The following is a 455,205-nucleotide window of genomic DNA, read 5'->3' on the forward strand; positions in this document are numbered from 1 at the left end:
CGAGATCTTTTCGACCAGCGCCTTGGGCGTGCCCTTGGGCGCGAAGAAGCCGGACCAAGGCGGCGCGGCATAGCCAGCGAAGCCCTGTTCGGCCACGGTGGGGTAGTCGGGTGCGCTGGCAAAGCGGTTGGCCGTGGTCAGCGCAATGATCTTCAGCTTGCCGCTCTTGGCATAGGCTTGCACGGCGGGCAGGCCCGTAATGCCGACCTGGATCTGGCCGCCCAGCAGGTCGGTCACCATCGGAGCGCTGCCGCGGTACGGGATGTGCGAAATCTCGAACTTGCCCTGGTTCTTGATCAGCTCCATCCCCAGATGGGAAGCCGTGCCATTGCCGTCCGACCCATACGAGTAATGCGCATCGGGCTTCTTGAGCAGCGCGATGAGTTCCTGCAAGTTGTTGGCCGGCACGTCATTGTTGACGATGATGGCGTTGGGGTAGAGGGTGGCTTGCGTGACGGCCTCGAAATCCTTGATCGGGTCATAGCGCATGTTCTTGTACAAAGACGTGTTGATGCCGTGCGAGCCGGTCACGCCGAGCACCAGCGTATAGCCATCGGGTGCGGCGCGCGCCACGTATTCCGAGCCGACGTTGCCGCCCGCGCCGGGTTTGTTCTCGATCACCACGGCTTGCCCCCACTTCTTGGACAAGCCTTCGGCGACCAGTCGCGCAGTGATGTCCGTGGCGCCGCCTGCCGGGAAGGGCACCACGATGGTGACCGGACGCGTCGGAAAGTTGCCGGCGTCCTGCGCAAAGGCGGGAGCGGCGACCAGCCCGGCTGCCCCGGCAAGCACGGCCAGCATGCCGAGGACCTTGCGGCGCGGCATGCGCGCGTGCGTTGCGTAAGTAATCGAGTGCGTCATGATTCAAGCCCCTTGTTATGTGATGTGTGCACTGCGTGAAAGAGTGGCGCCACCGCTATTGCGCGGTGTATCCGCCGTCGGCACGGATGTCCGTGCCCGTGATGAACGAGGCAGCCTCGCTGATTAAGAAAACTGCGGTCTGCGCGACCTCTTCGGCGGTGCCGAGTCGCCCGGCCGGATATTTGGCGGCCAGCGCGGCATTGGCCGCCTCCGCGCTGCCGTAGCGATCTATCAGCCGCCCGGTCACGACTGCGCCGGGTGACAGGCTCAAGGCGCGGATGCCGTCGGCCGCATGGTCCACGGCGATGGCGCGCGCCAGCGCGATCAGGCCAGCCTTGCTTGCGCCATAGGCGCCACGGCCGGGCGCGGCGACGCTGCCCAGTTGCGAAGCAATGTTCAGCACGACGCCGCTGCCCGCGCGGGCCATATGCAGAATGGCCCACTTGCTCATCAGCCAGGCGCCCGTCAGATTCACGTCCAGCGCTTGCCGCCATTGTTCCGGCGTCAGGTCAGCGACTTTCGCGCCGGGCGTCACGGTTGCTGCGTTGTTCACCAATACGTCGATCGCGCCCCATTGCGTGGCGACCTGTTCCACGGCTGACCGAGAGGCGCTCGCGTCCGCGACGTCGCAGGGCAGCGCCAAGACGCGGGAGGGGGCGGCCGATAGCGTCCGGCAGCATTGGGCCAGCATGTCCTGGTCACGATCGAGCAGGGCCACGCGGGCGCCGGCGTCCAGGCAATGCTCGGCGATGGCCAGTCCCAGCCCGCCTGCGGCGCCGGTCACTATCACGACCTTTCCTTCAAGTACGGGTGCGCGAGCCGTTGTCATAGCGTCATGCTCCCCAGCGAGGCGCCGCCGCATACGTAGAGCGTCTGTCCCGTGATGGCGCCTGCGTCATCGCTCAGGAAGAACGCGATAGATGCAGCGACTTCGCGTGCTTCTATCAGGCGGCCCAGCGGCAGTTGGACGCTGGGCGCGGCACCGCGTTTCGGATCGCTCAACATGGGGGTGTCGACCGCGCCGGGCGCGATCACGTTGACCGTGACGCCACGGCCGATGAGCTCTGCGGCCAGGCTGCGAGCCAGTCCGATCTGCGCGGACTTGGTGGCGGCGTAGGCCAGGCGGTTGGCGCGTCCCAGCACGGCGCGGCTGGACACCAGCACGATGCGGCCACGGCCGTCGGGAAGCTGCGGCGCCAAGGCGCGGACCAGCGCGATCGGCGCGGCGCCGTGCACGCTCCAGAGCAAGGCTGCGTCTTCCGGCCGCGTGTCTAGCGCGCCGCCCGTGCGCACCAGGCCGGCGCAGTGCACGAACGCGGTCGGATTGCAGCCGTCCAGGCGGGCGCACAAGGCCTGCAACGCCACCGGGTCGGACAGGTCGCAAACCAGATGGAGGTACTGCGCGTTGTCCGTGATGGCGGCAGGTGCGATGTCCACGCCGGTCACCTGCCAGCCGGCCGCCAGCAGCCGCTCGGCCAGCGCCAGGCCGATACCGGATGCCGCGCCTGTCAGGACGCAATGCGTCGACGCGTTACGTTCGATCATGGCGATGTTCGGTCAGGCGTCCAGCGTCGTCAGGCGCTTTTCCATGGCGCGCATCTGCTCGTAGCCCATCAATTGCATGATGTCTTCGATGCCTACCAGCAAGTCGGGGCGATCCACCGGTTCGCCCGTGGCGATCACGCCCTGCATGACTTGCAGCGCCTGGCGCATGCCGTGGATGGCGGCGGCGGGCAACATGCGCGGCAGGCTGATGCGCTTGACGCCGATTTCCTTCAGGCGCGGCAGCGGAATCAGCGGCGTGGTGGGGCGGTTGCGGATGCCGAAGCCCATGTTGATGCTGATAGGAATGCCTGCGGCGTCCACCAGCCGCTTGATATCGTCTTCGGTGCGCACGGCGTCGGGGAACAACATGTCCGCGCCTGCGCGGGCGTAGGCGCGGGCACGCTTGACCGCGCCTTCGATGCCTTCGATCGCGAGCGAGTCCGTGCGGGCGATGATGACGAAGTCGTCATCGCGCCGCGCCAGGCAGGCGGCTTCGATCTTCTTGACCATCTCGGCTTCGCTGATGACGTCCTTGCCGGGCATGTGGCCGCAACGCTTGGGGCTGACCTGATCTTCAAGATTGATCCCCGCGACGCCCGCTTCCTCGAACATCTGCACCGTGTGATAGACGTTGACCGGATTGCCGTAGCCGGTGTCGGCGTCAGCGGTCAGCGGGATGGACACCGAGCGTGCCAGGTGGCGGCAGTGGGTGACGTTTTCGGACAGGCCCATCACGCCGATGTCGGCGATGCCCAGCAGCGCATTCGACACGGCCGCGCCGCTGGTGCAGGCGGTCTTGAAACCCGCGGCCTCGACCAGGCGGATGCTGTATCCATCGTAGACACCGGGGGATACGAGGAAGGGCTCGTTCTTCAGCAATTGCCGGAACTGGTTGCGCGGGTTGTTCATGTCGTACTGCTCCAAAGAGTGTTATGCGGCCGAGACGGGATGCCCGGCAATGCCGGACGCTCCTTCTGCCAAGTGTTCAAACAGGTGTTGGGCTGCGCGCTCGATGTGAGAACGCATGAGCGACTCCGCCAGCTCGGCGTCGCGAGCTCGGATGGCGCGCAGGATCTGCCAGTGTTCGGCGTAGGCGTCGTCCTTGCGTTCAAGCACGGTGCCGGAATGCCGGCGATAGACGCGCAGCAGGTGGTAGAGGTCGCCGCACAGGGCGTTGATGATGCGGGTGTTGCCGCTGGCCAGCACGATCCGCTCGTGGAAGTCGAAGACGCGCGGCTCCGCCGCGCCGCCATTGGCGGCCTCCAGGCGGCGCTGGCGATCTTGCTCCAGCTCGGCCAGCAGTTGCGCGATTTCCTCGTCGCTCATGCGGCGCGTGGCCAGGTTGCAGGCCACGCCTTCTAGGGCCATCCGCATCTGGAACAGTTCCAGCGCGGATTCCGCCGACAGCGTTACGACGCGCGCCTTGATGTAGGGCTCTCGCGTGACCAGTTGAATGCCTTGCAGGCGGCGCACGGCTTCGCGAACCGGCCCGCGGCTGACGCCGAATTCCTGCGCCAGCGCGACTTCATTGATGACGCTGCCCGGCGCAAGCCGACCTTGGTAGATCGCGTCCAGCACCCGGTCGAACACCACGTCGGCCAACGGGCCGGAGGCGTCTTCCTTGGCGCCAAGGGGGGGCATTGAGAGGTTCATAGTGTTAACAGCCTATCAAAGGGCTCGCAAAAGTGTCAACTCTTTTGCGGCCGGGTTATTTGCGTTGGGAGGCGGCGGCAAGCCGAATTTCTCTGGCGTGGTGTGAGTCTTAGCGCCATTTATTGGGGTTTTCCCTGCGTATTTCGGTGAGTGCCTTGAATCTACACTTTGGGAAGGGCGCTGTTCGACTGGCTTTTAATCAAAAACACATCGCCTGTTAAAACGCCATAGTGTTGACACTATTGTTTTTGAAGCCGTAAGATGGCTCCAATTGAGATTCTCCCAATTACCGCTGCCATGATCCAGTCTTTCTCCTGTCGCGGCAGGGCGTTGCGCTACGCGGACCTGTCCGCCGCCGCCCTGGCCGAAGGCCGCGACATCCAGACGTATCCCTATGTCATCCGCGTGCTGCTGGAGAACCTCCTGCGGCATCGAGCCTGGGGCGCGGCCGTATCCGAAACGGAAATCAGCCGGCTATGGGATTGGGGGCAGCATCTTGGGGCCGACCTGCCGCTGCATGTGGCCCGCGTGATCCTGCCGGATTCCAGCGGGTTGCCGGTGCTCCAGGACCTGGCGGCGCTGCGCGATGCGGTCGCTCTGGCTGGCGGCGACGCCGCGCAGGTCGACACGCGGATTCCCGTGGATCTGATCGTGGATCATTCGCTGCAAGTCGATTATTGGGGCGACTCGGGGGCGGTGCAGCGCAATCTGCGGCGCGAATTCGAACGCAACGACGAACGCTACCGGTTCTTGAAATGGGCGCAGCAGGCCTATAAGGGGCTACGCGTCATCACGCCCGGCATCGGGATCATCCATCAGGTCAACCTGGAATACCTGGCGCCGGTCGTTGCAACCCAGACGCGGGTTGAAGGCGAGTGGGCCTACCCGGACTTCGTGATCGGCGGGGATTCCCATACGCCCATGGTCAACGCACTGGGCGTGCTGGGCTGGGGCGTGGGCGGCATCGACGCCGAAGCGGCCTTGCTCGGCCATGCCTATACCTTTCCCATTCCCGAGGTTGTGGGGGTGCGGCTGCACGGCGCCATTGAAGCGCCGGCCCTCACCACCGACGCCGCGCTGCTGGTCACGCAGCAACTGCGCGCGGCGGGCGTGGTGGGCAGCATGGTCGAATTCTTCGGGCCGGCGGTGGCGGCGCTCAGTGTGCCCGAGCGCGCCACCATCGCGAACATGGCTCCTGAATATGGCGCCACGTGCGGATTTTTCCCCATCGACGCGCGCACGCTGGACTACGCGCGTCTGACCGGGCGCGACGAATCGCAGGTGGCGCTGATCGAAGCCTACGCGCGCCTGAACCAGCTGTGGCGCGATGCCGAACACACCGCGCCCGTCTACAGCCGGGTGATCGATATTGACCTGTCGGCGGCGCGTCCCAGCGTGGCGGGTCCGCGCCGCCCGCAGGACCGGATGGACGTGGCGGATGTCGCGGCGGACTTTCGCCGCCGCCTGGGCGCACCGCAGTCCGAGGGCGGATTCGATGTGCAGACGGCTGCTGCGTCCGCAGCGAACCGCGACGTCGTCGGCCATGGCTCGGTGGCGTTGGCGGCCATTACGTCTTGCACCAACACGTCCAACCCCAGCGTGATGCTGGCGGCCGGCCTGATCGCGCAAAAAGCGCTGGCGCGCGGCCTGACTCCGCCCGCCTGGGTCAAGCGGTCGCTGGCGCCCGGTTCGCGCGCCGTCACGCGCTATCTGGAGTCGGCGGGGCTGCTGACGGCGCTGCAAGCCCAAGGCTTTTACGTGATCGGCTACGGCTGCACGACTTGCGGCGGCAAATCGGGTCCGCTGGATTCCGGCGTGGCGGAAGCGATTGTCGAAGGCGGCCTGGTGGCCACGGCAGTGCTGTCGGGCAACCGGAATTTTGAAGGGCGCATCCACAAGCTGCTGCGGGCCAATTACATCGGGTCGCCCGCGATGGTGGTGTTGTACGCGCTGGCGGGCCGCATCGACATTGATTTCGAGCGCGAGCCGCTCGGGCCGGGCGCGGACGGCGCGCCGGTCTATCTGCGCGATGTCTGGCCCAGCCAGGACGAGATCGCGGCCTTGCTGCCGCTGGCGTCGGACCCGGCCTTGTTTGCCGAAGTCTATGACCCCGCCAGCCTCGACAGTGCGATCTGGCGAGACCTGGATGCGCCGGCCGGTTTGCGCTTTCCCTGGGACCCGGATTCGCAATACCTGGTCGAACCGCCCTTTTTCAAGACTGACGCCGGCCGCGACGCGCTGGCTGATCTTGCGGCAGGCCTAGCGCGCGGACGCGTGTTGGCGGCGTTCGGCGATTCGCTGACCACCGACCATATTTCGCCCAGCGGCGAGATTCCTGCCGACACTCCGGCGGGAAAGTACCTCATCGGCAAAGGCGTCGCGCCGCGCGATTTCAACACCTATGTGGCCCGCCGCTGCAATCACCACGTCATGACGCGCGCCACGTTCGCCAACATCCGCATCAAGAACGCGCTGACGCCCGGCATGGAAGGCGGTGTGACCCGCCACTACCCAAGCGGCAGCCTCATGTCGATTGTCGATGCCGCGACCGCCTACCGCGAAGCGGGCGAGGCCTGCATCATCCTGGGCGGCAAGGACTACGGCATGGGCAGCAGCCGCGATTGGGCGGCAAAGGGCTCCGCGCTGCTGGGCGTGCGCGCGGTGATCGCGGAATCGTTCGAGCGCATCCATCGCGCCAATCTGGTGGGCATGGGCGTGCTGCCGCTGGCATTCGCGCCGGGCCAGGGATGGCGCCAGCTGGGGCTGACCGGCGCGGAGACGCTGCGCCTGGAGAACGTGGCGGACGGGGTGTTGAAAGGGGAACCCATCGACGTGACCGCCGACGACGGCGAGCGCCAGGTGCGCTTTCAGGCCTATGCCCAGGTGCTTACGGACGCCGAACGCAAGCTCATGGCGGAAGGCGGCATCCCCGCCGGCGTCCTGAACGCTTTCTTGACCGACACGGCGGCGGCCGATGCGGCCCATTGCTGACTACGCGCATCACTCAGGAAATACGACATCATGCTGGATCTCTTACTGACCAATGCAAGGCTGCTGCTGCCCCAACAGGGCCTGACCGAGGGCGTGCTGGGCGTCATTGATGGACGCATCGCCATCATCGCCGAGCGAGGCACGCCGCTCGAAGCCCGCGAAACGATCGATTGCCAGGGGCTATGGGTGTTGCCTGGCCTGATCGACCCGCACGTGCACTTCGGCTTTGGCTCGCCAGAGACCGACTTCGAAACCGAGTCGCGCTTCGCCGCGTTGGGCGGCACCACCACGGTGTTGTCGTTCCATCGGTCTGCCGACATCCGCGAATCATTTGAAAAGACGCGTGACCGCGCGCTGTCGCAAAGCTGCGTCGACTTCGGCTTTCACTTCGGCATCACCAGCAATCTGCACGTGGAAACGCTGGAGGAAATCTCGCGCCGGTTCGGGGTGTCTTCCTACAAGCTATACATGATGTACAAAGGCGCGGCGGGCCTGTCCAAGGGCTTCACCGACATCGACGACGGCCTGCTGTATTCGGCCTTGCGCGCCACCGCCGCCATTCCGGGCGCGATCATGGGCGTGCACTGCGAGAACGTCGAAGTCATCCCCGTGCTGAGAGATCCTTTGCGCGCCGCTGGCCGCGACGATCTGAAGGCCTGGAACGAGCAGAGCCCCGACTTTCTTGAAGCCGAGAACGTGCACCGCGTCTGCTACTTCGCGGCCAAGACGGGCGCTGCGGTCAACATCGTGCACCTGAGCAGTCGCGAAGCGCTGGACGAGGCGCGGCGCCATCGTCGCACGCCTGGCGCACCGCCCATCTACGTCGAGACCTGCCCGCACTATCTCTTCCTGAACGACGAGTCGCCCGCTGGCACCTATGCCAAGGTCAACCCGCCGGTGCGCGGGCAAAGCGATGTCGAGGCCATGTGGGAAGGCGTGATGGATGGCTCCATCACCACGATCGGCACCGACCACGTGCCCCGCAAGCGCGCCACCAAGGACACCGACATCTGGGCCGCCAGCAACGGGTTCCCGGGTACGGGCCTGATGCTGCCGATCCTGCTGCACGAAGGCTATCACCGGCGCGGCGTGCCGCTGGAGACGCTGATGAAGGTCAGCGCCGAGAGTTCGGCACGCATCTATCGCATGCCGGGCAAGGGCAGCATCGAGATCGGCAAGGACGCGGACCTGGTGATCGTGGACCCTGACCTGGAACGCACCGTCGATCCGGCCACCCTGGAATCGAACTCCGATTATTCGCCTTACGAGGGCATGTCCCTGAAAGGCTGGCCCGTGCGCACGCTGGTGCGCGGACGCACCGTGGCGCAGGACGGCCGCATCACGGAAGCCGCCCGCGCCAAGCCTGGCGGCCGCTATCTCAAGCGTCTTTGAACTGAATTCTTCTTTAATCTGGCGGACACCACTATGAGCAACACCAAGCGAATCTGGGACGACTTCCTTACCGAACGCGACAAGCAAGTGCTGGCCCAGGCCGGTTACGGCAAACGCGGCGGCTTCGGCAAGCGCCCCGCGCTTTTCATCATCGACGTGCAATACAACTTTTGCGGCGATACGCCCCAGGACATCCTGGAAGGCTTGAAGCAGTACCGCACCCACTGCGGCCGCGAGGCCTGGGATGCCGTCGCCCATATCGTGCCGCTGCTGGAACTGGCGCGCGACAAGAACATTCCGGTCTTCTATACCGAGAGCGCTCGCCGCGCAGACCTGCTGGACAGCGGCGTGCAGGTGGGCAAGAACCACCGTGGCGGCGAGAAGACCGTGCTGGCGAACACCCATGCGACGCAGACCGTGGAACCGCTGGCCCCGCGCCCGCAAGACATCCGCATCACCAAGCAGAAACCGTCGTGCTTCTTCGGCACGATCTTCATGAGCCACCTGAACTTCCTCGACGTGGATACCTTGATTCTGGTGGGCTGCACGTCGTCCGGTTGCTTGCGGGCGACGACGGTGGACGCCTATTCGTACAATTTCAAAGTCATCATTCCCGAGGAAGCGGCGTTCGACCGCTTCCAGGCCAGCCACGCGATGAGCCTGTTCGACCTGAACTGCAAGTATGCGGACGTGATCCCGTCGCGCGAAGTGCAGGACTACCTGCGCGGCCTGCCCGCGCCCGTTGAAGCGCCCGTCGAAGCGGCCGGCGACTGAGTCCAAGCAGGATGCCGACGCCATGACCATCGCCACCGGACCGCTTCCCGTCTACCTGTTGACCGGCTTTCTGGGCAGCGGCAAGACCACGCTGCTCTCGCGGCTGGTGCGCAGCCCGCGCTTTGCCGATACGGCGGTGGTCATCAATGAGTTCGGCGAGATCGGCCTGGATCACATGCTGGTGGGCAAGGCGGACGACACCGACGTCGTGCTGCTGGATTCCGGCTGCCTGTGCTGCGCGGCTACCAGTTCGTTGCAGGACACGCTGGAGTCGCTGTACTACCGACGCCAGCGCGGAGAAATCCCCGCGTTTACGCGGGTGGTCGTAGAGACATCGGGCCTGGCGGATCCCTGTCCTGTAATCAACACGCTGTCGGCCGATCCCCTGATCGCTCGCCACTACCGCTTCGGCGGCGTGGTGGCGACGGCGGACGCGCTGCACGGGATGGTCACGCTGGACGCTTATCGCGAAGCCAGCACCCAGGTAGCGATAGCCGACCGCATCGCGCTAACCAAGGCCGACCTCGCCGAGGATGGTGCGATCCAGGAATTGAAAGCCGCGCTGAGGCGCTACAACGCCAGCGCGCCCATACGCATGGTGTCGCCCGACACCGTGGACGAAGACGCGCCGGCGCTGTTTGATGGCTTGCATCCGCAGCATCTGGACGAGGCGGCGCTGGCGTCGGCCTCGGCCGGCTCTTCCAGTCCGCTGGCGCATGTGCTTCGCTACGGCATCGTGTCCTTTGCATTCCGGCAGCACGCGCCGATAAGCTGGGACGCCTACGCGAGCTGGACGCGGCATATGCAGCGTCATGTCGGTGAACGCCTGCTGCGAGCCAAGGGCCTGCTGCGCTGGGACGATGGCAGCCTGCGCGCCGTGCATGGCGTGCGGCACGTCTTCGCTACACCCGAGCCTGTCGCCGCGACGCAAGACGCGGCGCGGGCGGAGGGCGCCATGATCTTGATCGTGCAGGACCTTTCGGCAGAAGACGTCGAGCAGGCGATGCGGCCGTTGGGGCTGTAAGTAAGGGGGAGGCCAAAGCAAAAGGAACCGCTGTCGACAACCGGGCCGCACGGTATATTTCTGATATGAAAAAACTGGATATTCCCGCGCTGGAAATCTTCGTTGCGGCCGTCGAAGAAAAGAGCCTGTCCAAGGCGGCCGAACGCGAAAACCTGGTGACGTCGGCCGCCAGCAAACGGGTGGCCGAACTGGAGCGGCACCTGGGCCGGACGCTGCTGCACCGCCACGGCCGGGGCGTTGAACCTACGTCCGCCGGCGCGTTGCTCTACCAGCGCGCCAAAGCCATCCTGCGCAGCGTTCAACTGACCGAACAAGCGATCAACGGCTATTCCCTGAACGGCCGGGCGAAGATCCGGCTCGCTTCCAATCCTTCGACCATCCTGCAATTCCTGCCCGGCGTCATGGGTAGATTCCTGGCCGGTCGCAGCGATGTCAGCGTGGACTTGCTGGAATGCCACAGTTACGACATCCCGCGCATGGTGGGCGAGTCTTCGGTAGATATCGGCATCTACCACGCTGATCATCCCGTGCCTGGCGTCGCTTCGTTTCCCTTCCGGCGAGATCGCGTGGGGCTGGTCGTGCCTATCGGTCATCCGCTGGCGGACCGGACGGAATTGTTCCTGGAAGACGCGCTGGACTATGACCTGTTGGGGTACTTCCCACGGCACTCGCTGGACCAGTTCCTGGCGTATGCGGGGCAGACGCTATCTCGGCCGCCCACCGTCAAGCTTCAGGTTTCCAATTTCGAGACGCGTTGCCGGATGATCCGCGAAGGTCTGGGTATCGGCGTGGTGCCGGAAGGCATCGCGCGCCATTATCTGGCCTCGATGGGGCTGGTGCTGCTGCGGCTGCGGGATGAATGGGCCGAACGCCAGTTCTATGTCTGCGTGCGGGACACGGCGCAACTGGCGCGCCCGGTCGATGAATTGCTGAAGGCCTTGACGGGGCCCGACACTCAGGCGCCCGACACGCCGGCGCGCTGATCGCGCCAGCGTGCCAAGGCGGCTATTCCGCCAGCCGCGCTTCGGCCGCCTGAGCCAACACGGGGCGCAGGTAGGCAAGGAACCGGTCGGGGTCTTCGCTCATGGGAAAGTGGCCCATGCCTTGCATGATCTGCCAGTGCGAACCGGCAATCCGCCCGGCCAGGAACTCGGTGTCTTGCGGCGTGCACGAATAATCGTATTCGCCGGTCAGCAACCACAAGGGGCACTGGCGCGTATCTATCTGAGCCACACGGTCGCGGATATCGCCATCGGCCGTATAGAAATGCAGATCGCCCTTGAACACGCCAGGGCCGCTCTGCATGTAATGCCACAGCGTTTCCCAGCGGTGCTTGTCAGGGCTGCCCGGTCCCACCAGGCCGGACACGATGCCGGCGCAGACTTCGCCGCCATGCACGTCGGGTCGGTTCAGCCATTCCAGATCGTAATAGGGATCCACGTGCGCGCCCGATTGCAGTCCGATGGCGCCGCCGAAGCGGTGCGCGTGTTCCAGGGCAAGATGCAGCACGATGCGCCCGCCGATGGAACATCCCATCACCAACGGGCGGTCCAGCGCCAGCGCGTCGGCCACGGCGATGATCACTTGCGCGTAGTCCTCCGATGTCAGCCGGTAGGTCTCCTGCTGCCAGCCTTCGGGCGGTGATGATTTACCGTGCCACGGCAGGTCGAACGCGATCACCCGGAAGGACTCCAGGATTCTCGGGTCGTTCATCACGGCGCGGTACTGGCGGGTATCGGCGCCTGCGGTGTGCAGGCACAGCAGCGGGATGCCGCTGCCGGCTTCCTCGACATAGACGCGATGGCTGCGGCCGCCCAGCGTCAAATGCAGGTAGCGCCCGATGATGGGTTCGAAGACAGCGGTGTGCGGCATCACGAGGACGCTCCTTCGGCGCGCGGGCAGGCCAGCACGTCCTTGAAATACAGCAGGTTGGACATCAGCGGGTACAGGTCGCCTTCGGCGCGCAGCCGCCGGAATTTCACCAGCGCCATCAGATCGTGAAAGCCGGGCGGGGGCAGTGGCAGCCAGAACTGCGCCCAGTCTTCTGCCGATGCGCGTAATGCAAACTGCCAGCGCGGCATCACGAAGGGGCCTTTGCGTACTGGCTGTATCCGGCCCGCCGCCACCGTGATCAGGTAGGTGTCGGCGCCGCGCTCCAGCAGGAACACCGTGTTCAAGTGGCGGCCCCGCCATACCAGGCGTTCTTGGCGGTTCACGGCGTCGGCCAGCCGGTTCAGGATGAAGTCGTCGTCTTGCATCGGGTTTTCCTTTACACAAGGGGCGGCCTGTCCAGCCGATAGATGCCCGCCTCGCCATCGGCGGACGGATACTGCCGGGCGACGGCCGGATCGTGGCCGGGGACGATATGCGCGTCGGATGGCGCCAGCGCACGAATTCGCCGATAGCCCTCCAGCATGTCGCCCAGGTGAAAGATCGCGGGAAACGGGTTGTCGTCGGTGTAGTTGCGGGAGTAGTGCAAGGCATCCGAGGCCAGCACGATCCAGCCGCGAGCAGTGTGTACGCGCACCACCTGCAAGCCCTGCGTGTGGCCGCCGATGTGGTGCAGTTCCAGCCCGGGCGCAAGCTCGGCGTCGCCGTCGTGAAAGCGGACGCGCCCCGCGTAAACCTGCCGCAGCACCGACTGCACGTCGTCGACCGAAAAGAAATGCCGCATGGCCTCAAAGCACATATACCGGCCGGTGGCGTACTGCATCTCGGTGTCTTGCAGATGCACTTGCGCCCGAGGATAAGCCTCGACGTTGCCGGCGTGGTCATAGTGCAGGTGCGTCAGGATCACGTGGTCGATGTCTGTCGGCGCCAGGCCCAACCGGGCCAGCGCGGCCTCGGGATGCAGCGTGAAGGCCCGGTCGCGGGCGCGTGCCGAGCACGCGCTGAAGCCGGTGTCGACCAGCACGTTGCCGGCCGGGCCACGCAACAGCCAGCAGTAAAAGTCCAGCGGCATAGGGCCGTCGTGCACGTCCGCGCGTGACAGGAAGTTGTCGACGGCGCGCCGCGTCACGCTGGCGTAGCGGATGGCATACGCCTCGTAGACCGGCAGCGCGTCGGGGTCGGCGGGCGTCATTGCTTGACCAGCTTGCATTGGCTTTCGGCCAAGGGCATGAACGCCTGGTCGCCCGGCACCGTCTTGACGATCTTGTAGTAGTCCCACGCAGCCTTGGATTCCTTGGGCGCCTTCACTTGGACCACATAGGTGTCGTGGATCAGCTTGCCGTCTTCGCGCAGGCGGGCGTTGCGGGCAAAGGCGTCATGAATCGGCATGCTGCGCAGCGTCTTCATCACGGTGTCCGCGTTGTCGGTGCCAGACTTCTCCACGGCCCGCAGGTAGTTCAACACGGCGGAATACTGGCCAGCCTGCAAGGCGGTGGGCATCTTGTTGGCGGCTTTGAAAAAGCGCTGCGCGAAGGCGCGCGTCTCGTCGTCCATGTCCCAGTAGAAGGTCTCGGCGAAGGTCATGCCCTGGGCGGCTTCCAGGCCCACGCCGTGCACGTCCGTGATGCTCATCAGCATGGCCACCAGTTTCTGACGATCGGCCAGGCCGAATTCGCGGGCCTGCTTGATCTCGTTCTGCAAGTCGGCGCCCGCGCTGGCAAAGCCTACCGCATCGGCCTTGCTGGCTTGCGCCGAAAGCAGGAAGGATGCGAAGTCCGTACCGGGGAAGGGATAGCGGACGGAGCCCGCCACCGTGCCGCCGCCTTCTTTCACGAAGCGCATGCCATCGCTTTCCAGCGAATGGCCGAACGCATAGTCGGCCGTGACGAAATACCATTTCTTCGCGCCGGCTTCGACCAGGGGCAAGGTGCCCACTTTTGCCAGCGCATACGTGTCATAGACCCACTGGACGTTGTTGGGTGAGCAGTCCTCGCCGGTAATGCGGGTGGCGCCCGCGCCGGTCACCATCGTCATGCGGCTTTTCTCGCGGGCGATGTTCATCACGGCCAGGGCGACGGCGCTGTTGCCCAGTTCGGTCACGACATCGACCTTCTCGCGGTCCATCCATTCCCGGGCCCGGCCGGCGGCCACGTCGGTCTTGTTCAGATGGTCGGCCGACAACATCTCGATCGGCTTGCCCAGCACCTTGCCGCCGAAGTCTTCGATGGCCAGCTTGGTGGCCAGCACCGAACCGGGGCCGACGTTGCCGGAATAGGCGCCCGACATATCGGTCAGCACGCCGATGCGCACGACGTCGTCAGAAATGCCAGTCTGCGTCTGCGCTTGCGCCAGCCCGGCGCTCGCGGCCAGGACCAGCACCGTGGTGATCTTCTTATTCATGGTCTTCTCCTTTGGATGGTGCGGCTACATCTGGCTGACGTACTTGACCTGCATGAACTCCTGCAAGCCTTCGACGCCGCCCTCCTTGCCCAGCCCGCTGTCCTTGAAACCGCCGAAAGGAGTTTCGGGCAGGGACGCCTGGCAGTGGTTGATGCACACGACGCCGCTTTCGATGCGTTCAGACGTCAGCCGCGCCGTCGCGGCGTCGCGCGTGAACACATACGAGGCCAGGCCGAACGGCAGGCGGTTGGCCAGCGCCAGCGCTTCATCCGTGTCCCGGAATGGCTGCACCAGCGCCAAGGGGCCGAACGGTTCGGTGTTGGCGGCCAGGCAGTCGGGCCCGACGTCGCGCAGCACTGTCGGCGCCCAGAACCAGCCAGGCAAGTCCAGGCGAACGCCGCCTGCGGCAAGCTGCGCACCGTGCTTGAGCGCGTCGGCCACCATGGCTTCCATGGCGGCCAGGCGTCTTGGATTCGCCAGGGGCCCCATTTGCACACCGCTCTCCAGGCCGTTGCCCACGCGCCAGCCCCGCGCCCGCTCGGCAAGGCGTTGCACGAACCGCTCATAGACGCCTTGCTGGACGAACATGCGGGTGGGGGATGTGCAGATCTGGCCGGAGTTGCGCAGCTTGGCGGCCAGCAGGGCGTCGGCGGCGGCCTCCGGGTCGGCGTCGTCAAATACCAGCACCGGCGCGTGCCCGCCCAATTCCAGCGTGGCGCGTTTCAAACCGCTTGCGGCCATCACCGCCAATTCGCGGCCGATGGACGTGGATCCGGTGAAGGTCAGCATGCGGATCACGGGCGAAGCGATCAGGCGTTGGGAGATTTCGCCGGGGTCGCCGAACAGCATGTTCAACACGCCAGCGGGCAGGCCGGCGTCGGTCAGCGCGCGGCCGATCTCCAGCGCGATGGCGGGGGTTTCCTCGGATGGCTTGATCACGATGGAGCAGCCGGCCGCCAAGGCGCCCGCGATCTTGCGCGACGGCGTGATGGCCGGCGCGTTCCAGCCCGAGAACGCAGCGACCGGGCCTACCGGCTCCGGAACCGCCATCTGGCGGATGCCGCCGACGCGTCCAGGGATCAGGCGGCCGTAGGTGCGGCGCGCTTCTTCGGCCGCCCATTCAAACATTTCAGCGGCGGTCGCCACTTCCTTTTCGGATTCGACCAACGGCTTGCCAAGTTCGCGCGTGATCAGCCAGGCCAGCAGCGGCGTGCGTTCGCGCATCAGACTGGCCGCGCGGCGCAGGATGGCCGCCCGCTCCAGCGCCGGCGTGTCGCGCCAATGCGGAAAGCTGCGGTGTGCAGCGTCTAGCGCTTCGTCGATGTCGTCCGGCGTGGCGACCGGTACGCGGGCCAGCACCTCCAAGGTGGCGGGGTCGATGACGTCCAGGCCCTGGCGGGTGCCAGCGGGAACGGGGCGGCCGCCGATCAGCAGGTTCAGTTCGGGGTAATGCATTTAGTCCGCCTTTGCGATGTGGCTGGTCTGCATGACTTGCGCCCAGCGGTCGGTTTGCGTGCTGATGTGCCGCGCGAAGTCTTCCGGGCTGCCGGTCATGGGGTATTGGCCCAGTTTCAGCAGCGCTTCTCGCGCGGCCTCGGTACCCATCACCTTGTTGATCGCGGCGTTCAGGCGTTGCGTGACGGCGGGCGGCACGCCGGCAGGCGCCAGCACACCGTTCCACGGCTCGGCGGTGAATCCGGGTATCCCGGCCGATTCCGCAACCGTCGGCACGCCGGGCGCCACGGATGATGGTTGTGCGGCGGCTATGCCCAGCGCGCGCATCTTGCCCGCCTGGATCTGCGGCATGGCGGCAATCGCGCTCAGGAACGCCATGTCCACGCGTCCGGCCACCAGGTCGGCGATGGCCGCCGAGTCGCCCTTGTAGGGGATGTGCGTGATATCCACCTTCGAAGCGCTCTTGAACCACTCGCCGGCCAGGTGATTGACGGCGCCGCTGCCAGCGGACGCGAAGGTCAATGCGCCGGGCTTGTCCCGCGCGCCGGCGATCAGTGCCTGCACGGTTTTGAACGGAGAATCGGCCGGCACGACCAGCAGGTACGGATAGCTGGCAACCAGCCCGACGGGCTGGAAGTCTTTCAGCACCTGGTAATCGACCTTTTGCTTGTAGACGGGTTCGATGGATAGCGTGCCGCTGCTGCCGAGCATCAGCGTGTAGCCGTCGGGGGCGGTGCGCTTGACCGCTTGCACTGCCACAACGCCATTGGCGCCGGGGCGGTTTTCGACCACGATGGTCTGGCCGAGTTCGGTTTCCAGTCCTCGGGCCAGATAGCGGCCGACGGCGTCGGTCGGGCCGCCAGCGGTGAATCCGATCACCAAGGTGATTGGCTTGACGGGGTAGTCCGCCGCCGCGGCATTCAAGCAGAACGTGGCGGCGAGCACGGGCAGCGCCCACCTGGATAGCAGGGATGTCATGGGTATCTCGAATGGGGAAAGGCGTGGCGCATCAGGCGCCACTGGCAGGGCGACAGGATTCAGGCGTAACCGCGCTCGATCAGCTTGACCATCACGGGGTAATACTCCTTGACGTAGCCTGCGGCGCGCGTGCGCTCCAGCAGGTCGTGCGTCAATCTGGCGGCGCGCGCATCCACGTCGCCCTGGTTGGCCAGTTCAAGCGCAAGCAGGATGTCCTTGATCGCGTACTCGGTGGGAAAGGTCTTTTCCGGGAACGATTCGGCGGCCAGCGCCTTCTGGCCCGGGTTGCGCAGCACGAAGCTGTCGGCCGATCCCTTGCTAAGTGCATCCAGCAGCAGCGTGCCATCGACGCCCGCGCTGCGGCCGATGGTGATGGCTTCCGCCAGCGCGTGCACGGTCATGAATACGACCATGTTGTTCATGATTTTCACGACCTGGCCGTTGCCGACGCCGCCGCAAAGCAGCACGTCGGTGCCCATGCACGACAGGTAGGGCAAGACCGCTTCGTAGTCTTCGCGGGTGGCGCCTACCGTGATCATCAGCGTGCCCAGCCGGGCAGCTTCGCGCATGCGTGCGACCGGCGCGTCGATCAGCAGGATGCCGTGGCCGCGCAGCACTTCCGCCAGGCGGCGGGTGCGGCCGACATCGCTGGTGCTCATGTCGACCACGATACGAACGCGTCCGGCAGCTTCCACCAGGCCGCCCGGCCCGGTGCAGACCTGCTCGACCTGGACGATGCTGGGCAACGACAGGAAGACGATCTCGGCGGTCTGCGCCACTTCGACAATCGATGCGCAGGCGTGGCCGCCCAATGCGGCGATGCGGGCCACAGGGTCAGGACTGATATCGGTCACGTACACCGGGTGCCCGGACTTGCGGACGAGATTGGCGCACATGGGTTCCCCCATCACGCCCAGGCCGATGAAGCCCAGCGGGGTCTTTGTCTCACTCATTACTTCCTCCTTGGTATGGCGATCGTTTTTCTAGCTATTGCCATGCAGCTTACGGAAGGCCCCCGCCCAGCGGTATGAAAAATTGGCAAAGCAACTATCTCCAAATCCGTCCCCCCAGGAACATGAACGCTCGTTTTCCTTTTTATCAACCCAGGCCGGGGGCGTGCCGCCTAGAGTGGACGGCAGATATCGGCGACGCATTGCCGCGCCGCAATAACAAGAGGAGAGACAAGCATGTTGCTGGACACGATCGCCGCGTATGGCGCGCGGGACACGCTGGCCAGGTTGCCGGACGAGGTCATCCATCACGCCAAGCGCGCGTTTCTGGATTGGCTGTCCGCGCTATATCCCGGCACGCGCACCGCGCCTTGCCTGCAACTGCTGGGCGCGCATGGCGCCGAGTTGGGATCGGGCGCGTCCAGTCTGCCCGGCTGCGCCACCACCGCCTTCGCGGCCACGGCGGCGTGGATCAACGGCAGCGTGTCGCATGCCGTGGAATTCGATGACATCTTCCGCGATGCGATCTATCACCCCGGCTGCCCGACCATCGCCGCCGCGCTGGCGCTGGCCGAGGAGGGCGACGCCAGCGGCCAGGCGTTGTTGAACGCCATCGTGGTGGGCTACGAGATATCGACCCGCATCGGGGCCGCCGTGCAACCCTCCCATTACCGCTACTTCCATACCACCGGCACCGTGGGCTGCTTCGGCAGCGCGGCCGCAGCAGCGGCCTTGTGCGCTCCAGGCGACGCGCAGGTGATGCTGCACGCGCTGGCCACGGCTGGCACCTTGGCCAGCGGCTTGCAGCAAGCGTTCCGGTCCGACGCGATGAGCAAGGCGCTGCACGCCGGCCATGCCGCCGAGGTAGGGGTGCGTGCCGGGCAAGGCGCGGCGCACGGCATCACCGGCGTGTCCGACATCCTGGAAGGCAAGGTCGGCTTCGGCGCGGCCTTGGCGCAAGATCCCGACTGGTCCGTGGCCGTCGACGGCCTGGGCCAGCGCTACAACATCCTGTCGATCACACAGAAGAACCACGGCTGCTGCGGCCACACCTTCGCCGCCATCGACGCCGCGCTGGCGTTGCGCCAGCAAGGGCTGCGCGCGGACGAGGTGGCGGCGATGCGCGTGGACGCCTATCAGACGGCCCTGGACGTCACGGGAAATTTTTCACCCGACACCGCCTTCGAAGCCAAGTTCAGCCTGCCTTACGTGGTGGCGCACGCGCTCGTCCATGGTTCGGTGCGGCAGGACGCCTTCAGTCCGGACCGCTTGCATGACCCGCGAGTACGCCAGCTGATGCAACGGCTGGAGTTGCGGGCAGATCCTGTGTTCACGGCGGGCTTTCCCACCATGCGCGCCGCCCGCCTGTCGGTCACGACCAGTGACGGGCAGGTGCTTGAACATCATTCCCCGTACCGCAAGGGCGACCCGGAGTCGCCGCTGTCGGATGCGGACCTTGCCGACAAGTTCGATGAGCTGGCCGGTCCGGTGCTGGGCCGCGAACGCGCCCGCGCACTGCGCGAGGACGTCTGGCGCCTGGACACCATGCCGGTGCGCGCGCTGCGCCTGGCCGCCGACATGCCCCGTCTGTGATCCCCCCAATGCCTTTTGAACCCATGACATCTGCCGCACCTATGTCCGCTTCTTCTTCCTCCTCTTCCTTCGCCGAGGCGTTGCTGTCCCCCCGCGCAGTCGCCCTGGTGGGCGCCTCTGGAGATGCGCGCAAGAACACCGCGCGCCCGTTGCGCTTCATGCGCAAGCATGGCTATAGCGGGGCGCTTTACCCCATCAACCCGGCGCGCGCCGAGATCCTTGGTGAACGCGCCTATCCGTCGCTGTTGGACCTGCCCGGACCGGTCGACCACGTTTTCGTGATGATTCCCGGTAGTGAAGTGGAGGCGGTGTTGCCCGCCTGCGCCGAAGCCGGCGCGAAGGTCGTGACGGTCTATTCCGATGGATTCGGTGAAACCGGTCCTGAAGGCCAGGCGCGCCAGGCCGCATTGGTGGCGCAGGCGCGCGGGCTGGGCCTGCGCCTGTTGGGGCCCAACAGCATCGGCCTGGCCGACCTGCATACCGGCGGCATCCTGTCCGTGAACGCCGCGTTCGAGGCGGACACGCTGATATCCGGCGACATCAGCATGGTGTCGCAGAGCGGCTCGATGATGGGGTCGTTGTTGTCGCGCGCGGCGGCGCGCGGCTTCGGTTTTGCGAAGTCGGTGTCGGTGGGCAACGAAAGCGATATTTCCGTGGGCGAAGTGGTGGATGCACTGGTCGACGACCCGCACACCAAAGTCATCCTGCTGTTCTTGGAAACGTTGCGCGATGCGCCGACGCTGGCGCGGGCGCTGTCGCGTGCGCGCGTCCAGGGCAAGCCGGTGGTGGCCTACAAGCTGGGCCGCTCCGAGCAAGGCGACGCGCTGGCGCAGTCGCATACGGGCGCCATGGCCGGCAACGACGCGGCGGTCGATGCCTTCCTGACGGCGCATGGCGTCATGCGGGTGCGGCATCTGGAGACCTTGTTCGAGATTGCGCCGCTGGCTTCGCGTTATTGCCGCCCGCTGCGTGTCGGCGCCGCCGAGCCGGATGGCGCCGTTGCCCGGGTGGCCGTGATCACCACTACCGGTGGCGGCGCGGCCACCGTGGTAGACAACCTGGGGCTGCACGGCCTGGCCGCCGTGGCTCCGCCTACAGATTTCGTCCGGATGATCGCGCAATCGGGGCTGGTGATCCGCGAGACCCCCGTCATCGACCTGACGCTGGCGGCCAGCAGCGCGCAATACAAACTCCTGCTTGAACATCTGCTGCGCGCCGATTGGTGCGATGCCGTCTTGAGCGTTGTGGGTTCGTCGGCGCAGTTCCATCCCGACCTCGCGGTCAAGCCGCTGCTGGAGGCCGACAAGCCGCAGGGCAAGCCGCTTGCGGTCTTCCTAGCACCCGAGAGCCCGGAATCGCTGGCCTTGCTGCGTGCGGGCGGAATCGCCGCCTTTCGCACGCCGGAGGCCTGCGCCGACGCGCTGTCCGTTTTCTTTGCCGGCGCGGGTCAGCCACCGGAAACGGGTGCATCCGTGGCGTGGCCTGCCGGCCTGCCGCAACACGGCATGCTCAGTGAATATGAGTCCGGGACGTTGTTTCGCAGCCTGGGCGTACCGGTGGCGGCCGGTCAGTTGCTGGCGCCTGACGCACTGCATCACACCGTGCCGTATCCGCTGGTCGCCAAGGTCTGCTCGCCGGATCTGGCCCACAAGACCGAGCTGGGCGCGGTCCGTGTCGGCGTCGCGGACGAGCAAGCGCTGAAGATCGCATCCTTGCAGATGCTGGAGGCTGTGCGCCGCCACGCCCCGACCGCGCGCATCGACGGCATTCTGGTCCAGCCCATGGAAAGCCGATTGATTGAATTGATCCTGGGCTATCGCCACGATCCGCTGGTCGGCGCCACCGTGCTGCTGGGCGCAGGCGGTATCACCGCCGAGCTGTCGCCGGACTTCGCACTGAGGCTGGCGCCGGTGTCCGTGGAGCAAGCTCACGAAATGATTCTGGAAGTGCGGCAGACCCGGTTGATCCGGGGCTTTCGCGGCTTGCCCGAAGGCGATTGCGATGGCCTGGCCCGCGCCATCGCCGCGTTTTCCACGCTGGCCTGCCTGGAGAGCGTGCGGGTCGAGGAAGCCGAGATCAACCCATTGTTCGTCCGCGCCGATGGCGTGGTCGCCGTCGATGGCCTGGTTCGCCTGGCCTGACCCCACCCTGATTTTTACTTTTGCAACGGGAACACCTTAGATGGACTTCACACTGACTCCGGAACAACAGGATTTTCAAACCGCCGTGCGCCGTTTCGCCGAGCGCGAACTGCGCGACGGCGCCGTCGAGCGCGCTCATTCCGATGACTACCCCTGGGACATCGCCCGCAAGATGGCGGGGCAGGGCTTGCTGGGCATCACCGTGGCAGAACAGGACGGGGGCGTCGGCGGTTCGCTGATGGACGCCGTCATCGCCATCGAGACCGTGGCATCTGTCTGCCCCCGCAGCGCTGACGTGGTGCAGGCGGGCAACTTCGGCGCCATCCGCGTGCTGGCCGAATACGGCAGCGCGCTGCAAAAGCAAAAGTACCTGACCGCGTTGCTGGCAGGCGAGGGCCTGATTTCGGTTGGCATGACCGAGCCCGATGCCGGCTCGGCCGTGACCGAACTGAAAACCAGCGCCACGCGTTCCGATGGCGGCTGGCGCATCAACGGCACCAAGATCTTCACCACCCATGGTCCGCACGCCAGTGTCATCCTGACCTATGTGCGCTTCGGGCCGGGAACGGGAGGGATCGGGTCCGTGCTGATCGACACCAAGGCCGACGGCGTGAAACTGGGCAAGCGCTCTGCGTTCATGTCGGGCGAGGAATGGGTCGAGATCTTCTTCGACAACGTGTTCGTGGCGGACGACATGGTGGTGCTTGGCGAAGGAGGCTTCAAGAAGCAGATTGCCGGCTTCAATGTCGAACGCATCGGCAACACGGCGCGCTCGCTTGCGCTGGGCCGCTATGCCTACGAGGAAGCGCGCAATTGGGCGATGCAGCGCAAGCAGTTTGGCCGCCTGTTGTGTGAGTTTCAGGGCTTGCAGTGGAAATTCGCGGATATGCGGATCAAGCTGGATGCCGCGCAATTGCTGCTGTACCGGGCAGCCATCGGCGCGGACACTGGATTCCCGTCGGCCACCGATACGGCGATTGCCAAGGCCTATTGCAATCAGGTGGGCTTCGATGTGGCCAATGACGCCTTGCAGGTGCTGGGCGGCCTGGGCTACAGCCGGGAATCGCTAGTGGAGTATTGCGTGCGACGTTGCCGCGGATGGATGATCGCCGGCGGTTCCATCGAAATCCTGAAGAACCGCATTGCCGAAGGCATCTTCGAACGCAGCTTTTCGCAGCGACCCCCGCGCTAGGCATCTTGTTACGGGGGGCGGGAAGCCCCCGTGCCCGCGCACTCCGATCAAACGGGCCGGTGATACACCGCCTCGACGTTGTAGCCATCGGGGTCCAGGATGAAGGCGCCGTAATAGTGCGGGTGATATTGCGGGCGCAGTCCCGGCGCACCGTTATCACGGCCCCCCGCTGCCAGCGCCGCCTGATGAAAGGCGTCGACCTCGGCGCGGCTGCGGGCGCGAAATGCCACGTGCACGCGCGGGGTGCTGGGCGTGCCCTGGTGAATCCAGAATTCACCGCCGGGGTCGCCGGCCTCGTCCAGCTGACCGACCCCGAACCCCATGCCGCTGGGCAGCGCCTTGCGCGGCACGTAGCCGACCGCCGCAAGCGCACTCAGATAGAAGGCCCGGCTGCGTTCGAAGTCGCTTACGTGAATCTCGATATGGTCCAACATGCCCGCTCCTTCTGAAGTCGGCCCCGGTGGGGCGGAAGTTTCAGCATAGGCCCGCGGGCAGGGCAGGGCCGCTTCGATTTGCAACGCGATTTGGCACTCGCCGACTGGATAGTCCGCATCCTTCCTCCAAGGGTTTCTCCCTATTTGCATACGTATGCAAGGCTTCGACAGTGTCCTCGCTTTGTTGAACCCTTAACGCTTGCAGGACCCAGAAACCATGATCCGTTATCTGAAGCGCGGCCGAACCGCCGCCGTCAAGACCGACGACGACGCCAAGGTGCGCGCCACCGTCGAAGACATCATCCGTGACATTGAAAGCCGTGGCGACGAGGCGGTGCGCGATTACAGCCGCAAGTTCGACAATTGGGATCCGGCTGACTTCCGTCTGTCGCGCGCCCAGATCGAGGCAGCTCGCAAGCAGTTGTCGGCGCGCGAGATCGAAGACATCGCATTCGCCCAGAGCCAGGTGCGCAACTTTGCGCAGATCCAGCGCGATTCAATGCGCGACGTGGAAGTGGAAACCTATCCCGGCGTGGTGCTGGGCCACAAGCACGTGCCGATGAACGCCGTGGGCTGCTACATCCCGGGCGGCAAATATCCCCTGCTGGCCTCCGCTCACATGAGCGTGCTGACCGCCAAGGTGGCCGGCGTCAAACGCATTGTGTCCACGGCTCCGCCCTACCAGGGCAAGCCGCATCCGGCCATCGTGACCGCGATGGACATGGCGGGCGCGGACGAAATTCTGGTGCTGGGCGGCGTGCAGGCCGTCGTCGCGATGGCGGTGGGCACGCCCAGCGTCGCGCCTGTCGACATGCTGGTGGGGCCGGGCAATATGTTCGTGGCCGAGGCCAAGCGGCAGTTGTACGGCCGCGTGGGAATCGACCTGTTCGCCGGACCCACCGAGACCCTGGTGATTGCCGATGACAGCGTGGACGGCGAACTGTGCGCTGTCGATCTGCTGGGCCAGGCCGAGCACGGCCCGACGTCGCCTGCGGTGCTGCTGACCAATAGCGAACAATTGGCGCGCGACACGATGTCCGAGGTGGAACGTCAACTGGCGATCCTGCCCACGGCCGGTATCGCGGCCCAGGCCTGGGCAGATTGCGGCGAAGTCATCGTTTGCGACAGCTACGAGGAAATGCTTCAGGTGGCCGACGACCTGGCCTTCGAGCATGTGCAGGTCATGACGCGCGATCCGGACTATTTCCTGAACAAGATGACCAACTACGGCGCGCTGTTCCTGGGCCCGCGCACCAACGTCAGTTTTGGCGACAAGGTGATCGGCACCAACCACACGCTGCCGACCAATCGCAACGCCCGCTATACGGGCGGACTGTGGGTGGGCAAGTTCCTCAAGACCTGCACCTATCAGCGCGTGCTGACCGACCAGGCCAGCGCGGCCATGGGCGAATATTGTTCCCGCCTGTGCCATATGGAAAATTTCGCCGGCCACGGCGAACAGGCCAACATTCGCGTGCGCCGCTATGGCAACCGCCCGGACCTGCCCTGGTATCAGCCCGTCGAGGCGCAAGCATGATTGCGCTGCCCCAAGGACCGGACTTCCGGCTGGATGGACGGCGCGCCCTGGTGACAGGCGGCAGCGGCGGCATCGGGCTGGCGGCGGCCGCCGCGCTGGGCCGTGCTGGCGCGCACGTCACGGTGGCAGCGCGGCGCGAAGCCGAGCTGGCCCAGGTGTGCGAGGCCTTGCAGGCCGAGGGTATCGCTTGCGCGCCGCTGGTGCTGGACGTAACCGACTCCGCCGCGGTGGATCGGGCGGCCACGCGCGGCGAGCCGTTTGACGTGCTGGTCAACAACGCCGGGATGAACCGTCCCAAGCCGCTCGTCGAGCAATCGGATGAAGATATCGATGCCGTGCTGGACCTGAACGTGAAGGCAGCTTTCTACACCAGCCGGGCCATCGCGCGCCGGCTGTTGAAGGAAGGCCTGACGGGATCGATTGTCAATGTGTCGTCGCAGATGGGGCACGTGGGCAGCCCCCGGCGCACGCTGTACTGCGCCAGCAAGCACGCGCTGGAAGGGATGACGCGGGCCTTGGCATGGGAACTGGGCGCGGCGGGAATCCGGGTGAATACCGTGTGCCCGACCTTCATCGAAACGCCCATGACCGCCGGCATGCTGGAGCAGCCCGGGTTTCGCGATTGGGTGTGTGCTCGCAATGCGCTGGGCCGTGTCGGCCGCCTGGAAGAGGTCATGGGCGCCATCGTGTTCCTGGCCAGCGATGCATCCAGCCTGATGACCGGCAGCGCGTTGATGCTGGACGCGGGATGGACGGCGGCATGAGAACCGCGCCCCGCGCTCAGGACGTGGCCGATCTGGCGCAAGTGTCGCAGTCGGCCGTGAGCCGCACCTTCACCCCGGGCGCCAGCGTGTCCGAGGAGACGCGGCGCAAAGTGCTGGCGGCCGCGCAGAAGTTGGGCTATCGACCCAACGCGCTGGCCCGCAGTCTGATCACACGCCGCAGCCGCATCGTGGCGCTGGTGATGAGCTATCTGGAGAACCAGTTCTATCCGCTGGTGATCGAGCGGCTGTCGCAGAAGCTCCAGAAAGAGGGCTACCACGTGCTGATGTTCATCGCCGAGGTGGACGAGGCGGCCGATGGGGTGTTGGCGGAAATTCTGCAATATCAGGTGGACGGCATCGTCATGGCATCCGCCATGCTGTCGTCCAACGTGGCGCGCAGTTGCGCCGAAGTCGGGGTGCCCGTGGTGCAGTTCAACCGGGTCTCCATCCTGGGCGGGCTGGCGCGCCATGCCAGCAGCTCGGTCACGTCCGACAACTACGCGGGCGGCCAGTTGGTGGCGCGCCTGCTGGTGGAGCGCGGGTACCGGCGCTTTGGCTTTCTGGCCGGGCTGGAAGATTCGTCCACCAGCATCGAACGTGAACGCGGCTACCGCGACGCGTTGCGCGAACTCGGCCACGACGTCGCATGCCGCGAGGTCGGGCACTACAACTTCGATCTGGCGCAGGCGGCCGTGCGGCGCATGTTTGCCGGCGATCCGCCGGACGCGCTGTTCGCCGGCAACGACCACATGGCCATCGCGGCGCTGGACGTGATGCGCCAGGAACTCGGCCTGCGTGTGCCGCAGGACGTGGCCGTGGTGGGCTTTGACGATGTGCCGCAGGCCGCCTGGGGCGCGTATCAGCTGACCACGGTGCGCCAGCAGGTTGAACCCATGGTGGACGCCACGGTGAGCCTGCTGCGCGAACAGATGCAGGCAGAGCTTCGGCCACGCGACATCGTCGTGCCCTGCGGGCTGATTGAACGCGCCACGGTCCGCGCCGGGCCTCGTTGATTTTTCTTGTTAACGGCAATACCAAAAGAAGCGCGCACAGACCGCGCTCATCGACCCCTGGAGACATACGCATGCGCAGCATTTTCATTCGTACCCTGAGCGCCATCGCGGCGATCGGACTGACCGCAGGCATGGCCCACGCGCAAGGCAGCGCGCCCGCCTGGCCGACCAAGAACATCCGGTACATCGTGCCCTTCTCGCCGGGCGGCGTGTCCGACGGCGTAGCGCGGTTGATGGCAGAGCAACTGAGCGCCCGGCTGGGACAGTCGGTCATTGTGGAAAACAAGCCGGGTGTGTCCGGCATCGTGGGCACGCAGTTGGTGGCCCGCGCCGAGCCGGACGGCTACACCATAGTGGGCGGCACCATCACTACGCATGCCGTCAACCCGTTCTTCATCAAGTCGCTGGGCTACGACCCGGTCAAGGACTTCACGCCCGTGGGGTTGGTCGGCATGGTCAGCAACGCGCTGGTGGTGCGCGCCGACAGCCCCTTCAATACGGTGCAGCAGGTGATCGACGCGGCGCGCGCCGACCCGGACGGGCTGACTTACGGCACCGCCGGCGCAGGCACGTCGCAGCACCTGTCGGGCCAACTCTTCCAGTCGATCACGGGCACACGCCTGCGCCAGATCATCTACAAGGGCGGCTCGCAATCCATGGTGGACCTGATCGGCGGGCAGATCGACATGGTGTTTGAAACCGTAGCCGCCGCGCGTCCTATGATCGACTCCAAGCGCGTCAAGGTGCTGGGCGTGACGTCTGCCGCGCCGTTGGCGGATCTGCCCGGCGTGAAGCCGTTGGCCGAACTGGGCGTGCCCGGATTCGAGATGCAGTCGTGGCAGGGCATCTTTGCACCAGCCGGCACGCCCGCGCCGATAGTGGATCGCCTTGGCCGCGAGATCGCAGCCATCGTGAAAAGCCCGGACGTGCGCGCCAAGCTGCTGATGCTGGGCGTCGCGCCGGACGGCCGGGGCTCTGCGGAGTTCTCGACGTTTCAACGCAGTGAAATCGATAAATGGGGCAAGGTGATCAAGGCCGCCGGCATCCAGGCCGATTGATATTGCCCCTACCCAGGAGACTTGCATGACAGATTCCCGTTTTCCGCTGGACGGCCGCCTGCCCGATCTGCTGCGCAGCGGCAAACCCTTGCGCGGCGTCTTCAACGGCTTGCCCAGCCCGGCCATCGTCGAGATGTGCGCGTACGCCGGCTTTGACTTCATCATTCTCGACAACGAGCATGGCAGCGCCGATCTGGGCATGACCGAGCACATGCTGCGCGCGGCTCGCGCCACGGGCATCGTGCCGGTGGTGCGCTGCTTCGAGCACGACCTGCCGCGCATCCTGGACATGGGCGCCAGCGCGGTGCAGGTGCCCATGGTCGAAAACGCCGAGCAGGCGCGACGGCTGGCCAGCATGGTCCACTACCCGCCACTGGGCCGGCGCGGCAGCGCCTTCAGCACGCGGGCGGCGGGCTATGGCGCGTTCGGCGGCGCGGGGCATACGCAGCGCAGCAACGACGGCGTCGCCTTGATCGCCATGATCGAAACCCCCGAAGCCATTGCGGCGGCGGGGCAGATCGCGGCGGTGGAAGGCGTGGACGCCGTGTTCATCGGCCCCAACGACCTGGCGCACGCGATGGGCCACGGCAGCGATTGGAACGCCGAGCCCGTGCAGCGCGCCATCGAGCAGGGGCTGCGCGCCATCGCCGGGGCCGGAAAGTGCTCCGGCATCATCGCGTTGACGCCGCAGGACGAAGAACGGTACGGCGCAATGGGCGCGCGCTATTTCGCCAACGTGTCCACCAGCATCATCACGCGCGCGCTAGCGCAGGCGGCGTCGGCGGGGCGGGATATGTCGTTGCGCTACTGAGAGGGGGGCAGATCCATCGTTTTGACGTCCGGCTTTCTAGCCGTGCGCTGTTTGGATCCTGCTCATATCCCGCTCTCGTCGGATTTCGCGGTTCGATCGGCATGCCAACGCTGTTGCCCGCTACGCCACTTCCGGAAGAACGCCCACATATCTTCCGCGCGGGCGGATGACCTGCGCCGTGCCGAGCTGCTCCAGGCAATGCGCCAGCAGACCGATGCTGCGCGCAGTGGCGAACAGGCCGAAGGCCGCTTCGTCCGGCAGTTTGCAATGCGCGGCCAGTGCGGCAAGCGCCACGTCGATGTTCGGATGCTGACCCGTCAATTGCGTGGCCTTGTCGATGAAACGCGCGATGACTTCGGGCGGCTCGAATAGCGCCAGCAGCGCCGCCGCGCGCGGATCTCCGTCGGGATACAGGTGGTGCCCGAAGCCTGCCAATGGCTGACCGGTGGATAGGTAATGCGCGATCACCTGGTCTTCGCCCTGGCGTTCCACTTCATTGAACAGGGCCTTGACGCGGCCGGAGGCGTCGCCATGCAGGGGGCCGGACAACGTCGTGAGGCCGGACAACAGGCACGCCGGCAGCGACGCGCCGGTAGATGCGGCGATGCGCGTGGCGAACGCCGAGCTGGTCAGCTCGTGGTCGACCAGCAGAACCATTGCGGTGCGCAGTTGCTCGGCGGCTTGCGGCGAGAGCTTCCATGCCTGCGCGAACCGCATATGCAGCGGGCGCTTGCCGTGCTGTGCGCCGAAGGCGTTGGCCAACTGGCCCACCAGGCTCTGGCATTCGCCATGCAGGACTCGCGTCATGCGGCCGTGAGTGGAGTGGCCCGTCGCGGCCAGCGTGGCCAGCGACGTGAAGGCAGCCACGCGGCCCGGCGAGGCGACGCGCGCAGCCGATGAAAAATCTGCCTGCTGATCTGAATCCCACAACAACTGCGCGGCCTCTTCGAGGCTGGCAGAGCCGGCCAGCGCCACCGCGTCGTGGCCTCGGTAATACAGGCGCTGCCGGTGGAAGGTGGAGATGGCCGTAGGGATGCTGGGCTCGGCGCCGAACAGCGTGTTGGTGGCCAGCGTTTCGTGCTTGCGGCCGGCTTGCTTGCGCTTGGCCAACGCGGCAACGTCTTCCGCCCGGTAGAGGCTGCGGCGCGTATCGGCCGGATCGGGCATGACTTCCAGCTTGCCGCGACTGACGTAGGCGTAGATGGTTTGCGGCCGGACGCCCAGTTGGCTGCACGCGTCCGACATTGAAATCCACGATCCCATGGTGTTCCGTAGCAAAGTTTATATGTTGATTTTATAGATCAATATTGCTTTGCTAATCAATCATTAAATACCATGGAATCAATGTCTAACGCGGCCCTCAGCGGGTCCTCAATCAGAGCCGAACCGATATGAAGCCTCAGGTCCTGCAACTCAATCCCATCCTGATCCCGGCGGTGAACGACGAGCTCGCCTCGCTGTACCAGGTGCACAAGTTTTTCGAGATCGCGGACCAGCAGGCGTGGCTGCGCGAGCACGGCGCGCAGATCGCCGCCGTCATCACGGGCGGCCATACCGGTATCTCGCGGGCAATGCTGGAGCAGCTGCCCGGTGTGAAAGTCGTGGCGGTGAACGGCGTGGGCACCGACGCGGTGGACCTGGCCTATTGCCGGGCGCGCGCGCTGCCCGTCACGGCGACGTTGGGCGCGTTGACCGAAGACGTTGCCGACTTGGCGATCGGCCTGTTGATCGCCGCCTGCCGCAATCTGTGCGCGGGCGATCGCTTTGTGCGTGAAGGTCTGTGGGAGCAATTTCCCTCTCCCAGCGCCATCCCGCTCGCGCGCCGCTTCAGCGGCATGCGTGTAGGCATCGTCGGCATGGGGCGCGTTGGCCGCGCCGTCGCCACGCGGGCGGCGGCCTTCGGCTGCCAGATTCGCTATACCGACTTGCGCGCGATGGATGACGTGTCCAATGAATTCGTACCGGACCTGATCGAGTTGGCGCGGGTGTCGGATGCGCTGGTGTTGAGCGCCGCGGCCGACAAGGCCGAGGGCATCGTCAATGCGGCAGTGCTGGATGCTTTAGGGCCGCGCGGCTTTCTGGTGAACGTGGCGCGCGGCCGGCTGGTCAACGAGGCAGACCTGACCGAAGCGCTGGTCGCAGGTCGCATCGCGGGCGCGGGGCTGGACGTCTTCGTCGACGAACCGCGCGTGCCGCAAGCGCTTCGCCAATCGGATCGCGCCACGCTACAGGCGCATCGCGCCAGCGCTACCTGGGAGACGCGCGCGACGATGGGCCAGATGGTGCTGGACAGCATCGCGCAGGCTCTGGCGGGCGAGCGCCCGGCGATGAGCCTGACGACCTGAGTCGCGGCCCGCATCTTGAAGACCATCATGACGGATCTCGTCTTTCCCGCCCTTGCCCCGACCACGCTGCCTATTGCTGGACGCACCGATCGCTTTCCCGTGGCGCGGGTGTTCTGCATCGGCCGCAACTATCGCTGGCTGCCTGACGAAGCCCGGCCTGCGCGGATGCCGGCCTGGTTCATGAAGCCCGCCAGCGCGGTGTACGCGGCCAGCGGCGTGCTGCCGTATCCCGCCGACACAACGGACTATTGCCACGAGATTGAACTGGTCGTGGCGATAGGCCAGGGCGGAAAGAACATTGCCCCCGATGAGGTCGACGCGCGCCACGTGTGGGGTTACGCGGCCGGATTGGATATGACGCGGCGCGACCTTCAGCAGCTGGCCAAGCGGGAGGGAGGTCCGTGGGAGCCCGCCAAAGCGTTCGACCATTCAGCGCCTTGCACGCCGATCGTGCCCGTCGCCTCTTGTGGCCACCCCCGCGCAGGCGCGCTATGGCTGGCCGTCAACGGAGAGGAGCGCCAGCGCGCGGACCTGTCGGGCCTGCTGTGGCCGGTGCCGGAACTGGTGGCGATGCTGTCGCGATCGGTGGCGCTTCTGCCCGGCGACCTGATCTTTACCGGCACGCCGGCGGGCGTGGGCCCGTTGGCGTGCGGCGACGTGGTGAACGCTGGCGTGGCGGGCATCGGAACATTCAACATGACCGTCGCGGCGGGCCCGAACGCCTGATCGCGTAGACCTTTTCTTCAATCGTTGTGCGCATTTGAACCGCACCAGGAGCCTTCCCTTGAACGCAAGCATTAAGCAGAAAATCGCCTTGGTCACCGGCGCTGGCAGCGGCGTGGGCCGCGTGACCGCCTTGGCCTTGTTGAACGATGGCTGGACGGTCGTGCTGGCCGGCCGTCGTGCCGACCCGCTACAGACGTTGCAGGCCGAGGCCCAGGCGCTAGGCCGGACGGCCCTGGCGGTGCCCACTGACGTCACCAGCCCGGAAAGCGTCGACGCCTTGTTTCACACCATCGAAAGCCGCTTCGGCCGGCTCGACCTGCTGTTCAACAATGCCGGCGTGAACGCGCCTGCCGTGCCCATCGACGAACTGCCGCTGGAGAAATGGTTCAACGCCATCAATACCAACGTGACCGGCGTGTTCCTGTGCGCCCGCGCGGCCTTTGGATTGATGCGCCGCCAGTCACCGCAGGGTGGCCGCATCATCAACAACGGATCTATCTCTGCGCATACGCCGCGCCCCTACACGGCCCCCTACACCGCCAGCAAGCACGCGGTGACGGGGCTGACCAAGGCGCTGTCGCTGGATGGCCGCGCGTTCAACATCGTGGCCGGGCAGATCGACATCGGCAACGCGCTGACCGAGTTGTCCGAACGCATGACGCGCGGCGTGTTGCAAGCTAACGGCAGCGTCGCGCCGGAGCCGATGATGGACGCCGCGCACGTGGCCAATGCGGTGCGCCACATGGCCTCGCTGCCCCTGGACGCCAACGTTCTCACCATGACCGTCATGGCCAGCGCCATGCCCTTCACCGGGCGCGGCTGAGGCCCCACCGCGCCCTCGGGTGCAGTACGCCGGGGGCGCCTCACAGAGTTGACTGAAGTTGACCACCCGAGGAGACAAGCATGACCTTCACTACCCTGGCCAAGACCCTGGCCTTTTCGGCAGCCCTTGCCGCCGCGCCTGGCCTGGCCACGGCGCAGAACTATCCCTCCCGTCCCATCAGCATCATCGTGCCCGCGCCGCCCGGCGGCGGCATCGACATGATCGCGCGCGTCGTGGGCGAAAAGCTCTCGGCGTCGCTTGGCCAGCCCGTCATCGTCGATAACCGGCCGGGCGCGTCCAACAACCTGGGCACCGCGCTGCTGGCCAACGCCAAGCCGGACGGCTACACCATCGGCATCGTGGGCGGCAGCCACAACATCAACAAGTACCTGTTCAAACACCTGGGCTGGGACCCGCAAAAGAGTTTCGAGCCCATCGTCTACACCCACGAGATTCCCCTGGTGTTCTCGGTGTATCCGAAGATCCCGGTCAAGACCCTGCCGGAACTCGTTGACTGGATGAAGGCGCATCCCGACGATGCCAAGGTCGCCACGTCGGGCCGAGGCAGCGCGCAGGAAATGGCCGCCGAGATGTTCCGCATGGTCAGTGGCGCGCCGATGCTGATGATTCCGTACAAGGGCTCGTCGGCCGCGCACCCCGACCTGCTGGCCGGGCGCACGGTGTTGTACATCGACACGCTGAGCGCCATGCAGGAACAGGTCAAGGCGGGCAACGTGCGTGCTGTCGCGATCTCGACCGCCAAGCGCGCCAAGGCGCTGCCCGACGTCCCGACCGCGCAGGAGCAAGGCCTGCAAGGCTACGACGCCAACACCAACGGCGGTTTCCTCGCGCCGGCCGGCACGCCCAAGGAGATCATTGCGAAGCTCAATACCGAGATCAACGCCGCGCTGAAGCAGCCGGCCGTGCGCGCCAAGCTGGAGGCAGCGGGCATCGAGGTCCAGGGCGGCACGCCAGAACAGTATGCGGCGCTGATCCAGTCCGACCTGGACAAATGGGGCAAGGTGGTGAAGCAGGCGGGCATTCAGGCGGAGTGATGGTCCGACGATGAAGCGAGACGACGGGCCATGGATACGCCCGTCGTCTCCGGGATGCCGGGGGGCGCATCCGTTGTGCGCGTGCATTGCGCGAGGGTTTGGAATGCTCGGAAGGATGTAATCGCTGCCTGATGGGCACGCCGCGCACAGGCAAATGAAACATAATGTTTGCCGATGTTGTTTATGCTTACGAAGTTAAGCATTTATTAGATACACTTTGTCGCTGCGCGTAGCGCGTCTCACGCCATGAGTCGGGCCGGAATTGCTGTCTGCCATTCCGACATCGCCCATCAATCCTCACTGGCAACCGCATTCCCCCTCGCAATCCCACCCACCGAGAAGGTATCCATGCGCTCTCCTTTTGCCGCATACAAGCTGAAACGTAAGCCCAGCTATCTGGCCCTGTTGGCTGCAAGCTGTCTGCCGCTGGCCGGCACACCCACCATGGCGGCCAGCCTGCTGCTTGGCAATGGCGGCAACGGGGGCGTTTCAGCCATGGACCCATCTAGTTCGGCGGGCGGCGGCGGCGGTATCGGCGGGGGCGGTGCCGGTGGGGGTTCGGCGATCAGCGGCGGCGCAGGCGGCGGCCTTGTGCAAGGCGGCTACGGAGTCATCGGCATTAACTCCGCAGGGGCAAGCAACAGCGGCACCGATGGCGGCGCTGGCGGCGCGTCGGGGATGTTGGGCGGGCAGGCCGGCGTGGGAGGGGGAGGCGGTGCTGGCGGCACCCCCGGCGCGACAGGTGTGGGCGGCAGTGGTGGCGCGGCCATGGGCGGCGGCGGCGGCTTCGTTGTCGGCAACTTGGGGAGCTCGGGCGGCGACGGCAGCCCCATCGTCCGCATCGATGGCACATCTTTCTCGGGCATGTCCGGGCAGGGCGCACAAGCGGCCTCCAACGGCAACATCACGTCGTCGGCTGTCTACGACTATGTCGGCGTCGGCGGGGGCGGGGGCGGGGCGGGCTCCTCGGCATCGGGCGGCAACGGCGCCGACGGCACCCTGTTCGTCAGCGGCACGAGCCTGACGGTCAACCGTTCGCTGCTGCTGGGCGGTGCGGGCGGAGGCCGCGGCCCCGGCGGCATCGGCGGCAGGGGCGGGGACGGCACGTTGACGCTGTCTAGCGCCACACTGTCCGTGGCCGACACGCTGCTGGTCGGCGGTGCGGGTGGCGGCGGGGCGTTGCTGTCGCTGCCAGGCGGCCAAGGTGGCGACGGCACGCTGAACATCCGCGGTTATTCCACCCTCTCCATCGGCAGCGGGGCGCGTCTGATCGTGGGCGGCGGCACGGGTGGCGGCACCGGGGTGTTCAACCTGGGCCTGGGCACGGCGGACTTCGCGGGTGGTGGTGCGTTCACCATCAATGAGAATGGCACGCTCAATATCGGCAATGAAACGCCCGGCGCGACCACGGCCGGCTCGATTGCCAACCTGGGCGTATTGGTCAACGACGGCCGGATCAATTTCAATCAGAACAGCTCCGTCGACCCGTACTACGTGCTCCCGGGCATCAGTGGAACCGGCTCCGTGACGGTCAATAGCCAAAGCACGACGGTGCTGCTGGGCAACAGCAGTTATACGGGCGGGACAACCGTGTCCGGAGGCACCCTGCAAGTTGGCGCGAATGGCACCTCGGGTTCGATCGCGGGCGATGTCGTCAACAATGCGTGGCTCAGTTTCCGCCGCAGCGACACCCTCGATTACGCGGGCGCGATCAGCGGCAGCGGCAACGTGAGCTGGGAAGGCTCGGGCACGCTGCGGCTCACGGGCGCCAGCAACTACGCAGGAAATACTTACGCGACCCGCGGCGTCATGGAAGTTACGGGGGCAGGCGCGCGCTTGGGCAGCGCGACTTCGTGGATAAGCATCGGGTCATCGGCCGATGCGACCTTCAAGCTGAACGGCGGTGCGCACCTGGTGTCCTCGGACATCGAGATCGGCTCGATGTATCGCGGCACCGCCATCGTCTCCGGGCAGGATACGTCATGGACGTCCGGCTACTTCTATATCGGTGTAGGCGGGTCCGGCGAACTGCGTTTGCTCGATGGCGCGCAACTGGACGCGACGCGCAGCTTCGTGGGCACCTACTCCGATGGCGTGGCGCTTGCCTCGGGCGCGAACACCGTGTGGAACAGCACCACCGGGATCCTGCTGGGCAATACTGCCGGCATGAGGGGCACCCTGAACATCCAGCAAGGGGCGACGGTAAACACTTCGCGCGTCGAGATTGGCGGTATGGGCGGCGACCTCTTTCTTTATGGCAGCGACCCCAACGCGCGAAGCGTGCTGACGACAGGGCCGATCATTCTTCATGCCGGCACGGCGATGAGCACCGTCAATATCGATGGCGGCATTCTGCGGGCCGCGTTCGCCGAAGCCGACATGTTCCAGGGGTTTGCTCCGAGCCAGGTCACTCTGGGCTCCAACGGCATGTACTTCGATTCCAACAGCTTTCAAACCGGCATTGGAACCGTGCTGGGCGGCGTCGGTGGCTTGAACAAAACGGGCGCGGGCACTTTGACCCTGAGTGGCGCCAACACCTATGCGGGCGGCACCGGCATCCAGGGCGGCACGCTGTCGGTCTCGTCGGACGCCAACCTGGGTGCGGCCAACGGGGCGCTGACGTTCAGCGGCGGCACGCTGGCCACGACTGCAAGCTTCGATACGAATCGCAATGCCGTCGTGACGCAGGCTTCCGCCATCAACGTGGCGGCGGGCACGCAATTTGGCGTGAATGGCATGATCATCGGCACGGGCGCGCTCAGGAAACTGGGCACCGGCACGCTGGTGTTGAATGGCGTGAATACGCCGAACTGGAACGTCGATGCCGGCAAGCTCGTCAGCGACGTGTTTCACTTTACCGCCAACGCCGCGATCGGCGCGGCGGGCACGCTGAGTTTTACGCAAACGGTCGATGGCGATTACGCCGGCCAGATTTCCGGCAACGGCACGTTCGAGAAAACCGGAACCGGCGCGCTCAGCCTGAATGCCGACAGTAGCAGTTTCACCGGCACTACCCGCGTGCCGACCGGCACGCTGATCGTGACCAATCGCTTGGGCGGCAACGTGGATCTGGCAAGTGGCCGCTTGCACGTGACCGGCACCTTGGGCGGCAACGCCATCATCGGCAATGGCGCCATGCTGTCCGGCACCGGCACCATCGCCCAGAACGCTACGCTGACGGGCGCGACGCTGCAAGGCGCGCAGGGCCGCAAGCTGCAGATAGGCGGCGACCTGATGCTGGACAACGCCAGCCGGGTCAATGTGGCGCTGGGCACGGGGGCGTCCAACGCCTTGTTCGATGTGGGTGGCGATCTTGCCCTGGCCGGCACGCTGAACGTCAGCGACCAGGGCGGCTTTGGCGCGGGCGTGTATCGCCTGTTCGATTATGGCGGCGCGCTGACCTCCAATACGCTGGCCGTCGGCACCACGCCCGCGGGCGTCGCCGCCAATGACCTGCGTCTGCAATCCGCCGTCAGCGGTCAGATCAACCTGGTGTCCACCGCTGGCGCGACGCTCAGTTTCTGGGACGGCGGCAACGCCGCAGGGCGTGATAACGGCATCATCGATGGCGGTTCGGGCACGTGGCGCAGCGACGGCCTGAACTGGACCACGGCGGACGGCTTGATCAATGGCCGCTTCCAGCCCAACCCAACCTACGCCGTGTTCCAGGGGCCGGCGGGCACCGTGTCGGTCGATACGTCGGCGGGCAGCGTGGGCGTGACGGGCATGCAGATCGCCACCAACGGCTACCGTATCGAGGGCGGTTCGATCGCGCTGTCGGGCGGCGCGGAAAGCGTGGTGCGCGTGGGCGCCGGCAATCCGGCCGACGCCGCCATCACCGGCACCATCGCATCCATCCTGACCGGCGCGAGCAAGCTGGTGAAGTCCGACGCCGGCACGCTGGTGCTGGCGGGCATCAACAATTACGTGGGCGGCACCGAAGTGCGCGGAGGCACCTTGTCGGTGTCGTCCGACGCCAACCTGGGCGCGGCGGCGGGCGGCGTGACGCTGAACGGCGGCGCGCTTGCGACCACGTCCAGCTTCGACTCCACGCGCGCCGTCACGCTGACGCAGACGGCCGACATCAACGTCGCGGCGGGCACCACGCTGGGCTTGCAAGGCGCAGTCGGCGGCGTGGGTAATCTGCAAAAGCTGGGCGCGGGCACGTTGACGCTGACCGGCGCCAACAGCTATGGCAACACGCAAGTGCTGGCCGGCACGCTGGTGGGCAATGCGGGTTCGATCAGCGGAGACCTGTTGAACAACGCCTCCGTGGTGTTCAACCAGGCCACCGATGCAACTTACGCGGGCTTTGTGTCGGGCACGGGCGCGCTGGTCAAGCAAGGTGCGGGCGTGCTGACGCTGACCGGTGTCAACGGGCAGGACTGGCGCATCGACGCGGGCACGCTCGCCGCCAGCGCGACCCGCTACACCGCCAACACCACCATCGGTGCGGGCGCGCAACTGCGCCTGGACCAGACCAGCAGCACGTCGTTTGACGGCGTGCTGGCGGGCGCGGGGCAATTCACCAAGAGCGGTCCGGGCATGCTGCAACTGCTGGCCGACAACAGCGGCTTTACCGGCCAGACGCAGGTGCAAGCCGGCACCTTGTGGGTGTCGGACAAGCTGGGCGGCACGACCTCGGTAACGGGTGGCCGCCTGCATAACGAAGGCATCGTAGGTGGCAACGTTGCGGTCAGCGGCGCGGGCATCGTGTCGGGCGCGGGTCGCATCGACGGCAACGCGACGTTCACGGGCGGCGCGCTGGAAGGCGTGCAAGGGCAGACGCTGACCATCGGCGGCGAACTGTCGCTGTCGAGCGCCAGCCGCATCGATGCGGAACTGGGCCACGCGCCCAGCAACGCGCTGTTCAATGTGGGCGGCAACCTGACGCTGGCCGGCACGCTGAACGTGACGGATCAAGGCGGCTTTGGCGCGGGTATCTATCGTTTGTTCGACTACGGCGGCGCGCTGGTCAATAACGGTTTGACCGTGGGCACGACGCCCGCAGGCGTCGATGCGGGTTCGTTAACCGTGCAGACGGCAGTTGGCGGACAGGTGAACCTGGCGTCAACCAGCGGCGCCACCTTGAGCTTCTGGGATGGCGGCAACAGCGCTCGCCACGACAACGGCGCCATCGACGGCGGCGCGGGAACGTGGCGCGCCGACGGCCGCAACTGGGCCAACACCGACGGTACGCTCAACGGCGTGTTCCAACCCAATCCGACCTTTGCGGTATTCCAGGGGCAAGCCGGCACGGTCACGGTGGACGCATCGGCAGGCGCGATCGGCATCACCGGCATGCAGATCGCCACCGATGGCTACCGCATCCAGGGCGACGACATCGCGCTGCAAGGCGCGGGCGGTGTGAGCATCATCCGCGTGGGCGCGGGGTCCGCGGCCAGCGCAGGCGTGACGGGCACCATCGCCGCCAAGCTGACCGGCGCCAGCAAGCTGGCCAAGGCGGACTACGGCACGTTGATCCTGACCGGAAACAACACCTACAGCGGCGGCACGGACGTGCGCCTGGGGACCTTGTCGGTGTCGCAGGACGCCAACCTGGGCGCGTCGGCGGGCGCGTTGAGCCTGAGCGGCGGCGTGCTGGCTACCACCGCCAGCTTCACCGCGAATCGCAACGTGACGCTGGCGCAGGCCAGCGGCATCGACGTGGCGTCGGGTACGACGCTGGGCCTGTCCGGCCCCATCGACGGCAACGGCGATCTGACCAAGACCGGCGCGGGCACGCTGTCGGTAGCGGGCGATGGCAGCGCCTACACCGGCACCACGCGAGTGCAGGCCGGTGTGCTGAACCTGGCGTCCAGCGGCAAGCTGGGCGGGGTGCTGACACTTGCCAGCGGCACGCTGCTGCAAGGCGCGGGCCAGGTCGGCGCGACCACGCTGCAAAGCGGCGCCGTGCTGGCGCCGGGCAACGCCAGCGGCACGCTGAAAGTGGCGGGCGACCTGACGTTCCTGCCGGGGTCGATCTATGAGGTGGCCGCCGATCCGGCATCGTCCGCCAGCGCGCGCGTGGCGGTCAGCGGCGCGGCAAACCTGGGCGGCTCCGTTGTACACGTCGGGCCGGAAGGCGGCTTCGAAAGCACGCGTCAATACACGATCCTGACGGCGGGCGCGGTCAACGGCCGGTTCAATGCCGTCTCGTCCAACTACGCCTACCTGGACCCGGCGCTGCGCTACGGCGCGCAGGAAGTCACGCTGCAACTGGCACGCAAGCAGGTGTCGGTGGACCCGTCCACGCCCACCCGCCCGATCGCTTTCGCGGACGCGGCGCGCACCAGCAACCAACGCGCCGTCGCCAACGCGCTGGACAGCCTGCCCTCGGGCAATGCGCTGCATGAATACATCCTGACCTTGCCGGCCGGCGCGCCGCCTGCCGCCTTCAACAGCCTGTCCGGCGAAGCGCACGCCAGCGTCGCGTCCAGCCTGATGAGTGCCAGCAGCACCCCCCGCACGCTGCCCTTGTCGCATCTGCGCGCGAACCTGAACTCGGGCATGCGTCCCGGCGCGCCGACGGCGCAGGCGGGCGGCATGCTGTCCGCATCCGCCTTGCCGTCTTCCAACGCGCAACCCGCGTGGGCCGAACTGGTGGGCAACTGGCAAACGCAGAACGCCACCGACAACAGCGCGCAGGTACGTCAGCACACGGGAGGCGTCTTCGCGGGCGCGGATCATGCGGTAGGCAACGGCTGGCGCATCGGCGCAGCGGTCGGCTACACCGACAGCAAGATCACCGTGGACGACCGGGCTTCGAAGGCGGACGTGTCCGGCTACAGCGCGGCCATCTATGGCGGCAAGTCGTTCGAGGCGGGCGCGGGCAAGCTGAACCTGTTGGTCGGCACGTCCTACACCTGGCACGACGTCAGCAGCGAGCGCTACGCCAACGTTGCCGGCGCATCGCAGAAGCTGACCGCCGACTACGGCGCCAGCACCACGCAGCTGTTCACCGAACTGGGCTACGCCATGCCCCTGTCGGACCGCAGCACGCTGGAGCCTTTTGTCGGGCTGGCCTGGAGCGACCTGCGCACGCGCGCGTTCTCGGAATCGGGCGGCTCGGCGGCGCTACGCGGCCAAAGCAACAGCGATCAGCAGACCTCCAGCACGCTGGGTGTGCGGGCACGCACCGACTTCACGCTGGCCGGGGCCGAAGCTCGCTTGCAAGCCACGCTGGGCTGGCGCCATGCGTATGGCGATGTGCTGCCGCAATCGACCATGGCCTTCGATGGCGGTCAGGCGTTCACGGTCTCGGGCGCGCCCATTGCCCGCAACGCGGCACTGGCGGAGCTGGGCGCGGAAGTCGCGGTGTCGCGCAACGCATCGCTGGCGCTGAACTACAGCGGCCAGTACGGCGGCGGCAATCGTGAACACGCCGGGTCTTTGAATGTGCGCTGGCGCTATTGATGGATGAGGTTGGGGGAATCCGGCGTATCGGCTTGGCACAAGCCGCAACGCCGGGTTCATCCCGGCTGCCGGGCAAGCCATTGCGAGAACACAGGGGCCGGCATCGGTGCGCCGAATAGAAATCCCTGCGCTTGCCGGCAAGCGTTTTCGATCAGGAAGCCGAGTTGATCATCGGTTTCTATGCCTTCGGCTATCACCTCCATCCCGAAGCTCTGACCCAGGTAGACGATGGCTCGAACCACCGCGGCATCTTCCCGGTCGGTGAGGACGTCACGCATGAACGACTTGTCGATTTTCAGGCGGCTGACGGGGTAGCGCTTGAGCAGGCTCAACGAGGCATAGCCCGTTCCGTAATCGTCGAACGCCAGACCCACTCCCGCATCCCGCAGGCCGTGCAACAACGCCAGCGTGGCGCTGTCGTTGCGCACCACGATGTTCTCGACGATTTCCAATTCCAGCGCGGCGGCGGGCGTGCCGGTCGAGGCCAGCACATCCTGCACCGTCGTAAGCAGGGTTCCAGCGTGAAACTGCGCCTCGAAAAGATTGACGCTGATCCGAAAGCCCGGAATTGCCGCGCGCCACGGCGCAGCGTCCTGGCATGCGCGCTGCAAGATCCATTCGCCCACTTTCGCGGCCGAGGGTTTGCCGCCCAGCACGTCGATGAACGACGCGGGCGTCAGCATCCCCCGCACGGGATGGTTCCATCGGATCAGCGCTTCCGCGCCTAACACCCGCCGATTGGCGGTGTAGACCTGCGGTTGATAATGCATTTCGAATTGGCCCGCTTCGAACGCGGATTTAAGCTCGCGCTCGAAGGTGCGCCGCGCCACGGCGACCTCTCGAATGGCGGGTGTGAATAACTCGTAGCGCCCTTTGCCCGCAGCTTTGGCCTTGTATAGCGCCAGGTCCGCCGCGCCCAGCAGGTCTTCGGGCACGCTGCCGTGTTGAGGCCCAAGCGCCACGCCCACGCTTACGCCGACCTCGATCAGATGGCCCAGATAGTCGTAGGGCGCGGAAAGCGAGGCGATCAATGCCTCGGCTGCGGCAATGGCCGCGCGGTTTTCAGCGCCTGGCAGCAGCACAACGAATTCATCGCCACCCAGCCGGCCGAGCATGATGGTCTGGTCGAACAGCGCGTCCAGCCGCGCCGCCAACTGCTTGAGTACCGCGTCGCCGGCGGAGTGGCCGAACGTGTCGTTGATTTCCTTGAAGCCATCCAGATCGAGCAGCAGGACGGTCAGCTGCTTTTCTTTCTTGAGCGCTTTGGTCAGGCACTCGCGCCACGCGCCCCGGTTGGGCAGGTCGGTCAACGGATCGCGCGTTGCCAGGCGATAGAGCCGGTCTTCGCTTTGGCGTCGTTCGGTGATGTCCCGGATGATCGCGCCGATGCCCGTCGTGCGGCCTTCCTGCCAGGTGGAAAATGAAATCTCGGCGGGAAACTCGCTGCCGTCCTTGCGCTTGGCGGTGGTCGTGACCGTCTGGTTGGCGAACTCCATCTTTTGCCCGGTGCGCAGCCGCAGCAATTCTTCTGCATGCACCGCCTTCCAACTGAACGGCACGATGACCGAACTGGGCAGCTGCGCGATTTCCTCGGGCGTATAGCCGAACAGTTTTTCGGCGGCCGAATTCCAGAAGGTGATGGCGCCATTGGCATCGGAACACACGATGGCGTCGGGCGACGTTGCCGCGATGTTTTCGAAGCGGGCCTGGCTGATGCTCTTTGCGTAGTCAAGACGGTGCAGCTCCATCCTGTCCATGACCAGCGCCGCCAGATCGGAGAGCAGATGGCGTTCGGCAGGCCCGAAGTCATCGCGCGGCTTGACGTCGATCAGGCATATCGTGCCCAGCTTTTCTCCGCCCGGCGCGACCAACGGGTGGCCCGCATAGAATCGGACGAAGGGCGCGCCCAGCACGACGGGGTTGTGGCGGAATCGTTCGTCCTTCAAGGCATCCGGGATCACGAAGATGCCTTCTCGATGCTGCAACGCGTGCGCGCAGAACGAAATTTCGCGCGGCGTTTCGCAGACGTCCAAACCTACCCGAGCCTTGAAGAACTGCCGGTCCGCGGTGACTAGTGATACCAGTGCGATGGGCACGTCAAAGAGGCGCGCGGCAAGCGCCGCCAGACGGTCGAAGTCGGCGCTGGGAGGGGTGTCCACCAGATGATAGGTTTCCAGCGCCTTCAATCTGGCCGCTTCGGCTACGTGTTCGCCTTCAGGTTCTGGCCGCTCCGGCATTCCCGTCTCCTTGCTCCGTGACCCGCCAGGCACTACATGCGTCGCCTGTCGCGTTGCGTGGCGGCCTTTGTGCAAGGGCCGTCTCGCTTATGGATTCAGCTGTCAGCAAACCGCATGCCTGAGTCTCAACGCGGAGTCTGCGTGCGCGTCGAATCGCTGCGCTTTTAAGGCGTTCGACGGCATTTTTGCTTTATGGTGTGGCGGCTTGCCTTTGAACGTCGGCAGCGCCAGCCAGTGAGGAATTCCATCCATGAGTACCGCAACAGATATCGCCATTGTGGGTCCGGGCGCCATCGGCACCACGGTTGCTGCCGCACTGCACGCGGCCGGACGGTCTGCGCTGTTGTGCGGCCGCACGCCGCGCGAGCAGTTGACGCTGCAAGATGGCGATCGGCGCGTTGTCGTGCCGGGGCCGGTGCAGACGGATCCGAAGCGCATCGATCGCACAGTCGGCCTGGTCTTTCTTGCCGTCAAGGCGACGCAGACCGACACCGCATCGGAGTGGCTCGCGGCGCTGTGCCGCCCGGAGACGGTCGTGTGCGTGTTGCAGAACGGCGTCGAGCAGATAGAAGCGGTGGCGGCGCATGCGCCGCGTGCGCGGATCATTCCCGCCGTCGTGTGGTTCCCGGCGCAGGCGCAGGCCGACGGCTCGGTACGCTTGCGAGGCGACGCGCGCCTGAGCCTGCCGGACACGCCGGCCTCGCGCGTGGTGGCAGAGGCGCTTGCAGGATCGCAGTGCGCCGTAGAAATCACGGCGGACTTCCTCTCTGTCGCATGGCGCAAGCTGTTGCAGAACGCAGTGGCTGGCCTGATGGCGCTCACGCATCGCCGGGCCGGCATGTTTGCGCGGCCCGACATCGCCGAGTTGTCGCTGGCGTATCTGCAAGAATGCCTGGCCGTCGCGCGCGCGGAAGGGGCGCGGCTGGGCGACGAGACGCCGCAGGAAATCCTGGCCAAGTTTCAGGCGTCTCCCGCTGACTTGAGTTCGTCGATCCTGACGGACCGCGAAGCCGGCCGGCCGCTTGAATGGAATATCCGGAATGGCGTCGTGTCGCGCCGCGCCCGCGCACACGGCATACCGACGCCGATCAGCGACATCGTCGTGACCTTGCTGGCTGCGGCAAGCGACGGGCCGGGGTGATTCAAGGGCTTCGTCAAGAGGAACCGAGGCGGTAGCGGGGTCCGCATCAGTCTCGTTACCGCGTCCGGCGCGCGATAGTCGCAACGATCCAAAATCCCGGCAAAGCCGTCGCGGACCTGCACACAGGCAGGCCCGCGACCGCAAGCATCGCTAACGCACCGCGCCCGACACGTACTTCGCCAACGCCTGCACCTGCTCATCGCTTAATGCCTCGAACGCGGGCATGACGCCGATGCCGTTGCGCACGGCCTGCGCCACGCGGTTCTCGTCGGGTTTCAGTTCATCCAGGTTGGGGCCGATGGTGCCGGTCGAACCCGCGTCGGCGAGGGTGTGGCAGATGACGCAGGCGGGCGTCGTGCCTTTCAGGAACAGCGCGCGGCCGGCCTCGGCGTCGGCAGAGTCGGCCGCGCAGGCAAGGGCGCTTGCCAGCGACAGCACCGCCGCCACGGAGAGGTTGAGGCTGCACCGCACCATGCGGCGCGGCCCGGCGAACCACGACGTACAGGTTTGCATCGATACCGCCATGGTCAGGACACGTCGACGGTCAATGCGTGATCGCGCCAGCTGCTGTTGACGTAGCCGGGCGCGTTGTCGGCGCGCGCTTCTACCTGCACATTGCCTTCGCTATCTTCGACGCGGCTGACCAGCACGTGCTGGCCCGCCGTCAATTCCACCGGCAAGGCGAACTGACGCCACGCGTATTTGCCCAGGTCCGGCCCGATCAGCGCTGCCTGCTTCCAGGTCTTGCCGCCGTCGATGGACACGTCCACCCGCTTGACCGCGTGCATGCCGCCAAAGGCCACGCCGCGCACCACGGCGCGTCCGGCCTTGACGGGCTGATCCTGCGCGCCGGGCCCGGTGATCCAGGACTTGGGGTCCATGGCCCAGACCGAGGGTTGATCGGGGCTGGGCTTGGCGCCCATCGGCGTCAGGCGATAGCCGGTCTGCTGGATTTTTGCGGGGCTTTGTTCGGCGGTGAAGGCAAGCTGCTTGAGGTACTTGACGTTGTTGACGCCGGTGTAGCCGGGCACGATCAGGCGCAAGGGCCCGCCATGCGCCAGCGACAAGGGTTCGCCATTCATCTCCCAGGCCAGCAGCGCGTCCTGCATGGCTTCGCGCGGCACCGAGCGTTCCACCATCAAGGACTTGGGGTCCATGCCTTCGGGCAAGATCTCGCCGCCCGTGCCGGTCATGTAGGCGGGCGCGCCTTCCACGCCGCCCAGGAATTCCACCAGCGTGCGCACCGGCACGCCGGTCCACATCACGCAGCCTGCCGCGCCGACTTCCCATGGCGTGCCGCTGGGCTTGTGCGGAAAGAAGCCGCGCCCGTTGCCCGAGCATTGCAGCACCGTGGCCAGCGTTTCCACGCCCAGGGTCTTGAGCTCGCCCACGGTGAGCGTGCGCGGCTGCTTGACGCCCTGGATCTGCACTTTCCACGCATCGCGGTCATCCAGGATGGACGGGTCGGGCGGCGGCAGGTTGTTGCGCACGTACAGCTGGCGCGACGGCGTGATGACACCATCGCCAAAGGCGCCGCGACGGGTTTCGATGGTGTTGGCGCTATGCACGATGACGCTGTCGGCGTCCTTCCAGGCCGCGTAGGGCGGCAGCGGCTTAGCCGCCGTGGCGGCCGGCTTGGCGGCCTCGGCAGCGAGCGCCAGACCGGGCGCTCCCAGGCCAGCCGCAGCCAGTGCGCCGGCGCTACCCGCCAACAGGCGACGTCGCGCGGGGTTGTGAGGGGTTGTCTCCATGGCATGCCTCTCCGTTTATCGCGCCTTGCATAGCAGGCGCGATGTTATTGAGTTATCGGCCCGGCGCTCGCGGCCTTTTGCATCATCGGGCAATGCCTTTCTTTATGTCAATGGGTTCTAAAGATCTATAGGTTTATGGTCTGTTCTGATATAAGGCTTTTGGATATCGGTCGCGGACGTTGCGGCATTGGGTTCGCGCGGGGTGCCGCTGCGCGTTCATGTTCATGGACGAAGCCGGCTAGCCATCCGACGCCGGCCGCTGCAAGCGGTCCAGGATCTCTTCACGGTGCTGGTCCAGTTCGGGCACGTCCAGGGACGGCGCTGGCAGGGGCTTGGAGAACTTGACCGGAAATCCTGCCACGCGTCCTGTGGCCGAGAGTGATGTCACGGCGCGGTGCTGTACGTGGGGATCATCGAAGACCTCGTCGTGGCGCAGCACGGGCGCCCAGGGGATGTCGCGGCCGTGCAGTACCGCTTCCCAATCGGCCAGGCTGCGGCTGGCGAACAAGGCGCGCAGGCGGTCGTTCAGCGCACGTTTGTCTTGCAGCCGGCCGGCGCGCGTCTGGTAGCGCTGCTGCGCCAGTTCGGGGCAGAGGGGCGCCAGCGCGTCGCACAGGTTGCGCCAGAAAGCTTCTTCCAGGATGCCCAGCGCCAGATGCCGGCCGTCGGCGGTTTCGAAGACATCGTTGTCGGGCATGACGTGCGACAGCTGCTCGATGTCCGCGCCGGCCGGCCCGTTCATCGCGTCCAGGCCGGGCGCCATCCAGGCGGTGAGGGTGTCGTGAATGGACACGTCCAGGTGTTGGCCGACGCCCGTCTCGCGCGCATCGTGCACCGCCGCCAGGATGGCCAGCGCCGCGTGCATGGCGGCGCAATAGTCCGACAGGCGCAGCCGGGGGCGGCCCATCACGTCGCGCACCTGCGACGGCACGGCCCAGTATCCCGACAGCGCCAGGTAGTTCACATCGTGGCCGGGGCGCTGCGCATAAGGCCCGGTCTGGCCGAATCCCGAAATGGAACACATCACCAGGCGCGGATTGGCGCGCGCAAGCCGGGCGTAGTCCAGCCCCAGCCTGGCCAGCACGCCGGGGCGAAAGCCTTCCACCAGCACGTCGCTGCGCTCGACCAGGCGCAGGAGGATGTCCTGATGGTCTTCGCGCTTGAAGTCCAGGCTGATGGATTGCTTGCCCCGGTTGTACTTGGCGAAGGTCTGCGCACCCAGCTGGCGCGCGGTGTCGCCTTGCGGCTTTTCCACCTTGATGACGCTGGCGCCCAACTGCCCGAGCAGCATCGCGGTGTAGGGGCCCGGATGCAGCTGGCCCAGGTCCAGCACCGTCAGGCCCGCCAGATAGCCGGCGTCGGCGCTCATGCGAGGATGCCCTTGGCGATGGTGTTGCGCTGGATCTCGCTGGTGCCCGTGACGATGCGGTACAGGCGCAGGCGGCGGAAGATGAATTCGACGGGATGGTTCTTGGTGACGCCGACATTGCCGTGGATCTGCATGGCCTTGTCGGCGATTTCAAAGCAGCGCTCGGACACGAACAGCTTGCACATGGAGGCTTCCTCGCGCACGTCCTCGCCCGCATCCGCGCGCGCGGCGGTGGCAAGCACCATGTGTTCGCAGGCGTAGAGGGCCGTCGCCATGTCGGCCAGCATGTGCTGGATGGCCTGGAAGCGGCTGATGGGGCCGCCGAACTGCTGGCGGTGCTTGGCGTAGTCCACGGCCAGCGTGAAGGCCTGCCGCGCCAGCCCGATCATCGTCGGGCAATGCAGCAGGCGGTTCACGCTGACGCGGTTCATGGCGATCTTGAAGCCCTGTCCCGGCTCGCCGATCAGGTTCTTCCTGGGCACGCGCACCTTGTCGAGCACAATGTCCGCATCGACGTACTGGCCCGTCATCGGCACGCAGTCGTGCACGAGGCTCACGCCGGGGCTGTCCAGGTCGATGAAGATTGCCGAGATGCCTTCCACGCCGCGCGTCGGGTCCGTGACGCACATGGTGATGGCGAAGTCCGCGAACATCGACGCCGTGATGTAGTGCTTGACGCCCGTCACGATGTAGTCGTCGCCGTCCACTTCCGCGCGGGTTTCCAGCCGGGTCGCGTCGGAGCCGGATTGCGGTTCGGTCATGGCGAAGCAGGCGCCGCGTTCGGCCTGGATCACCGGCATGATGTAGCGCTCCAGCTGGTACGGCGTGGCGTAGCGCACCAGGTTGCCGATGCGCGATGGCCCGCCCCAATCGCCCAGCACGTGCGGAAACAGGATGGCGCCCGACGCGGCGACATCGTCTTTCAACACGCACAGGTCGCGGTACGACAGGCCCTGTCCGCCCAGCTCGCGCGGCAACTGCGGGCCGTACAGGCCCAGCTCGCGCGAACGCTTCCATACCGATTGCACCAGGCTGCGCTCGAATTTGTCTTCATAGCCCAGCCCGCGCGATCGTTCCATCGGGATGAGTTCTTCCTGCAGGTATTGCCGCAGCCGTTCGCGCAGCACTGTCAGGGACGTGGGGGTGTCTTGGGACATGATGTCTCCTTGTAGTTGCCCCCAGCTTGACAGCGCCGGGCCCCACTCGTGATTATCTTTTCCTCGATGTTGATAACCGAGCGGAATCGTGAGACTCGAAGACCTGGACTATTTTCTTGCCGTCGGACGCCTCGGCCACGTGGGCCGCGCCGCCGACGGCATCGGCGTCAGCCAGCCGGCGCTCACCAAGGGCATACGCCGCCTGGAGGACGAACTGAAGCTGCAACTCTTCGTGCGCACGCCCAAAGGCATGGAGCTGACGGTGCCGGGGCGGGCGTTCTATGAACGGTCGATGCAGGCGCGGCGCGAACTGGACGACGCAATGAAGGAAGCCGGCGAGCTGCATCTGGGCACCATCGGGCTGGTGCGCGCGGGCGTCACGCCGCTGTTGGCCGAGTCGTTCTTCAACCCGGCCTGCGTCGAATTGCTGTCGCAGCGGCCGGCCGCCAAGGTCCAGGTGATGGTCAGCCTGAACGATGCGTTGATTCCCGCGCTGCGCCAGGGCGATCTGGATTTCGCGATCAGCTCGCTGTTCGAATCGACCGAGGTGGACGAGTTCGACCGCGAGCCCTTGTTCGCCGACAAGCTGTTCGTGGCCGCGCGCCCCGGCCACCCCTTGCTGAACGGCACGAAGATCCGCGTGGCCGACCTGGCCGCCTGCAAGTGGATGCTGCCCGGTTCGCAGGCCGCCTCGCGCCGCTGGCTGGAGGCGAAGTTCGCCCAGCACGGCGCGCCCGCGCCCGCCGTGACGATCGAATCGAACGCGTCGGTATCGGGCTTGTTGAGCATCCTGCACAGCACCGACCTGCTGACGCTGATCAGCGAAATCACCTTGTCCACCCACGCTGGCCAGGGCCTGGCCGTGGTGCCGCTGGACGACCTGACCTGGCATCGGCAGATCGGCCTGCTGACCCGGCGCGGCAGCTACCTGTCGCCGCTGACGCTGCGGCTGCTGGAGATCCTGCGCGACCATGCGCGCAGGCGGGCGGGCTAGTCGGCGGTCAGGTTCAGCCGTTTGATCAGCGGGCCATAGTGGGCCGATTCGTCGTCGATGCGCTGGCGCATCTGCGCCGGGCTGCCGGCGATAGGCGTGAACGACTGCGATTGCAGCGCCTCCAGCAACTGAGGGTCCTGCATCGCGCGATGTATCGCGGCGGTCAAACGATCCACCACCTCGGGCGGCGTGTCTTTGGGCACGGCAATGCCGGCCCAACTGCCGCTGTCAAAGCCCGCGTAGCCCAGTTCTGACACGGTCGGCACGTCGGGCAGCGAGGCCGCGCGCTGTGCGCTGGTGACGGCCAGGGCGCGGATCTTGCCCGAGGTGATGAAGGGCATCGCAGGCGCGACCGCCACGATGCCCACGTCGATCTGTCCGCCCGCCAGATCGTTCAGCGCATTGCTGCCGCCCCGGTACGGCACGTGCACGGCGTCCAGGCCGAAGTGCTGCTGGATCGCTTCAAAGGTCAGGTGCATGGAAGAGCCCACGCCCGGGCTGCCGTAGCTGAGTTTTCCCGGATGGGCCTTGGCGTAGGCAAGCAGTTCGCCAAGGGTCTTGACGGGCAGGGCGCTGCTGACCAGCACGACGTGGGGCGCGATGCTCAGGCCTGACACGGGTTTCAGGTCGGCGATGGGATCGAACGTCAGCTTGGGCGACAGGTGCTTGGCGATGGCGAAGTTGCCGCCGTATTCCAGCAGCGTGTAGCCATCGGCCGGCGCGTTGGCGACTTTTGCGCCGCCCAGGTTGCCGCCGCCGCCGCCCACGTTCTCGACGATGATGGTCTGCCCCAGCTCCTTGCCCAGCGGCACGGCGACCAGCCGCGCGATGTAGTCGAACTGCCCGCCCGCCGAGAACGGCACGATCAGGCGGATGGGCTTGTCGGGATAGGGGGGCGCGGCCCCGGCTGGCGCCAGCGCGGCCAGGGTCAGCGCGGCCGCCGCCAGCCGCTGTATCGCTGCGCGCCACGGGCGAGCATGTTGCTTGTTCACGGTTGTCTCCTGTTTTTGCGCCGGGGTGCAGCGCTTGCCGTCCCCTTTCCCAAAGAGGTAACCCGGTGCCCGCCGCAACATGATGCCGCATTGGCCGATCTTCATAACGCGCGGGAATCGGCGCGCCCGATAACGCAGCGGCATGAGGAATCGCCGCTGCGTTATCCGGCAAGGCCGGGCCGCCGCGCAGCATAGCGGCAAGCCAATTCCGACACGGACACATCATGAACCAAGGCCGCTATACCACCCGCAACGTACGCTACTGGCGCGACCGTCCCGCCATCATCTTTGGCGATCGCTCGATCAGTTTCGGGCAGTTGGAAATGCGCTCGAACCGCCTGGCCAACGCGCTGCTGGGGTTGGGGCTGAACAAGGGCGACCGCGTCGCCATCCAGGCGTGGAACTGTCCCGAGATCATCGAACTGGAGTGCGCGCTGTACAAGGCCGGGCTCGTCAAGGTGGCTTTGAACGCGCGCTTGTCGAATCAGGAAATGCTGGACTCGGTAAACAACGCCCAGGCGTCTGTTTTCATCGTTGACCCCTCGCATCTGGAAGGCGCCGAGGCTCAACGCGGCGACATGGAAACGGTGCGCCATCATGTCGTGACGGGCGCGGCCGACATCGAAGGCTGGCGCGCCTACGAAGGCCTGATCGAGTCCGCCGCTGACCGCAATCCCGATGTGGCCATGCAGGCGGATGACCTGGCGGTGCTGCACTTCACGTCCGGCTCGACCGGCAAGCTGAAAGCGGCGATGCAAACGGTGGGCAACCGGCTGGCTTCGCTGCGCAAGGTCGTCATGGGCCGCATGCGCGCCAATCCGGGCGAAGTGCTGGCGCTGGCCGGGCCGATCACGCATGCCAGCGGCATGTTCATGCAGCCCTTCCTGTTCCAGGGCGGCACGATCCTGCTGCATGACCGCTACGACCCCGAAACCTTCCTGGCCTCGGCCGCCCGGCACCGCGCCGCGTTCAGCTTCATGGTGCCCACGATGGTCAACATGCTGATCGCCCATCCCGATCTGCATCGGCACGACCTGTCGGCGCTGCGGCAGATCTCCTACGGCGGCGCGCCCATGGCGCCCGCCCGCATCCGCGAAGCCTGGGAAGCGCTGGGACCCAAGCTCAGTCAGGGCTATGGCGCGGGCGAAACGACAGGCGGGTTGGTGCTGTTGAGCGCGCTGGATCATGCGCAGGCGATGGCGCACCACCCGGAGCGCCTGCTGTCCTGCGGCCGGCCATTTGGTGAAAGCGAGGTGCGGCTGCTGGACGAGAACGGCCAGGAAGTCGCGGCGGGCGAGGTGGGCGAAATCACGGTCAGCGGTCCGGACGTCTTTGCCGGCTACTGGCGCGAACCCGAGTTGTCCGCGCAGGCGTTGCGCGATGGCTGGCTGCACACCGGCGATCTGGCGCGCATGGACGACGAGGGCTTTCTGTATGTCGTGGACCGCAAGAAGGACATGATCATTTCTGGCGGATTCAATATCTACCCGACCGAAGTGGAGCAGGCGCTCTACCAGCATCCGGGCGTGTATGAAGCCTGCGTGTTCGGCATCCCGGACAGGCTGTGGGGGGAATCGGTCAAGGCGATGATCGTGCTCAAGCCGGGCGAGTCCACCCAAGAGGCGGACCTGATCGAGCACTGCCGCAAGCATCTGGCTGACTTCAAGAAGCCGCGCAGCGTCGAGATCGTCGCCGAGCTACCCAAGAACGCAAACGGCAAGCTGGCGCGCAAGCAACTGCGGGACGCGCATTGGGTGGACGAGGAACGCAAGGTGGGCTGATTGGCAAAGGGCCACGGCATCGCGCGTCGTGCGATGCCGTGGCCCTTTGGATGGACCGATCGATACGGGCGCGCGGCCTACACCGCCGACACGTTGCCCGTCGATCCGCCCGCAGCCGCGCCGGGCGGCACGGTGACGATCGAGGTCAGCGAGGGCTGCGCGGGTTTCAGCGCCGCCAGGTCGGGCCGGGGGCGTTGCAGTTCAGCGTTGCCCGCAAATGCCTGTTCCATGCCTTGCGCCGCAGCCAGCACGTCGCGGTCGCCGCGGAAGCGGCCGATGATCTGCATGCCGAAGGGCATGCCGTGCTGATCGAGGCCGCAAGGCAAGGTCAGCGCGGGGTGCGTGGTCAGCGTGACCACATACGTAAGCGCGAGCCAGCGGTAGTAGTTTTCCTGACGCTTGCCGTTGATGGATTCGGCATACAGCTGCGTCCACGGGAAGGGCGAGACCGGCGTGGTGGGCGACAGGATCAGGTCGTAATCGTCGAAGGCGCGCTGGAAACGCTTGATCAGGCGGGTCTGTTCGGCCTGCGCCCAGGCGCAATCCTTCAGGCTCATGGCCGCGCCCATCTCGAAATTGGCGCGGCTGTTCGGGCCCAGGCTGCCGGGGTCTTTCTCGTAGGCGTCGCGCATGCCCGCCACGAAGGCCTCGGCTCGCAGCACGTCGAAGCAGCGGTGGGCCTCGCCGAAGTCCAGCTCGATGGGATCGCAGGCGGCGAACAGGTGGCGCATGGCGGCGATCTTGGCGCGGAAGGTGGCGCGGATGCCGTCGTCCACATCGCACTGCCCGAAGTCTTCGGTGTAGGCGATGCGCAGGCGGCCCAGGTCGGCCGTGCCGGGCGTCAGGAATTGCAGCGGGTCCAGCGGATAGCTGAGAGGGTCGCCCGCGTCGGGGCCGGCGCTGGCCGCCATCTGCAAGCACGCGTCGGCAACGGTGCGGCCCATCGGACCCACCACCGAGATCGGCGTCCAGCCCAGCAGCTTGCGCACGCTGGGCACCACGCCGGGTGACGGGCGAAAGCCCACCACGCCGCATTTGGATGCGGGGATGCGAAGCGAGCCGCCGGTGTCTGACCCCGTGCACACCGGGAACATATCGCTGGCCAGCGCGGCGGCGGAGCCGCCCGAGGAACCTCCGGCATTCAGGTTGGGATTGAACGGGTTGCCGGTCGCGCCCCACACGGTGTTGCGCGAATTCGCGCCCGCGCCCATTTCGGGCACGTTGGTCTTGGCGGTGACGATGGCGCCGGCGCGGCGCAGGCGCGCCACCAGCGTGACGTCTTCGGTCGGCACGTGGTCGCGATAGATCTGCGAGCCGTAGGTGGTGAGCAGGCCGGCCGTGGGCTCCAGGTCTTTGACGCCCAGCGGCAGGCCGTGCAACAGACCCAGCGCGTCGCCCGCCATCACCGCCTGTTCGGCGGCGCGCGCTTCGGCGCGGGCGCGTTCGAAGGCGGTGGCGGTGACGGCGTTGATGTAGGGGTTGACCGCCTCGATACGCGCGATGCACGCCTCCAGCAGTTCCACCGGCGAGAGCTGGCGCGCGCCGATCAGGCGCCGCAGTTCGACGGCCGACAGCGAGACGAGGGAATCGTCCAGGGTCATGAGAGCTTCCTTCAATCGATCTTGATGTTGGCGCGCTGCGCGACGTCGCGCATCTGCGGCAGTTCCTTCTGGATCAGCGCTTCGCCGTCAGCCGCGCTGGAGAAGGCCGCCTCGAAGCCTTGCGCTTCCAGGCTCTTCTTCACGTCGGGCGAGGCCACGGTGGCGCGCAGGGCCGATTCCAGCTTGGTCTTCACGTCGGCGGGCAGGCCGCGCGGGGCGGCGAACATCAACCACGTGTCCATGGCCACGGACGGGAAGCCCTGCTCGGCAAACGTCGGCACGTCGGGCAGGAAGCTGGAACGGGTCGGGGCCGACACCGCCAGCACGCGGACCTTGCCCTGCTTGCTTTGCGGCAGCGCGGCGGCCACGGTGTCGACCGAGAACGGGATCTGGCCGCCGATCAGGTCGGTCATGGCCGGGGCGCTGCCCTTGTAGGGCACGTGGATCATCTTGATGCCGGCGGCGGACAGGAACGCCTCGCCGACGAAATGCGCGGTGGTGCCTGCGCCGAACGAGCCATAGGCGGGCGGCTCTTTGTCGTGCGCCTTGGCGTAGGCAACCAGCTCTTTCAGATTCTTGACGGGCACTTGCGGGTTGGCCAGCAGCGCCAGGCCGGTGCGGCCGACGATGCCCAGCGGCTCGAAGCTCTTGACCGGATCGTAGGGCAGCTTGGCCTGGATCGCGGGGTTGACCGTGAAGGTGGTGCCGGAGCTGACCAGCAGCGTGTAGCCGTCGGGCGCGGCCTTGGCGACGTAACCCGCGCCGATGGCGGTGCCCGCGCCGGCGCGGTTTTCCACCACGACGGTCTGGCCCAGTTCGTGGCCAAGCTTTTGCGCGATGACGCGGCCCAGCACGTCGGTCGCGCCACCGGGCGGGAACGGGACGACCAGGGTGATGGGGCGGGTCGGGTAGCTGGTTTGGGCGACGGCGGGGGCAGCAAGGGCGCCAGCCAGGGTGACACCCAGGGCAATCAAGGCAGTCTTCATGGTCATGCTCGACGAGAGTGGTGGAGGGATGGCGCATCTGTGTGCGCCGCAGGAGCGGCCGCGAGTCGTTGCCCGCGGCTCAGGAATTGGTCGTACTCTTGTGCCGGCACGAACAGCCCGCCGGTCGTCCAGGCCAGATGCGTGGCGCGCGGCAGATGCGCCGACAGGCCGCGCTGGCGCAGCCATTGCTGGCCCTGAAGGCTGCCCAGCAAATGGCGCGGCCCGGAAAACCCTGCTGCCGCCGACGGCTCGATGCGCAGACCTTCGCTGCCGTGCAGCCGGGCAAGATCGCTATAAAGCGTGTCGTCCGCCACCGTGTACACGCCCGCCAGCAGGCCGCCGACGGCGTCATACGCCAGGTCGGAGGCGCGCGGCACGGCCAGGCCATCGGCTTCGGTCTGGTTCGTCAGGTCGATGTCGTAGACCGAGGGCGGCACCGGCACGCCGGGTAGTTGCCCGTAGCCGGCCATCATGCGCAACAGGAAGCAGGGCGACTGCACCGGCTCGGCGAAAAAGCAATGCACGTGCTTGCCGTAGATCAGCGACAGGCCGAAGGCGATGCCGCCCGGCGCGCCGCCCACGCCGCAAGGCAGGTAGACGAAGAGGGGATGCTCGGCATCGACCACGATGCCGGCCTGATCGATCTGCGCGCGCAGCGCGAGCGCGGCCGCCGCATAGCCCAGGAACAGCGAGGCCGAACGTTCGTCGTCGACGAAATAGCCCTTGGGATCGGCGTCGACCTGACGGCGTCCTGCCGCCACGGCCTTTTCATAGTCGCCGGGATGTTCCACCACCTCGACGCCGCGCGCGCGCAGCCGGGCTTTTTTCCATTCCTTGGCGTCGGCGGACATGTGTACGGCGGCGCGAAAACCCAGCGCCGACGCGATCACGCCGATGGACAGGCCCAGGTTGCCGGTCGACCCCACGGCCACCTGGTATTGCGAGAAGCAGGCGCGCGCCTGCGGCGTGGCCAGCTTCAAATAGTCGTCGCCGGGCGCGATCAGGCCTTGGGCCAACGCCAGCTTCTCGGTGAATTCCAGCACTTCATGGATGCCGCCGCGCGCCTTGATCGAGCCCGCCACGGGCAGCGCGTGATCCGCCTTCACCCATAGCCGGCCCGCGCTTGCCGGCAGGCCCAGCGTCTGCTGCATGGCGGGCGCGTCCAGCAGCGGCGATTCGATGACGCCGGCTGTCGCTTGCAGTTCCGGGAACAACTGCGCCAGCAAGGGCGCAAAGCGCGTGAAGCGGTCGTGCGCGGCTTTTACGTCGGCCAGGGTGAACGGGGCGGCGGCGGGCGCGGCATCCGATTCCGGACGAATCCACAAGACGGGCCGCGCCGCACGCAGCGCTTGCAAAGAGAAGGACGAAACAGAAGCGAGAAGCGGGGTCATGACTGCGAATGCCAAGGGAAAACGTCATCGAACGGTCACATCCTAGGCTTGGCCTTATCGTTGCCGCAATATGAATTGTTAGAATCGTTCGTTGCGTTTAGCGCAAACCGAGGGGAAACCCGATGAACCCGCAAATCCTGCAAGAAGTGGCCTTGCGCTACTTCCTGGAAGTGGCGCGCTGCGGCTCCGTCAGCCTGGCGGCCGAACGGCTGGAAGTCGCGCCGTCGGCCGTCAGCCGCCAGATCGCCCGGCTCGAACGCGAGCTGGGCACCCTGTTGTTCGAACGACGCTCGCGCGGCATGGCGCTCAACGCCGCTGGCGAATTGCTGGCCGCCCACGCCAAGCGCGCGCAGCAGGACGTGGACCGCGTCACCGGCGACATCATGAGCCTGCGCGGTCTGCGGCAGGGGCTGGTGCGGGTCGTGTGCACCGAAGGCTTCGTGCATGATTTGGTGCCGGCCGCCATCGCGCAATTTCGCAAGCAATATGCCGGCATCCGCTTCACGCTGGACGTCTGTTCGCAGCGCGAGGTGCCGGTGCGCGTGCGCGACGGCGCGGCCGATATCGGCATCACGCTCAGTTTGACCTCGCATCGGGACGTGCGGGTGGAACTGCGCATGCCCGCGCCGGTGCGCGCGGTGGTCGCCGCGGATCATCCGTTGGCTAGCCTGCAAGAAGTGTCGCTGGCGCAATTGATGGCCTATCCGCTGGCGCTGCCCGATGCCGATTCCACGTTGCGGCAGTTGATCGACATCAGTTGCAGCCGCCAGCAACTGCTGTGCGAGCCGGTGTTCTCCAGCCGCAGCGTGGATGCGCTGGTGGCGTTTGCGGGGGCGGGCGGCGGCGTGGCGTTCTGCGGCGAACTGGCGATCCGCTATCGGCTGCGCGGCAAGCTGGTGGTGGCCGTGCCGCTGCGCGACCGCGAAATGAACGAACGCCACTTCGAGCTGCAGACGCTGGCGGGACGTGTGCTGCCCGAGGCCGCCAAGGCGTTCATCGCCAGCCTGCGCATGCAGCTGCAAGCCGAGGGCGGCGTCATCGACTGAGCTTGCCGATGGCTGTCACGACGAACGGGGCCGCCGCCCTGCAACACTACGGCGTCACCGGCCGTGGCGGGTCGAAGGCGCGCAGGGGCGGCAATTCGCCGTCATAGCGTTCGATCTCTACCGCCGTCAGTTGCCCGCTGCATCCCTGCGCCAACGACGACGTGCCGACGTCGCGCGTCAGGATGTTGGGATTGCCATGGCCGCACAGCGTCACGTTGCCGCTGGCATCGAACACGGGGTCGTACCACGCGCCGGTGGGCAGCTGCACCACGCCGGGCATCACGGCGGTGCTGAGGGTGGCGCTTGCCAGACACGCGCCGCGTGCATTGAAGAGTCGCACGATGTCGCCATCGCCGATGCCGCGCGCGGCAGCGTCCTGCGGGTGCAGCGTGCATACCTCGCGGCCTTGCCGTTTCTGCGACACGCTGTGCGCGCCAAAATCGAACTGGCTGTGCAGACGCGTGGCTGGCTGGTTGGCGACGAGAAACAAGGGATGTTCCGGCGTGGGCCCGTCTTGGGGCGGCAGCCATGCGGGGTGCCCGGGGCAGTCCGCATAACCGAAGCCCGCGATCACCGGCGAGCTGATCTGGACCTTGCCGGTGGGTGTGGGCAGGGGCTTGCCGGCCGGGTTGTCGCGAAACGCGCGCAGGATGCCGCCGTCGTCATCCTGCTGCGGCAGCGTCAGTTCGCCGCGTTCCCAGAAGGCGTCGAAGCTGGGCGCCTCCAAGCCCTTGTCCTGCAAACCCTGGCGGGTCTTCTCGTACAGATGGCGCAGCCATTCGCCGCTGCTGCGGCCTTCGGTGAATGCGGCGTGCGTGCCCAGCCGTTCGGACAGGTCCGCAAAGATGTCGTAGTCGTCGCGCGCCTGGCCGTTGGGCGCAGCGATGCGATGCATGGCGACCAGCAGCGGGTCGGTCGGCGCGCCGCCGATGTCCTCGCGTTCCAACGTCATCGTGCACGGCAGCACGATGTCCGCATGGCGGGCCGTGGCGGTCCAGCCGATTTCGTGGACGATGAAGGTGTCCAGCGTGGCGAACGCGCGAGTCAGCCGCTTCAGATCCTGATGGTGATGAAAGGGATTGCCGCCCGCCCAATACGCCAGCCGGATGTGCGGATACGGCATGCGCTTGCCGTTGTAGTCAAAGGGCTGGCCGGGATGCAGCAGCATGTCGGCGATGCGCGCGACGGGGATGTAGTCCTTGACCCCGTTCACGCCCTGCGGCAGCGAGGCGACCGGCACTGCGTTGCTGCGCTTGCCGTAGTGCGCCAGCGTGCCCAGCGCATACGCGTAGCCGCCGCCGGGCAGGCCCAGCTGACCCAGCGCGGCCGCCAGCACGGCGGCCATCCACACGGGCTGCTCGCCGTGCTCGGCGCGCTGTAGCGAATGGGACACCGTCACCAGCACGCGCTTGCCGGGCAGCCTGTGGGCCATATCCAGGATGTGCGCGGGCGTCAGGCCGCAAAGGGGGGCGGCCCAGTGCGCGTCCTTCGCCTGCCCGTCCTGGCGGCCCAGCAGATAGTCTTCAAACGTGTCCCAACCCGTGCAGAACTCGGCCAGGAAGGCCTTGTCGTGCAGATCGTTGACGACCAACTCATGCACCAGCGCCAGCATCAGCGCAACGTCGGTGCCCGGCACGGCCTGCACCCACTCGGCATTGGCATCGTCCGGGAAATCGCTGGCCAAGGGGCTGATGTTGATGAAGCGGCAGCCGCGCGCCGCCGCCTGCCGCATCGATTCGCGTTCGATGTGGCGGCTGATGCCGCCGCTGGCCACCCGCGAATTCTTCAAGGCCATGCCCCCAAAGGCTAGCACCACATCCGTGTGCGCAACGATCTGTTCCCAGGTGACGTTGCGGCGCGCGACGTCGTCCATGCTGCCCAGGATGTGCGGCAGGATCACCGCCGATGCGCCAGCGCTGTAGCTATTGACCGAGCGCACGTAGCCGCCCAGCGCCGTATTCAGAAAGCGATGCACCTGGCTTTGCGCATGATGAAAACGGCCGGCGCTGGACCAGCCGTAGGATCCGCCGAACACCGCCTGCGCGCCATGCTGGTTCTTGACGCGCTGCAGTTCCGCGGCGACCAGGTCCAGCGCTTGTTCCCAACTGACCTGCACGTAGTCGTCGCGTCCCCGGCTGGCGTCCGGCCCCGGCCCGCGCTCCAGCCAGCCGCGCCGCACCATGGGGGCGGTGACGCGGACCGGATGGTCCAGCGCGTTGGTGAAGTTCTCGATCAGCGGGTTAGGGTCCGGGTCGCCGGGATGCGGCTGCACCGTCAACGCGCCGTCTTTCCAGGCGGCGGAAAAGACGCCCCAGTGCGCGCTGTGCGGCTTGGGGTCGGTGTCCGGACGGACCGGGTTCAGGACGGGATCATTCATGAGGGTTTACGCATCGGGACCGGTGGCGATGGGCGCGCCGGCTTGCGCGCTCCATTCGCTCCACGAGCCGGGGTACAGGGCCGCGCCCTTCAAGCCCGCGACTTCCATGGCCAGCAGATTGTGGCATGCGGTCACGCCGGATCCGCACTGGTTGACCACGTCGGCCGGCGCGCGGCCATTCATCTGTTGCGTGAACGCCTGGCGCAATTGCTCGGGCGCAAGAAAGCGGCTGCCGGGGCCCAGGTTGTCGCGGAAGAAGCGGTTGCGCGCGCCGGGGATGTGGCCGCCGACCGCGTCCAGCGTTTCGTTTTCGCCGCGATAGCGGTCGGGCGCGCGCGCATCCAGCACGACGCGCTCGCCGGTTGTGAGCGCCTGGCGCAGTTGCGCGTAGTCCAGCGTGGGCTGAAGGCTGTCCCGCACCGGCAGCGCGGCGGCGGGGCGGCGCGCGGCGGGCTCGCTGGTCAGCGGATACCCTTGCGCTTGCCAGGCGGCCTGGCCGCCGTCCAGCACCGCCACGGCTTCGTGGCCGATCCAGCGCAGCAGCCACCAAAGCCGCGCCGCAAACATGCCGCCTGCATTGTCGTAAGCGACAACCTGCGTGCGCGGGCCGACGCCCAGCGCGGCCATCGCGCGGGCGAATGCCGCGCGCTCCGGCAGGGGGTGACGGCCGTTCAAGCCGGTCTTGGCGCCGCTCAGGGTTTCGTCCAGATGCACGTAGGCCGCGCCGGGAAGATGGCCGGACTCATGCTGCTGGCGTCCCGCCTGCGGGTTGGCGAGGTCAAAGCCGCAGTCCAGGACGACGACGCCATCCTGCGCCGGTTGCGTCAGCAGGCGATGCAGGTCGCTTGCGCCGATCAAGGTGGTGTACATGTCAGGCTTTCCAGAAGGGTTGCTATTGCCCGATCTGCTTGAGCAAGTCGGGGGTGGCGGCTTTGCGGTAATTGGCGATGTCCTGGACGATGTATTGCTTGAACTGGTCCAGCGGCAAGTCGCGTTCCATCGCGGCGTCCTTGCGGATCGCGTTGCGCACGGCCGGGTCCTTCAAGGCGCGCGACAGGTTCTCGGACAGCACCTTGACCACGGCGGGCGGCGTGCCGGCAGGCGCGGCCAGGCCGTACCACTGCGTCATCGTCATATCGATGCCCAGCTCTTTGAACGTGGGCACGTCTGGCAGGATCGGGCTGCGCTGGCTGCCGGTCAGCGCCAGCACGCGCAGTTGGCCTTGCTGCACCTGCGGCACCAGCGGCGAGGCGGTGGCGAAGAACAGGTCGATCTGCCCGCCGATCATGTCGGTGATGGCCGGGCCCGAGCCCTTGTACGGCACGTGCAGCAGCTTCAGGTGCCCCAGCTCCTTGATGGTTTCCATGCCGATATGGGCAGCGCCGCCCGTGCCGGTCGAGGCAAAGGTCAGCTCTTTTTCCTTGGCGGTCTGGATGACTTCCTGCGCCGTCTTGAAGCGCGATTGCGTGGCCACGAACAAGCCGTGCGGCGCTTCCAGGATCAGGCCGATCGGCGCGAAGTCCTCGGGTACCTTGTACGGCAGGCTCTGCGGCTTCAACGCGGGCGACACCGCCAGGTTGCCGCTCATGGCCAGCAGGATGGTGTAGCCGTCGGGCGGCGCCTTGGCGACTAGCCCGGCCGCGATGTTGCCGCCCGCGCCCGGCCGGTTCTCGACGATGACGGTCTGGCCGATCTCTTTGCCCAGCGCGGTGGCGATCATGCGTCCGTAAAGGTCGCCGCCGCCGCCCGGTGGAAAGCCCACCACCAGCGTGATGGGACGTTCGGGAAAGGCCGCCTGCGCGGCGCCACCGATGGCCATGCCGACCAGGCCCAGCCCTGCCACCACGGCGCGCGCGCCGAATCGCCGGACGAACCGGCCTGCGGAAAAATTACCCATTGTTTTGTCTCCTGTTTTGTTTTTGTCAGGGAACGACTCAGGCGCCAAGCCAACCGGCCTGCTGCCGCGACACCACCCTGTCCACCGATGCGGCGCACTGCCCCAGATAACCCGCCGGGTCGGTCAGACGCTGGATCTCTTCTTCGCCCAGCAGCGCGGCCAGGTCTTTATGCTGGCGCAGGGCCTGGGCGAAATCGAGCTTGTTGGTAATGCCATGCATGGACGCTTCGTAGATCCATTCGTGGGCGGTCTGCTTGCCCACGCGTTCGGACAGTTCCAGCATGACGTGTTCGGACAGCAGGTAGCCGCGCATGCGGTCCAGGTTCAGCGCCATGGCGTCGGCGTCCACGCGCAGGCCCGCCAGCAGGTTCTTGGCCTGGAACAGCATGGCGCCCGCGATCAGGCAGCATTCGGGCAGCGCCTTCCATTCGATCTTCCAGGCGATGCCGTCGCGCTCGCCTTCCTGCACCATGCCTTCCAGCATCAGCGCCGCGTTGGCGCGCAGGGGGCGGCACAGGCCCGCCAGGTTTTCGGCGGACGTCGGATTGCGTTTGTGCGGCATGGTGGACGAGCCCAGCTTGCCCGCCGAGAATGCCTCTTCCACTTCGCCGAATTCGTTGCGCTGCATGTTGAACAGCTCATTGCCGATCTTGGACAGCGTGGCGCCCAGCATGGCCAGCAGCAGCGCGTATTCGGTGTAGCGGTCGCGCGCCGGCGCCCAGCTTACGGCGGGCGCATCCAGCCCCAGCTTGGCCAGCGTGCGGCGTTCGACCTCTTCGGCCTGCTCGCCCAGCGACGCCTGGCTGCCCACGGCCCCGGCCACCATCCCGACCATCACGCGTGCTTCGCATTCCTTCAAGCGCGCGTGATGACGCGACAGTTCATCGAGCCACACCGCACATTTGTGGCCGAACGTGATCGGCAGCGCCTGCACGCCATGCGTGCGCCCGGCCATCGGGGTGTCGCGGTGCGTTTGCGCCAGCCGCGCCAGCTCTTGCCCGACGGCGGTGACGTCGCGCAGGATCACGGCATGCACTTCCTTGAGCTGCAAGGCCACGCCGGTATCGACCACGTCCTGCGTGGTCGCGCCGTAGTGCACCCATTCGCCATGCTCGGCGCCGCAACGCGCCTGCAACTGCTTGAGGGCCGGCACCAGCGAATGCTTGATGCGGCGTATCTCTGCCGACATCTGGCCGATGTCGATGTTGGCGACCTGGGCCTGCGCGCGGATTTCTTTGGCGGCGTCGGCGGGAATGATGCCTAGCTCGGCCTGGGCCTCGGCCAGCGCGGCCTCGAAGTCCAGCCACTTCTGGATGCGGTTCTCTTCCGAGAAGATGCCGCGCAGTTCATCGGTGCTCCACAGGTGCTGGAGCGATTGCATATCGAAAACGGAGACGGCCATGACGCGAAGATCCTGGTGATTAGGAAAGCTTAGGGGCCGGGCGCGGCAACAGGCGTCCCGGATTGAACGTGCACCGAGGATCCAGCGCCTGCTTGATGCGCTGCATGACCTCGACGGAAACGGCGGGTTTGAATTGCAGGAATGCCTGCTGCTTGAGCCGGCCGATGCCGTGCTCGGCGGAAATGGAACCGCCCAGCCTGGCGGCGACCTCGTGCACGACGTCGTGCACCGCGTCTTGCCGGGCCAGGAATGCGGCGTCGTCCATGGCGGACGGCTTGCTCTGGTTGTAGTGCAGGTTGCCGTCGCCCACGTGGCCGAAGCACACGATGCGGATGCCGGGCATCAGCGCTTGCAGCCGCGTGCCGGCCAGCTCGATGAATTCGGGGATGCGCGACACGGCCACCGAAATGTCGTGCTTGATGGACGGGCCGTGCAGCCGCTGCGCTTCAGGCACGTGTTCGCGCAGCGCCCAGAGTTCGTGCGCCTGGCGGTGCGAGGCCGCGATGACCGCATCGCTGACGCCGCCGTCCTCCATCGCCGCTTCCAGCACGCCGTGAACGGCGGGCTCGGGGTCCATCAGCGCCGAGGTCTCGGACACATCGAACAGCACCATCCAGGGCGAGGGCTGGGCCAGTGGATCGCGCATGCCGTCCAGCGGATGCGACAGCACCTGGGCCAGCGTCTCGCGGCCGATCAGTTCGAAGGCGGTGACGCGTTCGCCCACGGCGTCGGTCAGGCGCGCCAGCAGATCCACGGCCGCCTGCGGCGTCGGCACCGCGACCCAGGCGGTCAGCACCTTGCGAGGCGGCGCATACAGCTTGAAGGACGCGGCAGTCACCACGCCCAGCGTGCCTTCGGCGCCGATGAACCATTGCTTGAGGTCGTAGCCGGTGTTGTCCTTGCGCAGCGTGCCCAGCTGTTCGAGGACGCTGCCGTCGGCCAGCACCACCTCCAGGCCCAGCGTCAGGTCGCGCGTGTTGCCATAGCGCAGCACCTGTTCGCCGCCCGCGTTGGTGGAGATCACGCCGCCCACCGTGGCGCTGCCTTCGGAAGCGAGGGACAGCGCGAACAAGCGCCCGACGCCTGCCGCCGCCTCTTGCGCGGCAAGCACCGTGCAGCCGGCTTCCAGCGTCATGCTGTTGTCCAGCGCGTCGACGCGGCGCACTGCCGTCATGCGATCCAGGCTGAGTACCAGTTCGCGGCCCGACGCATCGGGCGTCGATCCGCCCACCAGGCCGGTGTTGCCGCCTTGCGGCACCACGGCCACACTTTCGGCGGCGCACAACGCCACCACGCGCGACACTTCCTGCGTGCTGGCCGGGCGCACGACGGCGCGCGCCGCACCCGGGAAATTGCGCCGCCAATCGGCGGTATAGCGCGCCATGTCCGCCGCCGTGGTCAGTACGTGCGCGGGGCCGACGATGGCGGCCAGCGCCGAGGCGAAGGGATCGGTCTGATTGGGCATAATGCTACGGTTCGCAAGGCCGGGCTCGACGCTACGGCTCCTGCGGGTCTCCTGGTTGAAACGCAGTCGGCGGTCCCTGGTCCGGTAGCCGTCTTTCGTTTCATTGGTTAAAATAGGTTTTATTGAACAAAACTATAGGAAGCATCGGAAACCGTGTCAAGCGAGAATTCCCCTAAGCCGCCCGCCGGCGTGCTCGAACGCGGCATCTGTGTGCTGGAGTGCTTCAGCGAAGACAATCTGCGTCTGTCGCTGCGCGACCTGGCCGAACGCACCGGCCTGGACAAAGCCACCTTGCTGCGCCTGCTGGGCGTGTTCATCAAGGCGCGCATGATCCATCGCTACGACGACAGCAGCACCTATGCGCTGGGGCCGGCGCTGCTGCACATGGGCATGCTTTATCGCGACACGTTCGACCTGGGCTCGCGCTTGCAGCCGGTGCTGCGCAGCATCATGGAACAGACGGGCGAGACGGTGGCCCTGTACGTGCGCAGCGGCGAAGACCGCATTTGCCTCTACCGCGAAAACACCTCGCGCGAGGTGCGCCACCACGTCGAGGTCGGCAAGCGCATCAGCCTGAAAGACGGCGGTTCGTCGGCGCACGTGCTGCGCGCCTACACGGGCGGGTCCACGCCGCTGGCGCGCAGCATCCACGAAAACGGCTACGCCATGACCCGGTCAGAACGGGTCGCTGAAATGGCGTCGGTGGCGGTGCCGGTGTTCGACGCGGACGACACCTTCATCGGCGCGTTGGTCGTGCTGGGACTGGCCTCGCGCCACGACGACGCGGCGCAGCTCAAGGCGGTGGAGATCGCGCGCCATGAGCTTGCGCAGCAAGGGTTTCGCACCACGGGGCCGGTTGCCGGCAAGGCAAAGGCCGAGTCGTGATGTGTGCGTTGGGTGCACGACGCTGGATGTACTGTGCGTGATGCACGCAGCGGATGCGCGACGTTTGAGGTATGGCGCGTGATGCCCAACGCTTGATTCACGACGCGGGATGAACCACGCGTGCTTCACGAAGTGTGATGTCACCCCACGCGGGCAGGCGCGTCAGCCCTGCGCGCCGAACAGATCCGGCGTCGGCGCGCAGGCCTGGCCATCCTGGCTGGCGTCCGTAAAGCGTTCGCACCAGGCCACGATGGCCGCCGCCGCGTCATCGTTCATGGCCGGCGCGAAGGCGCGCATGCGGGCTTGCAGCGCCTGCCAGGTGTAGGGATCTTCCGGGTCGCCGCGACGCAACTTCCTCAGCACGCTCCACTGCCGTCCGTCCTTAAGCGTTAGCGTCACGCGGCACGGACGCAGGCGCGGAAACTCCGCCTGGAACGCATCGCTGGTGCGCACGGTGATGCGGCGCGCCAGCGCCAGCAGCTCGGGCGCTTGCAGGTCGGGGGATTCCATTTGCTCGATGCCCAGCTTGCCGTCGCGCAGCAGGCACGACACCACGTAGCGCAACGAGAAGCACGTTTCAGCGGGCTTGGCGGGCCAGTCCACGCCCGCGATCTTCAAGGCGTGCGTGAAGATCTCCACGTCCACCGATTCAATGTCCTCGGGCGCGGGGGCATGCGTGTCCAGCAGTTCCTGCGTGGCGTCCAGCGGCGTGAACAATTGCGCGCAGCACGGCCAGGCCTTGATGGTGGCGGTGTTCAGGCGTTCGGGGGCGTCCAGGTCCCCGTCCAGCGCATCCAGCGGGCCGTCGCCGCCGAGCAGCCGATACAGCCCGCGCGTCCCGGTCGCAAAACGCCTTGCGCCCGGCAGCCCGGCGCGCGCGGCATAGGCCGCCGCCATGCCATTGCGCACGGCAAAGGCCGGGTGCAGGGATTTGGCTTCGTGCGCGTCGTCATCGACCATCTGCCACAGCCCGGCCGCCTGCGTGGCGCCCAGGCCCAAGGCGTGGTGCAGCGCCTGCGCATCCAGCCCAAGCGCGGTGGCCGATGACGCCGCCGCGCCCACGGCGCCCGCCGTGGCCGTCGCATGAAAGCCCGCGGCGTGGCGCGTGCCCAGCGCCTCGCCCAAGCGCAATGACACCTCGTAGCCCGCGATGATGGCGTCCGCCACCTGCCGCTGCGTCATCGCGCCGCTGGCAGCCAGCGCCAGCGTGGGCGTGACCGACACGACGCCGGGGTGCAGCATGGCCGCGCGGTGCGCGTCGTCGATCTCGCGCACGTGGGCAATGGCCGCGTTGGCGAAGGCCGCGCCGTTGGCGTTCATGCCCGGCCCGCCGAACACCGGCACGGTGTCCCAGCCCGGAAAGCAGTCCTGCGCGGTGATGCGGTAGCGCTGGGCGGCGGGCGTGGCGGCGGCCGACCACCCGGCGGTGAACCAGTCCAGCAGGGCTTGGGCCAGGCGTTCACGCGTGCGGGATGAAATGGGCGCTTGGCGCAGATGGCCTAGATGGGCGACCAGCGTTTCCTCGGGATTCGGTGTCATGTCTTTGGTTTCATTGAGTGGAATATATTTTGTTCAATGAAACAATAAACGATTGCGCGGGCCTTGCAAACCCGCCCTGCAATCAAACACCCACGACGATCCCGCGCGGCTTCAGGCCGATCCCGCGCCGGCCTCGCGCATCAACGCATCCACCAGCAGGGTCAGCGCCGGACTTTTCGGCGCACCTTTCCTGAACACCAGTTCATACGGTTCGCTGCGCGACTTGAGCGCAAGCGCCAGCGTGCCCACCAGCCCGTTGCGGCAGAAGTAGTTGGCCACGTCTTCGGACACCAGCGCGACCAGGTCGGTATTGCGGCTTAACAGCGTCAGCGTCGCCAGCGCCGACGTGGTCTCGATCAGATGCAGCGGAAAATTCAGTTCGGCTTCGTGAAACTCGCGTTCAAGCAGGCGCCGCATCGGCATGTGGGCGCGATACACCACCCAGCGGCTGTCCTGCAATTCACGCAACTGCACAGAGTCCGCGCCCATGGCGGTGTGGCGCACGTTGGCGATCACAGCTAGCGACTCGGGTTTGACGATCAGCGATTCGTACAGCTCCTGGTTGCGGCCCACGGACGAGCGGCAGATGGCGGCGTCGAGCCGGCCGCGCTCGATCAGGCCCAGCAGCGTCTCGCTGGTGTCTTCCACCATTTCCACCGACATGCGCGGTTGCTGGCGCAGCACGTGCGTGACGGCGTCGGTCAGCAGCGGCACCGCACCCATGATGGTGCCGATGGCCAGGCGTCCGCCCGCGCCGCTGGCAATGGCGTCCAGTTCCACGCGCAGCTTGTTGATGTCGGCCTGGATCAGGCGCGCAAAGCGCAGCGCGCACAGACCGGCTTCGGTGGGAATCAAGCCGCGATTGGTGCGCGCAAACAGTTCCACCTGCAAGGTCTGCTCCAGCTCGCGCAGCGCCTTGCTGGCGCCCGGCTGGGTCAGGCCGATCTTGTCCGCCGCTCCCAGCAGCGAGCCGCATTCCTCGATCGTGATGAGCAGGCGCAGCTGCTTGGCATGCAGCCGCGACATGACGGAGTTCAGGCTGGGAGGAATGGTTGCCATGAATAAAAGTTATAGCCGTATAGAAAGTCGTCAGTGTACCGAAAGGCCTGCCGTGCCTAGACTCGTCCCTTCCTATCTGGCCGCGTTTTTTCAAGGAATAGAGGCAGCATGGCATTGATCAACTACGTCACCGAAATTCGCTTCGGCGCTGGGGTCCTGGCGGACCTGCGCGAAGTCTGCGAGCGCCTGGGTATTACCAAACCTTTGATCGTGACCGATCGCGGCGTGGAAGCGGCCGGCATCGTCGACCGGGTGAAGTCGGCGTTGGGCCACGCGGACCTGGCCGTGTTCAACGACACGCCGCCCAATCCGTCCGAAGCGGCGGTGCGCGCGGGCGTGGCCAGTTTGAAGCAGGCCGGCTGCAACGGCGTCATTGCCGTGGGCGGCGGCTCGTCCATCGATCTGGCCAAGGCCGTGGCGGTGTCCGCGCGCCATGACGGGCCGCTGCGCCAGTTCGCCCTGATCGAAGGCGGCGTGCAGAACATCACCGCCGCGACGCTGCCCATCGTGGCCGTTCCCACCACGGCGGGCACCGGCAGCGAAGTGGGCCGGGGCGCGATCATCATCCTGGACGACGGGCGCAAGGTGGGCATTTTGTCGCCCCACGTGATTCCCAAGGTCGCCATCTGCGATCCGACGTTGACGCTGGGCCTGCCGGCCGGCCTGACCGCCGCCACCGGCATGGACGCCATCGCCCATTGCATCGAGACGTTCCTGGCGCCCGCCTTCAATCCGCCCGCCGACGGCATCGCGCTGGACGGCCTGTGGCGCGCGTGGCGCCACATCGAGGTGGCCGTCAACGAGCCGGGCAATATCGAAGCGCGCGCCAACATGATGAGCGCGTCGCTGCAAGGCGCGCTGGCGTTCCAGAAGGGCCTGGGCTGCGTGCACAGCCTGAGCCATTCGCTGGGCGGCATCAATCCCAAGCTGCATCACGGCACGCTCAACGCCATCCTGCTGCCGGCCGTGGTCCGCTTCAATCGCGGCGCCGAGACGGTCGCGCATGAAGACAAGATCGCGCGCCTGGCGCAAGCCATGGGCCTGCCCGCCACCTTGTCGGTCGAAGAGGCGCTGGCCAACAAGAGCCGCGCATTGATCCTGCCTGCCGGGCTGGGCGAACTGGGCGTGACCGAGGATCTCTACGAGCGCATCGTCAAGGGCGCGCTGGCCGATCACAGCCACCGCACCAACCCGCGCGAGGCCAGCGCCGACGACTACGTCGAGATGCTGCGCGCGTCGGCCTGAAGGAAGAATCGCCGCGAATAGCGATACGACGCACGACACAACGCGCGACACGTCGCACGACACAACGAGCCAGACACCCCACGCGTGCCCGCTCGCCGGGCCGCACCTTGCATTGCCAGCAACACCCCATCCCGCATCCGCATGGGATGGCGCTTTTCAAACCAACAATCCATACAGGTGGAGACATGAGCACACTATCCGTCGATAGTCCCAACGCCGGCCTGACGGCCACTGACAAGGAAACCCTGGTTCCCGATGCCGAACGCCGCCGCGCGCTGATGGGCAGCGCGGTAGGCAGCACCATCGAGTGGTACGACTACTTTCTTTACGGAACCATGTCGTCCATCATCTTCGCCAAGCAGTTCTTCCCCAGCGACAACGCGCTGGTCAGCCAGATGATGGCGCTGGCCACGTTCGCGCTGGCCTTTCTGGTGCGCCCGCTGGGCGGCGTGATCTTCTCGCACATCGGCGACCGCATCGGCCGCAAGAAGACGCTGGCGATGACCTTGTCGATGATGGGCCTGTCGACCGTGCTGATGGGCATGCTGCCCAACTACGCGCAGGTCGGGCTGGCCGCGCCCATCATGCTGACGCTGCTACGGCTGATGCAGGGCCTGGCGCTGGGCGGCGAATGGGGCGGCGGCGTGCTGCTTGCCGTGGAATACTCGCCTCGCAAGAAACGCGGCTTCTATGGCGCCGTGCCGCAGACCGGCGCGGTGCTGGGCCTGGCGCTGGGCAACATCATCACGTCGTTGCTAAGTGCCAGCATGAGCGAAGAGGCGTTCCAGTCCTGGGGCTGGCGCATTCCGTTCGTGGGTTCCATCGTGCTGGTAATGGTGGGCATGTGGATCCGCAACGCCGTGGGCGAAACGCCTTCGTTCAAGAAGATCCAGGCAACGCGCAGCAGCGCCCGCATTCCGCTCAAGGAAACCTTGCAGCACCACTGGCGCGTCGTGCTGATCGCCATCGGCGCAAAGGTCGTCGAGACGTCCACGTTCTTTCTCTACGCCACCTTCACCATCTCGTACATGATGGATCACGGCTTTGCCCGTTCGACCATCCTGAACATCGTGCTGGTCTGCGCGCTGATCGCGTTCCCGTTCATGCTGTTCTTCGGCCATCTGTCCGACCGCATCGGACGCAAGAAAGTGTTCATCGGCGGCAGCGTGGCGTTTCTGTTGTGGATCTTTCCGTACTTCTGGCTGCTGGATCAGAAGTCCGTCTGGGCGGCGGGACTGGGCATCGTGGTGGGCTTCGGCATCATCTGGGCAAGCTATGGCTCGATGATCGGCACGCTGCTGGCCGAAGCCTTCCCGCCTGCCATCCGCTACACCGGCATGTCGCTGGGCTATCAGATCGGCGCGGCGCTGGTGGGCGGCCCCATGCCGCTGATCGCCACGGCGCTCATCGCCTACTACGGCGGCAGCTACGTGCCGGTGGTGCTGTTCCTGGCCGCCTGCGCCGTCGTTTCCATCATCGCGGTGGCCGTGGCGCGCGACCGCAGTGGTCAGCCGCTGGACGACTGATTCCTCTACATCCAACCAGGAGTTTCCTTATGCAGATCACCGGTGAAATGCTCATAGGCCATGACGCGGTGCGCGGCACGGCCGGCTCGCAGCTTGCCTTCGACCCCACGCTTAACGCCGACATCGCGCAACCGAGCTTCGGCCTGGGCACGCGCGCCGACGTGGAACGCGCCGCGACGCTGGCCGCCGCCGCGTTCGACCCTTATCGCAATCTTCCGCTTGCCCGCCGCGCGGAATTCCTGGAAGCCATCGCCGACGAAATCCTGGCGCTGGGCGACGCGCTGATCCAGCGCGCGCATCAGGAAAGCGGCTTGCCCGTGGCGCGCCTGACGGGCGAGCGCGGCCGCACCATCGGCCAGTTGCGTCTGTTTGCGCAAGGGGTGCGCGACGGCCATTTCCTGGGCGCCATCGTCGATACCGCGCAGCCGGCGCGCCAACCGCTGCCGCGCGTCGATCTGCGCCAGGCAAAGGTGCCGCTGGGCCCGGTGGCCGTCTTCGGCGCCAGCAACTTCCCGCTGGCCTTTTCGGTGGCGGGCGGCGACACGGCCTCGGCGCTGGCGGCCGGCGCGCCCGTGATCGTCAAGGCGCATAGCGCGCACCTGGGCACGTCCGAGCTCGTGGGCCGCGCCGTGCAGCGCGCCGCGCAACGCACCGACATGCCCGAGGGCGTGTTTTCGATGTTGATCGGCGCGGGCCGGGACATCGGCGAGGCGCTGGTGGCGCATCCGGCGATCAAGGCGGTGGGGTTCACGGGCTCGCGGCAGGGCGGTCTGGCGCTGGTGCGCATCGCCAATCAGCGCCCCGAACCCATCCCCGTGTATGCCGAAATGAGCAGCATCAATCCCGTCTTCCTGTTGCCGTCGGCGCTGGCGGCGCGGGGCGAGACGATCGCGCAGGGCTTCGTGGAATCCCTGGCGCTGGGCGCGGGACAGTTCTGCACGAATCCCGGTCTGGTCATCGCCATTGACGGCCCGGACCTGGACCGCTTCATCACGGCCGCCAGCGATGCGCTGGCCGCAAAAGCGCCGCAGGTCATGCTGACGTCCGGCATCTGCGCCGCCTATCGCCAAAGCCGCGAGCAGGTCCAGGCGGCCCCCGGCGTGCAGGCCGTGGCGAACGGCAGCGAGGCGCAGCAGCCCAACACGGCGCAGGCCGCCCTGTACGTGACGAGCGCCAGCGATCTGCTGGCCAACGCCGCGTTGCAGTCCGAGATGTTTGGCCCCGCCTCCGTCATCGTGCGGGCGCAAAGCTGGCAGGAAGTGCTGGACGTGGCCGAGCATCTGGAAGGCCAGCTCACGGCCACGCTGCAACTGGATGCGCCGGACCACGCCGCCGCGCGCGCGCTTGTCACGATTCTGGAACGCAAGTGCGGCCGGATCCTGGCCAATGGTTTTCCGACGGGCGTGGAAGTCAGCCACGCCATGGTGCATGGCGGCCCGTATCCGGCGACCTCCAACGCGATGCACACGTCAGTGGGCGCCACGGCCATCGACCGCTTCCTGCGCCCCGTGTGCTATCAGGACCTGCCCGACGCGCTGCGGCCGGCGGCGGTGCAAGCGGCCAACCCGCTGGGCATCTGGCGTCTTGTGGATGGAGCGCCGGTCGCGCCTGAACGCGCGGGCGGCTGATCCGATAGGCCCGAGAGACGCCGGCGCGGCGATCCGCGTCCGGCGTCTTTTTGCGCATGGCATCTTTTTCGCCGCCGCACGGTAATACGGATATGAGCCCGCGCGCGTCGCCCGGGCGTCCGTGAACCCCTGCGTCAATGACATCCCCTGCGCTTTCGCCCCGTTCCTTTTCGCGTTCGCTCTTGGCGGGCCCCGCGCAGCGCAAATGGTGGTTTGCGCTGCATAGCTGGATAGGGTTGAAGTTGAGCCTCTTCATGGCCTTCATCTGCCTGACCGGCACGCTGGCCGTGATCGCCACCGAACTGGACTGGCTGGCGCAGCCCGCCATGCGCGTCACGCCCATGGCGCAGCGCGCAAGCTGGGGCGACATGGCGCGCGCCGCGCAGGCCGCACATCCCGGGTGGGCGCTGCTGTCGATCACCGCCGCCCACGGCTCGCGCTTTGCTGCTCAAGGCCTGATGCGCACGCCGCAGGGCGAACGGCGGTTTGTCTGGATCGACCCGTACCGCGCCGTCGTGACCGGCGATACGTCCTGGTTCAGCATCCAGCGATGGCTGCGCAATACGCATCGGCATCTGTTTCTGCCCACGCGTTATGGCGTGCCGCTGGTGTCGGCGCTGTCGATCCCGCTGCTCTTGCTGATCACGACGGGGCTGGTCGTCTACAAGCGCTGGTGGCGTGGCTTTCTGGCCTGGCCGCGTCTGGGCAAGCGCCGGCTGGCATGGGGCGATACCCATCGGCTGCTGGCGGTCTGGAGCCTGTGGTTCACCACGCTGATCGCCTTGACCGGCTTGTGGTATCTGATCGAATCGCTGGGCGGCCATGCGCCGCCGCTGCCGGCCATCGCACCGCGCCATGCGCCGGCCGTGCAGACGCCCGCCGACCGCGCGCCCGACCTCGGCCAGACGCTGGATGCGGCGCTCGCGCGTGTGCGCCAGCAATGGCCCGAGCTGGATATCCGCGTGCTGCGGTTCGACGCGGATGGGCGGGCCGGGCAGGTGGAAGGGCAGACCGATGCGTGGTTGGTCCGTGACCGCGCCAACGCCATCCGCCTGCCGCTGGACGCGTCCGCCGCCGCCCGCCGCGACGCGGCCGACCTGGGCCTGCATCAGCGCATCTCGGAGTTGGCCGACCCGCTGCATTTCGGCTCGTTCGGCCCCTGGCCGGTACGCGCGATCTGGTTCGTCTTTGGCGCGGCGCTGACCACGCTATGCCTGACGGGCGCCTATCTCTATGGCCTGCGTATCGCGGGCGGCAGCGTGGCCGCGCGCGCAAAGGCCGGGCATGCCGCGACGCCCGCGCCGCCATGGCGCGAAGCCTGGGCCGGCATGCGTCCGTGGCGGTGGGGGTGGCTGGCGCTGCTGCTGTTGTCGCAGGCCCTGTTCGTTGCCGAAGCCTGCGGCTGGATCCATTTGTTCGGCTGAGGCGAACCCGGGCATTTGCACAGAGAGCCTGGAGCCGGGGCGGGATTCCGTTATTATTAACGGTACTCATTATCACTATCAAGTACGCGCCGCCTCACGCTCCCATGTCCGAATCCACCCTGCCTCGTCGGCTGGCCCTCAGCGGCCTGTATGCCGACCATCATCAATGGCTCACTCGCTGGTTGCGCAAGCGGCTGGGCAACGCCTGGGATGCGGCGGACCTGGCGCACGACACCTTCCTGCGGATTTATTCCAGCAATCGCGCGCTGGAAATGCCCGAGCCGCGCGCCTTCCTGACGCATGTCGCCAAGGGTCTGGTAGTGGACTTCTGGCGCCACCGCAGCGTCGAACAGGCGTATGCGGAATCCGTGGCGGCCTTGCCCGCCGACGCCGCGCCCTCGCCGGAAAGCCGCGCGCTGATCCTGGAAGCCCTGCACGCCATCGACCGCATGCTGGATGCGATGCCGGCGCGGGTGCGCGGCGTGTTCCTCATGGCGCAGCTGGACGGGCTGACCTACGCGCAGATCGCCACCGCCACCGGCCTGTCGGTACGCACCGTCAACCGCCACATGCAGCAGGCGTACCTGGCCTGCCTGACCGCCATCGACGTATGACGGCGTCCCCGGTCCCTGACGCGCTGCTGGCCGAGGCGGCCGGCTGGATGGCCCGGCTGCACGAGGCCCCCGAAGACCCGGACAGCTTGCAGGCCCTGTCGCGCTGGATTGCGCGCAGCCCCGCGCACGCGCAGGCCTGGGCGCGCGCCGAACGCGTGCTGGGCGCATTCGGCCAGGTGCCGCCACCCATGCGCGCGCAGGCGTTGCGAGGACTGGCCAAGCCGGACCGCCGTCGTCTGGCCGCGCGCCTGCTAGGCCTGGGCGTGGCGGCGCCCGTCGTCTACCTGGGCTGGCGCGCCATGCAGGCCGATCTGCAAAGCGGCACGGGCCAGATCCGTCAGGCAACGCTCGATGACGGCACGCGCATGACCCTGGACACCGGCACGCAGGTGGACATCCGCTACTCGGCCGCGCAGCGTGTGCTGTCGCTGCGCGCCGGCCGGATCTTCGTGGTGACCGCGCCGGATTCCGCCTTGCCCGCGCGTCCCTTCCTGATCAGCACGCCGGTCGGCACCGTGCAGGCCATCGGCACGCGGTTCACCGTCAGCCTGGAAGACGACGGCGCGCTGGTGGATGTCTACGAAGGCGCGGTGCTGCTTCGTCCCGCAGGCAAGAACGCCGGCCGGCCAGACGGCGATGGCCATCTCGTGCGCGCGGGCCGGCAAGCGCGTTTCAACGCCGCCACGGCCTACGCCGACATCGACTTGGCGGAACCCGCGCCCGCCTGGACGATGGGCGTGCTGACGGCGGACAACATGCGCCTTGCCGACTGGACGCGCGCGCTGGCCCGCTACCGTCCGGGCATTCTGCATTGCGACAGCGCGGTTGCGGACCTGCGTGTGTATGGGTCGTTCTCGTTGCGGGATACGGACGCCAGCCTGGCCTTGCTGGCCCGCACGCTGCCGGTGAGCGTGGCGACGCGCACCCGCTACTGGGTTCGGATCCAGCCGCGCGGCGCGTAGCGGGATGCGGCGGTTGCCGTGTGTAGCGCAGAGGGAGGCGGTTCTCGTGAGTAGCGGGAAAGGACGCGGCTCCCCCGCATAGCGGGGCAGGTAGCCGGTTTCCCCGATGGCATCTTTTTCCGCTTCGTTCGGTGTACCGGATAGAGGCCCTGAAACCCACCAGGAATCGGGCCCGGCCTTACCCCATCCGTTCCCCGAAACTCTCCCTCGCGGTGCTTGCTTCATGTCCCAATTCCGTTTCTCTCCGGCCCACGCGGCCGTGCTGCTTTGTTTTTCGGTATTGCTGCCCGTCGGCGCCTCGGCGCAGGCCCCAACGCCCGCCGAGCAATCCGTATCGCGCGACTATCGGATCGGCGCGGGTCCGCTCGGTCTGGCGTTGTCGCAGTTCGCCACGCAGGCCAATGTGCAGCTGTCCTTTCCAGGCACGCAGGTCCAGGGCATGCAGTCGTCGGGGTTGAACGGCAACTACACGGTGGCGGCGGGGTTTGCCGCGCTGCTGTCCGGCTCGGGGCTGCGCGCCGTGCCGGCCGGCGTCAATGCCTACACCTTGGCTGCCGCGCCGTCGGGCGCCGTCACGCAGTTGGAGCCCGTGGTCGTCACGGGCGGCTACAGCGGCGGCCCGATGCCGGCGTTCGCGGGCGGGCAGGTGGCCAGCGGCGCCAGCGTGGGCATGCTGGGCGAGAAAAGCATCATGGACACGCCGTTCTCCGTTACGGCCTACACCAGCGCCCTGATGCAGCAACAGCAGGCGCAAAGCGTGGCCGACGTGGTCTCCAACGACGCGTCGGTGCAGAACACCAACCCGCGCACCAGCCGCTTCGATCAGTTCTCCATCCGGGGCTTTCCGGTGCTGAACAGCGACATCGCGTTCAACGGCCTGTACAGCGTCCTGCCCACCTACGCGCTGGCCGTTGAAAGCCTGGAGCGCGTGGAAATCCTGAAGGGGCCGAACGCCTTGCTCAATGGCATGGCGCCGTCGGGCGGCGTGGGCGGCGCGATCAACGTGGTGCCCAAGCGCGCCGAGGACACGCCCACGCGGCAGGTCACGGCCAGCTATGGCACGCACGACGTCGGCGGCGGCCATGTGGACCTGGGCCAGCGCTTCGGCGAGCGGGGCGAATTGGGCATCCGCGTCAACGGCGCGTACAAGGGCGGCGATACGGGCGTGGGTTCGCAACACATGACGCGCGGGCTGATGACGCTGGGAATGGATTATCGGGGCGAGCGCACGCGCTGGTCCGCCGACATCGGCCATCAGGACCGCAAGGTCGACGCGCCGCAGGAACGCGTGGGCGTGGCGGCCGGCGTGCCGGTGCCGGACGCCGGGCGGGTCGATCGCGGCTACGCGCCCGACTGGACCTACGCCAATTCGCGCGACACCTACATTGCCTTGCGCGCCGAGCACGACATCACCGATCGCACCATGGTCTACGGCGCATTCGGCGCGCGCCAGGGCGACTACAAATTCCTGCGCATGAACGTCACGGCGCGCGACGCCGCCGGCAACTTCGCGGCCAGCCCCAGCTATTTCCTGCGCGATGAAAACGTGAATACCGGCGAGATCGGCGCGCGCACGCGCTTTTCAACCGGCGCGGTCTCGCACGCGGTATCGTTGAGCGCCACGCAATTCGAAAAGACCTTTGGCAACCTGAGCTACGACTTCGCCACCGTCCGCTCCAACCTCTATACGCCGCTGGCCACGTCCGCGCCGTCGGTCGCGGGCCTGGATACCGACATCCCCAAGTCGGGCGAGTCCCGGCTGACCAGCTTCGCGCTGGCGGACACCTTGTCGATCTGGGACGAGCGCCTGCAACTGACGGTAGGCGCGCGTTCGCAGCGCGTGGTCACCGAGCAGTACGACGAAGACGGCACGCGCACCAGCCGCTATGACAAGCGCAAGGTCACGCCGGCCATCGCGCTGTTGGGCAAGCCTTCGCAACACGTCTCGGTGTATGCGAACTACATCGAAGGCCTGAGCGAAGGGCCCACCGCGCCCATCACCGCGACCAACGCCAACGAGGTGTTCGCGCCGATCAAGTCCGAACAGGTCGAAGCCGGCGTGAAGGTGGAATACGGCGATATCGGCGCCACTTTCAGCGCGTTCCAGATCCGCCGCCCCAGCGGGCTGACGGACCCGGTCACCGGCGTGTACGCCGTCAACGGCATGCAGCGCAATCGCGGCCTGGAACTGAATGTGTTCGGCGAACCCGTCCACGACGTGCGCCTGCTGGCCGGCGTGATGTATCTGGATGGCCGCCTGAGCAAGACGGGCAATGCGCTGACCGAAGGCAACGTCGCGCCCGGCACGCCGCGCTACAGCATGAACCTGGGCGTGGAATGGGATACGCCGTTCGCCACCGGCCTGACCCTGTCGGCGCGCGCGCTGCGCACCACGTCGCAGTACCTGGATGCTCGCAACACGCAGGAAATTCCCGCGTGGACGCGCGTGGACGTGGGAGCGCGCTACGCCTGGCGCGCCGGCAACACGCCCGTCACGCTGCGCGCCACGGTAGAGAACGTCTTCAACAAAGCGTACTGGGCGTCGGCGTCGTCCAACGGCCTGACCATCGGCGCGCCGCGCACGGTGCTGCTGTCTGCAACGGTGGACTTCTGAGGCTCGGCTAGGCCCGGGGCATCCCGGCCGCCGCCGCGCGCGGTGCATGCAGCGGCTTGTGCACCGTCTGCGCGATCAGCACGCCGATCAGGCTCATGCTGCCGCCGATGACGTGATAGGCGTGCATCTCTTCGCCCAGCATCGCCACGGCCAGTACGGCGGTCAGGACGGGCAGCAGGTTGATGAAGATGCTGCAACGGTTCGGGCCCAGATGCTTGACGCCCTGGATCCAGCAGAACGACAGCAGGATCGACGAGCCGATGCCGGCGTAGGCGATCAGCGGCAAGGTGCGCGCGTCCAGCGACGCCGCGCCTGCCGGCAGCACCCAGAAGAACGGCAGCATGAAAACCAGCGCGGCCACGGCCTGCATGTAGACCGCCTGCCATGCCGGGATCGACAGGCGCCAGCGCCGCAGCAATACTCCATACAGCGCGTAGGACAGCGAGGCCAGCAGCATCAGCAGATCGCCCGCGTGGACGCCGTTGTGCAGGATGGCGGCGATGTCGCCTTGGCCGACCAGGTACAGCAGGCCCACGAAAGACAGCACGCCGCCCACGGCCATGCCGACCGTCAGCGCTTCGCCCAGCACGATCACGCTCAGGATTGCCGTCAGCAGGGGCACCAGCGCGGTGACGATCGCCATGTTGGTCGCGGTGGTGCTTTCGGCGGCGCGGTACGACAGGCTCTGGAACAGCGCCATCGCCAGCAAGCCGCTGATCGCCATCTTGCCCAGGTGCGGGCGCACCGACGCCCAGTTGCGCAGCAGCGGCCGCAGCACGAACGGCGTCATCAGCGCCAGCGCCAGGATCAGGCGGTAGAACGTAATGGCGGTGGGCGAGATCGCGGACGCGGCCAGCTTGGACACGATGACGTTGCCCGCCCACAGCACGATGGCCATGAACGGAAAGAGCAGGGAAGTGATGGACATGAAGGTCTCCGAAACGAGCCTTGCATGGTGCCGGCCGGGCGCGCGTCCGTCTGGCGCTACTATGTCGCCAGTTATCGCAAAACTGCCAAGATGGAAGATTCCCCTTTCTATTCCGCCTTCGTCGCCTCGGGCGCGCCTGCCGCCGCGCTGGCGGTGGATTACCCGGACGGCCACGTCATCGCGCCCCATCGCCATGACCGCGCGCAACTGCTCTACGCCATCCAGGGGGTGATGACCATCGAGGCCGAAGGCGGCAGATGGGTGGTCCCGCCCACGCGGGGCGTCTGGCTGGAAGCCGATGTGGCGCATTCCGTGCGTATGAGCGGCGCGGTGCGCATGCGTACCGTGTTCGTCGACAGTCGCGCCACCGCGCAATTGCCCACGCGCAGCTGCGTGCTGGACATTTCTCCCTTGTTGCGCGAGCTGATCGTGGCGGCGGTCGATCTGGACGTCGGCGCGCCGGCGCGTTCCGGTTCGCGCGATTGGCACCTGCTGCGCCTGCTGTTGCAGGAATTGCGCAGCCTGCCCGTGCTGCCCCTGTACCTGCCCATGCCGGCCGACGCACGGCTGCGCAGGTTCTGCGATGCGCTGATGCGCGAACCCGATGCGGCGTTGACGTTGGATGAGTGGGCGGCGCAGCTGCACCTGTCCACGCGCACCTTGCACCGGCAGTTCCTGCAACAGACCGGCATGCGGTTGGGGCAATGGCGGCGGCAGGCGCGGCTATTGCTCGCGTTGGAACATCTGGCGGGTGGGGCGCGCGTGGTGGATGTGGCGTTGGAACACGGCTACACCAGCCAGAGCGCGTTCGCGGCCATGTTCAAGAAGCACTTCGGCGTGTCGCCAGCGGCGTTCTATCGGCAGCAGGGGACGGGCGAGGGATAGGGTGCGGGTGGACACGGCCCGGCCCTGGCTTCGCGCGGATCGGGCTCACGGCAGGCGTTGCATCACGGCTCGACCACCCGGGCAGCCGGGGCCACAATCGCCGCGGTTACTGTTGTCGGTGCTGACTGCGCGGCAGCTGTCGCTGCCGTTCCTCCTCTCGCCGCCGTTCCAGCCGTTGTCATTGCAGCCGTCGTTGTCACTGCCTTGGCCGTTTCCGCCGCCACCGCTTTTGCCACTGCCGTCTCCGCCGCCACGGTCGCCACGGTCGCCTTGCGCTGCAAGGCCCGCAGCCGCGTGACCTGCTCGTCCAGCTGAGTACGCAGGCGTTCGATCTCCTGCGCCTGCGCTTCTGCCTCCAAGCCGACACTGGCCTCGGCGACCTGCACCCGGGCCGTCGCCGCGCGCAGTTCGGCGATCATGCCTGTCAGGCGCTCGACTTCCGATACGGGTAGCGCGCCGCTCACGCGCCGCGTATTGCGGCGTTCCAGCAGCTCGGCAAAGCGGGCGCGCAGCGCCACAGCCGCCGCCGCGCGCAGCGGTTTTTTGAGGAAACTTGGCCAACCCAGCGCCGCGCCGGCAGTCAGTGCGGTGGTCTTGGCCCATGCGGCGCCCGCCAGACCAAAGGAAGGGGATCGGGAAAACCTGGGCGCTGCCCGGCGCAGGGCCTCGCGGTCTTCCTCCATTTTGGCCAGCAGCGCGTCTTTGTCAGCCTGGGTGGTGGTCTTGGGCATAGTGGCTCCGTGCGGCGGCGGTATCGAGCCGGACCTGGTGGCTCAGTTCGGCAAACGGCGAACCCTTGGGCGCGTTATGGCGCGCAATCGCCAGCGAAATCAGGGTCACGATCAACCACGCGCCCGCCACCAGCCAGGCGGCCAGCCGGCGATGCTCGGTGTCCCAGAAGCTGACGATGGCGGCAACCGAGACAAACCCCAGTGTGCCCAGCGCGCAGAACACCAGGGCGACACCGCTGATCAGCGTGGAGATCAGGGCTCCCCGATAGAGCGAGAGTTCGATGCCGACCAGTTCCACGTAATCGCCGGTACGCTCGGCGGCGAATTTCGCAATCAGCCGCAAGCTGCGCAATCGTTCGGAAATCATGGCGTCTCCTCGGGAGCCGTGAAAGCCGCCGAGCAGCAATTGGCATGCCCGCGTCCGCACCTGCCTGGGCATTTTTTTCGCGGATCAATCGCTGTAGCATGGAGCGACGCAACAGGAGGACGCATGGAAAAGCCAAAGTGGGATTTTCAGATCGAGCGGCCCGTTGAAGAAAACGGGCTGTGGCGCATCGGCTACACGTTGACCCTGGATGGGGTGGCGCAGCCTGGCGGGCCCATCGCCATCGAGACCACGTACCGGTCCGCGCATACCGCCATCGACGAGGCCACGCGTCTGGCCCGCATTCATGCGGCGGACCTGAATGGCGAAGCGCCCACCTTCGAAAAGCCGACCGAGGCCGAGGTCCCGTTCGGCGAACATCAGCGCTTCTGACGCCGCTTTGCCTGGCGACGCGTCGCTTACAGGCCCAGGCCAAGCAGCATCAGGAACGCGCCGAACAGCACGAAGTGCGTCATGCCTTCAATGGCGTTGGTCTGGCCATCGTTCAGGTTGATGGCCGCCACCAACAGCGTCACCAGCATCATCAGGGTCTGTAGCGGCGTCATCGCCATGTCGATGCGCTGGCCCGAGATCAGCGCCATTACTTCCATGGCGGGCACGGTCAGGATCACCGTGGACAAGGACGCGCCCAATGCGATGTTGACCACCGATTGCATGCGGTTGGCCAGCGCCGCGCGCAGCGCCGTCAGCATTTCTGGCGCAGCGGAAATGCCCGCGACGATCAGCGCCACCAGGCCGATCGGCACGTCGACGCCGTCCAGGCTGCGCTCCAGCGAATGCGACATCAGCTCGGCCAGGGCCCCCACGGCGACGATGCCGGCCGCCATGATCGCCGCCGCCGGGCGCCAGGGCGCAGGGCCATCGGCGGGCGGGTTGCGGCGCGATTTCTTTTCCGGATAGCTGTAGCTGAAAAAGTAGCTGTGCGGGCCGGTCTGCATGCGCAGGAAGACGCCGTACAGCAACAGCATCGCCACGATGGTGAAGGCGCTGTAGGCGCGCCAACTGGGCAGCGGCACGAATTCGGGGATGATCATGGACACTGTCACGGCCGTCAGGATCATGACGCTGTAGGTGCGCGCGGAGTCGTCGTTGTAGGACTGCTCGCCGTGCTTGAACCCGCCGATCAGCGCGGCCACGCCCAGGATGCCGTTGATGTCCAGCATGACCGCCGAATAGATGCTGTCGCGCACCAGCGTGGGCGAGCCGCCCTTGGACGACACGATGGCCAGCACGATGACTTCGACCAGCACGGCCGACAACGTCAGGATCATGCTGCCGTAGGGATCGCCCAGCCTTTGCGCGATGCGCTCGGCATGGCGCGCGACGCTCAATGATGCGAAAAGAATGGCCGTGATCAGCACGGCGGTTTCCGTCACGCTGGCCAGCCGCGACGCCCCATTGAGCTGATTGTCGAGGGCGTATCCGGCAACGGCGACAGCGCACGCCAAGAGTAGAAATTTCTCTGACTGGAGAAAGGATTTCATCTGTGGAAGGACGGGCGAAAGATAGAGCGAGCCTAGCACGCAAGCCGCCCGTCGTCCCGTCGGATGGCCGGGCATGCGCTTTGCTCACCCGTGCCTGCCTAGCCGATAGCCAGCCTCTTCGCCATACCCCATCTTGGGTATTCCAGGCGGGGACCGGCGTGTCGCGGGAGGGCTACATTGCAAGGAACAGGGTTCTTAACCGCATGTGGAGTTTTTCATGAAAAAGTCCAACATTGCCTGCGCTGCCTTGCTGCTATCGACGGTTTGCCTGGGCGCCGCCGCCCAGACCGTCACGCCCATGAAAGGGCAGACCCCGGAAATCACCCAACAGGACATCGCCGCCTGCCAGGCCCAGGCCGGCACGGGCACAACCAGCAGCGCGCCATCGGGCGGGCGCGCCAAGGGCGCGGCGACGGGCGCGGTCGCTGGCGCGGCGGTGGCCGGCGCGCGTGGCCGTCAGCACGAAGAGGCCTATGACCGCGTGGACGATGACGTCAAGCAGGAGTACCGACAAAACCAGGCGAAGGACGCGGCGGTAGCCGGCATGGTTGTCGGCGGATCGCGCCAGCGGCAGGACCGCCGCGAGCAGGCGAAGGACAGCAACGCGGCCTCGTCCGCCTATGCCAGCTGCATGCAGCAGCGCGGCTATCAGGTCACGCCCTGACTAGGCGCGCCTGCCAGCAGGTGCGCGCAGGCGCGGGGCAGTTCATCGAAATGGTGCAGCAACACGTCGGGCGACAGCTGGGCGGCCGGGGTCTCGGTGTAGCCGAAGTCCACCAATATCAATCGCGTCCCCGCCGCGCGCGCCGCGCCGGCGTCGGTGTCGGCGTCGCCCACCATGATTGTTCTTCCCAGGTTGCCGTCCACCGCTTGCACCGCTTCGATCAGGTGCGCGGGATCCGGCTTGGCCGCCGTCACGGCATCGATGCCGACGACGCCATGAAACAGGCCCGCCATGTCCAGCTTGGCCAGCAGGTCGCGCGATAGCCCGGTGGGCTTGTTGGTGCAGACCACCAGCGTCGCGCCTGCGCTTCTCAACGTGGTCAGCGCGGCGATCGCGCCGGGAAAGGGCTGGCTCTCATCGGCGATGTGATCGCGGTAGTGCGTGATGAAGCGCCCAAACAGCGCGGCGGTGCGCGCTTCGGGATCGGTCGCGCCGGCGGCTTCAAGCCCGCGCTGCAACAGCCAGCGCGCGCCGCGGCTGATGTAGGGACGGCCTGCTTCGTAAACCAGCGGCCGGTAGCCCTCGCCCCGCAGGACCGCGTTGACCGCGCCCATCAGATCGGGCGCGGAATCGACCAGGGTGCCATCCAGATCGAAGGCAATGGTGGCTCCGTTCAGCACATCGAGATCGGCCATGGGGTGGGGGTCCTTTCAAGGCAGGGAGGGCGGCCGAAGCACTATACACATCGCGCTCATCTGTCTGCGCCAGAAACGGGGACGCTATCTGGGCTTTATCATTTGCCTCTGGCGGCGTGGCCTTGGCCATCGCGCGCCGCGTTATCGCCTGCTACGTAGAGGAGTTTTATTAGTGGTTAGATTCGCAACGACAGCATCCCAATCCTATCCGCCCCGCATGGATCCTGCCCGTCTTTGGCGGCACAGGCGCGCGAGGCCCTGGCTGGCGGTAGTGCTGCTGGCGGTGATGCTCAGTTGCGTGTTGTTCGCCTGGCCCGGCCAGGCGCGCGCCGCGAACCCTCTGCAACCGCAAGCGCAGCCGGCCGCAAGCTCGGCATCGGCATTGACTCCGGCCGCCTTGGCGGATCTGTTGGAAAATCCCGAGGCGCGCAAGGCGCTGGTGGATGAATTGCGGGCGCAGGCAGGCGGCAACAAGGCCGCCGCCACTCCGGCCCCCGCCACGGCGGCGGCCAAGACGCCGTCGGAGCCCGGCTTGCAGGAACGCATGGCCGATGGCGTGCAGCGCTTTCTGACCGGCGTGGCCGCCGACATGGGGCAGGGCGTGGACGACATGCGCGCGCTGGCCTCGGGACATAGCTTGCGCATGGACACCGCGACGGCAGGCAACGCCTTGCTGCCCCTGCTGCTGGCCGCCGTCACGACCATCATTGCCTTCGTCGTGCTGCGCATGCTTGCCATGCTCATCTACACGCGCATCGACCGTTGGGTGGCCGAGCATGCTAGCGAGCCGGCGATCCTCGATCCACACGTCCGCCCGGCGCAGGCCGATGCGCCGGATGGCGTGATGCCGGCTCCGCCCGCATCCGCCGCCGCCACGCCCACGCGGCGCGCCGCCGTTTCCATGCGCGTGCTGTCGCGTCGCTTGGGGGCCATCGTGGGCGCCGTCGCCATCGACGCCGCCGTCGTGCTGCTGGCTGCCATGGCGGGCGCGGCCGTAGCCTTGTGGGGCACCCCGGGGCGCGGCGAGCTGGACACCTTGGCCGCCGTTTTCCTGCGCGCCTTCGTCGCCGTTGAAATCGTTAAAGTGCTGATCCGCACGGTGTTCGCGGTGCGGCACCCGCACCTGCGCCTCGTGCCCATGTCCGACGAACTGGCCAGGTACTGGAATGCCTGGCTGGTGCGCGTGGTGGGGGCGGCCGGTTACGGCACGCTGCTGATCGACCCCGTGATCTCCGCCGCGCTGTCGCCCGCGCTGGGCCGGCTGGCCAGCATGGTCATCATGCTGGCGGTGTATGTGTACGCGGTGCGCGTCATCTGGCAGAACCGCCATTCGGTGCGCGACCGCCTCAACCGCCATGCCGCCAACGCCGCGACCTTCATGGGTTCGCGGCTGCACTTCCTGTCGCGCATCTGGCACGTGCTGGGCATCGCTTACTTCACGGTGCTGCTGATCGTCAGCCAGATCGATCCGACCAATGCGCTGCCCTTCATGGCGCGCGCCACCGCGCAAACCTTGCTGGTCATCGGCGTGGGCAGCCTGCTCATCCTGCTGCTGAACACGGTGCTGGCCAAGCCCATCCGGCTCTCGGATGACCTGCGGCGGCGTCTGCCCATGCTGGAGGCACGCGTGAACGCCTATGTGCCGGCGATGTTGAAGGGGGTGGGGTGGATCATCCGCATCGTCATCGTGCTGCTGGTGCTGGACGCCTGGCACGCCTTCGACCTGTCCCGCTGGCTGGCCTCGGACGCGGGCGGCGCGGCCATCAAGTTGGTGGTGAACGTGGTCATCGTGCTGCTGATCGCGGCGTTGGCCTGGACCGTGATCGCCAGCATCATCGAACACCGCCTGAGCCAGAGCGAGGGGCGCGGCATGCCCAGCGCGCGTGAACGCACGCTGCTGTCGCTGTTCCGTAATGCCGCGCTGATCGTCATCGTGACCATGACCTTGATGGTGCTGCTGTCGCAGATCGGCATCGACGTCGGCCCGCTGATCGCCGGCGCTGGCGTGGTCGGCCTGGCCATCGGCTTTGGCGCGCAAAAGCTGGTGCAGGACATCATCACGGGCGTTTTCATCCAGCTGGAAAACGGCATGAACGAGAACGACGTCGTGCAAGTGGCCGGCGTGTTCGGCACCGTGGAAAAGATGACGATCCGTTCGGTGGGCATCCGCACGCTGGATGGCGGTTATCACCTGGTCCCGTTCTCGTCGGTGGATGTGGTCGCCAATCACATGCGTGACTTCTCTTATCACTTAGGTGAATACACGATTGCGCACCGTGAAAGCGTGGACGACGCCATCGAGCATCTGCGCGCGGCCTTCGCCGAGCTGATGACCGATTCGGTGCTCGGACCCGAGATCCTGGAAGAGATGACGGTCGCCGGCGTTACCGCCGTCAACGACAAGGGCGTGACCATCCGCATCCTGATCAAGACGACGCCGGGCATGCAATGGGCCGTGCAGCGCGGCTACAACCGCTTGTTGAAGAAGCACTTCGACGCCGCGGGCATCGAGCTGCCGTACCCGCACACCGTGGTGTATTTCGGTCAGGACAAGCGCGGCTACGCGCCTGCCGCCAATGTGACGCTGCAAGCCGAGCGCGCCGACGAAGGCGAAGACGCGCGCGCGGCTGGACACACGCGTCGCCGGTTCAAGCCGGAAACGCCCAGCAACGATTCCGCCGAGGTGCTGGGCAACGAGCTTGAAGCCCGCGAGGAAGCGGAACCGGGATCGCCGCGCGTGTAGCAGACGCTGCACGCCGGGCGAGTGACGGGGAACTCCCGTCGCCCGCCCGGCCGTGTCGCGCAATGGCGGACACGCCGGATCAAGCGCCTTTCACACGCACGATCCGCGCGCTGCGCTAACCGGGCTGATCCGAAAACCTGGCCTCATCGTCACTGTCGCGCGCCGCGCGCAGTTTTTTCCAAAGCGTGGTGCGCGAAATTCCCAGCCGCTTGGCGGCCAGTCCCATGTGGCCGCCGCACTCGGCAATGGCTTGCTGGATGGCGCGCTGTTCGGCGTCCAGCCGCGTGGCCGCCAGGTCGGGCTTGTCGGCAAGCTTGCTTTCGGGAAAGAGATCGGCGGCATGAATCTGCGCGCCGTCCGACATTACCAGCGCGCGCGCGATCCGGTTGCGCAGTTCCCGCACGTTGCCCGGCCACGCATGTTCGTGCATGGCCCGCACCGCGTCGGGCGACAGCGTCGCGCCCGTGGCGGACTGCGCGGCAAGCAGGGCGCGCGCCAGTTCCGGCAAGGCGCCAGGGCGTAACCGCAGGGGCGGCGCGGAGATCTTCGCAACCGCCAGCCGATAGAAAAGATCCGCGCGAAACGTGCCCTCTGCCATCGCCGCTTGCAGGTCGCTGCTGGTGCTGGCCAGGATCCGGCAATGCGTCTGGTGAGCGGCGCTGTCGCCCAGCGGACGATACTGGCCATCTTCAAGCACGCCCAACAGCGCGGCCTGCGCGCGTGGACTCAGCTCGCTGACTTCATCCAGATAAAGGGTGCCGCCTTCTGCTTGCGCAAACAGCCCCGTGCGCGCCGTGCTGGCGCCGCTGAACGCGCCTTTCACGTGGCCGAACAGCAGGCTCTCGACCAACTCCGTGGCCAGCGTCGCGCAATTGACGGCTACGAAGGGGCCGGCCGAGTAGGACGAGCGCGCGTGCATATAGCGCGCCGCGCGGTCCTTGCCCGATCCCGTTTCGCCTTCAAGCAGCACCGGCAAGGCGCTGGCGGCCAGGCGTTCAAGCTCCTGCGCCAAGGGATAGGTTTCCTCGTGCAGCGCGTATGGATTTTCCTGCACCTCGTCCAGGTGGCTGGCGGGCTGCGCCGCGATGACCGCGCGGATGCGCGCGACCAATGCGTCGGTGTCGTAAGGCTTGGTCAGGTAGTCGTTGGCGCCCGCCGACACCAGACGCACCGCCTGGGCGATATCGCCATAGGCCGTGGCAAACACCACGTTGGTGCTGGCCAGATGCGGAATCAGGCGGCGGTATAGGTCCTCGCCCGAGCCGTCCGGAAGACGGATATCGGCCAGCAGGAAAGCCGGCCGCATGCGCGTCCTGCGAAACAGCTCGACCGCCTGCGCGCAGCTTTGCACCCATTGGGCGGAGATGCCTTCCAGCCGTAGACGCTGCAACAGCGCGCCGCCCAGCAGCGCGTCGTCTTCGATCAGTAATACCTGTATGTCGTTCAAGACGCTTCTTCCCGTGGACCGCCGGGCAGACGCACGGAGATGCGCGTGCCCTTTGCCGTGCGCGTCACGCGCAGGCGGCCCTGCATGGTTTTTATCAGATCCGCCACGATGCCCAGGCCCATGCCGTCACCGTCGGTGGGGCCGCCCGTCAGCGCGCGCCGGGCGGCAGGGGGCAGGCCGGTGCCGCTGTCGGCCACATGCAGCGTCAACGCGTCGTGGCGCGCGCGGGCGAACACCAGCACCAGTTCGCCGGGGGCAGACGCCTGGATCGCATTGAGCACCAGGTTCAGCAGCACCTGGCGCACCGCGCCGGCCGGCAGCGCCAGGCGCTGTTCGTGCATGCCTTCGCAATGCAGCTCCACGCGCACGCCGCCGCGGCTGGCCTGGGCCCCGACCATCAGGCGGATGTCGGCGATATCGGCCTCGTGCAGTTGCGCGATGCCCGGGCGGAACGTGCGCAGGCTGGCGTCCACCACGGCTTGCAGCGCCTCGACACCGCGTTCGATGAAGCCCAGCGACTCGGCGCGCACATCGGCGCGCTCGCCGAATTGGCGCAGCGTTTGTACGGCGGTGCGCAGGCCGCCCAGCGGATTGCGCACCTCGTGCGCCAGCGCTGCCGACATGCGGCCCAGCACCGCTTCGCGTTCGATGCGGGCATTGCGTTCGGTCAGCGCTTCGCGCTGCACGACGCTTTCCGCCATCCAGTTATACGCGGACAGTAATTCCCGAAGCTCGGGGTCGGTCGTGTCCACCCGCATCGTGCGCAAGCGATCTTCCGGGCCGGCGCGCAGCGCTTCGGTGAGCGAAATGATCGGCCGTTGCAGGCGTCGCGCCATGCCATAGCAGAGCACAGCGCCGATCAGGCTGATCGCCAGGCCGACCAGCCCCAGCTCCAGCGCCAGCTCTTCGCGTTGCCGTAGAAAATCACTGACGTCCAGGTTGGCGACCAAGGTGCCCAGCGCCGGTCGCTGATCGTCCAGCAGGCGCCACGTCCATACCCCTTCCGAACGCGGGCTGACGAGCGTGCCAGACGCCTCTGCGAACGAGGCCAGCGGTACGGGCTCCACTTCGGGGTATCGCGCAACGTGCGCCAGCAGGCGATGGTCTTCGGTGACCACGGCAAGGGTTCGATCGACCACGCCCAGATGCGTGTCCAGCGCTCGGTTCAATACCTCTACCATCTGCTCGCTGTCGCCGGCCCGCACCGATGGCAGGATCGCGGCCGACAGGCCATCCAGGTACACCTGCCCCAGATTGGCGACCTGCCTGTCGAACTGCCGCGACACGCCGTGCAGCGCCAGCGAAATCAGCGCGGCGGAAATCACCAGGAACAGCAGCGAGACCGCAAGCGGAATTCGCGCGGTGAGGGGCAGGCGGGGCATGGCGGGGCTTTCGGAACCACAAAAACGCGATTATGCCTTGGACGAATGCCGCGCCGGATTTGCAAGCGTTGGAAAGCGCGCGCTGTTCAGGAAAAATGCGTGCCAGCCCTTGCTGAGGCGCGTTATCGCGCCGCGTTGTTCACTTTTGTGAACATCGGATGTGAACGCTTGTTCATCCCTGTTCAGCGTGGCGAACAAGCCTGTTTCGGGCTGCTGGTTTTCCCGCATGAATCCACATTGAGCGTGAAAGCGGATTGGAAGGCGTCGTCCTTAAAGTGCCCCTCCTTCGGCTCGCGACACGAGCGCGCCGGAGCATGTCGACAACAAACAGGGGAGCAAGCCGTGGGCAGCACCATATTTTCCAGAAAGCGCGATCTGTGGGGCGGTGCGTTCATCGCCCTATGCGGCGCGCTGACCTTATTTGAAGCATCGTCCTACAACATCGGAGAGCTGGCGCGGATGGGTCCGGGCTATTTCCCGATGATGATCGGCTGCTTCCTGATTGCCTTGGGCATCCTGGTTCCACTCAGCCCGGACCCTGACGAAGTGCAGGAAGAAATGCTTGAAGAGCAACTGCCCCAGCCCACCCGCCGCGAGCGCGTGCGTGGCATGGCGTGCATCGCCGCGGGCATCGCGCTGTTCATCATTCTGGGCAGCTACGTCGGTTTCTTGCCCGCCACGTTCGCACTGGTGTTCGTCTCGGCGCTGGGCGACACGTCCAACTCCGTCAAGTCCGCCGCCATCCTCGCGCTGGCGATGACCGTGTTCGGCGCGGTGGTGTTCTCGTGGGCGCTGCAATTGCAGTTCCCGATGCTGCGCTGGGGGTAAGAAATGGAACTTTTCGACAACGTATTGCACGGCTTCTCGGTGGCGTTGCAGTGGGAAAACCTGCTGTGGTCGCTGTTCGGCGTGTTCATGGGCAACATGATCGGCGTGCTGCCGGGCATGGGCGTGCTGGCCGCCATTTCTATCCTGCTGCCGCTGACCTATGCGATGACCCCCGTGGCCGCATTGATGATGCTGGCCGGCATCTACTACGGCGCACAGTATGGCGGCGGCATCACCTGCATCCTGCTGAACCTGCCCGGCACGCCATCGCACGCGGTGACCTGCCTGGACGGCAATCCGCTGGCTCGCCAGGGCAAGTCCGGCTCGGCGCTGTTCATGCTGGTCATGGCCTCGTTCGTGGGCGCCAGCGTGGGCATCATCATCATGATCCTGTTCTCGCCCTTGCTGGTTGAAGTGGCGTTCCAGTTCGGCCCGGCCGAGTATTTCTCGATGATGATGCTGGGTCTGTTCGCTGGCGCGACGCTGGCCAAGGGATCGGCCATCAAGGGCATTGCGATGGTGTTCCTGGGCCTGCTGCTGGGCGTGGTGGGCACGGACGTCAACACGGGCACCATCCGCTACGGCTTCGGCGTCATCGAACTGAGCGATGGCATTCCGCTGGTGGCGCTGGCCATGGGCCTGTTCGGCCTGGCGGACTTCTTCGCCAACGTCAATCGCATCGGCAAGGCCACGACCGTGGGCGCAGGCCCCAAGATGTCGGTGCGGCCCGAGCCGGGCGACATCAAGAAGTCGGCCATGCCGATCGCACGCGGCAGCGCCATCGGCGCGGTGCTGGGCATCCTGCCTGGCACGGGCGCGACCATTGCGTCGTTCATGTCCTACGCTGTGGAAAAGCGCGTGTCCAAGACGCCCAAGCGTTTCGGCAACGGCGCGATCGAAGGGGTGGCGGGTCCGGAAGCGGCCAACAACTCGGCCGCGCAAACCAGCTTCATCCCCACGATGAGCCTGGGCATTCCCGGCGACTCGGTGATGGCGCTGATGCTGGGCGCGCTGATCATCCACGGCATTCAGCCGGGGCCGCAGATGGTGACCGAGCACGCGGATCTGTTCTGGGGCTTGATCGCCAGCTTCTGGATCGGCAACATCATGCTGGTCGTCATGAACCTGCCGCTGATCGGCATGTGGGCGCGACTGCTGAAAGTGCCCTACAAGTACCTGTTCCCGTCCGCGCTGTTCTTTGTGTGCGTCGGCGTCTACAGCACGAACAACAATCTGTTCGACGTGGGCATGGTGCTGGTGCTGGGCCTGGTGGGCTATCTGTTCCTGAAGCTGCGGTTCTCGCCGGCTCCGCTGTTGCTGGGCTTTGTGCTGGGGCCCATGGTTGAAGAGAACTTCCGCCGTGCGCTGCTGCTGTCGCGCGGCAGCATGGGCGTGTTCATCGAGCGTCCGATCAGCGCCGGCTTCGTCTACGCCATTCTTGCGCTCGTCGTCTGGCTGGTGTTCTCGACGGTGCGTAACCGCAAGCGGGTGCGCGCGCTGGAAGAAGTGCGGGCCTGAGCGCTGACCGCAACGCGGTTCAGCATTGAACGGGGGGCTGCGGGCGGGCCCCCCTTGTCTATTGACGGGGAGGGTGTCATGCAGCAATTGGCGCGCCATGAAGGCGGTGACAGGTCCGGCGAAACGCTGGCCGTGGTACGTGAACTTCCCTTTGTGGAGTTCATCGAATTGCTGGAATTCAGCCACCTGCGTTTCGACCTGCCCGACAAGGGTGCGACGTCGTCGCTGGTCGGCTCGCAGGAATGGCGGCGGCAGATCGATGACGACAGCGCGCAGCCCGGTTCGGTCTATGTCTGCACCACGCTGGATGCGCTGCACCACGCGGTGCTGGCGCCCGAGCATGCCGAATTGAAGATCGACATGCCTTGCCAAAGCCGGGTGCGCCTGCGTACCCTTTTCCGACAGCGCGCGAGCGCGTCCGCCCAGCCTTGCGTGCGAGTAGACTTGCAAGCGCTGATACGGCGCGTGCTGGTTCCGGCCAGCGCCCCGGCGCATCTTTTCGATCTGGTCAAGCACGTCGTCATGACGCGCCTGTGGGTGGAGGTGGCGCGGGTGTCGTCTCCTCGTCTCTAACCCCGGGGCCTTTACCCCCTATGTACAGGAACTGATACGTGACAGAGTCCGGTCTGGAAATCATTGCCGCCATTGTTTTCGCCGTTGCCTTGCTGCACACTTTTTCCGCGCCGATGTTTTTGCGTCTGGCGCATCGAAGCAAACGTCATGGCGGCCTGCTGCATCTGCTGGGCGAAGTCGAAGTGGTGTTCGGCTTCTGGGCGGCGATCCTGCTTGTCCTGATGGCCTTGGCCGCCTCGGGAAGCTCTGCCCTGGCCTATGCCGAATCTCGCAACTACACCGAACCCGCCTTTGTTTTCGTGGTGATGGTCATCGCGGCATCGCTGCCCGTGCTGACGGTGGTCATGCGGCTGGTCGAACGCGTCGCGCGGCTCTTGCCCGTGCGTGACCAGACGGCCAAGGCGTGGCTGTGCCTGGCGCTGGTGCCGCTGGCCGGATCGCTCGTGACCGAGCCGGCCGCAATGACCATCGCCGCGATGATGCTGGCGCCGCAGGTGTTTCACCGCGACATGCCGGAACGGCTGAAGTATCTGGCGCTGGGCGTTCTGTTCGTCAATATTTCGATTGGCGGAACGCTGACGTCCTATGCCGCGCCGCCCGTCCTGATGGTGGCGTCCACCTGGGGATGGGACAGCGCCTTCATGTTCAGCACGTTCGGCTGGAAGGCGGCGCTGGCCGTGCTGGTCAACGCCACGCTGGTCACCTTGCTGCTGCGCCCGCATCTGCATTCGGGCGATGTCATGTCAATGAAGAAGTCCGCCAAGCCGATGTCGGCCGTGGTCATCGCGGTGCATCTGGCGTTCCTGGCGGCAGTCGTCCTCAGCGCGCACCATCCGATCATCTTCCTGGGACTGTTCCTCTTCTTCATCGGCTATACGCAGGCCTACAAGGCGCATCAAAGCCCGCTCATCATCAAAGAGGCCTTGCTGGTGGGGTTTTTCCTTGCGGGCCTGGTGGTGCTGGGCGGCATGCAGCAGTGGTGGTTGCAGCCCATCGTCAGCAGCCTGGAGCCGAACGTGCTGTTCGTTGGCGCGCTGGCGCTGACCGCGATCACCGACAACGCCGCGCTGACCTATCTGGGCTCGCTCATCGACGGCATTTCCAGCCAGGCGCAGTACATGCTGGTGGCCGGCGCGGTGGCGGGCGGCGGGCTGACCGTCATCGCCAATGCGCCCAATCCGGCCGGCGTGGCCTTGCTGCGCGGCAGCTTCTCGAACGGCGCGGTCAGCATGACGGGGCTGTTGGCGGGCGCTGCCATCCCGACGCTGATCGCCGCGTCGTTCCTGTTCTTTCTTTGACGCCTGAATGCGGGTCGCCGGACGCGGCTATTGGCCGCGCCGCAGCGTGACCCGCAGCCCGCGCCCGAAGTCCTGCGTGGCCTCGCGCATCGTGAACTGGATGCGCAGGCCATGGTTGTGCGCGATACGGCGTGCAATGGACACGCCCAGCCCGCTGCCGGCCTCTTCGTGGCCCGCCGCGCGCAGGAAGCGGTCGCCCAGCCGGGGCAGGATATCGGGGGCTATGCCCGCGCCTTCGTCGTCGACGGCAATCTCGGCCGCGCCAAAGATCAGCCGCACGCGGCCATGGCGCGGACCGTAGCGGATCGCGTTGTCCAGGAGGTTCTTGAGCAGGATGGCCAAGGCCTGTTCATCGCCCGCCATCGGTAGCGGCTGCTCGTCTGCGCCGGGCCATTCGACCGCGATGTCGACATCGCGCCGGTCGGCGATCCACAGGCAGTCTCCCACCGCCTGTTCCGCCACCGCGCGCCAATCGACAGCGCCGCCAAAATCGGCATGATGCGCGCTGTCCAGCCGCGCCATCGTCAGCAATTGCGACACCAATCTATCCAGCCTTTCCATGCCGCGCGTGACGCTGGCCTGCGCCTGCTTGCGCTCGGCCGGGTCCTGCGTGCGCTGCACCACGTCCCACTGCGCGCGCACGGCCGCCAGCGGTGTGCGCAGCTCGTGCGCGGCGTCGGCCGTCAAGCGGCGTTCCTGTTCGATCAGCGTGCCCACTCGCGCCAGCAAGCCGTTCATGGCTTCGACCAGCACCCGCATTTCGCCGGGCACCTCGGCGGTCGGCAAGGGCGTGGCGTCATCGGGCCGGCGCCGCTCCAGTTGCACCGATAGATCGCGCACGGGCCGTATGGCTTTGCGCACGGCAAAGATAAGCAAGGCGATCAGGACGGGCAGCCCGGCCAGCCACGGCAGGATCTGGCTGGCGACGTAGGCGATGGCCAGGTCCTCGCGCTCGCCGATGCGCTGGCCCACGGCCACGCGCGTGTTGCTGTCGGGGTCGCTCAGGTAGACCAGACGCCATGGAACGCCATTGACGATGCTGTCGAAAAAGCCCTCGCGCCCAGCTTCGCGCGGGAATTGCTGCGCTTCGGCATCGAGCACCAGCGCCTCGCCCGCGCCGCGCCAGATGGCGACAGAAAGATCGCCGGGGCCGGCATCGCCGCTGTCGGAAGAAGGCGCGGTGGCCGGCAGCGGCACCGTGGTGACGGACGGCGGAATCAATGCGGCGACGGCGATGGTCTGCTGCGCCAGCCGCAGCATGTCGGTGTCGTAGAGCTCATTGATTTCGTGCGTGGCGCGCCAGTAGGTGCCGGCGATGGTGATGAGCCACGCAAAGGGCGCGGCCAACAGCACGGCGATGATCAGCCTGCGTTGCAAGGTCATGTTTCGGCATCCACCTGGCCCAGCGCATACCCCGAGCCGCGCACCGTGCGTACGATCTTGGGATGGATCTTCTTGCGCAGATGATGCACGAAGACTTCCAGCGCGTTGCTTTCCAGTTCCGCGTCCCAGTCGTAGAGTTTGTCGCGGATGAAGTCGCGGGTCAGGACGCGATGGGGATGCGTGAGGAACAGCTCAAGCAGCAGGGCTTCGCGCGTGGTCAGGTCCACTTTCTGGCCCTTCCAATGCACTTCGTGCAGGGCAGGGTGGTAATCCAGATCGCCATGGCGCCACACCGGTTCGGGCTTGCCCGCCACGCGCCGTGTGACCGCCCGCAGGCGCGCGGCCAATTCGTCCAGCGCAATGGGTTTGATCAGGTAGTCGTCGGCCCCGGCGTCCAGCCCCGCGATGCGGCTGTCGACGGCTTCGCGCGCGGTCAGGATGACGACGGGTACGCTGCGGCCTGCATTACGCCAGCGGGCCAACAGCGTGACGCCATCCTCAAGGGGCAGGCCCAGGTCCAGCACGACGGCGTCGTAATGGACGACGCCCATCGCATGGTCGCCCTCGCGGCTGCTGGTGAACCAGTCCACGGCATAGCCCAAAAGCCGTAGACCGGATTTCAATCCGTCGCCGATCAGCGGATCGTCTTCAATGATGAGGATTCTCATTTCTTGCCCAGGGGCCCCGTTCGAACGAGATTACCACCGCCCGCTGGTTAATTTGTCATTAAGGTTCGGACCCTAAGCTGCGCTCCATCGTTTTTGGAAACCCTGTCTGCCCGACTGGAAGCCAGCATGCCGCATACCAAGCTCTTAGCCCTGCCGCCCGGACTCTCCGTGGCCTCGCCGTCCTCGACCTCGGTCGCCAGCCTGCACGTGCACGCGCCGGACGATCCGATGCGAGCGCGGATCGAATCGTATATACGGCAGCGCTATCAGCAACGCTTCGGGGCGTCGGTGCATGAATGGCTGCCCACACTGGTCAGCGTGCAGAGGGATGGCGAGATCATGGCGGCGGCCGGCTATCGCGGCGCCGCCGATCCGCTCTTTCTGGAACGCTATCTGGCCGCGCCCATCGAAAAGTACTTGCTGGACGAGGGCGCGCCGGTCGCACGCGGCCGGATCGTCGAAGCCGGCCAGTTCGCCGCCATCCGTCCGGGCGCGGGCCGGCTGCTGGTGCCGCTGCTGGCGCGGCATCTGCACCAGCAGGGTTTCGAATGGGCCGTCAGCACCTTGACCCGCGAACTGCATCAACGCTTCATGCGCATGGGCCTGGCGCATCAACCGCTCTGCGTGGCCACGGCAGACCATCTCAGCGAGCAGGAACGCGCGGACTGGGGCACGTATTACGCGCACGGTCCGCAGGTATTCGCCGGACGACTGCATGCCATCCTGGCGCGTTTTCCGGAGCATGCCGCATGAATACCCAGGACTTTTTCTCGCGGCTGGAAGACCCCTCGCGGGCCACGCAGCCCGCCCTGCGGACCGCCATGCAATCGCTGGATTATGCGGGGCTGGCGGCGCGCGTTGCATCGCGCGTCCAACTGCTGGCGTCTCACCGAGCGCGCGTTGTCGCCTCGTTGATGGATAACGGCGCGGACTGGATCGTCAACGATCTTGCCTGCCTGAAGGCGGGCTTCGTGCATGTGCCCTTGCCGCTGTTCTTCTCGCCCGGACAGTGGCGCGACACATTGAACGCCGCGGGCGTCAACGTCGTCATCGGGCCGGCATCGATACAGCCCTTGTTGCAGGCCTTCGGCTTTGACGTGGTGCAGACGCTGCCCGACCTGTCCACAATGTTCCGGCGTGACGACACGCGGGTGTCCTTGCCCGCCCGCACCGCCAAGATCACGTTCACGTCGGGCTCGACCGGAAATCCCAAGGGGGTTTGCCTGGATGCGAGCGCCATGCTGGCGGTGGCGGCCAGCCTGGCCGAAGCCACTCGGCCGCTGGGCATACACCGCCATCTCACGGCGCTGCCCCTGCCTGTGTTGCTGGAAAACATTGCGGGCGTGTATTCGCCCTTGATCGAAGGCGCGACCGTTTGTGTGCGGCCCTTGAGCGAAGTCGGACTGCAAGGCTCGTCGCGCTTCGATCCCGCTGTGTTTCACCTTGCGCTGATCGGCTCGGACGCGCAAAGCGTCATCGTGCTGCCGCAGATGCTGCGCGCCTACTCGGCATGGTTGCACGCGACGGGCAACAAAGCCTCCGGCGCGTTGCGCTTGATGGCGGTCGGCGGCGCGGCCGTGGGCAAGGAGCTTTTGGAAAGCGCCCGCGCGGTGGGGCTGCCCGCGTATGAGGGGTATGGACTGTCGGAAGCCTGCTCGGTGCAGACCTTGAACCTGCCCGGCGCGGATTGCGCGGGCTCCTGCGGAAAGCCGCTGCCGCACGCGCGGCTGCGCGTGGCCGCCGATGGCGAGATCGAAGTCGCGGGCGCGCATGCGCTGGGCTACCTGGGCGAACTGACCGCGCCGCGCGAATGGCTGCCGACCGGCGACCTGGGACATCTGGACGATGCAGGCTTTCTGCACGTCCAGGGGCGCAAGAAAAACGTGCTGATCACGGGCTACGGCCGCAACGTATCGCCCGAGTGGATCGAGCTTGGCCTGACGGGCCAGCCGGCCATCGCGCAGGCGGTCGTGCTGGGCGAAGGACAGGCCCGATTGGGCGCGGTGATCTGGCCGCTGGGCGCTGCCAGCGACCAGGCCATCCAGAGCAGTATCGACCGCCTGAACGCCACGCTGCCGGACTACGCGCGGGTAGGGCCCTGGATGCGCGCCCGCGCGGAATTCAGCGCGGCCAGCGGCTTGAGCACGCCGAACGGACGCGCGCGCCGCGCCGCCGTGGCGGACCTGCATGCCGATCTATTTTCGCGGAATTCCGCACAACCAACGGTTTGAACGACCATGACATTCTTCGAAAGATTGCTGCACGACACCCGCGCAGGCCGGGAATCTCTGGTGGCCACGCCCATCATCCAGGACTGCCTGCGCGGCGAGGTTTCGCGTGACGCCTACACGGCGTTCTTGCGCGAGGCTTATCACCACGTCACCCACACCGTGCCGCTGATGCGGCTGCTGCGCACGCGCATGCCCAGCCGGCTGGCATGGATGCAGGAGGCCATTGATGAGTACATCGATGAGGAAACGGGGCATGACGAGTGGATACTCAATGACCTGCGCGCGCTGGGCGACGATGCGGACGCCGTGCGCGCGGCGGGGCCGGGGCCGCAGACCGAGGTCATGGTGGCCTATGCCTACGACACGATTGCACGCAAGAACCCGCTGGGATTTTTCGGCATGGTGCACGTGCTGGAAGGCACCAGCGTTGCGCTGGCGCTGAATGCCGCCGACCAGATCCAGCGGGTGCTGGCCTTGCCGCCGTCCGCATTCAGCTACCTGCGTTCGCATGGCACCTTGGATCAGGAACACACCGCGCATTTCGCCGACCTGATGAACCAGCTGAACGACCCCGCCGATCAGGCCGCCGTGATACACGCGGCCAATATGTTCTATCGGCTGTATGGCGCGATCTTCCAGGCTTTGCCACGCGGCAGGGCGCAAGGGGCCGGCGCATGAGCCCGCGCAATGCATCCGTGGTGCTGACCGGCGCGGCAGGCGGGTTGGGCAGTGCGATTGCGCGGCGGCTGGTGGACGAAGGCGCGCGGCTGTTGCTGGTGGGCCGCACGGCGGGACCGTTGCTGGCGCTGGCGCAATCCCTGAACGCGGGCGCCGCCGATCGCATGCGCGTGGATGCGCTGGTCGTGGACGTCACCACCGACGGCGGCCGCGCGGCGATTGTCGATGCCGCCGCCGCGCGGGACGTGAACGTGCTGATCAACAATGCGGCCGTCGCTGCATTTGGGCCGGCTCAACAATTGCAGGCGGACGAGGCATGCCGCGTGATGGACACCAACGTGGTCGCGCCCATGATGTTGATCGCCGGCATGTTGCCGATGCTGCGCTCGCGGCCGCACGCGCAGGTGCTCAACATCGGTTCGACGCTGGGCAGCTTGGGCGTGCCGGGGTTTTCGGCATACGGGGCAAGCAAGGCCGCGCTTCGGCTTTACACCGAGGCGCTGCGCCGTGAGTTGGCGGACACCAGCGTCCGGGTGCAGTACTACGCGCCCCGCGCAATCGACACGCCGTTCAATTCGCCGGAGGTCATGGCGTTCAACCAGGAGACCGGTTCGGCCAGCGATACGCCCGAGGCGATTGCCGCCAACGTCGTACGCATGCTGCAACGAGAATCCCGCCAAGGTTTTGCGGGCGGCGTCGAGGCCATTGCCGCGCGGCTCAATGGCTTGTGTCCGGAATGGCTGGACGGCGCGTTCGCCAAACATCGCCGCGCGCTGATGAATTCAAAATTTCTTTCAGGATCTTCGTCATGAAACTTACCCCTTCTTTGCGCGCTGGCTGGACCCATCTGCTTGCGGGCGTGACCCTGTCTTTCGTCGCGCTGGCGGCTTGCCCGCTTGCCAGCGCCGCACCCGCCGAGCTGGACCAGGGCATCCATGCGCTGCAAACGGACTGGGCCACGATCCAGTACCAGACGCCCGCCGATCAGCGCGCAGGCCGCTTCGAAACGTTGTCGCAGCAGGCGCATGCGCTGACCGCGCGCTATGCCGGCAGCGCCGAGCCGCATATCTGGGAGGGCATCATCCTCAGTTCCTGGGCCAACGCCAAGGGCGGGATGGGCGCGTTGAGCCTGGCCAAGCAGGCCCGCGCGGAATACGAGTCCGCCATCCAGATCGACCGCAAGGCGCTGGGCGGTTCGGCATTGAGCAGCCTGGGCGTGCTGTATTACAAGGTGCCCGGCTGGCCCGTGGGGTTCGGCGACAACAAGAAGGCCGAGGGGCTGCTGCAAGAAGCATTGGCGATCAATCCGAACGGCATCGACACCAACTACTTCTATGCGGATTACCTGGTCTATCGCAATCGCAAACCCGAGGCCGTGCCCTACCTGGAAAAGGCGCTGAATGCAGCGCCGCGTCCGGGGCGGGAATCGGCGGACGCAGGCCGCCGCGCCGAGGCGAAGGCGTTGCTGGATTCGATACGGTAAGGATGGGGCGGCGGCGCGTCAGCGTGCGTTAGCTGCTGGCCGACAGGCGCGGCGCGTCAGCGACTGCGATGCGCCCGCCGTTTCATCGCGGCACGCCCGCGTCGAACACGATGTCGGCGGCGGGCACCGCCACGATCGGTACGCCGAAGCTGGTGATGCCCGACAGCGTGGCGTTGTGATGGATACGGATCTGGGCGCCCGACGCGTGCGGTTTGTCGCACGTGGTGTGCGCGTCGGCGGCCAGCGTCACCGGGTAGCCCTGGGCAGCCGCGCGCCGCACGGTGGTGTCCACGCAGAATTCCGTCGCGTAGCCGCATACCGCCAGCGCCGTCACGCCGGCCTCGGACAGCGTCTGCCCCAGATCGGTGCGCAGGAATGAATCCGGGGTGGTCTTGCGCACGCGCAGATCGGTGGACGCGGGGCGCAGCCGCAGATCCAGCTCCCATCCCGGCTGGCCGTGCGCCAGATCCCCGCCCGGGGACTCGTGCTGCACGTAGATGACTGGTGCGCCCGACCGGCGCGCGCGCTCGGCAAGTTCGTTGATGCGGTCCAGCACGGCGTCGGCATCGGCCGGCGCCGGCTGCGTTTCGAACAGGGCGCGCTGCACGTCGATGATGATCAGGGCGGTGGTCATGGGTCGGTCGGGGAAGGGGAGAAGCTGGGAGTCTACCGCCGCTAGTCGCGCGCTTGGCGAGCGCCATCAATAATGATTACAATTCCCATTCTTAAAAATCTGGGTAGCGCTCGCCACCGCCATGTCGTCCTTGGAATCTCTGGAGCACCGCGAGCTTGGCTTGCTCTATCGTGACCACCACGGGTGGTTGCGTGGATGGCTGCTACGGCGGCTGAAGGTGCCGGCCGAGGCCGCGGATCTGGCGCAAGACACCTTCCTGCGCCTGCTGGCTTCGCCGGCGTCGATGGCGCAGTTGCAAGGTGTGCGGCAACCGCGCAGCTTCCTGGCGACGGTGGCGCAGCGTACGCTGGTCGACCACGTCCGCCGGCAGGTGCTGGAACGCGCCTGGCTCGAAACCTTGGCGCAGCAGCCCGAGGCCCATGCCATTTCCCCCGAGACGCAAGCCATCCTGCTGGAAACCATCCGCGAGATCGACGCCATGCTGCACGGCCTGGGGCCCAAGGTGCGGCGCGCCTTCCTGATGTCCCAGCTGGAAGGCGCGCGCTATGCCGACATCGCCTTGCAGTTGGGTGTCACCGTCAGCTCAGTAAAGAAATACATGGCGCGCGCCACCGAGCATTGCCTCGTGTACGCCCTGCAAAGGCAGTAGGCAGCCCCATGGCGGACAAGACGATAGCCACAGCCGCGCAATGGTACGCGCGCTTGTGCGCGGACGACGTCAGCGCGGCCGATGTGGCGGCGCACGGGCGTTGGCTGGCGGCAGATCCCGAACACGCGCGCATCTGGCGCCAGGTGGAACGGCTGCGCGGCACGCTGGGCGCTGCGCCCGCGCGGCTGGCCGCCGACACCTTGAGCCGGGCCGATCACCACTTCGCACGCCGGCGTGCCGTGCTGCGCAACAGCCTGGGCGCGGTCGCACTGTTGGGCGCGGGCGGCGTGTTGACGTGGCGCGTCTTGCCGGTCGAGCAGATGCTGGCGGGCTATCTGGCTGACTACCGCATGGGCACGGGCGAACGGCGCGAACTGTTGCTGGCGGACGGCACGCTGCTCTGGCTGGACAGCGCCAGCGCGGTGGACGTGACCATGGACGCGCGCGGCCGCCGCATCACGGTGCATGCTGGCGAAGTCCTGATCGATACCGAAGGCGCCGCGCCGGGCCTGCCGCCGCTTCAGGTCGCCACCCGGCACGGCGTCGTGCGGCCACTGGGCACGCGCTTCACCGTCAACCGCCAGGACGATATGACGCGTGTTGCGGTGCTGCGCCATGCCGTCGAACTTTGGCCCGAGGGCGGCGGCCCGGCGCTGCGGCTCAACGCGGGCGAACAGGGCGTGTTGCAGGCGGCCGCCGCGCGCCATGATGGCGCCATCACCGGCGAGCCCGACGCCTGGACGCGCGGCCTGCTGGTGGTGGACGGCCTGACGCTTGCCGACTTCGTGGCCCGTCTGGACCGCTATCGCCCAGGGCGCCTGCGCTGCGACGAGGCGGTGGCGCAGTTGCGCGTGTCGGGCGCGTATCCCATCGACGATACCGACCGCGCGCTGGCCGCCGTGGAACGCGCTTTGCCCGTGCGCGTGTCCCGCTACACGCGCTATTACACGCGGATCGTTCCCCGAAGCTGATTTTTTTCGCCAGGCATTGTCCTTTTTTCCGTGCTCGTTCGACTTGGCAGGGATTACGTCGGAATGATTCACGGAAACCTCGATCCCATGCCTTTCTCTTTGCCTGCCCATCGCCATCCCGCCACCTTGGCGCCCGTTGCGTGCGCCGTCTTCGCCGCATTGACGGCGCTGGCCTTCGCTCCGCCCGCGTGGGCGCAAACACCCGACACGGCCGCCACGGTGCGCCGCTATGACGTGCCGGCCGGGCCGCTGGGGCTGGCGCTCAGTCGCTATGCCGCGCAGGCGGGGGTGGTCCTGTCCTTCGACGCGGCGCTGACGCAAGACAAGCAGAGCGCGGGGCTGCAAGGGGAATACGGCATCGCCTCGGGTTTGGCGGCGATGCTGGCGGGCACGGGGCTGGAGGCTGTCAGCCAGGGGGGCAATAACTACGGCCTGCGGCGCGCCGCGACGCAGACGCTTGCGCCCGTCGAGGTGCTGGGCTCGCGCGAGCCCGCGCCCAGCGAAGGCACGGACTCGTATACGGTGGGCCTGTCCACCACCGCCACTAAGCTGCCGATGACCTTGCGCGAGACACCGCAATCGGTGTCGGTGATGACGCGCCAGCGCCTGTCGGACCAGGGCCTGAATACGCTGGAAGACGCCATCGCCAACGCGCCCGGCCTGACCTTCAAGAAGAAGGGATCGGCCGATGACAACGAAAAGGGCCTGTACGCGCGCGGCATGGAAATCACCAACATGCAGGTGGACGGTGTGCCCACGCACAAGGACTTCAATGCGCTGGGCCTGGACACCGCGCTGTACGACCGCATCGAAGTCGTGCGCGGTTCCACCGGCCTGTTGAACGGCGCGGGCAACCCGGCCGCCTCGATCAACCTGGTGCGCAAGCGCCCCACGCCCGAGTTTCAGGCCAGCGTGGGCGCGGCGGTGGGGTCGTGGGACTACCGCCGTACGGAATTTGACCTGGGCAGCCCGCTCGATGAGGCCGGCAAGCTGCGCGGCCGGGTGGTCGGCGCATGGCAGGAGGGCGGCTCGTTCATCGACCGCGTCAAGCAGGATTCGCAACTGCTGTACGGCGTGATCGAAGCCGACCTGGGCGAGCGCACCTTGCTGACCGTGGGTGGCGAGTACCAGCGCAAGCATTGCACGGCGTGCTCGTATTTCGGTTTTCCGGCGGTGTATGCCGATGGCTCGAAGACGGATTTCCGCCAGAGCTTCAATTCGGCCACCGACTGGAGCCGCCAGACGCGCACGCGCTACAACGTGTTCGCCACGCTGGACCATGAGTTCGCGCCCTTGTGGAAAGGGTCGTTGACCGTGTCGCGCACGGGCGATGACAACGACCGCACCTATGGCTGGTTCAGCAGCAACGGCTGGGCGGATCCGACCACGGGGCGGGGCGCGTCGGTGTGGGTGGCTAAATGGCCGATCCCCAAGACGCAGAACGCGGTGGACGCCAGCCTCAGTGGGGCCTTCAATGCGTTCGGCCGCCAGCACGACGTGGTGATCGGGGCCAGCGCCTCGCGCACCCGGGGCGACTACGACATGTACCCGCTGTGGACCGCGCCGGGCTATGACGCAAAGATTCCCGACATCCGTGGCTGGAACGGCGACATGCCGGAACCCGACTGGCAGACCACGGGCAAGCGCGACTACACCGAGAAGCAGTCATCGATCTATGGCGCGCTGCGGCTGCGTCCGACCGATGCGCTGTCGCTGGTGCTGGGCTCGCGCGTGACGTGGTGGGACCAGCAGGCGTCCTACCAATACAACGATGGCTCGTCGTACCCGGACAATATGCGCGAGCAGGGCGTCTACACGCCCTACGCCGGGCTGGTCTATGACCTGACGCCGACGCTGTCGGCTTATGCCAGCTACACCAGCATCTTCCAGCCGCAGCAGGCGCAGAATGTGTCGGGCGGCGTGCTGGAACCCATCAAGGGCAACACCTACGAGATCGGCCTGAAGTCCACCTGGCTCGATGGCCGCCTGAACGGGTCGGTGGCCTTGTTCCGCACGCGCCAGGACAACTACGCCATGATCGACGGCGACAAGCTGGCGCCCAATGGCGACAACGCCTATGTGGCCGCCGACGGCGCGGTCTTACGCGGCGTCGAGGCCGAACTCAGCGGCGAACTGACGCCCGGCTGGCAGATGCAGTTGTCGTATGCCTATGTCGACCGCCGCCTGCCCCAAGGCTTCATCACGCAGGTGGGCCTGCCGCGCCACATCGCCAAGCTGTACACCACCTATCGTCTGCCGGGCGATCTGAGCGCGCTGACGGTCGGCGGCGGCCTGCGTTGGGAAAGCGCCAGCAACTATTCCAGCCGTGGCCCTGGCGGCCAGCAGGCCGAAGCATCGCAAAGCGGCTATGCGCTGGTGGACCTGATGGCCCGCTATCAATTCACCCGCCAATGGTCGGCCACCTTGAATCTGAACAACGTGTTCGACAAGAAGTACTACGCCAGCACGAACGTCTACAGCAACTACTACGGCGCGCCGTTCAGCGCCATGCTGGGCGTCAACTATCGGTATTGACGCCGGGTGCGTCGCCAGCGCGCGCCGACGGGGTAAAGTTGACGCCTTTCCCCGATACCCGCAACGGCATGACGACGCTATCCCCGGTCAGGACCGCATCATGGTGAAGACGTTCGAGCTGGACACGCTCAGGATGCGGATGGCTGACGCCGCCTATGCCCGGCTGGATCTGCACCAGCGCATCCAGCGCGCGCTGCGCGCGTTGATCCTGGACGGCGCATTGGCCTCCGGGGTGAAGCTGCCCGCCACGCGCGGGCTGGCGCAGTCTTTGGGCGTGGCGCGCGACACCGTCGAGTACGCCTATGCACAGTTGCATCGAGATGGCTATATCGCGCGGCGCGCAGGCTCGGGCACCTATGTGTCCGACACGATGGGCGCGGCGTTGCGGGGGGCCTCTCGCGGGAACATCAAGCCGCGACGCGCTCGCGGTGCAGACCAGTCGGGCGTGCCGGCGCGGGCCGGTGATGGCCTCAGTCTGCGCGGCGCGCAGATCGACGGCAGCGGCGGCGTGGCCGATCAGCAGGCCGTCAAGGCCTTCGCCACGGGCCTGCCCGAAACGCGCACCTTTCCCGTCGATGTCTGGCAACGCTTGCAGCGCCAGGTGCTGAAAGAACATCGCGCGCACCTGCTGCTGCACGGCGATCCGCAGGGCGCGGAGCCATTGCGCCAGGCCATTGCCGATTACCTGAACCTGGAACGCGGCGCGCGCGTGTCGGCGGACCAGATCCTGGTGTTGAGCAGCACGCGGCAGGCGCTATACCTGTGCGCGCAGCTGCTGGTGGATGCGGGCCAGCCCATCCTGATGGAGAACCCGGGCTACTTCGGCGCGCGCAAAGCCTTCGAGGCCGCACAGGCCCGCATCGTGCCGATCGATGTGGACGCGCAAGGCATCCGCGTGGACCTGCTGCGGCGGGACCGCAGCGGCGCCCGCTGCGTGTACGTGACGCCATCGCACCAGTATCCGACGGGCGCGACGCTGTCGCTGGAACGCCGCCTGATGCTGACGCGCTGGGCCCAAGAGAACCGCCGCTGGATCATCGAAGACGACTACGACAGCGAATTCCATTACGACGGCCTGCCCACCGCCTGCGTGCAGGGCGTGGATCAGTTTCAACGCACCTTGTACGTGGGCACGTTCAGCAAGACGCTGTACCCCGGCCTGCGCGTGGGCTACATGGCGCTGCCGGCCGGGCTGGTCGGCGCATTCGCCCGCGCGCGCAGCATCATGGACGGGCACACGCCGCAGATCCAGCAACTGACGCTGGCGCGCTTCATGGAAGACGGCCACTACAACGCGCACGTGCGCGCGATGCGCAAGCTGTACGCGGCGCGCCGGGCCTGCATGCTGGAGGCGATTGGCCGGCATCTGGCGGGCATCGTCACCGCCATCAAGCCACCGGGCGGCTTGCAGGTGCCGTGCTTGCTGCAAGCGGGCTGGACGGAGGCACAGACCTGCCGGCTGGCGGCGCAGGCGGGGCTGGTGCTGCCGGGCATCAGCCGCCTGTATGCGGGCGCCGAACGTCTGGAAGGGTGGTTGCTGGGTTACGCATCGCTGACCGAGCACGAGATCGAGACCGCCGTGCTGCGCCTGCGCAACGCCTTGGCCTCGGGTCGGTAAGCGGCGGCAGGCTACGGCTTGGCCGGGCTGCCGATCAGCGTGCGATGGCCGCCGTGGATCAGCAGATGCGCGGTCAAGCCGGCCACCAGCCCCCAGAACGCGCCGCCCACGCCCAGCAAGGTCACGTTCGCGGCGGTGGCCAGGAAGGTGACCAGCGCGGTCTCGCGAGTGCGGGCGTCGGCCATGGCGTTGGCCAGGCTGCCGCCGATGGCGCCCAGCAGCGCAAGCCCCGCCAGCGTGGTGATGAAGGCCTTGGGCAGCACCATGAACAAGGTGGCCAGCGTGACGCCGAAGGTGCCGACCAGGATGTAGAACAGTCCGCAGGCCAGGCCCGCGATGTAGCGCTTGCGGGGGTCGGGATGCGCGTCGGGGCCGGTGCAGATCGCCGCCGTGATCGCCGCCACGTTGAAGGCGTGCGAGCCGAACGGCGCCATCAGCAGCGAGCCCAGGCCCGTCGTGACCAGGATGGGATCTGCGCGCGTCTTGAAGCCATCATGGCGCAGCACCAGCATGCCGGGCATGTACTGGCCCGTCAGCGTGATGATGAACAAGGGCAGCGCCACGCCCAGCAGCGCATTCAGAGAGAACCGGGGAACTTCGAAGATCGGCTCGGCCAGGCTCAGATGCACGCTTGAGAAATCGATACGGCCCTGCACAACCAGCATCGCCAGCCCGATGACGAGGATGCCGACCACGGCAAAGCGCGAGGTGAATCGCTTGAGCAGCGCATACGAGATCAGCAGCACGATGACCAGCAGCGGGTCGACGCTGGCGCCGCCGAAGGCATTGATCCCGAACTGAAGCAGGATGCCGGCCAGCAGACCCGCCGCGATGCCGCCAGGAATCAGACGGACCAGCTTTTCGAATGCGCCCGTCATGCCCAGCACCACGAAGCCCAGCGCCGAAATCATATAGGCCCCGATGACTTCGCCATACGGCGTGAACGGCATGACCGTGGCCAGGAACGCGACGCCGGGCGTGGACCACGCCGTGATGATCGGTTCCTTGTAGCGCCAACTCAGCCACGCGCCCGTGACACCCACGCCCACGGACACCGACCACACCCATGAGGCGGTCTGCGCCGGTGTCAGCCCGGCCAGCTCGGCCGCCTGGAACACCAGCACGAAGGTGCCGCCGTAGTTGACCAGCACGGAGATAAGCGCCGCGACGGTCGGCGAGAAAAAGTCGGCGGCGCGCAGGCTGGCCGGCGATGGGCTCATGAAATCACTCCACAGGTTGCAAGCCCCTGGCCCGCATCGTGTCGATGCCGGGGGGCGGAAAGCGCAAGTGTAGGAGTGCAGTGGCCTGTTTATTCAGGCCACTTTTCTGGATACCGCCAGACCACTTAATTGCAGCGCTGGGTGGGCAGGTCGTAGCCGATGGTGATGGCGGTGGCCGGCACGTCCTTGAAGGCGGCTTCGGCAACCTTGTCGAAGCGGGTCTCGCAATTGAACTTGGTGTTCATCACGTAGTCCTCGCCCGCCGCCTCTTTCATCTGGGTTTCCCATTGATCGGCGGCGTCCAGCGCCTTGCCATCGACCAGCACCATTTCCAACAGCACTTCCACCGCGCCCGACGAACGGGGCGCCGACCACAGCGCATAGGCGGACGGGTCCGCCGCGTTGCCGCATTGCGACAGGCAGTCGGCCGTGTAGCGCAGGCCCCGGCCGAACGCGCCCGGGGTGATCGGCTGGCCGACCTTGGGCGCGTCCTCGCCGATGAAGCTTTGCAGGTCGGGCTGGCAGCCCTTGGCCAGATCCATGCGCAGCGCGGTGACCTTGCCGTTGCCGATCGTGGCGGTGATCTGGCAGTTCTGCACGCGGAATATGTGGTCGTTGCCGAAGGACTCGCGCGGCACGCCCGCGATGGATTCGAAGTAGCGCTGATTGGTGCCCAGCATGTCGCCGTTGAACACTTCCTTTACCGTCGCGGCCTGGGTCGCGCTTGCGCCGGCCAGCAGGATACCCAGGGTCAAGGCCTTGATTTTCATACGAATGACGCTCCGTGGTGGGGGATGGCGTGCCTGTCGCGGTTTCGCAAAAGGCGGGTTTGCACGCGCATGCTGCCACAAAGCGGGGCGGTTCGTGTGAGGCGCAGGGTGCGCATCCCCCGACCCTCACTTCTTATTGTTATTGCCCGCCAGCGCCGCCGTGATGCCCAGCGCGATCAGCATCGCGCCGCCCACGTAGCGTTCGAAGTGCAGATAGCCCCGGCTGCGGCGCAGCCAACGGCCGGCTGCGCTGGCCGCCAGCGCGTAGCAGGCGTCGCTGATCAGGCCCAGCAGGACGAACACCAGTCCCAGAAAGACGACTTGCGAGGCGACATGGCCCCGGCTGACATCCACGAACTGCGGCAGGAAGGCCAGGAAGAACAGCGCCGTCTTGGGATTGAGCAGGTTGATGATGAAGCCATCTCGAAACAGATGGCCATAACGCCGCGCCTTGGGCGGCGCATCCAGCGCGGCCGCGACAGGGCGCGTGCAGATTTTCTTCACGCCCAGCCAGATCAGATACGCGGCGCCCGCGTACTTCACGATGCTGAACGCCAGCGCCGATGACGCCAACAGGGCCGACAGGCCCAGCGCTGCCGCCAACACGTGCACCAGCGTTGCCGTGTGGATGCCCAGGTCGGACACCAGCCCGGCCTTGCGGCCTTGTTCGATCGACTGCGTGATGATGTAGAGCACGGCGGGGCCGGGTATGGCCAGCAGGATCAGGGCAGCGCTGACGAACAGCATCAGGTCGGCAGTGCTGGGAATCACGAATACCATGGCCGGATCTCCGAAAGGGGCGGCGAGCAGGGGGGACGGGGGTGGATAACTGTACCTCGCCGCCACGCATCTCGGCGAGCTACCCCAGCGCCGTATCCAGCAGCGTCATCAGCACAAAGCCTAGCATCAGGCCGCTGGTGGCCCAGGCTTCATGGCCCTTGCGATGGGATTCCGGAATGATTTCATGGCTGATGACGAACAGCATCGCGCCCGCCGCGAAGCCCAGTCCCCAGGGCAGCAACTGCGCGGATCCGCCCACCAGCGCCGCGCCCAGCACCGCGCCGATGGGTTCCACCAGGCCGGAGGCCGCGCCCAGCGCAGCCGCGAAGCCGCGCGAGTAGCCCGCCGCCCGCAGCGCGATGGCGATGACCAGCCCTTCGGGCACATCCTGGATCGAAATGCCCAGGGCCAGCGCGCTGGCGCGCAGCGCGTCGTTGCCCGCGTAGCCCACACCGATGGCCAGGCCTTCCGGAAAATTGTGCAGGGTGATGGCGAACGCGAACAGCCAGGCGCGCCGCAACGCGCGCGCGTCCTTGCCTTCCTTGCCCTTGATGAAATGCTCGTGCGGAATGCGCTGGTCCATCAGCATCAGCGCGCCCGCGCCCAGCAGGATCGCCGCGCCTACCGTCAAGCCGGCTGCCCAGCGTCCCAAGCCCAGCTCGCTCGCCGCGCCCAGCGCGGGTATCACCAGTGAAAAGGCGCTGGCGGCCAGCATGATGCCCGCGCCAAAGCCCAGCATCGTGTCCTGCGTGCGGTCGGACAGCGTGCGGCAGAACAGGATCGGCAAGGTGCCGAGCGCCGTGGCCCCTGCCGCCGCAAGGCCGCCCAGCAAGGCGTCGCCGACGACCGGGTGATGCGTGTGCAGCAAATGCCAGCCTTGATAGAACGCGGCAATGCCGGCCAGCGCCAGGAACGTCCACATGCCGCGTTTGAGCGGAGACATGCGGACGGCGGGGCCGGCCTCGTCGCGCGGGCGTATGTCCGGATGCATCGGTTGCCTCAGCTTGGAATGACGGGCCGGGGTCGGACCGCGCGAGCGGGTTGCGGGCACTGCGCCATGCTGTTCTCCCTTAGCGCACGCCGAAGGGATCAGCGGCGTGGCAGGCCGTTCAGCAATCGGCGTGCCCGCAGCAGGTGATCCGCGATGGGTGTTGGAGCAGCCAGGTTGCCGCGCGTCTGGATGGTTGCTGCGCACGCGGCTCCGGGACTAAGCTGGCGACTGGCTATCGACAGCGGCGCAGGCGGTTTCGGTCAGCATCGGCCCCGAACCCGCGCGCCACAAGGAGAGCAGCATGCGGCATGCGGTAGATCTGTCCGGGCGCGTGGCGATTGTCACGGGCGCCAATTCAGGAATCGGGCGCGGCATCGCGCTGGAGCTGGCGGCGGCGGGGGCGAAGGTGGTGGTCAATCACCGGCCAAATGAAGATTCCGAACGCCGCGCAGCCGAGGTGGTGCAGCAGATCGTCGACGCGGGCGGCCAGGCGGTGGCGGCGGCGGCCGACATCAGCCGCGAAGACGACGTCGATCATTTGTTCCGCGTGGCGGCGGACCATTTCCAGGGGCTGGACATCCTGGTCAACAACGCCGGCATCGAGCAACCGGCCGCCATCCAGGACATGACGCTGGCGCAATGGCAGAAGGTGATCGACACCAACCTGACCGGCCAATTCCTGTGCGCCCGCGCGGCCTCCCGGGTGTTCCTGAACCGGCAAGCGCCGCCACCCGCCGGCGAGGCCGCCGGAAAAATCGTCTTCATCAGTTCGGTTCATGAGGTCATCCCCTGGGCCTTTCAATCGAACTATGCGGCGTCCAAAGGCGGCGTGTCCTTGTTGATGCAGTCGCTGGCGCAAGAGCTTGCGCCGATGAAGATCCGCGTCAATTCCGTGGCGCCGGGCGCCATTCGAACGCCCATCAATGCGCCTGCGTGGAACACGCCGGAAAGCCTCGCGTCGTTGCTCAAGCTGATTCCGTATGGCCGCATCGGCGAACCCGAGGACGTGGCGCGCGCGGTGGCGTGGCTGGCCAGCGACGATTCCGATTACGTCACCGGCTCGACCCTGTTCGTCGATGGCGGCATGACCTTGTATCCCGGCTTTCGCGGGGCGGGTTGAGCCATGTCCAAACCCATCGAGGACTATGGCTTGATCGGCAACATGCTGTCGGCCGCGCTGGTCGCGCGCGACGGCTCGATCGACTGGCTCTGCCTGCCGCACTTTGATTCCCCCGCCTGCTTTGCGGCCTTGCTTGGCAATGAAAGCCATGGCCACTGGCTGCTGGCGCCCGAGGGCACGGGCCACACCAGCACGCGCCGCTATCTGCCGGACACGGCGGTATTGGAAACGCGGCACGAGACCCCCACCGGCGCGGTGCTGGTCTATGACTTCATGCCCCTTAGCGACGACGAGGAGCGCGTGGACGTCGTGCGCATCGTGCAGGGCGAGTCGGGGCAGGTGGACATGCGGATGGACCTGATCCTGCGCTTCAACTACGGGCAGGCGGTGCCGTGGGTGCGGCGGCGCGACTATGGCCTGAGCGCCATCGCGGGGCCGGACGCCGTCGAATTGCACACGGCGGTGCCCTTGCAGGGGCGTGACATGAAAAGCGTGGCGGCCTTCCAGGTGCGCAAGGGCGACACGGTGCCGTTCACGCTGTCGTATCACCGGTCGCACAAGACGCCGCATTTCGTGCCGGATCGCTTGGAAAGCATGGACCGCACAGTGGCGTGGTGGCACGAATGGGCCAAGCGCTGCCATTGGGACAACGGGCCGGGGCGGCGGCGCGATGCGGTCGTCAGGTCGCTCATCACGCTCAAGCTGCTGACGTTCCAGCCGACGGGCGGCATCGTCGCCGCGCCCACCACCTCGCTGCCCGAGCAACTGGGCGGCACCCGCAATTGGGACTATCGCCATTGCTGGCTGCGCGACTCCGCGCTGACCCTGTATGCGCTCTTGAACGCCGGCTATCGGGAAGAGGCCGAAGCGTGGCGCCAATGGCTGTTGCGCGCGGCGGCGGGGCACCCCAATCAGCTTCAGATCATGTATGGCATTGCCGGTGAACGCTGGCTGCCCGAACACGATATTCCCTGGCTGCCCGGCTACGAGGGCAGCGCGCCCGTGCGCCTGGGCAATGCGGCGGCCGGGCAGATGCAGCTGGACGTCTATGGCGAACTGATCGAAACGCTGCACGCCGCGCGGGTCGCCGAACTGGCGCCGCTGGCCGAGGCATGGCGCATGCAGAAAGTGCTGCTTACGCCGCTTGAAGAACTGTGGCGCGAGCCCGACCACGGCATCTGGGAAATGCGCGGGCCGCCGCGCGCGTTCACGCATTCGCGGCTGATGTGCTGGGTGGCGCTGGACCGCACGTTGAAATCCTGCGAACGCTTCGGCCTGGATGGGCCGGTGGAGCGATGGCGCGCGCTGGCCGCCGAGATCCGCGAGGACATCTGTAAGAACGGCTTCGACGCGCAGCGCAACACCTTCGTCCAGTACTACGGCGGCACCGCGCTGGATGCGAGCCTGCTGCTGATTCCGCAGGTTGGCTTCCTGCCGGCCGACGACCCGCGCGTGACCGGCACCATACAGGCCGTCGAACGCGAACTGCTGCGTGACGGGCTGCTGCTGCGTTATTCCACGCAGCACAGCGACGACGGCCTGCCCGGCGACGAAGGCGCGTTCCTGGCGTGCAGCTATTGGCTGGCCGATGCGTACATCATGCAAGGCCGGCTGGACGACGCGCATCGCCTGTTCGACCATCTGCTGTCGCTGCGCAATGACCTGGGCCTGCTGGCCGAGGAATACGATGTGGCGCGCAAGCGGCTGGTGGGCAATTTCCCGCAGGGGTTCTCGCACATCGGCCTGGTCAACACGGCCTACAACCTGAGCGCGGCGGGTGGGCCGGCGCATCAGCGTTCGTCCAGGGATGCGCCGCAGGATTGACGCGGCGGCGCGTTCGCGGTCAGCGGCCGATAGGGCGGGCCGGGTTGCCCGCCACCGTGGCCGAAGCGGGCACGTCTCGCGTGACGACGCTGCCCGCGCCGATGATCGCGTGATCGCCCACCGTGATGCCGGGCAGCAGGATCGCCCCGGCGCCGATCCACACGTTGCGGCCGATGCGTATCGGGCGACCGAACTCCAGCCCGGCCGCGCGCGAGGCCGCATCGCGCGGATGGTCCGCCGCCATGATCTGCACGGCCGGTCCGATCTGTGTGCCGTCGCCGATGTCGATGCGGGCCACGTCCAGGATGACGCAATTGAAATTCATGAAGACGTCGACACCCAGGTGGATGTTGCAGCCGTAATCGCAATGAAACGGCGGCCGCACCACCGCGCCGCGTCCCACTTCGCCCAGGCGTTCGACGAGCAGCGCGTGGCGCTCGGCGGCAGGCGCGGCCAGCGCGGCGTTGTATCGCACCAGCCAGGCTTTGGTGGCGGCCTGCTCGGCCTGGATGTCGGGGTCGGTCGGGTCGTAGAGCGCTCCTTCCAGCATTTTTTTGATTTCGGGTCCTGGACGCAGGCGTGGCATGGCGGCTCCTTGTGTGCAAGAGGCCAGATCAGCAAGCGGCGTGCCCAAGCCATCGGGCCGCGCACCGTCGGATAGGTCGTTTCGTCCCGATACAATTCCTTCAAACATGAACGACCCGCATGCCCTAGGATTCCGCCTCATAGGCCGGCCATCCGTCTTCTGCGTACGCTTGAAAGCGCCGGAAGACGAGCAACGCCGCTGGCCATTTTCCCGCCCTTTGTCTGCCCGCCGTGCATCACGGCGCTGGTGACCCGGCCTGGGCGGTCAAACATATAAACGCCGCGTGATGCGGCATGAGCACCATGACGAAGATTCTTGTTGTCGACGATCAGCCGATGCTGATCGAGATGTTGAGTGAACTGCTCGGCGCGGAAGGTTATGACGTGACGACGCACACCGACGGTCTGACGGCGTTGCAGCAGATGCTGAATCTGCGCCCGGATGTCGTGATCACCGACTTCTCCATGCCCGGCATGCACGGCGGCGCATTGCTGACTGCCATGCGCGAAAACGCTTATCTGAGCGACACGCCCGTGCTGGTCCTGAGCGGCCGCTCCGAATACGAAGTCGGCGAATCGTGCGTGGGCTATGCGGCCTACCTGCGCAAGCCGGCCGAGCCTGCCGAGGTGCTGGAGACCGTGCGCCGCCTGGCTCCTGCGGCGGCCGCGTCCGCGCCCGCCGCGCCGGTCCGCCCCGCGCGGCATCGCGCCGATACGGACGGGCTGGACGCGCCCCTGCGCAAGACCACGTCCAGCGCCGCGCACGCACCAGCGGTGTACTTCGCGTAGGCAATCAGGCGGTGGCCACGCGCCACCGCCGTCCGATGCCTGCGCGGCGGCCGGTCATCAGAAGCGGTAGCGCACGTCCAGCGTGCCCGTGTTCTGACGGTTGCCATCCCCGAATTGTCCGCCGTAGCTCACGCCGACCGTGGTGCGCTTGCTGACTTCCATTCCTACGGCCAGCTCGATCACCGCTGCGTCCTGCGCGACGGGCGCGCCGTTTGCCGTGAACGCATCGCCGCCTTGCGCGAAGGCCAGCACGCTGGCGGGGCTGAGGTCGCCGAAGGCATGGCGCCAGCCCAGCGTGCCGCGCGCATAGCCGCGTGCGCCGCTGCTTTCGAAGGTGGTCAGGGCGTGCAGGCCCACGGTGGTGGTCGTGATGTCGTTGCGGTTGCTCTGGCCGCGCAACGCCGCATCGCCGCCCGATTCCGAAAAGCCGCGCGTGCGCAGATCGCTGTAGTTCGCGGCGACGAAGGGCTCCAGCGTCAGCCGTTCGTACACAGGCATCGCATATCCGACTTCCGTGAAGAATTGCCCGGTGCTGGCGCTGTAGTCGGCCTTGAGCGTCTGGTTCAGTCCGGCCGCCGCGGTGCTGCGGCGCGTGTCCACGTCGTGCCAGCTGTAGGCCGCGCCCAGGCTGACGTTGATCTTGCCCGCGCCGGCGTCGAACGCCTTGCCGCCATAGACGGCGATGCTGTAGCTGTCGGTGTCCGCGCGCGAGGCGCGGTCGCGGGTGCGGCTGTCGCTGTTGGCGTAGCCGATGGCGCCGCCCAGGCGCCAGCCTCCGCCCACGGCCGCATCGCCGCCCACGGTCACGCCCGAATCGGACTGCGTGGTTTCGGCGGCGTTGCTGTTGCCGCCCAGCGTGGTCCATTTACCGAATACCTGCGCCCACAGCGGTTGCGCGGCCGACTGCGGCAGCGTCGCGGCGTCGCCCAAGCCCAACTGTGCGGTGGGCGCGCCGGGAATCTGGCCGGCATCGAGATTGGCGCGCAGCCGTGCCATCGGCATCTGCGTGAACGAGCCCGTCACGTTTTGCAGCCCCGATATCGCGCTGGCGTGGGCTTCGCCGGACAGCGCGTTGAACGCCGCTGGCGGCGCACCGTTGGGCAGGTTGAGGATGTGCTGGTACAGCGCGCTGTTGGCGGGAAGGCTTTGCAGCGCCCGCGCGACGCCGCGCTGATTGCCGGTCAGCGCGGCATCGGCGAATTCGATGGGGCGCGTGCCGCCGCCGTTGTCACCGCCGCCGTTGTTACCACCGCCTTCGGCGGGCACTTCCTTCAGCTTCACCACCAGATCGACCCGGTTGGCGTCGTAGGTGAGGGAAGGCGTCAGGAAGGCAAGGTTGCTGGTGACGGTGTCAAAGCGGCCTTGCACGCCGTTGTTGGCGGAAACAATCGTGTAGGCGGTGGACGGCGCATAGCTGCCGTTTTCTCCGACCTGCACGACCGAGCCGTTCAGTGTCGCCGTGCCCGCTACGCGCACGCTGCTGTTTTGTCCGTCGGCGGTCGTGGCCACGCGCAAGGTCGAGCCGGGCGCGAAGCTCAGGTCGCCGGACAGGGTCATGCTGCCCAGCGGCGTCGCGGCATTGCCCGGCGATAGCGTCGCGCCGGCGCCGACGTCGACGTTGTTCAAGGTACCGGTGCCGGTCAGCGTCGTGCCTGCCGAGGCCAGGACGCGACCGCCCAGCTTGCCGTCCACCTGCAATGCGCCGGCGGACAATTGCAGCGTGCCGGTGTAGCTGCTGCTGTCGCCGGTCATCGCCAGCGCACCCGCGCCCAGCTTGGTGGTCGCGCCCGCGCCAGAGATCGCGCCGGCGTAGAGCTGGTCGTCGGAACGGTTGAAGATCAGCCTGCCTTGGTTGACGATATCGCCCGCCACCCAACCGGTGTTGCCGCCGTCGCCGATTTGCAGCGTGCCGGCATCGACATAGGCGCCATCGATGGTGTTTTGCCCGGTCAGCACCAGCGTGCCCGTGCCCGCTTGACGCAGTTGTCCCGCGCCGCCGATTGCGCCGCCAAAGACGACGCGGTCGCTGCGCGAGAAGGTCAGCGCCGCGCCGCTTGCTACCGTGACGTCGCCCGCGATGCTGCCCGACGTCGCGCCGTCGCCCACTTGCAGGACACCGGCCTGCACGGAGGTGCCGCCCAGATAGGTGTTCTGGCCACTGAGCACGAGCGTACCGGCCCCAAGCTTGGCCAGGCGGCCCCCGCCCGTCAGCGATTGGCCCAAGGTGAAGGTGTTGCTGGCGGCGGCGATATCGAAGCCACCGCCCGCCGCGCCCAGCGAGATGCTGCGCGCAGTTCCTTGGAATGCCGTGCCCGTCACGCGCAAGACGCCGCCTTGGAAGTCCAGGTCGGCGGTGGGCGCTCCCAGGTTGGCGTCGCTATTGACCGACAGCGTGCCCGCCGACAATTGCGTGCTTTGCGTGTAGGTATTGAAGCCGTTCAGCGTCAACGTGCCCAAGCCCGTCTTCTTGATGCCCGTGCCGGTCAGCGTGTTGTCGATCGTGGCATTCCACGACGCCGAGGCGGCGCTGCCGTCGCCCACGCGCACTTCGCCCAGCGCGCCGGGCACGCTGCCGGTCACCGCCAGCGGCGCGCCGGTCAGGCGATACCCGTCGCTGGCGAACTGCATGCCCTGCGCGGCGAGTGCGCCGTCCGTGTCGTCGAGCGTCACCGTGCCAGCCGCGCCGCCCAGGATGACGAAGGAGTCAGTCGGTTGGCGCGGCCCCGTCACGCTGCCGACCGCATCGGTCCAATTGGCGCTGGTGCGAGACCATACGCCCGATCCGCCTCCCAGCTGCGTCGGGCTGGCCAGTCCGTTTGCATTCCAGATGTTCAGCGTCAGCCCGCCGGTGTTGATCAGGTTGACCTGTTTGGCGGCGGAAAGGTATTGCAGGGCAACGCCCGGTGTCGGGAGCAGGCCACCGTTGTACAGGCTTAGTGAGCCGGTGTAGTCAAACAAGCGGTACACGCCCAGGCCATAGCCGCCGCCATCCTGTACGTTCAGTTGCGCTCCCGCCAGTTGCAGGTTGCCGTTGACGGAGACGCTATGGCTGACGCCGGGCGCGGCCAGGCTGAACTCCGCTTGCGACCCTTGGGCCAGCGTCAGGTCGCCATTGATGGTGAAGACGCCTGCGGAGGCGCCCGGCGCGAGCCGGCCGCCGGATTCCACGGTTACGTCGCCATTGACCTGACCGAAGCCGCCCAGCGTGGCCGTGTTGGCGACGGTGATGTTGCTGGTCACGGCGGCGTTGCTCTGCGCGGCGCTGGACCCGACCAGCAACGTGCCGCCCGCGACCTGGGTTTGCCCGGTGTAGCTGTTTGCGCCGTTGAGCGACAGCGTTCCCGAGCCGGTCTTGAAGAGGTCGCCCGCGCCTTCGATCTGGCCGGCATAGGTGCCCGAGCCCAAGGTCATGCGGCTGGCAACCTTGACCACGCCGCCGTTGCCATCGAGCGACGCGAAGGTCTGGCCCGGCGTCGCCGCCAGGTCGAAGGTTCCACCGGCATTGACGGTCAGGGCCGAGGTCGAGGCCAGCGTGCCGTTGGTCGCCAGGGCCAGCGTGCCGCCGTTCACGGTGATGCCGCCCGTGAAGCTGTTGGCGCCACTCAGCGTCTGGGTGCCGCTATCGGTCTTGACCAGCGCGCCCGTGCCCGCGATCTGGCCAGCGAATGTGGTCGATTCCGGGCCGGCCAGCGTCAACGTGCCCGAACCAAGCTGTACGCCGCCCGCTCCGGCAAGCGTTCTCAAGGTCTGATTGCCGCCGTTGCTCAGGTCCAGCGTCGTGCCCGCGGCAAGGTTGATCGCGCTGTTGGCGAGACTGCCACCCCCGGCGATCGCCAGGGAGCCCGCGTTGATGAAGGTCGAGCCCGTGAATGGGTTCGAGCCGCTCAGGGTCAAGCCGCCCACCCCTTCCTTGGTCAAGGTGCCCGCGCCTGAAAGCGCCCCGGCAAACGTTCCGTTCGCGATCTGCTGGAACGTCAGCGCGCCCTCGTTGGCGATGTTGCCTTGCAGGTTGCTCGCGTCGCCGCGCAGCGACGACATCAGCTGTATCGTCGTCCCGCCAGAGTAGGTGTTCACGCCGCTGAACGTGATCGGGGCGGCGTTCTGCACCGTCACACCGCCCGTGCCCGACAGATTGCCCGACAGGGTGAAGCCGATTACGCCCGCCGTCGTCAATCCTTGGGCGCCCAGCAGGATGTTGTTGGCTAGCGTCTGGCCGCTTGTCGCCATAGCGAGCGCGCCGCCATTCGCATTGATCTGCGCGGCGCCAAGCACCTGCGCATCGGCCAGCGTGGCCAGCCCGCCGTTCAATTCCGCAACGCCGGTGCTGCTCAACAATACGCTGCTCAGACTCCACGAGCCGCTGTTGATCCGCACGGTTTCGAAGTTGATGTAATTGATGCCGGAGACGGCGCCCGCGTTGGTGGAGCCTGTCCCCACGCCTGCCGAGGGCAGGACGTTTTGCAGCACCAGCGTATCGCCCGAGCCCGCGCCGCCATCGATCGTGCCGGGCGGCGCGAAGCGCAAGCCGGGTATCCCGGCTGCGGACCAGTCTGCCCCCGCCGTGCCGGTGCCCCGCGCCACGAACGATCCGGTCACTGCGGTGAATGTGTTGTTGCCGCCCTGGCCCATCGATACGCCGCCAAGGATGACGCCGGCATTGGCGAAACTATGGCCCGCGCCCGGCATGCCGGGAGCCTGCAAGCCGACCCGGCCGACGATGGTCCCTTGGTTGACGAATTCCACCCGGCCGCCGCCATACGCGGCCACCACCGGCAGATCCGCGGCCTCCATCAGCAAGCCTGCCCGGGGAGCGCTTTGGATCATGCCGGCGTTCGACAGATAGCTCACCCCGCCGCTTCCGTTTTGCACCGCCAATGCCATGCCGGCCACGCCGGGCAAAGGATCGGTCGGATCCACCACGCCGCCCAGCTCGCCCGACGCCCCGTTGTTGATGCGGATCGTGCTTCCCGTGATGTTGCCCACCACCAGGCCTGAAGATGGGCCGGCCGAGACGCCAATCAGGCCCGCGTCGATCCGGCCGAAGTTGCTCACGGTGACATTGCTGCCGGTCAGTTCCATCGCCACGCCGCCGACCGCAGGATCCACCGCAACGTCGGAGGAAACGGCCACGACCACATTCAATCCGTTGGTATTGCTGGAGAAGTTGGGCTGGGGGGGGGAAATCGAGCCTATACACGTCACGTTCAGTCCATTCGACGTGCACGCCGCCTGCACCGACGCGCTGACGCCGGTCAGCGCAAAGGCGATCGCCAGCCCGGCCGCGTAGCCTGGCGTGCGCGCCGCGATGCCAGTCCGTGCCGAGGCACGACCGCCGCGCGATTGCGACGCCAGTTCGGATGCCGCCTGCCAGACGCGCAGTTTTCGGTTCCATACCAAACGGTAAATGTGATTCAAAACGCGGTCCTCCGGGACTTTTCGGGCGTGCATTCCTTGAAGGGCGACCGCGATTTTCGGCCGCGCGAGCGCGTCACGGGCCGATGGCCTGATGCACATGCCGGGAATGATCTGAGCAGGTTGGGATGAATTTCGGGTCAATTAATACTCGATGATCCCGTCTTCCAAAAAGCCAAAATAGAGGATTTTTTCCTGCCTTTTCATGGTCATGCGCCGCATCGTCAGGCGGGGCGCGGCGTACCGGCGCGCGCGCAAAATTTCACCGTTGTCCCCGTGCGCCTGCGGGGATAATGGCGCTTTGCGTGCTTGCCGTGGAGCAGATCGCTTGGGCCAGACTCCCCCTTTTGCCGACCCCCCGCTGACCGTGGCCGCTGCGCTGAACCAGGCGTACGCGCATTGGCAGGCCGGCCAGGCCGCGCCGGCCGAGCAGCTTTGCCTGCGCGTGCTGGGCGCGGTGCGGGACCAGCCCGATGCGCGCCATTTGCTGGGCCTGATCGCGCTTGCCTACGGCCGATTGGATCTGGCGGCCGATCATCTGCGCGCCGCATGCCGGTCGCCGCATGCGCCCGCCGCGTACCACAGCAACCTGGCCGAAGTCTTGCGGCGGCAAGGCTTGTTGGACGAGGCGCAGGAGGCGGCGCGACGCGCCGTGGCGCTGGACCCGCAGCAGGCTGAGGGCTGGAACAATCTGGGCATCATCCTGCAAGAGCAGAGGCAGTTGGAGGCCAGTCTGCAATGCCTGCGGCGCGTGGCCGCGCTGTTGCCGGATAGTCCGCAGGCGCACAACAACCTGGGCAACACCTGCAAGCAATTGGGCGATAACGCGCAGGCGCTTGAGCATTACCGCCGCGCGCTGGCCTTGGATCCCGATTACGCGCAGGCGCTCGCCAACCTGTCGGTCGCATTGTTCGATGAGGGCCGCTCCGACGAAGCGCTGACCGCCATCCGCCGCGCCATCGACATCGACCCCTTGATGCCGCAAGCGCACGAGCATCTGGCGCGCATCGAGCAAGCCGGTCAGGGGCGCGCCACTGTGTCCGAGGCCCAAGCTCGCGAGCATCAATCGATTCATCAGGAGGCGCAGGCGTTGCTGATCGCGATGCGCCATGCCGAGGCCGAAGCCTTGCTGCGAGGCGCGCTGGCGGCAGGCGAGGACACGCCGTTGCTGTGGCGGCTACTGGCGCAGGCCATCCGGCCGCTGGGCAAGGTTGGCGAAGCGCGCGCGATCCTTGAACGGGTCGTGCGCGCGATGCCCGGCGATGCCGAGGCGCGCTTCGACCTGGCCGAGCTGCTGCTGCTTGAAGGCGACTTCGAAGCCGGCTGGCGCGAATACCGTTGGCGCTATCACATGGCGCACACCGTCATGCGCGGTCGCCCTGTGCAAAAGCCGCGTTGGGATGGCCAGCCCATCGTCGGCAAGACGCTGCTGATCCACGATGAACAAGGCTACGGCGACACCTTCCAGTTCTTGCAGCTGGTGGCCTGGGCGCGGCAACGCAGCGGCGCGCGCGTCATTCTTGAAGTCAACGCGCAGTGTCATGCGCTGGCCGAACGCAGCGGCGGGTTCGATGTGATCATCCGCGAGGGCGACATACCTCCCGCGTTCGACGTGCATTGCGAATTGATGAGCTTGCCGCTGGCGCTGGGCCTGCGTCTGACTGACCTGCCGGCGCGCACCGCGTACCTGCGCGCGGACCCCGTGCGCGTCGCGCGATGGCGTGCGCGTCTGGCGGCGTTGCCGCGTCCGTGGGTCGGTCTGGTGTGGGCGGGTCGGCCCGACCATCCCAATGATGCGCAGCGATCGTTGGCGTTGTCCGATCTGGCGCCGCTGGCGCAAGCCGGCATCACGTTCATCAGCTTGCAGAAAGGCGAGGCGGCGGCGCAGGCCGATGCCCCGCCCGAGGGCTTGTTGCTGGCGCCCGTCAGCCAGGACATCCAGGACTTCGACGACACCGCCGCGCTGATCAGCCTGCTGGACGTGCTGGTGTCGGTGGACTCAGCGCCCGCTCATCTGGCCGGCGCGCTGGGCTGCCCGGTGTGGGTGCTGCTGCCGTTCGCGCCGGATTGGAGATGGTTGCAGCAGCGCACCGACACGCCGTGGTATCCGTCGATGCGCCTGTTTCGCCAACCCCGCCCGCACGCATGGGGGCCGGTGCTGCAAGACGTGGCCGCCGCGCTGCGCCTGCTGCCTACCTGAGCGCGACGCTCATGCCGCCATCGGCCATCACGACCGCGCCGACGATATAGCTGGCCTTGTCCGAGGCCAGGAAGGCGATGACCTCGGCGATTTCACGCGGGTCGGCCGCGCGCTTGATCGGCGCGTTCTTGCCGTGCTCGGCCAGAAACGCCGGCCCGTCCGCATGCAGATGATTGGTGATGTTGGTCACCGCGTCGCCCGAGCCCACGGCGTTCACGCGGATGCCGTGGTCGATGGCCTCCAATGACATGGCGCGGGTCAGCTGCGCCAGCGCGCCTTTGGACGCGGCATAGGCGGCTATCGTGGGAAAGGCCTGATAGCAGGCGTATGAACCCACGTTGACGATGGCGCCGGACTGGTTCGGCATCATCGCGCGCAGCGCTTCGCGCGAGAACAGGAATGCGCCGGTGGCGTTCACGGCCTGGATGCCGTTCCAGTCGTCAAGGCTCATGTCGATGACGGGCTTGTTGATGATGATGCCCGCGTTGTTCACCAGGATGTCCAGCTTGCCGAATTGTTCGAGGGCGGTGGACACGGCCTGCGCCGCGCTGGCTTCAAGCGCCACATCGGCCACAAGCGGGACGATGCCCGGCCGCGCCAGCGCCTGCACGTTTGCGCCACGGTCCACGGCGACGACGCGCGCGCCTTGCGCGTGCAGCAGTTCGGTGGTGGCCAGCCCGATGCCGCTGGCCGCGCCGGTCACGATGGCGACCTTGCCGGAAGACGCGTGGGAGTCAGAGGGAAGAACAGTCATGGTCGGGTTCCGTCAAGCAGATCAATAGGGGCTGGCGGTGGGACGCAACACGATTTCGCTGACGTCCACATCGGCCGGTTGTTCGATGGCGTAGGCCACGGCGCGCGCGATGGCGTCGGGCGTCAACGCGATGCGGCGGAAGGCATGCATGGCCTCGCGCGCGGTGTCGTCGGTGATGGAATCGGCCAGTTCCGACTCGACCACGCCGGGGCAGATCACCGTGACGCGGATGCGGTCGGATTCCTGCCGCAGTCCGTCCGAGATGGCGCGCACCGCGTACTTGGTGGCGCAGTACACGGCGGCGGTGGGCGACACCGACAGTCCGCCGATCGAAGAAATATTGATGACCTGGCCGTATCCCTGCGCCTCCATCGTCGGCAGCACGGCGGCGATGCCATGCAACACGCCTCGGATGTTCACGTCGATCATGCGGTTCCATTCATCGACCTTCACGGCGCGCAGCGGCGACAGCGGCATGACGCCCGCGTTGTTGACGATGACGTCGATCTTTCCGTAACGCTCCAGGGCGAATCCGGCGAAGGCGTTGACGCTGTCGGCCGAGGTCACGTCCAGCACCTGGTAGCTGACCGCGCCGCCACCGGCCAGCAGCTCGGCGGCCAGCGCCGCAAGGCGGTCGGCCCGGCGCGCGCCGATGACCAGGCGATGGCCCTGCGCGGCCAGCAGGCGCACCGTGGCTTCGCCGATGCCGCTGCTGGCGCCCGTGACCAGCACGACCTTCGATTGCGTGTTGTCCATCTGCAAATCTCCTGTGGTTGAACAATAGAAACGCGTTGATGAAATCTTAGGTTTGGGCTGCTGGCGGGCGAATACCCGTAACGATGGCGGTCTTGCCTATTCCTATCGAATGGGTGTTTTGCAAGCCGGGCAGGGCGGTAGAATCGCAGCCACCCGCCCCGTCAAAGGAAGCTCCGTGCATACCGATAGGAATTCGGCGTCGACAACAATGGCGAGCCTGCTCGAACGGCTGGCCCCGAACGAGGGCTACACCCAGTCGGCGCTGGAAGGCGTGCGCTTCATGCGCTCGAACCGGCCGCTGGGCCGCACGCCCGTGCTGTACGAGCCGGGCATCGTGATCGTGTGCCAGGGGCGCAAGGTGGGCTTTTTGGGCGACGAGGTCTATGTGTACGACGCGCAGCACTATCTGGTGCTGTCCGTGCCCTTGCCTTTTTCGACGGAAACCGAAGCCAGCGAAGCCGAGCCCATGCTGGCGGTATCGGTGGGGCTGGACCCGACCGAGCTGACCGAACTCATCCTGGCCATGGACGACGCGCCACCCGCCCACACCGCGCCGCTGGGCATCGTGTCCACGCCGCTCGATGCCGATCTGTCCGACGCCACGCTGCGCCTGTTGCGTGCGCTATGTACGCCCGTGGAGGCGCGCGTGCTGGGGCCGTCGCTGCGGCGCGAGATCCTCTTTCGGGTGCTGTCCGGCACGCAGGGCGAGGCCGTGCGCGCCGCGCTGGTGCATCAGGGGCGCTTTGGCCGGGTGGCGCGCGCGCTGCGCCGGATCCACGCCGATTTTTCGCAGCCGCTGGACGTCGGCAGCCTGGCGCACGAAGCCGGCATGAGCGTGCCCGCCTTTCATGCCAACTTCCGCATGGTGACGCAGACTTCACCCATCCAGTACATCAAGTCGACGCGACTGCATCAGGCACGCTTGATGATGATCCGCGACGGGCTGACGGCGGCGTCGGCGTCGGCACGGGTGGGGTACGAAAGCCCGTCGCAGTTTTCCCGCGAATTCAAGCGCTTTTTCGGCCGCACGCCCGTGGACGAGGCTCGTGACATGCGCGCCTCGTTCGCGTTGTCGCCCGCCGCGTCGCTGGCCGATTATTCCGGGCCGCACTGAACGCACAGAGATCGGTTACAGCTGCATCCAGCCTGACACACGATGTGCTCCCGTTTTGACGGGCGCGGAAGTACAACGGCGATGTTGCTGATACTTCTGGAGCCTTTCATGCGTACTACCTGTCGCCTGCTGACCCTTGCCTTGTGCCTGTCCGTGGGGGCGCCCGCGCTGGCCGCACCGCCCGAGGGCAAGGGCAAGCCCGATAAATCGGATCAAGGCCAAGGGCAGGGCCAAGGACAGGGCAAAGGCAAAGGTCAGGGGCAGGGAAATTCTGCCGACAAGAACGGCAAGTCGAACGGCGGCAATGGCAAGAACGATGGTGGCGATGTGCTTCGGAGCGCCGGCATCTCGGTCTCGACCGCGCGCGGCTACGCCACGGAATATCACGTCACCGGCTATGCGCCGCTGCCGCCGGGCATCCGCAAGAACCTGGCGCGCGGCAAACCGCTGCCGCCGGGAATCGCCAAGAAGATGGTGCCCGGGCCCATGCTGGCCAGGCTGCCCGTCTATCCCGGCTATGAATGGCGCGTCGCCGGATCGGATCTGGTTCTGGTGGCCATCGCCACGGCCGTCGTTGCGGACATTCTGGTCAACGTCTTTGATTGAACGCCGGGCATGAGGTTTGCTGGCGCATCGGGCTTCGGTATCTCCTTTCGATGCGCCAGCTTCTGTTTCATACGTGCCTACTCACACCAAGCTTCAACGTTTCTGCCTGACCTCCCGGTTGCTCAACACCACGGCTTACTGCCGCGCCCTGATGGCGGAGGATTTGTTTCGCCTGCCCTTGCAAACCATCGCCGCCGTATTGATGGCCTTCGTGTGGATGCGATGGCACGACATGCGCGAGATCGCCTGGGGCGCGTTTTCCGCCTTGTTCGTGGTGCGCGCCAGTGTCGAAGGCACCGTGGGCGAAGCGTCTGCCCGGGTCGTGGGGGCGTTGCTGGGCGTGGTGCTTGGCGTGTCGCTGGTGCTGGCGGCGGACGTGGCGGGCGCGAGCCCCCTCTGGAGCATCGCGGCGGGTGTGGGCGGCGCGGCCTATCTGTCGATACGCTGGACCATGTTGAGCTACAGCCTGGTGACCGTCACCATCCTGACCGTCACGCCTGACGGCGACATCCTGGGCGGCGCCTTGAATAAAACCCTGGCCATTGCGGTCGGGTCCGCGTCGGGCATCCTGGCCGCGCTGGCGGTGTTGCCGCTATCGGCGCGGCGCAGCGCGCGCCAGAATCTGGCCGCGTCCATCGATGCCTATGGCGACATGCTGGTCGATTGGGCGGCGGCGTTCAATGAAGGGCGTCAGCGCCCGCGCCTGCACGAACGGCCGATCATGGAACGGGCGCGATGGCGCGCGCGCGACATGGCGACGCAGGCTTGCGCGTTTCCGCTGGACAGGCTGACTTCGCGCCTGTCGGTCTATCAGCTGCATGAACGTATCGAGGGCTTGTGGCGCACCGCGCCCATCATGGAACGCGCCGGCAGCTTTGTGTTGTCGGAGCGCACCTGCCATGACCTGGGGCCGGCGTTGCACGCGGTGGCGGCGGCGCTCAAGCAGCAGATCGGCTGCCTGGCCAGCGCCTTGGGAGACGAGGAATTCACGCAGTCCTGCCGCGTGCCGGACGCGGCGATCCAAGCGCTGGATGACGCGATCGAGGCGGCGCTGTGCTGCCCCGATTGCGACGCCACGGAACGGCAGGCCATCGGCGTGATCCGCTGGATCTGGCAGGAAGTGGCCAGGGAAGTGGAAGACCTGGCCGGCTACCTGTTGGAAGGGCGCGTAGGCGCCGTTACTGCGTGACGGTGGTGGCGGGCGCGGGAGTTGCCGCCGTCGTGGTGGTGGGCGTGGCCGAACGCGAGGTCTGCGCCGGCATGCGTTCCACCGTCAACGCGCCGGGGTCGTTGGCCGCGGGGCGCACTACCACCGTGTTGGTGGCGGCGGGCGTGCCCAGGTTGGGCAGGTCGGCCGGGCGCGCCGTCGCCATGTTGGCGAAGGGGCCGCCGCCGTTGCCCGGCACGCCGTCCAGCGTCAGGCGGTCGGCCCACACGCCATTGCGGCGCGACAGCACCTGATAGCGCTGGGGGCCGCCCGCGCTGCGGGCCACGATGTACACCGCGCCGTCGATGACGTTGAGCGCCGGGGGCGAGGCGGCGTCGGCGTCCAGCCGCGTGGGCTTGCCATGTTCCACCAGCCACAGCGGGCCGCCCGAGCGTTCCAGCAGCGCCAGGAGCACATTGCCCTGGGCGTCGGCGTGGATGGCGGGGCGGCCGATGAAGGGCACGCCCAGGTCGGTCGGCGCGCTCCAGTCCATGTCCAGGTCGGTGGTGTCGCCGGCTTCGATCAGCTTGGTCAGATGATTGTTGCCGCGTTGGCGGAAATACAGTTCGACGCGGTCCTCATGATTGCGGATGGCGGCCAGGCCCCCGGCCGCGACCGGCGCGGGCACGTGCCGCCACGCTTGCCATTCGGGCCGCTTGCCCTTGGCGGCGGGCAATTGGCGGGTGTAGTAAAGCTTGCCTTCGGCGGTGTTGGCGAAGATGACGTAGCGCCCGTCCGACCCGCGCGCGACAGCCGGTGCGCCCGTGGCGCCGTCCAGCGCGGGCAGGTCCTGCCAGGGGCTCCAACTGCCGTCGATGCCTGATGGCGCGATCCAGTGCAGCAGGCCGTCGTAGCCCAGCGCCACGGCGGCGGCCTCGCCACGCGGGGCCACGGCGGGGATCTGCGTCACGCGCAGCCCGCCCAGCGCCTGCCAGCCCTGCCAGGTGCCGTCGTGGCGTTGCTTGTTGGCCCAGACGCCGCCCAGCGGATCGCGCGCCATCAGGCCCGCCGTGCCGTCGGCATGCGTGAATGAAACCAGCGGACCGGTGGTGCGTCCGCCCAGGCTTTGCCAGCGGCGTTGGGCCGAGTCCCAGCGATTGACGGCGGCGTTGGTCTCGCCAGCGGCAAAGACCACCAGGCCGCCGCGCCCGTCCGGGTAGAGCTGCGGCGCGATGTCCTGGCGCGAGACGTAGTAGGCGCGCTGCACCCAGGCGGCGGCGGGGCCGGCCGGTTCCTTGCAGCCCGTGGGGCCGGCGCAATAGTGGTAGTCGTTCCAGGCGTAGTGCTGGAAGATCACCGACTTGCTGGCGATTTCGGATTCGGTCAGGTTGGTCGCGCGTTCCTGGCTGGGGTAGTCGATGTAGCCGGTTTCGGCGTAGTTGCCGGGCACGCGCAACATGGCTTCGCGCGCCAGCCGCGCGCTGGCGATGTGGTCCGGATGGCCGTGGCCGGCGCAGCGCCAGCACAGTTGCGTGTACGGCACGGTGATGGTGTCGTCCAGATGGCGCACGGTGGTCGGGCCATATTGGCGGATCAATTCGGCCAGCGTGTCGATCAGCTGTTCGCGCGTGTAGGTCTCGGGGTAGGGGCCGAGCGTATCGACGCTTTGGCCCGGCTCGGATTCCGTGCGGCTCAGGGGAGTCAGGCTGCCCCAGCCCTTGCCCAGCCAGGGGTCCTTCAGGCGCATGTGCCACAGTTGCACGCGCGGGTTGTCCTGCAAGGTGAAGCGCGCGATCTGGCGGCCCGCGGCGATGCCGGCATCGGCTTTCCAGACGTCGGGCTTGTGCGCCATGTAGGCGTAGGCGGCGCGCACGCCGCGCTCGCGGCCCAGCATGTAGGTTTCGCCTTCCCCGGCGTCGCTGGCCGTCAGGTAGATCACGCGCACGCAGCCGCCCGCTTCCACGTTCGAGGCAATGTCCGGATTCATGAACAGCAGGTCGTCGTCCAGGTGCGCGACGAACGCCAGGTCCTTGATGCCGTGGCACTGCGCCAGCGTGGGCGGGGCGGCCGATGCGGGGGCGGTGATCAATGTGGCGGCCAAAGCGGCGGCCGTGCAGCAAAGCGCCCGGCGTAGCGGGCGCAGCATGTCCATCAAAGCGGGCATAGAAGGGCGCGACCGGGGCCGCGCGGCAAGAAACTTAGGGTTGAAAAAATGCTTGGGAAAAGTATACCGGCGCATGTCCACGCATCCATGGCAGCCTGCGTACAGAGTGTTGGAGAGGGTGTCAGACTGCAATGCCGGGTCAGCCAGCGGTCGATACGTCACCGAATCGTGAGCGGTTCAGGGCGGCGCTGCCGGAGGCGCGCCGCCGATGAACCGTCCCCATTCCGGGTCCAGCTCCGCCGGCGCGCCATTCACCCAGACCGCTTCGTCCTCCAGTCCTCGCGCCGCGTCGGGGGCCACATCGAAGACGATGCCCAGCCTGTGCGCCACGGCGGGGGTTTCGATGGGTAATTCCCAGGTCAGGAACCATTGCATGAGGTCGTGCCCGTCGGGAAAGTCCTGGGGGTCGAAGCGGACGCCGCCGCGCGGCACGACGGCGTGCGGCTGGCAGGTATCGAAGACGATGGCGGTGCCGCGTTTGAGCGGAATGCGATGCCCGGACAGCGGGAAATGCACGTCCAACCCTTTGTCTTCGCTAAGGAAAAGGTTGCAAAATGCCGCGCCGCCGTACTGTCCCCCATCATGGTGATAACGCGCGCCCCGACACGCCATCAGCGCCATGTCGCTGCTCGCCAGGACGTCTTGCAGGCCCTCGCCGCGTGCCCAGGCTTCGATCGCGCGGACGCAGAGCCGATAGTCGGGCCAGCGGCGTTGCGCGCGGGCCAGCGGCAGCGGCTCGACGTCGCCGGCCTCCAGCATCAGGCGGGTGCGGGCTTCGCGTTGCCAGTCGGCGATGACGTGAGCGCCCGGCGCGGGGATGTCCAGGGTGGCGGTCAGCACGGTGGCGCTGACGCTGCGGCTGCGGATGGCCTCGCCGCTGAAGTAATAGGAAGTCAGCACGTCGGGCATGAGCGGCCTTTGCCGGGTGGGGGGCGGCGCAGGCGCGGCTGGACCAAGGGCGATGATGCCGGCATCCGCCTCAGCCTCCGCGATGCTCGTAAGCCGCGTGCGCGTTGTCGCCATCGGCCAAGGCCGCGTGGGCGCGATCCAGCAGATGTTGCTTCAGACGCGCCAGCGCATCCGGCGTCCAGCCCGTCGCGCCCGTCACCGCCAGCCAGGCGTCCACGTAGTGCTGCGGCGCGTAGACGTGGCCATAGCCCAGCGGCGTGTCGGTGCTGACCGACATGTCCAGCGCCAGTTGCAGCATGGTCACCACGGGCACCCAGCGCAGTTGGGGCGACACGTCGGGGCCGTAGGGCGGGTCCATCCAGGCGGGGCGGCGGTACAGGTCTCGGAAGTCGAAGAAGGTGATGGCGTCGCTGGCGTATTGCAGGAACACGATGCGCATCGGCCCCCACGGCGCGTCGGCGGGCACGGGCGAACCCTGTTGATTCATGAAGCGCACGAACGCGCCGTCGCGCAGCTCGGGCCGCCACGCGGGCGAGCCGGGGTTGCGCGCGTCGGTAATGGCGCGCCACACGCGGCTTTCAAACGGCGGGCCGCTCCAGAGCGCGCCCTGGATGGGGTCGCCGATCATCTCGAACAGCTCGGCCGAACGCGCCGAATTCATCGCGCCCAGGCTCAGTCCGTGCAGGTACAGCTTGGGCCGCTTGTCCTTGGGCAGCGTGGTCCAGTAGCCGTAGACCTCGACGAACAACGCGCGCGCGGCCTCCGAGCCGTATTCCGGTTGGGCCAGCAGGGACAGCGGGCTGGACAGGTAGGAATACTGCAAGCCCACGCTGGCGACGTCGCCATGCAGCAGGTACTCCAGCGCGTCCATCGCGGCGGGGTCGATCCAGCCGGTGCCGGTGGGCGTCACCACGACCAGCGTGGACCGGTCAAACGCGCCCACGCGTTTCATTTCGGCCAGCGCCAGCTTGGCGCGGGCGGCGGGCGTGTCCGCGCCGGGCAGGCCGACGTAGACGCGGATCGGCTCCAGGGCGTCCTGCCCCGTCTGCGCGCGGATGTCGGCGGCGCTGGCGCCCGACGCAATGAATTCGCGGCCGGCCCGGCCCAGTTGCTGCCACGCGATCAGCGAATCGGGGCCGCCCGTCTTGTTGGACGCGGTGGGACGCGGCCGTTCCGGTTCCAGCAGCGCATCGTATTCACGGAACGAGGCGTCCAGCACATGCAGCGCCGCGCGAAAGAAGACGTTGTTGGCCAGCGACCAGAAGATCAGGATGGCGATGGCCGCGCCCGTCACGTTGGCGACCCGGCGCGGCACCACGCGGCGCACGCGCACCGCCACAAAGCGCGTGACCAGCTTGAACAGCCGGCCCAGCGCCAGCAGCACGGCGAAGGTGGCCAGCGCGGTGATGCAGACCTTGAAGGGATGCGCGCTGGGCACGGGCGGCATCTGCATGAGCGCGCGGATGGTGTTCTGCCAATCGGCCGCGCGCCACAGGAAGGCCAGCAGCACGGCCGCGCAGATCAGCGTGATCGCGCCGTTCACGATGCGCGCCGTGCGCCCCTGGGGTTCGGGCAGTTCCAGGTAGGCCCATAGCCAATGCCACAACACGCCCAGCCCATACCCGGCCGCCAGGCAGGCGCCGCCCAGCACGCCCTGGGTCACATAAGTGCGGGGCACGAGCGTGGGGGTGAGCGAGGCCGCGAAGAACAGCGTGCCCAACAGCAGGCCCACGCCAGACAGCGATTCCAGGTGCGACTGAAAGAAGGCTGGGAGGCGGCGGTGGGGGCCTTGCGGCATTGTGGGGTCTCCGTGGGGGCGGCCCCTATTATGCAAGCGGAACCGGGGCCGGGGATTGACCGGCAGCGCGCTGGGGGCAAAATTGTTTTCATCAGACGGACGGCGATGCACCTGGCGATGCCGGATCGGTTTAAAACCAATACAGTGTTCGGCGGGCCGGCGGCGTCAGCGCCCAGGGGCCCTTCGTACGGAACTCATCAATAACACTGGAGACGGGATGGACACGGTAAGCAAGCAGGGCGCCAGCGTGCGCGAACAGGTCAGCGCAACGGAATGGCAGGTCCGCACCGACCTGGCGGCCCTGTACCGGCTGGTGGCGCTATTTGGCTGGGACGATCTGATCTTCACGCACATCACCGCCAAGGTGCCCGGCACCGAACATTTCCTGATCAATCCCTACGGCATGATGTTCGACGAGATCACGGCGTCCAGCCTGGTCAAGATCGACCTGCACGGCAACAAGGTGATGGATTCGGAATACGACATCAACCCGGCCGGCTTCACCATCCATAGCTGTATCCATGCCGCGCGCAAGGACGCCATGTGCGTGCTGCACACGCACTCGATCAACGGCGTGGCGGTGTCGGCGCAAAAGGATGGTCTGCTGCCGCTGTCGCAGTTCGCGTTCATTGCGCTGCGGTCCCTGAGCTATCACGACTACGAGGGCCTGGCGCTGAATCCCGAAGAGCAGCCGCGCCTGGTGCACGACCTGGGTAGCAACAACTACCTGATCCTGCGCAATCACGGCCTGCTGACTGTTGGCCAGACGATGGCCGAAGCCTTCCAGGCTATGCACCGGCTGGAAGCCGCCTGCATGGCGCAGGTGCGCGCGCAGGCGGGGGGCGGCGAATTGATCTACATCCCGCCCGAGGTGCTGGCGCGCGCCGCCGTCGAATCCCCGGCCGACCGGGCCTACAAGGCCTCGCTGGCCTGGCCGGGCCTGCTGCGCCGGCTGGATCGACGGAACCCGGGCTACGCCGAATAGGTCTGTCTGTGTTGCGCCGCGCAAGGGCCATCCGCCCGCGCGCGGCTTACTCACCCACAAGGAGCCTTGATGAAGCTGATTCCGACCCTGCTGCTGGGCGCTAGCGCGCTGGCCGTTGCCGTGCCCGCCATCGCCGAGCCCGTGACCTACGACATCGATCCTTCGCACACCTACCCCAGCTTCGAGGCCGACCACTTCGGCGGCCTGTCCACCTGGCGCGGAAAATTCAACAAGTCCCAAGGCGTGGTGGTGCTGGACCGCCAGGCGCGCACCGGCACCGTCGAGGTCACCGTGGACATCAACTCGGTGGACTTCGGCCATGACGAGATGAACAAGCACGCGCTGGCGCCCGACATCTTCGATGCGGCGCGTTATCCCACGGCCACCTTCAAGGGCACGTTCACCAAGTTCGACGGCGACCGCCCGGAAGAAGCCACCGGCGACCTCACGCTGCGTGGCGTGACGCGCCGGGTCAAGCTGGACATCGACGACTTCAAATGCATCCAGCACCCCATGGAAAAGCGCGAGGTCTGCGGCGCGGACGTGTCCACCGAATTCAACCGCAAGGATTTCGGGCTGGACGTCGGCCTGGACATGGGCTTCAAGCCCGAAGTGGAATTGAAGATCCAGGTGGAAGCAGGGCGTCGAAGCTGACGCCCGCATCGGCTATTCGGTCACTTCCGGTTCCACCAGCCGGGCCAGTTGCAGCAGCGATTCCTGCCAGCCCAGGTAGCACATCTCGGTCGGGATCGCGGCGGGGATGCCGCGTTGCTCGATGGTGATTTCGGTGCCGCACATCACCTTGCGCAACTGGATCGTGGTGATCATCTCGCCCGGCATGTTCGGGTCGTCGAAGCGATCCGAGTAGCGCAGCTTTTCGCCAGGGACCAGTTCCAGGTATTCGCCGCCGAAGGCGTGGATCTGGCCCGATCCAAAATTGCGGAACGACATTCGGTACTTGCCGCCGACCTTGGCGTCCAGCTCGTGCACCTGGCAGGTAAAGCCGTAGGGGGGCAGCCATTTGGCGACGGCGTCGGCCTCCAGGAAGGCGCGGTAGATGCGGTCGGGGGAGGCGCGCAGGACGCGATGGAAATTCACGGTGCCGGTAGTCATGGTGTATCCGCCTTGTGAGGTGAGTGGGTCGTACTGATACGACGAACCGGCAGTGCGCAGATCGACAAAGGGCGGATCAGGGGAAACCCTGATCCGCCCTGTCTTTATCAGTACGCGCCCATGTAGTCGCGCTTGCCGACTTCGATGCCATTGTGGCGCAGGATCGCGTAGGCCGTGGTGACGTGGAAGAAGAATTGCGGCAGGCCGTAGTGCAGCAGGTAGGCGCTGCCCGACAGCTTCTTTTCCTTGGGCGTGCCCGGACGCAGCACGATTTCTAGCGAGGCGCTGTTTTCAAACTGCTGCGGCGTGAATGCGCCGACGTGCGCCAGCGTCTTGGCGATCAGCGCTTGCAGGTCGGCGAAGGTGGCTTCGCCTTCGGGCCAGGACGGCACTTCGGCGCCGGCCAGGCGCGACGAGATGCCCTTGGCGAAATCGGTAGCGATCTGCACCTGGCGCGACAGCGGGAACATGTCCGGGTACAGGCGGGCGCCCAGATAGGCGGACGCGTCGATGTTCTTGGCGGTGGCGTGCGCCTCGGCCTTCTTCAGCACGTCCGACAGGGCGGACAGCATCTGCTTGATAACGGGAACGGAGGCGTCGTACATGGGATTGGTCATGAGGGGCTCGCTGGTATGAGGGTAGGCGGGCGCGGAAGAAACATCCCGCGCGGCTGCGGCAAGACTACCAGCAATTGATGGCGATCGGTCTGGACCCTGTTTTGTACTTTTAATGTATCTGAATCCTGCGAAAGCTCGGGTTTGTACGGGGTATATCTGGCCTTTTTTCTTGCGCTATAACGCTGCATGTATTTTTTATGTATTTAGGCGCAAATGAAAATCGCATTATTGGGTTGTGGGGAAGTGGGTCACTGCTATGCCGAGGCGTGGCGGGCGGGCGGTCACCAGATCGTGGGCATCTGCGAATTGCGCGACGATGCGCCGATGCAGGCGCGGGCCCAGGCGCACGGCGCGGCGCTGCACGCCAAACCGGGCGCCTGGCTTCAGGAAGCGGATCTCGTCGTCTCCGCCGTGTTCGGCCATGCGGCGCTTGACGTCGCCACGGCGGCGCTGCCGCACATGCGCAAGGACGCGGCCTATGCCGACCTGACCACCGCCAGCTCGGGAGACATGCGCGCGGCGTCCGAGGTCGCTGCGCAGCACGGCCTGCCGTTCACCGACGTGGCCATCATGGGCGCCATCGCGCTGCTGGGCGCGCGCACGCCGCTCCTGTGCGCCGGCACCGGCGCGGTGGCGGTGGCCGAGTTCACGTCCGGCTGCGGCGCGCCCGCGCAAGCCATCGAAGGCGAAGCCGGCGACGCCGTCCGCCTGAAATTGCTGCGCAGCATCCTGACCAAGGGCATGGAGAGCCTGGCCGTCGAATGCCTGGTCGCCGCCGAAAGCATGGGCCTGCGCGCCTCGCTTTACGAAGTGCTGTCCGACATGGACCGCACGCCGCTCACCACCTTCGTCGATTCCTTCGTGCGCTCGCACGTGCTGCATGCGCCGCGCCGTCTGGCCGAGGTGCGCGAGGCCCGCGAACAACTGGTCGAAGCCGGCTTGCAGCCGCTGGTGCTGGACGGTGTGGAACGCCTGTTCGCGCGCACGACCCAGGGCATTGAAGCCGCCCGTGCGACCGGCACGTTCGAACTGCCTGATTCCGTCGAGGCCCGGTTGGCCTGGCTGACGCCGCTGGCGCGGCAATCCTGATTTCGGCAAGTGGCCCCGCAGAGGGCCGCACGCATCATCAACATCAAGAGAGGAAGACAATGAAGTCCCTGAAAAAACTGCTGCTGGCAGCAATGCTCGCGTCGTCGGCCACCGCCGGCGCCGCCGATATGGGCACGGGCCCGATCACGCTGATCTCGCCCTTTCCGCCCGGTGGCGGCACCGACACGCTGACCCGCATGATCGGCTCGGCCATCGCCCAGGACACGGGCTGGAACATCGTCGTGGAAAACAAGCCGGGCGCAGGCGGCAACCTGGCGCTGGACGCCACGGCGCGCGCCAAGCCGGACGGCCACACGCTGGTGATGGCGCAGACCGACAACATCGTGCTGAACCCGTGGCTCTACAACAAACTCAGCTACGACACCTTCAAGGACTTCAAGCCCGTGGGCCTGGTGGCCTCATCGCCCAGCGTGTTCGTGGTGGTGCCCGAGTCGCCCTACAAGACGCTGGACGACGTGGTGAAGGCGGCCAAGGCGCGTCCTGGCCAAGTGTCGTTGGGCATCCCCGGCATCGGCGGCAGCGGCGATCTGATCGGCCACTTGTGGCGCAAGGCGGCGGGCATGGAACTGATGCACGTGCCGTATCGCGGCTGGTCGCAGGCGTTCCCGGATCTGGCCAGCGGCCGCATCGACCTCTACACCGGCTCGGTCGCCTCGTTGCTGCCGCAGATCCGGGGCGGCAAGGTGCGCGCGCTGGCGGTGGTCGCGGACACGCGTTCGCCGGCCTTGCCGGACGTGCCGACCTTTGCCGAAAGCGGTTTCAAGACCATCAACCAGACCATCTGGTGGGGGCTGATGGCGCCGGGCAAGACGCCGGACGACGTGATCGCCACGTTGAACAAGGCCTTGAACGCGTCGCAGGCCAAGCCGGACGTGGTGAAGAAGCTTGAAGACTCCGGCTACAGCGTCATGTCGGGCACGCCCGCCGACCTGGGCAAGCGCCATCGCGCCGACCACGACATCTTCGGCAAGGTCGTGCAGGAAGCCGGTATCCCCAAACAGTAAGCGCCCGGATCGAGCGCAACAGGAGCATCCATGATCGGTTTTGACATCCACCCGCGCCGGCGCGCGGTCAGCAATGAATTCGTCGAGAAATTCCGCCGCATTCCGGTGGCCAACATCAGCGACTGCATGTCGCGCATGACGGCTGGCGGCGCGCGACTGCGCCCCATGCACGACGGCAGCCTGCTTGCGGGCCCCGCGCTGACCGTGCGTACCCGCCCAGGTGACAACCTGCTGGTGCACAAGGCCCTGGAACTGGCTCAGCCGGGCGACGTGGTGGTGGTGGATGCGGGCGGTGACCTCACCAACGCGATCATCGGCGAAATCATGACCACCTATGCGCAGACGCGCGGGCTGGCCGGCATCGTCATCAACGGCGCCATCCGCGATTGCGGCACGATCCGGCGCGGTTCGTTTCCGGTGTACGCGGCCGGCGTCACGCATCGCGGTCCCTACAAGGACGGTCCGGGTGAAATCAATGTGACGATTGCGCTGGACGGCATGACGATCGAACCGGGCGACCTGATCCTGGGCGATGAAGACGGCCTGTTGGCGCTGCCTTACGACCAGGTGCCCGCGCTGTTCGAGGCGGCCTCGGCCAAGCACGCGGTGGAAGAACAGATGCTGGCGCAGATCGCTGCCGGCACGCTGGACACCTCGTGGATCGATGCGCGCATGAAGGCGCAAGGCTGGAAGCCTTAAGCGGGCGTTGAAAGGGGCGGGCGCATCGCCATGCCCCTTGACCAACACATGATGCCGCGGCGATATCAGCCGCGGCCGATGCCCAGTGCGCGCAACAGCCGCGCTTTGAGCGCGCCGGCATAAGCCCAGGACAGCACCGCCAGCACCAGCATCGCCACGGTGAAGTAGGCGCGCGCGGCCAGAGGCACCGGGTTCAGCTGCGCAATCGTGCGCAGCGGTTCATAGTTCGTGAAGTCGCTGGCGGCCAGCGTGCTGAACAGCAAGGCCAGCAGCGGCCCCGTGAAATGCGGGCGTTCGCCGCGCGCCGGATCCGCGCCGCGCGATAACCATTGCGCGAGGCGGAACAGCTGCACCACCAGGGTCGCCAGGGGAATGGCGACGGCCAGCAGCAGGACGAACAGGGCAACGAGAATCTGAGGCGAATACATGGAAGGCAGCAGTGCCGTCACGCCGTCTGTGCGTCGGCCGGCGGCTTGCGCTGGCTGCGAAACAGCAGGTGCGTGCTGGTCAGGTGAAAACGCATGGCGAGGTCCGCGCAGGCGGGATCCCGTGCGCGCAGAGCGGCGATGATCTGGCGGTGGTGATCCACGCTGCGCAGCATGTCGTCACGCGTGTAGAAATAGAACGAGCCGATGATGATCGGCATGTCCAGCAGGTTTTCCACCATCGTGCGCACGCGCGCCGATTGCGCTGCGTCCAGCAGCGCGTGGTGAAAAAGGTTATTGCAGTGCTGCACCCGCGCCACCTTGTCGTCGTCGTCGGACAGGACTGCCTCCAGCATGCGCTGGTTGATCTGTTCCAGGTGGTCGATCTGTTCGGGTGTGGCGCGCTCTGCGGCGCTGCGCGCGGCATACGGTTCCAGCAGCAGGCGCAGGTCGAACGCTTCGTTGATGTCGCGATCGACCCAGCCCAGCACCTCGGCCCCGCGCCGGCCTTCGCGCTTGACCAGGCCATCGGCCACCAACCGTTCAATGGCGCTGCGAACCGGCGTGCGGCTCACGGAAAGCTCGGCCGCGATGTGCTCTTCGCGCAGCCGTTCGCCGGGCAGGAACACGCCGGACATCAGGCGTCGGCGAAGTTCCGCATAGACAAGATCGCGGGCGCTGGTCATGGTGGCAAAAGGGGAATCCGTGGGGGCGCGAAGAGTTCCAGACTATACCCGAAGGCGCTGAGATGAAAGCGTGCATTTCCGAGGCGGCGCGGCGTGTTGTGGCGCGCCTTCTGCGACGCAATAAACCCGTCCCGGTTTGATGGTGGACGCGCGATGGTCCGCCTTCAAACGCGCTCTGGGAATGCAATCGTCAAGCCCACGCCGCGTCCCGCCGGCCCCCACCCGGGTCCCCATTCGATACTCGCGCCGTGCGCAGTGGCGATCTGCGCCACCAGCGACAAACCGATGCCGCTGCCATGTTCTTCGGTGCCGGGTGGCCGGTAGAAGCGGTCGAACACGCGTTCGCGTTCGGCCGGCTCGATACCCGGCCCGTCGTCCGTCACGCTCAGGTACGCGCCGCGCGCTTGCAACGGACCACAGCCGATCCGCACACAACCGCCTGATGGCGTGTAGCGCAACGCGTTGTCCAGCAGGTTGCGCAGCAGCACGCCCAGGGCGTCGACGTTGCCGGGCACCGAGACAGGCTCGGTATCCAGCACGATGCGCTGCTGCTTGCCGTTGGCCAGCACTTCGCTGTCGCGCGCGATCATTTGCGCCAGGCGCGCAAGCGGCACGGGTTCGATGGCGCTTTCATCCTGGGCCTGCATGCGAGCCTGTTCCAGCAACTGCTCGGCCAGCCGCGAGGTGCGCATGGCGACGTGGCGCAATTGCTCCACCGCCTGGCCGCGCGCCGCCTCGCTCTCGCCGCGCTGCGCCAATTCGGCATACGCACCGAGCGCGGCAAGCGGCGTGCGCAGTTCGTGCGCCGCGTCTGCGACGAAGCGCCGCTCGCGGTCCAGCGACGCCGACAAGCGTTGCAGCAGATCATTGATCGAGCCGACGAAGGGGCGCAGTTCGCCGGGCATGCCGCGCGTGGGCACGGGCGTGAAATCCATGCCGGTGCGGTGCAGGATGGCTTGGCGCGCGCGATCGACGGGGCGAAACGCGCGCCGTATCACCAGCCACGTCAACGCCGTCAGGATCAGGAACAGCACGCTCAGGAACCACAGGCTGCTCCACATGCGCGCGGCGGTCTCCTGCCGCAGTTCCTTGACCGACTTGGCGAATTGCACCTGCACGCGGCCGTCCGCGTCCGACACCGCATAGGCGCGCCACGGCTCGCCGCGCAAGGTGATGTCCTGATAACCGTCTTGGAAATGCGGCACCAGCGGCTGCGCGGGCGCCCATGGCGATTGCAGGATCAGCCGCTTGTCGGCCAGCGACCAGACCTGGAAGTTGGCGGATTCGCCGTCCAGGGTTGCGGGCGCGGGCAATTCGAAGCGGTCTTCGCGCGACGGCTCGGCTTGCAGCAGGCTGGTGGGCAGCGACACCAGCGCCTTTTGCGCGCCATAGCGCAGGCCCTGGTCGGCCATGCCGGTTTCGGCGCGCGTCTGCTGCACGTAGATCATCGAGAACACGATCAGCCACGTCGCTAGCATCGCCAGCAGCAGGGTGGTCGCCACCCGCCGGCGCAGCGTCATCATGGCGCGGTGTCCGCCACGATGCGGTAGCCCAGGCCATGCTGCGTTTCGATCAGCCCGTCGCCCAGCTTGCGCCGCAATTGATGGATGTACACCGCCACCGTATTGCTCTCGATCGTGCCGCTGCTGCCGTACACGGCAACCTCCAGCTGATCGCGGCTGACCGTGTGGCCCATGCGCTGCATCAGCGCCAGCAGCGTGTGATATTCGTGTGCGCTGAGGCTGACTTCCCGACCGTCCTGCCTGACCAGCCGGCTTGCCGGTTCCAGCACCACATCGCGGCAACGCAGCGCCGACACCACGCTGTTGCTGCTGCGTCGAAGCACCGCGCGCAGGCGGGCCAGCAACTCATCCAGCTGGAACGGCTTGACCAGGTAGTCGTCGGCGCCGGCGTCCAGCCCCTGGATGCGTTCGCTCAGGCGGTCGCGCGCGGTGATGATCAAGACCGGCGTCGTGTCGAAGCGGCCCCGCAGCGCCTTCAAGAGCGTCAGGCCGCTGCCCTCGGGCAGTCCCAGGTCCAGCAGCACGGCGTGAAAGCCGTGGTCCACCAACGCCAGCTGTGCGTCGGACAGCGCGCGTACCCAGTGGACGGTCGCGCCGTCATTGCTCAGGCCGGCGCGCAAGGCGTCGCCCAGCATGGGGTCATCTTCGACAAGCAGGATACGCAATCGCCCTCCCAGGGGGCCACCGGCGCGGCGCGGCGGGGTCTTAAAGAATTATTAAAAGTTGCAGCAGACAATGCGTGCCGATTCCGGGGGCGGACGCCCACGGCCAACGACACGAATGAAAAGGAAGCCCTGATGCGGATGGGAATGATAGCAAGCGGCCTGGCGGGGTTCGCGGTGCTGGGCGCGGCCGGCGCCGTGCAGGCGCAGGGGGCGAACAGCATAGGATTGGGGGTCGGAGCCATTCCGGTCTATGAAGGGTCCAGCCAGTACCGCGCCTTGCCGGTGCCGCTGATCAACTACCACGCCGGCAACTTCTTCATCACGCCGCGCATGGGCTTGCCCGCGATGGGCCTGAAGACTTCGCTGGCTACTGATCTGGATGCAGGCGTGTTTCTCGGGCTGGGCCTGGGCCGCGACGCGGACGACGCGGACCGCACCAAGGGGCTGGACGACATCGATTTCCACGCGGCCTATGGCGCGTATGTGGAATGGCGGCCGGGCCGCTATTCGCTGGGGGCCGGCTACAAGCAGGCGGCGCGCAGCGGCTATGGCGGCACGCTGCAACTGCGCGCCTCGTATGCGGCGATCATGACCGAGCAGCACGTGGTGCAGGTCGGCGTCAGCACGGAATGGGCCAACCACGACGCCATGCAGACCTGGTTCGGCGTGACGTCCTCGCAAGCCGCGCGCAGCCGCGAGGGCCTGTCGACGTATTCGCCGTCGTCTGGCTTCAAGTCGGCGGCGCTCTACACCACCTGGATCTACCGCATCGATCCCAGCTGGAGCACGGTATCCACCGTGGGCGTCTCGACCCTGCTGGGCGATGCGCGCGACAGTCCGCTGACCGAGCGCAAGAGCAATATGTTCGGATCCGTGGGCGTGATGTACCGCTTTTAAGAGGCGGGGACGGCGGGCCCGGCGCAGCGTGATTTTGTTCAAGAAATCGCACCGGACGCCGGATACAATTTCAGCGCGAATTCCTTCGTCTTCCTGAGACCGCGCCATGCCCGCCTTCCCGCCCGACCTTCCGCCCGAACCCCAATCCGTCCACAGCCCGACTACGCGGCACGCGATCTTCATCGTCGCCACGATCAATCCGGGCGAAGACGCCGCCGCAACCGTGCGGGCCTGGTGCGAGGTTGTGGCCGCGCGCGTGCGCACGGTCAATACCCGTTCACCGGACGAAAACCTCTCCTGTGTCTGCGCGTTCGGCTCGCAAGCCTGGGACGCGGTGTTCGGCCTGCCGCGCCCGGCCAACCTGCATCCATTTCGGGTGTTTGGCGAAGGCGCGCGAGAGGCGGTATCCACGCCCGGCGACATCCTGCTGCACATCCGCGCCGACGCCATGGACCTTTGCTTTGAAGTCGCCACGCTATTGATGAACGACCTGGGCGACGCCGTGACGGTCGTGGACGAAGTGCACGGCTTCCGCTATTTCGACCGCCGCGCCATCATCGGCTTCGTGGACGGCACCGAAAACCCCGAAGGACGCGAAGCAGTGAACTTCACGGTGATCGGCGACGAAGACGCCGAGTTTGCCGGTGGCAGCTATGTGCTGGTGCAGAAGTATTTGCATGACATGGCGGCCTGGAACGCGCTGTCCGTGGAAAGCCAGGAAGGCGTCATCGGCCGCCACAAGCTGTCCAACGTGGAACTGGATGACGACATCAAGCCGGCATCCTCGCATAGCGCGCTGACCACGCTGGAAGAGGACGGCAAAGAAATCAAGATCCTGCGCGACAACATGCCGTTCGGCCGGGCGGGCATGGGCGAATTCGGCACCTACTTCATCGGCTACGCGCGTTCGCCCGCGCCTATCGAACAGATGCTGGAGAACATGTTCGTCGGCCGTCCGGTGGGCAATTACGATCGCCTGCTTGACTACAGCCGCGCCGTGACCGGCAGCCTGTTCTTCGTACCATCGGCCGACCTGCTGGAGGAATTGGCCTCGCGCCCAGCGGTTGCCGCGGTCGCCCAGGATAGTGGCGCGCCGCTTGCTGCCGCTGCTGGCGACCCGTTATCGGCGAGCGCGCCCGTTCAGTCATAAAGGGCTTATGGGCAAGCACCCGCCCGGCCATGAAGCGCGTGGGCGGGCTTGCGCCCCTACGACTAAAGACCGATGCGCGCGCATCGGCCTGCTGCTACTTTTCGGCCCAAGCAGATCGGCATTTATCGGCCACGATGTTTGCCGCTTGCATCGTCACGCGGCAAGCTTCGCGTGCCTGCCCGCTGCCCAACCGATGCCGGTGCGGTTTTCTTCGCCGGCAAGCAGCAGGAGAACCATATGAAGACCAGCAAGCAGCCGGCTACCGCCGGCCAGTCACGCGACGATGGGATCCAGGCGTTGACGCAGCAGGAAATCCAGCTCGTCAGCGGCGGGGCGGGCCCGAATCGATTCATGGGAGGCGCGCCGCAGGCACGTAATCTCAGCGCTGTCAGTTCCCAGGCGCGTCCCGCGGGCAAGACCTTGTACACCAGCTGATGCCAAAGCTGCGCGGCGATGCCATCGCCGCGCACTTTCCTGTCGTCATGCATTCCGAACCGCTCTTTCGCAAGCAGGCGCTCGCCGCGCAACGCGCCGCGCCGCTGGGCGATATCGTCCTGATCCGGCCGGTGTCGTTTGCGTGGGTGACGGGCGTGCTGGGCGGCTTCGTTGTACTGGTGTGCCTGTTCCTTGCATTCGGCGCCTATACCAAGCGGGCCACGGTCAGCGGCCAGCTTGCGCCCGACACGGGGTTGTTGAAGCTCTACGTGCCGCAGTCCGGCGTGGTGCTGGAGAGGCGGGTGGGGGAAGGGGAACACGTCAACGCCGGCGACGTGCTGTATGTGGTGTCGGGCGACCGGCAAAGCGCCGTGGGCGACACGCAGCAAGTCATCAGCGGGCAGATCCGGCAGCGGCAGGACAGCCTGCGGCAGGCGCGCGAGAAGACGCTGGCGCTCCAGCAAGGCGAACGGGATCTATTGACGGCGGGTGTGGCCGGGCTGCGCGCGCAGTTGACGGCCATCGACCTGCAGATCGACGGCCAGCGTGGCCGCATCAAGCTGGCGCAAGACAGCGCCCAGCGTTATCGCGCGCTGATGGACAAGGGCTATCTGTCGCCCGAGGAATCAGACCTGAAGCGGGCCGAGCTGCTGGAGCAGCGCAACCAGTTGCAGGCGCTGCTGCGCGACCGCATCGGGCTGGCGATGGAATTGTCCAGCCGGCAGGCGGCGTTGGCCGACCTGGGCCTGCGCCAGCAGAACCAGCTGGGGCAGTTGGACCGCGACCTGGCCGGCGTGGCGGAGGAACTGACGCAAAGCGAAGCCCGCCGCCAACTGCGCGTCACCGCGCCGCAAGCTGGCGTGCTGACGTCAATGAACGCCGATGTCGGCCAGTCCGTCGATACCGTGCGGCCGCTGGCTACCTTGGTGCCCGATGGCGCGACGCTGTTGGCTGAACTCTATGCGCCCAGCCGCGCCGTCGGTTTCGTTGCGCCGGGCGACGCGGTGCTGATGCGCTTTGCCGCCTATCCCTACCAAACCTACGGCCAGCAGGCGGGCGTCGTTCAAAGCGTGACGCAGAGCGCCTTGCCGGAATGGCAGTTGCGTGATGGCGCGCCAGCCAACGCCAACAGCGCGTCCGAACCGATGTACCGCATCACGGTGTCGCTGGACTCGCCCGCGCGCGGTCCGCAAGGGCAGGCGCTGGCGCTGCGGCCCGGCATGCGGCTGGAGGCCGACCTGCTACAGCAGAAGCGGCGTCTGTATCAATGGGCCATTGACCCGGCCCGACAGCTTGCGGGGAAATGGTGACGATGCTTGAACGCCTGACGCTGGGCGTGCAGCGCCGCGTGCCGCGCATCCTGCAAACCGAGGCGGCCGAATGCGGCTTGGCCGCCGTCGGCATGATCGCTGGCTTTCACGGCCATCATCAAAGCCTGGCCAGCCTGCGCGGCCGCTTTCCGGTGTCGCTCAAGGGCTCGACGCTGGCGTCGCTGATCCACGTGGCCAGCCAGCTCGGACTCGCGTCGCGGCCCGTCAAGGCGGACCTGGGCGCGCTGGACAAGCTGGCCTTGCCTTGCATCCTGCATTGGGAGTTCAACCACTTCGTGGTGCTGACCGCCATCGATGGGCGAGGGGCCACCGTGATCGATCCCGCGCGCGGCGCGCGCAAGGTCACTCTGGGCGAGCTATCGGCCGCGTATACCGGCGTGGCGTTGGAGCTATGGCCAACGCCGGATTTTCAGCCGGCCCGGCAGGCGCGCCCGGTGCGGCTGCGCGAACTGACCGGCCGCATCACGGGGCTGGGCGCGGCCTTCTCGCAGGTGCTGCTGCTGGCGCTGGCCCTGGAAGTGCTGACGGTGGTGCAGCCCTTCTTCCTGCAATGGGTCGTGGACCATGTGCTCAATACTGGCGACCGGGACCTGCTGACCACGCTGGCCCTGGCCTTCGGGTTGCTGATGGTGATGCTGCACCTGACGTCGGTAGCGCGCAGCTGGATGCTGCTGTACCTGGGCACGACCCTGAACCTGCAATGGCGCGCCAATGTCTTCACGCATCTGTTGCGCCTGCCGGTGGCCTATTTCGAGCGCCGCCATCTGGGCGACATCGTGTCGCGCTTCGGCGCCATCGACGCCATCCAGCGCACCGTCACCACCTCGTTCCTTGAGGCGCTGCTGGACGGCATGGTCATGACGATCACCTTGGTGCTGATGTTGCTGTACAGCCCGCCGCTGGCATGGATCGCATTGGGGGCGATGGCGCTTTACGGCGCGGCGCGCTGGGCCGGCTACGCCGCCTTGCGCCATGCCACGGAAGAACACATCGTCCACGCCGCGAAAGAGCAGTCGCACTTCCTGGAGACCGTGCGTGGCGTCAAGGCCATCAAGCTGTTCCAGCATCAGGACGACCGCCGTTCGCGCTGGCTGACATTGCTGGTCAATGAAATCAATGCCGATCTGCGCGTGCAGAAATGGGCGCTGTTCTTCCGGACCTTCAATGGCCTGCTGTTCGGCTTGTCGTCCATCGCCATCCTGTGGCTGGGCGCGCGGCAGGTGTTGGGCGGGCAGTTCACGGTGGGCGCGTTGCTGGCGTTCATCGTCTACAAGACGCTCTTCGACAAGCGCGTGGCGGCATTGCTGGACAAGCTGGTGGACGTGAAGATGCTGCGGCTGCAAGGCGAGCGTCTGGCGGATATCGTGCACGAGGCGCCCGAACCGGTGGACGACAACCCCCCGGCGTCGGGCGAACCCTCCGGCCCGCCCATCGCCGTTGCGCCCGTGATCGAAGTGCGCGACCTGCGGTTTCGCTACAGCGCGCATGAACCCTATGTGCTGGACGGCGTCAGCCTGCGGATCGAGGCCGGCGAATCCGTTGCCATCACCGGGCCGTCGGGGGGCGGCAAGACGACGCTGATCAATATTCTGCTGGGCGTCCTCACGCCCACCGAGGGCGAGGTGCTGGTGGACGGCGCACCCGTGCGTGGCGCGAACGCGGCGTTGCTGCGCAGGATTGCCGGCACGGTGTTGCAGGACGACGTGTTGTTTGCCGGCTCCATCGCCGAGAACATCAGTTTTTTCGATCCGCGCTTCGACGCCGACCGCGCCCGCGAGTGCGCCCGCATCGCCGACATCCACGACGACATCGTCGCCATGCCCATGGGCTACAACACGCTGGTGGGCGACATGGGCACGGTGCTCTCGGGTGGCCAGAAGCAGCGCGTGCTGCTGGCGCGCGCGCTGTACAAGCGGCCGACGCTGTTGTTCCTGGACGAAGCCACCAGCCACCTGGACCTGGCCCGCGAACGCGTGGTCAACATGGCGATCTCGCGGCTGGCGATGACACGCGTGATCGTTGCGCATCGGCCTGACACCATCGCCGCCGCCGGGCGCGAGATCGTGCTGTTGGATGGCAAGGTCGCCGCCGACAGCGGGCGGCGCGAGGTCAGGCCGGCCGGCCGAACACGCCGCCGCGCCGCGCCACTAGCGTCGCCTGTGTGCGATTGAGCACGCCCAGCGCGGCCAGGATGGCCGACACGTGGGTCTTCACGGTTTTCTCGGTCATGCAGAGGCGCTCGGATATTTCCTTGTTGCGCAGCCCGTCGCACATCAGCCGCAGCACTTCCTGCTGGCGCGGGGTCAGCGTGCGCAGCAGCGCCGCTTCGTCCTGAGTGGCAGGCGCCGCTGCTGCCGCCACGGGGCGGTGCGCGGGCTGGGCCGCGTCGTTGATGGCGTCCAGCGCGGCGACCAGTTCCTGGCAGCTGGCCGACTTGTTCATGAAGGCCTGGGCGCCGGCATCCATCGCGCGGCGCTGATCCTCGGGGTCTTCCGAGGCCGACAGCACCAGCACGCGCAGCTTCGCCCGCCGCTGGCGCATGCGCCGCAGCAACTCCGCGCCCGCAATATCCGGTAGGTAATAGTCCATGATCACATTAGTGATGTCGTCATGACGCGCCAGCACGTCCATTGCTTCGTGTCCGTTCGCGGCGGGATGCAGCGTCAGGCTGGGGACGGCGTTGGACAGGGCCAGCGCGAGGGCTTCGCGGAACATCGCATGGTCATCGACCAGCAGGACGGCCGTCATTCGTGGTCTCCAGAGGGGCGGACGGTTGAGGCTTGCAGCAGTGCGGCCACGCGTTCGCGCAGCGCCTGCACGGACACGGGCTTGTGCAGCAGGGGAATCGCGCGGTCGGCGGCTTCGGCCAGGCGGGCGGGGTCGGTGTCGCCGCTGACGAGCAGGGCGGGCAGGTCCGGGTCGTTGTATTCCTCGCGCAGCCGTTCGATGACGTGGATGCCGGTTTCGTGATCGCGCAGCCGGTAGTCGCTGACGATCAGCGCCGGTCGTTCGGCCAGCGGCAGCACGCGTTCGAACAGCGCATTGCCGCTGGACGCGCCGATGACGCGGCAGCCCCAGCTCTCGAACAGCATCGTCAGGCCGGCCAGGTTCTGCGGGTCGTCGTCCACCAGCAGCGCCAACTGGCCGTGCAGGGAAGCGTCGCTGGACGCCGCGCGCGCATGCGGCGGCGCGGCGTCGATCGCCGATACGCCGGCCTGCGCCGGGTCCGCGATGGGCGCGGTCAACATGAACACCGTGCCCTGGCCCGCCTGCGAACGCAGCGCCAGCGGATGCCCCAGCAATCTGGCGGTGCGGCGCACGATGGCCAGGCCCAGCCCCAGCCCCTTGCTGCGATCGCGCTCGGGATTGCCCAGCTGATGGAATTCCCAGAACACGCGCTCTTGCTCGGCGGCGGGGATGCCCACGCCGTTGTCCCACACTTCGATGCGCAGCTGGCCGCCGACGCGGCGGCATCCGATCAGCACGCGCCCGCCCGTGGCGTGCGTGATGGCGTTGCTGATGAGGTTGCGCAGAATGCGTTCAAGCAGGACAGGATCGGACCAGATGCTGGCCGCACACGGCCGCACGCGCAGCGACATGCCTTTTTCCCTGGCTTGCGGCGCGTATTCGGCGCGCAGCTGGTCCAGCAGCGGATTCAGCGCAAAGCCCTGCCAGCGCGGTTCAATGACGCCGGCGTCCAGCCGCGACAGATTCAGCAGGGCGTCGAACAACTGGCCCATGGCCGTCATGGCGCTGCCGATGTTATCCACCAGGTAATGACCGTGGCGTGACAGCGGTTCGTTCGCCAGCAGTCCCAGGAACAGGTTGACCGCGTGCACGGGCTGGCGCAGGTCGTGGCTGGCGGCGGCCAGAAAGCGCGACTTTTCCAGGTCGCTGCGTTCGGCGGCAATCTTTTCCTGGCGCACCTGTTCCAGCAGCGCCAGGTTTTCGTAGCCCAGCCGCAAGGCGTCCAGGTGCGTGCGGTTCATGCGATGGATGAAGGCCAGCGTGGCCACCAGATACGCCAGCCCGCCCGTGACCAGCGCCAGGTGGATCGCCGAGGGCTGCGCGGCCAGCGCGATGAACATGGGCGCGAACGCCGGCACTTCGAACGCGTACATGACGGGCAGCAGCATGTAGTTCGAATAGATCGCGCCGGTGCCCAGCCCGAACAGGATGACGATGAAGAACAGCTGATATTCCAACGGGACGAACAGCGTCCAGTAGGCAAAGGGCAGGCCCCACAACAGGCCGGACGCCAGGTTGCCCACCAGCATGCGCCGCACCCAGCGCGCGGCGGCGTCGGGCTGCGTAAGGTGGCGGTCGTAGGCAATCATCGCGGCCAGCCGAAGCGCGCCGACCAGCAGCGTGGCGACGATCCACGCCAGCACTTCGTGCATCGGCAACACACCGCGCAGCGCATAGGCCGAGAAGCAGGCCGAGATCAGCGAGCCGGCCAGTGCAAACGGAAAGCTGCGCCGCAAGGCGTCGATCTGCACCTGCCGGATGCGGGCGCCGTAGGCGGGAGAGGGCGAGGTGGCGGAGGGAGTCTGGCCGAGGGTGGGCTGCACCGGCGGATTTTAGACCGATTGCATGACGCCCGGCTAAAGGTTCCGCCGCCTCTGCCGTAAGCCCAGACGTAGGCCGCCGCTTTTTGGGCGGGCTGCGTTCCCCTGCCGTCCGGCACGGGGCTGTGGCAGTAAGAAGGCAAGAATGAAAATCACCTCGTTGCGCAACCGTATTCTATTGATCACCTGCTTTACCGTCGTAGGCGCCCTGGTTTTGTCGGGCATCACCACCTACCAGATCGTGCGCAGCAACATGATGGCAACCATCTCCGGCAACCTGGACGCCATCGCGGCGGGCAATGCCAGCGCCATCGAACGTTGGTCTGCCGACAAGGCGCAGGCGGTCACCGCCACCGCCGCCGTGGTGGAAAAGGGCGACCCGCGCGGGCTGACCAAGCTGATGGGCGAGACCAACGGCTTTCCGATATCCACCATCGGCTGGTCGGACAAGAGCTACTTTTCCACCACGCAGACCGCCGCCGACTACGACCCCACGGCGCGGCCCTGGTACAAGAGCGCGGTGGCGGCGGGCAAGCTCACCGTGACCAAGCCCTACGGCGATTCGGGCACCGGCAAGCTGTATGTGGCCTTTACCACGCCGATGATTCGCGGCGGGCAGACGGTAGGCGTCCTGAGCGGCGCGGTGCCGCTCGATGGCATCCAGGCCATCATCCGCGCCATTCGTCCCACGCCGTCCAGCCTGGCGTTCGTGGTGGCGACCGACGGCCAGGTCATCTCGCATGTGAATGACAAGCTGGCGCTCAAGCCGTCCACCGACGTGGCGCCCGAGTTGACGCCGGCCGCGCTGGCGGCCATGGGGCGTGACGGCGCGGAGCCCATCACGGTCAGCCTGGACGGCCAGAAAAAGCTGCTCAAGGCCCGCCGTATTCCGGGCACCGACTGGTCGCTGGTGATTGCGCTGGACAGCGCCGAGGCCACGGCCGGACTGACCCAGGTGCTGAACGCCACGCTGATTTCGCTGGTGGTGCTGACGCTGGTGGCCGTGGGCCTGGCCAGCGTGGTGACCTCGCGCGCCTTCAAGCGCCTGTCGGCCGTGCGCGACGCGATGGACACCATCGGTTCGGGCGACGGCGACATGACGCATCGCCTGGACGTGGTGGGCCATGACGAAGTGGCGCAGATTTCGGCGTCCTTCAACGCGTTTGTCGACAAGATCAGCACCGTCATGCTTGAGGTGCGCACGGGCGTGCATTCGATGTCCGCCGCCACGCGCGAGATCGACATGGGCAACCGCGACCTGTCCCAGCGCACGGAAACGTCGGCGGGCTCCTTGCAGGAGACCTCGTCGGCCCTGACGCAGATGACCTCCAGCGTGCGCCAGACGGAAGAGGCCGCCGAGCATGCCAAGCGCCTGGCAACCGAGGCCAGCGTGGCGGCCGAGCGCGGCGGCAAGGTGGTGACGGACGCGGTGACGACGATGAGCGCGATCTCGCAGTCCTCGCAGCGCATCACGGAAATCATCAGCGTGATCGACAGCATCGCCTTCCAGACCAACATCCTGGCGTTGAACGCGGCCGTGGAAGCGGCGCGCGCGGGCGAGCAGGGCCGGGGTTTTGCGGTGGTGGCGGGCGAAGTGCGCACGCTGGCGCAGCGCAGCGCCGCGTCGGCTCAGGAGATCCGCACCTTGATCCAGGCGTCGGTTGAAAACGTCAAGAGCGGCACCGAACGCGTGCAGGCAGCCGGCTCGACGATGAGCGAAATCGTGGACGGCATTGCGCGCGTGCAGCGCCTGGTCAACGAAATCCACGGCGCGATGACCGAGCAGAGCGTCGGCATCAGCCAGATCGACCGCAGCGTGGCCGACATGGACCAGGCTACCCAGCAGAACGCGGCCCTGGTGGAAGAATCCGCCGCGGCCTCGGCCATGTTGAGCGACCAGGCCCGTGTGCTGGCCGATACGGTGGCGCTGTTCAAGCTGCGCGAAGATCCGCGCGGGCGTCACGCGGGTACGATGCTGGCGCTGCCTGGGGCGGCGTAGCCCCCGGGTGGCGGGCGGCCGGCGCGGTTCGAGGGGCGAACCGCGCCCGGAGTTGCCCGGCGGCGCGGTTGGAAGCAGAATCCGTCCTATCGAGATCGAACCGAGGATGGATGAATGATGGCCGACGCCACCGCCGTAACGCCGCAGGATGTGATGATTTCCACCGCGCTTGGCCGCATCCATGCCCGCCGCTGGCCGGGCGCCGACGCCCCGATCGTGCTGCTGCACGACTCGCTGGGCAGCGTGGGTTTGTGGCGCGACTTTCCCGCCCACCTGGCCGAGGCGACCGGCCGCGCCGTCATCGCTTACGACCGACTGGGATTCGGCCAGTCCGATCCGCACCCGGGCAAGCTGGATGCGGATTTCGTCTTCGCCGAGGCGCGCGATGCCTTTGCCGCGCTGATCCGGCATTTTGATCTGTCGCGCTTCATTGCCTTTGGCCATAGCGTGGGCGGCGGCATGTCGGTCGCCATCGCGGCGGCCTTTCCACAGGCCTGCATCGGCGTCATCACCGAATCGGCCCAGCAATTCGTCGAAGACCGCACGCTGTCGGGCATCCGCGAGGCGGGCGAGCAGTTTCTCGACCCGGCGCAGCTGGAACGCTTGAAGCGCTATCACGGCGACAAGGCGCAGTGGGTGCTGGATGCCTGGGTGAAAACCTGGCTGTCGGCGGAATTCGCCGGTTGGAATCTGGATGACACCCTGCCGCGCGTGTCCGCGCCGCTGCTGGCCATCCATGGCGAAAACGACGAGTACGGGTCAATGCGCCATCCGGAAAAGCTGGTGGCGCTGGCGGCCGGCCCGGCGCAGATGCTGCCCCTGGCCGGTTGCGGCCACGTGCCGCACCGGGAGCGCGAAGCCGTCGTGCTGGAGGCGGTGCAGGAGTTCCTGGCGCGGCATGGGATCTGAATCCGGGGCGGGCAGACACGGGCACGGTTAATTTTTGCCGGGGCTTGCCGTTAACCCGTGAGCAGCTCCTACACGTATTCAGATAAAAACCCGGGCAGCCACTGCCCACTGTGGATGCCCCATGACCCTCATCAGTGCATTGGCAGGCGCGCCCGGCGCGGCCTCGTCAGGTTCCCCCCTTACCGTCATTCGTGCGGCGCAGCCCGTCACGCTGGCCGATGCGTCCGCGACTCCTCGCTCCTCGGTCGTGATGCTGGGCCAGGGCATATCGGAGTCGGCGGGTTCGGTCTACGACGAAACGGGGACCGTGCCGGACGCCCTGGCGGCGGCCATGGCCAAGGGCGTGGCCGCGCGCACGCGCGTCAGTCCGTTTGCCGACGTGGGCGCGGCGCTGCTGAACCGCTTTCGGACCGATGGCTCCAGCCATGCCCAGTGGGCCCCGGCGGCGCGCCTGGCAACCCCGGCCACTGCTGAGGCCGGCCCGCTGACGGAAGCCGAACTGCAACCGGACAACACCGTGTCGCTGCGCATCACCACCGCCAGCGGCGTCAAGGTGCAGGTCAGCCTGCAAAGCGGCAAAGAGGGCATGGCCGTGCAGGTCGACGTGGCCGAAGGCGAATTGAACGAGGACGAACGGCGTGCCATCGCGGCTTTGTCGGGCGCCTTCCAAGATGCGCTGGACGGCCTGGCAGAAGTGCCGCCGCGCTGGTCGCTGACCCGCTTGGCGAACGGCGGCTCGCCGCTCTTGTCGTCGATCAGCCTGAGCCAGTCCCGCATCGTTGACGGCGCGACGCAGACCATCGATTTCCAGGCGGACAGCAAGCAGAAAAGCCTGACTGTGTCGAACGTGACGGGCGTGGTCAAGGTGGATGTGGACCTGACCAAGCCGGTCACGCTGGGTTCCGCCACGCAGCAGCAGGCGGCGGTCGCCAAGTATCTACAGCAGTTCGACCGCGCCCAACGCCGTGGCTCGGGCGATGAGGCGCTGATGGACACATTCAAGGACGTGTTCTCGGCCATGCACGGCAGTAGCGGCGCGGCGCAGGTGCCGGCGGCCGACACCACGACACGCCGGCTGCCCGCCGCCGACGCGCATCGCAGTCTGCTGTCGGGCCTGGCGGATTTCTCGGCATCCATCGACCAGGTGCGCGAGGCCAGCAACCCGATGCGGCCCAAAGAGATCGACGGCTTCTCGTACCAGGCGTCGCAGACCAGCCAGGTGTCGGGCAAGGCGCGCTGGGATCTGGCGGTCTCGCAAGAGCAGTCCACCACGCTGACGGCCAACTATCACCGTTCGCTGTCGCCGGATGTGAAGTTGGCGCTGACCCAGGACGAGGACTCGCAGAACTATCTGTACTTCCAGATCCATGACAGCAGCAAGAGCAAGACGGACGTGGCGTACGAGGACGGCGTGCTGACGCAGGCGACGTTGAACGAATCGCGCACCCAGACGACGCAGGTGTCCAAGTACATCAAGGGCAAGCTCGTCGACCAGTCCGTCATGCCTTCGTCGGAATCGAACTCGCGCAACCTGCTGTCGCTGGTGCGGGCGGCAAAACTGGACGAGCTGGACGACCCGATGGCGCCGCGCGATCAGGCGGATGAGATCCTGCGCCGTAAATATCTGGACCTGGCGCGCCAGGCCGCCGACGCGCGCATGGGGTGATAGCGCGGCTGGATCGGGGCGCGGGGAGTCCTTTACTATGGCTCCATGAGCTCACGAAAGACTTCCGCCCCATCCCGCGCCGACGGCTGTATCCGCGTTCGCGGCGCGCGTGAACACAATCTGAAGAACGTCGATGTGGATATCCCGAGAGACGCGCTGGTCGTGTTCTCGGGGGTGTCCGGATCGGGCAAGTCCTCGCTCGCGTTCGGCACGCTCTATGCCGAGGCGCAGCGGCGCTATCTGGAATCGCTGTCGCCCTACGCGCGGCGGCTGATTGATCAGGTCGGCGTGCCGGACGTGGACGCCATTGAAGGCCTGCCCCCGGCCGTGGCGCTGCAACAGCAGCGCGGCACCCCCAACGTGCGCTCCACCGTGGGCAGCGTCACCACCTTGTCCAGCATGTTGCGCATGCTGTATTCGCGCGCAGGCACCTACCCGGCCAACCAGCCCATGCTGTACGCCGAGGACTTCTCGCCCAACACGCCGCAGGGCGCCTGCCCCAACTGCCATGGGCTGGGCTACGTCTACGACGTGACCGAGGCGTCCATGGTGCCCGACCCGTCCCTGACCATCCGCGAGCGCGCCATTGCTTCCTGGCCGCCCGCCTGGCATGGCCAAAACCTGCGCGACATCCTGGTCACGCTGGGGTATGACGTGGACACGCCCTGGCGCGACCTGAAAAAGAAAGACCGCGACTGGATCCTGTACACCGACGAGCAGCCGACGGTGCCCGTCTACGCGGGCTTCACGCCCGCCGAGACCCGCGCCGCCTTGCGCGCCAAGCAGGAACCCAGCTACATGGGCACCTACACGGGCGCGCGCCGCTATGTGATGCATACCTTCGCGACGACCCAGAGCGCCATGATGAAAAAGCGCGTGGCGCGTTTCATGACGGGCTCGGCGTGCCCCGTCTGCGACGGCCGCCGCTTAAAGCGCGAAGCTTTGTCGGTGACCTTCGCGGGCCTGGACATCGGCAGCCTGTCGCAACTGCCGCTGGCCCGCATTGCCGAGGTGCTGGCCCCGGCCGCAAGCGGCCAGTTCGACGCGCCCACCACGAGCGCTGCGCGCAGCCGCGCCACCAGCCGCAAGGACAATGCGCGCCGCGTGGCGGCCGGTGGACTGGCGCATACGGGCAGCTCCGACGTGCGCCGCACGCCGGACCTGTCGCCGGAAAAACGCATCGCGGCGCAGCGCATCGCGCATGACTTGGTCGAGCGCATCGGCACCTTGCAGGCGCTGGGCCTGGGCTACCTGGCGATGGACCGCGCCACGCCGACGCTATCCCCAGGCGAGTTGCAGCGCTTGCGGCTGGCCACGCAGATCCGCTCGAACCTGTTCGGCGTGGTCTATGTGCTGGACGAGCCCTCGGCCGGCCTGCACCCCGCGGACGGGCAGGCGCTGCATCGCGCGCTGGATCAATTGAAGGATGCGGGCAACACCTTGTTCGTGGTCGAACACGATCTGGACACGCTGCGCCGCGCCGACTGGCTGGTGGACGTGGGCCCGGGCGCGGGCCAGCACGGCGGGCAGGTGCTGTACAGCGGTCCGCCCGAAGGTTTGAAGAAGGTGCGGGAGTCGTTGACGGCGCGCTATCTGTTCAACGCCGCGCCGGCCGGAAGGGCGACGGTGCGAGAGCCCTCGGGCTGGCTGTCGCTGCGCGGCATCCATCGCAACAACCTGCACGGCATCGACGCGCGCTTTCCGCTGGGCGCGTTCACCGCCGTGACGGGGGTATCCGGCTCCGGCAAGTCCAGCCTGGTCAGCCAGGCGCTGGTCGAGCTGGTCGGCGAGCAGCTGGGGCAAGAGCCGGTCGTGGAAGAGAGCGAGGGCGATCTGCCCCAGGCGGGCGCGCTGCCGCGCACGACCGGCCGCATCGACGCGGGGGCCGACGCCATCAAGCGGCTGGTGAACGTGGACCAAAAGCCCATCGGGCGCACGCCACGATCGAACCTCGCCACCTACACCGGCCTGTTCGACCATGTGCGCAAGCTGTACGCCGCCACGCGCGCGGCCAAGTCGCGCCGCTACGGCGCGGGCCGTTTTTCGTTCAACGTGGCGCAAGGCCGGTGCGAAACCTGCGAAGGCGAAGGCTTCGTGCATGTGGAGCTGCTGTTCATGCCCAGCGTGTACGCGCCATGCCCCGTGTGCCATGGCAGCCGCTACAACGCCAAGACGCTGGAAATCGAATGGAACGGCCGCAACATCGCCCAGGTGCTGGCCATGACGGTCGACGAGGCGCTGGCATTTTTCAATGAAGAACCGGCAGTGCAGCGGCCGCTGTCCTTGCTGCATGAAATCGGCCTGGGCTACCTGCGCCTGGGCCAGCCCGCCACGGAGCTGTCCGGGGGCGAAGCGCAGCGCATCAAGCTGGCTACCGAACTGCAACGCAGCCAGCGCGGCAACACGCTGTATGTGCTGGATGAACCCACCACCGGCCTGCACGCGGCGGATGTGGACAAGCTGATGGCGCAACTGCATGGCCTGGTGGACGCGGGCAACACGGTCGTGGTGGTGGAACACGATCTGCGCGTGGTCGCCAACAGCGACTGGATGATCGACGTGGGGCCGGGCGCGGGCGACGAAGGCGGACGCATCGTGGCCGAGGGGCCGCCGGCCGAGGTCTGCCGCAAGGGGCAGGGCGCGACGGCGCCATTTCTGAAACCCGTACTGGAGGGAAAATGACCATCACCTATCGGCCCGCCCTGGCGGCGGACGCCGAGGCATGTATCGTCCTGCGCACGCAGACCCGTGAAAACGCGGTCACGCGGGCCGAGCTGGCCGCTGCCGGCATCACGCGCGAAACCTGGGCGGCGGGCATAGACACCGGCTTGTATCCCGGCGTGGTCGCGCTGGATGGCGACGTGCTGGCGGGGTATTGCTTCGGCCACCGGGACACGGGCGAAATCGTCGTGCTGGCGTTGCTGCCCCCGTATGAAGGCCAGGGCGTGGGCAAGACCCTCTTGAACCGCGTCGTCAGCCTGCTGCGCAAGCAGGGCCATTCCCGGGTGTTCCTGGGCTGCGCGACCGATCCGGGCGTGCGTTCCTACGGCTTTTACCGACACCTGGGATGGCGGTCGACCGGCGTGCTCAACGACGCGGGCGACGAGGTGTTGGAATATCTGCTCTGACGGGGCGGGCTTGCCCGGCGACTGGCGCTACAGCTCGTTTTCCAGCGTCTTCTGCATGCGCTCCATGCTTTCCTGGCTGACCTGGATCACGCCGGTGCCGGGCTGGTCGATGTCCACAATAAAGGTCAGCACCAGCGAGATCAGGGCGGCGAACAGGCCCGTGGACACCAGCCGCCTGCGCGCGTGCAGGCCGGTTCCGTAGGCGATGAAGCCGACCGCGCCGATGCTGACGATGAACAGCAGATAGAACACCGGCTCGGGCACGTGGTTTTCCAGCGCGACGCGGCGTTTCTCGTTGACTTGCGCCATCTCGTTGATGGCCTGGATGAACATGATGGTGGAGATGGCCGGCGGGTTGTCGGCGCTGGCCGCCGCGATCAGGCGGATCTGCCGTTCGATGTTGCGCGTGGTGGCGTTGGCGGCGTCAAAGCGGGGGGCGTCGTTTTCGGCCTCGTGCAGTTCGAGCGCCGCGCGGGTGTAGGCAAGCAGCAGCGGCGGGACCTTCTCGCGCGCGGCCGGCGCGATCAGCTGCGATCGCCAATACGCGTTGCCGATGGCGTTGGCTTCTTCCAGCACCAGGTTCTTGCGCGCCTCGAAGCGGGTGACGGACATGGCGAATGTGAAACCCAGCAGCAGGGCCAGCAGGCCGAGCAGGGCGGTTTGCAGCGCGCTGATGTGCGTCTTGTGCGCCTCGTCGGCGGGCTTTCTCTGCTTGCGGCCCAGTCGGAACCCAAGCTCGATCACGCCCAGGAAAACCAGGACGCCAATGAAGAAGAGATAAGACTCGTTGAAATTCCTGAGCATGGCGCTCCCCGTCGGACTTCGCCAGCGTATGCGGATTGCCCGGCGGCGGCAAGATCAGGGATGCCCGCAGGGCCTCTCAGCGAAACGCCAACTTCTTGCGGTAAGGTGTCGGCTTTCCCCTATCAAGACCCGCACGGAGCAGAACTTGAAAACCCGCAAACTCGGCCGTACCGACCTGGATGTCAGCCTGATTGGATTGGGCACCATGACCTGGGGTGAGCAAAATTCCGAGGCCGAAGCCCATCAACAACTGGACTACGCGCTGTCGCGCGGCGTGAACCTGGTGGACGTGGCCGAGATGTACCCGGTGCCGCCCAAGCCCGAAACGCAAGGGCTGACCGAAACCTATATCGGCACGTGGCTGGCGCGCACCAAGCGCCGCCAGGAGATCGTGCTGGCCAGCAAGGTGGCCGGCCCGGTGCGCGACCCCAAGCGTCCCGGCCATATCCGCGACGGCAAGACCTTCCTGGACCGCAAGAACCTGACCGAAGCGCTGGACGCCAGCCTCAAGCGCTTGCAGACGGATTACCTGGACCTGTATCAGCTGCACTGGCCCGACCGCACCACGGCCACCTTCGGCCAGCTGAACTACCCCTGGGTCCAGGACGAGCACACCGTGCCGATCGAGGAAACGTTGTCGGTGCTCCAGGACTTCGTGCGCGCCGGCAAGGTCCGCCACGTGGGCGTGTCCAATGAAACGCCGTGGGGTCTGTCGCAGTTTCTGCGCCATGCGGATACGCAGGACCTGCCGCGCGTCGTGTCGATTCAGAACGCGTACAGCCTGTTGAACCGCGTGTTCGAAATCGGCCTGTCGGAATTCACGCATCACGAAGGCGTGGGCTTGCTGGCGTATTCGCCGCTGGCGATGGGCATGCTTTGCGGCAAGTACCTGAACGGGGCGCGGCCCGAAGGCGCGCGCCTGACGCGCTACACGCGCTTCACCCGCTACAGCAATCCGCAGGCCGAAGCCGCCACGGCAGAATACGTGGCGCTGGCGCGCGAGCACGGCGTGTCGCCCACGCACATGGCCCTGGCCTGGGTCAACCAGCGCCCGTTCGTCACCAGCAACCTGATCGGCGCGACCACGCTGGAGCAGCTCAAGGAAAACATCGACAGCGTGGACGTCACGCTGTCGCCCGAACTGCTCAAGGCGATCGACGCGATCCACGTGCGTTACCCGAACCCGGCGCCCTGACGCCGCCGCCGCTGGGGCGCGCCGCCCCAGCCTTCCTTACCGACCCCGGCCCGCTCATGCGACGCATCCTGACCCTCTGGCTTCTGTCCGCGCTGACTCTGCTGGCGACAGGCTGCGCGTCGACCCGGACTTACACCGAAGACGTTTCCACGTTGATGGTGTCGTCCGACAGCAAGACCTTCGCGGTGCTGGGGCCGCACTACCACTATCTGTTCGACATGCCGGCGCCGATGGCGCAGGCCTTGTCCTCGGATTTCCGGTCCCGGCTGACCGCCGTGGTGCTGCGCGACTTCAACGTGGGCGCCGATGGCTACACCTGGGGCCTGGTGCGCTTGCAGTTGAGCCCGGACGCGACGGCGCGCGACCGCGCACAGGCGCTGGCGATGCACTTCCAGACGACCAAGGATGGGCTGGTCTATTACACGCATCATCTGAAGGGCAAGCGCTACGTTGCGCGGCCGGGCACGCCCAGCGCTGCGCAAGCGGGCGTGGCCACGTCCACCGCGCTGGACCAGACCTATCGCGTGACGGTGCAGGATTCGCAGGCCAGCGCCGATGCGATGAAGCTGCTGTCGCCCGTCGCGTTCGTGGCGGGTACGGGATTCGTCGTGGCGAACCCGGCCGTGGTGTTGTTCGCCTTGCCCGTCGCGGGGCTGGAGCCGTAACCCGGTCCAGACGGGCGCCCGTCGCACTTAGGGCCTGAGCGCCAGCCTCACGTTCCCGCAGGCACTTGCCACAGGCGGGCGGGCTGGAAATCGGCCTGTTCGCCCTTCTTGGCGTACCCCAGCGGGTTGGCCACGATGTGACAGCCGTCTTTCACGTAGTCGTGCGGGCAATGCAGGTGCCCGTGCATCCAGCAATCGGCCAGCGGCAACAGTGCGTCCAGCGCGTTGCAAAAGCCCGCCGTGCCGGGGGTGATGCCGTAGCGCGGGTCGGCGCTGGCCAGCGTGGGAGCAAAGTGGGTGATGGCCAGGGTGGGGCCGTCGAACGGCGTGCGCAGCGCGTCGGTCAGCCACTGCTGGCAGGCCAGGCCTTGTTCGCGCATCTGCTCGGCCATGAAAGGCGCGCCGTTGCGCCGCATCTGCGCTTTTTCCAGATAGAAGTCGGCGGCGCGAAACGCCTTGGCGCGCTTGGCCAGGACGACGCCCAGCGGGTCGGTGTCGGTGGCCAACGCGTCGAAATCCGTCCATAACGTGGTGCCCACCAGGCGCACGCCGTCGATCACACAGGTCTCGCGTTCCAGCCATTGGATGCCCAGCGCGTGGCACAGCTCGCGCAGGCGGTCGTGGGTTTCGTCGAAATCCAGATTGTCGTATTCATGATTGCCGGGTACGAACACCACGGGCGTCGGCCAGCCATTGCGCGGGGCGTAGCTGCCCAGGCCGAAATCGTCGCTGGCCAGTCGGGAGCCCTGGCGGTACGAGCCGATGTCGCCAGCCAATACCAGCAGGTCGGCGCCGGGCGTGGGGCCTGCGATGAAACCCGGGTCGGTTTCCAGGTGCAGGTCTGAGAGCAATTGAATTTTCATGGGCAGTATCTTAGGCCACTGCGCGCGGGGCGGCATGCGCGCGGGGGGCCATCCATGCGACACTTGCCCATCCCCCACAGAGAATCAGGAGTATGCCCATGCGTATCGCGATAGGCACGGCCGCTGCGTTGCTGCTGGCGGCTGGCGTGCACGCGCAGCCGCTCAAGTGCGACAACGCCACCACGCAGACCGACATGAATCTGTGTGCCGACCAGGACTACCGCAAGTCCGACAAGGACTTGAACGATGCGTATCGCAGCGTGGTCGAGCGCCTGAAAGACGACAGCATCAAGACCACCAAATTGCAGGCCGCGCAAAAGGCCTGGCTGTTTTTCCGCGATGCGGAATGCGCCTTTTCATCGGGCGGCACTTCGGGTGGCAGCGCCTATCCAATGGTGTTGAGCCTCTGCCTGGACAAGCTGACGCAGGCGCGCACGAAAGAGCTGCGCGCTTACCTGCAATGCGAAGAGGGCGACACGAGCTGCCCGGTTCCCGGCAAGCAATGACGGCAAAGGATCAGGGGCCGAACCCGGCGCCCGGGCGCGTCGCGCAGGCCGACCCCGCGCTGGAGGTGGCGGGCCTGATCCTGGATGCTGGCGGCGAACCGCGCTGTTTCTGGCAGCCGTCCATGCCGGACTACCACGACCACGAATGGGGCCTTCCCGTGGGCAGCGACCGCCGCCTGTACGAAAAAATCTGCCTGGAAGGCTTTCAGGCCGGCATGGCCTGGATCACCATCCTGCGCAAGCGCGAGGCGTTTCGAGAGGCGTTCGACGACTTCGATTTCGAGCGCGTGGCGCGCTACACCGAACATGACGTCGAGCGGCTGATGGGCAACCCGGGCATCGTGCGCAACCGCGCCAAGATCGTCTCCACCATCAACAATGCGCGCCGCGCCGTGGCGCTGGCCGACGAGAGCGGTTCATTGGCGAGCTGGCTGTGGCGGCACGAACCCGCCGCCAGCGAGCGTCCCGATTCGGTGGACCTGGCCTATTGGAATGGCAACCCGACGTCGGCCGCGTCGGCGCGCCTGTCGCGGGAATTGAAGAAGCGTGGCTGGACCTTCGTGGGGCCGACCACGATGTACGCCTTCATGCAGGCCGTCGGCATGGTCAACGACCATATGAGCGGCTGCGTCTGCCATGCGGCCGTGCAGGCTGCGCGCGGGAAGTTTCAACGGCCGGCATAAGTCCATGCCATCTCCCGCTGATGTCGCTTGCCGGGCAGCGCGCGGCAGGCGTTTTTTTCCGCAGGCGCCGTCATCCGAATGGGCCGTCTTGATGGTTTAATCTGGCCTCAATGGATCCCGACAAGGCGGCGCAATGGTGACCCTTTCCTCGACGTCCCCGGACGCAGCGCCGGCTGCTTCCCCCGCCATTGCCCCGCTTCCCCCAGGCAGCCGCATCGCCGTCATCGGCGGCGGCGTGGCGGGCCTGAGCGCGGCGTGGCTGCTGTCCGAGAAGTACTCGGTGACCTTGTTCGAAGCAGAGGCCCGGGTTGGCGGCCACACCAATACCGTCGACGCCCATGTGGACGGCATCAGCCATCCGGTGGACACCGGCTTCCTGGTGCACAACGATCTGACCTACCCGCATCTGGTTCGTTTGTTCCAGCACCTGTCGATTCCGGTACACGCCAGCGACATGACATTCAGCGTGTCGCTGACGCAGCCCGATCTGGAATGGGCGGGCACCAATCTGAACACCGTGTTCGCGCAGCGCCGCAATCTCTTGCGGCCCGCGTTCCTGGGCATGCTGCGCGACATCCTGCGCTTTAACCGGAACGCCGCCGCCTATCTGGCGCGCAGCGGTCCGCATGCGCTGCTGGGCGACCTGCTGGATGCCGAGGGCTATGGACAGCCGATGCGCGACTGGTATCTGCTGCCCATGGCGGGCGCAATCTGGTCCACGCCGCCCAGCCAGGTGCTGGCGCAACCCGCGCGCACCTTCCTGTCGTTCTGCCTGAACCACCGGCTGTTGCAGGTTGCCGGGCGGCCGCAATGGAAGACGGTCGAGGGCGGCGCGCAGCGTTATGTCCAGGCGATGCTGCCGCGCATCGCGGACGTGCGCGTGTCCAGCCCGGTGCATACCGTCAAGCGCTTGGCGGATGGCGTGCAGGTGCGCACGACGGGGCACGTCGACCAGTTCGACGCGGTAGTGCTGGCCTGTCACGCGCCCGCATCGCTGGCGATGCTGGATGCCAACGAGGCCGAGCGCGACGTGCTGTCGCGCGTGCGTTACCAGCCGAACGTGGCGGTGCTGCATACCGACACCGCGCTGCTGCCGCGCCGCCGCGCGGTGTGGTCGGCATGGAACTACCTGGCCGGGCCGACACCGGATGCGCCCATGACGGTCAGCTATCTGCTCAACGTGTTGCAGCCGCTGCCGTTCAAGCAGCCCGTGATCGTGACGCTGAACCCGCAGCGCGAGCCCGCGCCCGAAAAGGTGCTGGGCCGCTACGATTACGAGCACCCGATTCTGGATGGCGACGCGGTCCACGCGCAGGGCCTGCTGCCCGCCATCCAGGGCCGCGACCGAGTCTGGTTCTGCGGCGCGTGGACGGGCTATGGCTTTCATGAAGACGGCTTGGCGTCGGCCGTCCGCGTGGCCGCCGACTTTGGCGTGCATCCGCCCTGGGACACCGCAAGATGAAGACCGACGGACTGATCGAGCTGGTGCGCGCGCGGGTGCTGCATGCGCGCACGCGTCCGGTGACGCACCGCTTCACCTACCCGGTGTTCTGCCTGCGCCTGCGCATCGATCAGACCGCGCGCTACGACGGCCGCGCCTCGTGGCTGTTTGGCGTGAACCGCCGCCGCCCGGTCGCGTTTCACTACGCCGACCATGGCGCGCGCGACGGGGGCGATCCCATGGCGTGGCTGCAATCGCGGCTGGACATGGCGGGCGTGGACATCGACGTGGGCGCGGTGTGGTTGCAATGCTTTCCGCGACTGTTCGGCTACGTCTTCAACCCCGTCAGCTTCTGGCACGTGCACGACACCGATGGGAACTTGCGCGTGCTGGTCGCCGAGGTCAACAACACCTTCGGCGAACGCCATCAATATGTGCTGCGCGCCCCGGATGGCGGGGCTATTCAAGACGGTCAGCCGCTGCAAAGCGACAAGGCATTTCACGTGTCGCCGTTTTGCGAAGTGACCGGCATTTACCGGTTCCGCATCGGCAGCGGCAACGGCGCGCGCTCGGCGATCATCGATTACTACGACGACCCCGGAGAGGCGCGGCCGCTGTTGCATACGTCGATCCGGGGCGAAAGCGTGCCGATGAGCACGGCAGGCTTGGCGCGCGCGGTGGCGGCGATGCCGTTCATGACGCTGGGCGTCGTGTGGCGCATCCATTGGCAGGCGCTGCGCCTTTACCTGCGCAAAGTCCGGTTTCATCGCAAGCCGCCCGCGCCGGCCGCCGAAGTGACGTTACCGCCACGGCCCGAAGATCGCTGAAAATCCCGATTGATTTGGTTGCGATCCGCAATTATATTGGTTGCGGGCCGCAACTTTTATTCGGGACGCGTCATGGACCTGATCGATTTTCCCCCTCAATCCCGCGAGCAGACCATCCGCGATCTGCGGGAATTTTCACGCAAGCTGGTGCGCGAGCTGGGTTTCATGCGTACGTCGCTCGCGGGCAGCGAGCTGGCGCCGTCCGCCGTGCACGCCATCATCGAAATCGGATTGCAACCCGGCATCCAGGCGCGCGACCTGGCAACGATTCTGCGGCTGGATAAATCCAACACCAGCCGCCAACTGGCCAAGCTGGAGTCGGCTGGACTGATCAGCCGGGAAGTCGATAGCGCCGATGCGCGCGCCTCCAGGCTGACACTGACCGACGCCGGGCTGGCGCTGCGCGCGCGCATCGACCAGTTCGCTACCGATCAGGTGTCGCACGCGCTGCGCCGCCTGACGCCGGATGACCAGCAGTCGCTGATACGCTTCATGTCGCTATATGCGGAAGCCTTGTCGCGCGAGAACCCCAACCTGACGCCCGCCGCGTTTGCCATCGACGAGCAGATCGTCGAAGGCTACGGGCCGGGCTGCATCGGCGACATCGCCAGCCTGCACGCGCGTTATTACGCCCAGGCCTCGGGCTTTGGCGTGTACTTCGAACGCAAGGTCGCCACCGAGCTGGCGGCGTTCGCCGAAGCGCTGCCGCATCGCGGCAAGGGATTGTGGCGCTACGCGGAAGCCGAACCCGGCGGCCGCACGCTGGCCTCCATCGTCATCGACGGCGAGCTGGCCAGCAGCCAGGCGCATCTGCGTTGGTTCATCGTGGACGACGCGCTGCGTGGCCTGGGCGTAGGGCGCGCACTGCTGTCGCGCGCGCTGGCGTTTGCCGACGCGCACTATGCCGAAACCTATCTATGGACCTTCAAGGGCCTGGACGCGGCGCGCCATCTGTACGAAGCGGCCGGCTTTGTGCTGACCGACGAATCCGAAGGCCGGCAGTGGGGCAGCGTGGTGGTCGAACAGCGCTTCGTGCGACGCCGGCCCTGATGGGTCTGCGTGGCGCGGGTGGGTGCTGGGGGGTAGAGTTCTGATGAAGTCGATGCGCGATCCTGCCGCGCTTCGGATGGTGTGCATCCGCCAGATGATGAAGCGCGCAGGGTGATATGAAGATGTGCCCGGTATGACCCTGACGCGCTTCAGATGACGCTGATGCGCAGCTCGGCCAGCAATGCGGCGGCCTGCGTCTTGGAAATCGTCGCGCCGGCCAGCCGCGCGGCGGCGGTCAGGTCGATGCCGCTCAAGTCCACTTCGCGCAGGTCCGCGCCTTCGAAGCGGACGTTCTTCAGGTTGGCGTTGCGCAAGCTGCCGCCGTGAAAGACGGTGTCGCGAAAGTCGCTGCCGGCCAGATCCGCGTCGGAAAAGTCCAGCTGCATGATGGCCGATTTGCGAAACGACACGCCGCGCAACAGCGCGCCGACCAGCAGGCATTCTTCGACGCTCCAACCCAGGCAGGCGATGCCGTCGAAATCCGAGCCGGTCAGCTTGCAGCCCTGGAAACGGGCGGCGGACAGGCGCGCGCGATGCCACTTGGCGTTGTTCAGGTCGCAATTTTGAAAGACCGCGTCGCTGGCGTCGGCTGACGCGAAGTTGGCCTGGCCGCCCCGGCAGCGCACCCAGGTGGTGTCGGCCAACGTGGCGCCTTGGAACGACGCGCCAGCGATGGCGCAGGCCGTGAAGCGCGCGCCGCGCAGGTCCAGGCGGGAAAAATCAGCGTGCTGGAAGTCGCAGTCTTCGAATGACAGGGGCTGGCCGGCCGCCTGTTCAATCAATGCCTGTAGCGTCTTGCGGTCCACGTCCCGGCCGGTCGTGGTGTGAATCAAGTCTTGCGTCATGCCTTGCGTCTCGGTTTGCCTACTGAAAGATTTCACTTTCCACACAGAATGCGACCAATTCCTGGTCGGTCTGCACGTTCAACTTGCGCATGGCCGATATTTTCTGACCGCTGACCGTCTTGACGCTGCGCTTGAGCGTCTCGGCCACCTGCATCATGGATTCACCACGAATGAAATGGCGCAGCACTTCGAATTCCTTGGGCGACAGGCTGTTGATGCGCTCGCCGATGAATTTGCTGCGCGAATCGACCGTGCCGTCGCGTTGGAAGCCAGGAGGATAGTACTTGCGGCCCGCTTGCAGCGTGCGCAGGGCAGTGACGATTTCAGCCAGGTTGTCGCGCTTGAGCACGACGGCGGCGACGCCGGCGTCGTACATGGCCGAGATGATCATGGGGTTGGACACCATGGTCAGCACGACCACCTGCGTCTTCGGAAAACGCCGCGTCAGATACTTGACCAGGCGGATGCCGTCGCCATAGGTCTCGTCGCCCGGCATGGAATAGTCGGTGATGACGACGTGCGGCAAGTCGCGGGTCAGATGGTCAACCAGCGCCGTCGGACTGTCGAGCAGCGCCGTGACTTCAACGCTGAGATCCTTTTCCAGCAGATCTCGCATGCCGGCAAGCACCAGCGGATGATCGTCGGCGAGGACAATTCGGAGTCGTTCCATTCTTGGGCGCCGTGGGGTGAACGTGGGGGCAATCGGGCTCATTCTGTACCAAGACTCACACTTGAGCCAGCAAGTTCCTGAGTGCCTGCATCAAACTGATGATTTCTTGAAATACGGCGTCGTCGCTGCCGTCGCGCCTGAGCTTGACTTCAGCGGCATGAAAATCGGATGACAGTGTTGTCATTTTCACCATGACCAGCGCGCCTCGCATCCGGTGCATGGTTTGCAGCGCGGCGCGCACGTCGCGTCGGGCGATGGCCTGATCCAGATTGTTCAGGTCGCCGTCCATGGTGTCCAGGAACAGCCGACGGTATTGGGCAGGCACCAGGGGGGCGGGTGGTGGGGATTCGGGGTTTGCGTCAACAGTGGGCGAAACAAGCGTCGGCGAATCATCCAGAGGCGAATCAACCGTCGGCGAATCAACCTTCGGCGAATCATCCGCTGGCGAATCGACCGCAGCCGGCGATTCGGCCGGCGCGTCGCTCTCTGCGCTCGCAGGCGCGTCGTCGTCGTCGGTCGGGCCGGCAGGCGTTTCAGGCCGGTACGGCTTGATGTCGCCCAGGTGGCGGCGCAGGGCGCTCAGTTCGATCGGTTTGACCAGCCAGGAGTTCATGCCGGCGGCCATGCAGCGCACTTCTTCGTCGCGCATCGCATTGGCGGTGACGCCGATGATGGGTTGGGCAAAGCCGCGCGTGCGCAGTTCGCCGGTCAGCTCGTAGCCGTTCATCTTGGGCATGTTGACGTCGGTCAGCAGGACGTCGTAGTACGCCATCGTCCACATCGATAGCGCTTCGGCGCCATTGCCGGCGACGGTGACGGTGCATCCCAACTGCTCCAGCTGGTGGCGCAACGTGGCCTGATTGATGGGGTTGTCTTCGGCGACCAGCACGCGCAACTGCAAGGATTCGGCGGCGGCGGTGGAGGCGGGCACAGCGGGCACGGGCGGACCGCCGCGCACCAGCCGCGAGATGCCGAAGCCGATGCTGTCCAGGTCATGTCCGTCCACCTGGTCCGGCAGCCCCAAGGCAGATTCGCGCGGATCGCCGGCCGACAGGAAATGGCCCTTCCAGCCGACGGGCGGGGAGTGGGAATCGCCCAGGATGTCGAGCAATACGTCGTCGGGCTCGCCCTGGCCGACGGGGGCGGGGGCGGGGCGGGCGTCGGCGCCCCAGCGGGTCAGCCATTCACAGACGTTGTCGGTCAGTTCGCGATGCGGGCTGCGCACCAGCACGCGGATGCCGTGCAGGTCGGGTTCGTCCAGCGGGGGGCCATCGGCCGGCTGCAATGCCAGATCCAGCGAAAAACTGCTGCCCAGCCCGAGTTCGCTGGTCAGGCGGATATCGCTGTCCATCAGCCTGGCCAGCCGCGCGCAGATGGACAGGCCGATGCCGGCGCCGCGCACGGTGTGGCTGGCGCTGTCGATCTGGAAGAACGGGCTGAACAACTGCGCCTGGTCTTCCTTGTCGATGCCGATGCCGGTGTCCACGACCTGTAGCGTCAGGATCTGCGCGCCATCGGCGCGAGTGGCGCCGCGCAGCCGCACGATGACGTGGCCGGCTTCGGTGAACTTGATGGCGTTACTGAGCAGGTTGCTGAGAATCTGCCGGATCCGCACCGGATCGCCCGTCACCCACGGGGCGACTTCGCCGTCCACGCTGGCGAACAGCAGCAAGCCCTTTTGGCGGGCCAGGGCGGCAAAAGAGCGGGTGCAGCTTTCCACCAGTTCGCGCGGTCGGAACAGGCTGGATTCCAGCGCCAACTGGCCCGATTCGATCTTGGTGATGTCCAGGATGTCGCTGATCAGCTGCAACAGGATCACCGACGAGTTCTGGATGCGTTCAAGGTGCTGGCGCTGCTCGGCGTTCAGCTCGGTCATGCCCATCAACTCCAGCGTACCCAGCACCCCGTAGAGCGGGGTGCGGATTTCGTGGCTCATGGTGGCCAGGAACGTGGACTTGGCTTCGCTGGCCTTGTCGGCGTCGCGTTTGGCCTGCGCCAGTGCGCGTTCGATTTCGGCGCGCGCGCTGATGTCGGCAAACGCGCACAGCACCACGTCCTGCTTTTTGTAGCGCGTGGGCGAATACGCCACGTACAGCGGGCGGCCGTCGTCGGCGTGAAAGGTTTCGATGTTGCCGGGCCGTGACGCATGCAGCACCTGGTCCAGCAAGGGGCGCGCGGCGGGCGAATCGCGCAGGCCCTGGCCGGTGGCCGCGCCCAGCCATTGCAGGGCCAGGCTGTTGGCGAACAGCACGTCGCCATTCGCGCGCGCCAGCACGCACAATGCGATGGGCGCGGTCTGGATCAGCGTGCGGTTGAATTCTTCGCTTTCGGCGATGTCCCGATGCGCAATCTGCGCCGGTTCGATGACGCGGCGCGTGTACCAGCGCTGGTAGCCGATGCCGCCCGCCAGGCTCAACAGCAGCAAGAGCGCGGCGCTGATCGGCAACCAGAGATTGTCTTCGAAGAAATTGCGATACGTGACGCGGTAATGCGCGGTCCAGATGCCAGAGGGGTCGGAGACTTGCAGGATCAGGCCTCCCGCGGTCGCGCGCAGGCCGCTGTGGCCGACCACGGGCGCGGGCCCATCGCCGATCATCAGGCCGACGTCGCGATGGCTCAACCAGAAGCCGTCGTACTGGAGGGAGGGCAGCACCCGGTCGTAGATATTGATTCGCCGGCGGCTGAACATGGAGGCGACATAGACATCGGGTTCGCCGCCGCCCCGATTGGTCCAGGCCGAACCGGTCAGGCCCGACGGCATGATGCCGACCATGCGGTCGGGCAGTCCGGCCGGCCGAAACCACCGGATCTGCGGGCCCGCCACGCCCATGCCGGAGCCGGAGGCGGAGGTGGGCGGTTCTTTGGACGGATGCAGAACCGTGCGCGGCGACAGCAGCGATCGCACGGCGTCATCCACCAGCAGCAAGGTGTTTTCCAGCAAGGGTTCGCCATAGCCCGGCTTGACGTTGATGGCCGGCACGGCCACGCCGACGCTGTCGCTGCGATTGATCAGAAAGGCGGCGGCAGCAGGAAAGTACGAATTGGCCCAGAACGTGCTGTAGAAGTCCGCGAAATAGCCGGCGGCGGCTGGCACGGGGCTGTCGGCCACCGGGCATTCCGACGGGTAGGCGCAGAACAGCGAGAACGGCATGGCCACCATCGCGTGCTGGCCGCGATAGATACGCAGCCCAAGGTGGCTGGAATCCAGCGGCGTGGTCAGTTCGGTGTCGTCCACCGGCGGCCGGCCATCGAGGCGCTGGTTTTCCTTATTGAACTGGATCAGGAAGCTTTCCTGTTCGTGGATATAGCCCACCACCACGGCGAAATCCATCAGCAGGCGGTCTTCTTCCTGCTTGATGATGCGCTGTGCGCCCCAGAGCAGGGCGCTGATCAGGATGAGTGCAATGGGCAAAATGCCGAACAGCGCGATGTTCAGCCGGCGCGAGGTGCGTGCAATCCTGCTAAACGGCGTTTCCTGCATACGCGGGTATGGATCCTAAAGCGGGTGGGTGGCGTAGGGCCGGGGCTCGTCCGCCAGCAGATCGGTGAAGTCGTGGGCGTTGACGGCGGCGGATATCAGGAAGCCTTGCGCGAAATCACAGCCGATTTCGCGCAGAAACTCCAGGTCTTTCGTGCATTCCACCCCTTCGGCGGTCACTTGCAAGCCCAACTGGCGGCCCAGTTGCACGGAGGATAGCAAGGCGGCGGCGCGGACCCGGTCCTGGGCGGCGCCATTGACGAAGGCGCGGTCGATCTTGAGCTCGGTGAACGGCGTGGAGATCAGCGTGTACATAGAGTTGTATCCCTTGCCGAAGTCATCCTGCGCCAGGCCGAAGCCTTTCAGGCGCAACCGGCTTGCGCCCATGTAATAGTGGCCGGGGATCGAAGTGGTTTCGTCTTCCAGCAGTTCGAACGTGACGTCTTCGAAGGGGACGCCGCGATCCGCGACCAGATTGTAAAGCTGGTCAGGCAGATCCGGTTCATCCAGCAGGCGCGTGGGCAGATTGACAGATACCGGCATCCGGGTGCCCAGACGCCGCCACTCGATATAGGCGGACAGTGAATCGTCCAGCATCCGGATAAGCAGGGCGTGATCCAGGCCGTGATGTTTCACGGCACCCAGGAACGAGGCCGGCAGCATGAAGCCGAATTCCTGGTGATGCCATCGCGCCAGCGCTTCCGCGCCCACGATATTGCCGGTCGCCAAGGCTTTCTTGGGTTGGAACCACGCTTGAATTTGGCCGGTCGACATGGCCTTTTCAAGCGTGGCCCGGTCGAACAGCGGAGCGGGCTGGGTGATCGGCGTGGGCGGCGGCGCGTGATCGCCGACCTGGCTGCGCAGCCGCTTGGCCAGGTCCAACGCGTGTTCTCGCGTCATCGGCTTGGTATGGGCAGCGATCACGGACAGACCCTTTTCCTTGGCCATCAGGCTGACGCTGTTCATGATGCGGCGCGAGCAGGCGGTGGTGATCGCCAGCATGGGGTGGCATTGCATGCGGGCCAGTTCGTGGATGAACTGCACGCCGTCCATGCCGGGCAGATTCAGATCCATCAGCACCAACTGGTAGGAATGCGACTGGAACTTGTCCAGCGCTTGCCGCGCCGTGTTCGCCATGTCCACGTGTTCGAAGCCCGCTTCGAGAAACAAGCCGCGCATTTGCGCGCATTGGAACGCATGGTCGTCCAGGACCAAGACCTTGTACACGGATAACATCGTCAACTCCGGAGTTCTTTAACCGTTTGCAGCGTTTGACGAAGCACGGTCAGGGGCAGGGGTTTGACCAGCAGGCTGGTCATGCCGGCGCTGATGCCGCGACGTTGCTCGTCGGGAAACGCATTGGCCGTCACCCCGAGGACAGGCCGTTCATAGCCGCGCTTGCGCAGGATCCGCGTGAGCTCATAGCCGTCAACCAACGGCATGTTCAGGTCGGTGAGGACGGCGTCAAAGTTCATCAGGTCGGGCAGGTTCAGCGCTTCCTGGCCGTTGCTGGCCAGCACTACGGTGCAGCCCATGTGTTCAAGCTGCTCGCGCAGGATCAGCTGGCTGATGGGGTTGTCTTCCGTGACCAGGATGCGCAGCCCCAGATTCTCGAGCGGAGCCTTGGGATCGAACGACGCGCTGCGCGCCGCGCCGCCCTGCGCCAGCCGCACCGCGTGGTTGATGCTGGACAGGTTGTACGAGCTGGCAAACCAGTTGCGATGGCTGTCTTCGACCCGGGGGCGCAGGCCCGGCGGGTGAAGAATGACCTGGGGGCCGATCCAGTTGCCGATCTTTTGCGCGTGCGGCCATGCCTGCACCAGCACGGCCGGTTCGCTCGACGAGATGCCGCCTGCCGGATAGGGCAGGCCGACCGCGCCCCAGCGGCGCAGCCAGTCGCACAGGTTGTGGACGATTTCCGGCACCGCGCCTTGCACGTAGACGAGGCTGCTGGCCAGGTCGGGCGCGGCGGCGTCCAGCGCTTCGGGCGCCAGCGGCAGACGGATTTCAAAGGTGATGCTGGTGCCCAGGCCCGGTTCGCTCACGGCGTTCAGGCGGCCGTTCATCATGTCGGACAGGCTGCGGCAGATGGACAGCCCCAGGCCGGTGCCCGGCAACGTGACGCAGTTATCGGCGTCCACCTGGTAATAGGGTTCGAACAGCCGCGCCTGATGTTCGGGCGCAATACCGGCGCCGGTGTCGGCGATCTGAAAGCACAGGTCCACGCTGTCGCGGGTGCGGCTGTTGACCTTCAGGCGCAGGACGATCTGGCCCGAGTCGGTGAACTTGATCGCATTATTGGCAAGATTGTCCAGGATCTGCCGGATGCGGGTCGCATCGCCGATCACGGCGGGCGGGGCGTCCGGGTCCGCGACCGCATAGCTGCGCACGCCCTTGGCGTGGGCGCGGGCGGCGAAACTGGCCACCACGTTGTTCAGCAGTTCGACCGGGGAAAATGGCGCGCGCTCCAGCACGGTGTGGCCCGCCTCGATGCGCGACAGATCCAGCGTGTCGTTGATGGTGCGCAGCAGCGTGGCGGACGATTGCTGGATGGTTTCCAGGTACTGCGCCTGCTGGCCGCTCACGCGGGTCAGCGAAAACAGTTCGAGCGTGCCAAGAATGCCGTACAGCGGGGTGCGGATTTCGTGGCTCATCGTGGTCAGGAATACGGTCTTGGCCTGGTTGGCCGCCTCGGCGTCGCGCTTGGCTTGCAGCAGCGATTGTTCGATGCGCTTGAGCGCGGAAATATCGCTGATGCCGCACAGCACCACGGCCTCGCCCCGGTAGGTGGTCGGCGCGAAGCTGAGGTAGGCGGTGCGGCCATCGTTCAGCCGGTGCTCGCGGCCGGCCTCGTCGCCTTGCGCGGACAGGATCTCGGTGCGCCAGCCAGGCGTGCCCTGGAACCAGCGGCGCGCCATGTCGTTGGACAGCACGACCGCGCGGTCCGATCGCCGCAACAGGCACAGCCCGACGGGCGCGACTTCGATCAGCTTGCGGTTCAGCGAGACGCTGTCGGCCAGCGCTTCGTATTGGCGCAGCGCGGGCAGCACCAGTCGGCGACGGATGTAGCGCACGCGCATGACTACGGTGATGATCAGCAGCAAAGAGGCAATGGCGGCGGTCTGAAATGCAATGGCGTTGTCGCGCAGCACGTGGCGCATCGGCGCGTAATAGACCAGCCGCCAACCATCTTCGCCGACGGATTTGCTAAGGACCAGGTAGTCCGGCAACCAGCCCTGGCCCTGCAAGCCGAACGCGTCTTCGCGGGTGGTGTGGGGCAGCGCCTGGGTGGAAGCGCCCGCGCTGCGCAGCACCGGCCGGCTCATTTCGTCGAACAGCACGTAGTCGCCCGCGCCGGTGCGCGGCGCGTTGACGGCCGATTCCACGCCATGGACCTCCAGGCCGATCCATGCGGCCTCGGGATGCACGGCATCGAGCGGCGTGAAGAGGAACAGGCGCTTGACGGTATCGTGCGGCGGATGCAGCCAGACGATGGGAGACAGGCCGTTGGAAGGCGCGCGCGTCTGCACGTCGGCCAGCGTCAACGCCAGCCACTGCTGGATGGATGCGGGAATGGCGGGCGTCGCGGGTTGGTCATGCGAGGCCACGGGCACCGTGCTGGCGTGGCGCACGGCGCTGTAGACGATCCGGGTGTTCGCCTGCGCCACGCGGCGCAGGTCGCGCGGGGTCAGCACCAGCGCCCAGTCGTAAGCATCCGGGCCTTCCTGGAGCGGCAGGACTTCCACCTGGCCCGTCTTGCCGAAATGCGTGGGGGTCTTGCTGATGGGGTCTTGATTGGTGTTGCGCACCGCCGATGCGGAGATGGCGCGCAGGAGAGATTCGCGCTGGTCGAAGAAATGCTGGGCTTCGTAGGCGGCGGCGTTCATGTGGCGCCGGTAGTTGGACACGACGTTGCTGAACGCCCAATACAGATAGAGCGTGGCCCCGGCCGCGATGCAGACGAGCAGCGCCACTGCAAGAAAGTGCAGTAACAACGAGGCGGCGCGCGGCGCTGCTTGGGGTTCTAGGGCGGGAGCGCCATGGTCTTCTACCAGCATTTGACGCATGGTAGAAACACCTGCTTACCCAGTGAATAAGAAGAATCTCAAAGTGGAATCGGGCCCGGGGATGCAAAAAAGGGGGCGAAAAATGCGTGTCTCGCGATCCCTTAATTTGAGAAATTTCTTGTTCTTTTGCCGGGCAGCGTTGGGCACTATTTGTGGGATTCCGACTTCGCCAAGATGCTGCCGCCCGCCGGGTTCACGCGCCGGGGGCTTGCGTCACCACGGCGTTCAGACGCTCATCGAGAACAGCATGCTATTGACCCGGCTCCGCCCCTCCGCGCACCCCTTCGTTCGGGTCACGCCATGAAAGACGACGCCCGGTCCTGGACCCTGTCCGAAGATTCTGTCGTGCTGCGCTTCCAACCCGTTTTCACGGCTCAGGGGCAAGTCCACGAATACGCGGTGATGGGGCGCTACCGGCCATCCCCCTGGAGCAGCCTGAACCCCGTGGGGTTGGGCGCCAGCCTGATCGCCGGCGTGTCCTTCTTCAAGAAATTCAAAACCCCCATCGAACTGTCGTTCGAGCACGCGCTCGATGTACGCGGCCATGGCGATCTTGCCGAACGCCTGTGTACTGAACTGGGTATCGGCGTGCTGGAAAACGCCGTCTGGGTCAACAAGCAGGCCCGCTACGACGACGCCGCGCCGCTACTGATGCCCACAAAGCGCATCACCTTCACGCTACCTTTGACCGATCGCCTGTCGGACCACGCCGACGTGCTGTCGCGCTATCCGGAATTCCAGGCTCGGCTGCGCGCGCGGCTGGTGCCCGGCACCCAGCGCGGCAAGACGTCGGCTCATGGTTCGTTGCGCGCCGACGGCCTGCATGTACAGGTGCCGCTGGGCTTGTCCGAAAACCGCACGCTGCAAGGCCGTTTTTTCACGCTGATGGAGCGCGCCTGGTGCGCCAACCTGCAAGTGGTGGCGGGCGGCGTCGAAGACATCCGTGATTTCGCATGGATGCGCCTGCACAGCGATCTTCTGTTCCGCGGCGCGGCGTTGTCCGCCCCGCTCAGCGCCGAATGCCTGGGCATCTGGCTCGAAGCCGACAGCAACGCCTGGCGCTCTTTCAGTGCGTCCACCACACGCTTCGCAGGTGTGGCGGAAAGCTAGCCTGTCTGGGTTGCCCGTGCAGTTGCCCGTTTGGCTGTGCCCGTTTAGTTGCCCGTTTCCGACTGCAAGCGGCCCAGGATAAATCCGTCCACCGAACTCGTCCGACCGCGCCACAGCGTCGGTTGCCCGGCAATGGGCGTGCCATCCGCCGTGAAGAACAGGGCATCGGCCAGGTGGATGTAGTTGGGCAGCGGGTCCACCGGTTGCGGCACGCGGAAGACATCGCCCAATTCAGCCAGCGACCGACGCACTGCGTCGCGGGAGTCGGTATCCAGCATATCGAGCGAACCCGTGAAGCTGGCGGCAAAGCGGTCGAAGTATTCCGCGCCCGACACGATCGAGCCCGACACCAGCATGCCGCCCATTTGCAACGTGACGCCAATGCTTTCCAGCTGGCTGCCGTTGTTCACCAGATTGACCAGGAATTGCAGAAACGCGTCCGCGCTGGGGGCGGCGTGGGCGCTGGCGGTGGAGGGCTCGATGGGCATGGCTGGGTCTCAAAAAGGTCGTGGAAGACGCACAAGATACTCGAATCGCGCAAAAAATACTTACCAGCCCCAGCAGGTGCCGGCCGCCGGTTTGCCGCAGTTGCGGTAATTGACGGCAAACCATAGCTTGCCGGCGTTGCGCGGCGATCCGTCGGCCTTGACGTCGACGCGGGGCAATTCCTCCAGTGCATCGCGCTGGCTCTTGATGGAGATGCCGGCAAGCACGTTGGCGGACAGCGGGATGCGGCCCAGCGTCTGCGCCTGGCGGTCGTCGAAGACGATGTCGGTATCGGCCAGCGCGCCCATTTTCAGCGACGCGTCGCGCACGGCGGCGGCATAGCTGTCGTTCGCGCCGCCAGGAGCCAGGGTCGAACTCAGCGTGCTGACGGCCAGGATCTGTGCGGGCAGGGCGGGCGCGACCATCTTGTATTGCTCCAGCCCCGGCAATTGGCCGGCCGCCACTTGGCGGCGCAGCCAGTCGCCCCACAGGAATTCCGCGAATTCGGGCAGGTCGCCATTCTGGTAGGCGATGTCGCGCGTGAAGTACACCAGCGAGCGATAGCGGTCTTCCTGCATGCCGCCCGCTTCGCCGGCGCTGGCCAGCCCCAGGCGGCTGGGCAGTTGGTCGACGGTGATGGGCTGGTTCTGGCCATCACGCAGCCAGGCGCGGCGTTCGTCGACCATGCGCTGCCAGAATGCGGCGGCGGTCGGCAGGTCGCTGTAGTTGGCGTCCACCTTGACCCAGACGGGCAACTTGGGGCCGCCGTCGAATATCTCGCGCAGCGACGAGAACGTGTGATGGCCGTCGGTCAGATACAGATTGCCGTCCCAGCCGACCACCACGGTCTTCAGGTTTTCGGCGTGCGTGCCCGGTGCGTCCTTGCAGGCGAAGGTTGCGGGCTGGTCCAGTCGCGCGGCCTGGGCGGCGGCAAGGTCGGCGAACTTCGCGGCGCGCTCCACGCCGCCCATGTCCTCGCAGTAATCGTCGAACTTCTTGCCGACGGTGCGATCCAGGTAATCCAGTTGGCGCGCGCTGTCGCCCGCCCACGAGCGGTTGAAGTCGCCTTGCCAGCGGCCCAGCTTGTAGTAGATCTGGTCGTAGCCGATGGCGGCCTGCGTGGGGTGCAGATCGTCGATGCTGACCTGGATGACATCGCCCGGCTTGGCGTTCAGATAGGCCGTGTTGCGGGCAGGGACCTCAGGGTCAGTCGCGGGATCGGTTTCAGGAGCCGGATCCACGGCGGGCGGTGCGACCACGATGGGCGAGGCCGGGGTGTCATCATCGTCATCCCCGCCGCCGTTGCAGGCCGCCAGCGCCAGCGGCAACAGGGCCGCCGCCAGCAGGCGGGCGAGAGGGGAAAGGGTCAGGCGAGGAGCAGGATAAGCAGTCATGGGCGGGCCGTATTGCGGCAATCTAAAGGTATCCAATCATGACCGCGCCGTGTTTCCCCCGTATTGCACGCCGCAGTCGTTGCGCCGATTTCCCATTACGAATGGGCTTGTCCATAATCGGTCCTCGATTCAGACGGGGAGGATACCGGCAATGGCAACGAGCAAACACTGGCGCGCCTGCTTCGTATTGGCGTTGAGCGCCCTGGGCGCAATGGGCGTGTCGGACGGCGAGGCCCGCGCGGCCGTGGACCCGGCCGCGCAATTGCGCGAGGCCGCCGCCCAAGGGCAGGCCGCGCGCGTGCGTGAACTGGTCGGGCAGGGCGTGCCGCTGGACGCGCGCGATGCGCAGGGCAACACCGCGTTGCTGCGCGCCACGCAGGGCAACCACGTGGAGGCGGCGCGCGTGCTGATCGAGGCGGGCGCGGACGTGAACGCGCAAAACGGCATGCAGGACAGCGCCTACCTGCTGGCCGGGGCGCGCGGCTATCGCGAGATCCTCGACCTGACCCTGCGCCACGGCGCGGACCTGACCAGCACCAATCGCTACGGCGGCACGGCGCTGATTCCCGCGTGCGAGCGCGGCCATGTGGAAGTCGTCAGAACGCTGCTGCAAGCGGGTGTCGACCCCGATCACGTGAACCGCCTGGGTTGGACGGGCTTGCTGGAAGCCATCATCCTGGGAGACGGCGGCCCCCGGCACCAGGCGATCGTGGCGCTGTTGATCGCGGCGGGCGCCGATGTGAATCTGCCCGACCGCGAAGGCCGCACGCCGCTGCACCACGCGCGCCAACGCGGGCAGGCGGAAATCGTTCAGCAACTGGAACGCGCGCAGGCGCGTTGAACGTGTAAGAACAAGGGGCGCGCCCGGCCTGGGCGCGCCCCTTGTTCATGGCGCTAGCGCGTTCTGACTGATTTAGAACTGATGGCGCACGCCCACGCCCGCGGCGGTGCTCTTCAGACCGTCGATGAACGCGTAGTCCGTGCCATACGAGCCGTAGGCGTACAGATTGGTGCGCTTGGACAGGTCGTAGGTGTAGCCCACGCTGTAGACGTTCATGTTGGCGTCGCCGCCCGTCAGCTTGTCATTGGACGGGGCCACGTGCTGCCACGAGGCAAACAGGCTGCTGGCGCCGCTGACCGGCAGGGTCGCGCCCAGCATGTAGGCGTTGGCCTTGAAGCCGTTCACGAAGCGGTTCGTGCCGAATTCGTCGCTGAAAGGCGTGCCGGCCGGCAGGTCCTGGCCGACGAACCAGCCGTCGGTGGTGCGGCCATAGGCGGCCGCCAGCTTCACGACTTCCAGGTCGTACGACACGCCCAGCGCGTACTGGCGCGGCGTGGCGTCGCTGTCGATGCCGCTGCGGTTGGCGCCGTTCAACTGGTCGTAGGTCAGGGCCACGTTCAAGGGGCCTTGCACGTAACGCAGGCCGGCCGTGATGCCGCGCGTGTTGTCGGCGGTACGGAAGCCGGTCTGGTCGGCATTGTTGTCGTCTGCGTTGAACGAATAGCCGATGCCGAATTCAAAGCCGTTCACCGACGGGGTGCGGTACATGACCATGTTGTCCCAGCGCATGGTGTTGGCCGCGCTGAAACCCAGGCCCAGGTTCGATTGGGTGTAGCTGGTGTAGAAGGGATCGATGTCGGCCAGGTAGTTCGAGCCGATCGTGGCTTGGCGGCCGAAGTCCAACTGGCCCCAGGCGTCGTTGGCCAGGCCGATGGTGGCTTGGCGGCCGAACAGGCGGCCGGACTGGCCGCGCTGGCCATTGGCGGAATCGAAGCCGCTTTCCAGCTTGAACACGGCGCGCAGGCCGTCGCCCAGATCTTCGGATCCGCGCAGGCCCCAGCGGGAGCCGGCCTGGATGCCGTTGATCATGCCGAGCTTGCTACCGCTGTAGCCGTCGCCTTTGATCTTGTTGTAGCCGATGCCGGTGTCGATGACACCATAGAGGGTGACTGACGGTTCTGCCTGTGCAATGCCTGTAAAAGCGGTCAGCATTGCAGCGGCGAGCAGCGTCTTTTTCATCCGGGGATCTCCTGGGATTTTGAGTGGAAAAAACAAAGGGAACAGCACGCATGGCATAGCGCCACGCGGTGTTCCCGGGCGTAAGTGTAGAACATTTACGCTATTTTCCTTTTATTGCATCTGATTTTCCGGCTATTTCGGCTAATTCAAGAAGGCGAGATCCTCGGTATCTCGGCCCCTGATTCCGCCTGCGATTGACCGCAGGCCGCCATAGTGGCATCGTGCCCCGAAGCCTTTATTCCGGAACCGCCACGTGGACTATCCACTGCCTCTCGTGACCGTTGACGCCGTCCTGCTTACCTTGCGGGCCGGCGCGCTAGAAATTGCCCTGCACCAGCGCGACCGCGCGCCGTTCAAGGACGCCATGGCCTTGCCGGGCGGCGTTGTCCACGCAGACGAAGACGACAACACCGAAGCCAGCATCCGCCGCGTGCTGCGTGAAAAGACCGGCTTCGAGCCGCGTTATCTTGAACAGCTGCAAGTGTTTTCCGGGCCGCGCCGCGACCCGCGCCAGTGGTCCTTGTCGGTGTCGTATGTGGCGCTGGTGCCGGCCGCCGAACTGGAAGCGGCGGGGCAGGGCCTGCGCTTTGTCAGCGTGGACGCGCTGCCGCCCCTGGCGTTCGACCATGCCGACATCGTCGCTGCCGCCGTGGCTCGCCTGCGCGGCAAATCCAGTTATTCGACCTTGCCCTTCTTCCTGCTGCCGGAACACTTCACCTTGACCGAGTTGCAACACACCTACGAAGCCATCTTGCAGACGCGTCTGGAGAAATCGAACTTCCGCAGGAAGATGGACGCTTGGGGCGTGCTGGAAGCCACCAGCGACTTCGTGACGGGGGCGCAGCGCCCCGCGCGCCTGTACCGCCTGAAGGACTTTGCCCTGTTCGACCGCAGCGTCGGATGAGTCCTGCCAGGCCAACGCAATTTTCTACATAGTTGCAAACTAACAATAAGTCGGCATATACTTGCCTCACTTAGTTTTGAAATGCCACTAAGGGCTGATTATGTTCACCATCACTGCGGTAGTAGAAGGACAGCGCCAAAGCGATACGCCTGCGGCGTTCGTATTTCCCGGCGGCGAAAGCCAGGTCACCGTGCCGGCCAGCTTGCGCGCGGTGGCCGATGCCGCCACCGAGTTCCGCATCCACGCCCTCCTGACGTCCGCCAACGACGTCATGCAGCTGCTGATGCTGACCGATGCGCTGCGCCGCCTGAACCCGGCCGCGCCGGTTCATCTGGAAATGCCCTATGTGCCCTATGCGCGCCAGGACCGGGTGTGCAATCCGGGCGAGGCGCTGGGCGCCGCCGTGTTCTGCAAGCTGATCAACGATCAGCAGTACGCCACCGTTACCATCACCGAACCGCATAGCGACGTCACCCCCGCGCTGTTGCAGCGCGTGCGCATCATCGACGCCAGCGCCTTCGTGGCGCGCGCCTTGTCGGCCCCGGCGTTCGCGGGCGGCGTGACGCTGATGGCGCCGGATGCGGGCGCTCGCAAGCGCGTGCAGGCGCTTGCCAAGAAGCTGGGCGTGGCCGACGTGCGCTACGCCGAAAAAGTGCGCGACCCGCAAACCGGCCGCATCGTTGAAACACGCGTGCCCGACGATATTCCCGACCAGCCCGTGCTGGTCGTGGACGACATCTGCGACGGCGGCCGCACGTTCCTGGAACTGGCCCGCGCCCTGCGCGGCAAGACCCGCCAACCGCTTTACCTGTACGTCACGCATGGCATTTTCAGCCATGGCCTGACGGCGCTGAACGAATGCTACGCCGGCCTGTACGCCGCCTATGACTGGACGCAAAGCGAAGGCGAGGGCGCCTTGGTGCAGGTCGGTCCGGGCGCATCCGCCCCGTCGTCCACCCCCTTGCCGTCCGCCACGCCGGCGCTTGTGAACTAAGACGCTCGTGAACTAAGAAGGAAAACCGCCATGAATGCCCCCGACACCCTGATCGCCAAGAACGGCATCAACCCCTTCCTGCAAGCGGACTTCTACAAGACCGGCCACCCGTTCCAGTACCCCAAGGGCACCAACAAGATCCTGGCCAATTTCACGCCGCGTTCGGCGCGGCTGGCGCCGGTGCTGCCCGAATTGTTCGACGGCAAGATCGTCTGGTTCGGCCTGCAAGGCTTCATCAAGGAAATCCTGATCGACCTGTTCAATCGGGAATTCTTCGACAAGCCTGCCGGCAGCGCCGTGCGCCAGTACCAGCGCCGCGTGGACAATGCGCTGGGCAAGGGCGCGGTCACGGTCGATCACCTGCAAGCGCTGTACGAGCTGGGTTACCTGCCGCTGGAAATCCGCTCGGTGCCCGAAGGCGCGCGCGTCGACATCCGCGTGCCGCCCGTCACCTTCGTCAACACGCATCCCGACTTTGCGTGGTTGGTTACTTACATCGAGACCTTGTTCAGCTGCGAGTCCTGGAAGCCATCAACGGTTGCGACCATCGCCTTTGAATACCGCAAGCTGCTGACCTATTTCGCGCGCCTGACGGGCAGCCCGATGGACTTCGTGAACTGGCAGGGGCACGACTTCTCCATGCGCGGCATGTCGGGCCTGTACGACGCCCGCAAGAGCGGCGCGGGCCACCTGCTGTCGTTCACCGGCACCGACACGATTCCGGCGATCGATTACCTGGAAGACATCTACGGCGCGGATTCCGACCGCGAGCTGGTCGGCGGATCGGTGCCGGCGACGGAACACTCGGTCATGTGCCTGGGCAGCAAGGAAGGCGAGATCGAAACCATCCGCCGGCTGGTCACACAGGTCTATCCGGGCGGCATCGTGTCGGTGGTGTCGGACACCTGGGACTTCTGGCAGGTGGTGACCGATTTCGCCGCCGCCCTGAAGCCGGAGATCATGGCGCGCCGGCCGGACCCCTTCGGCAACGCCAAGGTGGTGTTCCGCCCCGATTCCGGTGACCCGGTCAAGATCCTGACGGGCTACTTCTGCACCGATGTGGCCAGCGTGGAAGACGCCGCCGCGCGGGTCGCCGCGCAGCGCGACGGCTACGAGGCCGTGCGCGACGCCGCCACCGGCCAGTACTGGCTGCTGGGCGAGGACGCCCGCGCGATCCAGCCGCTGCGCGAAGCCGAGGTCAAGGGCGCGGTGCAATGCCTGTGGGACATCTTCGGCGGCGTCATCACGGACCAGGGCTACAAGCTGCTGGACCCGCACGTAGGCCTGATCTACGGCGATTCCATAACGCTGGCGCGCGGTCGCGACATCCTCGTGCGCCTGGAAAAGAAGGGGTATGCCTCGGGCAACGTCGTGCTGGGCATCGGCTCGTACACCTACCAGTACCTGACGCGCGACACCTTCGGCTGGGCCTTGAAGGCCACCTATGCCGAGGTCAATGGCGAGCCCGAGGAATTGGTGAAAGACCCGGTGACCGATTCCGGCGTGAAGCGTTCGGCCAAGGGCCTGTTGCGGGTGGACGAAACCGACACCGGCTACGTGTTGCACGATCAGCAAACGGCTGAAGAGGCGGCGGGCGGCGCGCTGGTGCCGGTGTTCCGTGACGGCCAGTTGCTCGTGGAGCAGAACCTGGCCCAGATCCGGCAACGCCTGCATGGTTCGTGGGAGTGCCCCGAGGCGGGCAGCATTGCCTGGTAGTTGCGTTGATAGACGCACGCTGGCCATGAAAAAAGCCGCGCGCCCCTGGCAGGGCAGCGCGGCTTTTTTTTCGCAGACGGATCAGGCTTTTGCGCGTGCGCGCCTGTCTTCGCGTACGAAGATCACCACGCCCACGATGATCATCAACGCCAGCGCGTACCAGGTGATCGCATAGACCAGGTGGTTGTTGGGGAAGGTCAAGACAGTCAGTCCGCCGACGGGGTCTTGAGCCGGATCGCGGCTGGGGCTGGAGGACGCGTCGGCGTCGATGAAGTACGGCGCCACGTCGCTCAGGCCGCGCGCCGTGGCGATGGCGGGCAGATCCCGCGAATACCAGAGGTTGGCGGCCGGATCGTTGTTGCGCAAGAAACCGCTGCCCGGCTCGCCCATGCGCAGCAGGCCCGTCACGCGGCCTTCGGCGGGCGGCGGCGGATTCGCGCCCTGCGTCTTGCGCCACTGCGGCAGCACGAACCCGCGATTGACCAGCACGGTGCCGCCATCGGCCATGCGCAGCGGCGTCATGACCCAGTAGCCGCTGCCCAGTTCGGTGGCGGCCTGCACCAGCGTCTGGCGGTCGTACTGGTAGGTGCCGGTGGCTGTCACGTGGCGGTATTCGGCATTGGCCGAGGTCAGCCCGCGCCATTCCTGCTTGCCCGGCGCAGGCGCGGTGGGCGCGTGCGCCCGCTGCTTGACCTGCGAGATCAACTCCTCTTTCCAGGCCAGCCGGTGCACCTGCCAGGTGCCCAGCGCGCACAGGCCCGCGAACAGCGCAGCAGCCACCACCCCGAGGATGACCAGGGTGGTTTTGCTGCGGGGACTACGGGGGGTGTCGCGAATAGTGGTGTCTTTTACTGCTGCCATCAGGGCATATTCCGCATGTCGTGTGTGGACATGGGCATCATATTGGAGTTCAAGTGATACATGATCCAGATTGACCCGCTGAGCGTGATTACGACCAGCACCAGCGTGAATATTAACGCCAACATGTTCCAGCCGCTTTCGGACTTGGTGTCCATGTGCAGGAAGTAGATGATGTGCACGACGATCTGCACCACCGCGAAAGCCAGGATCACCAGCGCCGTCGTGCGCGAGCTGGCGAACACGCGGTCCATCACCAGCCAGAACGGAATGGCGGTCAGGATGGCGGCCAGGATGAAGCCGGTGACGTAGCTTTTCAGCGTGCCGTGGCCGGCGCCGTCGTCGTCGTGATGGTCGTGGCCGCCGCCATGTCCGTGGTGGCCATGCCCGCTATCAACCAGGTTGTCCATGTGCGAGCTCATGGCAGCACTCCCATCAGATACACGAAGGTGAACACGCCCACCCAGATCAGGTCGAGGAAGTGCCAGAACATCGACAGGCACATCAGGCGGCGGCGGTTCTCGGGGATGAGTCCGTGCATCTGCACCTGGATCATCATCGTCACCAGCCAGACGATGCCGAAGGTGACGTGCAGCCCGTGCGTGCCGACGAGCGTGAAGAAGGCCGACAGGAAGGCGCTGCGCTGCGGGCCCGCGCCCTGGTGGATCAGATGCGCGAATTCATAGATTTCCAGCGACAGAAAGCCCAGCCCCAGCAGCCCCGTCACCGCCAGCCACAGCTGCGTGGCGCCGATGCGGTTGCGCCGCATTTCCAGCATGGCGAAGCCGTAGGTGATCGAGGATAAGAGCAGCAGCGAGGTGTTCACCGCCACCAGCGGCAGGTCGAACAGATCCGCGCCGGACGGCCCCGCCGCGTAGCTGCGGCCCAGCACGCCGTAGGTGGCGAACAGGCAGGCGAAGATGAGGCAATCGCTCATCAGGTACACCCAGAACCCAAGCAGCGTTCCGTTCTTGGGGTGGTGTTCGCCCGGGACGTAGAACACGGGCTCGGTCGGCGGCGTGGCGCCGCCTTGCAGGGTAGGGGCCAAGGTATCAGACATGTTTCGCTAACAACCTCGTGCGGGCGTCTTCTTCGCGCACGACCTCGGTGGCCGGCACGTAGTAGTCGCGCTTGTAGTTGAAGGTATGAATGATGGACACCAGGATCAGCGCCGCGAAGGCCAGTACCACCAAGGGCCACATGTGCCAGATCAACGCAAAGCCCAGCACCACGCTGATGCCCGCCAGCACGATGCCGGCCCAGGTGTTCTTGGGCATGTGGATGGGAATGAAGCCTTGCTGCGGCCGCTCGTAGCCGTGCTGCTTCATCTGCCACCAGGCATCCAGGTCATGCACGCGCGGCGTGAAGGCGAAGTTGTAGTTGGGCGGCGGCGACGACGTGGACCATTCCAGCGTGCGGCCGCCCCAGGGGTCGCCCGTTTCGTCGCGCAACTGATCACGGCGGCGGTAGCTGACCACGAGCTGGATGATGAAGCTGCCAATGCCGCAGGCAATCAGCAGCGCGCCGAAGGCGGCAATCTGGAACCAGATCTGCAAGGACATGTCTTCGAAATGGTTCACGCGGCGCGTCACGCCCATCAGGCCCAGCACGTACAGCGGCATGAACGCCACATAGAAGCCGACCAGCCAGAACCAGAACGAACACTTGCCCCAGAAGGGATCGAGCTTGTAGCCGAAGGCCTTGGGGAACCAGTAGGTGATGCCGGCCATCAACCCGAACAGCACGCCGCCGATGATCACGTTGTGAAAGTGCGCGATCAGGAACAGGCTGTTGTGCAGCGCGAAGTCGGCCGGCGGCACCGCCAGCAATACGCCTGTCATACCGCCGATCACGAACGTGACCATGAAGCCCAGCGTCCAGAGCATGGGAACTTCAAAGCGGATGCGGCCCCGGTACATGGTGAAGAGCCAGTTGAAGATCTTGGCGCCTGTCGGGATCGAAATGATCATCGTCGTGATCCCGAAGAACGAGTTCACGCTGGCCCCTGACCCCATGGTGAAGAAGTGATGCAGCCAGACCAGGTACGACAGCACGGTGATCACCACCGTTGCGTACACCATGGACGCATAGCCGAACAGACGCTTGCGGCAGAACGTGGCGACCACTTCGGAGAAGATGCCGAAGGCCGGCAGGATCAGGATGTAGACCTCGGGGTGGCCCCAGATCCAGATCAGGTTCACGTACATCATGGCGTTGCCGCCGAAGTCCGCGGTGAAGAAGTTGGTGCCCACGTAGCGGTCCATGGACAGCAGCGCCAGCACGGCGGTCAGCACGGGGAAGGCCGCCACGATCAGCACGTTGGTGCACAAGGCGGTCCAGGTGAAGATGGGCATGCGCATCATGGTCATGCCGGGGGCGCGCATCTTCACGATGGTGACCAGCAGGTTGACGCCGGATAGCAGGGTTCCCACCCCGGCAATCTGTAATGCCCATATGTAGTAATCGACCCCGACGTCTGGACTGTGCAGGATGCCCGATAAGGGTGGATACGCCAGCCAGCCCGTGCGCGCGAATTCGCCGACGAACAGCGACATCATCACCAGGATCACGCCGCCCGTCGTCATCCAGAAACTGAAGTTGTTCAAGAACGGAAAGGCCACGTCGCGCGCGCCGATCTGCAAGGGCACGATGTAGTTCATCAGCCCCGTCACCAAGGGCATGGCCACGAAGAAAATCATGATCACGCCGTGCGCGGTGAAGATCTGATCGTAGTGGTGCGGCGGCAGATAGCCGGTGGAATCGCCGAAGGCCACGGCCTGCTGCAAGCGCATCATGATGGCGTCGGCAAAACCGCGCAGCAGCATCACGATGCCCAGCACCACGTACATGATCCCGATCTTCTTGTGGTCGATGCTGGTGAACCACTCGTGCCACAGATAGCCCCACTTCTTGTAGTAGGTGATCGAGCCCAGCACCACGATGCCGCCGACGGCCACCATGAAGAACGTGGCCAGCAGAATGGGTTCGTGGAAAGGAATGGCGTCCCAGGTCAGGCGACCGAAGAACAGCTTGGTGAGGTCTGGTTGATCAGGCATCTTGATTCCAGCGTAAAGACCACGATTTCATGAAACCCTCGGCGCGCAGCCTGCGCAGCGCCGTTACAGCACCAACCCTTCGGTGGACGTGCACATCGAACCGACATATTTGCGAGCCGGCGTGCCCGTCAAGCCCAGCCGTTCGCGCGTCTGCGCGTCCATGGTGGTGACGTTGAGCGCGCCCGGAATGCCCATGCCGCCTTGCGCATCGATCGCCATCGCGTCCTTCATGCACATGCGGTTGCCTTCCACGCAGCGGTTCACGATGGCGTCGAACAGGCCGGGCGCCACCGATGCGTAGTGTTGGACGGGGTTGCGTTCGCTGGGCTGCTCAAGCTTCAGGTAGGCGTCGCGACTGAGCCGCTGGCCCGAGGCGCGGGTGTCGGCCACCCATTTGTCGAAGCCCTGGTGATCCAGTCCATGGAATTTGAAGCGCATGCCCGAGAAGCCCGAGCCGCTGTAGTTGGCTGACAGGCCTTCGTATTCGCCGGGGTGATTGATCACCGCGTGCAAGGTCGTCTGCATGCCTGGCATCGCGTAGATCTGTCCGGCCAGCGCGGGCACGAAGAAGGAGTTCATGACCGAGGACGAGGTGATCTTGAATTGGATCGGCCGGTCTACCGGCGCGGCCATTTCGTTCACGGCGGCGATGCCCTGCTCGGGATACAGGAACAGCCATTTCCAGTCGAGCGCCACCACTTCGACCACCAGCGGCTTGGTGTCGGGCGGCACTTCGCGGCCTTCGGACAGGCGCGCCAGCGGGCGATAGGGATCCAGTTGATGTGTGCTGACCCAGGTCAGCGCGCCCAGCGCGATGATGATCAGGAGCGGGGCGGCCCAGATCAGCAGCTCCAGCATCGTGGAGTGATTCCATTCCGGGTCGTAGTGCGCTTCTTTGTTGCTGGCGCGATAACGCCAGGCAAAGAGCAGCGTCAAGAAGATCACCGGCACGATGATGAGCAGCATCAAGCCGGTTGAGATGATGATCAGGTTGCGCTGCTGCACCGCCACGTCGCCCGATGGCGAGAGCAGCACCGCATTGCATCCAGCGAGCAATGGCAGGGCGGCAAACAAGATCAATCCGCGGAGCCTTGGGAAGGACGGCATGGCCATACCCCGAAACGTAACCGTGGGAAGTAAACGCAACACTACGCTGGAAGCCGCGAAAAATCTAGGGTAAAAAGAACAAAAGTGTGCGCGGCAAAGCGTGCGCGGCAGGGCGCTATCCCAATGCGGACGCGGCTTGGCGGGCAGCGGGGTCGTCCTGCACTGGCATGTTGCAAGATCGTAGACAAGGCGGTTTCGAACTTCCTACAGTGAGCACATCCATGTCGACCTCCACGCAGTATCCCGGTCATGCCCCTTCCGTTCCCGGCCCGGGGGCAACGTCCGGCGGGGCCAGCCATGCCAAGGTGGCTCCCGGCGAAATCGCCGTAGGCGTGGTGGTGGGACGCGCATCCGAATACTTCGACTTTTTCGTATTCGGCATCGCATGCGTGCTGGTCTTTCCTAAAGTCTTCTTCCCCTTTGAAGCGCCGCTAGAAGGCACCTTGTGGTCCTTCGTCATCTTCTCGTTCGCGTTCATCATGCGGCCCATCGGCACTGCCTTGTCGATGGCCGTCCAGCGGCGTTGGGGCCGCGCCACGAAATTGACGGTTGCCTTGTTCGTGTTGGGCACGGCCACGGTGGGCATGGCGTTTTTGCCCAGCTATGAAACCATCGGCGCGCACGCGATCACCTTGCTGGCGGTGTTTCGCTGCCTGCAAGGACTGGCGTTCGGCGGGTCATGGGACGGCCTGCCGTCGTTGCTGGCGCTGAACGCGCCGCCCAATCGGCGCGGCTGGTATTCGATGATGGGGCAGTTGGGCGCGCCGGTCGGGTTCCTGGTGGCAAGCGCGCTGTTCCTGTATTTGCACGTGACGCTCACGCAGGCCGACTTCATCGAATGGGGCTGGCGCTATCCCTTCTTCGTGGCCTTCGCCATCAACGTCGTGGCGCTGTTCGCGCGGCTGCGGCTGGTGGTCACCGAGGAATACACGCAGTTGCTCGAAGAGGGCGAACTGGAACCCATCAGCATCGCCGAGATGGTGCGCTCGCAAGGCTATAACCTTTTCATCGGCGCGTTCGCCGCGCTGGCCAGCTATGCGCTGTTCCACCTGGTCACGGTGTTCCCGCTGTCGTGGATTGCCATCAGCGCGACGCAACAGATCACAGACGTGCTGATCGTGCAGATCTTCGGCGCGGTGCTGGGCATTCTGGGCACGGTGGCCTCGGGCTGGCTCGCCGACCGCATCGGCCGGCGCACCACGCTGGGCTTGCTGGCGGTTGCCATCGGCATCTTCGCGCTGTTCGCGCCGTGGCTGCTGGGCGGCGGGCCGGTGGGCCAGGACGCGTTCATCCTGGTGGGCTTTGCATTGCTGGGCCTGTCCTACGGGCAGGCATCGGGCACCGTCACCGCCAACTTCACGCGGCGCTTCCGCTACACGGGTGCGGCGCTGACGTCCGATATGGCCTGGCTGGTCGGCGCGGCCTTCGCGCCGGTGGTGGCCTTGGGGCTGTCGGCCAGGTTCGGGCTGGTGGCCGTCAGCATCTACCTGCTGTCTGGCGCGGCCTGCACCTTGCTGGCATTGCGCATCAACAAGGTGCTCGAAACGCGGGACTGATCGCGGGCGCTGCCGCTTAGGTTGCGCGGCGCGCGCCCCGGTTTCAGCCCCCGAAGCCTTCCAGTACGTTCGCCACGTTGACGCCCACGTCGGCGACGGCGTAACCGCCTTCCATCGTGAACACCGTCGGCAGCCCCAGGCTGGCCAGCGCGCGGCCGACTTCCAGGTAGTGCGCGCTTTTCAGCTTGAACTTGGAAATCGGGTCGCCCTCGTACGTGTCCACGCCCAGTGCGATGACCAGCGCGTCGGCCTTGAATGCGGCAATGGCGGACAGCCCTTGTTGCAGCGCCTGCGTCCAGGTGGCGAAATCGGTGCCGGCCGGCAGCGGCAGGTTCAGGTTGGCGCCGAAGCCCGCGCCTTCGCCGGCTTCGTCGGCATAGCCCAGGAAGAACGGGTATTCGGTGGTCGGGTCGCCATGCACCGACACCGTCAGCACGTCGCCGCGTTCATAGAAGATGCTTTGCGTGCCGTTGCCATGGTGATAGTCCACGTCAAGAATCGCGACGCGCGCCGCGCCGGCATCGCGCAGCGCCTGGGCGGCCAGCGCCGCATTGTTCAGGAAGCAGTAGCCGCCAAAGAAGTCCGCACCGGCGTGATGGCCGGGCGGGCGCGTCAGCGCCATGGCCACGCGCGGGCCGCCCGTGCCTGTTACGGCGCGGGCCGCATCGATGGCGCAGGCCGCGCCGGCGGTGGCCGCCGTCCAGGTGCCGGCCGTGATCGGACAGCCGCTGTCGAACGAGAACAGGCCCAGGCGCGCGGCGAAGTTGGTGGGTTCGATATCGTGGCGAAAGCCGCGCACCGGCCAGACCGAAGGCAGGATGTCCAGCTCGGCATTGGTCGGATCCAGCGCCAGCCAATCCTGCCAGGCACGGGCCAGAAAATCCACGTAGCGCGGGGTGTGCACGCGCTTGACCAGTTCCATGTCCGGCGCGGACGGCGCGCGCAGTTCGCCGATGCCGCGTTGGCGCAGCGCGTCCATGACATATTCCAGGCGCGCCGGCGTTTCGTGGCAAGGCACGAGCTTGCCCCGGAACATTTCCTGGCGGCCTGCGTGTTGGTCATGGACGGGGTTGTGGAAAATCAGCACGGCGTCGGTCCTTGGAGCTTTCGGGCAATGAGAGGTGTCAGGGGCGTCACTATAGCGGGCGCAGGCCGTACCAGGCCACGGCGGGCAGTTCTCGAAAAATGGAATAAAGATCGCGCCATTCGAAAAATTGCGGATACCCGCCGCTAACGTCCGCCACGCCGTGGCGGCGCAATGCCAGCACGGTGCGCGGCACGTGGAAATACTGCGTGACGACCAGCGCGCGGGTATAGCCATGCTCGCGCATATAGGCGCTGGCGTGGCGCGCGGTGGCCCAGGAATTGTCGCCCGCGCTGTCCGTGACGATGCGCTCGGCGGGCACGCCGCGCGCGATCAGATAGTCGCGCATCACCGCCGCTTCGTCCGCGCCGGCCGGGTCCACGCCGCCACTGACGAACACCAGGCGGCATTGCATGGCGGCGTAGCAGTCGTAGGCGCGATCCAGCCTTGCCGCCAGCCGGGGCGAAGGCTGGCCGGTGGGCAGCACGGTATTGCCCAGCACGATGGCTACATCGGCCGGGCGGGCGCGCGTCAGCAATCCGGTCGCGGCCAGCGCGGCGGCGGCTAGCAGAGTCAACGCCAGCAGGGCGACGAGGACCAGCCTCAAGCGGGCGGACAGGGATCGCTTAGAGGAGGTCACTAGCGGGCTCTGGGTGGGGCTTACTGGGGCGCGGGCGGCCGTTTGGGCAAGGGGTAGGTCAGGCTGATCTCGTTGGATACGACAGGCTGGGCCAGGTTGCCGGGGTCGCTCAGGACGACGGCCGCGCGGTAGGCGCCGGGGGCCAGCGGGGGCAGGAAAGCGACCGTGCCGTAGCCGTTGTCGTTCACCTGATAGCCCGCGACCCCGTCGTCGCCCACGGCCCAGACGACGGGGTCGCGGGCAAGGCCCAGCGGGTTGGCCGGGTACAGCGTGTCGCCGCCGCGCTGATAAAGCGGATGGATGATGCGCTGGCCCTGCGCATTGGTCAGCAGCAGCCACACGCGCGGGGCGCTCAGGACGACGGGTGCATCGCCGTGGTTGGCCACGCTGACCATGAACTGGCCGCCGTCCTCGCCTTGCCAGTCGGCCAGCGTGTCGGCCAGGTCCAGCGACAGGCCGTGTTGCGCGGCGGGCGCGACGAGCCTGTGCTTGTCCACGCGCAGATCGCCATAGCGCACCCACTTGAGCACGGTGCCCGCCGTCTTGCTGGCGTAGCGCACTTGCAGCCAATCGCGCGGCAGCAGCGCCACGACGTCCAGGTGGTCATCCTCGCTGGCGGTCATGGCGGGCGAGGCGTTCACGTCGGGTGTGTCGTACAGATCCAGTTTGCTGACCGCCACGACGCCGCCGTCCAGCGGCGATCCTTCGCCGTCGATCTCGATGCGGTCCACCGACCCGTCATCCAGAAAGCGATAGGTCAGCTCGGCGGGCTCGTCCTCCAGGCCGAACAACGCCTGCGTGCCCCAGGACGTTGCGCGCACGGTGCCGTCCGGGTGCAGCGTATATCGCTCGAAGCCGTGGCTGGCCGCGCCGTAGCGGCACGCGACGCTGATCACGGCCTGCTTGTCGTCGATGACCGGATTGACGAAGCCTTTGCAGGGGCTGGACTTGTCGGGATGCTCGATTTCCTGGAAGCCGCCGCGATCGGGCCGATACAGGAACAGGCGCGCAAACAGCTGCGTGCTGCCGCCGCTTTGCCCCAGTATCAGGTCGCGGTAGCCGTCGTGGTCGATGTCCACCGCCTGCATCTGGTCGACGGCATCGTCATCGAAGCGGGCCAGCGGCTGTTCGGGACCATCGCCTATGCGCACGGTCGCCTGCTGGGCCTGGCCGTCGCCGCGCACGCTGACCACGCCGGCCAGGCCGGGCTTGATGGAAACGGGAAAGTCGCGGGAAGTGGCTTGCGCCTGCGCCGGCCACGCCGCCAAGGTGGCCCAGGAGGTCAACGCACCCAGTGCGGCCGCCAGAAAAATCCGTTTCACCCGCGCCTCTCCCCACCGTTGAATCGAGCGAGGAATATACCGCAGCGCCGTGCGGGAAAACGAGCAACGCGCGCTGCAAGGCGGCGCGGCATCTTGAGTAGAATTGACCGTCTGGTGTTGTCCATGCCTTTGCCGGCCCACGCGCAGCTGTCCGCCATGAACGTTCCTTTTCCCATCCGCCAAGAATGTCCACCGGGCGCCTGTATGTGCGACCGCGACACGCTGCTCGCCGATCCGGCGGCGGATATCCGCATCCTGCGGCTGACCAAGGAAGAAGAAAAGCGGCTGGTCGCGCGGCTGGAAAACATCACCAGCCTGGAAGACCTGCGCGCCATGCAGGGTCGCATCCAGGCGCAGTTGGGCATCGTGATCGTCATCACGCCCAGCGATAACGAAGTGCGTACCTCGCGCGGTATTTCCATCCAGCTGGAGGATGCGCCGGGCCTGTGCCGCAAGACGCGCACCGCGCTGCCCGCCGCGATACGGCGGGGCTTCGACAACAAGCCCGAGATTGTCTACGCGCTGCTGAACGAGCGCGACCTGCTCAGTGGCACCTGATCACGACGTCTTGCAAGGCGTCAGCGGCACCACGGCCGTCGGACTGCGACCGGCCTCGGGGCGCGTGGCGGGCTTGCCGCCGCTGCGCACGGGGTAGCCAAGAATGACGGGGCTGCCGGCATCCAGCTTGATCGAGCCCGGCGACCCGTAAGCCACCGTCCAGCCGCGCACGGCCAGCGGCGCCAGGGTGTATTGCAACGTTGAACCGGGCGCCACATGCGCCACCTTGCCCGCGAACAGCTCATGTTGCGCGCGGGGTGTGCCATCGGCTAGCAGGTACGTGACGATGCGGTCCAGCGCCGCGGATTCGTCGTGCCGCGCCAGGACGGCGGTCTTGTACTTGCCGGGGGGAATGTCGGTCAGGCTGACGTTGATCGGCTCGGCCGCCTGGCCGGCCGCATCCAGGCGCACGCCGGTGATGTCGACGCGTGCCAGCGGTGTTTCGCCCGTGTTGCGCACGCGCACGCTGTACTGCCCGGACGCGCCCGAGATCGTGCAGACGTCCACGCCCAGACCGTTGGACCTGATGGGCGCGGTGGCCGTGGCGCAGGCGGGCGACAGGCAAACCACGGCCAGCAAGGCGCTCAATGAGGCGGGGACGATTCGGGTAAGCACGGCACGCTCCTGTAAAAGGCAGCGTACCGGGCGGCGCGTTGCCGGCCCTTATTACACCACTTGACGGCCCGGCGCTGCGTTGGCCTGTTCGCGCTTACCCGCCAGCCAGTGCAGGATCAGCGCCACGACCAGCAGGCCGGCGATGATGAAGCCCCAGAAGATCCAGCCGACCACGGCGATCAGCGTGCCCAGGCTGCCCGCCACCGGCAAGACCTGGTTCAGCCCTTGCGCGGCCCACACCAGGCCGCCTTGCAGCGATTGCAACCAGGCCGGGTCCAGCCAGCCCGCCGCCCACGCCGGCGCCACCCATTGCGACGTGTCCAGCGCGGCGCCCGGCACCTGGCTGGTGGCGATGGTGGCCAGCACCCAGTCGGTCAGTTGCAGGGTCAGGGCCACCAGGCCCGTCCAGAGCGCGGCCAGGACGGCGAAGGTGAGCCAGATGATTTTCTTCATTGCAGTGGTACTCCGATTCAAAAGAGGGTCCACGATAAAGCGGATTCTATTTCCGAAAAACCAGCGTGCGTGTGACAAACATTAAGAAAAAACCGAAGTCTTAGCCTGTGCAAGGATGGCCTGGACCAGCGGATGGTGCTGTCCCCGCCGGTTGCGGATGGCGTGGATTTCCTCGTGCACGTCGTCGCAGCGGGCCAGCGGGCGCAGGCCGCGCAACAGCCCGATGTCGTCGCCGCCCAGGCGGCTCAACGGAAAAACACCCAGCCCGCGCGCGGCGAATACCGACATCAGCGCGCTGTCCTCGAACTCGCCGACCACGTTGGGCAACACGCCTTGTTCGCCAAACCAGCGGTCCAGCGTCTGGCGCAGCACGGAATGGCCGGTGGGCAGCAGGACCGGCAGCCGCTCCAGGCAGCGCGGGAAATCCTGCGTCTCGGTTTTGCGCACCAGCCGCGCCGGACCGTACCAGTCCACGGGGGACGACACGAGCCGGTCGCTCGTCAGGCGCAGGTTGGGGTTGGCGGGCGCGCCCTGGCCCGCCAGCACCAGGTCCAGGTGATGCTGCGCCAATTCGCCCAGCAGTTCCTCGACCTCGCCTTCGTGGCAGGTCAGCCGCAGGTCCGGCGTGTCCAGCACGGGGCCCAGCAGGGCATGCGCGGCCAGCTTGGAGATGCCGTCGGACAGGCCCACTGATAGGCGGATGACGGGCTTGGTGGCGGCCGCGCGCACTTCCTGCGGCAAGGTGTGGCCGATCTGGAAAATCTCTTCGGCGCGCGCGAAAGCGGCCTTGCCCGCGTCCGTCAGCGCCACGCCGCGTCCCGCCGGCTTGAGCAACTGGTGACCCAGGTTCTTTTCCAGTTCGCGCACCTGGGCGCTGATGGTCTGGATGGCCATGTCCAGCCGCTCGGCGGCGCGCGAAAAGCCGCCTTCCTTGGCGACCATCCAGAAGTAATACAGGTGACGGTAGTTCAGCATGGGGTTGCGCTCACTTCGGTTTTTTCGAACCTTAACTCACTTTCAGGCTGATTTCTCGATGAGTCCCAAATCCGGATCATGGGCACCTTCGAACACAGCGGGGCAATCATGGACACTTTGATCACATTCTTCACGAACGACTTTTTAGGGACACCGACCTGGAGCTGGTTGCTGTTCGTCAGCATCGTCGTCAGCCTGCTGGCCTTTGACCTGGGCGTGCTGCACAAGGAAGATCGCGAGATCGGCGTGCGTGAAAGCCTGTTGCTGTCGGCCGGCTACATCACGGCGGCCCTGCTGTTTGGCGGCTGGGTGTGGTGGCAGATGGGCGCGACCAGCGGCATGGCCTATTACACGGGCTTCATGATCGAAAAGTCGCTGTCGATGGATAACGTGTTCGTGATCGCGCTGATCTTCAGCTTCTTCGCGATTCCGCGCCAGTACCAGCATCGCGTGTTGTTCTGGGGCATCCTGGGCGTGATCGTGCTGCGCGCCATCATGATCGGCCTGGGCGCCGCGCTGGTCAGCAACTTCGGATGGCTTCTGTACCTGTTTGGCGCGTTCCTGGTCTTCACGGGCATCAAGATGTGGATGATCGCCGACCAGACGCCGGACATCGCCACCAACCCGATCCTGAAGTTCCTCAAGCGCCATATGCGTGTCACGGAAGGCTTGCGCGGCAACGCGTTCATGGTGACGGAGACCGACCCGGCCACGTCCAAGAAGGTGCGCTTCGCAACCCCGCTGCTGTTGGCCCTGGTGTTGATCGAGTTCGTGGACCTGGTGTTCGCGGTGGATTCGGTGCCGGCGATCTTCGCCATCACGACGGACCCGTTCATCGTCTACACCAGCAACATCTTCGCTATCCTGGGTTTGCGTGCGCTGTACTTCGCGCTGGCCGCCATGATCCACCGCTTCCATTACCTGAAGTACGCGTTGGCTCTGGTCCTGGTGTTCATCGGCACGAAGATCTTCCTGGTCGGCTTCATCGGCAAGGTGCCCGCGGCGGTTTCGCTGGGCGTGACGTTCAGCCTGATCCTGGGTGGCGTGCTGTTCTCGCTGTGGAAAACCCGCTCGGACAAACTGTCCACGCAGTAAGCCTGAATCTGGGCAAACAAAGGCCCGCCGGTTTTTCCGGCGGGCCTTTTTTCGTCGGTGCGATAGGCGTTGGATATTAAAAGACGTCAATCCCGATATTTGTATTCGCGCGGAGCGCGGCGTAGAGTCCTGCCGTATTCCGTTGCGATTCCAGGAGCCGCCATGAGCAACAACAGTTGGTCCGCCAAACAATATTCCGCGTTCGAGAACGAACGCACCCGCCCGGTGCGCGACCTGGTCGCCAGCGTGCCGAATCAGGCGGTGCGGCAAGCGGTGGACCTGGGCTGCGGACCCGGCAATTCCACCGAAGTGCTCGCCAACCGTTACCCGGACGCCGTCGTCACCGGCATGGACAGCTCGCAGGATATGGTCGATGCCGCGCGCAAGCGCCTGCCCCATTTGCAATTCGAGCTTGCCGACATCGCCACCTGGAATCCGCCGCAGCAATACGATGTGATCCTGGCCAACGCCGCGCTGCAATGGGTGCCCGACCACGCCACGCTGTATCCGCGTCTGGTGGGCAAGCTGGCGCCGGGCGGCATCCTGGCCGTGCAGACACCCGACAACATGGAAGAGCCCGCGCATCGGCTGGCGCGCCAGGTGGCGGGCGAAGCGCCGTGGGCGGCCAAGACGGGCGGCGTCAAACATCCGCCCCGGCATAGCGCAGCCTGGTACTACGAATTGCTCAAGCCGCATTGCGGCGTGTTGGATGTGTGGCGCACCACCTATCACCATCCGCTGGCGGGTGCGGCGGCGGTGGTGGAATGGTTCAAGGGCACCGCGCTGCGGCCGTACCTGGACACGCTGGATGCCACGGAGCAGGCCAGCTTCCTGGCCCGCTATCAAGAACTGATCGCCCAGGCTTACCCCGCGATGGCCGACGGCACGGTGCTGCTGCCGTTCCCGCGCCTGTTCATCGTGGCGGGCCCGAAGGCAGCCTAAGCGGCCGACTCCGACCCTGGCAGCGCCTTGTCCGCGAAGTAGCGCGCGGGCGTCTTGCCCAGCGTCTTCTTGAACATCGTGATGAAGGCGCTGACGGATTCGTAGCCCAGGTCATCGGCGGTGCGTTGCACCGACACGCCCGCCGACAAGCGCTGCAAGGCCAGGATCAGGTGCAACTGCCGACGCCAGCGCCCGAAGCTCATGCCGACTTCCTGCTGCACCAGCCGCGCCAGCGTGCGTTCGCTCATCGCCACCCGCTTGCCCCATTGCGCGACCGTGCTGCGGTCGGCCGGATCGGCGTTCAGCGCATTGGCGATGTCGCGCAGGCGAGGGTGGTCCGATAGCGGCAGGTGCAGGTGTTCGGCGGGCATGCGCCGCAGTTGCTCGATCAGCACTTGCGCCAACTGTACGTTGACGGGCGTGTCGATGTCGGCGGCGGGTAACTGAGACAGGTGCACGATCAGTTCGCGCACCAAGGGTGTGATCGTCAGCGTGCAGCATTGGCCGGGCAGGCCGGCCACGTCGGCGGGTACGAACAGAAAGCACACGCGGCCGTTGGCGGTGACGCGATTGCTGTGTGGCATGCCGCCCGGAATCCACACGCCGCATTGTGGCGGCACCATCCACAAGCCCTGCGGCACCGAGCACGTGACGCCGCCGCGCAGCGCCAGCACCAACTGACCCATGGAGTGGCGATGCGTGGGCGATTCATTGTCCTGGTCCGCCGCGTCTACGGGCATCGCGAACACCTGCTGGGTGGCGGAGTCCGGGTGGTAGGGGGGTTGCGGGATCTCGTTCAGTCGCATGGGAAGGCGCGCGGCGGGTTGGCAGAATTTGAGGATAGTTTGTCATCGTCTCGAAATTCGGTAAAGGCGCGGCTGGGTAAGCTCTACCGCATGACTCGAACTCAATCTGCTTTCCAACGCGCCGGCAACCATCCGGCGTGGCTCCTGCTGGGAATTCTCTGCATTGCCATGGCGCTGCGCGCGCCGGTGACGGGCGTGGCCCCGCTGACCGGCATGATCCGCGAACAACTGGGCCTGTCGTCCACGGCGGCCGGCATGCTCATTACCTTGCCCTTGCTGGCCTTCGCGGTGGTCTCGCTGTTCGCGGCCGGGCTGGCGCGGCGCTTCGGCCTGGAGCGCACGCTGTTCGGCGCGCTGTTATTGATTGCCGCTGGCATCGTCGTGCGCACGCAGGGCGCGGCGGCGGGGCTGTACGCAGGCACGGCAATCATCGGGGCGGGCATCGCCATCGGCAACGTGTTGCTGCCCAGCCTGGTCAAGCGCGACTTTCCGCAGCGCATTGCGGCGCTGACCTCGGCCTACGTGTTGACGATGGGTATCGCGGCGGGCGCGGCGTCGGCCATTGCCATTCCGCTGGCGCATCTGTCGGACGATGGTTGGCGTTTTTCAACGCTGTGCCTGTTGGCCGTGCCGGCGCTGGGCCTGCTGTTGTGGTTGCCGCAGTTGGCCAGGCACACGGCGCCCGCATCCACGACCGCGCATGCGCCGCACGGCGCGCGCCTCTGGCGTTCGCCGCTGGCCTGGCAGGTCACCTTGTACCTGGGCATCAACTCTTTCGTGTTCTATGTGGCCGTCAGCTGGCTGCCCGCCATCTTGCGCGACGCCGGCTACTCGGCCGAACGCGCGGGCACGCTGCATGGGCTGCTGCAATTGATGTCGGCAGGCCCGGCCTTGTTCATGGCGCCTGTCGTGCGCCGCCTCAAGGATCAGCGCGCCGCGGCCTTCTGCTCGGCTGTCTTGTCCCTGCTGGCATTCGTGGGTCTGATCGCCGCGCCCGGGTGGGCCAGCTTCTGGATCGCGCTGCTGGGCCTGGGCACGGGCGGCGGCATTATCCTGGGGCTGGCCTTTGTGGGGCTGCGCGCCAGCCATGCGCATCAGGCGGCGGCCTTGTCCGGCATGGCGCAATGCGTGGGTTACCTGTTCGCGGCCAGCGGCCCCGCGTTGGTCGGCGCCACGCATGACCGCCTGGGCGGCTGGGGCGTGATCTTGGCGATGTGCGCCGGCTTGTGCGTGGCGATGGCGATCATCGGGCTGTACGCGGGGCGCGCGATTCAGATCGGCGGTTATCGCGCCGGCGCGCCGCGCGGCGTGCGATGAGGCCGGCACGCATCAGCCAGCCGGATTCGCGTGCGCCTTCCATAACTGCACCAGCGTTTCGGGCGCCTGGGATTCGGGCACATCGAAGCTGATGGCGGTGTCTTCGTCGCGGTCCATCACGATCTCGATATGAAAGTAACGCTGGTCGCCGCCGGCTTGTCCGCATTCCGGTACGGCCAGTGGGGCCGAGCGTTGCAGCACCTCGCACACTTCCTGGCGCACGCCGGGCGCGCAGGTCGCCAGATTGATGCTGCGCGGCTGCGTCAGGCCCGGCAGGTAGGCCACGCCGCCTTCGCGAGTCAGCCGCACCAGCAGCGCGAGGTCCAGGGGAGGCAGTTCGATCATGTCAGCACTCCTACAGTGGCCCACGCCTGCGCGACCGCGCGTTGCACGGCGGCCTCGTGGCGTTCGGCGGCCACGGTCACGGTCAGCGCGGCGAAGGTCTTGAAGTCGGCATCGTGGCGCAGGCGCTTGTCGCACAAGGTGTCGTACCAGAGCCGCCCCGCGCCTTTCCAGGCCGGGCCGTCCAGCGTGGTGGCGGTCAGGTGGAACGCGCGGTTGGGGATGCCGGAATTGATGTGGACGCCGCCGTTGTCGCGCGGCGTGTCCACATAATCGCGCATGTGGGCGGGCTGCGGGTCCTTGCCCAGCAGCGGGTCGTCGTAGGCGCTGCCGGGTTCGGCCATCGAGCGCAGCGCGCGGGCGCTGATCTTTTCGGTGAAGAGGCCCGCGCCGATCAGCCAGTCGGCCTCGCGGGCGGATTGCTTCAGCGCGTATTGCTTGACCAGCGTGCCGAAGACGTCGCATAGTGATTCGTTCAGCGCGCCCGACTGGCCTTGATAGAGCAGGGCGGCTTCCGAATCGATGACGCCATGCGTGAGCTCGTGCCCGATGATGTCGGGCGCAACGGTGAAGCGGTTGAAGACTTCGCCGTCGCCATCGCCAAACACCATTTGCGCGCCGTTCCAGAAGGCGTTGTCGTAGTCCTCGCCATAGTGGACGGTGCCGACCAGCGGCAGGCCGTGGCCGTCGATGGAGTGGCGCTTGTAGACCTCCCAGAAAAGTTTGTAGGTGGCGCCCAGGTGCGCATAGGCTTCGTCCACCGCCACGTCGCCGCTGGCCCGGCGCCCCTCGGCGCGGATCAGCGTGCCGGGCAAGGTGGTGGTGTTGTGCGCATCGTGTATCGCGCGTTGCGGCGAGCCGCCTGACGACGGCTTCGCGCCGGGCGCCAGCGTGGCGCGCGGCGGCTGCGTGGCCATGTCGCGCAGGCCGCGCTGCTGCTGGTCGAGGATCAAGGTCTTGACGGCGGGCATGCTGACGCGGGCGTCGGTGTGCTGCGCCAGGCGGTCCAGCACATACGGGGGGATCACGCCGATCAAGGGGGTGGACTCGGAAGGACGAGGCATTCGGGTCTCCGTCTTTGGCGCCGGCGCAATGCCGGCGGGGGCGAAAAACCACGGTAGCAGACGAGCGGCAAATGATGGCGTAACAGTCTGCGGCCTGTTGCGAGCAAAGCGTGCGACCCTTATTTAGGCGCCTCGAAATGTTCAGAAATGTCTAGCAACATTGGTCGCGTTTTGCAGGGCGATTCGCTTTCGATCACGGGATAGAATCCGGTGCTTCTTTCTCGGGGGGGCTCGCGATGCGTTATTTCCTGATCTTGGTGGGGGCGGCCGTGGTCGCCTATTTGCTCGCACGTGGCATCGCGGCCGTGCTCTCGGACCGTAAACGTACAAAATCAGAAAAGGACGCAAAGTGAAGCCCACAGATATCCAGATGGTCAAGACGATCGGCGCGGTCAAGCCGCGCAACGTGAAGGTCGCCATTGGGGCTGTCGTCCTGTTTTTCCTGATCCTGTTCCTGGCGTTCGGGTCGTGGTTCCAGGTGGACCAGGGCGAGCGCGGCGTGGTGCTGCGCAACGGCAAGCTGGTGCGCGTGTCCGAACCGGGACTGGATTTCAAGACCCCCTTCATCGACAACGTGATGACGGTTTCGGTGCGCGACCACACGTTCGTGTTCGAAAAACTTGAAGCCTATAGCTATGACCAGCAGCCGGCGCACCTGCGCGTGTCGGTCACCTACCGCGTGCCGCCCGAGCACGTGGCCGAGCTGTACTCGGAATACGGCACCATCAACAACTTGCAGATGCGCGTGCTGGAACGCAAGACGCCCGACGCCGTGAAGAACGTGTTCGGCCAGTACACCGCCGTGCGCGCCATCCAGGAACGCCAGAAGCTGGGCCTGGACGTGAACAACGCCGTCCTCAAGACGATGGAGGGCGCGCCGGTGCAGGTCGTGGGCGTGCAGATCGAGGAAGTGGGCTTCTCGCAGGCCTATGAACATTCCATCGAACAGCGCATGCTGGCCCAGGTGCAGATCGAAACGACGCGCCAGCAAAAAGAAACGGCGATGATCAACGCCGAGATCCAGGTGGTGAAGGCCAAGGCCGAAGCCGATGCGCGTCGCCAGCAATTCACGGCCGAAGCCGATGGCATCCGCATGCGCGGCGACGCCGAGGCGGCATCCATCCGCGCCAAGGCCGAGGCGCTGGCCGCCAACACCAATCTGGTCAGCCTGAATGCCGTTGAAAAGTGGGATGGCGTGCTGCCGTCCACGCAGGTGCCCGGCGCCGCCTTGCCCTTCATCGGCATCAAGTAGTCGCCCTGCCGTCGCAAATCTAGGGATTTCCCTCTGTCAAGAATTGCAAAGCGGGCGCAAGGTGAACGCATAGGCGCATACCGCCCGCTTTACGATCAGGCAAGCGACGTCCCCGCGGGGCGGGCGCGCTTGCCCAGGACGCTTGCACAAGGAGACATGGATGTCGCAGTTGGATTGGATGTCCGGCGACACCGCGCCGGACAGGCAGGGCTATTACGAAACACGCCTGGACACGGGCGACACCGCTATTTCGCTCTATAGCGTGCTGGGTTGGATGCCCGTCAAGACGCCGGGCAACATGGTGGGCTGGCGGCCATTGCCGCCGGCGGCGGAAAGGCAGGAAGCCGAACGCCACATCCAGGAATTGCGCGCGGCGCAGGCGCATATTCCGATGGATTACTGAACGCGCCTGATCGACGTCTGGGCCGGTCTCGGAAAAACAGCAGTTGCGATAATGAGAATTATTTGTAAAATTCGCCACCCTGTTTCTTCCCGTGTTCCGTCCGGCCCATGTCCCGCTCCACCCCGACCCGCACCGGCTGGCTCGCCTATTACGACGAGCTGGTGGGCGTATGGAGCCGCCGCACGGGCAATCGGCACGACGCGGAAGATGCGGCGCATGACGCCGTCGAGCGTTTGCTCAAGGCGGATGCCGGCGTAGCGCTCAAGGCGCGCGGCTATCTGTTCCAGGTGGCCGGGCATCGCCTGATCGACCGATGGCGGCGGCAGGACCGCGCTGAACATGTGCCGCTGGATGCACTGAACGAGGCCGACCAACTGATTGTTGATGACCCCGATGCGCCGGTCCGCGCCGCGCGGCTGGCCGACGATCTGGCCAGGGTGCTGGCGGAACTGCCGCCGAAATGCCGCCAGGCCTTCGTGCTGAACCGCATCGAAGGCTGGACCCAGGCGGAAGTCGCGCAGCATATGGGGCTGTCCAAGAATATGATCGAGCGCTATGTCATGCGCGCCATCGAACATGTGCGCGACCGTTTGCGTGAATACACTCCATGACGATGCCTTCCCCTGACGACCTCGACCCTGGCCCGGATGACTCGCGCGACGCCGCCTGGTGGTTCGCGCGCTGGCATTCGGGCGACCTGACGCGACGCGACCGCCGCGCTTTCGCCCGGTGGCGGCGCGAGCACCCCGAGCGCGCGCGCGAATTCGACCGCATGCAGCAGCTGGGCGCGGCGGCAGCAGGCCTGTCGCGCGAGCAGGTGCAATCCTTGCTGGGCGGCCCGGTGCCGACGCGGCCGCGCGCCGCAAGGCACATGCGAGCGCCACTGCGCATCGCGCTGGCCTGTGCGGCGGTGGCCGCCATGGCGCTGGGCGTGTGGTGGAGCTTGCCCGCGCCGACGCCATCGTTCACCACCACAGTCAGCACGGAACGCGGCGAACGCCGCCAACTGAGCTTGCCCGACGGGTCGGTACTGGAGATCAACGGCGGCACGCGCGCCACCGTCAACCTGTACGCCGAACGGCGCGACGTGGCGCTGGCCAGCGGCGAAATCACCTTTACCGTCGCGCCCGACGCGCAGCGTCCTTTCATCGTCGATGCCGGCAGCGGGGTCGTGCGCGTGACCGGCACGGTGTTCGACGTGCGCCGCGATCCGGACCGCGTGACGGTGCTGGTCGAGTCGGGCACGGTGCAGGTATCGGGCGGCCATTGGTGGAACCTGGGCCGGGCCGTGCTGCGCGCGGGTCACGGAATCCGCGTGCCCGGCAGCGGCGCCATCGGCGTGCCCGCGCCGGCCGATGTGTCGTCGGCTACGGCGTGGCGTGAAGGCCGCGTGGAGTTCAAGAACGCGCCGCTGACCGAGGTGGTGCGCGAAATGAACCGCTATCTGCCTGTGCCACTGCGCCTGGCGGACGACAGGGCGGGGCGCTTGCGCGTGTCGGCCTCGTTTCCGCTGGACCGCCCGCAAGCGCTGATCGACGCCTTGCCCGCCATCGCGCCGGTGCGCCTGGCGACGCAGTCCGGCGGGACCATCGACATACACGCCATCACGGGCGATGCCGCCGCCGTTACAAAATAAATGGGAATGAGATTCAGGTTTATCTGCGATTGATTCGTTCTACGAAGGAAGGCATCGGGCCGAGCTTCATTGACCGTCCCTTGCCACCCCCTCGTCGAACCGAAACAGCAGGTAGTCGTGACTTACTCAGCAGACAGGTATTCCCAGGCGGCCTCGCGCCGCGCCGGCGCGGTCCCGCGCTTCATGCTTACTTCCCTGGTGCTGGCCCTGGGCCTGGCGCTGGGCGCCGCGCCCCAGCCGGCGCGCGCGCAGACCGCCAACGTGTCGGTCAACATCGGCGCGCAGCCGCTGGGCGATGCGCTGCTGCAATGGGCCGCGCAGACCAAGGTGCGCGTCTTTTACGCGCCGGACGTGGTGGCCGGCCTGTCCACGCGCGGCCTGCGCGGCAGCATGGCGCCCGAAGCAGCGCTGCGCGGCCTGCTGCAAGGCACGGGCGTCGCGTACCGCTGGCAGGGCGACAGCATCATCCTGACGCGCGAGGGCGGCGTGACCAGCCTGGCGCCCGTGACCGTGCTGGGTAGTTCCGATCCCACGGTGACCGAGGGCACCGGTTCCTACACCACGCCGGCGTCGGCGGCGGCCACCGGGCTGACGCTGTCGCTGCGCGAAACGCCGCAGTCGGTCAGCGTGGTGACGCGCCAGCGCATCGATGACCAGAACCTGCGCTCGCTGGACGAAGTGATGGGCAACGTGGTGGGCGTGCAGGTCGTCAGCGAAGACTCCGACCGCACCGACTTCTGGTCGCGCGGCTTCTACATCGACAGCCTGCAATACGACGGCGTGCCCACCACCATCGGCCTGTCCATGTACGGCGAATCCGACAACGATTCGTTCGTCTATGACCGCATCGAAGTGGTGCGCGGCGCGACCGGCCTGATGACGGGCGCGGGCAACCCCGGCGCGTCGATCAACCTGGTGCGCAAGCACGCCAACAGCAAGACCTTCACGGGCGCGGTCAGCGCCGGCTTCGGGTCGTGGAATCAATATCGCGGCACGCTGGACATGTCCACGCCCTTGAATGAATCAGGCAGCGTGCGCGCCCGCATGGTCGCCGTGTACCAGGGGCGCGATTCCTACATCGACCTGTACCACGCCAATAAAAAAGTGTTCTATGGCGTGATCGACGCCGACCTCACGCCCAACACCACCCTGAGCATCGGCGCCGACTACCAGGACAAGCGCCCGCGCGGTTCGACCTGGGGCAGCCTGCCCGTGGTGTTCAGCGACGGCACGCCGACGGACTGGCGGCGTTCCAAGACCACGGCGGCCGACTGGACGTATTGGCACACCACCAACGAGACGATGTTCGCCACGCTGTCGCATCGCTTCGACAGCGATTGGGAAGTGCGCGCCGACTGGTCGCATCGCAAGAGCAAGTACGACGCCAAGCTGCTGTATTTGTATGGCGCCCTGGACCGCGAAACGGGCACCGGCTTGCGCGCCTTGCCCGGCTATTGGAATTCCTACGCAGATCAGACCTCGCTGGATGTGCAGGCCAAGGGGCCGTTCAGCCTGTTGGGCCGCAAGCACGAAGTGGTGGTGGGCGCCATGCGCAGCCGCTATGGCGAAGACTTCTACCGCTATGGCTTCGAAAGCGCATCGCTGGCCAGCACCGGCAACTTCTATCAATGGGATGGCTCGTTCGCGCAACCCAACTGGACCGATGCGACGCTGCGCGACACGGTCACGCACCAGCAAGGCGCGTATGGCGCGGTGCGTTGGTCGCTGACCGACAACCTGACCGCCATCACGGGCGGCCGCTACGCCACCTGGGAATCCAAGTCCGACACGCGCGACCAGAAGGACTCGAAGTTCATCCCCTACGCGGGCGTCGTCTACGACATCAACGACACGTACTCCACCTACGTCAGCTATACCGACATCTTCCTGCCGCAAGACAACCGCGACCGCAACGGCAACTACCTGGATCCGGTGCAGGGCAAGAACTACGAAGTGGGCATCAAGGGGGAATACCTGGATGGCCGCCTGAACACGTCCATCGCCTTGTTCAAGGTCAAGCAGAGCAAGGTGGCGGTGCTCGATGGCGATGCGCTGGTGCCCGGCTCGATGGACCAGGCCTACACGACCGCCGACGGCGTGACGACCAAGGGCGTCGAACTGGAAGTGAGCGGCCTGCTGGCGCCCGGCTGGAACGCCTATGCGGGTGGCACGTACTACACCAGCCGCGATTCGCAGGGCGTGTCGGTCAACACGGAACGGCCGCGCGCGATGGCCAAGCTGTTCACCACCTATCGCCTGCCGGGCGACTGGAGCCGGCTGACCGTGGGCGGCGGCGTCAACTGGCAGATCTCCACCTACAGCCAGGTCAGCGCGGGCGAGGGCACCGTCACCGCCAAGCAGAAGGCCTACGCAATCTACAACCTGATGGCGCGCTATGACTTCAGCTCGACCTTGTCGGCGCAGCTCAATGTGAACAACCTGTTCGACAAGAAGTACTACCTGGGCGGCGTCGCGAGCCAGGTGTACTACGGCGAACCCCGCAGCGTTTTCGTCAATCTGACCGCGAAGTTCTGACGCGCGGGCGCGTACCCGGCGTCGTCGCCATGCCCATCTTGAAAACGATTCAAAGATAACTATAATTGCGAATCATTTTCATTTTGTTTGGATATCTGGCGGCGACGCCGGGGCGCTCCGCCATGCCATCCTCTTCCTACGCGCCGCACGCCGAGGTGCAATCGGTCTATCAGGCGCACCACCAATGGTTGCGCAATGTGCTGCATCGCAAGCTGGGCAACGCCTGCGATGCCGCCGATGTGGCGCATGACACGTTCGAGCGCCTGATCCGCGCCAATGTGCGCGAACCCTTGAACGAGCCGCGCGCTTATCTGCGCACCATCGCCACGCGGCTGGTCATCGGCCGTGCGCGGCGCGCGGCGCTTGAAGCAGCCTATGCCGAATCGCTGGCCCTGCAACCCGTGGCGATGGAACCCTCGGTCGAGCACCGCGCCTTGATTCTGGAAGCGCTGGAACAGATCTGCCAATTGCTGGACACGCTGCCCATGAACAGCCGCCGCATTTTCCTGATGGCGCAGGTGGACGGCCTGTCGTATGCCGACATCGCCCAGCAATTGGGTCTGACGCCCAACGCCGTGCAGAAATCGCTGGCGCGTGCGCTGGTGCATTGCTACACCGCCGTCTACGGATGAGCCGCGGCCTTGTCGATGGCGCAAATCTGTTGCGCCCGCACGCCCCCGAGGCGGGACGTGTCGATCCCAAGGTCCTGCGGCAGGCGGCTGACTGGTGGACGCGGCTGCGCGAAGGCGCCAATGATGCGGACCGCGCGCGCTTCGAGCAGTGGCGCGGGGCCGAGCCGGCGCATGAACTGGCCTGGCAGCGGCTGACCGCCTTGACGCGTGATGTGGCCACGGGCGTAGCCCAGGCCGGCCATGACGTGGCCGCGCACACGCTGCGCCAGGCGCCGTTGATCCAGGCACGCCGCAATACGCTGCGCTGGATGGTGTCGGCGGCGGGGCTTGGGCTGGGGGCGTGGGCGGCGGCCGAGAGCGGCGCGGTCCGCCGTCTGTCCGCCGATCTGCGCACGGGTACGGGCGAGCGCCGCGCGCTGACCCTGCCGGACGGCGCAAGGCTGGAATTGAACACGGCCAGCGCGGTGGACCTGCGTTACACGGCCACGTTGCGCGAAGTGGTGCTGCGCGAAGGCGAAATTATGGTGACCAGTGCGCAAGACGCCCATGGCCGGCCGTTCCAGGTACGCACGCGCAGCGGCATCGTGACGCCCGTCGGCACGCGTTTCGTGGTGCGCGACCTGGACGATGGCCGGGCGCTGCGAGTGGCGGTGCTGGAAGGCGCGGTGGACGTGCGCGGACCGGATGCGGCCGATGCGCCGCGTCGCGTGCAGGCGGGCAATCAGATGGACTATTCACCGGGGCGCGGCTACGCGCGGCGTCCGATTGAGGCGTCATCGTCGGCCTGGGTCAACGGCATGTTGATCGCCGATGAAATGCCGCTGGCGGATTTCCTGCTGGAGCTTGGCCGTTATCGGCCGGGCAGGCTGGGTTGTTCCGGCGAGGCGGCCGCGCTGCGGGTGGTGGGGGCGTTTCCGCTGGCCGACACCGATCGCGTGCTGGACATGCTGCAAGACGTGCTGCCCGTGCGCGTGCGCCGACTCACCCGTTACTGGGTGTCGGTGGGGCTGGCCTAGAAGTTTGTAACCGGAACGGCGTAATGCGCCGCGCCGCGCGTCATGGAAGGAAAGCAGCCCGTAAATCGTTGGTGCTCGGCGCTGCGCCTTTCGTCCATGAGCCAGGAATCTCCCTTTATGTCTTCTCGTCCTGTTCGCGCGCCGTCGCCCGAGCGCATGTCCGCCCGCAGCATCCCTCTTGCCTGCATGCCGGGTCGCCATTTCCTGCCGCGCAGCCGCCTGAGCCTTGCCTTGCATCTGGCGCTGCCCCTCATCGCGCTGGCGGCCAACTGGCCGTCGCCGGTGCATGCCCAGGCGGCTGCCGCCACGCCGCGCGCGGTGAACTTCGACATTCCAGCCGGCCCCTTGAGCACGGCCCTCGGGGCGTTTGGCGTACAGGCGGGGGTGATGGTGGCGTCCGACCCGGCGCTTTCCGCTGGCGCACGCACGCAGGGCGTCTCCGGCGCACACGCGGTGGACGCGGCGCTGGCGCAACTGCTGGCAGGCACGGGCTTGCAGGCCGTGGGCCGCGCGGGTGGCGGCTATCGCCTGCAAGCCGCGCCGGCAGCGGGGCAGGCTGCCGCAACGCTGGCGCCCGTGACCGTGACGGGCAGCTACAACGCCACGACGGACGGCACGGGGTCGTACACCACGCCCGCCGTCACCATCGGCAAAAGCACGCAGGCGCTGAAAGACATTCCGCAATCCATCACGGTGTTGACCCGCCAGCGCATGGACGACCAGGTCATGACCAGCCTGCCCGACGCCATCAACAATACGGCCGGCATGGTCGGCGTGCAGGGCGTGGGGGCGGGCGTGGCGATCAACTCCCGTGGCTTTCCGGTGGACCTGCTGCAATACGACGGCGTTTCCCTGCTGCGCAACAGCTACAGCCTGGGCAACTGGGAGCAGGATTCGCTGGTGTTCTATGACCGCGTGGAAATCCTGCGCGGCGCGGCGGGCCTGTTGCAGGGCGCGGGCAGCCCGGGGGGGGCGATCAACCTGGTGCGCAAGCGGGGCGGCGCGGAGCCCTCGGTGGTGTTGTCGGGCAAGGCCGGTTCGTGGGACCACTACGGTCTGACGCTGGATGCCGGCGGGCCGCTGAATCAGGCAGGCACGCTGCGTGGCCGTGTGGTGCTGGACGAAGACCAGAGCCATTCGTACATCGACTACGTCTGGGAGAAGACGCGCAACCTGTATGCCGCGCTGGACTTCGACGTGACGGATGACACGACGGTGGGCATCGGCATCAGCAACCGCTACAGCCGCTCGCGGCCGATGATCGTGGGCTATCCGCGCTATGCCGATGGCGGGGCCATTGACCTGCCGCGTTCGACCTACACCGGGGCCACCTGGAACCGCGCCAAGAACGATCAGACCATCTTCAACGCGGACGTGACGCATCGCTTCAATGATGACTGGCGCTTCAAGCTGGCCGGCGTCGCCATGAACGAAAAGAACACGACGGTGCACCAACGCGTCGCCAATTCCGTGCAGCGCGATGGCAGCGGCCTGTCGTATGGCGATTTCGGCGTGGACTTCACCGGCAAGCAGCGTGGCCTGGACATGTCGGTCAACGGCAATTTCACGGCGCTGGGCATGCAGCAGGAAGTGGTGCTGGGCGCGAACTATTCCAAGCTGACCACGAACGACCGCTTCACGCGCGTATGGGAAGGGGGCGGCAATATATTCGACCTGGATCACCATCGCCCGTGGCAGGATATCGACTCGATTGCCGCGGCCAGCGGCTACGATTCGCGCAGCCGCTACGACATCCGCCAGAAGGGCATCTATGGCACGTGGCGCGTCAAGCCCACCGAATCGCTGGCGCTGATCGGCGGCGGCCGCCTGGGCTGGTTCGACTATGCCTACAACAGCGGCGGTAGCACCACGACGTCCAGCACGTCGGGCAAGTTCATTCCCTACGCCGGCATCGTCTATTCGCTGACCGACAACTGGTCCGCCTACACCAGCTACACGACGGTGTTCGAACCGCAGACCGAGCGCAGCCTGGACGGCGGCCTGCTCAAACCCATCGAAGGCAATAACTACGAAGTCGGGATCAAGGGCGAACTGGCCGAAGGCCGCATCAATACGCTGCTTGCCGTGTTCCGCTACGACCACAAGAATCGCGCGGTCAACGATTACGACGCCGGCTTCGCGTGCGACGGCTGGTATTGCTCGCGGGCTTCGGGCAAGGTGCGCAGCCAGGGCGTGGAAGCAGAGGTGTCGGGCGAAGTGCTGCGCGGTCTGGAGCTGTACGCGGGCTACACCTACAACACCACCAAGTACCTGTCAGATCCCACCAACCAGGGCGAGGTCTTCAACACCTGGACGCCCAAGCACATGCTGCGGCTGTGGGCCAACTACAAGCTGCCCGGCATGATGAACCGCCTGAGCGTGGGCGCGGGACTCAACACGCAGACCGATACCATCAGCTCGGATCGTGCCTTCAAGCTGGCGGGCTTCACGATCTGGAATGCGCGCGTGGGCTATCAGGCCACGCCGGAACTGAGCATCGGCCTGAACGTCAACAACGTGTTCGACAAGAAGTACTTCGTGCCTTCCTACAACACCTTGAGCAGCAACAACTACTATGGCCAGCCGCGCAATATCATGCTGACCTTCCGCTACGCGCCCAAGCTGTAGATCAGCCGCCCATCAACGCGTGGACCTGGCGCGCCAGGTCATCCAGCGCAAAGGGTTTGGACAAGGTGGGCGCGCCAACTTCGGTCAGCGTCTGCGAGCCCGAGCCCGTGATGAACAGCACCTTCAGGCCCGGCCGCAGCATGCGGCCGGCCTCGACCACCTGACGCCCATCCATGCGGCCCGGCAGGCCCAGGTCGCAGATCAGCAGATCGATCTGGCCCGGCGCGGACAAGGCGCGCAGCGCGCTGGACCCATCGCTGGTCTGGATCACGGCATAGCCCAATTCGGACAGCGTCTCGACCACGACCGCGCGCACCGACACGTCATCCTCGGCGATCAGCACCGTCGCGCCAGCGGCGGCGCGAGGAGGCTCCAGCCGCGCCGCCAGTTCAACCGGCGTCAGCGTGCCGTCAAAGCGCGGAAAGTACAGGCTCATGGCTGTGCCCTGTCCGGGGCGCGAATTGACCTGCACCTGCCCACCGGATTGCCGCACGAAGCCATACAGCATCGACAGGCCCAGGCCGGTGCCCTGGCCCGACGACTTGGTGGTGTAGAACGGTTCAAAAATGCGATTCATGGTTTGCGGCGTCATGCCGCAGCCGGTGTCCGTCACCGTCATGCGCAGGTAGTCGCCCGTGGGCAGGCCGCGTTCGCGCGAAGTCTGTTCGTTGAGCGTGACCTTGGCCGTCTCGATGCCCAGGCGGCCTTGGCCTTCCATGGCGTCGCGCGCGTTCAGGCACAGATTGAGCAGGGCGTTCTCGAACTGGTGCGGGTCCACCCAGGCGACCCACAGCTTGGGTTCGCACGCCAGATCCAGCGCAATGCCCGGCCCGACGCTGCGGCGGATCAGGTCTTCCATGCCGCGCACCAGCTGGTTGATGTCCACCGCCTGCGGCGACAAGGGCTGGTTGCGCGAAAACAGCAGCAGGCGGTGCGTCAGCGCCGCGGCCTTTTCGGTGCCGCGCTGCGCCACTTCGATATGCCGTTCAAGCTCGCCCAGGCGCTGCTGCGCCAGACGCAGGCTGATCAGCTCCAGGCTGCCCGCGATGCCCATCAGCAGGTTGTTGAAATCGTGCGCCAGCCCGCCCGCCAATTGGCCCACCGCTTCCATCTTCTGGCTTTGGCGCAGGGTGTCTTCGGCCTGGCGCAAGGCTTCGGCCTGCGCGCGTTCGGCCTGCACGCGCGTGGTGGTTTCGATGACCGTGTCGATCATGCCGACCACCGCGCCCGTTTCGTCGCGCACCGGGCTGTAGCAGAAGGTGAAGGCGGCTTCCTCGGCCTGGCCGAATCGGTCGATGACCAGCGGGTAGTCTTCGATGAAGGTCGCTTCGCCCGCGAAGGCGCGATCGCAGATCGGCCCGATCATGGGCCAGGCTTCGGCCCAGATATCGCTGAACGCGCGGCCCAGCGCCTCGGGCTTGGCGCCCAGGATGGGCCGAAACGCATCGTTGTAGATCGTGATGAGTTCAGTGCCCCAGACCAGGCAGCACGGAAAACGAGACGACAACACCATGCCGGCCGCCACGCAGAGCGACGAGGGCCAGTCTTCAAAACTGCCCAGGGGCGTCGCGGCCCAATCGAATTGCGCCACCATCCTGCCCATCTCGCCGCCACCAGCGAGAAAAGAGGGGGAGGTTGGAAGGTTCTGCATGGTGGTTTGGGCAAGGGAATAGGTGCTTGATTCTATCTGAGCGCCAAGGCGAAGTTAAGCCGTCGCAAGCACCAGATTGCGAGGGTCGAAAACTGGATTTTCTGAAGGGAGGCGCGTGCGTTCGACGGCGCTTGATATAAAATAAAAATCGTTCCCATTTGCGATATTGCATCCGGTGCGTCTTGTCTGCTCCCGACTCATCCACCTTCGACTCCGTCACGAAACTCTATCGTGATCATCACGGCTGGCTGTCGACATGGTTGCGCAAGAAGCTGGGCAATTCCAGCGACGCGGCCGATCTGGCGCACGACACTTTTGTCCGCTTGATGACGGGCCGTCGCAAGGATGGCGCCGGCCCCGAGCCGCGCGCGCTGCTGACCCACATCGCCAAGGGCCTGGTCGTGGACCATTGGCGCCGCCGCGCGCTGGAAGACGCCTATCTGGCCGTGGTCGCGCAGCTGCCGCCGCGCGAGGCGCCGTCGCCGGAACACCGCGCGCAGATCCTGGAAACCTTGCACGCCATCGACACAACGCTGTCTGCGTTGCCCGCCAAGACGCGCGAGATCTTCCTGTCCTCGCAATTCGATGGCATGACCTATGCCGACATTGCCACGCGCGAGCGCGTGTCGCTGGCGACCGTCAAGCGCCACATGCAGCGCGCGCTGACCGCCTGCCTGATTGCGTTTGCGAGCCACGCGGCATGAGCGGCGCGATCGATCCCGCGCTGTTGCAGGAGGCAGCCGGCTGGCTGGTGCGCTTCCAGTCCGAAACTCTGTCCGCCAGCGACCGCGCCGCCTTTGACCGCTGGCGCGGCCGCAGCGCCTCGCACGAGGCGGCGTGGGCGCGCGTTGAAGACATGTTGCGGGGCTTCGGCCAGGTGCCGCCCGCCATCGCGGGGCAGGCGCTGCGCCGCCTGGATCGCCCGGCTCGCCGGCAAGCCATCCGGGCGCTGGGCGCGATGCTGGTGCTGGGGCCGGCCGCCGTGGCCGGCTGGCGCGGGTTGCCGTGGCGGGAATGGACGGCGGACGTGCGCAGCGCCACGGGCGAACGGCGTCAGCTGGATCTGGCCGACGGCACGCGGCTGGTATTGAACACGGCCACCGCCGTCGATATCCAGATAAGCGCTCGCGAGCGCGTGCTGTGGCTGCGCGCCGGCGAAATCCTGCTGACGACCGGGCGCGACCCGTCGCCGGTATATCGCCCCTTCATCGTGCGCACGGCGCAGGGAACGATACGCGCGCTCGGCACGCGGTTCATGGTGCGCGACGATGGCGGCGCCATCCGCGTCGCGGTGTTCGAAGGGGCGGTGCGGATCCAGCCTGAAGGCCGGGGCGTGGAAGTGGCTGCGGCCATTCTTGAAGCGGGGCAGCAAACGGGTTTCACCGCCGACGCCATTGAACCCGCGTCGGCCGCCGACCCCGCCTCGACCTCTTGGGAGCAGGGGATGTTGACGGTGCGCAACGGTCGACTGGCCGATCTGGTGGACGAGCTGGGCCGGTATCGCCGGGGCGTGCTGCGTTGCGACCCGGCCGTCGCCGGGCTGCGCGTGTCGGGCGCGTTCCCCCTGGCCGACATCGACGGCAGCCTGCGCCTGTTGGAAAAAACCCTGCCGGTCCGGATCCGGCGCGTCACGCCGTTCTGGATAACGGTGGCCGGCCGTACGGACGTTACACATTAATTGCCTTCGGGTTGAGCCTTTTTTCCGCTTCGTCCGGTGTACCGGGTGAACCGTCGCGACACGCGAGCGACACCCCGTCTCCTACGAAGGATCGTTTCATGGTTTTCCCACCACCCCGCACGGCGCGTCAGCCCCGTCGCGCCGCCACCCTGTCGCCCCTGAAGGCGCTGTCGACTGCGGCCGGCATGGGCCTGATGCTGCTGGCCGTGGCCGGCGCGCCCTTGACCGCCAAGGCGGCCGACGCCGCCAGCGCCGCCAATGCGCAAACGCGTCGCGCCTACGCCATCGGCCCTGGCCCGCTGGGCGATGTGCTGGCGCAGTTCGCGGCGGCGGCCGGCGTGCCGCTGTCGTTCGACCCGGCCCTGGTGGCGGGGCAGCGCAGCCCAGGCTTATCTGGAAACTACAGCGTGCGCGAAGGCTTTGCGCGCGTGCTGGGCGGCTCGGGCTATGCCGTCACCGAGCAGGGCGAGGGCGCTTATTCGTTGCGCAAGCTGCCCACGGGCGAGGGCGGCGCCGCGACCGTGCTGCCGACCATCACCGTGGCCGGAGCGGGCATGGCGCCGTCGGCCCTGCCGCCCGAATTTGCGGGCGGGCAGGTGGCGCGCGGCGCACGCATGGGCTTGCTGGGCAATCGCGACGTCATGGACACGCCCTTCAACGTCACCAGCTACACCTCGCAATGGCTGGACAATCGCCAGTCGGTCACGCTGGCCGACGCGCTGAACGCCGAACCCTCGGTGCGCTTTACCGGGCAGATCGGCGGCGTGACCGATTCCTTCTACATCCGCGGCTTTCCGATAGGCGAAGGCAACCTGGGCGAAATCGCGTTCGACGGCGTGTACGGCGTCGCGCCGAACTATCACGTCTTCACCGATTACATCGAACGCGTCGAAGTGCTCAAGGGCCCGGCCGCGTTGCTGTACGGCATGTCGCCCAACAGCGGTGTGGGCGGCGTGATCAACATGGTGCCCAAGCGCTCGCTGCCCGAAGACCTGACGCGCCTGTCGGCCGACTATGTGGGCGATTCCCAGTTTGGCGGCCGCGTGGACCTATCCCGGCGTTTCGGCAATGAGGGCGAATGGGGCGTGCGGGTCAACGGCATGCACCGGCAGGGCGACACGCCGCTGGACAATCTGTATTCGCGCACCGACATCGGGGCCCTGTCGCTGGATTACCAGGGGGAACGCCTGCGTGCATCGCTGGACTTGTTGACCCAGCATGAAAAAGTCGATGCGCCGACGCGGCCATTCCTGGTGGCGGCGGGCATCGACGTGCCGCGCGCGGCGGATGGCCGACGCAACGCCACGCAGCCCTGGGGCTGGTGGAAGTCGGACGGCCAGTCGGCGTTGCTGCGCGTGGAATACGACGTGAGCGACCGCCTGACCGTGTTCGCGGACGCGGGCGGCTCGGACACCGATGTGTCGCGCCTGTCCGACCAGACGCCCACCATCGTCAACAGCGCGGGCGACACGCTGGTCACGCCGAACAACTTCCGCTTCAAGGTGGAGCGCAGCACGTATAACGCGGGCCTGCGCGCCAAGCTGGACACCGGGCCCGTGCGCCATGCGATCAGCTTCATGGGCAGCCTGTATAGCGACCGAAACTCGCAGGCCAGCGTGTTCGGCACGCCGCTCAGTTCCAATATCTATCACCCCATCACGCGCCCCGAGCAGCACATACCCGCGCCGGCCAACGTGCCCAAGGTGTCCTCGTCCGACCTGAGCGGTCTGGCGCTGGCCGACACCATGAGCATCCTGGACGAGCGCGCGCAACTGACGCTGGGCGTGCGCCAGCAGCGCATCGAGTCGCGCAACTTCAACGCCACGACCGGCGTGCGCACCGTCAGCTATGACGAAAGCGCCACCACGCCGCTGGCCGGCCTGGTCATCAAACCGTGGAGCCACGTGTCGCTGTACGCGAACTACATCGAAGGCCTGAGCAAAGGCGACGTCGCGCCGGCCACCGCGTCCAATGCCGGCCAGGTGTTCAAGCCCTACAAGGCGCGCCAGAAGGAAGTGGGCGTGAAGGTGGAATTGGACAATGCGCTGCTGACGTTGGCCGCCTTCGAAATCACCAAGCCCAGCGGGCAGTTGACCAACGGCGTGTACGGCGCGGACAGCGAGCAGCGCAATCGTGGGCTGGAACTGAGCCTGTCCGGCGAACCCTTGCGCGGGGTGCGCCTTCTGGGTGGCGTGACGGTTCTGAACGCAGAGCTGACGCGTACCAATAACGCCGCCACGCTGGGCAATCGCCCCGTGGGCGTGCCGAAATTCTCGGCCAATCTGGGCGCGGAATGGGACCTGCCGTGGGTGGCCGGGCTGACGCTGACGGGCGGCATGGTGCATACCGGACGCGAATACGTCAACCAGGCCAATACGCAGTCGGTGCCGTCGTGGACCACCTTCGACCTGGGCGCGCGCTATGCGATGCGGGTCCAGGGCAAGGACGTGACGCTGCGCGCCAATGTCGTCAACCTGACCAACCGCGCGTACTGGTCCGGCGTGGCGTCCTACGGCACGATCTCGCAAGGCGTGCCGCGCACCTTGATGCTGTCGGCATCGATGGACTTTTGAACGCGCGCCGCGTCAGTCCAGCGCGGGCGCGAACACCATGCACACCGGGCTGCCCACGCGCACTTCATAGCCATCGTGGGCCAGCGTGCCATCCTCGGGGTGGACCCGCATGCGCACCAGCGTGTCGCTGTCTTCGTTCAGCGCGTACAGAAAGCGGTCATCGGGAGACAGCGTGAAAAAGCGTGGCGTGCGTCCGCCCGACGGCACGTGCTGCACTAGAGCGAGGCGGCCATTGTCCGGGTCCACGCGAAACACGGCGATGCTGTCGTCGCCGCGATTGGACACGTATAGATGGCGGCCGCGCCGGTCCATCGCGATACCGGCGGCGCGGCTGTTGCCGGTGTAGGTGTCGGGCAGCGTCGGCAGCACCTGGAAGGGTTGCAGCGCGCCGGCCGTGACGCGGTAGGCGGCCACGGTGTTGTCCAGTTCATTCACCACGTACAGCCAGCGGCCTTCGGGGTCGAACGCCGCATGGCGCGGACCGCTGCCTTCGCGCGCGCTGGCCACGCAGTGCGGCGCATCGTCCGCGCCCAGGTCGTTCAACGCGAAGACGAATACGCGGTCCAGTCCCTTGTCGGGCACAGCCACGTAGCGTCCGGAAGGATCGACCAGGTTGAAGTGCGGCTTGGCATGCGGCTGCTCTTTGCGGTGCGGGCCGGGTTCGCCCGGCATGGCGATGGATTGCGCCACCGGCTCCAACGCGCCGTCGCGCGCCACGGGCAGCACGGCCAGCGTGCCGCTCAGGTGATTGGACACCAGCAGGAAGCGGCCCGAGGGCGCCAGCGCCAGATGGACCGGGTTGCGGCCCTGGCAGGTTTGTTGGCGCCAGGGCGTCAGCGCGCCGCTGCGAGGGTCTCGATGCAGCGCGCTCACGTCGTGGCCGTCGCCGTGCACCGTGTACAACACGGGCAGCGTGGGGTGCGGCAGCAGGTAAGACGGGTTCACCAAACCGCCCAGCACTTGCGACAACGTCAGCGAGCCGGTGTCGGGGTCGTAGTCAAAGACGCTGATGCCGTCGCCGCGAGCATTGCGTTCGCGCGTGGTGCGTGAGCCGATATAAACGTGCATGGGCTTGCCTTCATCATAAAAAGCCAGGCGGCCGGGCACGCCATCGCGCGTCAGGCCGGGGAAGTCAGGATGCCGCTGATGCGCGACAGGTTGTCCAGCGTGCTGCGCAGATGGCGCGACAGCGCGGCGGCGGCGTCTTCGTTGCGTTCGCGTTCCAAGAGGTCGAGTATTTCCAGATGCTGATCGCAATGCTGCTCATAGCGGCTGCGGTCCTGCATGGAGCGATACGACAGCAGCCGGCGCACGCGGTTGACGCGCTTGATGGTGTCGATGAAAAACGGGTTGCCCGAGGCTTCGACCAGCGACTCATGGAAGCGCACGCCGCGCTCGTGCAGCTGGTCGGCCGTGTCGGTGGCGATGCCGCCTTCCAGCAGATGCCGTTCGGCGGCGCGGCAGCGGTCGATCACGCTCTGTTCAATGCGGAACGTGGGCTCCAGCAAGGCGGCCGGTTCCAGCGCCAGGCGCAGCCGGTACGACTGCAACAGGCTGTCGGGCGTCGTCATCATGGACGAGAATTCCCAGCCATAGCCGGGGCGTCGCTGCGCCCAACCTTCCTGCGATACGCGCGCCAGCAGCGCCTGCGTCTGCGCGTTGGTCAGCGCATAGCGCACTCGCAGCTGCGCTTCGCTGCATTGCATGGGCAGCACGCCGCGCAGCAGTTCATCGGCCAGCTTGAAGTAGCTTTGCGTGACGATGTCGTCCGCCGAGGGCGGCGCCAGTTCGGCCAGCTCGGCCGGCGCGTCGGGCAGCGCGTCGAAGTCCTGCTGCAAAAAATAACCGCGGTTCGGCTTGCGCGCCACGATGCCGTGCTGCTCCAGCACGCCCAGCGCGTCGTTGACCGGCGAACGCGACAGCCGCAGCCGGTCGGCCAGCTTCTGCGCGGTCAGGTGGGCGCCGCCGGGCAGGCGGTCCTGTCGGATCAGTTCCAGGATTTTCGTGACGGTATTGGTTTGCGCGCTCATGGGATCGTGGCTGGCCGGAGGGTGTCCGCTAGGATAGCGGGAATGACGCCGCCCATCCGCAACAGACGCACTTCCAACCGGGTCTCGACGGCGGCCGTGGCTTGCAGCGTGTCCACCGCGCCACTGGCGCGCAGCAGCCGCACGGCGATCGGCATGCGGGGCGACAACGTGTCCGACGGTGCATCGATTTCAATCCGGTCGCCCGATTGCAGCGCCAGCGTGTCCGGCGTGACGCCGTCCGGCAGGCGCAGCGGCAGGATGCCCATGCCGATCAGGTTGGACCGGTGGATCCGTTCAAAGCTCACGGCCAGCACGGCGCGGATGCCCAGCAGCCGCTGGCCCTTGGCGGCCCAATCGCGCGATGACCCGGTGCCAAAGCGCGCGCCGGCCACCAGCACCACTGAGTGCCCGTCCTGCCGGTAATGCGCCGCCGCGTCCCAGATGGGTTCCACGCGTCCGCTGGGCGCATGCAGCGTGTGGCCGACGGGCGCGTCAGGGCAGAGGCGGTTCACGAGGCTCTTGCTGTAGAACGCGGCCCGCATCATCACTTCCCAATTGCCTCGGCGCGAGGCGAAGACGTTCAGGTCGTTGCGGTCATCGCCGCGCGCCACCAGGAAGTCCGCCACCAGGCTATCTGGCGGAATGGCGCTGGCGGGCGACAGGTGGTCGGTGGTGACGTCGTCGCCCAGCACCAGCAGCGGGTGGGCAATGTATTGGCCGAGCTGGCCGGCAGCCTCGGTGGACGCGAACGGCGGGCGGCGCAGCGCGGTGGAAGCGGGATCCCATGGAAAACGCGGCGAGTCCGGCGATTGCAGCGCTTGCCAGGCCGGGTTGGCGCTGGCGATGCTGAAGGCGGCGCGGTAGTCATCCGTGCGCAGGCCGCGCGCCAGCGCCGCGTCGATGTCGGCGTCGGTGGGCCACAAGTCGCGCAGGTAGACGGCGCGGCCATCGGGCGCGATCTGCACGGGTTCTTGCGTCAGGTCGCGTTCGGCATCGCCAGCCAGCGCAAAGGCGATGACCAGGGGGGGCGACATCAGGAAGCCCAGGTCCAGGTCGGGATGGATGCGCCCGGTGAAGTTGCGATTGCCCGACAGCGCGGCGACGGGGTGAACCGTGCCGGCCGCCATGGCTTCACGTACCGGCCCGGGTAGCGCACCCGAGTTGCCGATGCAGGTGGTGCAGCCATACCCGACGATGTCAAAGCCGACCGAGGCCAGATCGTCCAGCAGTCCGGCGCGCGCAAGATAATTGGCGGCGGCAGGCGAGCCCGGTCCCAGCGACGTCTTGACCCAGGCGGGCACGCGCAGTCCGGCCTGACGCGCCTTGCGGGCCAGCAGGCCGGCCGCCATCAACAGGCGTGGATCGGACGTGTTGGTGCAACTGGTAATCGCCGCGATGGCGACGGGGTAGCGCGGCAGGCCGCTAGCCTGGCCCGGCGTCGGACGGAAATCCAGCGCCGCCAGGATGGCCTTGGTGTCGCCATAGGGATGCAGGTCCTGCGGCCGTTTCGGACCGGCGACGTGCATGCCGATCTGGTCCAGCGCAATGTCGATGACACGGGTGTAGCGCGGACAGGCTTGCGGGTCCAGCGCGATGCCGGCGTGCCGGGCATAGGCGGCGACGCGCGCAATGTGCGCCTCGCCGCGGCCGGTTTCGCGCAGGTAATCCAGCGTGGCCGCGTCGATGGGAAAGTAGCCGGTGGTTGCGCCGTATTCCGGCGCCATGTTCGCCACCACGCAGCGGCTGCCCGCCGATAGCGTGCTGACGCCGGGGCCGAAGAACTCAACGAATTCGCCGGACACGTCGATGGCGCGCAGCCGCTGGGTCACCGTCAGTGCAAGATCGGTCGCCGTCACGCCGGGCGCCAGCGCGCCGCTCAGGCGCACGCCGATCACATCGGGAATGCGCAGCAGCGTCGGCATGCCGAACATCACGGTCTGCGCCTCCAGGCCGCCCACGCCCCAGCCCAGCACGCCGATGCCGTTGATCATGGGCGTGTGGCTGTCGGTGCCGATCATCATGTCGGGGTACAGCAGGCCGTCATCGCCCTGGCAGACCACCGTGGCCAGCTGCTCCAGGTTGATGGTGTGCATGATGCCGGTGCCCGGCGGGTGGATACGCACATTGGACAGGGCCTTCGAGGCCCAGCGCAGAAAGCGGTAGCGCTCGGCGTTGCGGCGCAATTCCGTGTCCAGGTTCAGCGCGGCGGCGTCCGCTCGCGCATAGGCTTCGACGGCCAGGGAATGGTCTACAGACACATCCACGGGCAGCACCGGGTTCAGCACGGCGGGGTCCATGCCGGCTTCGGCCAGCGCGTCGCGCATGGCGGCGATGTCGACCAGCGCCGGCGTGCTGGTGGTGTCGTGCATCAGCACCCGGCCCGGCTGGAATGCAATCTCGGCGTCGCTCGTTCCGTGCTCCAGCCAGCGGCAGCGCGGACACGGCGGCCTCGCGCTCGTCGCCCTGCATGTTGCGCAGCGCGTTTTCGAGCAGCATGCGCAGCACCACGGGCAGACGCCAGTAGTCCGCGCCGAACATCGCGGGCAGGTCCAGGCAGGCGTGATCCACGCCATCAAGCGGGAAACGAGCGAGTCGCAGCGAAGCATTGGTGTTTTCCATAGCTGCAAGTTTTGCATATTGCACATATAAAATGCAATTAAGTAAAAACCCGGCCGTCATTCCGAACAGGCCGAACAGGAGACTCGTTATGCCCCCCAATCGACTTTTTGCGGCCGCCGCTTCGGCTTTGGCCCTGAGCCTGGCCACTGCCGTGCCCGCCACTTCCGCCTGGGCGGCCGACGCCGGCCGGCCCATCAGCCTGATCGTGCCCTTCGCGGCGGGCGGCGGCGTGGACGGCATGGGACGCCTGCTGGCCGAACGCCTGCGCAGCGAAATGCCGCAGGGTGTCGTGGTGGAAAACAAGCCGGGCGCCAGCGGCATGCTGGGCGCGCAGACGGTGGTGCGTTCAACCCCGGACGGCACGACCTTGCTGCTAGGATCGGCGGGCGAAACCGCCATCAACCCGCTGGTGTTCAAGAGCAAGATGCAATACCAGCCGGAACAGGATCTGGTGCCGATTGCGTTGATCGCGCGCGTGCCCAACGTGCTGGTCGCCAATCCCAAGCTGCCGGTGGCCGACGTGAAAGAGCTGGTCGCCTATGGCCGCGCGCATCCCGACAAGCTGACCTACGCCACCAGCGGCGTGGGCAACCCGCAGCATCTGAATGGCGAACTGCTGCAATCGCTGGCCGGTATCAAGATGGTGCACGTGCCGTACAAGGGCGCGTCGGCGCAATTGGTGGACGTGGCGGCCGGCAGCGTGGACCTGACGTTCGTGAGCCTGGCGGGCGCCTTGCCCTTCATCAAGAGCGGCAAGGTCAAGCCCTTGGCGGTGACGTCGGCCAAGCGCGCCTCGTTCGCGCCCGACATTCCCGCCGTGGCCGAATACGCGCCGCTCAAGGACTATGCGCTGGAAAACTGGTTTGGCGTGTTCGTCGCCAAGGGCACCCCGCCTGAGGTCCAGCAAAAGCTGGCCGCCGCCATCGACCGCAGCCTGCACGACGAGAAATTCGTGGCCAGCATCCGCGAGCTGGGCGGCGAAGTGCAGCCGATGAGCCAGGATGAATTCCGCGCGTTTATCAAGGCGCAGACGGCGGTGTTCGCCAAGGTGGTGGCGGACGGCCACATCACGGCGGACAACTGACATGCCTCAAGGCGGGTCACGGCCCGTCGTGCAGCAGCAATTCCAAACCCGCGCGCTGGCCGGATCGCACGCGGCTGATGGCCTGCCGCGTGGTGACGCGATACACGCCACGCGCGCCGTGCACCGGGCGGTGCGACACCGCGATGATCGCCGCATCGCCCTGCCGCAGGGGCAGCACCATCGGGCGCGATTGCATGCGGGGGCGCTGCTCGGTCATCACGAATTCGCCGCCGGAGAAGTCTGCTTCGGGGTCCGACAGCAGGGCGATCAGCTGTAGCGGGAACACGGCCTGTCCCTGGTCGTGCTGCATCAGCGCCTGATAGCCGCCCTGTTCCAGCGTGCCGGCGGCGGACAGCGCGCGATGCTGGCCGGCGTCGCGGTTGCGCTGCATCCAGTCGGTGTAGTCATCGGGATAGGAAGCGGGCAGATCCAGGGCGGCCGCCCAGGCGCGGGCCAGGGGCAATAGCCGCTGGTACAAGGCCAGCCGCAAGGCAGGCAACGCGATGGGGCCGGCCGTTCGCGCAAGCGCGCGCGCCGCAGGCACAGTGAAAAAGCCGGGCAACAACGCCCAGCCTTGCGCGTCCAGGTGCTGGAATATCGCGTTCCAGTCGTAATGCTCAAGCGGGCGGTGGACGTCGGGCGAGATTTCCAAAGGCGTCGGGTCGGGTGTCATGGCGTGGCTGGTGGGATGCGCGTGGCACAGCATAGGCGGCGGGGCGCGGGCGCGTCACTCCGAAGATTGCTTTGCAATTGTGGGCCAGCCGCAGTGCCGCCTCTGTTTACGCGAGCCGTGCCGCGCGCCCCATGAAGTATGCTTACCCGCTTCATGAACACCCTCATTCCCCGCTCGCAATGACTGATTTTCCCTTTGACGCCGTGTTGTTCGACTGCGATGGCGTGCTGGTCGATTCCGAACCCATCACCAGCCACGTGCTGACCTTGATGCTGAACGAACTGGGCTGGGGCATCACCCACGAAGAGTCGATGCGCATCTTTACGGGCAAGGCCGTCAAGGACGAGCTGCCGTTGATCGAAGCGCGCACCGGCACGAAGCTGGGCCCGGAATGGTTCGACGAATTCCGCACGCGCCGCAATGCCGCGCTGGACCGCGACCTGCTTGAAATTCCCGGCGCGCCCGACGCCGTGCGCGCCTTGCACCGCACGCTGGACGGCCGCATCGCGGTGGCCTCCGGCGCCGACCGCCGCAAGGTCGAGCTGCAACTGGTCAAGGTCGGCATTGCCGACTGCTTTGACGGACGCGTCTTCAGCGGCCACGAAATGCCGCGCAGCAAGCCGTATCCCGACGTGTACCTGGCCGCCGCCGAGGCGCTGGGCGTGGACCCCACCCGCTGCGCCATCGTGGAAGACACGGTCACCGGCGCCACCGCTGGCGTGGCGGCGGGCGCGACGGTGTTCGGCTACAGCCCCGACGCCAATGGTCATAGCGGCGCCGAGGCGCTGCGCAACGTGGGCGTGGCCCACGTGTTCACCGATATGAACCAATTGCCCGGGCTGCTGGCGGGCTGGCAGGCCGGCGCGCGCTGACTTGTAGCGCGCCACGGGGCGCGCCTACTTGGCGTGATTGGCGTATTGCTCGCCGCCGTCCAGGTCGATCACGGTGCCGCTCAGGTAGCCCGCGCGCGGCGAGGCCCCGAACACGACCATGTCCGCCACCTCGGACGGCTCCATCAGCCGGTTGAACGGCAGGTCCGATAGCGTTTCCTGCCAGCGGTCCTCGTCGCCCCAGCGGGCTTGCGCGCGCTGCCGCGCCAGCGTCAGGACGCGGTCGGTGCGCGTGCGCGACGGGTTCACCCCAAAGACGCGCACGCCGTGGCGCGGCGCTTCACCGCCCAAGGCGCGAGTGAATGCGATCAGCGAGGCATTCGCCGCCGCGCCGCAGATGTAGTCCGCGCGCGGAGCGGCCCCGGCCATGCCGATGATGTTGGCGATGACGCCCGCGCCCGCCTCGCGCATGCGCGGGTAGTAGCTGCGGGCCAGGCTGATGTAGCCATGCACCTTCAATTCCCAGCCCGCGCGCCAGCGTTCGTCCTGCACCTGATCCAGCGCGCCGCCGGGCACCGCGCCCGCGTTGTTCACCAGGATGTCGATGCGGCCGGTGTCCTGCGCCAGCTTGTCTGCCGCGCCCGGCTGCGCCAGATCCAGCGCAACGGCCTGCGCCGCGCGGCCGGTCTGTTCGCGGATCAGCGCGGTGGCCTGATGCAGCGCGGCATCGTCGCGCGCCACCAGAATGGGGTCCGCGCCTTCGCGCGCAAAGGCGACGGCGCACGCCAGCCCGATGCCCTTGGATGCGCCCGTGATCAGCACGCGTTTTCCGGCCAGCTGCAAGTCCATGTTGCCTCCTGTGAATTGACGCCGGCACGCGCGGCGCACGTCCTGTTTGTAAACCAGTTGGGCGACCCGTGCCAGTGCGAAACAGGGCGTGGCGTGACGGCAGGCGCGCTGCTATGCTCGCTTCACCCTTGTCTTGCAGGAAGCAGCGAATGGCGCAAGTATGGTTGGAAATCTGGACCACGGTACGTAGCGAATTCGCGGATATCCCGGATGTCGCCGAAGCCACGCGCATCGTGCTGCGCCTGGGCATGGCGGTCATTCTGGGCGGCCTGCTGGGCTACGAGCGCGAACGCAGCGGCAAGGCCGCGGGCCTGCGCACCCACATGCTGGTGGCGCTGGGCGCGGCGATTTTCGTGTTGGTGCCGTTGCAGGGCGGCATGCAAGTGGGCGATATCAGCCGGGTGCTGCAAGGCGTGATCGCCGGCATCGGTTTCCTGGGCGCGGGCGCCATCATCAAACTCAGCAGTGAACGCGAGATCCATGGGCTGACCACGTCCGCCAGCATCTGGATGACCGCCGCCATCGGCGTGGCGGCAGGCATGGGGCGCGAGGCCACCGCGCTGGTCAGCACTTTGCTGGCGCTGTTCGTGCTGGCGGTGCTGCGCCGCGTCGAAGCCCGCATTTCCGAGCGCAAGGAAAAAAAGGGCTTGATCGCCACTGACGACAAGCCCGCGCGCAACGGTTAAGGCCCCGCGTTCAACTGCCGCCGGACACGTCGATGAACGAGCCACTGGTGTAGCCGGCTTCGTCGGAGAACAACCACATGACCGCGCCGGCCACTTCTTCCACCGAACCGCCGCGCCGCAACGGGATCACGCTTTTCAGGCGATCGACGCGGCCCGGTTCACCGCCGCTGGCGTGCATGTCGGTGTAGATGGTGCCCGGCCGCACGCCATTGACGCGGATGCCTTCGGGCGCGACTTCCTTGGACAGGCCGATGGTCATCGTGTCCAGCGCGCCCTTGGAGGCCGCGTAATCCACATATTCATTGGGCGAGCCCAGGCGCGCGGCGGCCGAGGACACGTTGACGATGGCGCCGCCCTGGCCGCCATGGCGCGTCGACATCCGGCGCACCGCCTCGCGGGCGCATAGAAACGCGCCGATGACGTTGGTGGACAGCACGCGCATCAGGCGGTCGACCTGCATTTCATCCAGGCGCATCTGCGTTTCCAGGATGCCGGCGTTGTTGACCAGCGCATCGATCTTGCCCAGCCGTTCGTCCAGCGTGCGGAACATGCGCAGCACGTCGTCTTCCTGCGAGACGTCGGCCTGGATGGCCAGCGCAACGCCGCCTTGTTGCTGGATGTCGGCCACGACGGCGTCGGCGGCGTCCGAGTGAGTGCGGTAGTTGATGCCTACCGCGTAGCCTCTGCGAGCGGCCAATCGGGCGACGGCGGCGCCGATTCCCCGGCTGCCGCCGGTAACGAGCATGACTTTGGGCATGGTGTCCTCCTGAATGCGGGTGACGGTAGCAGAAGGGGCCGGGTCAGATCCACACGTCGTTGGGCGCGCTGCGTTCGCCGCCCTGGTCGCCGGTATTGGCGACACCACAGGGTTCCACCAGCATCAGATGGGTTTCCTCGGTGGCGCAGGGTTTGTGCTCGACCCCCTTGGGGATGACGGTCATGTCGCCCGGACCCAGGTCCACGTGGCCCAGATCGGTCTGGCCATCGCGCAGATCGATTCGCAGCCGGCCGCTGACCACGATGAAGGTCTCGTCGGTATCGGCATGGCTGTGCCAGACGAATTCGCCTTGCACCTTGACCACCTTGAACTGGTAGTCGTTCATTTGCGCGATGACCTTGGGGCGCCAGTGTTCGGAGAACAGGGCCAGCTTGCCGGCGACGTTGATGGCGGATATCGGGGACATTTTTCAAACCTGGACGGGAAGGAACGTCACCAGCTTAGAGCGGGTCGAGGCCCCGCGTCTTGTACGTTCTTGCAGGTTTGGGCGGCAGTTGGCGTCGGCGGGGTAGTTTGTGGTGCAGGCAGCGGCGCAGTCAGCCGTGCAGCATGCGCCGCCACCGGTCGGGCGTCATGCCGTAGGTCTGCGCATGGCGGCGCGTCAGGTGGCTTTGGTCGGTGAAGCCGGCGCTGGCCGAGGCATCGGCCAGCGACGCGCCCGCCGCGATCAGGCGGCGCGCCAGATCCAGCCGGCGCAGCATGACGTAGCGGTAGGGGCTGGTGCCGAACAGCGCGCGAAAGTCGCGCGACAGGCTCCAGCGATCTTTACCGGCCGCCTGCGCCAAGGCGTCCAGCGTGATCGGGGCGTCGAGCGAGGCATGGATATATTGGCGCGCGCGCTCGGTGGCGATGTAGTCGGGGCTGCGACGTCCTTGCCGGCTGCCGGCCGCGGCGCAAAGCGCGTGGGCCAGGTCGTACAGGGCGTCGTCTTCCTGCAGGGAGTCGAGCGGCGCGTGCGTGTCTTGCAGCAGCGCGTCGCTGGCGGCGTAGAGCCTGGCGTCGGCCGAGATCCCGCCCGGGATGAAGGGCAGGGGCCGTCCGCCCAATATCTGCTGGATCAGCGCGGGTTCGACATAAAGCATGCGGTAGTGAAAGCCGGCTTCGGTGCCCGCCTGGCCGTCATGCGGTTCGTCGGGATGCAGCACGATGGTGCCGCCGGGCAGGCTGTGCCGGCAGGCGCGGCGGTAATTGAAGCTTTGCACGCCGGACAGCGTGCGGCCGATGGCGTAGGTGTCGTGCCGGTGCATGTCGTAGCCATGACCCCCGAAATAGGCTTCGATGCGCTCCACGTGGCCGGTGTCGGCCGCGCGAAGTATCCAGTCCTTTGTCGGTGTTGCCCGGGTCATGGCGGCCTTCGGCCAGGCTAGGGCTTCACCTGCACCAGCACGAATTCATTGCCGTACAGGTCGATGAAGTGGGCGTAGACGGTGGTGTCGTCATGGACGGGCTCCTTGGTGAAGCGCACGCCGCGCGCGGCGAAGTTGCTGTGATCGCGGACGACGTCGTCGGTGTAGAACACGCCCACCGGCTGGCCACCGGTCTGGTCGCCGACGCGGTCGCGCTGCGCCTGCGTCAGGGCTTGCAACAGCCAGACACCGACCGAGGGCTGGGCGGGCAGGCGCAGGTGCACGTAGCGTTGCTGGCCGACGGGCATATCTGCGTACACCTCCATGCCCAGCTTGTCTTGGTAGAAGGAAATGGCAGTGTCGTAGTCGTTCACGAGAAGGACGAGACGGCCCAGCGAATGCATGTCAGGACTCTCTTTGAGGTTAAGCGTGCGGCTATGCTAACCCGCCCGCGCCCCTTTCCCTCAATCGGCCTCGCGCAGCAGCCGCAGGCCGACCAGCGGGTAGCGGGTTTCCTGCGTATTCCAGTTGCGATAGGACGAGCGCGTGTACAGCGCCCAGGTGTGCCATGACCCGCCCCGGCGCACGCGCACGTTGCCGCTGGCGGGGCCTTCAGGGTCGTCCGTGGGCGAGTGTGCGTAATAGTCTTCGCCGTACCAGTCCGACACCCATTCCCAGGCATTGCCGTGCATGTCGTACAAGCCGAAGGCGTTGGCGGCATAGCTGGCCACCGGCGCAGTGAAAGTATTGCCGTCGTGGCGCGGCGTGGCGAAAGCGTGCCATTTTGGCCACAGTGGTTCGGCGTCGGCGTCAAAGCCGTTGCCTACGTCGGCCATGCCGTCGGGTGCGTCGCCGTTCTGGTAGCGCGTGCGGGTGCCCGCGCGGCAGGCGTATTCCCATTCCGCTTCGGTGGGCAGGCGGTAGACGTGGCCTTCCTGCTGCGTCAGCCAGCGCGCCAGCGCCGTGGCGTCGTTCCAGCTGATGTTCACGACCGGGTGTTCGTCCGTCTGCGCGAAGCCCGGATTGCGCCAGGAATAACGGCGGTCCCGGCCCTCGAAGGCGTCGCCGCGTTCCGACTTGTCGGGGTCATAGGCGGCGTTGTAGCCATAGCCGCCCGTGCCGTCCGCCTCGGACTCGGGCACATATCCCGACGCTTCGATGAAGCGCCTGAACTGGCCCACCGTCACTTCGGTGCGCCCCATATAGAAGGGGCGCGTGATGCGTACGGTGTGTACCGGCGCCTCGTCGAACAACTGCGCGAAGCGGTCCTTGGGATATTGCGGGTAGTCGCGGCCAAGCGTGTCCGCCGATTCCTCGCTGCCCATCTGGAACGTGCCGGCGGGGACCGCCACGAAAGCCATGCCCAGGGAATTCTCGACCAGTGCGGCAGGCTCCGTGGCCAGGGCGGGGGAAGATAGCGCCAGGCCGGCAAGCCACAATGCGGCCAATGGCGGTCGGGGCAGCGCAATTCTGGAAAACGACGGGGTCAGGATCGGCAGGCGGGCAAGCAGCTGGCGGAGGCGGATACGCATGGTTGTCGGCGGCGAAGCGCAAGGTCGCGCAGAGGGCGCAAAGGGGGTGCGCAAGTGTAGGGCTGCCGATTGCGCCCAGCCAGACGCGGCGAACCCTAGTATCAGCCCGCCTTGCGCAGCGTGAAATTGATGCGCTGGCTGCCCAGCCTCGGATGCGGCGCGTCCTTGACCGGCAGTACGCCGTGATAGCGCAAGCGGTCCACGCCGCCCCAGACGACGACGTCGCCATGAAACAAGGGCACGCGCGCCGCCTTGTCCGCGCGGTCGTCCCCGCCAAACAGGAACAGGGCGGGCATGCCCAGCGACACCGACACGATGGGCGCATCAAAGTCGCGTTCGTTCTTGTCCTGGTGGAGCGACAGCCGCGCGCCGGGCTCATAACGATTCACCAGGCAGGCATCGGGCGTAAAGCCTGCAAAGCCCGCCTCTTGCGCGGCGGCTTGCGCCAGGCGTTCGAAGGCGGCGGGCAGGTCGGGCCAGGGTTGGCCGGTCAGCGGGTCGATGCGCGCATAGCGGTAGCCGTGCGCGTCCGTCGTCCAGCCCCACTCGCCGCAATTGGTCAGCGCCACCGACATGGTGTAGCCGCCCGGCGTCTGCATGTGGCGCCAAGGCGATTGCGCCGTGACCGTGTCCACGCCGTGCAGCAGGGCGTCGGTGTCCGCCAGCGCAAAGCCGCGCAGCACGAACGACTGCGGGCCGATCTGCTCGCGTCCGTGCTGCGCGGTGTCTTCGTCGTTGAACAGGTTCAGCGTCATGGTGAGCGTTACTGCGCGTCGTGGAAGATCAGGCCCAGCGTGTGGCGCTGGCCGCCATGCAGCGCGCTGACGCCATGCCGCATCGCCGTCTTGCGCCAGCCGCGCGCGCCCGGCACGGGGCGCAGGTTGACGGTGAAGATCAGCGCGTCGCCCTGTTGCAGCGGCAGGACCTCGACGCGCTGCTCGCGGCTGCTGGTTTCCTGCATCACGAATTCGCCGCCCGTGAAGTCATGGCCGGGGCGCGACAGCAGCACGGCCACTTGCAACGGAAACACGTGCTCGCCGTACAGGTCTTGATGCAGGCAGTTGTAGTCGCCGGGGCCGTATTGCAGGATCAGCGGCGTGGGCCGCCGTTGCCCGGCATCGTGGCAACGTTGCAGAAAGTCGGCGTGGTCATCGGGGTATTGCATCGCCACGCCCAACTGGCGGTTCCAGCGGTTGGCGATCGGGGCCAGGCGCGGGTACAGCGCCGTGCGCAAGCCTTGCAGCAAGGACGGCAAGGGATACGAAAAATACTTGTATTCGCCACGCCCGAAGCCATGGCGCGCCATCACGATACGGCTGCGGTAGCGATCGGGCGCGGCGTAGCCGTTCGCCAGTTCGACGCATTGCGCGGGCGTCAACAGGCCGGGCACGATGGCGTTGCCGTTCGCGTCCAGCGAGTGCGTGATCGCGGTCCAGTCCAGGTCGGGCAACGGGGGGCAGAGCGGGGCGTCCATGTCGGTGGGAATGGGGCGGGAAAACAGTCAGTCTACGTCCGATGGAGCAGAGGGGAACTCCGCTTGTTGCGATGGGGGCGCCAATACGCACCGGCTGACAACCTTGCGCGCGCTTACAGCATGGATTCAATCGGCAGCAATGAAACAAACCACACCGAGAACCGCTTCCACGCGGACGTGCCGGGCTCGGTATCGTGGCGCAGCGGCGGCTGGCCGTCGCGCTGCTCTTCCCAGATCAGCTCGCCCCGCTCGTCCAGGCACACGCGGTACGCCACGCGCGGCACTTCCTGCTGGAAGGCTTCGGCAATGCGGCCCGCAAGCGTCGGGCTGTCGATCACAAAACCCAGTTCGGTATTCAGCGTGGCGGATCGCGGATCGAAGTTGAACGACCCGATGAACACGCGCTCGCCGTCTACGGCGAAGGTCTTGGCATGCAGACTGGAGCCGGAGCTGCCGAATGGGCCCATGCTCTTGTTGCGTTCGGCCCCGCCCGCCTGACGCTTCATCTCGTACAGCTGGACGCCGCCCGCCAGCAGATCCTTGCGGCGGCGCGCGTAGCCCGAATGCACCACCGCCACGTCGGTCGCCTCCAGCGCGTTGGTCAGCACCTGTACCTTGACGCCGCTTTGCGCCAGTTTGGCAAAGGCCTCGGTGCCGCGAGCCGTGGGCACGAAATACGGCGACACCAGTTGCAGATCGCGCGTCGGCTCGCCGATGATTTCATGCAGCTGATGCGGCAGCATGGCTTCACGCGGCGCCGTGCCCAGCGTCTTGCGCGGATCGTCGCTGACCATGCGCGTGTCGGCCCATTCCAGCGGCAGGTTGCCCTCCAGCAACTGACGGATGAACGGCAATTGCTTCATGGCCCGCGCGTAGGCCGCGGCTTCCGGAGAGCCTTCGACCTTGTTTGCCTGTTCTTCCAGCGCGTCCAGCTCGCCGGGGCCGGCGGGTTTCAGGATCCGGTCCACGGGGTAGGCCGAATCGCTGGCCCAGTAGCGATCGAAATCCTGCGAGACATCGTTGACCGCCGAGCCGATCGCCAACACGTCCAGGTCGGTAAACAGCACGCCGCTGGCGGCGCCGAAGTATTCATCGCCGATATTGCGGCCGCCGATGATGGTGGCCTGGTTGTCGGCGGTAAACGATTTGTTGTGCATGCGCCGGTTCAGCCGGCTGAAATCCGTGACGTAGCCCAGCGGCTTGGGCCAGCGCAGGACAAACGGGTTGTACAGCCGCACCTCGATAAGCGGATGGGCGTCCAGCGCCGCCAACACCTTGTCCAGCCCGGCCGTGCCGTTGTCGTCCAGCAGCAGGCGCACCCGCACGCCCCGGTCGGCCGCCGCATGCAGCGCTTCGAGCAGCATGGTGCCCGTCATGTCGTTGTGCCAGATGTAGTACTGCACATCCAGGCTGCGCTCGGCCGCGCGCGCCAACATCATCCGGGCCGCGAAGGCGTCGTGCGCGTCGCCCAAGGGGTGGATTCCCGACTTGCCGGGATGCGCGGCAGCCACGGGCGCAATGCCTCGACCCAGCGCCGTAGCCGCCGACTCGGCCGGCGTGAGCGCCTGCGATTCAGGGCGCTTGTCCAGCGGGGGCAGGCTGCAACCGCCAAGAAAAGATAAACAGAGTGCGGGCATGAGAAGGAATTTGGCCAAAGGCATGCCGTATTGTGCCGAAAATTCTTTCATCGCCCGGATATTGTGAGTTTTCCGTATATGAGATAAATTCCCGAATATGGAAAACGCTATCAATGAGCTGGATTTGGACCGCCGTATCGCTCACCGACTTCGCGCGCTGCGACAGGATCGCGGCTGGTCGCTGGACGATCTCGCGGGCCTGGCTGGCGTCAGCCGCGCCACCCTCTCGCGCCTGGAAAACGCCGAGGTCAGCCCCACCGCTTCGGTGCTGGGCAAGCTGTGCGCCGCGCACGGCATGACCATGTCGCGCCTGATGATGATGGTGGAAGACGACTTCGCGCCGCTGGTGCCCGAACATGCGCAGGCCGTGTGGGTCGACGACAGCGCGGGCTTTCGCCGACGTTCGGTGTCGCCGCCGGCCCAGCAACTGGCCGGCGAAGTCCTGGCATGCGAACTGGCCCCCGGCGCGCGCATCGCCTATGACCAGTCGCCCCGGCCCGGGCTGGAACACCATCTGTTGATGCTGGAAGGGCAATTGCAGATCACCGTCGATGGGCAGACGTACGCGCTCGCGCCCGGCGATTGCCTGCGGTACCAGTTGTTCGGCGCCAGCCTGTTCGTGACCCCGCCGCAACACGGCGCCCGTTATCTGTTGTTCATCGTCTGAGTCCGCCATGTCCCAAACCAGTACCTCCCTTGAATTGACCCGCTTGACGGCCGATGCCGCCCACGCCTGCCTGGACGAACTGGGCCAACTGCTGCACGCCTGCGTGCAGGATGGCGCCAGCGTCAGCTTCGTGTTGCCGCTGACGATGGACGAGGCCAACGCGTTCTGGCAGTCCAAGGTTCTGCCCGCCGTCGCGCAAGGAAAGTTGTCGTTGTGGGTCGCGCGCCAGGACGGACGCCTGGCCGGCTCGGTGCAACTGGACTGCGACACGCCGCCCAATCAACCGCACCGTGCCGAGATCCGCAAGCTGCTCGTCCACCCGGATTTCCGCCGCCAAGGCATCGCGCGCCGTTTGCTGAACGCCGCCGAGTCGCACGCCGTGTCGCTGGGCCGCAGCCTGATCACGCTGGACACCCGCACGGGCGACAGCGCCGAACCGCTCTATGTATCGGCCGGGTACGTCACGGTCGGCCAGATCCCCGGTTTCAGCCGCGACCCGCACGATGCGGGCAAGCTGGACGCGACCACGATTATGTACAAGCGGGTCTGACGGGCGGTTTTGACCCGTTTTCGTAAGGCCTTGATAAGCCAAAAGAAAAACGGGCCAGATTTGACCCGGTCGAGTCAAATCTGGCCCGTCTGGCCTGCGGCGCACCGCAGGCAGGGGCGTTGGACCTTCAAGCCAGCGGCTTGATGCCCACGCTGTAAGGGGGAGCGTTGCCGCGCGCGGGCGCTTTGATTTTCAGCATCGATCCGCCGGGGGTGAATTCGAATTCCTGGAACGGCACTTCGAACCACTGATGAAAGCTGGTGCGCGAGAACTCGGGCACCCAGACCTTGGGACGCTTGGCGTCGCAATGGAATTCGACCAGCGTGCGGTCGATGCCCAGCGGGCGCGTGTTGCCGATGCGGTAGCTGACGCGCAGCTCGGCGCTTTCGGTCGAGCCGGGGCGCCAGGTCAGGCCGATGGATTCCATGAATTGTTCAATCGCCTGAATACCGCGATGCATAGTTGACTCCGAATGCTGGCGGGCGACGCGCGCCCACAAAAATCCGCCGCGTGCAGCGGCGGGAAACAGGGGAATTATCCGACATTCCGCGTGGCCTTGCCGAGCGGGCCCCGGTTGGGGACGTCTGCCGCCTTCCGCATCCATGGAGAAATAGGCAGGTATCACGCAAGAACGAGGCTGTACGGGCAGGCGTGCGATTTTTAACATTCCTTCCAGGCTCGGGGCAGCGATTTCCATCAGGAATTTGCCGTTCGGAGTCCGCCCGCCAGGCATCTTGCCGGGGGGCCGCAAGCTGGCAAGCAAGGGAAGGGAATCGCATGAATGCCGAAAAAATCTGGTTGGTGACGGGTGCATCCACGGGCTTGGGCCTGACGCTGGTGAAGATGCTGCTGGACCAAGGGCACAAAGTGGCGGCGACGTCGCGGGATGGCGATGCGTTGCTGGAAGCGGTGGGCGCCAAGCTTGAGGGTCAGTTCCTGCCGTTGACGGTGGACCTGGTTGACGAACGCAATGTGCGCCGCGCGGTGGACGCGACCGTGGCCGCGTTCGGTGGCGTGGACGTGGTGGTGAACAACGCGCGGGCCGCGTGCCCGGGATCGCTGGCCGAGCTGTCCGACGCGCAGGTGCGCGCCTCGTTCGACATCAATGTCTTCGGCACGTTGAACGTGATACGCGCGGTGCTGCCGCGCATGCGGGCGCAGGGTAGTGGCCATGTCATCAATGTCTCGTCGATTCTTGGCTTCGATGGCAGGCATGCCGAGTGGGGCGCGTACAGCGCGGCCAAGTTCGCGGTGTGCGGATTGACCGAGGCGCTGGCCGCGCAGGCGGCGCCCTGGGGCGTGCGCGTGTCGCTGGTCTACCCCGGCGCGTTGCGCGAGCATTCGCCGCGCGATGGCGGTGATTCGCCGGAACGGGCGGCGCACCTGGCGCACTCGGCGCACGGGCAGGGCGGTAGCGACGTGGCCAAGGCCGCGCAGGCGCTGATCCAGGCGGCGCAGGCGCAGTACGCGCCGCTGCACCTGTTCCTGGGACGTGACGCGTTCGATCAGGCGCGCGTCAAGATCCAGTCGGTGCAGCAGGAGTTGGCGCGTTGGCGCGAGATGTCGGTATCGATCGGCTTTGTCGACGAGCGCCGCCTCGCGGCCTGAGCATGTCCGCTGAACGAGCGGCATGACTGATCCCGGGCGGGCGCTGATGGAGCACGGTCGCGCATCGAGCACCTTGCCGACTGCACCTCAACCCGTCCAGCCGTTCAACACTTGCCAAGCGCCCAGCAACGCCAGGCTGATCATGAAGCATCGCTTGAACATCCGGGCGGACAGCTTGTTGCGCAGCCATTGCCCCAGCGCCATGCCCCCCAGCGCCGGCAGCAACATCAAGACCGATGCGCCTGCCGCCTGGGGGCTGTAGCCGCCGTTCAGCCACAGCCCCGCCGCCAGCGCCACCGTGGACACCGTGAACGAGATGCCCATGGCCTGGATCAGTCCGTCCTTGCCCAGGTTCAGCGCCTGAAGGAATGGCACGGCCGGGATGACGAACACGCCGGTGGCGGCGGTGATGGCGCCGGTGACTACGCCGACCAGCGCGCCCAGCATGTTTTCATGGCGGCGCGGCACGGGCGGGGGCGAGCCGAACATGCCCCACGCGGCATAGGCGATCAGCGCCAGGCCCAGCCCCACGCTGGCCCATTGACCGCTGGGTGCGCCCAGCCATAGCGCGCCGGCCAGTGTCCCGACGCAGATGCCGGCCTGCATGGCGCCGATGCGGCGCAGGATGCGCGGCAGCGTCGGCCAGGGGCGCGCCTGCCAGAGATTGGTGATCAGCGACGGCACGATGAGCAAGGCGGCCGCCTGAGCGGGCGCCATCAGCAAGGCCAGCATCGCCATCGCAATGGTAGGCAGCCCCAAGCCCACGACGCCCTTGACCACGCCGGCCAGGACGAACACCGCGATGCAGGCGGCCAGGATGGCGGCCGTGCCGCCGGGCAGTAGAGCCACCGTGTTCATGTCATCACCGTATCGGCAGTCAGGCTATGGCTGGGCCTGATGCCGGCTTTCCATGCCGGGAGCGAGCGCAGCACGACCAAGGGGTGGAGCAACATCAGAGCGACCAGGAAAAGAGTCATGTGAAAACCAGAATCAAGAAACCCGACACGCCATCTTGCCTTCGGACAGCGGGATCTTGCATCGGGAAATGGCAGAGCCAGCCTACGGCCAGGCCATAGGCTGGCGTGCTACGCTGGCCGAATGCGATTCGACCTGACCGACCTTCGTCTTTTTCTTAACGTGCACGAGACAGGCTCGATCACGGCCGGCGCGCAGCGTACTCACATGACCTTGGCATCGGCCAGCGAACGCATCCGCGGCATGGAAGGCGCGCTGGGCGTGGCGCTGTTGGTGCGCGCGCATCGCGGCGTCGAGCCCACGCCAGCGGGGCGGACGCTGGCGCATCATGCGCGTGTCGTGCTGGCGCAGATCGACCGCATGCGTGGTGAGCTCGATCACTATGGTCATGGCCTGAAAGGCCATGTGCGCGTGTTGTGCAACACCACGGCGTTCAGTGAATATCTGCCGCCCGTGCTGGCCGACTTCTTGCGCGACCATCCGAACGTGTCCGTCGATCTGGAAGAACGGACCAGCCTGGAAATCGCCGATGCCTTGCGCGCCGGCGCCTGCGATATCGGCGTGCTGGCCGATTCCGCCGATCTGCACGGCCTCTACACGCGCACGTTCCGGCATGACCCCCTGACCTTGGTGGTGCCGCGCGGCCATGCGCTGGCGCGGCGGCAGTCGCTCAAGCTGGAAGAGGTGGCGGACGAGGACTTCATCGGGCTGGTCGAAGGCAGCGCGCTGCAAGCGCACCTGGCGCATCATGCGCGGCGCGCGGGCAAGGCGTTGTCGTATCGCGTGCGGCTGCGGGACTTTGACGCCGTGTGCAGGATGGTGGGGCAGGGCGTGGGCGTTGCCATCGTGCCGCGCGTGGCCGCCGTGCGGCTGGGCAGGTCGGCGGGTGTGCAGCGCGTGGCGCTGTCCGACGAGTGGGCCACGCGCGATCTGGTGCTCTGCGTGCGCGACGCGCTGCCGGCTTATGCGGCCGAACTGGTGGACTACGCGCTGCGAGATGCGCCGCTTACGAGCCCGCGAGCGGACGCGGCTTGTGCAGATGGCCGCGTTCAAACCACGACCCGGAAGCGACCGCCGCCAGGATGATCAGGCCGTACAGGCACATCGCCACCGCCGCCACCAGGAAGAAGACCGTCAACGAGCCCGTCAGGTGCAGCGCCACGCCGCCCGCGCCCACGGCGGTCGCAAGCCGCAGGCAACCGGCCAGCAAGGGCCACTTCAAGCGGCCCGCGCCTTGCGAGGCGAAGTACATCGAGAATCCCATCGCGAAAAAGCCGTACACCGGTCCCACGGTTTGCAGGTAGACGGCGCCCGCTTGCAGCATGTGGTCCTGCGCGCCGAACAGGCGCAGCCAGGCTTCGGGAAAGCAGGCCGCCGCCAGGCCGATGGCCTCGGCCAGCACGAAGGCCATCGCGCCGCCAGTCAGGGCGATTCGCACCGCGCGCTCGGGCTGGCCCGCCCCGATGTTGGACGCCACCATCGCGACCATGGGCGCGCCCAGCCCGAAGGCGATCGGAATCAGCAGGTATTCCAGCCGCACCGCGATGCCGTAGCCCGCCACTGCCGCCGTGCCCGCATAGGCCCCGACCAGCGCGGCGGTCAAGGCAACCAGGGCGTTGGTCAGCAGCGGGTTCAAGGTGGCCAGCGCGCCGACGCTGAGGATGCTGCGCATCAGCGACAGGTGCAGGCGGCTGGCGACCAGCCGCGCCGGGTTGCGGCCGCTGGCGCAGTACGCGCCCAGGATCAGCGCGCCCACGCCGTAATAAATGACCAGCGCCCAGCCGCCGCCCGCCACGCCCAGCGCGGGAAACGGTCCCCAACCGAAGATCAGGCAGGGCGACAAGGGGATCAGCAGCAAGGCCCCGCCGCAGATCACCGCGCCGGGCACGAGCATGTTGCCCGTGCCGCGGATGACGCTGGCGAAGGCGTTCATCAACCACATCAGCACGATGCCGCCGAAGATGACGTTGGAATAGGCCAGGGCGGCGTCCAGTGCTTCGCCTTGCGCACCCAGCGCGCGGTATAGCTGCGGCCCGAAGGCCAGCAACAGTACGCAGAAGAGGAGGCCCAGCAGCGCGTTGAGCACGACGGCGTGCAGCACCAACTGGTCGGCCTCTTGCTGCCTGCCACCGCCCAGCGCGCGCGCCACGGCGGCCGAGATGCCGCCGCCCATCGCGCCCTGCGACATGTTGCCCATCAGGAACAGCACGGGCACCACCAGCGCCACGCCCGCCAGCACGGACGTACCCAGGCGCGCCAGGAACCAGGTTTCGATCAGCCCGGTGGCGGACTGCGCCGACATCATCAAAATATTGGGCCAGGCCAGGCGCGCCAACGTAGGGGCGATGGGCGCTTCCAGCATCGCCTGCAGGCGCGCGTTGGCGGGGCGAGGCGTAGGTGTCGATGACATGGGCGAGGGCCTGAACAGGATGCGATAAAATTTACGTGCATATGCCAATATCTGTCAAGAATGCGCTGGACGCCGGCTGGTCCCGGCAGTAGCGTATTGAGCTTGCCCGAACCACTCTGCTTGTCGCCTGCCCATGTCCGACACTGACACCGCCTTCGTCCCGACTCCGGACCCGCTCGTCTGCAACGGCGCCGCCTTGCGCAAGGCGACGCGGCGCGTCTCGCAGTTGTACGACACGGTGTTGGCGCCATGCGGCCTGAAGGTGTCGCAGCATTCCATCCTGGTGCACATCGCCCGCGCCGGTACGCCGTCGATGACCGATCTTGCGCGCGCGCTGGTGCTGGACCGATCCGCCCTGGCGCACAACCTGAAGCCGCTGGAGCGCGACGGCTATGTGGAAACCTCGCGCGACGAACGCGACGGCCGCAGCCGCCGTGTGGCGCTGACCGATGGGGGGCGCGCCAAGCTGGCTGAATCCAAACGCCTGTGGAAAGACGCGCAGCGCCGTTTCGAAGCGGCCTATGGCGAGGAACGCGCGGCGGCCTTGCGGCATGCGCTGGCGGATATTTTTTCCGACGAGTTCGCGATGGCCTTCAGCCGGGGGTAGGGCGCGCGCTTATCGCCTGCGCCAACACGCCGGCCAGCACGCAAGCCATGCCCGCCGCCTGTGCCGGCGTCACCGTTTCGCCCAGCACGGTCGCTGCCAACAACACGGCTGAAGCCGGCGCCAGCGCGGTGAACAGCGCCGCTTCCGCGCCCGCCACGCGCGCCGACCCGGCGTACCAGAGCAGGAATCCGCCCACCGTCGGCACCAGCGCGTAATAGCCCACCGCCAGCATGGCGTCGCTGGAAAAGCTCAGCGACCAGGGCGCCTCGGTCATGCTGGCCAGTACCGAGAAGGCCAGGCCAAAGCCCGTCATCAGCGTGGACTGGGCCAGGGGCGGCACAGGCACCCGCAAGCGCTTGTTCAGCAGGATGAACAGCCCTTCGCAGATCACGGCGCCCAGGATCAACGCATTGCCCAGCCATGACTGCGGCGCATCCGCATCGCCGCCGCCACGGGCCATGAGCCAGACGCCGATGGCCGCCAGCGCGATCGCCGCCAGCGTGGCCCGGCCGGGCCGTTCGCGCAGCAGCAGCATGGCGATGGCGGCGGACACCAGGGGCAGCGTGCCCAGGATGATGCCGCCGTCCACGGCCGAGGCGCGCTGCAAGCCGGCGATCAGCAAGGTCGTATATCCCACGCTGCCCGCGATGGCCTGCGCGACCAGCAGCAAGCCATCGCGCAGGCACAGGCGCGGCGGGCGCGCGCCGGTGACGGCCATCAACAATGCGAAGCAGGGCAGCGCCATGGCAAAGCGCAGGGCGGTGGCGGTGAACGGCGGCATGCCGGCCCCGATGATCTTGCTGGCGACGACCGTGCTGCCTACCAGCACCATGGCTGCCGACAAGCAGGCATAGCCGCGCACTTTTTCGTTCGACACTATTGCTGCCCCATCGCTGACTGAAAGGCGTAGCTTGGGGGCAGCGTGCGCGCGAGTCTTGAACGAAATTGCAGCGTGCGGTTCAGCGGGTTCCGGCTGCGCAAGCGTTTCAAGTCCGGAAAGTACTCATGCGGAACCCACTATTCATGGCCGGCAAACCGTTCAATCGGGGCAAGCCGCCAACGCGTAGCGGCGTGGCGATACGCCATATGTCCGCGTGAAGAGCCGCGTCATGTGGCTTTGATCCGCAAAGCCGCTGGCCGTGGCCGCGTCGGCCAAGGTCAGGCCGCGCCGGATCAGCTGGCGCGCCAACAGCAATCGCCGTTGGATCTGGTACGCATGCGGGGTCATGCCGGTGGCGCGGGTGAACGCACGCAGCGCTTGATAACGGCTCAGTCCGCTGGCGCTGCCCAGGTCGGCAAGCGACAAGATCGCGGCGGGGTCATCATCGATCAATGCGCGCGCGTGGCGGATGCTGGCGGGAACGCTGCCGGACGCGTCAGCCGATGTTTGCGGCAGGCCGTCGCCGCGCGCTTTCGCCAGGATGCGCAGCAACAGCGCGTCGCAGGCCAGCGGGGCGGGGTCGGCGATGGCCTGCGCGTAAAGGCGTAAGACGTCGCGTGCCAGCGCGGGTTGGTGACGCGCCGGATGTTCGAATTCATAAGACGCGCCGCTGGTGTCGGCGTCATCAAGCTCAAGCGCGGCGTGCAGCACCACGTCGGGATCCAGGTACAGCATCTGCCATGCGCGCGGCGTGTCGCCGATGGGCGCGCCGTCGTGGACTTCGCCGGGATTGACCGTGATGACGTGGCCAGGCCCGGCCTGCACCTGTCCCCTGCCGCTGTGCGATACCTGCGCGCCCAGGCGCATCACACCGATCCCGAACTGGTCATGCGTATGCCGGGCGAAGGCGTGGCGGCTGTGCGCGGCCACTGCCTGCACGCCGGCAAGCACGCTGCGCTGCATCAGGAATTGGCCGGTAGGCATGGGGGCGAGTGGGGGCAAGTGGTGGCGATCCAGTATCGCTTGCCGGGCTCGACGCCGGCAACTGCTACTGCAAGCCGTTCCAGCGCGCGACGGCCGGTTCGGCCGCCGCCCATTTCCATTGCCCGCCGGGCTGCCGGCAGATCTGGCTGGTGTAGGCGGGCGCGGGGGCGTCTTCCTGTTCGACCGTGAACAGCACTTCTCGGCAGCGCGCAAGCGGCGTGTCGATGTCGCGCACGACCTGGATGCCGCCGCTTTCGTTGCCCACGGGTAATGTGTGCCGGATCTGCCAGTGGCGTATCTGGCCGATGGGCAGTTCTCCCGCCGCGTTGGCCATCACATTCTGCTGATCATTCTTCCATTCGCGCAGCACGTATTTCACGGTGGCGTCCACGGCCGCCTGCACGGTGACGCCGATGGCGTACCCCGCGACCGGGTTGGCCGTTGCCGCACCGCTGACCGTGCCCACCACCGCGCCGGTCGCGCCGCCGATCGATGAACTCTGGCAGCCGGACAAGACGGCGCAGGCCGCCAGCGCCAACAAGCAAGCGCCTCGGATCACTGCAAGGACCCCCAGCGGGCCGTGGCCGGCTCGGCGCTGGCCCAGCGCCAGTGCGCGCCGTCACGGCAGATGGTGGTGACGAAGAACTCGCGCTGCGGACCGGCCTGCTCTTTCTCGGCGGGCGTGTCGATGGAGAACACCACTTCCTTGCATTGCAGCCCCACGCCGCCGATGAGGCGGCTGACCGACACCTGCCCCTGCGCATCGCTTTCGATGGGAATCTGGTGCTTGACGCGCCATGGGCCGACCGCGCCCACGTCCAGCGCGCCGGCAGCCGTGGCAATGGCGTCCTGTTCTTCGCCGCGAGTCTTGCGCTGCGCGTAGGCCAGCGCGGCCTTGGCGCCAGCCTGTACGCCCAGGCCGATGCCGGTGGCGACGGTGGCGTTGTCGGTGACCTTGTTGGCGATGGCGGTGCCGGCGATACCGGCCGCCGCGCCGGTGCCTTCGTTAAGCATCGAATTGCAGCCCGACAAGGCGGCTGTTGCGGCAAGGCCAATCAGGGCAAGGGTAAGGGCGCGACGCGGCGCGTTCGAGGGCGGGGTGGGGAACAAGCGGCGGCCTCCAGCATGAAACTTGGCGCCGCAAGTATAGGATCGGGGCAGCCCCGATCGGGCCGCCGTTTGCATTGGTTGACAATTTCGTCGGCGCTGCCCGGTTCAGGCCGCAGGCCGCGCGCCCTTGGTATAGACCTCGCGCAGCGCCGAGGCGAACAAGGCATCGACGTTGCGGCGCAGGCCGTCGGCCCGGGTGAACAGCGAGATGGGCGGCAAGGTCCAGTCAAACGAATAGGGCACGATTGCCGCGCCCGCGATCCGCACCAGCTCGTCGGCGATATCCGCTGGCAGGATGGACACCGCGCGGTCGCTGGCGACGATCATTTCGCCGATCAGCTTGGACGAATCGCTTTGCACCGAGGGCGGCGGCGGCGCGACGCCGGCACGCAGGAAAATGTCCGCAACCTGTTCGCGGATCGGGCTGCCCGGCGTGCCGAGGATCCAGTCCAGGTCGGCCAGCCGGTTCCATTCCAGGCGCGAGCGCCCCAGTCGCGCCGCCAGACGCCGGCTGGCGATCAGGCGCGGCTGCTGGTGGTAAAGCACTTCAAAGTCGATATTGCTCAGGTCCACCGACGGCGTGGCCCAACCGACCACGATGTCCAGGGTGTGGTCGCGCAGCTGGCGCAGCAGGGCGGGACCCTGGCCTTCGTGGATGGTCGCGGTGATGCGCCGCCCCTGCGGCAAGGTGCGGCCGATGGCGGCCGACAGCATCTGACCCGATACGAACGGGATGACGCCGATGTGCAAATGCGCGGCATGGCCCGCTGCGACCGCCTCCATTTCCTGCACCAGATGGCCCAGGTCATGGACCAGTCCGCGCGCCCGCGCCAGCACCACCGCGCCCAGGGCGGTGGGGGTCATGCCCCGCACCGAGCGGTCGAACAGCGCCACGTCGAACATGCTTTCCAATTCCGCCAGCGCATTGGTGACGGCGGGCTGGCTGGTGGCCATGTGCTCGGCCACGCGCGTGAGCGAGCCGTGCTGCTCGATCTGAAGCAGCAGCATCAGGTGGCGCATTTTCAGCCGCGAGGTCAGTTTCCGGATTACGGCATCCGGGTCAAAGGCCGTCATAGACAGGTCATAAGGTAAAGGTAATGGAACAATATTAAATCCGAATGATCACCTTATGCCTGTGCGCCTAGAATTTTTCAAACTTATCCGTCACACCTACACGTCATACGAGGCTATCGCCCCATGAATTCGCCATCCGACCGCCAGGCAGCTCTGGACTATCACGAGTTTCCCACCCCGGGGAAGATTTCCGTCGTGGCGTCCAAGCCGCTCGTCAACCAGCGCGACCTGGCGCTGGCCTATTCGCCGGGCGTTGCGGCGGCCTGTGAAGAAATCGTGGCGGATCCGTCCAATGTGTATCGCTACACGGCGCGCGGCAATCTGGTCGGTGTCATCACCAACGGCACGGCCGTGCTGGGCCTGGGCAACATCGGCGCGCTGGCTTCCAAGCCGGTGATGGAAGGCAAGGCGGTCTTGTTCAAGAAGTTCGCCGGCCTGGACGTGTTCGATATCGAGATCAACGAAACCGACCCGGACAAGCTGGTCGAGATCATTGCCGGCCTGGAAGCCACTTTCGGCGGCATCAATCTGGAAGACATCAAGGCCCCGGAATGCTTCACCGTCGAGCGCAAGCTGCGCGAGCGCATGAAGATTCCGGTTTTCCACGATGACCAGCATGGCACCGCCATCACCGTTTCGGCCGCGTTCATCAACGGCCTGAAGGTCGTGGGCAAGGACATCAAGACGGTCAAGGTCGTGACCTCGGGCGCGGGCGCCGCGGCGCTGGCCTGCCTGGATCTGATGGTGGACCTGGGCCTGCCGCTGGAAAACATCTGGGTTACCGACATCGAAGGCGTGGTCTACGAAGGCCGTACCGTGCTGATGGATCCGGACAAGGCGCGCTTTGCGCAAAAGACGGACGCGCGCAAGCTGGCCGAAGTGATCCAGGACGCCGACGTGTTCCTGGGCCTGTCGGCCGGTGGCGTGCTCAAGCCCGAGATGGTCGCGGCAATGGGCACGCGTCCGCTGATCCTGGCGCTGGCCAACCCCACGCCGGAAATCCTGCCGGAAGTGGCGCATGGCGTGCGCGATGACGTGGTGATGGCCACGGGCCGTTCCGACTACCCGAACCAGGTCAACAACGTCCTGTGCTTTCCGTACATCTTCCGTGGCGCGCTGGACGTGGGCGCCACCACCATCACGCGCGAAATGGAAATGGCGGCGGTGTACGCCATTGCGCAATTGGCCGAAGAGGAACAGAACGAAGTGGTCGCGGCCGCCTATGGCACCTACGACATTTCGTTCGGCCCTGAATACCTGATCCCGAAGCCCTTCGATCCGCGCCTGATCGTGCGCATCGCGCCGGCCGTGGCCAAGGCCGCCATGGACGGCGGCGTGGCCACGCGCCCGCTGGCTGACCTGGAAGCCTACGAAGAGCAGTTGCAGCAGTTCGTGTACCACTCGGGCGCGTTCATGAAGCCGCTGTTCTCGGCCGCCAAGCGCATCGTGCGCGGCGGCGGCAAGGCGCGCATCGTGTTCACCGAAGGCGAAGACGAACGCGTGCTGCGTGCCGTGCAGGTCGTGGTCGACGAAGGCCTGGCCCGTCCCATCCTGGTGGGCCGTCCCGCCGTGCTGCTGTCGCGCATCGAGAAATTCGGCCTGCGCCTGCGCCTGGGTGAAGACGTCGAAGTGACCAACCCGGAATACGACGAACGCTTCCATCAGTACTGGACGACGTACTGGGAACTGATGTGCCGTCGCGGCATCACCAAGGAAATGGCGCGCGTCGAAATGCGCCGCCGCCTGACCTTGATCGGCGCGATGATGGTGCACCTGGGCGATGCCGATGGCATGGTCTGCGGCACCGTCGGCGCGTATCACGATCACCTGCGGTTCGTGGATGAGGTAATTGGCCGCCGCCCGGGTCACAACGTGTACGCCGCCATGAACATCCTGCTGCTCAACGAGCGCACGGTGGTGCTGGTGGACACGCATGTCAACGACGAACCCACCGCCGAGCAGATCGCCGAATTCACGGTGATGGCCGCGCACGAAATGGCGCGCATGAATCTGGCGCCGAAGGTGGCGCTGCTGTCGCGCTCGAATTTCGGCACGGGCAGTTCTGCTTCGGGCGCCAAGATGCGCCGCGCGCTGGAACTGGTGCGCGAAGCCGCGCCCGAGATCGAGATCGACGGCGAAATGCATGGCGACTGCGCACTGGACGAAGCGCTGCGCATGCGCATCCTGCCGTCCTCCACCTTGAAGGGCGAAGCCAACCTGCTGGTGTGCCCGAACGTGGACGCCGGCAACATCGCCTACAACCTGCTCAAGACGGCGGCGGGCGGCAACGTGGCGGTCGGCCCGATCCTGCTGGGCGCGAACGCGCCGGTGCATATCCTGACTTCCAGCTCGACCGTGCGCCGCATCATCAACATGACCGCGATGACGGTGCTGGACGCAAACCGCATCGAACCGGCCGCCTGATCCGGCAAGCCTGCCCTCAACGCCCCGCAAACCGCGCTCGACGCGCGGCTTGCGGGGCGTTTTCTTTGTACGTCCGAAGCGCGCGTGGCACGCGCTCAGGGCAGTTGCGGCAGCAGCCGCTGGGGCAGGGAATAGTTGTCGATGTGGTCACGAAACGCCGCAATGAACAGCGCTTCGGCGGCGCTGCGGTGCGCGTCGCCGTGCCACAGCAGATGCAGGTCGGCGGCGCACACGCCTTCGCCAGGCGGCAAGCGCCACAATCGGCCTTCCGCCAGATCGGCCCACACGCTGTGCTCGGGCAGGCAGCCGATGCCAAAGCCCGCGACCAGCAGCCGCTTGACCTCGTCATGCTGGGAAGACGTCGCGATGATGCTGCCGGAAAATCCGCGTTGGTCGCGGAAGATGGTGAGCGGCGACAGGCTGTCTCCCAGCGCGTCGCTGGCGAACGACACGAAATTCTCGTTCAGCAGATCTTCCATGCGGATGTCCGTGCGGCCGAACAGCGGATGGTTCTTGCCGCAGAACAGCGCATAGCGTTGTTGCAGGAACAGCTTGTGGTCCAGCCGCTTGGGAATCTGCCGGCATAGCGCGATGCCCGCCGTGGCGCCGCGCTGTTGCAGCACGTTCACGATTTCGCTGCTGGGCAGCACGTCCAGCTGCACTTCGATGCGCGGATGGGCGCGATGAAAGCGCGCCCAGAAATCGTCGTACACCGCCGAATGGATGCGGCTGGCCACCAGCAGGTGGATGCGTCCCACCGTTTCTTCTTCTGCCTGCGCCACATCGCTGACCAGCTGCGACACGTTTCCATGAATCGCCAGCGCCGCCTGGCGCACCTCTTCCCCGGCCCGGGTGATGGCGAATTTCGAGTGATGGCGTTCGATCAGCCTGCGATCGAGCTGCTGTTCCAGCCGGCGCAGCGCCTGGCTGACGGCCGACTGCGTCAAGTGCAATTTGATAGCAGCACCACTAATGCTGCGTTCCTGGGCGATGACCAGAAACGTGCGTAGCAGGTTCCAGTCCAGACGCTCGCCAGTCCGGGCAATCGTCGTCGGGCCTTGAGGATTTTCTTTCATAACACCTTGATCGATAAAGAATTGGTGACGAACGTCGGACGCCAGCGGAGCGCGATCGCCATCATATCGAGACATTAATTCTACTTAAGTCGATGATGAAAAATCAGAAATTGACGCTGCTTGGGCGCGCGGGCGATAAAGCCGCCATCGAATTCAAATATCCAAGGAGGAAACATGTCGGCCCCCGCCCATCCATCCGCCGCCCGGCAGCCGGTACGCGCCGCTGCCGCCGCGTTCATCGGCACCACGATCGAGTGGTACGACTTCTACATCTACGCCACCGCCGCCGCCTTGGTGTTCGGCAAGGTGTTCTTTCCCACCGCCGATCCCTTCGTCAGCACGATGGCTTCCTTTGGCACCTTCGCGGCGGGCTTTCTTGCGCGGCCGCTGGGCGGCCTGGTGTTCGGCCATCTGGGCGACCGGGTCGGCCGCAAGAATGCGCTGATGGCCACGCTCATCATCATGGGTGTGGCCACCGTCGGCATCGGCCTGTTGCCCAGCTACGAGCAGGCGGGCATGCTGGCGCCCGCGCTGCTGTTGATCCTGCGCCTGGCGCAAGGGTTGGCGGTGGGCGGGGAATGGGGCGGCGCGGTGCTGATGGCGGGCGAACACGCGTCGCAGCGGCGGCGCACCTTCGCGGCTTCGTTCGCGCAGTTGGGCAGCCCCGCCGGCCTGATTCTTTCGCTGGTGGCGTTCCGGCTCATCACCACGCTGGACGAAGCCGACTTTCTGTCGTGGGGCTGGCGCATTCCGTTCCTGGTCAGCGCCGTGCTGTTGGGGGTGGGGTACTTCATCCGCATCGGCGTCAGCGAATCGCCCGACTTCGCCAAGGTGCTAGCACAGCAGGAAACGTCTGAGGTGCCGGCCCGTGAAGTCCTGCGCACCGCGTGGCGCACGGTGCTGCTGTGCATGGGCGTGTGTACGGTGGCGATTGGCGGCATCTACTTCACCAACACCTTCATGCTGGCCTACACCACGCAGACGCTGGGCCTGGACCGCGCAATGATCCTGGACTGCCTGTTCGCGGTCGCCATCATCCAGCTGATCGTGCAACCGCTGGCCGCGTGGTTCGCGGAATCGCTGGGCACCGCGCGCGTGCTGATGGTCGCGGCGGCCTGCTCGGTATTGGCGCCGTACCCGATGTTCATGCTGGTTAGCCACGCGACGCCGTTGAGCATCGTGGCCGGCATTGCCATCGTGCTGGTGTTCATGGCGACGATCTACTCGGCCATGGCCGGGTTCATCAGCGCCGCGTTCGAAACCCATGTGCGCTATTCGGGCATCTCGCTGTCGTATCAGTTGTGCGGCGCCATCGCCGGCGGCTTCACGCCTTTGGTCGGCACCTGGCTGTCGCATCAGTATCCCGGCCAGTGGCTGCCGCTGGCGTTGTTCTATTCCGCGCTGTCGGCCATCACGCTGGTCTCGATCTGGGGCCTGGCCAATTACAAGCCGCGCCGCGCTGCGTCCCCCGCAACCGTCACGCCCGCCGCCTAGTCCGCGCGCGCAACCTTCATCTTCAAGGAGACACCATGGACACTCACCAAGCCCCCGCCGCGCTGACGGCCGAACAGACGCGCCGCATCCTGCAAGCGGTGGACGAGCGCTTCGATGCGCAACTGGCCTTCACGCAGGATCTCGTCCGCTTTCCGTCGCTGCGCGAGCAGGAACACACCGCGCAGGACTTTCTGTACGAGGCGATGCGGCAGCGCGGCTTTGCGATGGACCGCTGGAAGATCGATGTGAAGGATATCCAGTCCCATCCGGGCTTTGGCCCCGTCACCGTCTCGTACGAGAACGCGTTCAACGTGGTCGGCACCTATCGCCCCGACGTGCAGACCGGACGTTCGCTGATCCTGAACGGCCACGTGGACGTGGTGCCGACCGGCCCGCAGGAAATGTGGAGCCGTTCGCCCTGGGATCCGGCCATCATCGACGGCTGGATGTACGGACGCGGCGCTGGCGACATGAAGGCGGGCCTGGCCGCCAACCTGTTCGCCTACGATGCGCTGCGCGCGGCCGGCTATGCGCCTGCGGCCCCCATCTATTTCCAGTCGGTGGTCGAAGAGGAATGCACGGGCAACGGCGCGCTGGCCGCTCTGCTGCGCGGCTACAAGGCCGACGCGGTCATCATCCCCGAACCCGAAGAAAACATGCTGGTGCGCGCCAACGTGGGCGTCCTGTGGTTCAAGGTGCGCGTGCAAGGGCTGCCCACGCACACGCGCGAAATGGCCAATGGCTTCAACGCCATCGACGCCGCCTACGCCACCATCGAAGCGCTGCGCAAGCTGGAAACCAAGTGGAACGGGCAACATCACTGCCACCGCCATTTCGAACACCTGGACCATCCCATCAACTTCAACATTGGCAAGATCGAAGGCGGCGACTGGCCTTCCACGGTGCCGCCCTGGTGCGAATTCGACGTGCGCGCCGCCATCTATCCCGGTACGACGGCGGACGAAGCTCGCGCCGAAATCGACGCCTGCCTGCGCGCCGCCGTCTCCGACCCCCGCCTGGGCGGCACGCCGCCCACGGTCACCTACACCGGCTTCTACGCCGAAGGCTACGTGCTGGAAGAAGGCTCCGACGCTGAAAACACGTTGCGCGACTGCCACCGCCAGGCGTTCCAGAGCGAACTGCAAAGCTTCACGACCCCGGGCTATCTGGACGCGCGCGTCTTCGTCATCTACGGCGACATGCCCACCCTCGTCTACGGCCCGAAGTCACTGGACATCCACGGCTTTGACGAGCGCGTGCATGTAGAGTCGGTACGCCTGATCACCAAGACCATCGCGCTGTTCATCGCGCAGTGGTGCGGGGTGCAGGGGTCAAGCAAGAGCTAGCGGCCCGGCATTGCGGACTCCGCGCCTTGCGACAATGAAAATGGCCCCGAAAATATTCGGGGCCATTTTTTTTGGAGAGGCGGCTTCAGCCCCCCCTCAATTACTACTCGCCTTCCAGGTCCCATCCGGTTGCTTGCAGAACCAGAATTGCCATTTTTCCGTCGTGCTGGTGCGCGCGAAGTCCGCGACCAGGAAGCGGCAGACGCGGTCGTCTTTGACCTTGCTGGTTTGCGTGGGCGTCAGTTGTACGGTGATGGGCGCGGCGCGTTTGGGTTGGGTCTTGCTGGTCCACTCGGTGCGCTGGCCGTCGGCCGATTGGTTCAAGGCCTGCGCGATGGCTTCGTGGAAAGAGGCCCGGTCGCCGTTGGGAATTTGCGTGATGAGGGAATTGTTCAGCATCACGGGCGGTGCGGCGACCGCCGTTGTCGATACGCCGACTGCGACGAGCAATGTGGCAAGAACGCGGGTGTATTTCAAGATAGGCTCCCTGTCTGATAAGTCAGATTTTTTTTGCTGGCACTGGAGCCGATAGTACGCGAAGGTGCTGCGTTTGCCACGCCCTTGGCACGCGCAAAAAAGGCCGCCAGTTGATGGCGGCCAAGGTACAACAAGGGGAGGAGTTGATCGTTGTCAGGCAGATCAGTTGCCGTGGTAGACGCCTGCGAACGGCATGTCGTTCGGTTCGACGTTGGACACCAGGCCGGCGGCCTTGGCGGTTGCCAGTTCAGCCTGGACGTCGGCGCGGGTCTTGCCCGATTGGGGGCCGCCGTAAACGCCTTGGAAGGGCACGTTGTTCGGTTCTACGTTGGTCACCAGGCCAGCGGCCTTGGCGGCGGCCAGTTCGGCCTGCACCTGGGCGCGGGTCGGGCCTTCGTATTGGGTGCCGTACACACCTTGGAACGGCACGTTGTTCGGTTCGATGTTCTGCGATGCGTAGGCGCCGGCGCTCAGGGCGGCGAAGGACAACATTAGAGCGGTAGCGAGGGTCTTCTTCATGGTAAATCTCCGATTTCAAGAGCCTAGGGTGCGAATCCGGCGGCCTATCCGTCGTGGTTCGTTGCTGTTTCCCGATGACTGAATTCTGCGCCGATTAGGGGTAGGGATAAACCCTAGTATCCGTAAAAGATATTTCCATAAATGGAAGAATACTGTTCGATTTAAGGAATAGATTCCACCTATGGAATCGATAACGCCGTCGCCCACGTCATAGAGGAGCCCGCATGGAAAAGGTCCGGCTGACCGGTGAAAAAGCCACGTTGTTGATCACGCTTTATGCGAAGGCGGCAGAGAGCCAGCTGCCGGGATCGGTGTTACAGGATGGATACGCCGCCGACGCGGTGGCGCGGCTGGACCATGATTTTTCGGCGTTGCGCATGAGCCGCGACGCCATGATCGGCCTGTCGATGCGGGCCCATACGCTGGATGGCTGGGTGCGGCAGTTCCTCGCCGCGCATCCCGACGCGACGGTGTTGCATCTGGGATGCGGGCTGGACAGCCGGGTGTACCGGGTGGACCCGTCGCCCCAGGTGGCGTGGTTCGACGTGGATTACCCCGAGGTGATTGCGTTGCGGCGCGCGCTGTATCCCTCACGCGCCTGCTGCGAACTGATCGGTACGGCGCTGTCGGAACTGGATTGGTTGACGCGCATACCCGCCGACCGGCCGACGCTGGTGGTGGCCGAAGGGCTGCTGCTGTATCTGCACGAAGATGAGGTGCTGCAATTGCTGCGGGTGATCACCACGCAGTTCCCGTCGGGCGAAGTGCTGTTTGACGCTTATTCGCGGATGGGGCTGGCGCTGGCGTCGCGCAACCACATGTTCCGCGCGACCGGCGCCGCGATGCGCTGGAGCCTGGCCGACCCGCAGCATCTGGAAGCGCAGGTGCCGGGCCTGCGCCTGCGCACCGAGCAGGCCGTCTATGACGAGACGGGCGAGACGCAATGGACGAGGTTCAGCCGGCCAGCCCGCATGGGAATATGGTTGATGCGGCGCGTGCCGGCGCTACGCCGTCTGGGGCGCTTGCTGCGCTATGGTTACTGACGCGGCCGAGCCTCAGTAATGAGGCGGTAGCTCGTCGCGCAGGCTGCGAAAGGGGGCAGCGCCTTCGGGCGCCTGTTGGCGCAGGTCGGCCACTTCGCGTTGCAGTCGATCTATCTGCTGTTGCTGGCGGACGATAATCTGGTTCAGTTGTTCCAACAGATCATCCGCAAAGCTGGACTTGATTTCCAGCTCTTGCAGGCGGCGTTCTATGTCTTGCGTGGGTTCCATGGCGGCTATTAGAACCTATTCCCGAGGCGGATTTCCAATGGCCGCAGGATCTTTCAGGCATGTGTACAAGGAGACATCGGTGACGGAGCAGGCGGGGCAGCACGCGGGCATGCAGACCACAAACGCCGAACGCTGGCACGGGCAGCGCGGGCTGCGGCGGGGCTTGCGGTGGTTGGCGCAGGGATCGCTGGCGGCGGGCCTGGCCAACAGCGCCTGGGCGCAGGCGGTGGACGCTACGCTGGCGCCTGTCGTCGTGACCGGCACTCGCCTGGGCACCTCGGTGCTGGACACGCCCGCCTCGGTGGACGTGATCGACGGCGCGGTGATGCGCCAGGGGCAGCAGCGCATCAACCTGTCGGAAGGGTTGGCGGGTGTGCCGGGCCTGCAAATCCAGAACCGCCAGAACTACGCGCAGGACCTGCAGATTTCCAGCCGGGGTTTCGGTGCGCGATCCACGTTTGGGGTGCGCGGCGTGCGGCTGTATGTGGACGGCATTCCGGCCACGATGCCGGACGGGCAGGGGCAGACGTCCAACATCGACATCGCCTCGCTTGCCCGGGTGGAAGTCATGCGCGGGCCATTCTCGGCGCTATATGGCAATTCGTCGGGCGGTGTGATCCAGGCCTATACCGAAGACGGCGCATCGCCGCCGTCGCTGTCGGCCAATGGATGGGGCGCCAGTTACGGCACGTGGCGTTATGGCGTGCTGGCCAGCGGCGTTGCGGGTCAGGGTCAGGGTCAGGGCGAAGGCGATCTGGACTACGTCTTGAGCGCCACCCGCTTCACAACCGACGGCTATCGCGATCACAGCGCCGCCAGAAAGAATCTGGCCAACGCCAAGCTGGGCTTGCAGCTGGATGACGCCAGCCGCCTGACCATCGTGCTGAACAGCGTCGACCTGAAAGCGCAGGACCCGCTGGGCCTGACCTGGCAGCAATTCCAGGATGACCCGCGCGCGGCGCCCTTGGCCCAGCAGTACGACACCCGCAAGACCGTGCGCCAGACGCAAGGCGGCGTGGTCTACGAGCGGCAGGTGGACGGCCGCAACACGCTGCGCCTGATGGCCTATTACGGCCAGCGCGATACGACGCAGTACCAATCGATTCCGCCAGCCGCGCAGTTGGCGCCCACGCAGGCGGGCGGCGTCATCGACCTGTCCCGCCAGTACGGCGGCGCGGACTTGCGCTGGACCTCCGAACTCGACCTGGCCGGGCGCGCGCTGACCCTGGTGGGCGGCTTCGCCTACGACGCCATGCAGGAAGACCGCAAGGGTTATCAGAATTTCACCGGCTCGGTCGCCAACCCGAACCTGGGCGTGCAAGGCGCGTTGCGCCGCGACGAAACCAACAGCGTCTACAACGCTGATCCCTATGTGCAGGCATCGTGGAAAGTGTCGCCGCGCTGGACGCTGGACGCGGGCCTGCGCTATAGCACCGTCAATTTCGATTCCAACGATCATTACATCGTCAGCGGCAATGGCGACGACAGCGGCGATGCGCGCTATCGCAAGGCCTTGCCCGTCGCGGCGGTGCGCTACGCGGCGAGCGCCGACGTCAGCCTGTACGCCTCGTATGGCCGCGGATTCGAGACGCCCACCCTGAATGAAATCTCGTACCGCCCCGGTGGCCAGCCGGGCCTGAATTTCGGGTTGGCCCCGTCACTCAGCACCAATCTGGAAGCGGGCGTGAAGGCGCGCGTGGCGGGAGGCCTGGCCACGGCCGCCGTCTTTCACACGGGCACCGACGACGAAATCGTATCGGCCGGCAGCACCGGGGGACGCACGAGCTACCAGAACGCCGGTCGCACCCGTCGCGACGGGCTGGAGCTGGGCTGGTCAGGCGAACACGCGCCGCACTGGCGCACGCAGTTTGCCTATACGTTGCTGAACGCGCGCTACGTGGACGACGGCTCGGGCGGAATCCGCGCGGGCAACAAGATACCCGGCATCGCGCGGCAAGCGCTGTTCGCCTCGTTGGCGTGGGCGCCGCCGCAAGGCTGGCAGGCGTCGGTCGAAGGCCGCGTGTTGAGCAAGATCTATGTGAACGACGCCAACGATCAGGACGCGCCCGGCTATTTCGTGGCCGCGATCAGCGCCGGCTATGTGAAGAAAATAAATGCGTGGGAACTCAACGCCTATGCGCGTGTGGATAACCTGTTCGACAAGCGTTACGTAGGTTCGGTCATCGTCAACGAGAGCAATGGCCGCTATTACGAGCCTGCTGCCGGACGCAGCCTGGGCATGGGCGTGGGCGCGACCTATCGCTTCTGAGACTGCGCGCGTTCAGTCGGGCGCGTTCGGATAGCAGATGTCGTGGTCTTCGCACTGCGGGCAGCCGGGCGCGGCGGAAGGGGGCAGGCCGGCATGCTCGCACGCGGAATAGGCCAGGAATTTTTTCCAGCGCAGGTTGCGCGAATTGCGCATCACCAGGCCCGGATAATGCCGCGCCAACAGGAAGGTGACGTCTTCGCGCCCGGACAGGCCCAGGTCGCGCCAAAGGTGGTCGGGCCGCAGGCAGGCGTGCGCCAGTACGCCGGTGACCCAAGCCGTGGTGCTGGGCTCGGGCGCGCGATAGGCTTCGAGCAGCACACGCATCAGCAGCGTGAAGCCCGGTTGCGGATCGCCCCGGCCGCTTGCCGCGTATTCAGCGTATTGCTCGATGAATTCTGCCAGCCGGGCGTCTTGCGAATCCAGCGCACCGGGGAAAAGATGATCCATCAGGTCCGCGATTTCCTGCGGGCACAAGCCGCTGCGAGCCAGATCGTGATGCGCAAGGCTGGTGCCGATCACGGTGGCGAAAAAGCCGGCGTCGGGATGGCTGGGCGGTGCGTGATGCAGCAGGGCGCGGGCAAACCGCTGGGCCGACATGGCGATGTCGGCATGGGCGGGAGTAGAAGTCAGCACGGCGTCCATGGCAGGGGTAGCGGCGTTCGCTAAAGTAATTCTGATGTTAATGAAGTCGTTATGTTGCGAAATATATATCGAAAGCTGTGTCAGGCTTGCGATATTGTGGACAAAATGGTCTCAGGACATACCCGAACGGCCGCACGGGCAAACGGCGTCGCCAGCGGCTCTACAGAGGGGGACAGGGCGCGCGAGTATCATCGGCATCCTTGCACTTACCGGGTTTCCCCTAGAATGCCGCGCAGCTTCCGTCCCGCAGTTTCCCGATTGTTTGGCGCCGTCCTGGTGGCGTTGGCGGGCGTGTCGGCGTCACCGCCGGCCGCCATGGCCTACGACGTGGGGGCCGTCATCGATGCGATGCGCCTGTCGCGCTATCCGCTGCGCGAACCGGAGCGGCGCGCGTGGGGCACCGAGAACGTCAAGGACGCGGTGCTGGTCGGACAGATGGAAAACCGGCTGTACCTGTATCGCTACGTGCGCGCGGACGGCAAGGCGTTCAACCTGGATTTCCGCTCGCAACCGCTGGTGATCGATCCATCGACCTGGACGGCAGCCAAGCAGGAAAACGTAGAGGTCAGAACCCCGCGCGAGGGGCAGACGCAATACTGGGTGGGCTACCGCTACAACGGCGAAGACGACACGCAAGCCAAGGGTTTTCTGGTCGGCCCGGACGGCGTGGCCGCGGCTGTCCAGGCGGACGCAAGCGTGGCGGTCATCACGGCCGATCGGCCCTGGACCGACGAGCGCCGGGCGCAGGCCTTGGCGACCTTGCGGCCCGCCTTGACCGACTATCCCGTGCGCCTGAAGTCGTTTCCCGCCGACGTGCGCTTTGAATATCGAACGCCCGTGTACGTGACCGCCACGTTCCGCACGCTGCATCAGGTGGCGCGCGCCATTCCGCGCGCCAAGACGGCTGAGTTCAGCCGGGCGCTGGCGGACCTGCGCCGTTTCGTGATGGAGCAGGACTACCGCGAGATCGACCCCACGGGCAAGGACCCGGACATGTTGACGGCATTGAACGACTACGGCTTCTGGCTTGCCGAGTCGGGCGATACCGAGCAGGCCGACCGCATCCTGACCGATGTGCTGCGACGCGACCCCGCGCGCACGGCGGCTTATCTGAACCGCGCCGACGCCCGCTATCAACAGCGCACCAAGACACGCGACAAGCGTGATTATTTCGAGGCGCTCGCGCGCGAGGACTATCGCCTGTACTGCTCGCGCAAGCTGGCGGCCGGTGAACCCATTCCGGCCAACATCGCCGCCCGCATCGGCGCGGCGCTGAATGAAACGTCCCTGAGCGCGCAGGTCTGCCGGCCGCGCCTGGCGATCTTCAAGGCGATCCAGTCAGACGACCTGAACGCGGTGCGCGCCGAGTTGGCGGCCGGACAGGATCCGAACGGCGTCAACGAGAACGGCACGTCGGCGCTGGCGGTGGCGGTATCGCGCAAGCAGCTGGACACGGTGCAGGTGCTGCTGGCGGCAGGCGCGCGCGCGGATGGTCCCAACAACGGCTACGTGCTGCTGGCCAGCGCGCTGCCCGACGGCCGCGACACACGCCCCGCCGAGACGCGTTACGCGCTGGCCGATGCCTTGATCGCGGCCGGCGCGCCGTTGGACACGCCCGATTCCAGCGGCATGCCGTTGCTGGTGCGGCGCATCTCGTATTCCGGCGCAGACAAGGACAACCTGAACTACCTGCTGGCCAAGGGCGCCAACCCGAACGTGCGCGAAAAGAACGGACGCTCCGCGCTGCACGCCGCCATGCAAAGCCCCAAGACCTTGTGGTTCGCCGAGGCGCTGCTGGCCAAGGGCGCGGACATCAACGCCGCCTACGTGCGCATGTACTACGGCCCGCGCGGCATGTGGGAAACGCCCTTGCTGGAAGCGCTGCGCGACAGCATAGACAAGGAATTCACGCCGACGGCGGTGTATCCGGTTTCCGAGCGCGTGAACTTCGCGCTGGCCCATGGCGCGGACCCCGCCATCGGTGGCTACAGCGCCAGCAAGACGCCCGAACGCAATGGCTTGAACGAAGCGCTGACCCTGGCCGCGCGCACCTTGCAGCCCGCGCTGGTGGACCGCCTTGCGCAAGCCGCCCAGCCACCGCGCGCCCCCTTGACGCCCGAATCGCTGTCCAGCCTGTTGATCGTGTGGAACCGGATGGAGATGGGCGCGGCCGGCAAGCCGAACGGCGAGCAGTGGGACGGCCAGCGCGCCAAGCTGCGCGCCACGGCCGAGCGCTTGCTGGCGGCCGGCGTGCCGCTGGCGCGAGCCGATGACGCAACCGGCGTGGCCAACAACAACATCGCGCCGCTCAGTCTGCCGTGGCTGCCCGACGACCTGTACCTGCAATGGCTGCAACAGGGCGCGAACCCGTCGGACAGAACGGACCCCGGCATACGCATCGAGGGCGTGGTGGACGCCGACGCCTTGCCGCTGGTGACGATGCTGCGCGTGGGCAACGAGCCCAAGGCAACGATGTTGATGGACCACGATGCGGACCTGTACCGCAGCCCGTGGCGTTGCGGCATGGCGGTGGCCGACGTGCTGGCCTGGCAATTGGGCAATAACGGCCCCATCGGCCCGACGGGGGCGCGCGCGATCCGGCAGGTGCTCGATGGCGCTCAGGGCGCGGCCAGTTGCGATCTGAATCAGCAGTCGCGCGTGCAGCCTTTCGTCGGGGTGAGCGCCCGCGATCTCGCCACGCGGGCCAACGTGAACCTGACGGTGAAAGCGCCGGGCTGATAGGCCGCGCGCAGATCGCTGCGCGGGTTGGCGGGGAGCAGGGCTGACGACGCCATGCCGGCACTCGCCGTCCTGCTCACGTTCCCGGGCAGAAAGAACCCGGGCTGGCGCAAACCCGCCGCCCGCCCACCATCCCAAATCCCCAAAAAAAACAGGCGCCCGAAGGCGCCTGCGTCTGTTGCGGCGGCCCGTCAGGGCCGGTCGCAAGCCGTCATTACATGGCGTGGCCCATGTTGACGTTCATGTTGTACAGCACCCATGCCGAACCGCCGACGATGATGGCGATGATCAGCACGGTGAAGACGAACGCGGACAGGTTGTCGCGCGATTCCTTCGAGGAACCCATGTGCAGGAAGTACACCAGTTGCACCAGCAACTGGAGCACGCACAAGGCAACCACGCCGATGATGGTGATGGTGTGCGACAGGGCGCCGTGCATCACCAGGCCGAACGAGCCGAAGGTGAGCAACAGCGAGAGCACGAAACCGATGATGTAGGACTTCAGGCTGCCGTGGTCGGCGGCGTGATCGTCGTGGCCGTGTGCGGCCGCAGCGGAGTGCGACATCAGATGGCTCCCAAAAGATAGACGAAGGTGAAGACGCAGATCCAGACGATGTCCAGGAAGTGCCAGAACAGGCTCAGGCACGCCAGACGACGCTTGTTGATCGAGTCCAGGCCATGGCGGCGGATCATGTCCAGCATCACGATGATCCAGATCAGGCCGAAGGTGACGTGCAGGCCGTGCGTGCCGATCAGCGTGAAGAACGCCGACAGGTACGCGCTGCGGCCCGGACCGGCGCCTTCAGTGATCAGGTGATGGAATTCCCAGACTTCCATCGCGATAAAGCCCGCGCCGAACAGAAACGTCACCATCAACCAGCCCATTGCGCGGGACTTGTTGTTGGCGTGCACGTTCAGGTTGGCCATGCCGAAGGTGAAGCTGGAGAACAACAGCAACAGCGTTTCGACCAGCACGAACTTCAGGTCGAACAATTCCTTGCCCGTGGGGCCGCCCGCGGTGGCGTTGGACAACACCGCGAACGTGGCGAACAGCACCGAAAAGATCAGCAAGTCGCTCATCAGATAGACCCAGAAACCGAAAACGGTCTTGGATCCATCGTCGTGATGCGCGTGATCGTCGTGACCCGCGTGGGGGTGAGTGGCTACGGCTTGAATCATGGCTCAGGCGGCCTTCTGCATTTTGTCAAAGTGAGCGTTTTCGATGCGTTCGACTTCCGCGGCCGGGACCCAGTAATCGACGTCGCGATCGTAGGCGCGGGCGATGAACGAACCGACCATGCCGACGAAACCGGCGATGGCGAGCCACCAGATGTGCCAGATCAGCGCGAAGCACATCACCAGGCCGAACAGGCCGATGTATACGCCGGCGCCGGTGTTCTTCGGCATGTGGATGTCTTCGTACTTGGCCGGGCGCTTGTAGGCCTTGCCGCTTTGCTTGTCTTCCCAGAACTGGTCCAGCTCATCGACGTGAGGAACGTGGGCGAAGTTGTAGAAAGGAGCGGGCGACGAAATCGACCATTCCAGGGTACGGCCATCCCAGGGATCGCCGGTGACGTCCTGGTTCTGCTTGCGTTGGCGAACCGACACGAACACTTGCTGCAACAGGAACCAGATGCCCAGCATGATCAGCGCGGCGCCAGCCAGCGCGACCAGCAGGTACGGCTGCCATTCCGGGTTGTCGTAGTGGTTCAGGCGACGCGTCATGCCCTTGAAGCCCAGGATGTACAGGGGCATGAAGGCCATGAAGAAGCCGACGAACCAGCAGTAGAACGAGTAGCGGCCCAGGCGCTCATTCAGCGTGAAGCCGAACGCCTTGGGGAACCAGTAGGTCATGCCCGCGATACAACCAAACACCACGCCACCGATGATGGTGTTGTGGAAGTGGGCGATCAGGAACAAGCTGTTGTGCAGCACGAAGGACACGCCGGGGATGGCCAGCATCACGCCGGTCATGCCGCCGATGACGAAGACGATCATGAAGCCCAGCGTCCACAGCACCGGCGTCGTGATGCGCAGGCGGCCGCGGTAGATGGTGAACAGCCAGTTGAAGATCTTCGCGCCCGTCGGGATCGAGATGATCATCGTCGCTATGCCGAAGAAGGCATTGACGTTGGCCCCCGCACCCATGGTGAAGAAGTGGTGCAGCCAGACCAGGAACGACAGCACGCCGATGGCGGCCGTGGCGTAAACCATGGACTTGTAGCCGAACAGGGTCTTGCGGGCGAAGGTGGCGACGATTTCCGAATACACGCCAAACGCCGGCAGCACCAGGATGTAGACCTCGGGGTGGCCCCAGATCCAGATCAGGTTCACGTACATCATGACGTTGCCGCCCATGTCGTTCGTGAAGAAGTGCGTGCCCAGGTAGCGGTCCATGGTCAGCAGCGCAAGCGTTGCAGCCAATACGGGGAAGGCGGCGACGATCAGCACGTTGGTGACCAGCGAGGTCCACGTGAAGATCGGCATCTTCATCAGGCTCATGCCCGGTGCGCGCATGCGCAGGATGGTGACGATGAAGTTGATGCCGCTAAGTGTGGTGCCCAATCCGGAGATCTGAAGCGCCCAGATGTAGTAGTCCACCCCGACGCTTGGGCTGTAGTCCAACCCTGACAGCGGCGGATAGGCGAGCCAGCCGGTCGCGGCGAATTCGCCCACGAACAGCGAGATCATCATCAGTGCGACGCCAGCGCCGAACAGCCAGAAGCTCAACGAGTTCAGGAACGGGTAGGCCACGTCGCGCGCGCCGATCTGCAGCGGCACCACGATGTTCATCAGCCCGGTAATGAAAGGCATCGCCATGAAGAAAATCATGATGACGCCGTGGGCGGTGAAGATCTGGTCGTAGTGGTGCGGTGGCAGGAAGCCGGCAGAGTCGGCGGAAGCGACCGCCAGCTGCGTACGCATCATGATGGCGTCGGCAAAGCCGCGCAGCAGCATGATCAGGGCGACGATGATGTACATCACGCCGATGCGCTTGTGATCCACGGACGTCAGCCATTCCGTCCAGAGGTACTTCCACTTGCCGAAGTAAGTGATGGCGCCGAAGACCGCTAGGCCTCCCAGGCACACGGCGGCCAGCGTAACCATGACGATAGGTTCATGGTACGGAACGGCCTCGAGGGTGAGTTTCCCGAGCATTGTTAGTTAATTCCTGCGATCAGATTGTTCGACGTGGACGTGCACGTGGCGGAGTCCACACCGGCCATCTTGGACATCGTGCTGCCCAAGACGAAATCAAACATGGCGGGAGGCGCCGACGAATACTTGACGACCGGGTTGCGTTCGCTGCGCTTGGTCAGCTCTGCATAGACTTCGGGGGTCAGGGCCGTGGGAGCCGCCTTGGCTTCCTTGATCCAGTTGTCGAACCCTTCCTGCGACATGGCGATGGCCTTGAAGCGCATGCCGGAGAAACCGGCGCCGCTGTAGTTGGCCGAGATACCGGCGTAGGTGCCGGCTTCGCGCGCATTCAGGTGCAACTTCGTTTCCATGCCGGCCATCGAGTAGATCTGGCTGCCGAGCTGCGGAATGAAGAACGAGTTCATCACCGAGGCCGACGTGATCCGGAAGTTGACCGGGACGTCCACGGGGAACGCGATCTCGTTGACCGTGGCGATGTCGTATTCGGGATAGATGAACAGCCACTTCCAATCCAGCGACACCACCTCGATGGTGACGGGCTTGTGTTCGGATACGAGCGGCTTGTAGGGATCCAGCGCGTGCGTGGAGCGCCAGGTGATCACGGCAAGAATCGCCACGATGATACAAGGAACGGTCCAGACCACGATTTCGATCGCCGTGGAGTGAGCCCACTTGGGCTGGTAGTCAGCTTTGGTATTGGATGCGCGGTATTTCCAGGCAAAAGCCAGGATCATGACGATGACCGGAATCACGACGATGAGCATGAGCCCCGTCGCCGTGAACAGCAAAGTCTTTTCCTGGGCGCCAATATCTCCCTTGGGGGAGAGGATTTCCATGTTGCAGCCGCCAAGCAGCATGACCGCGCCGACGCCAAAAATGCGCGTAAGGGTCGCAAGGAGGGGGTGTTTCACGTACAGCCTTGGATGGAAGGTGGGAAATGCTGCATAGCAGCGGGGCGAAATGCTGCCAAGCAGCAACGTCCATCCTATCGGCTTGATATCCATCAAGCATGCGACGAAAGGTCGCATTGCCTGGGAGGAATCTGTCCTCATGGGAACAGATTCAGGGTTTTCCTAGGGGAGCAATCGCCCCGGAGGAGGTGCAGGGGGTGCGACGATATGTCGCACCTGCACATGGGGTGTTGTAAAGATGTATCGCACCCGCACAAATCAATCCACGAGCACTTCGCGCTCCGGCCCCGGTTTTTTTGCCAGCTTGCGCTGAAGCGACCGGCGGTGCATGCCCAAGAGGCGCGCCGCTGCCGAAACGTTGCCGCCAGTTTCGTGGAGCGCCTGGTGAATGTGCTCCCATTCTAGGCGGTGCAACGGTGTCATGGTCGTTTCGATGGTAACGGATTCTGGCTTCACCAAGCCCAGGGTGCGCAGGATCATCGGCGCCGTGGCGGGCTTGGGCAGGTAGTCGTCCGCGCCGCGCTTGATGGCCTCGACGGCGGTGGCCACGCTGGCGTAGCCGGTCACCAGCAGGATGCGCATGTCGGCGCGCAGGGCGCGCAGCGGGCGGATCAGCGTCAGGCCGGAGTCTTCGCCCAGGCGCAGGTCCACCAGCGCGAAGGCCGGGCGGATTTCCTCGGCCACGCGCAAGGCTTCGGCGATGCCCGTGGCGGTGCGGGTTTCCAGGCCGCGACGCGACAGGCTGCGCTGCAGGGTGCGCACGTACAGTTCGTCGTCGTCGATCAGAAGGCCAAGGTCGGTAGGGTTCATCACTTCAAGTTCCGGGGTTGCCCAGGGGCAGGTAAAAGCGGATGCGGGTGCCTCCCCCAACGGCGGCGGTCATGGTCATTTCGCCCCCCAGCTGTTCGACGGTGGCGTGCGACAGCGCCAGGCCCACGCCCAGCCCTCCCGGCTTGCCGCTGTTGAACAGGCTGGTCGCGGGCAGCAGGGTCTGGTCGGGGTCGAAGCCCCGTCCGTAATCCCGCACTTCGCCACGCAGGGCGCCATAGCCATATTCCAGATGCAGATCCACGCGCGGGTTGTCGGCGGCTTCGCCGGCATCCGCTGCGTTGTTCAGAAGGGCTTGCAACAAATGCGCGATCGCCGGATCCACCCGCAGGCTGGTGGGCAAAGTGCCCGAGCGTTGCAGGTCGATCGTCGGCCGGATCAGCCGCCATTGACCGACCACGCGCACCAGATCCACGGCGGTTGGGACAGCCAGATTGCGGATGCGTTCCCGGCAAAGTGCCAGCAATTGGCTCAGGGTGGACACGTCTTCGCGCAGCTCCTCGTCCTTGACCTCGGCGGCGATCTCGTCGGCCAAGAGGGTCATGGTGGCCAGCGGGGTGTTCAATTCATGCGCCATCGCGGCGGCATGGGTGGCCAGCGCGACGATGCCTTCGTTGCGCGTGAAGCGTTCGCGCAGCCGGGCAAGCTCGCGCTCGCGGGCGCGCAGGTCCGAGGCCAGGCGGGTGGAGAACACCAGCACCACGACCACCGAAATCAGGAAGTTGGCGCCCAGCCCCCACAGCAGCAGCGAATGCGTGTCCACGTCGCCGCGTAAGGGCTGGCCGAAGATGGCCGCCGCCGCATAGCCCGAAATGCCCGCCAGCGCGGCCGCCAGCGCCCAGTTGCGCGGCAGGGCCAGCGCCGCCAGCGCGGTCAGGATCAGGAACATCATGCCGAACGGGTTGCTGATGCCGCCGCTCCAGCCAATCATCCAGGACAGGGCGGCCATGTCCACCAGCAGATGGCCGAATGCCGTGGCGTGGGACAGGTCGCGGGGATGGCGCAGCCGCAGGCTGGCGTAGGCGTTGAAGCCGATCAGCACGCCCACGCCGATCCACAGAGGCTCAAGCGGCAGGGCAAGGCCCAGCACGCTGCTGGCCAACAGGATGGTGGCGGCTTGGCCGGCGATGGCGAGCCAGCGCAGGCTGCAAAGGGTACGCAGGAATGAAAAGGCGGAACTACCGGGCATATCCAGACACAGAGTTGCCGGCGAGCCCGCCGGCGGGTCAAGCGCCCGGCGGCGCGGAACGCAGGCATCCGGCGCGCGGCGCGGAAGGCCGGCTGCCGCCGGGCCTGGGGTCAGGCGCCGACGGTGGATGTGCTGGCATTGTATGGCGATTCAGCGGGATACGCTGGCGGTGGGGGCATATGTGCGTCCCCAATAAACAGCGGCGGTCGGTTGGCTAGTGGATGTCAGACATGCCGCTGTGCGCCATGGCCGGGGGCGGATAGTCTTCCTCGTCGGACGCCATCTGGCCCTGCATCTGCGCCTGCTGCAATTCCTGGTCGACCTGCGCGCGGCTTTCCGAGGGGCCCGTGGCCATCGCGGGGGGATAGTCTTCCTGGCCGAAGCTGTACTGGCCGTGGGCCTTGGCCTGCGCCAGTTCCTGTTCGACCTGATCGCGCGACTTGGCGACCGGTGCCGGGTAGGCGACGCGCCAGTCTCCGTAGAGATCACGCTTGTACTGGGGGGCTTGCGCCGACGGTTGGGCTTGGACCGCGCCCGCAATGCTCAAGCCAGCGCACAGCAATAGGGTAGTGGTGAGGGTCTTCATGTAACGCTCCTGGCAAACAAAGCCTGCGGCCAGTGTGGCCGCGCCGTCGCCCGCGATGCTCCGTCGGACGATTTCCTGGATGTGCAATGCCTGGCCGGGCACATGAAAACGGCGCGCGTCCGGTCTTTTCGATTCGACCGGACGCGCGCCGTGGCGTTGCAGGAAAGCGGGCGGGGCGGCCCGAAAGGTATTTCAGCCGTGCAGCACAGGTGTCATTGTGCTTTCAACGGGCTGCCCGCGTGGCGCTGCCTCTATATATAGAGAGGCGGTCAGTGCCCGTGCGAGGCGGGCGCGGCGCCAGCCTTCGCATTCAGCGCGCGCGCCTCGGCCGTGACCGGCACGCGGTGTTGCTGCTGCTGCGCGTCTTCCACGATCAGGGTCAGCGCAACGTGGTCGCCCGGGGTGATCTGGCGGGCCAGGTCGATCAGCATGACGTGATAGCCGCCCGGCTTGAGCTCCACCTTCTGGCCGGCAGGCAGGTCGATGCCCGCCACTTGCCGCATCTTCATCACGTCGTCCTGCATGGCCATTTCGTGCACTTCCACGTGCTTGGCGGCGTCGGACTCCACGGCGACCAGGCGGCCCGGCGTGGGCGAGGTCAGTTGCATGAAGACGCCGGTGGCGTGCTGGTTCGGCACGGTGGCGCGCACCCATACGTCTTCTGCCTTGACGGCGTCCTGCGCCAGCGCGGCGGGGGCAAAGCCGGCCAACGCGGTCAGGGCGATGGCGGCGGCCAGGGATTTGAGCGAGAGCTTGTTGGTGTGGGTCATGAGAATTCCTATGTCTTTATATATAAGGAGGGGCTGCGTCGCGGCGGCGTCACAGCACGGTGCGCAGATCTTCCACGCACTCTTGGGCGCTCTGCTGGTGGCGCAAGGCCACGCGCAGCTTGCCCTGGGCGTCGATGAGGTAGGTCAGCGCGGTGTGGTCCATGGTGTAGGACGAGCCCGTGGGCACCTTCTGATAGAACACCTTGAACGACTGGGCGGCGGCGCGCGTCTGTTCGGCGTTGCCGCGCAGACCCACGAAGCCGGGGTCGAACGCCTGCGTGTAGGCGGCCAGGATCTCGGGCGTGTCGCGCTCGGGGTCTACGGTGATGAACAGCACACGCAGCTTGTCGGCGTCCGCGCCCAGCAGCGCCTTGATCTCCAACGCGCGCGTCAGCGCCGTCGGGCAGATGTCGGGGCACTGCGTGAACCCGAAGAACAGCATGATGGGGTGGCCGCGATAGTCGGCCAGCGTGCGCATCTGGCCGCTGGTGTCTTGCAGTTGGAAGTCGCCCGTCGGCATGCTGGACAGATCCATGCCATGCAGCTTGGGAGCAGCGGGGCCGCAACCGGTAAGCGCCAGCAGGGCCAGTGAGGACAGCAGCAGGCGTCGGCGCGGATCGGGCGCGTGCAGGGGCGTCGCGCCGGACGGCGCGAACAGGGTAGGGAAACGCATGAAAACCTCTTGGGGTGACGAGTCGGCAAAGCGCGCGGCAGGGCCGTGCGCATCAGGCGGAAGTCAGACCCAGGATGGCGGGGCGCGCGAACCCAGCGGCGGGCCATGCGCGGCCAGCGCTGGCAGTGCGCGGTAAGCGGGTGGGGGCGGCGCGTAGCGGCCCACGGGCAGAACGATGGGGGTGATGAAGGGCAGGGGCGCGGGCGCCACATGCGCCAGCAAGCCGAACGGACACTGCGCGCCGGTCTCGGCGGCGTCGTGCCCGGTCTTGCCGCCAGGCTCGCCGCCCAGCGCCAGGCTCAATGTGGATAAGTCGCCCGCCGAGGAACAGAACGTGACTTCAAGCCGGCCATCGTGCAGCGCCCGCACGTCGGGCATGTAGCCGGCCGGCACCAGCGCGCGCAAGGTCAGGGCCAGAAGCGCCAGCCACAGCACGCCGCGAACGCGCGCGGCGCTTTCCAGGCGGAAGAGGCGGGTCAGGTCGGACATGGCGGCATTCTAGTTCACGCGCTGCGACCAGTCGCCTGCGTCCCGGCGTCGCACCAGCAAGTTGGGAAGCACCCGTAACAGGCAGAGCGGATTTCTGGCGGTCGTGTCGGTCATACCCATGTCGGTCCTTGCAAACGCTTTGATTCTTGATGGCTCGGGGCCTGGTGATTCGCGGCTTATACATTCCCCGGGGCGCGGTCGCGTATCGCTTGCTTGCACCGGCGCGCGAAAATCTTGGTACCCTTGAACGCAAATTCGTTCAACCCGCCATGTCCGCGCCCCAGGTTTCAGTGCTTTCCTTGCCCGTTCAGACCCTGCCTCCGACTCTTTGCGAAACTGCCCGTGATCCGGCGCGCTTGCGGCCTTTGGCCCGGCTATGGATGCTGGCGTGCATCGTGGCCTTGCTGGCGCTGTTGGCGGCTTGCGGCACCACCAAGGTTCAGCCCGGCTACTACCGTGTGCAATCGGGCGACACGCTTACGCAGATTGCGCGCAAGCAAGGCACCTCGGTCAGCAATCTTGTGCGCTGGAACAGCCTGTCCAATTCCAATTCCATCGAAGTGGGCCAGGTGCTGCGGGTTGAGCCGCCGGCCGGGCAGGCGCGCACATCCGCACCCAGCAAGTCGGCGTCGAAACCGGCGTCATCGTCGCGCTCCGGCACATCGACCGCCAAGCGGCGCACGGCGCCACCCGGCGCGATCTCGCTGGTGTGGCCGGCTGCCGGCAAGGTCACTCGTGGCTACGACGGCGGCGGCTCGAACGGCATCGTCATTTCCAATTCCGCCGGCACGCCCGTCGTGGCAGCCGCTGGCGGCACCGTCGCCTATTCGGGCAGCGGCCTGCGCGGCTACGGCCATCTGGTGATCGTCAAGCACAACGCCAGCTTCCTCAGCATCTATGCCCACAACAGCAAGCTGCTGGTCAAGGAAGGGCAAAGCGTGAAGCAGGGGCAGAAGATCGCCGAAATGGGCAACAGCGACAGCAAGCAGGTTGGGCTGTATTTCGAATTGCGCTACGACGGCCAGGCCGTCGACCCGGCTGGAAATTTACCGCCTAAATGATCTAAGGTGTCTGAAGACACCCTCGATGTTGAAAGATGTCTGAAGAAGCGACGCGTGTTGCACCCGCCGCCAGATACCCCTCATAGCGCCTGAGCATCCTGGGTCAGCGTTGAAATGAACGTGGCCGTGCGCGGGTCTTCCGGACGCGCGAAGATCGTGCGGGACTCGCCGGCTTCCACCACCACGCCATCCAGCAAAAACACGACTTCGCGCGACACGCTGGCCGCCAGGCGCAGGTCGTGAGTGGCCATCAGCATGGTCATGCCTTCGGCGGCAAGCTGACGCAGCACGTCCACCACTTCGGCCGCCAGGCCGGGATCCAGCGCCGACGTGGGTTCATCGCAAAGCAGCACGCGCGGCGCGGGCGCCAGCGCGCGGGCGATGGCCACGCGCTGCTGCTGGCCGCCCGACAGATTGGCGGGCCAGGCATCGGCCTTTTCCGACATGCCCACTTTTTTCAGCAGTTCCTCGGCGCGCGCACGGGCCTTGTCCAGCGGCCACTTCTGCACTGTCAGCAAGCCTTCCATCACATTGCCGATCACGGTCTGATGCGGGAACAGCTGAAAGTTCTGGAACACCATGCCGGTCTGCTTGCGCACGCGCTGCACCTGATCGCGCGCCAGCTTCATGCCGGGTTCGAAATGCACGGTTTCCGGTCCGATGGAAAGCGTGCCCCGGTCGGGCACTTCCAGCAGGTTCACGCAACGCAGCAGCGTGCTCTTGCCGCTGCCCGACGGGCCGATCAGCGCAGTGACGCTGCCTTCGGCGATGGTGACGTCCACCTCTTTCAGCACCCGATTGCCACCAAAGGATTTTTCGATTTGCTGCAGGTGGATCATCGCGTCTTCTCGGAAAACACCGCGTGTTGGCCAAAGCGCCGTTCCAGTCGGACTTGCGCGGCCGACAATACGGAACTGAACACCAGATAGATCAGCGCGGCTTCGGTGTAGAGGATCAAGGGTTCATAGGTGACCGCGGCGATGCGCTGGGCCGCCTGGAATATTTCCGGCACCGTCAGCACCGCGGCCAGCGACGTGTCCTTGACCAGCGCGATGAACGAGTTCGACAAGGGCGGCACCGCCACGCGCGCGGCCTGCGGCAGGATCGTGCGGCGCAGCGCCTGCCCGCGCGTCATGCTCAGGGAGTACGCGGCTTCCCATTGCCCCTTGGTGATGGATTCGATGGCGCCGCGTATGACTTCGGAGTTGTACGCGCCCACGTTCAGCGTGAAGCCGATCAGCGCGGCCGGCAGCGGGTCCAGCACGATGCCCACGCTGGGCAGGCCGTAGAAGATCACGAACAGCTGCACCAGCAGCGGCGTGCCACGGATCAGCCACACATAGAACCGCACCAGCGCCACCAGCGGCGCCGGCCCGAACAGCCGGATCAGCGCCACCACGAACGCCAGCGCCAGCCCCAGCGCGAACGACATCAAGGTCAGCGGAACGGTGAACACCAGCCCGGCGTGCAGCAGCGGCCAGAATGAATCGGCCATCAACTGCACCCAGGCCGGCACGGTCCAGGACCCGATCTGCGCCAGCAGCCAGTCCGGCAGCACGGCCTGTAGCCAGGAGGGTAGCGTCATGAGGGTGCGCGCCGCTTATTGCGTCGACAGGTCCGTGCCGAAGTATTTGACCGAGATGGTCTTGTAGGTGCCGTCTGCCTTGATGTCCGCCAGCGCCTTGTTGATGGCGGCCTGCAATTCCGGATTGCCCTTGCGGATCAGCACGCCCGAATTGCTGAATTCGGCGGTCTTGTCGGTAGCGGCGATCTTGACCTTGGCGTTCGGCTTTTGCTTCTTGAAGTCCAGGAACGACAGGTTGTCATTCACGGTGGCTTCCACGCGGCCCGAAGTCAGCAGGTCGATGGCTTCGTTAAAGCCCTGCACCGCGACCACTTCCGCGCCATGGCTTTGCGCCAGCTTGCCGAAATTGCTGGTCAGCGTGTTGGCGGACTTCTTGCCCTTCAGGTCGTCGAATGACTTGATGCTGGTGTTGTCGTCGCGCACGATCAGCACGGCGGCCGACGAGATGTACGGATCGGAAAAGTCGTATTTGGCTTTGCGCGCATCGGTGATGCCCACTTGATTGATCACCGCGTCATAGCGCTTGGCGTCCAGCCCGGCGATCAGCCCGTCCCACTTGCCTTCGACGAACTGGGCTTTCACGCCCAGGCGTTCGGCAATGGCGCGCCCAATGTCCACGTCAAAACCGGTAAGCTGCCCCGATGCGTCGTGGAAGGTGAAGGGGGCGTAGGTGCCTTCGGTGCCTATCTTGAAAGTGCCCGCCGATTTGATCTGCTCCAACCCGGATTGGGCATGAGCGGCGGTCAGGGCGGCGGCCTGGATAAGGCCGGCGATGAACAACGAGCGGAAGAGTTTCATGGCAATGCTCCGGAAGATCGGTGTCATTTGGGAGGGCACCCGCAAACAGCATGTCCTCCGTCGTAGCCGCACTCTAGCAACGCGCCTATTTTTCCACAAAGCATAAGGAATAGTAAAAATATAGCTGCGAGTCATTAACAGGTGTCCGACCGCATGGGGCGTTCGGGGTCTTGGTGTGATGCGATATCTGAATGGAGATCGGCGTGGAACAGCGATGGAACAGGCGGGCATTCATGGCGGCGGCGGCAGGCGCGGCGGCATTTGCGGGGAGCATGCCGGCGCAAGGCTCCAATGGCACGAGCGGCTCGCGGCGCATGCCGGGCTCGGGCAGCATCACCGACGTTAAAGGCCTGCGCGTCGGCCACTACACCGACACGCGCCGCCCCACGGGCTGCACGGTCATCATTGCCGAAGCGGGCGCGACGGGCGGCGTGGATGTGCGGGGCGCTGCCCCTGGCACGCGTGAAACCGATCTGCTCAACCCCGTCAACATGGTGGAAAAAGTGCATGCCATCGTGCTGGCGGGCGGCAGCGCTTTTGGCCTGGACGCGGCGACCGGCGTGATGCGCTATCTGGAAGAAAAAAAGATCGGTTTTGACGTCGGCGTGGCGCACGTACCCATCGTGCCGTCGGCCATCCTGTTCGACCTGGGGGTGGGCGATGCGTCGATCCGGCCGGACGCGGCGGCCGGCTACCAAGCCTGCAAATCCGCATCGACCGATGCGTCCGAAGAAGGCAACGTCGGCGCGGGTGCGGGTGCCACCGTCGGCAAGCTGTACGGTCCGCAGCGCGCCATGAAGGGCGGCCTGGGCAGCGCGTCGCTGACCGTTGCGGGCGTGACCGTGGGCGCCATCGTCGCGGTGAACGCGGTGGGCGACGTGCTGGACCCGAACACCGGCCGCATCCTGGCGGGCGCGCGTACGGCCGACGGCAAGCAACTGCTGGACACCCGCGCCGCCATCCTGGCCGGCGACCTGCCGCGCGCGATGCGCGCCGGCACCGCGACCACGATCGGCGTGGTGGCCACCGACGCCACGCTGACCAAGGCGCAGGCGCAGAAAATCGCGGGCATGGCCCACGATGGCCTGGCGCGCAGCATCAACCCCATCCACACCATGCTCGACGGCGACACGATCTTCGCGCTGGGCACCGGCACGTCGGGCAAGCCCGGCAACGTGATGCTGCTGGGCGTGATGGCGGCCGAGGCCATGGCCATCGCCGTGCAGCGCGCCATTCTGGCCGCACGCGCGGTGGAAGGGTTTCCCGCCGCGGTGGACTACATCGCCTGACCCGTCGCCGGTGACGTCAAGCTGTCACACGGCGCGCCCATGCTTGGAGCCGCAGTCATGGCTCCAACGCAGGGGAGGGCACGCATGTACGAAGGCGAACGATTCAATGGCGCGACGCATCTGGCGGGCCTGGGATTGGCGGTGGCTGCCTCCGGCGCGCTGATATTGCGGGCAGCCGAATTGAAGGTGGACGCGCGGCAGGTCATCAGCTGCGCGGTATTCGCGGCGTCGATGATCGCGGTCTATGCGTCCTCGGTGCTGTATCACTGCACGCGCGGCCGCGACAAAGCGCGCTGGGCCAAGGCCGATCACTGCGCCATCTACCTGTTGATCGCCGGCACCTATACGCCGCTTGCCTTCGGGCCGGTCGAGCATTTCTGGGGCGCGGTCATGGGCGTGGCGATCTGGCTGTTGGCGGCGGTCGGCATCGGCCGCGAACTCTGGTGGGCGCGCGGCGCGCCGCCAGCGCTGCCGCTGTACCTGGCGATGGGCTGGCTGGGCGTGCTGTTCGCCGCGCCGATCGCGGGGGCCTTGTCATCGGCGGGCCTGGCCTGGTTGCTGGCGGGCGCGGCGGCCTACACGGTCGGCACGCTGTTCTACGTGAACGACAAACGCTGGCGGCACGCCCACGGCATCTGGCACCTGTTCGTCATGGGCGGCTCGGCCTGCCATTTCGTGACGGTGTTCGGCTTCTTGCGCCACGGCGCGCAGGCTTGAGCCGACCCGGGCGCGATCTCCTCTAGCGCCAGGCGGCCAGCGGCAGCATGCCGCCCCGGTCTTTCACTTTGCGCATGACGATATGCGAACAAAGATCGCGCACGCCCGCGATCTTGCTCAGTTTGTCTTCGACGAATTGCGAGAACGCCGCAAGATTGCGCGTGCGCACCGACAGGATGTAGTTCGAGGCTCCCGTCACGATGCTGGCTTCGGTGATCTCGTCGTGCGCCGCGATGCCGGCCAGAAAGGTCTCGTGCCAGCCCGGACGCGACTGGTCCAGCGTGACGTGGACGATGGCCTCCAGTTCGAAGCCGAGCTTGTCGGCGTCCAGCACGGCGCGGTAGTGGCGGATGAAACCGCCTTCTTCCAGCGCTCGTACGCGTCGCAGGCAGGCCGACGGCGACAGCGCCACCTGTTCCGCCAGGTCCTGATTGCTGAGTTGGCCGTTCTCTTGCAGGCGGTAGAGAATGCGCTGGTCGATGGCGTCTAAGGGCATGATGCAATCCAATTCGAAAAACGGACTATCGGTGCAATTAAATGCGGAATCCTAGGGTAAGCCGCGCCTGGGTTTGCAATTTTTCCGCTTGATGGCGCTGCTATCCTGTTCCCAGCATATTGCCCGAAGGAGCATCGCATGACCACCCGCGAAGACTGCGTCGCCGCAGACCGGAAAGACCCCCTGGCCCCCCTGAAAGACCGTTTCGAACTGCCGCCCGGCGTGCTCTACATGGACGGCAATTCCCTGGGCGTGATGCCCAAGGGCGCGGCCGCGCGCGCAGCCGGCGTCATCACGCAGGAATGGGGCACCGACCTGATCCGCAGCTGGAACACCGCCGGCTGGTTCGAACTACCCGCCCGCCTGGGCGACAAGCTGGGCAGCCTGCTGGGCGCGCGCGAAGGCGAACTGGTCGTCACCGACACCACTTCTCTGAACATCTTCAAGGCGCTGGCCGCCGCGCTGCGCATCCAGCAGCACAAGCAGCCCAAGCGCCGCGTCATCCTGTCCGAACGCGACAACTTCCCGACCGACCTGTATATGGTCCAGGGCATGATCGACCTGCTCCAGCAGGGCTACGAAATGCGCCTGATCGACGACGAACTGCCGCTGGACAAGGCGCTGGACGAATCGGTCGCGGTGATGCTGCTGTCTCATGTGAATTACCGCAGCGGCCAGATGCACGACATGGCCAGCGTGACCGCGCTGGCGCACGAGCGCGGCGCGCTCACCATCTGGGACCTGGCGCATGCGGCCGGCGCGGTGCCGGTGGACCTGAACGGCGCCAACGCCGACTTCGCCGTGGGCTGCACCTATAAATACCTGAACGGCGGTCCGGGTTCGCCGGCCTTCATCTGGGTCGCGCCGCGCCATACCAAGAATTTCTGGCAGCCGCTGTCCGGCTGGTGGGGCCACACGCGCCCGTTCGACATGGCGGTGGCCTACGAGCCGGCCGGCGGCATCCGCCGCTATTTGTGCGGCACGCAGCCCATCGTGTCCCTGTCGTTGGTGGAATGCGGACTTGACGTCGCGCAATCGGCCGACATGGCGCAGGTGCGCGAAAAGTCGCTGGCGCTGGGCGACCTGTTCATTGCGCTGGTCGAACAGCGCTGCGAAGGCCATCCGCTCAAGCTCGTCACGCCGCGCAACCATGCCGAACGCGGCAGCCACGTGAGCTTCCTGCATCCCAACGGCTACGAGGTCATGCAAGCCCTGATCGCACGCGGCCTGATCGGCGATTACCGCGAACCCGAGGTGCTGCGCTTTGGCCTGACGCCGCTGTACTTCGGCTATGCCGACGTGTGGGACGCCGTGGACATCCTGAAAGACGTGCTCGACACGCGCGCCTGGGACAAGCCCGAATTCAAGCAACGCTCGACCGTGACCTGAACGCCAACAGAGCGTGGCCCGATCTCGCCGGGCCAGGTCGAGCCCCATCGATAAAAGCGAGCGCGGTACGGAGGAGACAATGAAAAAACCACAAGGATTCGGCCAGATCGCCGAACGCGAACAGGGCCTCAAAAGGCGGCTGACATCGGGCCAGATGAGCATGATCGCCATTGGCGGCGCGGTGGGCACGGGCCTGTTCCTGGGCAGTAAATTCGCCATCGGCTTTGCCGGTCCCAGCGTCATCATCAGCTACGCCATCGGCGGGTTCATCACCTTGCTGTTGATGGGCTGCCTGGCGGAAATGACGGTGGCGCATTCCACGTCCGGCTCGTTCGGGGCCTATGCCGAACACTACATCGGCCCGCTGGCCGGCTTCCTGGTGCGCTACGCGTACTGGTCATGCGTGGTGCTGGCGGTGGGCACCGAGGTCACGGCGGTGGCCGAGTACATGCAGTTCTGGTTCCCCGACGTGCCCGGCTGGTTGTGGGTGTGCGTGTTCTCGGGGGCGCTGATCCTGATCAACGCCATGAGCGTCAAGGCGTTCGGCACGATCGAATACTGGTTCTCGACCATCAAGATCACCGCCATCGTCGCCTTCATCATCCTGGGCGCCTACGTGGTGTGGGGCAGCCCGCAATACGGCGTCGCGCAGTACACCGCGCACGGCGGCTTCTTTCCCAATGGCATGTGGGGCATGTGGGTGGCCGTGGTGATTTCGATCTTCAGCTACCTGAGCGTCGAAATGATCGCGGTCGCGGCAGGCGAGGCCGAAGACCCCGAGCGCGCCGTGAAGAAGGCGTTTCGCGCCACCATCGTGCGGCTGGTGGTGTTCTACCTGCTGACGCTGTCGTTGATCCTGGCGATCGTGCCTTGGAACGAAGCCGACAAGGAAGGCAGCCCCTTCGTGAAGGTGATGCTGGCGCTGGATATTCCCGGCGCGGCGGGCGTGATCAACTTCATCGTGCTGGTGGCGGCGTTGTCGGCCATGAACAGCCAGTTGTACATCACGACTCGCATGATGTTCAGCCTGTCGCGTGCCGGTCATGCGCCGTCTTTGTTCGGCCGGCTGACCCGTAGCGGCACGCCGCTGAACGCGTTGCTGCTGTCCACCAGCGGCATCGCCGTCGCCGTCGTGCTCAAGGTGATCTACCCGGACACGGCGTTCACGTTGATGATGGCCATTTCGATGTTCGGCGCGCTGTTCACGTGGATGATGATCTTCGTCACGCACTACTTCTTCCGCCGCCGCTGGGCCCGCGAAGGCGGCGGCGCGTTGTCGTTCAGGATGCCGGGCTTTCCGGTGCTGACCCTGCTGGGCGCGGTGGCGATGCTGGCGATCCTCGTCACCACCTACTTCACCAGCGTGTTCAAGATGACGCTGGTGTTCGGGGTGCCGTTCCTGGTGATCCTGGCCGTGCTGTTCGTGCTGCTGTTTAAAAAGCGCGGCGAATCGGTCGTCTTGCAAGCGCGCAGCCAGCGCGGTTGACGCCAGGCGCAGCGCCGGCAGGGATGCCGGCGCTGCGTGCTTGCCTCATGCAGACGGATCAGGGGGCGGCAGCGGTTGCCGTCTCGGCCGGATGCGCCGTCGCGTCCGGCTGCGCCGCTGGCGCGAACACGCGCAGCCGGTGGCCGTCGGGGTCCAGCGCCACAAAGGTGCGGCCGAAATCCATGTCGGTGGGCGCTTGCAGGATAGCCAGACCGCGCAGGCTCCATTCCTGATGGCGCTGGTTCAGCGCGTCGGCGTCCGCCACGCAGAACGCCAGTTCGGATGCGCCGCCCCGGCCAGCCGCAGCGGGCTCGACGGTGTAGCGCGACCACAGCCCCAGCTTCAGGCCGGAATCCAGTACGAACAATGCGAAGGTCGGCGAGTTTTCGACCGGCGCGCGTTGCAGCAGCGCGCTGTAGAACGCCGCGCTGGCCTGCGGTTTTTCGACGTAGAAAAGAACATAGTGGGTATCGGACATGATGCGCTCCTTGGGGTGAATGCGCTCATGTTAGGCAGGGGTACTGTCAGTTTTTGGCAGTAGCCTGCATCAGCAGTTCTGTCCGTCCTGCGACAGCGCGCGCCACTCTTTGAGCAGCACGTGGCGGCGGCGCGGATAGCGTTCGCCCGGGGTCAGCGTGGCGATGCGGTCGGTGCGGAAATGCCGGAAGTCGCCCCGCAGTTCACACCACGCCATGACGATGCGCACGCTGTCGAAAAAGCCCAGCGCAAAGGGCCAGATCACGCGCGCGGAATCCGAGCCCTTGTCGTCGCGATAGGTGATGTGCAGGCGGTGTTCGGCGCGTATCGCCTGACGGATCAGCGCCACGTCGACGCGGTCGACCACCATGGCGGCGCTGGGTCCCACCAGCAGCGGAATGGCGTCGAGTTCGTCGCGCAGTTCCTGCGGCAGCACCGCGCCGATCTTGGCCAGCGCGTTGCGCGCCGCCATGACCAGCCGTTCGTCCGATCGGCCCGCCACCCAGCGCGTGCCCAGCACCAGCGCTTCGATCTCTTCGGTGCTGAACATCAGCGGCGGCAGCATGAAGCCGGGACGCAGCACATAGCCCACGCCGGGCTCGCCTTCGATTTCCGCTCCCTGGCATTGCAGCGTGGCGATGTCGCGGTACAGCGTGCGCAGGCTGATGCCCATTTCGGTGGCCAGCCGTTGGCCGCTCACCGGCAGGCGGTGGCGGCGCAGGGTCTGGAGCAGGTCCAGAAGGCGTTCGGTGCGGGACATGAAAAGGGCGGGTGGCGGCAATGCGTAATGCTGCCATGAAATGGCAGCAGGCGGGCGCCTCGCCACCCGCCCGCGCTCGGGCGATCAGGTCCCGATTTTCTTGCCGGTCGCCACGTCGATGACGGTGCCGTCTTCCAGGCTGACGCGGTAGATTTCGCGCAGCACGTTGCCGGCAAAGCCGATTTCCACGATGGACACGTCCTTGAACGTGGTGGCGATGCCGTCGGGCAAGGCCGCGTTGAACTTGTCCGATTCCTGCTTCATGGCGTCCTGCAAGCGGGCGTCGTAGGGAGCCATGCTGTAGACCAGCGTGGTGTGCGGATTGTGGGCGCGCACTTCCTTGCCGTCCTGCATGACGTTGACGCCGCTTACGCCGAGCGTCTTGACCAGCTCGCGGCCGGCCTCGCTCATCTTGGCGTAGACGGGGCCGGTCACGCGCGGCAGCGGGCCGTCGCGCAGCGGCGCCAGCGCGGCGGTGGCCACGGTGTTGTAGCGCATCATGTCTTCGAAGCCCTGGCCGCTCTTGACCACGCCCAGGTCCAGCCACCACGGGTGGCCCGCGCCCTTGGCGGCTTCGGTCGGGTAGAACGTTTTCAAGGTGACGGGCAGCGGCGCGGGCGGCTTGGGCAGCGCGCGCAGCATGCGCGCCGGCGTGGCGGGGTCGGCGCTATGGATATGCACCACCGTGACGTGCGGCAGGTTGGGCGTGTCGGCTTCGGCATTCAGACCCAGGGCGCGCAGGTCGGTCTTCAGCACGCCGTTGACCTTGGCGTCCAGCACGGCGTTGACTTCTTGCGGCAAGCGGTACACGACGCCGTAGGTGGCTTTGTGTTCGCGGAATTCCGGCTTTTCCAACGCGCTGTTGTCGATGGCGTCGGCGGCGTGGGCGGAGAGCGAGGTGGCGAACAGGCCGAGGGCGGCCAGGTGCAATGCGCGTTTGATCATGGGATGTCCCTATCGTTGTTGACGTGACCCGCGAGAGTCAGCCCCAAGTGTGGACGCCATGGATGTACGGGGTATTGCACTCGGCGCAAGATTCCCGATAGCAGCCGCCGCCTTGTTGATGGATTCGTCGCCCGTGGCGGCGGCAGGCTTGCCCAGCAAGGGGGCCGGTCAGGCCAGGAACGCGATGCCCACAATGACGATCCCCAGCACCAGGTTCACGCCCACCCAGCGCCGGATCGCGGCCATGGCCTGCCCGCCGCGCGGCCAGTCCGAGGCGGCCACCGCCGTCGCCAGCCGCTTGTACAGCACGAAGCGGATGTGCCCGAAGATGGCCATCATCAGCAGCCCGCCACCGGCCATCAGCGTCCACGCCAGCGGCATGAAGAACGCGCCACCTGTCTGGACGGCCTGGCTGGCCGCCTGTCCGATCATCGACATCCCGGTCAACAGGATCAGCACGATGGCCACCAGCACGGCGTTCAGGAACGGCCCCAGCACCGACTTCATCAGCGTCAGGCGCGGCTGGGGATCCAACTGCGCGGCCGCCGGCCGCAGGAAACAGTGGGCGAACAGCATGCCGCCTACCCACAGGATCACGGCGATCACGTGGACGAATTTCAGGACGCTATAGAACATGGGATCAGCCCGTCAGGTTAAGTGGCCGCAGGGCGCGGCGCGATCTGTCGCGATCATATCCCCCAAGGTTGCATTTCATTTCGACTTGACCAGAATCATGCTTTTGCAATTAGAATGAGATTGATTTTTATTTGTACTGTAGTGTTCTGGGAGCCCGTCGTGCCTAACCCTGTGCTTGCCTCAGGCGACACCGTCCAATGTCTATACCGCAGCCACCACGGGTGGCTGCAAAATTGGTTGCGTACGAAGCTGGGCAACGCCTTCGACGCGGCCGATCTGGCCCAGGACACGTTCGTGCGCGTGCTGCGCCATCGCCACGAACTGGACACACTGCGCGAACCGCGCGCCTACCTCACCACCATCGCCAAACGCCTGATGCTCAACCATCACCGGCGTCGTTCCGTCGAGGCCGCTTATCTTGAAGCGCTGGCCTTGATGCCCGAACGCCTGGCGCCGCCCGCCGAACAGCGATTGATCATCCTGGAGACCTTGCAGGAGATCGAAGAAATGCTGGCCGGCCTGCCGCTGCCGGCGCGTCAGGCGTTCCTGATGGCGCAACTGGAAGAACTGAGTCACATCGAAATCGCGCAGCGCCTCAATGTGTCGCTGCGGTCGGTGCACCGCTACATCGCCCGGGGGTTCGAGCAATGCATCATGGCGGTGAGTTGAACGGCGCGGGCGGCGATTTGCCGCCCGTCGAGCGCCAGGTGGCGCGTGAAGCGGCGCGCTGGCTGCTGCGCCTTAGCTCCAGCCGCGCCACCGACGCGGACGTACATGCCTGCGATCAGTGGCGCGCCAGCAAGGCCGAACACGAACACGCCTGGCAGCGCGCGCAGCGCGTCAACGAACGCTTCGGCCTGATTCCGTCGGCGCTGGGCATGGCGACCTTGAATCGGCCCGAGCTCGCGCCCCGCCGCGCAGCCTTGAAGGCGCTGGTGGCCTTGATGGTGGCCGGCCCCGTTGGCTGGGCGGCGTGGCGCGCCGACCCGCTGGACTGGACGGCCGACTACCGCAGCGCGACCGGACAGCGGCGCGACGTCACGCTGGCCGATGGCTCGACGCTGCAACTGAATACGGCCAGCGCGGTCGATGTGACCTTCGATGCGGCCACGCGGCTGGTGCGCCTGCGCGCGGGCGAAATGGCTGTGCATGCGGTGGCCGATCCGCAACGCAGCGCGCGTCCGTTCGTCGTGCGCACCGCGCTGGGCGACATCGAAGCGTCGCCCGCGCGCTTCTGCGTGCGTCAGGACGGCGCGCAGTGCCAGGTCAGCGTGCAAGAGGGCAGGGTGCAAATCCGCCGGGCGGGCCGTATGCAGGAGATCGCGGCGGGCCAGCAGGGCAGGCTGACCGAGGCCGGCCCATCCGATCCCTTGCCCGCCGATCCGCATTCCAGCGACTGGACGCGCGGCGTCCTGCACGCCAGCCAGATGCGCCTGGATGCGTTTGCGCGCGAGCTGGGCCGCTATCGCGCGGGCGTGCTGCGCTGCGATCCCGACGTAGCGCATCTGCGGATCTCGGGCGCTTTCCAGTTGGCCGATACCGATGCGGTGCTGGCCGCCTTGCCGGCGACCTTGCCGGTGCAGGTGCGCTACCGCACGCCCTATTGGGTGAGCATCGGACCGCGCGACGCGGCGGCATGACCCGGCCGTTACAAATCAATTGCGCCGGCGCTGTCCGGTTCGCCGATCACGCGGGTCATGGTCTGTATAGGCAAACAAATGCCGATACCCGTTGGATCGAAAGGACGACCATGGCTTCTCTTCCCGCCAGCCGCGCACGCGGCTCCCGACACCTCGCAGACGCGCCGCCTCGCCAGACCCGCCTGAGCCGCGCCGTGTACGCCGCGTTGGCGCTGGCCGCCGTATCCGCGGTGATGCCGCCGCCCGCCGCCGCCCAGGCCAGCGCGGCCAGCGCGCCCGCCGCGCGCAGCTACCGCATCGACGCCGGCACGCTGGCCGACGCGCTGCCGCGCTTTGCCGACAGCGCGGGCGTGACCGTATTGTTCGATGCCGCGCTGGTCGGACAGCGCCGCACGTCGGGCCTGGTGGGCACGTACACCGTCACGGACGGCTTCGCGCGGCTGCTCGACGGCAGCGGCCTGGCGGTGCAGGAACGCAGCCGCAACGTGTTCGTGCTGCAAGCGGCGATACCCGGTGTGACGCAGCTGGCGCCGGTCAAGGTGGAAGGCGAGGGCGCCGCCGCTACGCCTGCCTGGGAAACCAGCACCGATCGCAAGCGCATGGACGATCTGCAAATCAAAAGCTGGAGCGACCTGGGCAAGCGCGCCGAACCCGGCGTGAGCTTTAACCGGTCCAACAACAGCATCAACATCCGGGGACTGGATCAGGACCGGGTCCTGACCCGCGTGGACGGCATCCGCTTGCCGTGGCTCGATGACGGCGCACGCGGCGTCAAGGGCGGCCTGGAAGCCGTGGACTTCAACAGCCTGTCGCGGCTGGACATCGTGCGCGGCGCGGACGCCACCGGCGGCGGCTCGGGCGCGATCTCCGGCATCGCGGACCTGCGCACGCTGGAGCCGTCCGACCTGCTCACCGATGGCAAGACGTTCGGCGCGCTGGCCAAGACCGACTACGACTCTGCCGATTCAAGCTGGGGCGCCAACGCGGCGCTGGCGGGCCAGATCCACAGCAACACCTTCTGGCTGGTGCAGGCTGGCGTGCGCAACGGTCATGCGCTGGACAACCGGGGCGACGTGGGCGGTTACGGCGCCACGCGCAGCGAACCCAGCCCCGAAGACTACGACCAGCGCAGCTTCCTCCTGAAGTTGCAGCAACGCGTCGAAGGCGGCCACCGCTTCGGCCTGACGGGTGAGACGTTCAAGCGCAACGCCGACATCGACAACATGTACGACCAGGGCACGGGCACCAGCTACCTGTACGGCGAGAACAGCACGAAAAAAGAGACCGAGCGCCACCGCGTATCGTTCGACTATTCCTACCAGGCGCCCAGCGCGGGCGGCCTGATCGATTCGGCCACGGCCGTGGTCTATTGGCAGCGCGTGCGGCTGGACAACGCGCTGGACGGCGTGCGCAGCGTCGATGCGCGCGCGCGCATCATCCCCGGCGACCCGTTCCGTTACGGCTTTCCCAGCGGTCCCTACGGACGCAGCAACTCTATCCAGCAGACGCTGTTCGGCGTGAATGGCGAACTGACCAAGCGGCTCGCGGGCGCGTCGGTATCGCAGTTGTGGACGGTAGGCGGCGAGTGGTTCGGCAACAAGACCGAGCAGAATTCCAGCGGCTACGACAACTGCCCCGCCATACGCCCCGGCCTGCCCGCACCCTTTGGCCCGCGCGCGTGCGACATGCTGCACACCAACCAGGCCGACGTGCCGCAATCCAAGGGCAATCAATGGGCGCTGTGGGTACAGGACGAATTCAGCTTCGCTGACGGCCGCTACACCGTCATGCCCGCGCTGCGCTACGACCACTACGAACAGAAGCCGCAGTCCACCGCGAGCTACGCCAGCAACCCCAACGCGGGCGCGCTGCCGCCGTCCAATAGCGGCAGCCGCTTCTCGCCCAAGCTGCTGGCCACGTGGAAGGCAATGGACGACCTGAGCGTCTATGCGCAGTACGCCTACGGCTTCAAGGCGCCCAGCGCCAGCCAGCTCTACACCAACTACGGCGGCCCCGGCACCTACCTGCGCGTGGGCAATCCCTATCTGAAGCCCGAAACCAGCAAGGGCTGGGAGCTGGGCGCGAAGATGGGTTCCGACGAACTCGGCGCTGCGTTATCGTTTTTCGATAATCGTTATCAAAACTTTATCGATACCAATCAACCTCTGGACGCCAGCTCGCCGCAGTGGCAGCCCGGTTGGACCGGACAGTATCCGCTGGGCGTGACCGGCAACGTGAACCGGGGCAAGGTGCGCATCTATGGCGCGGAAGCCAGCGCGCATTGGAAGTTCTCGCCCGGCTGGCGCACGTGGGGCTCGTTGGCGTGGGCCGTGGGCAAGGATGAAGGCACGGGCCAGTACCTGAATTCGGTCGCGCCGCTCAAGGCCATTCTGGGCGTGGGCTACGGGCGCGATGTGTGGGGCGTGGACGCCATGCTGACCACCGCGCTCAAGCGCAACAAGGTCGAATATCCCGATGCGACCACCACCGCGCCCAATGCCGATTTCCAGGCGCCGGGCTATGGTGTAGTGGACTTGATGGGTTACTGGCGCCCGTCCGCCGTGAAGGGCTTGCAGGTGCAGGCGGGCGTCTTCAACCTGTTCGACAAGAAGTACTGGGAAGCCATCAACGTGCCGACCGCCGGATCGCAGGCCTTGCCGCGCACGGTGGATTGGTACACCGAACCCGGGCGCAGCGTACGCGTGTCTCTGACGTATCAGTATTGATCCCGCGCCGCCGTCCGGCGCGTGCCGGGCGGCGGCGTTAAACGGAACCCTTGGGCTGGAGGCCTACGATGACGAATCAAGATTTCACCACCCGCGCCGATGCACTGCGCGCCCGCAACGAAACCCTGTCGAAGGCGCAGCCCAAGCTGCGCGCGCGCAATCTGGCCGAAGCGTTGAACGTGTCCGAAGCCGAATGGATCGCCGCTGGCTGTGGCGGCGTGCAATCGACGGCGCTGCATGGCGTGCCGCAAGAGATCTTTCGCGAACTGGGCACGCTGGGCGAAGTGATGGCCCTGACGCGCAACGACTGGTGCGTGCACGAACGCCACGGCGCCTATCTGGACATCCAGGCCGACGGCCCCGTCGGGCTGGTGCTGGGGCCGGACATCGATCTGCGCGTATTTTTCACCGCGTGGAAATCGGCCTGGGCCGTCCAGCAGGACGGTCGCCACAGCCTGCAATTCTTCGACGGCGCGGGCGTCGCGGTGCATAAGGTGTATCGCACCGAGGCCTCTGACGTCGCCGCCTGGGACGCATTGGTCGCCAAATTCGCCGGACCGGCCCAATGGCCCGACGTCCAGCCCTACGCGCCCGCCACCGATGCCGCCCAGGTCGAGGACGCCGCTGCATTCCGGCAGGCGTGGCTGGCCATGCAGGACACGCACGAATTCTTCCCGCTGCTGCGCAAGTTCAAGGTGACGCGGCTGGCGGCGCTGGCGGCGGCGGGCGAAGACCTGGCGCAGCCAGTGCCCGCCGATGCCGTCGAACGCATGCTGCAAGCGGCGGCGCAATCGGCGCTACCCATCATGTGCTTCGTGGGCAATCGCGGCATGATCCAGATCCATACCGGCCCGGTGCAGGAACTGCGCCGCACGGGGCCCTGGTACAACGTGCTGGATCCAAAGTTCAACCTGCATCTGGACACTACCGCCATCGACTCGGCATGGGTGGTCAACAAGCCGACCTCCGATGGCTGGGTCACGTCGCTGGAAGTCTATGCGGCCACGGGCGATCTCATCGTGCAGTTCTTCGGCGAACGCAAGCCGGGCAAGCCGGAGCTGGCCGGCTGGCGTGATTTGATGGTGAGCCTGTGCGGCGCGCCCTTGGCGGTGTAAGGACACGCGATGAAAAAATGGTCGGCAATTGCGTTGGGATGGGCGGTCGCGGTGAGCGTGCATGCCGCCGAGCCCGCCCGGGTGGTGAGCCTGGGCGGCAGCGTCACCGAAATCGTCTATGGCCTGGGCGAGGGCGATCGGCTGGTGGGCGATGACTTGTCCAGCCTCTATCCCGAGGCCGCGACCCGTCTGCCGCGCGTAGGCTATTACCGCGCCGTGCCGGCCGAAGGCGTGCTGTCGCTCAAGCCGGACCTGGTGCTGGCCTCGGAGCAGGCCGGCCCGCCCGATGCGCTCAAGCGGCTGGCGGGCGTGGGCGTGCGGGTCGTGACCGTGCCCGATGCGCCGTCGGTGGATTCGCTCAAGGCGCGCATCCGCGCGGTGGCCGACGCGCTGGGCGTCGCGCCGGCCGGAGAGCGCATGGTGGACGAGGTCACGCGCGAACTGGCGCGGGCAGAGGCCATTACCGCCACGCGCGCGCGAGCGCTGATGCTGATCAACCGCACCGGCACGCCGCAAGGCGCGGGCCGCGACACCGCCGCCAACGAAGTCATGCAACTGGCTGGCCTGGACAACGTGCTGCATGCCCAGCTAGGCTACAAGCCCCTGTCGGCCGAAGCGGTCGGCGCCTTGGCGCCCGACCTGATCGTGGTGACGCAAGCCTCGCTTGAAGCCAGTGGCGGCATGGACAAGTTCCTGGCGCTGCCGGGCATTGCCGGTTCGCCCGCGGCGGCCAAGGGCCGCGTCGTGGTCATGGACGACCTGCTGATCCTGGGTATGGGGCCGCGCCTGCCCCTGGCGCTGACGCAGCTCAAACAAGAGGTGGCCCGTGTCATGGCGCGTTAGCGCGCCGATGGCGTTGTGGCTGCTGACCTTGGCGCTGGCGCTGGCCATGCTGGGCGCCATCGCGCACGGCGCGGTGGCGATTCCGCTGCGCGATCTGCCGACGTTGCTGTGGGGCGCGCCCACGCCCGACAACGCGCTGTGGCGCAACGTGCTGATCGACATCCGGCTGCCGCGCGTGCTGTTCGCGGCGGTGACGGGCGCGGGGCTGGCGATCTCGGGCGCCGCCATGCAGGCGTTGTTTCGCAACCCCCTGGCCGAACCTGGGCTGATCGGCATTTCGGCGGGCGGGTCGCTGGGCGCGGTGGCGGCCATCGTGCTCACCTCGGGCGGCTTCTGGATCACCGCGCCCTCGGCCTTCGCCGGCAGCCTGCTGGCCACGATGTGCGCCTATGCGGTGGGCCGGCGCGTGCCCGGCGTGGCGGGGCTGTTGCTGGCTGGCGTGGCGATCACCGCGACGTCGTTCAGCGTGATCGGCCTGTTCACCTTCGTGGCCACCGATGCGCAACTGCGTGACCTGACCTTCTGGAACATGGGCAGCCTGGGCGGCGCGAACTGGAAGATCCTGGCGTTCCTGGGGCCCTGGGTGCTCTTGATGAGCGTGTGGCTGATCAGTCAATGGCGCGTCATGAACGCGTTGCTGCTCGGAGAGCGCGAGGCCCAGCACCTGGGCTATGCGCTTGGCCGCGTGCGCGCGCAACTGGTGCTGGCCAGCGCGCTGATCGTCGGGCCGCTGGTGGCCGCGACCGGCACCATCGTGTTCGTCGGGCTGGTGGTGCCGCATCTGGTGCGGATGACGCTGGGCGCGAACCACCGCTGGCTGTTGCCGGCCACGGTGCTGGCGGGCGCACTGGCGCTGGTGCTGGCCGACTGGATGGCGCGCACCGTGGTCGTGCCCGCCGAACTGCCGATCGGACTGGTGACGGGGTTGGTGGGCGGTCCCTTCTTCTTGTGGCTGCTGGCGCGTGGCCGGAGGTTGGCATGAGCCTGTCCGCGCATCATCTGACGCTTTCGCGCGGCGGCGCGCGCATCCTGACCGATGTGTCGCTGGATGTGCGAGCCGGCGAAGTCGTGGGCCTGCTTGGCGCGAACGGCGCGGGCAAGTCCACCTTGCTGGGGGCGCTGGCGGCCGAGCTGCTCGCGCAGTCCGGTCAACTGACGCTGGACGGCGCGGCGCTTGCCCACATGACGCCGGGCCAGCAGGCGCGGCGGCGCGCCGTGTTGCCGCAGAAACCGGGCCTGACTTTCGATCTGGGCGTGCGCGAAGTGGTGGCGATGGGCGCGTATCCCTACGCCGAATTGGCGCCCGCCCAGGTCGAGGCGCTGGCAAGCCAGGCGCTGGAGCAGGCGGACGCCGCGCACCTGGCCAGCCGTCGCTATCCGGAATTGTCGGGCGGCGAACAGCAGCGCGTGCAGTTCGCGCGCGTGCTGGTGCAATGCCAGGCCGCGCGCGCGCCCGGCGAGGCGCGCTATCTGCTGCTGGATGAACCCACCGCCAGCCTGGACCCCAAGCATCAGGGCGACCTGTTGCGCCGCGCATCCGAGCTGGCGCATGCCGGTAATACGGGTGTCCTGGTGATCCTGCACGATATGAATCTGGCCGCGCGCTGGTGCGACCGCCTGCTGCTGCTGGCCGGGGGCCGCTCCATCGCGCAGGGCGCGCCCGCCCAGGTGCTGACGGCCGCCAACCTGTATCTGGCGTATGGCATCGATGCGCAGGTGATCCCGCACCCCTTGCAGCCCGGCAGGCTGTTGGTGCTGACGAACTAGCGGCAGGGCAGGCCAAGGCAAACCGCCTTGGCCCGCCAGTGGCGGCCAGGGGCCGGTAAAATAGGCGGCTTGTCATTCCGGGCATCAAGAACAGCGCTGTCTTTGCGACCGCGCGATGCCCGCGCCCGATTACCTTCATCATCCAACAGGACCCGTGTCATGCCTACTTTTGACGTCGTCTCCGAAGTCGACAAACACGAACTCACCAACGCCATCGACCAGGCCAATCGCGAACTGGCCACCCGCTTCGACTTCAAGGGCTCGGACGCCAAGTTCGAACTGGAAGGCTTTGTCGTGACCCAGGTGGCTTCCAGCGCCTTCCAGCTCAAGCAGATGCTGGACATTCTGCGTGGCCGCCTGTCGGCGCGCGGCATCGACGTGCGTTGCCTGGACGTGGCCGACCCGCTCGAAAACCTGGGCGGCGCGCGCCAGAAAGTGACCATCAAGCAAGGCATCGAACAGCCCGTCGCCAAGAAGCTGATCGCCGCCATCAAGAACGCCAAGCTCAAGGTGGAATCGCAGATCAACGGCGACAAGCTGCGCATCAGCGGCAAAAAGCGCGACGACCTGCAATCGGCCATCGCGCTGCTGAAGAAAACGGACGTCGATCTGCCCTTGCAGTTCGAAAACTTCCGCGACTAAGCGCCCCGGCCGACCCCGATGGGGCATTCCAGCGAACTGCAATTGGTGGTTGAGCTGGCGCGCGCCGGCGGCATGTCGGCGGCTGCGCGGCAGCTGGATGTGACGCCGGCGGCGGTCAGCAAGCGGCTGGCGCAGATCGAAGCGCGGCTGGGCGTGCGATTGTTCAACCGCAGTACGCGGCGCCTGAGCCTCACGGCCGAAGGCGAGGACTACCTGGAAAGCGCGCGCCGCATCCTGGCGGAAATCGAAGACCTGGATCAACGCATCGCCAGCCGCCAGGACAGCCCGCGCGGCCGCTTGAAGGTCAATGCGCCGCTGGGCTTTGGCCGCAGCTACATCGCGCCCGCCATCGCGGAATTCTCGCAGCAGTATCCCGATGTGATGCTGCAATTGCAGCTGACCGACAGCCCCGCCGACTTCGTGCAGGACGCCTTTGACGTGGCGGTGCGCTTTGGCGATCTGCCCGACACGCGGCTGATCGCGCGCAAGATCGCGCCCAATCGCCGGCTGGTATGCGCCTCGCCCGGCTACCTGAAAACGCACGGCGTGCCAGTGACGCCGCATGACCTCACGCGGCATCAGTGCATCGTGCTGCGCCAGAATGAAGACGCCTACAGCCTGTGGCGCTTCACCCGTGGGCGTCGCAGCGAAACCGTCAAGGTGCGCGGCGCGTTGAGCAGCAACGATGGCGAAGTGACCTTGACCTGGGGCCTGGCCGGCCTGGGCATCCTGCAACGCGCCGAGTGGGATCTGGCGCGATACCTGCGCAGCGGCCGGCTGGTGCGCGTGCTGGAAGACTACGCGCTGCCGCAGGCGGACATCTACGCGGTGTTTCCGGAGCGCCATCACCTGTCAGCTAAAGTCCGCGTCTTCGTCGACTTCCTCGTCAGCTACTTCCAGCGCGATACGCAGGCGCGCTGGTAGCTGCCTGTTTCCCCTGATTGAGCCCGCCGACCACAGATGTTGCGCGGCATAGGCTCGCCATGGCCGCCACGCCTCGGCCCGCGCCAGCAACTGCGCCGGCGTGTAGAGCCGCGATTCCAATTTTTCCAGTGCGCGGATCAGGCCGATGTCGGCGCTGGGGAACGCGTCGGGCTCGCGCATTTGCCGCAAGGCGATGTATTGCGCCGTCCATTCGCCGATGCCGCGTATCGCGCGCAGCCGCTGGACGGCGTCCTCCAGGCTGCTGCCAGCGCTGAACAATTGAGGATCCGCCACTGCGGCGGCCGCTACCGCCGACAGCGTGGCCGCGCGGCTGCGCGGCATGCCCAGCCCGGCTAGATCGACCTGGGCCAGGGCCTGCGGCGTGGGAAAGCTGTGCGTCAGGCCATCATGCGGGTCGGACAGCAGCTCGCCATGCGCGGCGACCAGCTTGCCCGCCAGCCGGATAGCGGCCGACACCGTGATCTGCTGGCCCAGCACCGCGCGCATCGCCAGCTCGAAGCCGTCCCACGCGCCGGGCACGCGCAGGCCGGGGCGCGCGGCGATCAACGCGGCCAGCACCGGGTCATGCGCGAATTGCGCCGCCAGCGCAAGCGGGTCGCTGCCCAGGTCGAACACGCGCCGCAGCCGCGCAATGATGGCCGGCAAGGCATCCAGGCGCGACACGCGTACGGTGGCTTGTAGCGCATTGCCCGCGCCCGGCTGCACGCTGATCGTGCCCTGCATGCCATCCAGGCTGATGCTGCGGGCATAGCGGTCGCCGTCCACGCGTTCAATGCCAGGGATGGCGCGCAGCCGCAGGAAATCCAGCATCGCCTGCCAGTCGTACGGCGGCCGATAGCGCAGCAGCAACGTGATGCCGCCTTGCGGCGCGAAGGGCACGTCCGGCCGCGCCGAGCGCCGCAGCGCGCCGGGGGCGCGGCCAAACAGCGCTAGAAAGGTTTCGTTGAAGCGGCGGATGCTGCCAAAGCCGGCGGCGAACGCGACGTCGGCCATGGGCAGCTGCGTTTCGTGGATCAGCTGTTTGGCCAGCAGCACGCGGCGCGTTTGCGCAACCGTGACGATGGACGCGCCCAGATGCTGGCGGAACAGCCGGCGCAATTGGCGTCCGCCCATGCCCAGACGGGCGGCCAGCGCGTCCACGCCGGCCTCGTCCAGCGCGCCCGCCTCGATCAACGCCAGGGCGCGCGCCACGCTGTCGGGAAGTTCATGCGCCGGCCCCAGCTCGGGCGCGGTTTCCGGACGGCAGCGCAGGCAGGGGTGAAACCCCGCTTCCTGCGCGGCAGCCGCGCTGCCGAAGAACGTGACGTTGCGGGACAGCGGGGTACGGGCAGGGCAGACGGGGCGGCAATAGATGCGCGTCGTCTTCACCGCCGTGAAGAAGCGCCCGTCGTAACGGGCATCGCGCACGCGGATCGCGCGGTAACAGGCGTCGTGGTCTAGATGCATGACCCCGATGCTAGCGCCGGCATCCCGGCACATCTAGCGGTTTTCGGACCTTGTTGTGCCGAACACATTGCGGTCCGAAAACCGCCAGCTGATCCGATCGCAGAATAGATGTGGTCGCGGTTTGCAAACCCTTGTGACACGGTTGAATGACTTTGTAGCGCTTTGCCCAGGGCGGCGGCATATGATGCGGTCCCATTTTCGGAGAACAGAAGTCTATGTCGCGCCCCTTGTGCATGTCCGCCATCCTGGCCGCCACGTTGATGCTCGCCGCGTGCGGTGACGACAACGCCAAGCCGGAAGCGAAAACCGCCGAAGCCAGCACCGCCCAGGCCGAGATCGTCAAGTACAACCAGTACGTCGATGCCGCCAACAGCATCACCCAATCGTTCGAGGAAACGCTGGACCAGTACGAGAAGTACATGGTGCCCAAGATGGCCGACAAGAAGCCCGTCAAGGACTACGTGATCGGCAACGACATCATGGTGGTGCGCACCAAGGAAAAGCTGGACAAGGCATTGGCCATGCAGCCGGCCATCCCCGAGATCGACGCCGCCGCGCGCGACTTCTCGCAGGCGCTGGGCAAGCTTGCTCCCTTGAGCACCGAATTGCAGAACTACGCCGCCGCCAAGACCTTCCTGTCGGACAACGGCGCGCTGGCGCGCGAGAAAAGCCCGGCCTATGTCGCCGCGCTGACGGACGTGGCCAAGGCCGAAAGCGCCTTCTACCACGGCATTTCCGTGAAGGACACCGCCAACACCAAGGAAGCATTCGAGAAGGCCAAGAAGGACACCGTGGCCTACTACCGTGCCGGCATGGTGTATTACGGCAAGTCCGCGCTGGATCAGGCGACGGGCATTTTCGAAGGCACCGGCCTGGGCGACAAGAAAGACGCGTTCAAGCAGGAACTGGACAAGCTCAACGAGATGACGCTGGGCTTTGACAAGAAGACGCGCGAGGCCGATCCCAAGGGTTGCGCCAGCACGATGATGCAGGCCAACGCCTTCCTGGCCGCTGGCCGCAAGGTGATCGAACACACCGACAGCGGCCGCTACAAGGAAGACGCCGCCCGCACCGGCGCGTTCAAGATGATGCGCCCGACCATCGTTGACGACGCCTACAGCCTGCGCCAGACCTTCAACAACCTTATCAACAACCTGAACGTCAGCCGCTGCTGATCTCCCGCGCCATCTTCAACTTCCGGTTGAAGATGTTGTGAACGGCGCTGCGCGCAGGGCGCGCAGCGCTCGGTACATTGCCGACAGACCCTTATCCGCAAGGAGCCCTGTCGGCTTATGAAGACCTATCGCATCGCAACCATCCCCGGCGACGGCATTGGCAAGGAAGTGATTCCGGCCGGCCAGCGCGTCATGCAGGCCATCGCCGACGAAGGCGGACTGCGTTTCGAATTCCAGAATTTCGATTGGGGCGGCGACTATTACCGCCAGCACGGCGTGATGATGCCCGCCGACGGCCTGGACGCCCTGCGCGATCAGGACGCCATCCTGTTCGGCTCGGCGGGCGACCCCGACATCGCCGACCACATCACCTTGTGGGGCCTGCGCCTGAAGATCTGCCAGGGCTTTGACCAATACGCCAACGTGCGCCCCACGCGCATCCTGCCCGGCATCGACGCGCCGCTCAAGCGCTGCACGCCCGAGCAACTGAACTGGGTCATCGTGCGGGAAAACTCGGAAGGCGAGTATTCGGGCGTGGGCGGCCGCGTGCACCAGGGCCATCCCATCGAAGCTGCCACCGATGTATCGATCATGACGCGCGCGGGCGTCGAACGCATCCTGCACTATGCCTTCAAGCTTGCGCAATCGCGACCGCGCAAGCTGCTGACCGTCATCACCAAGTCGAATGCGCAGCGCCATGCCATGGTCATGTGGGATGAAATTGCATTGCAGGTGAGCCGCGAATTTCCCGACGTGACCTGGGACAAGGAACTGGTCGACGCCGCCACCGCGCGCATGGTCAACCGGCCCGCGTCGCTGGACACCATCGTGGCGACCAACCTGCACGCCGACATCCTCAGCGACCTGGCCGCCGCGCTGGCCGGCAGCCTGGGCATCGCGCCCACCGGCAACATCGACCCCGAGCGCCGTTACCCGTCCATGTTCGAGCCGATCCACGGTTCTGCCTTCGACATCATGGGCCAAGGCCTGGCCAATCCCGTCGGCACGTTCTGGTCGGTCGTCATGCTGCTGGAACACCTGGGCGAAACGGATGCGGCAGCGCGGCTGATGCAGGCCATCGAGCGCGTCACCAGTACGCCTGCGCTGCACACGCGCGACCTGGGCGGTCAGGCCCGCACCGACGACGTCACCGACGCCGTTTGCGCACAGCTGGCGCAGGGCAGGCAGGAGAAGGCGGCGTAGATAAACGCCGCCGGCACGACAGCCGGACAGCCGTGACACGGGGCGTCAGACCCCGCGCACTTGTCCGGCAAGAGAACAAGAAGCGAAGTCCATTCGTAATTCAAGGAGACAAGCATGGCCAAGCAACACTCTCGCGTGCGCGTGTTGGCGTACGCCTGCCTCGTCGCACTGCCGCTGGCGGGCGGCGCGGCGCAGGCGCAGTCTTATCCGACCCGCCCGATCAGCCTGGTCGTGCCGTTTCCGGCGGGCGGCACCACCGACGTGCTGGCGCGCGCGCTGGGCCAAGAGCTTTCCAAAAGCCTGGGGCAGCCCGTAGTGGTCGAAAACAAGCCGGGCGCGGGGTCGACGCTGGGCGCCGATTACGTCGCCAAGGCCGCGCCGGACGGCTATACGCTGCTGATGGGCGCGGTGCATCACACCATCGCCACCAGCGTCTACAAAAGCCTGCACTACGACTTCCAGAAAGACTTCGCGCCCATCACCACGGTGGCGCTCGTGCCCAACGTACTGGTCGTCAACCCCAAGCTGGACGCGACCAGCGTGCAGGCCCTGCTCAAGCTGGCGCAGGCCGCGCCGGGCAAGCTGACGTATGGGTCCAACGGCATGGGCACCGGCCAGCATCTGATCGGCGCGCAGTTCGAGCAACAAGGCCACGTCAAGCTGCTGCATGTGCCGTACAAAGGCAGCGGCCCCTTGACCACCGACCTGCTGGGCGGACAGATCGATATGTCGTTCGACACGATCACGCCCGTGCTTGCGCACATCAAGAGCGGCAAGCTGCGCGCGCTGGCCGTGACCACCGATCAGCGCTCGGCGGCCTTGCCCGATGTGCCGACGATGCAGGAGGCGGGCATCAAGCCCTTCAACATGGGGACGTGGTTTGGCGTGCTGGCGCCGGCCGCCGCGCCGCCCGAGGTGGTGGCGCGCTTGAATGCCGAGATGGTCAAGATCATCCATTCGCCCGACTTCTCGCGCCGGATGGCCGAGATCGGCGCGGTGCCCATCGGCGATACGCCCGAGCAGATGCGCGCGCGCATCGGGACCGACACCGCCAACTACGCGAAGCTGGTCAAGGACGCGAAGGTGGCGATCAACTGAGGCGGCGTCGCCAGCGTTGATGGGCGGCAGGCCGGGCGCATCGTGCATCCGGCCGATGCTGAGGGCGCATCGTGCGCCCGTCAGTGTTGCGTCAGGCGCGGATCCAGCCGCGCTCGATGGGCAGGGCCAGCAGCTTGCGGTAGACCTCTTGCGCGGTCAGCGTCAGCGTTGCGCCGATGCGGTTCCACACCGCCGCGGTGATGGCTGCGGCGATGGGCGCCAGTACGATGCCGCCCGCGATATCCAACGGAAAATGCACGCCCAGGTACACGCGCGCCGTGCCGACCACCACGGCGGCCAGCAGCGTCGCCCACCCCCAGCCCGCCCAGCGCCGGTCAAAAATCAGTGCGAAGGCGAACGTGGCGATGATGATGGTGTGGTTGCTGGGGAAGGACGAGGTCGCCTTGTGCGGGAAGAAGGCTTGCCCCAGCCCCAGCACGAAGGGACGCGGCTGCGGCCAAAGCGCGCCGCAAAGATAGCTGACGAACAGCGCCGCGCCGATGCTGGCCAGCACCTTCAGCGCCAGATCGCGCTGCGCCTGGCCGCCCCAGAGCCACAGCGCAGCCAGCGCGCAGGGCACCAGCAGGATCAGCCGGTTGGCGATCAGCATGGCGGCCTGGATGCGCCAGGCCGGCGAGGCGGGGTCGGCGTTGATCGAAAGAAACAGGGAATGGTTCAGCGCAGTCAGAAAATCCATGACACGTCATCGCAGCGTAATAAACAATAGCCGCGATGGTAATGGGGTTTCCCGTCAGTCCGCTTACAAAGTGCGTCCGCGTGTCGGCTTTTACTTCTGGACACGCGGGCGCCTCATCCTTTCAGCTTCTTGCCCAGCCTGCGCCATCCGATGACCACGCCGGTCAGGCTCAGGGCCGCGCCGCCCAGGCTCAAAACGATCAGCAATACATCCCAGGCCGGCCGCCGCGACAATAGGCCGGTCCAGTCCCAGCTATGCAGAAAGGCGAACAACCAGCGGTTGACGCGGGTGCTGCGGTCCTGCCGGCCGACGATCTGGCCGGTGACCGGGTCCAGGTACACCCAGCTCGCCTGCGGGTTGTCATAGACCACGCGCCAGACGGGCAAAGGCTTTTCGACGTGGCCCAGCATGGCGTGCGCATCGCGCGCGTAGTAGTACAGATCGTAGGCTTGCAGCACCTGTACCTCGCGCACCGTGGCGCCGGGCAGCAGGCGCGCCGCCGCCTGGCGCAAATCCGCTTCAGCGTAGGCCGTGGGCGTGGCGTCAATGGCCGACAACACGCGCGGCGTGCCGACCGTGGTGCGCGCCAGCGCCACGTCCTGCCCGGCCGCGCGCGCCCAGACGAGTTCGCGCGGGGCGGTGGGCAGGGCGGCGATCAGTGCGTCCGGGGCGGCCAGCGGCGTGTCCGCCGCGGCGCCGGCGTAGGCGCTGACCGCCAGCGGCGCGGCCTTGCTGGTGAACAGTTTCCACGGGTTCATCGACATCAGGCCGCTGAACATCCAGGTGATCGTGATGGCGGCGAACAGCAGGCCGCTGATGTGATGCCAGCGCATCATGCTTTCGCGGTAGGGCGAACGGCTGCCCGTGGCGTAGGGGCGCGAAAAGCGCCAGCGCAGGATGCCCACGACCGTTCCCGTCACTGCGACCAGCACGCCCGCCACGGACAACCACACCACCACGTCATGCCACCAGCGGTCCAGAATATTGCCGCGCAGCGGATACAGCCAGTGGATCCACGCGCCCGCGTAGTTCCAGGCGCGTTCGTTGCGCGTGGCGTCCAGCACCACCGCGCCGGTCGCCGAGGACACATACAGGCGTGTTCGCGCCGGATCGTCCATGTCCACCCGATGCAGCGGGCGGTGCACGTTCAGCGACTTCGAATGGGTATAGACGTCTTCGTCCACCGTCTCCTGATGGCGCACGGCGTACTGGCCGCCGAACCACGCCAGCGCGGTCGCCTTCGCCACGGCGGGGTCGGCGGGCGGCAGCAGCGCGCCCGTCGCGGCATCGACCACCTTGGGCGTTGCGCCGGGCACGAGGTAGACCGGCGCGCCAGCGCGGCTGGCGGCCAGGCTCAGGCCCGGCGTGTCGCGGGCCCCCGCCGCCGCCAGCGCCTGGTCGGGCGTGACGGCAAGCGTGGCAGGGTCCAGCGGCGCCAGATGCGTCAGCCGTTCGTGCGGCGTCAGCTTGGGATAGCCCACATACATCATCACCACGCCCGAAATGAACCACATGGCAAAGAACAGGCAGAGCACGATGCCGGCCCAGCGGTGGATCAGATAGAGCCAACGCTTGGCGCGGGTCGATAGGGGCGGCCCGGCTTTATGCGCGGGCGCGCGGCTGGATGTAGCGCTCATGGCATTCCCCTTTTCGCGCGGGCGTCAGAACCGCATGTGCAACGTCAGCTCCACCGAACGCGGCGCGCCCAGGTAGAACATGGTCGGGCTGCTGTTGGCGGCGTAGACCTTGTCGGTCAGGTTGCGCACGCGCAGCGTGCTGCTCAGGTTGCGGTTGATCTGGTGCGACAGCGCCGCATCGAACACCGTGTAGGACGGCGCCCAGACGGTATTGGCCGCGTCCGCATACGCGCGGCCCACGTAACGCGCGGCGACACTGGCGTTCCAGTCGGGCACGAAGGCGTAGTCCACCCACAGGTTCGCCAGTCGGCGCGGGGTGTTGGTCGGCACGTTGCCATTGCGCGATACCGGCACGCCGCCCACCGACTGCGAGAAGTCGTCGTAGCGCGGGTCGACGAAGGCCACGTTGCCTTGCACGGACAGCTTGGGCGTCAGTTGCAGGCCGCCCGCCAGTTCCACGCCGCGCGCCGATTGCGCGCCGACCGGCACGCTGACGCCGGGATTGTTGGGGTCGGACGTGGCCATGTTCTTGCGCTTGATCTCGTACACCGACACGGTGGCCGCGCCGCGACCGTCCCAGAAGTTGAACTTGCCGCCCACTTCGGCCTGCGTGCCGGTGGTGAGCTTGTCGTTGTTCAGCACATCGGCGAACGAGGCGGTGGCCAACAGCCCGGACGGAGGATCCGCGGCCGTGGCGTACTGCGCGTACAGCGACGCTTCGGGGCTGACTTCCCAGTTGACGCCCAGCCGCCCGGTCAGCGGCGAGTAGCTGCGCTGCGCGCTGGCCGGCGATGCGGCGGTCACCGCGCGGCGGTTGGTCAGGTCCAGGTCGATGAAGTCCTTGCGCAGCGCCGACACGATCGCCACGCCGGGCAGCACTTCCGTGCGGTTCTCCAACGTCATCGCGAAGGTGCGGATGCGGTTCTCGCGGTCGGGCTTGTGGCCGCGCGTCATGCCGGGAATGTCGTAGAAGTCGCCCGGCGAAAAGTCATAGGGATCCACGGCGTCGACCTGGCCGGGCAGGCTGGTCGGAAAACGCGTGACCCTGTTCTGGCTGATGTCCGCGCCGAAGGACCAATCGCTGCGCAGCCCGGCAATCGACGAACGGTACAGCCCTTCGACGCGATTGCCTGTCAGGGTCTGCTCATGGCGTTGCAGCAGCGCGCCCGAACGCAGCACCAGGCTGTTGTCCGCATTGAAGCGATAGCTTTCCAGATTGCGGAAATCGCGGTCGGCACGGTAGTGGTACAGCGTGTTCTTGAACGTCAGGTTCGAGCCCGCGCGCCATTCGGTCATCGACCGCGCCCAAAGAATGGACTGTTCGTACAGGCCGTCGTTGACGTTGTAGTTCTTGAAGCGCGTGCCATCCAGGATGTGGCCTTCGCCTTGCACCACGCCGTTGGCGTTGTTCTTGAGTGGCGTGCCCCAGTAAGGGCGGTCCACCTGTTCGCGCTGGAATTCAAAGGCGAAGGTCTGGGTCACGTCGGCGCCCAGGTCCGACAGCAGCGAGGCGGCCACCTGTGTGGCGCGGCTATGGTTGCCGTCGGTCCAGCCGTGGCTGGAACTGGTGTTGGCGTCGATGCGCAGATAGTGGCCCTTGCCGCCCGCATCGCCCGCCAGCTGCTGGTTCAGGCCGACGGAATATTGGCGGGTGTCGAACGAACCCAGACGGAACTGGCCTTCGTAGAACGTATCGCGCTCGGGCAGCTTGGTCACGACGTTGATCGCGCCGCCCACCGCGCCCGCGCCGAACAGGAACGTCGACGGGCCGCCGATGGCTTCGACGCGATCGTAGATCCAGCTGTCGACGGGCCGCCCGGCGATGGCGTCGTACTGCACCGAGATGCCGTTGAACAGTTGCGTGACCTGGCCGCCGGAAAAGCCTCGGTAGCTGACCGCGCCGGCATTGCCGGGAGGCGACGCGTTGTCCACGCCGGGAATGCCGCGCGCGATGTCCTGCGTGTTGAGCGAGCCGCGCGCTTCGATCTGTTCGCGGGTGATGACGGTGACGCTGGCCGGGGTTTCACGCAGCGTCAGCCCGAGCCGGCTGCCGGTGGTGTCAGTGGCGTCCAGGTCGATGGGGCCGTTGGGGGCGGGCTCGACGTGGCCGGCGCCGTAGACGGTGGTGGGCGCCATCAGCTTGACGGCGGGTTCGGCGGCCAGGGCCGGGGCGCTGGCGATTACGCCCAGCAGCAAGGAGTAAAGCGTGGTGTGTTTCATGGAACATGCCTGCAAACTGGCGAGCGCATCCAGCACGCCGCTTGGGTGCAAGCGGGGCGCGACGATGACTCGGAATCGGATTGACGACGTTGCTATGCCTTGCGCGGCAAGGCGCAAAGAAAGCGGGTCGGCGGGGGACGGCAAGCTGGGCGTCGCGGCGCGCCGCTACCTTGCGGCAGGCGGGCGGCTAGCGGCCAGCTCAGTTTGCGGGCGGTGCGCGCGGCTGAACCGCGCTCCAGGCATGAAGGGAGTTTGCCGCCAGGAAGAACAGCGGCGGGTAGGTGATGGCGCGGCCCACGGGCACCGGCACTACGGGCACCGGCGCGGGCAGGATGCCTACGTCGGCGTGCGGATTGCGGCACAAGGGGCAATGGTGGTTGTCGCCGTGGGCGTCGCCCGCGTGACTGCCTGGCGAGGCGTCGTGCGGAGCATCGTGCACGACGTCCAGCGTCAGAGAGCCATCGCCAGCGCCGCCGTCACCCGCGCAGTAATCGACGCTGATGCGGTGGATGTGATGGCCGTCCGGCGACAGGCTCAGGGCTTGCGCTAGCGACGGCGCCAACGACGCCCACAGGATCGCGGCGAGCGCGATCCACACGGTTGGGCGGGTCAGGAAAGTAGCGAAGCACATGGAGCGGAATTATATAGAAGCAGTTTTCCCGCGTGCGTGCAAAATCAAGAAAATCTAAAGCCGATCGCGAGCCGCTCAACGCGCGCCGCCTTTTTCACCCGCCATCCCTCTCACACGACTACACCGACAGATGCCGCCGCACGTCCTCGCCATCGATGGCCGTACGGTCGCCGCTGGCCACCACTTCGCCGCGCGACAGCACGACGAAGTGGTCCGCCAGCTCGCGCGCGAAGTCGAAGTATTGCTCGCACAGCAGGATGGCGATGTCGCCGCGCTGGCGCAGCATGTGGATCACGCGCGCGATGTCCTTGATGATGGACGGCTGGATGCCTTCGGTGGGTTCGTCCAGGATGATGAGCTTGGGCTCGGCCACCAGCGCCCGCGCAATCGCCAGCTGCTGTTGCTGCCCGCCCGACAGATCGCCGCCACGACGCGACAGCATGTTCTTGAGCACCGGGAACAGTTCGAAGACTTCTTCCTTGATGCGGCGCGCGCGCGCGGCGGGCTGCGTCGCCATGCCCATCAGGATGTTCTCCTGCACCGTCAATCGCGCGAAGATGTCGCGGCCCTGCGGCACATAGGCCATGCCGCGCGCGGCGCGCTGATGCGGCGCCAGGCGCGTGATGTCGGCGCCATCGAAGGCGATGTTGCCGCTGGCCACGGGCAGCACGCCCATCAGGCATTTGAGCAAGGTGGTCTTGCCCACGCCGTTGCGGCCCAGCAGCGCCAGGCATTCGCCCTGGCGCACCGACAGCGACACGCCGCGCAGCGTGTGGCTGCCGCCGTAGTATTGATTGATCGCGTTTATGTCCAGCATCATCAGCGCCCCAGATAGACTTCGATCACACGCGGGTCGGCCTGCACCTTGCTCATCGGCCCTTCGGCCAGCACCGAGCCTTCATGCAGCACCGTCACCTTGCCGTTGCCGGCGATCTGGTTGACGAAGTCCATGTCGTGTTCGACCACCATCAACGAATGCCGGCCGCGCAGCTCGTTCAGCAGTTCGCCCGTGCGCGCGGTTTCGGCATCGGTCATGCCCGCGACCGGTTCGTCCAGCAGCAGCAGCTGCGGTTCCTGCATCAGCAGCATGCCGATTTCCAGCCATTGCTTCTGGCCGTGCGACAGCAGGCCGGCCGGCCGTCGCACTTCCTCGCGCAGACGGATCAGGTCCAGCGTTTCGCCGATCCTGTCGGCCTGTTCGCTGCTCAGGCGCGAGAACAGCGTGGGCCGCACGCGCTTGTCCGTCTTCATGGCCAGCTCCAGGTTTTCAAACACGCTGTGCTGTTCGAACACCGTGGGGCGCTGGAACTTGCGGCCGATGCCCGCGTGCGCGATCTGCGCTTCGTTCAAGCTCGTCAGGTCGATGCTCTGGCCGAAGTAGGCGGTGCCCGACGTGGGCCGGGTCTTGCCGGTGATGACGTCCATCATCGTCGTCTTGCCCGCGCCATTGGGGCCGATGATGCAGCGCAGTTCACCCACGCCGATATCCAGCGTCAAGTCGTTCAGGGCCTTGAAGCCATCGAAGCTGACTGTAATGCCTTCCAGGTACAGGATGGCGCCGTGGCTGGTGTCCAGGCCCTTGGGGCTGACGCGGCCGTAGCCGGCCTCGCCGCTGGGGCCGCCATCGAGCATGGCCGTTTCGGTGTGCGTGCTGGTCATGCCTTGTTCTCCTGCAAGCGGGCCGCGATGCGGCGGGCCAGGCCGACGATGCCGGTGGGCAGGAACAGCGTCACCAGCACGAAGATCAGGCCCAGCGCATACAACCAGAATTCGGGCAGCACGCTGGTGAACCAGGTCTTCAGGCCGTTGACCGCGCCCGCGCCGATGATGGGGCCGATCAAGGTGCCGCGCCCGCCTGTCGCCACCCAGATCACCATTTCAATCGAGTTCTCGGTGGACATCTCGCTGGGGTTGATGATGCCGACCTGCGGCACGTACAGCGCCCCGGCGATGCCGCACAACACGGCAGACAGCGTCCAGACGAAAAGCTTGAATCCCAGCGGGTCGTAACCAATGAAGCGCAGCCGGCTTTCGGCGTCGCGCACGGCGGTCAGCACGCGGCCCAGCTTGGACTGCGTGACCATGCGCGCCAGGATCAATGCGCCCGCCAACGCCGCCAGCGTGACCCAGTACAGGGTTGCGCGCGTGGCCGGCGCGGTGATGTCAAAGCCCAGGATGCGCTTGAAGTCGGTAAAGCCGTTATTGCCGCCAAAGCCCGTGTCGTTGCGAAAGAACAGCAGCATGGCGGCGAAGGTCAGCGCCTGCGTGATGATCGAAAAATACACGCCCTTGATGCGCGAGCGAAAGGCGAAGTAGCCGAACACAAAAGCCAGCACGCCCGGCACCAGCACCACCAGCAGCATGGCGTACCAGAAGTGTTCCGTGTAGGCCCAGTACCAGGGGTAGCTCTTCCAATCCAGGAACACCATGAAGTCGGGAAGATCGCTTTGGTAGACGCCGTCGCGGCCGATGGCGCGCATCAGGTACATGCCATGCGCGTAGCCGCCCAGCGCGAAGAACAGGCCGTGGCCCAGCGACAGGATGCCGGCGTAGCCCCACACCAGGTCCAGCGCCAGCGCGGCCATCGCGTAGCACATGAATTTGCCCAGCAAGGCCACGGCGTAGGCCGACACGTGCAGCGCATGGCCAGCGGGAAACACCAGGTTCAACAGCGGCAGCAGCGCCAGCAGCGCGGTTGCCACAGCCAGGGCGGTCCAGGCGCGGCCCGAGAACAGCGGGCGGCGGGTCAGGAGGGTCAGATCGGTCAGCGCGGTCTGTTTCATTCAACGCTCCGGCCGCGAGGGGCGAACAGGCCTTGCGGCCGTTTTTGGACAAACAGCACGATGAGCACCAGGATGGTGATCTTGGCCATGACGGCGCCCGCATAGGGCTCCAGGAATTTGTTCACGCCGCCCAGCCCCAGCGCAGCGATGACGGTGCCGGCCAGTTGGCCCACGCCGCCCAGCACCACCACCATGAAGGAATCGACGATGTAGCCGCGGCCCAGGTCCGGCCCCACGTTGCCCAGCTGCGACAGCGCCACGCCGGCCAGCCCCGCGATGCCCGAGCCCAGGCCGAAGGCCAGCATGTCGATGCGTCCGGTCGGCACGCCCACGCAATCGGCCATGCGCCGGTTCTGCGTGATGGCGCGTACGAAGAGGCCCAGCCGCGTGTGGTTCAGCAACACCCACACGAGGAACACCACGAAGAAGGCGAAGCCGATGATGACCAGCCGGTTGTAGGTCAGCACCAGGCCGCCCAGCACCGTGATGCCGCCCGACATCCAGCTGGGGTTGCCCACTTCCACGTTCTGCGCGCCGAACAATGTGCGCACGCCCTGCATCAGCATCAGGCTGATGCCCCAGGTCGCCAGCAGCGTTTCCAGCGGGCGTCCATACAGCCAGCGGATCACCGTGCGTTCCAGCGCCATGCCCACCAGCGCCGTCACGACGAAGGCCAGCGGCAGCGCAGCCACCACGTACCAGTCCAGCCAGGCCGGCAGCCATGCGCGAAACAGCGTCTGCACGACGTAGGTCACGTAGGCGCCGATCATCAGCAGCTCGCCATGCGCCATGTTGATGACGCCCATCAGCCCGAAGGTGATCGCCAGCCCCAGCGCGGCCAGCAGCAGCACGCTGCCCAGGCTGACGCCATAGAACAGATTGCCGGCCCATTCGATGGTGGCCAGGTGCCGGTCGATCTGCTTGAGCGCGGTGGCGGCGGCTTCGCGCACGCTGGCGTCCGGTTCCAGGTACGCGCCATCGCGTTGCTGCGTCAGCGCTGCCAAGGTGGGGCGGAAGGCGGCATTGCGCGTATCGCCCAACAGTTCCACGGCATGGCGACGCTTGGCGGGGTCGCTGCTTTTCAATTCCAGATTGGCCTGTGCGATGCGCAGCGCGTCGCGCACGGCCTCATTCTTTTCGGACGCCAGCGCCTTTTCAAGCATGGGCAGGCGCGCCGGGTCGCCCGTCTGTTGCAGCCGGCGCGCGGCGTCCAGACGTTCCCCGGGCTTGTCCGAGAACAAACGGGATCCCGCCAGCGCGGCCTCGATGGCGCGGCGCAGGCGGTTGTTGATAGTCACGGTGCCGCTGCCGGCAGGCAGGTCGACGGCGGCGCCCGTGACAGGATCGGTGGCGTGAGTGTCGTCCACGCCGATCAGCACGCGCCCGTCGGCGGTGGCATAGAGCTGGTCATTGCCCAGCGCTTGCAGCACGGCGGCCGCAGCGGGCTCGGGCAGTTGGCCCAGCGCGGCAATCGCTTGCAGCTTGGCGTCGGTGTCGTCGCCGGCCAGCGGCGCAAGCAGGGCGGGGGCCACGCCCGCCGCCGCCGCTTGCGCGGTCAGCAGCGGCATGGCAAGCAGCCACGCAAGTAGGAGACGACGCAAAACGTGTGCGATTGCCGCGATGTGCATGGCTGCTGTTTCCCTTAGAGGCCTTGCTTGCCTTCGTTACCCGGGATGTACGGGCTCCAGGGCTGCGCGCGGATCGGGCCCTTGCTCTTCCACACCACGTTGAACTGGCCGTCCGCCTTGATCTCGCCGATGTAGACCGGCTTGTGCAGGTGGTGGTTGGTCTTGTCCATTTCGATGGTGTAGCCATCGGGCGCGTTGAACTTCTGGCCGCCCATTGCCGCGATCACCTTGTCGACGTCGGTGGTCTTGGCCTGTTCCACTGCCTGCTTCCACATGTGGATGCCGACGTAGGTGGCTTCCATGGGATCGTTGGTCACGACCGTGCTGGCGTTGGGCAGGTTCTTGGCCTTGGCGTAGGCCTTCCACTTCTTGATGAATTCCTCGTTGACCGGGTTCTTCACCGATTGGAAGTAGTTCCACGCGGCCAGGTGGCCGACCAGCGGCTTGGTGTCCACGCCACGCAGCTCTTCTTCGCCCACCGAGAACGCCACGACCGGCACGTCGGTGGCCTTCAGGCCGGCGTTGCCCAGTTCCTTATAGAAGGGCACGTTGGAGTCGCCGTTGATGGTCGAGATGACGGCGGTCTTGCCGCCGGTGGCGAACTTCTTGATGTTGGCCACGATGGTCTGGTAGTCGGAATGGCCGAACGGCGTGTAGACCTCGTCGATGTCGCTGTCCTTGACGCCCTTGGAATGCAGGAAGGCGCGCAGGATCTTGTTGGTGGTGCGCGGGTAGACGTAGTCGGTGCCCAGCAGCACGAAGCGCTTGGCGCCGCCGCCGTCTTCGCTCATCAGATACTCGACGGCGGGGATGGCTTGCTGGTTGGGCGCGGCGCCGGTGTAGAAGACGTTCTTCTCAAGCTCTTCGCCTTCGTACTGCACCGGGTAGAAGAGCAGGCCGTTCAATTCCTTGAAGACCGGCAGCACCGACTTGCGCGACACCGACGTCCAGCAGCCAAAGACCACGGCCACCTTGTCCTGCGACAGCAGCTGGCGCGACTTCTCGGCAAACAGCGGCCAGTTCGAGGCGGGGTCCACCACCACGGCTTCCAGCTTCTTGCCCATCACGCCACCGTTGGCGTTGATCTCATCGATGGTCATCAGCGCGACGTCTTTGAGCGACGTTTCCGAGATGGCCATCGTGCCCGACAGCGAATGCAAGATGCCGACCTTGATGGTGTCTTCGGCTGCCAATACCTGCGGCATCCAGCCGGACATGGCCAACAGGCTCACGGCGGTCAGTTGCTTCAAGGCTAGTCTGCGTTTCATGGTGACTCCTGGATGAGTATGTGCCGGTCTAACCGGCAGGAACGATCTCTAACAACGCCTGACAACAAGGACCTCAAAGCAAAAGGCATGCCAAGTGCGCGGCGCATGCCGGGCCGCTGTATGAAGAGGGGGTGTTTACGCGCATGCCGGCGCGCGATGACCGAGCGGCGCGGCGGAATCAAAACGGTGCCGCGTGCACAAAACAGGTGCGCGTCCTGCTCGCATGCGGTGCGGACGACGCGGATGCGGACGGCGCGCGAGCGCCGGTTTGGCGGCGTCCACGCGCCGCGCCAGAGGGAAAGTGCGCGGGCCGGCCAACATGGCACGGCTATTGCTTGGGAATCCGTACTTGTATACAAGAAAGGATTCCAGCATGAATGCCGCAGCATCCCAGACGAGCCCCATCGGTTGGACCATCGCGCAATGGCAGGCCGCCTACCGCGACACCGGCGCGCAGCCCGACGTGCTTCTGGCCGACTACGCCGCGCCGCAAGACAGTGGCCCCGAGGACAACGCCTGGATACGGCGCGTGGACCGCGCCACGCTGGATGAACAACTGGACGGACTGCGGCTGATGCTGGCCGCCGTGGGCGGCGACCTGACGCGCCTGCCGCTGTATGGCGTGCCCTTCGCCATAAAGGACAACATCGATGCGGCCGGCTGGCCGACCACGGCAGCGTGCCCGGAGTTCGCGTACACGCCCGGCGAGGACGCAACCGTGGTGCAGCGCCTGCGCGCGGCGGGCGCGATCCTGATCGGCAAGACCAATCTGGATCAGTTCGCCACTGGTCTCGTGGGCACGCGTTCGCCCCATGGCGCGGTGGCCAATACGTTCAACCCGGACTACGTCAGCGGCGGTTCCAGTTCAGGCTCGGCCTCGGTGGTGGCGCGCGGCATCGCCGCGTTTTCGCTGGGCACCGACACCGCGGGCTCGGGCCGCGTGCCTGCCGGCTTTAACAACATTGTCGGGCTCAAGCCCACTCGCGGTTGGCTCAGTACGGCGGGCGTGGTGCCGGCGTGCCGCAGCCTGGACTGCGTGTCGATCTTCGCGCTGACGGTCGCCGACGCGGAATTGGTCGCCGAGGTGGCGGGCGGCTACGACGAGCGCGACCCGTACTCGCGCGCCATGCCCGCAGGCGCGGCTTTGCCCTGGCCGCGCGCGCCAAGGTTGGCGGTGCCGGCCACCTTGGAATTCTTCGGCGATGCGCAAGCCGCCGCCGTGTTCGAGGACGCCGTGCGCGCGTTGAAGGAGACGGGCGCGCAAGTGGAAGCCATCGACTTCACGCCCTTCAATGAATTGGCCGCGTTGCTGTATCAGGGCCCGTGGGTGGCCGAACGTTTCGCCGCCGTGCAGGCGTTGTGGGAAACCAACCCCGACGCCATCCACCCCGTCGTGCGCGGCATCGTCGAGCAGGCCGCCAACTACAGCGCCCTGGATGCGTTCAAGGCCGAGTACCGCCGTGCCGAACTGACGCGCCAGATCCATCAGGCGCTGGCGGGCTTTGACGCGCTGGTCGTGCCGACCTCGCCGTCCATCTACACCATCGCGCAATTGCAGGCCGATCCCGTCACGCTCAATTCGCGCCTTGGCGTCTACACCAACTTCGCCAACCTGGCCGACCTGTCGGCGCTGGCGTTGCCTGCCGGCATGCGCGCCGACGGCTTGCCCTCCGGCATCACGCTGATCGGGCTGGCGTGGCAGGACCGCGCGCTGGCGCGCTTTGGCCGCTTGTGGCAAGCGCAGCGCGGCCTGCCGCTGGGTGCGACCGGCGCGCCGCTGCCTGCGGCGCTGAATGCGGGGCTGGATACGGCGTCCGCACCCATAGACACGGTGCGCGTGGCCGTGGTGGGCGCGCACCTGACGGGCATGCCGCTGAACCATCAACTGACCTCGCGCCACGCGGTGCTGGTCGAGCAGACCCGCACGGCCGGCGACTACCGCCTGTATGCGCTGGCCAACACCAAGCCGCCCAAGCCGGGCCTGGTCAAGTCCGAGTCGGGCGCGCCGATCGAGGTGGAACTGTGGGACGTGCCGGTGACGGCGTTCGGCGCGTTCGTCGCCGAGATTCCCGCGCCCCTGGGCATCGGCACGCTGGAGCTGCAAGACGGCCGGCTGGTCAAGGGCTTCATCTGCGAGCCGCGCGGCCTGGATGGCGCGCGCGACATCACCGCCTTTGGCGGCTGGCGCGCCTATCTGGCCAGCTTGAACGCCACCGCCCGCCAACCCCTCTGAGCCACTGGGAGCCGAACCGTGTTCGATACCGTACTGATTGCCAATCGAGGCGAAATCGCCGTCCGCGCCATCCGCACCTTGAAGCGTCTGGGCATCCGCAGCGTCGCCGTGTATTCCGATCCCGACCGCAATGCCGCGCACGTGCGCGAGGCCGACGTGGCCGTGGCGCTGGGCGGCGAGAAGGCCGCAGACAGCTATCTGCGCATGGACCTGTTGCTGGCCGCCGCGCGTGAGCACGGCGCGCAAGCCATCTACCCCGGTTATGGCTTTCTGTCCGAAAGCGCCGAATTCGCCGAAGCCTGCGAAGCGGCGGGCATCGCGTTCGTGGGCCCCACGCCCTTGCAGATCCGCGAGTTCGGCCTGAAGCACCGTTCGCGCGAGCTGGCTGGGCAAGCCGGCGTACCCATGACGCCGGGCACGGGCCTGTTGGCCAGCCTGGGCGAAGCGCTGTCGCAGGCCGAACGCATCGGCTATCCCGTGATGCTTAAAAGCACGGCGGGCGGCGGCGGCATCGGCCTGTCGCGCTGCGAGAACGAGGCGGAGCTGACCGTTGCTTTCGACAGCGTGCAGCGCATGGGCGAACATTTCTTCCGCGATGGCGGCGCGTTCATCGAGCGCTATGTGGATAACGCGCGGCACGTCGAAGTGCAGATCTTCGGCGACGGCGCGGGTCGTGTGCTGGCGCTGGGCGAGCGCGACTGCTCGGTGCAGCGGCGCAACCAGAAGGTCATCGAGGAAACGCCCGCCCCGCTGCTGCCGGCGGCGACGCGCGCGGCGCTGCTGGCGGCCGCCGTGCAGTTGGGCGAGTCGGTGAACTACCGCTCGGCGGGCACGGTTGAATTCATTTATGACCCGGCGCGCGACAGCTTCTACTTTCTTGAGGTCAACACGCGCTTGCAGGTCGAGCATCCGGTGACCGAGGCGGTGACGGGGCTGGATCTGGTCGAATGCATGTTGCGCGTGGCGGCCGGCGAATCGCTGGACCTGGCCGCGATGTCGCGCGCCCCGCAAGGCTCGTCCATCGAGGTGCGCCTGTATGCCGAAGACCCGCTGCGTCAGTTCCAACCTTCGCCCGGCGTGCTGACCGAGGTGTTCTTTCCCGAAGGGGTACGGGTCGATGGCTGGGTGGCCACCGGCACCGAGGTGCCTGCCTTCTACGACCCGATGCTGGCCAAGCTGATCGTGCACGCGGACACGCGCGAGGCGGCGTTGGACAAGCTGGCCGATGCCCTGGCGCGCACGCGCCTGCACGGCATCGCCACCAACCTGGACTATCTGCGCCAGATCGTGGCCGACGAACGCTTTCGCGCGGGCCAGCTGTCCACGCGCTTTCTGGAGAGCTTTGCGTACCGGCCCGCCGCCATCGAGGTGCTGGAAGCGGGCACCTACACCAGCGTGCAGGACTATCCGGGTCGCACGGGCTATTGGGACATCGGCGTGCCGCCGTCCGGCCCGATGGACGACTACGCGTTTCGACTGGCCAACCGCATCGTGGGCAACGCACCAGACGCGGCCGGCATCGAGGCCACGCTGGTGGGGCCGACCCTGCGCTTTCATGGCGACACCGTCATCGCGTTGACCGGCGCGCAATGCGCCGCCACGCTGGATGGCGAACCGGTGCCGATGTGGCAGCCCATCGCCGTGCGTTCGGGCCAGGTGTTGGCCACCGGCCGCGCGCTGGCCGGCTGCCGCAGCTACCTGGCTGTGCGTAATGGACTGGATGTGCCGGTCTATCTGGGCAGCCGATCGACCTTCGCGCTGGGTCAGTTCGGCGGGCATGCCGGCCGCACGCTGCGCGTGGGCGACATGTTGCCCGTGGTGCGCCCTGAATTGGGCGAGTCTGCCGCCGCGCCGCTGGCGGAACCCATGGCCGCGCCGGCCGAGCTGATCCCCGCTTATGGCAACACCTGGGAGATCGGCGTGCTGTACGGCCCGCACGGCGCGCCGGACTTCTTCCAGCCCGAGGCCATCGAGACGTTCTTCGCGGCCGATTGGGAAGTGCACTACAACTCGAACCGCCTGGGCGTGCGCCTGATCGGCCCCAAGCCCACCTGGGCGCGCGAGAACGGCGGCGAGGCGGGCTTGCACCCGTCCAACATCCACGATTGCGAATACGCCATCGGCAGCATCAATTTCACGGGCGACAGCCCGGTCATCCTGACGCGCGACGGCCCCAGCCTGGGCGGCTTCGTGTGCCCCGTCACCATCGCCAGCGCGGAATTGTGGAAGGTGGGGCAGGTCAAGCCGGGCGACCGCATCCGCTTCGTGCGCATGGATTATCCGCAGGCCGTGGCGCGGCAGGCGGCGCAGGATCAAAGCGTGGCGACGCTGTCCGCCGTCGCGGCCGAGCCGCCTGCGCCCACACCGGTCGCCGTGTCCGCCACCGCTTCGGAAACCATCGTGGCCGCGCTGCCCGCAGAAGGTTCGCGCCCGTCGGTGTCGTATCGCCAGGCGGGCGATGGCTATCTGTTGCTGGAGTACGGCGACAACGTGCTGGACCTGGCGCTGCGCATGCGCATCCACCTCTTGATGGAGGCGCTGAACGCGGACCCCATCGACGGCGTGTGCGAACTGTCGCCGGGCGTGCGCTCGTTGCAGATCCGTTATGACAGCCGCCAGATCCTGCAAGGCGCGCTGATCGAACGCCTGCTCAAGATCGAAGCGGGCCTGGCCGACGTGGCCACCTTGAAAGTGCCCACGCGCGTCGTCTACCTGCCGATGGCGTTCGAGGACTCGGCCACGCTGGGCGCCGTGCAGCGCTATCAGGAAACGGTGCGCGCCAATGCGCCGTGGCTGCCCAACAACGTGGACTTCATCCAGCGCATCAACGGCCTGTCCAGCCGCAACGACGTGCGCGACATCGTGTTCGACGCCAGCTATCTCATCATGGGTTTGGGCGACGTGTACCTGGGCGCGCCGTGCGCGGTGCCGATCGATCCGCGCCATCGCTTGCTGACCTCGAAGTACAACCCGGCGCGCACGTTCACGGCCGAAGGCACGGTAGGCATCGGCGGCGTCTACATGTGCATCTACGGCATGGATTCGCCGGGCGGCTATCAGCTGGTCGGACGCACCTTGCCGATCTGGAACAAGTTCCTGAAGAATCCGGTGTTCCAGGACGGCAAGCCGTGGCTGCTGCGCTTTTTCGATCAGGTGCGCTTCTACCCGGTCACCGAGGCCGAACTGGACGTGTTGCGCGAGGACTTCCGCGAAGGCCGCGCCACGGTGCGTATCGAAGAAGAAGTCTTCGACTTTGCCGCGCACCAGCGCTTCCTGGCCGAGCAGGCCGACAGCATCGCCGTGTTCCAGATGCGTCAGAAAAGCGCGTTCGATGCCGAGGTGGCCTTGTGGAAGACCGAGGACGTGGCGGCGGAACCGTCCGCCCAGGGCCCCGAGGCGGATAGCGAGGTCGCGCTGCGCGATGGCGAACGGCTGGTCAGCGCGGATATGTGCGGCAACATCTGGAAGATACCGGTTGAAGTGGGCCAGAGCGTGTCGGCGGGCGATACGCTGGTGGTGGTCGAGGCGATGAAGATGGAACTGTCGGTGATCGCTCCCACCTCCGGTACGGTGACGGCGATACGCTGCGTGCCCGGCAAACCGGTCAACGCGGGCGACCCGCTGGTGGTGCTGGCCGAGGACTCCACCTGCACCGTGGCGGGATGATGCGCATGGAATCCGTCCAGGTCAGCCCGGCGATCCGGCAGGCGCCGGCGCTGGCCGGTTCCCTGGCCGATCAGGTCTATCAGCGCATCAAGGACGACCTGTTCGACTTTCGCATGCTGCCGGGCGAACGCTTTACCGAGGCCGACCTGGTCGCGCGGCTGGGCGTGAGCCGCACGCCCGTGCGACTGGGCCTGGCGCGGCTGGAGCGCGAAGGCTTCGTGCTGACGCGTCCGCGCAGCGGCTGGCAGGTGCGGCCGTTCGACTTCGAGCGCTTCGAGGCGCTGTACGACGTGCGGGTGGTGCTGGAGCAGGCGGCGGTGGACAAGTTGTGCGCGCGCGAACCGATGGACGAATCGGGCATCCTGGGCGCGCTCAAGGACGTCTGGCTGGTGCCGCCGCCGCAACGCATCCTGGACGGGCGGTTGGTCGCGCAGTTGGACGAGGCGTTTCACTGTTCGCTGGTGGCGGCGGCGGGCAACCCCGAGATGGCGCAGATACACCGCGACGTCACCGAAAAGATCCGCATCGTGCGGCGGCTGGACTTCACCAAGGATTTCCGCGTGGACGCGACCTACGACGAACACGCGGCGATCCTGCGGGCGGTGCTGGCGCGGCGCGGCGACGAGGCGGCGCGCATGCTGCGCTCGCATATCGACATGAGCAAGGCCGAGGTGCGCAAGATCACGCTGCACATGCTGCATGAGGCGCGCGCGGGCGGGGGCGGGGTCTGAACGTTGCATGCCGCGCGCATCTGGTGGGTGGACCCGGCAGGCAAGCGCGCCGTCAGCCTTGCAACTGTCGATAGACCTCTTGCGAGACGCGCTGCAATTCTTCGCGGCTGACCGCGCCGGACAGCGCATAGCCGAATTGCCCTTCGACCCAATAGAACACCCGCACCGGGCCTTCCTGCGTGAATTGGAACGCGGTCTGCCCGCCTGCGGCTTCGCGTGTGACGTAGAGCGTCAGGCGCTGGCCGTCGGCCGCGCCATACATGAATTGCGCGACCGGGCCCGAGCCGCCGGGCAGCAAGCGGCCACCCACCAGTTCATAACCCGCTTGCGATAGCGCGGGCGCGCGCACCGGCGCACCCATGCGCTTGGTCAACCAGGTGACCAGACCCTTTTCGTTGTCGGCGCCCACTTCAACCGGGCGTCCCATGTCGGGCGCGTACACGGCGTGCGCAATGGCGGCGCGCTGCGCATAGCCGCCCGCCGCGCGCTCGGGGCTGGCGGTGGCCAGTACGGTCTGCATGCGCTGCGCGTCCATCGCGCCGCGCACGGTCCATGCCGCGCCGGCGCTGACGGTGGCGATCAGCACGCTGGCGGCCAGGGCGCGCCACGGAAATTGCCGCGCGGGCGGCTTCAAGGGCAGCCGCAACGGCAGTGGTTCGTCCAGCACGGGGTCCAGCAGCGCGTGCAGGGCGCGGCGCTGTGCCTGCCAGTCGGAAACCCGGGTCTGATCCTGCGGATGCGTGGCCAGGAAGGCGTCGACTTCGGCATGCCGCGCAGGCGGCAACTGGCCGTCCGCATAGGCATGCAGATCGGCTTCGGTGATGGGGCTGCCGGCACTGGGCACCGGATGTAGGAATTTGTCGTTCATATCATTTCACGCGATGCAGCCGGCTGACGGTATCGCGCCCCTGCATCAGCGCGCCAAGCTTTTCACGGGCACGCGACAGCCGGGACATGACGGTGCCCAGCGGCACGTCCAGCACCTGGGCCGTGTCCTGATAGGACAGGTCCTCGACGCAGATCAGCAGCAGCACTTCCCGCTGCTCGGGGGGCAAGGCTTGCAGGCAGCGGTCCAGGTCGCGCACCTCCAGGTGGTCGGTCTGCGTGGCGCGCACCGGCGCATCGGGCAGATCGCCCGTCGCGGTCTGATCGGCCCGCCGGTTGGTGGCGCGCACGCCGTCGATGAAATGGTTGTGCATGATGCCGAACATCCATGCCCGCAGCTCGCCGCGCTTTTGCCAGCGCGAATAGCGGCTCCATGCGCGCTCCAACGTGTCCTGCACCAGGTCGTCGGCCCGGTGCGGGTCGCCCGTCAGCCCGCGGGCATAGCGCCGCAGGCTGGGGATGCAGGCCAGAATCAGGGCCTCGTCGTCGGCGCGCATGGCGTCGGGCGGTAGGGCGGATTGCGCCAGGGGTCAGGGCTTGGCGGCGTGCCAGACGTCCTTGAAGTTGTCGCCGGTCTTGTCGCCCGGCTTGGCGTCCTTGGCGTACAGGTAGACGGGCTTGCCCTTGTAGGCCCATTGCTTGGAGCCGTCGTCGCGGGTGATGACGGTCATGTCGCCCATGGGCTTGGCGTCGGCGGGGGCGGTGACGGGGGGCCAGATCTTGGCGCACTGGTCGTTGCAGGCGCTTTTGCCCCCGCTGTCCTTGTCGAAGGTGTAGAGCGTCATGCCCGCGCTGTTGACCAGGACGCCGTCTTGCGTGTTGACGGCTTGGGCGTGAGCGCCGGCCGTGAACAGGGCAGCGGAGCCAAGAACCAGGGCGGCGGCGATATGTTTGCGCATGTTGAGCCTCTTACGTAGATGGATTGGGGGTGACTGCCCTCTACAGACGCCTGCCGCCATGGCTTTATTCCAGGCCGGCCAAAAGAATCTGCAAAAGTCAGTCGGCCGGCCGGACGGCGCCGGGTTCGTAACGCATTTCAAATTCCAGGTCGGTCTCCTTGACGAGGGTGAAGCCCAGCGATGCGTACAGGCGGCGGGCGGGGTTGTCTTTGAGCACGCTCAGGGTGACGGGCGCGCCTTCCTTGTCGGCCTGTTCCAGCACGGTTTCCAGCAGGCGGCGGCCCAGGCCGCGGCCCTGGAAGTCCGGTGCGATCTGTATCTGCACGATGCGCCAGCCGGAAGCGTCGCGGTAATGCTTGAAGAGGCCGGCAGGGCGGCCATCGACCCAGACGATGTGCGCATCGTCGAAGTGGTATTGGATGCGGGCAAGGTGGTCCGCGTCGGCCATGGGCGCACCGGCGCGCGCCAGGTGTTCCTGCATGGTGGCTTTACGCAGCGCCAGCAGAAAGGGCAGGTCCTCTTCGGTGGCGGCCTGCAAGGCCAGGCTATGGAGGGATGATTGGGTCGAAGTCATGAATCAGGAAGTGGGTGGCGTTTTGCGTTTGGCCGTCTTGCCGGCTTGATGGATCAGGTTATATAGCTGTTGGGCGGCGGGCGCCAGGGGTCGGCCGCGCCGTGCGATGAGGCCCAGCGTGCGCGTCACGCGAGGATGTTCCAGCTTGATGCTCGTCAAGGTGGCGTGGCCGGCCAGCGGCATGGCCAGCTGCGGCACGGCCGCCACGCCCAGGCCGGCTTCCACCAGGCCCAGCAGCGTCATGATGTGGCTGACTTCGAAAGCGCTGACGGTGCGCTTGCCGCTCTTGGCCAGCGCATCGTCGATCAGCAGGCGGTTGCCGCTTTCCTTGGCGACGGTCATGAAGCGTTCCTGCGACAGGTCTTCCCATGACACGCTGCGCCGGCTGGCCAGCGGATGGTCGCGCCGCACCGCCAGCACGAAGTCTTCGCGCAGCACGGCCTTGAAATCCACGTCGGGTTCCTGCGTGCCGAAGAAACTGACGCCGAAGTCGGCGCGGCCCGTCACCACGCTGTTGAGCACGGTGTTGGCGGTCTCGTCGATGATGCGCACGCGGATGCGCGGGAAGCGTTCGGTGTAGTCGCGGATGACCGACGGCAGGAAGTAATAGGCGACGGATGGCACACAGGCTACCGTCACCAGCCCGCCGCGCTGCGCGGCCAGGTCGCCGATGCTCAGGACGGCGCTTTCCAGTTCGTCGATGGCTGTCCGGGCGCGTTCCAGGAAGACGCGCCCCACCTGGGTCAGGGACACGCGCCGCGTGGTGCGTTCGAGCAGGCGCGCGCCCAGAATGCTTTCCAGCTTGTCGATGCGGCGGCTGAGAGCCGGCTGCGACAGGTGCAGGTCGTCGGCGGCGGCGCGAAAGCTGGCGCGCTCCGCCACGGCCACGAACGCCTGCAATTCCTGTAAATCGAAATTGATGCGTGCCATGCATTAATCCATCCGTAAGTTGCAATTCAAATAATAGCCGGGCGGACGCAGAATGGCTTCCATGGAAACCGTAATCCCTTGCGTACTGATGCGCGGCGGCACGTCGCGCGGCCCCTTTTTTCTGGGCGACTGGCTGCCCGCCGATCCCGTCGAGCGTGATCGCCTGCTGCTGGCGGCCATGGGCTCGCCCCACGCCTTGCAGGTCGATGGCCTGGGCGGCGGCAACACGCTCACCAGCAAAGTGGCCATCGTGTCCCGCTCCACCCGCGCCGACTGCGACATCGACTACCTGTTTGCGCAGGTGTCGGTGGACCGCGCCACCGTGGACACCCGGCCCAACTGCGGCAACATGCTGTCGGGCGCCGCGCCGTTCGCCATCGATGAAGGCTTGTTGAAGGCGAGCGACGGCGTCACATCAGTGCGCGTGCACAACGTCAACACGGGCGCGGTGGTCGAAGCCGTGGTGCAAACACCCGGTGGGCGCCTGACTTATGAGGGCGATGCGCGCATCGACGGCGTGCCGGGCGCAGCGGCGCCCGTGCGCCTGAACTTCCTGGATGCGTGGGGCGCCGTCACCGGCAAGCTGTTCCCCACGGGCTTGCGCCAGGAACGCATTGAGGGCGTGGCGGTAACGCTGATCGACGCCGCGATGCCGATGGTATTGATGCGCGCCAGTGATTTCGGATTGCAGGGCGACGAAACGCCCGCGCAGCTGGATGGCAACGCGGCCTTGCTGGAACGCATCGAACGCATCCGCCTCGTGGCCGGCGCGCGCATGGGATTGGGAGACGTGTCCGACAGCGTGATTCCCAAGCCGGTCCTGCTGGCGCCGTCCAGCGCCGCAAACGGACTGGCTCTGCGTTCGCGCTACTTCACGCCGCGCGCCTGCCACCGCGCGCATGCCGCGACGGGCGCGGTAGGCGTGGCCAGCGCGTTCCTGATGCCCGGCACCGTCGCGCATGAGTGCGGCGGTCCGCCCGTGACGGCGGGCTACCGGACGGTGCGTATCGAACACCCGTCCGGTGTAATGGAGATCGATGTCGAGCTGGACAAGGATAGTGAAGTCGTGCGGGCGGCGGGCCTGGTTCGCACCGCACGCAAGATCATGAAAGGGCTGCTGTACGTGCCGGGCCATTACGGCTTGGCGCAGGCCGCCTGACCCACATTAATTACGCCGCGAGCTCAAGCCGCAAGCTTGAGCCCCAAGCAGCCCACCCAGAGGCCGCGCAGTACGGCGATTGATAAACAACGGAGACAAGCATGAAGCATTCCCTTATCAAGGCGGCCTCGGCCGCGACGATATTCCTGGCGCTGGGCGCGGGCAGCGCTCAAGCCGCCTATCCCGAACGCGCGATCACGCTGGTCGTGCCAACGGCAGCCGGTGGCGGCAACGATGTACTGGCGCGCGTGGTGGGGCAGAAGGTCGGCGAGCTGCTCGGCCAGACCGTCATCGTGGTGAATAAGCCGGGCGCGCAAGGCGCGATTGCGTCCGACTACGTGGCGCGCCAGCCGGCTGATGGCTACACGCTGATGCTGGGCTACATCGGCACCCATGGCATCAACCCCGCGATGCAGAAGCTGAACTACGACCCGGTCAAGGACTTCACGCCCATCGGCATGGTGGCCGATTCGCCCACCATCATGGTCGTCAACACGCAATTGCCGATCCAGGATGTGGCGAGCCTCGTCAAGTATGGCCATGAGCATCCGGACGCGCTGAGTTTTGCGTCGGCCGGCCCCGGCACGGCCCCCGCCGTCGCGGGCGAGCTGTTCAACCAGGCCACGGGCACGCAGATGCTGGACGTGCCGTACAAAGGGTCCGCGCCTGCCTTGACGGACACGCTGGCAGGCACCACGCAGGTGATGTTTCCCAGCCTGTTCAGCGTGTATCCGCACTTGAAGTCCGGCATGATCAAGGCGATTGCGGTGGCTGGCGCGACGCGCACCGAAGCCTTGCCGAATCTGCCCACGCTTGCCGAAGCCGGCGTGCCGGGCGTAGAGGTGCCGCAGTGGTACGCCATCTTCGCGCCCGCCAAGGCGGACGCCGCCGTGGTCGCCACCTTGAACAAGGCGCTGAACCAGGCGCTGGCGGACCCTTCCGTCAAGACGAAGATTGCGGAGCAAGGCGCCGAGGTGCGCAGCAGTTCGCCGGCCGAGCTGGGCGCGTTCGTGCAAAGTGAAGCGGTCCGGTGGAAGCAGCTGGCTTCCAAGCAGAAGTTGGCGGCGCGATAGTCCTTATGTGCTGCGCAGCAAGGCCAGCGCGTCCGCATCGAAATTGCGCAGATTCGGAAACACCAGCCGCAGGTCATCGCGGCTGGCGCCGAACCAGGTTCCCAGCGCAGAGCCCAGTTGATCCACCGCCAAGGTGGGCAGCAGCCGGCCGTTATCGACAAAGCCCGGGCCGTCCAGCGCGATCTCGGGATGTTCGCCGAAGCTGCGGCCACCGTTGACGGCCCCGCCCATGACCAGATGGTGCGACCCCCAGCCGTGGTCCGAGCCATTGCCGTTGGATCCCAGGGTGCGCCCGAACTCGGACGCGGTGAACGTGGTGACCTGATCCGCCACCCCCAACGCCGTCAACGCTTGCTGGAACGTGGCCAGCGATTGCCCCAGCTCCTTGAGCAGCGCGGGGTGCGTGTCGTTAAGCCCCGTGTGATTGTCATAGCCATTTTGCGACACGAAGAACACCTGACGCCGCGCGCCCAGCGCCTGGCGCGCAGCGATGATGCGGGCCACGATCTTGAGCTGCTGGCCCAGCGGGGTACCGAAGTCGCCGGGAACGGCCACATTGGCCAGCGCCGCGCGCAAGCGGGTGTCGGCATCGATGGATTGCGCGGCGATGCGCGACAGTTCGCGTTCCATCAAATGATCGCGCGGCTGCGTGATCAATTGGCGCAACAGCGCGGTGCAGGCGGTGGATCCATACATATCGCGTTGCAGCAGTTCGATGGGCGTGGAGCCGTTGATGCCCACCCGATAGCCCGCCACCTTGTGGCCGGCCAGCAGCACCGTGCTGCCGCCCGCCGTGATGCCCGTGAACGTGCGCTGCGCATTGGCGTTGGCGAATAGGTCCGTCAGCCGTCCGCCCCAGCCCGACGCCGCGCCCTCTGGCGCCAGCGCTTGCCAGTACGACTGCTGGTCATTGTGCGAAAAAAGCTTGGGCGGCAGCGGCACGCGGGCGCTGATGTAGTCGGCCTTGGACGTGGGCGCCACCAGCGGCCCGACATTGAGCAGCACGGCCATCTGGCCATTCTCGTAAAAGGGCGCCAGCGGCGCCAACGCGGGAGCCAATGCAAACTGCGCGCCACCGGACGCCGCCACCTTGCCGCGCAGCGCGGTGGCGCGCAGCGCATCACGTGGCAAGGCAATGTCGGTACGCGCAGCGGCGTAGGCGCGGTAGGCGGCTGCGTCGAAGGGCACGAGGGTGTTGTAGGGGTCATTACCGCCATACAGAAATACGCAGACCAGCGCCTTGTACGAAGACGGCGCGCTTGCGGGCGGCGCCGATTGCGCGGCGGCCGCGCCCAAGGCCGCCAGGTTCATCGCCAGCGGCGCGGCGGCGCCCGTCGCGCCCAGCGCGCAAGCGCGCAGCAGGAAATCGCGGCGGCGGGCATTGAGTGCGTCGGTCATTTCTGCACCAGATATTCAGGGGTGGCGGCCACTAGCATGATCGCGGCGCGCACGCGGTCGCGTCGCCGGCTGGCGGGCAGCGTGGCGACGGCATCGGCAATGGCGCGGGCGGTGGGCGCGCTGAACGCGTCGCCTGCCAGCAGCAGCACCACGCGGTCCACCAGCGCCTGCGGGTCGTGCGCCAACGCGAGCTCGGGCGCGTAATTCGTTTGCAGGTCTTCCCAGCCCCGGTCCACATAGATGGACAGAAAGTTCAGATAGCCCGCAATGCTGGTTTCATCGGTGATCTGCATTTCCGGCGCTACCAGATGCCGCCGCGCCAGCTCGGTGACGGGCGGGCTGTAGCGGGGTCGGAAAAAATTGAACACCGTCGCCGATCGCATCGGGCTTTGCGCGAGGCGAATCGTGTTGTCGGTGGTGTCGGGCATCGCCCACGCGCCATTGGTGGATGTGGCCCCAAAGGCGCGCGCCCAGCCCGAGAAGCGCAGGATGGGTTCGCGCACCTTGCCCCATGCCGGATCGTTCAGGTCGGGGTCGCGCGCCTCGGGGTCGAGCAAGATGGCGCGCACCACGGCTTTGAGGTTGCCGCGTACGCCGTGGCCGTCGTCGGCAAACACCGTGGCCACGCGTTTGACGTAAGCCGGGCTGGGGTTGCTGGTGACCAGCCGCTGGATCAGCTGCATGCCGATGAACGGCCCCACGTTCGGATGCGCGCAGATGACTTCCATGGCGCGCTTGAGCGACAGGCGGCCGTCCGTGCCGGGGGGAATCACCGCGCCCAGAAAGCGCTTTTCGGCCATCGAATGCAGCGCGTTGTTCAGCGCCATGGGCCGCCTGTGGAATTCAACGTCGGTCTCTGGCCCGTTGATATCCCATCCGGTGAACACCTTGGCCAGGCCCTGCACATCCGCGTTGGTATAGGTTTCCACCGGTGCGCCGTCGACTTTTTTCACCGTGCCGTCCGGCTCCAGTTGCAACAGGCCGATGCTGAACAGCTGCATCACCTCGCGCGCATAGTTTTCATCGGGATGGCGGCCGGTCTTCGGGTCTTCCTTGCGATTGCCTCGATACGTCAGCATGCAGCCCATCGACAGGTTCTGGGTCACGGCGGTCAGCAGCGACTGGTAATCGCCCAGCGCGTGTTCGGCCAGCAGGTCCATGAAACCGGCCGCGCCGAACAGCGGCCAAGACGCAGTGATGGATTGCACGCCCACGACGAAAATCTCGGACAGCGCAAACGCCACGCGCGTGCGCACCTGGTCTTCGGCGCTGATGAATTTGCGCCACAGCGTGGACTCCAGCGGTGCGTTGATGCCGTTGCCCTTGAAGGCCTCGGTGTTTTTCTTCTGTTGCAGCAGCCAGTCGAAATGCGACTGCGACGGCGGCATCGCCAGTTGCGCGTCGAGCCACGCGGCGTAACCGTCGCGCACGACAGCGTCGATCAGAGCGGGGGTGGGCCCGAACGTGGCCTGCGCCAGAAAGCGCGAGGCCTGGCCGGGAGTGACTGTCATCGCAAGCCTCTCGTCGAATGCGAAAGGCTACGGTACTGAACCGCGGGGCGCGCTTCAATACCGTCATTCGGACGAGAGGATTAATCCCTAAGCATGAGGCTCAGACCGAGCGCGTGATGCCGCCGTCGATGCGGATGTTCTGGCCGGTGATGTAGGACGACGCGTCGGACGCCAGGAAGGCGATCAGGTCCGCCACTTCTTCGGCGGTGCCGTAGCGGCCCATCGGAATGCGGGTGCGGCGGTCTTCCTTTTCGGGCAGGCTGTCGATGAATCCGGGCAGCACGTTGTTCATACGCACGTTGTGCGCGGCGTATTCATCCGAGAACACCTTGGTGAAGGCGGCCAGCCCCGCGCGGAAGACGCCCGACGTCGGAAACAGCGCTTCGGGTTCAAAGGTGGCGTAGGTGGAAATATTGACGATGGCGCCCGACTGCTGCTGCTTCATGATGGGCGCGACCAGACGCGCGATGCGCACCACATTGAGCAGGTAGAACTCCATGCCCAGGTGCCAGTCTTCGTCGCTGATCGACAGGAGCGGCCCCTTCGGCCCGTGCCCCGCGCTGTTGACCACCGCGTCGACGCGGCCCCATTTCTGCATCGTGGCGTCCACGAGGCGGGCCAGGTCGTCGGGCGAGCGGTTCGAGCCCGTGACGCCCAGGCCGCCCAATTCGCCCGCCAGGGTTTCGCCCTTGCCGGACGATGACAGGATGGCGACGCGATATCCGTCAGCCGCCAATTTGCGCGCCGCCGCAGCGCCCATGCCGCTGCCACCCGCCGTCACGATCGCTACTTTTTCCGTGCTCATGCCTGCTCCCTGTCGGTGTGTACGAAGAGCGGCCATTGTAGGGGGAACGCGCCCAATGGAAACGGGCTCCGCGCCCCGGAAATCCCGGAGGGCGGAGCCCGTGCGGCGCAGTGCCTGGGCCGGCTTAGTCGACCAGCTTCAGCGTGCCCTTCATCAGCGCGAAGTGGCCGGGGAAGGAGCAGAAGTAGGTGTAGTCGGTGCCGGCGGCCAGCTTGCTGACGTCGAAGGTGACGGAGTCGGACTGGCCGCCGCCGATCACCTTGGTGTGGGCGATGACGCGCGTGTCGCCCTTTTTGACGTAGTCATTGTCCAGGCCGGCAGCCATGCCGTCGTTGACGGTGGCTTGCATGTCGGCCGCCGTGGTCAGCACCCAGTTGTGGCCCATGACGTTTTTGGCCAGGGTGCCCGGATGCTTCAGGTTCACGGTGAACTGCTTGCAGCTCTTGCTGACCGTGATTTCCTTCTTGTCGAACTGCATCTGGTCATTGCCGGCGATATCGACCGAGCATTCAGCGGCCAGGACCGGGGCAGACGCAACAGCGAGGATCGCGGCCACGCACAGTTTCTTGAACATCATATTCATGCCTCCAACATTTGGCGAAAAGCGGAATTCCGGCCTGCGCCTTGCGCGATGGACCGGCTACACGACATTCTGACCCCGCTGCCGGCCAGAATGCCAAACCCGGCGTGGGCGGGTTTGACCCAGCGCAAGCCAAGCGCATTGAGTTGCGCGGATGGCGTCGCGCTTCAAGGTTTTGGGCTGACGCGCCAGATGACGTTGCCCACGTCGTCGGCCACCAGCAGGTCGCCCTGGCCGTCGATGGCGACGCCGACGGGGCGGCCCTGCGCTTGGCCGCTCTCATTGAGAAAGCCGGTCAGCACGTCGCGTGCCGGGCCGTCGGGCCGGTTGCCGGAAAACGGCACGAGGATGACTTTGTAGCCACTGCGCGGGTCGCGGTTCCATGAGCCGTGCTGGCCGACGAACATGCCCGAGGCGTAGGGCGCGGGCAGCCGCGTGCCGCCCGACCAGGCCAGGCCCAGCGATGCGGTGTGCGGGCCCAGCGCGTAGTCGGGCACGATGGCGCGCGCGACCAGGTCCGGGCGCGGCGGGGTGACGCGGGTGTCCACGTGCTGCCCGAAATAACTGTAGGGCCAGCCGTAAAAGCCGCCGTCCTGTACCGACGTCATGTAGTCGGGAACGAGGTCGCTGCCCAGCTCGTCGCGTTCGTTCACGGCCGTCCACAAGGTCTTGCCGTCGGGCGCCCAGGCCATGCCCACGGGGTTGCGCAGGCCGGTGGCGTAGAGCCGCTTGTTGCCGGTGGCGACATCGATTTCCCAGATGGCCGCGCGGCCTTCTTCGATGTCCATGCCGTTTTCCGCCACGTTGCTGTTCGAACCGACCGACACGTACAGCTTGCTGCCGTCCGCGTTGGCGATCAGGTTCTTGGTCCAGTGGTGGTTGATGCCGGCGGGCAGGTCGGTGACTTTTACGCCGGCCGCCTTGATCTGCGTCTGGCCGGGTTCGTAGGGAAAGCGCAGCACGGCGTCGGCGTTGGCGACGTAAAGCTGCTTGCCGATCAGCGCCATGCCGAAGGGCGAGTTCAGGTCTTGCAGCAGCACGCTGCGCGTTTCGGCCACGCCGTCGTGATCGGCATCGCGCAACAGGGTGATGCGGTTGGCGCTGGGCGTCTTGGCGCCCGCGCGCTTCATGACGATGCCCGCCGCCCATGCTTTGAAGCCGCCGCCCGCATCGGCGGGCTTGGGCGGCGCATTGGTTTCGGCGACCAGCACGTCGCCGTTGGGCAGCACGTAGAGCCAGCGGGGGTGGTCCAGGTCGGCGGCGTAGGCGTTGACGGCCAGGCCGTTGGCGGGAATCGGTTGGGCGCCCGCGATCCAGCCGACCGCCTTGGCCGTGTTCACCGTGGGGATCATCGTCGTGTTGGGGGGCGGCAGCTTGGGCTGCGGCCCCATTCCCGATTCAACGGGCAGCGTCGCGACCTCGCCGCAGGCGCTAAGGGCGGCCAGCGTCAGGCTGGCCGCCGCCAGATTGCGCAAGATGGGCATGATGCGGTTCCAAGGCTAGGGGATGTCCCATCATACTCATCGGCAAGCGGCGGGCGCGGATCAGTCGTCGAAGCGGCTGCGCGTGACGGCGCCCGTCTGCGGGTCGACGCGCAGTTTCACGCGTTGGCCTTGCGGATCGTAGGCCTTGACCTCGTAGCCGTGCTTGCTGGAACGCTCGATCTCGGAGATATTGCGGTAGCCAGCGGCTTCCATTTTGTCGTAGACCTGGCGAATCGTGAGCATGGGCGCGGCGGGGCTGGTGGCGGCAGGGGCCGCGGGCGCGGCGGCCTGGGCGTGAACGGCGGGGCCGGCGACGAGCGCGCAAGCGCCAATCGTCATTGCGGCCAAGGTTTTTTGAATGCGCGTCATGAGGGTAACTCCTTGATGTGAGGGGGAAAAATCTGGCCGTTGCGACGACCATGTGCCCATTATTCAATTCGGCGCATGAACCGGTTCTGAAGGCCTTGTTCATATCCGGTTCATCCACGCGGCGGTATAACGAACGATCCCCGTTCACTTTCAAAGAGGCCCGGCAGTGCTGCTGTTCCCCCAAATTCGCCAGAGGCGCGCCGGTGTATTGCTGGCAGGCTTCGCATTGGCGCTGTCCTTGATCGTGGGGCCCATCACGGGCCAGGCCGATGAAAGCGACCACGAACGCGCGCGCCAAGCGCTCGAAGCCGGCAAGGTGCTGCCGCTGGGCGCCGTGCTGGACATCGTGGAACGCGACTTTCCCGGTCAGGTTGTCAAGGTCGAGTTCGAAGAGGACGACGACGAATTCATCTATGAGATTCGCGTCCTGCAAAGCGGGGGCGGCATCCTCAAGCTGAAGATCGACGCGCGCGACGGCGCGTTGCTGGCCGTCAAGGGCCGCGATATCAAATTCAAGGGCAAAGACTGATGCGCATCCTGGTGGTCGAAGACGAACCCACGCTGGCCGCGCAATTGGCCGACGCGCTGCGCGGCGCGGGGTACACGGTGGACGTGGCGGGCGATGGCGAGTCGGCGCGCTTCCTGGGCGATGTGGAAACGTTCGACGCCGTGGTGCTGGACCTGGGGCTGCCCGTCATGGACGGCTTGACCGTGCTGAAACTCTGGCGCGCCGCCCAGCGCAACATGCCCGTGCTGATCCTGACCGCGCGCGACAATTGGCACGAGAAGGTGGCGGGCATCGACGCCGGCGCGGACGACTATCTGACCAAGCCCTTTCACATGGAAGAACTGCTGGCGCGCGTGCGGGCGCTGCTGCGCCGAAGCACCGCGCACGCCAGCGCCCAATGGCGCTGCGGCCCGCTGATGCTGGACACGCGTCAGGCCCGCGTCACCATTGACGGCCAGGCCTTGAGCCTGACGAGCCACGAGTTCAAAGTGCTGTCCGTACTGATGCAGCGGGCGGGCGAGGTGGTGTCGCGCACGGAATTGATCGACCACGTCTACGCGCAGGATTTCGACCGGGATTCCAACACCATCGACGTCTTCATCGCGCGGCTCAGGAAGAAGCTGCCGCCCGGCACCATCGAAACCGTGCGCGGCCTGGGCTACCGGCTGGCGGACGCATGAAATCTTCGCGTCCGCGCATGTTGGGTTCGTTGCGGCTGCGGCTGCTGGCGGGCACGCTGGCGTGGATCCTGGTGTCGGTGGGGCTGGCCGGCTGGGGGTTGGCCAGCCTGTTTCGCCAACACATCACGCAGCAGTTGCAGGCCGAGCTGACCTTGCATCTGAACCAGCTCACCGCCGCCGTCAATGTCGATGCCGATGGCCGTCCCAGCGTGGATCCGCCCCTGAGCGATCCCCGGCTGGAGCAGCCCTTGTCGGGCCTGTATTGGCAGGTGGACCGGCTGGCCGATGGCGGCCGGCCAGCGGCGATCGGCGTGGCGCGCTCGCGGTCGTTGTGGGACCAGACGTTGAAAGCGCCCACTGCATCCAGTGCGCGGGATCCGTCAGGCGCGTCGCGGCCATCCGACGCCTCTGTAGCCGACGCATCGGAGCGCGCAAGCGTGCGTGACGGCCGCAACGGTAACCCTTCCGGCGACCAGGCCTTCGATATCGCCGGCCCGGCCGGGCGGGACCTGGCGGCGCTGGCTCGTGTGTTGAAGCCGGCCGAAGACAACGCGCCGACCTTGCGGCTGATCGTGGCGGCCGACCGGCGCGTGCTGGCCGAACCCATCGGCCGCTTCAACCACATGCTGGCGATGGCGCTGGGGGCGCTGGCCATCGGCCTGACGGCTGCGGCCGTCGTGCAGGTGGTGGTCGGGCTGCGGCCGTTGGCCCGCCTGCGCCAGCAACTGGCCAGCCAGCACGCGGGCGGCAGCCGCATCGAAGGCCGCTTTCCCAGCGAGATCCAACCGCTGGTCGATGATTTCAACAAGGTGCTGGCGATGAACGCCGAGATCGTGCAGCGCGCCCGCACGCAGGCCGGCAACCTGGCGCATGCGGTCAAGACGCCGTTGACCATCCTGTCCAACGCCGCCTCGCGCGATGCGAACGTTCCTGCGCCGCTGGTGCAGGAGCAGGTGGCTATGGCGAACCGGCAGATCGACTATCACCTGGCGCGCGCGCGCGCGGCCGCGTCGTCCGGCGCGGTCGATGGGCACGCGCCCTTGCAGGCCGCCGCCGAAGGCCTCGTGCGCGTCATGCAGCGGCTGTATGCGCAGCGCGCGCTGCGAATCACGATGGAAGGTTTTGCGCCCACGCAGGCGATTCGAGGCGAACCGCAAGACTTGCAGGAGATGCTGGGCAATCTGCTGGACAACGCGTGCAAATGGGCGCGCGGCCAGGTGCGGATGTCGGTCGAGGCGGCGGGCGAGGGCCGCTGGCGCGTGCACATCGATGACGACGGCCCGGGCATCGACGACCACGCCCGCGAGCGCATCTTCCTGCGTGGCGTGCGCATGGACGAGCAGCAGCCCGGATCGGGGCTGGGCCTGGACATCGTGCGGGATCTGGCCAACACGTATGGCGGTGATGTTCGCGCCAGCCCGTCCCCGTTGGGCGGGCTGCGCGTGTCGCTGACGTTGCCGCAGGCCTAGGCCTGGGTTTGCAGGCCAGGACGGCGTCGCGTCTACTTGACCAGCGTGACCGGCACGTCCGCCAGTTGCAGCACCTGGTTGGCCACCGAACCGATCAGGATATTGACGAGCGAACCATTACCCCGCGTGCCCATCACAATGCGGGCGCAGCCGTGGTCGCGCGCATAGCCGACGATTTCAGTGGCGGCGTGGCCGAATTCGATATGGCTGGTGTAGTCCGTGCCCGTCACGTCGAGCAGCTTGCGCGCTTCTTCCGAAGCTTCCTGGCCCTCCCGGGCGTAGAACTCGTCGATCATGTCTTGCGTGATCAGGCGCGAGAGGCCGGCGCGGCCTTGCGTGGGCGTCTGGATGTTCAAGAGGTGGATGCGTGCGGCGGGAGCGCCTTGGGCAAGTTGGCGCGCGTACAGCACGGCGCGGTTGGCGTTGTCGGAGCCGTCGACGGGGACCAGGATGTTCAGCATGCTTTTCTCCATGACGACTTATTTGACCAAGGTGACGGGCAGGTCCGTCAGGTGCAGCACGCGCGTAGCGACCGAGCCCAGGAACAGCGACGACACGGAGCCCAGCCCGCGCGTGCCCATGTAGATCTCATCCGCGCCCGTGTCGTTGGCAATGCGCACGATGGTTTCGGCCGCCTCGCCGATTTCAACGTGCTCATCGAACGGCACGCCCGCATCGGTCAAGAGGCGGCTGGCGTCCTGCAACGCGGCGCGGCCTTCATCCTGGTAATAGGCGTCGATGTCGTGCTGCGATAAACCCCGGCCGATCTTGCCGGATTTCAGCGGGATCTGGACGCAGAGCAATGCCACACGTTCGACGGGGTCGTAAGCGCGGGCATCCAGCAGCGCCTTGACCGCGTGCAGGGCGGGTTGCGAGCCGTCGACGGGGATCAGGATGCGTTTCATGGTCGTTTCCTTGTTATGCGCGAGCCGCAAGGGCGTAGCGGTCACTGTAGTCCAATTATTTGTCGGATTTGCGCAAGAGACGCTGCGCCGGATCAAGCCGGATGCAAGGAAAGGGTTGCCGCCTTCAACGCGCGGACGGCTTCCCGCGCGCGTTAGCGCCAGCGCTCGGGGACGACGAATGCATCGACGTCCTGGCCCAGCAGCCGGCTGGCCGACGCCGCCAACGCCGGCGCGCTGCCGGTGGTTTCAAGGCGGAGATCGCCAAGGCGGGCGCGGGGGTCGGCGGTTCGGGCGCTGACCGTGCAGAGCAGCGCACGCTCCTGCAACTGGTGCCGCAACCAGCGCGCCACCGGCGCACCGGTTTCCAGGAGCGGCACGCCGGGCCCGGCCGCCGCCTGGATGGCGTCGCGCAGAAAGGGGAAATGGGTGCAGCCCAGCACCAATACATCCGCGCCCGCCGCGCGCAGTTGCGCCACGGGGCCGGCGACGGCGGCATCGACGGCGGGGCCAGACAGCTCGCCCTGTTCCACCAGCCTGACCCATTGCGGGCACGGGTGCAGCAGGATGCGGACCTCGGGCGCTTCGCGTTGCACCAGCGCGGCGAACTTGGGACTGGCCAAGGTCCCCGTCGTGGCGAAGACGCCCACCACGCCGCTGTGCGTCAGATGCGCAGCCGGCTTGATGGCGGGTTCCACACCGATCACGATCAGGTCGGGATGACGCCGCCGTACCTGCGCAATGGCGGCGGCGGTGGCGGTGTTGCACGCCACGACCATGGCCTTGGCATGGCGCGATACGAAATAGTCGGCCACCGTCAGGGCGCGTTGCTCGACAAAGTCCTGACTCTTTTCGCCGTAAGGGACGTGCGCGGAATCGGCGACGTACAGCAGGGATTCATCCGGCAGGGCGTCGCGGATGGCGCGCAGCACGCTCAGGCCGCCAACGCCGGAGTCATAAACGCCAATGGGAGAGGCGGGTAGCAGGGTGGTCATGCAATAGGCGAATGGTTGGGCATGGGTAAGGCGGCAAACGCGGCTGGGAGGCAGTGTAGCGCCGGGGCAATATCGCTTCGCGGGGTCGGCACATCACGCGCCGGGCGCGCCCGCGTCCTCGGCGCGATGCCGCCGCACTTCGTCGATCAGCTTGCGGGTGGCGCCCGACATCGGCGCGTCGCGCCAGATCAGGTTCATCGGCGCGCGTAGCGCCACCGGCCCGGTCACGTTGACATACACCACGCCCTCGATGTTGACGCGGCGCAGCGAGGCCGGCACCAGCGACACGCCCAGCCCGGCCGCCACCAGGCTTAGGGTGGACAGCATGCGCGGCGCTTCCTGCGCAACGCGCGGGCTGAAGCCCGATGCGCTGCACGCGGTGATTATGGCGTCATACAGCCCGGGGCCACTGTGACGGCGATACAGGATCAGCGATTCCTCGGCCAGTTCCGACAAGGCGATCTGACGCCGGTCGCGCCCCTTCACGGCCGGATGATCCGCGGGAAACGCTGCCAGCATGGTTTCTTCAAGCACGGTCTCTTCGCACACGCCGGCACCTGTGCCATGCGAACCACGAATGAAGGCCACGTCCACGCGGCCATCGCAAACCGCTTCGCGCAGCTCGCCCGTGCTGCTTTCTTCCAGCACCAGCCGCACGTTGGGCGCGCTTTCACGAAAGCGGCGGATTACCGACGGCACGAACGGATGGAAGGCCGCCGACCCCGTGAACCCGACGGTCAACCTGCCGGCTTCCCCTTGCGAGACGCGCCGCACCCCATCCACCGCCTGATCGACCATCGCAATGATGTTGCGCGCATCGTCCACCAGCGCCCGCCCGCTTTCGGTGAGCTCCATGCCGCGCGGCAGCCGGTGGAAAAGCGTGACGCCAAGTTCCTGTTCCAGTACGCGGATCTGTTGGCTAAGGGGAGGTTGGCGTATGCCCAGGCGGGCAGCCGCCTTGGTCAGATGGGCTTCCTCGGCGACCGCAAGGAAGTAACGCAGCAGGCGCAGGTCGACGGATGCCATATGAGCGGAATATGAGTAGTTAAGTCGTCATATCTTAAACGTTGATGCGTGGGGCTGGTGGGCTGTCAGGCAGCCATGCACCGCCAAGGCGTGGCCTCCCATCGATCTGGTGGCAGAGTTCTCATGCCATACCCGGAGGATATGAATAACAACAGATTCATATATTAGACATTATCTATTCGTGAGAGTAGCCTCCAAGTCGAACCACCCTCGTCAACATTGTGCGAAATCCTATCCCCACCGGCTCTGGCCCGGCCCCCACCATGAACGCAGCATCCCCCACCCTGGAAGCCGAGTGTCGGCCCACGCCCACTTGCGGCCAATTGTTCCTTGGATTTCTGATGCTTGGCCTGACGGCATTTGGCGGGGCGTTGCCCTTGGCGCGCCGCATGGTCGTGGAAAAGCATCGCTGGATGAACGGGGCGGAATTCACTGATCTTCTGGGGCTGTGCCAATTTCTGCCTGGCGGCAACATCATCAATCTGTCCGTGGCGCTGGGCATGAAGTTTCGCGGGCCGCGCGGTGCGTTTGCGGCGTTGATGGGCTTGATCCTGGCGCCGTCGGCCATCGTCATTCTGTTGGGCATGGTGTATGACCGCTTTCAAAGCGATCCGCATATCCAGCATTTCTTCGCGGGCCTGGCGGCGGCTGCCGCCGGCTTGCTGATTTCGATGGCGGTCAAGATCGGCTTGCCGGTCATCAAACGCCGGGATTGGCTGGCCGGCCTTGTGGCGACGATCTGTTTCGTGGCGATTGCCGTGTTGCGCATCCCTCTGTTGCCGACGATGGCGGTGTTGACGCCGCTGAGTATTTTGGCGGTGTGGAGGCAACGTCGATGATCCAGACACTGATCGCTCTCGCCCTTATTTTTTCGCAGCTGTCGGTGTTGGCGTTTGGCGGCGGCAACACCATCCTGCCCGAGATGCAGCGGCAGGTTGTTGAAGTGCATGGCTGGATGAGCGCGGCGGAATTCTCGGCGTTGTTCGCGCTGGGCCAGGCCGCACCGGGGCCCAATCTGATGGTGGTGACGCTGGTCGGCTGGCACGTGGCGGGGTGGTGGGGGATGCTCGTGACCACCATCGCGAAGTTTGGCCCGTCCTCGCTGATCACCGTTTTCGCGCTGGGGCTGTGGGAACGTTTCAAAGACCGCCCTTGGCGCGGCGTGATTCAGGCGGGAATTTTTCCGATGACGGTGGGGCTGGTCGCCGCCAGCGCATCGTTGATCACCGAGGCGTCGGCGCACTCGTGGCTGCTGGGCGGCATCACGGCGGTGGTGGCGTTGCTGGGAAGCGCCACCCGCATTCATCCGCTGTGGTTGCTGTTCGGCGGCGCGCTGGTGGGTTTGGTGGCGATCGGTTAGCGTTAGGCACTTGCCGCGCGTAGGAGCCCGCATGACCAAGCCGATCCCGGACGAGCCACAGGCCGCCGACCCTCAGCCCGACGATGCGCAATCCGAAAAAACCCAGCGTGATAAGGCTGGCCGCGATTCGCGGGCAGATCAGGGACATCGTTCGCCGGGCTCGCACGACGATGCTGCCGCCTCATCCGTCGACCGCCTGCCTTTCTTTCACGCGCATCGGCGGCTGGTGGGGTGCGCCGTATTGTTCGTAGCCGTCGGCGGCGCGGCCTATGCGCTGGGCCGCTCGTCCAGCCTGGCGCTGCTGTTGGGTTTCGACGCGGCCGCGCTGGTGTTTCTGGTGCTGACGGCCAAGGGATTCAGCCAGGCCAGTTCGGCATCCATGCGCGTTCATGCCAGGCAGCAGGACGTCGGACGCCTGGGCGTGCTGTGGAGCAGCGTGGCGTTGTCCTGCATGGTGCTCGTGGCGCTATGGGTGGAGCTGCGCGGTAGCGACAGCATGGGCGGGGTGGTGGACATGTTGGCGGCAGCAGCCACCATCGTGCTGTCCTGGCTGTACATGAACATGATTTTCGCGCTGCACTATGCCCACGGGTACTACGGCCATCGTTCCGGCGCCCACAAAGGGCTGGATTTTCCAGGTACGCAGGAGCCTGATTACTGGGACTTTGCGTATTTTGCGATGGTGCTGGGGATGACGTTCCAAGTGTCCGACGTGCAGATCGTCAATCGGCGCGTGCGGCGCATGGCGCTGATGCACAGCGTCATCGCATTTTTCTTCAACGTGTTCATCATCGCCATCAGCGTGAACGTGGCGGCGGGGAAGGCCTGAGCGGCCGCAACGCAGCGCTCAGGCAATCAGCAAACAACGATCAGGCGAAGATCAGGCCGCTGCGCCCAGTCTCCACAACGACGTCACTTCCTTCGAGCGCGCTGCGTACAGCGGGTCGCTCGGGTCCTTGGCGCGTGCGTGCGTCGGCCGCGTATCGATGCGCTCGATAACGCGCAGGCCTGCCGCGTCGATCATTTCCAGCAGCTGTTCGCGCGTGCGCAGGCCCAGGTGTTCGGCCAGGTCCGACAGGATCAGCCAGCCTTCGCCATTGGGCGTCAGGTGCGCCGGCAGGCCGTTCAGGAAGCCGCGCAGCATGCGGCTGTCGGGGTCGTACACGGCCTGTTCGAGCGGGGAGCTCGGGCGTGCCGGCAGCCACGGCGGGTTGCAAACGACCAGCGACACCCGGCCTTCGGGGAACAGGTCGGCCTCGACCACGTCGACCTGCTTGGACAGGCCCAGCTGTTCCAGGTTTTCACGGGCGCAGGCGAGGGCGCGCGGATCCAGGTCGGTGGCGATGACGCGCTTGCCGCCTCGGCGGGCGATCACGGCAGCCAGCACGCCCGTACCGGTGCCGATGTCGAAGGCCACGCTGCCGCGCGGCATCGGCGTATTGGCGACCAGGTCGACGTACTCGCCGCGCAGCGGGGAAAACACGCCGTAGTGCGGGTGGATGCGGTTGTTCAGCGCGGGAATCTCCACGCCCTTCTTGCGCCATTCGTAGGCGCCGATCAGGCCCAGCAGTTCGCGCAGCGACGCCAAGTAGGGTTCGTCGGCGGGGCCATGGGCCTCTTCGCAGGCCTGGCGCGCATCGGGTGCGCGGCGCAGCGAAATGCCGTGGCCGGCGTCGAAGGGAATCAGCAGCATGCCCAGGATGCGGGCGCGTTGGGATTGGATCTGGCGATGCTGGTTGAATGCTTCCAGCATGGTTTCGACGGGCTTGCGCGGACGCTTGTCCACGCGCCGCGTCATGGCCAGCAGCAGCTGGCGGGCGTTCTGGAAGTCTCCGCGCCACAACAGGCCCACGCCTTCGCAGGCCTGGCGGTAAGCCATGTCGGCGGTCAGCTTGTCGTCCACCACCACCACGCGCTTGGGCGGCGTGGCGCCGGTTTCAGAGCGCCAGCGGGCGGAATGGGGAACGTCGTTTTCTTCCCAGTGCAATTCGGGGGCGCTCAACGTGTCGCTCCAGCAAGGACGGGGGAATGGGTAAGAATCATGGGGACCAATAAAAAGATAGGGCGCGGGCTGCCAATGTAGCAGCTTCGCGCCCTCGGGCGGGACGCGGCGCGCCGCGCGCCGCGTCTCCAGGCCGGGTCAGTGGAACAACACGACCGCCTTCTGCAAGGTGATCCAGATGCCCCAGGCCAGCGGGATGCCTACGCAAGCCCAGGCGAACAGCACCAGGATGGTCGGCGTGCGGAAGGTGGAAGCGCCCACGCCATGCGTTTCGGCGGCAGCGGCGCGTTCGTGCGCCAGCGCCTTTTCGTGGGCCAGTTCTTCGTCCGTCATGAAGTACTTGGGGTTGACCGGGCGTATGGCCAGATTGCACAGAAAGCCCAGCACCAGCATGCCCGCCAGAATGTACATCGTAATGTCGTACACCTGCGCGCGCGGCACGCCGATCGACAGCTGGTACTCGCGGATGTAGTTCACGAGCACCGGGCCGAAGATACCGGCCGCCGACCACGCGGTAAGCAGCCGGCCGTGGATCGCGCCCACCATCTGGGTGCCGAACAGGTCGGCCAGGTAGGCCGGCACGGTGGCGAAGCCGCCGCCATACATCGACAGGATCACGCAGAACGCGGCCACGAACAGGGCCAGCGCGCCGATGTGCGCGGTCCAGGGAATGGCGGCGTACAGGACGAAGCCCAGCACGAAGAAGATCAGGTAGGTCAGCTTGCGGCCCAGCTTGTCCGACAGGCTGGCCCAGAAGAAGCGGCCACCGATATTGAACAGACTGAGCAGGCCGGTGAAGCCGGCTGCAATCGCGGCTATGGCGGCAAGTTGATCCTTATCCAGCTGTCCAAAACCAAGTTCCGGCTTGTTGATCAGCCCACCGCCGAACACTTCCTGCAACAGCGGCGAGGCCATGCCCAGAATGCCGATGCCGGCCGTGACGTTCAGGCACAGCACCAGCCACACCAGCCAGAACTGCGGGACGCCCCAGACGCGCTTCACATGCACATGGCCCTTGGTGATCATGGCGTTGTTGGCGTGCTTGGCCGGCGCGGTCCAGCCCTGCGGCTTCCAGCCGGTGGGCGGCACGCGATAACCCAGCGCGCCGGACATCATGAAGATGAAATACACCACCGCCATCGTCAGGAAGGTCTGCCAAACGCCGGGCGAGGTCGGCGTGGCGAAATGGCGCATCAGCAGGTCAGCCAGCGGCGCGCCGATCATTGCGCCGCCGCCAAAGCCCATGATGGCCATGCCGGTAGCCATGCCGCGACGGTCGGGAAACCACTTGATGAGCGTGCTGACGGGCGAGATATAGCCCAGCCCCAGCCCGATGCCGCCGATCACGCCCGAGCCCAGCCACAGCATCCACATCTGGTGCAGGTACACGCCGATGGCGGAAATGACCAGCCCGCCGCACCAGCAGACCGCCGACACCACGCCCGCCTTGCGCGGGCCGGCGCGTTCCAGCCAGCCGCCCCACAGCGCCGCCGAGCAACCCAGCAGCACGAAGAACAGGGTGTACATCCACCCCATCGTCGAGATCCTCCAGTCGCAGCTGGTCGTGAACAGCTCGGCCGCCAGGCTCATGTCGGCCGGGCAGGCCAGCGGCTTGGTGCCGCCCACCACTTTGGACAGCGGCAGCCAGAACACCGAAAAGCCATAGGCCATGCCGATGCAAAGGTGGATGGCCAAGGCGGCCGGCGGCACCAGCCAGCGCGAGAATCCCGGCCCGGCAATGGTGCGTTCTTTGTCGAAAAAACCCGGCTTTGAGCCGGGCAGGTCCAAGGTGGCGGTGCTTTCCATGTAGTCTCCTCGAGGGGTGCGGCTTTATCGCCGCTTTGATTGTTATGACTGCGGTAAAGCGGGGGAGCCGGTCAGGCCACGCGGGGCGCCGGCGTCAGGCGCTGGCGGTTCTGCGTGACCGCCTCCAGCACCAGGGGATGCAATTGTTCTTCGCCGGCGTCGCCGTCGGGATGGTTCGCCAGGAACCCGAGCAGCTCGTTGCGCATGCGCGGTTCCCAGAATTTGTGGATGTGGTTGGTCACGCCTTCGAGCGCCTCGGGGCGATCCGGCATGGCGTCAAAGAACTGGCCGATACGGTTGGCCATGCGGATCAGGTTGCCGATTTCCATTGCTTATCAGTGTCCGATTCAGGGGATGAGGCGTTCGGGGTGCGTATACAGCGTGGCGTCGTCGCCGCGTAAAAAACCCACCAGGCTGACGTTGGCGTCGCGCGCCAGGCGGATGGCCAGGGCCGTGGGGGCAGACACCGCCGCCAGCACGGCCACGCCGGCCGCCGCCGTCTTTTGCACCATTTCAAAACTGGCGCGGCTGGACACCAGCACGATGCCGTCGCCGGCATGCATGGCCTGACGCGCCAACGCGCCGATCAGCTTGTCCAGCGCGTTGTGCCGGCCCACGTCTTCGCGCAGCAGCGCCACCGCGCCATCGCCGCCCGCCCAGCCGGCCGCGTGCGTGGCGCCGGTGATGTCGTGCAGCGCCTGGCGCGTGCGCATGTCGCGCATCGCGGCCAGCACCGCGCGGATGCGGACGGACGACCCGTTGGTCACGGGGGCAACCGGGCGCAGTACTTCGGGCAGCGTTTCCACGCCGCACAGGCCGCAGCCGGTGCGTCCGGCCATGGCGCGTCGGCGCGTCTTCAAGCGGACTTCGCAGGCGCTGGATATTTCCACCTGCACCACGATGCCGTCGCACTGCGGCAGCACGTCGATGCCGCGCACGTCGCTGACGCTGTCGATGATGCCTTCCGACAGCGAAAATCCCACGGCGAAGTCTTCCAGGTCAGCCGGCGAGGCCAGCATGGTGGCGTGGCTGATGCCGTTGAATTCCAGCGCCACCGGCGTTTCCTCGGCAACGAAATCGGATTCGGTGGCGGGGGCTATCGCCCCGTCCCGCACGCGGGTGACCTGGGTCGGCGAGCAGTCGGGGCGAGGCGGCGTAGGCGTGTGGGAAGTCATGGCATCCGATGCGGGCAGGGTGTCATTTCCCGGTCAGCGCCGCTTCGTTTTCACGCGATCGCTCGCGCAGCAACTTTTGCTGGATGTCGGCAAAGCGCGACCATTGGCGCTGCCATTCCGAAGGCTGGGACACGCGCGTGACCTGCACGGCGGTGACCTTGTATTCGGGGCAGTTGGTCGCCCAGTCGGAGCTGTCCGTCGTGACGACGTTGGCGCCGGACTCGGGAAAGTGGAACGTGGTGTATACCACGCCGGGCTGCACCCGGTCGGTCAACGTTGCGCGCAGCACCGTTTCGCCTGCGCGGCTCTGGATGCCGACCCAATCGCCTTCGGCCACGCCCCGGTCTTCGGCGTCCTGCGGATGCAGTTCCAGCACGTCTTCGCCATGCCACATCACGTTCGGCGTGCGCCGAGTCTGCGCGCCCACGTTGTACTGCGACAGTATCCGGCCGGTGGTCAACAGCAGCGGGAAACGGCGCGTGCTGCGTTCATCGGTGGGCACGTACTTGGTGATCATGAACTTGCCCTTGCCGCGCACGAAGGCATCGATGTGCATGATGGGCGTGCCTTCCGGCGCGTCGTCGTTGCACGGCCATTGCAGGCTGCCCAGTTTGTCCAGCTTCTCGTAGCTGACCCCCGCGAACGTGGGCGTCAGGCGCGCGATCTCTTCCATGATCTGGCGCGGATGCGTGTAGTTCATGGGATAGCCCAGCGCGTTGGACAAGGCCACCGTCACTTCCCAGTCCGACTTGCCGTTCTTGGGCTCCATCACCTTGCGCACGCGCGAGATGCGGCGTTCGGCGTTGGTGAACGTGCCGTCCTTTTCCAGGAACGACGAGCCCGGCAGGAACACGTGCGCGTACTTGGCGGTCTCGTTCAGGAACAGGTCCTGCACCACGATGCACTCCATGGCCGCCAGCGAGGCCGCCACATGCTGCGTGTTGGGGTCGGACTGCACGATATCTTCGCCCTGGCAGTACAGACCCTTGAACGAGCCGCCCAGCGCCGCTTCGAACATGTTGGGAATGCGCAGGCCCGGTTCGGGTTGCAGCGTTACGCCCCAATCCTGTTCGAATTGCGCGCGCACCGCGTTGTCGGATATGTGGCGGTAGCCCGGCAGCTCGTGCGGGAACGAGCCCATGTCGCATGAGCCCTGCACGTTGTTCTGGCCGCGCAAGGGATTCACGCCCACGCCCTCGCGGCCGATGTTGCCGGTGGCCATGGCCAGGTTGGCAATCGCCATCACGGTGGTGGAGCCCTGGCTGTGCTCGGTCACGCCCAGGCCGTAATAGATGGACCCGTTGCCGCCGGTGGCGAACAGCCGCGCCGCGCCGCGCACCTCTTGCGCGGGCACGCCGGTGATTTCCGCCATGGCTTCGGGCGAGTTCTCGGGCAGCGATACGAAGTCGCGCCATTCGTTGAACGCCTTGGTTTCGCAGCGCTCGGCCACGAAGGCTTCATCGATCAGCCCTTCGGTGACGATGACGTGAGCCAGCGAGGACAGCAGGGCGGTGTTGGTGCCGGGCCGCACTTGCAGGTGGAAGTCGGCCTTGATGTGCGGCGAGCTGACCAGTTCGATGCGGCGCGGGTCGATCACGATCAGGCGTGCGCCTTCGCGCAACCGGCGTTTCAGGCGCGAGGCGAAGACCGGATGGCCGCTGCTGGGGTTGGCGCCCATCACGATCACCACGTCGGTGTGCATGACGGAATCGAAGGTCTGCGTGCCGGCCGATTCGCCCAGGGTCTGCTTGAGCCCGTAGCCCGTGGGCGAATGGCAGACGCGCGCGCAGGTGTCGACGTTGTTGGTGCCGAATGCCGCGCGCACCAGCTTTTGCACCAGCCAGGTTTCTTCGTTGGTGCAGCGCGAGGACGTGATGCCGCCCACGGCGTCGCGGCCGTATTGGCTCTGGATGCGCCGGAATTCCGAGGCCGCGTAGTTGATGGCCTCGTCCCAGGACACTTCCTTCCAGGAATCGGTAATGTGCTTGCGGATCATGGGCTTGAGCACGCGTTCCTTGTGCGTCGCGTAGCCCCACGCAAAGCGGCCCTTCACGCAGGAATGGCCGCGATTGGCCTGGCCGTCTTTCCACGGCACCATGCGCACCACTTCCTGGCCCTTCATCTCGGCCTTGAAGCCGCAGCCCACGCCGCAATACGCGCAGGTGGTGACGACCGAATGTTCGGCCTGTCCCATCATGATGACGGTCTTTTCCTGCAAGGTAGAGGTCGGACAGGCCTGCACGCAGGCGCCGCAGGACACGCATTCGCTGTCCAGGAACGGCTGGTCCTGTCCGGGCGATACGCGCGATTCAAAACCCTTGCCGGAGATGGTCAGCGCGAACGTGCCCTGCGTTTCCTCGCAGGCGCGCACGCAGCGGTTGCAGACGATGCACTTGGAGGCATCGAAGCTGAAGTAGGGGTTGGAGTCGTCGACCTTGGCGTTCAGGTGGTTGGCGCCGTCGTAGCCGTAGCGCACGTTGCGCAGCCCCACCACGCCGGCCATGTCCTGCAATTCGCAATCGCCGTTGGCCGGACAGGTCAGGCAGTCCAGCGGGTGGTCGGAGATGTACAGCTCCATGACGCCCCGGCGCAATTCGTGCAGCTTGGGCGTTTCGGTGTACACCACCATGCCGTTCTCGGCGGGCGTGGTGCAGGACGCGGGATAGCCGCGCCGGCCTTCGATCTGCACCAGGCACAGGCGGCAGGAACCGAAGGGCTCCAGGCTGTCGGTGGCGCACAGCTTGGGAATGTTGATGCCGGCCTCGGCGGCCGCGCGCATCAGCGACGTGCCCTCGGCGACGCGGATCTCCTGGCCGTCGATGGTCAGGGTGATGGTGTTCTCGGACTCGCGCGCCGGCGTGCCCAGGTCGCGTTCGCGCTTGATGACGGTCTCTAGCATGGTCGTCTCTCGGGTTCAGGCCGCGTGCGCGGCAGACTGCGAGGACTCGATGCCGAAGTCCTGCGGAAAATGGTTCAGCGCGGACAGCACGGGGTAGGGCGCCATGCCCCCCAGCGCGCACAGCGAACCGCCCATCATCGTGTCGCACAGGTCGAGCAGCAGGTGCACCTGCTGTTCGCGCTGCGCGGGGTTGGCGCCGCTGGCCGCGATCTTGTCGATGGTTTCGACGCCGCGCGTGGAACCGATGCGGCACGGCGTGCATTTGCCACAGGATTCGATGGCGCAGAATTCCATGGCGTAGCGGGCCATGCGCGCCATGTCGACGGTATCGTCGAACGCCACCAGGCCGCCGTGGCCGATCATGGCCGAGATCTGGATGTAGGCTTCGTAGTCCAGCGGCACGTCCCATTGCGATTCGGGCAGGTAGGCACCCAGCGGTCCGCCCACCTGCACGGCGCGCAGGGGCCGCCCGGTGGCGCTGCCGCCGCCGAAGTCGTAGAGCAGTTCGCGCAGGGAGAGGCCGAACGCCTTTTCCACCAGGCCGCCTTGCTTGACGTTGCCGGCCAGCTGGAACGGCAGCGTGCCATGCGAACGGCCCACGCCGTAATCGCGGTAGTAGGCCGCGCCCTTGGCCAGGATGATGGGCACCGTCGCCAGCGATATCACGTTGTTGATGACGGTGGGCTTGCCGAACAGGCCCGAGATGGCGGGCAGCGGCGGCTTGGCGCGGACGACGCCGCGCTTGCCCTCCAGGCTTTCCAGCAGCGAGGTTTCTTCGCCGCAGATGTAGGCGCCCGCGCCCTTGCGCACTTCCAGGTCGAAGCGGCGGCCGCTGCCGTGCACGTCCGCGCCCAGCCAGCCGACCGCGCGTGCGCGCACGATGGCGGCTTCCAGGGTTTCGATCGCGTGCGGATATTCGGAGCGCACGTAGATGTAGCCGTAGGTCGCGCCCACGGCCAGCCCGGCGATCGTCATGCCTTCGATCAGTACGTAGGGGTCGCCTTCCATCAGCAGCCGGTCAGCGAATGTGCCCGAGTCGCCTTCGTCGGCGTTGCACACGATGTACTTCTGCTCGCCGGGCGTGCCCGCCACCGTCTTCCATTTGATGCCGGTGGGAAACGCCGCGCCGCCGCGTCCGCGCAGGCCCGAGGTGACCATTTCGTCGATGATGTGCGCCGGCTCCATTGCCAGCGCCCGCTTCAATCCGGCCAGGCCGCCGTGCGCGGCGTAGTCCTGCAAGGACAGCGGATCGATCACGCCCACGCGGGCGAACGTCAGCCGTTCCTGCTGTTTCAGATAGGGGATCTGTTCGGTCAGGCCCAGGTGCAAGGGGTGCGCGGCGGTCTTGTCCGCGCCGGCCAGCCAGCCGGCGTCGAACAGGCTGGCCACGTCTTCCGGTGCGACCGGGCCATAGGCGACGCGGCCGGCCGGCGTGGCCACTTCCACCATGGGCTCCAGCCACAGAAGCCCGCGCGAGCCGTTGCGCACGATCTGCACGCTCTGGCCGCGCGCGTCGGCCACGCGTTCGATTTCGCGCGCCACGGCATCGGCGTCCATGGCCAGCGCCGCGGCGTCGCGCGGCACGTAGATGACGATGGGGGCGCTCATGGCGTGGTCTCCAGCGTGCGGGCCAACAGGCGGTCCAGCTTGGCGGGGGTGACGCGCGCATGCGGCTGGCCGTCGATCATGACAGCCGGCGATTGGGCACACAGGCCCAGGCAGTAAACCGGTTCCAGCGTGAAATTGCCGTCGGCGGTGCTGGCGTGGAAATCGCAGCCCAACTGCGCCCGGGCATGGGCGGCCAGTTGGTCCGCGCCCATCGCCTGACAGGATTCGGCGCGGCAGACCTCAATGGTGTGGCGCGCGGCCGGCTCGCTGCGAAAGTGCGGGTAGAACGTGATGACGCCATGGACTTCGGCGCGCGACAGGTTCAGGGCCTCGGCGATGGTCTGCACCGCCTCGGCCGGGATACAGCCCAATTCATGCTGGACTTCGTGCAGGACCGGCAGCAGGGGGCCGGGCAGGTCTTTGAGCCGCGCGACGATGCGCGCCGTGGCTGCAATGGTGGGGGTGGCGGATGCCTGGGCGGCGTCCAGGGCCAGTTGGCCGCCGCGTGCGCCGCCGCTGGATGCCAGGTCGGATTTTGCCTCGCGCTGATGCACGGTGGTCTCCTCCAGTGTTGCTGGGCCCCGTATCGGGGTCTGTTGTGGCGGTCGAAATGCGGCGATTAATATGTTTTTAAAAACATAATAAAAGCGCGTTCTCCGCGATATTTGTGTACTCTAACCACGTACCTGAACGTCTTCAATAAGAAATAAATGACATATAAGTTCCGGATTGGGCTGCGGCCGCAATGGACCTTGGGCGGAGGCGATGACACGGCGCCCTTGCCATTGCAGGACATGCTTGCGCTGTTGGCCGCCATCGACGCCACGGGCAACATCACCGGCGCCTGCCGCGCGTGCGGGCTGTCTTACCGGCATGCCTGGGGCGTGCTGCGCCGCTTTGAAACGCTATTTGGGACGCAGCTGCTGGTGACCAACCGGCGCCAGGGCACGCAACTGTCGCCGTTTGCGCAGCGGCTGCTGTGGGCCAACCGGCGCATCGAAGCGCGGCTGATGCCCACGCTGGACAGCATGGCCTCGGAGCTACAGGAAGAACTGGAACGGCTGCTGCCCGAAAGCGGCCCGCACCTGCGCCTGCACGCCAGCCACGGGTTTGCCGTGGAATCGCTGATGCAGCACATGGGCGGCAGAAAGCCGGGGCTGGAACTACGCTATCGCACGGCCATCGAGGCGCTCGCTTCGCTGGAACGCCATGAATGCGATCTGGCGGGTTTTCAGGTGCCGCTGGGCGACTTCGAAGCGCCCATCATGGAGCGCTACGCGCAGTGGCTGCACGCCGACGAATACCTCTTGATCCACCTGGCGGTGCGCAATACCGGCTTGTTCGTCACGGCCGGCAATCCCAAGAAGATCCAGGGCATGGCCGACCTGGCGCGCCAGGACGTGCGCTTCGTCAACCGCCAGATCGGGTCCAGCACGCGGTATCTGGTGGGCCTGATGCTGCAACGCGCGGGTGTGTCCATTGGCGAGGTCCAGGGCTACGAAACCAACGAATTCACCCACATGGCCATTGCCGCGCACATCGCCAGCGGCATGGCGGACACGGGCGTGGGCGTGGAAACCGCCGCCTGCCGCTTCGGGCTGGACTTCATTCCGCTGGTGCGCGAACGGTACTTCTTCGCCATCCGCAAATCCTCGCTGGAAACGCCCGCCATGCAGGACCTGCTGTCCATCATGCGTAGCGCCGACTATGTCGGCTACGTGGGGCAACTGGTCGGCTACGACGCGCAGGACACCGGCCGCCTGCAAACCCTGGAAGACGCTTTCGCATAGCGACGCGCCGCCCCTTGCCGATATATGATCGCCCCATGAGCAAAGTGATTTTCCTTGCCGACCGCCGGTCCGACCGCTCGGCCTGGCCCGCGCCCGGCGAACTTCCCGCTGACGGCCAGCCCGCGCTGGACCAGCGCGCGCGTCCGCTGCGCGACCTGCGCATTTCCGTCACGGACCGCTGCAACTTCCGCTGCACCTACTGCATGCCGCGCGAAGTGTTCGACGCAAGCTACACCTTCATGCCACATTCCGCGCTGTTGTCGTTCGAAGAGATCAGCCGTCTGGCCGGTATCTTCACGCAGCTGGGCGTGGAAAAGATCCGGCTGACGGGCGGCGAACCGCTGCTGCGCAAGCACATCGAAAACCTGGTCGGCCAATTGGCCGCGCTGCGCACGCCGGCCGGACAGGCGCTGGACCTGACGCTGACGACCAACGGCAGCGTGCTGGCGCGCAAGGCCGCCGCCTTGAAGGCCGCGGGCCTGTCGCGCGTGACGGTCAGCTTGGACGCCCTGGATGCGGCGATGTTCCAGGACATGAGCGACAGTGGCTTCACGCCGGACGACGTGTTGCGCGGCATCGACGCCGCCGCCGAAGCCGGCCTGGCGCCGGTCAAGGTCAACATGGTGGTGCGGCGCGGCCTGAACGACGGCCAGATCCTGCCCATGGCCGAGCGTTTCCGGCAGAGCGGCCACATCCTGCGCTTCATCGAATACATGGACGTGGGCAACACCAACGGCTGGAACCTGGCCGAAGTGGTGCCCAGCCAGGAAGTGCTGGACCGCATCGGCTCGGTGTATCCGCTGGAAGCGGTGCAATCGGGCGAAATGGGACGCGTGGCCGAACGCTGGCGCTACGCCGACGGCGGTGGCGAAATCGGCGTCATTTCCAGCGTCACGCAAGCCTTCTGCGGTGGCTGTACGCGCGCGCGCCTGTCGCCGGAAGGCAAGCTGTTTTTGTGCCTGTTCGCGCACGAAGGCTTCGACCTGCGCGCGCCGCTGCGCGACGGCGCAACCGACGCCGAACTGGCCGCCATGCTGGCCGGCATCTGGGGCAAGCGCGCCGACAACTATTCCGAACTGCGCGGCCGCAACATGGCCGATCCCACGCCGGACCCGGGCCGCAAAGTCGAAATGAGCTACATCGGTGGCTGACGCGCCGTCGTCAGCGCCCCGCATCGCCGGGTTGATCCTGGCGGGCGGGCAGGGCTCGCGCATGGCCCGTCAGGACAAGGGCCTGCTGCCCTTGAACGGTGAACCTTTGGTGTCGCACGTGGCGCGCCGGCTGGCGCCGCAGGTGGCGCGGCTGATCATCAGCGCCAATCGGCACGCCGACCGCTATGCGCAATACGGCGCGGTGGTGGCCGATGGCGAACCCGCGCTGGGCGATTTCCAGGGCCCGCTGCTGGGCATCGCGGCCGGGCTGGCGGCGGCGGCCGATGCCGACTGGATCGTGGCGGTGCCGTGCGACACGCCTTTCCTGCCTGCCGATCTGGCTGCCCGGCTGATCGAGGCCGCTGAATCGGCCCGCTCGCCGCTGGCCTACGCCATGGCGGGCGAGCAGCTACATTCCGCCTGCATGGCGCTGCGTCCGTCGCTGCTGCCGGGCCTGCACGCCTACCTGCGCGCGGGCGATAGAAAAGTCGGGTTGTGGCAGGCGCGGGTAGGCGCGGTGGCGGCGCATTTTGACGATGCGCCGCAAGCCTTCATGAATGTGAATACGCCCGATGAACTGGCCGAGGCCGAACGCTACGCCAGCCAGTGCCGCAGGTCGTAATAGGGCACGCGGTCGCCGTCGTTGACCAGCACGTCGGCGGGCAGCCGCGCCAGGCCCGTAGCCCAAGGCATTGAGCTGATCACGCCCGAGCCTTGATGGCCGTAAGGCACAAGTTCGGCGCTGCCGTGGTCCGCCACGCGGCGCTGCACCCGCAGGAATTCCTCTCGGCCGTCCTGGCGCGGATGTTCCGTGCGCAGCGGCAGCAGGCTGACGGGCGGGAAAATCTCTTCGCGGCCCTGCATGCGCCGCACCAGCGGCGAGACCAGCATGGCGAATACGGCGTAGGCCGATACCGGGTTGCCCGGCAGGCTGACCACGGGCTTGCCGCCGATCTGCGCCAGCGCCACCGGCTTGCCCGGTTTCATGCGGACCTTCCAGAGCGCCAGCTCGCCGCCCAGTGTGGCCAGCGCGGGCTTGACCAGATCGCGTTCGCCCACGGACACGCCGCCCACGCTCAACACCAGATCGCAATCGGCCAGCAGCGTCTTGAACGCGGCGAGCAGGTCTGCTTCGGTATCGCGCGCGTGCAGCACGTGCACGGGCACGGCGCCCAGGCCGCGCGCCAATGCCGCAAGCATGGGGCCGTTCGAGTTGTAGATCTGCTCGGGCGCGCGCGGCGAGCCGGGCGGCACGAGTTCATCGCCGGTGGTCAGGATGCCCACGCGCAACTGGCTCACCACCGGCACGGTGGCAAGCCCCTGCGAGGCCAGCAGCGCCACGTGCGCGGCTTGCAGCAGGGCGCCGGCGGACAGCAGCGGCGCGCCGGCCATCGTGTCCTCGCCTCGGCGGCGGATGTGCTGGCCGGGGGCGGGCGCGCGCGAGATCTCGACGTGGTTGTCGGCCTCGACCGTGTCTTCCTGCATGACGACGGTGTCGGCGCCTTCGGGAATCAGGCTGCCGGTGAACAGGCGGATGGCGTGGCCGGGCTTGAGCGGTTCGGGCACATCGCCCGCGTAGCAGCGTTGCTGGATGGGCAGGCGCGCGCCGGCGCTCCAGTCGGCCACGCGCAGCGCATAGCCGTCCATGGCGCTGTTGTCGGCGGGCGGGATGTCTACCGTGGCTTGCAGGTCGGTCGCCAGCACCCGGCCGGCGGCCTCGGTCAGGCCGACGTCTTCGCGGCGTTGCAGCGGCCCCGCCGCGTTGGCCAACAGGGTCTGGGCGTGATCAAAATCCAGCATGGGTCAGTGGTCTTCTTTCAGAGGCTTGAAATGCGAGGCGAAATTGCAGGGGCGATGCGCGCTGTCGAGCTGTTCGCGCAGGATCTGCGCCCAGGCGGTCTCGCAGGCGTTGTTCGAGCCCGGCAGGCAGAAGATCAGCGTCTGGTTGGCCGAGCCCGCGAACGCGCGCGACTGGATGGTCGAGCTGCCGATCTCGGTGTAGGAGATTTGCCGGAACAGTTCGCCAAAGCCGGGGATTTCACGGTCCAGCAGCGGCAGGATGGCCGCTGGCGTGTGATCGCGGTGCGAGAAGCCCGTGCCGCCGGTGGTCAGGATGATCTGCACTTCGGGGTCGGCGATCCAGTCGCTGATGATGCGGCGGATCTGGTAGATGTCGTCGCGGACGATGTCGCGGCGCACGCATTGGTGGCCGGCATGCGCCAGATTGTGTGCGAGCAGATTGCCGGAGGTGTCGTCACCCGCGCTGCGGGTGTCGCTGATCGTCAGCACGGCGCAGGCCAGCGAGACGGGAATGGGTTCGCTCATGGGCGTTCCTTCGTGGGGGCGGTGTCTTCGTCCCAGGCGTCGGTGCGGTCCTGGTCGGCCTGGCGCTGTTCAACCCAGAAGCTGTTGCCACCGGCCAGCGTTTCGCGCTTCCAGAACGGCGCGCGGGTCTTGAGTGCATCGATGATGTATTCGCAGCCGCGAAACGCATCGCCGCGATGGGCGCTGGCCGCCGCCACGAATACGATCTGCGCGTTGCGCGACAGCGCGCCGACCCGATGCACGATGACCGTGCCGTCCAGCTTCCAGCGCTGGCGGGCGGTATCGGCGATGGCTTCGAGCTCGCGCTCGCACATGCCCGGGTAGTGTTCAAGATAGAGCGTGTCGGTGGGCGAGTCGGGCGCGTAGTCGCGCACATAGCCCACGAACGTGACGATGCCGCCCACGCCGGACCCGGCGTTCTCGCGTAGCGCGGCCGTCAGCGCGGCGGCGTCGAAATCGGCTTCCTGGACGCTGATCATGATGGGTTCAACCTCCGGTGACGGGTTCGAACACGGCGACTTCATCGCCCGGCCGGATCGTCGCCGTCGGCTTGGAATGGGTTTGGTTGATGGCCAGTTTCAGGCGGCTGGCCGGCGCCAGCTGCGGGTAGCGTTCACCCAGCGCGGCCAGCAGTTCGGCGCCCGTGGAGGGGGCGTTCAGCGGCCAGTCTTCGGCGCGCTTGCCGACCAGTTCCGCCACGCGGGCGAAGTACAGCAGATTAATCGTTGCGCCATTCACCGCTTTTTCCTCCGGCCTTGTATTTAAGGCGAACTTGTTCGACCACGATGCCCTTGTCGGCGGCCTTGCACATGTCGTAGATGGTCAGGGCGGCCACGCTGCACGCCATCATGGCTTCCATTTCGACACCCGTCTTGTAGCTGGTGCGGCAGGTGGCCTGGATGTCGATGCGGTGCGCGGCGTCGTCCAGCGAAAAGTCGACGCCGACGAACGCCAGCGGCAGGCTGTGGCAAAGCGGAATCAGTTCCGCGCAGCGCTTGGCGGCCAGCACGGCGGCCACGCGGGCGGTGTTGAGCACTTCGCCCTTGCCCTGGCCCGGCTGCGTCAACAGGCCGTAGGCCACGGCGTTCATGCGCACGCTGGCCACCGCGATGGCCACGCGTTCCGTGTCCGTCTTGGCGATGACGTCGACCATGCGTACCTGGCCGGCTTCATCCAGGTGGCTCAGGGTGGGGGTGGATGATGGCATTGGGAATCGGGATCGAGAATTGTTAATGTTTGAAAAGTGCGGTCCCGGCAGGCCGGGCGGGCCACGGTTCCGCCTATGATAGACGAGCGCTAACCAGGGCGCGATAATCGCCATCAACTCGTACAGGAGACTCGCGATGCCCTTGCGGCGCCCCAAGCTTCGGTTCACCCGGCGCGCCGGCAAAATCCTACTGGGCATCGTCGCGGTCGCGTTGATCCTGTGCGGCATCGCCGCATGGCAAGTCCCGAGGGTGCTGCACAACGCCCTGACCGATGACGTCGCCAAGCTGATCGGCCGCGATGTTTCTGTCGGCAAGATCAGCTTCAATCCGTTCACCCTGACAGTCCGCGCGCGCGATCTGGCCGTGGCCCAACCGGGCTCGCAGACGCCGCTTCTGACGCTGGCCGAACTGGATGTCAGCGCCGCCTGGAGCTCCCTGTTCTGGTTTGCGCCCGTCGTGGATCGACTGACGCTGCGCCAGCCTACCATCGCCATCGTGCGCGAAGACGTCACGCGCTTCAATTTCTCTGACATACAGCAACGCGTCGCGCAATTAACCGCCGACCAGCCCGCAGAGCCGCCCAAGCCCGATGCCGGCCTGCCCCGGTTTTCGTTGAACAACATGGTCATCGAAGGCGGCGCCATCACGCTGGACGACAAGGTCACCGGGCGCAAGCAAGTGGTGGACGAGCTGGGCCTGGGCGTGCCGTTCATCTCCACCTTTGGCTATGCCACCGATATCGACGTGCAGCCGCGCCTGCATCTGCGGATCAACGGCAGCCCCTTTGATCTGACCGGCGTGGCGCGGCCGTTCGACAAGGTGCCGTCCTCGACCCTGCGCGTGGCGTTCAACGGGCTACAGCTGGAAAAGTGGGCCGACGTGTGGCCCATGCCGCTGCCGTTCAAGCTGAACAGCGCGCTCTTGGATTCGAATCTGCAAGTGGTGTTCGAGCAGCCCAAGGATGCGCCGCCCAAGATCCGCGTGGTGGGCGATCTGGGGCTGCGCCGTTTCGATCTCAAGGACAGCGCGGGCGACACGCTCGCCGCCTGGAGCGCGCTGACGGTCACGCGCCTGGAACTGGAGCCGATCGCGCGCCAGGCCTATATCGGCGAGATCGGCTTGTGGGCGCCCCAGGTGCATGTGCGGCGTTATGCCAATGAGCACCTGAACTGGCAGGACGTGGTCGTCAAGCTGAAGGCGCTGGGTGGCGTCGCCCCCACCGAGACGCCGGTGGCGGACAAACTCAAGCGCGATATGGGATTGAAGGTTCTGCCGAAGCCGCCGGCCGGCGCGGCCCCTGGCGCTGCACCGGGTAGTGCTCCTGCTGCGGCGTCTGGCGCTGCTCCCGCGGCTTCACCGGGTAGTGCGCCTGCTGCGGCCTCAGGTGCTGCGCCTGCGGGTGCGCCGGGTAGTGCTCCTGTTGGGGCGTCTGGTGCTGCGCCTGCCGGTGCGCCAGGTAGTGCTCCTGCTGCGGCCTCTGGTGCTGCGCCTGTGGTTGCGCCGGGCAATGCTCCTGTTGCGGCCCCTGGCGCTGCCCCTGCTGGTGCGCCTGCGGTTGCGTCGGGTAGCGCTCCTGTTGCGGCTTCTGGCGCACCGGCTGCACCCGCCACCCCGCCCGCGCCGTCCGAATGGAAGGTGACGCTGGACGCCTTCAACCTGCATGAAGGCGAGCTATACGTAACGGACGCGATCAGCAAGCTGGATTATGTGATGACCGGCATCGGCGCCACCGTTGAAGGCGTGGAGATTCCCGAGGTCAAGAACCAGCCCGTCGATCTCTGGCTGAACGTGGACAACAGCACCGACGGCGGCTGGATCCGCGCCAAGGGGCCGCTGGAACTGGCCCCCCTGTCGCTCGAACTGGACGTGCGCTTGGGCAACATCGCCCTGGCGCCCTTGGCTCCCGCCGTGCGCAGCGTCGCGCCGATCCTGCTGCAAGACGGACGCCTGGGCGCCACCGCGCAGATTCACGTGCGTGAAAAAGACGGCGCCATCGACGCCTCGGCCACGGCCGTGCAGGCGGACCTGACGCAATTCAAGGCGCGTGACGAAGCGCAAAAGCCCCCGCTGGATATCGCGCTGCAATCGCTGCACATCACGGCCGACCGCCTGGCGATGGGCCCTGGCCAAAGCCGTTTCACGCTGGCTGCGGCGGGCATCCAGGGCAACGGCAAACTGAATTTGGCAGGCACATTCACCCCGCAGCCGCTGACGCTTGCCTCGTCGGTGGATCTGTCCGACCTGAACGTCGCGCCCTTCGCCGCCTACGCGGCGGGCAGCCTGAACGCCACCGTGCGGGCCATCACGCTGGGCGCGAAGGGTGACGTGGCGTTTGCCGCCGCCACGGGCAACGCTCCCCTGCGGGTCAACTGGAAGGGCGGCGTCGAAATTACGGGCGTCGATTTGCAAGACCGGGTCAACAACGACGACTTCCTGAATTGGAAGCGGCTGGCGTTTGCCGGCATGGACGTGTCCGTGGCGGGCGACAAGGTGGGCGCCAAGCTGGGCGACATCGCGCTTGAGGACTTTTACGGCCGCATTCTGTTGAACGCGCAGGGCCGCCTGAACGTCATGGATCTGATCGCCGCGCCCGGCCAGGCGGGCGGTTCGATCACACAGGACACGCAGACGCCGGGCCGCCAGGCCCCCGCCGCTCCGGCTGCAACGAAAGCAGCCGCCAGCGCGGCGATGCCCGACATCGCCGTGAACAGCGTCACGCTGTCGCGCGGCCGCATGACGTTTACCGACCGCTTCGTCAAGCCGAACTATGTGGCCGAACTGTCCGCGATCGAAGGCGCGATCACGGCGGTCTCGTCCACCAACCCGCAGCCCGCCAAGGTCAAGGTCACGGGGCGCGTGTACACCACGGCGCCCTTGTCGATCAGCGGCATCGTGCAGCCATTCGCCAAGTACCTGACGCTGGATCTGAAAGCGTCGGCCAAGGGGGTGGATCTGCCGCGCTTCAACACCTATTCGGCCAAGTACGTCGGCTACCCGATCAAGCGCGGCAAGCTGTCGGTGGACCTGGAATACAAGATCAAGGACCGCGCGTTGCAGGCGTCCAACCACGTCGTGCTGAACCAGCTGACCTTTGGCGACAAGACCAACAGCCCCGACGCGACCAAGCTGCCGGTCCTGCTGGCCGTGGCGCTCTTGAAAGATTCGCGCGGCAACATCGACATCAACCTGCCCATTTCCGGTTCGCTGGACGATCCCGAGTTCTCGGTGGGCGGCATCGTGGTGCGGGTCTTGCTGAACCTGGTGGTCAAGGCGGTGACGTCGCCTTTCAGCCTGTTGGCCTCGGCTTTCGGCGGCGGCGAAGAATTGTCCTATGTGGAATTCGCGCCGGGCAGCGCGGTGCTGACCGATGCGTCGATTCAACGGATCGACACGCTGACCAAGGCGTTGACCGAGCGTCCCGCGCTGAAGATGGACATCAGCGGCCGCGCCGATCCCAAGACCGACCTCGACGGCTTGCGCCAGGCCTGGGTCGAGGCGCGCATCCGCGAAGCCAAGGCCGCCGCCACCGCGCCGCGCGGCAAAAAGCCCAACCCTGCCGGGGTGCAGGTGTCGGCCGCCGAGCGCGCCAAGTATCTGGAAGCCGTCTACGACGACACGGACATCAAGGACAAGCCGCGCAATTTCATCGGCATGTCCAAGTCGGTGCCGGCCGAGCAGATGGAAGCGATGTTGCGCAGCGTGGCGCCGGTGGGCGATGAGCAATTGCGCCAATTGGCCGATGCCCGCGCGCAGGCGGTTTATGAGAAGTTGCAAGCCCAGGAAGGACTCGCGGACCGTGTCTTCATCGTCGCGCCGCAGCTGGATGCGGACGGCATCAAAGACGAGGGGCAACCCTCGCGCGTGGACTTCTCCCTGAAGTGAACCCGGTCTGGCCCCAGCCGCGCGACGCGTGCGGGGCCCGGCTTTTTTTGCCAGGAGATTCTCGATGAAAGATCAGGACGCGCACTTCGACAGCCTGTTGCCGCCCCTGCGGCTGGATCGGCGAGGCTTCATCGCCACGACCGTCGCAGCGGGGTTTTCGCTGGCGGCCGGGACTGCCGTGGCGCAAACCGCCATCACCACCGACGCCAAGGGGCTGACGGCGGGCAAGGTGGACATCCCCACGGCCGACGGCAAGATGCCGGCGTACCGCGCCGCGCCGGAAGGCAAGAAGAACCTGCCCACGGTGCTCGTCGTGTCCGAGATCTTCGGCGTGCACGAGTACATCCAGGATGTGTGCCGCAGGCTGGCCCACCTGGGCTACCTGGCCATCGCGCCCGAACTGTTCGCGCGGCAGGGCGATCCGTCCAAGTACACCGAAATCCCCAAGTTGCAGGCCGAGATCATCGGCAAGGTGCCCGACGCGCAGGTGCAAGGCGACCTGGACGCCACCGCGAAATGGGCGGCGGCCAATGGCGGCAATCCGGACCGGCTGGGCATCGTGGGCTTTTGCTGGGGCGGGCGTCAGGTGTGGCTGTACGCGGCCCACAACCCCAAGCTGCGCGCGGGCGCGGCGTTCTATGGCCAGCTGGCCGGTGAACCCAGCGAGCTCAAGCCCAAGTCGGTGTTGAGCCTGGTCAACGACCTGAAGGCTCCCGTGCTGGGCGCGTACGGCGGCAAGGATGCCGGCATCCCGCTCAGCGACGTGGACCGCATGCGCATCGAACTGGCCAAGGGGCCGGCCGCGGCCAAGGCGTCAAGGATCGACGTCTACCCCGACGCGCCGCACGCATTCCATGCGGACTACCGGCCGTCCTATCGCAAGCCCGAGGCCGAGCAGGCCTGGACGCGGATGCTGGACTGGTTCAAGCAGAACGGCCTGTAGTCAGGGCTCGGGACGACGGGGCGGGCAGGCCGGGCGGCACACCGGGCCCGGCCTTGCAACGGTCTGCGCGGTAGTTGGATCGGGCTTGCGGCAAAGGATGCTGCTTGCCCAAGCTTGCACTGGCGTGCGTCGCGCATTCCGGGCACTCGCAGCGTTGTACGTGGCGCGCTACTCGGACGGCCAGGCCTATTGCGCCTCTTCGCCCGGCAGGCCGTCGCTGACCTCGGCCAGCGCGCTCTTCATATCTTCGTAGCTGATCGCGCGCTCGTTCTGGAAACTGCCCAGCACGCCACGGCAACCATCGACGCCGGACCGCTTCATATCGTCCATCATCGTCTTGCCTTTGGCCAAGCCCTGCTTGAACAAGGCGTCGTAGGACGCGGCGGAAAAGCCGTATTCCTTGGCGTACTGAGCAAGGTTCTTCTGCGCCGTCGCCTGATGTTGCGCCAGATCGGGTTCCGACGCTCCGCACGCGCGCGCCGCGCCATTGGACGCGCCTGCGGCGACCACGAAGGAATCGTATTGGGCCTGCTCGCTTGCATCCGGCGCGGCCCAGGCCGGGGCGGCGGCGGTGGCCAGGACCCAGGCCAGGCCAGTCAAGAGCTTGTGCATCGGTGAATCTCCGCTTGATGCCCGGCGGGCCGTCTTGCAGGTCCCGCGGGCGTGGCTCACTCGGGCATTATGGCAAGCAGCCGTTTCCAGGCCATGTGGGCCGCGTGTGGAGTCGTTTCAGACTGTGCGTGATTTTTTCGCGTCGCTCTGGCGCAGCGGGCAGGGCGCGCACGCACTATGATGGAGGGTGTGAGGCGATCCTGCCTCAATGCATTGCCCCACTTTCCCTGGAGATACCATGACGATCAAAGTCGGCGACCGCGTGCCGGAAGGCACCCTGACCGAATTCATCGAAACCGAAACCGCCGGCTGCTCGCTGGGCCCCAACGCGTTCCAGGTTTCGGACCTGACGCGCGGCAAGACCATCGCGCTGTTCGCCCTGCCGGGCGCCTTCACCCCCACCTGCTCGGCCAAGCATCTGCCGGGCTACGTGGAACAAGCCGACGCCTTCAAGGCCAAGGGCGTGGACGAAATCTGGTGCGTGGCCGTCAACGACGCTTTCGTCATGGGCGCCTGGGGCCGCGAGCAAAAGACCGAAGGCCGTGTCCGCATGCTGGCCGATGGCTCGGCGCTGTGGACCCGTGAACTGGGTCTGGAACTGGACCTGATCGCACGCGGCATGGGCGTGCGTTCGCAACGCTATTCGGCGCTGATCGTCGACGGCGTGGTCAAGCAGCTGAACGTGGAAGGTCCTGGCAAGTTCGAAGTCAGCGACGCCGCCACGCTGCTGTCGCAAATCTGACCTAACGTACTTCCTGTTTTACCGCTCAACGCGGCGGGCTGCCTGTGCAGCCCGCCGCGCTAATGCCAGCAGCGGTTGCCAACGCCATGCTCGCCACCATCTCCTCATTCTCGTCCCTGTACTTCGCGACCTTGCTGATGCTGATCGGCACGGGTCTGTTCAACACCTACATGGGCCTTCGGCTGACGGCGCAGTCTGTCAGCGAAGTGTGGATCGGCGCCCTGATCGCCGGCTACTACCTGGGCCTGGTGTGCGGCGCGCGATTGGGGCACAAGCTCATCATCCGCGTGGGTCATATCCGCGCGTTCGTCGCGTGCGCGGCCATCGCCACCAGCATGATCCTGGCGCAGACGCTGGTCGATTCCATGCCGCTGTGGCTGGTCTTCCGGCTGATCTCCGGCGTGGTGATGGTGACCGAATTCATGGTCATCGAAAGCTGGCTGAACGAACAAACTGAAAACCACCAGCGCGGCCGGGTGTTCTCGGTCTACATGGTGGTGTCCGGGCTGGGCACCGTGCTGGGGCAACTGGCGCTGACCGCCTATGCCACGCTGGACCTGCGGCCCTTGACGCTGGTGGCCATGTGCCTGGTGCTGTGCCTGGTGCCCATTGCCGTCACCGCGCGCTCGCACCCGCCCACGCCGCTGCCCGCGCCGCTGGATATCCGCTTCTTCATGCGCCGAGTGCCGCTGTCCATGACCGTGCTGTTCGTGGCGGGCAATCTGTCGGGCGCCTTCTATGGGCTGGCCGCCGTGTACGGCGCCAAGCATGGCCTGACGACCTCGCAGGCCGCCGTCTTCGTGGCCGCCGCCGTCACGGCGGGGCTGCTGTCGCAATGGCCGATGGGCTGGCTGTCCGATCGCATCAACCGTGCGGGCCTGATCCGCTTCAATGCCTTGTTGCTGGTGCTGCTGCCCACCGTCATGTGGGGCTGGCTGACCTTGCCGTACTGGGCGCTGGTGGCCCTGTCGTGCGTGTTCGGCATCCTGCAATTCACGCTGTACCCGTTGGGCGCGGCATTCGCCAACGACCACGTCGAGTCCGAACGCCGCGTCAGTTTGTCGGCGGTGTTGCTCATGACCTACGGCGTGGGCGCTTGTATCGGTCCGATGGTCGCGGGGCTGCTGATGTCGCTGGCGGGTCCCAGCATGTACTACGTATTCATTTCGGCCTGCGCCTTGATCCTGGTGTGGCAGGTACGGCCTACGCGCGTTACCGGCGCGCATCAGGTCGACGAAGCGCCGACCCATTTCGTGCCCATGCCCGACACCCTGCAAAGCTCGCCAGCGGCGGCCGTGCTGGATCCGCGCGTGGATCCCGAAAACGACATCACCATGGAAATGGTGCAGCCCGACCCCGCCGCCGCGCCTGCGCCTCCTGCGGACCCCGTCATCGACGATCCGGCGCTAAGGCAAGAGTGGCCGGCCGATGCTGCGGCCGCCGATGGCGCGGCGGTTGACGCTGCGGTGGTCAATGGTGCGATAGACGAGACGGCGGCAGTTGAGGTCGCGGCAGCCGATGCTGCGGCAGCCGACGCTGCGGCAGCCGACGCTGCGGCAGCCGGTGCTACGGCAGCCGACGCCACGACGCCCGACGTTTCGACGCCCGACGTGTCGACGTCCCCCTCAACAGCATCTCAATCCGCAGCCATCGATCGCTCGGCGACCGACGCCGCAGCAGGCGAGGACGCGTCCTCCTCGCAGCTTGAATCCCCCGCTGAACGGCGTCGCCGCACCGGCACCTGATAGCGGCGGGCGCGTGCTACCAGGGCGCCATCAATACGATGGCGGCCAGCGCCAGCGCGATACCTAGCGCGTTGATGCGGGTCAGCGGTTCGCGGAACACCAGCGCGCCGACCAGCGTGCCCAGCGTGATCACGCCCATGTTCATCGAAGCGAACACCAACGCCGGGTGCTCGGGCAAGGACTGGTGCGCACGGATATAGGTCAGGATATTGCCGAAGTTGGCCACGCCGAGCGCCACGCCCGCCAACAGGTGCCGGCCTTGCCACCGAACCCGGCGCGCCAGCAGATACGCCAGCATCAACCCCCCCGCCAGCACGAACGCCAAGAGCAGCCCGCCCGCAAAGGCGGTGCCTGCGCGCGCGACCTGCTTGAACAGGATGTCGATCACCCCATATCCCAGCCATACCAGCAGCGGCCACATCCAGATGCCGCGATCCGGCGTCGCGGTCGATGATGGCGACCCCGTCGCGGGCGCAACGCCAGTCATGCCGGTAGCCGTCGCAGCACTCGCCGACCGTCGCAGCAGGCAAGCCAGCGCGCTGAAGGCCAGCAGAATCGCCGCCAGCTTGCGGCCGTTGACCGGTTCACCGAACAGCAGGAACGCCGCCAGCAGCGGAATGAACAGCGACAGGCGCTGCGCGGCGTCGCTACGCACGATACCCGCGTGGCGCACCGCCGCCGCCATGGCCAGGAACACGCTGGGCAGCAACACGCCCAGCGCGGCCAGCACGGCCCACGGCGTGGTCGGCGCAAGCAGCGCGGCGGGATCGGGTTGCAGCACGAACCAGCAGAGCAGGGCGGCCACGGCATAGTTCATGGCGATGGCTTGGCGCACATCCACCTCGTAGCGGCGCGCCAGCTTGAGCAGCACGGCCACGGTGACGCTGCACGTCACGCTGGCCAGCAGGTAAAGAAGCCCGGGCGTCAACGGCACGTCGAGCCCTCTTGTGTGCACGGCTGCGCAGTGTTGGGTTGCTGCGAAGCCGGGTCCACGTGCATGCCCAGCCGTTGCAGCAGGCGCTGGTCGGCCTGCATCTGCGGGTTCGCGGTGGTCAGCAGCGCGTCCCCATAGAACATCGAATTGGCCCCGGCCATGAAGCACAGCGCCTGCATCGCGTCGTCCATGGCTTCGCGGCCAGCCGACAAGCGCACGGCGGCGCGCGGCATGGTGATGCGCGCGACGGCGATGGTGCGCACGAATTCGAACGGGTCCAGCGCCTCGACCTCGGCCAGCGGCGTGCCTTCCACCTGCACCAGGTTGTTGATCGGCACGGACTCGGGGTAGGGCTCCATGTTCGCCAACTGCGCGACCAGGCCAGCGCGTTCGCGGCGCGACTCGCCCATGCCTACGATGCCGCCGCAGCACACGTTGATGCCGGCATCGCGCACGCGCTCCAGGGTGTCCAGGCGGTCCTGGTAGGTGCGGGTCGAAATGATCTTGCCGTAGAACTCCGGCGATGTGTCCAGGTTGTGGTTGTAGTAGTCCAGGCCGGCGTTCTTGAGCTGTTCGGCCTGGCCGTCGCGCAGCATGCCCAGCGTGACGCAGGTTTCCAGGCCCAGCGCCTTGACGGCGCTGACCATGTCCGCCACGGCCTCCAGATGATGCGGCTTCGGGCTGCGCCAGGCGGCGCCCATGCAGAAGCGTTGCGCGCCACCGGCCTGGGCGGCCTTCGCGGCGGCCACGACCTCATCCAGCGGCATCAGCTTGTCCGCTTCCAGCCCGGTGTCGTAGTGCGACGACTGCGGGCAGTACGCGCAATCTTCGGGACAGCCACCGGTCTTGATCGACAAGAGGCTGGACAGCTGCACCGCGTTGGGATCGAAATGTTCGCGATGGACTTGCTGCGCGCGGTGCACCAGGTCCATGAACGGCAGCGCGTAAAGCGCCAGGATGTCGTCGGTGCTCCAGGCCGTGGCGGCAAGGTTCCGGGACGTCTGCGGGACGGGGATGTAGGCGGTTTGCAAGGTCGGGCTCCATTCGGTCTGACGAAAGTCGCGCCGCTTGCCGGGTCAGGCAAGGGCGGGATCGGCGGATCGTAAGAAGCTGCGCCCGTTTTACGCAATGCGTGACTACAGCACGAAAATGCTGGCGTGTTGTCAGGGGAATCGTCGCAATTGGACGATTTAACGGCGTCGCGTTGTTTAACGCGTTGGCATCTTCGGCGACGCCATCCCCCCGGATATTTTGATTCTAATTGTAAATTCGTAGCGCTCTACTGCTTGATGCGACGCTTTCAGTCCTTGGCGGGCTTGTCGCGTACGCGCGCGGACTCGTGGCCGGTAATGCCCCGGTCGCGCGCCCAGACAATGGCGGCGCTGCGGCGATGCACGCCAATCTTGCTGTAGATGGTGGCCACGTGATTGCGCACCGTGTTGCGCGACAGTTTCAGCGCCTTGGCGATGCCATCGTCATCGTGGCCCTGGCAAAGCAGGCCCAGCACTTCGCGTTCGCGCGTGGTCAGTTGCGCCAGTTCGGCCACGTCGCGCGAGGCAGGGGCGGGTTGGCGCAACTGCGCCAGCTTTTCGATAATGCCCCGGCTGAACCACGAGGTGTCCTGCATGACGGCCTCGATGGCGGCCAGCAGTTCGGTTTCGGAGCGCTTGCGCTCGGTGATGTCCTGCATCACGATCAGCAGCCGGCGCTGCCCGCCGATCATCACGGGCTCGGCGGACACCAGGCAATCCAGCGCGCCGCCGTCCTGAGTGGTCAGCGTGGCTTCGCGGTTGCGGGCGCTTTCGCCGCGCTTCAGGCTGGCGGCCATGCCCTCGTAGGGTTGCAGGCCCACCTCGGTCAAAGCGGTGCCCACGCTATCCTCGGGCGATGCGCCCGTGACCGCCGCGAACGCGTCGTTGATGTCCAGCACGCGCAGCGTGTCGCCCTCGCACACGGCCATCGGCACGGGCGCCAGCTTGAACGCCTTGGAAAACCGTTCCTCGCTTTCGCGCAACGCCATTTCGGTGCGCTTGCGGCCTTCCAGGTCGATGAAGGTGAACAGCATGCAGGGCTCGTCCTGCATGTCGATCGGCTGGCCGGCGACCATCACGAATTTCGTGCCGCCGTCCGCCATTTTCACCACGCCTTCCCGCTGAGGAATGGTCTTGCCTTCGTTCAGGTTGGCGACCGCGCGTTCCTTGTCGTCACCGCCGTCCAGCACGTCCAGTTCATAGGCCGATTTGCCCAGCACGGTCTCGCGCGTGTAGCCCGTCATTTCCAGAAAGCCCTGGTTCACTTTCACGTAACGCAGGTCGGAAAGACGGCAGATCAACGCGGGCGCGGGGTTCGCGCCGAAGGTGCGCTCGAAGCGCTGTTCCGCATTCATCTGCGCGGTTTGGTCATGCAGGATCAGCACGCGGTAATCCGCATCCCTGTCGCCTTCCAGATTCAGGCCGCGCGCGCGCACGTTGCGCAAGAATTCTTCATCGTCTTTGCGGCCCAGGTCCAGCAGCAGGTCGTCGAACGTCTCGGCGGCGGCCAGCCGGTCCAGCGGATACTGGCGCGCGGGCACCCGATGATGATTGCGGTAGGTAAGCGTGTAGCGCTTGCGATAGCCGGCGGGCGTGCCGCCCAGCGCTTCCAGGGTATCGGCGCCGTGCAGTTCAAGTGCGCTTTGGTTGGCCCAAGCAATTGAGCCGTCGGGTTCGAGCAGGATGATGCCTTCATTCAAACCCGCGATGATGGCTTGCAGGTGTTGGCGATGCGCGTGGGGCGCGGCGGCGTTTTCGGTCACGTAGGCCTCTTCGGTTCGCGTGGCGTGAGCCAACAGGATGCAGGCGCGCGGCGCGGCTGTCCAGAGAGCAAAACGGACGAGTCTTGGCGGCGGGGTAAAAGAAAAGGAAAATGCACGAATTGCGTGGGGGAATACGCGGACGCAGAATGCAAAAAAGCTCCGGAATCCGGAGCTTCGATGGTGTCATGTGGTGCAGGATTGGTGATGCGGGTAATGCTTCAGGTATTGCGATGCTGCGTACTTCAAGTACTGCATACTTCAATGCTGGCAAGCACAGAGTGCTTGGCGGAGCGGACGGGGCTCGAACCCGCGACCCCCGGCGTGACAGGCCGGTATTCTAACCAACTGAACTACCGCTCCGCAGCGGTTTACTGATCTTCATTACTACACTGCGTTGTCAAGGCAGCTTGGTACTACGAACTATCAACGCCATGCCAGAAGGCTGGCGTCCCCTAGGGGATTCGAACCCCTGTACTCACCGTGAAAGGGTGATGTCCTAGGCCTCTAGACGAAGGGGACCTGAACTACAGAACTGCAAACAACTTTACTACGTACCGCGTACTGGTGGAGGTAAGCGGGATCGAACCGCTGACCTCTTGCATGCCATGCAAGCGCTCTCCCAGCTGAGCTATACCCCCCAGGGCGCCCTGATGTTCCAAACTGCAAACAACAAGGTCTCACACTCTATAAAAGCAAAAAGCCCCGAAGACGGAGCTCTTGAAAGACTCAGAGCGAGAGCTTTTGGCGGAGCGGACGGGGCTCGAACCCGCGACCCCCGGCGTGACAGGCCGGTATTCTAACCAACTGAACTACCGCTCCGCAGCGGCTTACTCAACTACTTTGTCACTTCAACTGCACTTATCTACTTCTGTACTGCTGCCAGTGAACTGGCGTCCCCTAGGGGATTCGAACCCCTGTACTCACCGTGAAAGGGTGATGTCCTAGGCCTCTAGACGAAGGGGACTTGGACTTACTGGTACTGCATTCTTCGCTGTTGACTGGTGGAGGTAAGCGGGATCGAACCGCTGACCTCTTGCATGCCATGCAAGCGCTCTCCCAGCTGAGCTATACCCCCGTTTCTCTAATCAATTCCTGCTACGTTTTACGAGGAAAACACACGTTTTATTGTGCGCTTTTTCGTAGTTCGTTGCCGGTTTTGTTTAGTGCCGTTGGCGAAGAAACGAGATTATGCACGAACAAAATCGGGTGTGCAAGTCGATCGGGGCCAAAAATCATAAAACGACAAAAAAAATGGGGGTTGGATGCGTTTTTCTGCTTATTTTATGAGCGAAAGCAGCGCTGGAATGACGGCGTCGACCAAGCGGAATCCAGAAAAATCAATGGCTTGTGCAGATGCTATCGTGAGAGACAAAAAATTTTGCCTTCCTGTGGCTTACGCGTAAAAAACTTCAACGCGACAACGAGAGAATTCCGGCATGAGCACAAAGACATCGTTCCCCACCCGGCCGTTGGGCCGCAGCGGCATGAACATCACCCGCATCGGATTGGGCGCCTGGGCGATGGGTGGTAACGGATGGGCGGTGGGCTGGGGCGCGCAAGACGACGCGGATTCCATCGCCGCGATCCGGCTGGCCGTGGATCGTGGCATCAACTGGATCGACACGGCGGCGGTGTACGGGCTGGGGCATTCCGAAGACGTCGTGCGCCGCGCATTGGCGCAGATGGCGCCCAGCGAACGGCCATACGTGTTCACCAAATGCGGGCTGACCTGGTCGCCCGACAATCCACAGGCAATGCCGCGCCGAACCGGCGCGCCCGTCAGCATCCGCCGCGAAATCGAAGGGTCGCTGCGGCGGCTGGGCGTGGAACGCATCGACCTTTATCAGATGCACTGGCCGGCGGGCGACGGCACGCCGATCGAGACCTATTGGCAAGAACTGCTGGACCTCAAACAAGAGGGCAAGGTCGCCGCGATTGGCCTGTCGAATCACAATCTGGCGCAGGTGCAGGCGGCCCAGGCCCTGGCGCAGGTCGATTCCTTGCAGCCCCCTTTTTCAGCGATTCAGCGCGAAGCGGCGGCCGACCTGATTCCATGGTGCGCCGAGCACGACATCGGCGTCATCGTCTACAGCCCGATGCAATCCGGCCTGCTGACCGGCGCGTTTTCCGCCGAGCGGGCACGGGCGTTGCCGCCAGACGACTGGCGCGCGCGCAACGCGGAATTCACGCCGCCCAACCTGACCCGGAATCTTGCCTTGGCCGACGCCATGAGGCCCATTGCCGAACGTCATGGCACGACGGTGGCCGCTGTGGCAGCCGCCTGGACACTGGCGTGGCCGGGCGTCACGGGCGCGATCGTCGGCGCGCGTAGCGCCGCGCAGGTCAATGGCCTGCTGGGCGCGGCCGAACTGGAATTGGATAGCGACGACATGGACGCCGTCGCCGCCGCTATCGAGTTGACCGGCGCGGGCGCGGGGCCTTCGCTCCCGCCCGATGACAGCGGCAGCCTGCCCGCGAATCTGTTCGCGTAGGTGTATGCGCGCATGCGGCCTGGTTGCGAAAAGAACGGGAACGGGCGCGCAAAGTACGCGGAAAAGTGCGTGGAAGAGGGCGCGAAAAGAACGCGCAAATGACTCGGCAAACGGCGCAAGCCCGTGAAATAAAAACGGGCACGATCCGCTTGCGCCGATCATGCCCGTCCGCACCTCCGCGCCGTCAGTCGCGTCGTCAGTCGCGGCGGCTCTTGCGGTGGCCGCCGATGGCTGCGATCAGGACCAGTCCCATCAGCGCCAGCGCAAGTTTGTCGCCGAAGCGCGCGTAGGGGGTCAGCCCCGTCATGCCCTGGACCGAAACGGGCAGCATGCCCGGTTGCAGCGACGCGAGCTGGGCCGCGACATGGCCCTTGGCGTCGATGGCGGCCGTGATGCCGGTGTTGGTGGCCGTCAGCATGGGCCGCGCGGTTTCCATGGTGCGCAGCCGGCCGATCTGCAAATGCTGGCGCAGGGCCCACGAATTGCCGAACCAGCCCAGGTTGCTGACGTTGACCAGGATGGTGGCGCCGGGCTCGCCGTTCGCGCCGGGTTGCAACGCGGGCAAGAGGTCGGGGCCGAACAGGTCTTCGTAGCAGATGTTGAAGGCGATGTGCTGGCCGCCCACCGCAAAGGGCGTCTGGCGCGGCGCGCCGCGATCGAAATCTCCCAGCGGAATGTTCAACATGTCGACGAACCAGTGGAAGCCGGGCGGCACATATTCGCCCCACGGCACCAGGTGGCGTTTGTCGTAACGCATGGCCGTGCCGCCGGTCAGCAGTTGCTGCAAGGGCGTGTTGCCGTCAAAGCTGATCACGCTGTTGGTGTAGCGGTCGCGGCCATCGACGCGGTCGTGCAGCGGCACGCCCATGGCGATCGTCATGTTGCCTTTGGCGGCCACGCCGCGCCAGGCGTCCCAGATGCGCGGATCCAGTTGGTCCTGGAAGACCGGCAGCACCGTTTCGGGCAGGATCACCAGTTGCGGCGCGGGCACGCCCGGCGCAGGCGGCAATGCCGTCATTTCCAGATGCCGCACCAGGCTTTGTTCAAGCAGCGCCGGATCGAACTTCTGCGATTGCTCGATGTTGCCCTGGATGAGCCGCACATTGAGGGCCTCGCCCGTGGGCGTGGACCAGTCCATGCGCGACAAGGGCCAGCCCACGGCGGCAAGCGCCACCGCGACGCCGGCCGCCAGCGCCTGGCGCGAGTCCATTGCTTTCTTGCGTGAGGGCTGCCACAAGCTGGCGATGGCGGCAGCCGCGAAGGCGGCCACGAACGCCATGCCGTGCACGCCCAGGATGGGGGCCCAGCCGGCGATCGGGCTGTCCACCTGCGCGTAGCCGATGTTCAGCCACGGGAAACCCGTCAGCAAGACCGCGCGCAGCCATTCAAAGGCCGCCCACATCGCCGCCCAGGTCAGCGTTGAAGCCAGAATGCCCAGCGGCGCGGCGTTGGCGGTGAGCGGGGCGTAGCGACGCGTCAGCGCGCTGGCCGTCGCGGGGAACAGCGCGAGGAAAGCCGACAGGGCCAGCACACCCGCCACAGCCAGCGGCGCGGCCAGGTCGCCATAGCGGTGCATGCTGATGAATAGCCAGTACAGGCCCACCGCGTAAGTGGCGAAGCCGAACAGCCAGCCGCGCAGCCAGGCCTGGGGGGCGGACGGCGCGGTCAGGGTGACGCGCGCCGCGATGGCCAGCATCAGGATCTGCGTGATGGCCAGGGCCCAATCCGGCAGCGGGCCGGGCGCGAAAGTCAGGGCGTGCACGGCGCCCGCCAGCGTCAAGCCGGCGGCGCCGCGCAGGAGGATGCTGCGCGGGGTGCGGCTCATGCGTTGTCGTCGGGGCGGGGCGTTGAGGCCGGGACGTTGCGCTTGACGCGCAACCAGATGGCGCGACGCGCGTCGCCGCGCGCCACTTCCATGCGCAGGCCGTCGAATTCGGCGACGTCGCCGCGGCGCGGGATGCGGCCGAGTTGGCCGCCCATCCAGCCGCCGACGCTGTCGTATTCGTCGTCGGGCAACTGGCAGCCGAACACTTCGTTGAAGTGCGAGATATCGGTGGCCGCCATGACGCGCCACTGGTTTTCGCCTTCGGGGAAGATTTCGTCTTCCTCGGTTTCATCGAATTCGTCTTCGATGTCGCCGACGATCTGTTCCAGCACGTCTTCCATCGTGACCAGCCCCGAAATGCCGCCATGCTCGTCGATGACGATGGCCTGGTGGTTACGGCTGGCGCGGAATTCGTGCAGCAGCACGTTCAGGCGCTTGGACTCGGGGATGAACACGGCGGGCCGAACCAGCGTGCGCACTTCAATGCCGGGTTCCAGCATGCAGCGCAGCAGATCCTTGGCCAGCAGGATGCCGATGATGTTGTCGCGATCGCCCTCGTACACCGGAAACCGCGAGTGCGCGGTTTCAATGACCGAGGCCACCAGATACGGGATGGGCTGCGTGACGTCCAGCAGGTCCATGCGCGAACGCGGAACCATGATGTCGCCAACGGTGCCTTCGGACACGGCCAGCGCGCCCTTGATCATCTTGTAGGACTCCGCATCCAGCAGGTTGCGGTCGTGGGCGGCTTCCAGAATGGCCTTGATGCCTTCACGGTCCTCGGGCTCTCGGCGCACAAGGGAAAGCAGGCGGTCTAGAAGGGATTTGGTGGCGGGTTTGGATGAGCGAGCAGAGGTCGCTTCAGGAGCAGGGTAAGGGTCAGACATCGTCCGGGAGGACAAGTTAGGGAGGGGCCAGCATAACCGAAAGTCGGCATGCTTTTGTAACTGCACGCCCGAAAATGAGGCCAAACGACGGCATCTGCGCCTTGCGCGACGCCAATTTCGCGGGAACCTAGGGGTTGACCCGAAGGCTCCCGCGCGGCTTGCGGCAGGTCAGCGCCCGTCGGCCATCACGTAAGGGTCCGCAATGCCCATTTGCGCCAAGGTGGCGGTTTCCAGCGCCTCCATGCGCTTGGCGTCGCGCGCCTTGATGTGGTCGTAGCCCAGCGAATGCAGCACGCCATGGATGGTCAGGTGCGCGGCATGCTCCAGCAGCGGCTTGCGCTGTTCGCGCGCTTCGCGCACCAGCACGGGCACGCACATCACGATATCGCCGCGCGCCACGCCGACCGGATCGACGCCGTACTCGAAGGTCAGCACGTTGGTGGCGTAATCGCGCTGCCGGAAATCGCGATTCAGGCGTCGGCCCTCGGCCGCGCCGACCAGGCGCAAGCTGAGTTCAGCCGCCGAAAAATCCACCAGGCCGTCCTCGGCCGCCGCCGCCAGCGCGCGCTCGGCCCAGCGGCGCAGGCGCCAGCGGGGCAGGCGGGCTTCTTCGACCCCGTATTGCACCGACAGGGACAGTTCAGGCTTCATTTTCAGAGGCGCGGTCATAGGCGTCGACGATGCGGGCGACCAGCGGGTGGCGCACGACATCGCGGCTGGTGAAGCGGGTGGTGGCGATGCCCTGAACGTCTTCCAGCACCTTGACCGCATGGGCCAGGCCGCTGTCCTGGCCGCGCGGCAGGTCCACCTGCGAGGGATCGCCGGTGATGACCGCCTTGCTGCCAAAGCCGATCCGCGTCAGGAACATCTTCATCTGTTCAGGCGTGGTGTTCTGCGCTTCATCCAGGATGACGAACGCGTGGTTCAGCGTGCGGCCGCGCATATAGGCCAGCGGCGCGATTTCGATCGTCTGCTTTTCGAACAGGCGCTGCACCTTCTCGAACCCCATCAGGTCGTACAGCGCGTCGTACAGCGGGCGCAGATACGGGTCCACCTTCTGGGCCAGATCGCCCGGCAGGAAGCCCAGGCGCTCGCCGGCTTCGACGGCCGGGCGGGTCAGCACCAGCCGCTGCACCGTGTCGCGTTCCATGGCGTCGATGGCGCAGGCCACGGCCAGCCAGGTCTTGCCGGTGCCGGCGGGGCCGACCCCGAACGTGATGTCGTGCTTGAGGATGTTGTTCAGGTAGTCGCGCTGGCGCGGCGTGCGCGGGCGCAGGTCGCTGCGCTTGGTGCGCAGCGCGATGCCGTCGCTTTCGTCGTCCAGGGCGGGCAGCGGGTCGGCTTCCCGCGCCTGGGCTTCCTGGTTGTCTTCCTGGCGTCCGACGCCGATTTCGACCAGCCCCAGCTGGATGTCATCGACCGACAGCGAACGGTGCACGGCCTGCTCGTGAAAGCGCCGCAATACGCGGCCAGCCAGTTCGGCCTGTTCGCCCTCGATGGTGACGCGGCTGCCGCGTCGCGAGAGCTTCACGCCCATGCCATCGGCAAGCTGACGCAGGTTTTCGTCCAGCGGGCCGCACAGATTGGCCAGGTGGGTGTTGTCGCCATCCAGATTGACGACGGCGGGCATGCTGCGGCGGGCGCGGGAACGGGGAGTGGTCATTCGGCCTCTTGAGGAACGCGGTCCACATCAGCCACCCGGGCGCGCAACGAATTGGTGTGCGCTTCGGTGATGATGACGTCGACCATTTGTCCGATGAGCCGCGCGGGGGCGGCGAAGTTCACGATGCGGTTGTTCTCGGTGCGGCCCATCAGTTCGTTGGGATCGCGGCGCGAGGGGCCTTCCACCAGCAGGCGCTGGCGGGTGCCGACCATATTGCGGGCGATGGTGGCCGCCTGCTCGTTGATCAGCGCTTGCAGGCGTTGCAGGCGGCGCAGCTTCACGTCCTGCGGCGTGTCGTCCGTCAGGTCGGCGGCGGGCGTGCCCGGCCGGCGCGAATACACGAACGAGAACGAGGTGTCGAAACCGACGTCCTCGATCAGCTTCATGGTCTTTTCGAAGTCTTCTTCCGTTTCGCCGGGAAAGCCCACGATGAAGTCGGAAGACAGCGTCAGGTCGGGGCGGGCCGCGCGCAGGCGGCGCACGACGGACTTGAATTCAAGCGTGGTGTAGCCGCGCTTCATGCCGGCCAGCACGCGGTCGCTGCCGGCCTGCACCGGCAAGTGCAGGAACGACACCAGCTTGGGCAGGCGCGCGTAGGCGTCCACCATGCGCTGGGTCATCTCCTTGGGGTGCGAGGTCGTGTAGCGGATGCGTTCGATGCCGGGGATTTCATGCACGTATTCCAGCAGCATGGCGAAGTCGGCGATCTCATCCGTGCCTTCCATCTTGCCCCGGTACGCGTTCACGTTCTGGCCCAGCAGCGTCACTTCCTTGACGCCCTGGTCGGCCAGGTCGGCCACTTCGACCAGCACGTCCTCGAAGGGACGCGAGACTTCCTCGCCGCGCGTGTACGGCACGACGCAGAAACTACAGTACTTGCTACAGCCTTCCATGATGGACACGAACGCCGTCGCGCCTTCGACGCGCGGGGGCGGCATGTTGTCGAACTTTTCGATTTCCGGAAAGCTGATGTCCACCTGCGAGCGGCCTTCGGCGCGGCGGCGCGCGATCAGGTCGGGCAGGCGATGCAGCGTCTGCGGGCCGAACACCACGTCCACATACGGCGCGCGCTTGACGATGGCCGCGCCTTCCTGGCTGGCCACGCAGCCGCCCACGCCGATCACCAGATTGGGATTGGTCTTTTTCAGGTGCTGCACGCGGCCCAGGTCCGAGAACACTTTTTCCTGCGCCTTTTCACGCACGGAACAGGTGTTGAACAGGATGACGTCGGCCTCTTCGGGGTTGTCGGTCAGTTCCAGGCCCTGATCGCCACGCAGCACGTCGGCCATCTTGTCCGAGTCGTACTCGTTCATCTGGCAGCCGAAGGTGCGGATGTACAGCTTGCGGGGGGAATCGGAGCCTGCCTGGGGGGCGGAAATATCCAGGGCGGGGGCGGCGGCGGATTCGCCGTCGCGCGGCGCGTTACCGCGCTTGAGGGAGGTAGCTTGCATGTCGGTCGCCGTGACGGGTGTAGATCCCGGGGGCTGAAAGGGATGGAAAACGCGCAATTTTAACCCTTGCATCGAAATTGTTTCTTTGCCGGGTGGGCGGGTCGCCGTTACGATAGCGAGCCGGCTCGTTTGCAGGCGGCAATAATATTTCTCATTTTCTTTGAGCGGTATCGATGAATCCGAATCCCCTGACGCCCGAGGCCGCTGTTTCCGCGGCCCCTGCCGCGCCCGGCCTGCCTGCGCAGAACCAGTTTCGCAACCCATTTTCGTGGACGACCTGGCTGATGTTGGCCGTGGCCCTGGCGTTGCTGGCAGGCGCCAGTGCGCGCTGGGTCGACCTGCCGCTGGCCATCTGGATCAAGCAGTCCGTGTCCGACGGCGTGAACGAATCCTTTGAATGGGTCGGAGAAATGGGCGAGACCGGCCCGTACATCGGCGTCGCGCTGGCGTTTTACGTGGTGGGCCTGATTGGTCTTGCGCGCGGCTGGCGCAACCCGCTGCGCATGAGCTACGCCAGCATGGCGCGCGGCAGCCTGCTGATGCTGTCGACCATGGCGGTGGGCGGGCTGATCGTGCTGCTGCTCAAGCGATCGGTGGCGCGCGCGCGTCCCGAGCTGTATTTCGAGAAGGGCATCTACGGGCTGGGCGAATCTTTCTCGCGCGTGCAGCAGTTCAATTCCTTTCCATCCAGCCACACCTACGCCGCGTTTGCGGTGGCGGTGGTCCTGAGCATCCTGGCCCCGCGCTGGCGCGTGGCTTTCCTGCTGCTGGCGGCACTGGTCGCCATGAGCCGGCTGGTCAACCTGGATCACTACCTGTCCGACGTGATGACGGCGGCCGGCATCGCCGTGCTGGTCGGCCATGTGCTGGCCCCGCGCGTGCTGGGCAGCCAGTACCAATGGCCGCTGCGCGCGCCGTGGCGCTGGTGGAAGAAAACGTGAACGTTCCTGCCAGATAAAAAAAGGGCCGCGATGATAATCGCGGCCCTTTTTGTTTGTTCACCGCCGTCAGGCGAAGTTGACCACCACGCGGCGGTTGGTGCGGCTTTTCTTTTCGATCTTCGCGATTGCGACGGCGCCGATTTCGCTGGTGTTGCGCACATGGGTGCCGCCACAGGGCTGGCGGTCCACGCCGGGCACGTCAACGATGCGGATTTTGGCGGTGCCCGTCGGCGGGGCCGCGCCCACGGTGCGCACCAGATCGGGCTGGGCGGCCAGTTCTTCGGGCGTGATGCCGGTCACCGTGACGTCCAGGCCGCGATTGATCAGCGCGTTCAGGCGCTCGGTCAGCTCGCCCTTTTCCAAGGTGGATTCGGGCAGGTCGAAATCGATGCGGGCCGAGTCGGGCGAGATGCTGCAACCGGTGACGGGTGCGGGCACCAGCGCGCCCAACAGGTGCAGGCAGGTGTGCAGGCGCATCAGACGATGCCGGCGCGGCCAGTCGATGGCGACGGTGACACGGTCGCCCACGGCCGGGGACGCCTCGCCTTCGGCCAGGGCGAGCACATGCAGGATGCGTTGGCGGTCATCCGCGTAGACCGTATCCGCCAGCGCCACCACGCGTCCGTCGGGTAGGGTGAGCGTGCCGCTGTCGCCGGCCTGGCCACCGCTGCGCGCATAGCAGATGGTCTCGTCCAGCTCGATGCCTTCAGGGGTGACGGCAATGACAGTGGCCTGGCATTGGTCCAGATAGGGTTCGTCGTCGAAACGTTTGCGGGTGGCGGTCATGCGGGGTCTCCGGTTTGTATTGGGGGGCGGGCGCGGTTCACGCCAGGGTCTTGGGCCCTTGCGGCGTGTCGATCAACGCGGTCAGGCGCGGCTGCCCGTCGGTCTGTTCCAGGTCGATAAGGGTGTCGGCGCCCATCCAGGTCAGTCCCTGCCGCAGCAGGCCCGCCTGCGGATGGCTGCCCGTCAGGCGCACGAGTTTCAAGGGTTGGCGCGGCAGGCTGATGCCGGGGTAGGCGTCCACGTCCCATTGGATCAGCGTGGGCAGCAGGCCGTCGCCCGCCGCGTGGCCGGCTTCGCGCCAGACGGGCAGGCTGCCGTCGTCCGGCACCGTAAGGCGCCAGCGCAGGTCGCCGCGCGTCATGGGAATGACGGGCGCGATGCGCTCGGGATGTTCGGCCTGCATGCGGCTTAAGTCCAGCGGCGATTCGACCCGCGCGGCCCAGTGAGCCAGGAAGGGCCCTTGTTCCAGCCGCGCGCGCATGGCGCCCTGGTCCAGGCCGAACCACCGGGGCCGCTCGGGCGAGGGCGCCTCGGGATCGATGGCGATGACCTCAAGGTAGACGCCGTCCGCCATGCCCAGCACCCGGTTGTGAGTGCCCATGCGCGGGTGCGCGCCGCCGCCCGAAGGCGCCACACCCAGGACCTGGGCGACGTATTCCGTACCGCTGGCAAGATCCGCCGCGGCGATGACGAGATGATCGATGGTGAGTTTCATGGTGGTCTATGGTAGCGAATGCGGGAAGATTCGTACCCGTACACCAGAAGGCGGGAGGGACAGTACAGTGCGGACCCCGCCCCGTTGCGAGCGGACGGGCCGATCCCGCATGCCGCCATAAATAAAAAACCCGTCGCGCGGGCGACGGGTTTTCAGGGCCGGGTGGGCTCTGCGCGGATCAGGCGACTTCGCCTTCCTCGCCTTCCTTCTTGACCGGCTTGATCAGGTCTTCGCGCTTGACGCCCATCCACATGGCCAGCGCGGCGGCGACGAACACCGACGAGTAGATGCCGAACCAGATGCCGATGGTCAGGGCCATGGCGAAGTAGTGCAGGCTGGGGCCGCCGAAGAACAGCATGGCCAGCACCATCATCTGCGTCGAACCGTGGGTGATGATGGTCCGCGAAATGGTCTGGGTGATGGCGCTGTTGATGACCTCTGTGACGTCCGCCTTGCGGTACTTGCGGAAGTTTTCGCGGATCCGATCCATGATGACCACGGATTCGTTCACGGAGTAACCCAGCACGGCCAGCACGCCCGCCAGCACCGCCAGCGAGAATTCCCACTGGAAGAAGGCGAAGAAGCCCAGGATGATCACCACGTCGTGCAAGTTGGCGATCACGCCGGCGACGGCGAACTTCCATTCAAAGCGGAAGCCCAGGTACACCATGATGCCGATGACCACCACCAAGAGGGCCATCAAGCCGTTGTGCAGCAGCTCCTGGCCGATCTGGGGGCCGACGAATTCGACGCGGCGCAATTCAACGCTGGAGTCGGCTGTTTTCAGCGCGGCCAGCACGCTTTCGCTTTGGGTGGCCGACGTTTGGCCTTCCTGCAGCGGCAGGCGGATCATGACGTCGCGCGAGGTGCCGAAGTTCTGCACCTGGAAATCGCTGTAGCCCAGCTTGGACACCACGCCACGCACGTTTTCAAGCTGCGCCGTCTGGGCGTAGTTGACTTCCATGACCGTGCCGCCGGTGAACTCGATCGACAGGTGAAAGCCACGCGTGATGATGAAGAAGACCGCCAGCGCGAAGGTGACGAGACTGATGATGTTCAGCACCAACGCATGGCGCATGAACGGGATGGTGCGGTGAATACGGAAAAATTCCATTTTTCGCCTTCGGTTCTTTTCTATGGCGGACGGCTGCGGGCCGTCCGCTTTATTGTCAGTTTGCCTTCGGCTTCCAGATTTCGCCGATGGAGATCGTGGTCAGCTTTTTCTTGCGGCCGTAGTACAGGTTGGCCAGGGCGCGCACGCCGACGACCGACGAGAACATCGAGGTCAGGATGCCCAGGCAGTGCACCACCGCGAAGCCCCGGATCGGACCCGAGCCGAAGGCCAGCAGTGCCAGGCCGACGATGAGCGTCGTGAGGTTCGAGTCAAGAATCGTGCCCCAGGCGCGTTCGAAACCTTGGTGGATGGCCTGCTGAGGCGTCGCCCCGGCGCGCAGTTCTTCCCGTATCCGCTCATTGATCAGCACGTTCGAGTCAATGGCCATGCCCAGCGTCAGCGCGATAGCGGCGATACCTGGCAGGGTCAGCGTGGCTTGCAGCATGGACAACAGCGCCAGCAGCAGCAGCACGTTCAGCGTCAGGCCGATCGTGGAGAACACACCGAACAAGTGGTAGTACAGGATGATGAAGACGGCGATGGCCAGGAAACCGTACAACGTCGAATGGAAGCCCTTCGAAATGTTGTCGGCGCCCAGGCTCGGGCCAATGGTGCGTTCTTCGACGATCGACATCGGCGCGGCCAGCGCGCCAGCGCGCAGCAGCAGCGCGGTGTCGGCGGCTTCCTCGGAGCTCATGCTGCCCGAGATCTGCACCTGGCCGCCTGCGATTTCGCTGCGGATGACCGGCGCGGTAACCACTTCGCCCTTGCCATTTTCAAACAGCAGGATGGCCATGCGCTTGCCGATGTTGTCGCGGGTGACGTCGCGGAAGATGCGGGCGCCCTTGGAGTCGAGCGTCAGGTGGACGGCGGCTTGTTGGGTTTGCGTATCGCGGCCGGGCTGGGCGTCTTGCAGGTTTTCACCGGTCAGGACGACCTGGCGGCGAACCAGGATCGGGCGACCGTCGCGGTCGTTGTAGCGTTCCAGGCCGAAAGGCACGGTGCCGCCCAGCAGCGCGGCTTGCGCGGTGGGCGTGTCGTCAACCATGCGGATTTCAAGCGTGGCGGTGCGGCCGAGCAGTTCCTTGGCCTTGGCCACGTCCTGCACGCCGGGCAGTTGCACCACGATGCGGTCCGCGCCCTGCTGCTGGATGACCGGTTCGGCCACGCCCAGTTCATTGATGCGGTTATGCAGGGTGTTGATGTTCTGCTTCAGCGCGGAATCCTGCACGCGCTGGACGGCGGCGGGGTTCAGGGCGCCCAGCAGCAGCGGCTTGCCGGCTTCTTCGCGTTCCGTGAATTCCAGGTCGGGCAGGCGGGTGCGCAGCGTGGCGATGGCGCGGTCGCGGTCGTCGTTGTTGGCGAACGTGGCGGCAACACCCATGCCCGAGCGCTCGACGCCGGTCACGTTGACCTTCTGGTCACGCAACACGGAACGCACGTCGGCGGCCAGGGAGTCGTAGCGGGCGGTCAGCGCGCCTTGCATGTCCACTTGCAGCAGGAAGTGCACGCCGCCGCGCAGGTCCAGGCCCAGGTACATCGGCTTGGGAGCGAACCAGCCCATCGCGCGCATCCAGGCGGGGGACGCGGGCAGCAGGTTCAGCGCAACCGTGTAATGCGGGTCGCCGGCAACGGTGTTCAGGGATTTGTCGAGCAGGTCGCGCGCCTGCAATTGCAGGTCGGTCGAGGTGAAACGGGCGCGCACGGTGCCGAGCGTGCCGTTTTGTTCGTAGTACACGCCTTGGTTGGGGATCTTGGCGTCGGTCAGAATCTGTTCGACCCGGCTCAACATCGCTGCATCCACCTTGATGGTGGCCTTGGCGCTGGATACCTGGACCGCGGGGGATTCGCCGTAGAAATTGGGAAGGGTGTACAGCAGGCCAATGATGACCGCGATCAGGACCGTAATGTACTTCCAGAGGGGATAGCGGTTCATTGCCGGCTACTTCATGTCAGAGTGATAAAAGGACCGCCCGGGCGACAAGCGCGCCGGGCGGTGGCAGGCCCAATCGGACATGAGAGCCCGATGGGGCTCTCATGAGACGCTTACAGGGCCTTGATGGTTCCCTTGGGCAGCACGGTCGACACGGACGACTTCTGCATGATGACTTCAACGGGCTTGTCGGCCAGTTCGGACACTTCAACGGTCACGTAGCTGTCGTTGACCTTGGTGACCTTGCCCAGCATGCCGCCGGCGGTGACCACTTCGTCACCCTTGGCCAGGGCGGCGATCAGGTTGCGGTGTTCCTTCTGACGCTTCATCTGCGGGCGGATCATCAGGAAATAGAGGATCACGAACATCAGGACGATGGGCAGCATGCCCATCAGCGCATTGCCTTCAGGGGCGGCGGCTTGAGCCACGACGAGGCTTGCGGTATCGATAACGGACATTGAATTCTCCTGCGTTTAAGTCTGTGTGGGTTGTTTGTTGCTACGGCCAGCCATGCCCGGGTTCTCTATGTAACCGTAGGTCATCGCCAAACCCCTTAGCTGTGTTGTTATGCGCCCATCCCCGCGCGAGCCATGGATAGGGCAAGCCGACTATTGTATCTAGGTTATTGCCGGCCTTTCACTAGGGATGGATCCCAATCTATGGGGACGGAATCCCAATAGAAAAGACCCCCCCTGGAAAAAGGCCGGTTTATTCGATGCCGCGCGCCCGGTCGGCGGCGAACTGCGCGCGCCATGCGTCAAAGCGCCCTTCGGCGATGGCTTCGCGCATTTCTTGCATGATGGTCAGGTAGAAATGCAGGTTGTGCAGCGTGTTCAGGCGCGCGCCGGTGATCTCGTTGGCCCGTTGCAGGTGGTGCAGATAGGCGCGCGAGAAGTTCGAGCAGGTGTGGCAGGCGCAGCTGGGGTCCAGCGGGCGGGTGTCGTCGCGGTACTTGGCGTTGCGGATCTTGACGTCGCCAAAACGGGTGAACAGCCAGCCGTTGCGGGCGTTGCGGGTGGGCATGACGCAATCGAACATGTCCACGCCACGGCTGACGCCTTCGACCAGGTCTTCCGGCGTGCCCACGCCCATCAGGTAGCGGGGCGCCTGGGCGGGCAGCTTGGGCGTGACGTGCGCCAGGATGCGCATCATGTCTTCCTTGGGCTCGCCCACCGACAGGCCGCCGATGGCGTAGCCATGAAAACCGATGTCCTGCAAGCCGGCCAGCGATTCGTCGCGCAGCGATTCGTACATGCCGCCTTGGACGATGCCGAACAGCGCGTTCGGGTTGCCCAGGCGGTCGAATTCATCGCGCGAGCGGCGCGCCCAGCGCAGCGACATCCGCATCGAGCGGGCCGCTTCCTCGACCGTGGCCGGACGGCCGTCGATTTCATAGGGCGTGCATTCGTCGAACACCATGACGATGTCGGAATTGAGCGAGCGCTGGATGCGCATCGATTCCTCGGGCGTCAGGAACAGGCGCGCGCCGTCGATCGGCGAGGCGAACTTGACGCCTTCCTCGGTGATCTTGCGCATGCCTTGCAGGCTGAATACCTGGAAGCCGCCCGAGTCGGTCAGGATGGGCTTGTCCCACTGCATGAAGCCGTGCAGGCCGCCATGCTTTTCCATGATTTCCGTGCCCGGGCGCAGCCACAGGTGGAACGTGTTGCCCAGCACGATCTGCGAGCCGATCTCTTTGAGCTCGTGCGGCATCATGGCCTTGACGCTGCCATAGGTGCCCACGGGCATGAAGATGGGCGTCTCGACCACGCCATGGTTCAACGTGATGCGGCCGCGGCGGGCGCCGCCGTCAGTGGCGAGCAGTTCGAAATTCAGACCGGTCATGGGGCGAGGGACTCGATAAACATGGCGTCACCATAGCTGAAGAAGCGGTAGCGCTGGGCCACGGCATGCGCGTAGGCGCGGCGGATCGGCTCGACGCCGGCCAGCGCCGACACCAGCATCAGCAAGGTGGACTGGGGAAGGTGGAAGTTGGTGACCAGGGCGTCCACGACGCGATACCGGTACCCGGGGGTGATGAAAAGGCGGGTGTCGCCCTGGGCGGCGGCCAGCGGCAGGCCGTCGGCCGTGCGGCCTTCGGTCTGCGCGGCGGCCGATTCCAGCGCGCGCACGCTGGTGGTGCCCACGGCGATCACGCGTCCGCCTTTGGCGCGGGTGGCGGCAATGGCGTCCACCGTGGCCTGCGGCACCGTGAACCATTCGGCATGCATGATGTGGTCGGCCAGATTGTCGACCCGCACCGGCTGGAACGTGCCCGCGCCCACATGCAGCGTGACGAAGGCGCGCGCGATGCCCAGGTCGGCCAGGCGGTCCAGCGTGGGCTGGTCAAAGTGCAGCCCGGCCGTGGGGGCGGCGACCGCGCCGGGCTCGCGCGCGTAGACGGTCTGATAGCGGTCGTCGTCGCCGGCGTCGGCCGCGTGCGTGATGTAGGGCGGCAGCGGGGTGGCGCCGTGGGCGTCCAGCAGGTCCAGCACGGGGCCAGGAAAGCGGATGTCGAAAAGCTCACCCTCTCGGCCCAGCACGGTGGCCTCGAAGGCATCGGCCAGACGCAGCACCATGCCGGGGCCGGGCGATTTGCTGGCGCGCACATGGGCCAGGACGCGGTCAGATTCGGTGATGCGTTCGACCAGCACCTCGACCTTGCCGCCGGTGATCTTGTGGCCCGCCAGGCGCGCCTTGATGACGCGGGTGTCGTTGAACACCAGCAGGTCGTCCGGCCGCAGCAGGTCGATCAGGTCGGCGAACTGGCGGTCGTGCAGCTGGCTGGCGGCGTCCAGATGCAGCAGGCGGCTGCCCGTGCGCGTGGCGGCGGGCGTCTGCGCGATAAGCTCTGGCGGCAGGTCGTAATTGAAGTCGGAAACGGTCAGGGACTGGGTCACGCGGATATCTGTCTGTCAGTGAGGGCGGCCCGGCAAACGCTGCTTGCGGCAGCCGGGCGGGCTCGGGGCAACCGGCTATTGTAAAGGCGAAGGTTATCAGGGTCGGATCAGCGGGCGCGCCCGCAACCGTTCCAGGTTTTGTATGCTCTCGGTCTTGAGAGCAATAGCAACCGGTGGACTAGGCATGACGGGACAAGCGATGAAGCAGTTGGGCGGGCTGAAGCGGTGGCTGGCCGGCGCGCTGCTGACCCTGTCGGCAGGCGCCGCCTGCGCGCAGGTGCAGGGCCTGCCGCCCAACGTCGTGAATGCCTGGAAGGCCAGCAAACTGCCCGACAGTTCGCTGTCGCTGGTGGTGCAGGAGCTGGGCGGGCAGCGCCTGATCGCACTGAACGCCAAGGAACCGCGCAACCCCGCCTCGGTGATGAAGCTGGTCACGACCTGGGCGGCGCTGTCCGAACTGGGCCCCAATTACGTCTGGCGCACCGAATTCATGACCGCGCCCGGCGCCCGGCCCGACGCGCGCGGCGCGTTGGCCGGCCCGCTGTACCTGCGCGCGGGCGGCGACCCCCAATTCCTGATGCAAGACCTTTGGGCGCTGCTGCGCGAACTGCGCCTGCGCGGGGTCAAGCAGATCAATGACCTGGTGATCGACCGCAGCATCTTTGGCCAGGTCGCCACCGACCCCGGCGCCTTCGATGGCGCGCCGGACCGCGCCTACAACGCCAGCCCCGATGCGCTGATGGTGGGCTTTGGCGCACTGCGCCTGTTGTTCACGCCCGACCCCGCCGCCCAGAAATGGGTTCCCCTGATCGACCCGCCGCTGCCGGGCCTGAAGATCGAGGGGCACGTGGAATGGAGCGACATCCGCTGCCCCGGCCCCCCGGTGGTCACGACCGAGCCCCTGATCACCCAGCAGGGCGTGACGATCCGCGTCGGCGGCAAGGTGGCCGGCTCCTGCGGTGAATTCAGCCTGTACCGCCTGGCGCTGTCGCAACCGGACTACGCCACCGAGATCTTCCGGCTGTTGTGGAAGGAACTGGGCGGCACGTTCAAGGGGCAGGTACGCGCCGGCATGGTGCCGGCCGATGCGGTGGTGCTGGCCTCGCATGAGTCGCCGACGCTGTCGGAAGTGATCCGCCAGATCAACAAGCGCAGCAACAACGTCATGGCGCGCACGCTGCTGTTGACGCTGGGCGCCGAACGTGGCCGCCGGCCGGCCACCGTCGCCAGCAGCGAGGCCGTCGCCAAGGGCGCGCTGGTCAAGCAGGGATTGGACATGCCCGAGCTGGTCATCGATAACGGCGCGGGCCTGTCGCGCGAGGCCCGGGTGTCGGCCGACAGCCTGGCCTCGATGTTGACCGTGGCCTGGAATTCGCCCGTCATGCCCGAGTACATTTCATCCTTCGCGATCGCGGGGGTGGACGGCACCGTGCGCCGCCGTCTCAAGGGCGATGGCACGCAGGGCATGGCCCACCTGAAAACCGGCTCGCTGCGCGACGTGCGCTCCATTGCCGGTTACGTGCTGGGGGCCAGCGGCAAGCGCTACGTGGTCGTCAGCATCGTCAACCATGAACAGGCGGGCGCAGTGCGGGCGTTCGACGACGCGCTCATCGCGTGGCTGGCCGACCAATAAGTCTTTTTTTCCATCAAACCGATTACGATCCTCAAGCGTGGCTTGCAAACGGTGGCCGCGAACGCGGCGCGCCGTGCTGGTTCCGCCTGAGGCGAACAACCCTGTATTTCAATATTCTGGAGAATTACGCACATGCCCGTGCACGAAATCCGCCATCCGCTGATCCGCCATAAGCTCGGGATCATGCGTCGCGCCGACCTCAGCACCAAGAGCTTTCGAGAGTTGTCGCAGGAAGTGGGCGCGCTGCTGACTTATGAAGCGTCCAAGGACCTGCCGCTGGCGCCCGCCAGCGTCCAGGGCTGGTGTGGCGAAGTCCAGGTTGAGAAGATCGCCGGCAAGAAAGTCACCGTGGTGCCGATCCTGCGCGCCGGCATCGGCATGCTGGACGGCGTACTCAGCCTGATTCCCGGCGCCAAGGTCAGCGTGGTGGGCGTGGCCCGCAACGAAGAAACGCTGGAAGCGCACACGTATCTGGAACGGCTGGTCGGCGAACTGGACCAACGCCTGGCGCTGATTGTCGATCCGATGCTGGCGACTGGTGGCTCGATGGTCGCCGCCATCGATTTGCTCAAGCGCGCCGGCTGCAAGGAAATCCGTGCGCTGGTGCTGGTGGCCGCGCCCGTGGGCATCGACGCCGTGCTGGCCAAGCACCCCGACGTGCACATCTACACCGCGTCCATCGACGACGGCCTGAACGAGCATGGCTACATCATGCCCGGCCTGGGTGACGCGGGCGACCGTATTTTCGGTACGACCCAGAAGACCGACTGACGGGCAGGCGGCTCGCGGCGCGCCGGTGGCCTCAAGCCTGCCGGCGGTCGCGCGCAACAGGGTCAGGCGGGGATGGCCGACCCATCGATATGTTGTCCAAACCATTGCAGCCGGCTCGCCAGGCCGGCGACTTCGCCGACGATCAGCAGGGCAGGCGAGCGGATCTCATGTTCGGCCGCCAGTCTGGGCAGCGCGTCCAGCGTGCCCGACAGCACCCTCTGTTCCGGCCGGCTGCCATTTTCGATCAGCGCGAACGGCGTTTCGGCCGCGCGCCCGTGAGCCAGCAGGCGCCGGGTCAATAGCTCCAGTTGACCCACGCCCATATAGAAAGCCAGCGTCTGCTTTTCGCGGGCCAGCGCAGGCCAATCCAGGTTGTCTTCGTCTTCGCGGCAGTGGGCTGTGATCAGCCGCACCGATTGGGCGTGTTCGCGGTGCGTCAACGGAATGCCGGCATAGGCCGCACAGGCCAGCGCCGCCGTGATGCCCGGCACCACCTCGAAGCGCACGCCGTGCGCGCGCAGATATTCCAGTTCTTCGCCACCCCGGCCAAAGATGAAGGCGTCGCCGCCCTTGAGGCGCACGACGCGTTTGCCCGCCTGCGCATGTTCTACCAGCAAGGCGTGGATGCGGGCCTGGGTGGCGTGATGGTTTTCGCCGGGCAGCTTGCCCACGCCAACGCGGTCGGCGTCGCGGCGAGCCAACGACATGACCTCGTCGCTGACCAGGCGGTCGTAGAGAATCACATCGGCTTCGTTCAAGGCGCGCAGCGCTTTCAAGGTCAGCAGGCCGGGGTCGCCGGGCCCCGCACCGACCAGCACGACGCTGCCCTCGGCGGGCGTCAGCGGCGCGTCCAGCGCCTGGGTCAGCGCCGCTTCGGCCTGAGCGGGCTGTTGCTGCCGAAGCAGGCCCGCCACGGGGCCGTCCAGCAGCCAGTCGTAGAAACGGCGGCGCGCGCCCAGGTCGGGATGGCTGGCGCGGATGCGCTTGCGGTAGGTTGCCGCCAGCGCGGCCAGTTGGCCCAGCGTGTGATCGAACAGCGATTCGATGCGCTCGCGCACGCGGCGCGCCAGCACGGGCGCGACGCCCGAAGAGGAAATCGCCACGATGACGGGCGAGCGGTCGACGATGGACGGCACCTGGAACGAGGACAGTTCCGGGTCGTCCACCACATTCGTGAAGATGCGCCGCGCGCCGGCGGCCTCGGACACGGCGGCATTGGCGGCGCGCTCATCGGTGGCCGCGACCACCAGCCAGACGTCATCCAGCCAGGCGGCGTCGAAGCGTCCGGCCAGATAAACAATGCGGCCCTGGGCCGCAAGCTCGGTCAGCGCCGGGGTCAGCTCCGGCGCGCCTACCACCACGTGGGCAGAGGCTTCCAACAGCGCCAGCGTCTTGCGTTCGGCGACCGCGCCGCCACCCACCACCAGCACCCGCCGATTCTTCAGATCGGCAAAAATCGGGAAAAGCTTCATCTTGTGCCCGCCTCGGGCGTACCCGGGAAAATATCCCCCGATCATAGGGACCGGCTTACATCCCCACAACTTTTGATTTCTTGAATTCTTATATCCAGAACTTATTTACTGAGGTGTGGGCCTGCCGGGCGCTGCGCCGACACTAGTGGACATATGTCGGGCACGGCAACGGGTGTAGTATCAAATCCAGCCGCCGCCAGGCAGGCGGCATGTCTCGAATTCTGGAGTGTAGTGACGATGCAAAAAATCGCATCCTTGGTGTTGTGCGCGGGCGCGTTGGGCGCGGCCGCGTCGGTGCAGGCGGGCGTATGCGATGCCCAGTTCATGCATGACGGCGGCTCGGTGCAGTTGACCGGGTCGGGCAACCTGTCGCTGGGCGCGGATCTGACCTTCACCGAGGTTACAAAAAGCAATGGCGACAACTGCCGCGCGCGCGTTCAAGGCGTTGCCACGTTCGGCTATGCCGGTTTGCCACCGGGCAAGTCCAAGCTGGATTACCTGATGACGGTCAAGGGTGGCCAAGCCACCTTCCTGCGCTACGCGTCGGCCGGTGAAGCGCCCCAGCCTTCCGAAGGCCAGTTCGACCTGCGCATGCTGGGGCTGTTCGCCTACGACGGCAAATTGAACGCGGGCCAGAAGCTGCCCGGCTCGTCTTTCCGCCTGAAGATCGGCAAGGAAGCGCCGGTGGGCGGCCAGCCCAGCACCACGGTGCGCATCGGCGAGAAAAGCGTGGGCCAGAAGACGTCGTTGAACACGGCGCTGGGCAACCAGTCTTGCCATCCGGTCAAGTACACGCGCAACTCGGACCCGACCATGGCCACATTCCAGGGCCTGACTATTCCGATCCCCGGCATGAACACGACGGTCACTGATTGGTATTGCCCCGCCGTCAATCTGGTGATGAAGCAAGACATAGATCAAGCAGGCGTTAAATCGGCGGTTGAAATTACGCAGATCAAGTAGCACACGGTATCAAGCACGTCTTGTTGCGGACAAGGCGGCTGGTATGATGTTTTCGTCATAGACACACAACAGGAGCTCAAAAAAATGGCCACGAGAAAATCCGAAGAAGTCGCAAAAGAAAAACTGATCGACAGTGTCAAGACCAGCCTGAATGACGCCGAAAACCTGCTGCGCGAAGCAGCTGGCACCACGGGCGAAAAGGCCAACGAATTGCGTGACCGCGCCATGACCTCGCTCAAGCGCACGCGCGAAGCTCTCTACGAAGCACAAGACGCCGTGCTCGAGCGTGGCCGCAAAGCCGCTCGCGCCACCGACGACTACGTGCACGACAATCCCTGGCAAGCCATCGGCATCGCAGGCGTGACCGGCCTGCTGCTCGGCTTGCTGATCAGCCGCCGCTGATTGGCTTGAACGCTCGGGCGGGCAATGTCGGCATGCCGGCGCTGCCCGCCCGACGTTCCTGACAACATGGGTCTACGAAAATCTGTTTTCGGAGTCGCGTCCAGCCTGGTCGGGCTGTTGCGCACGCGCCTGGAACTTCTGGCGCTGGAAGCCGCCGACGAAAAGGCGCGCCTGCTTAAGTTGCTGGGCATGGCATTCGCGGCGTTGCTGTTCCTGACGCTGGCGGTGCTGGTGTTCACGGTGACGGTGGCGGTGCTGTTCTGGCCCACCGAAGACCGCTACATGGCCTTGGGCCTGCTGGCGGGGTTCTACGGAATCGTCGGCATCGGCTTGCTGCTGGCCGTGCGCCAAGCCTTGGTCTATGGCGCGCCGCCGTTCGCGGCCACCCTTGAAGAGTTGAGCCGCGATGCGGAACTGCTCGAACGGGTACGCGATGCGCAGGACGACGAACCCCCGGCGCGTCGACGCGAGGAGATCTGAACCATGTCGAAAAGATCTCCCACCGTTGATCGCGCCGTGCGCATCGAACTGCTGCGCGCTCGCGCGGCCATCGAACGCGAATCCCTGGTGCATGACATCGTGACGACCGGCCATCGGCTGGAACCCGCCTCGATCATCCGCGGCCTTCTGCCTCGGCTGGCCTCTGGCGGCGCGTCGCGCTGGGCCTTGCAAGCCATCACCTTGGCGCGCCGTTACCCCATCGTCAGCTCGTCCCTGTCGACGCTGCTGATGCGTGGCGGCAAGCGGTTCAAGCTGCTCAAGATCGCGGGCGGCGCGCTGGTCGGCTGGCAATTGTTCAAGATGTGGCAAAGCTCGCGCGAAGACGAGGAATAACTTCTTCACCTTTGCGCATAAAAAACCCCGCCTGTTGCCATGGCGGGGTTTTTTTTGGGTAAACGCTGCCCTTGCGAGCCTGGCCGCTACAAGCCCAGCTGGCCCCAGATATCGTCCACGCGCTTCTTGACGTCGGCGTCCATGGTGATGGGCGTGCCCCATTCGCGCTGCGTTTCGCCGGGCCATTTGTTGGTGGCGTCCAGCCCCATCTTGCCGCCCAGCCCCGACACGGGCGAGGCAAAGTCCAGGTAATCGATGGGCGTGTTCTCGACCAGCAGCGTATCCCGCACGGGGTCCATGCGCGTCGTCATCGCCCACACCACTTCCTTCCAGTCGCGGGGGTTGATGTCTTCGTCCACCACGACGATGAACTTGGTGTACATGAACTGGCGCAGAATGCTCCACAGCCCGAACATGACGCGCTTGGCGTGTCCGGCGTACTGCTTGCGGATCGACACCACCGCCAGCCGATAGCTGCACCCTTCGGGCGGCAGATAGAAGTCGACGATTTCCGGCAACTGCCGACGCAGCAGCGGCACGAACACTTCATTGAGCGCCACGCCCAGCACGGCCGGTTCGTCCGGCGGTTTGCCGGTGTAGGTCGAGTGGTAGATGGGGTTGCGGCGCATCGTGATGCGCTCGACCGTGAAGACCGGAAACCAGTCCTGCTCGTTGTAGTAGCCGGTGTGGTCGCCATACGGTCCTTCCAGCGCCATTTCGTAGTCGCTGTTGGGGGGCGGATTGACGCCGTCCGGCACCACGGGCTTGATGGCGCGCGGCTCGGAAGCCGGCAGCAGATGGCCTTCCAGCACGATTTCGGCCCAGGCCGGCACCGACAGGTTGCTGCCCAGCGCCTGGGCCACTTCGGTGCGCGAGCCGCGCAGCAGGCCGGCGAACTGGTATTCGGACAGGCTGTCTGGCACCGGAGTGACAGCGCCCAGCGTGGTAGCCGGGTCGGCGCCCAGCGCCACGGCAATCGGGAAAGGCGTGCCGGGATTGGCCAGCGCGTGATCGCGGAAATCCAGCGCGCCGCCCCGGTGAGACAGCCAGCGCATGATGAGCTTGTTCGGGCCCAGCAGCTGCTGGCGGTAGATGCCCAGGTTCTGACGCTTGGCGTTGGGGCCGCGAGTGATCACCAGGCCCCAGGTCAGCAACGGCGCGACGTCGCCGGGCCAGCAGGTCTGGATGGGCAGGCGGGTCAGGTCCACGTCCTTGCCTTCCCAGACGATTTCCTGGCAGGCCGGGCTCTTGACGTTCTTGGGGCTCATGTCCCACAGCGCCGCCTTAAGCATCGACACCTTGGCCAGCGCATCGCGCAGTCCCTTTGGGGCTTCGGGCTCGCGCAGCGAGGCCAGAAGTTCGCCGATATCGCGCAGCGCGCTGACGTTGTCCGCGCCCATGCCGCGCGCCACGCGCGACGGGGTGCCGAACAGATTCGTCAATACCGGCATCTGCGCCGGCTGGCCATCGTGCAGGGCCTTTTCGAACAGCAGGGCCGGCCCTTCGGCGCGCAGCACGCGGTCGGAAATCTCAGTCATTTCCAGCCGGGTGGACACCGGCGCGGCAATGCGTTTGAGGTCGCCCATGCGTTCAAGTTGGGCGAGGAAGTCTCTAAGGTCGCGGTATTTCACTACAGATCCCAGCGATTTGGTTACATTTGAGGTCGAAAGAGAGGTTAACATTGACTCCCTCTTTTTCCACGCAGGAGGTTTTCATGCCCGATGCGTCAGTGGCCAGCCTGTTCAGGAATATGGCCCAAGGAGTGCACGAATATCTTGCCGAGTCCTTGCGTATCTGTTCAGTCTATCTGGGCATCGCAGTGATTGTGACGGTAAGCATGGGATTTGCCTTGCCAGGTTTGCGCGACCAGGCATTGCAAGTGCACAAAGCCTTGTTGACCGCCCTAGCGCCTTCATCCATGCAAACCGGCGTCGATACCGACACCGGCTCCGAACTGGGTTCCGACACTGTGTCGGCAATTGCCATGGCCGTACCAACTGCTCCCGCCAGCAATGCCACCGGCATGCTGGGGCCGGCGCGCGTCGCGCCACCCGCGCCCAAAAAGCCTGCTTCGGCGGCTTCCGGCCCGCAGGCGGAAGCGTTGCGCAACTATATCTCGCGCAAATACAAGGTGGCGTATGACGCCACCGGTCCGCTGTTGAACACCGTCTACAAGGTCAGCCGCGACAAGCAGCTGGACCCCTTGCTGGTGTTGGCGGTCATCGCCATCGAGTCGCGCTACAACCCCCTGGCCGAAAGCCACGTGGGCGCGCAAGGCTTGATGCAGGTGATGACCAGCGTGCACCAGGACAAGTTCGACGCCGTGGGCAAGACCGCCCTGGACCCCGCCGCCAATATCGGCGTGGGCGCGACGATCCTGCGCGATTGCATCAACCGCCGCGGTTCCGTCGATGCCGGACTGGCCTGTTACGTGGGTTCCACGGGGCCGGACGACAACGGCTACGGCGCCAAGGTGCAGGCCGAACGCCGGCGCCTGGCGCTGGCCTCTGGCATCGCCCTGGCGCGGGACTGACCTCGTTTCAGCCAGCTGCACGTTAAAGCGCGCTCCCTCGGGAGCGCGCTTTTTCTTTGGCGATCAGCGCTGGAGCAGCTTGCCGATGCGGGCGACCGCCTCTTCCAGGCGGTCCAGGCCGGTGGCGTAGGAAAAGCGCATGGTGTGCCGGCCGTGGGCGGGGCCGAAGTCCAGCCCGGGCACGGCGGCGACGGAGGCTTGCAGCAGCAGTTGTTGCGAGAAGGTGGCGCTGTCCATGCCCAGGTTGCTGATATCGGCATAGATATAGAACGCGCCATCCGGCTTGACCGGCACATCGATGCCCAGGCGCTCGAATTCGGGCAGCAGGTAGTCGCGGCGCTGCTTGAACGCTTCGCGCCGGTGCTCGAAGGTTTTCATCGCCTGTTCGGTAAAGCAGGCCAGCGCGGCGTGCTGGGCCAGCGTGGGCGCGCAGATCGCCAGGCTGGCGGCGATTTTCTCGACCGGCGCCACCATGTCTTCCGGCACGATCATCCAGCCCAGACGCCAGCCGGTCATGTGGAAGTACTTCGAGAAGCTGTTGATGACGATGATGTCATCGTCCAGCGTCAACGCGGATCGCGGCGGGTTTTCGTACGACAATCCCAGGTAGATTTCGTCGACGATGGCAAAGCCGTCGCGCGCTTTGACCTGCGCCAGCAGTTGCGCCAATTCGGCATGGGCGATGGACGTGCCGGTGGGGTTGCTGGGCGAGGCCACCAACACGCCTTGGGTAGCCGGCGTCCAGTGCCGGGCCACGTCGTCAGCCGACAACTGGAAGCGCTTGGCGGCCGAGCTGGGAATCAGGCGCGGCACGCCGCCCGCCGCCAGCACGAAGTTGCTGTTGGCCGGGTACGACGGGTCCGGCATCAGGACTTCGCCGCCGTGGTTGACCAGCGCCGCGCACGCCAGGGTCAGCGCGCCCGAGGCGCCCGCCGTGACAATCACGCGCGCCGGGTTGATCTTGGCGCCGAACTTGTCGTGGTAGAACTGCGCAATGGCCTCGCGCAGCGGCATCAGCCCGGCGGGCGGCCCGTAGCCGCTCAGGCCGGCGCGCGCCGCGCGTTCCAGCGCTTCCACCACCTGGGGCGGCGCGGTAAAGTCCGGTTCGCCGATGCCCAGGCTGATAATGTCGTGGCCCGCCGCCTGCAGCGCCTGCGCCTGCTTGAAGAGTTCCACTACCTGGAATGTCAGAAAGTCTTGGGTGCGGGCGGCAAGGCGGGGCATTGGATTCTCGAATAGCGTCTTTGAAGCAAAAAAGGATTGTAGTCATGCAGCCATCCCGGCGCGCTTTCCTGCTTGGCAGGCGGCCCGCGCAAACGCCATGGGCCGCGTTCATGCAGCGCCTGAAGCTGCTGTGCCAGGGTCAGGTCATCGATCTGGGCGAAGGCGGCCCGGGCGGCGCGCAGGCCATTCTGACACCGACCCGGGACGGCGACGTCACCCATGCCCGCGCGCTATGCGCCGAATACCGCGTCGTGATGGCGCTGGAGGGGGCGACCGGCCCTTACGCGCCGGCCACTTCGCCCCGGCTGCGCATCGATCCCTCGCGGCTTGCCGGCCTGGCCCGGCTGGCTGGCGAGACGCCGCGCTGGCGCGCCCAGCCGGGCGTGCCGATGGCCGCGCTGGCACAAGCCGGGCTGCGCCAGTTCCAGGGCCTGCCCGACGCAATGACCCTGGCCGAATGGCTGGCGTCGCCGGCCCCCTGGCCAGCGGGCGGCACGGCTGCTTCGGGCGTGCTTGCGGTGGACGTGATGCTGGCCGACGGCGTCGAGGAAACGCTGGGGCCTTTTGGCGAGGCCGATGTGCAGCCCTTGCGGTCGGCGACCGTGCAGGCCCTGGTGCCCGCGCTGTTCCAACTGGCTTCCGGGGGTGACGCTTTCGCCACCAACGACGGCTACCACTGGCTGGGCCGCTATCGGCTGGATGCGCTGAAGCCGCAAGCGCCCGCCACCGTCAATCTGGCTCATCTGCTGTTGGGCCACGGCGGCACGTTGGCGTGGGTGCAGAGCGTCACGCTGACAGACGCGCCTGCCTGGACCGATCCCCGGCCCCCGGGCGAGGCGCGTCCCGCCGAAGCGCCCGGGCTGGCGACGCACCGGCTGGACGCGCGCGTCAAGACATTGTTCGACCCCGCTGGTCGTTTTCCCTCATTCCTGCCCAATGAAGCCTGAATGCAATTCAGCTTGTTGTAAGATTTCGCCGCTTGCCCTGTGCAGGGATGCGGTTGCGCAAACGTATCGCCGTGCGCCCGCCATGGGAATAGAATTCCTCCCTCTGTTTCACTTCTAGCCAGTAGCCGCCCTATGGATGCCAACCTTCGCAAAGCCGCCCTTGAATATCATGAGCACGGCCGCCCCGGCAAAATCTCGGTCACGCCGACCAAGCAACTGACCAACCAGCGCGATCTGGCGCTGGCGTACTCCCCGGGCGTTGCGGCGGCCTGTGAAGAGATCGTGGCGGATCCGTCCAACGTGTTTCGCTACACGGCGCGCGGCAATCTGGTCGGTGTCATCACCAACGGCACGGCCGTGCTGGGCCTGGGCAATATCGGCGCGCTGGCCTCCAAGCCGGTGATGGAAGGCAAGGCGGTCTTGTTCAAGAAGTTCGCCGGCCTGGACGTGTTCGATATCGAGATCAACGAAACCGACCCGGACAAGCTGGTCGAGATCATTGCCGGCCTGGAAGCCACTTTCGGCGGCATCAATCTGGAAGACATCAAGGCCCCGGAATGCTTCACCGTCGAGCGCAAGCTGCGCGAGCGCATGAAGATTCCGGTTTTCCACGATGACCAGCATGGCACCGCCATCACCGTGTCGGCCGCGTTCATCAACGGCCTGAAGGTCGTGGGCAAGGACATCAAGACCGTCAAGGTCGTGACCTCGGGCGCGGGCGCCGCGGCGCTGGCCTGCCTGGATCTGATGGTGGACCTGGGCCTGCCGCTGGAAAACATCTGGGTCACCGACATCGAAGGCGTGGTCTACGAAGGCCGCACGGTGCTGATGGATCCGGACAAGGCGCGTTTTGCGCAGAAGACGGACGCGCGCAAGCTGGCCGAAGTGATCCAGGACGCCGACGTGTTCCTGGGCCTGTCGGCCGGTGGCGTGCTCAAGCCCGAGATGGTCGCGGCAATGGGCACGCGTCCGCTGATCCTGGCGCTGGCCAACCCCACGCCGGAAATCCTGCCGGAAGTGGCGCATGGCGTGCGCGATGACGTGGTGATGGCCACGGGTCGTTCCGACTACCCGAACCAGGTCAACAACGTCCTGTGCTTTCCGTACATCTTCCGTGGCGCGCTGGACGTGGGCGCCACCACCATCACGCGCGAAATGGAAAAGGCGGCGGTGTACGCCATTGCCCAGCTTGCGCAGGAAGAACAGAACGAAGTCGTGGCCGCGGCTTACGGCACGTTCGATATCTCGTTCGGTCCTGAATACCTGATTCCCAAGCCCTTCGATCCGCGCCTGATCGTGCGTATTGCGCCGGCCGTGGCCAAGGCCGCGATGGAAGGTGGCGTGGCCACGCGTCCGCTGGCGGACCTGGAAGCCTACGAAGAACAGTTGCAGCAGTTCGTGTACCACTCGGGCGCGTTCATGAAGCCGTTGTTCTCGGCTGCCAAGCGCATCGTGCGCGAGGGCGGTCCCGCCCGCATCGTGTTCGCTGAAGGCGAAGACGAACGCGTGCTGCGAGCGGTGCAGGTGGTGGTCGACGAAGGCCTGGCCCGTCCCATCCTGGTGGGCCGCCCGTCCGTGCTGCTGACCCGCATCGAAAAGCTGGGCCTGCGCCTGCGCCTCGGTGAAGACGTCGAAGTGACCAACCCGGAATACGACGAACGCTTCCATCAGTACTGGACGACCTACTGGGAGCGTATGTGCCGTCGCGGCATCACCAAGGAAATGGCGCGCGTGGAAATGCGCCGCCGCATGACGCTCATCGGCGCGATGATGGTGCACCTGGGCGATGCCGATGGCATGGTCTGCGGTTCGGTTGGCGCGTATCACGACCACCTGCGTTTCGTGGATGAAGTCATCGGCCGCCGCCCGGGCCACAACGTGTACGCCGCCATGAACATCCTGCTGCTCAACGAGCGCACGGTGGTGCTGGTGGATACGCACGTCAACGACGAGCCGACGGCGGAACAGATCGCCGAATTCACCATCGCGGCTGCCAACGAAATGCGCCGTATGTACCTGGCGCCCAAGGTGGCGCTGCTGTCGCGCTCGAATTTCGGGTCGGGAAGTTCGGCCTCGGGCGCCAAGATGCGCCGCGCATTGGAAATTGTGCGCGAGAAGGTGCCGGAACTTGAAATCGATGGCGAAATGCACGGCGACTGCGCGCTGGACGAAGCGCTGCGCATGCGCATCCTGCCGTCCTCGACGTTGAAGGGCGAAGCCAATCTGCTGGTGTGCCCGAACGTGGATTCCGGCAACATCGCCTACAACCTGCTCAAGACGGCGGCGGGCGGCAACGTAGCGGTCGGCCCGTTCCTGCTGGGCTGCAACGCGCCGGTGCACATCCTGACTTCCAGCTCGACCGTGCGCCGCATTGTGAACATGACCGCGATGACTGTGGTCGATGTCAACACGCCACGTTGAAGTCAGTCCCCCCGGTCCGGCGTGCCCACGCGCGCCGACCGGTCTGGTCCTGACAGGCGGTGGTGCGCGCGCCGCCTATCAGGTGGGCGTCCTGAGCGCGATCATGGACCTGCTGGACCCTGACTGGCATTCGCGCTTCCAGAATCCCTTCGACATCATCTGCGGCACTTCGGCAGGCGCGATCAACGCCGCCGCGCTGGCCTGCCGCGCCGACCGGCCTCACCTGGGCGTGCGCCGCATTCGACGGCTGTGGTCCTCGCTCAATACCGACATGATCTACCGCGCCGACGCGCCCGGGCTGATACGCACGGGTGTGCGCTGGCTGGGGTTGTTGGCGCTGGGATGGATGTATTCGGGCCTGACGCGCAAACGGCCGCAGTCGCTGCTGGACAACAGCCCCATGGAGGCGCTGCTGGGCCGCGTACTGAACTTCAATCATCTGCGCACCAATCTTGAACGCGGGTCGCTGTCGGCGCTGGCGATCACGGCCTCCGGCTACACCAGCGGCGAACACCTGACCTTCTACCAGGCGCACGCGCCCATCGAGCCGTGGCACCGCTATCTGCGGCTGGCCATCCCCACGCCTATCAGCATCGACCACCTGATGGCTTCGTCGTCCATCCCCTTCGTGTTCCCCGCGCGCCAGGTGCAGGTGCATGGCAAAGGGGAGTGGTGCGGGGACGGCTCCATGCGCCAATTGGCGCCCATCAGCCCGGCGATACACCTGGGCGCGCATCGCGTGCTGGTGATCGGGACGGGATTTCGGGATGACACCCACCCCGAAAATCGCGCGGATTCGCCGCCTTATCCTTCGCTGGCCCAAGTGGGCGGACATGCGCTGTCCAGCATATTCCTGGATGGCCTGTCAGTGGACGTGGAACGCCTGGAACGCATCAACACGCTGATGGAGCATGCGCCGCAGGATGGCGCGCAGGGCAACGTGCGCCGCATCCAGGTGCTGACCCTGACGCCCAGCCAGTCGCTGGACACGATGGCGCTGGAGCACTTGCAGGACATGCCCCCGCAAGCGCGTGCCCTTTTCCGCGTACTCGGTGTATCGTCCGATCCAGGCCGTCCTGGGGGCGGTGCGCTGATGTCGTATCTGCTGTTCGAATCCAGCTACACCAAGCGATTGATTGAACTGGGTTATGCCGATACGATGCAGCGTAACGACGAAGTGATCGCCTTTTTCAAGGAGGCTCAGGCATGACGCGCAATGGCCAATCTACGTTGCAGAAGCAGCTTCTGCGCGGGGGAGCGCTGCCTCATGAGGGGCTGGACAAGAAGGCCGTCGTGGACGCCTCGCACGAATTGGGCTTGTCCTTGTTCGTCGCCAACTGTGACCCCGCGCGCAGCCGTTCCGCGGTGCTACGCGCCATCGTCAAGGCAGTGGATTTTCCCGAATACTTCGGCGGCAATCTCGATGCGCTGTACGACTGCCTGTGCGACACCGTGCTGGATCACAAGACCGGCGTGGTGCTGTGGCTGTACCGGCTGCATTCCGGCGACCCGGTGCTGGAAGAAGACGCCGCCCGTATTGAAACCGTATGTTCGGACGCCGCCGACTTCGCCCGCGAGAACGGCCGCATTTTCTCGTTCGTGATCGAACATGCCGGCAAGCATCCCGACCCCGAACCCGGCATTGCCGCCGCGCCTTATGGCGAGAACGATTGATCGCAGGCTTGGGTGTATGGTTCTGAGGCCGAACCGCCTGATTGCCTGATCGCCCGACCGAACTACCAGGCCAGCAGTGCGCTGACCGCCGACACCAGCGCCAGGCCCGCCGTTTCCGTGCGCAGCACGCGCGGGCCGAAACGCACCGCCTGCACGCCCGCCTGGCGCGCCAGTTCCAATTCCTTGTCCGACCAGCCGCCTTCGGGACCCACCAACAACGTCAGCGCTGTCAGGCCGGGAGCGGCGCGCAGCTTGCCCGCCAGATCTTCACCGGCTTCCGGGTGGCAAAGCAGGCGCAGGCCCTCGGCGGGTTCGGCCAGCCAGTCGGCGAGGCTGCGGGGCGTATCCACTGCCATCAGGCGATTGCGGCCGCATTGCTCGGCGGCGGACTGCGCAATGCGCTGCCAGTGCGCCACGCGCTTGTCCAATCGTGGGCCGGACAATTGCAGCACGCTGCGTTGCGCGGCGATCGGGCTGACGCGTGACGCGCCCAGCTCTACTGCCTTTTCCACGACCCAGTCCATCTTGTCGCCGGAAGGCAGGCCCTGGACGAGCGTGATGCGTCCGGCCAGTTCGGCTTCACGGGCGGAAAAATCGCCCAACTGGGCATAGCCGGCCTTGCCATCGACGTCCAGCACGGCCGGGTATTCGCCGCCCTGGCCGTTGAACAGCACGACGGATTCGCCCGCTTTCAGCCGCAGCACGCGCAGCGCGTGATGCGCCAATGCGTCAGGCAAGGCGATGCGGGTGCCGGCGGAAAGAGGGATGTCGCAAAAGAAGCGGGGGGCGGACATGGGCGGAGCGAAAAGGAAGATGGGTAGGGGAGGCGGGTTGAAGAAGGCTGGCCGACGCAGCGGCGCCCGAGGCAGCGCCGCCTGATGCAGCGCCGCCCGAATCAGCGGAGCGCGTAGCCTACCATCCTGGTCGCCCATTCAATGAAGGTGGGCGCGTTGGAAGCCAGGTTCAGGCCAAGCAGCGTCAGAAAGCCCACGGTCATTTTCTTGTCCAGCCGCTGGAACTGCGTGCGCAGATCAGCCAGGCTTTCATGCGTGGCGTAGCGCTTGAGTTCTTCGCGATGGGGACGCTGGGCGAGCTGGTCTTGCAGCTCTCGTTGCAGGGCCTGCCGGGAAGCATCGATCTGCGCGTAGATCTTGGCGACGAGCTCGGCTTCGCCCTGGATCTGCGCGCGCTCAAGGGTTTGCGCGGCCAGCAGCGCGCGATCTTCGCCAATGGCATCGCGCAGGGCCATGAAGCCGGCAATCGGAAGGGTGACATTTAGCATAAGAGGCATGCTAGGCGAATCCTCGAACAATGGCAGCCCCCTATGCTGAATCTAGGACCCGTTTACTGCAATTGTGGGAACTACGCTGACAATCGCCCCCGAAACGCTTGTTTACATCGGGCTTAAGGCCGATGGCCTGAGGGAAATCCCCTGATGCTAAAATCGTCTGCTTCGCAACCCACTCAACTGGCCCCTATATCCTGCATGGGCGCGCCAGCTTCAAAGAGCCTTCCGAATGAGCAATCCGACCGCCCCTAAACTTGCCTTGGCGGATGCCATCCGCGCCCTCGCGATGGATGCCGTGCAACAAGCGAACTCCGGGCACCCGGGTGCTCCCATGGGCATGGCGGAAATCGCCCAAGCCTTGTGGACGGGCAACCTGCGCCACAACCCCAAAGATCCCGCCTGGGCCAACCGCGACCGCTTCGTGCTGTCCAACGGCCACGGCTCGATGCTGATCTACGCATTGCTGCATCTGACGGGCTATGACCTGTCGATCGACGAACTCAAGAATTTCCGCCAACTGCATTCCAAGACGCCGGGCCACCCCGAAGTGGGCATCACCCCGGGCGTGGAAACGACCACCGGCCCGCTGGGTCAGGGTCTGGGCAACGCCGTCGGCATGGCGCTGGCCGAAGCCTTGCTGGCTGCCGAATTCAACAAGCCGGGCCACACCCTCGTCGACCATCACACCTACGCCTTCACGGGCGACGGCTGCCTGATGGAAGGCATCTCGCACGAAGTGTGCTCGCTGGCTGGCACGCTCAAGCTGTCCAAGCTGGTCGTGCTGTATGACGACAACGGCATCTCCATCGACGGTCACGTCGAACACTGGTTCGCCGACGACACCGCCAAGCGCTTCGAAGGCTACGGCTGGAACGTGATCCGTGGCGTTGACGGCCATGACGTCGCCGCCGTGGACGCCGCCATCAAGGCCGCGCGTTCGCAATCGGAAAAGCCCACGCTGATCATCTGCCGCACCGTGATCGGCAAGGGTTCGCCCAACATGGCCGGCACGCACAACGTGCACGGCGCTCCGCTGGGCAAGGACGAAATCGCCGCCACGCGCGCCGCGCTGGGCTGGTCGTCCGAACCGTTCCAGATCCCGCAAGACGTGTACGACGGCTGGGATGGCCGCAAGTCGGGCGCGGCAGCCCAGGCCGAATGGCAATCCGCCTTCAACGCCTACGCCGCCGAATTCCCCGCCGAAGCCGCTGAATTCACGCGCCGCATGAAGGGCGAAATGCCCGAGGGCTATGCCGACCAGTTCAAGGCCTTCCTGGCCTCGACCCTGGAAAAGGCTGAAACCGTGGCCACCCGCAAGGCGTCGCAATTCGCGATCGCCGCCTTGGCCCCGCTGCTGCCTGAAATGCTGGGCGGCTCGGCCGACCTGACCGGTTCCAACTTCACCGACTGGAAGGGCGTAGCCGCCGTTCGCAGCGGCGACAAGGGCATCCAGTTCGGCCGCCACATCAACTACGGCGTGCGCGAATTCGGCATGGCCGCCATCATGAACGGCATTGCCCTGCATGGCGGTTACCTGCCGTTTGGCGGCACGTTCCTGACCTTCTCCGACTACTCGCGCAACGCCATCCGCATGGCCGCGCTGATGAAGCAGCGCGTGGTGCACGTGTTCACGCACGACTCCATCGGCCTGGGCGAAGACGGCCCGACCCACCAGTCCATCGAACATGCCGCCAGCCTGCGCCTGATTCCGAACCTGTCCTTGTGGCGTCCGTGCGATACGGTGGAAACCGCTGTCGCCTGGAATGCCGCCGTGACGCGCCCCACCAGCATCGGCATGGACGTGCATGACGGCGGCCCGACCGCGCTGCTGCTGTCGCGCCAGAACCTGCCGTTCGTGCCGCGCGACGCCGCGACCGTCGACGCCGTGGCCCGTGGCGGCTACGTGCTGCGCGATGCCGAGGGCGCCCGCGCCGTCATCATCGCCACCGGCTCGGAAGTGGCCATCGCGCTGGACGCGCAGGCCCAACTGGCCAAGGAAGGCATCGCCGTGCGCGTGGTCTCCATGCCCAGCACCGACGTGTTCGACAAGCAAGACGCTGCCTGGAAGCAATCCGTGCTGCCCAAGGGCTTGCCGCGCGTGGCCGTCGAGGCCGGCGTGACCGCCTTCTGGCACAAGTACGTGGGCCTGGAGGGCGCCGTGGTCGGCATCGACCGCTACGGCGAATCCGCCCCGGCCGGCGCATTGTTCAAGTTCTTCGGGCTGACCGCCGACAAGGTGGCCGAGACCGTCAAACAGGTTTTGTAAAAAAGGAGCTTAGTATGACTATTCGCGTCGCCATCAATGGTTACGGCCGCATCGGCCGCAACATCCTGCGTGCCCACTACGAAGGTGGCAAGAAGCACGATATCGAAATCGTCGCCATCAACGACCTGGGCGATCCCAAGACCAACGCGCACCTGACGCGCTACGACACCGCCCACGGCAAGTTCCCGGGCACCGTCGAAGTCGACGGCGACTTCATGGTCGTCAACGGCGACAAGATCCGCGTGCTGGCCAACCGCAACCCGGCTGAACTGCCCTGGGGCGAGCTCAAGGTCGACGTGGTCCTGGAATGCACGGGCTTTTTCACGACCAAGGAAAAGGCCGGCGCGCACATCAAGGGCGGCGCCAAGAAAGTCATCATCTCGGCCCCGGGCGGCAAGGATGTGGACGCCACCATCGTGTTCGGCGTGAACCACGGCGTGCTCAAGTCGACCGACACCGTCATCTCGAACGCTTCGTGCACCACCAACTGCCTGGCCCCGCTGGTCAAGCCGCTGAACGACAAGCTGGGCCTGGAAAACGGCCTGATGACGACCGTTCACGCCTACACCAATGACCAGGTCCTGACCGACGTCTACCACGAAGACCTGCGCCGCGCGCGTTCGGCCACGATGAGCATGATCCCCACGAAGACCGGCGCTGCCGCCGCCGTGGGCCTGGTCCTGCCGGAACTGAACGGCAAGCTGGACGGCTACGCCATCCGCGTCCCGACCATCAACGTGTCGCTGGTCGACTTGTCGTTCGTGGCCAGCCGCGACACGACCGCCGAAGAAGTGAACAGCATCCTGAAGGCCGCGTCGGAAGGCGAGCTCAAGGGCATCCTGGACTACAACACCGAGCCCCTGGTTTCGGTGGACTACAACCACAACCCGGCCTCCAGCACCGTTGACGCGTCGCTGACCAAGGTGTCGGGCCGTCTGGTCAAGGTCTCGTCCTGGTACGACAACGAGTGGGGCTTCTCGAACCGCATGCTCGACACCACCGTCGCGCTGATGTCGGCCAAGTAAGCAACACGGTCAGTCCAGAGGGGACGGATTTATTTTCCGCCGATGCGGAAAATGGGTTCGTCCCCTTTGTTCGCCCATCGAAGGAATTCATCTATGTCCAAGGTCAATACCCTGTCCGCGCTGGCCAAGGCCGGCGCCCTATCCGGCAAGCGCGTGTTCATTCGTGCCGACTTGAACGTGCCGTTCGATGACGCCGGCCGCATTTCCGAAGACACCCGCATCCGCGCCTCGGTGCCCGGCATCCGCCTGGCGCTGGACGCCGGCGCGGCCGTCATGGTCACGTCCCACCTGGGCCGCCCGAAAGAGGGCGTGCTGACCGAGGCCGACTCGTTGGCCAAGGTTGGCCAGCGCCTGTCCGAATTGCTGGGCATGCCCGTGCAATTGGTGCGCGACTGGGTCGATGGCGTCCAGGTCGATCACGGCCAGGTCGTGCTGCTGGAAAACTGCCGCGTGAACGTCGGCGAAAAGAAGGACGACGAAGCGCTGGCCAAGAAGATGGCCGCGTTGTGCGACGTCTATGTCAACGACGCGTTCGGCACCGCCCACCGCGCCGAAGCCACCACGCACGGCATCGCGCGTTTCGCGCCCGTGGCCTGCGCCGGCCCCCTGCTGGAAGCCGAGCTGGACGCCCTGGGCCGTGCGCTGCACGAACCCAAGCGCCCGCTGGTCGCCATCGTGGGCGGCTCCAAGGTCTCGACCAAGCTGTCCATCCTGCAATCGCTGGCCGATAAGGTCGACCAGCTGGTGGTGGGCGGCGGCATCGCCAACACCTTCATGCTGGCCGCCGGCCTGTCCATCGGCAAGTCGCTGGCCGAGCCCGACCAGGTGGACCAGGCGCGCGCCGTGATCGACATCATGAAGCAGCGCGGCGCGGCCGTGCCGATCCCGGTTGACGTGGTCTGCGCGAAGTCGTTCGGCGCGGATGCCGAAGCCACCGTCAAGGCCGCTTCCGATGTGGCCGACGACGACATGATCCTGGACATCGGCCCGCAGACGGCGGCGCAGCTGGCTGAGATCCTGAAGAAGGCGGGCACCATCGTCTGGAACGGTCCGGTGGGCGTGTTCGAATTCGATCAATTCGCCAACGGCACCGAAGTGGTGGCGCGCGCCATCGCCGAATCGGACGGCTTCTCGATCGCGGGCGGCGGCGACACGCTGGCGGCCATCGCCAAGTACGGCATCGGCGAACAGGTCGGCTACATCTCGACGGGTGGCGGCGCGTTCCTGGAATTCCTGGAAGGCAAGACGCTGCCGGCCGTGGCCGTGCTGGAAGCACGCGCGGCCAAGTAAACGAACAGGAGGGCGTGTGCGTCCTCCTTGCCATGGCGGCCGTACGCGCCATGCGCCATGCAAAAAGCGCCCTGGTCGGGCGCTTTTTTTTGGCAACCGTCGGCCGCGCTTATTCCATCTTGGCGCCCGAGATCTTCACGATCTCGGCGTAGCGTGCGATTTCGGATTGAATGAAGGCGGCAAATTGCTCCGGCGTCTGCCCAGCGGGCACCAGCGCACCCATGCTCTCCATGCGCTTTTTCACGTCGGCTTCGGCCACCACGGCGTTGACTTCCTTGTTCAGGCGCTGCACGACGTCGGGCGGGGTGCCGGCCGGGGCGACGATGCCGTACCAGGCCGATGCATACATCTTGGGCACGCCCGCTTCTTCGAACGTGGGCACGTTGGGCAGCGCCGGCAAGCGCTGGTGCGAAGCCACGGCCAGCGCGCGCAGCGCGCCCGCCTGAACCTGCGCCAGCGAGCCCGTGTCCAGCATCATGTCGACCTGTCCGGCCAACAGGTCCGACACGGCGGGGCCGCTGCCCTTGTACGGGATGTGCAGAACATCCGCGCCGGTCAGGTGCTTGAACATCGCACCGGCCAGATGTTGCGACGAGCCGACGCCGCCCGAACCATAGTTCAGCTTGCCGGGCTCGGCCTTGGCGGCCGCGACCAGGTCCGCCACCGACTTGAAGGGTGACTGCTTGGGCACTTCCAGGATGTTCGGAATCTCGGCCACGAAGGCGACAGGCGCGAAGTCCTTCGTCGCATCGAAACCCAGGCGCGAATACAGGTGCGGGTTGGCGGCGTTGGTGGAACTGGTGGCCATCAGCAGCGTGTAGCCGTCGGCCTTTTCGCGCACGAACGACGCGGTGCCGATATTGCCGCCCGCGCCAGCCTTGTTGTCCACGATCACCGTCTGACCCAGCCGATCCGTCAGGCGCTGCGCCAACAGGCGGGCCAGCGAATCGGTCGCGCCACCGGGCGGCCATGGCACGACCAGCTTGATCGGGCGCTCGGGGTAGGTCTGCGCGTATGCGGCGGGGGCGATGCCGATGGCGAGTGCGGACAGGACGAGGGCGCGACTGGCGCGCCGCAGGAAGGCGTAGGACATGGAGTCTCCTGAAATGCCGGCCTTGTGAATCCGCGTCGTCGGGCGAGGCGGAGGGCCGTGTCGATGTGCAAGGGCGCGGCGTAAGGCCGCTTTCTTATGCGGGGCACTCTACGCAATTCCGCATTTCGATAAAAGAGATAAAAATGCAACGATCATCATTCCCTGAAGGAATGAAATGTGCATCGACTTTGATCTTGAACGGTTCCGCACGCCGCGCCTTGGTGTAGGCTGAACGCTACATGCGTTCCTGCATATGTTCCCCATGTGTCCGGTTACGCAACTTCTACGATCAGGTCGATTGCAGCATCATGAACCTTCGCTTTTTCCCCGGCCTGAACAACTTCCGAGGCATTACCCGGGAGTCGGCGCAGCGCGACGTCCTGGCCGGCCTGAGCGTGGCCGCCGTCGGCTTGCCGGTCGGCCTGGCCTACGCCGCGATGATGGGCGTGCCGCCCGTCGCCGGCCTGTGGGCCGCGATTGCCGGTATGCTGGGCTACGCCGTCTTCGGATCTTCTCGCACGCTCATCGTGGGGCCGGACACGGCTACCTGCACGCTGATCGCCGCCACCTTGACCGGCATGGCGCTGACCTCGCCCGAGGACCGGCTGGTGGCCGCCACCGGCATTGCGCTGACCGTAGGGGTGGGATGCCTGATCGCCCGCCTGCTGCGGTTGGGGGTGTTGGCCAACCTGCTGTCGCGCCCCGTCCTCATCGGCTACATGGCGGGCGTGGCGGTGACGCTGGCGCTGTCCCAACTGAGCGGCCTGACGGGCGTGGGATTGCGCAACGCCGGCCTCGTGCATCCGTTCCTGGAACTGTCGCGCCGCATCCAGGAAATTCAGATTCCAACGCTTTGCCTGGGTCTGGCCTCGTGCCTGCTGCTGGTGGGCGTCAAGCGGTGGCGGCCGGCATGGCCCGGTCCCATCCTGCTGGTCGTGGGCGGATGCCTGCTGTCGTGGATCTTCGATTTTCCCAGCCTGGGCATTGCGGTGGTGGGCGAGGTGCCGGCCGGCTTGCCGGGCATCAGCCTGCCCGTGCGCCTGGAAGGCGTGGACAGCATGTTGCTGGGCGCGGCGGGCGTGCTGGTGGTCAGCTTTTCCAGCGGCATCGTCACCGCGCGCAGCTTTGCGGCGCGCACGGGCGAACATGTGGACCCCAATCGGGAACTGGTCGGCTTCGGCGCGGCCAACGTGGCGGCGGGGTTGTTCCAGGGCTTTGTGGTGACGGGCGCGGATTCGCGCACGGCCGTGGGCCTGGTGTCGGGGGGCTCGTCGCCCCTGGTCAGCGTCACCGCGGCGCTGGCCTTGGCGATCGTGGTGGGCCTGTTGAGCGCGCCGCTGTATTGGTTGCCGCAGGCGGTGCTGTCGGCCATCTTGCTGCTGGCCGCCGTGAACCTGTTCGACCTCAAGGCCTTCTTGCGGCTGGCGCGCATTTCCCGCATTGAATTGGCGTTCGGCATCCTGGCTGCCGTGGGCGTGGTGGGCTTTGGCGTGTTGCAGGGCGTGGCGGTGTCGGTGGGCGCAACCCTGCTGTACGCGATGTACGTGTCGGGCAACCCGCGCGACGCGCTGCTGGGCCGACTGCCCGGCGAGACGGTGCTGGGCAAGCTGCACTTGAATCCCGACGCGCAACCGGTGCCGGGGATGGTGATCTGGCTGTTCGAATCGTCGGTGTGGTTCTTCAACGCCGACACCTTCCGCCGGCGCGCGCGCGAAGTCATGAATAACGCGGGCGACGTGCAGTGGTTTTTGCTGGACGCCGAAGCCATGACGCAGGCCGATGCCGACGCTGTGGAAGCGCTGTATGAGTTGAAGCGCGAATTGGACGCCCGCAACATCACGTTGCTGGTCGCGGGCGGCCATGGGCAGTTCCGCATGGCGCTGGAGCGCTCGGGGCTGGTCAAGAAGATCGGCCAGGACAAGATCTTCGGCAGCCCCGAGCAGGCGGTGGTCGCGGTGGAGCGCTGGCGCCAGGGTGCGCCGGAGACGCTGGGCTGAACGGCTAATCGATGATGTGATAGCCGCCGTCGATGTACAGCGTCTGCCCGGTCATGAGCCGCGCGGCGTCGGTCGCCAGCCACGCGGTGGCTTCGCCCACATCGTCGATCGACACGAGGCTGCGCGCCGGCGCCTTGGATTGGGCGCGGTCCAGCAGAGCGTCGAATTCCGCAATGCCCGAAGCGGCGCGCGTTTTCAAGGGCCCCGGCGAAATGGCATGCACGCGGATGCCTTGCGGGCCCAGCTCGGCGGCCAGATAGCGCGTGGCCGATTCCAGCGCAGCCTTGACCGGCCCCATCATGTTGTAGTGCTCGACCACCATCTGCGAGCCGTAGTAGCTCATGCAGAAAAGCGCGCCGCCGCGCGCCATGAGCGGTTCGGCCAGCTTGGCCATGCGGATGAATGACCAGCACGAAACATCCATCGCTTGCAGGAAACCATCGCGTGAACAGTCGGTGACGCGGCCATGCAGGTCGGCGCGTGGCGCGAAGGCGATGGAGTGCAGCACGAAGTCCAGCTGCCCCCATTCCGCCGTGATGCGGTCGAACACGGCTTCCAGTTCGCCTTCGTTCAGCAGGTTCAGTGGCATCAGCATGGCCGCGTCCACCTGATGCGCAAGCGGCTTCACATGGGCCAGCGCCTTGTCGTTCAGGTAGGTCACCGCCAGTTCGGCGCCCATGGCGCGAAACGCCTTGGCGCAACCCCACGCGATGGAATCAGCATTGGCGATGCCGGTGACCAGGCCGCGCTTGCCGGCCAGCGGCAAGGCCGCATTGAAGGTGGGCCCGTTCATCGTTGACGCACCAGGGCAAGCGTGTGCTGCGCGATGATCAGCTCTTCGTTCGTGCGCACCACATACACGCCGATGCGGCTGTCCTCGGTGGAGATACGCGGGCCTTGATGGGCGTTGCGTTCGGGGTCCAGCTTGATGCCCAGCCAGCCCCAATGGTCGACGATCATCTGGCGGATCTGCGGTGAGTTCTCACCCACGCCGGCCGTGAACACAATGGCGTCGATGCCATTCATCGCGCAGCCCATGCCGATCATGCCCTCGGCGACGCGCCACGCGAAATACTTCAGCGCCAGCTTGGCCGAGGGCGCATCGCTGGCCAGCAGTTCGCGCATGTCGTTGCTGATGCCGGACAGGCCCTTCATGCCGCAGTCGTGATAGAGCAGGTGTTCGATCTGGTCGTGGTCCATGCCGCGTTCCATCATCCACAACACCACGCCTGCGTCCAGCCGGCCGGGCCGCGTGCCCATCGGCAAACCTTCCAGCGCGGTGAAGCCCATGGTGCTGTCCACGCTCTTGCCTTCGTGCATGGCGCAGGCCGACACGCCTGAACCCAGGTGCGCGGCGATGATCTTTCCCATCGCCAGATCGGGCAGCGCCTGCTTTAAGCGCTGCGCGATGTATTCATAGGACAGGCCGTGAAAGCCATAGCGGCGCACCCCTTCCTGATACAGCGATTCGGGCAAGGCGTAGCGGTCGGCGACGTCGGAATGGCTGCGATGAAACGCCGTGTCGAAGCACGCCACTTGCGGTATCCAGGGGCGACGATCGCGGATGACGCGGATGGGCGCCAGGTTGTTGGGCTGGTGCAGCGGCGCCAGCGGCGTGAACGTGTCCAGCCGGGCGAGTACGTCGTCGTCGATCAGCACGGGTTCGGACAGGTCCGGCCCGCCATGCACGACGCGGTGGCCCACCGCCAGTGGCGCACCGCCCAGATGGCCGCTGAGCCAGGTGCCCACCACTTCTTGCGCGTTGGGGACGTCGGGCGCGTGGCTGGGGGCGATGTCGCGTTCCAGCAGCGTCTGCCCGGCCGCATCGCGCACGCGCAGCCGGGGGTGCGAAGTGCCGATGCCTTCCAGCTGGCCACCCAGTCGCGGCGCCAGCTCTTGCTTGTCGTCGATGTCGTAAAGGTAGAACTTGATGCTGGAACTGCCGGCATTGATGACGAGGATGGTGTCGCTCATGGCTCAGATTCCGGACGCGCGGTGGATGGGATCAGGTCAGCGGGCGGGCCGCCAGCTCGCTCAGGTGGTGCGCGTAGATGGCCGCCACCGCGCACGAGGCCAGCCGCGAACGCGGACTGTCGGCGCGGCTGGTCAGGATGATGGGCACGCGTGCGCCCAGCACGATGCCGGCGGCTTCGGCGTTGGCCAGGAAGGTCAGGTTCTTGGCCAGCATGTTGCCCGCTTCCAGGTCGGGCACCACCAGCACCTGCGCCACGCCCGCGACGGGGGAACGGATGCCCTTGATGCGCGCGGCGTCCGGGCTGATCGCATTGTCTAGCGCCAGGGGGCCATCGAGCAGCCCGCCCGAGATCTGGCCCCGGTCGGCCATCTTGCACAGCGCCGCCGCTTCGATCGTGCTGGGAATATTGGGCGTGACCTGCTCGACCGCCGACAGGATCGCCACGCGGGGTTCGCCCAGGCCCAGGCCGTGATGCAGATCGATCACGTTGCGGATGATGTCTGCCTTGGTTTCCAGGTCGGGAAAGATGTTGATGGCCGCGTCGGTGATGAACAGCGGGCCGGCATAGGTGGGCACTTCCATGATGAACACATGGCTGATGCGCCGGCCGCTGCGCAGCCCGGTCGTGCGTGCGACCACTTCATGCATCAGCTCGTCGGTGTGCAGGCTGCCTTTCATCAGCAGCGTGGCTTCGCCGTTGCGCACTAGCGCCACGGCCGTTTCGGCGGCGGCGTGGCTGTGCGGCGTATCGACGATGCGGGCATCGCCCAGATTCAGCTTGAACTGGGCCGCCGTATCGCGGATCTTTTTTTCCGGTCCGACAAGAATCGGGTGCAACAGGCCCAGGTCGCGCGCCTCCAGCGCGGCGGACAAGGACGGTTCGTCGCAGGGATGGGCGATCGCGCAGTAGGCAGGTTCCAGCGTTTGCGCGCGGGCGATCAGCGTGTCGTAGTGCGTCGAGGTCGGCAGTGTCATGCGCGTTTGGCCTTGGCGGGTTGGCGAGCGCCAGCGCTGGCGCCAGCCGTGGCGGACTTGGCGGGGCGCTTGGCTGCGGGCTTGGCGGTGGACGTCGTGGCAGGCTTGGAGGGCGCGCTTGCCGCCGCGCTTGCCGACGATTTCGCGGCGGATTTTGCAGCCGGTTTCGCGGCAGGCTTTTCAGCTGGCTTTGCAGCCGAGTTCGACGCGGATTTCGCAGCCGACTTTTTGGCCGGTTTCTCAACGGGTGTGGCCGTCGACTTCGCCGCGGATGTTGCCGCCGACTTCGCAGCGGGTTTCGCCACCGTCTTCGGCGTGGACCTGGCGACCGACTTCTCTGCCGACTGGGCCGCCGCCGGATGCGGCTTTGCGGTCTTGCCGGGCACCTGCGCGGCGGCTTCGATCAAGTTCAGCGCCGGGGCAGTGGAGGAGGGCGAGTTGCTCAGGCGGGCCGGTGCATTCGCCTGCTCGCGCTTGCTGGCGCGGCGTTCGGCGGCTTCGAAGATCCGTTCCATTTCCGTCAGGCTTTCGCGGGCAGCGGGGCTGAGGGGTTCGGCGGCTTCCAGCACATGCTTCATGGTCTTGAGCGCGTCCGCGATGGCGGCGGCCGGAGACTTTTCCAACAGGCGCGGCATGGCCTGGATGGCGGCATCGGAATCCAGCGTCAGGATCAGCGCCTGTTCGCGGACCGTGTCCTTGAATTCCTGCAAGCTCATCGCGTTGTCGGATTCGTTGCGCACCTTGCGGATCAGCGCGAAGCTGCGTTCATCCAGGCCGCCTTCCGCGCCGGACACATACAGCAGCATGCGGATGGCGGCCACGCGCAACCCGCCCTCTTGCAGCAGCGAACGCAGTTCAACTGTGCGTTCTTCCATGAAGCGGCGGTGTTCTGGCGACACGCCGGGATGCTTGCGCGGCGGGCCGGAGCGCGCGCCCAGCCCGGCCAGATCCTGAACCAGCGGCGATCCGTAGATGCCCATGAAGGTGCGTTCGTCGGCCGAGTCGCGCATTTCCTGCCAGATGTTCAGGCTGGTTTCGACCCAGTTCGAGAACATTTCCTGCGCCATCAGGAAGGGGTTCGATTCGGACACCGGCTGGCGGTGTTCGCGCACCTGTTCGGCCACCTTGGCGATCGGCGCGATGGCGGGATTGCGGTCGGATATCAGCTCGTAAGGCAGGCGCAGCGGATGCAGGCGTTGCGCCCATTCCGCCGACTGCGGCGTGACCATCGCGCGCAGCCACGGCTGCACGAAACTGCGGTAAATGCCCAGGTTGATATCGGAAATGCGGGCCACGGCGGCAAAGCGGCGGTCGTCCTCTTCCTTGCGATCCACGATGGCGCGCACATCGTCCAGCGTGCGTTGCTCGAACGACAGCACGTAGTTGCCGAACGCCAGATCGGCGTTCGGGGTTTCGGGCGTCTTGTCGGCAATTTCGGCCTGGTAGATGCCCGGCGGCAACACGTCGATCATGTCGATGTTCGACGTGAATTCCTGGTGTTCCTTGCGGGCCACGCTGCCCGACACGAAGATGCCCAGGTGGCCGATGCTTTCGTGCACCGCGTAGACGATGGTCTGGCCATGCGCCAGCACTTCGGCCTCGTTCTGGTACAGGTCGGGGATCCAGCCCAGGGCCTGCGGCGGCGGCGTGATGTTGTCGCCCTTCGAGCAGAACACCACGATGGGCGAGCGGATGTTGCGCAGGTCGATGCGGATGCCGTCCGAGGTCACCAGGCCGGCCGTCGCCAGGCGGTTGCCCACGAACAGGTTGTCGACGATGTACTGGATTTCGGGACCGTTCAGGAAGACGTGGCCGCCCCACCATTTTTCAAAGCTCAGGTAGCGGTCGGCTTCGGTGTCCACCTTGGAATACAGGTTGTATTGCTTGGACCACAGCGTATTGGCCGGATTCAGGTTTTCGAAGTTCTGCACCAGCCAGGCGCCGTCGAATTTGCCGTTGCCCAGATCGCTGGTCATGGCCGTCAGCCAGCTGCCGCCCAGCAGCCCACCGGCGTACCGCATGGGATTCATGCCGCGCCAGCCCGCCCAGTACGACAGCGGCGCGCCCGCAACGATGATGGGGCCGAACAATTCGGGGCGCACGGCGGCGGTCATCATGATCTGCCAGCCGGCCTGGCAGTTGGCCACCACCACGGGCTTGCCTTCCGCGTCGGGGTGCAGCGCGATGATTTCTTCCAGGAAGCGCGCTTCGGCCATCATCACGTCTTCGACGGTCTGCTCCGGCATGGGCTGGGGCAGGAAGGTGGCGAAGTAGCAGGGATGTCCGGCGCGGATCGCCACGCCGATCTCGCTTTCGGGCTTGAAGCCGCCAATGCCGGGGCCATGCCCCGCGCGGGGGTCCACTACCAGGAAGGGACGCTTGATCGGATCGGTTTCAACGCCTTCTGGCGGTTTGATGCGCAGCAGCCCGTAGTTGACGGGGCGGGGCAGTTCGCGGCCATCGAGCACCAGTTCGGATTCCATGCTGAGCACGTTGGGCGCGCGCTTGGCCATGTGGTCGTGGTACTGGTTGCCGCGCTGGCGCATCACGTCGGCGTAGAGCACGCCCCGCTGCCAGGCATCCACGGCATATTCGTAGGCGGCCGTCCAGGGATTCAGGGACGGGGTGGGGATGCGATCGTTGCCGGAATCGGCCATGGCGATCTCCTGTAAGTTGCTCCCGACGGCGAAAGGCCGCCGGGCCGGCCCCGAGTGGAACCGGCTTAGTTGACTTCCCCATTACACCGCAACGAATGCTGCGCCGCAACATTTGTCGGGTTGATCAAGCGCAAAAAAACGTGAAGATCTGACTTTGCAGGGCGCGCGGCAGAAGGGCCCGAGCGGCCTCAGTCGCGCGCGGCGGCGTTGTGCTCCAGCCATTGCCGGACCGAAGGCCGCTGCCATTGGGCGTCGGCGTAGGCGCGCAAAGGGTCGGGCAAGTCGTCTTGCGTCAGACGCTTGAGCATGACGGCCAGGTCCAGGTCGGCGATAGACCAGTCGGCGAACAGCGTGGTCTGGCCCACGCCGACCAGATAGCTGGCCACCTGGATCAGCTTGGCCGAGGCAGCGTGCGCTTCGTCGGACAGGGGCTGGCCCGTGGCGCCGTAGAACACGGTTTCGGTGGGGCGTTCCTGGCGCAGCGCGCCCAGGTCGCTGCGCAGCCAAGCCTGCAACTGGCGGGCGCGGGCGCGTTCGCGGATGCCTTGGGGATACAACGCGGCGTGCTTGGGCGGGGGGAAGACCTCTTCCAGGTATTCCTCGATGACGCTGGATTCAGTCAGGTTGAAATCGTCGTGCGTCAAGGCCGGTACGCGGGCAGTCAGCGCCCGGCATTGGTAGGGCTGCATCCGTTGCTCGCCGGCGCTCAGGTCGATAGGGCGCACTTCGAAAGCCAATTGCTTTTCGGTCAGCGCCACGTACACCGACATGGCGTAGGGGCTAAGGAACTGGGAATCAACATAAAGCGTAATCGGGGCGCCCAAATCTAGTCTCCGGTCAGGCGAGGGTCTGGCGTTGCAACGAATCGACACGCGGCGGCAAGCTACGGGACTTGCAAAGCGTAACGCAACTGCAATTTCGCGTGTCGCGCGGCCGCGTCACCGGGACGTTGCCGCACTGCGGTAGAGGATCAGTCAACGATGAACAGCTTGGCGCCGGTGCTGGTGGACGAGCGATGCGGTTCGGCCTGGTCGGCCACCTGGTAGCTCATGCCCGGGGTCAGCACAAATTGGCGGCCGTCTTCCAGTTCGGTGTGCAGCTCGCCTTCCAGACAGAACAGGATGTGTCCCTTGGTGCACCAGTGGTCGGCCAGGTAGCCCGCCGTGTATTCCACCATGCGGACGCGCAGGTCGCCGAATTGGCGCGTGCGCCAATAGGCCATGCCTGTGTCGCCGGCGTGTTCGGTGCGTTCGACTTCGGACCAGTCCGTGGTGCCGAAGGGGATGTTGCTCATCTTCATCGTGGATCCTGCGGGGGTGAATGGCGATGGGGGTCGCCGACGGTAAAAAACAGATACTACGCCACCCCGGTATCAGGGCGCATCCCGGCTTTGGTCTGATATTGCGCATTGATAAATCGGTCCGCAACCCCTATCTTCTGGATATCCCAGGCCGGATACGGCAGAGCCCGCGGCGGCCGAAACCTTAAAGGTGAGCTGGCATATGGAGTTCAAGGACTACTACAGCATTCTCGGGGTGGAGCGCGGCGCATCCGAAGACGAGATTCGGCGCGCCTATCGCAAACTCGCCCGTAAATATCACCCCGACGTCAGCAAAGAAAGCGACGCCGAAACCCGCATGCGCGACGTCAACGAGGCCTACGACGTCCTGCGCGACAAGGAAAAGCGGCTGGCCTACGACAACCTGGCCGAGGGCGTATCGCCCGATGGCGGCTTCCAGCCCCCGCCGGGCTGGGACGAAGGCTTTGAATTTCACCGAGGCGCGGCGGCGGGCGACGAGGCGCAGTTCAGCGACTTCTTTTCGTCGCTGTTCGGCGGCCGGGGGCAACGCGGCGGGGCGCGTCAGCAGGAATTCCGCGCGCGCGGCGACGACCATCACGCCGCCATCGAAGTCGACCTGGAAGACGCGATCAAGGGCGCGACGCGCGACATCAGCCTGCGATCCATGGAAATGGACGACCAGGGCCGGCCTCACATGAAGACGCGCACCCTCAGCGTGCGCATTCCGCCCGGGGTGCGCGAAGGCCAGTACATCCGCCTGTCCGGGCAGGGCATGCCTGGCTACGGCGGCGGCGAAAACGGCGACCTGTACCTGGAAGTGCGCTTCAAGCCGCACCCGCGCTATCGCGCCGACGGCCGCGACCTGTACATGACACTGCCGGTGGCGCCCTGGGAAGCCGCCCTGGGCGCCAAGGTGAATGCGCCCACGCCGGGCGGCACGGTTGAAGTGTCGATCCCGCCCGGGTCGGGCAACGGCCGCAAGCTGCGCCTGCGCGGTCGCGGTATTCCAGGCGATCCGCCGGGCGATCTGTATCTGGTGCTGGACCTGGTGTTGCCGCCCGCCGAAAGCGACGCGGCCAAGGCGGCCTACCGCAAGCTGCAACAGGATGCGCCGTTCAATCCGCGACGCCACATGGGGGTCTGACCATGAACAAACTTGTCATCACCAGCGCGACCGTCGTGGGCAAATCGCAGCCGCTCAGTGCGCACGATCTGGCGCGCGCTTGCAACGCGGAAGTGGATTGGGTGGTCCAGCTGGTCGAGGTGGGCATCGTCAATGCCGATGGCCGCCAGCCCGAGCAGTGGTGCTTCTACAGCATGGACCTGCAACGCGCGCTGCACGCGCGCAAGCTTGAGCACGATTTCGGCGCCAGCCTGGACGCCGTGGCGCTGATCCTGGATCTGAGCCAGGAAGTGCGGCGGCTCAAGGCGCGCCTGCGCACCTTGGGTGCGACGGAATAATCGGCATTCCGGCGTCTTTCGCCCAGCCGCGACCCCAGGCAAAATGGTCGGTATCCCAAGGAGGCCGACCATGCTTACGCTCTACCATGCGCCGCGTTCGCGCTCGTTCAGGATCTTGTGGCTGCTTGAAGAACTGGGCGTGCCCTATGACACCGAAATGGTGTCGATACGCGGCACCGACAGCGCGGGCCACATGCCCGCCGACTACATCGACATCCACCCGCATCGCAAGGTGCCGGCCCTGGTGCACGACGGCGTGCCCATTTTTGAAACACCAGCCATCGCGCTGTACCTGACGGACTTGTTTCCCGAAAAAGGGCTGGGGCCGCTGGTGGGCGACGCCAGGCGTGGGCCCTACCTTACCTGGCTGGCCTACTCGACGGGCGTGTTCGAGCCGGCGATGGTCGAACGCGCGTTCAAGCAGCCTCACCAGAATGCCGCGTTGGGCTGGGGCTCGGCGGACGAGGTCGAACAGGTGCTGACCCGCGTCCTGATGGCCCGGCCGTACTTCCTGGGTGATGCGTTTTCCGCCGTGGACGTCGTGCTGGGCGGATCGCTGCAATACATGATGCAGGTGAAGGTGATTGGCGAGTCCGACGTGTTCAACACCTACATCGAGCGTCTGGCCGCGCGCCCGGCCATGCACCGGGCCTTGCAACGCGACGGCGACATCGAAGAGTCCTGATCGGATTCAGGCGGCGGGCTGAATCCGTTGGCGCAGGTCCGCCTGCCATTGGGCGGGGCGGCCCAGGTAGCGGGCGGGTTCCAGCAAGGTGTAGACACCGCCGCGCTCCAGCGCCAACGTGGGAAAGCCGCTGCCGCCCACGCGGGCCAGCAATTGCCGGCTGGCGGCGATGTGCGCCGCCGTCTCCGCGCCCTCGGCGGCGGCATAGGCCGCGTCGAACGCTGCCCCGTCCAGCCCGATGTCACGCGCCAGCTCGGCCAGCACGGCGGGGTCGGCGATGCGCCTGCCTTCCACGTAATGGGCTCGCTGCATGCGCTTGAGCAGGTCCAGGCCGCGTTCGCCCAGCGTCTGGGCAGCCAGGATGGCGGTGGTGGGCGGCTCGGAATCGAAGACCGCGCCGCTGTCGCGCAACAGGCCGTCGAAATAGTCCTTGCCGAACACCTGGCCGCTCATGTCGGCGATGCGCTCGTCGTGCGGCATGACGTAGCGGCGCAGCGCGTCGGTGACGGGTTGCCGGTTGCCGCCGGTCATCATGCCGCCGCCGTGCGGGGTGACGCGCAAGCCGGCGATGCCGCGCGCGGCGTCTATCAGCGGCGCAGCGCCATAGCACCAGCCGCAAAGCGGGTCGAAGATGTAATGCAGGGTGGGGGTGTGGGTAGCCATGGCGTGATGGTAGACGCAGGCCGATGCCGAAAAAAGCCTGGCGTGGTCGCCAGAGTGTTGCATCGGCCGTGCGGATTGCCCGCACGGCCGAAGAGCGTCAACCGACGATCTGCACGCCGACCCAGAACAGGCCGGCCGCCAGCGCCATCGAGGCGGGCAGCGTCAAGACCCAGGCAAGCAGAATGTTGCGCACGGTGTTGCCTTGCAGGCCGGTCTTGTTGGCGATCATCGTGCCCGCCACGCCCGAGGACAGCACGTGTGTAGTCGATACCGGCAGGCTGAACACGTTGGCCAGCCCGATGGCGGCCACGGCCGTCACCTGCGCCGACATGCCCTGTGCATAGGTCATGCCCTGCTTGCCGATCTTCTCGCCGACGGTCAGCACCACGCGGCGCCAGCCGACCATGGTGCCCGCGCCCAGCGCCAGGGCCACGGCCACGATCACCCAGAAGGGTGCGTATTCGGTGGTGGCGGTGAGGTCGGCGCGCAGGCGTTGCAGGTCCGCGCGTTCGCGGGCGGGCAGCCCTTCGATGCGCGACACCTTCTTGGCCGTGTCGTCCAGGCAAAGCAGATAGCGGCGCACGTCGATGCGCTTCTCTGCCGACAGGTCTGCGTAGTTGCTGACGCCGGCCAGATCCGTCTGCAAGGCGGCAATGGTGGGCACGGTCAGTTGGGGATCGCAGCGGAAGTTGCGCGGCAGCTCGTTCGTGGATTCCGCCCGCTTGAGCGCCAGGAACTCACCCAGCATGGCTTCGTTGCGCTGGTAGAACACGTTCAGGTGATTGGCGGCGTCGCGGGTGCGTTCGATCTGGTAGGTCGTGCTGGTCGTGTCCAGCACGAAATTGGCGGGCACGATGCCGATCAGCACCAGCATGATCAGGCCGATGCCTTTTTGCCCGTCGTTGGACCCGTGCACGAAGCTCACGCCCATGGCCGACAGCACCAGCACCAGCCGGTTCCAGAAGGGCGGATGTTTCTTGTTGTCGATGGCGCGCCGCTGTTCGGGCGTCTTGTGCATCTTCGAGAGCGGCAGCCAGCGTTTAAGCAGCAGCAGCAAGCCGCCCGCGACCACGAAACCGGCCACTGGTGAAGCCACCAGCGACATGCCGATGTCGATCGCCTTGCCCCAGTTCACGCCTTCGGCCAGCGGCAGGTCGGTGATCAGGGCGTTGGCCAGGCCGACCCCCAGAATCGAGCCGATCAGCGTGTGCGAGCTGGAGGCGGGAATTCCGAAGTACCAGGTGCCCAGGTTCCAGGCGATGGCGGCCGCCAGCATGGCGAACACCATGGCCAGGCCTCGGCCGGTATCCACGTTGATCAGCAATTCCACGGGCAGCAGGTGCACGATGGCGTAGGCGACGCCCACGCCGCCCAGCAACACGCCCAGGAAATTGAAAATGCCGGACAGCACGACCGCAAGATGCGGCGGCATGGCCTTGGTGTAGATGACCGTGGCCACGGCGTTCGCCGTGTCGTGGAAACCATTGATGAATTCGAAGGCCAGGACGAATGTCAGGGCCAGCACAAGACTGAGGCCGACCCAGAGATCAAGGCCGTGGAAGAGGTCGAACATGGAGGCGGGGGGGCGAGGTTCCGGCGTGAGGTGCCGATTATTGCAGATTTGTGACCTGGCCCTGGTTGCGTCGGAAAACCAAATGCGGCGCGCCGGGCGACGCACCCGTCAGAATTTCGAATACTGGAACTCGATCTCCATCGGTTTGCCCAGGTTGGCCGAGGTGTCCGCCTGGATCAGCAGCACGGCGAAGACGCCCAGATAGAGCAGACACAGCCACAGCGTTCTTTTCATCGCGGCATCCATTGAAGATGTTGGGGGGAGCGGCCGGGCGTCATGGCCGGAACACCTGGGCGATCTTCTGATTCACCCGCAGCCAGCCCAGTTCGCCCAGATGCTGCACGTCGCGCAGCGTTCCGATCTCGAACGGGGCGTCGTACATGTCCATGCAGCTCATCGCATAGCGCTGGCACAGCGCGGCCACTTCCTGCTGCACGGGGGCAAAGCGGTCCAGGTCCTTGAACACCATCGGGTGCAGGGGCTGCATCACGAACAGGGCGTTCACGCCATGCTGATGCAAGAGCGCCATCAGCGCCGTCAGCTCGCGCAGCTCGGCGCGGCCCGTCAGGGGTTGGGGCAGGTAGGCGGTCTTGCCGCCTTCGGGGATGGCGCGCAGGTACTTGTTGAAGAAGTCGTCGCGGACCGCGTAGCGGTTGCCCGCCATCAGGTCCTGCTCGGCGCGCTGGGCCTCCTCGGCCAGCGCATCCCAATCGACCACGCGTGCGGCAGCGGCGGGGCCTTCACGCTCGCGTTCCGGAGCGGGGGCGGCGTGGGCGGGCGCCCACAGGTCCAGCAGGCGTTGCCGGAAAACATAGGCTTGTTCGGCCATCATCGACCAGGCCACGCCGGCATCGCCCTTGTCTCGCAGCCAGCGCGCCAGCTCGGCGCGGCCTTCCGGCTGCTGGAGCAGGCGGGGCAGCAGCGGGTTGGCGTGTTCCTTGAATTCGTCGGCGCCCAGCCCGCCTTCTCCATCGAACCAGCCGGGCGACAGCATCACCACCACGCGCGACGTGGGCGACAGGTCCTGCGCCAGCGCGGCCAGCACCAGTTGCATGCCCAGGGACTGGAAGCCCGAATGGCCATAGGCCAGCACGGGCATCTGCAACTCGTCCGCCAGATAGCGGTAGGGGACGAACCGCAGGTCGTTGCTGGTCAGTTCGGAAGACCCCAGGATCACCAGCCGGTCACCGGTGCGCAGCGCCTGGCTCAGGCGCGACAGGTTGCGCGTCTGTTCTTGCAGGGTGTTGCCCAGGTTGGGGATGTAGATGCCGGGCGCGGCGGCGGGCACCGGCTCGGTCTTCAACGCCAGCGTATGCCAGGCGAGCCAGCCAGCGGCGGCCGCGGCCGTCAGGGCCAGGGCGGCGGCCAGCGCGTGCTGCCGTAAAGTGCGTTTGAACATGGAAGACAACAGGCGTGACGCGCCAGCCAGGAAAGGTATTTTGTTAGCGGATGTTATCCAGCCCGCATGACGCGAACAAGCGCGCGAAACAAGGGCCACGGTCGATTCGCTTTTTTGCCACAGGTCCGGCAGGCGGTAATACGGGGTGCGGCGGCCTTTCTCCTGGGAAAGAATGCGATAGCATCGTCATCGCGGCCGTCTTCTGGATTTCCATGATTGACCCCGCAGCGCTGCGTGGCTTCATCCGCGCGCGGCCTTTTCCCACTCCGTTTCCTATCCCACGCGCCCATGACCACTCCCACCCGAATCGCCCGCCGCCATCCCGACGACCTGATCATCGGCCTGGTGTCCGTGTCCGACCGCGCCACCTCCGGCGTCTACCAGGATCAGGGGCTGCCCGCCTTGCGCGAGTGGCTGGGGTCGGCGCTGGCGTCGCCCTGGCAGGCGGTGGACCGCCTGATTCCCGACGAGCCCGCGCGCATTTCGGAAACGCTGATCGAATTGGTGGATATCCTGGGCTGCGACCTGGTACTGACCACGGGCGGCACGGGCCCGGCCCGCCGCGACGTCACGCCCGAGGCAACCCTGGCCGTGGGCACCAAGCAGATGCCTGGCTTTGGCGAACAGATGCGCCAGATCAGCCTGCGCTTCGTGCCTACCGCGATCCTGTCGCGCCAGGTGGCCGTCATCCGCGAAACCCCGTCGCACGCCGCGCTGATCGTGAATCTGCCGGGGCAGCCCAAGTCCATCCGCGAAACGCTGGAAGGCCTTAAGGGCGATGACGGCGCGGTGATCGCGCCCGGTATCTTCGCCGCCATCCCGTACTGCATCGACCTGATCGGCGGTCCCTATGCCGAGACGCGCCCCGAAATCATCGACGCTTTCCGCCCCAAATCGGCCCGCCGCGCCCCGCAGCCCTGAGAGGCCGCTGCGTTATAGTTTTGGCCGCTTCGTTCACCCCTTGCCTGAGAGTTCCCCCGTTATGAAGGTTCGCATCGCCCTGTCACTCGCCGTCCTGACTGCCCTGTCCGCCTGCGCCAACGTTAAAGACGTGCGCAAGCGCGATCCGGTCTTCTACGGGGCCACCCAGCGCTCGGCCGACGAATACACGACCTGCGTGGCCGACGCCTGGAAGAACATGGGCGTCAATTTCCAGCGCAAAGAGGTGCGCAACGGGTTTGAATTGATCCAGGAAGACAGCCTGGGCGTCGAAGCCGTGCTCAGCACCATCACCTGGAAGGGCAAGACGGAAGCGCGCCTGTCCACCCGCATCGCGCGCCGCGACCAAAGCATCATCGAACCGGCGAACCTGTGCCTGTAAAGACCGTGCACACCCCGACCCTGCGCCGAGACGTTCTACGTATGGGCTTGGCAATGGCGGCGCTGGCTTGCGGCCTGCCGGCGCGCGCCGCTACCCAGCAAGGCTTTATTTCACGCAAGCTCAATGCGCCCGTGCCTGGCGGCGTGGCGATCCTGCCCCTGGGCGACGCCGAGCGCGCACCCGAGGTCTCGTTTCTGGACCGGCGCGTGATGGTCGTGCGTGAAGAGGGCCGGCAGTGGATCGCCGTGGTGGGCATCCCGCTGAGTGTGAAGCCGGGCGAGCAGCAGGCCGTGGTGCGCGACGCCAAGGGCGAACGCAAGCTGTCGTTCACGGTGGGCGCCAAGGAATACGTGGCGCAGCACATCACGCTGAAGAATCCGCGTCAGGTCGACCCTAACCCGGACGACATGAAGCGCATCGAACGCGAAATGGCCGAGCAAAGCGCGGCCAACCGGACCTACCGGGCCGGGGTCACGCCTAGCAACCTGTTGCTGGACCGCCCGGTGAACGGCGGTCGCCTGTCCAGCCCGTTCGGCCTGCGCCGATTCTTCAACGGGCAGGAACGCAATCCGCATTCAGGGCTGGACTTCGCCGTGCCCGCGGGCACGCCGATCAAAGCACCCGCGGCGGGCGTGGTAGTGCTGGTGGGGGATTATTTCTTCAACGGCAAGACGGTGTTCGTCGACCACGGCCAGGGCTTCATCAGCATGTTCTGCCATATGTCGGTCATCGATGTGAAGGTGGGCGACGTGCTCGAACGAGGCGGTCTGGTGGGCAAGGTGGGCGCCACCGGACGGGCGACCGGCCCGCACTTGCACTGGAATGTCAGCTTGAACGACGCGCGGGTCGATCCGGCCATTTTCATCGGCGCGTTCAAGCCCTGATTGCCGCGCCCTGGTCGCCGTGCCACGAGGGCCGGCGACCGCCTCAGGCCGTGGCGGCCTGCTGCGCGATCTTGTTCAGCACGAACTGATGCATGCGCTCGGCATATTCCATCTGCTGGCGCACGTGGAGCTGCTCCGCTTCCTGTTCGTCCAGGCAGTTGTCGTACTTGGTTTTGGCTTCGGCGTAGGTCAGGCCGGTGTTGCGCAGGCTGTTGATGAACGCCTCACGCGATTGATGCAGCAGGCGCAGGCCTTCCTCCCCTTTCGCAAATTTTCTTCGCGCCAGGGAAAGCTGGTCAGCAGCGGCTTGCAGTTCTTCTTTGAAATCCATCTTGCTTCATGCGTATCCCGCCAGACATTGCGCCTGACCGGGTTGCCATTTTTTCACGAACGGACGTTCCACGCATTACGGCATGTCGCGGCCTGGCCTTAAGAGCAAAATGCCCCAGGCCCGCGCGACGTAAAGACAGGGAGCCGGCCTTGTGGCCGGCCCTGAGGTCCTGACTTAACGGCGGTATTGCTGGGGACGGTGCGGCGCGGGAGCGCGCTCGTCTTTGTGACGGAAATTGATGCGGCCCTTGGTCAGGTCGTACGGCGACATTTCCAGGGTGACGCGATCGCCCGCCAGGATGCGGATGCGGTGCTTGCGGATACGGCCGGAGGCGTAAGCGCCAACTTCGATGCCGTTGTCCAGTTTGACGCGGTAGCGGCTATCGGGCAGCACTTCGTCAACAATGCCATCCAATTCGATGAGTTCTTCTTTAGCCATTCTCTACTCCTTGATCAATACGCGCAGCCAGGCCGGCGGCATGACGCGCCGCACGAAGCGGCAAGCGCGTTGGACACAGATAACCAGGTCCAGCGGTTGAACGTAAAACGTTCGGGCAAGCGCGGGTAAGGGCCACGGCATCCCGGGTGGATGTCTGAAATGACGGATACTCGCGCAGCGTGGGCAATGTGCGCGCACGGCGCGGCTTGGTCGCGACGCCGTGCAAGTGCACAGCACCGGAAGAAGCGGGTTGGAACTTTTGCTGCAGGCCTTGCGGCGCAGTGAGCTGCGGCGCGCGGGACAGTCGTGATGTTGCCGACAGTCGGAAGGTTGCTCGGCAAGGTTCAACCAAACCGGGGACAGCCTGGGTATCTTGGGGGGTGACCCGAAGGAGTACAGGTTGGCACGCAGAGTGACCGAAGCCCGGTTTTTGCGGAAAAATCACGGACTTATGTTACTGCAAAGCGCGCCGATTAGCCAGTATTTATCTGCGGCAAAGCCGTGATAGTTGTGGCTGAACGACTCTCTGCCCGGGGCGGGGGCGCTCCCGTTTCGCGGTGTTCTTTATTTATGGGGGCAAAACCGGGCGCATCAATCCCTAGGTGACGTCCTGGGTTTGCGCGCTGGGCTCGGCCCGGGCGGGGAAATCTTCCGGGTACTGCGGCAGCGCGTCGGTGATGTCGAACCACGAGGCCTTGCTGGCCACGTGGCAATGGGCGGTGGGCTTGACGCCGGGGTCGTCGTCCAGCGCGCCCAGCGGCAGGCCGTAGGTATCGGGCGACTGGTCGAAGCGACTGAGCAAGGGTGTGCCGCAGGCTTCGCAGAAACCTCGGTAGTTGCCGGGCGACGAGGCATACCAGGTGACGTGGTTTTCGCCCTTGGTCCATTTGAAATCAGCCACCTGCACCGAGGCTCGGCTGCGGAAGGCGGCGCCATGCGACTTGCGGCACATGACGCAGTGGCAATTCAGGGCGTTGGTGAGGGGGCCGTCAATTTCGTAAGCCACGCGGCCGCACAGGCAGGAACCTTTGATCATGATGAGCGCCAGGCATAGGGGGTAATTCCTTGAATATACCCGCGCCGTTCCCGGCTGCAAGCGGTCGACGCCGGGCTTTGTGACGGATCTCTTTCAGTCGGTTGCTGACCCCGGTTTTTCCGCTATGTGATTAATTTTTTGGGTCATCGCGCTGTCATGCCGCGAAAACAGAATGCGGCCATGACCACATCCAAGGGGATCGAGCGATGACTTACGCCATCGAAGTACAGGCCTTGAGCAAAACCTTCCAAGCCGGGTCGAAAGCGCTTGATGGCGTCAGCCTGCAAGTGGCCGACGGCGAGATGGTGGCGCTGCTTGGGGCATCCGGCTCGGGCAAATCCACCTTGCTGCGTCACATGGCAGGCTTTGTCGCGGGCGATGCGGGGCAGGGCAGCGTGACGGTCAACGGCCAGCTCATCCAGCAGCATGGCCGACTCAGCCGCGACGTGCGCGCCGCGCGGGCCGGTATCGGTTTCGTGTTCCAGCAATTCAACCTGGTCGGCCGCCTGCCGGTGATCACGAACGTGCTGACGGGCATGTTGCCGCGCGTACCGTTGTGGCGCAGCCTGACCCGCTGGTTCCTGCGCGCCGAAGTGCGCGAGGGGCTGGATGCGCTTGCGCAGGTTGGTATAGACGACTATGCATTTCAGCGCGCCTCGACGCTGTCTGGCGGCCAGCAGCAGCGTGCCGCCATCGCACGCACTTTGGTGCAGAACGCACGCGTGATCCTGGCCGACGAACCCATCGCCTCGCTCGACCCCGAATCGTCGCGCCGCGTGATGGACACGCTGGCGCACATCAACCGCACGCGCAAGGTGGCGGTGGTGGTGTCGCTGCATCAGGTGGATGTGGCGTTGCGCTATTGCCCGCGCGTGGTTGCGCTGCGCCACGGCAAGGTGGTCTACGACGGCCGCGCCACCGATCTGACGCCTGAAATGCTGCGCGACCTGTACGGCTCGGAATTGAGCGAGCTGCTGCCCGAATACACGCAGCACTCAGCGCCGGCCCTTGCCGCGCTGCCCACGCTGGCGCACGCCGCCTGACTTTCCTCGTCTTCTTTGGCGCGCCGCCGCGTCATCCATCCCCGGAGTCACCCATGCTACGCAGAACCTTCATCACCCTGATCGCCGCCGCCGCGCTGTCCGGCCAGGCCGCCGCGCAAGACGCCAAGACCTTGAACTTCGGCATCATTTCCACCGAATCGTCGACCAACCTGAAGTCCGTCTGGCAGCCGGTCATCGATGACCTGAGCCGCGCCATCGGCGTGCCGGTCAAGCCCTTCTTCGCCTCGGACTATGCCGGCATCATCGAAGGCATGCGCTTCAACAAGGTGCAGCTGGGCTGGTTCGGCAACAAGTCGGCGATCGAAGCCGTGGACCGCGCCAAGGGCGAAGTGTTCGCGTCCGTCATCGACAAGGATGGCAACCCGGGCTATTGGTCGCTGCTGATCGTCAACAAGGACAGCAACCTGAAGACGCTGGACGACGTGTTGAAGAACGGCGCCAAACTCAGCTACGGCGCGGGCGATCCCAATTCCACGTCCGGCACCGCCGTGCCCGGCTACTACCTGTGGGCCGCCAACAAGATCGAACCGAAGACCTTCTTCAAGACGGTGCGCGCCAGCAACCACGAAACCAATCTGCTGTCGGTCATCAACAAGCAGGTGGACGTGGCCGTCAACAATACCGAGGCGCTGGAGCGCTACCGCCTGAACACGGGCAAGGACGCCAATGACAGCGTGCGGGTGCTGTGGAAATCGCCTTTGATTCCGGCCGATCCGCTGGTCATGCGCTCGGACCTGCCCGCCGACCTGAAAGGCCGCATCCGCGACTTTTTCGTCAACTACGGCAAGGGTCAGGACGCGCAGCGCGAAATGGCCAACCTGAAGGCGCTGACCTACCAGGGCTTCCGCGCCTCGGATAACCAGCAGTTGGTGCCCATCCGTCAGATCGAACTGGCGCGCGAGAAGGCCAAGGTCGAAGCCGACAGCACCCTGGGCCAAGGCGAAAAGCAAAAGCAGCTGGCCGATCTGGACGGCAAGCTGGCGGCGCTGGGCCAGCCCGCCGTCGCCAAGCAGTAAGCCAAGCCTTGCACCGCGCCGGCGCCGCCATGCGCGCGTTGGCGCGGTTTTTCTGATCGCCCTTTTAGCGGACCGCCCGATTCCATGAGCCTTGCCACCCACACCCCCCGCCTGCCCAGCGCGCCGCGATCGTCGCTGCCCGTCCTGCTGGTCTGGGCCGTCGTCCTTGCGTTGCTGGTGATGTCATGGCGCGGCGCGGACATGCGGCCGATGGATCTGCTGCGCGACTCGGGCAACATGGCGCAGTTCGCCGCCGACTTCTTTCCGCCCAATTTCCGCGACTGGCGCATGTATCTGGACGAGATGATCGTCACGGTGCAGATCGCCGTCTGGGGCACGTTCCTGGCCATCGTCGTGGCCGTGCCGCTGGGGCTGCTGTGTTCGTCGAACATGGTGCCCGCGTGGGTCTACCAGCCGATGCGCCGTCTGATGGACGCGTGCCGCGCCATCAATGAAATGGTGTTTGCGATGTTGTTCATCGTCGCCGTGGGCCTGGGGCCGTTCGCCGGCGTGCTGGCCTTGTGGGTGCACACCACGGGCGTGCTGGCCAAGCTGTTCTCGGAAGCGGTCGAGGCCATCGACCCGCGCCCGGTCGAAGGCGTGCGCGCCACCGGGGCCAACGCGCTGGAAGAAATCGTGTACGGCGTGATCCCGCAGGTGCTGCCGCTGTGGATCTCGTATTCGCTGTACCGCTTTGAATCCAACGTGCGCTCGGCGTCGGTAGTGGGCATCGTCGGCGCCGGCGGCATCGGCACCGTGCTGTGGGAAATCATCCGCAGCTTCCGCTATGCCGAAACCTGCGCGGTGATGATCATCATCGTGGCGTTCGTGGTCGCCATCGACATGTTGTCCTCGCGCATCCGGCGCGCGCTGATCTAGTCCGCCTGACGCGTCGCCAGCAACGCCGGCAGGGCCAGCAAGGCGGCCAGCCGCGCGTTGTCCACGTCAGCGTCCGTCACCTTGGGGCGCGGCATCAGGAAATTGACCGTGCCCAGGCAAGCCTGGCCATACACCACCGGCACGTTGATGACCGATTGCAGGCCAAGTTCGCGGATGGCGTCGTGGTCGTTGAAGAACTCGCGGATGGCGGCTTCGCCCTCGCCCACGAACACGCGCCGTTCAACCAGTACCTGCTGGCCCCATGGCGTGCCTCGCTTGTCCTTGCTGCCCCCGGGCGGATAGGCCTCGGGGTTCGAGCTGTACAGGCGCACCACGCGCATGGCGTCGGCGTCGAAGCGATTGACGGTGCACAAGGCGTGGCCAAGGCTGGCGTGTGCATAGGCGTCGATGGCCACCAGCGCCGCCGCCGTATCGGCGACGGCGTAGGCCAGGGCGATGGCTTGCACGCCGGCCGGAGCCGGCGTCACGGCCGTGACGGACGTTGCGTTCGCATTCATTCGGCGGTGATTCCCAATTCCTTGATCAGCTTGCCGTACTTGTCGGCATCGCGCGCCAGGATCTGGCCGAACTGCTCGGGCGTCGTCTCGGTCAGCAGAACGCCCATGTCGCCCATCTTCTTGATGACGTCGGGACGCTTCAGGATGAGGTTGATCTCGCGGTTCAGGCGGGCCGTCAGTTCAGGCGGCATGCCGGCCGGACCGAACGCGCCGTACCACACCGACAGCTCGTAACCCGGCAGCGTCTCGGCCACCGTCGGCGCATCGGGCAGCAGCGGCGAACGCTGCTCTTCAGTGACGGCCAACAGTTTCAGCTTGCCCGACTGCACGTGCGGCAGGGTCTGCGTGCCGGCGCTGAACAGCACCTGCGTGCGGCCGGCCACGGTATCCAGCACCGCCGGCGCGCCGCCGCGGTACGGGATGTGCATCATCTTCACGCCAGCCGCCTTTTCGAACAGCGCCGCGCTCAGGTGGTTGGTCGAACCTTGCCCCGCCGATGCGTACGCCACGGCGTCCGGGCGGTCTTTCACGTAGGCGATGAATTCCTTCACGTTGTTCACGGGCACCGAAGGGTGCACCACCATCGTGTTCGTCACCAACGCCAATTCGGCGATGGGCGTGAAGTCCTTGACGCCATCGAAGGGCATGTTGGAATACAGCGCCTGGTTCATCGTGTGCGTGCTCATCGAGCCCACCAGCAGCGTGTAGCCGTCCGGCTTGGCGCGCGCCACGAACGTGGTGCCGATGTTGCCCGACGCGCCCGACCGGTTCTCCACGATGACCGGTTGGCCCAGCGATTGTGTCAGCCCTTCGGACAGCACGCGCGCCAGGATGTCGGTGGACCCGCCCGCCGCCCACGGCACGATCAACGTGATCGGCTTTTCCGGCCAGGCGGCCTGGGACAAGGAGGGCGCGGCAAGCGCCAGCCCCAGCGCGCACACGCGCAACAGTCGTTGGAAATTCAGCTTCATGGTGATTACCCCTATGTAAGTGCCGGTCTGGGCGCCGGCTGATTGGAAATGGTTGATAACGGTTGTTCAGCGGCCGACGGCGTAGCCCTGCATGCCGCGCGGATTCGCGCCGGCGCGCAGCAGCAGGCGGCCGCCCGCGCCGCGTTCGCGGGTGCATGCGCTGATGCGGCCTTCGGACCAGGCCGGTCCGACCTTGACGTCATGGCCGGCCGCGCGCAAGGCCTCGATGGTGGCTTCAGGCAGACGCGATTCCACCGTCAGCCGGTTCAGCGTCTGTGTGCGAGGCCAGAATGAGCCGGGGAAATGGTCGATGTGCCAGGACGGCGCGTCGATCGCTTCCTGCAAGTTCATGCCCATGGCATGGCGCAGGAAGAACCCCACGGTCCATTGGTCCTGCTGGTCGCCGCCCGGCGTGCCGAACGCCATATAAGGTTGCCCGTCGCGCAGCACCAGGCCGGGCGACAGTGTGGTGCAGGGCCGCTTGCCGGGTTGCAGCTGGCCGGGCACGCCCTCGTCCAGCCACGTCATCTGCAAACGGGTCGTCAGCGGAAAGCCCAGCCCCGGCACGACCGGGCTGGACGACAGCCAACCGCCCGACGGCGTGGCGGCCACCATATTGCCGTCGCGGTCGATGACATCGATCTGGCAGGTGTCGCCCACGAAGATTTCGCGCGCGGCCCATTCGGCCACGGGCGGCAAGGCCGCGAAGGTGGGTTCGCCCACGCCAAAGCGCGTGTCCGAGGCAGCCAGCGTGCGGGTCGCGGCGTCCAGGTCGGGCAGGCGCGGCGTCAGGCCGGCCGGGCTGCCGGGACGCAATTCGCGCGAGGCGGTCTCATTGATCAACGCGGCGCGTTCGCGCGCATAGGCGTCGCTCAACAACGCCGTCAGCGGCACCGTGGTGAAGTCGGGGTCGCCATACCAGGCGGCGCGGTCCGCGAAGGCCAGCTTGGCGGCTTCGGCGATGCGGTGCACGAATTGCGGCGAGGTCGGGTCCAGCCCGTCCATGCCCAGGTGCCGCAGCATCGCCAGCTGTTGCAGATGCACCGGCCCTTGCGACCACACGCCGCACTTGGCGACCGTGTAGCGGCCGTACTGTGTGGTGACGGGCTCGTCGTAGGTGGCGCGCCAGTCGGCCATGTCCGCCTTGCGCAGCAGGCCACGGTTGCGTTCGCCTGTCGTGTCGCGCACGGGCTCGTTGGTGTAGTAGGTGTCGATGGCATCGGCGACAAAGCCGCGATACCAGCAGTCCAGCGCCGCGTCGATGCGGCCACGCCGGTCGCTGCTGGCCGCGTGCGCTTCATCCAGGATGCGGCTGTAGGTGGCGGCGATGGCCGGGGTGCGGAACATGGCGTCCGGCGCGGGCACGCGGCCATCCGGCAGCCAGACATCGCGCGAGGTGGTCCATTCGTCACGGAACAGCGCCTGCACGGCCAGCACGGCCTGCGACACGCGCGGCACCAGCGGGAATCCGTCGCGGGCGTAGTCGATGGCCGGGCGCAGCACGTCGGCCAATTCCCAGGTGCCGTAGTCGCGCAACAAGGTCAGCCACGCGCCGAACGCGCCGGGAACCGTGGCGGGCAGCAAGCCGATGCCCGGCACCATCTCGACGCCCAGCGCGCGCATGGCCGCTGGCGTGGCCAGCGCGGGCGCAGGCCCTTGGCCGCACAGCGCGCGCATGCGTTGTTCGTTTTCGCTCCAGAACAGGATGGGCACTTCGCCGCCCGGGCCGTTCAGATGCGGCTCGACAATTTGCAGCGTGAAGCCGCCCGCGACGGCGGCGTCGTAGGCGTTGCCGCCGCGCTCAAGCACGCCCATCGCCACCTGCGACGCCAGCCAATGCGTGGACGACACGACACCGAAGGTGCCGCGAATTTCAGGACGGGTGGTGAAGGATGCGCTCATGGGGCAGCTTGGCGACAGGGGTGGGAACGACCGCAGTATAGGGTCGTGAAATAACTGGAATCATCTTTCTTGGCATGATTCAATAACCGCCTGGTTATAGATTAGCGATCGAGACGCGCATGAGCTGGGACCCCGCCCGCCTGTCCAACCGGTTAAAGCACCGGCATCTGGCCTTGCTGGCCGACATCGCCAGGCATGGGACGCTGACCCGCGTGGCGGCGGCCACCGGCATCAGCCAGCCCGCCGTGACGAAGGCGCTTGCCGAACTGGAAGACATTTTCGGCGGGCCGCTGTTCCTGCGCAGCGGGCGCGGCCTGGCGCCCACGCCGCTGGGCAATCTGGCGCTGGTGCGCGCGCGGCACATGCAAAGCGATCTGGACCTGTGGGCGCGCGAGGTCCAGGCGCTGCATGCCGGCCATTCCGCGCACCTGAATGTGGGCGTGGTGCCGTATGTATCCAGCGCCTTGCTGACCGCAGCCATCAGCCGCCTGCATCAACGCTTTGGCGTCACGCTGACCCTGCACCGCGCCACCACCGATCATCTGGTGCCCATGCTGCGCCGCCACGAGCTCGATTGCATCATCAGCCGCGCGACCTCGACGGTGGCGCTGGACGATCTGATGCACAAGGTGCTTTATCGGCAGCGCCCGCGCCTGATCGCGCATAGCCGCCTGGCGCAGCGGTTGGCGCGGCGCCAACCGGACTGGGCGGCCGTGGCCGCGATGGACTGGGTGCTGCCTGCCTCCAACACGCCCACGCGGCAATTGATCGTTGAACACTTCATCCGCGCCGGCCTGCGTCCGCCGTCGCCCGTGCTGGAAGCCTATTCGACCGACGTCATCGAAGGCATGCTGACGACGAACGAGACCTTGATTTCAGTAGTGCCCGAAGACATCGCGCGCGAGCTTTGCCAGCGCGGCAAGCTGGGCATGCCGCCCTGGGACTTCGGCTGGGAGCTGCCGCCCATCAACCTGATCCGGCGCAAGCGCGAGCAGGCGCTGGCGGCTGAAGAACGCTTCTCGGAAATCCTGCTGGACCTGTGCGCGGATGCGGGCGTGCAGGCCATCTAGCTGCGCATTGCCATGGCATGCCTCGCCATCCTTTCAGCAACAGGCCCACCTACTCGCCAACAACGTCCCGCACGATGCCCAGCAAGGCAGCCGCCGCCACCTCGGGCGCGTCGTCGTTGCGGATACGCTGTACCGCGCAATGCGGCGGCACGGCAAAGCCTTGCGCGGCGCGCGCCAGGCGCTGGCCGATCTGGTCCGCGCTTTCGCGGCCCCGTCCCAGCAAGCGCTGCGCCAGCAGCGCCGGCGTCACGATCAGTTCCACGGCCGTCAACGCGGGATATCGCGCCAGGGCGTCGGGCAGGTGCGCCCGCGAGCCGTTGACGATGACCGTGGCGCCACCCGCCAGCCAGGTATCGATTTCGATGCCGACGCCGTACTGCAAACCATGGCTGGCCCAGCGCAAAGCGAAGCAGCCCAGCGCCGCACGGCGGTCGAACTCTTCCGGCGTCAGCGCCAGCGCATCTTCCGTGCCGGCGCTGTCCCGCGTGATGTAGCGGTGCGCCACCAGCACCGCTTCATGCGCGTGCAGTTGTGCGCGCACCTGCCGCAGCAGCGTGTCCTTGCCGCTGCCCGACGCGCCCATCAGGTAGATCAGCCGCGCGCCGTCGGCCGGCGGCGCGATGGGGGCAGGGCAGGTCATGACGATGCCGTGCCTTGCAACGCAGGTGCGCCGATGGCGTCCACCAACCTGCCATCGAAATGGTAGTGGCGCGCCGCGACAAAATCCGCGCCGGGCTCGGGCTGCACGAAGAGGCTGACGCTCGATACGCGCATTGCCCGGCCACGCAGCGGATCGGCGAAGGCAGCCACGCTGCGCTGCGCATCGATCAAGGCCTGGCCCGTCAGCTTGCCCGTCAGCGTGATGTGAAAGGTATACGTGTCGAACACATAGGGATAGCCCCAGCGCGCCAGCATGGCCTGCTGTTCGGCCGTCAGCGTGTGGGCTTGGCGACGCGCCAGTTCGTCGGCGCTGGGCGGGGCGCGCAGGGCGTCCAGGTCGCGCACCGCCGCATCGGCCAGCGCCTGCATGCGAGTGCGGCCTTGGGTGTCCGTCTGCGCGATGCGCCAGGCCAGAAAGCCACGCAGGGTGTCGCATTCCAGCATGACGTCAAAGGGTGCGATGCCGCGCGCCAGCGCACGTACCGTCGCGTCCAGCGCTTGTGGACTGGCGCCGGGCGCCAGCCGGAAAGGCGGCTTGAGCGTGGCGTGCAGGCCGTAGTGGCGCGGTGCCGTCGTCCAATCGCGCGCGGCGTCGGGTTGGCCGGGCAGGGCAGGCAGCGTCGCGCCCGTGTCCGCGCAGCGGCCCAGCCAGCGGCTGCCGGCGTCGCGCCACGGTCCCGTGGGCGACAGGTACAAGGCGTAGCGATGTGCGAGCGCCATGGTCAGGCCGCCATGCGCTGGCCAAGATCGTCGCCAAATACACCGGTGGCGTAGCGCAATTCACCGCCGACGATGGCGGCCACCACGCGCGGCAGGCCGGGCAACTGGTCGTCCACCACGATGGCGTCGGCAATCAGCCCCGGCGTCAACGCGCCGCGATCCTTCAGGCCCGCCGCGCGCGCCGGATTCATCGACACCAGGTTCCAGGCCTGCGCCAGCGGCAGCACGCCGTCCTGCACCAGCCGCATGACGGCGGCGAGCGGCGCGGGGTAGTAGTAGTCGGACGTCAGGATGTCGCACAGGCCGGCCTGGATCATCTCGGTCGCGCCGGGCGCGCCGGTATGGCTGCCGCCGCGCACGACGTTGGGCGCGCCGAAGACGACCGAGTTGCCCAGGTCGCGCGCCACGCAGGCGGCGTCGCGGGTCAGCGGAAACTCGGCTACGCCGCAGCCCAGCTGATGGTAGTAGCGACGCGTGGCGGCGTCCGGGTCGTCGTGCGAGGCCACCTTGAGGCCGGCCGCTTGCGCGCACACGGTCAGTTCCCGCATGGCGTCGGCCACGGAATCGGCCGCCGACATCGCGGTCCGGATGCGTTGCTGGAAGGTTTCCAGGTCGCACTGCGCGCGATCGGCGTACTGCATCAGCTTGCGCTCATCGCCCAGGCGGCGAGCCATGCCGGGCAGGTGGTCGTTCAAGGCCAGGAAGCGCACGCGGCCGTCGCGGATCCACTGCTGGGCCAGATCCACCCCGGCGATGTGATGGGTCTCGAAGCGCAGGTGCACGTAATGCCGCGCACCCATCATCGGCTTCATGCGGTCCAGCGCGTCGAACATCCGTTCGGCATAGGCCTCGCCGCGCAGGCCGCCTTCCCAGGACAAGGTCACGCCATGGAATTCGGTGGTGATGCCGTTGGCCAGCAACTGGCGGTCCACGTCGAACAACGCGCTGTCATACGGGAAGGTGACACTGGGGCGCGGCATGATGGCGCGTTCGAAGGCGTCGCCATGCAGGTCCACGATGCCGGGCAGCACCAGCAGGCGGCCGGCGTCGAACCAGGGCGCGCCGCGCGCCGGGGCGCTGGCGCCGTCGTCGATCAGCCCCCCACAAAAGCGCAGGCTGGCCTGCTCGACGCCGCGCGGCGTCAGGATGCGTTGGCCTGTGACACCGGCCAGGGGCGAAGGGGCGTGTGAGTTCATTGCGCCAAGTTATCGGTCTTGCATGACAGCCAGATGTCTAGATGAGTGTTGTTGCGATGCAGGCAGCGTTTGCCTGTTGCCGCCGAGCCTGAAAAGCACGGCGGCGGCAGAGCCGGTCAGCCGTCGTCCGCCACCATCAGCTGCACCAGGTCGCCGACGAAGCGGGTGATGCTGTATTGCAACGGCGCCCCGTCCTGATCCACGTTCAGCGCCTCGACCTGCAAGATCGGCCGCGTCTTCGGCTGGCCCAGCAGCCGCGCGGTTTCCGGCGAGGGCAGCGTGGCGGTGATGCGCGACCATTTGCGCGTGTAGTCGCCGATGCCGTAGTGCGCGTAGACCTTCGATATCGAGCGCAGGGCGGTCAGCCGATCGGCAAAATCGGGAAAGCGCTTTTGATCGAAGTAATGTTCCGACGTGCTGATGCTGCGGCTTTCGGCCTTGCCCACGATCTGCACGCGCAGCAGCGCGGCGCTGCGGGGCAGGCCCAGGTGCTTGGCGATATCGGCCACGCGCAGGGTCTGGCTGCCCAGCGCCTCCTGGTGGCCCAGCACGCCCTGGCTGCGCAGGTTTTCAGAAAAGCGCGTGCGCTTGCCGATGGCGTAATCGATGGCGTGTTCCTGCACGAACGTGCCACGCCCCTGCTCGATACGCACCAGCCCGCTTTGCTCCAGCTCGCCCATGGCGCGGCGGATGGTGTGGCGGTTGACCGAAAACTTGGCCGCCAGTTCGGGCTCTGACGGCAGCTGTTCGCCCGCCGTATAGAGCTTGTTGCGGATGTCGTCCGCCAGGGACTCGCCGATTTGCCGCCAGACGGCGATGCCGGAACCTCGTTCAACCATGGGGTGCGCTCTTGCTGTCACATCAGCTTCATGAAGAATGGCTGTGATTGTGCACCATGCGGCGGCGGCCGGATAGGCGCTGCGACGCCGCCGCCACTGTCATCAAAAATTCACGCCAGGCTGTTGAACTTGGATTTGACAGCGCTCATACTTCGTCCAGTCGTCTAGACGTGTAGAGGAAATTATGGATCACTCACAAGCAGGGCAGGATGCGGCCAACGCCCGGCGCGCCGCCTGGATGCGCGTGCTGGCGCTGGCCGATCCGGCCGCGTTGCACGGCGCGTTCAGCGCCTTGGGCAGCGTGCCCGCGCACCAGATGCTGCGCCCCGCGCAGACAGGCATGGCAATGGTGCGGGCCCGCAGCGGCGGTACGGGCGCGCGCTTCAACCTGGGCGAAATGACGGTGACCCGTTGCGCCGTCACGCTGGCCGATGGGGCGGTGGGCGTGGCCTACGTGCAGGGGCGGTCTTTGCGGCACGCCGAGCAGGCGGCCGTGGCCGACGCGCTGTTGCAAATGCCCGATTGGCACGATGCGGTGCAGGAGAAGCTGGTCCAGCCGCTGGCGCGGCAACATGCCGACAAGGTCGAGGCCCAGGCGCGCGTCGCCGCCCAGACCAAGGTCGAATTCTTCACGATGGTGCGAGGCGAGGACTGATATGCAGCCACAGACATCCATGGCGCCCGCCGCCCGGCGCGGCCTCTTGCCCGGCCTGGCCGATCCCGTCAACGACGCGCAAACCACCTTCCGCGCGGCGCTGCGCGCCTTGGCGCATCCCGGCCAGGTCGAGCAGATCACGGCCGAGGCCGGCGTGCCCGCCGGCCTGTCGCCCGCGATGACGGCGCTGCTGCTGACCTTGGTGGACGGCGACACGCCGCTTTGGCTGCCCGAGCAAGTGAGCGATGACGTCGTCGCCTTCCTGCGCTTTCATTGCGGTTGCCCGATAGTGCCGTCGCCCTCGCTGGCGCGCTTTGCCGCCGTGCCCCGAGGCTGCCGCGCGCCCGCGCTGTCGGCCTGCCATCCCGGCGACCCCGCGTATCCGGACCAGTCCACCACCTTGCTGATCGAGGTGGACAAGCTGGCGGCGGACGGCGCGGATCAAGACGTCGTCACCCTGAGCGGCCCCGGCATCCAGACGCGGCGGGCGCTGTCGGTGGCGGGTCTGCCCGAGGGATTCTGGCGCGAATGGCGCCTGAACCAACAACGGTTTCCGCTGGGCGTCGATGTGTTCCTGACGCAAGGCCGGCGGCTTTGTGGATTGCCGCGCACGACGCGCGTGGAGAACTGATATGTATGTCGCCGTCAAAGGGGGCGAACGCGCCATCCTGAATTCCTATCGCATGCTGGACGACTACCGGCGCGGCAACCGCGACGTTCCGGCGTTGAGCCTGGACCAGATCCGCGAGCAGATGCCGCTGGCGGTGTCGCGCGTGATGGCCGAGGGCTCGCTCTACGATCCGCATTTGGCCGCGCTGGCGCTCAAGCAGGCCGCGGGCGATGCGATCGAAGCCGTGTTCCTGCTGCGCGCCTATCGCACGACGCTCTCGCGCCATGGCTATACGCAGCCGATCGACACAGGCGCGATGCGTTTGCAGCGCCGCATTTCGTCGACCTTCAAGGACGTGCCGGGCGGCCAGATCCTGGGCCCCACCTACGACTACACGCAGCGCCTGCTGGACTTCTCGCTGGCCGCGCAGCACGAGTCCGACGCGCTGCCGCCAGCGGGCGAAGCCTTGGACAGCGCCATGCCGCGCGTGACCGACCTGCTGGCGCACGACGATCTGATCGACGCCGAACCCGTGCCCGAGGGCGACCCCGAGCCCTTCGACCTGACCCGCCAGCCCCTGGAATTTCCGGCCTCGCGCGCCGCGCGCCTGCAAAACCTGGCTCGCGCCGACGAAGGCTTCCTGCTGTCGATGGGTTATTCCACGCAGCGCGGTTATGGCAACACCCATCCCTTCGCGGCCGAGATCCGTTACGGCACGCTGGAAGTGCAGATGGTGGTGGAAGAACTGGGCTTTGCCGTCACGGTAGGGGAGATCGAAATCACCGAATGCCAGATGGTCAGCCAGTTCGCCGGCAACGCCGAAGACGGCCCGAAGTTCACGCGCGGCTACGGCCTGAGCTTCGGCTACGGCGAACGCCGCGCGATGTCGATGGCGCTGGTGGATCGCGCACTGAAAGCCCAGGACCTGGGCGAACGCGCGGATTCTCCCGCCAATGATCATGAATTCGTGCTGTATCACAGCGATAACGTCGAGGCGTCCGGTTTCACGCAGCACTTGAAACTGCCGCACTACGTGGACTTCCAGGCCAACCTGGAACTGCTGCGACGCCTGCGCGCCGACCGCCAGACGCCGCAACCCGCTCACAGCGATTTGATGGATGAGGCGGTTTCCCAATGACCATGCCCATGAACTTGCAAACCAACTCGCAAACGAACGCCCAAGCGGACCGCCACGCCGCCCCGGTCGAACGCGACGAGCACTACAACTTCGCGTATCTGGACGAATCCACCAAGCGCATGCTGCGCCGCGCCTTGCTCAAGGCGGTGGCCATCCCCGGCTATCAAGTGCCGTTCGGCAGCCGCGAAATGCCGCTGCCCTATGGCTGGGGCACGGGCGGCATCCAGGTCACCGCCGCCATCATCGGCCAGGACGATGTGCTCAAGGTGATCGACCAGGGCTCGGACGACACGACCAACGCCATCAACATCCGCCGCTTCTTCGGCCGCGTCACGGGCGTGGCCACTACGCAGTCCACCACCGAGGCCAGCATCGTGCAGACGCGCCATCGCATCCCCGAGACGCCGCTGCGCGAAGGGCAGGTGATGGTGTTCCAGGTGCCGATTCCCGAGCCCCTGCGCTGGCTCGAACCCAGCGAGACCGAAACGCGCACCATGCATGCGCTGGCCGAATATGGCGGCATGCACGTCAAGCTGTACGAAGACATCGCGCAGCACGGCCACATCGCCACCACCTACGACTACCCCGTCATCGTCAACGGGCGCTACATGATGCGGCCTTCGCCCATCCCCAAGTTCGACAACCCCAAGCTGGACGGCAGCCCCGCGTTGATGCTGTTCGGCGCGGGGCGTGAGAAGCGCGTCTACGCGGTGCCGCCGTATACCTCGGTCAAGAGCCTGGACTTCGACGATCACCCCTTCACCGTCGAAACCTGGACCGAATGCTGCGACCTGTGCGGCTCGCGCGACAGCTATCTGGACGAGATCATCCTGGACGACGCCGGCACGCGCCGCTTCGTGTGTTCGGACACCGAATACTGCAACCACCGCCAAGCGCGGCAACCCGACAGCGAGGCCGCCGCATGAACGCGCATCCATTGCTTTCCGTGCGCAAGCTGACCCGCACCTGGGACGGCGTGCACGGCTGCCGCGACGTCAGCTTCGACCTGTATCCGGGCGAAGTGCTGTGCATCGTCGGGGAATCCGGCTCGGGCAAGAGCACCTTGCTGTCGGCGCTGTCTCATCAGACCCCGCCCGATGCCGGCAGCGTCTGGTATGACACCCGCGACCAGGGCTTCATCGATCTTGCCGGGCTGCAAGGCGCGCGGCTGCGGCTGTTGTCGCGCACCGATTGGGGCTTCGTGCGGCAGAACGCGCGCGACGGGCTGCGCATGCAGGTCAGCGCGGGGGCCAATATCGCCGAGCGGCTGATGGCCGTGGGCGATCGGCACTATGGCGATCTGCGCGCGGTGGCCGGCAACTGGCTGCAAAAGATGGAAATCGACGTGGGCCGGCTGGACGATACGCCGGTGTCGTTTTCCGGCGGCATGCAGCAGCGTTTGCAGATCGCCCGCAACCTGGTCACGCATCCGCGCCTGGTGTTCATGGACGAGCCCACGGCGTCGCTGGACGTGTCCGTGCAGGCGCGCCTGCTGGACCTGCTGCGCCAATTGGTCACCGATCTGCGGCTGGCCGCCATCGTCGTCACGCATGACCTGGCCGTGGCGCGCCTGCTGGCGCATCGCACGCTGGTGATGCGCGGCGGCGTCGTGGTGGAAAGCGGGCTGACCGACCAGATTCTTGACGATCCCCAACACCCCTACACCCAGTTGCTGGTGTCTTCCATCTTGCAGAGCTGAACATGCGCGCATCCATTCCCATGATCGAGGTGCGGGGCCTGGTCAAGAGCTTCACCCTGCACAACCAGGGCGGCCTGCGGCTGCCCGTGCTGGACGCCGTGGACCTGACCGCGTCCAGCGGCGATTGCCTGGTGCTGGCGGGCCCGTCGGGCACCGGCAAGAGCACCTTGCTGCGCTGCCTGTACGGCAATTACCTGGCCACGCAGGGCAGCATCCGCGTGCGTGATGGCGACGATTGGGTCGAACTGGTGGGCGCGCCCGAGCAGCGCATCCTGGCGCTGCGCCGTGACGTCATCGGCTATGTCAGCCAATTCCTGCGAGTCATTCCGCGCGTGTCGGCGCTGGATGTGGTGGCCGAGCCGCTGCGCATGGCGGGCGTGGACGCGGACGCCGCGCGCGAGCGGGCTGGCGCGTTGTTGCAGCGGCTGAATGTGCCGCCGCGTCTGTGGGGCCTGGCGCCCGCCACGTTTTCCGGCGGTGAGCAGCAGCGGGTGAATATCGCGCGCGGTTTCATCGCGCAGCATCCGATCCTGTTGCTTGATGAGCCCACGGCATCGTTGGACGCCGATAACCGGCGCGTGGTGATCGCGCTGATCCATGAAGCCCTTGCTGCGGGTCGATGCCTGCTGGGCATTTTCCACGATGCCGAGGTGCGCGACGCCGTCGCCACCCAGACCCTGGCGCTGCGCCCCGCGCCGTCCATGAGCCCCACCCTGGAACCGACATGCCAAGCTCATATCTGACCCATGCCCGCGTGATCCTGCCCGACCGCGTGCTGGAGAACAGCGCCGTGCTGATCGAGGATGGCCGCATCCAGGCCATCGAGCCGGACGGCGCAAGCGCCGAGCGTGTGATCGACCTGCAAGGCCAGACCCTGATGCCCGGCTTGATCGACCTGCATTGCGATGCCATCGAAAAGGAAGCCGAACCGCGTTCGCGCGTGCTGTTTCCGTTGGACTTCGCGGTGGCGCAGGTTGACCGCCGCAATGCCGCTGCCGGTATCACCACGCCGTTTCATGCACTGTCGTTTGCCAACAATGAATGGGGCGTGCGCAACAACGAGACGGCGGCGCAGGTGGTGCGCGCGCTGCGCGCTTTCCGCCAGCACAGCCTGGTGGACAACCGTGTGCATTGCCGCTATGAAGTCACCGACGAAACTTCCGTGCCGGTGCTGCAAGCGCTGATGGAAGAGGGCGCGGTGGACCTGCTTTCCGTCATGGATCATTCGCCCGGACAGGGGCAGTTCAAGACGCTGGAATCCTATCTGCAATACATGATGGGCAATCATGCGATGAGCCGCGAGCAGGCGGAAGAGGCGGCCCATGCGAAGACGCGCGCCAAGGACGGCGCGGTGACGCGCGTGCAGGCGCTGTTGGCGCATGCGCAGGCACGCGGCATCGCCACGGCCAGCCATGACGATGATTCCGTGCAACGCATTGCCACCATGCGCAACCTGGGCGTGTCGATGAGCGAATTTCCCATCACGCTGGACACGGCGCGCGCTGCGGTCTCCTGCGGGCTGCCGACCATACTTGGCGCGCCGAACGTGCTGCGCGGCCAAAGCCAGAGCGGGTCGATGCGAGCCATAGACGCGATCCGTGCGGGCGTGGCCAGTTGCCTGTGCTCGGACTATCAACCGTCTACGCTGATCGCCGCCGCTTTCGCCGTTGCGGCGCAAACCGACCTGAGCTGGCCACAAGCCATCGCGCTGGTCACGGCCAACCCCGCCGACGCCTGCGGCCTGTCCGACCGGGGCCGGATCGCGGTGGGCCAGCGGGCCGATCTGGTGGCCGTGGCCCAGGTGGGCGCATTGCCGCTGATCAGTCACACCTGGTCGGCTGGCCGGCTGGTATTCTCCACGCACTATCTGCCGACGCGTTCGCACGCGGCGGCGGCCCCCGAGCCGCAATGCGCGGCGGCCTGAGCCGCTGGCGGCGTCTTTCTGGAGTTCCGCGATGAATCCGATCGTGATAGCGGTGGCGCTGGGCGCCACGCACGCGTTCAGCAAACCGGTCGTGCCCACGATCATGTTGCTGCGGGGGCTGGGCGTCGAAGGCGACGCGCACCATGGGGTCACCGTCAAGCATCGATCGCGCGTGCGCGTCGACCCCACGCAGCCGAATCTGCGTCAGGTGCATCTGATCCAGGCCGAACTGCATGACGAGCTTCAACTGGCCGGCTTCAACGTGGCCGAGGGCACGATGGGCGAAAACATCACCACGCGCGGCATCGACCTGCTGGCCTTGCCGCGCGGGGCGCGCCTGCGCATCGGCGAGGACGCCGTCATCGAGATCACCGGGCTGCGCAATCCTTGCGTGCAACTGGATCAATATCAGAAAGGTCTGACGGCGGCGGTGTTGGGCCGCAACCCCGATGGCAGCCTGCAACGCCGCGCCGGCGTGATGGCGATCGTGATAGAAGGCGGGGCGGTAACCCCGGGCGACGCCATCCGCACCGAGCTTCCTGCACTGCCGCATTTACCCCTGGATCGGGTGTAGAGGCAAAAACATCGCGCGCGGCCACAGACGGGTCGCCGCGCATCTGGTTAAATGGCGAAAGGCGTAACGGCCTGAGGCGCAGCCGATACTTTTTCGGCTCGCCATCCATTTTTCCGGAGCGCGCGATGGCACGATTCAATTTCAACCAAGACCCCGAAGAACCCGATCTGTGGGCGGCCGAAAATGTGCCCGCTGGCAACGGCCGGCCTCCCATCCACGTCATGATCCAGACGGATGGCGAAGAACCCGACAGCGGCGCGTCCAAGGTGGTCAAGGCAATCATCGACAATCTGGACGATCACATCCTGGCGGCGGCCGAGTTCCTGCTGGATAACTATTCCTACGAGCACTACAAGAAGCTCGGCCTGGAAGACGACCAGCTGCTTCAGGAAGAAACCGCCGAAGCCATGGCCGAAAAGGCCGTGTTGCGCGCGTTGTGGCTGTTCGACGAAGACGGCGACGGCTATGAACTCTGGTTCACGCTGCCCTGGGACTCCGTCCACACCTACGACGTTGAATTCGAAGACGGTACGCCGGTGTCCTGCTCGGTCAACGACTGACACCTGCATTGCGCTTCATGCGGTCCATAGCGGGTCCCTGGTGGACCCGCTTGTCGTTTGCTTTATTCATTATGGGCGCGACAAACCCTGGTGACGGGTCAGAACCTGACAGCCAGCTAACACCTACTTGACCAGCTCAAACGTTGTCGACATCGCTTCTCCCAGCGATTCGTCGTAGCGGTAGCGCAGCTTGATCGGCTTGCCCAGGCGTATCTGGCCGGGCGGCGTGTCTTGTAGCGACACGTCGAGTTCGCGGTTCACGAATTCCGTGCAGTCGGTGTCCGCGCGCGCGCCCTCGGGGATGGCGGCCGCCTTCACCTTGATTCGAAACGTGGTTTGAGACAGCGCCGTACCGTCGGTGCGGCTTTGCCGCATCTGCAAGGCCGGCGTGGTGACCGTGCCTGCCAGGTCGCACGAGATGCGGGTCCAGGCGTGGGCGGCGGGCGTCGCGGCCAGCAGCGCAATGGCTGCCAGGATGCCGCGCAAGGATAGAGATGTCATGGCATGCATGAGGCGGGGGCGCTGCCAGACGCGCCGCGCCGCCGGGTCAAGAACGAGAGATGCCTATGTTGCTCCCGCCCTTGCGGCGCGGTCAAGCAGTCGCGTCGTCGCCCGCGTCCGACTCTTGCGGTCGGTCATCTTCCAGCTTGGCGATTACAGCGGTGGCCAGACTGTTGCCGACCACATTGGTCGCCGTGCGGCCCATGTCGAAGAATTGATCGATGCCCATGATCAGCAGCAGTCCGGCTTCCGGCAAATGGAACATCGGCAACGTGGCGGCCACGACCACCAGCGACGCGCGGGCCACGCCGGCCATGCCCTTGCTGGTCACCATCAGCACCAGCAACAGCGTCAATTGCTGCGCAAAGCTCATCTGGATGTTGTAGGCCTGTGCAATGAACAGCACGGCGAACGACTGATACATCATCGAGCCGTCCAGATTGAACGAATAGCCCAGCGGCAACACGAAACCCGAAATGCGCTTGGATACGCCAAACCGTTCCAGCGCTTCGATGGTTTTCGGATAGGCCGATTCGCTGCTGGCGGTGGAAAAGGCCAGCAGGGTCGGTTCCTTGATCAAACCCCCCAGGCGGCGCGTGGACTTGCCCAGGAACAGATAGCCGACGCCGAACAGAATGGCCCACAGCAGCGCCAGGCCCAGGTAGAACTCGCCGATCAGCTTGCCGTAGCTGACCAGCACGCCCAAGCCTTCGGTGGTGATGGCGGCGGCCATGGCGGCGAACACGCCCAGCGGCGCAAAGCGCATCACGTAGTCGGTCACGCGGAACATGATCTTGGCCAGCTCGTCGATCATGGTGTAGATCGTGTTGTGGCCCTTGCCGCGAATGAACGACAGCGCGGCGCCGAAAAACAGCGAGAACACCAGGATCTGCAGGATCTCGTTGTTGGCCATGGCTTCGGCGATGCTCTTGGGGAACACGTGCGCGATGAACGCCTTGAGCGTGAAGTCACCCGTTTTCAGGCCCGACGTGATGCCGGTGTCCGGAATGGCCAGGTTCATGTGCGCGCCGGGCTGAAACAGATTGACCAGCAGCAGGCCCAGCAATAGGGACACCGCCGAGGCGGCGATGAACCACACCATGGCGCGCAGGCCGATGCGGCCCACCGCGTTGGCGTCGCTCATGCTGGCCAGCCCCGACACCAGCGTGGCGAAGACCAGCGGCGCGATGATCATCTTGATCATGCGCAGGAAGATATCCGTGACCAGGCTGAAGTAAGAGGCGATCTGCGCCGCATGCGTGGCGTCTTGCGCCGTTTTGTTGCAGAGGTAGCCCACCACGACGCCCAGCACCATGGCGATGCCGATGTAACGCGTCAGCTTCTTTGTATTCATGATCAAAACGGAAACGAGGGACCTGTCGCTCGGCCCGCAGTCGGGGCGTGGCCCGCCGGCATGGGGCGAGGCAGGACGGGGTCCGGTGAGACGAATATGCCAGGGTCCCCAGAGTGCGGGTTTTCCCTTGGGGCGCGATGTTAACGCTGCAAACCTGACAGTTAGTTGTCAGTTTGGGGGCGGATCAGGGGGCGATTCCCAAGGCGCGGGGCGATGAAAGCGGGATACGTTTGGTATCAATATTCCGCTCTCGCCGGTACGTCGCCGGCCATGCCAGAATGGGCCCGCTCCGGCGTCACCAGACGGCCAGGGGCGCAACGATAAGAACCGGCCCCGACCGGGGCGATAAAAGGAGACAAGGCAATGCCGAAACGCGAATTGTCCGAGCTGGCGTCCGGGTACTCGTACCTGGAAGGGTTGCGATGGCACGAGGACCGCTTGTGGGCGTCGGATTTCTATACCGGACAGGTGATCGCCGTGGATCTGGCCGGCAAGGTCGAGACGATCTGCCACGTGCCGGAGCAGCCCTCGGGCCTGGGCTGGCTGCCCGATGGCCGCTTGCTGATCTCATCCATGAAAGACCGCAAGGTGCTGCGTCGCGAGACGGATGGCACGCTGGCCGTGCATGCCGACCTGTCGGCGCTGACGGGTGGCCATATCAATGACATGGTGGTGGACGCCGAAGGCCGGGCCTATGTGGGCAATTTCGGCTTTGACCTGATGGCGGGCGCGCCGGTCGCGACAACCACGCTGGTGAAGGTCGACACGGACGGCGTGGCGCAAGTGGTGGCCGATGGGCTGTGCTTTCCCAACGGTTCGTTCATCACCGCCGATGGCAAGACGATGATCGTCAACGAAACCTTCGGCAACCGGATTTCCCAATTCGACATCCTCGCCAACGGCGCGCTGGGTCCCCGGCGCGATTGGGCCAACTTCGGCGCCTTGCCCGACAGCGATGACCTGTCGGTGCTGATCGCGGCGTCGGCCATCGGCCCCGATGGTGGCGCGCTGGATGCGGAAGGCGCGGTGTGGGTGGCGGACGCCATCGGCAAACGCATCGTGCGGGTCGCGCGCGGCGGCCAGATTCTTGAGCAGATCGACACCGGCGAGCTGGGCATCTTTGCCGCGGCGCTGGGCGGGCCCGACGGCCGCACCTTGTTCATGGCCGCGGCGCCGGACTTCATCGAAGCCAACCGCCGCGCCAACCCCGAGGGGCGAATTCTGATGACCCGGGTAGACGTGCCGCACGCCGGCCGCCCCTGATGCCCCGATAGCCTACTTCGGCGCCAGCCAGGCGTCGGCGTAGGTATCCACCGCACCCAGGCCCGTGGTGATGGCGCCATGCACGCGCTTGTCCAGGAAGGTGGAATAGTTGGTGTCGTCGATCCAGGCCAGCGGCACCTCTTCGGCAAGGATCTTCTGCACTTCGGTGTACAGGCGCTGGCGTTCCTCGTCCGTGGGCGCGGTGGCGGCCTGATCGAACAGCTCGTCCACTTTGGGATTGCGGTACTGCGACGTGTTGGTGAACGCCAACCCCTTTTTGATGTTGCTGCTGACGTACGTGCGCGACACGCCAATCGCCGGGTCGCCGTACTGGAAGACGCCGTTGTACGCCATGTCGAAATCCCAGTTGCCCATGCGCGTCGTCCAGCCGCCGACATCGGTGCTTTCGATGTCGATCACGATGCCCACCTTGCCCAGGCTTTGCTTCGTATATTCGGCGATGCGGCGCTGCATTTCGCCGTACGGGTTCGGGATCAGCCCCAGTTTGACGCGGACGCCCTTGGCGTCGGGTTTCAGGCCCATCTCATCGAGCAGGGCGATCGCCTTTTTTGGATCGTAGGGATATTGCTTGATGTCGGCGTCGTGGAAGCGCGTGTTGCTGTGGAACGGACCGGTCGATACGGTGCCCATGCCGAACATGATGCGCTTGGCGATGAAGTCGCGGTCGATGGCGTACATGACGGCCTGCCGGAAGCGCTTGTCGTCCATCGGCTTGCGCGCGCCGTTCATTTCAATCCAGTGCAGCGTGGACCAATACTCGTAGCCCTTTTGCGTGACGTTGATGTGCGCGAGTTTCGATACGCGCGGCATGTCGAAGGGTTCTATGTCTTGCAGCCACGCCTGCTGCACGGTGCGCTGTTCCAGCGCCAGACGCCGCGACGCGGCATCCGGGATGACGCGGTAGGTGATGCCGTCCAGGTACGGCCGGCCTTCCTTCCAATAATGCTCGTTCTTCACCAGCTCGATATACGACCCGCGCTCCCAGCGTTTGAACTTGAACGGTCCGGTGCCGATCGGTGCGTTGTTGTGCGGGTTCTGCGCCATCGGGGTGTCGACGTCGAACAGATGCTTGGGCAGGATCACGCCGCCGCCGATGTCGAACGCGTACAGAAAAGCCGAGTAGCGTTCCTTCAGCTTGAACACCACAGTGTGTTCGTCGGGCGCTGTGATGTCCTGGATGTAGCGCATCAGCGAGCGCGTGCGCGGCGTGTTGGCCAGCACCTGTTTGTAGGAAAACAGCACGTCGGCCGAGGTGAAGGGCTTGCCGTCGTGCCATTGCGCCTTGGGCTGCAAATGGAAGGTGTAGGTCAGCTGGTCATCGGACACGTCCCAGGATCTAGCCAGGCTGGGCAGCGGCTTCAAGTCGAAGGAATAGGTCAGCAGGCTCTCGTAGACCTTGCCCGCCACCATCTGGGTGGTGCCGACCTGCTGCATGGCGACGTTCAGGTTGGGCGGCTCGGGATTCAGGATTGCGGTCAGCACGCCGCCGTATTGCGGTGCGGCGTCAGCGCCCGGGGAGGGCGAAGCAGGAGTAGCAGCGGCAGGCGTGGCGACAGAAGCGGCGACAGAAGCGGCGACGATAGCGACAGCAGCCAGCAGGCCCTGCGTCAGGGCGCGGCGGACGATATTGCACTTCAAGGCAAACCTCCTTGGGTTTTAGGTATCACATATTGATACTGAAGAATCCAAGGGGCTTATGGTGCAGCAGTGCGCCGGTCGGCGCAAGGCGGCCGGCGCTAGGGATTTCCCGTGAACCAGGGGGCGGCGCCGTGATTCCGTCCGGCGCCGATGTCGCGGCGGATGCAGCGCTGGCCGCGCTGATCGATACCGCGATGGACTCCGCCCTCAGTTGCGATTCGGCCGGCCGCTCAATGCGCGCGCCGCCGAGATGGCCAGCGAACTGAAGCGCTGCGAGAAAGACTCGAGCGTCCATTCGGCCAGCAGGCCCGAGATATGTATGGCGGCAATGGGACGGCCGGTGTGGTCGACGACGGCGCTGCCCAGCACGATCTCGCCCACCATGCTTTCTTCCAGGCAGATGGCGTAGCCCTGCACGCGCGCTTCGCGCACGCGCTGGCGGATCACGTCCGGGTCGGTGATGGTCTTGGCGGTCAGCGGACGCATGTCGCTGCGCGCCAGAATGTCATCGACTTCGTCATCCGCCAGGTGCGACATGATGGCGCGGCCGCCCGACGAAGAGAACGTGGGCATGCGGCGCCCGACAAGGGTGGCATAGAAGGTCTGGCGCTTGCTCTGGCGGCGCAGCGCATAAACGATGGTCAGGTCGTCGAACAGGCTCAGGTCGACCCGTTCGCCGCATTCCTGCTGCAACTGTTCCAGGATGGGCGTTGCGCGTTCCAGCAGGGGATGGCCGCGCAGGAAATCAAAGGTCCGGTCCAGGATCTTCTTGCCCAGCACGTAGCCGCGCTGGTTGCTGCCGCGTTCCAGATACCCCAGCGCGACAAGCGTGTGCAGCATGCGCTGGGTCGAGCTGCGGTCCAGGCCGGACAGCTCGGTGAGTTCGTTCAGGCTGAGTGGGCCGGGGTGATTGGAGAAAGCCTCCAGGATGCCGAAGCCTTTCGCCAGGGATTGGTTGAACCGGGTCTCGGTTGTGGCCATGTTGATGTACTCCAGTTTCTTTTTTGTCTGCGTGGCGTTGGATCGGCGTGGGGCTTATTCGCACGCGGATACGCACTGTAGTGGCAATCGTTTTCTGCCAGGGCTAGGGAAATCACCCATGGTTTCCGTCTTGCCCCGCAATTGTGCGAACTCTATCATGCCAAATATAGATATTTAAGTATCAACTATTGATACCTAAGAAATCAACGAGTTCACAACCGACAAGGGGAATGCAATGAGCAGCGCCGTAGCAGCCAGCCTGGACCAGGCCCGTATCGCCGAAGCCGTCAACCAGCTCCGCCAGTACATGACCGACACGCTGACCGGATTCGTCCAGTGCCGCAGCCTGCCCGGGCAGGAAATGTCCGCCGCCGAATTCCTCGAAGGCGCCTTGGCGGATCTGGGCCTTGCGTCCGAGCGTATTGTGCTGCGCACCGAAGAACTAAAGAACCTGCCGCTGTATTCGCCCGCCTGCTGCCCGGACGGCGGGCGCTACAACGTGCTGGCGCGCCACGAACCGCGCAGCGCGGGCGGGCGCGCGCTGCTGTTCAACGGCCACCTGGACGTGGTGCCCACCGGCCCGCACGAACTCTGGGACCCGGCGCCGTTCAGCGGCGAGCTGCGCGACGGCTGGCTGTACGGTCGCGGCGCAGGCGACATGAAGGCGGGCATCATCTGCGCGCTGGCCGCCTTCAAGGCATTGCAGGACCTGGGCGTGCAGCCCGCGGGCGCCGTCGGCTTCAACGGCGTGCTGGAAGAGGAAAACACCGGCAATGGCACGCTGGCCACGGTGTCGGCGCTGCAAAGCGCCATCGCCGCCGCCAAACTCAGCGCGTTCGACGCGGTGGTCATTCCCGAACCCACGCACGAACGCATGATGAGCGCGCAGTTGGGCGTGTACTGGATGTACGTGGATGTCGTGGGTCGCCCGGCGCATGCCGCCTACATGACCACGGGCGTGAACCCGGTCGAAACCGGCCTGCGCATCGTCGATGCCATGAAGCAGCTGGAACATGAATGGAACCTGCCGGAAAACCGTCACCCGGCCTATCGCGAGCACGCCCACCCGATCAATTTCAATCTGGGCCAGATCCACGCCGGTGATTGGAATTCTTCCGTGCCCAGCGTCTGCACGCTGGGCATGCGCATCGCGTGCTACCCCGACATGACGATCGACGCGGCCAAGGAACTGGTCGAAAAGCGCATCCGCGCCGTCCAGGCCAGCCTGACCGACAGCGACGTGCGCATCGACATCCGCTACGAAGGTTTCCACGCGCCCGGCTGCGAATACGACCTGGACGTGCCCGCCATGCAATTGTTGGCAGACGCCCACCGCCGCGTCACAGGCGAAGCGCCGCAGCCCACGGCGCTCACCGCCACCACCGACGGCCGCCACTTCCGCTTGATGATGGACGTGCCGGTCACCTGCTACGGCCCCAAGGTGCAGAACGTGCACGGTTTCAACGAATGCGTGTCGGTGGACAGCATGGTGCGTGTTGCGACTGCGCTGGCGCTGTTCATGCACGACTGGTGCGGCGTGGAACCGCTGCAAGCCTGAGCCTGAAGGCGGCGCTGTTCCTGCTGACGGCCTTGTGCCGCTGTTGTCCCGCCGCCTTGCTTTCGCCATCTTCAACCTTACGGAATTCCTGCCATGACATTCCCGATCGCCCGGCGCGCCCTGGCGCGCGCCACGCTGGCCGCCGCCAGCCTGTTGACCCTGTCCGTATCCGTCGCGCAAGCCGCCGACACGCCGCAATATGGCGGCGTTCTGACCGCCATCGTCAGCCCCGAGCCGCCCACGCTGAACGTGGCCGTGCAGCAAGTGGCCAGCACGCAACTGGTTGCGGGCAAGATCTTCGAAAGCCTGTTGACCTATTCCTTCGACCTGAAGCCGCAGCCCGGCCTGGCCAAGTCATGGGACGTGTCTGCCGACCGCCTGACCTACACCTTCCACTTGCAGCCCAAGGTGCAGTGGCATGACGGCAAGCCCTTCTCGTCTGACGACGTGGTGTTCACCTACACCAAGGTGCTGGCCAACACGCCGCGCACGCGCACGCTGATGACCAACGTGCAGGAAGTGTCGGCGCCGGATGCGCAGACGGTCGTCTTCAAACTCAAGCAGCCGTACTCGGCATTCCTGTACGCGTTCGATATCGGCGGCGGCGCCATCCTGCCCAAGCATCTGTACGACGTCGATGCGGCCGTGGGCCAGAACCCGAACAACAACGCGCCGATCGGCACCGGCCCGTTCAAGTTCAAGCGCTGGGAACGCGGGTCCTACATTGAATTGGTGAAGAACGAACACTACTGGAAGGAAGGCCGGCCCTATCTGGACGGCATCACCTACCGTGTGATTCCCGATTCCGCGTCGCGCCGCGTGGCGTTGGAACAAGGCACCGTGCTGCAAGCCTGGCTGCAAGACATCGAGCCCGTCGATGTGGCGCGCATCGCCAAGCTGCCGACCATCAATCAAACCCACAAAGGGTATGAATACTGGTCGACCATGCAGTGGATTGAATTGAACGGCGGCCGCCAGCCGTTTTCCGACAAGCGTTTCCGTCAGGCGCTGATGTATGGCATCAACCGCCAGTTCATCGTCGACAAGATCATGTTCGGGTCGGGCACGGTGGCAACCGGCCCCATTCATCACAACACGCGCTTTTATGACGCCAACGTCAAGAAGTATCCCTATGACCCCAAGCAGGCCATCGCGCTGCTGGATGAAATGGGCTTGAAGCCGGACGCCAAGGGCGTGCGCGCCACGGTAGGCCTGATCCCGCTTCCCTACGGCGAAATGCCGCGCCGCACCGCCGAATACATCAAGCAGAACCTGGCGAAGATCGGCGTGGCCGTCAACATCGAAAGCACGGACGTGGGCGGTTGGACCAGCCGCGTGGGAAATTGGGATTTCGACATGGGCGCCAACGGTGTGTTCCAGTACGGCGACCCGGCCATCGGCGTGTCGCGCACCTACCTGGGCAGCAACATCAAGAAGGGGCTGATGTTCAGCAATACCTCGCAGTACAACAACCCCAAGGTCGACGAACTCTTCAACGCCGCCGCCACGGCCGCCACCGATGAAGAGCGCCAGAAACTGTACAGCGAAGTGCAGCGCATCCTGGTCGACGACGTGCCGGTGCTGTGGCTGGCCGACACCAACTACTCGACCTTGCTGAACAAGCGCGTGCATGACGCGGTGACGACGGCGCTGGGTGTGGTGGACACGCAAAGCGACACCTGGCTGTCCAAAGAATGAAAAGGGTCGGCAAATTCCTGGCGAACCGGGTGGTCAAGAGCGTACTGGTTCTGCTGATGATCGCGCTCTTCAACTTCTTCCTGGTGCGCGCGGCGCCGGGCGACCCGGCCGAAATCCTGGCGGGGCAGTCCGGAGCGGTGGACGCCGAGTTCATCGAAAAGCTGCGTCAGGAATTCGGGCTGGACAAACCCATTCCCGTGCAGCTGGGGCATTACCTGAAGAACGTCGCCACGTTCGATCTGGGCTACTCCTATCGGCAGCAGGCATCGGTCTCCAGCCTGATCCTGCAACACCTGCCGGCGACGTTGCTGCTGACCTTGTCGGCGTTCGCGTTCGCGTTGCTGGCGGGCGTCAGCCTGGGTACGCAGGCGGCGCTGCGGGTAGGCAAATGGGGCGACACCGTCATCACCACGCTATCGATGCTGGCCTACGCCACGCCCCTGTTCTGGGTGGGCCTGATGCTGGTGCTGCTGTTCTCGGTCAATCTGGAATGGCTGCCGGCCTTCGGCTATGAAAGCGTCGGCGCCAACCTGACGGGGCTGGCGCGCGTGGCGGATGTGGCCAAGCACCTGCTGCTGCCGGCGCTGACATTGGGCATGTTCTACATGGCTGTGTACGCACGGCTGACGCGCGCATCGATTCTTGAAATCAGCCAGCTGGACTTTGTCAAGACCGCGCGCGCCAAGGGCTTGTCCGAACGCACTGTCATCGTGCGCCACGTGCTGCGCAACGCGCTGTTGCCCGTCATCACCTATGCGGGCATCCAGGCGGGCGGTCTCATCGGCGGTTCGCTGCTGGTGGAAACCGTGTTTGCGTGGCCCGGCATCGGGCGGCTGGCGTTTGACGCGTTGATCCAGCGCGACTACAGCGTGCTGTTGGGCGTGTTCTTCGTGGCCTCGTTGATCGTGGTCGTCGTCAACCTGATCACCGACATTCTGTACACGGTGGCGGACCCCAGGATCGAACTGAAATGAAAGCGTTCATGCAATCGTTCTGCCGCAACAAGGGCGGCATCATGGGCCTGATAGTGCTGGGGCTGGTGACGCTGATGGCCGTCACCGCCAGTTGGGTATTTCCCGACAGCCCGTGGGACATCATCAACGGCCCCTTCATGCCGCCGCTGTCCGACGGCGCGTTGCTGGGCACCGACACGCTGGGCCGCGATATCGCCACCGGCATCGCGTATGGGTCCCGCGTGACGCTGGTGCTGGCGGCCGTGTCCACCGCGGTATCCATACTTGTGGGCATCACGGTCGGGGCGTTGGCCGGCTTCTATGGCGGCCGCGTGGATCAGGCCATCGTCGGCTTCATCGAGCTGTTCCAGACCATTCCCAGCTTCTTTCTTGCGGTGGTGCTGGTGGCGATCCTGACGCCCAACATGGCTACCGTCATCTTCGCGATCGCGGTGGTGTCGTGGCCGCCGCTGGCGCGGTTGGTGCGGGCCGAATTCATGAGCCTGAAGAATCGTGAATTCGTGCAAGCCGCCATGCTCGCCGGGCAATCGAACCTGCGCATCATCCTCACGCAGATCCTGCCCAACAGCCTGTCGCCCGTGATCGTGTCGGGCTCGCTGATGATCGCCAGCTCGATCCTGCTGGAATCGGCCCTGAGCTTTCTGGGCCTGGGCGACCCGAACGCCATGACGTGGGGCTACATCATCGGCGCGTCTCGCAGCGTGTTGCGCGACGCGTGGTGGATGAGCGTGTTTCCGGGCGTGGCGATTCTGCTGACGGTGTTGTCCCTGAACCTGATCGGCGAGGCGCTGAACGATGCACTGAACCCCAAGCTGGCCCGCCGGAGGACGACCTGATGACTACCGACCACAACAGCGCGCTGCTTGAAATCCGCGACCTCAGCGTCGCCGCCGCCCACGGCGGGCCGACGGTGGTGCGGGGCGTGTCCTACACCGTCAACCGCAATGAGATCCTGTGCGTGGTGGGCGAATCCGGTTCCGGTAAATCCGTGACGGCGCACGCCATCATGGGCTTGCTGCCGGCCGATCAACTCAACATTACGCAAGGGCAGATTCTCTACAGCGGACGCGATCTGGTCGGCATGTCCGCCACCGATTGGTACGGCCTGCGGGGCCGCTGCTTCGGCATGGTGTTCCAGGAACCCATGACGGCGCTCAATCCCATCATGCGTGTGGGCCGGCAGGTCGACGAGGTGCTGGAGCGTCACACCAACCTGAGCGCCGCCGCACGCAAGCAACGCGTGCTGGAACTGTTCGCGCAAGTGCTGCTGCCCGATCCGCAAGCCATGTACGACGCGTTTCCGTTTCAGTTGTCGGGCGGGCAGCGGCAACGCGTGGTGATTGCGATGGCGCTGGCGCTGGAACCCGACGTGCTGATTGCCGACGAACCCACCACGGCGCTGGACGTGACCACGCAGGCGCAGATCCTTGGCCTGATCAAGGACATCCAGCGGCGCATGGGGATCGGCGTCATTTTCATCACGCACGATTTCGGCGTGGTGGCCGACATTGCCGACCGCATCGTCGTGATGCGCAAAGGCGAGGTGGTGGAAGCAGGGACCGCCGACGCCATCCTGAACCAGCCGCAGCATCCGTACACGCGCCAACTGATTGCCGCCGTGCCGCACAAGCCCGAGGGCAAGGAAGAGGGCGATGCCACAGCCCCGCTGATGGTGGTGGAAAAGCTGTGCAAGACCTTCGCCACCGGCGGGCGCCGCGTCGATGCGCTGTGGGATATCTCGCTGGAAATCCGGCAAGGCGAAACGCTGGGGCTGGTAGGCGAATCCGGGTCGGGCAAGTCCACGCTGGGCCGCACGCTGATCGGGCTGATTTCGCCCGATAGCGGCAGCGTCCGCATGCAGGGCCAGGAGCTCGTCGGCTTGAAGCCGCGCGACTTCCGCCCTTATCGCCGCCAGATCCAGATGGTGTTCCAGGATCCCTATGCCTCGTTGAATCCACGCCATCGCGTGATCGAAGCGGTGGCGCAAGGGCCGATTGCCTTTGGCGAAAACCGCAAGACCGCGCTGCGCGAAGCGCGTGAATTGCTGGAACTGGTGGGCCTGGGCGGAGACGCCGGAGATCGCTACCCGCATCAGTTCTCTGGCGGCCAGCGGCAGCGCGTCGGCATTGCGCGCGCCCTGGCATTGAAGCCCCGGCTGCTGGTCGCGGATGAAGCGGTGTCGGCGCTGGACGTCTCCATACAGGCGCAGGTGCTGGACCTGCTCAAGACCGTCAGCGGGCAATTTGATTTGTCGGTGCTGTTCATCACCCACGACTTGCGCGTTGCGGCGCAAATCTGCGACCGCATTGCCGTGATGCGGCAGGGCGAACTGGTGGAGCTGGACCGAGCGGCCACGATTTTCTACCACCCCCAACATGAATACACGCGCCGCTTGATTGATTCTGTGCCGGGCAAGTCCTGGAACAAACCCGATCTTGAGACGCTGTCGGACCCCTCAACCAGGAGCAAGCAGTATGCGTGACACCGAGTATCAGGCGCTGGACGGGCTGGCATTGGCCGACCTGCTGGCAAGGCGCGAAGTCCGCCCTGAAGACCTGATGGCCTGCGCCATCAAACTGGCGCAGGAACGCGCGCCGGCCATGAATGCGCTGTGCTACGAGCGCTATGAAGAATCGCTGGACCTGGCGCGCGCCTGGGAACACCGGGGCGTGTTTGGCGCCATTCCCTTTCTGCTGAAGGATTCCGGCCTGGCGCACACGCGCTTTCCGTCCAGCCTGGGGTCGCGCTTGCTGAACGACACCCGCTATGCCCGCAACGCTACGCTGGCCGACCGCTTTGAAGCTGCCGGCCTCATCCCGTTCGCGCGCACCACCGTGCCCGAATTCTGCATGGCGCCCACGACCGAAGCGGCGCGCAATGGCGGCCCCACGCGCAACCCCTGGGACCCGACCCGGTCCACGGGCGGCTCCAGTGGCGGCGCGGCGGCGGCGGTGGCCGCGGGCATCGTGCCGCTGGCGCACGGCAGCGACGGCGGCGGCTCCATCCGCATTCCGGCCGCGGCTTGTGGCGTGTACGGCTTGAAGGTATCGCGGGGCCGCGTGCCGATGGGCCCGTTTCGTGGCGAAGGCTGGGGCGGGCTGGCGACCGACGGCGTGCTGTCGCGTTCGGTGCGCGATACGGCCGCGGCGCTCGACGCGATCAGCGCCCCGGAACCCGGCGCGCCCTACACGGCGCCCGCCGCGCCGGTGTCGTATCTGAAACTGTTGGCCCAAGCGCCGCGCAAAATGCGCATCATGCTGTGGCGCACCGCGTTCAGTGGCGTACCGGTGGCGCCCGAATGCGTGGCCGCCGTCGAGCACGTCGCCGCATTGTGCCGCGATCTGGGGCATGAGGTCGTGGACGGCACGCCGCCCGACATCGACTATGACGCGTTCGTGCTGGCGCATGCCAATGTGCTGGCGGGCAATATCGTGCTCTCGGTCGACACACGCCTGGCGCTGACCGGCCAGTCCTTGCGCGACGACGACCTGGAGCCCGTCTTGCGCCAGGGTTACGAGTACGGCAAGTCGCTGCCGGCCGCGCAGTACATCGGCAGCGTGAACCGCTTTCACGCCATCGGCCGCATCCTTGATGGCTATATGGAAGGCTATGACGCCATCCTGTCGCCGTCGCTGACGCAATTGCCTTTGAAGCTGGGTGAACTGTCCACGGCGGCCGGGTCGTTCCTGGACTTCCGCCGCCAGGCCGCCAGGTATGGCACGTTCTCGGCGGCATTCAACGCGTCGGGCCAGCCAGCGGCAAGCCTGCCGCTGGTCTGGACGGAAGCGGGCCTGCCCGTGGGCGTTCAGGTGGTGGGCCGCTATGGCCGTGAAGACATCGTGCTGACGCTGTCGGCCCAACTGGAACAGGCGCAGCCCTGGGCCGGCCGCATCGCCGTTCCCCGGCCCGGCTGAGGGACGGAACCGATGAGGGGGCGGCGCTGCCGCCCCGCTTCACCGTCCGCCTTGTCCATCCGGCATTCGGGTGATTCGCAGGGCGAGGCTCCGGTGTGCCATCGTCTGAATGGACCGGATACGGCCGGTTGCAAGACCTTTCAGCGATTCCCCCGTAAAATCCCCCCATTCAGCAGGACTTCAACCATCTTTCCATAGACAGTACTTAGGAGGACCACTCATGGCCCTAGTCTCCATGCGCCAGTTGCTCGACCACGCCGCCGAGAACGGCTACGGCATTCCGGCTTTCAACGTCAATAACCTGGAACAGGTCCAGGCCATCATGGAAGCCGCTGCGGAGACCGACAGCCCGGTGATCATGCAAGCTTCGGCCGGCGCGCGCAAGTACGCGGGCGAAGGCTTCCTGAAGCACCTGATCCAGGCCGCGGTTGAGTCCTACCCCCACATCCCCGTCGTGATGCACCAGGATCACGGCCAGTCGCCCAAGGTCTGCCAAGGCGCCATCGACCTGGGCTTCTCCAGCGTGATGATGGACGGTTCGCTGAAAGAAGACGGCAAGACCATCGCCGACTACGAATACAACGTCGAAGTGACCAAGAAGGTCGTGGACGTCGCCCACAAGCTGGGCGTGACGGTTGAAGGCGAGCTGGGCTGCCTGGGTTCCCTGGAAACCATGGAAGGCGACAAGGAAGACGGCCACGGCGCCGACGGCAAGCTGACCATGGATCAGCTGTTGACCGATCCGGAACAAGCCGCCGACTTCGTGCGCCGCACGCAGCTGGACGCGCTGGCGATCGCCATCGGCACCAGCCACGGCGCCTACAAGTTCACGCGCAAGCCCACGGGCGACATCCTGTCGATCTCCCGCATCAAGGAAATCCACGCCCGCCTGCCCAACACCCACCTGGTGATGCACGGCAGCTCCAGCGTGCCGCAGGAACTGCTGGCCGAGATCCGTGAATTCGGCGGCAACATGAAGGAAACCTACGGCGTGCCGGTCGAGGAAATCCAGGAAGCCATCAAGTACGGCGTGCGCAAGATCAATATCGACACCGATATCCGTCTGGCCATGACCGGCGCGATCCGCCGTTTCTTCGCCGAGAACCCCGAAAAGTTCGACCCGCGCGAATACCTGAAGCCCGCCCGCGCCGCCGCCAAGGCGATCTGTGTGGCTCGCTACAACGAATTCGGCACCGCCGGCAACGCCAGCAAGATCCGCGCACTGCCGCTGACGGAAATCGCCGCGCAATACGCGTCGGGCAAGCTGTCGCAAGTCGTGCAATAAGCCTGCGATGCCGCCGCTTTGCGGTGGCGGCGCGGTAAGGAAAAGGGGCGGGTCCATCACGGACCCGCCCCTTTGTTTTGCCGGGCGTTCAGTTCAGCCGCATCAGCCGGCCGGCGCGTTCTGCGGGAAATGCGGCACGCTGCGGTCCACGTGGTGCCAGGACGGCGCCGAGCTGGTCCATAGCGATGCCTTCGCATGAAACGCCTCGGGATCGTCGAGCGACCCCGCGCGCACCACTTCGTATCCCATGCCTTCCGAGCCGCCGAACAGCGGCGTGCCACAGGCCGCGCAGAAACTGCGCATGACGGTGTGGCCGGAATCACCTTTATAGCGATGTTCCTTGGCCTGGCCGCGCAGCATCGTTACCGAGCCGGCGGGAAATATCAGCGCATGGGCGGGGGCGCCGCCGCTGGAATATTGGCAGTCGCGGCAATGGCAGGTGGCGGCGGTGATGGGTTCGTCGGTGACGGCGTAGCGGATCGCGCCGCACTGGCAACCGCCAGTCAGGTGAACCTGCGCGTCGGCGGCGGACGGGCGTTTGAGGGAAGCATCCTGCATACGGCTTGTCTCCGGGCGTAAGGTCTGCGCCGTGACGCCGCTGGGGCGGTCGGCGCGTATCGTGTGTCGGTAATCAGAGCCTAACCCGGCCCTTGCCGCCCGGCAAGACGGACATATTTGCAGTAATCTATGCGTCTTGCAGAGGCCACGCCGCCTTTTGCGCAGGTTCCGATTTCGTTCTACTTCCCGCCCTGGCGCTCGCCCGTGGCGGGAATCTTCATTTTTGCCATAGGCCATTCCCGTGACTTCTGCTTTGCATCAATCCAGCATCAAGTCCTTGCCGCTGCTGGGCCGCGGTAAGGTGCGCGATATGTACGCGGTGGGCGACGACAAGTTGCTGATCGTCGCGTCGGATCGTATCTCCGCCTTCGACGTGATCCTTGACGACCCGATCCCCGGCAAGGGACAGGTGCTGACCGAGCTGACCGAATTCTGGTTGCAGAAGCTGGCCCACATCCTGCCGAACCACTCCACGGGCGTGAAGCCCGAAGACGTGGTCGCCCCCGATGAAGTGGACCAGGTGCGCGGCCGCGCCGTCGTGGTCAAGCGCTTGAAGCCGATTCTGGTGGAAGCCGTTGCACGCGGCTATCTGATCGGCTCCGGCTGGAAAGACTACCAGGCCACTGGCGCCGTCTGCGGCATCCAGCTGCCCGCCGGCCTGCAACAGGCCAGCCAGTTGCCCGAACCCATCTTCACGCCCGCCGCCAAGGCCGAATTCGGCATGCACGACGAAAACGTGGACTTCGCGCACGTGGTCAAGGAAGTCGGCCAGGAAATGGCCGAGCGCATCCGCGACGTGACGCTCAAGCTGTACACGGAAGCGGCCAAGTTCGCCGCGACCAAGGGCATCATCATTGCCGACACCAAGTTCGAATTCGGCCTGGACGACAACGGCACGCTGCACTTGATGGACGAAGTGCTCACGCCCGATTCCTCGCGCTTCTGGCCCGCCGACGGCTACCGCGTGGGCATCAGCCCCCCGTCGTTCGACAAGCAGTTCGTGCGCGACTGGCTCGAAACCCAGACCTGGGACAAGACCCCGCCCGCGCCGCGCCTGCCCCGCGAAGTGCTGGAAAAGACGGCCGCCAAGTACCGCGAAGCGCTGGATCGCCTGATCGCCTGAACGACCCCGCCTGGCGCTGCCAGCACAAAGCCCGCCTGTCGCCAGGCGGGCTTTTTTATTGCCCGGGCGCACCGCCGGACGCACAAGCCGCCGCCGCGCGCATCAGGGCTTTCGATAACAATTATGTCGGATTGTTACGTTATACTCCGGGGCTGCTTACAGGACGCCGCCTACAGGAGCCCGTTGCATGATCATGATGTTGCCCTTTCTGACTGGCCTTGCCGCCGTCTGGTTTGGCGTGCTGGGTAAGCGCCGTCCGTGCGTAACCTTCTGGCTGCTGACGCTGCTGATCTTCGCCGCGTGGTGCCAGCATCACATGACCACCCCGCTGGCGTTGTCGCTGTAAGGGCCGGGGCGATGATCTTCTCTCGCAATCCGGCGCGCGGCTCGCGCGTGCTCAACGCCCTGGCGCTGCTGGGCGTGACGGGCATCCTGGCCATGGCCTTTGCCTGGCAGATCATTTATGACGAGCTGCCTTGCCCGCTCTGCCTGTTGCAGCGCGTGGCGCTCATTCTTGCCGGCGTCGGCTTCCTCTTGAACATGCGGCTGGGGCCGTCGCCCATGCACTACGGCATGAGCATCGCGGCGTCGCTGGGCGGCATGGTCGCCTCGGGCCGGCAAGTGCTGCTGCACATGGCGCCGGGCGATCCGGGCTACGGCTCGCCGTTCCTGGGCATGCATTTCTACACCTGGGCGTTCATCGCCTTCGGCGCCATCATCGTCTTCTGCGTGCTGATGCAGACCGCCGACCGCAAGTGGGGCGACAGCATGCTGAAAAAGCCGGTGTCGGCGCTGGGCATCCTCGTCATGGCCCTGTTTTTCGTCATGACGCTGGCCAACCTGGGCAGCACCACGCTGGAGTGCGGGTTTGGGCCTTGCCCCGACAATCCCGAGACCTATCTGTGGCTGCCATCGCCGGCCGCGCCATAGCCTGCCGCGCGGGCCGGGTAAAATACCGGGTTTCGCGGACCGAGTCCGCAGTCCATTGACATTCCGCGGGCCCGTTTCCGCGGTCTTACCTCTTTGACACCGGTTATGACAGCCAAGACTTCCGCAGCGGCCAGCGCCACCCCCGTGGTGGGCGTGATTATGGGATCTTCCAGCGATTGGGAGGTCATGAAGCACGCGGTCAGCATGCTTGAGGATTTCGGCGTCGCCTATGAAGCGCGCGTGATTTCCGCGCACCGCATGCCCCAGGACATGGCCGAATACGGCGCGGCCGCGCATGGCCGTGGCTTGCGCGGCATCATCGCCGGCGCGGGCGGCGCGGCGCATCTGCCGGGCATGATGGCGGCGCTGACCGAAGTGCCGGTGTTCGGCGTGCCGGTGCCGTCCAAATACCTGCGCGGCGAAGACTCGCTGCTGTCCATTGTGCAGATGCCCAAGGGCGTGCCGGTGGCGACGTTCGCCATCGGCGAGGCGGGCGCTGCGAACGCCGCGCTGCACGTGATCGCCACGCTGGCGGGCACCGACGCGGATCTGCATCAGAAGCTGGTGGCGTTCCGCGCCCGCCAGACGCAAGCCGCGCGCGACATGAAGGTTCCCCCCGAGGCGTCCAACGTATGAGCCAGTCGACTGCTTTCATGATTGCTCCCGGCGGCTGGCTCGGTTTGTTGGGCGGTGGCCAGCTGGGCCGCATGTTCTGCCACGCGGCGCAAAGCCTGGGCTACAAGGTCGCGGTGCTGGACCCGGCCGATGAATGCCCCGCCGGCATGGTCGCCGACCTGCACATCCAGGCCGCCTACGACGACGAAGCCGGGCTGGCCCGCCTGGCGCAGACCTGTCAGGCCGTCACCACCGAATTCGAGAACGTCCCCGCGCAGAGCCTGCGCACGCTGGCCACGCGTTGCCGCGTCAGCCCGGCCGCCGACGCCGTCGCCATCGTGCAGGACCGCATCGCCGAAAAGACCTTCATCGCCTCGCAAGGCATCGCCGTTGCGCCGCACGCTGCGATCCGCGCCGAAGCCGATCTGCGCGCCGCGCCCGACGCCTTGTTCCCCGGCATCTTGAAAGTGGCCCGCCTGGGCTACGACGGCAAGGGCCAGGCCCGCATCAACACGCGCGACGAAGCGCTGGCCGCCTTCGCCGAATTCGGCGGCGTGGCCTGCGTGCTGGAAGCGCTGATGCCCCTGGACTACGAAATCTCGGTCGTGCTGGCGCGTGGCTTCGACGGCGCAAGCGTCGTCTTCCCGGTCGCGCGCAACGTGCATCGTGACGGCATCCTGGCCGTGTCGACCGCCGCGCCCGTGCAGTCGGACGCCGCCCACGCCGAACGCCAGGCCCGCGCCACCGAAGCCGCGCAATCCATTGCGCAAGGCCTGGGCTATCACGGCGTGCTGTGCGTGGAATTCTTCGTCCTCAAGGACGGCAGCCTGATCGTCAACGAGATCGCGCCGCGCCCGCACAACAGCGGCCACTACACGATGAACGCCTGCGTCACCAGCCAGTTCGAACAGCAGGCGCGCGCCATGGCCGGCTTGCCGCTGGGCGGCACCGCGCTGCTTGCGCCCGCCGTCATGCTGAACATCCTGGGCGACATCTGGTATGAATCCGCGCAGGCCACGCAGCAGCGCGAACCCGATTGGGCCGCCGCTCTGGCGGTGCCCACGGCCAAGCTGCACCTGTACGGCAAGCGCGATGCGCGCCGTGGCCGCAAGATGGGCCACATCACCATCGTGGCGCCCACGCTGGAACAGGCCCGCAGCGACGCCGCCCGCGTGGCCGCCGCGCTGGGCATGCAGGCCCCCGAGTAACCCCGCGACCGTCCCGATGCCTTCTTTGACCACGCCCGTTTCCGCCAGCGCTGCGGACATTGCCCACGCCGCCCAACGCCTGCTGGACGGCGAGCTGGCCGCCTTTCCGACCGAGACCGTCTACGGCCTGGGCGCGGATGCGCAAAGCCCGGAAGCGGTGGCGAAGATCTACGCGGCCAAGGGCCGGCCGTCGAACCATCCCGTGATCGTGCACATCGCGCCCACGGGCGACGTGTCCTACTGGGCGGCCGACGTGCCGCCCGAGGCGCGCTTGTTGATCGACGCCTTCTGGCCGGGGCCGCTGACGCTGATCCTCAAGCGCGCGCCGCACATCGCGGATACGGTCAGCGGCGGCCAGGACAGCATCGGCATCCGCTGCCCCTCGCATCCCGTAGCGCAGGCGCTGCTGGCCGCCTTTGCCGCAGGCAAGCCGAACGGGCAGGGCGGCGTGGCCGCGCCGTCGGCGAACAAGTTCGGCCAGGTATCGCCCACGCGCGCTGAACACGTGCGCAGCGAATTTCCCGATGAAGTCGCGGCCGGCATGCCGGTGCTGGAAGGCGGCGCGTCGGAAGTGGGTATTGAATCCACCATTCTTGACCTGTCGCGCCTGGACCGTGGCGCCGGCCCCGTGCTGCTGCGTCCCGGTCATATCAGCGCCGCGCAGATCGAAGCGGTGCTGGGCGTGCAGGTGTTCGCGCCCGACGCGGCCGCGCCGCGTGCCTCGGGCACGTTGAAGGCGCACTACGCGCCGCGCACGCCGCTTGAACTGGCTTCCGACGAACGCCTGCGCGACATCGTGCAAGGCCGCAACCTGCCGACGGGCAAGGTCGTGGTGGTGGCTTACGGCGAACCGCCCGAGGCGCTGGAAGCGCGTGTGCAATGGCAGCCGGTGCCGGCAGACCCCGCGCGCTATGCGCAGGCGCTGTATGGGCTGCTGCGCGATCTGGACACGCAAGGCTATGCGCGCATCGTCGTGCAGGCGCCGCCCGCCACCGACGCGTGGCATGCGGTGAACGATCGCATCGGCCGCGCGGCCGCCGCGTTCACGCTGGACACGACTGACCTGGGTTCCTAGGACTCGGCCGGCGCGGCAAGGCCCGCGCCACGCTGCCCTAGGCCACCAGAAATTCCCCGATTCTCTCCACCGCTTGGCGCAGCGGCGGCAGGAACTCGTCCGTCAGCCGCGCCAGCGGCACGCGCGCTGCTTTGACGCTGACGTTCACCGCGCCGCAGGCCTTGCCGCTGGCGGACCGCACGGGCACCGAGATCGCGCGCACGTTCAATTCCAGTTCCTGATCGACCACCGCGTAATCCTGTTCGCGGATGCGCGTCAGCTCGGCCCGCATCTGGGCTTCGGTGGTCAGTGTGAATTCGGTGTAGGGCTGCAAGGGCGTGGCGGCGAAGTAGCGCGCCAGCGCGGGTTCGGGCAACTGCGCCAGCAGCACCCGGCCAATCGATGTGCAATACGCGGGCAGTCGGCTGCCCAACCCCATGGACGTGGCCAGCAGGCGGTTCACTTCGGAACGCGCCAGGTAGAGCATTTCATTGCCTTCCATGATGGCCAGCGCGCAAGTTTCGTTGACCGTGGCGCTGAGTTCTTCCAGCACGGGTTGCGCCAGCGAGACGAACGGCGTGGACGAGAAATACGCGTAGCCCAGACCCAGGATGCGCGGGGTCAGCACGTACAGCCTGCCGTGCTGCTCCGCGATGCCCAGCAGCACCAGCGTATGCAGGCAGCGCTGCACGACGGCGCGCGGCAGCCCGGCGCGGCGGCTCAGTTCGGCGGCCGTCTGCGGATGGCGGCGCGTGCCGAATGCGCGGATCACGTGCAGGCCGCGCGCCAGGGTCAGCATGTAGTCGGGGTCGCCGCGAAACTGGTCGGGATGATCTTCAGCGGCCAGCGGCGCGGCGTAGCCGGGCGGAGGAAGGTTGGGCAGCATCAGCCCGCGCGCAGCGGCGCGCCGGTGCGTCCTTGCAGTTCGGTCAGCGTCATGCCGTCGATCATATCCCGAACCACCAGGCCTTCCGGCGTCACGTCGATCACCGCCAGATCGGTGTAGATGCGGTCGACCACGCCCGCGCCCGTCAGCGGATAGGTGCAGCGTTCCACGATTTTCGGATCGCCGTTCTTGCTGTTGTGTTCCATCATGATGAACACGCTGCGCGCGCCCACGGCCAGGTCCATCGCCCCGCCCACGGCCGGCGCTTCGCCCGGCTTGGCCAGCGACCAGTTGGCCAGGTCGCCGTTGGCTGCGACCTGCATGCCGCCCATGACGCAGATGTCCAGATGGCCGCCGCGCATCATCGCGAACGAATCGGCGTGGTGGAAGTACGCGCCGCCGGCCAGCAGCGTCACCGGCTGCTTGCCGGCGTTGATGAGGTCCAGGTTGATGGCGTCCTCGGCGGGCGGCGGGCCCATGCCCAGGATGCCGTTTTCGCTGTGCAGCACGATCTCGCGATCGTCCGGCAGGCAGGCGGCCACCAGCACGGGCATGCCGATGCCCAGGTTGACATAGCTGCCGTCGGGGATGTCCAGGGCCAGGCGGCGCGCCATGGCCTCGCGGGTAAGGGGTTGGTACATGCGGAAGGCCTCAGCTGGAAAAGGCGGCGTTGGCCACCTCGGTGACGCGCTTGACGAAGATGCCCGGAGTCACGATGGCTTCGGGCGGCAATTCGCCCAGGCCGGCTTTGGCGCGCACCTGCACGATGGTGGTCTTGGCCGCCATGCACATGATGGGGCCGAAGTTGCGCGCGCTCTTGTGATAGGTCAGGTTGCCCCAGCGGTCGCCCTGGTCGGCCTTGACCAGCGCGAAGTCGCCGTGCAGCGGCGTTTCGAAGACGTGGCCGCGCCCGTCGATGATGCGGGTTTCCTTGCCCTGCGCCAGTTCGGTGCCGTAGGCGGTGGGCGTGAAGAATCCACCCAGCCCCGCGCCCGCCGCGCGCAGCCGTTCGGCGATGGTGCCCTGCGGCACGCATTCCAGTTCGATGCCGCCGCGCCGGTACAGATCGTCGAAGACCCAGGAATGCGACGCCTTGGGAAACGAGCAGATCACCTTGCGCACGCGCCCGGCCTTGATCAGCGCGGCCAGCCCGGTTTCGCGGTTGCCCGCGTTATTGCTGACCACGGTGAGTTCGCGCGCGCCCTGGTCGATCAGCGCGTGGATCAGTTCGGTGGGCATGCCTGCGCCGCCGAAGCCGCTGATCAGCACCGTGGCGCCGTCGTGGATGTCCGAGACCGCAGCCTCGGGGCTGTCGATGAACTTGTCGATCATAAGAAAGCTCCGATCGCGCGGGCGGCGTTGGGGCCGCCCGCCGCCATTCAGTTCGCGGTGATGCCGACCTGCTTGATGACGTCGGCGTAGCGCGCCGACTCTTTTTGCATCAGCTCGGAAAATTGCGCCGTCGTGCCGCCCACCGGCATGAAGCCGACGTCAATGAACTTGCGCTTGACCTCGGGGTCTTTGACGACCTCGCGGATCTCGCGCGCCATGCGGTCGATGATCGGCTGCGGCGTGTTGGCCGGGGCCAGCAGTCCGGCCCATGAACCGGTCTCAAAGCCCGGCTGCCCGGCTTCGCCCATGGTGGGGATGGTGGGCTCGTCGGGCCAGCGTTCCTTGCCCGTGAAGGCCAGCGCCTTCAGGCGGTTCTGCTTGACGTATTGCATGGGCACCAGGATCGGGTCGAACACCATCGATACGCGCCCGCCCAAGAGGTCGGTGAGGATAGGCGCGCTGCCCTTGTAGGCCACGTGCGTCATCGCGATCTTGTTCTGCGAGGCGAACATGGCGCCGGTCAGGTGCGCGTTCGAGCCGGTGCCGCTGGACGCGTAGGTGAGCTTGTCGGGATGCTTGCGGCCATAGTCGACCAGTTCGGCCACGGTCTTGACCGGCACGTCCTCGGACACGAACAGGAACAGCGGCAGGTCGGCCATCTGCACGACGGGCACCAGATCGGTCGGCTTGAAGTTCAGCTTGTACAGGTGGAAGTTGACCAGGTAGGCGGGCAGCATGGCCAGGAAGGTATAGCCGTCGGGGTCCGCCTTGGCCGCCATGGCCGATCCCACGCTGCTGTTCGCGCCGGGCTTGTTTTCGACAATGATCGTCTGGCCCAGGCGCGGCGCCAGTTTTTCCACCACGATGCGGGTGACGATGTCGGTCGAGCCGCCAGGCGTGTAGGGCACGATGATCTTGATGGGTTTGCTGGGCCAGTCGTCGGCGGCCTGCGCCGGGCCGGCCATCAGGCCCGTGGCGGCCAGCGCCGAGCACAACAGGGTTTTCAAGGCAAGGCGGCGCGGGGCGGCATTGCGGCGATGCTGCGATTTGCAAACATGTGCCATGGATTTGTCTCCTCCATGAAGCGACCGAATATCGATGCGCGCCGGGATTTTTGTATGGCGCGCTCGGCGTTTTTTAAGGTGTTACGGCGCTGCCGTGTATCGGACAACGGCGTGAAAAAAGTATGGCATGCAGGGGCGTGCCCCATGAGCCGAAAGGGGTTGATTAAGTTCGATCACCGGACAAAACGCGGAATCTATCCAAGTCGTCATTCTTCGGGTTTCCGATAGGGAAAGCCGCGTTGTTCACACCGTGGACATGTCGTAATCTGGCGGCCGGCCCTGTAAAGCCGGGCCTGGTTTCAACCGCCGTCGTCTTACAAGGCGGCACGGACATCTATCTCAGGAGAGGCATCAATGAAGCGGTCAACTTTGTTTGCGGCTGGCGCCCTGGCCCTGGCTTGCGCGTCCCAGGCGGCGATCGCCGGCCCCACGCTGGACGCGGTAAAGAAAAAAGGGTTCGTGCAATGCGGCCTGACCGACGGCGTCTCCGGGTTCTCGGCCACCAACAGCAAGGGCGAATGGGAAGGGATGGATGTGGATATCTGCCGCGCCGTCGCGGCGGCGGTATTCGGCGACCCCAGCAAGTTCAAGGGCACCGCGCTGTCCACCCAGCAACGCTTCACGGCATTGCAATCGGGTGAGGTCGACGTGCTGCTGCGCACCGTCACGCTGACCCAGACGCGCGATACCTCGCTGGGCCTGTCCGCCGTCGCCGCCAGCTTCTACGATGGCCAAGGCATCCTGGTGAACAAGAAGCTGGGCGTCAAAAGCGCCAAGGAGCTGAACGGCGCCACCGTCTGCGTGCAACCCGGCACCACGACCGAACTGAACCTGGCCGACTGGTTCCGCGCCAACAAGATCGAATTCAAACCGGTGGTGATCGACAAGGTGACCGAAGTGGTGCGCGCCTTTGAATCGGGCCGCTGCGACGCCTTCACCGACGATTCCTCGCAATTGGCCGCCGTGCGCGCCACGCAGGTGGCCAAGCCCGACGATTACGAAATCCTGCCCGAACGCTTTTCCAAGGAGCCTCTCGGCCCGATGGTGCGCCAGGGCGACGAGAACTGGCTGGGCATCGTGCGCTGGACGCTGTTCGCGCTGCTGGAAGCCGAGGAATA

General features: G+C 66.2%; 412 protein-coding genes, 6 tRNA genes and 2 pseudogenes (2 of these 420 running past the window's edge). 197 read left to right on the forward strand and 223 right to left on the reverse strand.

Annotated features, from left to right (window positions below; all coding sequences use genetic code 11):
- The 5 genes in view from API01S_RS14980 to API01S_RS15000 are tightly spaced (at most 55 nt apart) and all read right to left on the reverse strand, a layout consistent with a single transcriptional unit that may run on beyond the window.
- Positions 1-861, reverse strand: the 5' portion of a protein-coding gene (locus API01S_RS14980; RefSeq protein WP_061305030.1) for a Bug family tripartite tricarboxylate transporter substrate binding protein. It extends 165 nt beyond the left edge of the window; the window shows 861 of its 1,026 coding nt (coding positions 1-861); its start codon is at positions 859-861; its stop codon lies beyond the left edge, outside the window.
- Between the two features lie 55 nt (positions 862-916).
- Positions 917-1,651, reverse strand: coding sequence for an SDR family NAD(P)-dependent oxidoreductase (locus tag API01S_RS14985; RefSeq protein ID WP_254598593.1), 735 nt, complete (start codon positions 1,649-1,651; stop codon positions 917-919).
- A gap of 35 nt (positions 1,652-1,686) precedes the next feature.
- The gene (locus API01S_RS14990; protein WP_061305032.1) at positions 1,687-2,406 is read right to left on the reverse strand and encodes an SDR family NAD(P)-dependent oxidoreductase; all 720 of its coding nucleotides are present in this window, start codon (positions 2,404-2,406) and stop codon (positions 1,687-1,689) included.
- A 12-nt stretch (positions 2,407-2,418) separates the two neighbouring features.
- Positions 2,419-3,315: an isocitrate lyase/PEP mutase family protein gene (locus tag API01S_RS14995; RefSeq protein WP_006221556.1), complete on the reverse strand. Its 897-nt coding sequence runs from the start codon at positions 3,313-3,315 to the stop codon at positions 2,419-2,421.
- 21 nt (positions 3,316-3,336) lie between these two features.
- Complete coding sequence (locus tag API01S_RS15000; RefSeq protein ID WP_231689417.1) at positions 3,337-4,047, reverse strand: GntR family transcriptional regulator; 711 nt, start codon at positions 4,045-4,047, stop codon at positions 3,337-3,339.
- Positions 4,048-4,356: 309 nt separating this feature from the next.
- Between API01S_RS15000 and acnA (API01S_RS15005) the strand changes: the two genes are divergently transcribed.
- From acnA (API01S_RS15005) to API01S_RS15025, 5 genes are all read left to right on the forward strand, one after another.
- The gene (gene acnA / locus API01S_RS15005) at positions 4,357-7,050 is read left to right on the forward strand and encodes an aconitate hydratase AcnA (RefSeq protein ID WP_061305034.1); all 2,694 of its coding nucleotides are present in this window, start codon (positions 4,357-4,359) and stop codon (positions 7,048-7,050) included.
- A gap of 30 nt (positions 7,051-7,080) precedes the next feature.
- Entirely contained in the window at positions 7,081-8,442 is a 1,362-nt protein-coding gene (locus API01S_RS15010; RefSeq protein WP_061305036.1) for a dihydroorotase, read from the forward strand.
- Positions 8,443-8,475: 33 nt separating this feature from the next.
- Positions 8,476-9,216, forward strand: a complete 741-nt coding sequence (locus API01S_RS15015) for an isochorismatase family protein (RefSeq protein ID WP_006221552.1) — start codon at positions 8,476-8,478, stop codon at positions 9,214-9,216.
- Between the two features lie 22 nt (positions 9,217-9,238).
- Positions 9,239-10,240: a CobW family GTP-binding protein gene (locus API01S_RS15020; protein WP_061305591.1), complete on the forward strand. Its 1,002-nt coding sequence runs from the start codon at positions 9,239-9,241 to the stop codon at positions 10,238-10,240.
- Between the two features lie 65 nt (positions 10,241-10,305).
- Positions 10,306-11,223 carry a LysR family transcriptional regulator gene (locus API01S_RS15025; protein WP_006221550.1) on the forward strand — a complete coding sequence of 306 codons (918 nt, stop codon included), beginning with the start codon at positions 10,306-10,308 and terminating at the stop codon, positions 11,221-11,223.
- Between the two features lie 22 nt (positions 11,224-11,245).
- On the opposite strand, the gene API01S_RS15030 is transcribed toward API01S_RS15025, so the two are convergent.
- Genes API01S_RS15030 through API01S_RS15060 form a run of 7 tightly spaced genes read right to left on the reverse strand, consistent with a single transcriptional unit; the run spans position 11,246 to position 17,916 of the window.
- Positions 11,246-12,112, reverse strand: coding sequence for an alpha/beta fold hydrolase (locus API01S_RS15030; protein WP_061305039.1), 867 nt, complete (start codon positions 12,110-12,112; stop codon positions 11,246-11,248).
- The gene (locus API01S_RS15035) at positions 12,112-12,498 is read right to left on the reverse strand and encodes a hypothetical protein (protein WP_061305041.1); all 387 of its coding nucleotides are present in this window, start codon (positions 12,496-12,498) and stop codon (positions 12,112-12,114) included. The genes API01S_RS15030 and API01S_RS15035 overlap by 1 nt, the downstream gene beginning before the upstream one ends.
- An 11-nt stretch (positions 12,499-12,509) precedes the next feature.
- Positions 12,510-13,322: an N-acyl homoserine lactonase family protein gene (locus API01S_RS15040; protein WP_061305043.1), complete on the reverse strand. Its 813-nt coding sequence runs from the start codon at positions 13,320-13,322 to the stop codon at positions 12,510-12,512.
- Positions 13,319-14,530, reverse strand: a complete 1,212-nt coding sequence (locus tag API01S_RS15045; protein ID WP_061305045.1) for an ABC transporter substrate-binding protein — start codon at positions 14,528-14,530, stop codon at positions 13,319-13,321. The genes API01S_RS15040 and API01S_RS15045 overlap by 4 nt, the downstream gene beginning before the upstream one ends.
- Positions 14,531-14,554: 24 nt before the next feature.
- Entirely contained in the window at positions 14,555-15,985 is a 1,431-nt protein-coding gene (locus API01S_RS15050) for an NAD-dependent succinate-semialdehyde dehydrogenase (RefSeq protein WP_061305047.1), read from the reverse strand.
- Complete coding sequence (locus tag API01S_RS15055) at positions 15,986-16,963, reverse strand: Bug family tripartite tricarboxylate transporter substrate binding protein (protein WP_061305049.1); 978 nt, start codon at positions 16,961-16,963, stop codon at positions 15,986-15,988.
- A gap of 59 nt (positions 16,964-17,022) precedes the next feature.
- On the reverse strand, positions 17,023-17,916 hold the full coding sequence (locus tag API01S_RS15060; RefSeq protein ID WP_050729433.1) for an NAD(P)-dependent oxidoreductase: 894 nt from the start codon (positions 17,914-17,916) through the stop codon (positions 17,023-17,025).
- 234 nt (positions 17,917-18,150) lie between these two features.
- Here API01S_RS15060 and API01S_RS15065 point away from each other — a divergent pair, with 234 nt between their 5' ends.
- From API01S_RS15065 to API01S_RS15075, 3 genes are read left to right on the forward strand one after another with little or no spacing between them, the layout of a single operon-like run.
- Complete coding sequence (locus tag API01S_RS15065; RefSeq protein WP_061305051.1) at positions 18,151-19,506, forward strand: MmgE/PrpD family protein; 1,356 nt, start codon at positions 18,151-18,153, stop codon at positions 19,504-19,506.
- A gap of 41 nt (positions 19,507-19,547) precedes the next feature.
- Positions 19,548-21,647 carry an acetate--CoA ligase family protein gene (locus API01S_RS15070; RefSeq protein WP_084802433.1) on the forward strand — a complete coding sequence of 700 codons (2,100 nt, stop codon included), beginning with the start codon at positions 19,548-19,550 and terminating at the stop codon, positions 21,645-21,647.
- 40 nt (positions 21,648-21,687) lie between these two features.
- On the forward strand, positions 21,688-22,839 hold the full coding sequence (locus API01S_RS15075) for an acyl-CoA dehydrogenase family protein (protein WP_006221539.1): 1,152 nt from the start codon (positions 21,688-21,690) through the stop codon (positions 22,837-22,839).
- Between the two features lie 47 nt (positions 22,840-22,886).
- Here the strand turns inward: API01S_RS15075 and API01S_RS15080 are convergent, their stop codons facing one another.
- Positions 22,887-23,273: a VOC family protein gene (locus API01S_RS15080; RefSeq protein WP_006221538.1), complete on the reverse strand. Its 387-nt coding sequence runs from the start codon at positions 23,271-23,273 to the stop codon at positions 22,887-22,889.
- Between the two features lie 217 nt (positions 23,274-23,490).
- Between API01S_RS15080 and hisD the strand changes: the two genes are divergently transcribed.
- The 5 genes from hisD (at position 23,491) to API01S_RS15105 (ending at position 28,456) form a co-directional block, all read left to right on the forward strand.
- On the forward strand, positions 23,491-24,810 hold the full coding sequence (gene hisD / locus API01S_RS15085) for a histidinol dehydrogenase (protein ID WP_061305055.1): 1,320 nt from the start codon (positions 23,491-23,493) through the stop codon (positions 24,808-24,810).
- Entirely contained in the window at positions 24,807-25,574 is a 768-nt protein-coding gene (locus API01S_RS15090) for an SDR family NAD(P)-dependent oxidoreductase (protein ID WP_061305057.1), read from the forward strand. Before hisD ends, API01S_RS15090 begins: the two co-directional genes overlap by 4 nt.
- A complete protein-coding gene (locus tag API01S_RS15095) occupies positions 25,571-26,587 on the forward strand; it encodes a LacI family DNA-binding transcriptional regulator (RefSeq protein WP_061305593.1) in 1,017 nt (338 codons plus the stop codon). The genes API01S_RS15090 and API01S_RS15095 overlap by 4 nt, the downstream gene beginning before the upstream one ends.
- Positions 26,588-26,658: 71 nt before the next feature.
- On the forward strand, positions 26,659-27,645 hold the full coding sequence (locus API01S_RS15100) for a Bug family tripartite tricarboxylate transporter substrate binding protein (RefSeq protein WP_006221533.1): 987 nt from the start codon (positions 26,659-26,661) through the stop codon (positions 27,643-27,645).
- A 25-nt stretch (positions 27,646-27,670) separates the two neighbouring features.
- Positions 27,671-28,456: an HpcH/HpaI aldolase family protein gene (locus API01S_RS15105; RefSeq protein WP_061305058.1), complete on the forward strand. Its 786-nt coding sequence runs from the start codon at positions 27,671-27,673 to the stop codon at positions 28,454-28,456.
- Between the two features lie 120 nt (positions 28,457-28,576).
- On the opposite strand, the gene API01S_RS15110 is transcribed toward API01S_RS15105, so the two are convergent.
- Positions 28,577-29,701 (reverse strand): citrate/2-methylcitrate synthase, encoded by a 1,125-nt coding sequence (locus API01S_RS15110; protein WP_174544677.1) that lies wholly within the window; start codon positions 29,699-29,701, stop codon positions 28,577-28,579.
- A gap of 146 nt (positions 29,702-29,847) precedes the next feature.
- Here API01S_RS15110 and API01S_RS15115 point away from each other — a divergent pair, with 146 nt between their 5' ends.
- The 5 genes from API01S_RS15115 (at position 29,848) to API01S_RS15135 (ending at position 40,821) form a co-directional block, all read left to right on the forward strand.
- The gene (locus API01S_RS15115; protein ID WP_061305062.1) at positions 29,848-30,801 is read left to right on the forward strand and encodes a 2-hydroxyacid dehydrogenase; all 954 of its coding nucleotides are present in this window, start codon (positions 29,848-29,850) and stop codon (positions 30,799-30,801) included.
- Positions 30,802-30,828: 27 nt separating this feature from the next.
- Positions 30,829-31,527 carry a fumarylacetoacetate hydrolase family protein gene (locus API01S_RS15120; protein ID WP_061305595.1) on the forward strand — a complete coding sequence of 233 codons (699 nt, stop codon included), beginning with the start codon at positions 30,829-30,831 and terminating at the stop codon, positions 31,525-31,527.
- Between the two features lie 58 nt (positions 31,528-31,585).
- Positions 31,586-32,350 (forward strand): SDR family oxidoreductase, encoded by a 765-nt coding sequence (locus API01S_RS15125; RefSeq protein ID WP_061305064.1) that lies wholly within the window; start codon positions 31,586-31,588, stop codon positions 32,348-32,350.
- Positions 32,351-32,430: 80 nt separating this feature from the next.
- Positions 32,431-33,405, forward strand: coding sequence for a Bug family tripartite tricarboxylate transporter substrate binding protein (locus API01S_RS15130; protein ID WP_061305066.1), 975 nt, complete (start codon positions 32,431-32,433; stop codon positions 33,403-33,405).
- Between the two features lie 348 nt (positions 33,406-33,753).
- Complete coding sequence (locus API01S_RS15135; RefSeq protein WP_061305068.1) at positions 33,754-40,821, forward strand: autotransporter domain-containing protein; 7,068 nt, start codon at positions 33,754-33,756, stop codon at positions 40,819-40,821.
- 56 nt (positions 40,822-40,877) lie between these two features.
- Here the strand turns inward: API01S_RS15135 and API01S_RS15140 are convergent, their stop codons facing one another.
- Positions 40,878-43,058, reverse strand: a complete 2,181-nt coding sequence (locus tag API01S_RS15140; protein ID WP_061305071.1) for a putative bifunctional diguanylate cyclase/phosphodiesterase — start codon at positions 43,056-43,058, stop codon at positions 40,878-40,880.
- 250 nt (positions 43,059-43,308) lie between these two features.
- Between API01S_RS15140 and API01S_RS15145 the strand changes: the two genes are divergently transcribed.
- A complete protein-coding gene (locus API01S_RS15145; protein ID WP_061305074.1) occupies positions 43,309-44,199 on the forward strand; it encodes an oxidoreductase in 891 nt (296 codons plus the stop codon).
- Positions 44,200-44,349: 150 nt separating this feature from the next.
- Here the strand turns inward: API01S_RS15145 and sorU are convergent, their stop codons facing one another.
- The 4 genes from sorU to API01S_RS15165 all read right to left on the reverse strand — a co-directional run bounded on the left by sorU (position 44,350) and on the right by API01S_RS15165 (position 48,476).
- Entirely contained in the window at positions 44,350-44,712 is a 363-nt protein-coding gene (gene sorU / locus API01S_RS15150) for a SorU family sulfite dehydrogenase c-type cytochrome subunit (protein ID WP_409360610.1), read from the reverse strand.
- A 14-nt stretch (positions 44,713-44,726) separates the two neighbouring features.
- A complete protein-coding gene (gene sorT, locus API01S_RS15155; RefSeq protein ID WP_061305076.1) occupies positions 44,727-45,950 on the reverse strand; it encodes a SorT family sulfite dehydrogenase catalytic subunit in 1,224 nt (407 codons plus the stop codon).
- Between the two features lie 238 nt (positions 45,951-46,188).
- Positions 46,189-47,319, reverse strand: a complete 1,131-nt coding sequence (locus API01S_RS15160; RefSeq protein WP_061305078.1) for a CaiB/BaiF CoA transferase family protein — start codon at positions 47,317-47,319, stop codon at positions 46,189-46,191.
- Positions 47,316-48,476 carry an acyl-CoA dehydrogenase family protein gene (locus API01S_RS15165; protein WP_061305081.1) on the reverse strand — a complete coding sequence of 387 codons (1,161 nt, stop codon included), beginning with the start codon at positions 48,474-48,476 and terminating at the stop codon, positions 47,316-47,318. Before API01S_RS15165 ends, API01S_RS15160 begins: the two co-directional genes overlap by 4 nt.
- A gap of 88 nt (positions 48,477-48,564) precedes the next feature.
- On the opposite strand from API01S_RS15165, the gene API01S_RS15170 reads away from it, so the two are divergent.
- Positions 48,565-49,470 (forward strand): LysR family transcriptional regulator, encoded by a 906-nt coding sequence (locus tag API01S_RS15170; protein ID WP_061305083.1) that lies wholly within the window; start codon positions 48,565-48,567, stop codon positions 49,468-49,470.
- On the opposite strand, the gene API01S_RS15175 is transcribed toward API01S_RS15170, so the two are convergent.
- On the reverse strand, positions 49,467-50,462 hold the full coding sequence (locus tag API01S_RS15175) for a Bug family tripartite tricarboxylate transporter substrate binding protein (protein WP_167351708.1): 996 nt from the start codon (positions 50,460-50,462) through the stop codon (positions 49,467-49,469). The genes API01S_RS15170 and API01S_RS15175 overlap by 4 nt on opposite strands.
- A 224-nt stretch (positions 50,463-50,686) precedes the next feature.
- Here API01S_RS15175 and API01S_RS15180 point away from each other — a divergent pair, with 224 nt between their 5' ends.
- A complete protein-coding gene (locus API01S_RS15180; RefSeq protein ID WP_061305088.1) occupies positions 50,687-52,243 on the forward strand; it encodes an AMP-binding protein in 1,557 nt (518 codons plus the stop codon).
- A gap of 77 nt (positions 52,244-52,320) precedes the next feature.
- On the opposite strand, the gene API01S_RS15185 is transcribed toward API01S_RS15180, so the two are convergent.
- The 3 genes from API01S_RS15185 to API01S_RS15195 are packed head-to-tail and all read right to left on the reverse strand — an operon-like array spanning position 52,321 to position 56,221.
- Positions 52,321-53,844 (reverse strand): amidase, encoded by a 1,524-nt coding sequence (locus tag API01S_RS15185; protein ID WP_061305090.1) that lies wholly within the window; start codon positions 53,842-53,844, stop codon positions 52,321-52,323.
- 11 nt (positions 53,845-53,855) lie between these two features.
- A complete protein-coding gene (locus tag API01S_RS15190; RefSeq protein WP_061305092.1) occupies positions 53,856-54,836 on the reverse strand; it encodes a Bug family tripartite tricarboxylate transporter substrate binding protein in 981 nt (326 codons plus the stop codon).
- Complete coding sequence (locus tag API01S_RS15195) at positions 54,833-56,221, reverse strand: D-serine ammonia-lyase (protein WP_061305095.1); 1,389 nt, start codon at positions 56,219-56,221, stop codon at positions 54,833-54,835. Before API01S_RS15195 ends, API01S_RS15190 begins: the two co-directional genes overlap by 4 nt.
- A 122-nt stretch (positions 56,222-56,343) precedes the next feature.
- Between API01S_RS15195 and API01S_RS15200 the strand changes: the two genes are divergently transcribed.
- A complete protein-coding gene (locus tag API01S_RS15200) occupies positions 56,344-57,267 on the forward strand; it encodes a LysR family transcriptional regulator (protein WP_061305097.1) in 924 nt (307 codons plus the stop codon).
- A gap of 46 nt (positions 57,268-57,313) precedes the next feature.
- Here the strand turns inward: API01S_RS15200 and API01S_RS15205 are convergent, their stop codons facing one another.
- From API01S_RS15205 to API01S_RS15225, 5 genes are read right to left on the reverse strand one after another with little or no spacing between them, the layout of a single operon-like run.
- Positions 57,314-59,644: a molybdopterin guanine dinucleotide-containing S/N-oxide reductase gene (locus API01S_RS15205; protein WP_061305099.1), complete on the reverse strand. Its 2,331-nt coding sequence runs from the start codon at positions 59,642-59,644 to the stop codon at positions 57,314-57,316.
- Positions 59,645-59,650: 6 nt separating this feature from the next.
- On the reverse strand, positions 59,651-60,514 hold the full coding sequence (locus API01S_RS15210; RefSeq protein ID WP_061305100.1) for a sulfurtransferase: 864 nt from the start codon (positions 60,512-60,514) through the stop codon (positions 59,651-59,653).
- Positions 60,515-60,536: 22 nt separating this feature from the next.
- Positions 60,537-61,541, reverse strand: a complete 1,005-nt coding sequence (locus tag API01S_RS15215) for a Bug family tripartite tricarboxylate transporter substrate binding protein (RefSeq protein ID WP_050729409.1) — start codon at positions 61,539-61,541, stop codon at positions 60,537-60,539.
- A 37-nt stretch (positions 61,542-61,578) separates the two neighbouring features.
- On the reverse strand, positions 61,579-62,943 hold the full coding sequence (gene purB, locus API01S_RS15220) for an adenylosuccinate lyase (RefSeq protein ID WP_061305101.1): 1,365 nt from the start codon (positions 62,941-62,943) through the stop codon (positions 61,579-61,581).
- Positions 62,944-62,962: 19 nt separating this feature from the next.
- Entirely contained in the window at positions 62,963-64,408 is a 1,446-nt protein-coding gene (locus API01S_RS15225; RefSeq protein WP_061305102.1) for an FAD-binding oxidoreductase, read from the reverse strand.
- Positions 64,409-64,561: 153 nt separating this feature from the next.
- On the opposite strand from API01S_RS15225, the gene API01S_RS15230 reads away from it, so the two are divergent.
- Positions 64,562-65,293, forward strand: a complete 732-nt coding sequence (locus tag API01S_RS15230) for an IclR family transcriptional regulator (protein ID WP_232294728.1) — start codon at positions 64,562-64,564, stop codon at positions 65,291-65,293.
- Positions 65,294-65,455: 162 nt separating this feature from the next.
- Here API01S_RS15230 and API01S_RS15235 read toward each other — a convergent pair whose 3' ends face one another.
- Both API01S_RS15235 and API01S_RS15240 read right to left on the reverse strand, forming a co-directional pair.
- A complete protein-coding gene (locus API01S_RS15235) occupies positions 65,456-66,832 on the reverse strand; it encodes an MmgE/PrpD family protein (protein WP_006221505.1) in 1,377 nt (458 codons plus the stop codon).
- 111 nt (positions 66,833-66,943) lie between these two features.
- A complete protein-coding gene (locus tag API01S_RS15240; protein ID WP_006221504.1) occupies positions 66,944-67,858 on the reverse strand; it encodes a LysR family transcriptional regulator in 915 nt (304 codons plus the stop codon).
- A 141-nt stretch (positions 67,859-67,999) separates the two neighbouring features.
- On the opposite strand from API01S_RS15240, the gene API01S_RS15245 reads away from it, so the two are divergent.
- The 7 genes from API01S_RS15245 (at position 68,000) to API01S_RS15275 (ending at position 77,904) form a co-directional block, all read left to right on the forward strand.
- The gene (locus API01S_RS15245; RefSeq protein WP_061305104.1) at positions 68,000-69,136 is read left to right on the forward strand and encodes an iron-containing alcohol dehydrogenase; all 1,137 of its coding nucleotides are present in this window, start codon (positions 68,000-68,002) and stop codon (positions 69,134-69,136) included.
- A 185-nt stretch (positions 69,137-69,321) separates the two neighbouring features.
- Positions 69,322-70,662, forward strand: coding sequence for an MFS transporter (locus API01S_RS15250; protein WP_061305105.1), 1,341 nt, complete (start codon positions 69,322-69,324; stop codon positions 70,660-70,662).
- A gap of 29 nt (positions 70,663-70,691) precedes the next feature.
- A complete protein-coding gene (locus API01S_RS15255) occupies positions 70,692-72,290 on the forward strand; it encodes an aldehyde dehydrogenase (NADP(+)) (RefSeq protein ID WP_061305106.1) in 1,599 nt (532 codons plus the stop codon).
- Between the two features lie 137 nt (positions 72,291-72,427).
- Entirely contained in the window at positions 72,428-73,714 is a 1,287-nt protein-coding gene (locus tag API01S_RS15260; protein ID WP_061305108.1) for a PepSY-associated TM helix domain-containing protein, read from the forward strand.
- A 104-nt stretch (positions 73,715-73,818) separates the two neighbouring features.
- Positions 73,819-74,328 carry a sigma-70 family RNA polymerase sigma factor gene (locus API01S_RS15265; RefSeq protein WP_006221499.1) on the forward strand — a complete coding sequence of 170 codons (510 nt, stop codon included), beginning with the start codon at positions 73,819-73,821 and terminating at the stop codon, positions 74,326-74,328.
- A complete protein-coding gene (locus API01S_RS15270; RefSeq protein ID WP_061305109.1) occupies positions 74,325-75,290 on the forward strand; it encodes a FecR domain-containing protein in 966 nt (321 codons plus the stop codon). The genes API01S_RS15265 and API01S_RS15270 overlap by 4 nt, the downstream gene beginning before the upstream one ends.
- A 223-nt stretch (positions 75,291-75,513) precedes the next feature.
- Complete coding sequence (locus tag API01S_RS15275) at positions 75,514-77,904, forward strand: TonB-dependent receptor (protein WP_061305111.1); 2,391 nt, start codon at positions 75,514-75,516, stop codon at positions 77,902-77,904.
- A 7-nt stretch (positions 77,905-77,911) separates the two neighbouring features.
- On the opposite strand, the gene API01S_RS15280 is transcribed toward API01S_RS15275, so the two are convergent.
- A complete protein-coding gene (locus tag API01S_RS15280; RefSeq protein WP_061305114.1) occupies positions 77,912-78,832 on the reverse strand; it encodes a DMT family transporter in 921 nt (306 codons plus the stop codon).
- A gap of 90 nt (positions 78,833-78,922) precedes the next feature.
- On the opposite strand from API01S_RS15280, the gene API01S_RS15285 reads away from it, so the two are divergent.
- Positions 78,923-79,717, forward strand: a complete 795-nt coding sequence (locus API01S_RS15285; protein WP_061305599.1) for an AraC family transcriptional regulator — start codon at positions 78,923-78,925, stop codon at positions 79,715-79,717.
- A 62-nt stretch (positions 79,718-79,779) separates the two neighbouring features.
- On the opposite strand, the gene API01S_RS15290 is transcribed toward API01S_RS15285, so the two are convergent.
- Positions 79,780-80,448, reverse strand: a complete 669-nt coding sequence (locus tag API01S_RS15290) for a hypothetical protein (RefSeq protein WP_061305116.1) — start codon at positions 80,446-80,448, stop codon at positions 79,780-79,782.
- Positions 80,423-80,815, reverse strand: coding sequence for a phage holin family protein (locus API01S_RS15295; RefSeq protein ID WP_006221493.1), 393 nt, complete (start codon positions 80,813-80,815; stop codon positions 80,423-80,425). Before API01S_RS15295 ends, API01S_RS15290 begins: the two co-directional genes overlap by 26 nt.
- A gap of 123 nt (positions 80,816-80,938) precedes the next feature.
- Between API01S_RS15295 and API01S_RS15300 the strand changes: the two genes are divergently transcribed.
- A complete protein-coding gene (locus API01S_RS15300) occupies positions 80,939-81,205 on the forward strand; it encodes a hypothetical protein (RefSeq protein WP_006221492.1) in 267 nt (88 codons plus the stop codon).
- Positions 81,206-81,231: 26 nt separating this feature from the next.
- Here API01S_RS15300 and API01S_RS15305 read toward each other — a convergent pair whose 3' ends face one another.
- On the reverse strand, positions 81,232-82,317 hold the full coding sequence (locus API01S_RS15305) for a calcium:cation antiporter (RefSeq protein ID WP_050729397.1): 1,086 nt from the start codon (positions 82,315-82,317) through the stop codon (positions 81,232-81,234).
- A 217-nt stretch (positions 82,318-82,534) separates the two neighbouring features.
- Between API01S_RS15305 and API01S_RS15310 the strand changes: the two genes are divergently transcribed.
- Positions 82,535-82,981, forward strand: a complete 447-nt coding sequence (locus API01S_RS15310; RefSeq protein ID WP_061305118.1) for a YMGG-like glycine zipper-containing protein — start codon at positions 82,535-82,537, stop codon at positions 82,979-82,981.
- On the opposite strand, the gene gph is transcribed toward API01S_RS15310, so the two are convergent.
- Positions 82,966-83,676, reverse strand: coding sequence for a phosphoglycolate phosphatase (gene gph, locus API01S_RS15315; protein WP_061305120.1), 711 nt, complete (start codon positions 83,674-83,676; stop codon positions 82,966-82,968). The two genes, API01S_RS15310 and gph, sit on opposite strands and share 16 nt — an antisense overlap.
- Before the next feature lie 217 nt (positions 83,677-83,893).
- Between gph and API01S_RS15320 the strand changes: the two genes are divergently transcribed.
- Positions 83,894-86,419, forward strand: a complete 2,526-nt coding sequence (locus API01S_RS15320) for a mechanosensitive ion channel domain-containing protein (RefSeq protein ID WP_061305122.1) — start codon at positions 83,894-83,896, stop codon at positions 86,417-86,419.
- 115 nt (positions 86,420-86,534) lie between these two features.
- On the opposite strand, the gene API01S_RS15325 is transcribed toward API01S_RS15320, so the two are convergent.
- Genes API01S_RS15325 through API01S_RS15335 form a run of 3 tightly spaced genes read right to left on the reverse strand, consistent with a single transcriptional unit; the run spans position 86,535 to position 89,476 of the window.
- Positions 86,535-87,866 carry a sigma-54-dependent transcriptional regulator gene (locus API01S_RS15325; RefSeq protein WP_061305124.1) on the reverse strand — a complete coding sequence of 444 codons (1,332 nt, stop codon included), beginning with the start codon at positions 87,864-87,866 and terminating at the stop codon, positions 86,535-86,537.
- Positions 87,863-89,248, reverse strand: a complete 1,386-nt coding sequence (locus API01S_RS15330; protein WP_061305126.1) for a sensor histidine kinase — start codon at positions 89,246-89,248, stop codon at positions 87,863-87,865. Before API01S_RS15330 ends, API01S_RS15325 begins: the two co-directional genes overlap by 4 nt.
- A 30-nt stretch (positions 89,249-89,278) precedes the next feature.
- Positions 89,279-89,476 carry a hypothetical protein gene (locus tag API01S_RS15335; protein ID WP_061305128.1) on the reverse strand — a complete coding sequence of 66 codons (198 nt, stop codon included), beginning with the start codon at positions 89,474-89,476 and terminating at the stop codon, positions 89,279-89,281.
- A gap of 114 nt (positions 89,477-89,590) precedes the next feature.
- Here API01S_RS15335 and API01S_RS15340 point away from each other — a divergent pair, with 114 nt between their 5' ends.
- The 4 genes from API01S_RS15340 (at position 89,591) to API01S_RS15355 (ending at position 93,465) form a co-directional block, all read left to right on the forward strand.
- On the forward strand, positions 89,591-90,076 hold the full coding sequence (locus API01S_RS15340) for a tripartite tricarboxylate transporter TctB family protein (RefSeq protein ID WP_039883582.1): 486 nt from the start codon (positions 89,591-89,593) through the stop codon (positions 90,074-90,076).
- 3 nt (positions 90,077-90,079) lie between these two features.
- A complete protein-coding gene (locus API01S_RS15345) occupies positions 90,080-91,594 on the forward strand; it encodes a tripartite tricarboxylate transporter permease (RefSeq protein ID WP_006221484.1) in 1,515 nt (504 codons plus the stop codon).
- 78 nt (positions 91,595-91,672) lie between these two features.
- On the forward strand, positions 91,673-92,167 hold the full coding sequence (locus API01S_RS15350; RefSeq protein ID WP_061305130.1) for a hypothetical protein: 495 nt from the start codon (positions 91,673-91,675) through the stop codon (positions 92,165-92,167).
- A 38-nt stretch (positions 92,168-92,205) separates the two neighbouring features.
- Positions 92,206-93,465, forward strand: a complete 1,260-nt coding sequence (locus API01S_RS15355; RefSeq protein ID WP_061305132.1) for a putative Na+/H+ antiporter — start codon at positions 92,206-92,208, stop codon at positions 93,463-93,465.
- 27 nt (positions 93,466-93,492) lie between these two features.
- On the opposite strand, the gene API01S_RS15360 is transcribed toward API01S_RS15355, so the two are convergent.
- Positions 93,493-94,848, reverse strand: coding sequence for an ATP-binding protein (locus API01S_RS15360; protein WP_006221481.1), 1,356 nt, complete (start codon positions 94,846-94,848; stop codon positions 93,493-93,495).
- Positions 94,845-95,516, reverse strand: coding sequence for a response regulator (locus tag API01S_RS15365; protein WP_006221480.1), 672 nt, complete (start codon positions 95,514-95,516; stop codon positions 94,845-94,847). Before API01S_RS15365 ends, API01S_RS15360 begins: the two co-directional genes overlap by 4 nt.
- A 126-nt stretch (positions 95,517-95,642) precedes the next feature.
- Here API01S_RS15365 and API01S_RS15370 point away from each other — a divergent pair, with 126 nt between their 5' ends.
- From API01S_RS15370 to API01S_RS15390, 5 genes are read left to right on the forward strand one after another with little or no spacing between them, the layout of a single operon-like run.
- Positions 95,643-96,269, forward strand: coding sequence for a thermostable hemolysin (locus API01S_RS15370; RefSeq protein WP_006221479.1), 627 nt, complete (start codon positions 95,643-95,645; stop codon positions 96,267-96,269).
- The gene (locus API01S_RS15375; RefSeq protein ID WP_061305134.1) at positions 96,266-97,747 is read left to right on the forward strand and encodes an AMP-binding protein; all 1,482 of its coding nucleotides are present in this window, start codon (positions 96,266-96,268) and stop codon (positions 97,745-97,747) included. Before API01S_RS15370 ends, API01S_RS15375 begins: the two co-directional genes overlap by 4 nt.
- 6 nt (positions 97,748-97,753) lie before the next feature.
- The gene (locus tag API01S_RS15380) at positions 97,754-98,425 is read left to right on the forward strand and encodes a TenA family transcriptional regulator (protein WP_006221477.1); all 672 of its coding nucleotides are present in this window, start codon (positions 97,754-97,756) and stop codon (positions 98,423-98,425) included.
- Positions 98,422-99,237: an SDR family oxidoreductase gene (locus API01S_RS15385; protein WP_061305135.1), complete on the forward strand. Its 816-nt coding sequence runs from the start codon at positions 98,422-98,424 to the stop codon at positions 99,235-99,237. The genes API01S_RS15380 and API01S_RS15385 overlap by 4 nt, the downstream gene beginning before the upstream one ends.
- Positions 99,234-99,908, forward strand: a complete 675-nt coding sequence (locus API01S_RS15390; protein ID WP_217481369.1) for a tetratricopeptide repeat protein — start codon at positions 99,234-99,236, stop codon at positions 99,906-99,908. The genes API01S_RS15385 and API01S_RS15390 overlap by 4 nt, the downstream gene beginning before the upstream one ends.
- A gap of 82 nt (positions 99,909-99,990) precedes the next feature.
- Here the strand turns inward: API01S_RS15390 and API01S_RS15395 are convergent, their stop codons facing one another.
- Complete coding sequence (locus tag API01S_RS15395) at positions 99,991-100,542, reverse strand: cysteine hydrolase family protein (RefSeq protein WP_061305137.1); 552 nt, start codon at positions 100,540-100,542, stop codon at positions 99,991-99,993.
- A gap of 121 nt (positions 100,543-100,663) precedes the next feature.
- On the opposite strand from API01S_RS15395, the gene API01S_RS15400 reads away from it, so the two are divergent.
- From API01S_RS15400 to pdxR, 4 genes are all read left to right on the forward strand, one after another.
- On the forward strand, positions 100,664-101,191 hold the full coding sequence (locus API01S_RS15400) for a sigma-70 family RNA polymerase sigma factor (RefSeq protein WP_006221473.1): 528 nt from the start codon (positions 100,664-100,666) through the stop codon (positions 101,189-101,191).
- 8 nt (positions 101,192-101,199) lie between these two features.
- Positions 101,200-102,162, forward strand: coding sequence for a FecR domain-containing protein (locus API01S_RS15405; RefSeq protein ID WP_061305139.1), 963 nt, complete (start codon positions 101,200-101,202; stop codon positions 102,160-102,162).
- A gap of 87 nt (positions 102,163-102,249) precedes the next feature.
- Positions 102,250-104,697 carry a TonB-dependent siderophore receptor gene (locus API01S_RS15410; protein WP_061305142.1) on the forward strand — a complete coding sequence of 816 codons (2,448 nt, stop codon included), beginning with the start codon at positions 102,250-102,252 and terminating at the stop codon, positions 104,695-104,697.
- 100 nt (positions 104,698-104,797) lie between these two features.
- Positions 104,798-106,315, forward strand: a complete 1,518-nt coding sequence (gene pdxR, locus API01S_RS15415) for a MocR-like pyridoxine biosynthesis transcription factor PdxR (protein ID WP_061305144.1) — start codon at positions 104,798-104,800, stop codon at positions 106,313-106,315.
- A gap of 11 nt (positions 106,316-106,326) precedes the next feature.
- Here the strand turns inward: pdxR and API01S_RS15420 are convergent, their stop codons facing one another.
- From API01S_RS15420 to API01S_RS15435, 4 genes are all read right to left on the reverse strand, one after another.
- On the reverse strand, positions 106,327-107,535 hold the full coding sequence (locus API01S_RS15420) for a benzoate/H(+) symporter BenE family transporter (RefSeq protein WP_061305145.1): 1,209 nt from the start codon (positions 107,533-107,535) through the stop codon (positions 106,327-106,329).
- Positions 107,536-107,660: 125 nt separating this feature from the next.
- On the reverse strand, positions 107,661-108,305 hold the full coding sequence (locus tag API01S_RS15425) for a hypothetical protein (RefSeq protein ID WP_050729378.1): 645 nt from the start codon (positions 108,303-108,305) through the stop codon (positions 107,661-107,663).
- Positions 108,306-108,431: 126 nt separating this feature from the next.
- Positions 108,432-109,085, reverse strand: a complete 654-nt coding sequence (locus API01S_RS15430; RefSeq protein ID WP_050729377.1) for a LysE family translocator — start codon at positions 109,083-109,085, stop codon at positions 108,432-108,434.
- 79 nt (positions 109,086-109,164) lie between these two features.
- Positions 109,165-110,028, reverse strand: a complete 864-nt coding sequence (locus API01S_RS15435) for a ZIP family metal transporter (RefSeq protein WP_050784527.1) — start codon at positions 110,026-110,028, stop codon at positions 109,165-109,167.
- Positions 110,029-110,377: 349 nt separating this feature from the next.
- Here API01S_RS15435 and API01S_RS15440 point away from each other — a divergent pair, with 349 nt between their 5' ends.
- Positions 110,378-111,196, forward strand: coding sequence for a glucose 1-dehydrogenase (locus API01S_RS15440; RefSeq protein ID WP_061305147.1), 819 nt, complete (start codon positions 110,378-110,380; stop codon positions 111,194-111,196).
- A gap of 3 nt (positions 111,197-111,199) precedes the next feature.
- Positions 111,200-113,020, forward strand: coding sequence for a glycoside hydrolase family 15 protein (locus API01S_RS15445; RefSeq protein ID WP_061305149.1), 1,821 nt, complete (start codon positions 111,200-111,202; stop codon positions 113,018-113,020).
- 19 nt (positions 113,021-113,039) lie between these two features.
- On the opposite strand, the gene API01S_RS15450 is transcribed toward API01S_RS15445, so the two are convergent.
- Positions 113,040-113,606 carry a sugar O-acetyltransferase gene (locus API01S_RS15450; RefSeq protein WP_006221459.1) on the reverse strand — a complete coding sequence of 189 codons (567 nt, stop codon included), beginning with the start codon at positions 113,604-113,606 and terminating at the stop codon, positions 113,040-113,042.
- A gap of 302 nt (positions 113,607-113,908) precedes the next feature.
- Here API01S_RS15450 and API01S_RS15455 point away from each other — a divergent pair, with 302 nt between their 5' ends.
- Entirely contained in the window at positions 113,909-114,394 is a 486-nt protein-coding gene (locus API01S_RS15455; RefSeq protein ID WP_254598597.1) for a response regulator, read from the forward strand.
- A gap of 57 nt (positions 114,395-114,451) precedes the next feature.
- Here API01S_RS15455 and API01S_RS15460 read toward each other — a convergent pair whose 3' ends face one another.
- Complete coding sequence (locus API01S_RS15460) at positions 114,452-119,809, reverse strand: autotransporter domain-containing protein (RefSeq protein ID WP_061305153.1); 5,358 nt, start codon at positions 119,807-119,809, stop codon at positions 114,452-114,454.
- 325 nt (positions 119,810-120,134) lie between these two features.
- Between API01S_RS15460 and API01S_RS15465 the strand changes: the two genes are divergently transcribed.
- The gene (locus API01S_RS15465) at positions 120,135-122,006 is read left to right on the forward strand and encodes a tetratricopeptide repeat protein (protein ID WP_061305154.1); all 1,872 of its coding nucleotides are present in this window, start codon (positions 120,135-120,137) and stop codon (positions 122,004-122,006) included.
- Here API01S_RS15465 and API01S_RS15470 read toward each other — a convergent pair.
- Positions 121,999-122,760: an SDR family NAD(P)-dependent oxidoreductase gene (locus tag API01S_RS15470; RefSeq protein WP_061305156.1), complete on the reverse strand. Its 762-nt coding sequence runs from the start codon at positions 122,758-122,760 to the stop codon at positions 121,999-122,001. The two genes, API01S_RS15465 and API01S_RS15470, sit on opposite strands and share 8 nt — an antisense overlap.
- A gap of 21 nt (positions 122,761-122,781) precedes the next feature.
- Positions 122,782-123,516 carry an SDR family oxidoreductase gene (locus tag API01S_RS15475; protein WP_050729371.1) on the reverse strand — a complete coding sequence of 245 codons (735 nt, stop codon included), beginning with the start codon at positions 123,514-123,516 and terminating at the stop codon, positions 122,782-122,784.
- Positions 123,517-123,724: 208 nt separating this feature from the next.
- Here API01S_RS15475 and API01S_RS15480 point away from each other — a divergent pair, with 208 nt between their 5' ends.
- The 3 genes from API01S_RS15480 to API01S_RS15490 all read left to right on the forward strand — a co-directional run bounded on the left by API01S_RS15480 (position 123,725) and on the right by API01S_RS15490 (position 126,425).
- Positions 123,725-124,630 (forward strand): AraC family transcriptional regulator, encoded by a 906-nt coding sequence (locus API01S_RS15480; protein WP_061305159.1) that lies wholly within the window; start codon positions 123,725-123,727, stop codon positions 124,628-124,630.
- A gap of 108 nt (positions 124,631-124,738) precedes the next feature.
- Entirely contained in the window at positions 124,739-125,236 is a 498-nt protein-coding gene (locus API01S_RS15485; RefSeq protein WP_061305603.1) for an anti-virulence regulator CigR family protein, read from the forward strand.
- 73 nt (positions 125,237-125,309) lie between these two features.
- Positions 125,310-126,425, forward strand: coding sequence for an FUSC family protein (locus API01S_RS15490; protein ID WP_254598598.1), 1,116 nt, complete (start codon positions 125,310-125,312; stop codon positions 126,423-126,425).
- Here API01S_RS15490 and API01S_RS15495 read toward each other — a convergent pair.
- The 3 genes from API01S_RS15495 to API01S_RS15505 all read right to left on the reverse strand — a co-directional run bounded on the left by API01S_RS15495 (position 126,415) and on the right by API01S_RS15505 (position 131,254).
- Complete coding sequence (locus tag API01S_RS15495) at positions 126,415-128,547, reverse strand: PIG-L family deacetylase (protein ID WP_061305160.1); 2,133 nt, start codon at positions 128,545-128,547, stop codon at positions 126,415-126,417. The two genes, API01S_RS15490 and API01S_RS15495, sit on opposite strands and share 11 nt — an antisense overlap.
- Before the next feature lie 177 nt (positions 128,548-128,724).
- Positions 128,725-129,456 (reverse strand): hypothetical protein, encoded by a 732-nt coding sequence (locus tag API01S_RS15500; RefSeq protein ID WP_061305162.1) that lies wholly within the window; start codon positions 129,454-129,456, stop codon positions 128,725-128,727.
- Between the two features lie 70 nt (positions 129,457-129,526).
- Entirely contained in the window at positions 129,527-131,254 is a 1,728-nt protein-coding gene (locus API01S_RS15505) for an alpha/beta hydrolase (protein WP_050729366.1), read from the reverse strand.
- A 217-nt stretch (positions 131,255-131,471) separates the two neighbouring features.
- Here API01S_RS15505 and API01S_RS15510 point away from each other — a divergent pair, with 217 nt between their 5' ends.
- Both API01S_RS15510 and API01S_RS15515 read left to right on the forward strand, forming a co-directional pair.
- Positions 131,472-132,239, forward strand: coding sequence for a class II aldolase/adducin family protein (locus tag API01S_RS15510; RefSeq protein WP_006221447.1), 768 nt, complete (start codon positions 131,472-131,474; stop codon positions 132,237-132,239).
- Between the two features lie 69 nt (positions 132,240-132,308).
- Positions 132,309-132,893 carry a YceI family protein gene (locus API01S_RS15515; RefSeq protein WP_006221446.1) on the forward strand — a complete coding sequence of 195 codons (585 nt, stop codon included), beginning with the start codon at positions 132,309-132,311 and terminating at the stop codon, positions 132,891-132,893.
- Positions 132,894-132,905: 12 nt separating this feature from the next.
- Here the strand turns inward: API01S_RS15515 and API01S_RS15520 are convergent, their stop codons facing one another.
- Entirely contained in the window at positions 132,906-133,352 is a 447-nt protein-coding gene (locus API01S_RS15520; RefSeq protein ID WP_006221445.1) for an SRPBCC family protein, read from the reverse strand.
- Positions 133,353-133,459: 107 nt separating this feature from the next.
- A complete protein-coding gene (locus API01S_RS15525) occupies positions 133,460-133,969 on the reverse strand; it encodes a DUF1993 domain-containing protein (RefSeq protein WP_006221444.1) in 510 nt (169 codons plus the stop codon).
- Between the two features lie 213 nt (positions 133,970-134,182).
- On the opposite strand from API01S_RS15525, the gene API01S_RS15530 reads away from it, so the two are divergent.
- From API01S_RS15530 to API01S_RS15540, 3 genes are read left to right on the forward strand one after another with little or no spacing between them, the layout of a single operon-like run.
- The gene (locus tag API01S_RS15530) at positions 134,183-135,058 is read left to right on the forward strand and encodes an NAD(P)-dependent oxidoreductase (protein ID WP_061305164.1); all 876 of its coding nucleotides are present in this window, start codon (positions 134,183-134,185) and stop codon (positions 135,056-135,058) included.
- A gap of 59 nt (positions 135,059-135,117) precedes the next feature.
- The gene (locus tag API01S_RS15535; protein WP_006221442.1) at positions 135,118-136,083 is read left to right on the forward strand and encodes a Bug family tripartite tricarboxylate transporter substrate binding protein; all 966 of its coding nucleotides are present in this window, start codon (positions 135,118-135,120) and stop codon (positions 136,081-136,083) included.
- 30 nt (positions 136,084-136,113) lie between these two features.
- Entirely contained in the window at positions 136,114-136,782 is a 669-nt protein-coding gene (locus API01S_RS15540; RefSeq protein ID WP_006221441.1) for an RraA family protein, read from the forward strand.
- A 65-nt stretch (positions 136,783-136,847) separates the two neighbouring features.
- Here the strand turns inward: API01S_RS15540 and API01S_RS15545 are convergent, their stop codons facing one another.
- From API01S_RS15545 to API01S_RS15560, 4 genes are all read right to left on the reverse strand, one after another.
- The gene (locus API01S_RS15545; RefSeq protein ID WP_244976586.1) at positions 136,848-137,231 is read right to left on the reverse strand and encodes a hypothetical protein; all 384 of its coding nucleotides are present in this window, start codon (positions 137,229-137,231) and stop codon (positions 136,848-136,850) included.
- Complete coding sequence (locus tag API01S_RS15550; RefSeq protein ID WP_006221438.1) at positions 137,228-137,893, reverse strand: GntR family transcriptional regulator; 666 nt, start codon at positions 137,891-137,893, stop codon at positions 137,228-137,230. Before API01S_RS15550 ends, API01S_RS15545 begins: the two co-directional genes overlap by 4 nt.
- A gap of 164 nt (positions 137,894-138,057) precedes the next feature.
- A complete protein-coding gene (locus tag API01S_RS15555) occupies positions 138,058-139,416 on the reverse strand; it encodes an ATP-binding protein (protein ID WP_061305167.1) in 1,359 nt (452 codons plus the stop codon).
- Positions 139,413-140,081 carry a response regulator transcription factor gene (locus API01S_RS15560; RefSeq protein ID WP_006221436.1) on the reverse strand — a complete coding sequence of 223 codons (669 nt, stop codon included), beginning with the start codon at positions 140,079-140,081 and terminating at the stop codon, positions 139,413-139,415. The genes API01S_RS15555 and API01S_RS15560 overlap by 4 nt, the downstream gene beginning before the upstream one ends.
- Positions 140,082-140,213: 132 nt before the next feature.
- On the opposite strand from API01S_RS15560, the gene API01S_RS15565 reads away from it, so the two are divergent.
- The 5 genes from API01S_RS15565 to API01S_RS15585 all read left to right on the forward strand — a co-directional run bounded on the left by API01S_RS15565 (position 140,214) and on the right by API01S_RS15585 (position 146,065).
- Positions 140,214-140,978, forward strand: a complete 765-nt coding sequence (locus API01S_RS15565; protein WP_050729362.1) for a MipA/OmpV family protein — start codon at positions 140,214-140,216, stop codon at positions 140,976-140,978.
- A 106-nt stretch (positions 140,979-141,084) separates the two neighbouring features.
- Positions 141,085-142,128 carry a Dyp-type peroxidase gene (locus tag API01S_RS15570; protein ID WP_061305169.1) on the forward strand — a complete coding sequence of 348 codons (1,044 nt, stop codon included), beginning with the start codon at positions 141,085-141,087 and terminating at the stop codon, positions 142,126-142,128.
- Positions 142,129-142,365: 237 nt separating this feature from the next.
- On the forward strand, positions 142,366-142,563 hold the full coding sequence (locus tag API01S_RS15575) for a hypothetical protein (RefSeq protein ID WP_050729360.1): 198 nt from the start codon (positions 142,366-142,368) through the stop codon (positions 142,561-142,563).
- Positions 142,563-143,873, forward strand: a complete 1,311-nt coding sequence (locus tag API01S_RS15580; RefSeq protein WP_061305171.1) for an HlyD family secretion protein — start codon at positions 142,563-142,565, stop codon at positions 143,871-143,873. The genes API01S_RS15575 and API01S_RS15580 overlap by 1 nt, the downstream gene beginning before the upstream one ends.
- A complete protein-coding gene (locus API01S_RS15585; protein ID WP_254598610.1) occupies positions 143,870-146,065 on the forward strand; it encodes a peptidase domain-containing ABC transporter in 2,196 nt (731 codons plus the stop codon). The genes API01S_RS15580 and API01S_RS15585 overlap by 4 nt, the downstream gene beginning before the upstream one ends.
- On the opposite strand, the gene API01S_RS15590 is transcribed toward API01S_RS15585, so the two are convergent.
- Together API01S_RS15590 and API01S_RS15595 are read right to left on the reverse strand one after the other, a co-directional pair.
- Positions 146,004-146,642 carry a response regulator transcription factor gene (locus API01S_RS15590; RefSeq protein WP_061305173.1) on the reverse strand — a complete coding sequence of 213 codons (639 nt, stop codon included), beginning with the start codon at positions 146,640-146,642 and terminating at the stop codon, positions 146,004-146,006. The two genes, API01S_RS15585 and API01S_RS15590, sit on opposite strands and share 62 nt — an antisense overlap.
- Positions 146,639-148,465: a hybrid sensor histidine kinase/response regulator gene (locus API01S_RS15595; protein WP_061305175.1), complete on the reverse strand. Its 1,827-nt coding sequence runs from the start codon at positions 148,463-148,465 to the stop codon at positions 146,639-146,641. Before API01S_RS15595 ends, API01S_RS15590 begins: the two co-directional genes overlap by 4 nt.
- Positions 148,466-148,607: 142 nt before the next feature.
- On the opposite strand from API01S_RS15595, the gene API01S_RS15600 reads away from it, so the two are divergent.
- The 5 genes from API01S_RS15600 to API01S_RS15620 all read left to right on the forward strand — a co-directional run bounded on the left by API01S_RS15600 (position 148,608) and on the right by API01S_RS15620 (position 156,164).
- Entirely contained in the window at positions 148,608-150,461 is a 1,854-nt protein-coding gene (locus API01S_RS15600; protein ID WP_061305177.1) for a methyl-accepting chemotaxis protein, read from the forward strand.
- A 117-nt stretch (positions 150,462-150,578) separates the two neighbouring features.
- Positions 150,579-151,370, forward strand: coding sequence for an alpha/beta fold hydrolase (locus API01S_RS15605; RefSeq protein ID WP_061305610.1), 792 nt, complete (start codon positions 150,579-150,581; stop codon positions 151,368-151,370).
- Between the two features lie 121 nt (positions 151,371-151,491).
- Positions 151,492-153,036 carry a hypothetical protein gene (locus tag API01S_RS15610; RefSeq protein WP_156487112.1) on the forward strand — a complete coding sequence of 515 codons (1,545 nt, stop codon included), beginning with the start codon at positions 151,492-151,494 and terminating at the stop codon, positions 153,034-153,036.
- 45 nt (positions 153,037-153,081) lie between these two features.
- On the forward strand, positions 153,082-155,718 hold the full coding sequence (uvrA, locus tag API01S_RS15615) for an excinuclease ABC subunit UvrA (protein WP_061305181.1): 2,637 nt from the start codon (positions 153,082-153,084) through the stop codon (positions 155,716-155,718).
- The gene (locus tag API01S_RS15620; protein WP_061305185.1) at positions 155,715-156,164 is read left to right on the forward strand and encodes a GNAT family N-acetyltransferase; all 450 of its coding nucleotides are present in this window, start codon (positions 155,715-155,717) and stop codon (positions 156,162-156,164) included. Before uvrA ends, API01S_RS15620 begins: the two co-directional genes overlap by 4 nt.
- Positions 156,165-156,191: 27 nt before the next feature.
- On the opposite strand, the gene API01S_RS15625 is transcribed toward API01S_RS15620, so the two are convergent.
- On the reverse strand, positions 156,192-156,968 hold the full coding sequence (locus API01S_RS15625; RefSeq protein ID WP_006221422.1) for a bestrophin-like domain: 777 nt from the start codon (positions 156,966-156,968) through the stop codon (positions 156,192-156,194).
- A gap of 145 nt (positions 156,969-157,113) precedes the next feature.
- Between API01S_RS15625 and API01S_RS15630 the strand changes: the two genes are divergently transcribed.
- Together API01S_RS15630 and API01S_RS15635 are read left to right on the forward strand one after the other, a co-directional pair.
- Positions 157,114-158,163 (forward strand): NADP(H)-dependent aldo-keto reductase, encoded by a 1,050-nt coding sequence (locus API01S_RS15630; protein WP_061305187.1) that lies wholly within the window; start codon positions 157,114-157,116, stop codon positions 158,161-158,163.
- Between the two features lie 56 nt (positions 158,164-158,219).
- Positions 158,220-158,828, forward strand: a complete 609-nt coding sequence (locus tag API01S_RS15635; protein ID WP_061305189.1) for a hypothetical protein — start codon at positions 158,220-158,222, stop codon at positions 158,826-158,828.
- Positions 158,829-158,875: 47 nt separating this feature from the next.
- On the opposite strand, the gene API01S_RS15640 is transcribed toward API01S_RS15635, so the two are convergent.
- Positions 158,876-159,691, reverse strand: a complete 816-nt coding sequence (locus tag API01S_RS15640) for a metallophosphoesterase (RefSeq protein WP_061305191.1) — start codon at positions 159,689-159,691, stop codon at positions 158,876-158,878.
- A gap of 98 nt (positions 159,692-159,789) precedes the next feature.
- Between API01S_RS15640 and API01S_RS15645 the strand changes: the two genes are divergently transcribed.
- From API01S_RS15645 to API01S_RS15665, 5 genes are all read left to right on the forward strand, one after another.
- On the forward strand, positions 159,790-160,197 hold the full coding sequence (locus API01S_RS15645) for a lysozyme inhibitor LprI family protein (protein ID WP_039883565.1): 408 nt from the start codon (positions 159,790-159,792) through the stop codon (positions 160,195-160,197).
- Positions 160,194-160,880 (forward strand): DNA-3-methyladenine glycosylase I, encoded by a 687-nt coding sequence (locus API01S_RS15650; RefSeq protein WP_156329895.1) that lies wholly within the window; start codon positions 160,194-160,196, stop codon positions 160,878-160,880. Before API01S_RS15645 ends, API01S_RS15650 begins: the two co-directional genes overlap by 4 nt.
- Positions 160,881-161,013: 133 nt before the next feature.
- Entirely contained in the window at positions 161,014-162,342 is a 1,329-nt protein-coding gene (locus tag API01S_RS15655) for an NAD(P)/FAD-dependent oxidoreductase (protein ID WP_050729351.1), read from the forward strand.
- Positions 162,339-163,148, forward strand: coding sequence for a DUF1365 domain-containing protein (locus tag API01S_RS15660; protein ID WP_050729350.1), 810 nt, complete (start codon positions 162,339-162,341; stop codon positions 163,146-163,148). Before API01S_RS15655 ends, API01S_RS15660 begins: the two co-directional genes overlap by 4 nt.
- A 72-nt stretch (positions 163,149-163,220) precedes the next feature.
- Positions 163,221-164,198, forward strand: a complete 978-nt coding sequence (locus API01S_RS15665; protein ID WP_050729670.1) for a bifunctional helix-turn-helix transcriptional regulator/GNAT family N-acetyltransferase — start codon at positions 163,221-163,223, stop codon at positions 164,196-164,198.
- 149 nt (positions 164,199-164,347) lie between these two features.
- Here the strand turns inward: API01S_RS15665 and API01S_RS15670 are convergent, their stop codons facing one another.
- From API01S_RS15670 to API01S_RS15690, 5 genes are read right to left on the reverse strand one after another with little or no spacing between them, the layout of a single operon-like run.
- On the reverse strand, positions 164,348-165,043 hold the full coding sequence (locus tag API01S_RS15670) for a pentapeptide repeat-containing protein (protein WP_050729349.1): 696 nt from the start codon (positions 165,041-165,043) through the stop codon (positions 164,348-164,350).
- 19 nt (positions 165,044-165,062) lie between these two features.
- Complete coding sequence (locus API01S_RS15675; protein WP_050729348.1) at positions 165,063-165,713, reverse strand: response regulator; 651 nt, start codon at positions 165,711-165,713, stop codon at positions 165,063-165,065.
- A gap of 55 nt (positions 165,714-165,768) precedes the next feature.
- Positions 165,769-169,194 (reverse strand): hybrid sensor histidine kinase/response regulator, encoded by a 3,426-nt coding sequence (locus API01S_RS15680; protein WP_050729347.1) that lies wholly within the window; start codon positions 169,192-169,194, stop codon positions 165,769-165,771.
- A 15-nt stretch (positions 169,195-169,209) separates the two neighbouring features.
- Positions 169,210-170,427 (reverse strand): EAL domain-containing response regulator, encoded by a 1,218-nt coding sequence (locus API01S_RS15685; RefSeq protein ID WP_006221410.1) that lies wholly within the window; start codon positions 170,425-170,427, stop codon positions 169,210-169,212.
- A gap of 2 nt (positions 170,428-170,429) precedes the next feature.
- Entirely contained in the window at positions 170,430-173,249 is a 2,820-nt protein-coding gene (locus API01S_RS15690) for an ATP-binding protein (protein WP_084802441.1), read from the reverse strand.
- A 309-nt stretch (positions 173,250-173,558) separates the two neighbouring features.
- Here API01S_RS15690 and API01S_RS15695 point away from each other — a divergent pair, with 309 nt between their 5' ends.
- Entirely contained in the window at positions 173,559-174,368 is an 810-nt protein-coding gene (locus API01S_RS15695; protein ID WP_061305192.1) for a hypothetical protein, read from the forward strand.
- A 44-nt stretch (positions 174,369-174,412) separates the two neighbouring features.
- Here the strand turns inward: API01S_RS15695 and API01S_RS29435 are convergent, their stop codons facing one another.
- Both API01S_RS29435 and API01S_RS15705 read right to left on the reverse strand, forming a co-directional pair.
- A complete protein-coding gene (locus API01S_RS29435) occupies positions 174,413-174,856 on the reverse strand; it encodes a hypothetical protein (RefSeq protein ID WP_006221407.1) in 444 nt (147 codons plus the stop codon).
- 60 nt (positions 174,857-174,916) lie between these two features.
- Positions 174,917-176,248, reverse strand: a complete 1,332-nt coding sequence (locus API01S_RS15705; protein ID WP_050729346.1) for a ParB/Srx family N-terminal domain-containing protein — start codon at positions 176,246-176,248, stop codon at positions 174,917-174,919.
- Between the two features lie 151 nt (positions 176,249-176,399).
- On the opposite strand from API01S_RS15705, the gene API01S_RS15710 reads away from it, so the two are divergent.
- Positions 176,400-177,089 (forward strand): ankyrin repeat domain-containing protein, encoded by a 690-nt coding sequence (locus tag API01S_RS15710; protein ID WP_156329894.1) that lies wholly within the window; start codon positions 176,400-176,402, stop codon positions 177,087-177,089.
- A gap of 72 nt (positions 177,090-177,161) precedes the next feature.
- Here API01S_RS15710 and API01S_RS15715 read toward each other — a convergent pair whose 3' ends face one another.
- Positions 177,162-178,268, reverse strand: a complete 1,107-nt coding sequence (locus API01S_RS15715) for a porin (RefSeq protein WP_050729345.1) — start codon at positions 178,266-178,268, stop codon at positions 177,162-177,164.
- 253 nt (positions 178,269-178,521) lie between these two features.
- On the opposite strand from API01S_RS15715, the gene API01S_RS15720 reads away from it, so the two are divergent.
- The 3 genes from API01S_RS15720 to API01S_RS15730 all read left to right on the forward strand — a co-directional run bounded on the left by API01S_RS15720 (position 178,522) and on the right by API01S_RS15730 (position 181,882).
- Positions 178,522-179,172, forward strand: coding sequence for an NUDIX hydrolase (locus API01S_RS15720; RefSeq protein ID WP_006221403.1), 651 nt, complete (start codon positions 178,522-178,524; stop codon positions 179,170-179,172).
- A 100-nt stretch (positions 179,173-179,272) separates the two neighbouring features.
- Complete coding sequence (prs, locus tag API01S_RS15725; RefSeq protein ID WP_050729344.1) at positions 179,273-180,166, forward strand: ribose-phosphate diphosphokinase; 894 nt, start codon at positions 179,273-179,275, stop codon at positions 180,164-180,166.
- A gap of 30 nt (positions 180,167-180,196) precedes the next feature.
- Positions 180,197-181,882 (forward strand): nicotinate phosphoribosyltransferase, encoded by a 1,686-nt coding sequence (locus API01S_RS15730; RefSeq protein ID WP_050729343.1) that lies wholly within the window; start codon positions 180,197-180,199, stop codon positions 181,880-181,882.
- 81 nt (positions 181,883-181,963) lie between these two features.
- Here API01S_RS15730 and API01S_RS15735 read toward each other — a convergent pair whose 3' ends face one another.
- The 5 genes from API01S_RS15735 to cyoA (API01S_RS15755) all read right to left on the reverse strand — a co-directional run bounded on the left by API01S_RS15735 (position 181,964) and on the right by cyoA (API01S_RS15755) (position 186,903).
- On the reverse strand, positions 181,964-182,743 hold the full coding sequence (locus API01S_RS15735) for an SURF1 family protein (protein ID WP_061305194.1): 780 nt from the start codon (positions 182,741-182,743) through the stop codon (positions 181,964-181,966).
- Positions 182,743-183,162: a cytochrome o ubiquinol oxidase subunit IV gene (cyoD, locus tag API01S_RS15740; protein ID WP_050729341.1), complete on the reverse strand. Its 420-nt coding sequence runs from the start codon at positions 183,160-183,162 to the stop codon at positions 182,743-182,745. The genes API01S_RS15735 and cyoD (API01S_RS15740) overlap by 1 nt, the downstream gene beginning before the upstream one ends.
- A complete protein-coding gene (gene cyoC, locus API01S_RS15745; protein ID WP_006221398.1) occupies positions 183,159-183,800 on the reverse strand; it encodes a cytochrome o ubiquinol oxidase subunit III in 642 nt (213 codons plus the stop codon). Before cyoC (API01S_RS15745) ends, cyoD (API01S_RS15740) begins: the two co-directional genes overlap by 4 nt.
- Positions 183,793-185,796, reverse strand: coding sequence for a cytochrome o ubiquinol oxidase subunit I (gene cyoB, locus API01S_RS15750; RefSeq protein ID WP_050729340.1), 2,004 nt, complete (start codon positions 185,794-185,796; stop codon positions 183,793-183,795). Before cyoB (API01S_RS15750) ends, cyoC (API01S_RS15745) begins: the two co-directional genes overlap by 8 nt.
- 63 nt (positions 185,797-185,859) lie before the next feature.
- Positions 185,860-186,903: a ubiquinol oxidase subunit II gene (gene cyoA / locus API01S_RS15755; protein WP_050729667.1), complete on the reverse strand. Its 1,044-nt coding sequence runs from the start codon at positions 186,901-186,903 to the stop codon at positions 185,860-185,862.
- Between the two features lie 221 nt (positions 186,904-187,124).
- Here cyoA (API01S_RS15755) and API01S_RS15760 point away from each other — a divergent pair, with 221 nt between their 5' ends.
- A complete protein-coding gene (locus tag API01S_RS15760) occupies positions 187,125-188,459 on the forward strand; it encodes an MFS transporter (protein WP_050729339.1) in 1,335 nt (444 codons plus the stop codon).
- Between the two features lie 43 nt (positions 188,460-188,502).
- Here API01S_RS15760 and API01S_RS15765 read toward each other — a convergent pair whose 3' ends face one another.
- The 3 genes from API01S_RS15765 to API01S_RS15775 are packed head-to-tail and all read right to left on the reverse strand — an operon-like array spanning position 188,503 to position 191,505.
- Positions 188,503-189,546 (reverse strand): histone deacetylase family protein, encoded by a 1,044-nt coding sequence (locus API01S_RS15765; RefSeq protein WP_061305196.1) that lies wholly within the window; start codon positions 189,544-189,546, stop codon positions 188,503-188,505.
- 49 nt (positions 189,547-189,595) lie between these two features.
- On the reverse strand, positions 189,596-190,183 hold the full coding sequence (locus API01S_RS15770) for a YdcF family protein (protein WP_254598599.1): 588 nt from the start codon (positions 190,181-190,183) through the stop codon (positions 189,596-189,598).
- 20 nt (positions 190,184-190,203) lie between these two features.
- Complete coding sequence (locus tag API01S_RS15775) at positions 190,204-191,505, reverse strand: XAC2610-related protein (protein ID WP_084802442.1); 1,302 nt, start codon at positions 191,503-191,505, stop codon at positions 190,204-190,206.
- 156 nt (positions 191,506-191,661) lie between these two features.
- Here API01S_RS15775 and API01S_RS15780 point away from each other — a divergent pair, with 156 nt between their 5' ends.
- Positions 191,662-192,063: a hypothetical protein gene (locus API01S_RS15780; protein ID WP_039884487.1), complete on the forward strand. Its 402-nt coding sequence runs from the start codon at positions 191,662-191,664 to the stop codon at positions 192,061-192,063.
- Here API01S_RS15780 and API01S_RS15785 read toward each other — a convergent pair whose 3' ends face one another.
- The 3 genes from API01S_RS15785 to API01S_RS15795 form a co-directional block, all read right to left on the reverse strand.
- On the reverse strand, positions 192,064-192,678 hold the full coding sequence (locus API01S_RS15785; RefSeq protein WP_061305201.1) for a hypothetical protein: 615 nt from the start codon (positions 192,676-192,678) through the stop codon (positions 192,064-192,066).
- A 51-nt stretch (positions 192,679-192,729) separates the two neighbouring features.
- Positions 192,730-193,131: a hypothetical protein gene (locus API01S_RS15790; RefSeq protein ID WP_006221388.1), complete on the reverse strand. Its 402-nt coding sequence runs from the start codon at positions 193,129-193,131 to the stop codon at positions 192,730-192,732.
- 81 nt (positions 193,132-193,212) lie between these two features.
- Positions 193,213-194,106 (reverse strand): LysR family transcriptional regulator, encoded by an 894-nt coding sequence (locus tag API01S_RS15795; protein ID WP_050729335.1) that lies wholly within the window; start codon positions 194,104-194,106, stop codon positions 193,213-193,215.
- A gap of 108 nt (positions 194,107-194,214) precedes the next feature.
- Here API01S_RS15795 and API01S_RS15800 point away from each other — a divergent pair, with 108 nt between their 5' ends.
- Positions 194,215-195,201: a TerC family protein gene (locus tag API01S_RS15800; protein WP_039884486.1), complete on the forward strand. Its 987-nt coding sequence runs from the start codon at positions 194,215-194,217 to the stop codon at positions 195,199-195,201.
- Positions 195,202-195,363: 162 nt separating this feature from the next.
- Positions 195,364-196,143 carry a trans-aconitate 2-methyltransferase gene (tam, locus tag API01S_RS15805; RefSeq protein ID WP_061305203.1) on the forward strand — a complete coding sequence of 260 codons (780 nt, stop codon included), beginning with the start codon at positions 195,364-195,366 and terminating at the stop codon, positions 196,141-196,143.
- Here the strand turns inward: tam and API01S_RS15810 are convergent.
- Positions 196,140-196,949 carry an AraC family transcriptional regulator gene (locus API01S_RS15810; RefSeq protein ID WP_050729333.1) on the reverse strand — a complete coding sequence of 270 codons (810 nt, stop codon included), beginning with the start codon at positions 196,947-196,949 and terminating at the stop codon, positions 196,140-196,142. The two genes, tam and API01S_RS15810, sit on opposite strands and share 4 nt — an antisense overlap.
- A gap of 90 nt (positions 196,950-197,039) precedes the next feature.
- On the opposite strand from API01S_RS15810, the gene API01S_RS15815 reads away from it, so the two are divergent.
- Positions 197,040-198,266, forward strand: a complete 1,227-nt coding sequence (locus API01S_RS15815) for an MFS transporter (protein WP_156487113.1) — start codon at positions 197,040-197,042, stop codon at positions 198,264-198,266.
- A gap of 12 nt (positions 198,267-198,278) precedes the next feature.
- Here API01S_RS15815 and API01S_RS15820 read toward each other — a convergent pair whose 3' ends face one another.
- Both API01S_RS15820 and API01S_RS15825 read right to left on the reverse strand, forming a co-directional pair.
- Positions 198,279-198,611 carry a protealysin inhibitor emfourin gene (locus tag API01S_RS15820; protein WP_006221381.1) on the reverse strand — a complete coding sequence of 111 codons (333 nt, stop codon included), beginning with the start codon at positions 198,609-198,611 and terminating at the stop codon, positions 198,279-198,281.
- Positions 198,608-199,672 (reverse strand): M4 family metallopeptidase, encoded by a 1,065-nt coding sequence (locus API01S_RS15825; protein WP_006221380.1) that lies wholly within the window; start codon positions 199,670-199,672, stop codon positions 198,608-198,610. The genes API01S_RS15820 and API01S_RS15825 overlap by 4 nt, the downstream gene beginning before the upstream one ends.
- A 370-nt stretch (positions 199,673-200,042) precedes the next feature.
- Here API01S_RS15825 and API01S_RS15830 point away from each other — a divergent pair, with 370 nt between their 5' ends.
- The 8 genes from API01S_RS15830 to API01S_RS15870 all read left to right on the forward strand — a co-directional run bounded on the left by API01S_RS15830 (position 200,043) and on the right by API01S_RS15870 (position 209,774).
- Positions 200,043-200,924, forward strand: coding sequence for a prohibitin family protein (locus tag API01S_RS15830; protein ID WP_039883557.1), 882 nt, complete (start codon positions 200,043-200,045; stop codon positions 200,922-200,924).
- 160 nt (positions 200,925-201,084) lie between these two features.
- On the forward strand, positions 201,085-201,327 hold the full coding sequence (locus API01S_RS15835; RefSeq protein ID WP_006221378.1) for a hypothetical protein: 243 nt from the start codon (positions 201,085-201,087) through the stop codon (positions 201,325-201,327).
- Between the two features lie 107 nt (positions 201,328-201,434).
- Complete coding sequence (locus API01S_RS15840) at positions 201,435-201,938, forward strand: sigma-70 family RNA polymerase sigma factor (RefSeq protein WP_061305207.1); 504 nt, start codon at positions 201,435-201,437, stop codon at positions 201,936-201,938.
- A complete protein-coding gene (locus tag API01S_RS15845; protein WP_050729330.1) occupies positions 201,935-202,963 on the forward strand; it encodes a FecR family protein in 1,029 nt (342 codons plus the stop codon). The genes API01S_RS15840 and API01S_RS15845 overlap by 4 nt, the downstream gene beginning before the upstream one ends.
- Positions 202,964-203,146: 183 nt before the next feature.
- Complete coding sequence (gene fhuE, locus API01S_RS15850) at positions 203,147-205,498, forward strand: ferric-rhodotorulic acid/ferric-coprogen receptor FhuE (RefSeq protein ID WP_167351718.1); 2,352 nt, start codon at positions 203,147-203,149, stop codon at positions 205,496-205,498.
- A gap of 122 nt (positions 205,499-205,620) precedes the next feature.
- Positions 205,621-206,130, forward strand: a complete 510-nt coding sequence (locus API01S_RS15855) for a sigma-70 family RNA polymerase sigma factor (RefSeq protein WP_039884484.1) — start codon at positions 205,621-205,623, stop codon at positions 206,128-206,130.
- A complete protein-coding gene (locus tag API01S_RS15860) occupies positions 206,127-207,146 on the forward strand; it encodes a FecR domain-containing protein (protein ID WP_061305211.1) in 1,020 nt (339 codons plus the stop codon). The genes API01S_RS15855 and API01S_RS15860 overlap by 4 nt, the downstream gene beginning before the upstream one ends.
- Before the next feature lie 117 nt (positions 207,147-207,263).
- Positions 207,264-209,774: a TonB-dependent siderophore receptor gene (locus API01S_RS15870; RefSeq protein WP_254598600.1), complete on the forward strand. Its 2,511-nt coding sequence runs from the start codon at positions 207,264-207,266 to the stop codon at positions 209,772-209,774.
- Between the two features lies 1 nt (position 209,775).
- Here API01S_RS15870 and API01S_RS15875 read toward each other — a convergent pair whose 3' ends face one another.
- Positions 209,776-211,425, reverse strand: a complete 1,650-nt coding sequence (locus API01S_RS15875) for an ATP-binding protein (protein WP_244976580.1) — start codon at positions 211,423-211,425, stop codon at positions 209,776-209,778.
- A 182-nt stretch (positions 211,426-211,607) separates the two neighbouring features.
- Here API01S_RS15875 and API01S_RS15880 point away from each other — a divergent pair, with 182 nt between their 5' ends.
- The 3 genes from API01S_RS15880 to API01S_RS15890 all read left to right on the forward strand — a co-directional run bounded on the left by API01S_RS15880 (position 211,608) and on the right by API01S_RS15890 (position 215,676).
- Complete coding sequence (locus tag API01S_RS15880; RefSeq protein WP_061305219.1) at positions 211,608-212,129, forward strand: sigma-70 family RNA polymerase sigma factor; 522 nt, start codon at positions 211,608-211,610, stop codon at positions 212,127-212,129.
- A complete protein-coding gene (locus API01S_RS15885; RefSeq protein ID WP_061305221.1) occupies positions 212,126-213,103 on the forward strand; it encodes a FecR domain-containing protein in 978 nt (325 codons plus the stop codon). Before API01S_RS15880 ends, API01S_RS15885 begins: the two co-directional genes overlap by 4 nt.
- 98 nt (positions 213,104-213,201) lie before the next feature.
- Positions 213,202-215,676 carry a TonB-dependent receptor gene (locus tag API01S_RS15890; protein WP_061305223.1) on the forward strand — a complete coding sequence of 825 codons (2,475 nt, stop codon included), beginning with the start codon at positions 213,202-213,204 and terminating at the stop codon, positions 215,674-215,676.
- Between the two features lie 12 nt (positions 215,677-215,688).
- On the opposite strand, the gene API01S_RS15895 is transcribed toward API01S_RS15890, so the two are convergent.
- The 3 genes and pseudogenes from API01S_RS15895 to acnA (API01S_RS15905) all read right to left on the reverse strand — a co-directional run bounded on the left by API01S_RS15895 (position 215,689) and on the right by acnA (API01S_RS15905) (position 220,325).
- Entirely contained in the window at positions 215,689-216,744 is a 1,056-nt protein-coding gene (locus tag API01S_RS15895) for a lactonase family protein (RefSeq protein WP_061305616.1), read from the reverse strand.
- A 50-nt stretch (positions 216,745-216,794) separates the two neighbouring features.
- Positions 216,795-217,706 (reverse strand): GntR family transcriptional regulator, encoded by a 912-nt coding sequence (locus API01S_RS15900; protein WP_061305225.1) that lies wholly within the window; start codon positions 217,704-217,706, stop codon positions 216,795-216,797.
- Positions 217,703-220,325 (reverse strand): annotated as a pseudogene (acnA, locus tag API01S_RS15905) (aconitate hydratase AcnA). The gene API01S_RS15900 and the pseudogene acnA (API01S_RS15905) overlap by 4 nt, the downstream one beginning before the upstream one ends.
- 88 nt (positions 220,326-220,413) lie before the next feature.
- On the opposite strand from acnA (API01S_RS15905), the gene API01S_RS15910 reads away from it, so the two are divergent.
- Positions 220,414-221,409 (forward strand): Bug family tripartite tricarboxylate transporter substrate binding protein, encoded by a 996-nt coding sequence (locus API01S_RS15910; protein WP_061305228.1) that lies wholly within the window; start codon positions 220,414-220,416, stop codon positions 221,407-221,409.
- 16 nt (positions 221,410-221,425) lie between these two features.
- On the opposite strand, the gene API01S_RS15915 is transcribed toward API01S_RS15910, so the two are convergent.
- A complete protein-coding gene (locus API01S_RS15915; protein ID WP_254598601.1) occupies positions 221,426-222,082 on the reverse strand; it encodes a 2OG-Fe(II) oxygenase in 657 nt (218 codons plus the stop codon).
- A 179-nt stretch (positions 222,083-222,261) separates the two neighbouring features.
- Here API01S_RS15915 and API01S_RS15920 point away from each other — a divergent pair, with 179 nt between their 5' ends.
- Positions 222,262-222,954, forward strand: a complete 693-nt coding sequence (locus API01S_RS15920; protein ID WP_050729318.1) for an HAD family hydrolase — start codon at positions 222,262-222,264, stop codon at positions 222,952-222,954.
- Positions 222,955-222,978: 24 nt separating this feature from the next.
- Here API01S_RS15920 and API01S_RS15925 read toward each other — a convergent pair whose 3' ends face one another.
- The gene (locus API01S_RS15925; RefSeq protein WP_061305232.1) at positions 222,979-223,761 is read right to left on the reverse strand and encodes an SDR family oxidoreductase; all 783 of its coding nucleotides are present in this window, start codon (positions 223,759-223,761) and stop codon (positions 222,979-222,981) included.
- A gap of 149 nt (positions 223,762-223,910) precedes the next feature.
- Between API01S_RS15925 and API01S_RS15930 the strand changes: the two genes are divergently transcribed.
- A complete protein-coding gene (locus API01S_RS15930; protein WP_006221360.1) occupies positions 223,911-224,447 on the forward strand; it encodes an MgtC/SapB family protein in 537 nt (178 codons plus the stop codon).
- Between the two features lie 10 nt (positions 224,448-224,457).
- Here API01S_RS15930 and API01S_RS15935 read toward each other — a convergent pair whose 3' ends face one another.
- The 8 genes from API01S_RS15935 to API01S_RS15970 form a co-directional block, all read right to left on the reverse strand.
- Positions 224,458-225,204, reverse strand: a complete 747-nt coding sequence (locus API01S_RS15935) for an SDR family oxidoreductase (protein ID WP_006221359.1) — start codon at positions 225,202-225,204, stop codon at positions 224,458-224,460.
- A gap of 43 nt (positions 225,205-225,247) precedes the next feature.
- On the reverse strand, positions 225,248-225,631 hold the full coding sequence (locus API01S_RS15940) for a cupin domain-containing protein (protein ID WP_050729316.1): 384 nt from the start codon (positions 225,629-225,631) through the stop codon (positions 225,248-225,250).
- 130 nt (positions 225,632-225,761) lie between these two features.
- Entirely contained in the window at positions 225,762-226,571 is an 810-nt protein-coding gene (locus API01S_RS15945) for an AraC family transcriptional regulator (RefSeq protein WP_006221357.1), read from the reverse strand.
- A 17-nt stretch (positions 226,572-226,588) separates the two neighbouring features.
- Positions 226,589-226,975 carry a VOC family protein gene (locus API01S_RS15950; RefSeq protein ID WP_006221356.1) on the reverse strand — a complete coding sequence of 129 codons (387 nt, stop codon included), beginning with the start codon at positions 226,973-226,975 and terminating at the stop codon, positions 226,589-226,591.
- Positions 226,976-227,035: 60 nt separating this feature from the next.
- Positions 227,036-228,103: a formylglycine-generating enzyme family protein gene (locus API01S_RS15955; protein WP_231689403.1), complete on the reverse strand. Its 1,068-nt coding sequence runs from the start codon at positions 228,101-228,103 to the stop codon at positions 227,036-227,038.
- Positions 228,104-228,204: 101 nt separating this feature from the next.
- Positions 228,205-228,858 carry a DNA oxidative demethylase AlkB gene (gene alkB / locus API01S_RS15960; protein WP_006221354.1) on the reverse strand — a complete coding sequence of 218 codons (654 nt, stop codon included), beginning with the start codon at positions 228,856-228,858 and terminating at the stop codon, positions 228,205-228,207.
- A gap of 8 nt (positions 228,859-228,866) precedes the next feature.
- Positions 228,867-229,577: a 2OG-Fe(II) oxygenase gene (locus tag API01S_RS15965; protein WP_050729315.1), complete on the reverse strand. Its 711-nt coding sequence runs from the start codon at positions 229,575-229,577 to the stop codon at positions 228,867-228,869.
- A gap of 113 nt (positions 229,578-229,690) precedes the next feature.
- On the reverse strand, positions 229,691-231,238 hold the full coding sequence (locus API01S_RS15970; protein WP_061305618.1) for a phospholipase D family protein: 1,548 nt from the start codon (positions 231,236-231,238) through the stop codon (positions 229,691-229,693).
- Positions 231,239-231,311: 73 nt separating this feature from the next.
- On the opposite strand from API01S_RS15970, the gene API01S_RS15975 reads away from it, so the two are divergent.
- Together API01S_RS15975 and API01S_RS15980 are read left to right on the forward strand one after the other, a co-directional pair.
- Positions 231,312-231,881 carry a helix-turn-helix domain-containing protein gene (locus tag API01S_RS15975; protein ID WP_050729314.1) on the forward strand — a complete coding sequence of 190 codons (570 nt, stop codon included), beginning with the start codon at positions 231,312-231,314 and terminating at the stop codon, positions 231,879-231,881.
- Positions 231,882-231,888: 7 nt separating this feature from the next.
- Complete coding sequence (locus API01S_RS15980; protein WP_006221350.1) at positions 231,889-232,431, forward strand: GNAT family N-acetyltransferase; 543 nt, start codon at positions 231,889-231,891, stop codon at positions 232,429-232,431.
- A 127-nt stretch (positions 232,432-232,558) separates the two neighbouring features.
- Here API01S_RS15980 and API01S_RS15985 read toward each other — a convergent pair whose 3' ends face one another.
- Positions 232,559-232,891 (reverse strand): hypothetical protein, encoded by a 333-nt coding sequence (locus API01S_RS15985; protein WP_006221349.1) that lies wholly within the window; start codon positions 232,889-232,891, stop codon positions 232,559-232,561.
- A 317-nt stretch (positions 232,892-233,208) separates the two neighbouring features.
- Here API01S_RS15985 and API01S_RS15990 point away from each other — a divergent pair, with 317 nt between their 5' ends.
- Positions 233,209-234,039: an SDR family NAD(P)-dependent oxidoreductase gene (locus API01S_RS15990; protein ID WP_006221348.1), complete on the forward strand. Its 831-nt coding sequence runs from the start codon at positions 233,209-233,211 to the stop codon at positions 234,037-234,039.
- Positions 234,040-234,126: 87 nt separating this feature from the next.
- On the opposite strand, the gene API01S_RS15995 is transcribed toward API01S_RS15990, so the two are convergent.
- Positions 234,127-234,897, reverse strand: coding sequence for a sulfite exporter TauE/SafE family protein (locus API01S_RS15995; protein ID WP_050729313.1), 771 nt, complete (start codon positions 234,895-234,897; stop codon positions 234,127-234,129).
- Positions 234,898-235,137: 240 nt separating this feature from the next.
- Between API01S_RS15995 and API01S_RS16000 the strand changes: the two genes are divergently transcribed.
- Positions 235,138-236,100: a LysR substrate-binding domain-containing protein gene (locus tag API01S_RS16000; protein ID WP_050729312.1), complete on the forward strand. Its 963-nt coding sequence runs from the start codon at positions 235,138-235,140 to the stop codon at positions 236,098-236,100.
- On the opposite strand, the gene API01S_RS16005 is transcribed toward API01S_RS16000, so the two are convergent.
- Positions 236,021-237,424, reverse strand: coding sequence for an MATE family efflux transporter (locus API01S_RS16005; protein WP_050729311.1), 1,404 nt, complete (start codon positions 237,422-237,424; stop codon positions 236,021-236,023). The genes API01S_RS16000 and API01S_RS16005 overlap by 80 nt on opposite strands.
- Positions 237,425-237,557: 133 nt before the next feature.
- Here API01S_RS16005 and API01S_RS16010 point away from each other — a divergent pair, with 133 nt between their 5' ends.
- Positions 237,558-238,031: a MarR family winged helix-turn-helix transcriptional regulator gene (locus tag API01S_RS16010; RefSeq protein WP_006221343.1), complete on the forward strand. Its 474-nt coding sequence runs from the start codon at positions 237,558-237,560 to the stop codon at positions 238,029-238,031.
- On the opposite strand, the gene API01S_RS16015 is transcribed toward API01S_RS16010, so the two are convergent.
- From API01S_RS16015 to API01S_RS16035, 5 genes are all read right to left on the reverse strand, one after another.
- Positions 238,018-238,911, reverse strand: a complete 894-nt coding sequence (locus API01S_RS16015) for a DMT family transporter (RefSeq protein WP_082306043.1) — start codon at positions 238,909-238,911, stop codon at positions 238,018-238,020. The genes API01S_RS16010 and API01S_RS16015 overlap by 14 nt on opposite strands.
- 159 nt (positions 238,912-239,070) lie before the next feature.
- Positions 239,071-239,895: a helix-turn-helix transcriptional regulator gene (locus API01S_RS16020; RefSeq protein ID WP_050729310.1), complete on the reverse strand. Its 825-nt coding sequence runs from the start codon at positions 239,893-239,895 to the stop codon at positions 239,071-239,073.
- Between the two features lie 64 nt (positions 239,896-239,959).
- On the reverse strand, positions 239,960-240,454 hold the full coding sequence (locus API01S_RS16025; protein WP_050729309.1) for a hypothetical protein: 495 nt from the start codon (positions 240,452-240,454) through the stop codon (positions 239,960-239,962).
- The gene (locus API01S_RS16030; RefSeq protein WP_006221339.1) at positions 240,451-241,005 is read right to left on the reverse strand and encodes a hypothetical protein; all 555 of its coding nucleotides are present in this window, start codon (positions 241,003-241,005) and stop codon (positions 240,451-240,453) included. Before API01S_RS16030 ends, API01S_RS16025 begins: the two co-directional genes overlap by 4 nt.
- A gap of 105 nt (positions 241,006-241,110) precedes the next feature.
- Positions 241,111-242,079, reverse strand: a complete 969-nt coding sequence (locus API01S_RS16035; RefSeq protein WP_006221338.1) for a LysR substrate-binding domain-containing protein — start codon at positions 242,077-242,079, stop codon at positions 241,111-241,113.
- Between the two features lie 123 nt (positions 242,080-242,202).
- On the opposite strand from API01S_RS16035, the gene API01S_RS16040 reads away from it, so the two are divergent.
- Positions 242,203-244,503 (forward strand): NADP-dependent malic enzyme, encoded by a 2,301-nt coding sequence (locus API01S_RS16040; RefSeq protein WP_006221337.1) that lies wholly within the window; start codon positions 242,203-242,205, stop codon positions 244,501-244,503.
- 95 nt (positions 244,504-244,598) lie between these two features.
- On the opposite strand, the gene API01S_RS16045 is transcribed toward API01S_RS16040, so the two are convergent.
- Entirely contained in the window at positions 244,599-245,579 is a 981-nt protein-coding gene (locus API01S_RS16045) for a LysR family transcriptional regulator (RefSeq protein ID WP_061305233.1), read from the reverse strand.
- A 174-nt stretch (positions 245,580-245,753) separates the two neighbouring features.
- Here API01S_RS16045 and API01S_RS16050 point away from each other — a divergent pair, with 174 nt between their 5' ends.
- Positions 245,754-247,073 (forward strand): MFS transporter, encoded by a 1,320-nt coding sequence (locus API01S_RS16050; protein ID WP_061305235.1) that lies wholly within the window; start codon positions 245,754-245,756, stop codon positions 247,071-247,073.
- A 35-nt stretch (positions 247,074-247,108) separates the two neighbouring features.
- On the forward strand, positions 247,109-248,419 hold the full coding sequence (locus API01S_RS16055) for an ArgE/DapE family deacylase (protein ID WP_061305237.1): 1,311 nt from the start codon (positions 247,109-247,111) through the stop codon (positions 248,417-248,419).
- A gap of 96 nt (positions 248,420-248,515) precedes the next feature.
- Here API01S_RS16055 and API01S_RS16060 read toward each other — a convergent pair whose 3' ends face one another.
- Together API01S_RS16060 and API01S_RS16065 are read right to left on the reverse strand one after the other, a co-directional pair.
- Positions 248,516-248,896: a hypothetical protein gene (locus API01S_RS16060; protein ID WP_061305240.1), complete on the reverse strand. Its 381-nt coding sequence runs from the start codon at positions 248,894-248,896 to the stop codon at positions 248,516-248,518.
- A 162-nt stretch (positions 248,897-249,058) separates the two neighbouring features.
- The gene (locus API01S_RS16065) at positions 249,059-249,415 is read right to left on the reverse strand and encodes a DUF4148 domain-containing protein (protein WP_061305242.1); all 357 of its coding nucleotides are present in this window, start codon (positions 249,413-249,415) and stop codon (positions 249,059-249,061) included.
- Positions 249,416-249,639: 224 nt separating this feature from the next.
- On the opposite strand from API01S_RS16065, the gene API01S_RS16070 reads away from it, so the two are divergent.
- Positions 249,640-250,458 carry a class I SAM-dependent methyltransferase gene (locus tag API01S_RS16070; protein WP_061305243.1) on the forward strand — a complete coding sequence of 273 codons (819 nt, stop codon included), beginning with the start codon at positions 249,640-249,642 and terminating at the stop codon, positions 250,456-250,458.
- 12 nt (positions 250,459-250,470) lie between these two features.
- On the opposite strand, the gene API01S_RS16075 is transcribed toward API01S_RS16070, so the two are convergent.
- A complete protein-coding gene (locus API01S_RS16075) occupies positions 250,471-250,686 on the reverse strand; it encodes a SlyX family protein (RefSeq protein WP_006221330.1) in 216 nt (71 codons plus the stop codon).
- 109 nt (positions 250,687-250,795) lie between these two features.
- On the opposite strand from API01S_RS16075, the gene API01S_RS16080 reads away from it, so the two are divergent.
- A complete protein-coding gene (locus API01S_RS16080) occupies positions 250,796-252,955 on the forward strand; it encodes a TonB-dependent receptor (protein ID WP_254598602.1) in 2,160 nt (719 codons plus the stop codon).
- A gap of 12 nt (positions 252,956-252,967) precedes the next feature.
- Here API01S_RS16080 and API01S_RS16085 read toward each other — a convergent pair whose 3' ends face one another.
- Positions 252,968-253,597: a nitrogen fixation protein NifQ gene (locus tag API01S_RS16085; protein ID WP_050731078.1), complete on the reverse strand. Its 630-nt coding sequence runs from the start codon at positions 253,595-253,597 to the stop codon at positions 252,968-252,970.
- Between the two features lie 258 nt (positions 253,598-253,855).
- On the opposite strand from API01S_RS16085, the gene API01S_RS16090 reads away from it, so the two are divergent.
- The gene (locus API01S_RS16090; RefSeq protein WP_084802444.1) at positions 253,856-256,336 is read left to right on the forward strand and encodes an ankyrin repeat domain-containing protein; all 2,481 of its coding nucleotides are present in this window, start codon (positions 253,856-253,858) and stop codon (positions 256,334-256,336) included.
- Between the two features lie 214 nt (positions 256,337-256,550).
- On the opposite strand, the gene cyoD (API01S_RS16095) is transcribed toward API01S_RS16090, so the two are convergent.
- From cyoD (API01S_RS16095) to API01S_RS16140, 10 genes are all read right to left on the reverse strand, one after another.
- Complete coding sequence (gene cyoD, locus API01S_RS16095) at positions 256,551-256,901, reverse strand: cytochrome o ubiquinol oxidase subunit IV (protein ID WP_006221326.1); 351 nt, start codon at positions 256,899-256,901, stop codon at positions 256,551-256,553.
- Positions 256,901-257,515, reverse strand: coding sequence for a cytochrome o ubiquinol oxidase subunit III (cyoC, locus tag API01S_RS16100; protein WP_006221325.1), 615 nt, complete (start codon positions 257,513-257,515; stop codon positions 256,901-256,903). Before cyoC (API01S_RS16100) ends, cyoD (API01S_RS16095) begins: the two co-directional genes overlap by 1 nt.
- A gap of 3 nt (positions 257,516-257,518) precedes the next feature.
- Positions 257,519-259,495, reverse strand: a complete 1,977-nt coding sequence (gene cyoB / locus API01S_RS16105) for a cytochrome o ubiquinol oxidase subunit I (RefSeq protein ID WP_006221324.1) — start codon at positions 259,493-259,495, stop codon at positions 257,519-257,521.
- A 2-nt stretch (positions 259,496-259,497) separates the two neighbouring features.
- Positions 259,498-260,406, reverse strand: coding sequence for a ubiquinol oxidase subunit II (gene cyoA / locus API01S_RS16110; protein ID WP_039884475.1), 909 nt, complete (start codon positions 260,404-260,406; stop codon positions 259,498-259,500).
- A 258-nt stretch (positions 260,407-260,664) separates the two neighbouring features.
- Positions 260,665-261,216, reverse strand: a complete 552-nt coding sequence (locus API01S_RS16115) for a response regulator transcription factor (protein ID WP_006221322.1) — start codon at positions 261,214-261,216, stop codon at positions 260,665-260,667.
- Between the two features lie 4 nt (positions 261,217-261,220).
- Positions 261,221-262,423, reverse strand: coding sequence for an ATP-binding protein (locus API01S_RS16120; RefSeq protein WP_061305248.1), 1,203 nt, complete (start codon positions 262,421-262,423; stop codon positions 261,221-261,223).
- Positions 262,424-262,637: 214 nt separating this feature from the next.
- Positions 262,638-263,009 (reverse strand): DUF4148 domain-containing protein, encoded by a 372-nt coding sequence (locus tag API01S_RS16125; RefSeq protein WP_039883550.1) that lies wholly within the window; start codon positions 263,007-263,009, stop codon positions 262,638-262,640.
- 269 nt (positions 263,010-263,278) lie between these two features.
- The gene (locus API01S_RS16130; RefSeq protein WP_006221319.1) at positions 263,279-263,779 is read right to left on the reverse strand and encodes a copper chaperone PCu(A)C; all 501 of its coding nucleotides are present in this window, start codon (positions 263,777-263,779) and stop codon (positions 263,279-263,281) included.
- 49 nt (positions 263,780-263,828) lie between these two features.
- On the reverse strand, positions 263,829-264,452 hold the full coding sequence (locus tag API01S_RS16135) for an SCO family protein (RefSeq protein ID WP_006221318.1): 624 nt from the start codon (positions 264,450-264,452) through the stop codon (positions 263,829-263,831).
- 63 nt (positions 264,453-264,515) lie between these two features.
- Positions 264,516-264,941: a DUF2946 family protein gene (locus tag API01S_RS16140; protein WP_061305250.1), complete on the reverse strand. Its 426-nt coding sequence runs from the start codon at positions 264,939-264,941 to the stop codon at positions 264,516-264,518.
- Between the two features lie 380 nt (positions 264,942-265,321).
- Between API01S_RS16140 and API01S_RS16145 the strand changes: the two genes are divergently transcribed.
- Positions 265,322-266,002, forward strand: coding sequence for a peptidoglycan DD-metalloendopeptidase family protein (locus API01S_RS16145; RefSeq protein ID WP_039883548.1), 681 nt, complete (start codon positions 265,322-265,324; stop codon positions 266,000-266,002).
- Between the two features lie 80 nt (positions 266,003-266,082).
- On the opposite strand, the gene API01S_RS16150 is transcribed toward API01S_RS16145, so the two are convergent.
- From API01S_RS16150 to API01S_RS16160, 3 genes are all read right to left on the reverse strand, one after another.
- Positions 266,083-266,841, reverse strand: coding sequence for an amino acid ABC transporter ATP-binding protein (locus API01S_RS16150; protein WP_061305252.1), 759 nt, complete (start codon positions 266,839-266,841; stop codon positions 266,083-266,085).
- Entirely contained in the window at positions 266,838-267,518 is a 681-nt protein-coding gene (locus API01S_RS16155; protein WP_039884473.1) for an ABC transporter permease subunit, read from the reverse strand. The genes API01S_RS16150 and API01S_RS16155 overlap by 4 nt, the downstream gene beginning before the upstream one ends.
- Before the next feature lie 84 nt (positions 267,519-267,602).
- Positions 267,603-268,385, reverse strand: coding sequence for an amino acid ABC transporter substrate-binding protein (locus tag API01S_RS16160; RefSeq protein WP_039883546.1), 783 nt, complete (start codon positions 268,383-268,385; stop codon positions 267,603-267,605).
- 191 nt (positions 268,386-268,576) lie between these two features.
- On the opposite strand from API01S_RS16160, the gene API01S_RS16165 reads away from it, so the two are divergent.
- Together API01S_RS16165 and trhA are read left to right on the forward strand one after the other, a co-directional pair.
- On the forward strand, positions 268,577-269,674 hold the full coding sequence (locus API01S_RS16165) for a P1 family peptidase (protein ID WP_006221312.1): 1,098 nt from the start codon (positions 268,577-268,579) through the stop codon (positions 269,672-269,674).
- Positions 269,675-269,758: 84 nt separating this feature from the next.
- Entirely contained in the window at positions 269,759-270,391 is a 633-nt protein-coding gene (gene trhA, locus API01S_RS16170) for a PAQR family membrane homeostasis protein TrhA (RefSeq protein WP_050731084.1), read from the forward strand.
- Between the two features lie 22 nt (positions 270,392-270,413).
- Here the strand turns inward: trhA and API01S_RS16175 are convergent, their stop codons facing one another.
- Positions 270,414-270,887: an Lrp/AsnC family transcriptional regulator gene (locus API01S_RS16175; protein ID WP_006221310.1), complete on the reverse strand. Its 474-nt coding sequence runs from the start codon at positions 270,885-270,887 to the stop codon at positions 270,414-270,416.
- A gap of 138 nt (positions 270,888-271,025) precedes the next feature.
- On the opposite strand from API01S_RS16175, the gene kynU reads away from it, so the two are divergent.
- A complete protein-coding gene (gene kynU / locus API01S_RS16180) occupies positions 271,026-272,276 on the forward strand; it encodes a kynureninase (protein WP_061305254.1) in 1,251 nt (416 codons plus the stop codon).
- Positions 272,277-272,355: 79 nt separating this feature from the next.
- Complete coding sequence (locus API01S_RS16185; protein WP_006221308.1) at positions 272,356-273,762, forward strand: amino acid permease; 1,407 nt, start codon at positions 272,356-272,358, stop codon at positions 273,760-273,762.
- A gap of 58 nt (positions 273,763-273,820) precedes the next feature.
- On the opposite strand, the gene API01S_RS16190 is transcribed toward API01S_RS16185, so the two are convergent.
- The 4 genes from API01S_RS16190 to API01S_RS16205 all read right to left on the reverse strand — a co-directional run bounded on the left by API01S_RS16190 (position 273,821) and on the right by API01S_RS16205 (position 276,580).
- The gene (locus API01S_RS16190) at positions 273,821-274,240 is read right to left on the reverse strand and encodes a VOC family protein (protein ID WP_061305257.1); all 420 of its coding nucleotides are present in this window, start codon (positions 274,238-274,240) and stop codon (positions 273,821-273,823) included.
- 69 nt (positions 274,241-274,309) lie between these two features.
- Complete coding sequence (locus API01S_RS16195; protein WP_061305259.1) at positions 274,310-274,999, reverse strand: helix-turn-helix transcriptional regulator; 690 nt, start codon at positions 274,997-274,999, stop codon at positions 274,310-274,312.
- A gap of 84 nt (positions 275,000-275,083) precedes the next feature.
- Positions 275,084-275,944, reverse strand: a complete 861-nt coding sequence (locus API01S_RS16200) for a hypothetical protein (protein WP_050731089.1) — start codon at positions 275,942-275,944, stop codon at positions 275,084-275,086.
- A gap of 168 nt (positions 275,945-276,112) precedes the next feature.
- Positions 276,113-276,580: a CopD family protein gene (locus API01S_RS16205; RefSeq protein WP_006221304.1), complete on the reverse strand. Its 468-nt coding sequence runs from the start codon at positions 276,578-276,580 to the stop codon at positions 276,113-276,115.
- A 159-nt stretch (positions 276,581-276,739) separates the two neighbouring features.
- Between API01S_RS16205 and API01S_RS16210 the strand changes: the two genes are divergently transcribed.
- The 9 genes from API01S_RS16210 (at position 276,740) to API01S_RS16250 (ending at position 286,237) form a co-directional block, all read left to right on the forward strand.
- The gene (locus API01S_RS16210; RefSeq protein WP_039884471.1) at positions 276,740-277,249 is read left to right on the forward strand and encodes a sigma-70 family RNA polymerase sigma factor; all 510 of its coding nucleotides are present in this window, start codon (positions 276,740-276,742) and stop codon (positions 277,247-277,249) included.
- Entirely contained in the window at positions 277,228-278,220 is a 993-nt protein-coding gene (locus API01S_RS16215) for a FecR domain-containing protein (protein ID WP_006221302.1), read from the forward strand. Before API01S_RS16210 ends, API01S_RS16215 begins: the two co-directional genes overlap by 22 nt.
- Positions 278,221-278,330: 110 nt before the next feature.
- The gene (locus API01S_RS16220) at positions 278,331-280,946 is read left to right on the forward strand and encodes a TonB-dependent receptor (protein WP_061305261.1); all 2,616 of its coding nucleotides are present in this window, start codon (positions 278,331-278,333) and stop codon (positions 280,944-280,946) included.
- 68 nt (positions 280,947-281,014) lie between these two features.
- Entirely contained in the window at positions 281,015-282,061 is a 1,047-nt protein-coding gene (locus API01S_RS16225) for a hemin-degrading factor (protein ID WP_050731093.1), read from the forward strand.
- Between the two features lie 9 nt (positions 282,062-282,070).
- Positions 282,071-282,904: a heme/hemin ABC transporter substrate-binding protein gene (locus API01S_RS16230; protein WP_061305263.1), complete on the forward strand. Its 834-nt coding sequence runs from the start codon at positions 282,071-282,073 to the stop codon at positions 282,902-282,904.
- Between the two features lie 7 nt (positions 282,905-282,911).
- Positions 282,912-283,886 carry a FecCD family ABC transporter permease gene (locus tag API01S_RS16235; protein ID WP_156487130.1) on the forward strand — a complete coding sequence of 325 codons (975 nt, stop codon included), beginning with the start codon at positions 282,912-282,914 and terminating at the stop codon, positions 283,884-283,886.
- Positions 283,883-284,671: a heme ABC transporter ATP-binding protein gene (locus API01S_RS16240; RefSeq protein WP_061305266.1), complete on the forward strand. Its 789-nt coding sequence runs from the start codon at positions 283,883-283,885 to the stop codon at positions 284,669-284,671. Before API01S_RS16235 ends, API01S_RS16240 begins: the two co-directional genes overlap by 4 nt.
- A 159-nt stretch (positions 284,672-284,830) precedes the next feature.
- The gene (locus tag API01S_RS16245) at positions 284,831-285,313 is read left to right on the forward strand and encodes a YajQ family cyclic di-GMP-binding protein (RefSeq protein ID WP_006221296.1); all 483 of its coding nucleotides are present in this window, start codon (positions 284,831-284,833) and stop codon (positions 285,311-285,313) included.
- An 18-nt stretch (positions 285,314-285,331) separates the two neighbouring features.
- The gene (locus API01S_RS16250; protein ID WP_006221295.1) at positions 285,332-286,237 is read left to right on the forward strand and encodes a LysR family transcriptional regulator; all 906 of its coding nucleotides are present in this window, start codon (positions 285,332-285,334) and stop codon (positions 286,235-286,237) included.
- Here the strand turns inward: API01S_RS16250 and API01S_RS16255 are convergent.
- Entirely contained in the window at positions 286,166-287,704 is a 1,539-nt protein-coding gene (locus API01S_RS16255; RefSeq protein WP_254598603.1) for an AlkA N-terminal domain-containing protein, read from the reverse strand. The two genes, API01S_RS16250 and API01S_RS16255, sit on opposite strands and share 72 nt — an antisense overlap.
- A gap of 215 nt (positions 287,705-287,919) precedes the next feature.
- Here API01S_RS16255 and API01S_RS16260 point away from each other — a divergent pair, with 215 nt between their 5' ends.
- The 3 genes from API01S_RS16260 (at position 287,920) to API01S_RS16270 (ending at position 291,180) form a co-directional block, all read left to right on the forward strand.
- Positions 287,920-288,879: a DUF3829 domain-containing protein gene (locus API01S_RS16260; protein WP_050731098.1), complete on the forward strand. Its 960-nt coding sequence runs from the start codon at positions 287,920-287,922 to the stop codon at positions 288,877-288,879.
- Positions 288,880-288,996: 117 nt separating this feature from the next.
- Positions 288,997-290,082, forward strand: a complete 1,086-nt coding sequence (locus API01S_RS16265) for a tartrate dehydrogenase (protein ID WP_061305268.1) — start codon at positions 288,997-288,999, stop codon at positions 290,080-290,082.
- A 114-nt stretch (positions 290,083-290,196) separates the two neighbouring features.
- Positions 290,197-291,180, forward strand: coding sequence for a Bug family tripartite tricarboxylate transporter substrate binding protein (locus API01S_RS16270; protein ID WP_061305270.1), 984 nt, complete (start codon positions 290,197-290,199; stop codon positions 291,178-291,180).
- A 91-nt stretch (positions 291,181-291,271) separates the two neighbouring features.
- On the opposite strand, the gene API01S_RS16275 is transcribed toward API01S_RS16270, so the two are convergent.
- From API01S_RS16275 to urtA, 9 genes are all read right to left on the reverse strand, one after another.
- Entirely contained in the window at positions 291,272-291,877 is a 606-nt protein-coding gene (locus API01S_RS16275; protein ID WP_006221290.1) for a phosphatase PAP2 family protein, read from the reverse strand.
- A gap of 113 nt (positions 291,878-291,990) precedes the next feature.
- Positions 291,991-293,514: a PepSY-associated TM helix domain-containing protein gene (locus tag API01S_RS16280; protein ID WP_061305273.1), complete on the reverse strand. Its 1,524-nt coding sequence runs from the start codon at positions 293,512-293,514 to the stop codon at positions 291,991-291,993.
- Between the two features lie 24 nt (positions 293,515-293,538).
- The gene (locus API01S_RS16285; protein ID WP_061305275.1) at positions 293,539-295,734 is read right to left on the reverse strand and encodes a TonB-dependent receptor; all 2,196 of its coding nucleotides are present in this window, start codon (positions 295,732-295,734) and stop codon (positions 293,539-293,541) included.
- Between the two features lie 199 nt (positions 295,735-295,933).
- On the reverse strand, positions 295,934-296,365 hold the full coding sequence (locus API01S_RS16290; protein WP_050731103.1) for a DUF2946 family protein: 432 nt from the start codon (positions 296,363-296,365) through the stop codon (positions 295,934-295,936).
- 118 nt (positions 296,366-296,483) lie between these two features.
- Entirely contained in the window at positions 296,484-297,182 is a 699-nt protein-coding gene (gene urtE, locus API01S_RS16295) for an urea ABC transporter ATP-binding subunit UrtE (protein WP_061305621.1), read from the reverse strand.
- 2 nt (positions 297,183-297,184) lie between these two features.
- Positions 297,185-298,024 (reverse strand): urea ABC transporter ATP-binding protein UrtD, encoded by an 840-nt coding sequence (urtD, locus tag API01S_RS16300; RefSeq protein WP_061305277.1) that lies wholly within the window; start codon positions 298,022-298,024, stop codon positions 297,185-297,187.
- Positions 298,021-299,148 carry an urea ABC transporter permease subunit UrtC gene (urtC, locus tag API01S_RS16305; RefSeq protein WP_061305279.1) on the reverse strand — a complete coding sequence of 376 codons (1,128 nt, stop codon included), beginning with the start codon at positions 299,146-299,148 and terminating at the stop codon, positions 298,021-298,023. Before urtC ends, urtD begins: the two co-directional genes overlap by 4 nt.
- Positions 299,145-300,776 (reverse strand): urea ABC transporter permease subunit UrtB, encoded by a 1,632-nt coding sequence (gene urtB, locus API01S_RS16310; RefSeq protein WP_061305280.1) that lies wholly within the window; start codon positions 300,774-300,776, stop codon positions 299,145-299,147. Before urtB ends, urtC begins: the two co-directional genes overlap by 4 nt.
- Positions 300,777-300,790: 14 nt before the next feature.
- A complete protein-coding gene (gene urtA / locus API01S_RS16315) occupies positions 300,791-302,044 on the reverse strand; it encodes an urea ABC transporter substrate-binding protein (RefSeq protein ID WP_006221281.1) in 1,254 nt (417 codons plus the stop codon).
- A 373-nt stretch (positions 302,045-302,417) separates the two neighbouring features.
- Here urtA and atzF point away from each other — a divergent pair, with 373 nt between their 5' ends.
- From atzF to API01S_RS16330, 3 genes are read left to right on the forward strand one after another with little or no spacing between them, the layout of a single operon-like run.
- The gene (gene atzF / locus API01S_RS16320; RefSeq protein ID WP_061305282.1) at positions 302,418-304,277 is read left to right on the forward strand and encodes an allophanate hydrolase; all 1,860 of its coding nucleotides are present in this window, start codon (positions 302,418-302,420) and stop codon (positions 304,275-304,277) included.
- An 18-nt stretch (positions 304,278-304,295) separates the two neighbouring features.
- Positions 304,296-307,943: an urea carboxylase gene (gene uca / locus API01S_RS16325; RefSeq protein ID WP_061305284.1), complete on the forward strand. Its 3,648-nt coding sequence runs from the start codon at positions 304,296-304,298 to the stop codon at positions 307,941-307,943.
- Positions 307,940-308,674 carry a GntR family transcriptional regulator gene (locus tag API01S_RS16330; protein WP_061305286.1) on the forward strand — a complete coding sequence of 245 codons (735 nt, stop codon included), beginning with the start codon at positions 307,940-307,942 and terminating at the stop codon, positions 308,672-308,674. The genes uca and API01S_RS16330 overlap by 4 nt, the downstream gene beginning before the upstream one ends.
- A gap of 52 nt (positions 308,675-308,726) precedes the next feature.
- Here the strand turns inward: API01S_RS16330 and API01S_RS16335 are convergent, their stop codons facing one another.
- From API01S_RS16335 to API01S_RS16355, 5 genes are all read right to left on the reverse strand, one after another.
- On the reverse strand, positions 308,727-309,542 hold the full coding sequence (locus API01S_RS16335; RefSeq protein ID WP_050731110.1) for an anti-sigma factor family protein: 816 nt from the start codon (positions 309,540-309,542) through the stop codon (positions 308,727-308,729).
- Between the two features lies 1 nt (position 309,543).
- Positions 309,544-310,056, reverse strand: a complete 513-nt coding sequence (locus API01S_RS16340) for an RNA polymerase sigma factor (protein WP_006221276.1) — start codon at positions 310,054-310,056, stop codon at positions 309,544-309,546.
- Positions 310,057-310,089: 33 nt separating this feature from the next.
- Positions 310,090-310,458, reverse strand: coding sequence for a COG4315 family predicted lipoprotein (locus tag API01S_RS16345; RefSeq protein WP_061305288.1), 369 nt, complete (start codon positions 310,456-310,458; stop codon positions 310,090-310,092).
- A 97-nt stretch (positions 310,459-310,555) separates the two neighbouring features.
- Positions 310,556-311,032 (reverse strand): GNAT family N-acetyltransferase, encoded by a 477-nt coding sequence (locus API01S_RS16350; protein WP_050731113.1) that lies wholly within the window; start codon positions 311,030-311,032, stop codon positions 310,556-310,558.
- Positions 311,033-311,035: 3 nt separating this feature from the next.
- Entirely contained in the window at positions 311,036-311,962 is a 927-nt protein-coding gene (locus API01S_RS16355) for a LysR family transcriptional regulator (protein ID WP_006221273.1), read from the reverse strand.
- Positions 311,963-312,023: 61 nt separating this feature from the next.
- Here API01S_RS16355 and API01S_RS16360 point away from each other — a divergent pair, with 61 nt between their 5' ends.
- Entirely contained in the window at positions 312,024-313,121 is a 1,098-nt protein-coding gene (locus API01S_RS16360) for a 4-oxalomesaconate tautomerase (RefSeq protein ID WP_061305624.1), read from the forward strand.
- 101 nt (positions 313,122-313,222) lie between these two features.
- Positions 313,223-314,194: a Bug family tripartite tricarboxylate transporter substrate binding protein gene (locus API01S_RS16365; RefSeq protein ID WP_050731115.1), complete on the forward strand. Its 972-nt coding sequence runs from the start codon at positions 313,223-313,225 to the stop codon at positions 314,192-314,194.
- A gap of 3 nt (positions 314,195-314,197) precedes the next feature.
- Here API01S_RS16365 and API01S_RS16370 read toward each other — a convergent pair whose 3' ends face one another.
- From API01S_RS16370 to API01S_RS16395, 6 genes are all read right to left on the reverse strand, one after another.
- Complete coding sequence (locus API01S_RS16370; protein ID WP_061305290.1) at positions 314,198-315,592, reverse strand: DUF1501 domain-containing protein; 1,395 nt, start codon at positions 315,590-315,592, stop codon at positions 314,198-314,200.
- Positions 315,589-317,103, reverse strand: coding sequence for a DUF1800 domain-containing protein (locus API01S_RS16375; protein ID WP_061305291.1), 1,515 nt, complete (start codon positions 317,101-317,103; stop codon positions 315,589-315,591). Before API01S_RS16375 ends, API01S_RS16370 begins: the two co-directional genes overlap by 4 nt.
- Before the next feature lie 100 nt (positions 317,104-317,203).
- A complete protein-coding gene (locus API01S_RS16380) occupies positions 317,204-317,908 on the reverse strand; it encodes an SDR family oxidoreductase (RefSeq protein WP_006221268.1) in 705 nt (234 codons plus the stop codon).
- Between the two features lie 124 nt (positions 317,909-318,032).
- A complete protein-coding gene (gene azu, locus API01S_RS16385) occupies positions 318,033-318,485 on the reverse strand; it encodes an azurin (protein WP_167351710.1) in 453 nt (150 codons plus the stop codon).
- 170 nt (positions 318,486-318,655) lie between these two features.
- Positions 318,656-319,972, reverse strand: coding sequence for a PQQ-dependent sugar dehydrogenase (locus tag API01S_RS16390; protein WP_061305293.1), 1,317 nt, complete (start codon positions 319,970-319,972; stop codon positions 318,656-318,658).
- A 60-nt stretch (positions 319,973-320,032) separates the two neighbouring features.
- Positions 320,033-320,341 (reverse strand): PepSY domain-containing protein, encoded by a 309-nt coding sequence (locus API01S_RS16395; protein WP_061305295.1) that lies wholly within the window; start codon positions 320,339-320,341, stop codon positions 320,033-320,035.
- Between the two features lie 166 nt (positions 320,342-320,507).
- Here API01S_RS16395 and API01S_RS16400 point away from each other — a divergent pair, with 166 nt between their 5' ends.
- Genes API01S_RS16400 through API01S_RS16410 form a run of 3 tightly spaced genes read left to right on the forward strand, consistent with a single transcriptional unit; the run spans position 320,508 to position 322,998 of the window.
- Positions 320,508-320,870, forward strand: a complete 363-nt coding sequence (locus tag API01S_RS16400; RefSeq protein ID WP_082306203.1) for a PepSY domain-containing protein — start codon at positions 320,508-320,510, stop codon at positions 320,868-320,870.
- Positions 320,870-321,529, forward strand: coding sequence for a response regulator transcription factor (locus tag API01S_RS16405; RefSeq protein WP_006221263.1), 660 nt, complete (start codon positions 320,870-320,872; stop codon positions 321,527-321,529). Before API01S_RS16400 ends, API01S_RS16405 begins: the two co-directional genes overlap by 1 nt.
- Positions 321,526-322,998 (forward strand): sensor histidine kinase, encoded by a 1,473-nt coding sequence (locus API01S_RS16410; protein ID WP_061305297.1) that lies wholly within the window; start codon positions 321,526-321,528, stop codon positions 322,996-322,998. Before API01S_RS16405 ends, API01S_RS16410 begins: the two co-directional genes overlap by 4 nt.
- Positions 322,999-323,030: 32 nt before the next feature.
- Here the strand turns inward: API01S_RS16410 and API01S_RS16415 are convergent, their stop codons facing one another.
- The 4 genes from API01S_RS16415 to API01S_RS16430 form a co-directional block, all read right to left on the reverse strand.
- Entirely contained in the window at positions 323,031-323,459 is a 429-nt protein-coding gene (locus API01S_RS16415; protein WP_039883535.1) for a universal stress protein, read from the reverse strand.
- A gap of 18 nt (positions 323,460-323,477) precedes the next feature.
- On the reverse strand, positions 323,478-323,903 hold the full coding sequence (locus API01S_RS16420; protein ID WP_006221260.1) for a universal stress protein: 426 nt from the start codon (positions 323,901-323,903) through the stop codon (positions 323,478-323,480).
- A gap of 152 nt (positions 323,904-324,055) precedes the next feature.
- A complete protein-coding gene (murI, locus tag API01S_RS16425; RefSeq protein ID WP_061305299.1) occupies positions 324,056-324,895 on the reverse strand; it encodes a glutamate racemase in 840 nt (279 codons plus the stop codon).
- 93 nt (positions 324,896-324,988) lie between these two features.
- Positions 324,989-325,921 (reverse strand): LysR family transcriptional regulator, encoded by a 933-nt coding sequence (locus API01S_RS16430; protein WP_061305301.1) that lies wholly within the window; start codon positions 325,919-325,921, stop codon positions 324,989-324,991.
- A gap of 263 nt (positions 325,922-326,184) precedes the next feature.
- Here API01S_RS16430 and API01S_RS16435 point away from each other — a divergent pair, with 263 nt between their 5' ends.
- Genes API01S_RS16435 through API01S_RS16445 form a run of 3 tightly spaced genes read left to right on the forward strand, consistent with a single transcriptional unit; the run spans position 326,185 to position 328,110 of the window.
- Positions 326,185-326,760 carry a chromate transporter gene (locus tag API01S_RS16435; protein WP_039883533.1) on the forward strand — a complete coding sequence of 192 codons (576 nt, stop codon included), beginning with the start codon at positions 326,185-326,187 and terminating at the stop codon, positions 326,758-326,760.
- Positions 326,757-327,281, forward strand: a complete 525-nt coding sequence (locus tag API01S_RS16440; protein WP_006221256.1) for a chromate transporter — start codon at positions 326,757-326,759, stop codon at positions 327,279-327,281. The genes API01S_RS16435 and API01S_RS16440 overlap by 4 nt, the downstream gene beginning before the upstream one ends.
- Positions 327,282-327,312: 31 nt before the next feature.
- Positions 327,313-328,110, forward strand: a complete 798-nt coding sequence (locus tag API01S_RS16445) for a DUF1345 domain-containing protein (RefSeq protein WP_084802445.1) — start codon at positions 327,313-327,315, stop codon at positions 328,108-328,110.
- Positions 328,111-328,161: 51 nt separating this feature from the next.
- On the opposite strand, the gene API01S_RS16450 is transcribed toward API01S_RS16445, so the two are convergent.
- The 7 genes from API01S_RS16450 to API01S_RS16480 form a co-directional block, all read right to left on the reverse strand.
- Positions 328,162-329,283 (reverse strand): methyltransferase, encoded by a 1,122-nt coding sequence (locus API01S_RS16450; protein ID WP_061305303.1) that lies wholly within the window; start codon positions 329,281-329,283, stop codon positions 328,162-328,164.
- A gap of 138 nt (positions 329,284-329,421) precedes the next feature.
- The gene (locus API01S_RS16455) at positions 329,422-331,089 is read right to left on the reverse strand and encodes an OFA family MFS transporter (RefSeq protein ID WP_050731125.1); all 1,668 of its coding nucleotides are present in this window, start codon (positions 331,087-331,089) and stop codon (positions 329,422-329,424) included.
- Between the two features lie 71 nt (positions 331,090-331,160).
- Complete coding sequence (locus API01S_RS16460; RefSeq protein WP_006221252.1) at positions 331,161-331,418, reverse strand: formate dehydrogenase subunit delta; 258 nt, start codon at positions 331,416-331,418, stop codon at positions 331,161-331,163.
- 18 nt (positions 331,419-331,436) lie between these two features.
- Positions 331,437-332,264 carry a formate dehydrogenase accessory sulfurtransferase FdhD gene (fdhD, locus tag API01S_RS16465; protein ID WP_006221251.1) on the reverse strand — a complete coding sequence of 276 codons (828 nt, stop codon included), beginning with the start codon at positions 332,262-332,264 and terminating at the stop codon, positions 331,437-331,439.
- Positions 332,265-332,286: 22 nt separating this feature from the next.
- Positions 332,287-335,163, reverse strand: a complete 2,877-nt coding sequence (fdhF, locus tag API01S_RS16470) for a formate dehydrogenase subunit alpha (RefSeq protein WP_006221250.1) — start codon at positions 335,161-335,163, stop codon at positions 332,287-332,289.
- A gap of 15 nt (positions 335,164-335,178) precedes the next feature.
- On the reverse strand, positions 335,179-336,771 hold the full coding sequence (locus tag API01S_RS16475) for a formate dehydrogenase beta subunit (RefSeq protein ID WP_061305304.1): 1,593 nt from the start codon (positions 336,769-336,771) through the stop codon (positions 335,179-335,181).
- Positions 336,768-337,325, reverse strand: a complete 558-nt coding sequence (locus API01S_RS16480; protein WP_050731128.1) for a formate dehydrogenase subunit gamma — start codon at positions 337,323-337,325, stop codon at positions 336,768-336,770. Before API01S_RS16480 ends, API01S_RS16475 begins: the two co-directional genes overlap by 4 nt.
- A gap of 156 nt (positions 337,326-337,481) precedes the next feature.
- Between API01S_RS16480 and API01S_RS16485 the strand changes: the two genes are divergently transcribed.
- From API01S_RS16485 to mobA, 3 genes are read left to right on the forward strand one after another with little or no spacing between them, the layout of a single operon-like run.
- Positions 337,482-338,561: a substrate-binding domain-containing protein gene (locus tag API01S_RS16485; protein WP_006221247.1), complete on the forward strand. Its 1,080-nt coding sequence runs from the start codon at positions 337,482-337,484 to the stop codon at positions 338,559-338,561.
- Between the two features lie 35 nt (positions 338,562-338,596).
- Positions 338,597-339,712 (forward strand): GTP 3',8-cyclase MoaA, encoded by a 1,116-nt coding sequence (gene moaA / locus API01S_RS16490; protein WP_061305306.1) that lies wholly within the window; start codon positions 338,597-338,599, stop codon positions 339,710-339,712.
- Complete coding sequence (gene mobA / locus API01S_RS16495; RefSeq protein WP_084802446.1) at positions 339,705-340,334, forward strand: molybdenum cofactor guanylyltransferase MobA; 630 nt, start codon at positions 339,705-339,707, stop codon at positions 340,332-340,334. The genes moaA and mobA overlap by 8 nt, the downstream gene beginning before the upstream one ends.
- Here mobA and API01S_RS16500 read toward each other — a convergent pair.
- The 5 genes from API01S_RS16500 to moaC are packed head-to-tail and all read right to left on the reverse strand — an operon-like array spanning position 340,307 to position 343,244.
- Positions 340,307-341,512 carry a molybdopterin molybdotransferase MoeA gene (locus tag API01S_RS16500; protein ID WP_061305308.1) on the reverse strand — a complete coding sequence of 402 codons (1,206 nt, stop codon included), beginning with the start codon at positions 341,510-341,512 and terminating at the stop codon, positions 340,307-340,309. The two genes, mobA and API01S_RS16500, sit on opposite strands and share 28 nt — an antisense overlap.
- A gap of 3 nt (positions 341,513-341,515) precedes the next feature.
- Entirely contained in the window at positions 341,516-342,037 is a 522-nt protein-coding gene (gene moaB, locus API01S_RS16505) for a molybdenum cofactor biosynthesis protein B (RefSeq protein ID WP_006221243.1), read from the reverse strand.
- The gene (locus tag API01S_RS16510; RefSeq protein ID WP_061305310.1) at positions 342,034-342,516 is read right to left on the reverse strand and encodes a molybdenum cofactor biosynthesis protein MoaE; all 483 of its coding nucleotides are present in this window, start codon (positions 342,514-342,516) and stop codon (positions 342,034-342,036) included. Before API01S_RS16510 ends, moaB begins: the two co-directional genes overlap by 4 nt.
- A 7-nt stretch (positions 342,517-342,523) precedes the next feature.
- On the reverse strand, positions 342,524-342,775 hold the full coding sequence (locus API01S_RS16515; RefSeq protein ID WP_006221241.1) for a MoaD/ThiS family protein: 252 nt from the start codon (positions 342,773-342,775) through the stop codon (positions 342,524-342,526).
- Positions 342,756-343,244: a cyclic pyranopterin monophosphate synthase MoaC gene (moaC, locus tag API01S_RS16520; protein ID WP_006221240.1), complete on the reverse strand. Its 489-nt coding sequence runs from the start codon at positions 343,242-343,244 to the stop codon at positions 342,756-342,758. The genes API01S_RS16515 and moaC overlap by 20 nt, the downstream gene beginning before the upstream one ends.
- Before the next feature lie 136 nt (positions 343,245-343,380).
- Here moaC and API01S_RS16525 point away from each other — a divergent pair, with 136 nt between their 5' ends.
- On the forward strand, positions 343,381-347,127 hold the full coding sequence (locus tag API01S_RS16525; RefSeq protein ID WP_061305311.1) for a DUF748 domain-containing protein: 3,747 nt from the start codon (positions 343,381-343,383) through the stop codon (positions 347,125-347,127).
- A gap of 64 nt (positions 347,128-347,191) precedes the next feature.
- Positions 347,192-348,070, forward strand: a complete 879-nt coding sequence (locus API01S_RS16530) for a dienelactone hydrolase family protein (RefSeq protein WP_061305313.1) — start codon at positions 347,192-347,194, stop codon at positions 348,068-348,070.
- Between the two features lie 186 nt (positions 348,071-348,256).
- On the opposite strand, the gene API01S_RS16535 is transcribed toward API01S_RS16530, so the two are convergent.
- Positions 348,257-348,682 carry a hypothetical protein gene (locus API01S_RS16535; protein WP_061305314.1) on the reverse strand — a complete coding sequence of 142 codons (426 nt, stop codon included), beginning with the start codon at positions 348,680-348,682 and terminating at the stop codon, positions 348,257-348,259.
- A 238-nt stretch (positions 348,683-348,920) separates the two neighbouring features.
- Between API01S_RS16535 and API01S_RS16540 the strand changes: the two genes are divergently transcribed.
- Positions 348,921-349,424, forward strand: a complete 504-nt coding sequence (locus API01S_RS16540; protein WP_050731137.1) for a peroxiredoxin — start codon at positions 348,921-348,923, stop codon at positions 349,422-349,424.
- 86 nt (positions 349,425-349,510) lie between these two features.
- Positions 349,511-350,878: pseudogene (locus API01S_RS16545) on the forward strand (MFS transporter); the annotation flags it as partial.
- 307 nt (positions 350,879-351,185) lie between these two features.
- On the opposite strand, the gene API01S_RS16550 reads toward API01S_RS16545, so the two are convergent.
- From API01S_RS16550 to API01S_RS16590, 9 genes are all read right to left on the reverse strand, one after another.
- Positions 351,186-352,097 carry an EamA family transporter gene (locus API01S_RS16550; protein WP_061305317.1) on the reverse strand — a complete coding sequence of 304 codons (912 nt, stop codon included), beginning with the start codon at positions 352,095-352,097 and terminating at the stop codon, positions 351,186-351,188.
- Positions 352,094-353,134 (reverse strand): biotin synthase BioB, encoded by a 1,041-nt coding sequence (gene bioB / locus API01S_RS16555; protein ID WP_061305319.1) that lies wholly within the window; start codon positions 353,132-353,134, stop codon positions 352,094-352,096. Before bioB ends, API01S_RS16550 begins: the two co-directional genes overlap by 4 nt.
- A gap of 269 nt (positions 353,135-353,403) precedes the next feature.
- Positions 353,404-354,897, reverse strand: a complete 1,494-nt coding sequence (locus API01S_RS16560) for a helix-turn-helix transcriptional regulator (protein ID WP_039884462.1) — start codon at positions 354,895-354,897, stop codon at positions 353,404-353,406.
- 283 nt (positions 354,898-355,180) lie between these two features.
- Positions 355,181-355,257, reverse strand: a tRNA-Asp gene (locus tag API01S_RS16565).
- 83 nt (positions 355,258-355,340) lie between these two features.
- Positions 355,341-355,416, reverse strand: a tRNA-Glu gene (locus API01S_RS16570).
- Positions 355,417-355,459: 43 nt separating this feature from the next.
- Positions 355,460-355,535: transfer RNA gene (locus API01S_RS16575), tRNA-Ala, on the reverse strand.
- A gap of 104 nt (positions 355,536-355,639) precedes the next feature.
- Positions 355,640-355,716 (reverse strand) — tRNA-Asp (locus API01S_RS16580).
- A gap of 69 nt (positions 355,717-355,785) precedes the next feature.
- Positions 355,786-355,861, reverse strand: a tRNA-Glu gene (locus API01S_RS16585).
- Between the two features lie 35 nt (positions 355,862-355,896).
- A tRNA-Ala gene (locus tag API01S_RS16590) sits at positions 355,897-355,972 on the reverse strand.
- A 361-nt stretch (positions 355,973-356,333) separates the two neighbouring features.
- Between API01S_RS16590 and API01S_RS16595 the strand changes: the two genes are divergently transcribed.
- Entirely contained in the window at positions 356,334-357,389 is a 1,056-nt protein-coding gene (locus API01S_RS16595) for an aldo/keto reductase (protein WP_084802447.1), read from the forward strand.
- A gap of 196 nt (positions 357,390-357,585) precedes the next feature.
- Here API01S_RS16595 and lnt read toward each other — a convergent pair whose 3' ends face one another.
- The 5 genes from lnt to miaB all read right to left on the reverse strand — a co-directional run bounded on the left by lnt (position 357,586) and on the right by miaB (position 363,215).
- Positions 357,586-359,214, reverse strand: a complete 1,629-nt coding sequence (gene lnt / locus API01S_RS16600; protein ID WP_061305320.1) for an apolipoprotein N-acyltransferase — start codon at positions 359,212-359,214, stop codon at positions 357,586-357,588.
- Entirely contained in the window at positions 359,211-360,101 is an 891-nt protein-coding gene (locus tag API01S_RS16605; RefSeq protein ID WP_039883529.1) for an HlyC/CorC family transporter, read from the reverse strand. The genes lnt and API01S_RS16605 overlap by 4 nt, the downstream gene beginning before the upstream one ends.
- Before the next feature lie 168 nt (positions 360,102-360,269).
- A complete protein-coding gene (gene ybeY, locus API01S_RS16610) occupies positions 360,270-360,752 on the reverse strand; it encodes an rRNA maturation RNase YbeY (RefSeq protein WP_156330011.1) in 483 nt (160 codons plus the stop codon).
- Positions 360,742-361,764 carry a PhoH family protein gene (locus API01S_RS16615; protein WP_061305322.1) on the reverse strand — a complete coding sequence of 341 codons (1,023 nt, stop codon included), beginning with the start codon at positions 361,762-361,764 and terminating at the stop codon, positions 360,742-360,744. The genes ybeY and API01S_RS16615 overlap by 11 nt, the downstream gene beginning before the upstream one ends.
- Complete coding sequence (gene miaB, locus API01S_RS16620) at positions 361,761-363,215, reverse strand: tRNA (N6-isopentenyl adenosine(37)-C2)-methylthiotransferase MiaB (protein ID WP_061305324.1); 1,455 nt, start codon at positions 363,213-363,215, stop codon at positions 361,761-361,763. The genes API01S_RS16615 and miaB overlap by 4 nt, the downstream gene beginning before the upstream one ends.
- Before the next feature lie 173 nt (positions 363,216-363,388).
- Here miaB and API01S_RS16625 point away from each other — a divergent pair, with 173 nt between their 5' ends.
- Entirely contained in the window at positions 363,389-364,156 is a 768-nt protein-coding gene (locus tag API01S_RS16625) for a phosphatase PAP2 family protein (protein WP_084802448.1), read from the forward strand.
- A gap of 66 nt (positions 364,157-364,222) precedes the next feature.
- Here the strand turns inward: API01S_RS16625 and API01S_RS16630 are convergent, their stop codons facing one another.
- The 7 genes from API01S_RS16630 to queA form a co-directional block, all read right to left on the reverse strand.
- Positions 364,223-364,942: an alanyl-tRNA editing protein gene (locus tag API01S_RS16630; RefSeq protein ID WP_050731145.1), complete on the reverse strand. Its 720-nt coding sequence runs from the start codon at positions 364,940-364,942 to the stop codon at positions 364,223-364,225.
- 37 nt (positions 364,943-364,979) lie between these two features.
- Positions 364,980-365,657, reverse strand: a complete 678-nt coding sequence (locus tag API01S_RS16635; RefSeq protein WP_061305326.1) for a VOC family protein — start codon at positions 365,655-365,657, stop codon at positions 364,980-364,982.
- Between the two features lie 178 nt (positions 365,658-365,835).
- Positions 365,836-366,771, reverse strand: coding sequence for a protein translocase subunit SecF (gene secF / locus API01S_RS16640; RefSeq protein WP_006221222.1), 936 nt, complete (start codon positions 366,769-366,771; stop codon positions 365,836-365,838).
- Positions 366,772-366,826: 55 nt separating this feature from the next.
- Complete coding sequence (gene secD / locus API01S_RS16645; RefSeq protein ID WP_006221221.1) at positions 366,827-368,707, reverse strand: protein translocase subunit SecD; 1,881 nt, start codon at positions 368,705-368,707, stop codon at positions 366,827-366,829.
- Between the two features lie 110 nt (positions 368,708-368,817).
- Positions 368,818-369,162: a preprotein translocase subunit YajC gene (yajC, locus tag API01S_RS16650; protein ID WP_006221220.1), complete on the reverse strand. Its 345-nt coding sequence runs from the start codon at positions 369,160-369,162 to the stop codon at positions 368,818-368,820.
- A 250-nt stretch (positions 369,163-369,412) separates the two neighbouring features.
- The gene (gene tgt, locus API01S_RS16655) at positions 369,413-370,549 is read right to left on the reverse strand and encodes a tRNA guanosine(34) transglycosylase Tgt (RefSeq protein WP_006221219.1); all 1,137 of its coding nucleotides are present in this window, start codon (positions 370,547-370,549) and stop codon (positions 369,413-369,415) included.
- Positions 370,546-371,604, reverse strand: a complete 1,059-nt coding sequence (gene queA, locus API01S_RS16660; RefSeq protein ID WP_061305328.1) for a tRNA preQ1(34) S-adenosylmethionine ribosyltransferase-isomerase QueA — start codon at positions 371,602-371,604, stop codon at positions 370,546-370,548. The genes tgt and queA overlap by 4 nt, the downstream gene beginning before the upstream one ends.
- A gap of 184 nt (positions 371,605-371,788) precedes the next feature.
- Here queA and dacB point away from each other — a divergent pair, with 184 nt between their 5' ends.
- Entirely contained in the window at positions 371,789-373,237 is a 1,449-nt protein-coding gene (gene dacB / locus API01S_RS16665) for a D-alanyl-D-alanine carboxypeptidase/D-alanyl-D-alanine endopeptidase (protein ID WP_006221217.1), read from the forward strand.
- 132 nt (positions 373,238-373,369) lie between these two features.
- Positions 373,370-374,008 carry a uracil phosphoribosyltransferase gene (gene upp / locus API01S_RS16670; RefSeq protein ID WP_006221216.1) on the forward strand — a complete coding sequence of 213 codons (639 nt, stop codon included), beginning with the start codon at positions 373,370-373,372 and terminating at the stop codon, positions 374,006-374,008.
- Between the two features lie 62 nt (positions 374,009-374,070).
- On the opposite strand, the gene cysG is transcribed toward upp, so the two are convergent.
- Positions 374,071-375,480 carry a siroheme synthase CysG gene (cysG, locus tag API01S_RS16675; RefSeq protein WP_061305330.1) on the reverse strand — a complete coding sequence of 470 codons (1,410 nt, stop codon included), beginning with the start codon at positions 375,478-375,480 and terminating at the stop codon, positions 374,071-374,073.
- Between the two features lie 237 nt (positions 375,481-375,717).
- Between cysG and API01S_RS16680 the strand changes: the two genes are divergently transcribed.
- The 4 genes from API01S_RS16680 to API01S_RS16695 all read left to right on the forward strand — a co-directional run bounded on the left by API01S_RS16680 (position 375,718) and on the right by API01S_RS16695 (position 377,679).
- Positions 375,718-376,443: a hypothetical protein gene (locus API01S_RS16680; protein ID WP_061305331.1), complete on the forward strand. Its 726-nt coding sequence runs from the start codon at positions 375,718-375,720 to the stop codon at positions 376,441-376,443.
- Positions 376,444-376,527: 84 nt separating this feature from the next.
- Entirely contained in the window at positions 376,528-376,845 is a 318-nt protein-coding gene (locus tag API01S_RS16685) for a DUF883 family protein (protein WP_006221213.1), read from the forward strand.
- A 66-nt stretch (positions 376,846-376,911) separates the two neighbouring features.
- Positions 376,912-377,325, forward strand: coding sequence for a phage holin family protein (locus API01S_RS16690; RefSeq protein ID WP_039884459.1), 414 nt, complete (start codon positions 376,912-376,914; stop codon positions 377,323-377,325).
- 3 nt (positions 377,326-377,328) lie between these two features.
- Positions 377,329-377,679: a hypothetical protein gene (locus API01S_RS16695; protein ID WP_006221211.1), complete on the forward strand. Its 351-nt coding sequence runs from the start codon at positions 377,329-377,331 to the stop codon at positions 377,677-377,679.
- A gap of 86 nt (positions 377,680-377,765) precedes the next feature.
- Here the strand turns inward: API01S_RS16695 and API01S_RS16700 are convergent, their stop codons facing one another.
- Positions 377,766-379,310: a UbiD family decarboxylase gene (locus API01S_RS16700; protein ID WP_061305333.1), complete on the reverse strand. Its 1,545-nt coding sequence runs from the start codon at positions 379,308-379,310 to the stop codon at positions 377,766-377,768.
- 83 nt (positions 379,311-379,393) lie between these two features.
- Between API01S_RS16700 and API01S_RS16705 the strand changes: the two genes are divergently transcribed.
- The gene (locus tag API01S_RS16705) at positions 379,394-380,212 is read left to right on the forward strand and encodes a lytic transglycosylase domain-containing protein (RefSeq protein ID WP_061305335.1); all 819 of its coding nucleotides are present in this window, start codon (positions 379,394-379,396) and stop codon (positions 380,210-380,212) included.
- 63 nt (positions 380,213-380,275) lie between these two features.
- On the opposite strand, the gene API01S_RS16710 is transcribed toward API01S_RS16705, so the two are convergent.
- Complete coding sequence (locus API01S_RS16710; protein ID WP_050731151.1) at positions 380,276-381,436, reverse strand: pyridoxal phosphate-dependent aminotransferase; 1,161 nt, start codon at positions 381,434-381,436, stop codon at positions 380,276-380,278.
- Between the two features lie 44 nt (positions 381,437-381,480).
- On the opposite strand from API01S_RS16710, the gene API01S_RS16715 reads away from it, so the two are divergent.
- From API01S_RS16715 to API01S_RS16730, 4 genes are all read left to right on the forward strand, one after another.
- Entirely contained in the window at positions 381,481-382,383 is a 903-nt protein-coding gene (locus tag API01S_RS16715; RefSeq protein ID WP_061305337.1) for a hypothetical protein, read from the forward strand.
- Between the two features lie 132 nt (positions 382,384-382,515).
- Positions 382,516-384,804: an NADP-dependent malic enzyme gene (locus API01S_RS16720; RefSeq protein WP_006221206.1), complete on the forward strand. Its 2,289-nt coding sequence runs from the start codon at positions 382,516-382,518 to the stop codon at positions 384,802-384,804.
- On the forward strand, positions 384,785-386,014 hold the full coding sequence (locus tag API01S_RS16725; RefSeq protein WP_061305341.1) for a patatin-like phospholipase family protein: 1,230 nt from the start codon (positions 384,785-384,787) through the stop codon (positions 386,012-386,014). The genes API01S_RS16720 and API01S_RS16725 overlap by 20 nt, the downstream gene beginning before the upstream one ends.
- Positions 386,011-386,478, forward strand: coding sequence for a barstar family protein (locus tag API01S_RS16730; RefSeq protein ID WP_006221204.1), 468 nt, complete (start codon positions 386,011-386,013; stop codon positions 386,476-386,478). The genes API01S_RS16725 and API01S_RS16730 overlap by 4 nt, the downstream gene beginning before the upstream one ends.
- Positions 386,479-386,540: 62 nt before the next feature.
- Here API01S_RS16730 and API01S_RS16735 read toward each other — a convergent pair whose 3' ends face one another.
- Entirely contained in the window at positions 386,541-387,272 is a 732-nt protein-coding gene (locus tag API01S_RS16735) for a 16S rRNA (uracil(1498)-N(3))-methyltransferase (RefSeq protein ID WP_061305343.1), read from the reverse strand.
- Between the two features lie 101 nt (positions 387,273-387,373).
- Positions 387,374-387,769, reverse strand: coding sequence for a hypothetical protein (locus API01S_RS16740; RefSeq protein ID WP_231689512.1), 396 nt, complete (start codon positions 387,767-387,769; stop codon positions 387,374-387,376).
- A gap of 226 nt (positions 387,770-387,995) precedes the next feature.
- Here API01S_RS16740 and tkt point away from each other — a divergent pair, with 226 nt between their 5' ends.
- The 3 genes from tkt (at position 387,996) to API01S_RS16755 (ending at position 392,347) form a co-directional block, all read left to right on the forward strand.
- On the forward strand, positions 387,996-390,032 hold the full coding sequence (gene tkt, locus API01S_RS16745) for a transketolase (RefSeq protein WP_050730804.1): 2,037 nt from the start codon (positions 387,996-387,998) through the stop codon (positions 390,030-390,032).
- A 14-nt stretch (positions 390,033-390,046) separates the two neighbouring features.
- Complete coding sequence (gap, locus tag API01S_RS16750; RefSeq protein WP_006221200.1) at positions 390,047-391,057, forward strand: type I glyceraldehyde-3-phosphate dehydrogenase; 1,011 nt, start codon at positions 390,047-390,049, stop codon at positions 391,055-391,057.
- A gap of 93 nt (positions 391,058-391,150) precedes the next feature.
- Positions 391,151-392,347 carry a phosphoglycerate kinase gene (locus tag API01S_RS16755; RefSeq protein ID WP_006221199.1) on the forward strand — a complete coding sequence of 399 codons (1,197 nt, stop codon included), beginning with the start codon at positions 391,151-391,153 and terminating at the stop codon, positions 392,345-392,347.
- 109 nt (positions 392,348-392,456) lie between these two features.
- On the opposite strand, the gene API01S_RS16760 is transcribed toward API01S_RS16755, so the two are convergent.
- Positions 392,457-393,440, reverse strand: a complete 984-nt coding sequence (locus tag API01S_RS16760) for a Bug family tripartite tricarboxylate transporter substrate binding protein (RefSeq protein ID WP_061305345.1) — start codon at positions 393,438-393,440, stop codon at positions 392,457-392,459.
- Positions 393,441-393,748: 308 nt separating this feature from the next.
- On the opposite strand from API01S_RS16760, the gene API01S_RS16765 reads away from it, so the two are divergent.
- A complete protein-coding gene (locus API01S_RS16765; RefSeq protein WP_006221197.1) occupies positions 393,749-395,437 on the forward strand; it encodes a SulP family inorganic anion transporter in 1,689 nt (562 codons plus the stop codon).
- Between the two features lie 4 nt (positions 395,438-395,441).
- Here the strand turns inward: API01S_RS16765 and fabI are convergent, their stop codons facing one another.
- The 6 genes from fabI to API01S_RS16795 form a co-directional block, all read right to left on the reverse strand.
- Positions 395,442-396,230, reverse strand: coding sequence for an enoyl-ACP reductase FabI (gene fabI / locus API01S_RS16770; protein ID WP_061305347.1), 789 nt, complete (start codon positions 396,228-396,230; stop codon positions 395,442-395,444).
- Positions 396,227-397,411, reverse strand: a complete 1,185-nt coding sequence (locus tag API01S_RS16775; protein WP_061305349.1) for an acetate/propionate family kinase — start codon at positions 397,409-397,411, stop codon at positions 396,227-396,229. Before API01S_RS16775 ends, fabI begins: the two co-directional genes overlap by 4 nt.
- 31 nt (positions 397,412-397,442) lie before the next feature.
- Positions 397,443-398,387 carry a phosphate acetyltransferase gene (locus tag API01S_RS16780; protein ID WP_061305351.1) on the reverse strand — a complete coding sequence of 315 codons (945 nt, stop codon included), beginning with the start codon at positions 398,385-398,387 and terminating at the stop codon, positions 397,443-397,445.
- Complete coding sequence (locus API01S_RS16785; RefSeq protein WP_061305353.1) at positions 398,384-401,044, reverse strand: DUF3141 domain-containing protein; 2,661 nt, start codon at positions 401,042-401,044, stop codon at positions 398,384-398,386. The genes API01S_RS16780 and API01S_RS16785 overlap by 4 nt, the downstream gene beginning before the upstream one ends.
- A 188-nt stretch (positions 401,045-401,232) precedes the next feature.
- Positions 401,233-401,868, reverse strand: a complete 636-nt coding sequence (yfcF, locus tag API01S_RS16790) for a glutathione transferase (protein ID WP_006221192.1) — start codon at positions 401,866-401,868, stop codon at positions 401,233-401,235.
- A 146-nt stretch (positions 401,869-402,014) separates the two neighbouring features.
- Entirely contained in the window at positions 402,015-402,344 is a 330-nt protein-coding gene (locus API01S_RS16795; protein WP_006221191.1) for a DHCW motif cupin fold protein, read from the reverse strand.
- 202 nt (positions 402,345-402,546) lie between these two features.
- Here API01S_RS16795 and API01S_RS16800 point away from each other — a divergent pair, with 202 nt between their 5' ends.
- From API01S_RS16800 to API01S_RS16810, 3 genes are all read left to right on the forward strand, one after another.
- Entirely contained in the window at positions 402,547-403,488 is a 942-nt protein-coding gene (locus API01S_RS16800) for a DnaJ C-terminal domain-containing protein (protein ID WP_061305355.1), read from the forward strand.
- A 2-nt stretch (positions 403,489-403,490) separates the two neighbouring features.
- Positions 403,491-403,805 carry a chaperone modulator CbpM gene (locus tag API01S_RS16805; RefSeq protein WP_006221189.1) on the forward strand — a complete coding sequence of 105 codons (315 nt, stop codon included), beginning with the start codon at positions 403,491-403,493 and terminating at the stop codon, positions 403,803-403,805.
- Between the two features lie 70 nt (positions 403,806-403,875).
- On the forward strand, positions 403,876-404,490 hold the full coding sequence (locus API01S_RS16810) for a glutathione S-transferase family protein (protein ID WP_061305357.1): 615 nt from the start codon (positions 403,876-403,878) through the stop codon (positions 404,488-404,490).
- Positions 404,491-404,496: 6 nt separating this feature from the next.
- On the opposite strand, the gene API01S_RS16815 is transcribed toward API01S_RS16810, so the two are convergent.
- From API01S_RS16815 to API01S_RS16825, 4 genes are all read right to left on the reverse strand, one after another.
- The gene (locus API01S_RS16815; protein WP_061305359.1) at positions 404,497-405,153 is read right to left on the reverse strand and encodes a DsbA family protein; all 657 of its coding nucleotides are present in this window, start codon (positions 405,151-405,153) and stop codon (positions 404,497-404,499) included.
- 97 nt (positions 405,154-405,250) lie between these two features.
- Positions 405,251-406,726 carry an inorganic phosphate transporter gene (locus API01S_RS16820; RefSeq protein ID WP_050730813.1) on the reverse strand — a complete coding sequence of 492 codons (1,476 nt, stop codon included), beginning with the start codon at positions 406,724-406,726 and terminating at the stop codon, positions 405,251-405,253.
- A gap of 108 nt (positions 406,727-406,834) precedes the next feature.
- Positions 406,835-406,960 (reverse strand): hypothetical protein, encoded by a 126-nt coding sequence (locus tag API01S_RS29525; protein ID WP_255221300.1) that lies wholly within the window; start codon positions 406,958-406,960, stop codon positions 406,835-406,837.
- 40 nt (positions 406,961-407,000) lie between these two features.
- On the reverse strand, positions 407,001-408,125 hold the full coding sequence (locus API01S_RS16825; protein ID WP_061305361.1) for a D-alanyl-lipoteichoic acid biosynthesis protein DltD: 1,125 nt from the start codon (positions 408,123-408,125) through the stop codon (positions 407,001-407,003).
- A 288-nt stretch (positions 408,126-408,413) separates the two neighbouring features.
- Here API01S_RS16825 and mog point away from each other — a divergent pair, with 288 nt between their 5' ends.
- The 3 genes from mog (at position 408,414) to API01S_RS16840 (ending at position 410,330) form a co-directional block, all read left to right on the forward strand.
- Entirely contained in the window at positions 408,414-409,046 is a 633-nt protein-coding gene (gene mog / locus API01S_RS16830; protein WP_006221183.1) for a molybdopterin adenylyltransferase, read from the forward strand.
- Positions 409,047-409,107: 61 nt separating this feature from the next.
- Complete coding sequence (locus API01S_RS16835) at positions 409,108-409,446, forward strand: hypothetical protein (RefSeq protein ID WP_006221182.1); 339 nt, start codon at positions 409,108-409,110, stop codon at positions 409,444-409,446.
- Between the two features lie 41 nt (positions 409,447-409,487).
- Positions 409,488-410,330 carry a peptidoglycan DD-metalloendopeptidase family protein gene (locus API01S_RS16840; RefSeq protein WP_050730814.1) on the forward strand — a complete coding sequence of 281 codons (843 nt, stop codon included), beginning with the start codon at positions 409,488-409,490 and terminating at the stop codon, positions 410,328-410,330.
- Between the two features lie 43 nt (positions 410,331-410,373).
- On the opposite strand, the gene API01S_RS16845 is transcribed toward API01S_RS16840, so the two are convergent.
- From API01S_RS16845 to API01S_RS16855, 3 genes are all read right to left on the reverse strand, one after another.
- Positions 410,374-410,661, reverse strand: coding sequence for a hypothetical protein (locus tag API01S_RS16845; RefSeq protein WP_006221180.1), 288 nt, complete (start codon positions 410,659-410,661; stop codon positions 410,374-410,376).
- 174 nt (positions 410,662-410,835) lie between these two features.
- A complete protein-coding gene (gene infA, locus API01S_RS16850) occupies positions 410,836-411,099 on the reverse strand; it encodes a translation initiation factor IF-1 (protein ID WP_006221179.1) in 264 nt (87 codons plus the stop codon).
- Between the two features lie 598 nt (positions 411,100-411,697).
- Positions 411,698-412,135, reverse strand: coding sequence for a GFA family protein (locus API01S_RS16855; RefSeq protein ID WP_006221177.1), 438 nt, complete (start codon positions 412,133-412,135; stop codon positions 411,698-411,700).
- Positions 412,136-412,341: 206 nt separating this feature from the next.
- On the opposite strand from API01S_RS16855, the gene phnC reads away from it, so the two are divergent.
- The 3 genes from phnC (at position 412,342) to phnE (ending at position 415,094) form a co-directional block, all read left to right on the forward strand.
- Entirely contained in the window at positions 412,342-413,178 is an 837-nt protein-coding gene (gene phnC, locus API01S_RS16860) for a phosphonate ABC transporter ATP-binding protein (RefSeq protein WP_156487118.1), read from the forward strand.
- A gap of 53 nt (positions 413,179-413,231) precedes the next feature.
- Positions 413,232-414,215 carry a phosphonate ABC transporter substrate-binding protein gene (phnD, locus tag API01S_RS16865; protein ID WP_061305365.1) on the forward strand — a complete coding sequence of 328 codons (984 nt, stop codon included), beginning with the start codon at positions 413,232-413,234 and terminating at the stop codon, positions 414,213-414,215.
- Between the two features lie 84 nt (positions 414,216-414,299).
- The gene (gene phnE, locus API01S_RS16870) at positions 414,300-415,094 is read left to right on the forward strand and encodes a phosphonate ABC transporter, permease protein PhnE (protein ID WP_050730817.1); all 795 of its coding nucleotides are present in this window, start codon (positions 414,300-414,302) and stop codon (positions 415,092-415,094) included.
- Here phnE and API01S_RS16875 read toward each other — a convergent pair.
- The 3 genes from API01S_RS16875 to API01S_RS16885 all read right to left on the reverse strand — a co-directional run bounded on the left by API01S_RS16875 (position 415,091) and on the right by API01S_RS16885 (position 418,485).
- Complete coding sequence (locus tag API01S_RS16875; RefSeq protein ID WP_156487119.1) at positions 415,091-415,612, reverse strand: GAF domain-containing protein; 522 nt, start codon at positions 415,610-415,612, stop codon at positions 415,091-415,093. The genes phnE and API01S_RS16875 overlap by 4 nt on opposite strands.
- Positions 415,609-416,583, reverse strand: coding sequence for a Bug family tripartite tricarboxylate transporter substrate binding protein (locus API01S_RS16880; RefSeq protein ID WP_006221172.1), 975 nt, complete (start codon positions 416,581-416,583; stop codon positions 415,609-415,611). The genes API01S_RS16875 and API01S_RS16880 overlap by 4 nt, the downstream gene beginning before the upstream one ends.
- 66 nt (positions 416,584-416,649) lie before the next feature.
- On the reverse strand, positions 416,650-418,485 hold the full coding sequence (locus API01S_RS16885; protein WP_061305367.1) for a gamma-glutamyltransferase family protein: 1,836 nt from the start codon (positions 418,483-418,485) through the stop codon (positions 416,650-416,652).
- Positions 418,486-418,604: 119 nt separating this feature from the next.
- On the opposite strand from API01S_RS16885, the gene API01S_RS16890 reads away from it, so the two are divergent.
- Positions 418,605-419,555, forward strand: coding sequence for a LysR family transcriptional regulator (locus API01S_RS16890; RefSeq protein WP_061305369.1), 951 nt, complete (start codon positions 418,605-418,607; stop codon positions 419,553-419,555).
- A gap of 49 nt (positions 419,556-419,604) precedes the next feature.
- On the opposite strand, the gene phnN is transcribed toward API01S_RS16890, so the two are convergent.
- The 4 genes from phnN to phnF form a co-directional block, all read right to left on the reverse strand.
- Positions 419,605-420,195, reverse strand: coding sequence for a phosphonate metabolism protein/1,5-bisphosphokinase (PRPP-forming) PhnN (phnN, locus tag API01S_RS16895; protein WP_006221169.1), 591 nt, complete (start codon positions 420,193-420,195; stop codon positions 419,605-419,607).
- Positions 420,192-420,935 carry a DUF1045 domain-containing protein gene (locus API01S_RS16900; protein ID WP_061305371.1) on the reverse strand — a complete coding sequence of 248 codons (744 nt, stop codon included), beginning with the start codon at positions 420,933-420,935 and terminating at the stop codon, positions 420,192-420,194. Before API01S_RS16900 ends, phnN begins: the two co-directional genes overlap by 4 nt.
- Positions 420,936-420,937: 2 nt before the next feature.
- Positions 420,938-422,131, reverse strand: coding sequence for an alpha-D-ribose 1-methylphosphonate 5-triphosphate diphosphatase (locus tag API01S_RS16905; RefSeq protein ID WP_006221167.1), 1,194 nt, complete (start codon positions 422,129-422,131; stop codon positions 420,938-420,940).
- A 116-nt stretch (positions 422,132-422,247) separates the two neighbouring features.
- Complete coding sequence (gene phnF, locus API01S_RS16910) at positions 422,248-422,970, reverse strand: phosphonate metabolism transcriptional regulator PhnF (RefSeq protein WP_006221166.1); 723 nt, start codon at positions 422,968-422,970, stop codon at positions 422,248-422,250.
- A 184-nt stretch (positions 422,971-423,154) separates the two neighbouring features.
- Here phnF and phnG point away from each other — a divergent pair, with 184 nt between their 5' ends.
- The 9 genes from phnG to API01S_RS16955 all read left to right on the forward strand — a co-directional run bounded on the left by phnG (position 423,155) and on the right by API01S_RS16955 (position 430,130).
- Positions 423,155-423,625: a phosphonate C-P lyase system protein PhnG gene (gene phnG / locus API01S_RS16915; protein ID WP_061305373.1), complete on the forward strand. Its 471-nt coding sequence runs from the start codon at positions 423,155-423,157 to the stop codon at positions 423,623-423,625.
- 1 nt (position 423,626) lies between these two features.
- Complete coding sequence (phnH, locus tag API01S_RS16920) at positions 423,627-424,256, forward strand: phosphonate C-P lyase system protein PhnH (RefSeq protein WP_061305375.1); 630 nt, start codon at positions 423,627-423,629, stop codon at positions 424,254-424,256.
- 1 nt (position 424,257) lies between these two features.
- The gene (locus API01S_RS16925; RefSeq protein ID WP_061305377.1) at positions 424,258-425,373 is read left to right on the forward strand and encodes a carbon-phosphorus lyase complex subunit PhnI; all 1,116 of its coding nucleotides are present in this window, start codon (positions 424,258-424,260) and stop codon (positions 425,371-425,373) included.
- An 8-nt stretch (positions 425,374-425,381) separates the two neighbouring features.
- Positions 425,382-426,299 (forward strand): alpha-D-ribose 1-methylphosphonate 5-phosphate C-P-lyase PhnJ, encoded by a 918-nt coding sequence (locus API01S_RS16930; protein WP_061305633.1) that lies wholly within the window; start codon positions 425,382-425,384, stop codon positions 426,297-426,299.
- Positions 426,296-427,072, forward strand: a complete 777-nt coding sequence (gene phnK / locus API01S_RS16935) for a phosphonate C-P lyase system protein PhnK (protein ID WP_050730826.1) — start codon at positions 426,296-426,298, stop codon at positions 427,070-427,072. Before API01S_RS16930 ends, phnK begins: the two co-directional genes overlap by 4 nt.
- Before the next feature lie 2 nt (positions 427,073-427,074).
- Positions 427,075-427,815 carry a phosphonate C-P lyase system protein PhnL gene (gene phnL / locus API01S_RS16940; RefSeq protein ID WP_061305379.1) on the forward strand — a complete coding sequence of 247 codons (741 nt, stop codon included), beginning with the start codon at positions 427,075-427,077 and terminating at the stop codon, positions 427,813-427,815.
- Positions 427,797-428,996, forward strand: a complete 1,200-nt coding sequence (locus API01S_RS16945; protein ID WP_061305381.1) for an alpha-D-ribose 1-methylphosphonate 5-triphosphate diphosphatase — start codon at positions 427,797-427,799, stop codon at positions 428,994-428,996. The genes phnL and API01S_RS16945 overlap by 19 nt, the downstream gene beginning before the upstream one ends.
- 31 nt (positions 428,997-429,027) lie before the next feature.
- Entirely contained in the window at positions 429,028-429,570 is a 543-nt protein-coding gene (locus API01S_RS16950; RefSeq protein ID WP_006221157.1) for an MOSC domain-containing protein, read from the forward strand.
- Positions 429,571-429,695: 125 nt separating this feature from the next.
- Positions 429,696-430,130, forward strand: a complete 435-nt coding sequence (locus tag API01S_RS16955; protein WP_006221156.1) for a hypothetical protein — start codon at positions 429,696-429,698, stop codon at positions 430,128-430,130.
- Positions 430,131-430,253: 123 nt separating this feature from the next.
- Here API01S_RS16955 and API01S_RS16960 read toward each other — a convergent pair whose 3' ends face one another.
- Complete coding sequence (locus tag API01S_RS16960) at positions 430,254-430,631, reverse strand: hypothetical protein (RefSeq protein WP_039884448.1); 378 nt, start codon at positions 430,629-430,631, stop codon at positions 430,254-430,256.
- 91 nt (positions 430,632-430,722) lie between these two features.
- Entirely contained in the window at positions 430,723-431,985 is a 1,263-nt protein-coding gene (locus API01S_RS16965; RefSeq protein WP_039884447.1) for a dicarboxylate/amino acid:cation symporter, read from the reverse strand.
- 363 nt (positions 431,986-432,348) lie between these two features.
- On the opposite strand from API01S_RS16965, the gene API01S_RS16970 reads away from it, so the two are divergent.
- Positions 432,349-433,248 (forward strand): SMP-30/gluconolactonase/LRE family protein, encoded by a 900-nt coding sequence (locus tag API01S_RS16970; RefSeq protein WP_061305383.1) that lies wholly within the window; start codon positions 432,349-432,351, stop codon positions 433,246-433,248.
- A gap of 12 nt (positions 433,249-433,260) precedes the next feature.
- Here API01S_RS16970 and API01S_RS16975 read toward each other — a convergent pair whose 3' ends face one another.
- Together API01S_RS16975 and API01S_RS16980 are read right to left on the reverse strand one after the other, a co-directional pair.
- Positions 433,261-434,907 carry an ABC transporter substrate-binding protein gene (locus API01S_RS16975; protein ID WP_061305385.1) on the reverse strand — a complete coding sequence of 549 codons (1,647 nt, stop codon included), beginning with the start codon at positions 434,905-434,907 and terminating at the stop codon, positions 433,261-433,263.
- A 207-nt stretch (positions 434,908-435,114) separates the two neighbouring features.
- Positions 435,115-435,888, reverse strand: coding sequence for an IclR family transcriptional regulator (locus tag API01S_RS16980; protein ID WP_006221151.1), 774 nt, complete (start codon positions 435,886-435,888; stop codon positions 435,115-435,117).
- Positions 435,889-436,123: 235 nt separating this feature from the next.
- Here API01S_RS16980 and API01S_RS16985 point away from each other — a divergent pair, with 235 nt between their 5' ends.
- From API01S_RS16985 to fba, 7 genes are all read left to right on the forward strand, one after another.
- On the forward strand, positions 436,124-437,446 hold the full coding sequence (locus API01S_RS16985; protein ID WP_061305387.1) for an ArgE/DapE family deacylase: 1,323 nt from the start codon (positions 436,124-436,126) through the stop codon (positions 437,444-437,446).
- A 93-nt stretch (positions 437,447-437,539) separates the two neighbouring features.
- Positions 437,540-439,144: an ABC transporter substrate-binding protein gene (locus API01S_RS16990; RefSeq protein ID WP_050730831.1), complete on the forward strand. Its 1,605-nt coding sequence runs from the start codon at positions 437,540-437,542 to the stop codon at positions 439,142-439,144.
- On the forward strand, positions 439,141-440,118 hold the full coding sequence (locus API01S_RS16995) for an ABC transporter permease (RefSeq protein ID WP_006221148.1): 978 nt from the start codon (positions 439,141-439,143) through the stop codon (positions 440,116-440,118). Before API01S_RS16990 ends, API01S_RS16995 begins: the two co-directional genes overlap by 4 nt.
- On the forward strand, positions 440,115-440,954 hold the full coding sequence (locus tag API01S_RS17000) for an ABC transporter permease (protein WP_006221147.1): 840 nt from the start codon (positions 440,115-440,117) through the stop codon (positions 440,952-440,954). Before API01S_RS16995 ends, API01S_RS17000 begins: the two co-directional genes overlap by 4 nt.
- Positions 440,954-442,600, forward strand: a complete 1,647-nt coding sequence (locus API01S_RS17005) for an ABC transporter ATP-binding protein (RefSeq protein ID WP_061305389.1) — start codon at positions 440,954-440,956, stop codon at positions 442,598-442,600. The genes API01S_RS17000 and API01S_RS17005 overlap by 1 nt, the downstream gene beginning before the upstream one ends.
- A complete protein-coding gene (locus tag API01S_RS17010) occupies positions 442,593-444,032 on the forward strand; it encodes an amidase (RefSeq protein WP_061305391.1) in 1,440 nt (479 codons plus the stop codon). Before API01S_RS17005 ends, API01S_RS17010 begins: the two co-directional genes overlap by 8 nt.
- 220 nt (positions 444,033-444,252) lie before the next feature.
- The gene (fba, locus tag API01S_RS17015; protein ID WP_006221144.1) at positions 444,253-445,317 is read left to right on the forward strand and encodes a class II fructose-bisphosphate aldolase; all 1,065 of its coding nucleotides are present in this window, start codon (positions 444,253-444,255) and stop codon (positions 445,315-445,317) included.
- A 102-nt stretch (positions 445,318-445,419) separates the two neighbouring features.
- Here fba and API01S_RS17020 read toward each other — a convergent pair whose 3' ends face one another.
- Positions 445,420-445,875 (reverse strand): GFA family protein, encoded by a 456-nt coding sequence (locus tag API01S_RS17020; protein ID WP_006221143.1) that lies wholly within the window; start codon positions 445,873-445,875, stop codon positions 445,420-445,422.
- 241 nt (positions 445,876-446,116) lie between these two features.
- Between API01S_RS17020 and API01S_RS17025 the strand changes: the two genes are divergently transcribed.
- The 6 genes from API01S_RS17025 (at position 446,117) to API01S_RS17045 (ending at position 450,826) form a co-directional block, all read left to right on the forward strand.
- Positions 446,117-446,998 (forward strand): phosphoribosylaminoimidazolesuccinocarboxamide synthase, encoded by an 882-nt coding sequence (locus API01S_RS17025; protein WP_006221142.1) that lies wholly within the window; start codon positions 446,117-446,119, stop codon positions 446,996-446,998.
- A 187-nt stretch (positions 446,999-447,185) separates the two neighbouring features.
- A complete protein-coding gene (locus API01S_RS29335; RefSeq protein WP_006221141.1) occupies positions 447,186-447,344 on the forward strand; it encodes a DUF5993 family protein in 159 nt (52 codons plus the stop codon).
- An 11-nt stretch (positions 447,345-447,355) separates the two neighbouring features.
- Complete coding sequence (locus API01S_RS17030) at positions 447,356-447,928, forward strand: disulfide bond formation protein B (RefSeq protein ID WP_061305392.1); 573 nt, start codon at positions 447,356-447,358, stop codon at positions 447,926-447,928.
- Between the two features lie 105 nt (positions 447,929-448,033).
- On the forward strand, positions 448,034-448,564 hold the full coding sequence (gene purE / locus API01S_RS17035; protein WP_061305395.1) for a 5-(carboxyamino)imidazole ribonucleotide mutase: 531 nt from the start codon (positions 448,034-448,036) through the stop codon (positions 448,562-448,564).
- Positions 448,561-449,751, forward strand: a complete 1,191-nt coding sequence (locus tag API01S_RS17040; protein ID WP_061305397.1) for a 5-(carboxyamino)imidazole ribonucleotide synthase — start codon at positions 448,561-448,563, stop codon at positions 449,749-449,751. Before purE ends, API01S_RS17040 begins: the two co-directional genes overlap by 4 nt.
- 16 nt (positions 449,752-449,767) lie before the next feature.
- Positions 449,768-450,826 (forward strand): L-threonylcarbamoyladenylate synthase, encoded by a 1,059-nt coding sequence (locus API01S_RS17045; protein WP_061305399.1) that lies wholly within the window; start codon positions 449,768-449,770, stop codon positions 450,824-450,826.
- A gap of 37 nt (positions 450,827-450,863) precedes the next feature.
- Here the strand turns inward: API01S_RS17045 and API01S_RS17050 are convergent, their stop codons facing one another.
- The 4 genes from API01S_RS17050 to API01S_RS17065 are packed head-to-tail and all read right to left on the reverse strand — an operon-like array spanning position 450,864 to position 454,087.
- A complete protein-coding gene (locus API01S_RS17050; RefSeq protein ID WP_006221136.1) occupies positions 450,864-451,691 on the reverse strand; it encodes an IclR family transcriptional regulator domain-containing protein in 828 nt (275 codons plus the stop codon).
- Positions 451,691-452,332: a 3-oxoacid CoA-transferase subunit B gene (locus tag API01S_RS17055; RefSeq protein WP_006221135.1), complete on the reverse strand. Its 642-nt coding sequence runs from the start codon at positions 452,330-452,332 to the stop codon at positions 451,691-451,693. The genes API01S_RS17050 and API01S_RS17055 overlap by 1 nt, the downstream gene beginning before the upstream one ends.
- Before the next feature lie 10 nt (positions 452,333-452,342).
- Complete coding sequence (locus API01S_RS17060) at positions 452,343-453,023, reverse strand: 3-oxoacid CoA-transferase subunit A (protein ID WP_006221134.1); 681 nt, start codon at positions 453,021-453,023, stop codon at positions 452,343-452,345.
- A 47-nt stretch (positions 453,024-453,070) separates the two neighbouring features.
- Complete coding sequence (locus API01S_RS17065; RefSeq protein WP_061305401.1) at positions 453,071-454,087, reverse strand: Bug family tripartite tricarboxylate transporter substrate binding protein; 1,017 nt, start codon at positions 454,085-454,087, stop codon at positions 453,071-453,073.
- A 354-nt stretch (positions 454,088-454,441) separates the two neighbouring features.
- Between API01S_RS17065 and API01S_RS17070 the strand changes: the two genes are divergently transcribed.
- On the forward strand, positions 454,442-455,205 hold the 5' portion of the coding sequence (locus API01S_RS17070) for an amino acid ABC transporter substrate-binding protein (protein WP_006221132.1). Its footprint extends 259 nt past the window's final position; 764 of the gene's 1,023 nt are visible here — the first part of the coding sequence; it begins with the start codon at positions 454,442-454,444; the stop codon falls past the right edge of the window.

The sequence above is a fragment of the Achromobacter piechaudii NBRC 102461 genome (assembly GCF_001571245.1).
GTDB classification, from domain to species: domain Bacteria; phylum Pseudomonadota; class Gammaproteobacteria; order Burkholderiales; family Burkholderiaceae_B; genus Achromobacter; species Achromobacter piechaudii.

Coding starts and splice junctions, on each gene's coding strand:
- API01S_RS15495 (WP_061305160.1), bottom strand. CDS start 128,547: ATGCCCGCTTTGATGGACATGCTGCGCCCGCTACGCCGGGCGCTTTGC.
- API01S_RS16960 (WP_039884448.1), bottom strand. CDS start 430,631: ATGACATCTCTATCCTTGCGCGGCATCCTGGCAGCCATTGCGCTGCTG.
- API01S_RS15820 (WP_006221381.1), bottom strand. CDS start 198,611: ATGATCGAACTGCCTCCCCTGGACCTCGCGCTGCTGGTGCGGCTGACT.
- API01S_RS15675 (WP_050729348.1), bottom strand. CDS start 165,713: ATGGAACGACTCCGAATTGTCCTCGCCGACGATCATCCGCTGGTGCTT.
- API01S_RS15040 (WP_061305043.1), bottom strand. CDS start 13,322: ATGACGCCCGCCGACCCCGACGCGCTGCCGGTCTACGAGGCGTATGCC.
- urtB (WP_061305280.1), bottom strand. CDS start 300,776: ATGCACATCGCGGCAATCGCACACGTTTTGCGTCGTCTCCTACTTGCG.
- API01S_RS16010 (WP_006221343.1), top strand. CDS start 237,558: ATGTCCGACACTGACACCGCCTTCGTCCCGACTCCGGACCCGCTCGTC.
- API01S_RS15335 (WP_061305128.1), bottom strand. CDS start 89,476: ATGCGGGAAAACCAGCAGCCCGAAACAGGCTTGTTCGCCACGCTGAAC.
- API01S_RS15145 (WP_061305074.1), top strand. CDS start 43,309: ATGAGTACCGCAACAGATATCGCCATTGTGGGTCCGGGCGCCATCGGC.
- API01S_RS16075 (WP_006221330.1), bottom strand. CDS start 250,686: ATGGAACCCACGCAAGACATAGAACGCCGCCTGCAAGAGCTGGAAATC.
- API01S_RS15990 (WP_006221348.1), top strand. CDS start 233,209: ATGAATGCCGAAAAAATCTGGTTGGTGACGGGTGCATCCACGGGCTTG.
- API01S_RS15800 (WP_039884486.1), top strand. CDS start 194,215: ATGGACACTTTGATCACATTCTTCACGAACGACTTTTTAGGGACACCG.
- API01S_RS16835 (WP_006221182.1), top strand. CDS start 409,108: ATGAAGGTTCGCATCGCCCTGTCACTCGCCGTCCTGACTGCCCTGTCC.
- API01S_RS15215 (WP_050729409.1), bottom strand. CDS start 61,541: ATGGGTAATTTTTCCGCAGGCCGGTTCGTCCGGCGATTCGGCGCGCGC.
- API01S_RS15540 (WP_006221441.1), top strand. CDS start 136,114: ATGATCGGTTTTGACATCCACCCGCGCCGGCGCGCGGTCAGCAATGAA.
- cyoC (WP_006221398.1), bottom strand. CDS start 183,800: ATGTCTGATACCTTGGCCCCTACCCTGCAAGGCGGCGCCACGCCGCCG.
- fba (WP_006221144.1), top strand. CDS start 444,253: ATGGCCCTAGTCTCCATGCGCCAGTTGCTCGACCACGCCGCCGAGAAC.
- secF (WP_006221222.1), bottom strand. CDS start 366,771: ATGGAATTTTTCCGTATTCACCGCACCATCCCGTTCATGCGCCATGCG.
- API01S_RS15480 (WP_061305159.1), top strand. CDS start 123,725: ATGGCGAGCCTGCTCGAACGGCTGGCCCCGAACGAGGGCTACACCCAG.
- API01S_RS16875 (WP_156487119.1), bottom strand. CDS start 415,612: ATGAATGCGAACGCAACGTCCGTCACGGCCGTGACGCCGGCTCCGGCC.
- API01S_RS15380 (WP_006221477.1), top strand. CDS start 97,754: ATGACATTCTTCGAAAGATTGCTGCACGACACCCGCGCAGGCCGGGAA.
- API01S_RS15505 (WP_050729366.1), bottom strand. CDS start 131,254: ATGCCGCAAGGCCCCCACCGCCGCCTCCCAGCCTTCTTTCAGTCGCAC.
- API01S_RS15070 (WP_084802433.1), top strand. CDS start 19,548: ATGTCCGCTTCTTCTTCCTCCTCTTCCTTCGCCGAGGCGTTGCTGTCC.
- API01S_RS16615 (WP_061305322.1), bottom strand. CDS start 361,764: ATGACCACTCCCCGTTCCCGCGCCCGCCGCAGCATGCCCGCCGTCGTC.
- API01S_RS15910 (WP_061305228.1), top strand. CDS start 220,414: ATGCCCCCCAATCGACTTTTTGCGGCCGCCGCTTCGGCTTTGGCCCTG.
- API01S_RS16040 (WP_006221337.1), top strand. CDS start 242,203: ATGAATTCGCCATCCGACCGCCAGGCAGCTCTGGACTATCACGAGTTT.
- API01S_RS16815 (WP_061305359.1), bottom strand. CDS start 405,153: ATGGCTACCCACACCCCCACCCTGCATTACATCTTCGACCCGCTTTGC.
- cyoC (WP_006221325.1), bottom strand. CDS start 257,515: ATGATTCAAGCCGTAGCCACTCACCCCCACGCGGGTCACGACGATCAC.
- API01S_RS16055 (WP_061305237.1), top strand. CDS start 247,109: ATGGACACTCACCAAGCCCCCGCCGCGCTGACGGCCGAACAGACGCGC.
- prs (WP_050729344.1), top strand. CDS start 179,273: ATGTTCACCATCACTGCGGTAGTAGAAGGACAGCGCCAAAGCGATACG.
- API01S_RS16730 (WP_006221204.1), top strand. CDS start 386,011: ATGACGCGCAATGGCCAATCTACGTTGCAGAAGCAGCTTCTGCGCGGG.
- phnN (WP_006221169.1), bottom strand. CDS start 420,195: ATGACCTGCCCTGCCCCCATCGCGCCGCCGGCCGACGGCGCGCGGCTG.
- API01S_RS15115 (WP_061305062.1), top strand. CDS start 29,848: ATGAAGCCTCAGGTCCTGCAACTCAATCCCATCCTGATCCCGGCGGTG.
- API01S_RS15650 (WP_156329895.1), top strand. CDS start 160,194: ATGACGGCAAAGGATCAGGGGCCGAACCCGGCGCCCGGGCGCGTCGCG.
- API01S_RS15485 (WP_061305603.1), top strand. CDS start 124,739: ATGCGTACTACCTGTCGCCTGCTGACCCTTGCCTTGTGCCTGTCCGTG.
- API01S_RS15705 (WP_050729346.1), bottom strand. CDS start 176,248: ATGACTGCTTATCCTGCTCCTCGCCTGACCCTTTCCCCTCTCGCCCGC.
- API01S_RS15970 (WP_061305618.1), bottom strand. CDS start 231,238: ATGCCTTTGGCCAAATTCCTTCTCATGCCCGCACTCTGTTTATCTTTT.
- API01S_RS16240 (WP_061305266.1), top strand. CDS start 283,883: ATGAGCCTGTCCGCGCATCATCTGACGCTTTCGCGCGGCGGCGCGCGC.
- API01S_RS16820 (WP_050730813.1), bottom strand. CDS start 406,726: ATGTTCGACCTCTTCCACGGCCTTGATCTCTGGGTCGGCCTCAGTCTT.
- tam (WP_061305203.1), top strand. CDS start 195,364: ATGAGCAACAACAGTTGGTCCGCCAAACAATATTCCGCGTTCGAGAAC.
- API01S_RS15275 (WP_061305111.1), top strand. CDS start 75,514: ATGTCCCAATTCCGTTTCTCTCCGGCCCACGCGGCCGTGCTGCTTTGT.
- API01S_RS16130 (WP_006221319.1), bottom strand. CDS start 263,779: ATGACCCACACCAACAAGCTCTCGCTCAAATCCCTGGCCGCCGCCATC.
- API01S_RS16215 (WP_006221302.1), top strand. CDS start 277,228: ATGCATCATGGCGGTGAGTTGAACGGCGCGGGCGGCGATTTGCCGCCC.
- API01S_RS15050 (WP_061305047.1), bottom strand. CDS start 15,985: ATGCATTACCCCGAACTGAACCTGCTGATCGGCGGCCGCCCCGTTCCC.
- API01S_RS16710 (WP_050731151.1), bottom strand. CDS start 381,436: ATGCCCCGCCTTGCCGCCCGCACCCAAGACTTTCTGACATTCCAGGTA.
- API01S_RS16760 (WP_061305345.1), bottom strand. CDS start 393,440: ATGTCCTACGCCTTCCTGCGGCGCGCCAGTCGCGCCCTCGTCCTGTCC.
- API01S_RS15260 (WP_061305108.1), top strand. CDS start 72,428: ATGACATCCCCTGCGCTTTCGCCCCGTTCCTTTTCGCGTTCGCTCTTG.
- API01S_RS15265 (WP_006221499.1), top strand. CDS start 73,819: ATGTCCGAATCCACCCTGCCTCGTCGGCTGGCCCTCAGCGGCCTGTAT.
- cysG (WP_061305330.1), bottom strand. CDS start 375,480: ATGAAGCTTTTCCCGATTTTTGCCGATCTGAAGAATCGGCGGGTGCTG.
- API01S_RS16530 (WP_061305313.1), top strand. CDS start 347,192: ATGAAAGATCAGGACGCGCACTTCGACAGCCTGTTGCCGCCCCTGCGG.
- API01S_RS16405 (WP_006221263.1), top strand. CDS start 320,870: ATGCGCATCCTGGTGGTCGAAGACGAACCCACGCTGGCCGCGCAATTG.
- upp (WP_006221216.1), top strand. CDS start 373,370: ATGCCCGTGCACGAAATCCGCCATCCGCTGATCCGCCATAAGCTCGGG.
- API01S_RS16510 (WP_061305310.1), bottom strand. CDS start 342,516: ATGATCAGCGTCCAGGAAGCCGATTTCGACGCCGCCGCGCTGACGGCC.
- fhuE (WP_167351718.1), top strand. CDS start 203,147: ATGCTTACTTCCCTGGTGCTGGCCCTGGGCCTGGCGCTGGGCGCCGCG.
- API01S_RS15200 (WP_061305097.1), top strand. CDS start 56,344: ATGAACCCGCAAATCCTGCAAGAAGTGGCCTTGCGCTACTTCCTGGAA.
- API01S_RS16200 (WP_050731089.1), bottom strand. CDS start 275,944: ATGATCAAACGCGCATTGCACCTGGCCGCCCTCGGCCTGTTCGCCACC.
- API01S_RS14995 (WP_006221556.1), bottom strand. CDS start 3,315: ATGAACAACCCGCGCAACCAGTTCCGGCAATTGCTGAAGAACGAGCCC.
- cyoD (WP_050729341.1), bottom strand. CDS start 183,162: ATGAGCTCGCACATGGACAACCTGGTTGATAGCGGGCATGGCCACCAC.
- API01S_RS15955 (WP_231689403.1), bottom strand. CDS start 228,103: ATGCGTATCCGCCTCCGCCAGCTGCTTGCCCGCCTGCCGATCCTGACC.
- API01S_RS16245 (WP_006221296.1), top strand. CDS start 284,831: ATGCCTACTTTTGACGTCGTCTCCGAAGTCGACAAACACGAACTCACC.
- API01S_RS15610 (WP_156487112.1), top strand. CDS start 151,492: ATGACCCTCATCAGTGCATTGGCAGGCGCGCCCGGCGCGGCCTCGTCA.
- API01S_RS16370 (WP_061305290.1), bottom strand. CDS start 315,592: ATGACCGACGCACTCAATGCCCGCCGCCGCGATTTCCTGCTGCGCGCT.
- API01S_RS16995 (WP_006221148.1), top strand. CDS start 439,141: ATGAAAAGGGTCGGCAAATTCCTGGCGAACCGGGTGGTCAAGAGCGTA.
- API01S_RS15295 (WP_006221493.1), bottom strand. CDS start 80,815: ATGATTTCCGAACGATTGCGCAGCTTGCGGCTGATTGCGAAATTCGCC.
- API01S_RS15810 (WP_050729333.1), bottom strand. CDS start 196,949: ATGCGACTGAACGAGATCCCGCAACCCCCCTACCACCCGGACTCCGCC.
- API01S_RS15530 (WP_061305164.1), top strand. CDS start 134,183: ATGAAAATCGCATTATTGGGTTGTGGGGAAGTGGGTCACTGCTATGCC.
- API01S_RS15305 (WP_050729397.1), bottom strand. CDS start 82,317: ATGAAATCCTTTCTCCAGTCAGAGAAATTTCTACTCTTGGCGTGCGCT.
- API01S_RS15625 (WP_006221422.1), bottom strand. CDS start 156,968: ATGCTCAGGAATTTCAACGAGTCTTATCTCTTCTTCATTGGCGTCCTG.
- API01S_RS16035 (WP_006221338.1), bottom strand. CDS start 242,079: ATGACGGCCTTTGACCCGGATGCCGTAATCCGGAAACTGACCTCGCGG.
- API01S_RS15095 (WP_061305593.1), top strand. CDS start 25,571: ATGAGAACCGCGCCCCGCGCTCAGGACGTGGCCGATCTGGCGCAAGTG.
- API01S_RS15860 (WP_061305211.1), top strand. CDS start 206,127: ATGAGCCGCGGCCTTGTCGATGGCGCAAATCTGTTGCGCCCGCACGCC.
- API01S_RS15940 (WP_050729316.1), bottom strand. CDS start 225,631: ATGTCCCCGATATCCGCCATCAACGTCGCCGGCAAGCTGGCCCTGTTC.
- API01S_RS15440 (WP_061305147.1), top strand. CDS start 110,378: ATGCGGCATGCGGTAGATCTGTCCGGGCGCGTGGCGATTGTCACGGGC.
- azu (WP_167351710.1), bottom strand. CDS start 318,485: ATGATGTTCAAGAAACTGTGCGTGGCCGCGATCCTCGCTGTTGCGTCT.
- API01S_RS16765 (WP_006221197.1), top strand. CDS start 393,749: ATGAACCTTCGCTTTTTCCCCGGCCTGAACAACTTCCGAGGCATTACC.
- gap (WP_006221200.1), top strand. CDS start 390,047: ATGACTATTCGCGTCGCCATCAATGGTTACGGCCGCATCGGCCGCAAC.
- API01S_RS16225 (WP_050731093.1), top strand. CDS start 281,015: ATGACGAATCAAGATTTCACCACCCGCGCCGATGCACTGCGCGCCCGC.
- secD (WP_006221221.1), bottom strand. CDS start 368,707: ATGAACCGCTATCCCCTCTGGAAGTACATTACGGTCCTGATCGCGGTC.
- API01S_RS15240 (WP_006221504.1), bottom strand. CDS start 67,858: ATGTCGCGGCTGCATGCCAAGCAGCTGCGCCTGCTCATCACGATCGAG.
- API01S_RS17065 (WP_061305401.1), bottom strand. CDS start 454,087: ATGGCACATGTTTGCAAATCGCAGCATCGCCGCAATGCCGCCCCGCGC.
- API01S_RS16375 (WP_061305291.1), bottom strand. CDS start 317,103: ATGACAGTCACTCCCGGCCAGGCCTCGCGCTTTCTGGCGCAGGCCACG.
- API01S_RS15735 (WP_061305194.1), bottom strand. CDS start 182,743: ATGGCAGCAGTAAAAGACACCACTATTCGCGACACCCCCCGTAGTCCC.
- API01S_RS16595 (WP_084802447.1), top strand. CDS start 356,334: ATGAGCACAAAGACATCGTTCCCCACCCGGCCGTTGGGCCGCAGCGGC.
- purB (WP_061305101.1), bottom strand. CDS start 62,943: ATGGCCGTCTCCGTTTTCGATATGCAATCGCTCCAGCACCTGTGGAGC.
- kynU (WP_061305254.1), top strand. CDS start 271,026: ATGACCACCCGCGAAGACTGCGTCGCCGCAGACCGGAAAGACCCCCTG.
- API01S_RS16780 (WP_061305351.1), bottom strand. CDS start 398,387: ATGACACTGCCGACCTCGACGCACTACGACACGCTGATCGCCCGCGCG.
- moaA (WP_061305306.1), top strand. CDS start 338,597: ATGAGCAAAGTGATTTTCCTTGCCGACCGCCGGTCCGACCGCTCGGCC.
- API01S_RS15420 (WP_061305145.1), bottom strand. CDS start 107,535: ATGAGCCCATCGCCGGCCAGCCTGCGCGCCGCCGACTTTTTCTCGCCG.
- trhA (WP_050731084.1), top strand. CDS start 269,759: ATGTACGAAGGCGAACGATTCAATGGCGCGACGCATCTGGCGGGCCTG.
- API01S_RS16535 (WP_061305314.1), bottom strand. CDS start 348,682: ATGCACAAGCTCTTGACTGGCCTGGCCTGGGTCCTGGCCACCGCCGCC.
- API01S_RS15920 (WP_050729318.1), top strand. CDS start 222,262: ATGACTGATTTTCCCTTTGACGCCGTGTTGTTCGACTGCGATGGCGTG.
- API01S_RS15010 (WP_061305036.1), top strand. CDS start 7,081: ATGCTGGATCTCTTACTGACCAATGCAAGGCTGCTGCTGCCCCAACAG.
- API01S_RS15370 (WP_006221479.1), top strand. CDS start 95,643: ATGCCGCATACCAAGCTCTTAGCCCTGCCGCCCGGACTCTCCGTGGCC.
- API01S_RS15285 (WP_061305599.1), top strand. CDS start 78,923: ATGGAAGATTCCCCTTTCTATTCCGCCTTCGTCGCCTCGGGCGCGCCT.
- phnC (WP_156487118.1), top strand. CDS start 412,342: ATGACTTACGCCATCGAAGTACAGGCCTTGAGCAAAACCTTCCAAGCC.
- API01S_RS16230 (WP_061305263.1), top strand. CDS start 282,071: ATGAAAAAATGGTCGGCAATTGCGTTGGGATGGGCGGTCGCGGTGAGC.
- API01S_RS15965 (WP_050729315.1), bottom strand. CDS start 229,577: ATGGACGCCCCGCTCTGCCCCCCGTTGCCCGACCTGGACTGGACCGCG.
- API01S_RS16440 (WP_006221256.1), top strand. CDS start 326,757: ATGATCCAGACACTGATCGCTCTCGCCCTTATTTTTTCGCAGCTGTCG.
- API01S_RS15915 (WP_254598601.1), bottom strand. CDS start 222,082: ATGACACCCGACCCGACGCCTTTGGAAATCTCGCCCGACGTCCACCGC.
- API01S_RS16485 (WP_006221247.1), top strand. CDS start 337,482: ATGACATATAAGTTCCGGATTGGGCTGCGGCCGCAATGGACCTTGGGC.
- API01S_RS15760 (WP_050729339.1), top strand. CDS start 187,125: ATGTCGACCTCCACGCAGTATCCCGGTCATGCCCCTTCCGTTCCCGGC.
- API01S_RS15670 (WP_050729349.1), bottom strand. CDS start 165,043: ATGACGCAAGACTTGATTCACACCACGACCGGCCGGGACGTGGACCGC.
- mog (WP_006221183.1), top strand. CDS start 408,414: ATGACCACTCCCACCCGAATCGCCCGCCGCCATCCCGACGACCTGATC.
- API01S_RS16925 (WP_061305377.1), top strand. CDS start 424,258: ATGTATGTCGCCGTCAAAGGGGGCGAACGCGCCATCCTGAATTCCTAT.
- API01S_RS14990 (WP_061305032.1), bottom strand. CDS start 2,406: ATGATCGAACGTAACGCGTCGACGCATTGCGTCCTGACAGGCGCGGCA.
- API01S_RS16080 (WP_254598602.1), top strand. CDS start 250,796: ATGCAGACCACAAACGCCGAACGCTGGCACGGGCAGCGCGGGCTGCGG.
- API01S_RS16290 (WP_050731103.1), bottom strand. CDS start 296,365: ATGTGCTTCGCTACTTTCCTGACCCGCCCAACCGTGTGGATCGCGCTC.
- API01S_RS16380 (WP_006221268.1), bottom strand. CDS start 317,908: ATGAGCACGGAAAAAGTAGCGATCGTGACGGCGGGTGGCAGCGGCATG.
- API01S_RS16690 (WP_039884459.1), top strand. CDS start 376,912: ATGGGTCTACGAAAATCTGTTTTCGGAGTCGCGTCCAGCCTGGTCGGG.
- API01S_RS15100 (WP_006221533.1), top strand. CDS start 26,659: ATGCGCAGCATTTTCATTCGTACCCTGAGCGCCATCGCGGCGATCGGA.
- API01S_RS15580 (WP_061305171.1), top strand. CDS start 142,563: ATGCCAAAGCTGCGCGGCGATGCCATCGCCGCGCACTTTCCTGTCGTC.
- API01S_RS16005 (WP_050729311.1), bottom strand. CDS start 237,424: ATGTCATCGACACCTACGCCTCGCCCCGCCAACGCGCGCCTGCAGGCG.
- API01S_RS15570 (WP_061305169.1), top strand. CDS start 141,085: ATGCCCGCCTTCCCGCCCGACCTTCCGCCCGAACCCCAATCCGTCCAC.
- API01S_RS15550 (WP_006221438.1), bottom strand. CDS start 137,893: ATGACCAGCGCCCGCGATCTTGTCTATGCGGAACTTCGCCGACGCCTG.
- moaB (WP_006221243.1), bottom strand. CDS start 342,037: ATGAGCGAACCCATTCCCGTCTCGCTGGCCTGCGCCGTGCTGACGATC.
- API01S_RS15715 (WP_050729345.1), bottom strand. CDS start 178,268: ATGAAAAAGACGCTGCTCGCCGCTGCAATGCTGACCGCTTTTACAGGC.
- API01S_RS15400 (WP_006221473.1), top strand. CDS start 100,664: ATGTCGTCCTTGGAATCTCTGGAGCACCGCGAGCTTGGCTTGCTCTAT.
- API01S_RS16965 (WP_039884447.1), bottom strand. CDS start 431,985: ATGAATACAAAGAAGCTGACGCGTTACATCGGCATCGCCATGGTGCTG.
- API01S_RS16420 (WP_006221260.1), bottom strand. CDS start 323,903: ATGAAACGCATCCTGATCCCCGTCGACGGCTCGCAACCCGCCCTGCAC.
- tgt (WP_006221219.1), bottom strand. CDS start 370,549: ATGACCGGTCTGAATTTCGAACTGCTCGCCACTGACGGCGGCGCCCGC.
- API01S_RS16540 (WP_050731137.1), top strand. CDS start 348,921: ATGACGATCAAAGTCGGCGACCGCGTGCCGGAAGGCACCCTGACCGAA.
- API01S_RS16635 (WP_061305326.1), bottom strand. CDS start 365,657: ATGAAACTCACCATCGATCATCTCGTCATCGCCGCGGCGGATCTTGCC.
- API01S_RS15500 (WP_061305162.1), bottom strand. CDS start 129,456: ATGCCCGACGTGCTGACTTCCTATTACTTCAGCGGCGAGGCCATCCGC.
- API01S_RS16725 (WP_061305341.1), top strand. CDS start 384,785: ATGTCAACACGCCACGTTGAAGTCAGTCCCCCCGGTCCGGCGTGCCCA.
- API01S_RS15290 (WP_061305116.1), bottom strand. CDS start 80,448: ATGCCCAAGACCACCACCCAGGCTGACAAAGACGCGCTGCTGGCCAAA.
- API01S_RS15015 (WP_006221552.1), top strand. CDS start 8,476: ATGAGCAACACCAAGCGAATCTGGGACGACTTCCTTACCGAACGCGAC.
- API01S_RS17010 (WP_061305391.1), top strand. CDS start 442,593: ATGCGTGACACCGAGTATCAGGCGCTGGACGGGCTGGCATTGGCCGAC.
- API01S_RS15330 (WP_061305126.1), bottom strand. CDS start 89,248: ATGCCCCGCCTGCCCCTCACCGCGCGAATTCCGCTTGCGGTCTCGCTG.
- API01S_RS16360 (WP_061305624.1), top strand. CDS start 312,024: ATGGAAACCGTAATCCCTTGCGTACTGATGCGCGGCGGCACGTCGCGC.
- API01S_RS17055 (WP_006221135.1), bottom strand. CDS start 452,332: ATGTACCAACCCCTTACCCGCGAGGCCATGGCGCGCCGCCTGGCCCTG.
- urtE (WP_061305621.1), bottom strand. CDS start 297,182: ATGCTGGACATAAACGCGATCAATCAATACTACGGCGGCAGCCACACG.
- API01S_RS16085 (WP_050731078.1), bottom strand. CDS start 253,597: ATGGACGCCGTGCTGACTTCTACTCCCGCCCATGCCGACATCGCCATG.
- API01S_RS15780 (WP_039884487.1), top strand. CDS start 191,662: ATGAACGTTCCTTTTCCCATCCGCCAAGAATGTCCACCGGGCGCCTGT.
- API01S_RS15535 (WP_006221442.1), top strand. CDS start 135,118: ATGAAGTCCCTGAAAAAACTGCTGCTGGCAGCAATGCTCGCGTCGTCG.
- API01S_RS16625 (WP_084802448.1), top strand. CDS start 363,389: ATGAATCCGAATCCCCTGACGCCCGAGGCCGCTGTTTCCGCGGCCCCT.
- API01S_RS16630 (WP_050731145.1), bottom strand. CDS start 364,942: ATGACCGCCACCCGCAAACGTTTCGACGACGAACCCTATCTGGACCAA.
- API01S_RS16235 (WP_156487130.1), top strand. CDS start 282,912: ATGGCGTTGTGGCTGCTGACCTTGGCGCTGGCGCTGGCCATGCTGGGC.
- API01S_RS16990 (WP_050730831.1), top strand. CDS start 437,540: ATGACATTCCCGATCGCCCGGCGCGCCCTGGCGCGCGCCACGCTGGCC.
- gph (WP_061305120.1), bottom strand. CDS start 83,676: ATGGCCGATCTCGATGTGCTGAACGGAGCCACCATTGCCTTCGATCTG.
- API01S_RS16445 (WP_084802445.1), top strand. CDS start 327,313: ATGACCAAGCCGATCCCGGACGAGCCACAGGCCGCCGACCCTCAGCCC.
- API01S_RS15510 (WP_006221447.1), top strand. CDS start 131,472: ATGGACACGGTAAGCAAGCAGGGCGCCAGCGTGCGCGAACAGGTCAGC.
- infA (WP_006221179.1), bottom strand. CDS start 411,099: ATGGCTAAAGAAGAACTCATCGAATTGGATGGCATTGTTGACGAAGTG.
- API01S_RS16455 (WP_050731125.1), bottom strand. CDS start 331,089: ATGGAAAGCACCGCCACCTTGGACCTGCCCGGCTCAAAGCCGGGTTTT.
- API01S_RS16950 (WP_006221157.1), top strand. CDS start 429,028: ATGAATCCGATCGTGATAGCGGTGGCGCTGGGCGCCACGCACGCGTTC.
- API01S_RS15900 (WP_061305225.1), bottom strand. CDS start 217,706: ATGAGCGCGCAAACCAATACCGTCACGAAAATCCTGGAACTGATCCGA.
- API01S_RS16045 (WP_061305233.1), bottom strand. CDS start 245,579: ATGAAAGAAAATCCTCAAGGCCCGACGACGATTGCCCGGACTGGCGAG.
- API01S_RS15130 (WP_061305066.1), top strand. CDS start 32,431: ATGACCTTCACTACCCTGGCCAAGACCCTGGCCTTTTCGGCAGCCCTT.
- API01S_RS15690 (WP_084802441.1), bottom strand. CDS start 173,249: ATGCTGGTAGAAGACCATGGCGCTCCCGCCCTAGAACCCCAAGCAGCG.
- API01S_RS29435 (WP_006221407.1), bottom strand. CDS start 174,856: ATGCCCATCGAGCCCTCCACCGCCAGCGCCCACGCCGCCCCCAGCGCG.
- API01S_RS15160 (WP_061305078.1), bottom strand. CDS start 47,319: ATGAGCGCCGACGCCGGCTATCTGGCGGGCCTGACGGTGCTGGACCTG.
- API01S_RS16165 (WP_006221312.1), top strand. CDS start 268,577: ATGGAGATCGGCGTGGAACAGCGATGGAACAGGCGGGCATTCATGGCG.
- API01S_RS15590 (WP_061305173.1), bottom strand. CDS start 146,642: ATGACGGCCGTCCTGCTGGTCGATGACCATGCGATGTTCCGCGAAGCC.
- cyoB (WP_050729340.1), bottom strand. CDS start 185,796: ATGCCTGATCAACCAGACCTCACCAAGCTGTTCTTCGGTCGCCTGACC.
- API01S_RS15845 (WP_050729330.1), top strand. CDS start 201,935: ATGACGATGCCTTCCCCTGACGACCTCGACCCTGGCCCGGATGACTCG.
- API01S_RS16205 (WP_006221304.1), bottom strand. CDS start 276,580: ATGTTCTATAGCGTCCTGAAATTCGTCCACGTGATCGCCGTGATCCTG.
- API01S_RS15165 (WP_061305081.1), bottom strand. CDS start 48,476: ATGTCCCAAGACACCCCCACGTCCCTGACAGTGCTGCGCGAACGGCTG.
- API01S_RS15825 (WP_006221380.1), bottom strand. CDS start 199,672: ATGCCTCGTCCTTCCGAGTCCACCCCCTTGATCGGCGTGATCCCCCCG.
- cyoB (WP_006221324.1), bottom strand. CDS start 259,495: ATGCTCGGGAAACTCACCCTCGAGGCCGTTCCGTACCATGAACCTATC.
- API01S_RS15000 (WP_231689417.1), bottom strand. CDS start 4,047: ATGCCCCCCCTTGGCGCCAAGGAAGACGCCTCCGGCCCGTTGGCCGAC.
- API01S_RS16135 (WP_006221318.1), bottom strand. CDS start 264,452: ATGCGTTTCCCTACCCTGTTCGCGCCGTCCGGCGCGACGCCCCTGCAC.
- API01S_RS17045 (WP_061305399.1), top strand. CDS start 449,768: ATGCCTTCTTTGACCACGCCCGTTTCCGCCAGCGCTGCGGACATTGCC.
- API01S_RS15345 (WP_006221484.1), top strand. CDS start 90,080: ATGGAACTTTTCGACAACGTATTGCACGGCTTCTCGGTGGCGTTGCAG.
- API01S_RS17005 (WP_061305389.1), top strand. CDS start 440,954: ATGACTACCGACCACAACAGCGCGCTGCTTGAAATCCGCGACCTCAGC.
- API01S_RS16410 (WP_061305297.1), top strand. CDS start 321,526: ATGAAATCTTCGCGTCCGCGCATGTTGGGTTCGTTGCGGCTGCGGCTG.
- API01S_RS15945 (WP_006221357.1), bottom strand. CDS start 226,571: ATGACCCGGGCAACACCGACAAAGGACTGGATACTTCGCGCGGCCGAC.
- API01S_RS16930 (WP_061305633.1), top strand. CDS start 425,382: ATGAACTTGCAAACCAACTCGCAAACGAACGCCCAAGCGGACCGCCAC.
- API01S_RS16000 (WP_050729312.1), top strand. CDS start 235,138: ATGCGATTCGACCTGACCGACCTTCGTCTTTTTCTTAACGTGCACGAG.
- API01S_RS16350 (WP_050731113.1), bottom strand. CDS start 311,032: ATGACTTCGACCCAATCATCCCTCCATAGCCTGGCCTTGCAGGCCGCC.
- API01S_RS16740 (WP_231689512.1), bottom strand. CDS start 387,769: ATGCCTCTTATGCTAAATGTCACCCTTCCGATTGCCGGCTTCATGGCC.
- alkB (WP_006221354.1), bottom strand. CDS start 228,858: ATGACGCTGAACCTGTTCAACGACGAAGACACCGCGCAGCACGGACGC.
- phnD (WP_061305365.1), top strand. CDS start 413,232: ATGCTACGCAGAACCTTCATCACCCTGATCGCCGCCGCCGCGCTGTCC.
- API01S_RS16265 (WP_061305268.1), top strand. CDS start 288,997: ATGAAGACCTATCGCATCGCAACCATCCCCGGCGACGGCATTGGCAAG.
- API01S_RS16460 (WP_006221252.1), bottom strand. CDS start 331,418: ATGGAAATCGGCAACCTGATCCGCATGGCCAACCGTATCGGCCAGTTC.
- moaC (WP_006221240.1), bottom strand. CDS start 343,244: ATGCCATCATCCACCCCCACCCTGAGCCACCTGGATGAAGCCGGCCAG.
- urtD (WP_061305277.1), bottom strand. CDS start 298,024: ATGACCAGCACGCACACCGAAACGGCCATGCTCGATGGCGGCCCCAGC.
- phnH (WP_061305375.1), top strand. CDS start 423,627: ATGCAGCCACAGACATCCATGGCGCCCGCCGCCCGGCGCGGCCTCTTG.
- API01S_RS15280 (WP_061305114.1), bottom strand. CDS start 78,832: ATGTCCATCACTTCCCTGCTCTTTCCGTTCATGGCCATCGTGCTGTGG.
- API01S_RS15430 (WP_050729377.1), bottom strand. CDS start 109,085: ATGGTATTCGTGATTCCCAGCACTGCCGACCTGATGCTGTTCGTCAGC.
- API01S_RS16175 (WP_006221310.1), bottom strand. CDS start 270,887: ATGCCCTTAGACGCCATCGACCAGCGCATTCTCTACCGCCTGCAAGAG.
- API01S_RS16125 (WP_039883550.1), bottom strand. CDS start 263,009: ATGAAGACCCTCACCACTACCCTATTGCTGTGCGCTGGCTTGAGCATT.
- API01S_RS15030 (WP_061305039.1), bottom strand. CDS start 12,112: ATGCCGCACACCGCTGTCTTCGAACCCATCATCGGGCGCTACCTGCAT.
- phnK (WP_050730826.1), top strand. CDS start 426,296: ATGAACGCGCATCCATTGCTTTCCGTGCGCAAGCTGACCCGCACCTGG.
- API01S_RS16890 (WP_061305369.1), top strand. CDS start 418,605: ATGAGCTGGGACCCCGCCCGCCTGTCCAACCGGTTAAAGCACCGGCAT.
- API01S_RS15045 (WP_061305045.1), bottom strand. CDS start 14,530: ATGAATAAGAAGATCACCACGGTGCTGGTCCTGGCCGCGAGCGCCGGG.
- API01S_RS15035 (WP_061305041.1), bottom strand. CDS start 12,498: ATGCAAGACGACGACTTCATCCTGAACCGGCTGGCCGACGCCGTGAAC.
- API01S_RS15620 (WP_061305185.1), top strand. CDS start 155,715: ATGACCATCACCTATCGGCCCGCCCTGGCGGCGGACGCCGAGGCATGT.
- API01S_RS15385 (WP_061305135.1), top strand. CDS start 98,422: ATGAGCCCGCGCAATGCATCCGTGGTGCTGACCGGCGCGGCAGGCGGG.
- API01S_RS17050 (WP_006221136.1), bottom strand. CDS start 451,691: ATGCTGCCCAACCTTCCTCCGCCCGGCTACGCCGCGCCGCTGGCCGCT.
- API01S_RS15375 (WP_061305134.1), top strand. CDS start 96,266: ATGAATACCCAGGACTTTTTCTCGCGGCTGGAAGACCCCTCGCGGGCC.
- API01S_RS16840 (WP_050730814.1), top strand. CDS start 409,488: ATGGGCTTGGCAATGGCGGCGCTGGCTTGCGGCCTGCCGGCGCGCGCC.
- API01S_RS16140 (WP_061305250.1), bottom strand. CDS start 264,941: ATGTCCGACCTGACCCGCCTCTTCCGCCTGGAAAGCGCCGCGCGCGTT.
- API01S_RS15470 (WP_061305156.1), bottom strand. CDS start 122,760: ATGACTGTTCTTCCCTCTGACTCCCACGCGTCTTCCGGCAAGGTCGCC.
- API01S_RS15310 (WP_061305118.1), top strand. CDS start 82,535: ATGAAAAAGTCCAACATTGCCTGCGCTGCCTTGCTGCTATCGACGGTT.
- API01S_RS15655 (WP_050729351.1), top strand. CDS start 161,014: ATGGTGACCCTTTCCTCGACGTCCCCGGACGCAGCGCCGGCTGCTTCC.
- urtA (WP_006221281.1), bottom strand. CDS start 302,044: ATGAAACGCAGACTAGCCTTGAAGCAACTGACCGCCGTGAGCCTGTTG.
- API01S_RS15190 (WP_061305092.1), bottom strand. CDS start 54,836: ATGACCATGAAGACTGCCTTGATTGCCCTGGGTGTCACCCTGGCTGGC.
- API01S_RS15065 (WP_061305051.1), top strand. CDS start 18,151: ATGTTGCTGGACACGATCGCCGCGTATGGCGCGCGGGACACGCTGGCC.
- API01S_RS16270 (WP_061305270.1), top strand. CDS start 290,197: ATGGCCAAGCAACACTCTCGCGTGCGCGTGTTGGCGTACGCCTGCCTC.
- API01S_RS15640 (WP_061305191.1), bottom strand. CDS start 159,691: ATGAAAATTCAATTGCTCTCAGACCTGCACCTGGAAACCGACCCGGGT.
- API01S_RS15075 (WP_006221539.1), top strand. CDS start 21,688: ATGGACTTCACACTGACTCCGGAACAACAGGATTTTCAAACCGCCGTG.
- API01S_RS15185 (WP_061305090.1), bottom strand. CDS start 53,844: ATGACCCTGGACGATTCCCTCGTCTCGCTGTCGGCCGTCGAACTGCGG.
- API01S_RS17030 (WP_061305392.1), top strand. CDS start 447,356: ATGATCTTCTCTCGCAATCCGGCGCGCGGCTCGCGCGTGCTCAACGCC.
- API01S_RS15110 (WP_174544677.1), bottom strand. CDS start 29,701: ATGTCGGACGCGTGCAGCCAACTGGGCGTCCGGCCGCAAACCATCTAC.
- API01S_RS16605 (WP_039883529.1), bottom strand. CDS start 360,101: ATGTCTGACCCTTACCCTGCTCCTGAAGCGACCTCTGCTCGCTCATCC.
- API01S_RS16705 (WP_061305335.1), top strand. CDS start 379,394: ATGCCCGATGCGTCAGTGGCCAGCCTGTTCAGGAATATGGCCCAAGGA.
- API01S_RS16435 (WP_039883533.1), top strand. CDS start 326,185: ATGAACGCAGCATCCCCCACCCTGGAAGCCGAGTGTCGGCCCACGCCC.
- API01S_RS15475 (WP_050729371.1), bottom strand. CDS start 123,516: ATGGACAACACGCAATCGAAGGTCGTGCTGGTCACGGGCGCCAGCAGC.
- API01S_RS15350 (WP_061305130.1), top strand. CDS start 91,673: ATGCAGCAATTGGCGCGCCATGAAGGCGGTGACAGGTCCGGCGAAACG.
- API01S_RS15360 (WP_006221481.1), bottom strand. CDS start 94,848: ATGACCTTGCAACGCAGGCTGATCATCGCCGTGCTGTTGGCCGCGCCC.
- ybeY (WP_156330011.1), bottom strand. CDS start 360,752: ATGAAGCCTGAACTGTCCCTGTCGGTGCAATACGGGGTCGAAGAAGCC.
- API01S_RS15695 (WP_061305192.1), top strand. CDS start 173,559: ATGAAAGACGACGCCCGGTCCTGGACCCTGTCCGAAGATTCTGTCGTG.
- API01S_RS16415 (WP_039883535.1), bottom strand. CDS start 323,459: ATGCTGAACATCCTGGTCCCCGTCGACGGCTCCGACAACGCCAACCGC.
- API01S_RS16880 (WP_006221172.1), bottom strand. CDS start 416,583: ATGAAGCTGAATTTCCAACGACTGTTGCGCGTGTGCGCGCTGGGGCTG.
- API01S_RS15435 (WP_050784527.1), bottom strand. CDS start 110,028: ATGTCTCCGCTCAAACGCGGCATGTGGACGTTCCTGGCGCTGGCCGGC.
- sorT (WP_061305076.1), bottom strand. CDS start 45,950: ATGGAGACAACCCCTCACAACCCCGCGCGACGTCGCCTGTTGGCGGGT.
- API01S_RS16065 (WP_061305242.1), bottom strand. CDS start 249,415: ATGAAGAAGACCCTCGCTACCGCTCTAATGTTGTCCTTCGCCGCCCTG.
- API01S_RS16775 (WP_061305349.1), bottom strand. CDS start 397,411: ATGAGCGACACCATCCTCGTCATCAATGCCGGCAGTTCCAGCATCAAG.
- API01S_RS15455 (WP_254598597.1), top strand. CDS start 113,909: ATGACGAAGATTCTTGTTGTCGACGATCAGCCGATGCTGATCGAGATG.
- API01S_RS16985 (WP_061305387.1), top strand. CDS start 436,124: ATGAGCAGCGCCGTAGCAGCCAGCCTGGACCAGGCCCGTATCGCCGAA.
- API01S_RS15995 (WP_050729313.1), bottom strand. CDS start 234,897: ATGAACACGGTGGCTCTACTGCCCGGCGGCACGGCCGCCATCCTGGCC.
- API01S_RS15975 (WP_050729314.1), top strand. CDS start 231,312: ATGGAAAACGCTATCAATGAGCTGGATTTGGACCGCCGTATCGCTCAC.
- API01S_RS15665 (WP_050729670.1), top strand. CDS start 163,221: ATGGACCTGATCGATTTTCCCCCTCAATCCCGCGAGCAGACCATCCGC.
- API01S_RS15565 (WP_050729362.1), top strand. CDS start 140,214: ATGCGGATGGGAATGATAGCAAGCGGCCTGGCGGGGTTCGCGGTGCTG.
- pdxR (WP_061305144.1), top strand. CDS start 104,798: ATGGTGAAGACGTTCGAGCTGGACACGCTCAGGATGCGGATGGCTGAC.
- API01S_RS29335 (WP_006221141.1), top strand. CDS start 447,186: ATGATCATGATGTTGCCCTTTCTGACTGGCCTTGCCGCCGTCTGGTTT.
- API01S_RS16160 (WP_039883546.1), bottom strand. CDS start 268,385: ATGAAACTCTTCCGCTCGTTGTTCATCGCCGGCCTTATCCAGGCCGCC.
- API01S_RS15795 (WP_050729335.1), bottom strand. CDS start 194,106: ATGCTGAACTACCGTCACCTGTATTACTTCTGGATGGTCGCCAAGGAA.
- API01S_RS17040 (WP_061305397.1), top strand. CDS start 448,561: ATGAGCCAGTCGACTGCTTTCATGATTGCTCCCGGCGGCTGGCTCGGT.
- API01S_RS15080 (WP_006221538.1), bottom strand. CDS start 23,273: ATGTTGGACCATATCGAGATTCACGTAAGCGACTTCGAACGCAGCCGG.
- API01S_RS16980 (WP_006221151.1), bottom strand. CDS start 435,888: ATGGCCACAACCGAGACCCGGTTCAACCAATCCCTGGCGAAAGGCTTC.
- API01S_RS17000 (WP_006221147.1), top strand. CDS start 440,115: ATGAAAGCGTTCATGCAATCGTTCTGCCGCAACAAGGGCGGCATCATG.
- tkt (WP_050730804.1), top strand. CDS start 387,996: ATGAGCAATCCGACCGCCCCTAAACTTGCCTTGGCGGATGCCATCCGC.
- fabI (WP_061305347.1), bottom strand. CDS start 396,230: ATGAACGGGCCCACCTTCAATGCGGCCTTGCCGCTGGCCGGCAAGCGC.
- API01S_RS15730 (WP_050729343.1), top strand. CDS start 180,197: ATGAATGCCCCCGACACCCTGATCGCCAAGAACGGCATCAACCCCTTC.
- API01S_RS15450 (WP_006221459.1), bottom strand. CDS start 113,606: ATGCCACGCCTGCGTCCAGGACCCGAAATCAAAAAAATGCTGGAAGGA.
- API01S_RS16220 (WP_061305261.1), top strand. CDS start 278,331: ATGGCTTCTCTTCCCGCCAGCCGCGCACGCGGCTCCCGACACCTCGCA.
- API01S_RS16260 (WP_050731098.1), top strand. CDS start 287,920: ATGTCGCGCCCCTTGTGCATGTCCGCCATCCTGGCCGCCACGTTGATG.
- lnt (WP_061305320.1), bottom strand. CDS start 359,214: ATGAGCCGCACCCCGCGCAGCATCCTCCTGCGCGGCGCCGCCGGCTTG.
- API01S_RS16190 (WP_061305257.1), bottom strand. CDS start 274,240: ATGTCCGATACCCACTATGTTCTTTTCTACGTCGAAAAACCGCAGGCC.
- phnF (WP_006221166.1), bottom strand. CDS start 422,970: ATGGTTGAACGAGGTTCCGGCATCGCCGTCTGGCGGCAAATCGGCGAG.
- API01S_RS15520 (WP_006221445.1), bottom strand. CDS start 133,352: ATGACTACCGGCACCGTGAATTTCCATCGCGTCCTGCGCGCCTCCCCC.
- API01S_RS15840 (WP_061305207.1), top strand. CDS start 201,435: ATGTCCCGCTCCACCCCGACCCGCACCGGCTGGCTCGCCTATTACGAC.
- API01S_RS15660 (WP_050729350.1), top strand. CDS start 162,339: ATGAAGACCGACGGACTGATCGAGCTGGTGCGCGCGCGGGTGCTGCAT.
- API01S_RS16340 (WP_006221276.1), bottom strand. CDS start 310,056: ATGCGCGCCGACGACGAGGCCCTGATTCTGGCCTGCATCCCCAGCCTG.
- API01S_RS16800 (WP_061305355.1), top strand. CDS start 402,547: ATGGAGTTCAAGGACTACTACAGCATTCTCGGGGTGGAGCGCGGCGCA.
- API01S_RS15270 (WP_061305109.1), top strand. CDS start 74,325: ATGACGGCGTCCCCGGTCCCTGACGCGCTGCTGGCCGAGGCGGCCGGC.
- API01S_RS15890 (WP_061305223.1), top strand. CDS start 213,202: ATGGTTTTCCCACCACCCCGCACGGCGCGTCAGCCCCGTCGCGCCGCC.
- API01S_RS16735 (WP_061305343.1), bottom strand. CDS start 387,272: ATGTCCGCCCCCCGCTTCTTTTGCGACATCCCTCTTTCCGCCGGCACC.
- API01S_RS17020 (WP_006221143.1), bottom strand. CDS start 445,875: ATGCAGGATGCTTCCCTCAAACGCCCGTCCGCCGCCGACGCGCAGGTT.
- murI (WP_061305299.1), bottom strand. CDS start 324,895: ATGACCACCCTGCTACCCGCCTCTCCCATTGGCGTTTATGACTCCGGC.
- API01S_RS15605 (WP_061305610.1), top strand. CDS start 150,579: ATGGCCGACGCCACCGCCGTAACGCCGCAGGATGTGATGATTTCCACC.
- API01S_RS16285 (WP_061305275.1), bottom strand. CDS start 295,734: ATGAAACACACCACGCTTTACTCCTTGCTGCTGGGCGTAATCGCCAGC.
- API01S_RS15515 (WP_006221446.1), top strand. CDS start 132,309: ATGAAGCTGATTCCGACCCTGCTGCTGGGCGCTAGCGCGCTGGCCGTT.
- API01S_RS15060 (WP_050729433.1), bottom strand. CDS start 17,916: ATGAGTGAGACAAAGACCCCGCTGGGCTTCATCGGCCTGGGCGTGATG.
- API01S_RS15120 (WP_061305595.1), top strand. CDS start 30,829: ATGACGGATCTCGTCTTTCCCGCCCTTGCCCCGACCACGCTGCCTATT.
- API01S_RS15245 (WP_061305104.1), top strand. CDS start 68,000: ATGGCATTGATCAACTACGTCACCGAAATTCGCTTCGGCGCTGGGGTC.
- API01S_RS15410 (WP_061305142.1), top strand. CDS start 102,250: ATGCCTTTCTCTTTGCCTGCCCATCGCCATCCCGCCACCTTGGCGCCC.
- API01S_RS16855 (WP_006221177.1), bottom strand. CDS start 412,135: ATGATCAAAGGTTCCTGCCTGTGCGGCCGCGTGGCTTACGAAATTGAC.
- API01S_RS15205 (WP_061305099.1), bottom strand. CDS start 59,644: ATGAATGATCCCGTCCTGAACCCGGTCCGTCCGGACACCGACCCCAAG.
- API01S_RS16275 (WP_006221290.1), bottom strand. CDS start 291,877: ATGGATTTTCTGACTGCGCTGAACCATTCCCTGTTTCTTTCGATCAAC.
- purE (WP_061305395.1), top strand. CDS start 448,034: ATGACAGCCAAGACTTCCGCAGCGGCCAGCGCCACCCCCGTGGTGGGC.
- API01S_RS15020 (WP_061305591.1), top strand. CDS start 9,239: ATGACCATCGCCACCGGACCGCTTCCCGTCTACCTGTTGACCGGCTTT.
- API01S_RS15250 (WP_061305105.1), top strand. CDS start 69,322: ATGAGCACACTATCCGTCGATAGTCCCAACGCCGGCCTGACGGCCACT.
- API01S_RS16845 (WP_006221180.1), bottom strand. CDS start 410,661: ATGGATTTCAAAGAAGAACTGCAAGCCGCTGCTGACCAGCTTTCCCTG.
- API01S_RS16525 (WP_061305311.1), top strand. CDS start 343,381: ATGCCCTTGCGGCGCCCCAAGCTTCGGTTCACCCGGCGCGCCGGCAAA.
- API01S_RS15935 (WP_006221359.1), bottom strand. CDS start 225,204: ATGCCCAAAGTCATGCTCGTTACCGGCGGCAGCCGGGGAATCGGCGCC.
- API01S_RS15925 (WP_061305232.1), bottom strand. CDS start 223,761: ATGGACTTGCAGCTGGCCGGAAAACGCGTGCTGATCACGGGCGCATCC.
- API01S_RS15985 (WP_006221349.1), bottom strand. CDS start 232,891: ATGCATCGCGGTATTCAGGCGATTGAACAATTCATGGAATCCATCGGC.
- API01S_RS15635 (WP_061305189.1), top strand. CDS start 158,220: ATGCGACGCATCCTGACCCTCTGGCTTCTGTCCGCGCTGACTCTGCTG.
- API01S_RS15235 (WP_006221505.1), bottom strand. CDS start 66,832: ATGACACCGAATCCCGAGGAAACGCTGGTCGCCCATCTAGGCCATCTG.
- API01S_RS16195 (WP_061305259.1), bottom strand. CDS start 274,999: ATGTCCCGCACCGAACGCCTTCTGGACCTGCTCCAGACCCTGCGCCGC.
- API01S_RS15575 (WP_050729360.1), top strand. CDS start 142,366: ATGAAGACCAGCAAGCAGCCGGCTACCGCCGGCCAGTCACGCGACGAT.
- API01S_RS16185 (WP_006221308.1), top strand. CDS start 272,356: ATGAAAAAACCACAAGGATTCGGCCAGATCGCCGAACGCGAACAGGGC.
- API01S_RS16475 (WP_061305304.1), bottom strand. CDS start 336,771: ATGAGCGCCCCCATCGTCATCTACGTGCCGCGCGACGCCGCGGCGCTG.
- fdhF (WP_006221250.1), bottom strand. CDS start 335,163: ATGCTAGAGACCGTCATCAAGCGCGAACGCGACCTGGGCACGCCGGCG.
- API01S_RS15980 (WP_006221350.1), top strand. CDS start 231,889: ATGTCCCAAACCAGTACCTCCCTTGAATTGACCCGCTTGACGGCCGAT.
- API01S_RS16395 (WP_061305295.1), bottom strand. CDS start 320,341: ATGACGCGCATTCAAAAAACCTTGGCCGCAATGACGATTGGCGCTTGC.
- API01S_RS17060 (WP_006221134.1), bottom strand. CDS start 453,023: ATGATCGACAAGTTCATCGACAGCCCCGAGGCTGCGGTCTCGGACATC.
- API01S_RS16280 (WP_061305273.1), bottom strand. CDS start 293,514: ATGAGCGCTACATCCAGCCGCGCGCCCGCGCATAAAGCCGGGCCGCCC.
- API01S_RS16120 (WP_061305248.1), bottom strand. CDS start 262,423: ATGCCCGGTAGTTCCGCCTTTTCATTCCTGCGTACCCTTTGCAGCCTG.
- API01S_RS16795 (WP_006221191.1), bottom strand. CDS start 402,344: ATGAAGATGAGCAACATCCCCTTCGGCACCACGGACTGGTCCGAAGTC.
- API01S_RS16825 (WP_061305361.1), bottom strand. CDS start 408,125: ATGTTCAAACGCACTTTACGGCAGCACGCGCTGGCCGCCGCCCTGGCC.
- API01S_RS15555 (WP_061305167.1), bottom strand. CDS start 139,416: ATGATGACGCTGCGCCGGCGGGTGGCGACCACCCTGCTGCTGGCGATG.
- API01S_RS16255 (WP_254598603.1), bottom strand. CDS start 287,704: ATGCATCTAGACCACGACGCCTGTTACCGCGCGATCCGCGTGCGCGAT.
- API01S_RS15055 (WP_061305049.1), bottom strand. CDS start 16,963: ATGACATCCCTGCTATCCAGGTGGGCGCTGCCCGTGCTCGCCGCCACG.
- API01S_RS16070 (WP_061305243.1), top strand. CDS start 249,640: ATGGAAAAGGTCCGGCTGACCGGTGAAAAAGCCACGTTGTTGATCACG.
- API01S_RS16945 (WP_061305381.1), top strand. CDS start 427,797: ATGCCAAGCTCATATCTGACCCATGCCCGCGTGATCCTGCCCGACCGC.
- API01S_RS15930 (WP_006221360.1), top strand. CDS start 223,911: ATGGCGCAAGTATGGTTGGAAATCTGGACCACGGTACGTAGCGAATTC.
- API01S_RS15090 (WP_061305057.1), top strand. CDS start 24,807: ATGATTGCGCTGCCCCAAGGACCGGACTTCCGGCTGGATGGACGGCGC.
- API01S_RS16330 (WP_061305286.1), top strand. CDS start 307,940: ATGATGCGCATGGAATCCGTCCAGGTCAGCCCGGCGATCCGGCAGGCG.
- API01S_RS15645 (WP_039883565.1), top strand. CDS start 159,790: ATGCGTATCGCGATAGGCACGGCCGCTGCGTTGCTGCTGGCGGCTGGC.
- API01S_RS16020 (WP_050729310.1), bottom strand. CDS start 239,895: ATGCCTACCGGCCAATTCCTGATGCAGCGCAGCGTGCTTGCCGGCGTG.
- API01S_RS16685 (WP_006221213.1), top strand. CDS start 376,528: ATGGCCACGAGAAAATCCGAAGAAGTCGCAAAAGAAAAACTGATCGAC.
- API01S_RS15105 (WP_061305058.1), top strand. CDS start 27,671: ATGACAGATTCCCGTTTTCCGCTGGACGGCCGCCTGCCCGATCTGCTG.
- API01S_RS15855 (WP_039884484.1), top strand. CDS start 205,621: ATGCCATCCTCTTCCTACGCGCCGCACGCCGAGGTGCAATCGGTCTAT.
- API01S_RS15365 (WP_006221480.1), bottom strand. CDS start 95,516: ATGAGAATCCTCATCATTGAAGACGATCCGCTGATCGGCGACGGATTG.
- uvrA (WP_061305181.1), top strand. CDS start 153,082: ATGAGCTCACGAAAGACTTCCGCCCCATCCCGCGCCGACGGCTGTATC.
- API01S_RS16430 (WP_061305301.1), bottom strand. CDS start 325,921: ATGGCATCCGTCGACCTGCGCCTGCTGCGTTACTTCCTTGCGGTCGCC.
- API01S_RS16145 (WP_039883548.1), top strand. CDS start 265,322: ATGCTGGCGTGCATCGTGGCCTTGCTGGCGCTGTTGGCGGCTTGCGGC.
- phnL (WP_061305379.1), top strand. CDS start 427,075: ATGCGCGCATCCATTCCCATGATCGAGGTGCGGGGCCTGGTCAAGAGC.
- API01S_RS15445 (WP_061305149.1), top strand. CDS start 111,200: ATGTCCAAACCCATCGAGGACTATGGCTTGATCGGCAACATGCTGTCG.
- API01S_RS15835 (WP_006221378.1), top strand. CDS start 201,085: ATGTCGCAGTTGGATTGGATGTCCGGCGACACCGCGCCGGACAGGCAG.
- API01S_RS16335 (WP_050731110.1), bottom strand. CDS start 309,542: ATGAACGACAAATTCCTACATCCGGTGCCCAGTGCCGGCAGCCCCATC.
- fdhD (WP_006221251.1), bottom strand. CDS start 332,264: ATGACTTCCCACACGCCTACGCCGCCTCGCCCCGACTGCTCGCCGACC.
- API01S_RS15195 (WP_061305095.1), bottom strand. CDS start 56,221: ATGACCCCGCTTCTCGCTTCTGTTTCGTCCTTCTCTTTGCAAGCGCTG.
- API01S_RS15685 (WP_006221410.1), bottom strand. CDS start 170,427: ATGTTATCCGTGTACAAGGTCTTGGTCCTGGACGACCATGCGTTCCAA.
- API01S_RS16955 (WP_006221156.1), top strand. CDS start 429,696: ATGGCACGATTCAATTTCAACCAAGACCCCGAAGAACCCGATCTGTGG.
- API01S_RS15600 (WP_061305177.1), top strand. CDS start 148,608: ATGAAAATCACCTCGTTGCGCAACCGTATTCTATTGATCACCTGCTTT.
- API01S_RS15225 (WP_061305102.1), bottom strand. CDS start 64,408: ATGCCCAATCAGACCGATCCCTTCGCCTCGGCGCTGGCCGCCATCGTC.
- phnG (WP_061305373.1), top strand. CDS start 423,155: ATGGATCACTCACAAGCAGGGCAGGATGCGGCCAACGCCCGGCGCGCC.
- dacB (WP_006221217.1), top strand. CDS start 371,789: ATGACGGGACAAGCGATGAAGCAGTTGGGCGGGCTGAAGCGGTGGCTG.
- API01S_RS16715 (WP_061305337.1), top strand. CDS start 381,481: ATGCAGCCATCCCGGCGCGCTTTCCTGCTTGGCAGGCGGCCCGCGCAA.
- API01S_RS16720 (WP_006221206.1), top strand. CDS start 382,516: ATGGATGCCAACCTTCGCAAAGCCGCCCTTGAATATCATGAGCACGGC.
- API01S_RS15390 (WP_217481369.1), top strand. CDS start 99,234: ATGAAACTTACCCCTTCTTTGCGCGCTGGCTGGACCCATCTGCTTGCG.
- API01S_RS16900 (WP_061305371.1), bottom strand. CDS start 420,935: ATGGCGCTCGCACATCGCTACGCCTTGTACCTGTCGCCCACGGGACCG.
- cyoD (WP_006221326.1), bottom strand. CDS start 256,901: ATGTCGCACTCCGCTGCGGCCGCACACGGCCACGACGATCACGCCGCC.
- API01S_RS16695 (WP_006221211.1), top strand. CDS start 377,329: ATGTCGAAAAGATCTCCCACCGTTGATCGCGCCGTGCGCATCGAACTG.
- API01S_RS15210 (WP_061305100.1), bottom strand. CDS start 60,514: ATGTACACCACCTTGATCGGCGCAAGCGACCTGCATCGCCTGCTGACG.
- API01S_RS15895 (WP_061305616.1), bottom strand. CDS start 216,744: ATGCACGTTTATATCGGCTCACGCACCACGCGCGAACGCAATGCTCGC.
- API01S_RS16365 (WP_050731115.1), top strand. CDS start 313,223: ATGAAGCATTCCCTTATCAAGGCGGCCTCGGCCGCGACGATATTCCTG.
- hisD (WP_061305055.1), top strand. CDS start 23,491: ATGATCCGTTATCTGAAGCGCGGCCGAACCGCCGCCGTCAAGACCGAC.
- cyoA (WP_050729667.1), bottom strand. CDS start 186,903: ATGCCGTCCTTCCCAAGGCTCCGCGGATTGATCTTGTTTGCCGCCCTG.
- API01S_RS16805 (WP_006221189.1), top strand. CDS start 403,491: ATGAACAAACTTGTCATCACCAGCGCGACCGTCGTGGGCAAATCGCAG.
- API01S_RS16500 (WP_061305308.1), bottom strand. CDS start 341,512: ATGCTGGATTTTGATCACGCCCAGACCCTGTTGGCCAACGCGGCGGGG.
- API01S_RS16150 (WP_061305252.1), bottom strand. CDS start 266,841: ATGATCCACCTGCAGCAAATCGAAAAATCCTTTGGTGGCAATCGGGTG.
- API01S_RS15710 (WP_156329894.1), top strand. CDS start 176,400: ATGGCAACGAGCAAACACTGGCGCGCCTGCTTCGTATTGGCGTTGAGC.
- sorU (WP_409360610.1), bottom strand. CDS start 44,712: ATGCAAACCTGTACGTCGTGGTTCGCCGGGCCGCGCCGCATGGTGCGG.
- API01S_RS15680 (WP_050729347.1), bottom strand. CDS start 169,194: ATGCAGGAAACGCCGTTTAGCAGGATTGCACGCACCTCGCGCCGGCTG.
- API01S_RS16755 (WP_006221199.1), top strand. CDS start 391,151: ATGTCCAAGGTCAATACCCTGTCCGCGCTGGCCAAGGCCGGCGCCCTA.
- API01S_RS16885 (WP_061305367.1), bottom strand. CDS start 418,485: ATGAGCGCATCCTTCACCACCCGTCCTGAAATTCGCGGCACCTTCGGT.
- API01S_RS29525 (WP_255221300.1), bottom strand. CDS start 406,960: ATGAAAAGAACGCTGTGGCTGTGTCTGCTCTATCTGGGCGTCTTCGCC.
- API01S_RS15180 (WP_061305088.1), top strand. CDS start 50,687: ATGAACCAAGGCCGCTATACCACCCGCAACGTACGCTACTGGCGCGAC.
- API01S_RS15815 (WP_156487113.1), top strand. CDS start 197,040: ATGACTCGAACTCAATCTGCTTTCCAACGCGCCGGCAACCATCCGGCG.
- phnE (WP_050730817.1), top strand. CDS start 414,300: ATGAGCCTTGCCACCCACACCCCCCGCCTGCCCAGCGCGCCGCGATCG.
- API01S_RS16680 (WP_061305331.1), top strand. CDS start 375,718: ATGCAAAAAATCGCATCCTTGGTGTTGTGCGCGGGCGCGTTGGGCGCG.
- API01S_RS15885 (WP_061305221.1), top strand. CDS start 212,126: ATGAGCGGCGCGATCGATCCCGCGCTGTTGCAGGAGGCAGCCGGCTGG.
- API01S_RS15425 (WP_050729378.1), bottom strand. CDS start 108,305: ATGAAAATCAAGGCCTTGACCCTGGGTATCCTGCTGGCCGGCGCAAGC.
- API01S_RS15405 (WP_061305139.1), top strand. CDS start 101,200: ATGGCGGACAAGACGATAGCCACAGCCGCGCAATGGTACGCGCGCTTG.
- API01S_RS15525 (WP_006221444.1), bottom strand. CDS start 133,969: ATGACCAATCCCATGTACGACGCCTCCGTTCCCGTTATCAAGCAGATG.
- API01S_RS15025 (WP_006221550.1), top strand. CDS start 10,306: ATGAAAAAACTGGATATTCCCGCGCTGGAAATCTTCGTTGCGGCCGTC.
- API01S_RS15300 (WP_006221492.1), top strand. CDS start 80,939: ATGGAAAAGCCAAAGTGGGATTTTCAGATCGAGCGGCCCGTTGAAGAA.
- API01S_RS15870 (WP_254598600.1), top strand. CDS start 207,264: ATGTCTTCTCGTCCTGTTCGCGCGCCGTCGCCCGAGCGCATGTCCGCC.
- API01S_RS16345 (WP_061305288.1), bottom strand. CDS start 310,458: ATGCGCAAACATATCGCCGCCGCCCTGGTTCTTGGCTCCGCTGCCCTG.
- API01S_RS16970 (WP_061305383.1), top strand. CDS start 432,349: ATGCCGAAACGCGAATTGTCCGAGCTGGCGTCCGGGTACTCGTACCTG.
- API01S_RS15320 (WP_061305122.1), top strand. CDS start 83,894: ATGGATCCTGCCCGTCTTTGGCGGCACAGGCGCGCGAGGCCCTGGCTG.
- API01S_RS15255 (WP_061305106.1), top strand. CDS start 70,692: ATGCAGATCACCGGTGAAATGCTCATAGGCCATGACGCGGTGCGCGGC.
- API01S_RS16050 (WP_061305235.1), top strand. CDS start 245,754: ATGTCGGCCCCCGCCCATCCATCCGCCGCCCGGCAGCCGGTACGCGCC.
- API01S_RS15140 (WP_061305071.1), bottom strand. CDS start 43,058: ATGCCGGAGCGGCCAGAACCTGAAGGCGAACACGTAGCCGAAGCGGCC.
- API01S_RS15830 (WP_039883557.1), top strand. CDS start 200,043: ATGGTCAAGACGATCGGCGCGGTCAAGCCGCGCAACGTGAAGGTCGCC.
- API01S_RS15790 (WP_006221388.1), bottom strand. CDS start 193,131: ATGAAGAAAATCATCTGGCTCACCTTCGCCGTCCTGGCCGCGCTCTGG.
- atzF (WP_061305282.1), top strand. CDS start 302,418: ATGAATGCCGCAGCATCCCAGACGAGCCCCATCGGTTGGACCATCGCG.
- API01S_RS16115 (WP_006221322.1), bottom strand. CDS start 261,216: ATGAACCCTACCGACCTTGGCCTTCTGATCGACGACGACGAACTGTAC.
- API01S_RS16355 (WP_006221273.1), bottom strand. CDS start 311,962: ATGGCACGCATCAATTTCGATTTACAGGAATTGCAGGCGTTCGTGGCC.
- API01S_RS15875 (WP_244976580.1), bottom strand. CDS start 211,425: ATGCAGAACCTTCCAACCTCCCCCTCTTTTCTCGCTGGTGGCGGCGAG.
- API01S_RS16250 (WP_006221295.1), top strand. CDS start 285,332: ATGGGGCATTCCAGCGAACTGCAATTGGTGGTTGAGCTGGCGCGCGCC.
- API01S_RS16390 (WP_061305293.1), bottom strand. CDS start 319,972: ATGCCCATCTTGCGCAATCTGGCGGCGGCCAGCCTGACGCTGGCCGCC.
- API01S_RS16905 (WP_006221167.1), bottom strand. CDS start 422,131: ATGAACTCACACGCCCCTTCGCCCCTGGCCGGTGTCACAGGCCAACGC.
- API01S_RS16785 (WP_061305353.1), bottom strand. CDS start 401,044: ATGGCCGATTCCGGCAACGATCGCATCCCCACCCCGTCCCTGAATCCC.
- API01S_RS15395 (WP_061305137.1), bottom strand. CDS start 100,542: ATGACCACCGCCCTGATCATCATCGACGTGCAGCGCGCCCTGTTCGAA.
- yajC (WP_006221220.1), bottom strand. CDS start 369,162: ATGTCCGTTATCGATACCGCAAGCCTCGTCGTGGCTCAAGCCGCCGCC.
- API01S_RS15950 (WP_006221356.1), bottom strand. CDS start 226,975: ATGCATTCGCTGGGCCGTCTCGTCCTTCTCGTGAACGACTACGACACT.
- miaB (WP_061305324.1), bottom strand. CDS start 363,215: ATGCAAGCTACCTCCCTCAAGCGCGGTAACGCGCCGCGCGACGGCGAA.
- urtC (WP_061305279.1), bottom strand. CDS start 299,148: ATGAAACAGACCGCGCTGACCGATCTGACCCTCCTGACCCGCCGCCCG.
- acnA (WP_061305034.1), top strand. CDS start 4,357: ATGATCCAGTCTTTCTCCTGTCGCGGCAGGGCGTTGCGCTACGCGGAC.
- API01S_RS16810 (WP_061305357.1), top strand. CDS start 403,876: ATGCTTACGCTCTACCATGCGCCGCGTTCGCGCTCGTTCAGGATCTTG.
- API01S_RS15135 (WP_061305068.1), top strand. CDS start 33,754: ATGCGCTCTCCTTTTGCCGCATACAAGCTGAAACGTAAGCCCAGCTAT.